This window comes from Pseudomonas sp. S3_A03 (assembly GCF_054668275.1).
The window spans coordinates 5,331,826-5,793,198 of the sequence record NZ_CP162753.1 but is presented as its reverse complement, the minus strand read 5'-3'; the positions used below and the strand labels follow the sequence as shown (position 1 = coordinate 5,793,198).

The 461,373-nt window shown below is 60.3% G+C and carries 403 protein-coding genes, 2 tRNA genes and 41 pseudogenes (2 of these 446 cut by a window edge); 196 read left to right on the top strand and 250 right to left on the bottom strand.

The genetic code is table 11. The features are described 5' to 3' along the window. Positions 1-612, top strand: a pseudogene (locus AB4O25_RS26705) (Gldg family protein); it begins 1,130 nt to the left of the window's first position. Between the two features lie 7 nt (positions 613-619). Here AB4O25_RS26705 and AB4O25_RS26700 read toward each other — a convergent pair. From AB4O25_RS26700 to AB4O25_RS26690, 3 genes are all read right to left on the bottom strand, one after another. Continuing rightward, positions 620-928 (bottom strand): hypothetical protein, encoded by a 309-nt coding sequence (locus AB4O25_RS26700; RefSeq protein ID WP_017529400.1) that lies wholly within the window; start codon positions 926-928, stop codon positions 620-622. Positions 929-1,186: 258 nt separating this feature from the next. After that, a complete protein-coding gene (locus AB4O25_RS26695; protein ID WP_017529401.1) occupies positions 1,187-1,621 on the bottom strand; it encodes a DoxX family protein in 435 nt (144 codons plus the stop codon). A 103-nt stretch (positions 1,622-1,724) separates the two neighbouring features. After that, on the bottom strand, positions 1,725-3,146 hold the full coding sequence (locus AB4O25_RS26690) for an MltF family protein (protein WP_460150169.1): 1,422 nt from the start codon (positions 3,144-3,146) through the stop codon (positions 1,725-1,727). Positions 3,147-3,381: 235 nt separating this feature from the next. On the opposite strand from AB4O25_RS26690, the gene AB4O25_RS26685 reads away from it, so the two are divergent. The 5 genes from AB4O25_RS26685 to AB4O25_RS26665 all read left to right on the top strand — a co-directional run bounded on the left by AB4O25_RS26685 (position 3,382) and on the right by AB4O25_RS26665 (position 11,587). Further along, positions 3,382-4,188, top strand: a complete 807-nt coding sequence (locus tag AB4O25_RS26685) for a TatD family hydrolase (protein ID WP_068937871.1) — start codon at positions 3,382-3,384, stop codon at positions 4,186-4,188. Between the two features lie 96 nt (positions 4,189-4,284). Then, the gene (locus AB4O25_RS26680) at positions 4,285-5,766 is read left to right on the top strand and encodes a methyl-accepting chemotaxis protein (protein WP_068937870.1); all 1,482 of its coding nucleotides are present in this window, start codon (positions 4,285-4,287) and stop codon (positions 5,764-5,766) included. A gap of 198 nt (positions 5,767-5,964) precedes the next feature. After that, on the top strand, positions 5,965-10,698 hold the full coding sequence (locus AB4O25_RS26675) for an RHS repeat-associated core domain-containing protein (protein ID WP_460150168.1): 4,734 nt from the start codon (positions 5,965-5,967) through the stop codon (positions 10,696-10,698). Beyond that, a complete protein-coding gene (locus tag AB4O25_RS26670; protein WP_116079471.1) occupies positions 10,676-11,101 on the top strand; it encodes an Imm50 family immunity protein in 426 nt (141 codons plus the stop codon). Before AB4O25_RS26675 ends, AB4O25_RS26670 begins: the two co-directional genes overlap by 23 nt. 123 nt (positions 11,102-11,224) lie before the next feature. Further along, complete coding sequence (locus AB4O25_RS26665) at positions 11,225-11,587, top strand: Mpo1-like protein (RefSeq protein WP_065876991.1); 363 nt, start codon at positions 11,225-11,227, stop codon at positions 11,585-11,587. Positions 11,588-11,590: 3 nt separating this feature from the next. On the opposite strand, the gene AB4O25_RS26660 is transcribed toward AB4O25_RS26665, so the two are convergent. The 3 genes from AB4O25_RS26660 to AB4O25_RS26650 all read right to left on the bottom strand — a co-directional run bounded on the left by AB4O25_RS26660 (position 11,591) and on the right by AB4O25_RS26650 (position 13,559). Then, complete coding sequence (locus tag AB4O25_RS26660; protein ID WP_460150167.1) at positions 11,591-12,388, bottom strand: acyl-CoA thioesterase; 798 nt, start codon at positions 12,386-12,388, stop codon at positions 11,591-11,593. Positions 12,389-12,477: 89 nt separating this feature from the next. Further along, positions 12,478-13,239 carry a CHAD domain-containing protein gene (locus AB4O25_RS26655; RefSeq protein WP_116079473.1) on the bottom strand — a complete coding sequence of 254 codons (762 nt, stop codon included), beginning with the start codon at positions 13,237-13,239 and terminating at the stop codon, positions 12,478-12,480. 41 nt (positions 13,240-13,280) lie between these two features. After that, complete coding sequence (locus AB4O25_RS26650) at positions 13,281-13,559, bottom strand: hypothetical protein (protein WP_003172685.1); 279 nt, start codon at positions 13,557-13,559, stop codon at positions 13,281-13,283. A 215-nt stretch (positions 13,560-13,774) separates the two neighbouring features. Between AB4O25_RS26650 and AB4O25_RS26645 the strand changes: the two genes are divergently transcribed. Then, on the top strand, positions 13,775-14,812 hold the full coding sequence (locus AB4O25_RS26645; RefSeq protein ID WP_017526575.1) for a patatin-like phospholipase family protein: 1,038 nt from the start codon (positions 13,775-13,777) through the stop codon (positions 14,810-14,812). Positions 14,813-14,851: 39 nt separating this feature from the next. Here AB4O25_RS26645 and AB4O25_RS26640 read toward each other — a convergent pair whose 3' ends face one another. The 6 genes from AB4O25_RS26640 to kdpF all read right to left on the bottom strand — a co-directional run bounded on the left by AB4O25_RS26640 (position 14,852) and on the right by kdpF (position 22,811). Continuing rightward, positions 14,852-15,541: a response regulator gene (locus AB4O25_RS26640; protein WP_017526576.1), complete on the bottom strand. Its 690-nt coding sequence runs from the start codon at positions 15,539-15,541 to the stop codon at positions 14,852-14,854. Between the two features lie 37 nt (positions 15,542-15,578). Further along, positions 15,579-18,230, bottom strand: coding sequence for a DUF4118 domain-containing protein (locus tag AB4O25_RS26635; RefSeq protein WP_460150166.1), 2,652 nt, complete (start codon positions 18,228-18,230; stop codon positions 15,579-15,581). A gap of 94 nt (positions 18,231-18,324) precedes the next feature. Further along, positions 18,325-18,870 (bottom strand): potassium-transporting ATPase subunit KdpC, encoded by a 546-nt coding sequence (gene kdpC / locus AB4O25_RS26630; protein WP_065876995.1) that lies wholly within the window; start codon positions 18,868-18,870, stop codon positions 18,325-18,327. A gap of 75 nt (positions 18,871-18,945) precedes the next feature. Then, positions 18,946-21,003 (bottom strand): potassium-transporting ATPase subunit KdpB, encoded by a 2,058-nt coding sequence (gene kdpB / locus AB4O25_RS26625; protein WP_189654379.1) that lies wholly within the window; start codon positions 21,001-21,003, stop codon positions 18,946-18,948. Positions 21,004-21,017: 14 nt separating this feature from the next. Beyond that, complete coding sequence (gene kdpA, locus AB4O25_RS26620) at positions 21,018-22,712, bottom strand: potassium-transporting ATPase subunit KdpA (protein ID WP_460150165.1); 1,695 nt, start codon at positions 22,710-22,712, stop codon at positions 21,018-21,020. Between the two features lie 9 nt (positions 22,713-22,721). Then, positions 22,722-22,811 (bottom strand): K(+)-transporting ATPase subunit F, encoded by a 90-nt coding sequence (gene kdpF, locus AB4O25_RS26615; RefSeq protein ID WP_003218754.1) that lies wholly within the window; start codon positions 22,809-22,811, stop codon positions 22,722-22,724. 411 nt (positions 22,812-23,222) lie between these two features. On the opposite strand from kdpF, the gene eat reads away from it, so the two are divergent. Next, positions 23,223-24,587 (top strand): ethanolamine permease, encoded by a 1,365-nt coding sequence (gene eat, locus AB4O25_RS26610; protein WP_017526581.1) that lies wholly within the window; start codon positions 23,223-23,225, stop codon positions 24,585-24,587. 110 nt (positions 24,588-24,697) lie between these two features. Beyond that, positions 24,698-24,865, top strand: a complete 168-nt coding sequence (locus AB4O25_RS26605; RefSeq protein WP_003172675.1) for a DUF2897 family protein — start codon at positions 24,698-24,700, stop codon at positions 24,863-24,865. A gap of 6 nt (positions 24,866-24,871) precedes the next feature. Here AB4O25_RS26605 and AB4O25_RS26600 read toward each other — a convergent pair whose 3' ends face one another. From AB4O25_RS26600 to mtnA, 25 genes are all read right to left on the bottom strand, one after another. After that, positions 24,872-25,720, bottom strand: a complete 849-nt coding sequence (locus AB4O25_RS26600) for an urea carboxylase-associated family protein (protein WP_017526582.1) — start codon at positions 25,718-25,720, stop codon at positions 24,872-24,874. Between the two features lie 15 nt (positions 25,721-25,735). Further along, a complete protein-coding gene (locus tag AB4O25_RS26595; protein ID WP_460150164.1) occupies positions 25,736-26,380 on the bottom strand; it encodes a GntR family transcriptional regulator in 645 nt (214 codons plus the stop codon). A 333-nt stretch (positions 26,381-26,713) separates the two neighbouring features. Beyond that, positions 26,714-27,046, bottom strand: a complete 333-nt coding sequence (locus tag AB4O25_RS26590; protein ID WP_017526584.1) for a ComEA family DNA-binding protein — start codon at positions 27,044-27,046, stop codon at positions 26,714-26,716. Between the two features lie 110 nt (positions 27,047-27,156). Continuing rightward, positions 27,157-29,151 (bottom strand): polysaccharide biosynthesis protein, encoded by a 1,995-nt coding sequence (locus tag AB4O25_RS26585; protein ID WP_017526585.1) that lies wholly within the window; start codon positions 29,149-29,151, stop codon positions 27,157-27,159. A 94-nt stretch (positions 29,152-29,245) separates the two neighbouring features. After that, positions 29,246-30,274 (bottom strand): MraY family glycosyltransferase, encoded by a 1,029-nt coding sequence (locus tag AB4O25_RS26580; RefSeq protein ID WP_116079478.1) that lies wholly within the window; start codon positions 30,272-30,274, stop codon positions 29,246-29,248. Beyond that, on the bottom strand, positions 30,271-31,230 hold the full coding sequence (locus AB4O25_RS26575) for a UDP-glucose 4-epimerase family protein (RefSeq protein ID WP_135196689.1): 960 nt from the start codon (positions 31,228-31,230) through the stop codon (positions 30,271-30,273). Before AB4O25_RS26575 ends, AB4O25_RS26580 begins: the two co-directional genes overlap by 4 nt. A 14-nt stretch (positions 31,231-31,244) precedes the next feature. Further along, a complete protein-coding gene (gene wecB / locus AB4O25_RS26570; RefSeq protein ID WP_017526588.1) occupies positions 31,245-32,372 on the bottom strand; it encodes a non-hydrolyzing UDP-N-acetylglucosamine 2-epimerase in 1,128 nt (375 codons plus the stop codon). Then, positions 32,365-33,375 (bottom strand): polysaccharide biosynthesis protein, encoded by a 1,011-nt coding sequence (locus AB4O25_RS26565; protein ID WP_017526589.1) that lies wholly within the window; start codon positions 33,373-33,375, stop codon positions 32,365-32,367. Before AB4O25_RS26565 ends, wecB begins: the two co-directional genes overlap by 8 nt. 13 nt (positions 33,376-33,388) lie before the next feature. Further along, the gene (locus AB4O25_RS26560; protein ID WP_017526590.1) at positions 33,389-34,246 is read right to left on the bottom strand and encodes a dTDP-4-dehydrorhamnose reductase family protein; all 858 of its coding nucleotides are present in this window, start codon (positions 34,244-34,246) and stop codon (positions 33,389-33,391) included. A 9-nt stretch (positions 34,247-34,255) separates the two neighbouring features. After that, positions 34,256-35,491 carry a glycosyltransferase family 4 protein gene (locus tag AB4O25_RS26555; RefSeq protein ID WP_017526591.1) on the bottom strand — a complete coding sequence of 412 codons (1,236 nt, stop codon included), beginning with the start codon at positions 35,489-35,491 and terminating at the stop codon, positions 34,256-34,258. A gap of 1 nt (position 35,492) precedes the next feature. Continuing rightward, a complete protein-coding gene (locus AB4O25_RS26550; protein ID WP_158555753.1) occupies positions 35,493-36,704 on the bottom strand; it encodes a glycosyltransferase family 4 protein in 1,212 nt (403 codons plus the stop codon). Between the two features lie 4 nt (positions 36,705-36,708). Continuing rightward, entirely contained in the window at positions 36,709-37,836 is a 1,128-nt protein-coding gene (locus AB4O25_RS26545; RefSeq protein ID WP_460089587.1) for an EpsG family protein, read from the bottom strand. Continuing rightward, complete coding sequence (locus AB4O25_RS26540) at positions 37,836-39,116, bottom strand: O-antigen translocase (protein WP_135196692.1); 1,281 nt, start codon at positions 39,114-39,116, stop codon at positions 37,836-37,838. Before AB4O25_RS26540 ends, AB4O25_RS26545 begins: the two co-directional genes overlap by 1 nt. Continuing rightward, positions 39,100-40,245, bottom strand: a complete 1,146-nt coding sequence (gene rffA / locus AB4O25_RS26535) for a dTDP-4-amino-4,6-dideoxygalactose transaminase (protein ID WP_135196712.1) — start codon at positions 40,243-40,245, stop codon at positions 39,100-39,102. Before rffA ends, AB4O25_RS26540 begins: the two co-directional genes overlap by 17 nt. A 497-nt stretch (positions 40,246-40,742) precedes the next feature. After that, positions 40,743-40,988 (bottom strand): lipopolysaccharide assembly protein LapA domain-containing protein, encoded by a 246-nt coding sequence (locus AB4O25_RS26530; protein WP_017526596.1) that lies wholly within the window; start codon positions 40,986-40,988, stop codon positions 40,743-40,745. 24 nt (positions 40,989-41,012) lie between these two features. Next, on the bottom strand, positions 41,013-41,309 hold the full coding sequence (gene ihfB, locus AB4O25_RS26525) for an integration host factor subunit beta (RefSeq protein ID WP_003218804.1): 297 nt from the start codon (positions 41,307-41,309) through the stop codon (positions 41,013-41,015). Positions 41,310-41,440: 131 nt separating this feature from the next. Then, positions 41,441-41,725 carry a hypothetical protein gene (locus AB4O25_RS26520; RefSeq protein ID WP_017526597.1) on the bottom strand — a complete coding sequence of 95 codons (285 nt, stop codon included), beginning with the start codon at positions 41,723-41,725 and terminating at the stop codon, positions 41,441-41,443. A 162-nt stretch (positions 41,726-41,887) separates the two neighbouring features. Beyond that, positions 41,888-43,573 carry a 30S ribosomal protein S1 gene (gene rpsA, locus AB4O25_RS26515; protein ID WP_016975322.1) on the bottom strand — a complete coding sequence of 562 codons (1,686 nt, stop codon included), beginning with the start codon at positions 43,571-43,573 and terminating at the stop codon, positions 41,888-41,890. A 120-nt stretch (positions 43,574-43,693) separates the two neighbouring features. After that, entirely contained in the window at positions 43,694-44,383 is a 690-nt protein-coding gene (gene cmk / locus AB4O25_RS26510) for a (d)CMP kinase (RefSeq protein ID WP_003172653.1), read from the bottom strand. Next, positions 44,380-46,590, bottom strand: a complete 2,211-nt coding sequence (locus tag AB4O25_RS26505) for a bifunctional prephenate dehydrogenase/3-phosphoshikimate 1-carboxyvinyltransferase (protein WP_116079482.1) — start codon at positions 46,588-46,590, stop codon at positions 44,380-44,382. The genes cmk and AB4O25_RS26505 overlap by 4 nt, the downstream gene beginning before the upstream one ends. A gap of 28 nt (positions 46,591-46,618) precedes the next feature. Further along, a complete protein-coding gene (gene hisC, locus AB4O25_RS26500) occupies positions 46,619-47,731 on the bottom strand; it encodes a histidinol-phosphate transaminase (protein ID WP_017526599.1) in 1,113 nt (370 codons plus the stop codon). Between the two features lie 9 nt (positions 47,732-47,740). Continuing rightward, the gene (gene pheA, locus AB4O25_RS26495) at positions 47,741-48,835 is read right to left on the bottom strand and encodes a prephenate dehydratase (protein WP_003172650.1); all 1,095 of its coding nucleotides are present in this window, start codon (positions 48,833-48,835) and stop codon (positions 47,741-47,743) included. Next, positions 48,835-49,920, bottom strand: a complete 1,086-nt coding sequence (serC, locus tag AB4O25_RS26490) for a 3-phosphoserine/phosphohydroxythreonine transaminase (RefSeq protein ID WP_460150163.1) — start codon at positions 49,918-49,920, stop codon at positions 48,835-48,837. The genes pheA and serC overlap by 1 nt, the downstream gene beginning before the upstream one ends. A 110-nt stretch (positions 49,921-50,030) precedes the next feature. Further along, positions 50,031-52,685 (bottom strand): DNA gyrase subunit A, encoded by a 2,655-nt coding sequence (gene gyrA, locus AB4O25_RS26485; protein ID WP_017526601.1) that lies wholly within the window; start codon positions 52,683-52,685, stop codon positions 50,031-50,033. 423 nt (positions 52,686-53,108) lie between these two features. Next, a complete protein-coding gene (gene mtnA / locus AB4O25_RS26480; protein ID WP_017526602.1) occupies positions 53,109-54,185 on the bottom strand; it encodes an S-methyl-5-thioribose-1-phosphate isomerase in 1,077 nt (358 codons plus the stop codon). A 110-nt stretch (positions 54,186-54,295) separates the two neighbouring features. On the opposite strand from mtnA, the gene AB4O25_RS26475 reads away from it, so the two are divergent. The 4 genes from AB4O25_RS26475 to AB4O25_RS26460 all read left to right on the top strand — a co-directional run bounded on the left by AB4O25_RS26475 (position 54,296) and on the right by AB4O25_RS26460 (position 57,902). Then, the gene (locus tag AB4O25_RS26475) at positions 54,296-55,627 is read left to right on the top strand and encodes a TRZ/ATZ family hydrolase (RefSeq protein ID WP_068933594.1); all 1,332 of its coding nucleotides are present in this window, start codon (positions 54,296-54,298) and stop codon (positions 55,625-55,627) included. Positions 55,628-55,688: 61 nt separating this feature from the next. After that, entirely contained in the window at positions 55,689-56,387 is a 699-nt protein-coding gene (gene ubiG / locus AB4O25_RS26470) for a bifunctional 2-polyprenyl-6-hydroxyphenol methylase/3-demethylubiquinol 3-O-methyltransferase UbiG (RefSeq protein WP_003172645.1), read from the top strand. 4 nt (positions 56,388-56,391) lie between these two features. Further along, positions 56,392-57,063 carry an N-acetylmuramic acid 6-phosphate phosphatase MupP gene (gene mupP, locus AB4O25_RS26465; RefSeq protein ID WP_017526604.1) on the top strand — a complete coding sequence of 224 codons (672 nt, stop codon included), beginning with the start codon at positions 56,392-56,394 and terminating at the stop codon, positions 57,061-57,063. A 98-nt stretch (positions 57,064-57,161) separates the two neighbouring features. Continuing rightward, a complete protein-coding gene (locus AB4O25_RS26460; protein ID WP_460150162.1) occupies positions 57,162-57,902 on the top strand; it encodes a YciK family oxidoreductase in 741 nt (246 codons plus the stop codon). A gap of 132 nt (positions 57,903-58,034) precedes the next feature. Here AB4O25_RS26460 and AB4O25_RS26455 read toward each other — a convergent pair whose 3' ends face one another. The 6 genes from AB4O25_RS26455 to AB4O25_RS26430 are packed head-to-tail and all read right to left on the bottom strand — an operon-like array spanning position 58,035 to position 64,192. Further along, positions 58,035-59,549, bottom strand: coding sequence for an ABC transporter substrate-binding protein (locus tag AB4O25_RS26455; protein ID WP_065877018.1), 1,515 nt, complete (start codon positions 59,547-59,549; stop codon positions 58,035-58,037). Continuing rightward, positions 59,531-60,550, bottom strand: a complete 1,020-nt coding sequence (locus tag AB4O25_RS26450) for an ABC transporter ATP-binding protein (protein ID WP_065877019.1) — start codon at positions 60,548-60,550, stop codon at positions 59,531-59,533. Before AB4O25_RS26450 ends, AB4O25_RS26455 begins: the two co-directional genes overlap by 19 nt. Next, a complete protein-coding gene (locus AB4O25_RS26445) occupies positions 60,547-61,503 on the bottom strand; it encodes an ABC transporter ATP-binding protein (protein ID WP_026067158.1) in 957 nt (318 codons plus the stop codon). The genes AB4O25_RS26450 and AB4O25_RS26445 overlap by 4 nt, the downstream gene beginning before the upstream one ends. Beyond that, complete coding sequence (locus AB4O25_RS26440) at positions 61,500-62,357, bottom strand: ABC transporter permease (RefSeq protein ID WP_017526607.1); 858 nt, start codon at positions 62,355-62,357, stop codon at positions 61,500-61,502. The genes AB4O25_RS26445 and AB4O25_RS26440 overlap by 4 nt, the downstream gene beginning before the upstream one ends. Then, positions 62,354-63,301, bottom strand: a complete 948-nt coding sequence (locus tag AB4O25_RS26435) for an ABC transporter permease (protein ID WP_017526608.1) — start codon at positions 63,299-63,301, stop codon at positions 62,354-62,356. The genes AB4O25_RS26440 and AB4O25_RS26435 overlap by 4 nt, the downstream gene beginning before the upstream one ends. A 3-nt stretch (positions 63,302-63,304) precedes the next feature. Next, the gene (locus tag AB4O25_RS26430; RefSeq protein WP_017526609.1) at positions 63,305-64,192 is read right to left on the bottom strand and encodes a proline iminopeptidase-family hydrolase; all 888 of its coding nucleotides are present in this window, start codon (positions 64,190-64,192) and stop codon (positions 63,305-63,307) included. Between the two features lie 181 nt (positions 64,193-64,373). Between AB4O25_RS26430 and AB4O25_RS26425 the strand changes: the two genes are divergently transcribed. Next, entirely contained in the window at positions 64,374-65,138 is a 765-nt protein-coding gene (locus tag AB4O25_RS26425; RefSeq protein WP_017526610.1) for a LuxR family transcriptional regulator, read from the top strand. Positions 65,139-65,231: 93 nt separating this feature from the next. Continuing rightward, positions 65,232-66,164: a proline iminopeptidase-family hydrolase gene (locus AB4O25_RS26420; RefSeq protein ID WP_017526611.1), complete on the top strand. Its 933-nt coding sequence runs from the start codon at positions 65,232-65,234 to the stop codon at positions 66,162-66,164. 37 nt (positions 66,165-66,201) lie between these two features. On the opposite strand, the gene AB4O25_RS26415 is transcribed toward AB4O25_RS26420, so the two are convergent. Next, on the bottom strand, positions 66,202-67,704 hold the full coding sequence (locus AB4O25_RS26415) for a nucleobase:cation symporter-2 family protein (RefSeq protein ID WP_017526612.1): 1,503 nt from the start codon (positions 67,702-67,704) through the stop codon (positions 66,202-66,204). Between the two features lie 158 nt (positions 67,705-67,862). Between AB4O25_RS26415 and AB4O25_RS26410 the strand changes: the two genes are divergently transcribed. Beyond that, a complete protein-coding gene (locus AB4O25_RS26410) occupies positions 67,863-68,696 on the top strand; it encodes a hypothetical protein (RefSeq protein ID WP_017526613.1) in 834 nt (277 codons plus the stop codon). Between the two features lie 72 nt (positions 68,697-68,768). Here the strand turns inward: AB4O25_RS26410 and punC are convergent, their stop codons facing one another. Next, positions 68,769-69,947 carry a purine nucleoside transporter PunC gene (gene punC, locus AB4O25_RS26405; RefSeq protein WP_460150161.1) on the bottom strand — a complete coding sequence of 393 codons (1,179 nt, stop codon included), beginning with the start codon at positions 69,945-69,947 and terminating at the stop codon, positions 68,769-68,771. Positions 69,948-70,069: 122 nt separating this feature from the next. Here punC and punR point away from each other — a divergent pair, with 122 nt between their 5' ends. Further along, positions 70,070-70,984 (top strand): DNA-binding transcriptional activator PunR, encoded by a 915-nt coding sequence (gene punR / locus AB4O25_RS26400; protein WP_017526615.1) that lies wholly within the window; start codon positions 70,070-70,072, stop codon positions 70,982-70,984. Between the two features lie 20 nt (positions 70,985-71,004). Here punR and AB4O25_RS26395 read toward each other — a convergent pair whose 3' ends face one another. Continuing rightward, positions 71,005-72,174, bottom strand: a complete 1,170-nt coding sequence (locus AB4O25_RS26395) for an aspartate aminotransferase family protein (RefSeq protein WP_065877023.1) — start codon at positions 72,172-72,174, stop codon at positions 71,005-71,007. Between the two features lie 103 nt (positions 72,175-72,277). Here AB4O25_RS26395 and AB4O25_RS26390 point away from each other — a divergent pair, with 103 nt between their 5' ends. Next, on the top strand, positions 72,278-73,183 hold the full coding sequence (locus AB4O25_RS26390) for a LysR family transcriptional regulator (RefSeq protein WP_017526617.1): 906 nt from the start codon (positions 72,278-72,280) through the stop codon (positions 73,181-73,183). Between the two features lie 4 nt (positions 73,184-73,187). Here AB4O25_RS26390 and AB4O25_RS26385 read toward each other — a convergent pair whose 3' ends face one another. Together AB4O25_RS26385 and fabV are read right to left on the bottom strand one after the other, a co-directional pair. Continuing rightward, entirely contained in the window at positions 73,188-73,814 is a 627-nt protein-coding gene (locus tag AB4O25_RS26385; RefSeq protein WP_460150160.1) for an HAD family hydrolase, read from the bottom strand. A gap of 208 nt (positions 73,815-74,022) precedes the next feature. Continuing rightward, entirely contained in the window at positions 74,023-75,216 is a 1,194-nt protein-coding gene (gene fabV / locus AB4O25_RS26380) for an enoyl-ACP reductase FabV (protein WP_460150159.1), read from the bottom strand. 310 nt (positions 75,217-75,526) lie between these two features. Between fabV and AB4O25_RS26375 the strand changes: the two genes are divergently transcribed. The 3 genes and pseudogenes from AB4O25_RS26375 to AB4O25_RS26365 form a co-directional block, all read left to right on the top strand. Further along, complete coding sequence (locus AB4O25_RS26375; protein WP_017526620.1) at positions 75,527-76,351, top strand: aspartyl/asparaginyl beta-hydroxylase domain-containing protein; 825 nt, start codon at positions 75,527-75,529, stop codon at positions 76,349-76,351. A gap of 146 nt (positions 76,352-76,497) precedes the next feature. Further along, on the top strand, positions 76,498-77,871 hold the full coding sequence (gene ppnN, locus AB4O25_RS26370; RefSeq protein WP_068931588.1) for a nucleotide 5'-monophosphate nucleosidase PpnN: 1,374 nt from the start codon (positions 76,498-76,500) through the stop codon (positions 77,869-77,871). A 14-nt stretch (positions 77,872-77,885) separates the two neighbouring features. Continuing rightward, a pseudogene (locus AB4O25_RS26365) lies at positions 77,886-78,146 on the top strand (PIN domain-containing protein); the annotation flags it as partial. Between the two features lie 148 nt (positions 78,147-78,294). Here the strand turns inward: AB4O25_RS26365 and AB4O25_RS26360 are convergent. Together AB4O25_RS26360 and AB4O25_RS26355 are read right to left on the bottom strand one after the other, a co-directional pair. After that, positions 78,295-78,624, bottom strand: coding sequence for a YXWGXW repeat-containing protein (locus tag AB4O25_RS26360; RefSeq protein WP_050553981.1), 330 nt, complete (start codon positions 78,622-78,624; stop codon positions 78,295-78,297). A gap of 207 nt (positions 78,625-78,831) precedes the next feature. Beyond that, complete coding sequence (locus AB4O25_RS26355) at positions 78,832-79,728, bottom strand: LysR family transcriptional regulator (RefSeq protein ID WP_032883369.1); 897 nt, start codon at positions 79,726-79,728, stop codon at positions 78,832-78,834. A gap of 100 nt (positions 79,729-79,828) precedes the next feature. On the opposite strand from AB4O25_RS26355, the gene AB4O25_RS26350 reads away from it, so the two are divergent. Then, positions 79,829-80,500: an NADPH-dependent F420 reductase gene (locus tag AB4O25_RS26350; protein ID WP_460150158.1), complete on the top strand. Its 672-nt coding sequence runs from the start codon at positions 79,829-79,831 to the stop codon at positions 80,498-80,500. 63 nt (positions 80,501-80,563) lie between these two features. On the opposite strand, the gene mqo is transcribed toward AB4O25_RS26350, so the two are convergent. Further along, positions 80,564-82,210: a malate dehydrogenase (quinone) gene (gene mqo, locus AB4O25_RS26345; RefSeq protein ID WP_017526626.1), complete on the bottom strand. Its 1,647-nt coding sequence runs from the start codon at positions 82,208-82,210 to the stop codon at positions 80,564-80,566. Positions 82,211-82,631: 421 nt separating this feature from the next. On the opposite strand from mqo, the gene AB4O25_RS26340 reads away from it, so the two are divergent. Then, positions 82,632-83,819: an MFS transporter gene (locus tag AB4O25_RS26340; RefSeq protein WP_065877027.1), complete on the top strand. Its 1,188-nt coding sequence runs from the start codon at positions 82,632-82,634 to the stop codon at positions 83,817-83,819. A 99-nt stretch (positions 83,820-83,918) separates the two neighbouring features. On the opposite strand, the gene AB4O25_RS26335 is transcribed toward AB4O25_RS26340, so the two are convergent. Both AB4O25_RS26335 and AB4O25_RS26330 read right to left on the bottom strand, forming a co-directional pair. After that, complete coding sequence (locus AB4O25_RS26335) at positions 83,919-84,140, bottom strand: hypothetical protein (protein WP_026067160.1); 222 nt, start codon at positions 84,138-84,140, stop codon at positions 83,919-83,921. A 136-nt stretch (positions 84,141-84,276) separates the two neighbouring features. Beyond that, a pseudogene (locus AB4O25_RS26330) lies at positions 84,277-84,630 on the bottom strand (DUF6124 family protein); the annotation flags it as partial. 808 nt (positions 84,631-85,438) lie between these two features. Here AB4O25_RS26330 and dusA point away from each other — a divergent pair. Further along, a complete protein-coding gene (gene dusA / locus AB4O25_RS26325) occupies positions 85,439-86,425 on the top strand; it encodes a tRNA dihydrouridine(20/20a) synthase DusA (protein WP_026067161.1) in 987 nt (328 codons plus the stop codon). 301 nt (positions 86,426-86,726) lie between these two features. Next, positions 86,727-87,653, top strand: a complete 927-nt coding sequence (gene tal / locus AB4O25_RS26320) for a transaldolase (RefSeq protein WP_017526630.1) — start codon at positions 86,727-86,729, stop codon at positions 87,651-87,653. 116 nt (positions 87,654-87,769) lie between these two features. On the opposite strand, the gene rssC is transcribed toward tal, so the two are convergent. Both rssC and rssB read right to left on the bottom strand, forming a co-directional pair. Next, positions 87,770-88,252, bottom strand: coding sequence for an anti-sigma factor antagonist RssC (gene rssC, locus AB4O25_RS26315; RefSeq protein WP_003172602.1), 483 nt, complete (start codon positions 88,250-88,252; stop codon positions 87,770-87,772). Further along, positions 88,252-89,433 (bottom strand): two-component system response regulator RssB, encoded by a 1,182-nt coding sequence (gene rssB / locus AB4O25_RS26310; protein ID WP_017526631.1) that lies wholly within the window; start codon positions 89,431-89,433, stop codon positions 88,252-88,254. The genes rssC and rssB overlap by 1 nt, the downstream gene beginning before the upstream one ends. 277 nt (positions 89,434-89,710) lie before the next feature. Between rssB and AB4O25_RS26305 the strand changes: the two genes are divergently transcribed. Then, positions 89,711-90,007, top strand: a complete 297-nt coding sequence (locus AB4O25_RS26305) for a PilZ domain-containing protein (protein WP_460150157.1) — start codon at positions 89,711-89,713, stop codon at positions 90,005-90,007. A 62-nt stretch (positions 90,008-90,069) separates the two neighbouring features. On the opposite strand, the gene AB4O25_RS26300 is transcribed toward AB4O25_RS26305, so the two are convergent. Continuing rightward, positions 90,070-90,756: an MlaA family lipoprotein gene (locus AB4O25_RS26300; RefSeq protein WP_017526633.1), complete on the bottom strand. Its 687-nt coding sequence runs from the start codon at positions 90,754-90,756 to the stop codon at positions 90,070-90,072. A 195-nt stretch (positions 90,757-90,951) separates the two neighbouring features. Between AB4O25_RS26300 and AB4O25_RS26295 the strand changes: the two genes are divergently transcribed. Together AB4O25_RS26295 and AB4O25_RS26290 are read left to right on the top strand one after the other, a co-directional pair. Next, positions 90,952-91,560, top strand: coding sequence for a phosphatase (locus AB4O25_RS26295; RefSeq protein ID WP_017526634.1), 609 nt, complete (start codon positions 90,952-90,954; stop codon positions 91,558-91,560). Between the two features lie 111 nt (positions 91,561-91,671). Next, positions 91,672-91,938, top strand: a complete 267-nt coding sequence (locus tag AB4O25_RS26290; protein ID WP_017526635.1) for a DUF4404 family protein — start codon at positions 91,672-91,674, stop codon at positions 91,936-91,938. Positions 91,939-92,076: 138 nt separating this feature from the next. Here the strand turns inward: AB4O25_RS26290 and queF are convergent, their stop codons facing one another. Further along, positions 92,077-92,907 carry an NADPH-dependent 7-cyano-7-deazaguanine reductase QueF gene (queF, locus tag AB4O25_RS26285; RefSeq protein ID WP_017526636.1) on the bottom strand — a complete coding sequence of 277 codons (831 nt, stop codon included), beginning with the start codon at positions 92,905-92,907 and terminating at the stop codon, positions 92,077-92,079. Positions 92,908-92,973: 66 nt separating this feature from the next. Beyond that, positions 92,974-93,495 carry a copper-resistant cuproprotein CopI gene (gene copI, locus AB4O25_RS26280; RefSeq protein ID WP_065877047.1) on the bottom strand — a complete coding sequence of 174 codons (522 nt, stop codon included), beginning with the start codon at positions 93,493-93,495 and terminating at the stop codon, positions 92,974-92,976. A gap of 156 nt (positions 93,496-93,651) precedes the next feature. Here copI and AB4O25_RS26275 point away from each other — a divergent pair, with 156 nt between their 5' ends. Then, entirely contained in the window at positions 93,652-94,332 is a 681-nt protein-coding gene (locus tag AB4O25_RS26275) for a heavy metal response regulator transcription factor (RefSeq protein ID WP_017526638.1), read from the top strand. Next, positions 94,329-95,684: a heavy metal sensor histidine kinase gene (locus AB4O25_RS26270; RefSeq protein WP_116079545.1), complete on the top strand. Its 1,356-nt coding sequence runs from the start codon at positions 94,329-94,331 to the stop codon at positions 95,682-95,684. The genes AB4O25_RS26275 and AB4O25_RS26270 overlap by 4 nt, the downstream gene beginning before the upstream one ends. Positions 95,685-95,737: 53 nt before the next feature. On the opposite strand, the gene AB4O25_RS26265 is transcribed toward AB4O25_RS26270, so the two are convergent. From AB4O25_RS26265 to AB4O25_RS26255, 3 genes are read right to left on the bottom strand one after another with little or no spacing between them, the layout of a single operon-like run. Next, positions 95,738-96,982, bottom strand: coding sequence for a lipoprotein-releasing ABC transporter permease subunit (locus AB4O25_RS26265; RefSeq protein WP_017526640.1), 1,245 nt, complete (start codon positions 96,980-96,982; stop codon positions 95,738-95,740). 58 nt (positions 96,983-97,040) lie between these two features. Beyond that, on the bottom strand, positions 97,041-97,724 hold the full coding sequence (gene lolD, locus AB4O25_RS26260) for a lipoprotein-releasing ABC transporter ATP-binding protein LolD (protein WP_017477213.1): 684 nt from the start codon (positions 97,722-97,724) through the stop codon (positions 97,041-97,043). Between the two features lie 7 nt (positions 97,725-97,731). Further along, complete coding sequence (locus AB4O25_RS26255; RefSeq protein WP_017526641.1) at positions 97,732-98,982, bottom strand: lipoprotein-releasing ABC transporter permease subunit; 1,251 nt, start codon at positions 98,980-98,982, stop codon at positions 97,732-97,734. A gap of 94 nt (positions 98,983-99,076) precedes the next feature. On the opposite strand from AB4O25_RS26255, the pseudogene AB4O25_RS26250 reads away from it, so the two are divergent. Both AB4O25_RS26250 and AB4O25_RS26245 read left to right on the top strand, forming a co-directional pair. Continuing rightward, positions 99,077-99,660 (top strand): annotated as a pseudogene (locus tag AB4O25_RS26250) (PilZ domain-containing protein). Between the two features lie 44 nt (positions 99,661-99,704). Further along, positions 99,705-100,427, top strand: a complete 723-nt coding sequence (locus tag AB4O25_RS26245; RefSeq protein ID WP_017526643.1) for a glycerophosphodiester phosphodiesterase — start codon at positions 99,705-99,707, stop codon at positions 100,425-100,427. Between the two features lie 20 nt (positions 100,428-100,447). On the opposite strand, the pseudogene sthA reads toward AB4O25_RS26245, so the two are convergent. Further along, positions 100,448-101,864, bottom strand: a pseudogene (gene sthA, locus AB4O25_RS26240) (Si-specific NAD(P)(+) transhydrogenase). 214 nt (positions 101,865-102,078) lie between these two features. Here sthA and AB4O25_RS26235 point away from each other — a divergent pair. Beyond that, on the top strand, positions 102,079-102,612 hold the full coding sequence (locus AB4O25_RS26235) for a chalcone isomerase family protein (RefSeq protein WP_017526645.1): 534 nt from the start codon (positions 102,079-102,081) through the stop codon (positions 102,610-102,612). A gap of 161 nt (positions 102,613-102,773) precedes the next feature. Here the strand turns inward: AB4O25_RS26235 and AB4O25_RS26230 are convergent, their stop codons facing one another. Further along, a complete protein-coding gene (locus AB4O25_RS26230; protein ID WP_017526646.1) occupies positions 102,774-104,237 on the bottom strand; it encodes a glyceraldehyde-3-phosphate dehydrogenase in 1,464 nt (487 codons plus the stop codon). Positions 104,238-104,577: 340 nt separating this feature from the next. Between AB4O25_RS26230 and mfd the strand changes: the two are divergent. From mfd to AB4O25_RS26215, 3 genes and pseudogenes are all read left to right on the top strand, one after another. Next, positions 104,578-108,026: pseudogene (gene mfd, locus AB4O25_RS26225) on the top strand (transcription-repair coupling factor). Between the two features lie 11 nt (positions 108,027-108,037). Then, entirely contained in the window at positions 108,038-108,604 is a 567-nt protein-coding gene (locus AB4O25_RS26220) for a CsiV family protein (RefSeq protein ID WP_017526648.1), read from the top strand. A 9-nt stretch (positions 108,605-108,613) separates the two neighbouring features. Then, complete coding sequence (locus AB4O25_RS26215) at positions 108,614-111,310, top strand: DEAD/DEAH box helicase (RefSeq protein WP_068937304.1); 2,697 nt, start codon at positions 108,614-108,616, stop codon at positions 111,308-111,310. An 18-nt stretch (positions 111,311-111,328) separates the two neighbouring features. On the opposite strand, the gene nagZ is transcribed toward AB4O25_RS26215, so the two are convergent. Together nagZ and AB4O25_RS26205 are read right to left on the bottom strand one after the other, a co-directional pair. Continuing rightward, positions 111,329-112,339: a beta-N-acetylhexosaminidase gene (gene nagZ, locus AB4O25_RS26210; RefSeq protein WP_017526650.1), complete on the bottom strand. Its 1,011-nt coding sequence runs from the start codon at positions 112,337-112,339 to the stop codon at positions 111,329-111,331. 145 nt (positions 112,340-112,484) lie between these two features. After that, complete coding sequence (locus AB4O25_RS26205) at positions 112,485-113,192, bottom strand: TetR/AcrR family transcriptional regulator (protein WP_065877050.1); 708 nt, start codon at positions 113,190-113,192, stop codon at positions 112,485-112,487. Between the two features lie 263 nt (positions 113,193-113,455). Between AB4O25_RS26205 and lexA the strand changes: the two genes are divergently transcribed. Beyond that, positions 113,456-114,064, top strand: coding sequence for a transcriptional repressor LexA (gene lexA, locus AB4O25_RS26200; protein ID WP_460150156.1), 609 nt, complete (start codon positions 113,456-113,458; stop codon positions 114,062-114,064). A gap of 10 nt (positions 114,065-114,074) precedes the next feature. Further along, entirely contained in the window at positions 114,075-114,548 is a 474-nt protein-coding gene (gene sulA, locus AB4O25_RS26195) for an SOS-induced cell division inhibitor SulA (RefSeq protein ID WP_017526652.1), read from the top strand. Between the two features lie 59 nt (positions 114,549-114,607). Here the strand turns inward: sulA and AB4O25_RS26190 are convergent, their stop codons facing one another. From AB4O25_RS26190 to AB4O25_RS26160, 7 genes are all read right to left on the bottom strand, one after another. Then, complete coding sequence (locus tag AB4O25_RS26190; protein WP_017526653.1) at positions 114,608-114,841, bottom strand: hypothetical protein; 234 nt, start codon at positions 114,839-114,841, stop codon at positions 114,608-114,610. A gap of 118 nt (positions 114,842-114,959) precedes the next feature. Then, positions 114,960-115,481: a DUF6586 family protein gene (locus tag AB4O25_RS26185; RefSeq protein ID WP_017526654.1), complete on the bottom strand. Its 522-nt coding sequence runs from the start codon at positions 115,479-115,481 to the stop codon at positions 114,960-114,962. Between the two features lie 240 nt (positions 115,482-115,721). Next, entirely contained in the window at positions 115,722-118,343 is a 2,622-nt protein-coding gene (gene topA, locus AB4O25_RS26180; protein WP_017526655.1) for a type I DNA topoisomerase, read from the bottom strand. Between the two features lie 114 nt (positions 118,344-118,457). Continuing rightward, entirely contained in the window at positions 118,458-118,694 is a 237-nt protein-coding gene (locus AB4O25_RS26175; protein WP_017526656.1) for a DUF1653 domain-containing protein, read from the bottom strand. A 97-nt stretch (positions 118,695-118,791) separates the two neighbouring features. Next, entirely contained in the window at positions 118,792-119,967 is a 1,176-nt protein-coding gene (gene fadA, locus AB4O25_RS26170; RefSeq protein ID WP_003172567.1) for an acetyl-CoA C-acyltransferase FadA, read from the bottom strand. Between the two features lie 29 nt (positions 119,968-119,996). Then, positions 119,997-122,144 carry a fatty acid oxidation complex subunit alpha FadB gene (gene fadB, locus AB4O25_RS26165; protein ID WP_017526657.1) on the bottom strand — a complete coding sequence of 716 codons (2,148 nt, stop codon included), beginning with the start codon at positions 122,142-122,144 and terminating at the stop codon, positions 119,997-119,999. Positions 122,145-122,640: 496 nt separating this feature from the next. Further along, the gene (locus AB4O25_RS26160) at positions 122,641-123,078 is read right to left on the bottom strand and encodes a hypothetical protein (RefSeq protein ID WP_116079549.1); all 438 of its coding nucleotides are present in this window, start codon (positions 123,076-123,078) and stop codon (positions 122,641-122,643) included. A 106-nt stretch (positions 123,079-123,184) separates the two neighbouring features. Here AB4O25_RS26160 and AB4O25_RS26155 point away from each other — a divergent pair, with 106 nt between their 5' ends. After that, entirely contained in the window at positions 123,185-123,625 is a 441-nt protein-coding gene (locus tag AB4O25_RS26155; RefSeq protein ID WP_026067164.1) for a universal stress protein, read from the top strand. A gap of 117 nt (positions 123,626-123,742) precedes the next feature. On the opposite strand, the gene AB4O25_RS26150 is transcribed toward AB4O25_RS26155, so the two are convergent. Continuing rightward, positions 123,743-125,662: an ATP-binding cassette domain-containing protein gene (locus tag AB4O25_RS26150; protein ID WP_460150155.1), complete on the bottom strand. Its 1,920-nt coding sequence runs from the start codon at positions 125,660-125,662 to the stop codon at positions 123,743-123,745. Between the two features lie 213 nt (positions 125,663-125,875). Between AB4O25_RS26150 and AB4O25_RS26145 the strand changes: the two genes are divergently transcribed. Beyond that, positions 125,876-127,804 carry a transglycosylase SLT domain-containing protein gene (locus AB4O25_RS26145; RefSeq protein ID WP_017526661.1) on the top strand — a complete coding sequence of 643 codons (1,929 nt, stop codon included), beginning with the start codon at positions 125,876-125,878 and terminating at the stop codon, positions 127,802-127,804. Positions 127,805-127,871: 67 nt separating this feature from the next. Here the strand turns inward: AB4O25_RS26145 and AB4O25_RS26140 are convergent, their stop codons facing one another. Further along, the gene (locus tag AB4O25_RS26140) at positions 127,872-129,641 is read right to left on the bottom strand and encodes an ABC transporter transmembrane domain-containing protein (RefSeq protein ID WP_460150154.1); all 1,770 of its coding nucleotides are present in this window, start codon (positions 129,639-129,641) and stop codon (positions 127,872-127,874) included. Between the two features lie 236 nt (positions 129,642-129,877). Between AB4O25_RS26140 and AB4O25_RS26135 the strand changes: the two genes are divergently transcribed. Beyond that, a complete protein-coding gene (locus AB4O25_RS26135; protein WP_017526663.1) occupies positions 129,878-130,051 on the top strand; it encodes a PA1571 family protein in 174 nt (57 codons plus the stop codon). A gap of 52 nt (positions 130,052-130,103) precedes the next feature. On the opposite strand, the gene pdxB is transcribed toward AB4O25_RS26135, so the two are convergent. Then, on the bottom strand, positions 130,104-131,246 hold the full coding sequence (gene pdxB, locus AB4O25_RS26130; protein ID WP_460150153.1) for a 4-phosphoerythronate dehydrogenase PdxB: 1,143 nt from the start codon (positions 131,244-131,246) through the stop codon (positions 130,104-130,106). A gap of 168 nt (positions 131,247-131,414) precedes the next feature. Between pdxB and AB4O25_RS26125 the strand changes: the two genes are divergently transcribed. Beyond that, positions 131,415-132,809 (top strand): MATE family efflux transporter, encoded by a 1,395-nt coding sequence (locus AB4O25_RS26125; protein ID WP_017526665.1) that lies wholly within the window; start codon positions 131,415-131,417, stop codon positions 132,807-132,809. On the opposite strand, the gene tusA is transcribed toward AB4O25_RS26125, so the two are convergent. After that, a complete protein-coding gene (gene tusA, locus AB4O25_RS26120) occupies positions 132,806-133,057 on the bottom strand; it encodes a sulfurtransferase TusA (protein ID WP_017526666.1) in 252 nt (83 codons plus the stop codon). The genes AB4O25_RS26125 and tusA overlap by 4 nt on opposite strands. A gap of 27 nt (positions 133,058-133,084) precedes the next feature. Beyond that, positions 133,085-134,161 carry a 23S rRNA (cytidine(2498)-2'-O)-methyltransferase RlmM gene (gene rlmM, locus AB4O25_RS26115; protein ID WP_017526667.1) on the bottom strand — a complete coding sequence of 359 codons (1,077 nt, stop codon included), beginning with the start codon at positions 134,159-134,161 and terminating at the stop codon, positions 133,085-133,087. A 196-nt stretch (positions 134,162-134,357) separates the two neighbouring features. Here rlmM and acnA point away from each other — a divergent pair, with 196 nt between their 5' ends. Beyond that, positions 134,358-137,099 (top strand): aconitate hydratase AcnA, encoded by a 2,742-nt coding sequence (acnA, locus tag AB4O25_RS26110; protein ID WP_116079550.1) that lies wholly within the window; start codon positions 134,358-134,360, stop codon positions 137,097-137,099. 131 nt (positions 137,100-137,230) lie between these two features. Here acnA and AB4O25_RS26105 read toward each other — a convergent pair whose 3' ends face one another. Then, positions 137,231-138,169, bottom strand: coding sequence for an aspartyl/asparaginyl beta-hydroxylase domain-containing protein (locus AB4O25_RS26105; RefSeq protein WP_017526669.1), 939 nt, complete (start codon positions 138,167-138,169; stop codon positions 137,231-137,233). Positions 138,170-138,278: 109 nt separating this feature from the next. Then, on the bottom strand, positions 138,279-139,253 hold the full coding sequence (gene cysK / locus AB4O25_RS26100) for a cysteine synthase A (RefSeq protein ID WP_065877057.1): 975 nt from the start codon (positions 139,251-139,253) through the stop codon (positions 138,279-138,281). A gap of 127 nt (positions 139,254-139,380) precedes the next feature. Here cysK and AB4O25_RS26095 point away from each other — a divergent pair, with 127 nt between their 5' ends. The 3 genes from AB4O25_RS26095 (at position 139,381) to AB4O25_RS26085 (ending at position 142,585) form a co-directional block, all read left to right on the top strand. After that, complete coding sequence (locus AB4O25_RS26095) at positions 139,381-140,457, top strand: DUF748 domain-containing protein (RefSeq protein ID WP_017526671.1); 1,077 nt, start codon at positions 139,381-139,383, stop codon at positions 140,455-140,457. Between the two features lie 104 nt (positions 140,458-140,561). Beyond that, the gene (locus tag AB4O25_RS26090; protein WP_017526672.1) at positions 140,562-141,407 is read left to right on the top strand and encodes an AAA family ATPase; all 846 of its coding nucleotides are present in this window, start codon (positions 140,562-140,564) and stop codon (positions 141,405-141,407) included. After that, complete coding sequence (locus tag AB4O25_RS26085; RefSeq protein WP_017526673.1) at positions 141,407-142,585, top strand: vWA domain-containing protein; 1,179 nt, start codon at positions 141,407-141,409, stop codon at positions 142,583-142,585. The genes AB4O25_RS26090 and AB4O25_RS26085 overlap by 1 nt, the downstream gene beginning before the upstream one ends. A gap of 71 nt (positions 142,586-142,656) precedes the next feature. Here AB4O25_RS26085 and AB4O25_RS26080 read toward each other — a convergent pair whose 3' ends face one another. Genes AB4O25_RS26080 through AB4O25_RS26070 form a run of 3 tightly spaced genes read right to left on the bottom strand, consistent with a single transcriptional unit; the run spans position 142,657 to position 144,955 of the window. Beyond that, positions 142,657-143,571 carry a 5-oxoprolinase subunit C family protein gene (locus tag AB4O25_RS26080; protein ID WP_068934956.1) on the bottom strand — a complete coding sequence of 305 codons (915 nt, stop codon included), beginning with the start codon at positions 143,569-143,571 and terminating at the stop codon, positions 142,657-142,659. Further along, complete coding sequence (locus AB4O25_RS26075) at positions 143,568-144,272, bottom strand: 5-oxoprolinase subunit B family protein (protein ID WP_065877060.1); 705 nt, start codon at positions 144,270-144,272, stop codon at positions 143,568-143,570. Before AB4O25_RS26075 ends, AB4O25_RS26080 begins: the two co-directional genes overlap by 4 nt. Further along, complete coding sequence (locus AB4O25_RS26070; RefSeq protein WP_460150152.1) at positions 144,269-144,955, bottom strand: 5-oxoprolinase subunit PxpA; 687 nt, start codon at positions 144,953-144,955, stop codon at positions 144,269-144,271. The genes AB4O25_RS26075 and AB4O25_RS26070 overlap by 4 nt, the downstream gene beginning before the upstream one ends. A gap of 230 nt (positions 144,956-145,185) precedes the next feature. Between AB4O25_RS26070 and AB4O25_RS26065 the strand changes: the two genes are divergently transcribed. Further along, positions 145,186-146,115 carry a LysR family transcriptional regulator gene (locus AB4O25_RS26065; RefSeq protein WP_065877061.1) on the top strand — a complete coding sequence of 310 codons (930 nt, stop codon included), beginning with the start codon at positions 145,186-145,188 and terminating at the stop codon, positions 146,113-146,115. A gap of 49 nt (positions 146,116-146,164) precedes the next feature. On the opposite strand, the gene AB4O25_RS26060 is transcribed toward AB4O25_RS26065, so the two are convergent. The 3 genes from AB4O25_RS26060 to AB4O25_RS26050 are packed head-to-tail and all read right to left on the bottom strand — an operon-like array spanning position 146,165 to position 148,047. After that, a complete protein-coding gene (locus tag AB4O25_RS26060) occupies positions 146,165-146,707 on the bottom strand; it encodes a DUF2937 family protein (protein ID WP_017526678.1) in 543 nt (180 codons plus the stop codon). 11 nt (positions 146,708-146,718) lie between these two features. Next, positions 146,719-147,495, bottom strand: coding sequence for a class II glutamine amidotransferase (locus tag AB4O25_RS26055; RefSeq protein ID WP_003172536.1), 777 nt, complete (start codon positions 147,493-147,495; stop codon positions 146,719-146,721). Between the two features lie 21 nt (positions 147,496-147,516). Then, positions 147,517-148,047: a hypothetical protein gene (locus AB4O25_RS26050; RefSeq protein ID WP_017526679.1), complete on the bottom strand. Its 531-nt coding sequence runs from the start codon at positions 148,045-148,047 to the stop codon at positions 147,517-147,519. A gap of 24 nt (positions 148,048-148,071) precedes the next feature. Here AB4O25_RS26050 and AB4O25_RS26045 point away from each other — a divergent pair, with 24 nt between their 5' ends. After that, positions 148,072-150,114, top strand: a complete 2,043-nt coding sequence (locus AB4O25_RS26045) for a S9 family peptidase (protein ID WP_460150151.1) — start codon at positions 148,072-148,074, stop codon at positions 150,112-150,114. 68 nt (positions 150,115-150,182) lie between these two features. Continuing rightward, positions 150,183-150,668: a cyclic nucleotide-binding domain-containing protein gene (locus tag AB4O25_RS26040; protein ID WP_065877064.1), complete on the top strand. Its 486-nt coding sequence runs from the start codon at positions 150,183-150,185 to the stop codon at positions 150,666-150,668. On the opposite strand, the gene AB4O25_RS26035 is transcribed toward AB4O25_RS26040, so the two are convergent. Continuing rightward, positions 150,665-150,943, bottom strand: coding sequence for a hypothetical protein (locus AB4O25_RS26035; RefSeq protein ID WP_026067166.1), 279 nt, complete (start codon positions 150,941-150,943; stop codon positions 150,665-150,667). The two genes, AB4O25_RS26040 and AB4O25_RS26035, sit on opposite strands and share 4 nt — an antisense overlap. A 78-nt stretch (positions 150,944-151,021) precedes the next feature. On the opposite strand from AB4O25_RS26035, the pseudogene AB4O25_RS26030 reads away from it, so the two are divergent. Continuing rightward, positions 151,022-151,707 (top strand): annotated as a pseudogene (locus AB4O25_RS26030) (spermidine synthase). Positions 151,708-151,764: 57 nt separating this feature from the next. Here the strand turns inward: AB4O25_RS26030 and AB4O25_RS26025 are convergent. Then, positions 151,765-152,685 (bottom strand): ParB/Srx family N-terminal domain-containing protein, encoded by a 921-nt coding sequence (locus AB4O25_RS26025; RefSeq protein WP_460150150.1) that lies wholly within the window; start codon positions 152,683-152,685, stop codon positions 151,765-151,767. A 101-nt stretch (positions 152,686-152,786) separates the two neighbouring features. On the opposite strand from AB4O25_RS26025, the gene AB4O25_RS26020 reads away from it, so the two are divergent. From AB4O25_RS26020 to AB4O25_RS26010, 3 genes are all read left to right on the top strand, one after another. Beyond that, positions 152,787-153,161, top strand: a complete 375-nt coding sequence (locus tag AB4O25_RS26020; RefSeq protein ID WP_003210675.1) for a YajD family HNH nuclease — start codon at positions 152,787-152,789, stop codon at positions 153,159-153,161. Between the two features lie 160 nt (positions 153,162-153,321). Then, the gene (locus AB4O25_RS26015; protein ID WP_017526685.1) at positions 153,322-153,789 is read left to right on the top strand and encodes an RNA methyltransferase; all 468 of its coding nucleotides are present in this window, start codon (positions 153,322-153,324) and stop codon (positions 153,787-153,789) included. A gap of 67 nt (positions 153,790-153,856) precedes the next feature. Then, positions 153,857-154,207: a YgaP family membrane protein gene (locus tag AB4O25_RS26010; protein ID WP_017526686.1), complete on the top strand. Its 351-nt coding sequence runs from the start codon at positions 153,857-153,859 to the stop codon at positions 154,205-154,207. A gap of 144 nt (positions 154,208-154,351) precedes the next feature. On the opposite strand, the pseudogene AB4O25_RS26005 reads toward AB4O25_RS26010, so the two are convergent. Beyond that, positions 154,352-155,571 (bottom strand): annotated as a pseudogene (locus AB4O25_RS26005) (hypothetical protein). 13 nt (positions 155,572-155,584) lie between these two features. Further along, complete coding sequence (locus AB4O25_RS26000) at positions 155,585-156,034, bottom strand: YcgN family cysteine cluster protein (RefSeq protein WP_016971382.1); 450 nt, start codon at positions 156,032-156,034, stop codon at positions 155,585-155,587. A gap of 153 nt (positions 156,035-156,187) precedes the next feature. Here AB4O25_RS26000 and AB4O25_RS25995 point away from each other — a divergent pair, with 153 nt between their 5' ends. After that, entirely contained in the window at positions 156,188-156,781 is a 594-nt protein-coding gene (locus AB4O25_RS25995; RefSeq protein ID WP_065877066.1) for a nitroreductase family protein, read from the top strand. A gap of 26 nt (positions 156,782-156,807) precedes the next feature. On the opposite strand, the gene AB4O25_RS25990 is transcribed toward AB4O25_RS25995, so the two are convergent. From AB4O25_RS25990 to AB4O25_RS25970, 5 genes and pseudogenes are all read right to left on the bottom strand, one after another. Continuing rightward, positions 156,808-157,740 carry a D-2-hydroxyacid dehydrogenase gene (locus tag AB4O25_RS25990; protein WP_065877067.1) on the bottom strand — a complete coding sequence of 311 codons (933 nt, stop codon included), beginning with the start codon at positions 157,738-157,740 and terminating at the stop codon, positions 156,808-156,810. Between the two features lie 107 nt (positions 157,741-157,847). Continuing rightward, positions 157,848-158,140: pseudogene (locus tag AB4O25_RS25985) on the bottom strand (YcgL domain-containing protein). Then, complete coding sequence (gene rnd / locus AB4O25_RS25980; protein WP_017526691.1) at positions 158,137-159,270, bottom strand: ribonuclease D; 1,134 nt, start codon at positions 159,268-159,270, stop codon at positions 158,137-158,139. Before rnd ends, AB4O25_RS25985 begins: the two are co-directional and overlap by 4 nt. 122 nt (positions 159,271-159,392) lie before the next feature. Beyond that, positions 159,393-159,992: a class I SAM-dependent methyltransferase gene (locus AB4O25_RS25975; RefSeq protein ID WP_017526692.1), complete on the bottom strand. Its 600-nt coding sequence runs from the start codon at positions 159,990-159,992 to the stop codon at positions 159,393-159,395. A gap of 100 nt (positions 159,993-160,092) precedes the next feature. Continuing rightward, on the bottom strand, positions 160,093-161,463 hold the full coding sequence (locus AB4O25_RS25970) for a glutamine synthetase family protein (protein ID WP_068934963.1): 1,371 nt from the start codon (positions 161,461-161,463) through the stop codon (positions 160,093-160,095). 368 nt (positions 161,464-161,831) lie between these two features. Here AB4O25_RS25970 and AB4O25_RS25965 point away from each other — a divergent pair, with 368 nt between their 5' ends. Both AB4O25_RS25965 and AB4O25_RS25960 read left to right on the top strand, forming a co-directional pair. Continuing rightward, positions 161,832-162,605 carry a transporter substrate-binding domain-containing protein gene (locus tag AB4O25_RS25965; RefSeq protein WP_026067168.1) on the top strand — a complete coding sequence of 258 codons (774 nt, stop codon included), beginning with the start codon at positions 161,832-161,834 and terminating at the stop codon, positions 162,603-162,605. A gap of 116 nt (positions 162,606-162,721) precedes the next feature. Further along, positions 162,722-163,561 carry a cache domain-containing protein gene (locus AB4O25_RS25960; RefSeq protein ID WP_460150149.1) on the top strand — a complete coding sequence of 280 codons (840 nt, stop codon included), beginning with the start codon at positions 162,722-162,724 and terminating at the stop codon, positions 163,559-163,561. Positions 163,562-163,630: 69 nt separating this feature from the next. On the opposite strand, the gene AB4O25_RS25955 is transcribed toward AB4O25_RS25960, so the two are convergent. Further along, on the bottom strand, positions 163,631-165,148 hold the full coding sequence (locus AB4O25_RS25955) for an MDR family MFS transporter (protein ID WP_026067169.1): 1,518 nt from the start codon (positions 165,146-165,148) through the stop codon (positions 163,631-163,633). Between the two features lie 66 nt (positions 165,149-165,214). Then, positions 165,215-166,399, bottom strand: a complete 1,185-nt coding sequence (pobA, locus tag AB4O25_RS25950; RefSeq protein ID WP_175404186.1) for a 4-hydroxybenzoate 3-monooxygenase — start codon at positions 166,397-166,399, stop codon at positions 165,215-165,217. Between the two features lie 189 nt (positions 166,400-166,588). On the opposite strand from pobA, the gene AB4O25_RS25945 reads away from it, so the two are divergent. Further along, positions 166,589-167,467: a helix-turn-helix domain-containing protein gene (locus AB4O25_RS25945; protein ID WP_017526698.1), complete on the top strand. Its 879-nt coding sequence runs from the start codon at positions 166,589-166,591 to the stop codon at positions 167,465-167,467. Here AB4O25_RS25945 and AB4O25_RS25940 read toward each other — a convergent pair. Both AB4O25_RS25940 and AB4O25_RS25935 read right to left on the bottom strand, forming a co-directional pair. After that, complete coding sequence (locus tag AB4O25_RS25940; protein WP_017526699.1) at positions 167,460-167,636, bottom strand: hypothetical protein; 177 nt, start codon at positions 167,634-167,636, stop codon at positions 167,460-167,462. The genes AB4O25_RS25945 and AB4O25_RS25940 overlap by 8 nt on opposite strands. Before the next feature lie 100 nt (positions 167,637-167,736). Continuing rightward, a complete protein-coding gene (locus AB4O25_RS25935) occupies positions 167,737-168,642 on the bottom strand; it encodes a LysR family transcriptional regulator (RefSeq protein WP_017526700.1) in 906 nt (301 codons plus the stop codon). 107 nt (positions 168,643-168,749) lie between these two features. On the opposite strand from AB4O25_RS25935, the gene AB4O25_RS25930 reads away from it, so the two are divergent. The 4 genes and pseudogenes from AB4O25_RS25930 (at position 168,750) to AB4O25_RS25915 (ending at position 172,744) form a co-directional block, all read left to right on the top strand. Continuing rightward, positions 168,750-169,616, top strand: a complete 867-nt coding sequence (locus AB4O25_RS25930; protein ID WP_460150148.1) for an MBL fold metallo-hydrolase — start codon at positions 168,750-168,752, stop codon at positions 169,614-169,616. Positions 169,617-169,650: 34 nt separating this feature from the next. Beyond that, positions 169,651-170,266 (top strand): annotated as a pseudogene (locus tag AB4O25_RS25925) (NAD(P)-dependent oxidoreductase). A gap of 220 nt (positions 170,267-170,486) precedes the next feature. Further along, on the top strand, positions 170,487-171,671 hold the full coding sequence (locus AB4O25_RS25920; protein ID WP_460150147.1) for a cyanate transporter: 1,185 nt from the start codon (positions 170,487-170,489) through the stop codon (positions 171,669-171,671). A gap of 137 nt (positions 171,672-171,808) precedes the next feature. Beyond that, the gene (locus AB4O25_RS25915) at positions 171,809-172,744 is read left to right on the top strand and encodes a LysR family transcriptional regulator (protein WP_065877072.1); all 936 of its coding nucleotides are present in this window, start codon (positions 171,809-171,811) and stop codon (positions 172,742-172,744) included. 49 nt (positions 172,745-172,793) lie between these two features. Here AB4O25_RS25915 and AB4O25_RS25910 read toward each other — a convergent pair whose 3' ends face one another. From AB4O25_RS25910 to AB4O25_RS25900, 3 genes are all read right to left on the bottom strand, one after another. Then, the gene (locus tag AB4O25_RS25910; RefSeq protein ID WP_065877073.1) at positions 172,794-173,156 is read right to left on the bottom strand and encodes a 5-carboxymethyl-2-hydroxymuconate Delta-isomerase; all 363 of its coding nucleotides are present in this window, start codon (positions 173,154-173,156) and stop codon (positions 172,794-172,796) included. A gap of 56 nt (positions 173,157-173,212) precedes the next feature. Next, positions 173,213-174,136, bottom strand: a complete 924-nt coding sequence (locus AB4O25_RS25905) for a LysR substrate-binding domain-containing protein (protein ID WP_460150146.1) — start codon at positions 174,134-174,136, stop codon at positions 173,213-173,215. Positions 174,137-174,232: 96 nt separating this feature from the next. Then, the gene (locus tag AB4O25_RS25900) at positions 174,233-174,379 is read right to left on the bottom strand and encodes a hypothetical protein (RefSeq protein ID WP_175404185.1); all 147 of its coding nucleotides are present in this window, start codon (positions 174,377-174,379) and stop codon (positions 174,233-174,235) included. A gap of 198 nt (positions 174,380-174,577) precedes the next feature. On the opposite strand from AB4O25_RS25900, the gene tcuC reads away from it, so the two are divergent. Continuing rightward, positions 174,578-175,882, top strand: a complete 1,305-nt coding sequence (gene tcuC, locus AB4O25_RS25895; protein ID WP_460150145.1) for a tricarballylate/proton symporter TcuC — start codon at positions 174,578-174,580, stop codon at positions 175,880-175,882. Positions 175,883-175,942: 60 nt separating this feature from the next. Here tcuC and AB4O25_RS25890 read toward each other — a convergent pair. From AB4O25_RS25890 to dapA, 7 genes and pseudogenes are all read right to left on the bottom strand, one after another. Further along, positions 175,943-176,539: pseudogene (locus tag AB4O25_RS25890) on the bottom strand (methyl-accepting chemotaxis protein); the annotation flags it as partial. Between the two features lie 309 nt (positions 176,540-176,848). Next, a pseudogene (locus AB4O25_RS25885) lies at positions 176,849-177,568 on the bottom strand (MCP four helix bundle domain-containing protein); the annotation flags it as partial. Positions 177,569-178,099: 531 nt separating this feature from the next. Then, positions 178,100-178,189, bottom strand: a tRNA-Ser gene (locus AB4O25_RS25880). Positions 178,190-178,272: 83 nt separating this feature from the next. Beyond that, positions 178,273-178,986: a phosphoribosylaminoimidazolesuccinocarboxamide synthase gene (purC, locus tag AB4O25_RS25875; RefSeq protein WP_003172493.1), complete on the bottom strand. Its 714-nt coding sequence runs from the start codon at positions 178,984-178,986 to the stop codon at positions 178,273-178,275. A 27-nt stretch (positions 178,987-179,013) separates the two neighbouring features. Next, on the bottom strand, positions 179,014-179,772 hold the full coding sequence (locus AB4O25_RS25870) for an MBL fold metallo-hydrolase (protein WP_460150144.1): 759 nt from the start codon (positions 179,770-179,772) through the stop codon (positions 179,014-179,016). 4 nt (positions 179,773-179,776) lie between these two features. After that, positions 179,777-180,892: an outer membrane protein assembly factor BamC gene (gene bamC, locus AB4O25_RS25865; RefSeq protein WP_460150143.1), complete on the bottom strand. Its 1,116-nt coding sequence runs from the start codon at positions 180,890-180,892 to the stop codon at positions 179,777-179,779. A 17-nt stretch (positions 180,893-180,909) separates the two neighbouring features. Then, positions 180,910-181,788 (bottom strand): 4-hydroxy-tetrahydrodipicolinate synthase, encoded by an 879-nt coding sequence (gene dapA / locus AB4O25_RS25860; protein WP_017529584.1) that lies wholly within the window; start codon positions 181,786-181,788, stop codon positions 180,910-180,912. 272 nt (positions 181,789-182,060) lie between these two features. Here dapA and AB4O25_RS25855 point away from each other — a divergent pair, with 272 nt between their 5' ends. Both AB4O25_RS25855 and AB4O25_RS25850 read left to right on the top strand, forming a co-directional pair. Next, positions 182,061-182,621: a glycine cleavage system transcriptional repressor gene (locus AB4O25_RS25855; RefSeq protein WP_017529585.1), complete on the top strand. Its 561-nt coding sequence runs from the start codon at positions 182,061-182,063 to the stop codon at positions 182,619-182,621. A 10-nt stretch (positions 182,622-182,631) separates the two neighbouring features. After that, entirely contained in the window at positions 182,632-183,105 is a 474-nt protein-coding gene (locus tag AB4O25_RS25850) for a peroxiredoxin (RefSeq protein ID WP_017529586.1), read from the top strand. Positions 183,106-183,149: 44 nt separating this feature from the next. Here the strand turns inward: AB4O25_RS25850 and AB4O25_RS25845 are convergent, their stop codons facing one another. Both AB4O25_RS25845 and AB4O25_RS25840 read right to left on the bottom strand, forming a co-directional pair. Further along, entirely contained in the window at positions 183,150-184,220 is a 1,071-nt protein-coding gene (locus AB4O25_RS25845; RefSeq protein ID WP_003172484.1) for an AI-2E family transporter, read from the bottom strand. 31 nt (positions 184,221-184,251) lie between these two features. Further along, the gene (locus tag AB4O25_RS25840) at positions 184,252-184,491 is read right to left on the bottom strand and encodes a sulfurtransferase TusA family protein (RefSeq protein WP_010212198.1); all 240 of its coding nucleotides are present in this window, start codon (positions 184,489-184,491) and stop codon (positions 184,252-184,254) included. Between the two features lie 96 nt (positions 184,492-184,587). On the opposite strand from AB4O25_RS25840, the gene AB4O25_RS25835 reads away from it, so the two are divergent. Then, entirely contained in the window at positions 184,588-186,021 is a 1,434-nt protein-coding gene (locus tag AB4O25_RS25835) for a M48 family metalloprotease (RefSeq protein ID WP_017529588.1), read from the top strand. Positions 186,022-186,086: 65 nt separating this feature from the next. Here the strand turns inward: AB4O25_RS25835 and AB4O25_RS25830 are convergent, their stop codons facing one another. The 4 genes from AB4O25_RS25830 to rpoE form a co-directional block, all read right to left on the bottom strand. Next, on the bottom strand, positions 186,087-187,520 hold the full coding sequence (locus tag AB4O25_RS25830; protein WP_017529589.1) for a DegQ family serine endoprotease: 1,434 nt from the start codon (positions 187,518-187,520) through the stop codon (positions 186,087-186,089). Between the two features lie 235 nt (positions 187,521-187,755). Next, a complete protein-coding gene (locus AB4O25_RS25825; RefSeq protein WP_017529590.1) occupies positions 187,756-188,718 on the bottom strand; it encodes a MucB/RseB C-terminal domain-containing protein in 963 nt (320 codons plus the stop codon). 16 nt (positions 188,719-188,734) lie between these two features. Further along, positions 188,735-189,322: a sigma-E factor negative regulatory protein gene (locus tag AB4O25_RS25820; protein ID WP_003172479.1), complete on the bottom strand. Its 588-nt coding sequence runs from the start codon at positions 189,320-189,322 to the stop codon at positions 188,735-188,737. 32 nt (positions 189,323-189,354) lie between these two features. Further along, positions 189,355-189,936 (bottom strand): RNA polymerase sigma factor RpoE, encoded by a 582-nt coding sequence (gene rpoE / locus AB4O25_RS25815; RefSeq protein ID WP_003172477.1) that lies wholly within the window; start codon positions 189,934-189,936, stop codon positions 189,355-189,357. A gap of 464 nt (positions 189,937-190,400) precedes the next feature. On the opposite strand from rpoE, the pseudogene nadB reads away from it, so the two are divergent. Beyond that, positions 190,401-192,018 (top strand): annotated as a pseudogene (nadB, locus tag AB4O25_RS25810) (L-aspartate oxidase). Here the strand turns inward: nadB and AB4O25_RS25805 are convergent. Beyond that, positions 191,987-192,434 (bottom strand): annotated as a pseudogene (locus AB4O25_RS25805) (protein YgfX). The pseudogenes nadB and AB4O25_RS25805 sit on opposite strands and share 32 nt — an antisense overlap. Next, a pseudogene (locus AB4O25_RS25800) lies at positions 192,418-192,673 on the bottom strand (FAD assembly factor SdhE). Before AB4O25_RS25800 ends, AB4O25_RS25805 begins: the two co-directional pseudogenes overlap by 17 nt. Positions 192,674-192,813: 140 nt before the next feature. On the opposite strand from AB4O25_RS25800, the pseudogene ygfZ reads away from it, so the two are divergent. Together ygfZ and AB4O25_RS25790 are read left to right on the top strand one after the other, a co-directional pair. Further along, positions 192,814-193,753: pseudogene (ygfZ, locus tag AB4O25_RS25795) on the top strand (CAF17-like 4Fe-4S cluster assembly/insertion protein YgfZ). 36 nt (positions 193,754-193,789) lie between these two features. After that, positions 193,790-194,612: pseudogene (locus AB4O25_RS25790) on the top strand (HDOD domain-containing protein). On the opposite strand, the gene AB4O25_RS25785 reads toward AB4O25_RS25790, so the two are convergent. Both AB4O25_RS25785 and AB4O25_RS25780 read right to left on the bottom strand, forming a co-directional pair. Beyond that, the gene (locus AB4O25_RS25785; protein ID WP_460150142.1) at positions 194,613-195,998 is read right to left on the bottom strand and encodes a sensor histidine kinase; all 1,386 of its coding nucleotides are present in this window, start codon (positions 195,996-195,998) and stop codon (positions 194,613-194,615) included. Then, positions 195,991-196,662, bottom strand: a pseudogene (locus tag AB4O25_RS25780) (response regulator). The gene AB4O25_RS25785 and the pseudogene AB4O25_RS25780 overlap by 8 nt, the downstream one beginning before the upstream one ends. A gap of 235 nt (positions 196,663-196,897) precedes the next feature. Here AB4O25_RS25780 and AB4O25_RS25775 point away from each other — a divergent pair. From AB4O25_RS25775 to AB4O25_RS25755, 5 genes are all read left to right on the top strand, one after another. Then, complete coding sequence (locus tag AB4O25_RS25775; protein ID WP_017529598.1) at positions 196,898-198,190, top strand: OprD family porin; 1,293 nt, start codon at positions 196,898-196,900, stop codon at positions 198,188-198,190. A gap of 34 nt (positions 198,191-198,224) precedes the next feature. Further along, complete coding sequence (locus AB4O25_RS25770) at positions 198,225-199,208, top strand: Bug family tripartite tricarboxylate transporter substrate binding protein (protein ID WP_017529599.1); 984 nt, start codon at positions 198,225-198,227, stop codon at positions 199,206-199,208. A 64-nt stretch (positions 199,209-199,272) separates the two neighbouring features. Next, entirely contained in the window at positions 199,273-199,731 is a 459-nt protein-coding gene (locus AB4O25_RS25765; RefSeq protein WP_017529600.1) for a tripartite tricarboxylate transporter TctB family protein, read from the top strand. Position 199,732: 1 nt separating this feature from the next. Continuing rightward, positions 199,733-201,247: a tripartite tricarboxylate transporter permease gene (locus tag AB4O25_RS25760; protein WP_017529601.1), complete on the top strand. Its 1,515-nt coding sequence runs from the start codon at positions 199,733-199,735 to the stop codon at positions 201,245-201,247. Further along, positions 201,240-202,277: an AbrB family transcriptional regulator gene (locus tag AB4O25_RS25755; RefSeq protein WP_026067404.1), complete on the top strand. Its 1,038-nt coding sequence runs from the start codon at positions 201,240-201,242 to the stop codon at positions 202,275-202,277. The genes AB4O25_RS25760 and AB4O25_RS25755 overlap by 8 nt, the downstream gene beginning before the upstream one ends. A 4-nt stretch (positions 202,278-202,281) precedes the next feature. Here AB4O25_RS25755 and ung read toward each other — a convergent pair whose 3' ends face one another. Continuing rightward, on the bottom strand, positions 202,282-202,974 hold the full coding sequence (gene ung, locus AB4O25_RS25750) for a uracil-DNA glycosylase (RefSeq protein WP_065877103.1): 693 nt from the start codon (positions 202,972-202,974) through the stop codon (positions 202,282-202,284). Positions 202,975-203,109: 135 nt separating this feature from the next. On the opposite strand from ung, the pseudogene AB4O25_RS25745 reads away from it, so the two are divergent. Next, positions 203,110-204,220 (top strand): annotated as a pseudogene (locus AB4O25_RS25745) (enoyl-CoA hydratase/isomerase family protein). Between the two features lie 54 nt (positions 204,221-204,274). Here the strand turns inward: AB4O25_RS25745 and AB4O25_RS25740 are convergent. Continuing rightward, positions 204,275-204,652, bottom strand: coding sequence for a hypothetical protein (locus AB4O25_RS25740; RefSeq protein WP_083221617.1), 378 nt, complete (start codon positions 204,650-204,652; stop codon positions 204,275-204,277). A gap of 128 nt (positions 204,653-204,780) precedes the next feature. Between AB4O25_RS25740 and AB4O25_RS25735 the strand changes: the two are divergent. The 8 genes and pseudogenes from AB4O25_RS25735 to AB4O25_RS25700 all read left to right on the top strand — a co-directional run. After that, positions 204,781-204,891, top strand: a pseudogene (locus AB4O25_RS25735) (methyl-accepting chemotaxis protein); the annotation flags it as partial. Between the two features lie 127 nt (positions 204,892-205,018). After that, a complete protein-coding gene (locus AB4O25_RS25730; protein ID WP_017529606.1) occupies positions 205,019-205,231 on the top strand; it encodes a cysteine-rich CWC family protein in 213 nt (70 codons plus the stop codon). Continuing rightward, positions 205,221-205,914 (top strand): annotated as a pseudogene (locus tag AB4O25_RS25725) (16S rRNA pseudouridine(516) synthase). Before AB4O25_RS25730 ends, AB4O25_RS25725 begins: the two are co-directional and overlap by 11 nt. 305 nt (positions 205,915-206,219) lie before the next feature. Next, a pseudogene (locus AB4O25_RS25720) lies at positions 206,220-207,103 on the top strand (alpha/beta fold hydrolase). A gap of 110 nt (positions 207,104-207,213) precedes the next feature. Next, positions 207,214-207,287: transfer RNA gene (locus AB4O25_RS25715), tRNA-Gly, on the top strand. A gap of 205 nt (positions 207,288-207,492) precedes the next feature. Beyond that, positions 207,493-208,353 (top strand): DUF6216 family protein, encoded by an 861-nt coding sequence (locus AB4O25_RS25710; protein ID WP_460150141.1) that lies wholly within the window; start codon positions 207,493-207,495, stop codon positions 208,351-208,353. Positions 208,354-208,656: 303 nt separating this feature from the next. Next, a complete protein-coding gene (locus tag AB4O25_RS25705) occupies positions 208,657-209,181 on the top strand; it encodes a DUF3833 domain-containing protein (RefSeq protein ID WP_017529611.1) in 525 nt (174 codons plus the stop codon). A 21-nt stretch (positions 209,182-209,202) separates the two neighbouring features. After that, a complete protein-coding gene (locus AB4O25_RS25700) occupies positions 209,203-209,508 on the top strand; it encodes a DUF6482 family protein (protein WP_017529612.1) in 306 nt (101 codons plus the stop codon). Positions 209,509-209,576: 68 nt separating this feature from the next. On the opposite strand, the gene AB4O25_RS25695 is transcribed toward AB4O25_RS25700, so the two are convergent. After that, positions 209,577-210,740: an MFS transporter gene (locus AB4O25_RS25695; protein ID WP_460150140.1), complete on the bottom strand. Its 1,164-nt coding sequence runs from the start codon at positions 210,738-210,740 to the stop codon at positions 209,577-209,579. Positions 210,741-210,835: 95 nt separating this feature from the next. Between AB4O25_RS25695 and AB4O25_RS25690 the strand changes: the two genes are divergently transcribed. Together AB4O25_RS25690 and AB4O25_RS25685 are read left to right on the top strand one after the other, a co-directional pair. After that, the gene (locus AB4O25_RS25690) at positions 210,836-211,729 is read left to right on the top strand and encodes a LysR family transcriptional regulator (protein ID WP_460150139.1); all 894 of its coding nucleotides are present in this window, start codon (positions 210,836-210,838) and stop codon (positions 211,727-211,729) included. Positions 211,730-212,103: 374 nt separating this feature from the next. After that, a complete protein-coding gene (locus AB4O25_RS25685) occupies positions 212,104-212,604 on the top strand; it encodes a methylated-DNA--[protein]-cysteine S-methyltransferase (protein ID WP_017529615.1) in 501 nt (166 codons plus the stop codon). Between the two features lie 64 nt (positions 212,605-212,668). On the opposite strand, the pseudogene AB4O25_RS25680 reads toward AB4O25_RS25685, so the two are convergent. From AB4O25_RS25680 to AB4O25_RS25670, 3 genes and pseudogenes are all read right to left on the bottom strand, one after another. Further along, positions 212,669-213,195: pseudogene (locus AB4O25_RS25680) on the bottom strand (DUF4142 domain-containing protein). A gap of 119 nt (positions 213,196-213,314) precedes the next feature. Continuing rightward, the gene (locus tag AB4O25_RS25675) at positions 213,315-213,956 is read right to left on the bottom strand and encodes a LysE family translocator (protein WP_068937768.1); all 642 of its coding nucleotides are present in this window, start codon (positions 213,954-213,956) and stop codon (positions 213,315-213,317) included. A gap of 75 nt (positions 213,957-214,031) precedes the next feature. After that, a pseudogene (locus AB4O25_RS25670) lies at positions 214,032-214,938 on the bottom strand (LysR family transcriptional regulator). A gap of 77 nt (positions 214,939-215,015) precedes the next feature. Here AB4O25_RS25670 and AB4O25_RS25665 point away from each other — a divergent pair. Further along, positions 215,016-215,501 carry a DMT family transporter gene (locus AB4O25_RS25665; protein WP_017529619.1) on the top strand — a complete coding sequence of 162 codons (486 nt, stop codon included), beginning with the start codon at positions 215,016-215,018 and terminating at the stop codon, positions 215,499-215,501. Between the two features lie 7 nt (positions 215,502-215,508). Here AB4O25_RS25665 and AB4O25_RS25660 read toward each other — a convergent pair. From AB4O25_RS25660 to yiaY, 6 genes and pseudogenes are all read right to left on the bottom strand, one after another. Continuing rightward, positions 215,509-216,836, bottom strand: a pseudogene (locus AB4O25_RS25660) (MFS transporter). A 59-nt stretch (positions 216,837-216,895) separates the two neighbouring features. Beyond that, positions 216,896-217,837: a hydroxymethylglutaryl-CoA lyase gene (locus AB4O25_RS25655; RefSeq protein WP_017529621.1), complete on the bottom strand. Its 942-nt coding sequence runs from the start codon at positions 217,835-217,837 to the stop codon at positions 216,896-216,898. Then, a complete protein-coding gene (locus AB4O25_RS25650; protein WP_460150138.1) occupies positions 217,834-219,027 on the bottom strand; it encodes a CaiB/BaiF CoA transferase family protein in 1,194 nt (397 codons plus the stop codon). Before AB4O25_RS25650 ends, AB4O25_RS25655 begins: the two co-directional genes overlap by 4 nt. Positions 219,028-219,129: 102 nt before the next feature. After that, a complete protein-coding gene (locus AB4O25_RS25645; RefSeq protein ID WP_460150137.1) occupies positions 219,130-220,083 on the bottom strand; it encodes a LysR family transcriptional regulator in 954 nt (317 codons plus the stop codon). Continuing rightward, the gene (locus tag AB4O25_RS25640; RefSeq protein WP_017529624.1) at positions 220,083-220,757 is read right to left on the bottom strand and encodes an NAD(P)H-binding protein; all 675 of its coding nucleotides are present in this window, start codon (positions 220,755-220,757) and stop codon (positions 220,083-220,085) included. The genes AB4O25_RS25645 and AB4O25_RS25640 overlap by 1 nt, the downstream gene beginning before the upstream one ends. Before the next feature lie 85 nt (positions 220,758-220,842). Further along, positions 220,843-221,991: an L-threonine dehydrogenase gene (gene yiaY / locus AB4O25_RS25635; RefSeq protein WP_026067406.1), complete on the bottom strand. Its 1,149-nt coding sequence runs from the start codon at positions 221,989-221,991 to the stop codon at positions 220,843-220,845. Positions 221,992-222,115: 124 nt separating this feature from the next. Between yiaY and AB4O25_RS25630 the strand changes: the two genes are divergently transcribed. Continuing rightward, entirely contained in the window at positions 222,116-223,132 is a 1,017-nt protein-coding gene (locus AB4O25_RS25630; protein WP_460150136.1) for a DUF4917 family protein, read from the top strand. Positions 223,133-223,150: 18 nt separating this feature from the next. Here AB4O25_RS25630 and AB4O25_RS25625 read toward each other — a convergent pair. Next, positions 223,151-223,678, bottom strand: a pseudogene (locus tag AB4O25_RS25625) (helix-turn-helix domain-containing protein). 159 nt (positions 223,679-223,837) lie between these two features. Here AB4O25_RS25625 and AB4O25_RS25620 point away from each other — a divergent pair. From AB4O25_RS25620 to AB4O25_RS25595, 6 genes are all read left to right on the top strand, one after another. Further along, positions 223,838-224,620, top strand: a complete 783-nt coding sequence (locus tag AB4O25_RS25620) for an aldolase (RefSeq protein WP_017529628.1) — start codon at positions 223,838-223,840, stop codon at positions 224,618-224,620. A gap of 28 nt (positions 224,621-224,648) precedes the next feature. After that, positions 224,649-225,521: a dihydrodipicolinate synthase family protein gene (locus AB4O25_RS25615; RefSeq protein WP_460150135.1), complete on the top strand. Its 873-nt coding sequence runs from the start codon at positions 224,649-224,651 to the stop codon at positions 225,519-225,521. Positions 225,522-225,637: 116 nt separating this feature from the next. After that, the gene (locus tag AB4O25_RS25610; protein WP_017529630.1) at positions 225,638-226,177 is read left to right on the top strand and encodes an RNA polymerase sigma factor; all 540 of its coding nucleotides are present in this window, start codon (positions 225,638-225,640) and stop codon (positions 226,175-226,177) included. Beyond that, positions 226,174-227,142 (top strand): FecR family protein, encoded by a 969-nt coding sequence (locus tag AB4O25_RS25605; RefSeq protein ID WP_460150134.1) that lies wholly within the window; start codon positions 226,174-226,176, stop codon positions 227,140-227,142. The genes AB4O25_RS25610 and AB4O25_RS25605 overlap by 4 nt, the downstream gene beginning before the upstream one ends. 128 nt (positions 227,143-227,270) lie before the next feature. Continuing rightward, a complete protein-coding gene (locus tag AB4O25_RS25600) occupies positions 227,271-229,841 on the top strand; it encodes a TonB-dependent receptor (RefSeq protein ID WP_460150133.1) in 2,571 nt (856 codons plus the stop codon). 99 nt (positions 229,842-229,940) lie between these two features. After that, entirely contained in the window at positions 229,941-230,840 is a 900-nt protein-coding gene (locus tag AB4O25_RS25595; protein WP_068937771.1) for a DMT family transporter, read from the top strand. Between the two features lie 16 nt (positions 230,841-230,856). On the opposite strand, the gene AB4O25_RS25590 is transcribed toward AB4O25_RS25595, so the two are convergent. From AB4O25_RS25590 to AB4O25_RS25575, 4 genes are all read right to left on the bottom strand, one after another. Further along, positions 230,857-232,059 carry a class I SAM-dependent methyltransferase gene (locus AB4O25_RS25590; RefSeq protein ID WP_017529633.1) on the bottom strand — a complete coding sequence of 401 codons (1,203 nt, stop codon included), beginning with the start codon at positions 232,057-232,059 and terminating at the stop codon, positions 230,857-230,859. Positions 232,060-232,217: 158 nt separating this feature from the next. Continuing rightward, entirely contained in the window at positions 232,218-232,835 is a 618-nt protein-coding gene (locus tag AB4O25_RS25585) for a TPM domain-containing protein (RefSeq protein WP_017529634.1), read from the bottom strand. A gap of 31 nt (positions 232,836-232,866) precedes the next feature. Further along, positions 232,867-233,592 (bottom strand): TPM domain-containing protein, encoded by a 726-nt coding sequence (locus tag AB4O25_RS25580; RefSeq protein WP_026067408.1) that lies wholly within the window; start codon positions 233,590-233,592, stop codon positions 232,867-232,869. Positions 233,593-233,610: 18 nt separating this feature from the next. Continuing rightward, positions 233,611-234,222 carry a LemA family protein gene (locus AB4O25_RS25575; RefSeq protein WP_017529636.1) on the bottom strand — a complete coding sequence of 204 codons (612 nt, stop codon included), beginning with the start codon at positions 234,220-234,222 and terminating at the stop codon, positions 233,611-233,613. Positions 234,223-234,463: 241 nt separating this feature from the next. Here AB4O25_RS25575 and bglX point away from each other — a divergent pair, with 241 nt between their 5' ends. After that, positions 234,464-236,755 carry a beta-glucosidase BglX gene (gene bglX / locus AB4O25_RS25570; protein WP_065877123.1) on the top strand — a complete coding sequence of 764 codons (2,292 nt, stop codon included), beginning with the start codon at positions 234,464-234,466 and terminating at the stop codon, positions 236,753-236,755. Between the two features lie 291 nt (positions 236,756-237,046). Beyond that, the gene (locus tag AB4O25_RS25565) at positions 237,047-239,965 is read left to right on the top strand and encodes a S8 family serine peptidase (RefSeq protein WP_460150132.1); all 2,919 of its coding nucleotides are present in this window, start codon (positions 237,047-237,049) and stop codon (positions 239,963-239,965) included. An 18-nt stretch (positions 239,966-239,983) separates the two neighbouring features. On the opposite strand, the gene AB4O25_RS25560 is transcribed toward AB4O25_RS25565, so the two are convergent. The 4 genes from AB4O25_RS25560 to AB4O25_RS25545 form a co-directional block, all read right to left on the bottom strand. Further along, positions 239,984-241,141: a phospholipase D-like domain-containing protein gene (locus tag AB4O25_RS25560; RefSeq protein WP_460150131.1), complete on the bottom strand. Its 1,158-nt coding sequence runs from the start codon at positions 241,139-241,141 to the stop codon at positions 239,984-239,986. A 1-nt stretch (position 241,142) separates the two neighbouring features. Continuing rightward, complete coding sequence (locus tag AB4O25_RS25555) at positions 241,143-241,733, bottom strand: YceI family protein (protein ID WP_017530485.1); 591 nt, start codon at positions 241,731-241,733, stop codon at positions 241,143-241,145. 84 nt (positions 241,734-241,817) lie between these two features. Beyond that, entirely contained in the window at positions 241,818-242,132 is a 315-nt protein-coding gene (locus AB4O25_RS25550) for an amidase (RefSeq protein ID WP_460150130.1), read from the bottom strand. Further along, the gene (locus AB4O25_RS25545) at positions 242,129-243,202 is read right to left on the bottom strand and encodes a serine hydrolase domain-containing protein (protein ID WP_017530483.1); all 1,074 of its coding nucleotides are present in this window, start codon (positions 243,200-243,202) and stop codon (positions 242,129-242,131) included. The genes AB4O25_RS25550 and AB4O25_RS25545 overlap by 4 nt, the downstream gene beginning before the upstream one ends. Positions 243,203-243,386: 184 nt before the next feature. On the opposite strand from AB4O25_RS25545, the gene olsB reads away from it, so the two are divergent. Both olsB and AB4O25_RS25535 read left to right on the top strand, forming a co-directional pair. After that, positions 243,387-244,142: an L-ornithine N(alpha)-acyltransferase gene (gene olsB / locus AB4O25_RS25540; RefSeq protein ID WP_017530482.1), complete on the top strand. Its 756-nt coding sequence runs from the start codon at positions 243,387-243,389 to the stop codon at positions 244,140-244,142. Next, entirely contained in the window at positions 244,142-244,933 is a 792-nt protein-coding gene (locus AB4O25_RS25535) for a lysophospholipid acyltransferase family protein (RefSeq protein ID WP_017530481.1), read from the top strand. The genes olsB and AB4O25_RS25535 overlap by 1 nt, the downstream gene beginning before the upstream one ends. 112 nt (positions 244,934-245,045) lie before the next feature. On the opposite strand, the gene AB4O25_RS25530 is transcribed toward AB4O25_RS25535, so the two are convergent. Then, positions 245,046-245,630, bottom strand: coding sequence for an acyl carrier protein phosphodiesterase (locus tag AB4O25_RS25530; protein ID WP_017530480.1), 585 nt, complete (start codon positions 245,628-245,630; stop codon positions 245,046-245,048). Positions 245,631-245,783: 153 nt separating this feature from the next. Between AB4O25_RS25530 and AB4O25_RS25525 the strand changes: the two genes are divergently transcribed. Genes AB4O25_RS25525 through AB4O25_RS25515 form a run of 3 tightly spaced genes read left to right on the top strand, consistent with a single transcriptional unit; the run spans position 245,784 to position 248,363 of the window. Further along, positions 245,784-246,110 (top strand): ArsR/SmtB family transcription factor, encoded by a 327-nt coding sequence (locus AB4O25_RS25525; protein WP_017530479.1) that lies wholly within the window; start codon positions 245,784-245,786, stop codon positions 246,108-246,110. Beyond that, positions 246,088-247,287: an MFS transporter gene (locus AB4O25_RS25520; protein WP_460151006.1), complete on the top strand. Its 1,200-nt coding sequence runs from the start codon at positions 246,088-246,090 to the stop codon at positions 247,285-247,287. The genes AB4O25_RS25525 and AB4O25_RS25520 overlap by 23 nt, the downstream gene beginning before the upstream one ends. A gap of 26 nt (positions 247,288-247,313) precedes the next feature. Next, positions 247,314-248,363, top strand: coding sequence for an alkene reductase (locus AB4O25_RS25515; RefSeq protein ID WP_017530477.1), 1,050 nt, complete (start codon positions 247,314-247,316; stop codon positions 248,361-248,363). Between the two features lie 307 nt (positions 248,364-248,670). Here AB4O25_RS25515 and AB4O25_RS25510 read toward each other — a convergent pair whose 3' ends face one another. After that, complete coding sequence (locus tag AB4O25_RS25510; protein ID WP_017530476.1) at positions 248,671-249,303, bottom strand: TetR family transcriptional regulator; 633 nt, start codon at positions 249,301-249,303, stop codon at positions 248,671-248,673. Positions 249,304-249,589: 286 nt separating this feature from the next. On the opposite strand from AB4O25_RS25510, the gene AB4O25_RS25505 reads away from it, so the two are divergent. From AB4O25_RS25505 to AB4O25_RS25475, 7 genes are all read left to right on the top strand, one after another. Then, entirely contained in the window at positions 249,590-250,732 is a 1,143-nt protein-coding gene (locus tag AB4O25_RS25505) for an efflux RND transporter periplasmic adaptor subunit (RefSeq protein WP_017530475.1), read from the top strand. A gap of 3 nt (positions 250,733-250,735) precedes the next feature. Then, a complete protein-coding gene (locus AB4O25_RS25500; protein ID WP_017530474.1) occupies positions 250,736-253,897 on the top strand; it encodes an efflux RND transporter permease subunit in 3,162 nt (1,053 codons plus the stop codon). Then, positions 253,894-255,351 (top strand): AdeC/AdeK/OprM family multidrug efflux complex outer membrane factor, encoded by a 1,458-nt coding sequence (gene adeC, locus AB4O25_RS25495; RefSeq protein WP_017530473.1) that lies wholly within the window; start codon positions 253,894-253,896, stop codon positions 255,349-255,351. Before AB4O25_RS25500 ends, adeC begins: the two co-directional genes overlap by 4 nt. A gap of 270 nt (positions 255,352-255,621) precedes the next feature. Then, complete coding sequence (locus AB4O25_RS25490; protein WP_017530472.1) at positions 255,622-257,319, top strand: molecular chaperone HscC; 1,698 nt, start codon at positions 255,622-255,624, stop codon at positions 257,317-257,319. 11 nt (positions 257,320-257,330) lie between these two features. Then, positions 257,331-258,944, top strand: a complete 1,614-nt coding sequence (locus AB4O25_RS25485) for a J domain-containing protein (protein ID WP_460150129.1) — start codon at positions 257,331-257,333, stop codon at positions 258,942-258,944. Between the two features lie 141 nt (positions 258,945-259,085). Continuing rightward, the gene (locus AB4O25_RS25480) at positions 259,086-260,336 is read left to right on the top strand and encodes an OprD family porin (RefSeq protein ID WP_460150128.1); all 1,251 of its coding nucleotides are present in this window, start codon (positions 259,086-259,088) and stop codon (positions 260,334-260,336) included. Positions 260,337-260,420: 84 nt separating this feature from the next. Beyond that, the gene (locus AB4O25_RS25475) at positions 260,421-261,320 is read left to right on the top strand and encodes a polysaccharide deacetylase family protein (RefSeq protein WP_017530469.1); all 900 of its coding nucleotides are present in this window, start codon (positions 260,421-260,423) and stop codon (positions 261,318-261,320) included. A 132-nt stretch (positions 261,321-261,452) separates the two neighbouring features. Here AB4O25_RS25475 and pcaC read toward each other — a convergent pair whose 3' ends face one another. The 11 genes from pcaC to pcaR form a co-directional block, all read right to left on the bottom strand. After that, positions 261,453-261,848 (bottom strand): 4-carboxymuconolactone decarboxylase, encoded by a 396-nt coding sequence (gene pcaC / locus AB4O25_RS25470; protein WP_460150127.1) that lies wholly within the window; start codon positions 261,846-261,848, stop codon positions 261,453-261,455. 10 nt (positions 261,849-261,858) lie between these two features. Further along, a complete protein-coding gene (gene pcaD / locus AB4O25_RS25465) occupies positions 261,859-262,650 on the bottom strand; it encodes a 3-oxoadipate enol-lactonase (protein WP_065877127.1) in 792 nt (263 codons plus the stop codon). A gap of 10 nt (positions 262,651-262,660) precedes the next feature. Next, positions 262,661-264,025 carry a 3-carboxy-cis,cis-muconate cycloisomerase gene (locus tag AB4O25_RS25460; RefSeq protein ID WP_460150126.1) on the bottom strand — a complete coding sequence of 455 codons (1,365 nt, stop codon included), beginning with the start codon at positions 264,023-264,025 and terminating at the stop codon, positions 262,661-262,663. Between the two features lie 10 nt (positions 264,026-264,035). After that, positions 264,036-265,331, bottom strand: coding sequence for an MFS family transporter (locus AB4O25_RS25455; protein ID WP_460150125.1), 1,296 nt, complete (start codon positions 265,329-265,331; stop codon positions 264,036-264,038). 137 nt (positions 265,332-265,468) lie between these two features. Then, positions 265,469-266,035 carry a protocatechuate 3,4-dioxygenase subunit alpha gene (gene pcaG / locus AB4O25_RS25450; RefSeq protein ID WP_017530465.1) on the bottom strand — a complete coding sequence of 189 codons (567 nt, stop codon included), beginning with the start codon at positions 266,033-266,035 and terminating at the stop codon, positions 265,469-265,471. Position 266,036: 1 nt separating this feature from the next. Continuing rightward, entirely contained in the window at positions 266,037-266,741 is a 705-nt protein-coding gene (pcaH, locus tag AB4O25_RS25445; protein ID WP_017530464.1) for a protocatechuate 3,4-dioxygenase subunit beta, read from the bottom strand. Positions 266,742-266,758: 17 nt separating this feature from the next. After that, positions 266,759-267,961, bottom strand: coding sequence for a 3-oxoadipyl-CoA thiolase (pcaF, locus tag AB4O25_RS25440; RefSeq protein WP_460151004.1), 1,203 nt, complete (start codon positions 267,959-267,961; stop codon positions 266,759-266,761). After that, a complete protein-coding gene (locus AB4O25_RS25435; RefSeq protein ID WP_017530462.1) occupies positions 267,958-268,737 on the bottom strand; it encodes a CoA-transferase subunit beta in 780 nt (259 codons plus the stop codon). The genes pcaF and AB4O25_RS25435 overlap by 4 nt, the downstream gene beginning before the upstream one ends. Continuing rightward, positions 268,737-269,594, bottom strand: a complete 858-nt coding sequence (locus AB4O25_RS25430) for a CoA transferase subunit A (protein WP_460150124.1) — start codon at positions 269,592-269,594, stop codon at positions 268,737-268,739. Before AB4O25_RS25430 ends, AB4O25_RS25435 begins: the two co-directional genes overlap by 1 nt. A gap of 179 nt (positions 269,595-269,773) precedes the next feature. Then, entirely contained in the window at positions 269,774-271,114 is a 1,341-nt protein-coding gene (locus tag AB4O25_RS25425; protein WP_065877130.1) for a 4-hydroxybenzoate transporter PcaK, read from the bottom strand. A gap of 146 nt (positions 271,115-271,260) precedes the next feature. Beyond that, complete coding sequence (gene pcaR, locus AB4O25_RS25420) at positions 271,261-272,103, bottom strand: pca regulon transcriptional regulator PcaR (protein ID WP_017530459.1); 843 nt, start codon at positions 272,101-272,103, stop codon at positions 271,261-271,263. 561 nt (positions 272,104-272,664) lie between these two features. Between pcaR and AB4O25_RS25415 the strand changes: the two genes are divergently transcribed. Together AB4O25_RS25415 and AB4O25_RS25410 are read left to right on the top strand one after the other, a co-directional pair. Next, positions 272,665-272,865 (top strand): hypothetical protein, encoded by a 201-nt coding sequence (locus AB4O25_RS25415; RefSeq protein ID WP_003172389.1) that lies wholly within the window; start codon positions 272,665-272,667, stop codon positions 272,863-272,865. Positions 272,866-273,173: 308 nt separating this feature from the next. Beyond that, a complete protein-coding gene (locus AB4O25_RS25410; protein WP_017530458.1) occupies positions 273,174-274,649 on the top strand; it encodes an inorganic phosphate transporter in 1,476 nt (491 codons plus the stop codon). A gap of 184 nt (positions 274,650-274,833) precedes the next feature. Here the strand turns inward: AB4O25_RS25410 and ccoM are convergent, their stop codons facing one another. Next, a complete protein-coding gene (gene ccoM / locus AB4O25_RS25405) occupies positions 274,834-274,950 on the bottom strand; it encodes a cytochrome c oxidase subunit CcoM (protein WP_017530457.1) in 117 nt (38 codons plus the stop codon). A gap of 143 nt (positions 274,951-275,093) precedes the next feature. Beyond that, complete coding sequence (locus AB4O25_RS25400) at positions 275,094-275,384, bottom strand: hypothetical protein (protein ID WP_135196484.1); 291 nt, start codon at positions 275,382-275,384, stop codon at positions 275,094-275,096. A gap of 4 nt (positions 275,385-275,388) precedes the next feature. Here AB4O25_RS25400 and AB4O25_RS25395 point away from each other — a divergent pair, with 4 nt between their 5' ends. From AB4O25_RS25395 to AB4O25_RS25385, 3 genes and pseudogenes are all read left to right on the top strand, one after another. Next, positions 275,389-276,261, top strand: coding sequence for a LysR substrate-binding domain-containing protein (locus AB4O25_RS25395; RefSeq protein ID WP_460150123.1), 873 nt, complete (start codon positions 275,389-275,391; stop codon positions 276,259-276,261). Between the two features lie 104 nt (positions 276,262-276,365). Continuing rightward, positions 276,366-276,557: pseudogene (locus tag AB4O25_RS25390) on the top strand (RidA family protein); the annotation flags it as partial. Next, positions 276,554-277,735 carry an aminotransferase class V-fold PLP-dependent enzyme gene (locus AB4O25_RS25385; protein ID WP_017530453.1) on the top strand — a complete coding sequence of 394 codons (1,182 nt, stop codon included), beginning with the start codon at positions 276,554-276,556 and terminating at the stop codon, positions 277,733-277,735. The pseudogene AB4O25_RS25390 and the gene AB4O25_RS25385, both read left to right, overlap by 4 nt. Here AB4O25_RS25385 and AB4O25_RS25380 read toward each other — a convergent pair. Further along, the gene (locus tag AB4O25_RS25380) at positions 277,732-278,073 is read right to left on the bottom strand and encodes an aspartate-semialdehyde dehydrogenase (protein ID WP_065877132.1); all 342 of its coding nucleotides are present in this window, start codon (positions 278,071-278,073) and stop codon (positions 277,732-277,734) included. The genes AB4O25_RS25385 and AB4O25_RS25380 overlap by 4 nt on opposite strands. A 219-nt stretch (positions 278,074-278,292) precedes the next feature. Between AB4O25_RS25380 and rapA the strand changes: the two genes are divergently transcribed. After that, the gene (rapA, locus tag AB4O25_RS25375) at positions 278,293-281,139 is read left to right on the top strand and encodes an RNA polymerase-associated protein RapA (RefSeq protein ID WP_460150122.1); all 2,847 of its coding nucleotides are present in this window, start codon (positions 278,293-278,295) and stop codon (positions 281,137-281,139) included. Positions 281,140-281,275: 136 nt separating this feature from the next. Here rapA and AB4O25_RS25370 read toward each other — a convergent pair whose 3' ends face one another. After that, positions 281,276-282,622, bottom strand: coding sequence for a spinster family MFS transporter (locus AB4O25_RS25370; RefSeq protein ID WP_017530450.1), 1,347 nt, complete (start codon positions 282,620-282,622; stop codon positions 281,276-281,278). A 250-nt stretch (positions 282,623-282,872) separates the two neighbouring features. Between AB4O25_RS25370 and AB4O25_RS25365 the strand changes: the two genes are divergently transcribed. The 3 genes from AB4O25_RS25365 (at position 282,873) to AB4O25_RS25355 (ending at position 288,029) form a co-directional block, all read left to right on the top strand. Beyond that, entirely contained in the window at positions 282,873-283,238 is a 366-nt protein-coding gene (locus AB4O25_RS25365; protein WP_017530449.1) for a YkgJ family cysteine cluster protein, read from the top strand. A 139-nt stretch (positions 283,239-283,377) separates the two neighbouring features. Continuing rightward, entirely contained in the window at positions 283,378-285,639 is a 2,262-nt protein-coding gene (locus AB4O25_RS25360) for a putative bifunctional diguanylate cyclase/phosphodiesterase (RefSeq protein ID WP_460151002.1), read from the top strand. Positions 285,640-285,842: 203 nt separating this feature from the next. Then, a complete protein-coding gene (locus tag AB4O25_RS25355) occupies positions 285,843-288,029 on the top strand; it encodes a hypothetical protein (protein ID WP_017530447.1) in 2,187 nt (728 codons plus the stop codon). A gap of 305 nt (positions 288,030-288,334) precedes the next feature. Here the strand turns inward: AB4O25_RS25355 and AB4O25_RS25350 are convergent, their stop codons facing one another. Further along, positions 288,335-288,637 carry a DUF2288 domain-containing protein gene (locus tag AB4O25_RS25350; RefSeq protein WP_017530446.1) on the bottom strand — a complete coding sequence of 101 codons (303 nt, stop codon included), beginning with the start codon at positions 288,635-288,637 and terminating at the stop codon, positions 288,335-288,337. Between the two features lie 341 nt (positions 288,638-288,978). On the opposite strand from AB4O25_RS25350, the gene AB4O25_RS25345 reads away from it, so the two are divergent. The 9 genes and pseudogenes from AB4O25_RS25345 to AB4O25_RS25305 all read left to right on the top strand — a co-directional run bounded on the left by AB4O25_RS25345 (position 288,979) and on the right by AB4O25_RS25305 (position 296,608). Beyond that, positions 288,979-290,106 carry a branched-chain amino acid ABC transporter substrate-binding protein gene (locus tag AB4O25_RS25345; RefSeq protein WP_017530445.1) on the top strand — a complete coding sequence of 376 codons (1,128 nt, stop codon included), beginning with the start codon at positions 288,979-288,981 and terminating at the stop codon, positions 290,104-290,106. Between the two features lie 229 nt (positions 290,107-290,335). Beyond that, entirely contained in the window at positions 290,336-291,259 is a 924-nt protein-coding gene (gene livH / locus AB4O25_RS25340; RefSeq protein WP_065877136.1) for a high-affinity branched-chain amino acid ABC transporter permease LivH, read from the top strand. Beyond that, a complete protein-coding gene (locus tag AB4O25_RS25335; RefSeq protein ID WP_003172374.1) occupies positions 291,256-292,509 on the top strand; it encodes a high-affinity branched-chain amino acid ABC transporter permease LivM in 1,254 nt (417 codons plus the stop codon). The genes livH and AB4O25_RS25335 overlap by 4 nt, the downstream gene beginning before the upstream one ends. After that, positions 292,506-293,273: a high-affinity branched-chain amino acid ABC transporter ATP-binding protein LivG gene (gene livG / locus AB4O25_RS25330; RefSeq protein WP_016975067.1), complete on the top strand. Its 768-nt coding sequence runs from the start codon at positions 292,506-292,508 to the stop codon at positions 293,271-293,273. Before AB4O25_RS25335 ends, livG begins: the two co-directional genes overlap by 4 nt. Position 293,274: 1 nt before the next feature. Next, complete coding sequence (locus AB4O25_RS25325) at positions 293,275-293,976, top strand: ABC transporter ATP-binding protein (protein WP_460150121.1); 702 nt, start codon at positions 293,275-293,277, stop codon at positions 293,974-293,976. A gap of 178 nt (positions 293,977-294,154) precedes the next feature. After that, the gene (locus tag AB4O25_RS25320) at positions 294,155-294,451 is read left to right on the top strand and encodes a BufA1 family periplasmic bufferin-type metallophore (protein ID WP_017529640.1); all 297 of its coding nucleotides are present in this window, start codon (positions 294,155-294,157) and stop codon (positions 294,449-294,451) included. Positions 294,452-294,475: 24 nt separating this feature from the next. Next, positions 294,476-295,354 carry an MNIO family bufferin maturase gene (bufB, locus tag AB4O25_RS25315; RefSeq protein WP_017529641.1) on the top strand — a complete coding sequence of 293 codons (879 nt, stop codon included), beginning with the start codon at positions 294,476-294,478 and terminating at the stop codon, positions 295,352-295,354. Then, positions 295,351-296,126, top strand: a pseudogene (locus AB4O25_RS25310) (HvfC/BufC N-terminal domain-containing protein). Before bufB ends, AB4O25_RS25310 begins: the two are co-directional and overlap by 4 nt. After that, the gene (locus AB4O25_RS25305) at positions 296,123-296,608 is read left to right on the top strand and encodes a DoxX family protein (protein ID WP_017529643.1); all 486 of its coding nucleotides are present in this window, start codon (positions 296,123-296,125) and stop codon (positions 296,606-296,608) included. The pseudogene AB4O25_RS25310 and the gene AB4O25_RS25305 overlap by 4 nt, the downstream one beginning before the upstream one ends. Here the strand turns inward: AB4O25_RS25305 and AB4O25_RS25300 are convergent. Further along, positions 296,605-297,512: pseudogene (locus AB4O25_RS25300) on the bottom strand (LysR family transcriptional regulator). The gene AB4O25_RS25305 and the pseudogene AB4O25_RS25300 sit on opposite strands and share 4 nt — an antisense overlap. Positions 297,513-297,615: 103 nt before the next feature. Between AB4O25_RS25300 and AB4O25_RS25295 the strand changes: the two are divergent. The 3 genes from AB4O25_RS25295 to AB4O25_RS25285 all read left to right on the top strand — a co-directional run bounded on the left by AB4O25_RS25295 (position 297,616) and on the right by AB4O25_RS25285 (position 300,703). Next, on the top strand, positions 297,616-298,215 hold the full coding sequence (locus AB4O25_RS25295; protein ID WP_065877138.1) for a short chain dehydrogenase: 600 nt from the start codon (positions 297,616-297,618) through the stop codon (positions 298,213-298,215). A gap of 95 nt (positions 298,216-298,310) precedes the next feature. Further along, positions 298,311-298,982, top strand: a complete 672-nt coding sequence (locus AB4O25_RS25290) for a COG3650 family protein (RefSeq protein ID WP_017529646.1) — start codon at positions 298,311-298,313, stop codon at positions 298,980-298,982. Between the two features lie 107 nt (positions 298,983-299,089). Beyond that, positions 299,090-300,703 (top strand): NAD(P)/FAD-dependent oxidoreductase, encoded by a 1,614-nt coding sequence (locus AB4O25_RS25285; protein WP_017529647.1) that lies wholly within the window; start codon positions 299,090-299,092, stop codon positions 300,701-300,703. A 57-nt stretch (positions 300,704-300,760) separates the two neighbouring features. On the opposite strand, the gene AB4O25_RS25280 is transcribed toward AB4O25_RS25285, so the two are convergent. Beyond that, positions 300,761-301,855: a PLP-dependent cysteine synthase family protein gene (locus AB4O25_RS25280; protein ID WP_065877140.1), complete on the bottom strand. Its 1,095-nt coding sequence runs from the start codon at positions 301,853-301,855 to the stop codon at positions 300,761-300,763. Positions 301,856-302,071: 216 nt separating this feature from the next. Between AB4O25_RS25280 and nhaA the strand changes: the two genes are divergently transcribed. From nhaA to AB4O25_RS25265, 3 genes and pseudogenes are all read left to right on the top strand, one after another. After that, positions 302,072-303,247, top strand: a complete 1,176-nt coding sequence (gene nhaA / locus AB4O25_RS25275; RefSeq protein WP_017529649.1) for a Na+/H+ antiporter NhaA — start codon at positions 302,072-302,074, stop codon at positions 303,245-303,247. A 365-nt stretch (positions 303,248-303,612) separates the two neighbouring features. After that, a pseudogene (locus tag AB4O25_RS25270) lies at positions 303,613-304,005 on the top strand (S-type pyocin domain-containing protein); the annotation flags it as partial. A gap of 290 nt (positions 304,006-304,295) precedes the next feature. Further along, positions 304,296-304,640: a hypothetical protein gene (locus tag AB4O25_RS25265; protein WP_460150120.1), complete on the top strand. Its 345-nt coding sequence runs from the start codon at positions 304,296-304,298 to the stop codon at positions 304,638-304,640. 75 nt (positions 304,641-304,715) lie between these two features. On the opposite strand, the gene AB4O25_RS25260 is transcribed toward AB4O25_RS25265, so the two are convergent. Then, on the bottom strand, positions 304,716-305,180 hold the full coding sequence (locus tag AB4O25_RS25260; RefSeq protein WP_003189251.1) for an outer membrane lipoprotein: 465 nt from the start codon (positions 305,178-305,180) through the stop codon (positions 304,716-304,718). Between the two features lie 155 nt (positions 305,181-305,335). On the opposite strand from AB4O25_RS25260, the gene AB4O25_RS25255 reads away from it, so the two are divergent. Continuing rightward, entirely contained in the window at positions 305,336-305,581 is a 246-nt protein-coding gene (locus AB4O25_RS25255) for a hypothetical protein (RefSeq protein WP_065877142.1), read from the top strand. Between the two features lie 50 nt (positions 305,582-305,631). Here AB4O25_RS25255 and pdxH read toward each other — a convergent pair whose 3' ends face one another. From pdxH to dinG, 5 genes are all read right to left on the bottom strand, one after another. Next, positions 305,632-306,279 carry a pyridoxamine 5'-phosphate oxidase gene (pdxH, locus tag AB4O25_RS25250; RefSeq protein WP_116078319.1) on the bottom strand — a complete coding sequence of 216 codons (648 nt, stop codon included), beginning with the start codon at positions 306,277-306,279 and terminating at the stop codon, positions 305,632-305,634. Further along, on the bottom strand, positions 306,276-307,463 hold the full coding sequence (locus AB4O25_RS25245; protein ID WP_460150119.1) for an OmpA family protein: 1,188 nt from the start codon (positions 307,461-307,463) through the stop codon (positions 306,276-306,278). The genes pdxH and AB4O25_RS25245 overlap by 4 nt, the downstream gene beginning before the upstream one ends. 143 nt (positions 307,464-307,606) lie before the next feature. After that, positions 307,607-308,752, bottom strand: a complete 1,146-nt coding sequence (locus AB4O25_RS25240) for an EstA family serine hydrolase (protein ID WP_017529653.1) — start codon at positions 308,750-308,752, stop codon at positions 307,607-307,609. Between the two features lie 82 nt (positions 308,753-308,834). After that, positions 308,835-311,132, bottom strand: coding sequence for a beta-galactosidase (locus AB4O25_RS25235; RefSeq protein ID WP_017529654.1), 2,298 nt, complete (start codon positions 311,130-311,132; stop codon positions 308,835-308,837). Between the two features lie 88 nt (positions 311,133-311,220). Beyond that, positions 311,221-313,365, bottom strand: a complete 2,145-nt coding sequence (gene dinG / locus AB4O25_RS25230; RefSeq protein WP_017529655.1) for an ATP-dependent DNA helicase DinG — start codon at positions 313,363-313,365, stop codon at positions 311,221-311,223. A gap of 99 nt (positions 313,366-313,464) precedes the next feature. Between dinG and AB4O25_RS25225 the strand changes: the two genes are divergently transcribed. Continuing rightward, complete coding sequence (locus AB4O25_RS25225) at positions 313,465-313,929, top strand: CopD family protein (protein WP_017529656.1); 465 nt, start codon at positions 313,465-313,467, stop codon at positions 313,927-313,929. 58 nt (positions 313,930-313,987) lie between these two features. Here AB4O25_RS25225 and AB4O25_RS25220 read toward each other — a convergent pair whose 3' ends face one another. Both AB4O25_RS25220 and AB4O25_RS25215 read right to left on the bottom strand, forming a co-directional pair. Next, positions 313,988-314,746, bottom strand: a complete 759-nt coding sequence (locus AB4O25_RS25220) for a collagen-like domain-containing protein (protein ID WP_026067409.1) — start codon at positions 314,744-314,746, stop codon at positions 313,988-313,990. A 156-nt stretch (positions 314,747-314,902) separates the two neighbouring features. Further along, positions 314,903-315,598: an OmpA family protein gene (locus AB4O25_RS25215; RefSeq protein WP_017529658.1), complete on the bottom strand. Its 696-nt coding sequence runs from the start codon at positions 315,596-315,598 to the stop codon at positions 314,903-314,905. A gap of 190 nt (positions 315,599-315,788) precedes the next feature. Here AB4O25_RS25215 and AB4O25_RS25210 point away from each other — a divergent pair, with 190 nt between their 5' ends. The 14 genes and pseudogenes from AB4O25_RS25210 to pdeM all read left to right on the top strand — a co-directional run bounded on the left by AB4O25_RS25210 (position 315,789) and on the right by pdeM (position 330,430). Continuing rightward, the gene (locus tag AB4O25_RS25210; protein WP_065877145.1) at positions 315,789-316,286 is read left to right on the top strand and encodes a DUF6231 family protein; all 498 of its coding nucleotides are present in this window, start codon (positions 315,789-315,791) and stop codon (positions 316,284-316,286) included. A 4-nt stretch (positions 316,287-316,290) separates the two neighbouring features. After that, a complete protein-coding gene (locus tag AB4O25_RS25205) occupies positions 316,291-316,761 on the top strand; it encodes a YchJ family protein (RefSeq protein WP_017529660.1) in 471 nt (156 codons plus the stop codon). 18 nt (positions 316,762-316,779) lie between these two features. After that, positions 316,780-317,262: an LEA/WHy family protein gene (locus AB4O25_RS25200; RefSeq protein ID WP_460150118.1), complete on the top strand. Its 483-nt coding sequence runs from the start codon at positions 316,780-316,782 to the stop codon at positions 317,260-317,262. Beyond that, the gene (locus tag AB4O25_RS25195; RefSeq protein ID WP_003189235.1) at positions 317,259-317,459 is read left to right on the top strand and encodes an SEC-C metal-binding domain-containing protein; all 201 of its coding nucleotides are present in this window, start codon (positions 317,259-317,261) and stop codon (positions 317,457-317,459) included. Before AB4O25_RS25200 ends, AB4O25_RS25195 begins: the two co-directional genes overlap by 4 nt. Positions 317,460-317,626: 167 nt before the next feature. After that, positions 317,627-320,068, top strand: coding sequence for a penicillin acylase family protein (locus AB4O25_RS25190; RefSeq protein WP_460150117.1), 2,442 nt, complete (start codon positions 317,627-317,629; stop codon positions 320,066-320,068). Between the two features lie 119 nt (positions 320,069-320,187). Beyond that, the gene (locus AB4O25_RS25185; RefSeq protein WP_065877149.1) at positions 320,188-321,192 is read left to right on the top strand and encodes a ligase-associated DNA damage response exonuclease; all 1,005 of its coding nucleotides are present in this window, start codon (positions 320,188-320,190) and stop codon (positions 321,190-321,192) included. Then, positions 321,189-322,822: pseudogene (locus AB4O25_RS25180) on the top strand (ATP-dependent DNA ligase). Before AB4O25_RS25185 ends, AB4O25_RS25180 begins: the two are co-directional and overlap by 4 nt. A gap of 239 nt (positions 322,823-323,061) precedes the next feature. Beyond that, a complete protein-coding gene (locus AB4O25_RS25175; RefSeq protein WP_460150116.1) occupies positions 323,062-323,841 on the top strand; it encodes a transporter substrate-binding domain-containing protein in 780 nt (259 codons plus the stop codon). A 57-nt stretch (positions 323,842-323,898) separates the two neighbouring features. Then, positions 323,899-324,627 carry an ABC transporter permease gene (locus tag AB4O25_RS25170; RefSeq protein WP_003172331.1) on the top strand — a complete coding sequence of 243 codons (729 nt, stop codon included), beginning with the start codon at positions 323,899-323,901 and terminating at the stop codon, positions 324,625-324,627. Beyond that, complete coding sequence (locus tag AB4O25_RS25165) at positions 324,624-325,334, top strand: ABC transporter permease (protein WP_017529666.1); 711 nt, start codon at positions 324,624-324,626, stop codon at positions 325,332-325,334. The genes AB4O25_RS25170 and AB4O25_RS25165 overlap by 4 nt, the downstream gene beginning before the upstream one ends. A 9-nt stretch (positions 325,335-325,343) precedes the next feature. Beyond that, positions 325,344-326,463, top strand: a pseudogene (locus AB4O25_RS25160) (succinylglutamate desuccinylase/aspartoacylase family protein). Between the two features lie 13 nt (positions 326,464-326,476). Beyond that, complete coding sequence (locus tag AB4O25_RS25155; protein ID WP_460150115.1) at positions 326,477-327,241, top strand: ABC transporter ATP-binding protein; 765 nt, start codon at positions 326,477-326,479, stop codon at positions 327,239-327,241. A 58-nt stretch (positions 327,242-327,299) separates the two neighbouring features. Further along, positions 327,300-329,780, top strand: coding sequence for a ligase-associated DNA damage response DEXH box helicase (locus AB4O25_RS25150; protein ID WP_460150114.1), 2,481 nt, complete (start codon positions 327,300-327,302; stop codon positions 329,778-329,780). After that, a complete protein-coding gene (gene pdeM, locus AB4O25_RS25145; protein WP_460150113.1) occupies positions 329,780-330,430 on the top strand; it encodes a ligase-associated DNA damage response endonuclease PdeM in 651 nt (216 codons plus the stop codon). The genes AB4O25_RS25150 and pdeM overlap by 1 nt, the downstream gene beginning before the upstream one ends. Positions 330,431-330,454: 24 nt before the next feature. Here the strand turns inward: pdeM and AB4O25_RS25140 are convergent, their stop codons facing one another. Together AB4O25_RS25140 and dcd are read right to left on the bottom strand one after the other, a co-directional pair. After that, positions 330,455-330,652 (bottom strand): hypothetical protein, encoded by a 198-nt coding sequence (locus AB4O25_RS25140; RefSeq protein WP_017529671.1) that lies wholly within the window; start codon positions 330,650-330,652, stop codon positions 330,455-330,457. Positions 330,653-330,759: 107 nt separating this feature from the next. Continuing rightward, positions 330,760-331,326, bottom strand: a complete 567-nt coding sequence (dcd, locus tag AB4O25_RS25135) for a dCTP deaminase (RefSeq protein ID WP_003189215.1) — start codon at positions 331,324-331,326, stop codon at positions 330,760-330,762. A 390-nt stretch (positions 331,327-331,716) separates the two neighbouring features. Here dcd and AB4O25_RS25130 point away from each other — a divergent pair, with 390 nt between their 5' ends. Then, on the top strand, positions 331,717-331,926 hold the full coding sequence (locus AB4O25_RS25130) for a cold-shock protein (protein WP_002554837.1): 210 nt from the start codon (positions 331,717-331,719) through the stop codon (positions 331,924-331,926). A gap of 211 nt (positions 331,927-332,137) precedes the next feature. Here the strand turns inward: AB4O25_RS25130 and rpoS are convergent, their stop codons facing one another. The 8 genes and pseudogenes from rpoS to AB4O25_RS25090 form a co-directional block, all read right to left on the bottom strand. After that, positions 332,138-333,142, bottom strand: coding sequence for an RNA polymerase sigma factor RpoS (rpoS, locus tag AB4O25_RS25125; protein WP_460150112.1), 1,005 nt, complete (start codon positions 333,140-333,142; stop codon positions 332,138-332,140). Between the two features lie 105 nt (positions 333,143-333,247). Continuing rightward, positions 333,248-334,084: a peptidoglycan DD-metalloendopeptidase family protein gene (locus tag AB4O25_RS25120; protein ID WP_017529673.1), complete on the bottom strand. Its 837-nt coding sequence runs from the start codon at positions 334,082-334,084 to the stop codon at positions 333,248-333,250. A gap of 207 nt (positions 334,085-334,291) precedes the next feature. Next, positions 334,292-334,927: a protein-L-isoaspartate(D-aspartate) O-methyltransferase gene (locus AB4O25_RS25115; protein WP_169865481.1), complete on the bottom strand. Its 636-nt coding sequence runs from the start codon at positions 334,925-334,927 to the stop codon at positions 334,292-334,294. Positions 334,928-334,968: 41 nt separating this feature from the next. Further along, positions 334,969-335,719, bottom strand: a pseudogene (surE, locus tag AB4O25_RS25110) (5'/3'-nucleotidase SurE). After that, a complete protein-coding gene (gene truD, locus AB4O25_RS25105) occupies positions 335,707-336,765 on the bottom strand; it encodes a tRNA pseudouridine(13) synthase TruD (RefSeq protein WP_017529676.1) in 1,059 nt (352 codons plus the stop codon). Before truD ends, surE begins: the two are co-directional and overlap by 13 nt. Beyond that, on the bottom strand, positions 336,762-337,235 hold the full coding sequence (gene ispF / locus AB4O25_RS25100; RefSeq protein ID WP_460150111.1) for a 2-C-methyl-D-erythritol 2,4-cyclodiphosphate synthase: 474 nt from the start codon (positions 337,233-337,235) through the stop codon (positions 336,762-336,764). Before ispF ends, truD begins: the two co-directional genes overlap by 4 nt. Positions 337,236-337,289: 54 nt before the next feature. After that, positions 337,290-338,135, bottom strand: coding sequence for an S-formylglutathione hydrolase (gene fghA, locus AB4O25_RS25095; RefSeq protein ID WP_017529677.1), 846 nt, complete (start codon positions 338,133-338,135; stop codon positions 337,290-337,292). Positions 338,136-338,143: 8 nt separating this feature from the next. Then, positions 338,144-339,256, bottom strand: a complete 1,113-nt coding sequence (locus tag AB4O25_RS25090; RefSeq protein ID WP_017529678.1) for an S-(hydroxymethyl)glutathione dehydrogenase/class III alcohol dehydrogenase — start codon at positions 339,254-339,256, stop codon at positions 338,144-338,146. 105 nt (positions 339,257-339,361) lie between these two features. Between AB4O25_RS25090 and AB4O25_RS25085 the strand changes: the two genes are divergently transcribed. Beyond that, positions 339,362-340,261, top strand: coding sequence for a LysR substrate-binding domain-containing protein (locus AB4O25_RS25085; protein WP_017529679.1), 900 nt, complete (start codon positions 339,362-339,364; stop codon positions 340,259-340,261). 35 nt (positions 340,262-340,296) lie between these two features. Here AB4O25_RS25085 and ispD read toward each other — a convergent pair whose 3' ends face one another. From ispD to rpsB, 23 genes and pseudogenes are all read right to left on the bottom strand, one after another. Further along, positions 340,297-341,004, bottom strand: a complete 708-nt coding sequence (gene ispD / locus AB4O25_RS25080) for a 2-C-methyl-D-erythritol 4-phosphate cytidylyltransferase (protein ID WP_017529680.1) — start codon at positions 341,002-341,004, stop codon at positions 340,297-340,299. Next, positions 341,001-341,279, bottom strand: coding sequence for a cell division protein FtsB (gene ftsB, locus AB4O25_RS25075; RefSeq protein ID WP_003172294.1), 279 nt, complete (start codon positions 341,277-341,279; stop codon positions 341,001-341,003). Before ftsB ends, ispD begins: the two co-directional genes overlap by 4 nt. Before the next feature lie 183 nt (positions 341,280-341,462). Continuing rightward, a complete protein-coding gene (gene eno / locus AB4O25_RS25070) occupies positions 341,463-342,752 on the bottom strand; it encodes a phosphopyruvate hydratase (RefSeq protein WP_017529681.1) in 1,290 nt (429 codons plus the stop codon). Between the two features lie 157 nt (positions 342,753-342,909). Further along, the gene (gene kdsA / locus AB4O25_RS25065) at positions 342,910-343,755 is read right to left on the bottom strand and encodes a 3-deoxy-8-phosphooctulonate synthase (RefSeq protein ID WP_065877156.1); all 846 of its coding nucleotides are present in this window, start codon (positions 343,753-343,755) and stop codon (positions 342,910-342,912) included. A gap of 5 nt (positions 343,756-343,760) precedes the next feature. After that, the gene (locus tag AB4O25_RS25060; RefSeq protein ID WP_017529683.1) at positions 343,761-345,392 is read right to left on the bottom strand and encodes a CTP synthase; all 1,632 of its coding nucleotides are present in this window, start codon (positions 345,390-345,392) and stop codon (positions 343,761-343,763) included. Between the two features lie 273 nt (positions 345,393-345,665). Further along, positions 345,666-346,985 carry a tRNA lysidine(34) synthetase TilS gene (gene tilS, locus AB4O25_RS25055; protein WP_460150110.1) on the bottom strand — a complete coding sequence of 440 codons (1,320 nt, stop codon included), beginning with the start codon at positions 346,983-346,985 and terminating at the stop codon, positions 345,666-345,668. A 160-nt stretch (positions 346,986-347,145) separates the two neighbouring features. Beyond that, complete coding sequence (locus tag AB4O25_RS25050) at positions 347,146-348,093, bottom strand: acetyl-CoA carboxylase carboxyltransferase subunit alpha (RefSeq protein WP_068936346.1); 948 nt, start codon at positions 348,091-348,093, stop codon at positions 347,146-347,148. A 138-nt stretch (positions 348,094-348,231) separates the two neighbouring features. Continuing rightward, the gene (dnaE, locus tag AB4O25_RS25045; RefSeq protein ID WP_017529686.1) at positions 348,232-351,753 is read right to left on the bottom strand and encodes a DNA polymerase III subunit alpha; all 3,522 of its coding nucleotides are present in this window, start codon (positions 351,751-351,753) and stop codon (positions 348,232-348,234) included. A 75-nt stretch (positions 351,754-351,828) separates the two neighbouring features. Further along, positions 351,829-352,461 carry a ribonuclease HII gene (gene rnhB / locus AB4O25_RS25040; RefSeq protein ID WP_068937597.1) on the bottom strand — a complete coding sequence of 211 codons (633 nt, stop codon included), beginning with the start codon at positions 352,459-352,461 and terminating at the stop codon, positions 351,829-351,831. Continuing rightward, a complete protein-coding gene (gene lpxB / locus AB4O25_RS25035; RefSeq protein WP_017529688.1) occupies positions 352,458-353,597 on the bottom strand; it encodes a lipid-A-disaccharide synthase in 1,140 nt (379 codons plus the stop codon). The genes rnhB and lpxB overlap by 4 nt, the downstream gene beginning before the upstream one ends. A gap of 2 nt (positions 353,598-353,599) precedes the next feature. Beyond that, positions 353,600-354,376: an acyl-ACP--UDP-N-acetylglucosamine O-acyltransferase gene (gene lpxA / locus AB4O25_RS25030; RefSeq protein WP_017529689.1), complete on the bottom strand. Its 777-nt coding sequence runs from the start codon at positions 354,374-354,376 to the stop codon at positions 353,600-353,602. Next, positions 354,373-354,813: a 3-hydroxyacyl-ACP dehydratase FabZ gene (gene fabZ, locus AB4O25_RS25025; RefSeq protein ID WP_003172281.1), complete on the bottom strand. Its 441-nt coding sequence runs from the start codon at positions 354,811-354,813 to the stop codon at positions 354,373-354,375. Before fabZ ends, lpxA begins: the two co-directional genes overlap by 4 nt. A gap of 109 nt (positions 354,814-354,922) precedes the next feature. After that, a complete protein-coding gene (lpxD, locus tag AB4O25_RS25020; protein ID WP_017529690.1) occupies positions 354,923-355,978 on the bottom strand; it encodes a UDP-3-O-(3-hydroxymyristoyl)glucosamine N-acyltransferase in 1,056 nt (351 codons plus the stop codon). A gap of 3 nt (positions 355,979-355,981) precedes the next feature. Then, the gene (locus AB4O25_RS25015; protein WP_003172279.1) at positions 355,982-356,485 is read right to left on the bottom strand and encodes an OmpH/Skp family outer membrane protein; all 504 of its coding nucleotides are present in this window, start codon (positions 356,483-356,485) and stop codon (positions 355,982-355,984) included. Positions 356,486-356,531: 46 nt separating this feature from the next. Then, a complete protein-coding gene (gene bamA / locus AB4O25_RS25010) occupies positions 356,532-358,919 on the bottom strand; it encodes an outer membrane protein assembly factor BamA (RefSeq protein ID WP_017529691.1) in 2,388 nt (795 codons plus the stop codon). A gap of 74 nt (positions 358,920-358,993) precedes the next feature. Beyond that, entirely contained in the window at positions 358,994-360,346 is a 1,353-nt protein-coding gene (gene rseP / locus AB4O25_RS25005; RefSeq protein ID WP_017529692.1) for a sigma E protease regulator RseP, read from the bottom strand. Positions 360,347-360,399: 53 nt separating this feature from the next. After that, a pseudogene (ispC, locus tag AB4O25_RS25000) lies at positions 360,400-361,588 on the bottom strand (1-deoxy-D-xylulose-5-phosphate reductoisomerase). After that, positions 361,585-362,394, bottom strand: a complete 810-nt coding sequence (locus tag AB4O25_RS24995) for a phosphatidate cytidylyltransferase (protein WP_017529694.1) — start codon at positions 362,392-362,394, stop codon at positions 361,585-361,587. The pseudogene ispC and the gene AB4O25_RS24995 overlap by 4 nt, the downstream one beginning before the upstream one ends. Beyond that, positions 362,395-363,149, bottom strand: a pseudogene (uppS, locus tag AB4O25_RS24990) (polyprenyl diphosphate synthase). Positions 363,150-363,166: 17 nt separating this feature from the next. Continuing rightward, entirely contained in the window at positions 363,167-363,724 is a 558-nt protein-coding gene (gene frr, locus AB4O25_RS24985) for a ribosome recycling factor (RefSeq protein WP_017529696.1), read from the bottom strand. Continuing rightward, entirely contained in the window at positions 363,721-364,464 is a 744-nt protein-coding gene (pyrH, locus tag AB4O25_RS24980) for a UMP kinase (RefSeq protein ID WP_003172271.1), read from the bottom strand. The genes frr and pyrH overlap by 4 nt, the downstream gene beginning before the upstream one ends. Positions 364,465-364,673: 209 nt before the next feature. Beyond that, the gene (gene tsf, locus AB4O25_RS24975; RefSeq protein ID WP_017529697.1) at positions 364,674-365,537 is read right to left on the bottom strand and encodes a translation elongation factor Ts; all 864 of its coding nucleotides are present in this window, start codon (positions 365,535-365,537) and stop codon (positions 364,674-364,676) included. Positions 365,538-365,730: 193 nt separating this feature from the next. Continuing rightward, entirely contained in the window at positions 365,731-366,468 is a 738-nt protein-coding gene (gene rpsB, locus AB4O25_RS24970) for a 30S ribosomal protein S2 (protein WP_003189158.1), read from the bottom strand. A 388-nt stretch (positions 366,469-366,856) separates the two neighbouring features. On the opposite strand from rpsB, the gene map reads away from it, so the two are divergent. From map to AB4O25_RS24950, 4 genes are all read left to right on the top strand, one after another. Beyond that, on the top strand, positions 366,857-367,681 hold the full coding sequence (map, locus tag AB4O25_RS24965) for a type I methionyl aminopeptidase (protein ID WP_460150109.1): 825 nt from the start codon (positions 366,857-366,859) through the stop codon (positions 367,679-367,681). A 23-nt stretch (positions 367,682-367,704) separates the two neighbouring features. After that, positions 367,705-370,407 carry a [protein-PII] uridylyltransferase gene (locus AB4O25_RS24960; RefSeq protein WP_460150108.1) on the top strand — a complete coding sequence of 901 codons (2,703 nt, stop codon included), beginning with the start codon at positions 367,705-367,707 and terminating at the stop codon, positions 370,405-370,407. 38 nt (positions 370,408-370,445) lie between these two features. After that, entirely contained in the window at positions 370,446-371,645 is a 1,200-nt protein-coding gene (dapC, locus tag AB4O25_RS24955; RefSeq protein WP_267864221.1) for a succinyldiaminopimelate transaminase, read from the top strand. Positions 371,646-371,758: 113 nt separating this feature from the next. Beyond that, positions 371,759-372,256, top strand: a complete 498-nt coding sequence (locus AB4O25_RS24950; RefSeq protein ID WP_460150107.1) for a zinc metalloprotease — start codon at positions 371,759-371,761, stop codon at positions 372,254-372,256. A 110-nt stretch (positions 372,257-372,366) separates the two neighbouring features. Here AB4O25_RS24950 and AB4O25_RS24945 read toward each other — a convergent pair. Continuing rightward, positions 372,367-374,009 (bottom strand): annotated as a pseudogene (locus AB4O25_RS24945) (Na+/H+ antiporter). Between the two features lie 266 nt (positions 374,010-374,275). Here AB4O25_RS24945 and AB4O25_RS24940 point away from each other — a divergent pair. The 4 genes and pseudogenes from AB4O25_RS24940 (at position 374,276) to AB4O25_RS24925 (ending at position 377,332) form a co-directional block, all read left to right on the top strand. Next, the gene (locus tag AB4O25_RS24940) at positions 374,276-374,584 is read left to right on the top strand and encodes an arsenate reductase (RefSeq protein ID WP_231984831.1); all 309 of its coding nucleotides are present in this window, start codon (positions 374,276-374,278) and stop codon (positions 374,582-374,584) included. Positions 374,585-374,615: 31 nt separating this feature from the next. Beyond that, on the top strand, positions 374,616-375,650 hold the full coding sequence (gene dapD / locus AB4O25_RS24935) for a 2,3,4,5-tetrahydropyridine-2,6-dicarboxylate N-succinyltransferase (RefSeq protein ID WP_017529705.1): 1,035 nt from the start codon (positions 374,616-374,618) through the stop codon (positions 375,648-375,650). Positions 375,651-375,756: 106 nt separating this feature from the next. Continuing rightward, positions 375,757-376,922 (top strand): annotated as a pseudogene (locus AB4O25_RS24930) (aminotransferase class V-fold PLP-dependent enzyme). Continuing rightward, positions 376,919-377,332 carry a SufE family protein gene (locus AB4O25_RS24925; RefSeq protein WP_065877163.1) on the top strand — a complete coding sequence of 138 codons (414 nt, stop codon included), beginning with the start codon at positions 376,919-376,921 and terminating at the stop codon, positions 377,330-377,332. The pseudogene AB4O25_RS24930 and the gene AB4O25_RS24925 overlap by 4 nt, the downstream one beginning before the upstream one ends. A 3-nt stretch (positions 377,333-377,335) precedes the next feature. On the opposite strand, the gene tcdA is transcribed toward AB4O25_RS24925, so the two are convergent. Beyond that, the gene (gene tcdA / locus AB4O25_RS24920) at positions 377,336-378,145 is read right to left on the bottom strand and encodes a tRNA cyclic N6-threonylcarbamoyladenosine(37) synthase TcdA (RefSeq protein ID WP_065877359.1); all 810 of its coding nucleotides are present in this window, start codon (positions 378,143-378,145) and stop codon (positions 377,336-377,338) included. A gap of 217 nt (positions 378,146-378,362) precedes the next feature. On the opposite strand from tcdA, the gene AB4O25_RS24915 reads away from it, so the two are divergent. From AB4O25_RS24915 to AB4O25_RS24900, 4 genes and pseudogenes are all read left to right on the top strand, one after another. Continuing rightward, positions 378,363-380,954 (top strand): glycosyltransferase, encoded by a 2,592-nt coding sequence (locus AB4O25_RS24915; protein WP_460150106.1) that lies wholly within the window; start codon positions 378,363-378,365, stop codon positions 380,952-380,954. A gap of 112 nt (positions 380,955-381,066) precedes the next feature. Then, positions 381,067-382,217, top strand: a pseudogene (dapE, locus tag AB4O25_RS24910) (succinyl-diaminopimelate desuccinylase). Further along, positions 382,217-383,026: a putative RNA methyltransferase gene (locus AB4O25_RS24905; RefSeq protein WP_065877165.1), complete on the top strand. Its 810-nt coding sequence runs from the start codon at positions 382,217-382,219 to the stop codon at positions 383,024-383,026. Before dapE ends, AB4O25_RS24905 begins: the two are co-directional and overlap by 1 nt. A 54-nt stretch (positions 383,027-383,080) precedes the next feature. After that, positions 383,081-383,458 (top strand): hypothetical protein, encoded by a 378-nt coding sequence (locus AB4O25_RS24900; protein WP_460150105.1) that lies wholly within the window; start codon positions 383,081-383,083, stop codon positions 383,456-383,458. Positions 383,459-383,602: 144 nt separating this feature from the next. Here AB4O25_RS24900 and AB4O25_RS24895 read toward each other — a convergent pair whose 3' ends face one another. After that, positions 383,603-383,812: a cold shock domain-containing protein gene (locus tag AB4O25_RS24895; RefSeq protein ID WP_017529713.1), complete on the bottom strand. Its 210-nt coding sequence runs from the start codon at positions 383,810-383,812 to the stop codon at positions 383,603-383,605. A gap of 185 nt (positions 383,813-383,997) precedes the next feature. Between AB4O25_RS24895 and plsB the strand changes: the two genes are divergently transcribed. Genes plsB through AB4O25_RS24880 form a run of 3 tightly spaced genes read left to right on the top strand, consistent with a single transcriptional unit; the run spans position 383,998 to position 387,666 of the window. Beyond that, the gene (gene plsB / locus AB4O25_RS24890) at positions 383,998-386,502 is read left to right on the top strand and encodes a glycerol-3-phosphate 1-O-acyltransferase PlsB (protein WP_017529714.1); all 2,505 of its coding nucleotides are present in this window, start codon (positions 383,998-384,000) and stop codon (positions 386,500-386,502) included. A gap of 50 nt (positions 386,503-386,552) precedes the next feature. After that, on the top strand, positions 386,553-386,954 hold the full coding sequence (locus AB4O25_RS24885) for a YbaY family lipoprotein (RefSeq protein ID WP_065877168.1): 402 nt from the start codon (positions 386,553-386,555) through the stop codon (positions 386,952-386,954). 22 nt (positions 386,955-386,976) lie between these two features. Continuing rightward, a complete protein-coding gene (locus tag AB4O25_RS24880; RefSeq protein ID WP_017529716.1) occupies positions 386,977-387,666 on the top strand; it encodes a DUF4197 domain-containing protein in 690 nt (229 codons plus the stop codon). Positions 387,667-388,127: 461 nt separating this feature from the next. Here the strand turns inward: AB4O25_RS24880 and AB4O25_RS24875 are convergent, their stop codons facing one another. Genes AB4O25_RS24875 through AB4O25_RS24865 form a run of 3 tightly spaced genes read right to left on the bottom strand, consistent with a single transcriptional unit; the run spans position 388,128 to position 392,917 of the window. Next, positions 388,128-388,742, bottom strand: coding sequence for a LysE family translocator (locus tag AB4O25_RS24875; RefSeq protein ID WP_460150104.1), 615 nt, complete (start codon positions 388,740-388,742; stop codon positions 388,128-388,130). A gap of 2 nt (positions 388,743-388,744) precedes the next feature. After that, positions 388,745-391,810: an efflux RND transporter permease subunit gene (locus tag AB4O25_RS24870; protein WP_065877170.1), complete on the bottom strand. Its 3,066-nt coding sequence runs from the start codon at positions 391,808-391,810 to the stop codon at positions 388,745-388,747. 6 nt (positions 391,811-391,816) lie between these two features. Further along, positions 391,817-392,917 (bottom strand): efflux RND transporter periplasmic adaptor subunit, encoded by a 1,101-nt coding sequence (locus AB4O25_RS24865; RefSeq protein WP_065877171.1) that lies wholly within the window; start codon positions 392,915-392,917, stop codon positions 391,817-391,819. A 93-nt stretch (positions 392,918-393,010) separates the two neighbouring features. Here AB4O25_RS24865 and AB4O25_RS24860 point away from each other — a divergent pair, with 93 nt between their 5' ends. After that, entirely contained in the window at positions 393,011-393,646 is a 636-nt protein-coding gene (locus tag AB4O25_RS24860; RefSeq protein ID WP_017529720.1) for a TetR/AcrR family transcriptional regulator, read from the top strand. A 3-nt stretch (positions 393,647-393,649) separates the two neighbouring features. On the opposite strand, the gene AB4O25_RS24855 is transcribed toward AB4O25_RS24860, so the two are convergent. Then, entirely contained in the window at positions 393,650-394,432 is a 783-nt protein-coding gene (locus AB4O25_RS24855; RefSeq protein WP_065877172.1) for a class I SAM-dependent methyltransferase, read from the bottom strand. A gap of 96 nt (positions 394,433-394,528) precedes the next feature. Between AB4O25_RS24855 and AB4O25_RS24850 the strand changes: the two genes are divergently transcribed. Next, positions 394,529-395,149 carry a hypothetical protein gene (locus tag AB4O25_RS24850; RefSeq protein WP_017529722.1) on the top strand — a complete coding sequence of 207 codons (621 nt, stop codon included), beginning with the start codon at positions 394,529-394,531 and terminating at the stop codon, positions 395,147-395,149. Positions 395,150-395,152: 3 nt separating this feature from the next. Here the strand turns inward: AB4O25_RS24850 and AB4O25_RS24845 are convergent, their stop codons facing one another. The 7 genes and pseudogenes from AB4O25_RS24845 to ppc form a co-directional block, all read right to left on the bottom strand. Next, positions 395,153-395,851, bottom strand: coding sequence for an extensin-like domain-containing protein (locus tag AB4O25_RS24845; RefSeq protein ID WP_460150103.1), 699 nt, complete (start codon positions 395,849-395,851; stop codon positions 395,153-395,155). A 3-nt stretch (positions 395,852-395,854) separates the two neighbouring features. Further along, positions 395,855-396,682 (bottom strand): isocitrate lyase/PEP mutase family protein, encoded by an 828-nt coding sequence (locus tag AB4O25_RS24840; protein WP_460150102.1) that lies wholly within the window; start codon positions 396,680-396,682, stop codon positions 395,855-395,857. Between the two features lie 26 nt (positions 396,683-396,708). Continuing rightward, a complete protein-coding gene (locus AB4O25_RS24835; protein ID WP_017529725.1) occupies positions 396,709-397,569 on the bottom strand; it encodes a DUF72 domain-containing protein in 861 nt (286 codons plus the stop codon). Beyond that, complete coding sequence (locus AB4O25_RS24830; RefSeq protein ID WP_017529726.1) at positions 397,569-397,859, bottom strand: hypothetical protein; 291 nt, start codon at positions 397,857-397,859, stop codon at positions 397,569-397,571. Before AB4O25_RS24830 ends, AB4O25_RS24835 begins: the two co-directional genes overlap by 1 nt. Before the next feature lie 160 nt (positions 397,860-398,019). Next, positions 398,020-398,705: pseudogene (gene tsaB / locus AB4O25_RS24825) on the bottom strand (tRNA (adenosine(37)-N6)-threonylcarbamoyltransferase complex dimerization subunit type 1 TsaB). Between the two features lie 90 nt (positions 398,706-398,795). Next, positions 398,796-399,443: an adenylate kinase gene (gene adk, locus AB4O25_RS24820; protein WP_017529728.1), complete on the bottom strand. Its 648-nt coding sequence runs from the start codon at positions 399,441-399,443 to the stop codon at positions 398,796-398,798. Between the two features lie 295 nt (positions 399,444-399,738). Then, on the bottom strand, positions 399,739-402,366 hold the full coding sequence (ppc, locus tag AB4O25_RS24815; RefSeq protein WP_017529729.1) for a phosphoenolpyruvate carboxylase: 2,628 nt from the start codon (positions 402,364-402,366) through the stop codon (positions 399,739-399,741). 184 nt (positions 402,367-402,550) lie between these two features. Between ppc and AB4O25_RS24810 the strand changes: the two genes are divergently transcribed. The 3 genes from AB4O25_RS24810 (at position 402,551) to AB4O25_RS24800 (ending at position 404,436) form a co-directional block, all read left to right on the top strand. After that, positions 402,551-402,895 carry a hypothetical protein gene (locus tag AB4O25_RS24810; RefSeq protein WP_017529730.1) on the top strand — a complete coding sequence of 115 codons (345 nt, stop codon included), beginning with the start codon at positions 402,551-402,553 and terminating at the stop codon, positions 402,893-402,895. A gap of 274 nt (positions 402,896-403,169) precedes the next feature. Next, positions 403,170-403,595, top strand: coding sequence for a DUF4398 domain-containing protein (locus AB4O25_RS24805; protein WP_017529731.1), 426 nt, complete (start codon positions 403,170-403,172; stop codon positions 403,593-403,595). A gap of 55 nt (positions 403,596-403,650) precedes the next feature. Further along, positions 403,651-404,436 (top strand): OmpA family protein, encoded by a 786-nt coding sequence (locus AB4O25_RS24800; protein WP_017529732.1) that lies wholly within the window; start codon positions 403,651-403,653, stop codon positions 404,434-404,436. A 47-nt stretch (positions 404,437-404,483) separates the two neighbouring features. Here the strand turns inward: AB4O25_RS24800 and AB4O25_RS24795 are convergent, their stop codons facing one another. The 16 genes and pseudogenes from AB4O25_RS24795 to AB4O25_RS24720 form a co-directional block, all read right to left on the bottom strand. Further along, positions 404,484-404,756: a hypothetical protein gene (locus AB4O25_RS24795; RefSeq protein ID WP_116078341.1), complete on the bottom strand. Its 273-nt coding sequence runs from the start codon at positions 404,754-404,756 to the stop codon at positions 404,484-404,486. A 116-nt stretch (positions 404,757-404,872) separates the two neighbouring features. After that, positions 404,873-405,199: a hypothetical protein gene (locus AB4O25_RS24790; RefSeq protein ID WP_017529735.1), complete on the bottom strand. Its 327-nt coding sequence runs from the start codon at positions 405,197-405,199 to the stop codon at positions 404,873-404,875. 24 nt (positions 405,200-405,223) lie between these two features. Then, positions 405,224-406,101, bottom strand: a pseudogene (locus tag AB4O25_RS24785) (alpha/beta hydrolase). Between the two features lie 106 nt (positions 406,102-406,207). After that, positions 406,208-407,485 (bottom strand): flavohemoglobin expression-modulating QEGLA motif protein, encoded by a 1,278-nt coding sequence (locus AB4O25_RS24780; protein ID WP_017529737.1) that lies wholly within the window; start codon positions 407,483-407,485, stop codon positions 406,208-406,210. 22 nt (positions 407,486-407,507) lie between these two features. Beyond that, positions 407,508-408,056: a hypothetical protein gene (locus AB4O25_RS24775; protein ID WP_017529738.1), complete on the bottom strand. Its 549-nt coding sequence runs from the start codon at positions 408,054-408,056 to the stop codon at positions 407,508-407,510. A 71-nt stretch (positions 408,057-408,127) separates the two neighbouring features. Further along, entirely contained in the window at positions 408,128-408,844 is a 717-nt protein-coding gene (locus tag AB4O25_RS24770; RefSeq protein ID WP_017529739.1) for a TetR/AcrR family transcriptional regulator, read from the bottom strand. A gap of 105 nt (positions 408,845-408,949) precedes the next feature. After that, positions 408,950-410,452 (bottom strand): lysine--tRNA ligase, encoded by a 1,503-nt coding sequence (gene lysS / locus AB4O25_RS24765; RefSeq protein WP_065877178.1) that lies wholly within the window; start codon positions 410,450-410,452, stop codon positions 408,950-408,952. Between the two features lie 70 nt (positions 410,453-410,522). Then, a protein-coding gene (prfB, locus tag AB4O25_RS24760; RefSeq protein ID WP_100226016.1) for a peptide chain release factor 2 occupies positions 410,523-411,618 on the bottom strand; the annotation gives its coding sequence in 2 pieces (ribosomal slippage) (positions 410,523-411,545 and positions 411,547-411,618; 1,095 coding nt in all). A gap of 184 nt (positions 411,619-411,802) precedes the next feature. Beyond that, positions 411,803-412,804, bottom strand: coding sequence for a diguanylate cyclase (locus AB4O25_RS24755; RefSeq protein WP_017529741.1), 1,002 nt, complete (start codon positions 412,802-412,804; stop codon positions 411,803-411,805). Between the two features lie 51 nt (positions 412,805-412,855). Further along, the gene (cheB, locus tag AB4O25_RS24750) at positions 412,856-413,866 is read right to left on the bottom strand and encodes a chemotaxis response regulator protein-glutamate methylesterase (RefSeq protein ID WP_017529742.1); all 1,011 of its coding nucleotides are present in this window, start codon (positions 413,864-413,866) and stop codon (positions 412,856-412,858) included. After that, a complete protein-coding gene (locus AB4O25_RS24745; RefSeq protein WP_068934108.1) occupies positions 413,863-416,133 on the bottom strand; it encodes a hybrid sensor histidine kinase/response regulator in 2,271 nt (756 codons plus the stop codon). The genes cheB and AB4O25_RS24745 overlap by 4 nt, the downstream gene beginning before the upstream one ends. Continuing rightward, positions 416,130-416,828, bottom strand: coding sequence for a chemotaxis protein CheW (locus tag AB4O25_RS24740; RefSeq protein WP_460150101.1), 699 nt, complete (start codon positions 416,826-416,828; stop codon positions 416,130-416,132). Before AB4O25_RS24740 ends, AB4O25_RS24745 begins: the two co-directional genes overlap by 4 nt. Next, positions 416,825-418,078: a CheR family methyltransferase gene (locus tag AB4O25_RS24735; protein ID WP_065877181.1), complete on the bottom strand. Its 1,254-nt coding sequence runs from the start codon at positions 418,076-418,078 to the stop codon at positions 416,825-416,827. Before AB4O25_RS24735 ends, AB4O25_RS24740 begins: the two co-directional genes overlap by 4 nt. Beyond that, positions 418,075-418,587: a chemotaxis protein CheW gene (locus AB4O25_RS24730; RefSeq protein WP_460150100.1), complete on the bottom strand. Its 513-nt coding sequence runs from the start codon at positions 418,585-418,587 to the stop codon at positions 418,075-418,077. Before AB4O25_RS24730 ends, AB4O25_RS24735 begins: the two co-directional genes overlap by 4 nt. Continuing rightward, complete coding sequence (locus AB4O25_RS24725) at positions 418,587-420,209, bottom strand: methyl-accepting chemotaxis protein (protein ID WP_460150099.1); 1,623 nt, start codon at positions 420,207-420,209, stop codon at positions 418,587-418,589. The genes AB4O25_RS24730 and AB4O25_RS24725 overlap by 1 nt, the downstream gene beginning before the upstream one ends. Positions 420,210-420,358: 149 nt before the next feature. Beyond that, a complete protein-coding gene (locus AB4O25_RS24720) occupies positions 420,359-421,069 on the bottom strand; it encodes a tellurite resistance TerB family protein (RefSeq protein WP_017529748.1) in 711 nt (236 codons plus the stop codon). A 167-nt stretch (positions 421,070-421,236) separates the two neighbouring features. Here AB4O25_RS24720 and AB4O25_RS24715 point away from each other — a divergent pair, with 167 nt between their 5' ends. From AB4O25_RS24715 to AB4O25_RS24680, 8 genes are all read left to right on the top strand, one after another. Further along, a complete protein-coding gene (locus AB4O25_RS24715) occupies positions 421,237-422,148 on the top strand; it encodes a LysR family transcriptional regulator (protein ID WP_017529749.1) in 912 nt (303 codons plus the stop codon). Positions 422,149-422,251: 103 nt separating this feature from the next. Beyond that, a complete protein-coding gene (locus AB4O25_RS24710; RefSeq protein ID WP_080598170.1) occupies positions 422,252-423,739 on the top strand; it encodes a gamma-aminobutyraldehyde dehydrogenase in 1,488 nt (495 codons plus the stop codon). A gap of 72 nt (positions 423,740-423,811) precedes the next feature. Continuing rightward, a complete protein-coding gene (gene ydcS / locus AB4O25_RS24705; RefSeq protein ID WP_065877183.1) occupies positions 423,812-424,963 on the top strand; it encodes a putative ABC transporter substrate-binding protein YdcS in 1,152 nt (383 codons plus the stop codon). 137 nt (positions 424,964-425,100) lie between these two features. Continuing rightward, entirely contained in the window at positions 425,101-426,135 is a 1,035-nt protein-coding gene (locus tag AB4O25_RS24700; RefSeq protein WP_065877184.1) for an ABC transporter ATP-binding protein, read from the top strand. A gap of 1 nt (position 426,136) precedes the next feature. Further along, on the top strand, positions 426,137-427,069 hold the full coding sequence (locus AB4O25_RS24695; protein WP_017529753.1) for an ABC transporter permease: 933 nt from the start codon (positions 426,137-426,139) through the stop codon (positions 427,067-427,069). Then, positions 427,059-427,868, top strand: coding sequence for an ABC transporter permease (locus tag AB4O25_RS24690; protein ID WP_116078351.1), 810 nt, complete (start codon positions 427,059-427,061; stop codon positions 427,866-427,868). Before AB4O25_RS24695 ends, AB4O25_RS24690 begins: the two co-directional genes overlap by 11 nt. Positions 427,869-428,034: 166 nt before the next feature. Then, the gene (locus AB4O25_RS24685) at positions 428,035-429,459 is read left to right on the top strand and encodes a gamma-aminobutyraldehyde dehydrogenase (protein ID WP_065877185.1); all 1,425 of its coding nucleotides are present in this window, start codon (positions 428,035-428,037) and stop codon (positions 429,457-429,459) included. Between the two features lie 270 nt (positions 429,460-429,729). Beyond that, positions 429,730-431,355, top strand: coding sequence for a glucan biosynthesis protein D (locus tag AB4O25_RS24680; RefSeq protein ID WP_460150098.1), 1,626 nt, complete (start codon positions 429,730-429,732; stop codon positions 431,353-431,355). Positions 431,356-431,465: 110 nt separating this feature from the next. On the opposite strand, the gene AB4O25_RS24675 is transcribed toward AB4O25_RS24680, so the two are convergent. The 3 genes from AB4O25_RS24675 to AB4O25_RS24665 all read right to left on the bottom strand — a co-directional run bounded on the left by AB4O25_RS24675 (position 431,466) and on the right by AB4O25_RS24665 (position 435,067). Continuing rightward, positions 431,466-431,651 (bottom strand): hypothetical protein, encoded by a 186-nt coding sequence (locus AB4O25_RS24675; RefSeq protein ID WP_017529757.1) that lies wholly within the window; start codon positions 431,649-431,651, stop codon positions 431,466-431,468. 271 nt (positions 431,652-431,922) lie between these two features. Beyond that, positions 431,923-433,029, bottom strand: coding sequence for an NADH:flavin oxidoreductase/NADH oxidase (locus AB4O25_RS24670; RefSeq protein ID WP_460150097.1), 1,107 nt, complete (start codon positions 433,027-433,029; stop codon positions 431,923-431,925). A gap of 136 nt (positions 433,030-433,165) precedes the next feature. After that, positions 433,166-435,067, bottom strand: coding sequence for a potassium transporter Kup (locus tag AB4O25_RS24665; protein ID WP_017529759.1), 1,902 nt, complete (start codon positions 435,065-435,067; stop codon positions 433,166-433,168). A gap of 414 nt (positions 435,068-435,481) precedes the next feature. Between AB4O25_RS24665 and AB4O25_RS24660 the strand changes: the two genes are divergently transcribed. The 7 genes from AB4O25_RS24660 to tsaA all read left to right on the top strand — a co-directional run bounded on the left by AB4O25_RS24660 (position 435,482) and on the right by tsaA (position 440,289). Further along, positions 435,482-435,805 (top strand): type II toxin-antitoxin system RelE/ParE family toxin, encoded by a 324-nt coding sequence (locus AB4O25_RS24660; RefSeq protein WP_460150096.1) that lies wholly within the window; start codon positions 435,482-435,484, stop codon positions 435,803-435,805. Beyond that, on the top strand, positions 435,802-436,137 hold the full coding sequence (locus AB4O25_RS24655; protein ID WP_017529761.1) for a helix-turn-helix domain-containing transcriptional regulator: 336 nt from the start codon (positions 435,802-435,804) through the stop codon (positions 436,135-436,137). Before AB4O25_RS24660 ends, AB4O25_RS24655 begins: the two co-directional genes overlap by 4 nt. Before the next feature lie 182 nt (positions 436,138-436,319). Next, complete coding sequence (gene rimO, locus AB4O25_RS24650; RefSeq protein ID WP_017529762.1) at positions 436,320-437,660, top strand: 30S ribosomal protein S12 methylthiotransferase RimO; 1,341 nt, start codon at positions 436,320-436,322, stop codon at positions 437,658-437,660. A 101-nt stretch (positions 437,661-437,761) separates the two neighbouring features. Then, the gene (locus AB4O25_RS24645; RefSeq protein ID WP_460150095.1) at positions 437,762-438,232 is read left to right on the top strand and encodes a GNAT family N-acetyltransferase; all 471 of its coding nucleotides are present in this window, start codon (positions 437,762-437,764) and stop codon (positions 438,230-438,232) included. A 118-nt stretch (positions 438,233-438,350) separates the two neighbouring features. Next, entirely contained in the window at positions 438,351-439,061 is a 711-nt protein-coding gene (locus AB4O25_RS24640; RefSeq protein ID WP_065877189.1) for an rRNA pseudouridine synthase, read from the top strand. A gap of 67 nt (positions 439,062-439,128) precedes the next feature. After that, entirely contained in the window at positions 439,129-439,590 is a 462-nt protein-coding gene (locus tag AB4O25_RS24635; RefSeq protein WP_017529765.1) for a YehS family protein, read from the top strand. Positions 439,591-439,593: 3 nt separating this feature from the next. Continuing rightward, the gene (tsaA, locus tag AB4O25_RS24630) at positions 439,594-440,289 is read left to right on the top strand and encodes a tRNA (N6-threonylcarbamoyladenosine(37)-N6)-methyltransferase TrmO (RefSeq protein WP_065877190.1); all 696 of its coding nucleotides are present in this window, start codon (positions 439,594-439,596) and stop codon (positions 440,287-440,289) included. Positions 440,290-440,372: 83 nt separating this feature from the next. Here tsaA and fpr read toward each other — a convergent pair whose 3' ends face one another. Further along, positions 440,373-441,152: a ferredoxin-NADP reductase gene (gene fpr, locus AB4O25_RS24625; RefSeq protein ID WP_017529767.1), complete on the bottom strand. Its 780-nt coding sequence runs from the start codon at positions 441,150-441,152 to the stop codon at positions 440,373-440,375. Positions 441,153-441,276: 124 nt separating this feature from the next. Between fpr and AB4O25_RS24620 the strand changes: the two genes are divergently transcribed. Continuing rightward, positions 441,277-442,203: a LysR family transcriptional regulator gene (locus AB4O25_RS24620; protein ID WP_065877191.1), complete on the top strand. Its 927-nt coding sequence runs from the start codon at positions 441,277-441,279 to the stop codon at positions 442,201-442,203. 3 nt (positions 442,204-442,206) lie between these two features. On the opposite strand, the gene AB4O25_RS24615 is transcribed toward AB4O25_RS24620, so the two are convergent. The 3 genes from AB4O25_RS24615 to AB4O25_RS24605 form a co-directional block, all read right to left on the bottom strand. Continuing rightward, positions 442,207-442,569, bottom strand: coding sequence for a diacylglycerol kinase (locus AB4O25_RS24615; RefSeq protein ID WP_065877192.1), 363 nt, complete (start codon positions 442,567-442,569; stop codon positions 442,207-442,209). A 75-nt stretch (positions 442,570-442,644) separates the two neighbouring features. Continuing rightward, on the bottom strand, positions 442,645-443,295 hold the full coding sequence (erdR, locus tag AB4O25_RS24610; protein ID WP_017529770.1) for a response regulator transcription factor ErdR: 651 nt from the start codon (positions 443,293-443,295) through the stop codon (positions 442,645-442,647). 253 nt (positions 443,296-443,548) lie between these two features. Continuing rightward, positions 443,549-444,268, bottom strand: a complete 720-nt coding sequence (locus AB4O25_RS24605; protein WP_017529771.1) for a tRNA-uridine aminocarboxypropyltransferase — start codon at positions 444,266-444,268, stop codon at positions 443,549-443,551. 178 nt (positions 444,269-444,446) lie between these two features. Between AB4O25_RS24605 and AB4O25_RS24600 the strand changes: the two genes are divergently transcribed. Both AB4O25_RS24600 and AB4O25_RS24595 read left to right on the top strand, forming a co-directional pair. Further along, positions 444,447-444,887, top strand: a complete 441-nt coding sequence (locus tag AB4O25_RS24600) for a PA3611 family quorum-sensing-regulated virulence factor (protein ID WP_017529772.1) — start codon at positions 444,447-444,449, stop codon at positions 444,885-444,887. A 293-nt stretch (positions 444,888-445,180) separates the two neighbouring features. Continuing rightward, entirely contained in the window at positions 445,181-446,293 is a 1,113-nt protein-coding gene (locus AB4O25_RS24595) for an LOG family protein (RefSeq protein ID WP_017529773.1), read from the top strand. A 127-nt stretch (positions 446,294-446,420) separates the two neighbouring features. On the opposite strand, the gene recX is transcribed toward AB4O25_RS24595, so the two are convergent. The 5 genes from recX to AB4O25_RS24570 form a co-directional block, all read right to left on the bottom strand. Beyond that, entirely contained in the window at positions 446,421-446,888 is a 468-nt protein-coding gene (gene recX / locus AB4O25_RS24590; RefSeq protein WP_068937524.1) for a recombination regulator RecX, read from the bottom strand. A gap of 8 nt (positions 446,889-446,896) precedes the next feature. Then, positions 446,897-447,955, bottom strand: coding sequence for a recombinase RecA (gene recA, locus AB4O25_RS24585; protein ID WP_003189042.1), 1,059 nt, complete (start codon positions 447,953-447,955; stop codon positions 446,897-446,899). Positions 447,956-448,038: 83 nt separating this feature from the next. After that, on the bottom strand, positions 448,039-448,539 hold the full coding sequence (locus AB4O25_RS24580) for a CinA family protein (RefSeq protein WP_065877194.1): 501 nt from the start codon (positions 448,537-448,539) through the stop codon (positions 448,039-448,041). 146 nt (positions 448,540-448,685) lie between these two features. Continuing rightward, a complete protein-coding gene (locus AB4O25_RS24575; protein WP_017526369.1) occupies positions 448,686-449,030 on the bottom strand; it encodes a phage holin family protein in 345 nt (114 codons plus the stop codon). Between the two features lie 576 nt (positions 449,031-449,606). Further along, positions 449,607-450,341, bottom strand: a complete 735-nt coding sequence (locus AB4O25_RS24570) for a LexA family transcriptional regulator (RefSeq protein WP_017526367.1) — start codon at positions 450,339-450,341, stop codon at positions 449,607-449,609. 159 nt (positions 450,342-450,500) lie between these two features. Here AB4O25_RS24570 and AB4O25_RS24565 point away from each other — a divergent pair, with 159 nt between their 5' ends. After that, entirely contained in the window at positions 450,501-450,713 is a 213-nt protein-coding gene (locus tag AB4O25_RS24565) for a hypothetical protein (RefSeq protein ID WP_017526366.1), read from the top strand. 816 nt (positions 450,714-451,529) lie between these two features. Further along, on the top strand, positions 451,530-451,967 hold the full coding sequence (locus AB4O25_RS24560; RefSeq protein ID WP_460150094.1) for a hypothetical protein: 438 nt from the start codon (positions 451,530-451,532) through the stop codon (positions 451,965-451,967). Positions 451,968-452,094: 127 nt separating this feature from the next. On the opposite strand, the gene AB4O25_RS24555 is transcribed toward AB4O25_RS24560, so the two are convergent. Next, positions 452,095-452,463 (bottom strand): DUF4224 domain-containing protein, encoded by a 369-nt coding sequence (locus tag AB4O25_RS24555; protein ID WP_460150093.1) that lies wholly within the window; start codon positions 452,461-452,463, stop codon positions 452,095-452,097. A 169-nt stretch (positions 452,464-452,632) separates the two neighbouring features. On the opposite strand from AB4O25_RS24555, the gene AB4O25_RS24550 reads away from it, so the two are divergent. The 8 genes from AB4O25_RS24550 to AB4O25_RS24515 all read left to right on the top strand — a co-directional run bounded on the left by AB4O25_RS24550 (position 452,633) and on the right by AB4O25_RS24515 (position 456,153). Then, entirely contained in the window at positions 452,633-452,932 is a 300-nt protein-coding gene (locus AB4O25_RS24550) for a hypothetical protein (RefSeq protein WP_460150092.1), read from the top strand. A gap of 2 nt (positions 452,933-452,934) precedes the next feature. Next, positions 452,935-453,180: a hypothetical protein gene (locus AB4O25_RS24545; protein WP_460150091.1), complete on the top strand. Its 246-nt coding sequence runs from the start codon at positions 452,935-452,937 to the stop codon at positions 453,178-453,180. Further along, positions 453,177-453,395 (top strand): hypothetical protein, encoded by a 219-nt coding sequence (locus tag AB4O25_RS24540; RefSeq protein WP_460150090.1) that lies wholly within the window; start codon positions 453,177-453,179, stop codon positions 453,393-453,395. The genes AB4O25_RS24545 and AB4O25_RS24540 overlap by 4 nt, the downstream gene beginning before the upstream one ends. A gap of 621 nt (positions 453,396-454,016) precedes the next feature. Then, entirely contained in the window at positions 454,017-454,340 is a 324-nt protein-coding gene (locus tag AB4O25_RS24535) for a hypothetical protein (protein WP_460150089.1), read from the top strand. A 96-nt stretch (positions 454,341-454,436) separates the two neighbouring features. Then, positions 454,437-454,763, top strand: coding sequence for a DUF2388 domain-containing protein (locus AB4O25_RS24530; protein ID WP_460150088.1), 327 nt, complete (start codon positions 454,437-454,439; stop codon positions 454,761-454,763). 172 nt (positions 454,764-454,935) lie between these two features. Then, positions 454,936-455,154 (top strand): hypothetical protein, encoded by a 219-nt coding sequence (locus AB4O25_RS24525; protein WP_460150087.1) that lies wholly within the window; start codon positions 454,936-454,938, stop codon positions 455,152-455,154. A gap of 17 nt (positions 455,155-455,171) precedes the next feature. Next, entirely contained in the window at positions 455,172-455,432 is a 261-nt protein-coding gene (locus tag AB4O25_RS24520; RefSeq protein WP_460150086.1) for a helix-turn-helix transcriptional regulator, read from the top strand. A 529-nt stretch (positions 455,433-455,961) separates the two neighbouring features. Continuing rightward, complete coding sequence (locus tag AB4O25_RS24515) at positions 455,962-456,153, top strand: helix-turn-helix transcriptional regulator (protein ID WP_460150085.1); 192 nt, start codon at positions 455,962-455,964, stop codon at positions 456,151-456,153. Positions 456,154-456,223: 70 nt separating this feature from the next. Here the strand turns inward: AB4O25_RS24515 and AB4O25_RS24510 are convergent, their stop codons facing one another. From AB4O25_RS24510 to AB4O25_RS24480, 7 genes and pseudogenes are all read right to left on the bottom strand, one after another. Continuing rightward, positions 456,224-456,736, bottom strand: a complete 513-nt coding sequence (locus tag AB4O25_RS24510; protein WP_460150084.1) for a lysis system i-spanin subunit Rz — start codon at positions 456,734-456,736, stop codon at positions 456,224-456,226. Next, positions 456,733-457,266 carry a glycoside hydrolase family 19 protein gene (locus AB4O25_RS24505; protein ID WP_017528109.1) on the bottom strand — a complete coding sequence of 178 codons (534 nt, stop codon included), beginning with the start codon at positions 457,264-457,266 and terminating at the stop codon, positions 456,733-456,735. The genes AB4O25_RS24510 and AB4O25_RS24505 overlap by 4 nt, the downstream gene beginning before the upstream one ends. Positions 457,267-457,322: 56 nt before the next feature. Beyond that, positions 457,323-457,535 (bottom strand): hypothetical protein, encoded by a 213-nt coding sequence (locus AB4O25_RS24500; RefSeq protein WP_460150083.1) that lies wholly within the window; start codon positions 457,533-457,535, stop codon positions 457,323-457,325. Further along, on the bottom strand, positions 457,513-457,902 hold the full coding sequence (locus tag AB4O25_RS24495) for a hypothetical protein (protein ID WP_460150082.1): 390 nt from the start codon (positions 457,900-457,902) through the stop codon (positions 457,513-457,515). Before AB4O25_RS24495 ends, AB4O25_RS24500 begins: the two co-directional genes overlap by 23 nt. Then, on the bottom strand, positions 457,902-458,912 hold the full coding sequence (locus tag AB4O25_RS24490; protein WP_460150081.1) for a hypothetical protein: 1,011 nt from the start codon (positions 458,910-458,912) through the stop codon (positions 457,902-457,904). The genes AB4O25_RS24495 and AB4O25_RS24490 overlap by 1 nt, the downstream gene beginning before the upstream one ends. A gap of 108 nt (positions 458,913-459,020) precedes the next feature. Next, positions 459,021-459,359, bottom strand: coding sequence for a hypothetical protein (locus AB4O25_RS24485; RefSeq protein ID WP_267864072.1), 339 nt, complete (start codon positions 459,357-459,359; stop codon positions 459,021-459,023). A 621-nt stretch (positions 459,360-459,980) separates the two neighbouring features. Then, positions 459,981-461,373, bottom strand: a pseudogene (locus tag AB4O25_RS24480) (TipJ family phage tail tip protein); it runs 2,256 nt beyond the window's last position.

Here is a 461,373-nt window from a genome sequence, read left to right as displayed (position 1 = left end):
GTGATCGCGGCCCGTATTGAAGGGCCGGCTTACTCAGCCTTTCTCGACGGCATGGCGGGACAGCCGCCCGGTTTGCAGCAAGCGGCGAACATCCATGTGGTGGTAGTCACCGACACAGACCTGCTCACGGATCAAGTCAGCAACTGGGCATCCGACAGCAATGCGCTGTTTGTACTCAATACACTGGATAACTTGGCGGCCCCCGATACGCTCGCCAATATCCGCCCACGCGCAGCGGCGCAGGGGTCGACAAGTAAGCTGGGGCGACTGCGTGATGATGCCGCACGCGCCTATCATCAACAGGCGATTGAGTTGGAGCAGCGTCTACAGCGAACAGAACGGGAATGGCAACGGCTGAGCCCACAAGCGCTGGCTCCCGGGCCCCAGGCTGTGGATACGAACTCAACCTTACAGGCGCTCAATAAAGAGCGCCTGCGTTTGCCTATCGAATTACATGCTTTGAAGGTAAAGACGTATGCCCCCGTGCATCGCATGGAGCAGACGATAAAGGGGGTGTTGAGCTTGGCGATGCCACTGACATGGTGCCTGCTCGCCTGGTTTATCTTCCTGCGCCAGCGTCGCCGGCTGCGGCATGAAGCGGTCTTATACTGACGCGCTATCAACGACGGGCAATCAACCCCTGGCGGGCGATTCGGGTCAACTGACGGATCACTTCATCCGCTTCATCGGCACATGGCGCCTGGATAACCGCAAGGTCAAAGCTATCACTGGCAAAGCGCGCAAGAGAATCGCCATCCTCAACGAACTGAATCAGGAACGCTGAAGGGCGCCCGGTGCGACGTGGCCAGCCGTCCAGATAACGCAATAGCGTCGGCTGGTGCTTGCCACCCAGGAGAATCTTTGGATTGCGTTGAGTGAGGTCCGCGGTGATCGGGGCCAGGCGTATCAGGGGGCGTAGTGCATTCATCGTGTCGTGTCTCTGCCTCAAAAGTCTGCGGGCAGGTGAGAGGCAACACCGAACCAGCGCTTTAGCGGTATTTCGAAGTGCTCTCGTCAGGCGAGAACAAGCTTCTGTCGGGCTGCATCGAGTCCCAGTGGCGCCCCGCAATTAGCTGTTTAAATCGGCGCATGAACGGCATCCTAGAGAAGCCGATGGGCCGGTGTCAAGAATCCCAGGCAACGAAAAGGCCCGCATGGCGGGCCTTTTCGATGTGTCAGCAGGCAATCAGTTGGCGATGGCCCGGTCGGCAGACAGTTTGCCGGCACCTTCCAGCAACACTGCCAGCGAGCCGCCCAACAAGGCCAGTGCGAACTCGTAACCGTTATTGGCCATGAACAGACCGTTATGGATATGCACCGAGAAGATCGCCACCAGCGACAGGATGGTCAGGCCCAACGCCGCCGGGCGTACCAGCAAGCCAATGATCAACGCCAGGCCGGCAAAGAACTCGGTGCCACCCGACAGCAGCGCCATCAGGGTACCCGGTGCCAGGCCAATGCTTTCCATCCACTGGGCAGTGCCCGCCAGACCGTAGCCGCCGAACCAGCCAAAGAGTTTTTGCGACCCGTGCGCGGCGAAGATGATGCCGACAACAATGCGCAAAATAGTCAGGCCGTAGCCGGCACGGGTGGACAGAAGACTTTTGATCATTGGGCTCATGCTGAGAATCCTTTTCGGAGTAGGGGTTGGTTGGCCGCTATATTAATCAGTTTAAGCAATGATAAAAGCCGAAAAAATGCTTAATTAATATCGATAAACCTGATCACTCGCGTGATGCCACTTTCGCCACCGGGGGCTCCAGAGACTCCCGCTCCCGGTCAAACGCCAAATAATACTTGTTGACGCTATTAACATAGCTGACCCCGCCCATCCCCACCTGCTCCATGGCGATGCGTTCGACCTGGAAGAACCACTGGTTCGGATTAAGCCCCCGGCGCTTGGCCTCGGTACGCATGCCCTGCACCCGCTCCGGCCCCATGTTGTAGGCCGCCAGCACAAACGCCATGCGTTCGCGCTCGTTAAGCTTGGGGCTGGCAAAAAATTTGCGCCGGATCAACGCCAGGTAACGTGCGCCCGCCTGCACATTGCTGTCGAGGTTTTCAATATTGTTGACGCCCACCCGTTGCGCCGCCGAGGGTGTGATCTGCATCAGGCCGGTGGGGCCACCGCTGTTGCGTGCACCGGGGTCGAAAGCGGACTCCTTGAAAGCCAGTGCCGCAAGGTTCAACCAGTCCATACCCTGCTCCCGGGCGTGCTTTTGCAACACCGGGCGCAGTTTTTCCAGGCGTTGGCGGTCGACACGGGCCAGTGGATTACGGACTTGGTAGAGGCGACGGTAGATACGTTGAAAGGCCACATCCTGGTCGGACGGCGTTCGGTAAGTCTTGAGAAATCGATCAATACTGGCTCGCAGCATCGAAGCGTCCTGGCTCACAAACCAGTACTCGTCGCCCGGCTCACTGATCACCACCTGCTTGTCGAAACGCAGTTTGGGCAGGACCTTCGACCAGCGCTCGGCAATCGGCTTTTCGACAATGGTCAGATGAAAGATGCCCGCCTGGACCATCTCCAGCACATCTTCCACGGCCAGGGTCGGGTCGACCCATTCCACTTTGATCGGCGGCTGCTTGTGCAACGCCAACTTCTGGTTGACCTGGTTGATGGCGTCCGCCGCCGCACTGCCGGTGGTCAGCGCCAGCGTGCGCCCAGACAACTGCTCCAGCTTGGTAAAGCGTTTTTCGCCTTTTACGCCAACCAGCCACAAGGGTATGCCGCTGGCAATCGGATCGCTGGTGGTGATCTTGTGAGCGGCGGTTACATCGAGCAACTCGCCAGGTGCCACGAGGTCGCCTTCGCCACGTGCCAGCGCGCCGAGCAACTGGTCCTTGGCCTTGGGAATGATCTTGAGGTTGATTTCCTGGCCATCACGGGCGTGGCCATTGAGGTATTGCTCGAAGGCCCGCAGGCGATGGTACTCGACACCGATGGCCTGGCCCTGTACTTCGCCGGAACTGTTGCGACTCTGGTTGACCAAAACACGCAAGGTGCGGCTGGCGCGGATCTGCGCCAGGTCGCGCACCTTGCCGGGCTTGGTCACTTCCAGCGGCCCGTCCAGACGCGCGACCGCCGCCATGGGCAGCAGTAATGTCAGGCACAACACAAGCAACGCCGAGGGTCGGATCATCCGCTCTCCGGAAAGAATACTGGCCAGTGCCCTCGCGAAAACGAGGCGCTGGGAGTCAGAAACAGAGCGCTTTAAGCGCAGGCTTTGCGCGCAACGGTGGCACAGTGCAAGGCAGCCAGCCAATCACGATGTCACTTGCGACGTTCAAAGACAGCTATAACTCGTTGTAGTTCTTCGATTTTCTTATAAATCTACAGCTCTGATATGCTTTCCGGCCGCAGGCGGAGATAGCACCATGCAACTCATTGATATCGGCGTCAACCTGACCAACCCCAGTTTCGACGACAAGCACCAGGCCGTTCTCGACCGCGCCTATGCCGCCGGCGTGCACCAGTTGGTGCTCACCGGCACCAGCGTCGACGGCAGCGAACAGGCTTTGGAGCTGTGCGTAAACCTCGATGAAAGCGGCCAACGCCTGTTCAGCACCGCCGGCATCCACCCCCATTGCGCCAGTGACTGGAATGATGACAGCGCCCAACGCTTGCGCGGTTTGCTCAGCGAAAGCCGTGTGCGGGCGGTGGGCGAATGCGGCCTGGATTTCAACCGGGACTTCTCGCCGCGCCCGCAACAGGAAAAGGTCCTCGAAGAACACCTGGCCCTGGCCGTGGAACTGAAACTGCCGGTATTTCTTCACGAGCGCGACGCCAACCAGCGCTTGCTGGACATCCTCAAGGGCTACCGCGACCACCTCAGCGCAGCCGTGGTGCATTGCTTCACCGGCGAACAGCAGGCGTTGTTCGGCTATCTCGACCTCGACTTGCACATCGGCATCACCGGCTGGATCTGCGACGAGCGCCGTGGGACGCACCTGCATCCACTGGTCAGGGAAATTCCCCGCGGCCGCCTGATGCTGGAGAGCGATGCACCCTACCTGCTGCCGCGCACCCTGCGACCCAAGCCAAAGAACGGCCGCAACGAACCGGCCTACCTGACCGAAGTACTGCGCGAAGTCGCCCTGCACCGTAACGAAAGGATGGAAGACCTGGCCCGCCACAGCACCGCCTGCTCCCGGGCGTTTTTTGGGTTGCCTAGCGTGGATTGATGCGGCGCATTGACCCATGTCAAAACCGGATTTCTGAGTAGCGGCACAATAATGGCACCTTGCCAATGCTGTTTCCGCTATCAGAGAAAACCTTCCATGGGTGCCTGGCTTAGCAATATCTCGCTGAAGTACAAATTCTGGGCCGTGAACGCGGTCGCCTTTATCACCACCCTGCTGCTGGTCCTGTACGCCGTGCAGCTCGAACAACAAGCGCGCAGCACAGCGTCCCAGGCCTCGGCGCAGGCCCAAGGGCAACTGCTCGGCGCCTGGCCGGCCGACAAACCGTTGCCCAAGGGCGAGCATTGGCTGGCTTTTGCACGCGGCCAAGTCCCACAGCTTGGCGACCTGGATCTGTCCGCCCTGAGCAGCAGCACCGGCTGGGTCGAACTCAACCCTATGCCGCTGTTCGGTGAAAACCCGCTGCTGGGCGCTGAAGTGGTCGCCCGTCCTGACGGGCAATATATCGCCGTGCTTGCTCACGCCCCCAGCCTGAGCCAGGTCTTCGGCGAACGCTTCGCCAACTATGCGGTGGCGGTCCTCATCCTGATGCTCGCCATGCTCGGCGCTTCGCAGTTGCTGATCCGCTTCCTGCTCAGCCAACTCAACACCCTCAAGGACGTGATGCTACACGTGGAGAAAACCGGCGACCTGTCGGCCCGCGTGCCGTTGGCCTGCAAGGACGAAGTCGGCCAGATGGCCAGCGCATTCAATGCCATGCAGGCCGGTTACCAGCGGGTCGTCAACACTGTGGCGCGCACCGCCCGGCAACTGGACGAGGGCGCCGCACGCCTGGCCGGCAGCATGAACGAGGTGCAACACGGCATGCTCGGCCAGCAAAGCGAAACCGACCAGGCCGCCACTGCCATCAACGAGATGACCACTACCGTCCACCACATCGCCCAGCATGCCGGCGCCACCCGCGATTTATCCCAGACCGCCGACACCCTCGCCGGCAGCGGCCAGGCCGTAGTAACCCGCGTGCAACACTCTATCGCGGGCCTGTCCAGCGGCGTGCAACAGACCGCCGAAATGATCCAGAAACTGGCCGAAGACAGCCAGAAAATCAATGGCGTGGTCAGTGTGATCCACAGCATCGCCGAACAGACCAACCTGCTGGCCCTCAACGCCGCCATCGAGGCCGCTCGCGCCGGGGAAATGGGCCGTGGCTTTGCCGTGGTCGCCGACGAAGTGCGCAACCTCGCCAAACGCGTACAAAGCTCCACCGATGAAATCACTCACATGGTCTCGGCGCTGCAAGCCGGCACCCGCGACGCCGTGGACTTCATGCAGGAAAGCTCGTTCAAGGCCGACGATTGCGTGCAGCAGGCTCAGGAAGCCGGCGCCGCTCTCGCCGAAATCACCGGTGCCGTGGCGCAGATGCGCGAGAGCAACACCCAGATCGCCGTCGCCGCCGAACAACAAAGCCATGTGGCCGAAGAGATGAACCGCGCGGTGGTGAGCATCCGCGATGTGACTGAGAACACGGTGCGGCAAACCGTGGACTCGGCCACCACCAGCCAGGAGCTGGCCACCCTGGCGGGTGAGTTGAGCAAGGCGATTGGCCAGCTGAAACTGTAGGACCGACCAACCTGTAATCCGACTCCTACGATCGACCCTGCGTTTACCCGCCGTTTTGGCGAAACCTCCTAACCGTCCTGGCGAATAGCGCCGACTTCTTTACCTGACGAACCTCTCCAAAGTCTCTCGCCTGATCATTCAGTGCGAGGGACCGCCGATGTACCTACCCGTTAATGCCCTGCTCAGTGGGGCTGCCTCTTGATTCCGGTCATTGCCAGCCTGGTCCTGGCCCCCATGGATGCCAAGGCGCCGGACGTTGAAGGCGTCTTGCGTGATTTGCGGGCATGTCTCAACACCTTTGACGACTGGGCCGAAAGCGTCTGGAGTGGCTCGGCGCTTGAGGTGGAGCAGGTTTTCAAAGTCGGCGAAGAGGTTGCATTGATCGCGCCGGTTTCTTCCAGAGAGCCCAGCGCTGTCGTCGCCAAGTGTGATGCCCAGGGCTCGCTCACCTTGCTGCACATGTTCGAAAGCACACGGTCGGTGCCTATCGGCAACACGCCGGTAGTGCTGCAGGCCATCGACCAGGATGGCAACCCGACGGGACCGCCCATCCATCGAACCATCGGCCCCAGCGGCATTCTTGAAATCCAGGAATGTACCCGCGACCAACAATACCAAATTACGTTTTATCCCGACGTTTCCAAGGATCACGTCAAGGCGCTGTATGCGTCTTATCAGTCGGTGATCGCGGAGCTGGAAACGCGCCTGCGTGATGAATGGGCCAAGACTTTCAAACCCCAGTGGGACGAGTTTGCCAACGCTACATCGTTGCAACGCAGCGCGATGCAGGGCATGGCGTTTTCCAGCGGTTTGGCTCAGGCGCTCTACAACCTGTGGGACAACGTTACGCAGGTGTATGAGCTGCTGGCGGATCTCAAGGCCAACAGCGAGAAGCTGTTGGCGTACATCTCCCAGGCTGAACTCGATGCGCTGCTGGCGCTCGGCAGCGACGCGATTGCCAACGGTTTGCTGGTGCTTAGTGATGAGCCGCTGCTCTTCATCTACCTGACAGCGATGGTCAGTTGGATACGCCTGTTGCCGCCGCCTGAGATGTACGAAGTACTCGGCGAGATCACCGGTGAGGTGTTGATCAATCTGCTGCTGATTTGGGCGACGGCGGGCACCGGCGTGGCACTGCGCTTGGGCGCCCAAACGCTGAGTTCCATCAAGTCCGTACGGGTGCGAGGGTTGTTGGAGTTGCTCGCCAAGCACCTTGTGGGGCCGAGATTGGAACTGCATGTCGAGACGGCTAAACCATTGCTGCTGGGCAGCGCGCCAACGCCGATCAAGACGATTCCGGTTGCGCCGTTGAAGGCTGGGGAGCAGGTGGTTTCGAACCCTGTTCCGTTGGTTCGTAACAAGTCCCAGCAGACGGCGTTGGTTCGGCAGGAGTCTGTCGATGATGTGCCGGTCGTGGCTACGAATCCCAAGGGTGACGCGGCGACTTCGGCGGACAAAACAGCGACCAATGGCTGCCCGGTGTCGATGGTCACTGGGGAGGAATTGCTCACCCTCACCGATGGTGTTTTGGACGGGATATTGCCGTTTGAGTGGACCCGTTTGTACCGCACCAGCGCGGTGGAAGTGGATGTTGGGCTGGGGTTTGGCTGGAGTCATTCGCTGGCGCAGCGGCTTTCTGTTTCGGGCGATTCGGTGGTGTGGACCGACCATGAAAACCGGTCGACTGAGTTTCCGCTGCCTACCGAGGCGCGACCGGCGATCACCAACAGCCTGGCCGAAGCGGCGATCTATTTGGGGGCTTCGCCGGATGAGTTAGTGCTGGCCCAGGCCTCACGGTTTTATCACTTTCGCGACGGGGTGCTGGTCTCGATCAGCGATGCGTATGACAACCGCCTGCGGATTGCGCGGGATGTGTTGGGCCGCATCGAGCGCCTGGATACCGGCGCCGGCCGCTCGTTGTGCTTGCGTTATGAACGGGACCGCATCGTCGCGGTGGACTACCAGGTTCAGCGCAGCAAAGACCGCCAGCCCTACGAATGGATCACCGAACAAAACGTTGTTTCCTACGCCTATGACGAATTAGGACGACTGGTCTCGGCGACCAATGCCGTCGGCGAAAGCGAGGTTTATCGGTACGACGAGCAGCATGTGATTCTTGAGCGGGGCTTGGCCGGTGGCGCGAGCTTCTTTTGGGAATGGGAGCGGTCCGGCAAGGCAGCGCGATGCGTGCGGCACTGGGCCAGCTTTTCTCAGATGGACACGCGTTATGCCTGGGGCGACGACGGCCGCGTGGTCGTGCATAACGCCGATGGCAGCCAGGAAGTGTACGTCCACGATGACCGCGCGCGGCTGGTGCAACGCACCGATCCGGACGGCGCCCAGCACTTCAAATCCTACGACGCCAAGGGGCGACTGACGGTCGAGCAGGATCCGCTGGGGGCGGTGACGGCGTATCAGTACGACGATGCCGGACGCTTGGTGGCGGTGTTTCCCGGCGATGACGAGCCTACTTCCTACGAGCATGACAACGGTTTCGTACGGGTCGTGCGGCGTGGCGAGGCGGTTTGGAAATATGAGCGTAACGACCAGGGCGACCTGACGCGTAGGACCGATCCCGATGGTGAGGTGACGGACTACAGCTACAACAAGTACGGGCAACTAACGGGCGTTTGGTATCCCGACCACAGCTGTCATCGGCTGGTGTGGAACGAACGCGGTCAGCTCATTGAAGAGCAACTGCCCAATGGCGACACCAAGCGTTATCGCTACGACGATCTGGGCCGCCAGATTGCCCGCGAGGATGAACAAGGCGCGCTGACCCAATACCAATGGGACAGCGTCGGCCGATTGATTCGCATCGTGTTGCCAGGCGGTGCCACGCGAGAATACAGCTACAACCCCTACGGAAAAATCACCGCCGAACGCGACGAACTCGGCCACGTCACCCGCTACGAATACGCCGACGGCCTGCACCTGATCAGCCGCCGCCTCAACGCCGATGGCAGCCAGGTCAACTACCGCTACGACAACGCTCGGCTGTTGCTCACCGAAATCGAAAACGAAGTCGGCGAAACCTACCGGCTCAACTACCACCCCAACGGCCTGATCCAGCAGGAAATCGGCTTTGACGGCCAGCGCACCGCCTACGTCTACGACCTTAACGGCAACCTTCAGGAAAAAACCGAACACGGCGACGATAGCAGTCAGCTAGTTACCTTTTACCAGCGCGACCACGCCGGCCGACTCGTACGAAAAACCCTGCCCGACGGCAACAAGGTCGATTACACCTACGACCGCCAAGGCAACCTCCTCAGCGTCGACGACGGCCACTGGGCGCTGGCCTACGAGTACGACACACAAAACCGCCTCACCGCCGAGCATCAAGGCTGGGGCACCTTGCGTTATGGCTACGACGCCTGCGGTCAACTGCAACACCTGCGCTTGCCGGATAACAATCGCCTGACCTTCAACCATGCCAAAGGCGGCCATCTCGCCACCGTTGAGTTGAACGGCACACTGCTGACTTCCCACCTTTTCAAAGCCGGCCAAGAGCACCAACGCCAACAAGGTCAACTGCTCAGCCACTACCACTACGACGACCAACACCGCCTGCATGCGCACAGCGTCACGCAGCAGGAAAACCACCTCTACCAACGCCACTACGACTACGACAAAGCCGGCAACCTCACTCGCCTGAACGACACCCGCAAAGGCGAACACCACTACCGCTACGACCCACTAGGCCGCCTCACCCGCGCCGACCACTCGCAGGACCTGCAGGAACGTTTCGGCCACAACCCGACCGGCAACCTGCTGATGCACGACCGCCCCGGCCCGGACATCGTGGCGGGTAACCGCCTGATGATCCAGGGCGACCGGCATTACGACTATGACGCCTTCGGCAACCTCATCCGCGAACGGCGTGGACGTGGGCATGCGTTAGTCACCGAGTACCGCTACGACTGCCAGCACCGGCTGATCGGCATTACCCAGCCCAACGGCCAAACCGCCAGCTACCGCTATGACCCGTTTGGGCGGCGCATCAGCAAGACCGTTGATGGCAGAACGACGGAGTTTTTCTGGCAAGGCGACAAGCTGATCGCCGAACACCATGCGGATCGCCATCGCAGTTACCTCTACGAGCCGGACAGCTTTCGGCCGCTGGCTTTACTGAAAGGGTTTGGTCCCAAAGAAACCACGTCCTACCACTACCAACTCGACCACCTCGGCACAGCGCAGGAACTCACAGACCCAGACGGCGAAATCGTCTGGTCCGCCCATTACCGCGCCTACGGCCAGATCAGCCGCCTCGACATAGGCAAAATCGACAACCCGCTACGTTTTCAAGGCCAATATTTCGACCAGGAAAGCGGACTGCACTACAACCGCCATCGCTACTACAATCCGGATATTGGTCGCTACCTCACGCCGGACCCGGTGAAGTTGGCGGGAGGGATCAACGCGTACAGGTACGTGCCCAATCCTACGGGATGGGTGGATCCGCTAGGTCTGAGTGCCAACTGTCCAGGTTCAGGAAAGAGACAATCATCCTGCACTTCTCCTGCCGAACCGGGCACACCTGAGATTTCTCGAAAAGGAGCATTTAGGGAGGCGAAAAGAGCTGCCAATATACCAATGTCACAGCAACCAGACGTGCTGACAGACCAGCGCTCAGGAGTAAAAAAACAATACGATATCGTAAAAATGTCGGATATGAGCGGTCGAAAAATTTTGAACAATTCAGGCAAACCGATTAATACAAGGGTCTACCACTATACGAGAGCAGATGGCTCCGCGATATTAATCCAAGACCATTCCGCAGGGCATAAATTTGGCGAAAACGGGGTGGGGGATCAAGGTGCTCACTTTAATTTGCGCCCTATCGATACACCACGAACCGGACATATTCCCGGGACGAAAGACCATTACCTGTTCAAGGACAAAAAAAATGAAACATTGGAACGATCTTGATGGAACGATCTTTTTTAACAAAATATTCAGCCACCCAATCAAAATCGGAAAAATTTATATACACGCATTGAGCATAGAAAACGACCAGCCTGACTTAGGGATAGGTTTTGACATACCCGAGTTTCCCGATCACCTTCCCGAAAAATGGAAGGATAAAGGATACAACACATGTCGGCTTGGACTTAGCTGCTCTGAAATAAGCAACCTGCGAATAGTGAACATTCCTCACAGGGAAGTATTTTCCGCAACAATAAAGCATGAGGACGGTCATTATTTTTTCATCGCAGAGTCAAAGGAAGCCTCTATTCAATTCAAGGCCAGATGGCTGTCTCTGAAAGGCCCCTCGGTTTATATAAATTGCGCTGGACCGGAAGATCATAATTGGTCGGACGATATTCGATAAAAGGTATAAAATTTATTCGCAAAAAGGTAACTATGCCCCCCATAGCCAACCCCAATTCGCCACCCCGCCGGCGCTCACCTAAGCTCTCTGCATGTTGTTTCAACGGACAGAGGATTCACCATCATGGGCAAACGTCATCCCAATCTCCCCGCCTGGCAATGGCGTAACTACCCGCAGAACCATCAGCACCCGACCAATCTGGCGCTGCATATGATTGCCGTGCCGCTGTTCATCATTGGTTTTCTGTTGATCGTGTCGGGTGTGTTCAGCCTGAGCCTGGCCAGTTTCGCGGTAGGCATCGTCGGTCTCCTCGCGGGCCTGGCGCTGCAGCGTCACGGCCATAGCCTGGAAGCCGAGGCGAGTGAGCCGTTCAGTGATCGTAAGGATGCGGTGCAGCGCCTGGTGGTCGAGCAGTTCGTGACGTTTCCGCGCTTTGTGTTAAGCGGGGGCTGGTGGCGCGCCTGGCGGCAACGCCATCGGCATTGAGGTTCAGGCGAAGACCACCACGGTCTGGCGGCTGAGGGCGATCAACTCGCCGGTTGGGCTCCACAGCGCGGCGGCGGCATGGCCGTAGCCGTCGCGGGCGTGTTCGATATTGACGTGGTATTGGCACCAGTCGAGCGTCGTCAGCTCTTGCAGCGGCTGGATGAATTCGATGGTCCAAGTCAACGTGCTGCCCGGCGCCGGTTTCTTCAGGTGCGGGAGCAAGGCCGGAGGCCAGGCGTCGACCAAGGCCAGGATGTGCGCTTCGCTCAGCGGCTCTTCTTTTACATCGCCACGCAAGCGTACCCAGCCACCCATATCGCGGGATTTATTGCCGGTAAATGGCAGCCCGCCGACACTCCAACGCATTGCCATATGCCGCATGAATTCAGGGGTTACGCCCTTGATATAGGGCAGTTCCTGGCACTCGTCCCAATGTTTGAACACTGGCGGCGCTTCACTTGCCACATCAATTTCTGACTCACGGGACGCACCGAAGCTGGCCTGCACCAGCGTCGCCGTTTCACCGTTCTGCACCACGCGCCCGAGCAGTTGGCTGACCGCTTTGCCCTCGCGCAACACCTCGACGTGGTAACTGGCGGGCACGTCAGGCGCCACCGGGCCGACGAAGGTCACCGCCAGCGAGCGCAATGGACGATCGGCAGGCACCTGGGCGCGCAATGCTTCATATTGCAAAGCGGCGACCAGGCCGCCAAAAGTCGCGCGCCCCTGTGCCCATTCGGCGGGGATGGTCACATCCAACGGGTTGCTACGGGCGGCGTCGAGCAAATCACTGAAGCGCATGGCGACCTCACGTCAAAAGAACAGATGGGGGATCTTAACCATCGGACCGGCGAGGTACAGCGCTCATTCCGGCCAAAAGCCGGACCGATTCAGAAACATTCGGCGCTGAGTTTGTCCAGCACACGATCCGCCTGCCCCTCGGCCTTGACCATGGTTTTATGCCATATCGCCACGCAGGGTTGCAGGTCGGCTTGCTGTTCGGCCTGGGCCAGCCACTGCCAGCAGTCGTGCCAATCGCCCAGGGCTGCCTGGGCTTTCTTCAGGCGCGACATGGCGTTGGCAGGCAATCTGTCCAGTTCGGGATAGGCCTCGGCAGCGTAGCGCACACGCTTGATCAACAAGCGCAGGCGGTGGCGATCATGGTCGGGATCCTTCAGGGCCTCGTCGAGTGCCTGCCATTGCTTGGCCAGACGTTTCTCGACGCGCGAGCGCAAGCCCTTGAGGAGTTTCTGATGTTCTGAGGCGCGAATAAAACGCGGGAAGGCATCCAGGATCAGCAGCAATTGCGCAAGTTGAGCACTTTGCGCCACCTGGCGATACGCATCGGGTTGCAGGCGCAAGCGCCGATCCGCCGCTGCGTGATGACCATGCTGATGCAGATAGGCCGCCAACACTTCACGGTCACGCAGCGGCGTGGTCAATTGGCCGACCGCGGCGGCGGCCATTTCAAGCTGTTCGACGCCTGGCAACCCACGCAAGGGGCGCAACAGGCTGCGCAGGCGCCGCACGGTGGTACGCAAATCATGCAAGGCTTCATCGTCGGTGACGGCAGCAAGGCGAGCCTGGCAGCTCAGTAACCCTACTTCCAGGCCAATGACCTGAGCGACTAACTGATCGACCAACGCTGACATCCTGCCCTCACTTTCCGATGAAAAATCCTACTTGCTATACCTCAACGCCCGGCGCGCGACTCACGGATATAGAACCGCGCCTTCTCAGCCTTGTTGGAGCAACCTTCAAACGCTTCAAACTGTTGCTGGGTCTTGGCGCCCGTCAACAGGGATAAAGCCTTGGAGTAACTGACGGTGCCGGCAAACCCTTCTGCCTTGGCCAGATCGAGCTCTTTCCAGGCGGCGTCCAGTTGCGAGCCGCAGCTGTCGCGGTAGGCAGTCTTCCCGGCACAACCGGCCAGGGCCAGCATGATCACAGGCACACACATCCAGGCTTTCATCGATGACACCTCAAAAATAGAAAAACAGTCGTAGCGTGTAGACGTTACCTACGACAAAAAGTGCCTTGTCCATAGCCTGAAATCGGTAGTACCTATTGCCAGAGCATACCCGAGCCTAGTGGTTTTTCTGGAAAAATATTGCGCAGCTCAGCGAAGATTGAAGCCGCCCCCTCAATAGGTGCATTGTGGGCACCTGCCGATAAAGGACATGGACCATGAAGAAACGTGTTGCCTTGGTGCTGGGCTCCGGCGGCGCCCGGGGCTACGCCCATATCGGAGTGATCGAAGAGATCGAACGGCGTGGCTACGACATCGCCTGTATCGCCGGTTGTTCCATGGGCGCCGTGGTAGGCGGGATTTACGCCGCCGGCAAGCTGGATGAATACCGCCGCTGGATTGAAAGCCTCGATTACCTGGACGTACTGCGCCTGGTGGACGTGAGTTTTCGCCTGGGCGCAATTCGCGGCGAGAAAGTCTTCGGGCAGATCCGCAAGATCGTCGGCGATATCAATATCGAAGAGCTGCGCATTCCCTACACTGCCGTGGCCACCGACCTCACCAACCAGCAGGAGATCTGGTTCCAGGAAGGCTGCCTGCATCAGGCCATGCGCGCTTCGGCGGCGATCCCCAGCCTGTTCACCCCGGTAATGCAGGGCAACCGCATGCTGGTGGACGGCGGCCTGCTCAACCCGTTGCCGATCGTGCCGGTGGTGTCGAGCCACTGCGACCTGATCATTGCGGTCAACCTCAACGCCACCAACCAGAAGCACTACCAGTTGCCGGTAATCCAACGCCCGCCCGCGTTCAAGAGTCGCTTTAACAGCCTGGCCAAGTCATTGGGTTCGCACCTGCCGTTTCGTCGCAAGCAGGCCGAGCAGTTGATGAAACTCGAGCAGGAAGCCCTGCACGCCCAGGCCGCCGAGATCAACCCGTGGCTGGAATCGGCCGAACCCGAATCCCAGCAACCCGCCGCCGCGCCGGAAAAACCCGGCGCGCCGAAGTCGGCCACCGGGTCGTTCATCATCGACAACGTGGGGCCGGCGTCGCTGCTGGACCTGATCAACCAGAGTTTCGAAGTGATGCAAACGTCGCTGGCCCAGTACAAGATCGCGGGCTACCCGCCCGATGTGTTGATCAACGTGCCGAAGCGGGTGTGCCGGTTCTTCGAGTTCTACAAGGCGCCGGAATTGATCGCCCTGGGGCGGGAGATTGCCAGTGACACATTGGATCGATATGAGAGTGAGCAGCCTTGAACGCGATAGCGGCGGTTCAGACAACGAAATGCATCAGGCTCAAGCACTGAGCAAGCGATACCCCACCCCCGCCTCGGTCACGATAAACCGTGGCTGAGTGGGGTCATCCGCCAGCTTCTGGCGTAGATGGCCCACCACGATACGCAAGTAGTGGCTGTCTTCGGTATGGGTAGGGCCCCAGATATCCTTGAGCAGTTGCTGCTGCGTAATCACCCGTCCCGCATGCCGCGCCAGCTGCGCCAGCACTGCATATTCCTTGCGGGTCAGCGCCACTTCGGCACCGTCCAGCAACACGCGGCGATAGGCCAGGTCCACCGTCAACGGGCCAAAATTCAACGCCGCTTCCTGCGCCTCCCCCGCTGGCGCCTGGCGCAGCAATGCGCGCACCCGAGCGAGGAACTCCTGGATGCCAAACGGTTTGGTCACGTAATCGTTGGCGCCACCGTCGAGGGCTTCGACTTTCTGCCCTTCGCTGGCGCGCACCGACAATACCAGCACCGGCACCGTCGACCATTCGCGAAACTCACGTAGCACCTGCTGGCCGTCCATGTCCGGCAGCCCGAGGTCGAGCACCAGCAGGTCCGGTTTGTTCAATGCTGCCTGGGCCAGGCCTTCGTTACCGGTACCGGCCTCGATCACTTTGTAGCCCTGGGAGGCCAGGCTGATGCGCAAGAATTTGCGGATCTGCGGTTCGTCATCAATGACCAAAATCGTCGCGGTCTGGCTCATGGTGTCCAATCAAAATACGAGGTGCAAAGAGGGTAGCTCACGAGTCGCGCTCCAGGCCAGGCTGTGTCGGTAACGGCAGGAACAGCGTTATGCAGGTACCGCGCCCTTCGATGCCATCGGCCACGCTGATGTGCCCACCGTGCGCGCCGACCATGCCCTGGCAAATCGCCAGCCCCAGGCCCGTGCCCTGCCCGCCTCGATCGCCGCGCGCAGCGGTGTAGAACATATCGAAAATCTTCACGCGCTCGTCCTCGGGAATCCCAGGCCCCTCATCGGCCACGGCGAAAAACAGCTGGTTATCCAACACCCCCGCGCTCAATTTCAAACGGCCCTGGGGCGGCGAAAAACGCGCGGCGTTTTCCAGCACATTCACCAGGGCCTGCTCGATCAGCGCCGCATGCACGTACAACAACGGCAACTCGGGCGGCACGTCGGTGCTCACCTGCAACGGCGCCAGCACCGCTCGCAAGCGGCCGAGGGCGCTGCCGACGATATCGCCGGGCGACACCCAATCGCGCGCCAGCTTCAGGGCGCCGTGGCCCAGGCGTGTCATGTCCAACAGGTTCTGGATATAGCGGTCGAGGCGTTCGGCCTCGTCGCGGGTGCCTTCGAGCAACTCGCGGCGATCCTCCAAGGGGATGACCTCCCCCAGCGCCAGCAGGCTGTCGATGCTGCCGCGCATGGACGTCAACGGCGTGCGTAAATCATGGGACACAGAGGCGAGCAAGGCGCTGCGCAGCTGCTCGGTTTCGCCGTGCAAGCGCGCGGACTCCAGTTCCTGCGCCAATTGAGCCCGGGCCAGCGCCTGAGCCAGCGGCTGGCTCAAGGCCGTGAGCAAACGCCGACGTTGGCCGCTCAGCTCCAGCCCTGGTTTGGCGCTGACACCGAGCAAGCCCAACGGGCCTTCTTCACCCGACAACGGCCACCACCACCAGCGCCCAAACGGCAAGGTGCCAGTGCCCATGCCAGCGGGTTGATCATGCTGCCAGGCCCAGTCGGCGGCAGCGCGTTCAGATTCGCTGAGGGTCAGCGGGCCGCCCGTCTCAATTTTCCAGCCACCCTGACCATCGCGATTGAGCAGGCACAGGTCCAGGTCGCTCCAGCCCTCCAGGTGATGGGCCGCAGCGCTGACCACCGCCTGACGATCGGTGGCGGCGGTGAGTTTGCGCGACAGGTCGAGCAGTTCGCTGGTTTCTTCCTGTGTGTCTCGCAAGGCTTGCAGTTGTCGGCGCTGGCGGGCGGCGAGGTTGCCGGTGAGCGCGGCCATCAGCAGGAAAAACAGCAGGGTCAGCACGTCTTCTTCGCGCTGGATGGCGAAGGAAAAATTCGGCGGGATAAACAGAAAGTCGTATGTGAGAAATGACAACGCCGCACACACCAGGGACGGTCCCAGGCTGCTACGCACCGCGACCAGCAGCACGGCGGCGAGAAACACCAGCGAGATATTCGGCAGCGGCAACACACTGGACACCGCCCACGCCATGGCGGCGGCCACGACGGTGGCAACCACCGCCAGGGCGTAATCGAACCACACCAACCCACGCACCTCGGGCAAGCGTGGCGATGCCGGCGTGTCGTCGCTGTCGAGCACGTTGATTTCCAGGCTTCGGGCATTGCGCAGCAGGCGCGACGCCAGGCCGCCACCAAACAGGCGACGATGCCAACGCATTCGCGACTGCCCCACCAACAACAGGCTGGCGCGACGTTCGAGGGCGTGCTGGATAAGCGTCTTGGCCACCTCCCCCGCCCGTAGCAACACCACCTCCCCACCCAGGCGCTCGGCCAGTTGCTGAGCGTTTTGCAAGCGCAGGCGCGACTGCTCATCCCGCGCACGGCCGTTATCGATATGCACCAGGCTCCACGGCAGGTGCCGACGCTGCGCCACACGGCTGGCATGCCGCACCAGGCGTTCGGCCTGCGCGTCGCCATCCACGCCCACCAGTAAACGGCCGCGCACCGCCGGGGCGGCCTGGCCAAGTTGGCGATAACCCTGGGCCAAGTCGTCGTCGACATGGGCCGCGGCGGTCTGCATCGCCAGCTCGCGCAAGGCCATCAGGTTGGTCTGGGTGAAAAACGCGTCGATAGCGGCACGCGCCTGTTCCGGCACATACACCTTGCCATCACGCAGGCGCTCCAGCAGCTCGCGCGAAGGCAGATCGATCAGCAGCAGTTCATCGGCCTCTTGCAGCACCCAGTCGGGCAAGGTTTCACGCACTTGCACGCCAGTGATGCCGCGCACCTGATCGTTGAGGCTTTCCAGATGCTGAACGTTGACCGTGGTGAACACGTTGATACCGGCGGCGAGCAGTTCCTGAATGTCTTGCCAGCGCTTTTCATGGCGGCTGCCGGGAGCATTGCTGTGGGCCAGTTCATCCACCAGTACCAGCTTGGGCTTGGCGGCGAGCAGGCCGTCGAGATCCATTTCTTCGAGCATCACGCCACGGTACTCGCTGCGCAGCAACGGTTGCTGCGGCAGACCGCTGAGCAGGGCCTCGGTCTCGGCGCGGCCGTGGGTTTCGACGACGCCGGCGATCAGCTTCACGCCCTGGCGCAGTTGAGTGTGGGCGGCCTGAAGCATGGCGTAGGTCTTGCCCACGCCGGGCGCGGCGCCGAGGAAGACCTTGAGCCGGCCACGGCCGTTGCGGGGTAAGTCGGCTAACAGGGCGTCGGCGCGGCCGGAGTCGCTCATGCGTGGGGTTCCTTCAGGTGTTGATATCGTCAGTTCAATCACGATCAAAATGTGGGAGCAAGTCGAATCGTCGCACCGCCCCTCCCACAAGGGTTCAGAGTTTTTCCAGGGCCATGTTCAGTGCCAGTACATTCACCACCGGCGGGCCCACCAACGGGCTTTCGGTGTGCTCATCCAACAGCCGTTGCAAGGTCGACACCGGCAGATTCCGCGCCGCCGCCACCCGCGCCAGTTGATAGGCAATCGCCTCGGGTGGCAAGTGTGGATCAAGACCGCTGCCGGAGGTAGTCAGCGAGGCTAAAGGCACCGGGCCCTGGCCGGGCACCTGCTGTTTGTTGGCGTCGTCGAACACGCGGGTGGCCAGCGCCGGGTTGCTCGGGCCGAGGTTACTGGCGCTGCTGGAAACCGTCGCAAAGGCGCCGGCCGAAGGACGCGGGTGGAACCAGCTGTCACCGCTAAAGTCCTGGGCGATCAGGCTGGAGCCGCGCACTTTGCCACTGGCATCGCGCACCAGGCTGCCATTGGCCTGGTCGGGAAAAGCGACCTGAGCGACGCCGGTCACCACCAGAGGGTAGGCGACGCCGGTGACCAGGGTCATGAGCACCAGCAGGCTCAGGGCCGGACGGATGATGTTGGACATATTCAAATCCTCAATTGAGTCGAGAAACCCTGTGGCGAGCGAGTGTGCTCCCTCGCCACATAAGCACCGTTCGGGTTACACCAGGTGCAACGCGGTCAACAGCATGTCGATGGCCTTGATGCCCACGAACGGCACCAACAGCCCGCCCAGCCCATAGATCAGCAGGTTGCGTCGCAGTAACGCCGCCGCACTCGCCGCCTGTACCCGCACACCACGCAGTGCCAGCGGAATCAGCACCACGATAATCAGCGCGTTGAACACGATGGCTGAGAGGATCGCGCTCTGCGGGCTTTGCAGGTGCATCACGTTGAGCACGCCCAGTTGCGGATAGATCGAGGCGAACAGCGCCGGCAGGATCGCGAAGTACTTGGCCACGTCGTTGGCGATGGAAAAGGTGGTCAATGCGCCACGAGTGACCAGCAATTCCTTGCCGATCTGCACCACGTCCAACAGCTTGGTGGGGTCGCTGTCGAGGTCGACCATGTTGGCGGCTTCGCGGGCGGCCTGGGTGCCGTCGTTCATGGCCATGCCGACGTCAGCCTGCGCCAGCGCCGGGGCGTCGTTGGCTCCGTCGCCGCACATCGCGACCAGTCGGCCATCGTTCTGTTCATGGCGAATGCGTGCGAGTTTTTTCTCCGGAGTGGCTTCCGCCAGTACGTCATCCACACCCGCTTCAGCGGCGATCGCGGCGGCGGTCAGTGGGTTGTCGCCGGTGACCATTACCGTACGAATACCTAACTTGCGCAGCTCGGCGAAGCGTTCACGGATGCCGGGCTTGACCACGTCCTTCAGATGAATCGCACCCAGCAATTTGCCATCGGCGCACACCAGCAACGGCGTGCCCCCGCTTTGGGCGATTTTGTCGATTTCCCGCGACAACGCCGGTGGCAAATCACCGCGTGGCTGGCCGATGAATGCGAGCAGCGAGTCCACCGCGCCTTTGCGGAATATGCGGCCCTGGTAGTCGACACCGGACAAACGGGTTTCGGCACTGAACGGCACGGCGGTCAACTCATCCAGGGACGGCTCGGCCTGGGGATGCAGGGCGCGCAGGTACTCGACAATGGATTTGCCTTCCGCCGTGTCGTCCGCCAGGGAGGCGAACAGCGCGCCTTCGGCCACCTCACGCCCGCTGACGCCCGGCGCCGCGACCACCGCCGCGCAACGCCGGTTACCAAAGGTGATGGTGCCGGTCTTGTCCAGCAGCAACACATGCACGTCGCCGGCAGCTTCCACGGCGCGGCCGGATTTGGCGATCACATTGAGGCGCACCAGGCGGTCCATACCGGCGATGCCGATGGCCGACAACAAGCCGCCGATGGTGGTAGGAATCAGCGTCACCAGCAGTGCGACCAGAAACACCAGCGGCAAACTGCCATTGGCGAAGTGGGCGAACGGCTGCAGGGTTACCACCACCAACAGGAAGATCAGCGTCAGGCCGATCAGCAGGATATCCAGCGCCACTTCGTTGGGGGTTTTCTGGCGTTTGGCGCCTTCGACCAACGCGATCATGCGGTCCAGGGTCGACTCGCCGGGGTTGGCGGTGATGCGGATCAGCAGCCAGTCCGAGACCAGCCGCGTGTTACCGGTGACTGCCGAGCGGTCGCCGCCGGACTCGCGGATCACCGGAGCGGATTCGCCAGTGATCGCCGCTTCGTTGACCGCCGCGATGCCTTCGATGACCTCGCCGTCACCGGGGATCATCTCCCCAGCGGCAACACGCACCACATCGCCTTTGCGCAGGCTGGTGGCAGGCACCACCTTGAAACTGCCGTCGGCCTCCTTGCGCCGTGCACTGAGGCCCTCGCTGCCGGCCTTGAGGCTGTCGGCGCGGGCCTTGCCACGGCCTTCGGCCAAGGCTTCGGCGAAGTTGGCGAACAGCACGGTGAACCACAGCCACACGGCGATCTGCACGGCAACGAAAGTCGGCACGGTGGTGTCAGGCACGAAGCACAGCACCGTGGTGAGGATCGCAGTCAATTCGACCACCAGCATCACCGGCGAGCGCTTCAGCTGGCGCGGGTCAAGCTTGACGAACGCCTGGACCAGCGCCGGACGCCACAGAGCAGAGATGGCGGTTTTGGCAGGCTCCTGGGGTTTGACCGGGGCCGCGTTTTTTGCAGGCATATTCATGTTCATATCCCTTCTCAGAAGCCCATGCTCAAGTGTTCGGCGATAGGGCCCAGTGCCAGCGTCGGCAGGAAAGTCAGGCCGCCCACCAGCAAAATGGTCACGGTCAACAGGGTCACGAACAGCGGTCCGTGGGTGGGGAAGCTGTTCTGGCCAATCGGTGCGCTCTTTTTCATCGCCAGGCTGCCGGCCAGGGCCAGTACCGGGAGGATGTAGCCGAAGCGCCCGATCAACATGCCCAGGCCGAGCATCAGGTTATGGAACGGCGTGTTGGCGCTGAAGCCAGCAAACGCCGAGCCGTTGTTGGCACTGGCTGAGGTGTAGGCGTAGAGCAGTTGGCTGAAGCCATGGGGGCCAGGGTTGCTGATGGCACCGGCTGGGCCTGGCAGGCTGGCAGCAATGGCACCGAGCACGAGCACGCCAACCGGCATCACCAACAAGGTCACGACGAGCAGTTGCACTTCCTTGGCCTGGAGCTTCTTGCCGAGGTATTCCGGCGTACGCCCGATCATCAGGCCGGCGAGGAACACGGCGATCAACACGTTGAGCAACATGCCGTACATACCCGCGCCGACGCCGCCGAAGATCACTTCGCCGACCATCATGTTGACCAGCGCCACCATCCCACTCAGAGGGCTGAGGCTGTCTTGCATGCCATTGACCGAACCGTTGGACGCCGCCGTGGTGGTCACCGACCAGAGCACCGTACCCGTGGTGCCGAAGCGCGCTTCCTTACCTTCCAGCGGCGCGGTTTGCTCCACGGCCGGGTTGTTCAGGCTCGGGTTGGGCTGGTACTCGGACCACAGCGACGTCGCGCCGCCGATCAGGAACAGCGCCAGCATGCAGCCAAGAATCGCGCGGCTCTGACGCAGGTCTTTGACGTAATGGCCAAAGGTAAACACCAGCGCCACCGGGATCAGGATGATCGAGGCCACTTCGAACAGGTTGGCCCACGCAGTCGGGTCTTCAAACGGATGCGCCGAGTTGACCCCGAAGAAGCCGCCGCCGTTGGTACCCAATTGCTTGATCGCGATCTGACTGGCCGCCGGGCCCAGCGGGATCACCTGATCCACGCCTTGCATCGTCACGGCATCGACGTAATGGGCGAAGGTCTGCGGTACGCCCTGCCACACCAGGAACAGTGCCAGCACCAGGCACAACGGCAACAGCCCGTAGAGGGTGGCGCGGGTCATATCGACCCAGAAGTTACCGAGAGTCTGAGAAGATTTGCGACCGATCCCACGGCATAACGCGACCAGGACTGCCAGACCAGTGGCTGCACTGACGAAGTTCTGCACGGTCAGGCCGGCCATCTGGCTGAGGTAACTCAGGGACGCTTCGCCGCTGTAGTTCTGCCAGTTAGTGTTGGTCATGAAACTGACTGCGGTGTTGAAGGCCAGCGTCCATTCCTGGCCCGGCAATTTCTGCGGGTTCAGTGGGAGAGATCCCTGGAACAGCAAAATCGCGAACAGCAGCAAAAAGCCCGCAAGGTTGAACGCGAGCAACGCCAACATGTATTTGCGCCAGCTTTGTTCCTGCTGCGCGTCCACGCCGGCCAGGCGATAACAGGCCCGCTCGACAGGCCCCAGCAGCGGGCTGAGCCACGTGCGCTGGCCTTCCATCACCTTGTAATAGAACCGCCCCAGGAACGGCGCCGGCACCAGCACCACGGCAAAGAAGGCGATGATCAGCCAATAGTCATAACTGTGCATAGCCCGCTCCTAGTTCCGATCCGCGCGTAACAGCGCAACCAGCAGATAAATGAACAGCGCCACGGCCAATAGCAGTGACACCCCGTCCAGAACGCTCATGGAAGTCTCTCCGTTTAGCGGCGAGTGCCGCGTGTGGGGCAATTGTCCGCAGGAGTGGCGTAAAGGAACGAGAGCATGGGGGTAGGCGGGGCGTAAAGATGGCGTAAAGAGTGGGTTTATGCGGGGTTTACGCCGGGGTATTCGGCGTTTGGGCGGGCGTTATCGGGAGCAAGCCCCTTCCCACATTGAACCGTATTCCAAGGATGTATCCGGTCAACATGTGGGAGGGAGCTTGCTCCCGATAGCGCCGGCACAGTCACCGCCGCACCCCTCTGGTGCAACGCCGAGAAATTTCAAACGCCAAACCGTCCCCCAGGCGACAGTTGCGTCGCTTTACGACAATGATTCTCAGGCTGGCATGGCCGCTGCAACACCTTGAATCATTCCAAACCGTTCCGGGAGCGCAGCACAATGAACACACAACTCAAACCCACCTTGGGCACCCTGCACTTATGGGGCATTGCCGTCGGGCTGGTGATTTCCGGGGAGTATTTCGGCTGGAGCTACGGCTGGGGCGTGGCCGGGACCTTGGGCTTTCTGGTGACCTCGTTGATGGTCGCCGCGATGTACACCTGCTTTATCTTCAGTTTCACCGAGCTGACCACCGCAATTCCCCATGCAGGCGGCCCGTTTGCCTACAGCCGCCGCGCCTTTGGTGAGAAAGGCGGCTTGATTGCCGGCCTCGCCACACTGATCGAATTTGTCTTTGCGCCACCGGCCATCGCCTTGGCCATCGGCGCGTATCTGAATGTGCAGTTTCCGGCACTGGACCCCAAACACGCGGCCGTCGGCGCTTATATCGTGTTTATGGGCCTGAATATCCTCGGTGTGAAACTCGCCGCCACATTCGAACTGGTGGTGTGCGTGCTCGCCGTGGCCGAGCTGTTGGTGTTCATGGGTGTAGTCGCGCCAGCCTTCAGCTTCAGCAATTTCGCACTGAACGGCTGGGCCGGTTCCGACACGTTTGGCGCCCCGGCGATTGCCGGGATGTTTGCGGCAATTCCGTTTGCCATCTGGTTCTTCCTCGCCATCGAAGGCGCGGCCATGGCCGCCGAGGAAGCGAAAGATCCGAAGCGCACCATTCCAAAGGCCTACATCAGCGGCATCCTCACCCTGGTGATCCTGGCCATGGGCGTGATGTTCTTCGCCGGCGGCGTGGGTGACTGGCGCACCCTGTCGAACATCAACGACCCGCTGCCACAGGCGATGAAAACCGTGGTGGGCGACAGCTCCGGCTGGCTGCACATGCTGGTGTGGATCGGCCTGTTCGGTCTGGTGGCAAGCTTCCACGGGATTATCCTCGGCTACTCTCGCCAGTTCTTTGCCCTGGCTCGCGCCGGTTACCTGCCGTCTTTCCTCGCCAAGCTGTCGCGTTTTCAGACACCGCACCGCGCCATCATCGCCGGTGGTGTCGTCGGTATTGCCGCCATCTACAGCGACGGCCTGATCAACCTGGGCGGCATGACCCTGACCGCGGCGATGATCACCATGGCCGTCTTCGGCGCCATCGTGATGTACATCATGAGCATGCTCAGCCTATTCAAACTGCGTAAGACCGAACCGCTGCTGGAACGCACCTTCCGCGCACCGGGTTATCCAATCGTGCCCGGCATTGCGCTGGTACTGGCGGTGGTGTGCCTGGTGGCGATGGCCTGGTTCAACACGCTGATCGGCCTGATCTTCCTGGGCTTTATGGCGGTGGGTTTTATCTATTTCCAACTGACCGCGCAGGACCGTGCCGATGCACCGGTGGACGCAATGTTGACCGGGCTCTAAGGTTTCGAGGCAGAACGGGCCTACACTGAACTACTCAGAAAGCCCGTTACTCAAAGCAGCTATTGCCGTGGGAAAATTCTCCCACGGCAAGCTGCCTCAAGGAGAGCCTTATGCCGTGGTATGCGTGGTTGATTATGGTGGTTGCGATCGGGTCGATCGTCGGTGGGCTGATGATGCTGCGTGACAGCGCCAACAAGGTGGAACTCACCGACGAACAACGCAAACGCGTAGCCGAGCGCAACGCCCAGGCGGATGCCAAGGATGCGCAGGATCGCTAGGGCTGCTTACTCCCAGTCCGCCTTGGCGATATGCAACCCGTGCTGCCCCTTATAGGCAGCACGCTCCGGCTGGCTCCAGCCGCTCAATAGTTCATCCTCCAGCTTATAGATCTCAACCCCAAGCGGACGGCAGACCGTCAGCGGGTCCTGTGCATCCGGCCCCCACATGGGCAGCGACAAATCCCCACCCGGGCACGTCGACAGCGCGCACAACACATCTATCTCGGCAAAAAACTCCAGGTAATCGCCCTTCTGCGCCGGGCACGCCTTCATGAAATACATGTCGTCGTGATTCAGGCCCGTACATTGGAAGATATTCAGCACGTCATGCACATCAAACTCTGTCAGACCGTGGGGTAATACCGCACGGGTCAGGTTCGAATGGCAATGGTGATGGAAGTCCTCACCGGTCAACATGCGGTTCACATAGGGATCGCAACGCGTGCCCAGCAAATCGTGCAGGCGCCCGCCGTGTTCATCGATGCCGTAACTGGCCAGGCTGTCATCGGTGATGGTTACCAGAGGCCGCAAAAATGGCAGGTTCGACCACAGCCGATCATGGGTGCTGACATGCGCCCCCTGCAACTGGCGAGTACGCGCCGCCCACAGACGCTCGCGCGGATCATGGGCATTCCACACGTTAAAATCCCCCACCTGCGGCCCCACCGGCGTGGTCACACGAAACACATGCCCTGCCGGCACCTTCCACGCTTTGCCCGTTCGAATCGGTACCTCGAACTGCTCGATCAACGTACGTTTATCCGCCCGATCACGAATACGCTCATAAAACGCAGTGTCGACCTGCAGCGCTGAACCCTTACTGACCTGATAAGCGGCCGGATAGTCTTTGTACATGGTGCAAGTCCTCGATCAGGGATAGGAAAACAGGGCCAATGACAGGCGTTCCGAATCATCCAGGTACAAGCTCATCGCCTCCCCTGCCGCCGGCTTGTCTTGCTGGACCAATAATTGATAAATCTCACGGTCACGCTCCAGCCAGGGCGATTGAAAACGCTGCTCATCAGGCGCCGCGCAAAACACCAGGCGCAGTTGCGCGATGACTTGGGCGAAAAACTCTTCGAACAACGGGTTGCGCATCAACCCCACAATCTGCTGATGGAACAGCAAACTGTGAGTCGCCACGGCTCGCCAATCTTCACGTTCGCGAGCCAGGGTGGTGGCGTCAATCGCGTTTTGCATGCACTCCGATTGCTGCAGGGTAAGCGCACCGCTCAGGGCTATGGCCTGCAATTCAAGGGTGCGACGGACGACGAATAAATCCCGCACCTCTGCGCGCTCCAATCGTCGGACCACCACCCCCTTATTGCGCACATAGCGGGTCAGCCCTTCCTGCCCCAGGCGATGCAAGGCTTCCCGGATGGTATTGCGCGACGCGTTATAGGCCTTGACCAATTCCACCTCCACCAACGCCATACCCGGCAACAGCCGCCCACCGATGATATCGGCGCGCAACTCCAGAGCTATCTGGTCGGCTAAAGACAAACTGAGCGTCATGGCTACCTCGGGATTGTTGAACAATCTTTCGGGTAGATGTAATCACTTTTCATGCCAAGGCCGGCGCACGAGAGGAAATACAGAGTGGTTAACCTGCGAGTCTGTAACCGAGGCTGCGCTATGTTTTTTTCTAACGGCTATGTAAAACGGCATCAGGGAATGGATGTGAGCAAAAGCGCTTGGCGACAATGTCGACCCTGATGGTCGCATTGGGGTTGGCGAGAAGTGGAAAACGCAGAATTGGCGAACCGCGTCATGAACAGGCTGCGGGGAAGACCTAAGGCACAGGTTTCGAAATGGCAAAAAGGCCGGCCAACGACCGGCCCCCTTTACTTAATTGACAACAAGCCTTTCGCGGTTCTTTTCCAGCAACGCTTTACCGATGCCTTTTACTTCCAGTAACTCGTCCACCGCCGTAAACGGGCCGTTACTTTCGCGGTAAGCGATGATTGCCTTGGCTTTGGCGGCACCAATACCGAACAGGTCGCGACGCAGGGTTTCGGCATCAGCGGCGTTGAGATTGACTTTGGCGGATTGCTCGGCCTGGCTCATCTGCGCCGAGACAGGGGCTGGGGCTTCGGGTTTGATGGAAGGGGCTGCGGTGGTCGCAACCGAAAACGCGGTGACGACGGCAAAGATCAGGGAAGAGATGTAGGTATTTTGCATTGGTGACGCTCCATGACATCGGTAGAAGAGAAGCAGCTTTCCGAAGCTGCTTTTCAAACTTAGGCGATGTCTGGAAGGAGTCAAAAACCCAGGCGTTACAGAGTGTGAGCTTAAGGCTCCAAACGGCGCTGTTGAAAAATAAGATCGACGATTTCACCATCCGGCGAATAGCCACTTACCGTGTCGCGCAGCAGCTGTCGAACACGGGAGTAATCGTCCTGATCCAAGGCCCCCAACAGTTCGTTCAACTTACCTTTGAGAAGATCCCAAGCCAGATGATCTTCATTGGCGCTCATGATCATCGGGTGCTGAGTTGCAACTACGTTGTCGCCGATAAGTAATTCTTCGTAAAGCTTTTCACCGGGGCGCAGTCCTGAAAACTCGATGGCGATATCGCCATGAGGGTTTTTATCAGAGCGCACACTGAGGCCCGACAAATGAATCATCTTCTCAGCGAGCTCGACAATCTTCACCGGCTCGCCCATGTCTAGCACGAATACGTCGCCGCCCAAGCCCATGGAACCGGCCTGAATTACCAACTGCGCAGCTTCCGGAATAGTCATGAAGTAGCGGGTGATTTTCGGGTGAGTGACGGTCACCGGGCCACCCGACTTGATTTGCCTGTGGAACAGCGGAATCACCGAGCCAGAGGAGCCAAGGACATTGCCGAAACGCACCATGGTGAATCGGGTCTTGTTAACGCGCGAGACGTTTGAATTGTCGCCAAACAATACGGGGGCTACCTCTCGACTAAGGGCTTGCAGCGTCAGTTCGGCGAGGCGCTTCGTACTGCCCATCACATTGGTCGGGCGGACCGCCTTATCGGTAGAGATCAGCACGAAATTGGCGACGCCCGTCTGCAATGCGGCTTGCGCCGTATTCAGTGTGCCCATGACATTATTCAACACGCCTTCGGCGATGTTGTGCTCCACCATCGGCACATGTTTGTACGCGGCAGCGTGATAAACAGTGCTGATGTGCCAGGCTTTCATGACATCGAGCAACTTGGATTGGTTACGCACCGAACCCAGGATGGGTAAAATTTTGACCGGTAGCGACTCGCGGTTAATACGCTCTTCGAGTTCGCAAAGGATGCTGTATAAATTGAACTCACTGTGTTCGAACAGCAGCAGCGATTTAGGGCGCAGTGGAAGAATCTGCCGGCACAGTTCTGAACCAATTGACCCACCCGCCCCCGTTACCATCACGTTCTGCCCTTTGATACAGCGTTCGAGCAATTCGTGCTGGGCTGGCACCGTGTCCCGACCCAAAAGGTCTGCAATATCGACTTCCTGGATATCGTCGACCTTCACCCTGCCACTGGCCAAGTCCATGAAGCCGGGAACACTGCGCACATGCAGAGGGAAACCTTCAAGAAACCCGAGGATTTCACGGCGGCGACCGCGGTTGGAGGATGGAATAGCCAGCAGTATTTCCTGCGCCCCCGTGGCATCGATCATGCGTTGAATGTGCTTGGGCTTATACACTTGCAGCCCGGAAATAACGCGCTCGGAAATACTAGAATCATCATCAATAAAAGCCACCGGCCGCATAACACGCCCCATTCGCAAGGCGGCTACCAATTGATTGCCGGCAGCGCCTGCGCCGTAGATGGCGACGCGCGGCAGCCCATCCTCACGATTAGTAAACGGCACATGTTGCGCAGCGGAAAACCAATCACCCAAGAAGTATTGGCGCATGCCAAGTCGCACGCCGCCTACCATGATCAGACTGAGCCACCAGTAGTTGAAAATAATGGAGCGCGGAACCACATTTTGATGGTTGCTGTACCAGTAAACCACCACGCCAAGAATGAGCGAAGACAAGCTGACCGCCTTGATAATCGCGATCAATGCGTCGTTGCCGAAGTAGCGCATCACAGCACGGTACATACCAAAGCGAATGAACAGCGGAATTGAAATCACTGGAGCGGCAATGAACAACCAGAGGTGAAGACGAACCGGGTTGGCCAATTCATCGATGCCCAGGCGTACAACGAAAGCAAGCCATAAGGCAGCCCAAACGACAAACACATCCGTGCCGACCTGAATCAGTCGTTTTTTTCGTCTAGGCAAAGCGACCAAGTAGGCCCTTAACTTATCCATAGCGTTTTCAAACACCTCTTAACATCCTAATGCTTTGCCTTGGTAAAGCCATCCATGAGCCCTTCGAGGCGTTCTGCCCGGCTGCACGTGCGGCTCAGTCAATAACGTCTGATCGCTCAAGTTCTCCAGCATGAAACTTGATCGCCAGGAAGATCAGCGGTAGATAAGCGACAACCAGAGCCCACGTTCCATCCCATCCATATAGAACAACACCGAGTGCAATGGGCAACAACCAAACGATATTAATGGCCGCCACCGCCAACGTCACTGGCAGGTGTCTACCGAACTTGCGTGAAGCAAACTGATAGGCATGACTGCGATGCGCTTCGTAGACCTTATCGCCCCGTAGCAGGCGGCGCACCAGAGTGAACGTTGCATCAACCACAAACACACCCAACAAAATCAACCAGGCCCAGAAAAACGATGATTGAACCCAACCGGCCTGAATCGCAAAACAACCCAAGATAATGCCCAGAAATCCGCTTCCGGCATCCCCCATGAAAATTTTGGCAGGTGGGAAATTCCAAACCAGGAACGCGCTCACCGCAGCAGCTAAGAGCAGCGGTAACCAAATCATGTCCTGATGACCACTCAACGCAAAGAGCAAACAGCCACCAAGGCACGCGCAGATGGCTTCAACACTGGCAATCCCATCTATACCATCCATAAAATTATAGAGGTTGAGCATCCAGACCAGAAACACAGCGGCCAGAATATTCCCGATCAGCCCCAGATGCAGTTCCCAGCCGAACACCGTCAGCGGGCCAAGTCCGTCCATCCAGAACAACGCCCAGATCGCTGATGCGAAATGGCCAGTCAGGCGCCAGCGGGCAGCGATATGGCCATGATCATCCATAAAACCCAGTACGGCTACCAGCGCGCCGGCTCCTCCCATTGCGATCAACGTATGGGCCGAAACCAAATCCAGCCACCCCAAAACAGGAGTCACCGCCAGAAACGCCAGCACGATTGCAACACCACCACCGCGTGGCGTGGGAATCGAATGCGAACTGCGCGCATTCGGGATATCCATAATGCTTCGCGAAAGCGCATAACGCCTAAGTACAGCAGTCATCAAAAATGAGGTTAATGCAACAACAAGAACAATCCACCCTTCACTCATTTCTTTTCATTTTCCATGTAATCCGAGGCAGTGAGCCTCAACGCCTGTTCCACTGACAATGGCGGCGTCCACCCCAGAACGGCACGCGTTTTGGCGATATCAACCTGCAATGAACCACACAACCGTTGAGACAAGCTGCGCTTGCCTAGCATGCGGGCAGCGGCATTCAGTAAAACGGCAGGGACGGGAAGCAGACGCGCCGGCCTTTCCAACGCTGATGCCATCTTGCGTAACAGGGCGGTGGTGGACAAATCTTCGCCATCGCTGACCATAAAGGTCTGGTTGGCAGCCGCCGGATGACTCAGACACAGAACGGTCAGATCAACCAGGTTATCCAACGCTACAAGGCTGCGAGCGTTATGAATGGCGCCAAAAGGCAAAGGTAACCCCTTATGCAGCCAACGCATCATGCTCAGAAAATTAGCTTTCACACCTGGCCCATACACCAGTACGGGGCGAATGATCACCACCTCCATACCCGTCGTTAGGGCCAACTCCCGAAGGCGCTGCTCGGCTTCCATCTTTGAAACCCCGTAAGGGTCTACCGGGTTGCCTGGCTGATCAGCAGTAAACGGCACACCGGGCTCGGTGCCTTCGCCGTTGACCTTGATCGAGCTGAGAAACACAAAGCGACGTACCCCAGCCTCCGCAGCCTGACGCGCCACGTTAAGCGTGCCTTCGACATTGACCACGCGGAATGCGTGAAGGGGGTTAGCTTCCAAGTCGTTCATGACGTGAACACGAGCGGCGCAATGGACCACTGCGTCCACCCCAGACAGTTCCGCCGAGAAACTCGCCGTTGCAAGGTCCTCGAATCGAACCACCCGCTCGGCCGTTGCGCAGGTAAGATGACGGCCCCTTGCGGCAACAGTGACACGAGTGTCAGCACGAGCGGCTAACACTTGAACCAACCGGCTGCCGACAAATCCCGAAGCTCCAGTGACGAAAATGTGCACGTAAAGCTCCTTGCCTACGACTTAGACCAAACAGTGCGATTAATATAATCAGTATAACTGTGCACAATACGCACGACTTTCTTGGATACAGCACCGCCAAGATAATCATCGACCACCGCAAGCGCCCGCTCGCCACGAACATGTTGCGTGGTGACGATACGCACCGAATCAAGAACGCGCTCGGCTCTCAACCCACACATTATCAGCGTGCCTGCATCCATGCCCTCTGGTCGCTCATGAGCATTGCGGATGGTGACTGCCGGCAAGTTCAGCAACGAGGCTTCTTCGGTGATAGTACCGCTGTCGGACACCACGCAAAACGCCTCCATCTGCAATTTGATGTAGTCGAGCAGGCCAAACGGCTTTACGAAGCGAATCAGCGGATGATCCAGAGACTCGCCCAGTGCCTCAAGGCGCTTGCGGGTGCGAGGGTGAGTAGAGACGATGACCTGATAGTGGTATTCGTCTGCCAGTGCCTTCAGTGAACCGAGCAAATCCTTCAAATTGTCTGGGGTATCAACGTTTTCCTCACGGTGCGCGCTGACAATAAAATATTGCCCCGCGACCAGCCCTTCTCGAACCAGAACATCCGATGCTTCAATTTTGGGCATGTAATGCTGCAAGACTTCCGCCATATGCGACCCGGTCTTGATAATGGTCTCGGGACGCACACCTTCATCCAGTAAATAACGACGTGCATGCTCGGTGAGTACCATATTGATATCACTCAAATGGTCCAGCACTTTGCGGTTGAGTTCCTCGGGTACACGCTGGTCGAAACAGCGATTCCCCGCCTCCATGTGGAATACCGGGATTTTTCGACGTTTGGCGGATATAACCGCCAGACACGTATTCGTATCCCCGTAGAGCAACAGGGCGTCGGGTTTTTCCAACTCAAAAAGCGCGTCTGATTTGGCGATCACCTCTGCAATTGTCTGAGCCGCAGTTTCGCCAACGGCGCCTAAAAAGTGGTCGGGCTTGCGAATGTCCAGCTCGTCAAAAAACACTTGATTAAGCTCATAGTCATAATTCTGGCCCGAGTGAACCAAAATATGCTGAGTCTGTTTATCGAGTTCTGCGATCACCCGACTCATCTTAATAAGTTCCGGGCGAGTACCGACTAGCGTCATGACCTTAAGCATTGAGCTGCTCCTGAATAAACTCCAACTTCAACAACAGCGTTTTAACACCTTCGACGTCCAAACGTTCTGTATTATGGGAGGTGTAATCATCCAACTCGGAAATATGCGTTTCGCCTTCGACAAAGTACTTCTCATAATTCAAGTCGCGATTATCCGCCGGAATCCGATAGTAGCGCCCCATGTCCTCGGCCTTGGCCATTTCCTCCCGCGAAATCAGCGACTCATAAAGTTTCTCACCGTGTCGAGTGCCAATAACTTTAATCGCATTTAAACGCTTGAACAGTTCTTTCAGCGCTTGCGCCAAATCCTCTACCGTAGAGGCCGGAGCCTTTTGCACGAAAATATCGCCTTGCTCGGCAAACTCGAAAGCATGCAACACCAAGTCCACGGAGTCTTCCAGCGACATCAAGAAGCGGGTCATATTGGGATCGGTAACCGTCAATTCGCCGCCTTGTTTCAGCTGATTGACGAACAACGGGATGACCGAACCCCGCGAGGCCATGACATTGCCGTAACGCGTGGAGCAAATAACCGGGCCGCCTTGTGGGATCATTCTGGACTTGGCAACCACCAGCTTTTCCGCCATAGCCTTGGAAATACCCATGGCGTTGATCGGGTACACCGCTTTGTCAGTGCTCAACACCACGACACGTTCTACATTGTTCGCAATGGCCGCGTTGAGCACGTTCTCTGTACCCAGAACGTTGGTTTTGACAGCCTCCATTGGGTAAAACTCACAGGACGGAACCTGCTTGAGTGCCGCCGCGTGAAAGATATAATTGACGCCCACCATGGCTTGGGAAATGCTCGCGTAGTCACGCACATCACCAATATAGAACTTGACTTTGTCATTGCCCAACGCAATGCGCATATCTTCCTGTTTTTTCTCGTCGCGACTGAATACCCGAATTTCTTTTACTTGGGTGTCGAGAAAGCGCTTTAAAACGGTATTACCGAAAGAACCAGTGCCACCGGTAATCATCAAAATTTTGTTATCAAACATAAAACCTCCTAATTTATCGCTGTGCGCGCATAAACTGAATCAGCTCCGGCCATGACGGCGGATTATAACCCACGGCCTCCCGAAAGCGCGTCGAGTCAAGGGAACGATCGATCGCTAATTGGTTATCGGGAATAATATCGATATTTTTCTGGTAGACCTTAGCGATTTCGGTCAGCAGCGTAAATTTATCAATTGGTTTGGCAGAGACGTGATAAAGACCGGATAACTCTGGTTTTGGCAGTACAAACTCAGCGATGATACGAGCCAGCTCTACGGTAGGCACACCGGAAAAAATAGCTTTCGTGAAGCCCTTTACCGAACCTTCCTGGGACAGAAACCAGTCGACCAGAGATGCACTACTTGCTAACTCATGGCCAATAATCGAAGTGCGCAACGTTATCGCATGAGGCTGATCATTCACCTCACCAATGAATTTGGATTTACCGTAAAGGTCCACTGCATCCGACGTATCGGATTCGAGGTACATGCCCTTCGTTCCAGTAAATACGCAGTCGGTACTGATATGAATCAGCCGTGCGTTAATCAATTGGCATAACTTGGACAGGCGATGCGGCAGCATTGAATTGAGCGGCAGCGTCGACAGGGGATCTTTGGCTTGGGCTAATTGCTTGATCAGGCCGACACAGTTGATCACCACGTCAGGACGGTTTTTTTCAAACACCGCTACCAAAGACTCGTAATCCAAAACATCAACATCCGAATAAAAGCAGCACGCGTGCTTCTCTTCGAAGTAATTGGCCCCGCCTTTGCCACGCATAGTACCGAAAACGCTATGTGAAGTGTGATTGGAAATGTACTTGAACACGGTACTTCCAAGCATTCCCGTCACGCCCAGCACTAATATTTTCATGATTGATCTCTAAGAGTTGGCAATACGGTTTTCAATAATTTGTACCAATCGATGGCATTGCGTCTTCATTTCGTAATTGTCACAGAAAAACCTGAATGCCGCCGCTCCGTAGGCGGCTCTTTTTTCCGGCGTAGCCTCGTAGAGCGCCTCAATGTTCTTGGCCAGCGCTGCGGCATCCTCTGCTTGCGAACATAAGCCAGCCCCCGCCTGGGCCAAAATCCTGGCCCCTTCGCCATCCAGAGCAGCCAGAATAGGCTTGCCTGCTGCCATATAGGCTTGGATCTTACTGGGTATGGTCAATGCGAATATCTCTTCTCGCTTGAGTGTCACCAGTAACGCCCCACTTTTTGCGAACAATTCGGGCATAGCTGAGGAGGGCAAACGGCCTACGAGTTCCAGATTGTGCAGATGGTGCTGGCGTTTTTGTTCCTGCATCCAATCCAAACGGCTACCACTGCCCACCACGACAATCTTGCAATCCAGGTGCACCAGAGCCTTGGCGGCATCGACAATAGTCTCCAAGGACTGTGCAAACCCAAGGTTCCCGGCAAAGACCACGCAAAAATTCGACAGCAATAACTGGCGGACCTCAAGCGGCACGCCATCAACAGCATTCGCTTGCGTGGCTGCAACGCGGTAAGAGTTGGGGTAGTAGACGAGCTTGTCTTTCGCCACGTACTTGGACGCAGAGGAAATGAACGCTTCAGATTGAACCAGGACCGTGTCCGCCCGTGCGTAGATAAAACGCACCAAGACACCTATTGCCTTCAACAGCATTGGATTTTTGATAAACCCTGTTGCCTTGAGCGTTTCCGGCCACAAATCCTGCACCCAAACCATCAAGTGAGCCTTGCTGGAACGTTTTAACACGATGGCAGGAATAGCTGCTGTAATCGGCGAAACCGCAAAAACGATGATTGCGTCAAATTGCTTACCAGCGTTTTGTTTCGGGAAGTACCTAACGCCATTTGCCACAAAGGAAAGGTAGTTGAGAAGCAAGTTTTTAGCGCCACCTGACTTTCTGGGCCTCAACGGAACCCTATGAACTTTTACTCTGTCCTTGTAGATCTGCTCACTACAAGCAGTGGAGTCATAACCTTTGTAGGTATCGCCTTCGGGATAATTAGGTTGTCCTGTAAAGACTTCAACAGTGTGCCCGAAGCACGCCAACTCCTCGGCAACATCATTGATAATGAAGCTCTCAGGATAAAAATACTGAGTGACAATCGCTATATTCAAAGACATATCATCCCACACTATCAAATCGGGACTTAAGCGCTTTAGGCCCCTGAAGAATAACTGACTTGACAAATGACAACATGGCAACCCAGCGATTAATTGAAATATCAAATACAGGGGTCCGATTAGACAGCTCAACAAACCGCTTTGATGTTTCAACGATATCAAACGATTTGGCTTTTTGCCGATGTTTATCAGAAACTTCGCTGTATCCCTCAGGACTCATACTATGTAACATCTCGATTGTTTCCCGAATCCCTACTCTCACTGTAGTCGCTGACACTTCGTTGTAGGAATACCCTGAGACATCCGAAAATAGACCACACGTCAGCGGTAACTCTATGGATTCAATGCCCACCACCGAAGGAATACCGGCTGCAGATGCTTCAATGATCGTCGTACCAGAGCCCACGAAACAAAACGCGCCGTCGAAAATGCTGGGGAGCTCGGCATACTCCACTTCGCCCATAAAGTGCACATAATCACTGACACCGCATGTCTCAGCCAGCGAGATAAGCGCAGCGTGCTCTGGACCGGCGCCGTAGATAAAATACTCAAAATTTGCACGTTTACGAAGCTCTGACAGCTGTGCGATGACATGCTTATTATAAACTTTAAAATCGACTAAACGGCCTATGGAAACGATGCGCAGAGACGACTGAAGTGGCTGACGAGTACTATAGCTTTCAAAGGATACCCCCAGCGGCAATACATCCAGCGTCGCCACATCGACATTAGAAAGCGCCGCTGCCATCTCCGCGGTTCGCTCATTAGGAAACAGCGTCAAGTGGACGTTTTTATCATACAATTCGAGCATTTTCTTTCTGAAATATATATTTCGACCCCGCCACCAACTGATTTCCATAGAGTGATAGATACCAATACTAAGGAAAGTGAACTTCAACCGCGCCTTATTCAAAAAAACATAAGCCAACGTTAACACGTCCACCACATGCACGACATCGTATATAACCGGATCCTTTGGCACGGGCAACAGCGCATTTATCCAACTGGACGCAGGAAAAAATGGCAGATGTTCTACGATATTGACTGTAGCGTAATTAGACAACTCATTGAACAGGCCTGCGTCATACTTATTCGAAAGTAATGTAACTGTTACATTACACCCGGACTGACTGAGGTATTTAGACAACCTGACAACATAGGTCTCAACGCCACCAATGGCCAAGCCACCCAATACAAGCAAAATATTCTTCATACACTCACCGAGAAAAATTATAAAAAATCAAAAAAATTTCAGAACCGCCCGTCCACCTTAAATTGCTGCTCAGATTCAAATAAAGTGCACCGAGGGCGTAGACAGCGACAATCAAGAAGCCATTTCTCTTGCCAAAAAGATGCACTGCAATCATAGGCAACAGTATATATTCAAACATTGATATACTCGCGTACCCGCGACCTGCAAGAATTGCAAAGTCGCCCAAGACAATTCGCAAGAACGTCGCGCAATAAAAAACGCAAAAAACGAGATTGAAAGTGGGATAGCTTACCTCCAGCTTTTTCCACCACACCCACCCAGCTATAATCAGAAGTAAATTCTTAATATTGACCATATCAAAAAGTGGCAATGCGTAGCCGTACTTTTCAGTGGTTAGATATGAGTCAATTTTTTCACTGATAAAACTGATGAACGCCATTTGCCGCAACAACCATTTCGAGTCAACAAAGGATGTCATCAAAACAAGAACTACCGTGAGCAACAGATACATCACGCGTGTTGGCCTGAGCATATACAACACGACAGGAACTATAAAAAAAGCCGACGACACGTGTACAGTCATCGCCAGCGCAAGATAAAACGCCAACAGCATATATTGTTTTTTATGAAGATACGTCGCGGCTAAAAATACTATGCCAGAGGCTATCCCCAGACGTATCGCGTTCAAGTCCTTCGCAAGATAAAAATGCGTAAAGTAAATCAGCATACCCAAGGCAAAGTAAGGAGAGAAATACCGAATACTCCTGACATTGAAACTTATCGCCGCCAGTGAACTGACCCCAAATAAAATATAAGAGTTTCTCGCTAACGCCGCGAGCGTTGAGAGAAGCATAAAGAAACCGAATTCGATATTAAATGTTGTATAGCTGTAATCACAATAAATATTGCTGCATTCCAAAATTGAAGGAATTTCATGCAGCATTGTCAGGTAAGCAAGATCGTCATTGCCCACACCGGCCACCCTGAAGGTTGCCAATAGGAAAAGCGGCACCCCCATCAGAGCAGAAACAACCGCTTGCGGCAGTTTCTGTTCACCCAGTATGTCCCACGCGGCGACGATGACCAGAAATCCGAATACGAGATACAGCGGGAGAAAAAACTGCATGCCCATCAGTTACGTGCCCAATAAATAAAACCGGCCATCGAAATCATAAAGTATATGATATATGCTAGCATGTAAGCATACATGACACCGTGCACCCCACCCACTTCGCGCCCTACAGTAAATGTCAAGCCGATAAAAAGTAGCGCCTGCAGCACTTCAGCCAAGATATATAGTTTCGTTGCCGCCTTCGCCACCGCGACGAAACCAACAACATAAGCAGAGACTTTAAAAAAATCGCCAATCAACTGATAAATTATATAGCCTTCCAATTCATGAAATTCGGAAGATAATAATGCTGGGATAAAAAAACTACGCCCAAAATAAAGAACACTACCGCCAGCTAAGAAAGCCGCCATTACCAATAGAAGAAATTTCACTACCTGGGCTTTAACCGCTGCTTTATCTTGAGTCGATGACACCAGCGGCATGTAATATGATGCTAAAAAAACGCTGAAAAAACCAATATACGCGCTCGAGAGCTTGATACTCCCTTGCCAAATTCCCGCCTGGGCATAGCCCACCTGCGTTATTAGCGATTCCCTGATGATTATTTCGACCACTGGAAACATTAAGGCGCTGACAAGCAGCATCAATCCGAATCGGGAAAAATTCCTGCCAAGTGTTATATCAAACTTCTGCCACTTGACCATTCTGAAAATCGACATCCTCCTCAGAAAAAACAAAGAAATGAGCGCGGGCATGGTAAACAATGACACCATTGCCATCGCTGCACCAGACACACCCCATGCAGAAATTAACCACCAGATTATGGGGAGCACAAGAATATTGGAAATAACCTGAACGCTGGCGTTTACCTTCAGTTTCCCTAGACCGTTAAAAAAACCGGAGAACAAAATATTGAACGCAAATACAAATTGAGCAAAGGCCAGCACTATAACAATCCAGAAGTCTTCACGCCGCCCGAATATTAGCGTCGAAATTTTTTCTGAAAAAACAAGCAGAAAAACAAACGCCACAAGGCAAAAACCCAAGGCGTAGAATATTGACGTCGAGAACAATTTGTACATTTTAAAATGACTTTCTTTAAACTCCGCGACGTACTTGATTACGCCGTGGCTTATACCGCCCCCTGCCAGCAACACAGCGATAGATACCAAGCTCATGAAATGACCCAGCTTGCCGAGGCCATCCGCCCCCATGTACACAGCGATTAATTTTAGTAAACAGAAGCCAACCAATATCTTTGACGCTTGAGCAGCGCTTGTAAAAAAAGCGCCGATCAGCATACCTCGGTTTGAGCCATCCAACTTACCGGCCGAGGGCATTAACTGCACCTATCACGGAATTGATAACATGCTGGATCTCAGCCTCTGTCATACCATGCCAGACAGGCAAACGAATAAGACGCTCGCTTTCCCTGGTAGTAAAACGGTCTTCACCGTTGAATCGACCGAGCAAAACACCTGCAGGCGCGCTGTGAAGTGGAACATAATGAAAAACCGCCCCCACGCTGGCATCCTTCAAATGGCTGAGAACTGCCCCGCGTGCAGCGATATCTTTTACTTTGATATAAAACATATGCGCATTGGCCACACAGCCATTTGGAATGGTCGGAACTTCAATCAGTCCCGTCGCCGCCAACTCTGCGAAGGCCGTACGGTAGTGCTGCCAAATACTGAGTCTAGAATCATTAATGAGCGTCGCGTATTCTAATTGCCCAAATAAATAAGCGGCCTGCAATTCCCCCGGCAAATAACTACTACCAATATCAACCCATGTATATTTATCAATCATACCTCTAAAGAACTGGCTGCGATTAGTACCCTTTTCCCTAATGATTTCGGCGCGACCAATAAAGCGCTTATCATTGATTAACAACAAACCACCTTCACCGCCACTGGTGTAGTTTTTTGTTTCATGAAAACTATAAGCAGCCAAATGCCCGATGGTCCCTAGCCAACGCCCTTTATAAGTCGACATCATGCCCTGAGCAGCATCTTCCACGACAAACAAGTCATGTCGCTGCGCAATATCCATGATCACATCCATGTCACAGGCAACACCGGCATAATGAACGGGCACAATCGCCTTAGTTTTTGTAGTGATCGCCGCTTCGATAAGCGTTTCATCAATATTCATTGTGTCTGGCCGAATATCTACAAAAACAATCTTCGCGCCTCGAAGTACAAATGCGTTAGCAGTACTTACAAAGGTATAGCTTGGCATGATGACTTCGTCACCCGGCTGTATATCTATCAAGATAGCAGCCATTTCGAGCGCTTGAGTGCACGAAGGTGTCAATAACGCTTTTTCACAAGAGAATGTTTTCTCAAACCAACGCTGACAACCAATGGTAAACTCACCGTCACCAGACATCTTGGCACTGCGCATGGCACGTATTACATATTGATCTTCGTTACCCGTATAGGGTGGTTTATTAAATGGAATCTGCATCGCGCTCACCGTAAAATTCTTTTGCTTACTGGGCTTAAGCCAAATATTGCTTAAAGACAAGACCCGCAAATAGAATTGATCGCGAGCCGATTAATTGCTGCCTCGGCATTTGTTCGAACACAAAACTGGAGGAGTTTTCACACAGATATGAGGGTATTCACAGTAGCAGATCGCCGGCCGAATCCCGCCTAACTACTAGCACTGAAAACGCAAGACGCCAGCTATCGTTGATGGGCTGCATTTTACCCGATAACCGGTGCGCTTTGAACCTTGACGTGGCGCTTTTATAACGCCAACCCTAGGCAATCTATCCGCAACTGACTGATTTTTATGAAGAAAATCCTAAGCTCAAGGTATCGATTAACTCGACTGAGCAAGAGGAAGGGCGCGCTTTCAGTAGAGCCCCTCCAAATAATGCGGGCCTCACTTGACGATTACCCGGAAGGAAAATAGCCCCCTACACAACCCATAGGGAGAAGCGGTCGCGAGGAGGAACTTTATCCGCGCGCAGCCGACGCTCGCTTATTACGGCGGACACTGGCTGCCAATACGCAAAAAAAGGGACCTATCAACAACCCGACGATTAGCGCAGCGACGACATAAACGGCCACTGGCAGTTGCATGGTGGCCCACCCCAGGAACGAAAGAGAGACGCCTTGTTGGTTCTCCAACACAAAAGCTGCAACCATCAGTGCAACAGCTAGCACTACCAACATCAGAAAAACACGTTTAATCCCACGCATGACTTACTCCCACCCTAAAGCCACTCAGACGCCTTCTTCCTCATCTTCATTCACCCGATCCCGCAGTTCCTTCCCCGGCTTGAAATGAGGCACAAATTTCCCATCCAGACTTACCGATTGCCCAGTCTTAGGATTGCGCCCTACCCGTGGCGCACGATAGTGCAGCGAAAAACTCCCAAATCCACGGATCTCAATCCGATCCCCGGTAGCCAGGCACTGGGACATTTGCTCAAGCATGGTCTTAATAGCCAACTCCACATCCTTGGATGAGAGCAGCCCTTGATGGGTGACAATTCGTTCGATCAACTCCGACTTCGTCATATTTTTCCCTTCTTTTTCAAGCAGCTAGGAAAAGCGCTTCGAAGGTTTTAGCATGACTTGATGAATTTGAACAGCCCATGCATAAACTTATCTGCTGGTTAAATAAACACCTGAATAGAACACAAAACCTCTCAATTGCATATGACGAGCATCTTGCGAGTAACCGCGCCGGCGGGGTTCCAGCCGAACAGGTAGTCGCCCTCCTCATCCTTGGCGTCGCTGGATCGAGTGATGACCTTATAGCCCTGCATCTTGCATTCACGAGCGGCGCGCCTCTCGCACTTATCCCAGCCGTTGCCAAGACCGGAGCAGTCGACCTCTATGCCGCTGACGCCGCGCCTAGCGTGAGTTTTGGCGCTGGTGACTGAGCAGCCTGCAAGCATTACCACTGCGAATATTACGATAAGCTTGTTCATTGAAATCCTTATTAAAACAACAACAAAACGGGCAACGCTTTTACCAAGACTATAGTCAGTTCTGACCCCGAGCTAAATGCCTTGGTTCTCGCTTGTTGATTCAACAAATTGCAGGCACAAAAAAGGGCGACCGAAGTCGCCCTTTTTACAGCCTTACAGAACTTAGTTCTGCTTAGCCATAGCTTCGCGCAGCAGGGAGGCCATAGTGGTCTCGCCTTGTGCAGCTTCCGGAGCCGATTTCAGGCTCTGGATTGCTTCTTTCTCTTCCACTTCGTCTTTGGACTTGATGGAGAGCTGGATTACGCGGCTCTTGCGGTCAACGCTGATGATCTTGGCTTCTACTTCCTGACCTTCTTTCAGAACGTTGCGCGCATCTTCAACGCGGTCACGGCTGATTTCGGAGGCTTTCAGAGTCGCTTCGATATCGTCGGCCAGAACGATGATGGCGCCTTTAGCGTCAACTTCTTTCACAGTGCCTTTAACGATGGCGCCCTTGTCGTTCTCTTGAACGTACTCGGAGAACGGATCGCTTTCCAGTTGCTTGATGCCCAGGGAGATGCGCTCGCGCTCTGGGTCAACCGACAGGATAACGGTGTCCAGCTCGTCGCCCTTCTTGAAACGACGAACAGCTTCTTCGCCAACTTCGTTCCAGGAGATGTCGGACAGGTGAACCAGGCCGTCGATGCCGCCGTCCAGACCAATGAAGATACCGAAATCGGTGATCGACTTGATGGTGCCGGAGATTTTATCGCCCTTGTTGAACTGGCCAGAGAAATCTTCCCATGGGTTAGATTTGCACTGCTTGATGCCCAGGGAGATACGACGACGCTCTTCGTCGATGTCCAGAACCATAACTTCCACTTCGTCGCCGACTTGTACGACTTTCGAAGGGTGGATGTTCTTGTTGGTCCAGTCCATTTCGGAAACGTGTACCAGGCCTTCCACGCCTTCTTCCAGCTCAGCGAAGCAGCCGTAGTCGGTCAGGTTGGTTACACGCGCGGTAACGCGAGTGCTTTCTGGATAACGGGCTTTGATAGCAACCCATGGATCTTCACCCAGTTGCTTCAGGCCCAGGGAAACACGGTTGCGTTCGCGATCGTATTTCAGAACCTTGACATCGATCTCGTCGCCAACGTTGACGATTTCGGAAGGATGCTTGATACGCTTCCAAGCCATGTCGGTAATGTGCAGCAGGCCATCGACGCCACCCAGATCGACGAATGCGCCGTAATCGGTGAGGTTCTTGACGATACCTTTGACTTGTTGGCCTTCCTGCAGGGATTCCAGCAGAGCTTCACGCTCGGCGGAGTTTTCTGCTTCCAGGACGCTGCGACGGGAAACGACAACGTTGTTGCGCTTCTGGTCGAGTTTGATGACCTTGAATTCGAGTTCCTTGCCTTCCAGGTGCGTGGTGTCGCGCACTGGACGAACATCGACCAAAGAACCTGGCAGGAACGCACGGATGCCGTTAACGTCGACAGTGAAGCCGCCTTTAACCTTACCGTTGATAACGCCCTTGACCACTTCTTCAGCTGCGAAGGCTGCTTCGAGAACAATCCAGCATTCAGCGCGCTTGGCTTTTTCACGGGACAGCTTGGTTTCACCGAAACCGTCTTCAACCGAGTCCAGAGCAACGTGAACTTCGTCACCGACATTGATTGTCAGATCGCCAGCATCGTTGTAGAACTGTTCCAGCGGGATCAGAGCTTCAGACTTCAGACCAGCGTGAACGGTTACCCAGCGAGCTTGGTAATCGATATCAACGATAACACCGGTGATGATGGAGCCTGCCTGAAGGTTCAGGGTTTTTAGGCTTTCTTCAAAGAGTTCCGCAAAGCTTTCGCTCATTTTAATTCCTGTTGATAAGGGCGAAGAATACGCCCATCTCCACACCCCAGACGGTGTGGGTCAGTTTCAGTTAAAAGAAGCCACCGCAGGACTATGACTGGTCCCCTGCGGCCTTCTTGATCACCCGGCGATATCGCGAATGGCGATTTCGCTCAAGATGCGTTCCAGCACCTGCTCGATGGACAGCTCCGTGGAATCCAGCTGGATGGCATCAGCCGCCGGCTTTAGCGGGGCTACTGCGCGCTGGGTATCACGCTCATCGCGTGCACGGATCTCATCTAGCAGACTCGACAGACTAACACCATCGACTTTGCCCTTCAACTGCAAGTAGCGGCGGCGAGCCCGTTCCTCGGCGCTGGCTGTCAGGAAAATCTTCAGCGGCGCCTCGGGAAATACCACCGTGCCCATGTCGCGACCGTCGGCCACCAGGCCCGGAGGTTCCTGAAAAGCCCGCTGACGCTGCAGCAGCGCATCACGCACCGCCGGCAGCGCGGCAACCTGGGACGCCCAGGAGCCGACCTGCTCGTTGCGCAGATCATCGGTCACATCATCACCTTCGAGGATGATGCGCTGGGGATGGCCTTCCGTCGCCCCAACGAACTGCACATCAAGGTGCGCCGCCAGTAGCTTCAGAGACTCTTCGTTGGTCAGGTCGACGCCATGATTACGTGCGGCAAATGCCAGCAGGCGATAGAGCGCGCCGGAATCCAGCAGGCACCAGCCCAGGCGCTTGGCCAGGATGCCGGCGATCGTGCCTTTGCCCGAGCCGCTTGGCCCGTCGATGGTAATCACCGGAGCTTTGATATTCACAATTGAGCCTCTTGGGCAACACGCATGCCGACATGGGCACACAGTGTAAGAAAGTTCGGAAAAGACGTAGCAACATTGGCGCAGTCATGGATACGAATCGGCGCCGTTGCCCGCAGGGAAGCGACGCTGAACGCCATGGCAATGCGGTGATCGCCGTGGGCGTGTACATCACCGCCGCCTATCGGGCCGCCGTCAATGATAATCCCATCAGGGGTCGGTTCACACTTCACCCCCAGCGCCAGCAGACCGTCGGCCATCACCTGGATTCGGTCGGACTCCTTCACACGCAACTCTTCAGCGCCACGCAAAACGGTCCGGCCCTCAGCGCAGGCCGCCGCCACAAACAGCACTGGAAACTCATCGATAGCCAACGGCACCAGCGCTTGAGGAATCTCGATACCCTTCAGCGCAGCCGCACGTACACGCAGGTCAGCAACCGGCTCGCCACCCACTTCGCGTGGGTTTTCCAGGGTGATATCGGCGCCCATCAACCGCAGAATATCGATCACACCGGTTCGGGTCGGATTGATTCCCACGTGCTCCAGCAACAACTCGGAGCCTTCGGCAATCGAAGCGGCCACCAGGAAGAACGCCGCTGAAGAAATATCCCCCGGCACTTCAATGTGGGTCGCTGTCAGTACATGGCCCGATTCCAGCGATACGGTAGCGCCCTGCACTGCCACCGGATAACCAAACCCGCGCAACATGCGCTCAGTATGGTCGCGGGTCGGCGCAGGCTCCGTCACCGCGGTGACGCCTTTGGCGTACAACCCGGCAAGCAACAGACAGGACTTGACCTGAGCACTGGCCATCGGCAGCGCATAATTCATGCCTTTCAACGATTGCCCACCACGGATGGTCAGCGGCGGACATCCTTGCGGGCCTGTCTCGATCAACGCCCCCATTTCCCGCAAGGGCTTGGCCACGCGATTCATCGGGCGCTTGGACAGCGACGCGTCGCCCGTCAACACGCTGTCGAAACTTTGCGCCGCCAGCAACCCGGCCAACAAGCGCATGGACGTACCGGAGTTCCCCAGATAAATCGGCCCCGGTGCAGCCTTCAAACCATGCAAACCCACGCCATGAATGGTCACGCGCCCATGGTGCGGGCCCTCGATGACCACCCCCATGTCGCGAAACGCCTGCAAGGTGGCCAAGGCATCTTCACCTTCAAGGAAACCTTCGACTTCGGTCACGCCTTCAGCCAACGAACCCAGCATGATCGACCGATGGGAGATCGACTTGTCGCCCGGCACGCGGATACGCCCGCTCAAGCGACCGCCCGGGTTGGCGATGAAGGTCAGCTCATCGGCATTCACAGCTGTTTCCATATAGGCCCGGCGCGCCAGGATCTTGCTGAAGTGCTCTCGCGCCACTCGTGCACGCGTAAACACGCCCAATAATTGATGGCCGTCCCCCGCATCGACCGCGTCGCGCAAAGCGTCGAGGTCACTGCGAAAAGTGTCCAGAGTGCGCAACACCGCTTCGCGATTGGCGAGGAAGATGTCGTGCCACATCACCGGATCACTGCCGGCAATCCGCGTAAAGTCGCGAAAGCCACCGGCGGCGTAACGGAAAATATCCAGGTTCTCGTTGCGCTTGGCCAAAGAATCCACCAGGCCGAACGCCAGCAAATGCGGCAGATGGCTGGTCGCAGCCAAGACCTCGTCATGACGCTCGACCTGCATATGCTCGACATCCGCTCCCAGCTCACGCCAGAGACGATCTACCACCGCCAACGCGGCCGGATCGGTTTGCGCCAACGGCGTGAGGATCACTTTATGCCGACGGAACAACTGCGCATTGGACGCCTCCACCCCGCTCTGCTCGGAGCCTGCAATCGGATGGCCCGGCACAAAGCGCGCAGGCATGCCGCCAAAGGCCAGTTGCGCGGCGCGCACCACATTGCCCTTGGCACTGCCGACATCCGTGAGAATCGCGCCGCCCAACTCCATGCCGGCCAGCAACGCCAACAGTTTTTCCATGGCCAGGATCGGCACGGCGAGCTGGATCACGTCGGCGCCCTGGCATGCGAACGCCAGGTCGGCCTCACACCGATCCACCACCCCCAACTCAACGGCCAGCTTGCGCGATTGCGGGTCCAGGTCCACACCGACCACTTCGCCGCATAGCCCGCTTTCGCGTAGGCCTTTGGCGAAGGAGCCGCCGATCAACCCCAGGCCGACCACCACCAGGCGACCGATCATAGGCACAACAGGTTGCAATGCAGTGACATCAACCACGAGCCAGAACCTTGGCCAGCGCCTCCAGGAAGCGGCTGTTTTCAGCCGGCAAACCGATGGTGATGCGCAGGTGGTTCGGCATACCGTAGTTGGCCACCGGACGCACGATCACGCCTTCACGCAACAGCCCCTGGAACACCGGGGCCGCCACCTGGCCGAGGTCGACGCAAATGAAGTTGCCCTTGGACGGAATCCAGCCCAGGCCCAAATCACGGAAGCCATCCTGCAACTGCAACATGCCGCTTTCATTAATGCGTCGACCTTCTGCCAGGTACTCGGCATCTTTCAACGCCGCACACGCCGCCGTCAGGGCCAGGCTGTTGACGTTGAACGGTTGGCGCACGCGGTTCAGCACATCAGCCACCACCGCCGTGGACAAACCATAACCAACGCGCAACGACGCCAGGCCATAGGCCTTGGAGAAGGTGCGCGACACCAGCAGGTTCGGGTAGGCCGCCAGGAAGTCCAGCCCATCCGGCAGGTCGCTGCCTTCGGCGTACTCGATGTAGGCCTCATCCAGCACCACCAGCACATGCTCCGGCACGTCTTGCAGGAATTCATTCAGCGCCGCTGCATCAAACCAGGTACCGGTCGGGTTGTTCGGGTTGGCGATAAACACTACGCGCGTCTGGGCATCGATGGCCGCCAGCATCGCGGGCAGATCGTGGCCCCAGTCTTTGGCAGGAATCACGCGGGCTTGAGCGCCAACGGCCTGGGTGACGATCGGATAAACCGCAAACGCGTGCTCGCTGAACACCGCATTCAGGCCCGGCGCCAGGTAGGCACGGCCGACCAGCTCGAGGATGTCGTTGGAGCCATTACCCAGGGTCACCTGGTTCAGCTCGACACGACACTTTTGCGCCAGCAGCGATTTAAGAGCAAAACCATTGCCGTCCGGGTAGCGGGTCAGCTCGGCCAGCTCTTCACGAATCGCCACCAACACTTTGGGGCTCGGGCCGAGCGGGTTCTCATTGCTGGCTAGCTTGACGATCTTTGAAGGATCCAGGTTCAACTCACGCGCCAGCTCGTCCACAGGCTTGCCCGGTACGTAAGGCGACAGTTGTTGCACGCCCGGCTGAGCCAGGGCGAGGAAGTTGCCACTCATGTTAACGCCTCACAAAACCGCTTTCGGGTAAGAACCGAGCACCTTGAGCGCCACGGCTTCCTGACTTATTTTCTCCAGCACGCCCTTGACCAGCGGGTCGCGGTGATGGCCGATGAAATCAATAAAGAACACGTAGGTCCATTTACCGCTGCGCGAAGGCCGCGTCTCGATGCGTGTCAGGTCAATCCCGTTGTCGTGGAATGGCACCAGCAACTCATGCAACGCGCCGGGCTTGTTGCTCATGGAGACAATGATCGACGTCTTGTCATCGCCGGTCGGCGGCACTTCCTGGCTGCCGATCATCAGGAAACGCGTGGAGTTGTCCGGGCGGTCCTCGATTTTCTCGGCCAGGCGCGTCAGCCCGTAAAGGCCCGCCGCCATATCACCGGCGATCGCCGCCGAATTCCACTCACCCTTGACCCGCTTGGCCGCTTCGGCATTGCTGGACACCGCCACCCGCTCGACATTCGGATAATGGGCGTCCAGCCACTTGCGGCACTGAGCCAGGGATTGGGCATGGGAATAGATACGACTGATGCTGTCGGTCTTGGTGTTCTCCCCCACCAACAAGTGATGGTGGATACGCAACTCGACTTCGCCACAGATCACCATGTCGTGCTCGAGGAAGCTGTCCAGCGTGTGGTTGACCGCGCCTTCGGTGGAGTTTTCCACCGGCACTACGCCAAAATTCACCGCGCCGGCCGCCACTTCACGGAACACTTCGTCGATGGCTGCCATCGGCTTGCTGATCACCGCGTGGCCAAAGTGCTTCATGGCCGCCGCCTGGGTGAATGTGCCCTCGGGCCCGAGGTAGGCGACCTTGAGCGGCTGTTCCAGGGCCAGGCACGAAGACATGATTTCACGGAACAACCGCGCCATTTCTTCGTTGCCCAACGGCCCCTTGTTGCGCTCCATCACCCGCTTGAGTACCTGGGCTTCACGCTCGGGACGGTAGAACACCGGCACCTCACCTTCCGCCAGGGACGCCATCTTCACCCGCGCCACTTCCTGGGCGCAGCGCGCGCGCTCACTGATCAGTTCCAGGACTTTCTCGTCCAGGCTGTCAATGCGCACGCGCAGGGCCTTGAGCTCTTGTTCAGACATTAGCCGTGTTCCTTTTCGAACTCTGCCATGTAGGCAACCAGCGCGTTGATCGCGTGAATGTCGACGGCGTTATAGATGGAGGCACGCATGCCGCCCACCGAGCGGTGGCCCTTGAGGTTCAGCAGGCCGCGCTCGTCGGCGCCGGCCAGGAACGGCTTGTCCAGGCGGTCGTCCGCCAGGCGGAACGGTACGTTCATCCATGAGCGGTCGGTGAGGTTGATCGGGTTGCTGTACAGGCCGCTGGCGTCGATAAAGTCGTACAGGACGCGCTTTTTCTCTTCGTTGAGCTTGCCCATGGCCGCCACGCCGCCCTGCTCCTTGAGCCATTCGAACACCAGGCCCGACAGGTACCAGGCGAACGCCGGCGGCGTGTTGTACATCGAGCCGTTATCGGCCGCGACCTTGTAGTTGAGCATGGTCGGGCACAGCGAGCGCGCGCGGCCCAGCAGGTCTTCGCGGATGATATTGACCAGGATGCCGCTAGGGCCGATGTTCTTCTGCGCGCCGGCATAGATCATGCCGTACTTGGAGACGTCGATCGGGCGCGAAAGGATGTCCGAGGACATGTCGCACACCAGCGGCACGTCCCCCACTTGCGGCACCCAGTCGAACTCCAGGCCACCGATGGTTTCGTTCGCAACGTAGTGCACGTAGGCCGCGTCCTTCGATAGCTTCCACTCGTTCTGACCGGGAATGGCGAAGTAGTCGTAGGGCTTGGCGGTGCCTGCCACGTTGACATGCCCGTAGCGCGACGCTTCTTCGATGGCCTTCTGGCCCCAGATACCGGTATCGATATAGTCGGCGGTGCCGCCTTCCGGCAACAGATTCAGCGGGATTTGCGCGAACTGCTGGCTGGCGCCGCCTTGCAGGAACAGCACTTTGTAGTTCGATGGGATGCCCAGCAAGTCGCGCAGATCCTGCTCGGCCTTGGTGGCAATGGACACGAACTCATCGCTGCGATGGCTCATTTCCATCACGGAGAGGCCTTTTCCATGCCAGTCGAGGAGTTCACCCTGCGCACGCTGCAGGACTGCTTCAGGAAGCGCCGCGGGACCGGCACAGAAGTTATAGGCTCTCTTGCTCACATCCAATCTCACTCTGATCTGGTGGGGTGGTGCAATAAACGGGTATTCAATACTTTCATAAGGGACAAACAACAAGGGGGCGAATCTTCATCCGCCCCCTGTGTGCCCGCTTATTCCTGCGGTTCTTCTTCGTCTGCGGCAGCGTCGAGGGTCGGCTCGTCGACGTTGTCATCGCCTGCTGCGATCACCTCGCCTTCAAACGCTTCCCCTTCCAGCTCTTCGCCTTCGACTTCCGATGGTTCCTGGACGCGCTCCAGGCCTACCAGTGTTTCGTCGCTAGCCAGCTTGATCAGCGTCACGCCCTGGGTGTTACGGCCCAGGCTCGACACTTCGGCCACACGAGTACGTACGAGGGTGCCCTGGTCGGAAATCAGCATGATCTCCTCGCCATCGAGCACCTGCACCGCGCCGACCAGACGACCGTTGCGGTCGTTGCTGACCATGGCGATAACGCCCTGGCCGCCACGCTTGTACTCCGGGAACTCGCTGATAGCGGTGCGCTTGCCATAACCGCGCGCCGAAGCGGTGAGGATCTGGCTGCCTTCTTCCGGAATCAGCATCGAAATCAGCTTCTGCCCTTCCGGCAGGCGCATGCCACGCACACCGCGGGCAGTACGGCCCATGGCGCGAACGTCGGATTCCTTGAAGCGCGTGACTTTGCCGCCGTCGGAGAACAGCATGACTTCGCGCTCGCCGTCAGTGATGGCTGCGGAGATCAGCACGTCGCCTTCATCCAGCTCCAGGGCGATCAAGCCCACGCTGCGCTGGCGGCTGAAGGACTCCAGCGGGGTCTTCTTCACGGTGCCTTTGGCGGTCGCCATGAAGATGAAGTGACCTTCGGTGTACTCCTCGACCGGCAGCATGGTGGTGATGTATTCATCGCTGTCCAGCGGCAGCAGGTTGACCAACGGACGACCACGGGCGGCACGGGAGGCCTCCGGGATTTCGTAGGTCTTGAGCCAGTACACCTTGCCCTTGCTGGAGAACAGCAGCAGCGTGGTGTGGCTGTTGGCGACCAGCAGGTGAGCGATGTAGTCCTCATCCTTCACGCCAGTAGCCGATTTACCCTTACCACCACGACGCTGAGCCTGGTACGCGGCCAGCGGCTGGGTCTTGGCGTAGCCACCGTGAGAGATGGTCACTACGCGCTCTTCTTCCGGGATCATGTCACCCAGGGTCAGGTCGAGGCGCGCATCGAGGATTTCGGTGCGGCGCACGTCGCCGTATTCGGCGCGGATCACTTCCAGTTCTTCGCGGATCACTTCCATCAGGCGCACGGCGCTGTTGAGGATGCGGATCAGCTCGCCGATCTGGTTGAGAATCTCCTGGTACTCGGCCAGCAGTTTCTCGTGTTCCAGGCCGGTCAAGCGGTGCAGACGCAGTTCCAGGATGGCCTGGGCCTGTTCCGGCGACAGGAAGTACTTGCCGTCACGCAGGCCGTATTGCGGATCCAGGGTCTCCGGACGGCAGGAATCGGCGCCGGCACGTTCAACCATCGCCACTACGGCGCTGGATTCCCATGGCATCTTGATCAGCGCTTCCTTGGCTTCCGACGGCGTCGGCGAAGCTTTGATCAGGGCGATCACCGGGTCGATGTTCGACAGCGCAACCGCCTGGCCTTCCAGGATGTGGCCGCGTTCGCGAGCCTTGCGCAGTTCAAACACGGTACGGCGGGTGACCACTTCGCGACGGTGACGCACGAAGGCTTCCAGCAGATCCTTGAGGTTCAGGATGCGCGGGCGACCGTCGATCAGCGCGACGACGTTGATACCAAACACGCTTTGCAGCTGGGTCTGGGCGTAGAGGTTGTTGAGGATCACCTCCGGCACTTCGCCACGACGCAGCTCGATCACCACGCGCATACCGTCTTTGTCGGACTCGTCGCGCAGCTCGGTGATGCCTTCGAGCTTCTTCTCTTTAACCAGCTCGGCGATCTTCTCGATCAGGCGCGCCTTGTTCAACTGGTACGGCAGTTCGGTGATGACGATCTGCTGGCGACCACCGACCTTGTCGATGTCTTCGATGATCGAGCGGGCGCGCATGTAAATGCGGCCACGGCCGGTGCGGTAGGCTTCGATGATGCCGGCGCGACCGTTGATGATCGCGGCGGTCGGGAAGTCCGGGCCAGGGATGTACTGCATCAGCTCATCGACGGTCAGCTCGGGGTTGTCGATGAGGGCCAGGCAACCGTCGATGACTTCACCGAGGTTGTGCGGCGGGATGTTGGTGGCCATGCCCACGGCGATACCGCTGGAACCGTTGACCAGCAGGTTGGGGATCTTGGTGGGCATTACAGCCGGGATCATTTCGGTGCCGTCGTAGTTCGGCACCCAGTCCACGGTTTCTTTATGCAGGTCGGCCAGCAGCTCGTGCGCCAGCTTGGTCATGCGCACTTCGGTGTATCGCATGGCCGCGGCGTTGTCGCCGTCGACCGAACCGAAGTTACCCTGGCCGTCTACCAGCAGGTAGCGCAGGGAAAACGGCTGGGCCATCCGAACGATGGTGTCGTACACCGCAGTGTCGCCGTGAGGGTGATACTTACCGATCACGTCACCGACAACACGGGCAGATTTCTTGTACGGCTTGTTCCAGTCGTTACCCAGCTCGCTCATCGCGAACAGCACACGCCGGTGCACGGGCTTCAAGCCATCGCGCGCATCAGGCAGTGCCCGACCGACAATTACGCTCATCGCGTAGTCGAGGTAGGACTGTTTCAGCTCGTCTTCGATATTGACCGGGAGGATTTCTTTGGCCAGTTCGCCCATGAGAAGCCTGATTCCTTTTTCGGGTGAAACCTCGTCACATCCATATGGGACGAACGAAGCTCGCCGCTGCCGACAGAGTGCCTGGCAACGACTTACGACAAATCAACGAGTTATGACACGGATCTGCGCGTTATAGGCCACCCCTTGGGGCAGCCCTGGAAACCGCCGGATGTTATCACAATCGCCGCCACGCACCTATCCCCCTGATGCGCATGGAGCATAGTAAGTTGACGGATGACAGGCTTGAGGGGGACGAGAGAGGCTCAGAGGTGGGGTGGTGCTGTTTTTTGAGGGTGGATCCGGGAGTTTTATTGACTTTAAGGGCCAATCGGGGGCAAGCCCCTCCCACACTTGAAGGGTGAACACAGTCAAAATGTGGGAGGGAGCTTGCTCCCGATAGTCATTTCACAGACACCACGGCCCTCAATGCAGGCGTTTACGGCACATCAGTTGGGCCAGCTTGGCAGTGTCGGGCCGTTCAACGATGCCTTTTTCGGTCACGATCACGTCAATGAGGTCGGCGGGGGTCACGTCAAACACCGGGTTGTAGGCGCTCACATCGGCAGCGAAACGCTGGCCGGCCACTTCCAGCAGCTCGCCCGCATCACGCTCTTCAAGGGCAACGTCATCGCCGGTCGCCATCATCAAGTCGAGGGTCGAACTCGCGGCCACCACCATAAAGCGCACACCGTGGTGCATCGCACACACGGCCAGTTGATACGTGCCGATCTTGCTGATGACGTCGCCATTGGCCGCGATGCAATCCGCGCCGACGATCACCCAGGTCACGCCCTTGGACTTGAGAATATGCGCACCGGCCGAGTCGGCATTGATCATGACCGGGATACCCTCGCCCACCAGCTCCCAGGCGGTCAGCCGTGAACCTTGCAACCACGGCCGGGTTTCGTTGGCGTAAACCTGCTCGACCATGCCTTCCAGGAACGCGGCGCGGATCACCCCCAGAGCCGTGCCCACGCCACCGCAGGCCAAGGCGCCGGCATTGCCGTGAGTGAGGATCGCCTGGGCATTGCCCTGGTGCTTGCGGATCAGCTCAACGCCAAGTTGAGCCATGGTCAGGTTGGCTTCGCGGTCGGTTTGGTGGATCGCAATCGCTTCGGCTTCGAGCAGCGCCAGCGGGTCGGCGTGTTTTGTGATGCGGTCCAGGCGGTCGCGCATGCGCTTGAGGGCCCAGAACAGGTTGGATGCAGTCGGACGGCTATCGGCCAGGAGTGCGTAGTCTTCTTCCCACGCAGCCTGCCAGTCACCGCCCTCTGCGATGCGTTCACGGGCGGCAAGCACCAGGCCATAAGCCGCGCTGATCCCAATGGCCGGCGCACCACGCACGACCATCGAACGAATGGCTGCAGCCACTTCGTCAGCCGTGGAGCAGGCCACCCAGCTTTCCCGGGACGGCAAGGCGCGCTGATCGAGCAGGTACAGCGTGCCGTCGCGCCAATCGATGGCCTTCACTTTCTCCGCAGCCAACAGTCGATCGCGCATCCCTTACTCCGCACTCATGAACAAAAGCCGCCGATTATAGCGATCCGCCAGCCAGGACGCTCGGGTATACTTCGCCCTTCTTTATATAGCTGCCCAGGAAGAAGCCTGCGATGACCGCCACTGCCGCCCCGCTCGACTTGCTGTTGCTGCCAACCTGGCTGGTACCGGTCGAACCCGCCGGCGTGGTGCTCAAGGAGCATGGCCTGGGCATTCGAGATGGGCGCATTGCATTCATCGGGCCACGCGCGGCGGCGCTGAAACTGGCGGCCACCGAAGTGCGCGAGCTACCGGGCATGCTCCTCAGCCCCGGCTTGATCAACGCTCACGGGCATGCCGCAATGAGCCTGTTTCGCGGGCTGGCCGACGACCTGCCACTGATGACCTGGCTGGAAAAACACATCTGGCCCGCCGAAGCCAAATGGGTCGATGAAGCCTTCGTGCGTGACGGCACCGATCTGGCCATTGCCGAGCAACTCAAGGGCGGCATCACCTGCTTCAGCGACATGTACTTCTACCCCAAGGTCGCCAGTGACTGCGTGCACAACAGCGGCATGCGCGCGCAAATTGCCATTCCGATCCTCGATTTCCCGATTCCCGGCGCCAGCAGTGCCGATGAGGCGATTCGCCAGGGCATCGAGCTGTTCAGCGACCTCAAGCATCATCCCCGCATCAAGATTACCTTCGGCCCACACGCGCCCTACACCGTGTGCGACGACAACCTGGAAAAGATCCGGGTCATCGCCGAAGAACTCGACGCCGCAATCCACATGCATGTGCATGAAACCGCCGTTGAAGTGCAGCAAGCGATCGAGAGCACCGGCGAGCGGCCACTGGCGCGCCTGAGCCGCCTCGGCCTGTTGGGCCCACGCTTCCAGGCCGTTCACATGACCCAAATCAGCGAAGACGACCTGGCTTTACTGGTAGAAAGCAACACCAGCGTCATCCATTGCCCGGAATCGAACCTCAAACTGGCCAGCGGCTTCTGCCCGGTGGAGCGTCTGTGGCAGGCTGGGGTCAATGTGGCCATCGGCACCGACGGCGCCGCCAGCAATAATGACCTGGACCTGCTGGGCGAAACCCGCACGGCGGCGATGCTGGCCAAGGCCGTCGCCGGGTCGGCCACCGCCCTGGACGCCCACCGCGCCCTGCGCATGGCCACGCTCAACGGTGCCCGCGCCATGGGCCTGGAAAGCCAGATTGGCTCGCTGGAAATCGGCAAGGCCGCGGACATTGTCGCGTTCGACCTGTCGGGGCTGGCGCAACAACCGATCTACGATCCGGTCTCACAGCTTATCTACGCCACCGGACGCGATTGCGTGAAACACCTTTGGGTCGCCGGCAAGCAGTTGCTCGACGACCGGCAACTGACCCGCCTGGATGAACAACAGTTGACCGCCACGGCCATTGCCTGGGGCCAACGCATCAGCGGCCACCGCGAATAACGTCGGCGTTGAACCCGCGTTCAACGCCGACAAACCGATTATCAGCTTCAGAGGAACCACCATGAGCAACGTCGACCACGCCGAAATCGCCAAATTCGAAGCCCTGGCTCACCGCTGGTGGGACCGTGAAAGCGAATTTAAGCCCCTGCACGACATCAACCCACTGCGGGTCAACTGGATCGACGAGCGCGTCAACCTGGCCGGCAAGAAGGTCCTGGATGTCGGGTGCGGCGGCGGCATCCTGAGCGAAGCCATGGCCCAGCGCGGTGCCACGGTGATGGGCATCGACATGGGCGAAGCGCCTCTGGCCGTGGCCCAACTGCACCAACTGGAATCCGGCGTGAGCGTGGAATATCGCCAGATCACCGCCGAAGCCCTGGCCGAGGAAATGCCCGAGCAGTTCGACGTGGTGACGTGCCTCGAGATGCTCGAACACGTACCGGACCCGTCTTCGGTGATCCGCGCCTGCTTCCGTATGGTCAAGCCCGGCGGCCAGGTGTTCTTCTCCACCATCAACCGCAACCCCAAGGCTTACCTGTTCGCGATCATCGGCGCCGAATACATCATGAAGCTGCTGCCGCGCGGCACCCATGACTTCAAGAAATTCATCCGCCCGTCCGAGCTGGGCGCGTGGAGCCGCCAGGCCGGCCTGACCGTCAAGGACATCATCGGCCTGACCTACAACCCGCTGACCAAGCACTACAAGCTGGCCAGCGACGTCGACGTCAACTACATGATCCAGACCCTGCGCGAGGAGTAAGCCAGTGAAGTTGCGAGCGGTTCTCTTCGACATGGACGGTACGCTGCTGGACACCGCGCCGGACTTTATCGCCATCTGCCAGGCCATGCGCGCCGACCGTGGCCTGGCGCCGATCAACCCCGAACACATCCGCGATGAAATTTCCGGTGGCGCCCGTGCGATGGTCGCCGTGACCTTCTCGATGGACCCGGAGTCGCCAGGTTTCGAGGAACTGCGCCTGGAATTTCTGGAGCGCTACCTGAAGGGCTGCGCGGTTCACAGCCGCTTGTTCGACGGCATGGCCGAGCTGCTGGAAGACATCGAAAAGGCCCACCTGATCTGGGGCGTGGTCACCAACAAACCCGTGCGCTTCGCCGAACCGATCATGCAGCAATTGGGCCTGGCCGAGCGCTCGGCCGTGCTGATCTGCCCGGACCACGTGACCAACAGCAAACCAGACCCGGAACCGATGATCCTCGCATGCAAGATGCTCGGCCTCGACCCGGCCAGCGTGCTGTTCGTGGGCGATGACCTGCGCGATATCGAATCCGGCCGTGACGCCGGCACCCGCACGGCGGCGGTCACCTACGGCTATATCCACCCGGACGACAACCCGCGCCACTGGGGCGCGGATGTGGTGGTGGATCACCCGCTGGAATTGCGCAAGGTGCTGGATAACGCGTTGTGCAGTTGCTGATGGCTCACCGATCCAACTGACCGATGAAGCCCCAAATGTGGGAGGGAGCAACCCCCTCCCACATTGGATCTTCAGTGTTTTCAAATTCGAGGTTATTTATGTTTGATTACTCCGCCCCCCCAGATCTGCTCAAAGGCCGGGTCATCCTGGTGACCGGCGCCGGTCGCGGGATTGGCGCGGCAGCGGCGAAAACCTATGCCGCTCATGGTGCCACCGTGCTGTTGCTGGGCAAGACCGAAGCCAACCTGGCGCAGGTGTATGACGAAATCGAAGCGGCGGGCCACCCGCAACCGGTGGTCATCCCGTTCAACCTGGAGACCGCCCTGCCCCATCAGTACGATGAGCTGGCGGCGATGATCGAAAAAGAATTCGGCCGCCTCGATGGCCTGTTGCACAACGCCTCGATCATTGGCCCGCGTACGCCGATCGAGCAGTTGTCTGGTGAGAATTTCATGCGGGTGATGCACATCAACGTCAACGCGATGTTCATGCTCACCAGCACTTTGCTGCCGCTGCTCAAGTTGTCCCAGGATGCGTCGGTGGTGTTCACCTCCAGCAGCGTCGGGCGCAAGGGCCGTGCGTATTGGGGGGCTTACGGTGTGTCGAAGTTTGCCACTGAAGGCTTGATGCAAACCCTGGCCGACGAGCTTGAGGACGTGGCGGCGGTGCGCGCCAACAGCATCAACCCAGGCGGTACGCGCACCAGCATGCGGGCCCAGGCGTATCCGGGAGAAAACCCGATGGAAAGGCCGGCACCGCAAGAGATCATGCCGGTATACCTTTACCTGATGGGGCCGGACAGTACCGGCATCAATGGGCAGGCGTTTGATGCGCAGTAAACCCTGACACCACCGGAACAACAGGTGGGAGGGGGCTTGCTCTCGATAGCAGGGTGTCAGTCACTGCATCTGTGACTGGCTCACCGCTATCGGGAGCAAGCCCCCTCTCACATTTTTTTACAGCGGTGCTTCCTAGTTTTTTACCACTTCTTCAAGCGTGAAACGGCCGAGCGGGTTCTGCAGGAAGTGACTCACATTCTTGCGTGAGATATTGATGTACGGGCTGTAGTACAGATCGATCCAGTTCACATCCTGTTTGGCCAGTTTCTGCAACTCCACATACATCTGCTCGCGCTTGACCGGGTCGGCCTCGATGCGCGCTGCCGCGACCAGGTCCTTGACCTTGTCGTTCTTGTAGCGGGTCATGTAGTTCTGGTTGGTGTCGTGGCCCAGCACGAAGGTGGTTTTCTGGTCCGGGTCGAGGATGTCGTTGGTCCAGTACATCACCGAAATATCGTATTCACCGTCCACCAGCATCTGCCAGCTTTGGGTTGGGTCGACCTTTTGCAGGTTGGCGGTGACGCCGACCTTGGCCAGCTGATCCTTGATGATCACCGCAATCTGCTCGTCGGCTTCGTTGCCGGCGTTGACCACGTAGTTCAGCTTCAAACCCTCGGCGCCGGCAGCGGCCAGCAATTTCTTGGCCTCGGCCGGGTCGTATGGGCGTTGCAGGTTGTTGGCGTAGTGGTACAGCGAGCCTTTGGGAATGTAGGAATAGGCCACGGTGCCTTGACCATAAGTGGCGGTCTTGACCAGCGATTGTTTGTCGATGGCCATGTCCAGCGCCTGACGCACTTCGGGTTTGGCCAGCAGGCCGTGGGCGTGGTTGATCAGCAGGTGATCTTCACGGGTGGACGGGTCGGCATGGATCACCACGTTCTTGTCTTTCTTCAATTCGTCAACCCGCGAGAACGGTACGAAGATCGCCGTGTCGAGTTCGTTGTTCTGCACCATGCGCATGCGCGTGTTGTCATCGGTCACCGAGACCCATTCCACGCCGTCGAGGCTGACGTTCGTGGCCTGCCAGAAGTTCGGGTTTTTCTTGAGGATTACCCGATCGCCCTTGCGCCACTCATCCACGGTAAACGCCCCGGAGGTCACCGGGTTTTCCGAGTAGGCGTCTTCGCCCATTTTGGTCATGGCTTTTTCCGACAGGATCGACACGGTCGGCGACGCCAATTGCGAGAGAAAGGCGACCGCCGGGGTCTTGAGGGTCACCACCAGGGTTTTCGCGTCTGCGGCCTTGGCCGTATCGATCAGGTTGAAAGGGTCTGCCCACAGCGAGGCTTTGTTATCGCGGATGCGCAACAGGCTGAATGCCGCGTCATCAGCAGTGATCGAGGTGCCGTCGGAGAACTTCGCGTCGCGCAGTTTGAAGGTGTAGGTCAGGCCGTCCTTGGAAATCTCCCAGCTTTGCGCCAGGCCCGGCACCATCTTGGTGCCCAGGTTATCCACGCGGACCAGGGTGTCGTAGACGTTGGCGAACACCCAGGTATCGCGGTTCTGCGCGCTTTTGATCGGGTCAAACGTGGTGCTGTCTTCACGGCAGCCGATGGTCAAAACGCCAGCGGCCTGGGCCAGGCCGGCAGTGAGGGACCAAGCGGTCAGCGTGGCGGCGGCGAGCAACTTCAAGTGGCGCGATTGCATGTCATAACTCCTTGTTTATGGACGGCAGAAAGGGTCAATGGCTCTTCAAGCACGCAACTGTACCGATGCTCGTGCAGAAAATGGGTCGGCGGCAACACCACGGAACACATGGCGCGCGCATAGCCGCAACGCGGGTGAAAGGCACAACCGGTGGGTAAGTTCAGTGGGCTGGGCGGCTCGCCCGGCAAGGGCTCGGCAGGCAATGGCCGATGCGGATCGATCTGCGGAATCGCCTGGATCAACGCCGCCGTGTACGGATGACGCGGTGTGGTGAACACCGCCTCCACCGGGCCTTCCTCGACGATCTTGCCCAGGTACATCACCGCCACGCGGTCGCACAGGCGCCGCACAATGGCCAGGTCATGGGCGATGAACAGGATCGCCAGGTTCATACGCTGTTGCAGTTCCAACAGCAGGTTGATGATCTGGCCCTGGATCGACACATCCAGCGCCGCCACGCACTCATCGGCGATGATCAGGCGGGGTTCTACCGCCAGGGCCCGGGCGATACCGACGCGCTGGCATTGCCCGCCGCTGAGGGAGCCGGGTTTGCGGCCGGCCAACTCAGGGCGCAGCCCCACCAACTCCAGCAGTTCATTGACGCGGGCGGGAATGTGCTCTGCGGTCACTTTGCGCTGCACGCGCAAAACTTCGGCGATGGTTTCGCCAATGGTATGGCGCGGGTTCAGCGCGGCGTAGGGGTCCTGGAAGATCATTGCCGTTTCCTGGCGCAGGCGCGTGATGTCGATCGCGCTGCCATGGGCCATGTCGACCCCGTCGAACAGCACCTGCCCGGCGCTGATCGGGTTGAGGTGCAAAATCGCGCGGCCGAGGGTGCTTTTGCCGCTGCCGGACTCGCCCACCAAGCCGAGGGTTTGGCCTGCGGCGAGGTTCAGCGAAACCCCGTTCACCGCCCTCACCCACTGTTTGTTCAGGCCCAACAGGCCAGTGCCGGACGCGGCAAAACGTACCTCCAGGTCCTTGATCTGCAACAGGCTCATGGGCGCGCTCCCAACGGATAGTGACAAGCCACCCGCACGCCTTCAGGCAAGCGTTCGGTACACAAGGCGCCGACCTGCGGGCAGCGCGGGTTGAAGCGGCAGCCGGCGGGTAATGCATCGAGCAAGGGCGGTTGGCCGGCGATGGTGCGCAACAGGGCGTGGCCGCTGCTGTGGGCCGGCTGGCAGTCGATCAGGCCAGCGGTGTAGGGATGTTGCGGATGCGCCAGTACGTCGTACTTGTTGCCGTGCTCGCACAGGCGCCCGGCGTACATCACCGCGATGGAATCACAGGTTTGCGCCACCACGCCGAGGTCGTGGGTGATCATGATGATCGACAACCCGTGCCGGTCACGCAGCGCCAGCAACAACCGCAGGATTTGCGCCTGCACGGTCACATCAAGCGCCGTGGTCGGCTCGTCGGCGATCAATACCTTCGGCTTGCAGCCCAGGGCCACTGCGATCATTGCGCGTTGGCGCATGCCGCCGGAAAACTCGTGAGGGTAGTTGTCGACCCGCGCCTGGGGGTCGGGAATACCCACTTGGCGCAGCACGTCGATGGCCGCCAGGCGTGCGTCTTTTTTCGACGCGCCTTGATGCAGGCGAATACCTTCGGCGATTTGTTCGCCGATGCGCATCAGCGGGTCCAGGTGGCTGCTGGGGTTCTGGAAAATCATGCCCAGTTGCCCGCCACGCACCGCGCGCATGCCGGCCTCGTCCAATTGCAGAAGGTCCTGGCCGGCCAGGCGCACCGCCGCGCCTTGTACCCGCAAACCGGGCGACGGCAGCAGGCGCATCAGGCCACGACAGGCCATGGTCTTGCCCGAGCCGCTCTCGCCCACCAAACCAAGGATTTCGCCTTCGGCCAGGTCAAACGACACGCGGTCGACCAGGGTCACATCGCGCCCGGCATTGTTGGCGATCACACTCAGGTCGCGCACCTGTAACAGGCTCATGAGCGCTCCCCCAACACTTGCGCCACGCCATCGGCCAGCAGGCTGAAGCCCATGGCCAGGGTCACGATGGCCAGCCCCGGAAAAGTGCAGATCCACCACGCAGTGGTAATAAACGCCTGCCCTTCGGCGACCATGGTGCCCCACTCGGCGGTGGGCGGCTGCACGCCGAGGCCCAGATAACTCACGGCCGCGCCATTCAGCAGCACCAACACCGCATCCGACATGGAAAACACAATCGAGCCAAACAGGGCATTGGGCAGCAAGTGCCGGAACAGGATGCGCCCATGGCCAAAACCCAGGCTCTTGGCGGCCAGGGCGAAGTCGCTTTCCTTGAGCACCAGGATCTGCGAACGGATCAGCCGTGCATACGAGACCCATCCCACCAGCGCCATGGCGATATAGAAACTCTTCAAGCCCGGGCCGAGGATGGCCATGATCGCCAGCATCAGCACCAGGAACGGGAACGCCAGGACCACATCGATCACACGCATGCAGAGGCTGTCGAAACGCCCGCCGATATAGCCCGACACCGCGCCGATAAAGGTGCCGATCATGAACGGGAAGATCACCCCGATAATCGCCAGTTGCAGGTCGATGCGCGCGCCCCAGATCACCCGCGACAGAATGTCTCGGCCGTAGTTATCGGTGCCGAATGGATGGGCCAGGTGAGGGCCGAGCAAACTGATATCGGTGTTCTGCGCAATCGGGTCATACGGCGCAATCCACGGCGCAAACAGCGCGAGGCCAAACCACGCCAGCAGGATCGACAGCCCCCACGCCGCCGTCAGCCGACCATTGCGAAAACCAAAACGCAGACGCAAGCGCCAAGGGGCAATCAGTGGGCGGCTGCTCATCGCATATTCACCCGCGGGTCGAGGGCCACGGTCGCCACGTCCGCGAGGAAGTTGACCACCACCGTCGCGCAGGCCAGCACCATGGCCACGCCCTGCACCACCATGTAATCGCGGGTAAAGATGCCGCGGACCAATAGCTGGCCAATACCGGGAATGGCAAACAGGCTTTCAATCACCACCGTGCCGCTGATCAGCCAGCCGATATTCACCGCCAGCAGGTTGACCGCCGGCACCAGGGAGTTGGGCAACACATGCCGGCGAAACACCGCTGCCTCCGACAACCCGCGCGCCCTGGCCGCAGTGACGTGATCGGCCTGCAACTCCATCAACATGCTCGCCCGCAGGTTGCGTACCAGCACCGCCGACAGCGCCAGCGCGATAGTCAGGCACGGCAACACCATGTGGTGCGCCTTGTCCAGCCAGGTGCGCCCGTAGCCCGACACAGGGAACAGCCCCCATTGGACACTGAGCAGCAAAATCAGCATCAAGCCCAGCCAAAAGGCCGGCATACCCAGGCCAACGGTGGTGAACACGCGGATCAGGTTATCCGCCCAGCGGCCTTGGTTGCGCGCGGCCAACGTCGCCAATGGCAGCGCAATCAGCAGTGCCAGCAGGACACTGCCGAGCACCAGCACCAAGGTCGGTTCGATGCGGGTGACGATCAGTTTCAAGGCGTCGACCTTGTACAGCAGCGATTGCCCGAGGTCGCCCTTGAGCAGGTTCTTCAGGAAGTAGAAATATTGCAGCCACAACGGCTGATCAAGGCCGTACTGGGCGCGGATTTTCAGCAAGGCATCCGGCGTGCTGCGTGAACCGAGCAAGGCGCGCGCCGGATCGCCGGGGATCGAGCGCACCAGCACAAAGGTGATCAGGCTGATGCCAAACAGCACCGGCAGCAATTGCAGCGGCCGGGACAGCACAAAACGGTAGCGCGCCAGGTTCATCGGTCAGCCTCGATGACGAGCGAGAAAGTCGAGCAGCACCGGGAAATACGCCTGGGGTTCTTCATAAAACGGCATATGGCTGCTGTTGGGAAAGACGTGCAATTGGGCGTGTCTGGCGGCCATTTTCATGCGCATGGCGCAGGCGGGGGTGAGTTCGTCGTGCTGGCCGGTGGTGATCAGTATGGGCATGGTGAAATCGGCCATCTCCTTGAGGCGGTTCCAGTCCTTGAGGTTGCCGACGTAGAGAAACTCGTTGGGGCCCTGCATGGTTTCGTACGGCCCCATGTTCCAGTCGCCGAGGGAGCGTTTGACCGGCTCGGGCCACTCATCCAGGCGGCACACGTGGCGGTAGTTGAGCAAGGTGATTGCGGCCTGATACTGCGGGTGGTCGAGGGTACCCATGGCTTCGTGGCGTTGCATCATGGCCACGGTTTCGCTGCCCAGCGCGCCGCGCAGGCGTTCGAGCTCCTGGGACAGGTGCGGAATGTCGCCGACGGTGTTCTCGAGGATCAGGCTTTTGAGTGCGGCGGGGTAATAAATGGCGTATTCGATGCCCAACCAGCCACCCCATGAATGCCCAAGCAAATGCACGCGGCCCAGACCGAGGGCCTGGCGCACGGTTTCGACTTCTTCGACATAACGGCGGATTTCCCACAGGGAAACATCGGTCGGTCTGGCTGATGCGCCCGTGCCAAGCTGATCGAATGCAACCACTCGCAGGTTATGGTCCTTGAGCCAGCCATGGGCGTCGCGCAAGTAGTCACACGGCAAGCCCGGCCCGCCGTTGAGGCACAAGAGCACCTCATCGCCTTCGCCAAAGCTGTAGACCGCGAGGTTGTGGCCGTCGACTTGCACGGTGTACCGCTGGTCGGGGGCAATTTCACGCCACATGCATACATTCCTTGTGTTATCGGCCTGGTGGGTAGTGGCCGTTTACCACGCCAACACTACCGAGGATGCCGTGCGTCCATAACCTAGTATTTCTTATAGGTTTGGCCTGGCTGTCCTTCGCCGGGGCGTGGCATTCTACTTGCAGGAAGTCGAGATTCAAATGAATTCGGGAGCAGAACGGATGCTGGCCAAGCTAACTGCCGTCAATAATCGTCTGATGCCGGGCAGGAGCCTGGACGAGCAGATGGACAACGCTTTTATCCTCGCCCAGCAGTTGGGTTTCGATGCCTTGGTGTATGACTACACCCCGGTGCCGATCGATCAGGATGGTGCATTGATCACCCCCTCGGTGCTGGAACTGCGCAATACACCGCCAGGCTGGCACACCTTGTGGTGCAGCGAAGGTTTTTACCAGATAGACCCGGTGCAGCATCTGGCCCTGAGCACGGTGTCACCGTTTGTGTGGTCCTACGAAGCCAAGGCCGATACCCCGCTGCAGAAGATCATCGACCCCTGCCACGCGCCAGTTTCAACCTACCTGCACGACCAGCAACTGACCTGCGGCGTGAGTGTGCCCATCCACCTGCCCCGCGGCGGTTTTGCCTCGTTGACCGGCCTGCGCACCGGCAAGGCCCAGACCGTGCTGCAAGAGGCGCAGCACACGTTGTCGGATTTCAGCCTGATTTCCCACGCCTTGCAGGAAGCGGCCTACCCGTTATTCAGCAAGGAACTGCGCACCTACCCACATATCCACCTGACCAAACGCGAACGCGAATGCCTGAAATGGGCGGCCGAAGGCCTCACCGCCGCTGAAATCGCCACGCAGTTGAGCCGGTCACTGGCCGTGGTCACCCTGCACCTGGCCTCGGCGATGCACAAACTGGGCGCCAAAAACCGCGTACAGGCTGTGGTTCGCGCCACCCATTACCGCCTGCTCGACGACTGACTCCTCGGCAAAACCTAGCTGTTTTGCTAGTTACTTAAATGTTGCCGGCGGATTATCGTGCCCCTGATCGTTTTCTTCAGAGCAGGGTACGAAATGGAGTTCATCGAAAAGATCCACGAAGGGTATGCAACGTTCGGCGCCTACCAGACCTGGTACCGCGTCACCGGCGACCTGGCCAGCGGCCGCACGCCGTTGGTCATCATCCACGGCGGCCCCGGTTGCACCCATGATTACGTCGACGCCTTCAAGGATGTCGCCGCCAGCGGCCACGCCGTGATCCACTACGACCAACTGGGCAATGGCCGCTCCACGCACCTACCCGATGAAGCCGCGTCTTTCTGGACCGTCGACCTGTTCCTCAAAGAACTGGACAACCTGCTGGATCATCTGCAAATCAGCGACAACTACGCGATCCTCGGCCAGTCCTGGGGCGGCATGCTCGGCAGTGAACACGCGATTCTGCAACCTAAGGGGCTGCGCGCGTTTATCCCGGCCAACTCACCGACCTGTATGCGCACCTGGGTCAGCGAAGCCAACCGCCTGCGCAAATTGTTGCCAGAAGGCGTGCATGAAACCCTGCTCAAGCATGAAGCCGCCGGCACCTACCAGGACCCGGAATACCTCGCCGCCTCGCGAGTGTTCTATGACCAGCATGTGTGCCGCGTCAATCCGTGGCCGGAAGAGGTGGCGCGCACTTTCGCCCAGGTCGACTCGGACCCCACGGTGTACCACGCGATGAGCGGCCCGACCGAGTTCCATGTGATCGGCAGTTTGAAGGATTGGAAATCCATTGGCCGCCTGTCGGCGATCAAGGTACCAACCCTGGTGATTTCCGGTCGGCATGACGAGGCTACACCGCTGGTGGTCAAGCCGTTCCTGGATGAAATTGCGGATGTGCGCTGGGCGCTGTTTGAAGACTCCAGCCACATGCCCCATGTGGAAGAACGCCAGGCGTGCATGGGCACAGTGGTGAAGTTTCTGGATGAGGCGTGTCCGGTGCCGCACGCAGAGCGCAAGGCCGGCTGAGTTCAATGTGTGGGAGGGGCGTGCCCCTCCCACACATTCAGACCTCGGAGGTCTCAGGTTTCGATGCGTGCCTTGAGGCTTGCTCCATCAACGGAATCTCCTTGCCCTCGGCATCGAACAACTTGCCGCCCCTGAAATAGTCCCCATCACGCAGCGCCGCCACATCGTGGAAGCACAAGCTGCGCTCGGTCCCCGCCACAAACACCGACTGCTGGTCCGAGTTGCCCGCCGTGAAATGGTTGAACGCCAGGTTCAACGCTATCGCCATGATCGCCGACGAACTGATGCCCGAATGGAAAATGGTCGCGAACCAGCTGGGGAACTGATCATAGAAACTTGGCGCGGCGATAGGAATCATGCCGAAACCAATGGACGTGGCGACGATAATCAAATTCATGTTGTTGCGGTAATCCACCTTGGACAAGGTGCGAATACCGCTGGCCGCCACGGTGCCGAACAGCACAATCCCGGCGCCGCCCAGCACTGACGTCGGCACTGCCGCGATCACCCGGCCCATGAACGGCAGCAGGCCGAGGATGACCAGAAACAGACCACCGGTGGCGACCACAAAGCGACTCTTCACCCCGGTCACCGCCACCAGGCCGACGTTCTGGGCGAACGCGCTCTGGGTGAACGAACCGAAGATCGGCGCAAACATACTCGACAGCATATCGGCGCGAAGGCCGTTACCCAGGCGTTTGGAGTCGACCTTGGTGTCGATGATTTCGCCCACGGCCAGGATGTCGGCAGAAGTTTCCACCAGGGTCACCATCACCACGATGCACATGGAAATGATCGCGGCGAGGTGGAAGGTCGGCATGCCGAAATGGAAGGGTGTGGGAAAACCGAACATCGGCCCCTGGGTCACGCCGGAGAAGTCCGCCATGCCGAGCAACACCGCAATCAGGGTGCCGATCACCATCGCCAACAGGATGGACAAGCGTGAGATGGTCGCGCTGCCGATCTTGCTTAGCAGCAGCACCAACACCAGCGTCAAGGCGGCCAGGCCGATATTGGGCATGCTGCCGAAATCCGCCGCGCGGCTGTTGCCGCCCATGGCCCAGCGCGCCGCAACGGGCATCAGGGTCAGGCCGATGGTGGTGATCACGATACCCGTGACCAAGGGTGGGAAGAACTTGGTGATCCTGGAGAACACCGGCGTGATCAGCAGCCCGATGAACGACGCAGCCATCACCGCCCCGAGAATCGCAGGCACCCCGCCAGCACCGTCGCTGCCGACAATCGCGACCATGGTGGCCACACCGGCAAACGACACGCCCTGCACCAGCGGCAACTGACACCCAAAGAACGGCAGGCCAAGGGTTTGCAACAGGGTGGCCAGGCCACCGGCAAACAACGACGCGGCGATCAACAAGCCAATATCCGCTGGGGATAACCCAGCCGCCTGGCCAACGATCAGGGGTACCGCGACGATGCCGCCGTACATGGTGAGCACATGCTGCAGGCCGTAAGCCATGTTGGCGGCGACGCCAAGATTCTCATCTTCCGGCCGCTGCGGTGACGCCTTCGGGATAGTCATGGTGAGGGGTTCTCTGTTTTTGTTGTGCGGCCACTGTATGCAATGTGAGGACTAGATGTCCATAGAGTTGTATACAATCAACCGAACAAGATACCCTCCATCGGCGTTACAAAAACCACTCGGCCGCGATGAGCCAGAACGCCAAAGGACCTAGAACAATGAAAAAGGCATTACAGGGCGCCACCGTTGCACTGACCCTCCTCGGCGGCGGCGAGGCCGTTGCCATGGAATGGATGAACAACAGCGTCGGCTTTCGCTACGGCCAGCAATTCACCAATCCCAATAACCCCGACGACTTCAGCAAGCGCATCTACAGCTTCACCCACGCCAGCGGCTACCGCTACGGCAGCAATTTCCTCAACCTGGATGTGTTCCTGTCCGACAGCCGCGACCCGCGCAAGGGCACCGACCATGGCGGCAGCGAGGTGTACGCGGTGTATCGGCACCAGCTGTATGCCTCACGCGTCTTCGACATGCCGCCGGGCACCGGGCTGATCAAGGATTACGCGTTGACCCTGGGTTTTGATGCCAACCGCAACAACAACTTCGCCTCGGCCAGAAAACGCGCGCTGGTGTTTGGCCCCACGCTGAAATTCAACAGCGTCGGTGTGCTGGATTTGAGCCTGATGTACTACAAGGAAAAGAACCACACCGGCATCCCCGGCGCGCAAGAATCGAACCACACGTTTGATGACACCTACCTGCTCAACCTGACCTGGATGCGCCCGTTCGAGATCGCCAACCACGCGGCTAAATTCCAGGGGTTTATCAATTACGTCGGGGAAAAAGGCGAGGACTATCATGGCCGTGACACGGCGCCGGAAGCGCTGATGCGCACGGCGCTGATGGTGGCGGTGCGGCCAGGCAAGAGCGTGAAGCCGAACCTGTACCTTGGGGTAGGTTATGAATACTGGCACAACAAGTTCGGTGTGGACGGTGGCCGGGGGAGCCGCACCTCCACGCCGACGCTGAACATGGAAGTGACGTTCTAGCGATGCACTTCATTCACTCAATCCACATGTGGGAGGGAGCAACCCCCTCCCACATTTTTACGCATTCTCAGTTCAGGCATTGGCCAGTTCGGCGGGGTCCGCCTTCGGCCGCGCCAGCCAATAGCCCAACACCGCCAACGGCGCAGTCGCCAGCATCACCATCACCGTGATCAACAACGGTTGTTCGATCATCGATGACACCAGCAGGCTGCTGAGGAAGCACAGCCCCAACTGCAAGGTGTTTTGCAGTGCTGCGGCCTTGCCGGAATTTTCCGAAAAGGGCATCAGCGCATTCGCTACCACGATCGGGTAACTGGCGCCGTTGACCAGCGCCATCAAGCAGAACGGAATCAGTAAGGTGGTGAGGGTCGGCACAGTCCAGGTGGCGACCATGTACAACGCCACCATGCTGATGCAGTAAGCCACCAGCAGCCAGGGCAGTAATGTCTTGCCCTGGAAACGCTGCAAGGCACTGCGACAACTGTAGCCACCCACCAGAAACGCCAGGGTTGGCGGCACATAGCTCAGGCCGATGTCATTGGGGCTGTAGCCCATGTCGCCAAGGATGAACGGCGAAGCCGTCAGCCAGGCGAAGAAACTGGCGGAGCAGGCGGCGAAGATCATCACGTTGCCGCTGAACACCCGAGACCTGAACAACTGCGCATAACCGAGGCGCGACGGCGTATGCGTCACATTTTTTGGCGTACGGCGCAGGCACACCGTCGGCAGCAGCAACAGCAGCGACACCCCCAGCAACACCCCGAAAATCGCCTGCCACCCCAAGTGATTCAGCACCATCGCGCCCAACAGCGGCGCCAGGGCGGGCGACAGTGACATCAACGGCATGATGCTGGCGAACACCCGGTGCGCCTTGTCGGCCGGGTAACGATCAATCACCAACGCTTGCCAGCTCACGGCAGCCGAGCACACACCAATCGCCTGCAGAAAGCGCAAGGCCAGGAGCAGCGGCGCCGTCTCGACCCAGAACATACCCGCGCAGGCCAGTACGAACAGACTCAACCCCACCAGCAAAATCGGCTTGCGCCCCAGTCGGTCGGACAACGGCCCCCACAACAACTGCCCCAACGCAAAACCGGCGAGGAAGATGCTCAAGCTGGCGCCCACCGCGCCAGCGCCGATCTGCAATTGCTCGCCCATGGCGCCGAACGCCGGCAAGTACATGTCCATGGCGAGATAACCAAGCATGCTCAGCCCCGCCAGGTACCAAGTGAACCCAAAAGAATTTTTCATCGAAACCTTGTTGAATCTGCCATCAAACCATTTGCTGACTGGCAGCCATTATGAAGCTGACATATTTTGTGTGAAGCGATAATAATTGGACACTATCATCAAAAAATTTGAAGGCAGCCCGTATGTGGTCTGAATACTCCCTGGAGGTAGTCGACGCGGTAGCGCGCCATGGCAGTTTCAGCGCCGCCGCCCAGGAATTGCATCGCGTGCCGTCGGCCATCAGCTATACGGTACGTCAGATTGAGGAGTGGCTGGCAGTGCCATTGTTTGTGCGGCGCCATCGCGACGTCGAACTGACCCCCGCCGGCCGCCTGTTTATCGACGAAGCCCGTGGCGTGATGAAAAAAATGCTCGGCACCCGGCGTTTGTGCCAGCAGGTGGCCAACGGCTGGAGTGGCCAGTTGAAGGTGGCGGTGGACTCTATCGTCAAACCTCAGCGCTGCCGGCAGTTGGTGCTGGATTTCTATCGGCGGTTCCCCGAGGTGGAGTTGCTGCTGGAGTACGAGGTGTACAACGGCGTGTGGGATGCCTTGGCCGACGAGCGTACCGACATTGTGATCGGCGCCACCAGCGCAGTGCCGGTGGCCAGCCGCTTTAGCTTTCGCGACATGGGGTTGTTGAACTGGCTGTGTGTCGTCAGTGCAACGCATCCCTTGGCCAACATTGAAGGGTTGCTCAGCGATGACCAACTGCGCCCGTTCGCCTCGCTGTGCATGACCGACACGTCGCGCAACCTGCCCAAGCGCGACACCTGGACCCTGGATAACCAACGTCGCCTGGTCGTACCGAACTGGGCGTCGGCCATCGATTGCCTGCGCGATGGCCTGTGCGTCGGCATGGCACCGGCGCATCAGGTATTGCCGTGGATCGAACGCGGCGAACTGGTGGCGCTGCAACTGACCCGGCCCTTCCCCGCCAGCCCGTCGTGCGTGGCCTGGGCACAGGACAAGCTGTCCCCGGCCATGGCGTGGTTGCTGGCGTATCTGGGAGACACCGAGACGATGAATCAGGAATGGCTGAATGGGCATGACCTATAAGCCCCCAGTTTCAGCGCACTTCAATCCAATAGCCGGGTGATGGCCCGTACGATCATCTCGACCTCCTTGGCCTCCAGGGTCAGGGGCGGCAACAGGCGAATGACTTTGCCCCGCGTCACATTGATCAACAGCCCATGCTCGTGGGCGGCGCGCTGCGTCAGGTCGCGACTGGGGCTGGCCAGTTCGATGCCGATCATCAGGCCCCGCCCCCGAATCGCCAGTACCTGCGGATGTTCATCCAATTCCACCCGCAACCGCGCCAGCAAGCGTTCCCCCTGTTGCGCCGCGTTCTGCAACAGGCCTTGCTCTTCGATAATGTCGAGCACGGTGCAGCCTACTCGGCAGGCCAGCGGGTTGCCACCGAACGTGCTGCCGTGACTGCCCGGCGTGAACAACTGGGCCACCGCCGTGCGAGCCAGGCAGGCGCCGATGGGTACCCCGTTGCCCAGGCCTTTGGCCAGGGTCATCACGTCCGGCACGATACCTTCGTGCTGGAATGCAAACCAGGTACCGGTACGGCCGATACCGGTCTGGATTTCATCGAGCATCATCAGCCAGCCATGCCGGGTGCAGTGATCGCGCAGGGCGCGCAGGTAACCCGCGGGCGCCGGCATGACGCCGCTTTCGCCCTGGATCGGCTCCAGCAAGACCGCCGCGATCCGCGAGCCAAACGTTTGGGTGATCGCTTCAATGGCCGCCAGATCACCGAACCGGACCTTGAGAAAATCGCCGGGCAAACGTTGAAACCCAAGGCGTACCGACGGCCCATCGCTGGCCGCCATGGTGCCGAGGGTGCGGCCATGGAAGGCGTTTTCCATCACCACCACCAGCGGCTCTTCGATGCCTTTTTTCCAGCCATGCAACCGCGCCAGCTTCAGTGCGGCCTCGTTGGCTTCGGCGCCGGAGTTGTTGAAGAAGGCGCGGTCCAGGCCCGACAGCTGAGTGAGGCGCCGGGCCAGGCGTTGCTGCCAGTCGATGCTGTAGAGGTTGGATGTGTGCAATAACAAGCCGGCCTGTTCGCTGATGGCCGTCACCAGTTTCGGGTGAGAGTGCCCGACATTGGTCACCGCCACGCCTGCCACCGCATCCAGGTATTCGCGCCCCTGCTGATCCCACAGGCGCGTGCCCAGGCCGCGAGTAAAGCTCAAGGCCAAGGGTTGGTAGGTCGTCATCAGGCAGGTGGCGGTCATGGTGGCAAGCTCCAGTGCATCGTAGGGGTAGCTGAAGTATCGTTAACCACCCCAACTGGATAAACTGCGCCTTTCTGCAATGACTTTAAATCAGGGATTGATAATGGATCTGTTCCAGGCGATGTCGGTGTACGTAAAAGTGGTCGAGGCCGGCAGCATGACCGCCGCCGCCCATGCCTGCGGGATGTCGACCACGATGGTCGGCAATCACTTGCGCGCCTTGGAGCAACGCCTGGGTGTCAGCCTGCTCAAGCGCACCACGCGCAAACAAAGCCTCACGGAATTCGGCGGCCAGTATTACCAGCGCTGCCTTGAAGTACTGGGGCTGGTGGCCGACTCCGAGCAATTGGCGGAACAAGCGCACAGTGACGTGCCCAAAGGCACCTTGCGCATCACCGCCCCTCCGGCGTTCGGCACCGAGCGCCTGGCGCCGGCCTTGAGCGAGTTCTCCCAGCGCTACCCGCTGCTCAAGCTCTATGTCGTACTCAGCAATGAACGCATGGACCTGGTCGACAGCGGCTTCGACGTAGCGATCCGCCTGGGTGAACTGGAACCTTCAAGCCTGATCGCCCGGCCCCTGCAGGATTACACCATCACCCTCTGCGCGTCCCCGGACTACCTGGCGCAGCGCGGCACGCCCGCTCGCCCTGAAGACCTGCAACAGCACGACTGCCTGGCGTTCGCCTACCCCTCCACCGACGATTGGCGCAATGCCGACAAGCTATGGCGCATGACCGGGGAGCAAGGCGAAGTGGAGATTCCGGTGTCCGGCTCATTGACCATCAACAGCTCCCAGGCCCTGCGCCAAGTGGCGGTGCAAGGCATGGGCATCGTCATGCTGCCCGATGCCCTGGTGCAGCCCGACCTGCAGAGCGGCAAGCTCGTGGCCTTGCTGACCGACTATCAACTGCCCAGCCGGCCCATGCATTTGCTCTACGGCCAGGACCGTTACCGCCTGCCGAAACTGCGGGCGTTTGTCGATTTCGTCATGGAAAAGTGGGCGCGCTAAAAGCTCACGCCCAGCTCACGCCCAGCTCACGCAATCGTGCGGCGGTATGCTCGGCCGACACATGGTGAATGCCCTGCCAACCCAACGCGACGGCGGCGTCGATATTGCCGGCCACGTCATCGATAAACACCACTTCTGCGGGGCGGATATCCGGCAGGCAGGCACGCACCTGAGCCAGGCTGGCGTGGTAGATCGCCGGATCGGGCTTGATGAGTTTCAATTCGCCGGACACCACAATGTTGCGAAAACACTGCAGGAATGGGTAATGGGCCCGCGCATAGGGAAAGGTTTCGGCAGACCAGTTGGTGAGCCCGAACAGGGGCATATGGGCAGCATGCAGCGCATTGAGAATCGCCACCCCTTCCGGCAACGGGCCGCGCAGCATCTCGTGCCAACGCTCGTAATAAGCCTGGATCAAGGTTTCATGGCACGGGTATTGGTCGATGAGGGTGCGCGTTGCGTCGGCGAGCGTGCGCCCGGCGTCCTGCTCGGTGTTCCAGGCCTGGGTACAAATGGTGTCGAGAAACCATTGCCGTTCGTGGTCGTCGGCAATCAGCTTGCGGTACAGATGGTGCGGGCTCCAGTCGAACAGAACACCGCCGAAATCAAAAACTACTGCACGAATCGTCATCAGATCCTCCGTTGGCGCGGCTTGATAGCCGAAGGAGTCTGGCAGATCTGAAAAGCGGGAACTGCGCGCCGAAGCGTAAGAATTTTCTGAAATGTACACAACCAAACGTGGGAGGGGGCTTGCTCCCGATTGCGTCGGGCCAGACAGCTTATCGCTAGCTGACCCCTCGCTATCGGGAGCAAGCCCCCTCTCACATGTTCAACCGCGTTTAGGCTTGGACCAGACCGTTGATTTTGACGGTCGGGTTCACATCAGCATCGTAGTCCACACCCTTGACTTCAAAGCCGAACAACCGCATGAACTCTGCCTTGTAGCCGGCAAAATCGCTGATCTCGTTGACGTTCTCGTCGGTGACCTGGTTCCACAGGTTTGCCACGGCGTCCTGGACTTTCGGCTCCAGCTCGGCCAGGTCGGCACGCAGGCGGCCGTCGGCGTCGAGTTTCGGCTGGCTGCCGTACAGGCTGTCCTTGAACAGGCCGTAGACCTGCTCGATGCAGCCTTCATGAGTGCCCTGCTCTTTCATCACCTTGAACAGCAGCGACAGGTACAGCGGCATGATCGGGATCGCCGAGCTGGCCTGGGTGACCACGGCCTTGAGTACCGACACGCGGGCATCGCCCTTGAGCGCGGCGAGGTTGTCACGCAGGGTCAGGACTTTCTTGTCCAGGTCTTTCTTGGCTTCGCCGATGGAGCCGTTCCAGTAGATGTCCTGGGTCAGCTTCTCGCCGAGGTAGGTGAACGCGGTGGTCTTGGCGCCTTCGGCCAATACGTCGGCGTCACGCAGGGCGTCGATCCACAGCTGCCAGTCTTCGCCGCCCATGACCTTCACGGTACCGTCGATTTCTTCCTGGGTCGCAGGCTCAAGCGTGGTGTCGACCACCACGCCCTTGTCGGTGTTGATCCCGCGCAGGGTCACGGCCTTGCCGATTGGCTTGAGGGTGGAGGTGTGCACCACGCCTTGCGGGTCGGTACGGCGTGGCGCGGCCAGGCTGTAGACCACCAGGTCGATCTTGCCCAGGTCTTTTTTGATGGTCTCGATGGTCAGGCGCTTGATCTCGTCGGAGAAGGCGTCGCCGTTGATGCTTTTGGCATACAGGCCTTTTTCAACGGCAAACTTCTCGAACGCGGCGCTGTTGTACCAGCCGGCGGTGCTCAGCTTGCCTTCTTCGCCTTCTTTCTCAAAAAACACGCCCAGGGTGTCGGCGCCGCAGCCAAACGCAGCACTGATGCGCGCGGCCAGGCCGTAGCCGGTGGAAGCGCCAAGAACCAGCACCTTCTTCGGGCCACCTTTGATTGCGCCGTGTTTGGTTACGTAGTCGATCTGTTCCTTGACGTTCGCCTCACAGCCAACAGGGTGAGCGGTCACACAGATAAAGCCACGAACCCGCGGTTTGATGATCATAAAATTTCTGCCTCTTCCAAGGTGCCGAAGGCCAGTGGTGGCCATTCAACTTCAATCGTACCGGTCTATGACGCCCGAAAAACCGAAGCGTCACGATAGTCGCAAATCTTCTGTTTACAAAATCCAATCCAAACACGGCCGGCAGCGCTTAAAAATGTGCAGGGTTTTCACAATTTCGCACTATTAAAAAACGCCTTTGCGGCGCGGAACGGCTTATTATGACGCAGTTGTTTCAATATGTTTCAAAACCCAACCACTCGCGGCCACGGATCCGGAACTGTCGAATGGCGTCCTGCTGGAGCGAAGTTGCATGAACACGCTGGCCTTGCGTAAAAAAATGGTATCGGTTGCCTGGGTACTCGCCGTCCTGTTGATCATTGATGTGTTCCCAGAAACCACCCTGGTATTCCTCTGCCTGGTGCTGGTGTGCGGTATTTACGACTTCCTGCGTAACGGTTTGTATGACGCCCCTACGTTCAAGAAGTATTTTATCGGCAGCGGCCGCAACACCTGGCTACTGGCGCCGTTCAACACCTTGTTCGACCTGTTGAGCTCGCGCAACCGCCATGTTTACACGATGAGCGACCTGCCACCCGCCTGGCGTGAAGACCTGCAACAGGTCCTCGACGACGCCATGGCCCATAAAGATGAAATCATCGGTTACCTGGATGAACGCATGGCCGAGAAAAAGCGCGGCATGTTGTTTTTCCAATGGTACGGGCGGTCAATTGAAACCACGCTGGATATTCCCGAACTGCGCAAAAAACTGCCGTTCGTGAAGACCATCGGCGTGTCGGTGTTCAATGAAAACCGCTCGACCTCGTTTCACTTCGGCCCCCTGCGCATGATGTTCCGCGTGCTTTACAACATGGCGCCGGCGCCCCATCACGACGGCGTGTACATCCAAGTGGGCAAGCATAAGCATTACTGGCATGACGACCCGTTGTTCATCTTTGATGACACGCTGATGCACGCGTCCTTCAACAAGAACGATGCCAAGCGCTACTGCCTGTTTATCGATATCGTGCGGCCCACTCCAGTGCCGACGGTGCTTAACGCTGTGATTGCCGGGTTTGCCGGGATGGTCTTTACCCTGCGTCGGGTTTTCTACAAAAACTGGAAGCTGATTCAGTAAGTTCTGCGGCATGATGGTGTTGGACGGTATTTGCGCTCGGCCTTGCGCCTGAGGTAAATAGTCGGCTCGTGCGCTTCAACCGCGCCCACCATTCTCAAGCCATCGCGCCTCACCGGGTGCGGTGGCTGTGCTTTCAAGGAATCAGAATGCCCCAACGTCAAGTCATCAACGCCTCCGTCAGCCCCAAGGGCAGCCTCGAAACCCTTTCCCAACGCGAAGTCCAGCAACTGAGCGAAGCCGGTACCGGCAGCATCTACACCCTGTTCCGCCAGTGCGCCCTGGCAATCCTCAACACCGGCGCGCATATCGATAACGCCAAGACCATCCTCGACGCCTACAAAGACTTTGAAGTGCGCATCCACCAGCAGGACCGTGGCGTGCGCCTGGAGCTGCTGAATGCTCCGGCCGACGCTTTTGTCGACGGCGAAATGATCGCCAGCACCCGTGAGATGTTGTTCAGCGCCCTGCGCGATATCGTCTACACCGAGAACGAACTGGACAGCCAGCGCATCGACCTGAGCAACTCCCAGGGCATCACCGACTATGTGTTTCACCTGCTGCGCAACGCCCGTACGTTGCGCCCGGGTGTCGAGCCGAAGATCGTGGTGTGCTGGGGCGGGCATTCGATCAATACCGAAGAATACAAATACACCAAGAAGGTCGGCCACGAACTGGGCCTGCGCAGTCTCGATGTGTGCACCGGTTGCGGCCCTGGCGTAATGAAAGGCCCGATGAAGGGCGCGACCATTTCCCACGCCAAACAACGTATTACCAGCGGGCGCTACCTGGGCCTGACCGAGCCGGGCATCATCGCCGCCGAAGCCCCGAACCCCATCGTCAATGAACTGGTGATCCTGCCCGACATCGAGAAGCGCCTGGAAGCCTTCGTGCGGGTCGGCCACGGCATCATCATCTTCCCGGGCGGCGCCGGTACGGCGGAAGAGTTCCTGTACCTGCTGGGCATCCTGATGCACCCGGACAACCGCGACGTACCGTTCCCGGTCGTCCTCACCGGGCCGAAACAGGCCGCGCCGTACCTGCAACAATTGCATGCGTTCGTCGGCGCCACCCTCGGTGAAGCGGCGCAGGCGCACTACCAGATCATCATCGACGACCCGGCCGAAGTGGCGCGCCAGATGACCGCAGGTCTCAAGGCGGTGAAACAGTTCCGCCGCGAGCGCAACGACGCCTTCCACTTCAACTGGCTGCTGAAGATCGATGAAGGCTTCCAGCGCCCGTTCGACCCCACCCACGAAAACATGGCCAGCCTGCAACTCAACCATGCATTGCCGCCCCATGAGCTGGCGGCCAACCTGCGCCGGGCGTTCTCGGGGATCGTGGCGGGGAACGTGAAGGACAAGGGTATCCGCCTGATCGAACAGAACGGTCCTTACGAGATCCACGGCGACCCGGCCATCATGCAGCCGCTGGACGAACTGCTTCAGGCATTCGTCGCCCAGCACCGCATGAAGTTGCCGGGCGGCGCGGCGTATGTACCGTGCTACCGCGTGGTGCAGTGAGCTAACGCTGGAGGATCGGGCTGGATACCAACGTACTCGTGCGCTATGTCACCCAGGATGATCCTGTCCAGTCCCCCAAGGCATCCGCCCTGATCGAATCCCTCGCCACCCTTTCGCCAGGCTTTGTCAGCCTGGTGTGCGTGGTGGAACTGGTGTGGGTTTTATAAAGCTGCCCATCGACCAAGAGCGAAGTCGTCACCGTGCTGGAAACGCTCTTGCGCACCCGTGAGTTGACCGTCGAACATGCCGAAGTCATCTGGCAGGCGTTGCGACGATTGGCAGGCTTTGGTAGAAATCGCCTTCACCTTCCGATGGAGAGAAAGCCCACGTGCGCACGCTTCTTCTTGCTGCCCTGGCCACATTGCCTGGCCCGACCTGCCAACAACCTGCTTCGTGAGCGGCCGCTCTGCCACCAGCGTAGGTTCAGCGAACCCAGCCCCCTACCTGCCAGTGATACCCATCGCTGCGTTGCACCCAGTGCGGATGCACATAGCGATAGCCTTCGCGCACCGGCTCCCAATGGCCGTGCACCGCCACATAGCGCCCGCCTTCCCAGCGCCAATAGCCGCGTGACCACAAGTAGCCTTCACGTACCGGTGGCTCGACCTCAATCACCTGCACCGGCGGCGGTTGCGGCGCCACCACCTCGACATATTCACGTTGCACCGGCCGACGCTCATGCACAACGCGCTCTTGCACACACCCGGATGCCGCGACGACGACCGCCGCCAATGCCGCATAACGTAACAACATAAAAACCCCTCGGGCGCTGACGCCCAACACGTGCACCAGTAAAAAATCCCCCTGTGTTTCAGCCGCGCTCCTGCTTGGCCTGGGTACTTTTTTAACAGGCGGTGTCTGTCAGATTGCTGAACCCGAGGGCATCAAGAAGTGCAAGCGACAGTCGGTCGTTGGCGCTGATCGGCGGGAAACCGCCGGTCGCCGCTCAAGCAAAGGGCATCACGCGGGACCGAAGCGCTGAACCACTGCCTCGACAAATCGCCGCAGCTTGGCCGTACGCTGCCGGTTGGCGGTGTAGACCAAATGCATCGACCGGCTCGGCGCGTCAAAGTCCGGCAGTACCCGCACCAACTCGCCCCTGGCCAAGGCCCCGCGCAGAAAATCCTCCGGGCCAAGGACAATGCCGAAACCATCCAGCGCGGCCGACATCAGGGCCCGGCTTTCATTGATCTGCAAACGGCTGGCAACCTGCACCCTGTGCGCGGTCGCCCCCTGGAAAAACACCCACTCGCGATCGGCCGGGCGCGACCAGAAGGCATATCCCAGGCATTCGTGATGCTCAAGGTCTGCCGGCACCGCCGGTGTACCGCGGGCCGCCAGGTAGGCCGGCGCCGCGCAGACCACCAGGCGATAAGGCGCCAGCGGCCTGGCCGTGAGGCCGGTGGTTGCCAGGGGCCCGATACGAAAGGCCGCTTCGTACCCCTCCTCCACCAGGTCGACAAACCGATCCGTCAGGTGCAGGTCGATTTCCACATCCGGGTGGTCACGCAGGAACCCGGTAATCAGCGGCATCAAGCTGTGGGAGCCAAACGTGACCGGCGCGGTGATTTTCAACTTGCCGCGCGGGGTGTCGTTCATGATCTGCGCCAGGGAATCGGCGGCCTCGGCCTCTGTGAGGATGTGTTTGCAGCGTTCGTAGTACGCGCTCCCCAACTCCGTCAGGCTTTGCCGGCGCGTGGTGCGGTTGAGCAACCGTGCACCCAGGCGCAATTCCAGCGCGGCGACATGTTTGGCCACCATCTGCGGCGACATGCCCAGGCGCTCAGCGGCACGCGCGTAGGAGCCCAGCTCAGCCGCCGTCACGAACGCATTCATACTTGATAGGCGATCCATCATTCCCCACTCCCAGTAACAACATCCACACCAGAATGACGATTTATCACCCATTGGTTGCCAATCATCATAACGGCTCCCCCCCATTCACAGGAGCACAATCATGAAGATTGGCGTTATTGGAGCAGGCTTTATCGGGCGCGCCGTGGCTCAACTGGCACTGGCGGCCGGGCATGAGGTGATGTTGAGCAACTCACGCGGCCCCCACACCATGAGCAGCGTGGTAAGCGGGATACTCGGCGTGCAAGTGGGCAGCGCCGAAGACGCCGCTCGATTCGGCGATATCGCCCTCGTGGCGATTCCCCTGGAGCATTACCGCAGCGTCCCGGCTCAATGGCTGGAAGGCAAAACAGTGATGGACGCCAATAATTACTACCCTGACCGCGACGGGCATATCCCGGTGCTGGATCGCTTTGAAACCACCACCAGCCGACTGCTGGCTGACCACCTTCCCCACTCGCACGTAGTGAAGGTATTCAATGCGATCTTCGCGCCCGAGCTGACACAGGATGCCCGCCCCCACGGCGCGCCCGACCGCCGTGCCCTGCCGGTGGCCGCGGACGACGCCGCCGCGAAGGCACACGTGATCCAGTTGCTCGACGAACTCGGTTTTGATGCCGTGGATGCGGGTGGGCTGGATGACAGCTGGCGGTTTGAGCGGGCCAAGCCTGCGTATTGCGTGCCGCTGGACCAAGCCGGCTTGAAGGCGGCGCTGGCGGCGGCTGAACGCACGGTTGAACTGCCTCCCGTCGCGCGCTCGCGCCCTCGCCCCTAAACACCACGCCATGAAAAAGCCCGCTGACCGTCACCGGTTCAGCGGGCTTTTGCACAGCTTTGTTTACAGCGCCAGATCAGACGCCGGCTTGCTCGGCTGGGCCGCAGGCTTGGCCGTCTCGGTCGCCGCCGGAGCGGTCCTGGCCGGAATCACAGGCGGCGTTGGCAGTTGCAGAACGCCAGCGGTGTAGGCCCATTCCTTGGCAACCGCTTCAGGGCTGTCGTTCAGTTTGGTGCCGTAGCTCGGTACGATCTGGTGCAGTTTTGCCTGCCACTCAGGGGTCGCGACCTTGTCCTTGAACACCTTCTGCAGCACGGTCAGCATGATCGGAGCCGCGGTCGACGCGCCTGGCGATGCACCCAACAGGCCCGCGATGGTGTTGTCGGCGGAGCTGACCACTTCGGTACCGAGTTTCAGGACGCCGCCCTGCTCTTCGTCACGCTTGATGATCTGCACGCGCTGACCGGCTTGCCACAGGCGCCAGTCTTCTTTCTTGGCATTCGGGAAGTACTCTTGCAGCGCCTTGAAGCGGTCGTCGTCCGACAGCATCAGTTGGCCGGCAAGGTACTCGACCAGTGGGTATTCACGAATACCGACTTTGGTCATTGGCCAGATGTTGTGGGTGGTGGTGCTGGTCAGCAGGTCCAGGTACGAGCCTTCTTTGAGGAACTTGGTGGAGAAGGTTGCGAATGGGCCAAACAGGATCACGCGCTTGCCATCCAGCACGCGGGTGTCCAGGTGCGGAACCGACATCGGCGGCGAACCGACCGAAGCTTTACCGTAGGCCTTGGCCAGGTGTTGCTCGGCCACGGTTGGGTTATCGGTCACCAGGAACGAACCACCCACCGGGAAGCCGGCGTATTCCTTGGCTTCAGGAATGCCCGACTTTTGCAGCAGGTGCAGGGCACCGCCGCCGGCGCCGATGAACACGAACTTGGCGTCGGTTTCAGTCTTGGTGCCGTCTTTCAGGTTTTTGTAGCTGACACGCCACGAACCGTCATCGTTCTTGGTGATGTCCTGCACTTCGCTCGACAGTTTCAGGTCGAACTTGGGCGTGGTCTGCAGGTGGGCAACGAACTGGCGGGTGATCTCGCCGAAGTTCATGTCGGTACCCAGCGGGCTCCAGGTGGCCGCGATTTTCTGGTTCGGGTCACGCCCTTCCATCATCAGCGGCACCCACTTGGCGATCTGCGCCGGGTCTTCGGAGTACTGCATGCCGGCGAACAGCGGGCTGGCCTGCAGCGCTTCGTAACGCTTCTTGAGAAACTTGATGTTGTCATCGCCCCACACAAAGCTCATGTGCGGTGTGGAGTTGATGAACGAGCGCGGGTTCTTCAGCACGCCCTGCTGGACCTGCCAGGACCAGAACTGACGGGAGATCTGGAACGCTTCGTTGATCTCGACCGCTTTGGGGATCTCAACGTTGCCGTTCTTGTCTTCCGGGGTGTAGTTCAACTCAGCCAGGGCCGAGTGACCGGTACCGGCGTTGTTCCAGCCGTTGGAGCTTTCTTCGGCCACGCCATCGAGGCGTTCGACCATTTCCATCGACCAGTCCGGTTCCAGCTCGTTGAGCCAGACACCCAGGGTCGCACTCATGATGCCGCCGCCGATCAGCAGCACATCGACTTTCTTTGCCTCTTGCGCGTGGACGGTCGAGATCCCCATCGACAACGCCAGCCCCAGCAAGGCAGTGTTTACTTTTTTAAACATCAGTAGCACCTATGATAAAACGCCATCCGCCCTACCGCCCCTGACTCTTCAGGCCGTAGGGTGGGCACACAAGGCCGACGTATCGACCTCACTTTTATGTCCCTTCTGCGCTGACTTCTTATCATTATTGGCTTCAGCTACCTGGACGACAGCCAATCGCCGGGACGTATACGGGTGTACGCACCAGGAAAGACTAGCCCAAGACGGCGCGCAGAATATCACGGCAAACAGCGTTTATGCGCCGTTTGGCCAATTGACAGCTCTGAATCGCGGGTTTCGCCGCGCCAGTGTCAAGTGCATCGAGCGCGACGTGGCGTCACAGGCCCGGAACTCTCGCGCGTGCGGCGGTTCTAGACACCTTCACCGTCGCGTGCGTAGCATCGGCGACTGACTTTCGTGCCCCTATCCAACAGAGCAATCCATGTCTACCCACCAAACACTCGGGCACGTGCTGCCTGCGCGCAGTGCCGCCAAAATGGAAGCGGCCATGGCCGTGGGCGCTTTCGCAATCGGTACCGGCGAATTCGCCATCATGGGTTTGATGCCCGACATCGCCCAGAACCTGGGCTTGAGCGAACCCCAGGTGGGCCACGCCATCAGCGCCTACGCGCTGGGCGTCATGGTCGGTGCCCCGTTGCTGGCCATCCTCGGCGCCAAGCTACTGCGCAAACATATGCTGCTGTTGTTGATGGGCCTGTATGCCCTGGGCAACTTCGCCACGGCGTTTACTCCGAGCTTCAGCTCATTGGTGGCCTTCCGCTTTATCAGCGGCCTGCCCCACGGTGCCTACTTCGGCATCGCCGCCGTCGTCGCCTCCAGCATGGTGCCCACCGACAAACGCGCCGGCGCCGTGGCCCGGGTAATGATGGGCCTGACCCTGGCCATGCTGCTGGGCAACCCCATCGCCACCTTCCTCGGCCAACACCTGGGCTGGCGCTCGGCGTTCGGGCTGGTGAGCGTGATTGCCCTGTGCACCATCGCCCTCGTCTGGCAGTTCGTGCCGCACCGCCACGACGAAGAACGCAGTGACCCACGCAAGGAAATGCGCGCCTTCACCAAACCGCAGGTGTGGATGGCGTTGTCCATTGGTGCGATTGGTTTTGCCGGGATGTTCTGCGTATTCAGCTACCTGGCGCCGACCATGCTGGAAGTGACCAAAGTCTCGCCGCAGTGGATCCCCTTCGGCCTCGCCGCGTTTGGCGTGGGTGGGATCATCGGCAACATCGCTGGCGGCAAGCTGTTTGACCGCCTGCAATTTCGCGCGGTGGGTTTGATATTGGTGTGGTCGATTGCGGTGTTGCTGTTCTTCCCCTTTGCGGCGTCGTCACTGTGGGGCGTGCTATTGAGCATGGGCCTGGTCGGCACCATGGTGGCCTTGGCTGCGCCGTTGCAGATCCGCCTGATGGACATTGCGCACGAGGCACCGAGCCTGGCGGCCGCGTCCAACCACGCGGCGTTCAACCTGGCGAATGCACTGGGGCCGTGGTTTGGCGGGATGGCGATTACGGCGGGGTTGGGCTGGACCAGCACTGGGTACATCGGCGCAGTGACGGCGCTGATCGGCCTGGGCCTCTACCTGATTGCCCGGCGCATGAAAGGCGGCCACTAACGACGCTAGTTTTGCGCCGATTATAGATCCAATGTGGTAGGGGGCTTGCCCCCGATAGCAATAGGTCAGTCACTACCCCAATGACTGACCCACCATTCATCAATCATCATGCAACAACCCCGACCCATACTCCCCATAACTGCTCCCCAGCCCACTCCCGCCAAAATTCATCTTGGCCGCCTTGCTCGGGCTATGGTCCCCAAACGCCTGGCATCCGCCAGTAAAACAAGGGTCACCACTCCCGCCCGACGTTCCCGTCGAACAAGCACCCAACAGCAACGTGCCAGCAATCAGCACGACTTTAACCAGGTTCGAGATCATGTTTTCAGTTCCCTATGGGCTGGAGGTACGGGGGGGCCTCTCTTGAACAGTAGCGTAGTCCGCAAATACGCAGGGAATTATGAAACTTTGCGCGGTGACAGCAGGGGTTCAGGTTGCCGCCTTGGGGTAAGGCGGCGGGGTTGGCAGCAGGCGCGACTTGCTCTTGGGCGCGGGCGATGAGTAGAGCGCTTAGGTCGATGAGTTGGTGGATGCCCAGGATGATGGCGCGGTGCGGGTCTTCGAGGTCAAAAGCCAGGGTTGCGGCCATTTGGTTGGCGGATGCGAGGTTTTCGGCGGCGTTGGCTAGGAGGGTTTCGGGGTCGATGGTTGGATTGACCAGAAAGAGGGTGCCGCTTGGGCGTTCGCTAACGGTACCGTCGTCAGATGGCGGCAAGTGATGCTCGATTGCTCGCTGGGCTGCGGTTTGAAGATTGAGATCAGAGGATGTGGCGCTTGAAGCATAAGGCGGGTTAGGTGTGGCTTCGTACATGGCGAAGCTCCTTTAGCGTTTAAGGAACTGCCTATCTCACTTCCACATGAGAGGTGGCAGCTGTACGCAGGTGTGGAAGACCAGGGCTAAAGGACCCGGCGCACCGAAGTGCCCCGCGCACAGCCGCCATAAGCAATCATACAGACGTAAAAAAACGCCGGTAGGTGTTTATGGGCGATTGAGCGCCTTCAGCTTGGTCGGACTTCCACATCCGGCCGCTGGGTTGGCAGCGGCTTAAGGAGGTTAGCGATGGGAGGTCTGAGGGGGCAAGCCGAGAGAACTGTGAGAAACTTCCCAAGATCTTAACCATCCAAACTCGACATCCGATACACGACTTAACAAATTCAGTTACGCAATAAAAACTCCGCCAAATTTTGGTAGCCTTTATCGAGCATGCCAGCGTCTTCTTTAGTATCAATAACTCGCCGCACAAACTTCCTCACATCATCAACAGGCATCTTCGCGACCAACTCCACTATCTTAGGAACTGCATCTTTTCTTGACTTCCCAGCATAAAAGTCCTTCTCCAGAGAGAGCCCAAACTTTCTAATACTATCTAAGCTCGATAGATTTTTCCGCTTTGCAGACCCGCCACGAACATTGACAAAATTTCAAGCTTTTCAGGATCATCCACTTGAAAACTAGTTTTCTTTAAATTTTAGTCATTTACATATAAAAAGTACTGAAGGTCAGACCCTCGGCGAAACCGCCCTTACGACGAGGTGAAGGGCACAGACCACACCTCCCAACACCCAACATCCATCCCTGATAAACTGCGCACTATTCGCCTCGCTGACTCAGACACCCAATGCCCCTACAAACCGCCCCACTCTCCCGCCGCTTCTCCGTCGCTCCCATGATGGATTGGACCGACCGCCACTGCCGGTTCTTCCTGCGCCTGCTCTCCAAACACGCCTTGCTCTACACCGAGATGGTCACCACCGGCGCGATTCTCCATGGCGACCATGACCGCTTCCTGCGCCACAACGAAGCCGAGCATCCTCTGGCGCTCCAGTTGGGCGGCAGTGTGCCCGCCGACCTGGCCGCGTGTGCGCGCATGGCTGAAGCCGCCGGCTATGACGAAGTGAACCTGAACGTCGGCTGCCCCAGCGATCGGGTGCAGAACAATATGATCGGCGCGATCCTGATGGCGCATCCTGCGTTAGTGGCCGATTGCGTGAAGGCGATGCGCGATGCGGTGTCGATTCCGGTGACGGTGAAGCATCGCATCGGCATCAATGGCCGGGACAGTTATGCCGAGCTGTGTGATTTCGTCGGGCAGGTGAAGGACGCCGGTTGCACGAGTTTCACCGTGCATGCGCGGATTGCGATTCTGGAGGGGCTGTCGCCCAAGGAGAATCGCGACATTCCGCCGTTGCGCTATGACGTGGCGGCGCAGTTGAAGCGGGATTTTCCTGAGTTAGAGATTGTGCTTAACGGCGGGATCAAGACGCTGGAACAGTGCCAGGAGCATTTGCAGACGTTTGATGGCGTGATGCTGGGGCGCGAGGCTTATCACAACCCGTATCTGCTGGCGGAGGTGGATCAGCGGTTGTTCGGGAGTGAGGCGCCGGTGGTGGGTCGGGCGCAGGTACTGGCGCAGTTGCGGCCTTATATTGCTGAGCATCTGGCGAGTGGTGGTGTGATGCATCACATCACTCGGCATGTCCTGGGGCTGGGCACCGGTTTCCCAGGGGCGCGCAGGTTCAGGCAGTTGTTGTCGGTGGATATTCATAAGGCGGCGGATCCGTTGGCATTGCTGGATCAGGCTGGGGCTTTGCTGGAAGGGCGTTAACCCGATTGCTTGCAGGGGGGTCAGTTAGTTGTGGATTGGCTGACACACTGCTATCGGGAGCACGCCCCCTCGCACATTTTGTGCGGGGGCAGGCAAGCCGGTTTGCACAGTTTTATCCACGTGTCATCGGGCATTTGGGTTGAACCTGCCCTGCATTTTGCCCTCCTATTGAGCAGTACGGCCGGGCTTTCAAACGGCTGTTTTCAGGTTGTTGCCCGCGCAAACGATCGAACGCATTTGCGCCTTGAGCGCCTGCCAGCGCTCGGGTAATGTCACCAGACCCATAGGACAGAGCACGCCCATGACTTCCAAGCTGGAACAACTCAAGCAATTCACGACTGTCGTAGCCGATACCGGCGATTTTTCTACCCTCGCCAAGCTCAAGCCGCAGGATGCGACCACCAACCCTTCGCTGTTGCTCAAGGCTGCGTCGATTCCGGGCTATGCCAAGCTGCTGGATGAGTGCGTGCAGGATTGCAATGGCGATGTGGGCCTGGCCAGCGACCGTTTCGCGGTGGCGGTGGGTCAAGAGATCCTCAAAGTAGTGCCGGGCCGTATATCCACCGAGGTGGATGCGCGCTTGTCGTTCGACGAGGGCGCTATTCTCAAGCGTGCGCACCGTCTGATCGACCTGTACGAAAAAGCCGGGGTTGGCCGTGACCGCGTGCTGATCAAGATCGCCTCCACCTGGGAAGGTATTCGTGCGGCGGAGAAGCTGGAAAAAGAAGGCATCCAGACCAACCTGACACTGCTGTTCTCCTTCGCCCAGGCGGTTGCGTGCGCAGAGGCCGGCGTGTTCCTGATTTCGCCGTTCGTGGGCCGTATCTATGACTGGTACAAGAAGGCCAATGGCAACGACTACACCGGTTCCGATGATCCGGGCGTGCAGTCGGTGACGCGTATCTACAACTACTACAAGGCCAATGGCTACAAGACCGTGGTGATGGGTGCGAGCTTCCGCAACCTGAGCCAGATCGAAGAGTTGGCCGGGTGTGACCGCCTGACCATCAGCCCGGACCTGCTGGAAAAACTGGCGGCGGATGAAGGCAAGCTGGAACGCAAATTGTCGCCAGGGCATGCGGGTGAAGCGCGAGTGCATATGACTGAAGCGCAGTTCCGTTGGGAGTCCAACGAGGATGCGATGGCGACTGAGAAACTGGCGGAGGGTATTCGTCAGTTTGCTCGGGATCAGGAGAAGCTGGAGGCGTTGTTGTCTGCCAAGCTGTAAGGGCAGATAGCAGCAAAAAAGGGCGGCACCTGTGAGGGTGCCGCCCTTTTTTGTGTCTTCGCCAGTCTCAAGCCGAGCAGACTCCAACTGTGGGACGTGTTTCGACAGGAAGGACGTCAGTGACGCTCGAGGGCGTTGACGAGGTCGTGGAAGGCTTCGCGATTGGACTCGTTGAGACCCATCAGGATCTTGTGCGCTTCCAGCACTTTGACCCGCACCACTTCTTCGGACTGGTCCTGGGACGGCAGGTCGGTCAGGCATTCCGGGCAGGGGATCGGGCGGTCAACAATGTTGAACACTTGGTCGAAACCCATGGACTGCAGCAGCCGGGTGATGTCTTCGTGGGTAGTGACGACGGTCGGCAGCAAGCCGACCTTCTGCCGCGACAGAATGGATAACTTGGCCAGCAAGCCCAGCGTGGTGCTATCAATGCTACGGGTTTCGGTCAGATCGATCACGATCGCCGAGAAATTCAGCGCAGTGAAGATCCGCTCAATCGTCGCATCCAGTGCCGAACACAAGGTCAGGCGCACTTCACCGACAAACTTCAGGACAAAAGTCCCATCTTGCTCGGCGAATTGGATTCTTCCGGTACTCATCAAAGATTCCTGCTCAACACCAATAGGGCGATATCATCCGGCATCTCCCCTAGCGTGGCCAATCCAAAAACCTGCCGCAGGCCATCCAGGCTGCCGCCCGCCGACTTGACCCGTTGGGGCAAGGCGGCTTCTTTCTCTTTGAGTGTAGGCTCTGGCAAAAGGTCCAGGATACCGTCGGACATCAGCGTTAGGCTGAAGGTCGGCGGCAGCTCCAGGATGTGGTCTTCGTACGTAGCCTCATTGAACAAGCCTACGGGCAGACCACGCCCTTCCAGGTAGCGCACACTGTCGGGAGTGTATAAAACAGGCATCGGCAGGTGACCGCCAATGCTGTAGGTCAAAAGACCCGTTTCTTCATCAATAACGCCGCCGACCATCGTCACGTGCTTACCCAGCTTGCAGCTGATCAGGCCTCGGTTGATGTGGCCCAGCACTTGCGAAGGGGTGAACTCCGGCAAGGTGCCATTGCGCTTGGATTCGAACAACAGCCGTGTGGTCATGAACTTCAACAACACGGTTACAAAGGCAGAAGACGCACCGTGGCCGGACACGTCGGCCAGGTAGAACGCGACACGCCGCTCATCCACGCGAAAATAGTCGACAAAGTCCCCTGAGAGGTACAACGAGGGGATGATCTGGTGTGCGAACTGGAACTCATCAATGGTCCAAGGGCTCACCGGCAGCATGTTCATCTGCACCTGGCGACCGGCGTTCTGGTCTTCCTGAAGCAGGTTCAGGCTGGCTTCGAGCTCGCGGTTGGCGGTCTCGAGCTTTTCGCGGTAGCGCTGGTTCTCCAATAGCAAACGCGCACGATCCAGGGCGCGGCGCACCGAATGCTCCAGCACCGCCAGGTCTTCCAGGGGTTTGATCAGATAGTCGGCGGCACCCAGGCGCAAAGCCTCGACAGCATCGCTCATGACCCCGGCACCGGACACGACAATTACCGGCGTCTGCGGGGCAAGCTCGGTCACCTGGCGGATCAGCTCGAGGCCGCCCATCTGGGGCATGCGCAGGTCGCAGATCACGAGGTCGGGCTGGTCGCGCTCGAATACCTGGAGACCCTGTTGACCATTGCTGGCCTGCAATACGCTGAAGCCGCTGTCTTCCAAATAGGCCGCGAGGCTCGCACGCACTACTTCGTCGTCATCGATTATCAGCAGCGTGGCACTGGTTTTTTGCATGTGGGCAAACGGCGCCAGAATTAGGTTGGCGTAGGCGGCTCGGCAATGGCCGGGCTCACACTACTGGATTCGCTTTCTAGCCTCTCTGTCCTACAAAGCATAGGCGTTTTGCCCACGCACAACTGTAAAGCAGAGGTGCCCTTCTAAGGCGCAGACGGTACTCCCATCCGACAGGCGTTTCAAGCTCACGCCGATGGTCGCCGGGCGTCTTTACACCGCAAATCACCGGGAGTTATAAGAACAGCCACAACCACAACACAATGTAAGGATGGAACCCATGAGCGAACACGAGCGCGACTACGCTGAAAAACGCGATTTCATCCGCATGAAAGTGGAGGCCGATGTGACGCTGATCCACGCAGGTCAGGAGATTGCAGGCGTCTGTGTGGACCTTTCAAGCTCGGGCATGCAGGTGCAGGCGCCTCGTCAGTTCAACGTGGGTGACCCACTGACGGTGCGTATCGAATCGGAGCACCCCGCGCTCAAGGGGCTGGAGGCGGACACTGAAGTGGTGTGGGCTAAAACGGTGGGTGATGAGCAGCAGCTCGGCCTCAAGATCCTGAAAATGCGCTGAAGTGCGCGCATAAAAAAGGCGATCACCCAGGATCGCCTTTTTTCGTTTCAAAACGTCACAGCTTAAAAGTCGTCGACAACCTTGCCATCCTTGACCTTGAACTCGCGGTTCTGCAGGTAAGCGTTACGGATGAAGGTGTACTTGTCACCAGTGATCAGCCGCTCGCTGTCGAGCAGGCTGGCGCGAGTGTCGACAATGTTCAGGCCCATGACGCTGTTGCGCACGGACACATCATCCATATAGCGGTACGGCTGGGTGTAGCTGTCCACGTATTTGGACGGCGCATCACGCAATGTGCTCGGGCCCAGCAACGGAAGCATCACGTACGGACCGCTGCCGACCCCCCAGTAACCCAGGGTCTGGCCGAAGTCTTCGTCGCTGCGCTGCAGCCCCATTTTGGTGCCTACATCAATGAAGCCCAGCACGCCAAAGGTGGTATTGACCAGCAAACGGGCGGTGTCGACGCCAGCGTTATGAGGCTTGAGCTGCAGCACGTTGTTGGCCAGGTTGCCGACATCGCCGATGTTGCGGAAGAAGTTGTGGATACCGTCTTCGACAAATTGCGGGGTGACCCACTGATAACCTTGGGCCAGGGGCTTGAGGGCATAGGTGTCAACAGTGTCGTTGAAGGTGAAGATCGGGCGGTTGATGCTTTCCCATGGGTCATCTTCCGCAGCCTGGACGGCGAACGGGGCCAGCAAGACAGTGGCACACACCGACAGCTGAGCGAAATAGTGGCTCCAGCGCATAGCTTTAGCTCCTTGAATGGTCTGTCATGGGCGCTATGCCCTGAATAAGGCTGTCAGTATATGACGGAAGCGCCCATTTAGGCAGTCGCTAGGAAACGTCTTAACTAAAATGGACAAAATTCCTACAATTAGCCGGACTGTCATCGGCCTGTCATCCTGCCCCGATAGCGTCACAGCTATTTCAGGGATGTCGACATGCCTCACGCCGAGATAGCCATCGCCAGCGCCCCCGCCTTGACTGCTGTGTTGTTTGGCCTGAGTGGCTGCCTGGTGGACTTCGGTTCCCAGGCGCGCACCGACTCTTGCGCCCTGAGTTCCCAAGCCACACCTGGTGCCCTGAAAGTCCTGCGCCACCTCAAGGAACAAGGCATACCCTGCGCCTGGCTGGATGAGCTACCCCCGTCGATAACGACCCCACTGGCCGCCGCGCTACCCGACTGGCTCAAGGCCGCCTCGCCCTCCTCCATCCGCTGGCCTGCGCCCCATGCTTGTTGGCAAGCCTTGATGGAATTGAACATCGAACGCCTGGAAGGCTGCGTATTGGTCAGCGGCGAGCCGCGCCTGTTGCAATCGGGCCTGAACGCAGGGTTGTGGACTATCGGCCTGGCCTCCTGCGGTTCACTGTGCGGCCTGGCGCCCGAGCAGTGGCAAGCGCTGAGCGACAAAGAACGCGAACACAAGCGCGGCAAGGCTACCGTGGCGCTGTATGGGCTGGGGGTGCACTCGGTGATCGATCACCTCGGCGAGCTGGGCACCTGCCTGGCGGACATCAGCCTGCGCCGGCTCAAAGGCGAGAAGCCCTGATCGAGATCATGCACAGTCGGCGCCGGTGGATTAATCTACACGTCAGCCCGTAGACCTTTCACGGCGTGCCGCGGTCTATGCCAGTGCCTATCGATAAAAGGAAAGAACGTCATGCCTGATCGCAAAAAACTGGAAGAACAGGTCGAGATCCTGCGCGGGCAATTGGAACAGGACCCGCCACTGCCGGAAGAAAAACGTGAAGCACTGGAAGCCTTGATTGCCAAGTTTGAAGTGCAACTTGAACTGGAACCGGCCACCCAGTCGCCCAGTATTTCCGACGACGTGAGTCAAGCGGCTATAGAGTTTGACGCTGAGCACCCAGTCATTTCCGGGACATTGCGCAATATCATGATCAGCCTGGGCAACATGGGCATCTAACCCGCCCGCCAGCCAAGCGCAGATGCAAAATGTGGGAGGGGGCTTGCTCCCGATAGCAGTGGGTCAGGCACAAATACCGTGACTGACACCCCGCCATCGGGAACAAGCCCCCTCCCACATTGGGTGTTGCGTGAAGGCTTATTGCCGTGCCAGACGCACGTTCTGGAACGCCACATCCTCGGTACTGCGATACGGGTTGATATCCAACCCACCGCGGCGCACATACCGCGCATACACCGTCAATTTTTCCGGCTTCAGCAGGCGCTGCAAGTCGAGGAAGATGCGCTCCACGCACTGCTCATGAAAATCCGAGTGCTGACGAAAGCTCACCACGTATTCCAGCAAGCTGGCGTGATCCAGCGCGCGGCCACGGTACTCCACCACCACACTGCCCCAATCAGGCTGGCTGGTGACCGGGCAGTTGGATTTGAGCAGGTGGCTGTGCACGCTCTCCTCCACCACACGCGAGGCATCGCAGCGCAGCAACTCCGGACGGGGGTGTTCGTAGCTGCTGACGTTGATGTCCAGGTCGTCGATACACACACCCGGCAACGCCATCACACCTTCGGCCTCGACCTCGACCAGGCTGCGGATACGCACGCTCACCGGCTTGCCGGCGGCGGCACTGAGGTCAGTGCGCAGGGTCGCCTCCAGGCTGCTAGTGTCGGTAAACGCCGTCTGGTTCAACGAATTGAGGTACAGCTTGAACGACTTGGACTCGATGATATTCGGCGAGTCGGCGGGAATGCTGAACTCACCGATCGCCACCACCGGCTTGCCCGACGGCAGCAACCAGGACAATTCGAAGCAGTTCCAGAAATCCACACCTTTGTAAGGCAGGGTCTCGGCACTCAGGCCCAGCTCGGCCCACTTGGCGGCACGAGGGATCGGGAACAGCAACGAAGGGGTGTAAGTGGAGATGTATTCACTGGACTTGCCCAGCGGCGAATGTTCGGCTGCGGGATGCATGGCGGAAACCTGGCTAAATTAACCGCGCCAGTCTACCAGCCTTTGCCCCCGCTCTTAAGCTGCGCCTCACTCAACGGTCACCTTGCCGACCATACCCGCCTGGTAATGCCCGGGCAGGTTGCAGGCGAACTCAAGTCCAGTCGCCTGGGTGAAGGTCCAGGTCAGCTCAGCGGTTTTACCGGGCTCGACCAGCACGCTGTTAGGGTCATCATGTTTCATGCCGCCCATATCACCATGGCCCATCGCGCCGTGGTCCATCTTGCCCATCCCGGTGGACGTAAGCATGCCACTGGCCTGCATCTGCATCATTTCCTTCTGGTGCTCGGCATGCATCGCCGCGTCACCAAGGTTGAATTCATGCAGCAATCGGCCCTTATTGACCAGTACAAAGCGCACCGTCTCACCGGCTTTTACAGCCAGGGACTTAGGCGAAAAGGAAATATCCTGCAGCGTGACTTCCACGGTCCGCGTGGCTTTATCCGCCGTTGCCGGCTGGCCAAACGCGTAGGCGTGGGCCGTATCGGCCATTGCGTTGACACTCAACGCCAACAGGCAACCAGCCAACAGCAAGGGGGTACGCAACGTCATGGCTCTTCTCCAAAAATCTATAAGCATCTTGGGCTGCACTCTAAGATGACGCCGCTGCCAGCCAGCTGACTGCTAGATTACAACTTTGTCAGGTTGCGCCCTTCGCCTGGCACCCACGGTATAAAGCCCTTCGTCACCCGTTGCCAAGAGCCGCCCATGAAACTGCTGATCGTCGAAGACCAACCAAAAACCGGCCACTACCTGCGCCAGGGCCTGGCCGAGGCGGGTTTTACCACCGAACTGGTGGCCGACGGCACCAACGGCCAGCATCTGGCGCTGACCGGTGACTATGACTTGCTGATCCTCGATGTGATGCTGCCCGGCCGCGACGGCTGGCAAATCCTGCAAGCGGTACGCAGCGCCGGCCTGGACATTCCGGTGCTGTTTCTCACCGCGCGCGATGCCGTGGAAGACCGCGTGCACGGTCTGGAGCTGGGTGCCGATGACTACCTGGTCAAGCCCTTTGCCTTTTCCGAACTGCTCGCGCGCGTGCGCAGCCTGTTGCGCCGCGGCGGCAGTACACCCCAGGAAACTACCCTGCAACTGGCTGACCTGCGCCTGGACCTGATCCGCCGCCGCGTTGAGCGTGACGGCCAACGCATCGACCTTACCGCCAAGGAATTCTCCCTGCTGGAGCTGCTGCTGCGGCGCCAGGGCGAAGTGCTGCCCAAGACCTTGATCGCATCCCAGGTGTGGGACATGAATTTCGACAGCGATACCAACATCATCGAAGTGGCGATCCGCCGCCTGCGTCTGAAAGTGGACGACAACTTCCCCAACAAGCTGATCCACACCGTGCGCGGCATGGGGTACGTGCTTGAGGAGCGCTTGCCGTGATCAAGCGCCTGTCCCTCGCCAGCCGCCTGGCGCTGCTGTTTGCCGCTTGCACAGCCATGGTCTCGCTGGTCGCCGGCGTGCTGTTCAACCATGCCAGCGAGGCGCATTTTATCGAGCTGGACCAGCAACAGCTCGACAGCAAACTCATGGCGCTGCGCAGCACCTTGCAAGGCGTCGACTCACTGGAAACCTTCGCTCAACGTGAAGCGCAATTGCGCGCCGAACTCACGCGCCAGCCCGACCTGAGGCTGCGTATCAGCACTGACGGTCGACGCTGGCTGGACGATGCGCCGAGCGTCAACCTGCCGACGGCGCCCGGCCTGTACAGCCTGCAAACGGCCGACACCGATTACCGTGTATACAACGCGCCGTTGACGCCAGGCCAGCCCGGCTCGCCGCAACTGAGCTTGATGCTCGACATCACCCACCACCAGCATTTCCTGCAGCGCATGCAGCATTTGATCTGGCTCACCGTCGGGCTGTCCGCCCTGGCCACCGCGCTGTTGGGTGCCTGGGCCGCACGCAGCGGGTTGCGCCCGTTGCGGCGCATGGGTGAAGTGGCCGCCGGTGTGTCCGCCCATTCCCTGACCCAGCGCCTGCCTCAACAGCACATGCCGATGGAGCTGGCGGAACTGGCCCAGGCCTTCAACGCCATGCTTGGCCGCCTGGACGATGCGTTCCAGCGCCTTTCGGCGTTCTCCGCCGATATCGCGCATGAACTGCGCACCCCGTTGTCGAACCTGCTGACCCAGACCCAGGTCATCCTTACCCAGCCGCGCCCGCTGGAGGATTACCGTGAAGCGCTGCACAGCAACCTCGAAGAGCTGCAATGGATGGCCCAACTGGTCAACGACATGCTGTACCTGGCCAAGGCCGACCACGGCTTGTTGATGCCCAAGCGTGAACCCTTGGCACTGGCGGATGAGGCAGAGGCGCTGCTGGAATTTTTTGCATTGCTGGCGGAAGACGCACAGGTTTCGCTGGTACGCGAAGGTAGCGCCCATACGGCTGGGGATCGCGGCATGCTGCGCCGGGCGCTGTCGAACCTACTGGATAACGCGCTCAGGTTTACCCCGGCGGGCGGCGAAGTTCGCGTGAGCCTGAGCGAACACGCAAAGGGCGTAACGCTGACGGTGGCGAACACCGGCGACGGGATTCCGGCGCAGCTGTTACCCAAACTGTTCAATCGGTTCTACCGGGCCGATCCGGCGCGCTATGAAGGTAGCAGCGAGCATGCGGGGCTGGGCCTGGCGATTACCCAGTCGATTGTGCGGGCGCACGGAGGGCGGATTTTTTGTGAGTCTGAGGCGGGGTTGACGCGGTTTGTGATTGAGTTGCCGGCTGGAGATTGAGGCAAGCTGTACCGGCCCAATCGGGGGCAAGCCCCCGATTGCAATCTAAAGGCTTACGAATACCTCAGCGCATGCGCCGGCTCAATCTTCGCCGCCCGATACGCCGGGTACAGCGTCGCCAGGAAGCTCAACACAAACCCGGCCGTGCAGATCAGCAGCACATCCGCGCCTTGCAGCTCCGAAGGCAGGTTGCTGACGAAATACACGTCCGAACTGAAGATATGCTGCCCACTCACCCGCTCGACCCAACCCACCAGCTCACTGACGTTGAGCGCCGCAATCACCCCCAGCACCCCACCTATCAGGGTGCCGACGATACCGATCACGGTGCCCTGCACCATGAAGATCGCCATGATCTGCCGTGGCGTGGCGCCGATGGTGCGCAAAATCGCGATGTCCGCGCCCTTGTCGTTCACCACCATGATCAAGGTGGCGATGATGTTGAACGCGGCCACGGCGACGATCATCAGCAGCAACAGGCCGATCATGGTCTTTTCCATTTTCATCGCGCTGAACAGGCTGCCCTGAGTGTGGGTCCAGTCATCGGCCTTGTAAGCCGCGCCCAGGCCGGTAGCGATAGCCGCCGAGACGCTTGGCGCCGCATACAGGTCTTTCACCGCCAGGCGCACGCTCTGCACCTGGTTGGGCTGCCAATGTTGGATTTGCGCCGCGTCGGCCATATGAATCAACGCCATGGAACCATCCAGCTCGGCGCCGACCTTGAAGATCCCGACCACGTTCAACCGCTGCATACGCGGGGTGATCCCCCCCGGTGCGCTGCTGATTTCGGGCACGATCAACGTGAGCTTGTCACCCACGTTCAGGCGAAAACGCCGCGCCGTGATTTCGCCCACCACCACGCCGAACTCGCCGGGCTTCAGGTCATCCAGTTTGCCCCGCACGATGTGCTGCGCCACGATAGACACCTTGCCTTCCTGGGCCGGGTCGATACCGCTGATCTCGATGGGCTGCATCGCGCCTTTGTAGGAGAACATGCCGTCCATTTGTGTGAACGGAACAGCGGCGGTCACTTGCGGGTTCTTCATCGCGGCGGCGGCCACCGGCTGCCAATCATCGATCGGGTTCACGCCGACGATGGTGGCATGCGGCACCATGCCGAGGATGCGCGAGCTCATTTCGCGCTGGAAACCGTTCATCACCGACAGCACCACGATCATCGCCAGCACGCCCAGGGCGAGGCCGATCATCGAGGTCATCGAAATAAACGAAACAAAACGGTTGCGGCGCTTGGCGCGGGTATAGCGCGTGCCGATAAAAATCGATAACGGTCTGAACATTCGCGGGCACCGTTGAAAAAATAGAAAACCCGGCGTCGAACGCCGGGCTTGAAACAGGTCAGATGGCGACCAGATGACCTTCCTGCAGGTGCAGCACACGGTCCATCTGACGGGCCATGCTCATGTCATGGGTCACCACCAGGAACGCGGTGCGCATCTGGGTGCTCAGTTCCAGCATCAAATCCTTGATGCCCTGAGCGGTGTGGGAGTCGAGGTTGCCGGTCGGCTCGTCGAGCATCACCAAGCCTGGGTTGTTCACCAGGGCACGGGCAATCGCCACACGCTGACGCTCACCGCCGGACAACTCGGCCGGCTTATGCTCCAAGCGATGGCCCAGGCCGACGCGTTCCAGCAGGGCCTTGGCACGCTGGCGCGCTTCGGGGATTGCGGTCTTGCCGATCAACAACGGCATGCACACGTTTTCCAGGGCGGTGAACTCCGGCAACAGGTGGTGAAACTGGTACACAAAGCCCAACGAGCGGTTACGCAATTGGCCACGCGCCTTTTCGCCCAGGGCCGACAGCTCTTCACCGGCCAGCCAGACGCTGCCCTGGGACGGCGTATCGAGGCCACCCAGCAGGTTCAGCAAGGTACTTTTGCCGGAACCGGAACTGCCGACGATCGCCACGCGCTCGCCCGGATGCAGCTCCAACTGCAGATTGGACAGCACCACCACCGACTCCGGACCTTCCTCATAGGATTTGCCCAGGTTGCGGCAGCTCAGGATTGCTTTTTCACTCATGCCCGATTCACTCATAACGTAAGGCCTGTGCTGGCTGGGTACGTGCCGCGCGCCAGGCTGGATACAGGGTGGCAAGGAAACTCAAGACCAACGCGGCGCCGCCCACCATCAACACGTCCTGGGCCTGAACCTGGGACGGCAAATAGTCGATGAAGTAGACATCGGCGTTGAGAAACTTGTGGCCGATCACTTTTTCCAGCAAGGCGATGGCGGCGCTGACGTTCAGCGCCGCCAGAATACCGACCGCCGTGCCGATCAGCGTTCCGACCACGCCAATCACGGTGCCTTGCACCATGAAGATCGCCATGATCTGCCCCGGCGTTGCGCCCAAGGTGCGCAGGATGGCGATGTCACCCTTCTTGTCGTTCACCACCATCACCAGCGTGGAAATGATGTTGAAGGCAGCAACCGCGACGATCAGCAGCAACAGCAGGCCGATCATGGCTTTTTCCATTCGGATGGCCTGGTACAGGTTGCCGTGGGTACGGGTCCAGTCGCGAGCGTAATATTGGCTTTCACCCAGGTGCTGGGCGATTTCCCAGGCACCGCGCGGGGCGTCGAACAGGTCGGAGAACTTCAAGCGCAGGCCCTGCACCTGGTCCGGCTGCCAGCGATGCAGGCGCGCCAGGTCGGTGAGGTTGGTCAGGCCCAGGTAGCCATCGATTTCGCCGGCGCCAACGTGGAAGGTACCGACCACGGTAAAGCGCTTCATGCGCGGGAACATGCCGGCCGGGGTCACGGTGACTTCCGGCGCGACGAACGTCAACTTGTCGCCCAGGCCCACGCCGAGCTTGGCCGCGGCCTTGTCGCCAATCACGATGCCGAAACTGCCGGGCGCCAGGTCATCGAGTTTGCCCTGCAGCATGAACTTGTCGATGATCGAGACGTTGCGCTCCTGGGCCGGGTCGATGGCATTGAGCAGGATCTTCTGCACCTTGCCGTCGTTGGTCAGCAGCCCCTGCATCTGGGTGAACGGCGCGACGGCCACCACCTTGGGGTTCTGCTTGACCTTGGCGGCCAGGCTTTGCCAGTCGCTGATGGGCGCATCGCCCTCGATGGTTGCGTGGGGCACCATGCCCAGCACGCGGGTGCGCATCTCATGATCGAAGCCATTCATCACCGACAGCACCACGATCATCACGACCACGCCCAGGGCGAGACCGATCATCGAGGTCAAGGAAATGAACGACACAAAATGATTGCGACGCTTTGCACGGGTATAACGCGTGCCAATAAATACGAAGAGAGGTCTGAACATGTCGGGGCTTGTTCGGAGGAAAAGAAGACGTCCCGGTGGCGGGGTCTGATAAGCAGCTTTACACTCAGACCATTACCGTTACCTGGGGTTCGCCATGTCGACATTAGATGAAGAAGAGCGCCGCGAATACTACCGTATCGATGACATGATCGCACTCCAAATCAAAAGCCTGTCTGCCCCCGAAGCGGCGAGCAAGGAAGTGTTGCTGGATGATTCGCCGCTGTTCAACCTGCTCAGCGAGCTGCACCTCAGTGAATTCGAAGCCCAACACCTGTTGCGCCAGCTCAGCGAGAAGGATCGCACCCTCGCGGCCTTCCTGCGCGTACAGAACAAACGCCTGGATTTGCTCAGCCAGATCATGGCCCGCGGCCTGCTGGACGAGGTCGGGGCCCCGCAGCCGGTGATCATTTCCGAAGGCGGTATCGACTTTCAACACCCTGCCCCACTCGCCACCGACACCCACCTGGCCGTCAAGCTGGTGCTGATGCCCCAGGCACTCGGCCTGCTGCTGCGCGCAAGGTGGCCCACTGCGACCCCAAGGGCGACGGGTTTGATGTCGGCACTGAATTCGAAGCCATGACCGATGCCCAACGCCAACTGCTGGCGCGCTACATTCTGCAGAAACAAGCCCAGCAACGCCGACTGGCGCGGGAAAAGAGCGACGCCCAAGACACCTGATTTCGTATTGACCTGGCCAGAAGACCTGGCATTAAGGAGCAACTGTGACCCTGATTTACGGCCATCGCGGTGCCAAAGGCGAAGCACCGGAAAACACCCTGAGCAGCTTTCAGGAATGCCTCAAGCACGGTGTACGCCGTTGCGAACTGGATTTGCACCTGTCCATGGACGGCGAGTTGATGGTCATCCACGACCCGACCCTCAAGCGCACGACCGACCGGCGTGGCAAGGTCGTCGAATACTCGGCGGCCGACCTGGTAAAGATGGACGCCCGTAAAGGCGGCCCGGGTTGGGTCACGCCGTGCCCGATTCCACGCTTGGAAGAACTGTTCGAACAGTGCGATTTCGATCACTGGCAACTGGAAGTCAAAAGCGCTTCGCGCACCCGCGCCGCGACCACCGTGCTGGCGATCCGTGAAATGGCGGTACGTTTCGGCCTGATGGATAAGGTCACCGTGACCTCGAGCTCGCGGGAAGTACTCAAGGCGGCGGTTGAACTCACACCGGACCTGTCGCGCGGCCTGGTGGCCGAATACGCCTGGCTCGACCCGTTAAAGGTCGCGCAGAACTATGGGTGTGAGTACCTGGCGTTGAACTGGACGCTGTGCACCCCTGAGCGCCTGGAAAAAGCCCAGCGCCAGGGTTTGCACGTGTCCGTGTGGACGGTCAACGAACCTGCACTGATGCGCAGGCTCGCGGACTTCGGCGTAGATAGCCTGATTACAGACTTTCCCGGTTTGGCCACTGCCACCCTCGGGAATTACTGAAATCGGTCTCCCCGGCCGGCTCAGGCCACCGGCCGGAGCCGCTCAAAAAGCCGGTTGAGGCCGTCGTAGGCGGCGACCCGATAGGCTTCGGCCATGGTCGGGTAGTTGAACGTGGTGTTCACAAAATACTTGAGGGTATTTTGCTCACCCGGCTGGTTCATGATCGCCTGGCCGATGTGCACGATTTCTGAAGCCTGATAGCCAAAGCAATGCACGCCGAGCACTTCCAGGGTCTCGCGGTGGAACAGGATCTTCAGCATGCCTTGCGGCTCGCCGGCGATCTGCGCACGCGCCATGCTCTTGAAGAACGCCTTGCCTACTTCGTAAGGCACCTTGGCCTTGGTCAACTCGTGCTCGTTCTTGCCGATCGAGGCTGATCTCGGGAATCGTGTAGATCCCGGTCGGCACATCGTTGACGTAACGCCAGCTGCCATTATCGACAATGCTGCCGGCCGCCGAACGGCCCTGGTCATGCGCCGCACTGGCCAGGCTCGGCCAACCGATCACATCACCGGCGCCGTAGATGTTCGGCACGCAGGTGCGATAGTTCTCATCCACCTCGATCTGGCCACGGCTGTTGACCTTGACCCCGATGTTTTCCATGCCCAGCTTGTCGGTGTTGCCGGTACGGCCGTTGCACCACAGCAAGGCGTCGGCCTTGATCTTCTTGCCGGACTTGAGGTGCAGGATCACACCGTTGTCCAGGCCTTCGACGCGCTCGTACTCTTCGTTGTGGCGCACGGTGATGTTGTTGTTGCTGAAGTGGTAGCTCAACGCCTGGGAAATTTCCGAGTCGAGGAAGCTCAGCAACTGGTCGCGGTTGTCCACCAGCTCCACCAGCACACCCAGGCCGCTGAAGATCGAGGCATATTCACAGCCGATCACGCCGGCGCCGTAGATAATCAGTTTGCGCGGGGTGTGGCCCAGGCTCAGGATGGTGTCGCTATCGTAGATACGCGGGTGGTGGAAATCGATGTCCGCCGGGCGATACGGGCGCGAACCGGTGGCGATGATGATGTGCTTGGCCACCAGTTTCTCGACCACGCCGTTGGAGCACACCACTTCAATGGTTTGCTCGTCGGCGAAGCTGCCGGTGCCGAAGAACAGGTCGACACGGTTACGGGCGTAGTAGCCGGTGCGCGAAGCGACTTGCTTGGAAATGACTTTTTCGGCGCTTTTCAATACGTCCGGGAACGAGAACCAGCGCGGCTCACCAATGGCCCGGAACATCGGGTTGGTGTTGAACTGCATGATCTGGCGGACCGAGTGACGCAAGGCCTTGGACGGGATGGTGCCCAGGTGGGTGCAGTTACCGCCGACCTGGCGACGGCTATCGACCATCGCGACCTTGCGCCCAGCTTTGGCGGCATTCATCGCCGCACCTTCTCCAGCCGGGCCGGAACCCAGTACCACCACGTCGTAGTTGTAGACAGCCATGCGTACTCCTCAGAACAGGCCAGGCGTACGGTTGGACGCCGGGCTAAATCATGCCGCGGCCAGCGGGCATGAAGGACAATTTGGCTCAAGTGTGTGAACCGGGGCACAGTCTATATAAGGCTCAACGCCGCGCACATTAACCCTTGGTCGCGTCGTAGGCCAGTATTGCCATACTACATGACGCAAATCAGCGCCAATTTCAGGATGAGCCATTATGCGACAACTCTTTATCTGTTTGATGCTGATGATGTCGATCACGGCTCACGCCAACGATGCGGATCGACTCAAGCATGCTGATTTCCCCGCACAGTTCGAGGGCCTGGCCCGCAAAAACCAGGCGGTGCTCACGTATCTGTGGGCCGATGTATACGCAGCCGCGTTGTATGCCTCTGCGGATGTGAGCGCCAGACAGGCCTGGGCCCAACAACAGGACCTGCGCCTTGTGTTGTATTACTTTCGCGACATCGACCGAAAGGATGTGATCAAAGCCGCCACCGCGACGTTGGAGCGCCAGCAAGCCAGTGCTCGTTTGAAGCCTGAGCTGGATCAACTGCATGCGCGCTTTCGCAATATCCGCAGCGGGGATCGTTACGCCCTGGATTTTCGGTCGGGGCGCGGTTTGAACCTGGAGATCAATGGCCAGGTGGTGTTCAGCAGTCGAGATACTGAATTGGCGAAAGCCTATATGGGTATCTGGCTGGCACCGAAAGGGTTGTCGGACAGTTTGCGTGGGCAGTTGCTCAATTGATGCGTCGGCTGAGCTATCAAGCCTCTTCCCACATTTGAATATATTCACAAATCAAACTGTGGGAGGGGGCTTGCTCCCGATGAGGCCCATACCCACACCACAAACCACCAGCCATAAAAAAGCCCCGAACCAGTCGGGGCTTTTTCATTCAGCACTCAGGCTTAGCGCGGAAACGCAGGCGGGTTGACCCCGGCCATGTCTTCCATCACGCGAACCACCTGGCAGCTGTAGCCGAACTCGTTGTCGTACCACACGTACAGCACAACGCGGTTGTCCTGGGTGATGGTCGCTTCCGCGTCCACCACACCGGCGTGGCGCGAGCCCACGAAGTCGGTGGACACCACTTCCTGCGAGTTGACGAAGTCGATCTGCTTGTGCAGGTCGGAGTGCAGCGCCATGTAGCGCAGGTACTCGTTCATCTCTTCACGGGTGGCGGCTTTCTCAAGGTTCAGGTTGAGAATGGCCATCGACACGTTCGGCGTCGGCACGCGGATCGCGTTACCGGTCAGCTTGCCGGCCAGCTCAGGCAGGGCCTTGGCAGCAGCGGTGGCGGCACCGGTCTCGGTGATCACCATGTTCAACGCGGCGCTGCGACCACGGCGATCGCCTTTGTGGAAGTTGTCGATCAGGTTCTGGTCGTTGGTGTACGAGTGAACGGTTTCAACGTGACCGTTAACGATGCCGAACTTGTCGTTCACTGCCTTGAGCACCGGCACGATGGCGTTGGTGGTGCAGGAAGCGGCGGACACGATCTTGTCGTCAGCGGTGATTTCGGCGTGGTTGATACCGTGCACGATGTTCTTGAGCTTGCCCTTGCCAGGCGCGGTCAGCACAACACGGTCAACACCCGGGCATGCGAGGTGCTGGCCCAGGCCCTCGGCATCACGCCATACGCCGGTGTTGTCCACCAGCAGGGCGTTCTGGATGCCGTACTGGGTGTAATCCACCTCAGTCGGGTTTTTCGCGTAGATCACCTGGATCAGGTTACCGTTGGCGGTGATGGTGTTGTTTTCTTCGTCAATGGTGATGGTGCCGTTGAACGAGCCGTGTACCGAATCGCGACGCAACAGGCTGGCGCGTTTGGTCAGGTCGTTTTCGGCGCCTTTGCGCACCACGATCGCACGCAGGCGCAGGCCGTCGCCGCCGCCGGTTTTTTCGATCAGGATGCGCGCCAGCAGGCGGCCGATACGACCGAAGCCGTACAGCACAACGTCGGTGCCTTTGCGGGCCGCCGCGTTTTGCTGGCCAACCACATCGGCCATTTCTTCACGCACGAACTGCTCGGCGCTGCGGCCATTGCCTTCGTTGCGGAATTTGTACGCCAACTTGCCCAGGTCTACCGAGGCCGCGCCGAGCTTGAGCTCACTCATGGCCTTGAGCAGTGGGAATGTTTCGTGGACGGAGAGTTCGCTGTCGTCGGCGGAGCGATGGCGCGCAAAGCGGTGCGCCTTGAGAATCGCGATGACAGACTGGTTGATCAGGCTGCGGCCATAGATCGAGCTCACCACATTGTTATTGCGGTACAGCTGACCGATAAGCGGGATCATCGCTTCTGCGAGTGCTTCACGGTCGATCCATTCACCAAGACACTGGTCGGGCTTCTGAGTCACGGGAACCTTCCACATGTAGGGGCTGAAAAAAGGGGCTACATTATGTCGCCCGACTGCGCGTTGAGCAATGCGCGACGGGCAACAAAAAGCCCTTGCAAAAAAATACCACCCCGCCACAGGCCAGGAAATACGCGGGCTTCAGAAGGCCACCATTGGCACAAGCCTGCCGACTTGTCCGTAACCCTCCGAAATATCCGCGCCGTTTGGCACTACATATTGAGTCAAAAGGCTGCATTGTTTGTCTTAACCACTACATTTCCTACAAACCGCATTACACACAGTCAGCAACTGACAGGCGGCACCTCGGGCCGCTACAATTACCGACTTTGTCGCAACGCTTGGAGCTCAACCTTCCGTGCCCGTTCTGCGTCTACCGCTACTCCCTGCCGCGGCAGGTAAACAGCATTGGGGCAACCTGCCCGGTGCCGCCCTGAGCCTGGCCATCGCCGAGGCTGCCAGCGCAGCCAAGCGCTTTACCCTGCTGCTCACCGCCGACAGCCAAAGTGCCGAACGGTTGGAGCAGGAGCTGAGCTTCTTCGCCCCCGATTTGCCGGTGCTGCATTTTCCCGACTGGGAAACCCTGCCCTACGACCTGTTCTCGCCGCACCAGGACATCATCTCCCAGCGCATCGCCAGCCTGTACCGCTTGCCGGAACTGGCCCACGGCGTGCTGGTGGTGCCGATCACCACGGCGCTGCATCGCCTGGCGCCGACCAAGTTCCTGCTGGGCAGCAGCCTGGTGCTGGATATCGGCCAGAAGCTCGATGTGGAACAGATGCGCACACGCCTGGAAGCCAGCGGTTACCGTTGCGTCGACACGGTGTACGAGCACGGCGAGTTCGCGGTGCGCGGCGCCCTGATCGACCTGTTCCCGATGGGCAGCAAGTTACCGTACCGCATCGACCTGTTCGATGACGAAATCGAGACCCTGCGCACCTTCGATCCGGAAAACCAGCGTTCCATCGACAAGGTGGAATCGGTCAAGCTGTTGCCGGCGCGGGAATTTCCACTGCAAAAAGATGCGGTCACCCGTTTCAAGGCGCGCTTTCGCGAGCGCTTCGACGTGGACTTCCGCCGCTGCCCGATCTTCCAGGACTTGAGCAGCGGGATTACGCCGGCCGGTATCGAGTACTACCTGCCGTTGTTCTTCGACGAAACCTCGACCCTGTTCGATTACCTGCCCCAGGACACCCAAGTGTTCTCGCTGCCAGGCATTGAGCAAGCGGCCGAGAACTTCTGGAACGACGTGCGCAACCGCTACGAAGAACGCCGCGTCGACCCTCCCGGCCTTTACTGCCACCCGCCGAACTGTTCCTGCCGGTGGAAGACTGCTTCGCACGCCTCAAAAACTGGCCGCGCGTGGTCGCCAGCCAACAGGACGTGGACGCAGGCGGTGGCCGCGAACGTTTCCCGGCGCAAGCGTTGCCAAACCTGGCGATTGAAGCCAAGGCCAACCAGCCGCTGGAAGCGCTGTCGAACTTCCTGGGTGGCTTCCCCGGCCGCGTGCTGTTTACCGCCGAATCCGCCGGGCGCCGTGAAGTGCTGCTGGAGCTGCTGGAGCGCCTGAAGCTGCGGCCGAAAACCGTCGACAGCTGGCCGGACTTCATCAGCAGCAAAGAGCGCCTGGCGATCACCATCGCACCCCTGGATGAAGGCTTGTTGCTGGACGACCCGGCCCTGGCCCTGATCGCCGAGAGCCCACTGTTCGGCCAGCGCGTGATGCAGCGTCGTCGCCGTGAAAAACGCGCCGACGCCAACAACGACGCGGTGATCAAGAACCTCACAGAGTTGCGCGAAGGCGCGCCGGTGGTGCATATCGACCACGGCGTCGGTCGCTACCTCGGTTTGCAGACCCTGGAGATCGATAACCAGGCAGCCGAATTCCTTACCATGGAATACGCCGAGGGCGCCAAACTCTACGTGCCAGTGGCCAACCTGCACCTGATCGCCCGCTACACCGGCAGCGACGACGCCCTGGCACCGCTGCACCGCCTGGGCTCCGAGACTTGGCAGAAAGCCAAGCGCAAGGCCGCCGAACAGGTGCGCGACGTGGCCGCCGAACTGCTCGACATTTATGCGCGCCGCGCGGCCCGCGAAGGGTATGCGTTCGCCGACCCGAAAGCCGACTACGCCACCTTCAGCGCCGGCTTCGCCTTCGAAGAAACCCCAGACCAGCAAACCACCATCGAAGCGGTGCGCGCCGACATGCTCGCGCCCAAGCCGATGGACCGCCTGGTCTGCGGCGACGTAGGCTTCGGCAAAACCGAAGTGGCCATGCGCGCCGCCTTTATTGCCGTGCACGGCGGCCGCCAAGTGGCGATCCTGGTACCGACCACTCTGCTCGCCCAGCAGCACTACAACAGCTTCCGCGATCGCTTTGCCGACTGGCCGGTAACCGTCGAAGTGATGAGCCGCTTCAAGTCGGCCAAGGAAGTGAACGCGGCCGTCGCCGATTTGGCCGAAGGCAAGATCGACATCGTGATCGGCACCCACAAGCTGCTGTCGGACGATGTGAAGATCAAGAACCTGGGCCTGGTGATCATCGACGAAGAACACCGCTTTGGCGTACGGCAAAAAGAACAGCTCAAGGCCCTGCGCAGTGAAGTCGACATTCTTACGCTCACTGCAACGCCAATCCCACGCACCCTGAACATGGCCGTGTCGGGCATGCGCGACCTGTCGATCATCGCCACGCCGCCGGCGCGACGCCTGTCGGTGCGCACCTTCGTCATGGAACAGAACAAAAGCACGGTCAAAGAAGCCCTGCTGCGCGAACTGCTGCGCGGCGGCCAGGTGTACTACCTGCACAACGACGTGAAGACCATCGAGAAATGCGCCGCCGACCTCGCCGAACTGGTGCCCGAAGCACGCATCGCCATCGGCCACGGGCAGATGCGCGAGCGCGAACTCGAACAGGTGATGAGCGACTTCTACCACAAGCGCTTCAACGTGCTGATCGCCTCGACCATCATCGAGACCGGCATCGACGTGCCGAGCGCCAATACCATCATCATCGAGCGCGCCGACAAGTTCGGCCTGGCGCAACTGCATCAGCTGCGCGGCCGCGTTGGGCGCAGTCACCACCAGGCTTATGCCTACCTGCTGACGCCGCCGCGCCAACAGATCACCTCCGACGCAGAAAAGCGCCTGGAAGCTATCGCCAACACCCAGGACCTGGGCGCAGGGTTTGTGCTGGCCACCAACGACCTCGAAATCCGTGGCGCCGGCGAACTGCTGGGCGACGGCCAGAGCGGGCAGATCCAGGCGGTGGGTTTCACCCTTTATATGGAAATGCTCGAGCGCGCCGTGAAAGCCATCCGCAAGGGTGAACAACCGAACCTCGACCACCCCCTGGGCGGTGGCCCGGAAATCAACCTGCGCCTACCGGCCTTGATTCCCGAAGACTATCTGCCCGACGTGCACGCGCGGCTGATCCTGTACAAGCGCATCGCCTCGGCCACCGACGAAGAAGGCCTCAAGGATTTGCAGGTCGAGATGATCGACCGCTTCGGCCTGCTGCCGGAACCGACCAAGAACCTTGTGCGCCTGACGCTGCTCAAACTGCAGGCCGAGCAGTTGGGAATAAAGAAAGTCGACGCCGGGCCTCAGGGCGGGCGTATCGAGTTCGAAGCGCAGACGCCGGTAGATCCCTTGGTGCTGATCAAGTTGATCCAGGGCCAGCCCAACCGCTACAAGTTCGAAGGGGCTACGCTGTTCAAATTCATGGTGCCGATGGAACGTGCCGAAGAACGCTTCAATACCCTGGAGGCGTTGTTTGAGCGCCTCATTCCGAAATCTGTTTGAAGGACGCCCCAATGCGCTTGTTCCGCATGCTGAGCTTGTTGTTGGTAGTCGTGGCGCCTTCGGCCTTCGCCGACAGCCCGTACCTGGTAGAAATGATTTTGGTACGCCAGAACGCGGAGCCCGTGATCAACAGCCGCGCCGCGCCGGAAAACTGGGATGCCGGCGCCGTGCGCCTGGGCGATAAAATGAGCCCGCCGCGCCTGAACAACATCGTCGACAAGCTCAATGCCGATAGCAGCTACACCGTGCTGGCGCATAAAACCTGGGAGCAGAACCTGGGCGAGCAGCCGGTGAAAATCGCGATCACCGACGGTCAGGAGCAGTTCGGCCAGTTTCCCATTGAGGGCACATTGAGCCTGCAACTGGGCCGCTTCACCGATATCGATGCGCAGTTCTGGGTCAACCAGTTCGACAGCAACGCCAGCGTGATCGCCAGCGAACACCTGAGCCAGACCGACGTGCGCACCAAGAACAATCAGCTCAATTACCTGGATGGCGGCCACCTGGCGCTGCTGATCAAGATTACCTCGCTGACCGCCAAGCCACCCAGCGCACCACCGCCCGACATCCAGGACTGATCCAGCGCCATGCCCCTGACGTCGTCGTTGACCAAGCCCCTGGCCCCTTCGTGGGCCAATCGCTTCAAAGAGCAAAGCCTGGAGCGCGGGCGGCGGTATGCCTTGGAGAACCGCGTGCGCATCGTCGAATCCGGCGACAGCACCATCATCGCCAATTGCGAAGGCTCGGGCGGCAACGTTTATCGGCAGACCATTTCACTGCGCGAGTCAGCCAAGGGCACGTTGATCCTGGTGGACAGCCGCTGTACCTGCCCGGTGCACACCAACTGCAAACACATCGCGGCCGTGCTGCTCAAAGTCCAGGAAACCCTGGCCTACCCGGCAGCGGCCCAGGATGCCGAGTTGTTGCAAAAACTCCAGGCCGTGCTGGATAACCGCGTGGTGCTGCCGCAAGTGGTGATGGACGATGTGCTACCGATCCCGCGCCTGTGGCTGGCCAGTGTCGAATTCAGTGCGTTTGAGCCGCGCAACGGCAAGATGCAGCGCTATATCCAGCACCGCGCGGCGCTGTCGTTCAACTATTTGGGCAACTATGTCAGCGGGCAGAAGAACGCCGACATTATTGTGCGCCAGGAAACCCAGAGCCTGCGCATCAAGCGGCATCCCGAGCTGGAGCAGCGCTATCGCGAGCAACTGCGCCTGCTGGGCTTCAAAATCGCCACGCGCCAAAGCAAGGCCTTGCCTGAAAGCGCCGGCGAGCTGTTCGAGATGGTCAATGACAGCGCCTGGCTGAACTTCACCCTCAATGCATCGCCCACCTTGCGCAGCGCGGGGTGGGAGTTGCAGATCGATGAGGATTTCGGCTTCGACCTGAGCCCGGTCGATGACTGGTACGCCACCGTCGATGAAGGGCCCGAGCGTGACTGGTTCGACCTGGAGCTGGGGATCATCGTCAACGGTGAACGCCTGAGCCTGCTACCGATCCTGCTGAACCTGATGCGCTCCCACATCGAGATCCTCAACCCGGAAAAAGTCGCGCGCCGCCGCGATGACGAACTGATCCTGGTGAACATTCCCGGCTTGCCCAACGGCGGCCACGGCCCCCTGCAAGTGGCACTGCCCTACGGCCGCCTGAAACCGGTGCTGGCCACATTGGGCGAGTTCTACCTGCAAGAGCCCGGCACCACCACCCTGCGCCTGGCCAAGGCCGATGCGATTCGCTTGAACCCTCTGCAAGACCTGCCCCTGCAGTGGGAGGGTGGCGAGAAGATCCGCCACTTCGCCCAGCGCCTGCGGGATATCAAAGACTTCACGTGTGTGGCGCCCGAAGGCTTGAATGCGACGCTGCGCCCCTATCAGCTGGAAGGCTTGAGCTGGATGCAGTCGCTGCGCCAGCTCGACGTCGGTGGCATTCTCGCGGATGACATGGGCCTGGGCAAAACCCTGCAGACCTTGGCACATATGCTGAGCGAAAAGATCGCCGGGCGCCTGGATCGGCCGTGCATGGTGGTCATGCCCACGAGCCTGATCCCCAATTGGCTCGATGAGGCGGCGCACTTCACTCCACAATTGAAAGTGCTGGCGCTGTACGGTGCCGGGCGCAAGAAGCATTTCGACAACCTGCAGGATTACGACCTGCTGCTGACCACCTATGCGCTGCTGCCCAAGGACATCGAACGGCTGGCCGCCCTGCCCTTGCATGTGCTGATTCTCGATGAAGCCCAGTACATCAAGAACCCCTCCAGCAAGGCCGCCCAGGCCGCAAGCGAGCTGAACGCGCGGCAACGCCTGTGCCTGAGTGGCACGCCACTGGAAAACCACTTGGGTGAGCTGTGGTCGCTGTTCCACTTCCTGTTGCCGGGCTGGCTGGGCGACGTAAAAAGCTTCAACCGCGATTACCGCGTGCCCATCGAAAAACGCGGCAGCGAGGTGCGATTGCAGCACCTCAATGGTCGGATCAAGCCGTTCCTGCTGCGGCGTACCAAGGAACAGGTGGCCACGGAATTGCCGCCCAAGACCGAGATCATCCACTGGGTGGACCTCAACGAAGCGCAGCGCGACGTGTACGAAACCATGCGCCTGGCCATGGACAAAAAAGTCCGCGACGAGATCACCCGCAAGGGCGTGGCGCGCAGCCAGATCATCATTCTTGAGGCGCTGCTCAAGCTGCGCCAGGTGTGTTGCGATTTGCGCCTGATCAACGACGCTACCCTGCCCGCCCGTGGCAGCACCTCGGGCAAACTCGACAGCCTGCTGGAAATGCTTGAGGAGCTGTTTGCCGAAGGCCGGCGCATCCTGTTGTTTTCCCAGTTCACCTCGATGCTGAGCCTGATCGAAGCAGAACTGAAAAAACGCGGGATTGCCTACGCCCTGCTGACCGGCCAGACCCGTGATCGACGCACACCGGTGAAGGATTTCCAAAGCGGCAAGCTGCAGATTTTTCTGATCAGCCTGAAGGCAGGCGGTGTCGGCCTGAACCTGACCGAAGCCGATACCGTGATCCACTACGACCCTTGGTGGAACCCGGCCACGGAAAACCAGGCCACCGACCGTGCGTATCGCATCGGGCAAGAGAAGCCGGTATTTGTCTACAAGATGATTGCCCGCGGCACGGTGGAGGAGAAAATCCAGCACCTGCAGAAAGAAAAATCCGACTTGGCAGCGGGCGTGCTGGATGGACGTACCACCGGGGACTGGCAGTTGGGCAACGAAGATATCGAAGCGCTGTTTGCGCCGTTGCCCACTAAACAAGAGAAGCGCGGTTAGAGTGCGCCGGATGCCCAATCATTCGATGAGTTGGGCGGCCCTCAGAGCAGTCAGCGCCGCCAACCAACGCGGATCCTGCTTGTAGTCCGGTGAAGCGATCCCCTGGCCGCGCATGCGCGCGATCCGTGCCGACGGCTTGACATTCATGCGCTGCGCTGCGGTGAGTGCCAGCTCGGCAGCCGCGCGATCATTGCACACCAACCCCATGTCGCAACCGGCGGTCAGCGCCGCTTCTATGCGACTGGCTGCGTCACCAACCACATGGGCACCGGCCATGGACAGATCATCGCTGAAAATCACCCCGTCAAATTGCAGCTCGCCACGCAGAATCTCCTGCAGCCAGCGGCGCGAAAAGCCGGCGGGCTGGGCGTCGACCTGCGGGTAGATCACATGCGCCGGCATCACCGCCGCCAGTTGCTTGCTCAAACGTGCGAAAGGTATCAGGTCATTCGCGCGAATCTGTTCCAGGCTGCGTTCGTCATTGGGAATGGCGACGTGGGAATCGGCCTCAGCCCAACCGTGGCCTGGGAAATGCTTGCCGGTAGCGGCCATACCCGCGCTGTTCATGCCACGAATAAACGCCCCGGCAAGCACGGCGGCGCGCTCGGGATCGCCCTCGAAAGAACGCGTGCCCACCACGGCGCTGCGCTGGTAGTCCAGGTCCAGCACCGGGGCGAAGCTCAGGTCCAGGCCGACGGCCAGCACTTCGGTGGCCATGACCCAGCCGCACTGTTCGGCCAGGTACTCAGCGTTGGGGTTGTCCGCCAACGCGCGCATGGCCGGCAGACGCACAAAGCCCTGGCGCAGGCGCTGTACCCGACCGCCCTCTTGGTCGACAGCCAGCAGCAGGTCCGGGCGCACCGCGCGAACCGCCGCACTCAGCTCCCGCACTTGGCGCGGGTGTTCGATATTGCGCGCAAAAATGATCACGCCACCCACTTCCGGCTGGCGCAACAGGTGGCGATCCTCGGCCGTCAGCCAGGTACCGGCAACGTCGACCATCAAAGAACCTTGCAGGGCAGCAGTCATAAACCTTCCTTAAATAACGCGCACAACCCGTTGCCCTCAAGCGGCGCAATAAGCACAGCGAGGTACAACGGGTTGCGAGTAAATAGCTGAAATCGGCATGGCGGCTAGCTTAGCGGATGCAAGCGGCCGCGCACACCCGGAGCGGTCAAACCTTGGCGGGAACCGGCACGGTTTTGCTGCGTGGGCGCAACTGTGCGGCGGCCATGGTCGGGTCGGTCACACCGGTTTCGGCGCGCATGCCGGCGGCGAGGAACGGCACCATCAGGCGCATCACCTGCTCGATGGACGTGTTGACGCCAAAATCGGTCTCGGCAATCGCGCGCAACGCCTTGATCCCGGACATGCTGAACGCGGCCGCACCGAGCATGAAGTGCACGCGCCAGAACAATTCGATCGGCGGAATACGCGGCGCGGCGTCGTTGACCAGCAGCATATAGCGACGGAACACCTTGCCGTACATGTCTTCCAAATAACGACGCAAGTGACCCTGGCTCTGGCTGAACGCCAAGCCCAACAAACGCATGAAGATCGACAGGTCATTGCCGCTGCGAGGCTGAACCACCAAGGCCTGCTCGACGAGGATTTCCAGCAGTTCTTCCAGGCTGGGCTTGTTGTCGGCCTTGGCTTGGCGGCGCTCCAGTTCGCGGTCGAGACTGGCGCAGAACGGGCCCAAAAAGCGCGAGAACACCGCCTGGATCAGGGCCTTTTTCGAGCCGAAATGGTAGTTCACTGCGGCAAGGTTGACCCCGGCCTTGCTGGTGATAAGCCGCAATGAAGTTTCGGCAAATCCTTTTTCCGCGAACAATTGCTCGGCAGCATCGAGAATGCGTTCAACGGTTTCCGACTGGGCCATGGCTACTCCGCCTGACAAACACTTGTTTGAAACATACGTTTCAGGGTGTGTCTTGTCAAGCCTGCAGGTTCGTTTTGCGGCCGGGCAGTCATCTATTTGAGCGCTATTTAATCACATCCTTTCAGGTCTGTAGGCAGCGCTATCTCAACGGCGTAGGACGGCGGACCAATGACCGTCCAGCGGAGTCATGTAAAAGGATGATTGCCAAGCGCCGTTCACTGTATATAATCCCAGTCACTGTATAAAAAGACAGAGCGATCAACATGCTAAAACTGACGCCACGCCAAGCTGAGATTCTGGCTTTTATCAAGCGCTGCCTCGATGACAACGGTTATCCGCCGACACGAGCCGAGATTGCGCTGGAACTGGGGTTCAAGTCCCCCAATGCCGCCGAAGAACACCTCAAGGCCCTCGCTCGCAAAGGTGCGATCGAAATGACCCCCGGTGCCTCGCGAGGTATTCGCATCCCTGGTTTCGAAGCCAAGACCGACGAATCGACACTGCCGATCATTGGCCGCGTCGCCGCCGGTGCGCCGATCCTGGCGCAGCAGCACGTCGAGGAATCCTGCAACATCAACCCGACCTTCTTCCACCCGCGCGCCGACTATCTGTTGCGGGTACATGGCATGAGCATGAAGGACGTGGGTATCTTCGATGGCGACCTGCTGGCCGTTCACACCACCCGCGAGGCCCGCAATGGCCAGATCGTCGTCGCGCGTATCGGTGATGAAGTCACGGTCAAACGCTTCAAGCGTGAAGGCAGCAAGGTCTGGCTGCTGGCCGAGAACCCTGAATTCGCCCCGATTGAAGTGAATCTGAAAGACCAGGACCTGGTGATCGAAGGCCTGAGCGTCGGCGTTATTCGCCGCTAAAGGAGGCATCATGCAGCTCGTGCACACCCCACAACACACGCAACTGTCGCTGTTCGAAGCCTTTATGGCCCAACCCCTTGTGCCTACTCTCAAGGAAACAGTCGAGGCGCCCTGGAGCGCCGAACCTGAGGCGTTCAGTGAACTGTCGTTGCGCGGCGCTGCCGGAAGCTGCCTGAGCCTGCTGGCACCGATACTGCGTGAGTTGAGCGAAGAGCAGGATGCCCGCTGGCTAACGTTGATCGCCCCGCCCGCCAGCCTCACCCAGGCCTGGCTGCGGGATGCCGGCCTGAACCGCGAGCGCATCCTGCTACTGCAACCACGCGGTACGCAAAGCGCCCAGCAGTTGACTTGTGAAGCGCTGCGCCTGGGGCGTAGCCACACGGTGGTGAGCTGGTTGAACCCGTTGAACGCGACGGCCAAACAGCAGTTGATCAGTGCTGCACGCACAGGGGATGCGCAGAGTTTGAATATTCGATTGGGATAAAATCACAGGCTTGGCCTGTAGTGATCGGGCTCGCCACTAAAGCCCGTTCACCACGAGACTCAGTGAAGAATCCGCGGTCCGTCGTCTTTTTCCGGTTCGCCTTCCGCCAACCGACCGGCCATCTGCACACCCACGCTCAACATGGCTTTTGCCACTTCCACGTGCTGGCCTTGCAGAAACACTTTGGCGTCTTCGGAAAAATCCAGAGTAACCAGAGAACCTTCGTCCTCGGCCCGGCGCAGTTCGATTCGACCGTCAGGCAGTTCAACAATTTCCAGAAAGGACGTCGGCATAAAAGTCTGTTCTCCACGAAAGGCCGGGATTATATCAGTCATACACCCAGCCTCGCTGAGGATCTGAACAGGTTTCTTTACAGCTTGATGAACGGTGCTTTTTGAGTCCGAGCCGCTATTAGCACTCGTTAAGACCTTCACGAAAGCGCAGTGCCATCTTCTTCAGCTCTTGCCGCCAACCTTCCAGCTCCGCCCGACTCAGTGGCTGGGGCTCCTCCTCGTCCAAGGCTACCGCTACGATCAGCGGTTGAGTGACGTCACCCTTAGGCACATGGGGAACACGCGGCGGCTGGAACATATCAGCATGGGCCTTGAGCAAACGCGCCACCCAGCTGTCGGGGCTCTGAGCCATCTCTACCAGCTCGGCCAATTCGGGGATGGCCATGGACTCCAACACTTCATGGTTCATGATCATTTCCGCACGAGGCGAACCGGCCTGGGGCAAACGGTAGAACCCTGCGATCTCATGGCACAGCCCGAGCAAGGCGCCGTACAAGTGGAACAACGCCGCCTCGCGCCCTGCCTGGACCAGCGCGATAGCATTCATCTCCTTGCCTTCCTCCGCACGGCCAAGGGCCTCCAGAGACAAACCCGCGAAGTAAATTTTCTGATTGGTACGGGTATAGAGTTCGTTGGCCATACGGCAATCTCCACAACGAATGAGGCAGGATGCTGGCTGAACAGTGTCACGGATCAGCCGAGCCCACTGCAAGTGCCATGAACGGCCGCTTACGTGAGAAGAAACTTCACTTACAGAACCACGCAGATGCAAAAGGGGCTTGCTCCCGATAGCGGTATACCAGTCGACGTGTATATAGACTGATGCACCGCTATCGGGAGCAAGCCCCTCCCACACTCAAGCGTCGGCGTCTCCGGCGGATCAAGCGCCCTGGCGCTTGTCCTCGACTTTCCACTTGCCACCGTCGTAGAACGCTTTCCAGCCGGTAGGCTTACCGTCCACTTCGGTCTGCACGTACTGCTCCTTGGTTTTACGGCTGTAGCGGATCACGGCTGGACGACCATCCGGATCCTTCTTCGGCGCTTCACACAGGAAGTGGTACTTCGGATCGATCTCATCCTTGTGCGGCACGATCTCCAACACCAGCGGTGCACGGGTCTCGCGGTTTTTCGGGAACTGGCTGGCAGCCAGGAACAACCCCGAGGCACCGTCACGCAGGATGTAGGTGTCGTTGACCTTCTCGCACTTGAGTTCAGGCATCTTCACCGGGTCCATCTTCGGCGGCGCTGCGTCACCGCTTTTGAGCAGTTTGCGGGTGTTCTTGCAGGTCGGGTTGGTGCAGCCGAAGAACTTGCCGAAACGGCCGGTCTTGAGCTGCATCTCGCTGCCGCACTTGTCGCATTCCAGGCTCGGACCTTCGTAGCCCTTGATGCGATAAGTGCCCTCTTCAATCTCGTAGCCGTTGCAATCCGGGTTGTTACCGCAGATATGCAACTTGTGCTTCTCGTCGAGCAGGTAGGCATCCATCGCCGTGCTGCAGATCGGGCAACGGTGCTTGCCACGCAATACCAGCGACTCGGATTCACCTTCGTCATCGGCAGCGATTTCATCACCCGGCACCAGGTTGACCGTGGCCTTGCAGCGCTCTTTTGGCGGCAGGCTGTAGCCCGAGCAACCGAGGAACACACCGGTGGATGCGGTACGAATCTGCATCGGGCGGCCGCAGGTCTGGCACGGGATGTCGGTCATCACCGGCTGGTTGGCACGCATGCCGCTGTCAGGGCTTTCGGCCACTTCGAGTTTCTTTTTGAAGTCGCCGTAGAACTCGTCCAGCACGTTTTTCCAGTCACGCTCGCCCTGGGCCACGTCATCGAGGTTCTCTTCCATGCCGGCGGTGAAGCCGTAGTCCATCAGGTTGGAGAAACTCTCGGACAGACGCTCGGTGACGATGTCACCCATCTTTTCCGAATAGAACCGACGGTTGTGCAGCGCCACGTAGCCACGGTCCTGGATGGTGGAAATGATGGCCGCGTAGGTCGAAGGACGACCGATACCGCGTTTTTCCATTTCCTTGACCAGGCTGGCTTCCGAGTAACGCGCCGGCGGCTTGGTGAAGTGCTGCGACGGATCGAGCTTGATCAGCTTCAACGTGTCGCCCTGGGCCATGTCCGGTAGCACATCGTCATCGCCCGGTTTGGCGATTTGCGGCATCACACGGGTATAGCCGTCGAACTTGAGGATACGGCCCTTGGCACGCAGCTCGAAGTCGCCGGCGCCCACGCTCACGGTGGTGGACAGGTATTGCGCCGGCAGCATCTGGCAAGCCAGGAACTGGCGCCAGATCAGCTCATAGAGGCGCTCAGCATCACGCTCCATGCCGCTCAGCTTGGCCGGCGTGGTGTTGGCGTCGGAAGGACGAATCGCTTCGTGAGCCTCCTGGGCGCCTTCCTTGCTGCTGTAGACGTTTGGCTTCTCCGGCAGGTACTTCTTGCCGAATTCGCTTTCAATATAGGTGCGCGCCATCGCCACCGCGTCTTGCGACAGGTTGGTGGAGTCGGTACGCATGTACGTGATGTAGCCGGCTTCGTACAGACGCTGGGCCATCATCATGGTTTTCTTCACACCGAAGCCCAGGCGGTTACTCGCGGCCTGTTGCAGGGTGGAGGTGATGAACGGCGCCGACGGCTTGCTGCTGGTCGGTTTGTCTTCACGCTTGACGATGCTGTAACTGGATGCCTTGAGCTTTTCCAGCGCGGCCATGGCCTGGGCTTCGTTCAGCGGCTTGAAGGCCTCGCCTTTCTCGCGGGCCACTTCAAAGCGCACGTTGGCGCCCTTGGCGGTGCCGAGGTCAGCGTGGACTTCCCAGTACTCTTCGGGGTTGAACGCACGAATCTCACGTTCGCGCTCCACCACCAGCTTGACTGCTACCGATTGCACACGACCGGCGGACAGGCCACGAGCGATCTTGGCCCACAGCAGCGGCGAGACCATGTAGCCCACGACGCGGTCGAGAAAACGTCGCGCCTGCTGGGCGTTGACGCGGTCGATATCCAACTCGCCCGGCTTGGAGAAGGCTTCCTGGATGGCTTTTTTGGTGATTTCGTTAAACACCACGCGTTTATAGCGGCTGTCATCCCCGCCGATGGCTTCGCGCAGGTGCCAGGCAATGGCTTCCCCTTCGCGGTCCAAGTCCGTTGCGAGATAGATGGTGTCGGCATCTTTGGCGAGCCGGCGCAGCTCTTCGATGACCTTTTCCTTGCCCGGAAGGATTTCGTACTTGGCCTTCCAGCCATGATCCGGGTCCACACCCATGCGCGAGACCAGTTGCTTGCGCGCTTTCTCTTTTGGCGTGAGTACCGGACCTTCACCCGCAGCCGCCTTGCCGCGCTTGGCGGCAGGCTCCTTGCTGGCGCTAGCCGAACCGCTGGTGGGCAGGTCTCGGATATGGCCGATACTCGACTTCACCACGTACTCGTTGCCCAAGTACTTGTTGATGGTCTTGGCCTTAGCCGGGGATTCCACAATGACCAGCGATTTGCCCATGGATCGGAAAATTCCTGAATTCGAGAAGTGAAAGGCAGTTGGCGCCTGACGCGGCAACGCTATATATAGTGGCAACCGGGTGAGGTCAAGCGCAGCATTCTGCGCGACCTGCCGTTATTGCCCTGAAAAAACACTGGGTTCGGCCTGGACCAAAGCAAAGCGCGGGACCTGCTCGCCGTCAACTTCGACGGACTCCAGGAACATGCTCAAGGGGCGCACCCAAAAGCCGTAATCACCATACAGAGCTTGGTAGAACACCACTTCCTCTTCGGTTTCGGAGTGCCGCGCCACACTGAAAACACGGTACTGCGGCCCCTTATAATGTTGGTAGAGCCCTGGTTCGACTTTCATGCTCCGGCCCTCTTACAAAATTTGTTTAAAAAAAAATACAAAACTGCCCAAAAACAAAAACCGGGGCACTGGGCCCCGGCTTCCGTCAACCCAACGCTCAGACGCGTTCGAAGACGGTGGAAATGCCTTGGCCGAGGCCAATGCACATGGTAGCTACCCCGAGGTTGCCGCCATTCTGCTTCATCACATTGAGCAAAGTGCCAGAAATCCGCGCACCGGAGCAACCGAATGGGTGGCCCAGGGCGATCGCACCGCCGTGCAGGTTAACCTTCTCGTTCATCTTGTCGAGTACTTTCAAATCTTTCAGCACCGGCAGGGCCTGTGCGGCGAAAGCTTCGTTGAGCTCGAAGAAGTCGATATCGGAGATGGAAAGGCCCGCACGCTTCAAGGCTTTTTGCGTGGCCGGTACAGGACCATAACCCATGATCGCAGGGTCCACCCCCGCCACCGCCATCGAGCGGATCACCGCCAGCGGCTGTATACCCAGGTCCTGGGCACGCTGCGCCGACATCACGATCATGCACGAAGCGCCGTCGGTGATTTGCGACGAAGTACCGGCAGTCACGGTGCCGCCCTTTGGATTGAAGGCAGGTTTAAGTGCCGCCAGGCTTTCCAGGGTGGTGTCCGGACGAATGGTTTCGTCATAGTCAAACAGTTTCAGGAAACCGTTTTCGTCGTAGCCGTTCATCGGGATGATTTCATCCTTGAACTTGCCTTCCACGGTGGCCTTGTGGGCGAGCTGGTGAGAGCGCACGCCGAACGCGTCCTGGGCTTCGCGGGTAATGCCATGCATTTTGCCGAGCATTTCCGCGGTCAGGCCCATCATGCCCGAGGCTTTTGCCGCGTACAGCGACATGTGCGGGTTAGGGTCGACGCCGTGCATCATGCTGACGTGGCCCATGTGCTCCACGCCGCCGACCACGAACACATCACCATTGCCGGTCATGATCGCCTGGGCGGCAGTGTGCAACGCGCTCATCGACGAACCGCACAGGCGGCTCACGGTCTGACCCGCCGCAGTGTGCGGGATCTGAGTCATCAAGGAAGCCATGCGCGCAATGTTCCAGCCCTGCTCCAGGGTCTGGTTGACGCAACCCCAGATCACGTCCTCGACTTCATTCGGGTCGACCTTGACGTTGCGTTCCAGCAGTTTGCTGATCAAGTGCGCCGACATGTCTTCGGCACGGGTGTTGCGGTGCATGCCGCCCTTGGAGCGGCCCATCGGTGTGCGACCGAAGTCGACAATCACCACGTCTCTTGGATTCAAGCTCATAAATATTCTCGCTCTAGTCGTTTGGGCGCTTAACCGAAGAAGCTCTGGCCGTTCTTGGCCATTTCACGCAGCTTCGCGGTCGGGTGGTACAGCGGGCCCAAATCAGCGTATTGATCAGCCAGGGCAACGAATTCAGCCACACCGATCGAGTCGATGTAACGCAGCGCACCGCCACGGAATGGAGGGAAACCAATACCGTACACCAGGCCCATATCGGCTTCGGCGGCGGTCTCGACGATACCGTCTTCCAGGCAACGCACGGTTTCCAGGCACAGCGCGATCATCATCCAGTTGATGATGTCCTCGTCGGACACCTCACGCTGCTCATAGATAACCGGCGCCAGTACTTCGTGCACCGACGGGTCAGCAACTTTCTTCTGCTTGCCCTTCTTGTCGGCCTCGTAGGCGTAGAACCCCTTGCCGTTCTTCTGGCCCAGGCGCTTGGCGTCGTAAAGTGCGTCGACAGCCGAGCGACGGTCGTCCTTCATGCGGTCCGGGAAACCTTCAGCCATCACGTCACGACCGTGATGACCGGTGTCGATGCCGACCACGTCCATCAGGTACGCCGGGCCCATTGGCCAGCCGAATTTTTCCATGACCTTGTCGATACGCACAAAGTCCACGCCGGCACTGACCAGCTTGGCGAAACCGCCGAAGTACGGGAACAGTACGCGGTTGACCAGAAAGCCCGGGCAGTCGTTGACCACGATCGGGTTCTTGCCCATTTTCTTGGCGTAGGCAACGGTAGTGGCAACGGCCAGCTCGCTGGACTTCTCGCCACGGATCACTTCCACCAGCGGCATCATGTGCACCGGGTTGAAGAAGTGCATGCCGACGAAGTTTTCCGGACGCTTGAGAGCCTTGGCCAGCAGCGAGATGGAAATGGTCGAGGTGTTGGAGGCCAGGATGGTGTCGTCTTTGACCTGGGCTTCCACTTCAGCCAGCACGGCCTGCTTGACCTTCGGGTTCTCGACAACCGCTTCGACCACCAGGTCGACATGACCGAAATCGCCGTAGGACAGCGTAGGACGAATACCGTTAAGCACTTCGGCCATTTTCGCAGCAGTCATGCGACCTTTATCAACGCGGCCCACCAGCAGTTTGGCGGCTTCCGCCAGGCCCTGCTCGATGCCGTGCTCGTTGATGTCCTTCATCAGGATCGGCGTGCCTTTGGACGCCGACTGATAGGCGATACCGCCGCCCATGATCCCGGCGCCGAGCACGGCGGCCTGTTTCACGTCTTTGGCGATTTCGTCGTAGGCCTTGGCTTTTTTCTTCAGTTCCTGATCGTTCAGGAACAGGCCGATCAGGCTTTGGGCAGCCGAGGTTTTCGCCAGTTTGACGAAGCCTGCCGCTTCTACTTCCAGGGCTTTGTCGCGACCGAAGTTCGCGGCTTTCTGGATGGTCTTGATCGCTTCAACCGGCGCCGGGTAGTTCGGGCCGGCCTGGCCAGCCACGAAACCTTTGGCGGTCTCGAACGACATCATTTGTTCGATGGCGTTGAGCTTGAGTTTTTCCAGCTTCGGCTGACGCTTGGCCTTATAGTCAAATTCGCCGCTGATGGCGCCCTTGATCAGGTTAAGCGCGGCTTCGGCCAGTTTGTCCGGGGCAACCACAGCGTCGACGGCACCGACTTTCAGCGCGTCTTCCGCTTTGTTTTCCTTGCCGGCGGCAATCCACTCGATCGCGTTGTCCGCGCCAATCAGGCGTGGCAGGCGCACGGTGCCGCCAAAACCTGGGTAGATGCCCAGCTTGACTTCAGGCAGGCCGATTTTGGCAGTGGCCGCCATGACGCGAAAATCCGCCGCCAGGCACATTTCGAGGCCGCCGCCCAGTGCGATGCCATTGATGGCGGCAACGGTCGGCACATTGAGGTCTTCGAAATCGCTGAAAATCTTGTTGGCTTCGAGGTTGCCAGCCACCAGCTCGGCATCGGGCAGCTTGAAGTTGTCGACGAATTCGGTGATGTCAGCGCCGACGATGAACACGTCCTTGCCGCTGGAAACGATCACACCCTTGACCGAAGCATCTGCTTTGATGGCGTCTACGGCCTGACGCAGTTCGTTCAGGGTTAGACGATTGAATTTGTTGACGGACTCACCCTTGAGGTCGAATTTCAATTCGACGATGCCACTTTCAAGAGCCTTAACCGTGATGGCTTTACCTTCGTAAATCATCAACTGATCTCCACGATATGGAAGCTGAACAGTACACATTGGACGCTGGCCTCTGGTTTGACACTGACAGTTGCATCAATGCTCACGCCAATCCGCCAGGCACACCCGCCAATGCGATAGTCGGGATTCTGTATGAACGGTCTGACAGACAAACGCTCAATTCATACGCCCGTTTGATTTGGGTACGCCACCTTCATCCAATTCAGGGCAATTGTCAATCGCCCGAAAGGCTAGGAAAAAGGCGACTTTCCAGTCATTTTCAGAACCTCGCCCCAGGCGCGCGCCTCGCCAATATCTAACTATTCACGAAATCAATAATTCAAAAATTTTACGAAAGACTGTACAGAACGCGATATGCCGCTAGGCTTGCGGCAACCGTACCGCGCGCGGACCAACATCCGACGCGCCAAACCCTGATTTACCGGCCTGCCTGGCCAACTCCAGCCCGATGATGATGTCGGGCTTTTTATTGCCTGCTTATTTTAACCAAGTGCTATCAAGCCAATGCCTTGAGCAGTGCATCGATGGCCAGCAAGTCACTTGCCTCACCCTTCTCGCCCCAATACAGGGCGATCATTTGTTTGTCGGCGTCGACTTTGTAGACGTTGGTCGGCAACGTCGCAAAATGCGGCAACAACCTTTCATCCACACACACTTCGCGCCACTGATTGACCCACACACCTGGCTCCAACTGCCAATAACTCCAGATCGCCGGCGTACCGCCGCGCCGTGGCCGGCAGTACTGCGCGCACGGGCTTGGCGGCTCATGCTTGAGCCAGTGGGGCCACTCCTGAGGCGCCAGTTGCATGGCCAGGCCAATGCGGCGCGCCTCCATGCGCAAGGCCATGCGCCCGCTCTGATGGCGCGAAGGGCGCAGCCATGCCAGAGGGCTCAAAACCACGACAAGGATTGACACCACTATCCAGACCGTCATATGTGTACTCCCGATTTTTCTGATGAGCGGATTTGACCTGACGCAAGCCGATCCGCTTGAAAGCAGCCATACTGAATTTATTGCAGTCCCCCTGGAGGAACGCCTCATGCCCTACGAACATATTCTGGTCGCTGTCGACCTGACCGAAGAGTGCGATCCAGTGATCAAGCGCGCACAGGAATCTGCATTGGCCAATGGCGCCATACTGTCGCTGGTGCATATCGTCGAGCCCATGGCCATGGCCTTTGGCGGTGACGTGCCGATGGACCTTTCCCAGTTGCAGCAACAACAATTCGACCAGGCCAAGGAGCGCCTGGACCGTTTGATTCTCAAATACCCGCACCTGAAAAAGGAAGACTGCCACCTGACATACGGCCAACCGCGCCAGGAAATCCATCACTTGGCCAAGGAAAAGGCTTGCGACTTGATCGTGGTGGGTAGCCATGGTCGTCACGGTTTGGCGTTGTTGCTGGGTTCTACTGCCAATGATGTACTGCACGGCGCGCCGTGCGATGTGTTGGCCGTCAAACTGGTCAAAGACAAGTAAGACCGATGAAGATCCAACGTGGGAGGGGGCTTCCTCCCACATTTGAACTGCATTTCATATAAAAAAGCCCGACGCTCAATCAAACGAGCGCCGGGCTTTTTATCAGACCGCCATCACTCAGCCATCCAACTCAGCCCAACGCTCCACCAACACTTCCAGCTCCTGGTTCAGCGTCTCCAGGGAAGCGATGACCTTGGCGGTTTCCGCCGCAGGGCGCTGGTAGAAACCCGCGTCAGCCATTTCTGCTTCTACGGCGGCGATCTGCTGTTCCTTGGCGTCGATATCGCCCGGCAAGGCTTCCAGTTCGCGCTGCAGCTTATAGCTGAGCTTCTTCTTATTGGCCGTCGGCGCTGTCTCCGGAACCGGCGCAGCTGCCACAGGGGCGACCACGGCCGACGTCAGGTCGGCTTTGCCCGACTTACTTTCAGTCACGCCCAGCAAACGCGGCGAACCACCCTGGCGCAGCCAGTCCTGGTAACCACCGACGTACTCGCGCACCTTGCCTTCACCTTCGAAGACCAGCGTGCTGGTAACCACGTTATCGAGGAATGCCCGGTCGTGACTGACCATCAGCACGGTACCGTTGAAGGTCAACAGCACTTCTTCCAGCAGTTCGAGGGTTTCCACATCGAGGTCGTTGGTCGGTTCGTCGAGCACCAGCAGGTTTGCCGGTTTGCTGAACAGCTTGGCCAGCAGCAAACGCGCACGCTCGCCACCGGACAAGGCCTTGACCGGCGTACGTGCACGCTGCGGGCTGAACAGGAAGTCGCCCAGGTAACTCAACACGTGGCGGCTCTGGCCGTCGATATCGATGAAGTCGCGACCCTCGGCCACGTTATCGATCACGGTTTTTTCCAGGTCCAGTTGATGACGCAACTGGTCGAAGTAGGCCACGTCGATGCGCGTACCTTCCTCCACGGTGCCGCTGGTCGGTTGCAAGCCACTGAGCATCAACTTGAGCAAGGTGGTCTTGCCGGTACCGTTGGCGCCCAACAGGCCGATACGGTCGCCGCGCTGCAGGACCATGGAGAAGTCCTTGATCAGGAACGGGCCGTCCGGGTGGTGGAAGCTGACGTTCTCCAGCACCATCACCTGCTTGCCCGACTTGTCGGCGGTATCCAGCTGGATATTGGCCTTGCCGGTGCGCTCGCGACGTTCGCTGCGCTCAACGCGCAAGGCTTTCAGCGCACGTACGCGGCCTTCGTTACGGGTGCGGCGGGCCTTGATGCCCTGGCGGATCCAGACTTCTTCCTGGGCCAGTTTCTTGTCGAACAGCGCGTTGGCGGTTTCTTCGGCGGCCAGCGCGGCTTCCTTGTGTACCAGGAAGCTGGCGTAGTCGCCGTTCCAGTCGATCAGGCCGCCGCGGTCCAGTTCAAGGATGCGCGTGGCCAGGTTCTGCAGGAAGGAACGGTCGTGCGTGATGAACAGCACGGCGCCCTGGAAATCCTTGAGGGCTTCTTCCAGCCAGGCGATGGCCCCGATGTCCAGGTGGTTGGTCGGTTCGTCGAGCAGCAGCAGGTCCGGCTCGGACACCAGCGCCTGGGCCAGCAGCACGCGACGACGCCAGCCGCCGGACAATTGGGCGAGGGTCTTGTCGGCCGGCAATTGCAGGCGGCTCAGGGTGCTGTCGACCAGTTGCTGCAGGCGCCAGCCGTCACGGGCCTCGAGGTCCTGCTGAACATGCATCAGCTTGTCCAGGTCTTCTTCGGTGACGCAGTTCTGCGCCAGGTGGTGGTATTGCGCGAGCAACTCGCCCACGCCGTCCAGGCCTTCGGCAACCACGTCGAACACTGTCCGTCCGTCGGCCACCGGTAATTCCTGGGGCAATTCGCCAATCTTGAGGCCCGGCGCGCGCCACACAGAACCGTCATCGGGCTTCTGGTCGCCTTTTACCAGCTTCATCATGCTGGACTTGCCGGTGCCGTTGCGGCCGATGATGCACACCCGCTCACCACGGGCGATCTGCCAGGACACCTTGTCCAACAACGGCATAGCGCCGAAAGCAAGGGACACATCGCTGAATTTGAGCAGGGTCATACGCTTCTCCAAAAACTGGGCGCGCATTCTACCTGAGTTGAGGGTGGGATGCGGCCCGCATTTTCTCTGTCGACACGTTCTGTAGGACATTTCCGATGAACTTGAATGAACCGCCCGGCAAAGCTTTCGCCGGTCGCTGGCAAAAGGCTAAGCTAGGGGCAATCAGTGTCGGCGGTGCCGGTGCTAGTCGTGATTTCTCTGCACGGACGTCTCATGCGCAGTCGCCTTTTCAACTTTTTATCTTGTCTGCTTCTTTCCGCCACCGCCGTTCAATCCGCCCAGGCCGTGGACCTCACCACCCAACGTCAATATTACGATGAAGCCAAACGCGCCCTCGCCAAGGGCGACAGCGGCCCGTACATGCAATACAGCCAGGCCCTGGCCGACTACCCGCTGACCCCCTACCTGGCCTACGACGAACTGACCGCCCGCCTGAAAACCGCGAGCAACCCGGAAATCGAACAGTTCCTTGCCAAAAATGGCGACCTACCCCAGGCCAACTGGATGAAACTGCGCTGGTTGCGCTGGCTGGCGGAACGGGGCGACTGGCAGACCTTTGAAAAGTACTACGACTCCAAGCTCAATTTCGTCGAACTGGACTGCCTGCACGGCCAATACCAACTCACCCACAACCTGAAGGCCGAAGGCTACAAGACCGCTGAAAAGCTGTGGATGACCGGTAAATCCCAGCCTGCCGCCTGCGATGCCACCTTCGGCCAATGGGCGGCGGACGGCCAGCTCACCGAACAGAAGATCTGGGACCGCGCCAAGCTCGCCGCCGAAGCGCGCAACTACGCGCTGGCCAATAGCCTGGTGAAAACCTTGCCCACCCTGGGTGCCCAAGGCCGCCTGATGGTGGACGTGGCGCAGAAGCCCGACATGCTCAGCGACCCATCGCGCTTCCTGCCGGCCACCGAGGCGATGTCGGATGCCGTCGGCCTGGGCTTGCGCCGCCTGGCACGCCAGGACCCGGACAAGGCCATGGCCCTGCTCGACGGCTACGCCAGCAGCATGCACTTCTCCCGTGACGAAAAAGTGTCGATCGCCCGCGAAATCGGCCTGACCCTGGCCAAACGCTTCGACCCGCGCGCCCTTGACGTGATGACCAAGTACGACCCGGAACTGCGCGACAACACCGTCTCCGAATGGCGCCTGCGCCTGCTGCTGCGCCTGGCCCGCTGGGAAGATGCCTACCAGTTGACCCGCAAACTCCCACAAGACCTCGCCACCACCAACCGCTGGCGCTACTGGCAGGCCCGCAGCCTGGAACTGGCCGAACCGAAAAACCCGCAAGCCCTGGTGCTGTACAAGAACCTGTCACGCGAGCGGGACTTCTACGGTTTCCTCGCCGCGGACCGCTCCAAGGCCCCTTACCAGTTGAACAACAAGCCACTGGTGATGAGCCAGGCGCTGATCAACAAAGTGCGCAATACCCCTGGCGTACGCCGCGCCCTGGAGTTTTACGCGCGTGGCCAGGTGGTTGATGGCCGCCGCGAGTGGTACCACGTCAGCCGCCACTTCAACCGTGACGAAATGGTCGCCCAGGCCAAGCTGGCCTATGACATGAAGTGGTATTTCCCGGCCATCCGCACCATCAGCCAGGCGCAATACTGGGACGACTTGGACATCCGCTTCCCAATGGCCCACCGCGATACCCTGGTGCGCGAAGCCAAAGTCCGTGGCCTGCATTCAAGCTGGGTGTTTGCTATCACCCGCCAGGAAAGCGCCTTCATGGACGACGCCCGCTCCGGCGTCGGCGCCAGCGGGCTGATGCAACTGATGCCCGGCACCGCCAAGGACACCGCACGCAAGTTCAGCATCCCGCTGGCCTCCCCGGCCCAAGTGCTGGACCCGGATAAAAACATCCAGCTCGGCGCTGCCTACCTGAGCCAGGTGCACAGCCAGTTCAACGGCAACCGCGTGCTCGCCTCCGCCGCCTATAATGCCGGCCCCGGCCGCGTGCGCCAGTGGCTGCGCGGTGCGGACCACCTGAGTTTCGACGTGTGGGTGGAAAGCATTCCATTCGACGAAACCCGCCAGTATGTGCAGAACGTGCTGTCTTATTCGGTGATCTACGGGCAGAAGCTCAACTCGCCACAGCCGTTGGTGGATTGGCATGAGCGGTACTTTGACGACCAGTAAGGCACCCTTGGCAGAACGAAACCCCTCCCACATTTGGTTATTTGTAATGTCTGAACTGTGAGGCTCGTTAGCGCTCGCCACCACTGAACTGCAACGCCGCCAACCGCGCATACAGCGGATTGCTCGCGATCAACTGCTGATGCGTGCCCACCGCCACCAGCTTGCCCTGGTCCATCACGGCAATCCGGTCTGCATTTTTCACGGTGGCCAGGCGATGGGCGATGACCAGGGTGGTACGTCCCTGCATCAATTGCGGCAGGGCTTGTTGGATCAAGTGCTCACTCTGTGCATCCAGGGCGCTGGTGGCTTCGTCCAGCAGCAGGATCGGCGCATCCACCAGCAAGGCGCGGGCGATGGCCAGGCGTTGGCGCTGGCCGCCGGAGAGGCCCATGCCGCCATCGCCCAGATGGGTCTGGTAACCGTTAGGCATTTGCAGGATGAAATCGTGGGCGTGGGCGATGCGCGCGGCGGCTTCCACCTGCTCGCGGGTGGCGCCTGGGTTGCCGTAGCGGATGTTTTCTTCGACGCTGCCAAAAAACAACGCAGGGCTCTGCGACACCAGGGCGAAATGGCGGCGCAGGTCCATGGGGTCGAGTGCGGTCAGCGGCTGGCCTTCGAGCAGGATGCGCCCCTGCTGGGGGTCGTAGAAGCGCAGCAGCAGGTCGAAGATCGTCGATTTGCCGGCGCCGGACGGGCCGACCAGCGCCAGGGTTTCGCCGGGGTTGATGGTCAGGCTCAGGCCATCGACGGCGTAACTGTCAGGCCTTGAAGGGTAGGAAAACCGCAGGTCCTGCAATTCCATGCGGCCGCTGACCCGCTGCGGCAATTTCACGGCGGCGGTGGCGGGTGCCTGGATGTCGTTGCTGGACTGCAGCAGTTCACCGATGCGCTCGGCTGCGCCGGCCGCGCGCTGCAACTCGCCCAGCACTTCGCTCAACGTACCGACGGCGCTGCCGACGATCAGGCTGTAGAACACAAACGCCGCCAGCTCGCCGCCGGAAATGCGCCCGCTGATCACGTCCATACCGCCCACCCACAGCATCACACCCACGGCGCCGAGCACCAGCATGATCACCAATGTGATCAGCCAGGCGCGTTGCGCAATGCGCTTGCGCGCGGTGGCGAACGCCTCTTCCACCGTCACGGCAAAGCGCTGCTCGTCCTGCACTTGGTGGTTATAGGCTTGCACGGTCTTGATCTGGCCGAGGGTTTCGGCCACGTAGCTGCCCACATCGGCAATACGGTCCTGGCTCAGGCGCGACAGGCTGCGCACACGCCGGCCGAAAATCAGAATCGGCGCCAGCACCAGCGGCAGCGCCACCACCACGATGCTGGTGAGCTTGGGGTTGGTCACAAACAACAGCACAATGCCGCCGATCACCATCAAGGCATTGCGCAGGAACAGTGACAGCGATGAGCCGATCACCGATTGCAGCAACGTGGTGTCGGTGGTCAACCGCGACTGGATTTCCGAGCTGCGGTTGTTCTCGTAGAAACCGGGGTGCAGGTAGATCAGGTGGTTGAACACCTGGCGCCGAATGTCCGCCACCACCCGCTCGCCGATCCACGACACCAGGTAAAACCGCGTAAAGGTGCCCACCGCCAGGCCCAGCACCAGCACCATGAACAGGCCGATAGATTGGTTGAGCAAGTGCGGCGACTGGGTCATGAACCCTTGGTCCACCAGCAGGCGAATGCCTTGGCCCATGGACAAGGTGATGCCGGCGGTGACGATCAGCGCCAGCAAGGCACCCAGCGCCTGCCAGCGGTAGGGCGCGATAAAGCGGCTGGCCAGGCGAATCGCGCGGCGTTGACGGGTAGAGAACATAGAAGGCATCACCGATGAGGAACCTACCCCTCAACATTGGGGGAACTCTGGCAAATAACAATGAGTCAGGTTAATTATGCCAACCGATGCGGGCCGCTAGAGGCTATTGGTCTAATGCCTGGCTGGCAATTGGCCGCCGTTTCTGGTGGACTGAGCGTTCGAACCGCCGACCCGCCAAGGAGTTGTAACAGCGTGGTCACGCGAGGGTTTTAGAATAGGTACACAACCTGATGAGGAGACAGGCCATGACCTTGCAACACAGCAGCGATGCCAAAATTGAAGTCATCCGCCAACCGCAGCAACTGCCTTGCTCGTACATCGACGCCAAGGGCCGCGAAGTGCAGATTACCGAAGAAATGATCCAGCAAGCCTGCAGCGAGCTGGAACAGCGCCTGGTCAAACCTGCCCAGCAAGGCTGAAGCGCCCACGCTCTTTCAGACCCGGCCTAGATGGCCGGGTTTTTTATGCGCGTCAGATCAGTTCAGCGCCCAAGGCCGAGACGATCTGCGACAGCCCGGCGGATTCGCCGTTGATCCGCACCTTCAACCCCTCGATTTCACGGCGTGCGGGGTAGTGCTTGCGCAGCAGGTCAAACGCCTCGCGCTGTTCTTGCACTGTTCCTACAAGGCTGCGACGAAAATCCGCATCGTCGCGGCGCGGGTCGTAGACACTGCGGCACAAGGTCGCCAACGCCCACGCCGGGTCGGTTGTTGCATTCAAGTGCACCTCGGCCAGCCACAGGGGCGGCAGCAGGTCATTCAGTAGAATGCCTGGCGCCTGGCCCAGGTACGCACAGAACGCCTGATAAATCTGCGCCGTGCCGCGCTGCCGGCCTTCAAGGCTGTAACCGGCGATATGCGGCGTGGCCAGCACGCACAGGTCGGCGAGGTCGACGTCCACCTCGGGCTCGCCCTCCCACACGTCCAGCACCGCTTGCAGGTCTTCGCGTTCCAGCAACACCTCGCGCAGCGCGGCGTTGTCCACCACCGGGCCACGGCTGGCGTTGATCAGCCAGGTGCCGGGCTTGAGCTGTTCAAGGCGTTGGCGATCAAGCAAATGCCAGGTGGCGCCGTTACCGGACTTGATCAGCGGCGTGTGCAGGCTGATCACATCGCACTGTTCGATGACCTGCGCCAGGCTCACATACTCGCCACCTTCGGCGCTCTGCCGTGGCGGGTCACACACCAGCACATTCCAGCCCAGGCCCTTGAGCACCTTGACCAGGCGCCCGCCCACTTCACCGGCACCGACGATGCCATAGGTGCGCGTGGCGAGGTCGGCGCCTTCGATCTCGGCCAGGGTCTGCAGGCTGCCCAGCACGTAGTCCACCACCCCACGGGCATTGCAGCCAGGGGCACTGGCCCACTGGATACCGGCCTGCTTGAAGTAGTCCAGGTCCAAGTGGTCGGTGCCGATGGTGCAAGTTCCCACAAAGCGCACCTTGGAACCCTCCAGCAGCGCACGGTTGACGTTGGTCACCGAACGCACCAGCAACACATCGGCCTGCTCGACGCTGGCGCGATCCATGGAGCGGCCGGGCACCCGGCGAATCTCGCCAAACCCTTGGAAAAATGCATCGAGTAGCGGGATATTTTCGTCGGCAACAATCAGCATGGCAGGCTCCTTTGGCGGACCGGCAGTGTACAGGCTTGCGAAGATCCAATGTGGGAGGGGCACTGATCTTGGGAGTGCTTACAAATCGCTAACACAGGTTTTTTCCTGACCGTTGCGTCAAAGCGTAGAATCCGCCGTCCTTGCGCCCCTTCTATCGGACACCTGTACGTGAACACTGCCATCGCCCCACTCACCCGCCCCGCCCGCATCCGCCGGGAAGTGCGCGACCTGCTGACACTCGCCCTGCCGATCATGATCGGCCAACTGGCCACCACCGCCATGAGTTTCGTCGACGCGGTGATGGCCGGGCGGGTCAGCCCTCAGGATCTGGCGGCGGTGGGCCTGGGCAACTCGATCTGGATCCCGGTGTACCTGCTGATGACGGGCACCCTGCTGGCCACCACGCCGAAAGTCGCCCAGCGCTACGGCGCAGGTCACTTTAGTGAAATCGGCCCGCTGGTACGTCAGTCATTGTGGTTGGCGGTGGTCGTGGGGGCCATCGGCGCCTTGCTGCTGCTGTGTGCCGAACCGATCCTGCAGGCGATGAAGGTCGAAGCCGACCTGATCGAACCGTCCATGGGCTATCTGCATGGCATTGCGGCCGGCATGCCGGCGGTGGCGCTGTATTACGTGCTGCGCTGCTTCAGCGACGGCCTGGGCCGCACCCGGCCCAGCATGGTGATGGGGCTGGTCGGCCTGGCGCTGAATATTCCACTGAACTACATCTTCATCTACGGCCACTTTGGCGTGCCGGCCATGGGCGGCGTGGGCTGCGGCTGGGCCACGGCCATTGCGATGTGGGTGATGATGCTCGGCCTGGCCGTCTGGACGCGCTGGGGAGCGGCGTACCAGAGCAGCGAATTGTTCAAACGCTTCGACTGGCCGCAATGGGCGGTGATCAAACGCGTATTGGGGATTGGCCTGCCGATTGGCGTGGCGATCTTTGCCGAATCGAGCATCTTTGCCGTGATCGCCCTGCTGCTCGGCAGCCTGGGCGCCACGGTGGTGTCGGGGCATCAGATCGCGCTGAACGTCAGTTCGCTGGTGTTCATGATCCCCTACTCCCTGAGCATGGCGGTCACCGTGCGCGTCGGCCAGGCCCTGGGGCGTGGCGAGGCGCGTGAAGCTCGCTTCGCCGCTGGGGTCGGCATGGGCACCGCGCTGGCGTATGCCTGCCTGTCGTGCAGCCTGATGTTGGTGTTTCGCGAGCAGATCGCGGCCATCTATACGCCGGACCCGATAGTGATCCACCTGGCGTCGACGCTGATCGTGTTTTCCGCGTTGTTTCAGTTCTCGGACTCGATCCAGGTCACCGCCGCCGGCGCCTTGCGCGGCTACCAGGACACTCGGGTGACCATGGTGCTGACCTTGTTTGCCTATTGGGGCGTGGGGCTGCCGGTGGGCTATGCCCTGGGGCTGACCGATTGGCTCGGCGAACCCAGCGGCCCGAGCGGGTTATGGCAGGGGCTGATCGTGGGCCTGAGTTGCGCGGCGGGGATGCTGCTGGTGCGCCTGGCGCGCAGCGCACGCCGGCGCATCCGGGCCGACAAGGCGCGGGGTTAATCGGCCTTCTTGCGGATCCAATACAGGTAGGTACCGGCCTGTTCCTGCTGATCCACCAACTCGTGGTCAAGGAACACGCAGAACTTGGGGATATCGCGACGGGTCGACGGGTCGGTCGCGATCACCTTGAGCAAACCGCCAGCCGGCAGGTCGCGGATGTGCTGGTGCAGCATCATCACCGGCTCCGGGCAATTGAGGCCCGTTGCGTCGAGGGTGCCATCAACGGCGGTGTTGAAAATATCGCTCATTGTCTACTCCTGAAACCGGCGCTCAGTTCAGCGGGCCTTGGTTTTCTTCACATCCACCAGCCGACGCAGGTGGCACGTCACTTCCTCGCGGTCGTGGTACAGCTGCTTGCAGCCGATTTCCACGCGAATGCCGCGCGCCTTGAAGCCGTCTTCGATGCGCTCCAGCAGGCGCTTCACTTCGGCATAACGCTGTTTCATCGGCAACTTCAGGTTCACCACCGCTTCGCGACAATGCCCCTCGCCGATCCAGGTTTCCAGCAGCGCGGCGTTGCGCGCGGGTTTCTCGACGATGTCACACACCATCCAGTCCACCGGTTGCTTGGGCACGAAGGTAAAGCCGTCGGCCATCAGGTGTTGTACCAGGCCAGTGTCCATCAGGCTTTCAGCCATGGGGCCGTTGTCGATGGCCGTCACCAGCATGCCACGGTTGACCAACTGCCACGTCCAGCCGCCCGGTGCGGCACCGAGGTCGACGCCGGTCATGTCGCCATGCAAGCGCTCGTCCCACTGGTCGCGGGGGATAAAGTGGTGCCAGGCCTCTTCCAGCTTGAGCGTCGAGCGGCTCGGCGCTTCACGCGGAAACTTCAGGCGGGGAATGCCCATCGGCCACATCGCCGAGTTGTTCGACTCGGCCAGGCCCATGAACACTTCGCGGCCACTCTTGAACGTCAGCAACAGGCGCGGCTTGCTCGGGTCGTCCACCAGCTTGCCGGCATTCAACAAGGCTTTGCGCAGGTGCACTTCGAACTTTTTGCAGAAATTCGACAGCTCCTTGCCATCGTTGGTGTCGACCATCTCCAGCCACAGGCTGCCGCAGACTGGGAAGCTTTGCAGGTGGGTGAGGATGACGCTGATGCGGTCGGTTTCCGGCAGGTCGATGAACACCCCGCGCGCCCACTGCCGGGGGAAGATCAGCTCGGCAAAACGTTGGCCGTGCATCAGGCGCTGGGCGCCGTCCTCTTCGGTGCAGACGAATTCGGCGCAGGCGCTGCCAGTCTTGGCCTTGGCGTAGCCGGACACGTTCAAGCGCGCGGCGTGTTCCGCGATCTCGGAACAGACTTCGCCTTCAAACCCCGGGCGGCAGTGCATAAAAAGGGTGTTCATTGCATCTCCTGGTGAATCAACCGGCGTTGCGCTATCGCCATGCCTGTCATGAAAACGCGCGCATGATAGCCGAGTTCGGAACCTTGGACTCAGCGATAGAGTCCAGTTATTAGCCTGCTAATCAAAACAGAGCTAGTTTTAAAGCTCTGTTCGTCCCGTCAGGTCCGTAGCCGTGCGGACCATAAGGAGTTGCGTCATGTCATCGCTTGATAGCCTGAGAACCCTTAAGACCCTGCAAATAGACAGCAAAACCTACCACTACTTCAGCCTGCCCGAAGCCGCCAAGAGCCTGGGCGACCTGGACCAGTTGCCAATGTCGCTCAAGGTGCTGCTGGAAAACCTGCTGCGCTGGGAAGACGACAAGACCGTCACCGGCGCCGACCTCAAGGCCATTGCCGCCTGGCTCAAAGAGCGCCAGTCCGACCGCGAGATCCAATACCGCCCCGCCCGCGTGCTGATGCAAGACTTCACCGGCGTGCCCGCCGTGGTCGACCTGGCCGCCATGCGCGCCGCCGTGGCCAAGGCCGGGGGCGACCCGCAGCGCATCAACCCGCTGTCGCCGGTGGACCTGGTGATCGACCACTCGGTGATGGTCGACAAGTTCGGCAACGCCGACGCCTTCGAGCAAAACGTCGACATCGAAATGCAGCGCAACGGCGAACGCTACGCCTTCCTGCGCTGGGGCCAGAGCGCCTTTGACAACTTCAGCGTGGTGCCGCCCGGCACCGGTATCTGCCATCAGGTCAACCTCGAATATCTGGGCCGCACCGTCTGGACCAAAGACGAAGACGGCCGCACCTATGCCTTCCCCGACACCCTGGTAGGCACCGACTCGCACACCACCATGATCAACGGCCTCGGCGTACTCGGCTGGGGCGTCGGCGGTATCGAGGCGGAAGCGGCGATGCTCGGCCAGCCGGTGTCGATGCTGATCCCGGAAGTGATCGGCTTCAAGCTCACCGGCAAATTGAAAGAAGGCATCACCGCCACCGACCTGGTGCTGACCGTGACCCAGATGCTGCGTAAAAAGGGCGTGGTGGGTAAATTCGTCGAGTTCTACGGTGACGGCCTGGCCGACCTGCCCCTGGCGGATCGCGCGACCATCGCCAACATGGCTCCGGAATACGGCGCCACGTGCGGTTTCTTCCCGGTGGATGAGGTCACTCTCGACTATCTGCGCCTGTCCGGCCGCCCGGCCGAAACCGTGAAACTGGTGGAGGCCTACACCAAGGCTCAGGGCCTGTGGCGCCATGCCGGTCAGGAACCCGTCTTCACCGACAGCCTGGCCCTGGACATGGGCAGCGTCGAAGCCAGCCTGGCCGGGCCGAAACGCCCGCAGGACCGCGTGGCCCTGCCCCATGTCGGCCAGGCCTTCAGTGACTTTCTCGACCTGCAATTCAAACCCACCAGCAAGGAAGAAGGCCGCCTGGAAAGCGAAGGCGGCGGCGGTGTGGCCGTAGGCAATGCCGACCTGGTGGGCGAAGCCGATTACGAATATGAAGGCAGCACCTATCGCCTGAAAAACGGCGCGGTGGTGATTGCCGCAATTACGTCGTGCACCAACACTTCCAACCCCAGCGTGATGATGGCCGCCGGGCTGGTCGCCAAAAAAGCCGTGGAAAAAGGCCTGGCCCGCAAACCCTGGGTCAAAAGCTCCCTGGCGCCCGGTTCCAAAGTGGTCACCGACTACTACAAGGCCGCCGGGCTCACGCAATACCTGGACGCCCTCGGCTTCGATCTGGTGGGCTACGGCTGCACCACCTGTATCGGCAACTCCGGCCCGTTGCCCGAACCGATCGAAAAAGCCATCCAGAAAGCCGACCTCAGCGTCGCCTCGGTGCTGTCCGGCAACCGCAACTTCGAAGGCCGCGTGCACCCCCTGGTAAAAACCAACTGGCTGGCCTCGCCGCCGCTGGTGGTCGCTTATGCCCTGGCCGGCACCGTGCGCATCGATATCAGCAGCGAGCCGCTGGGTAACGATAAAAACGGCAAACCGGTGTACCTCAAGGACATCTGGCCAAGCAGCCAGGAGATCGCCGACGCCGTGGCGCAGGTCAGCACCGGCATGTTCCACAAGGAATATGCCGAGGTATTTGCCGGCGACGCGCAGTGGCAGGCCATTGAAGTTCCGCAGGCCGCAACCTACGTATGGCAGCCGGATTCCACTTACATTCAGCACCCGCCGTTCTTCGACAACATCGCCGGCCCGTTGCCGGTGATCGCGGACGTCAAAGGCGCCAACGTGCTGGCCCTGCTGGGGGACTCGGTCACCACCGACCATATCTCGCCCGCCGGCAACATCAAGACCGACAGCCCCGCCGGCCGCTACCTGCGCGAGCAAGGCGTGGAACCGCGTGACTTCAACTCCTACGGCTCACGCCGGGGCAACCATGAAGTGATGATGCGGGGCACCTTCGCCAATATCCGTATTCGTAACGAAATGCTCGGCGGCGAGGAAGGCGGCAACACGCTGTATATCCCCACCGGCGAGAAAATGCCGATCTACGACGCTTCGATGAAATACCAGGCCTCGGGCACGCCGCTGGTGGTGATCGCCGGGCAAGAATACGGCACTGGCTCAAGCCGCGACTGGGCGGCCAAGGGTACCAACCTGCTGGGGGTCAAGGCGGTGATTGCCGAAAGCTTCGAGCGCATTCACCGCTCCAACCTGGTGGGCATGGGTGTGCTGCCGTTGCAGTTCAAGCTGGACCAGAACCGCAAGACACTCAAGCTGACCGGCAAAGAGAAGATCGACATCCTCGGCCTGACGGACGTGGAGATCGTGCCGCGCATGAACCTGACGCTGGTGGTTACGCGGGAGGATGGCAGCAGCGAGAAGGTCGAGGTGCTGTGCCGGATCGACACGCTCAATGAAGTGGAGTACTTCAAGTCAGGCGGGATTTTGCACTACGTGCTGCGCCAGTTGATCGCCTCTTGAAGAACGACGCAAACCAATGTGGGAGGGGGCTTGCCCCCGATGGCGGTCTGTCAGTCAATACATCAGTGACTGAACCCCCGCTATCGGGAGCAAGCCCCCTCCCACATTTTGACCGCGTTTAACGCTTCGGCTCAGCCGAACAACCACTTCCACAGCAGTACGAGGACAACCACCGCCAACACCGGCCGCGCAATGCGGTAAGCCTTGGGATGCTTGCGCTTCCACTGTTTGACCTGGCCGCTGAACTTATCGCTGAAGGTCTTGCTCCAGGCATAGGCCTGGTTGATCCCACCGACACGCTCGTCATCCAGGTTCTGCGGCGCGGTGGCACGCCCCAGTTGCTTGCTGACCCAGCGATTGACGCGGGTCATCAGGCGGTTGCTCAGCGGGCGTTCGATATCGCAGAACAGGATCACGCGGGTCTGCTCGGTTTCGTTCTTCACCCAGTGCACGTAGGTTTCGTCGAACATCACATCTTCGCCGTCGCGCCAGGCATAAATCTGGCCGTCGACGAAGATGCGGCAGTCGTCGGAATTGGGCGTGGACAGCCCCAGGTGATAACGCAGGGAACCGGCAAACGGATCGCGGTGCGGGTTGAGGTGGCTGCCGCCCGGCAACAGCGCGAACATGGCGCCCTTGACGTTGGGAATGCTGCTCACCAGTGCCACGGTTTTAGGGCACAGCGCCTCGGCGGATGGCAGCGGCTTGTCATACCACTTGAGGTAGAAACGCTTCCAACCCTTCTTGAAGAACGAACCGAAACCGGCGTCGTTGTTCTTTTCGGCGGCGCGGATGTAACCCTCGTCAAACAGGTGCATGGCCTCCTCGCGAATCACTTCCCAGTTGTCCTTGAGCACATCCAGTTCAGGGAACTTGCTGCGGTCCAGATAGGGTTTGGAGGGCACCGCCGAGAACAGGTACATCAAGGCGTTGTACGGGGCGAACAGCGCCGAATGGTTGACGAACTGGCGCAACATCGGCAAACGGGCCTTACCGCGCAGGTGCACATACAGCGTGCTGCCGATAAACAACAGCAACACCGACAACTTGGCGGCCAACGAAACGGTCATGCAGCAACTCCTGAAAATAAGCGCCTAGCCAACAGCAGACATAGCAGCTGGCCATGATAAACAGTTGGGCCAGTATGCAGAAGGCCCTGGCTATCGGCGCTGACCCAAATCAAGCCTGGTTTTCCTGCTCGGTAAACAAATCGCTGAACAGCATGCTCGACAGGTAGCGCTCACCCGAATCCGGCAGAATCACCACGATGGTCTTGCCCTGCATTTCCGGCTTCTCGGCCAGTCGCACCGCCACCGCCATCGCCGCGCCGCAGGAAATACCGCACAGAATCCCCTCCTCCTGCATCAGGCGCAGGGCCATGGCCTTGGACTCGTCGTCACTCACCAGCTCCACGCGGTCAACCATCGACAGGTCGAGGTTTTTCGGCACGAAACCGGCGCCGATCCCCTGGATCTTGTGCGGGCTCGGCTTGATCTCCTGACCGGCCAGGGCCTGGGTGATCACCGGCGACACGATCGGCTCCACGGCCACCGACAGAATCGGCTTGCCCGCGGTGTTCTTGATGTAGCGCGACACGCCCGTGATGGTACCGCCAGTGCCCACGCCGGCCACCAGCACGTCTACCGCGCCGTCGGTGTCATTCCAGATTTCCGGGCCGGTGGTTTTTTCATGGATCGCAGGGTTCGCCGGGTTTTCGAACTGGCCGGGCATAAAGTAGGTAGCCGGGTCGCCAGCCACGATTTCAGCAGCTTTCTCGATGGCGCCCTTCATCCCTTTGGCCGGCTCGGTCAGCACCAGTTCGGCGCCGAGGGCCTTGAGCACCTTGCGGCGCTCGATGCTCATGGATGCCGGCATGGTCAGCAGCAGCTTGTAGCCACGCGCGGCGGCGACGAACGCCAGGCCGATGCCGGTATTGCCCGAGGTGGGTTCGACGATGGTCATGCCGGGCTTGAGTCGGCCACTGCTTTCCGCGTCCCAGATCATATTGGCGCCGATGCGGCACTTCACCGAATAACCCGGGTTACGTCCTTCGATCTTGGCCAGGATGGTCACGCCACGCGGGGCGATGCGGTTGATCTGAACCAGGGGCGTGTTACCGATCGAATGCGCGTTGTCAGCAAAAATGCGGCTCATGACGGGTCCTATTGGGCAATTTCAGGAAGGCAACAAGGGTATGCCTCGTCTTCCAAGGCGTCCAGTCGGAGGAACGTTGCGCCCATCGCAACAGTCCATCCCCTATATGGCACAGAGGACCCTTCCCATGAAACGTCGCTACAGTTGGCCGCTCCTGACCATCGCCGGGCTGGTGGTGGTTCTGGTTGCCTTGACTATCGCCCTGCCCTACCTGGTGCGCAATTACTTGAATGACAAGCTTGCGGACATGGGCGACTACCGTGGCCAGATCACCGATGTGGACCTGGCCCTGTGGCGCGGCGCCTACAAGATCAACGGGCTGCAGATCGTCAAGGTCGACGGCAAGGTGCCGGTACCGTTCGTCAAGGCACCGCTGATCGACCTGGCAGTGAGCTGGCACTCCTTGTGGTACGACCATGCGGTGGTGGCCACCGTGCTGTTTATCGACCCGCAAGTTAATTTTGTCGACGGCGGCGCCAACAAGCAGGCGTCCCAGACCGGTAAGGGCACCGACTGGCGCGAGCAACTGGGCAAACTGTTGCCGATCACTCTGGATGAGGTGCGCATCCAGAATGGCAAGGTCGCGTTCCATAACTTCAACTCCCAACCGCCGGTGAACATCAACGCTACCGAGGTCAACGCCAGCTTCTACAACTTGACCAACGTGGTCGACCTCAAAGGCAAGCGCGACGCACGCTTCGACGGCAAAGCCCTGCTGCAAGGCCAGGCACCGCTGGAGGCCAGCGCCACCTTCGACCCGCTGAGCAATTTCGAAGACTTCGAATTCCGCTTTCGCGCCAAAAACTTGCAGCTCAAGCGCATGAATGACTTTGCCTCGGCCTACGGCAAGTTCGATTTCAGGGCGGGCACCGGGGACGTGGTCATCGAAGCCCAGGCCGACAAAGGCCAATTGACCGGCTACATCAAGCCGCTGATGCGCGATGTAGAGGTATTTGACTGGCAGCAGGATGTGGAAAACAAAGACAAAAACATCTTCCGCTCGATCTGGGAGGCCGTTGTGGGCGCCAGCGAGACCGTGTTGAAAAACCAGCGCAAAAACCAGTTCGCCACCCGCGTCGAACTCAGCGGCAGCGTGCATCAGCAAGATATCAGCGCCTTCTCCGCATTTTTGGCGATCCTGCGCAACGGTTTTATCCAGGCCTTCAACGCACGCTATGAACAACCCAAGCCGTCAGCGGATTGATGTAAAGCTGACCGGCCATTCAGAGACTGAATAACCCGTCTGCGTTCACAGTCGCCGGGGCTGCGCGGTATAGTCCGGGCATTGAGGAATTCGAGGAAACACCGATGAAGTTCGAAGGCACCCAGGCCTATGTGGCTACCGATGACCTGAAACTGGCCGTCAACGCCGCCATTACCCTGGAGCGTCCGTTGCTGGTCAAGGGCGAACCGGGCACCGGCAAGACCATGCTCGCCGAGCAGCTGGCCGAGTCTTTCGGCGCCACGTTGATCACCTGGCACATCAAGTCCACCACCAAGGCGCATCAGGGCCTGTATGAGTACGACGCGGTCAGCCGCCTGCGCGACTCGCAACTGGGCGTGGACAAGGTGCACGACGTGCGCAACTACCTGAAGAAGGGCAAGCTCTGGGAGGCCTTCGAGTCCGACGAGCGGGTGATCCTGCTGATCGACGAAATCGACAAGGCCGACATCGAATTCCCCAACGACCTGTTGCAAGAACTCGACAAGATGGAGTTCTACGTCTACGAAATCGACGAGACCATCAAGGCCAAGAAACGCCCGATCATCATCATCACCTCCAACAACGAAAAAGAGCTGCCGGACGCGTTCCTGCGCCGCTGCTTCTTCCACTACATCGCCTTCCCCGACCGCACCACGTTGCAAAAGATCGTCGACGTGCACTACCCGGACATCAAGAAAGACCTGGTCAGCGAAGCGCTGGACGTGTTCTTCGACGTGCGCAAGGTACCGGGCCTGAAGAAAAAGCCGTCCACCTCCGAACTGGTCGATTGGCTCAAATTGCTGATGGCCGACAACATTGGCGAAGCGGTGCTGCGCGAGCGCGACCCGACCAAGGCCATCCCGCCGCTGGCCGGTGCCCTGGTCAAGAACGAGCAAGACGTGCAATTGCTGGAGCGTCTGGCGTTCATGAGCCGTCGCGGTAACCGCTGATGTTGCTCAACCTGTTCAACGAGATGCGCGCCGCCAAGGTGCCGGTGTCGGTGCGCGAGCTGCTCGACCTGATCAACGCGCTCAAGCAGCGCGTGACCTTCGCCGACATGGACGAGTTCTACTACCTGGCCCGGGCGATCCTGGTCAAGGACGAGCGGCATTTCGACAAGTTCGACCGGGCTTTCGGGGCCTACTTCAACGGCCTGGAAAAGCTCGACGACCACCTGCAGGCGCTGATTCCCGAAGACTGGCTGCGCAAGGAGTTCGAACGTTCGCTCAGCGATGAGGAACGTGCACAGATCCAATCCCTCGGTGGCCTCGACAAGCTGATCGAAGAATTCAAGAAACGCCTGGAAGAACAGAAGGAACGCCACGCCGGTGGCAACAAATGGATCGGCACCGGCGGCACCAGCCCCTTTGGTTCAGGCGGCTACAACCCCGAAGGCATTCGCGTCGGCGACGCCGGCAAGCGTCAGGGCAAGGCGGTGAAGGTCTGGGACCAGCGCGAGTACAAAAACCTCGACGACCAGGTTGAACTGGGCACGCGCAATATCAAGATCGCCCTGCGCCGCCTGCGTAAATTCGCCCGCCAAGGCGCGGCGGACGAATTGGATATCGACGGCACCATCGACCACACCGCCCGCGATGCCGGCCTGCTGAATATCCAGATGCGCCCGGAGCGGCGCAACACCATCAAGCTGTTGCTGCTGTTCGACATCGGCGGCTCGATGGACGCCCACGTGAAGATCTGCGAAGAGCTGTTCTCGGCGTGCAAGACCGAGTTCAAGCACCTGGAATATTTCTACTTCCACAATTTCGTGTACGAATCCGTGTGGAAAAACAACCTGCGCCGCACCTCGGAGCGCACCTCCACCCAAGACCTGCTGCACAAGTACGGTGCCGATTACAAAGTGATCTTTATCGGCGATGCGTCGATGGCGCCGTACGAAATCACCCAGGCCGGCGGCAGCGTCGAGCACTGGAACGAAGAGCCGGGGTATGTGTGGATGCAGCGCTTCATGGCCAAGTACAAGAAGCTGATCTGGATTAATCCGTATCCGAAAGACACCTGGGACTTTACGGCCTCGACGGGGATTGTGCGCGAGTTGGTGGAGGACCAGATGTACCCGCTGACGCTGCGCGGGCTTGAGGAAGGGATGCGGTTTCTCTCCAAGTAACCACACATCCAGATAATTCAGGTAATCCAATGTGGGAGGGGGCCCCTCCCACATTTGGACCTCGGTGTTTTTCAGGCGGTGCTCAGCCGCTGCAGAAATTCGATGTGCTGCCGATGCGCCGTCTCCTGCACCACCGGCGCCAACCTCACCTTTTCCCCCGGCAAACATTGCGCCAGTCGCGCCAGCGATAAAGGCGTCAACGCGCCCAGACGCGGGTACCCGCCAATGGTTTGCCGATCATTGAGCAAAACAATCGGCTGCCCATCGGGCGGTACCTGGATCGCGCCAAGCGGGATCCCTTCGGAAATCAACGACGGCCCCTGGTACTGCAATGGCGTACCCAGCAAGCGCATGCCCATGCGGTCGGCGCGGCTGTCCAAGGCCCAGTCGGTGTTGAACGCATCAAACAGGCTTTGCCCACTGAACTGGCCAATTTGCGCGCCGACGATTACCTGCAGCGCTGCTTTAGCGGGCAAGGCGGGCTCGCTGAGCATTTTCATCGCCCCGCCTGTGCCCGAATAAGCCAACCGCCCGCCTTCGCCCAAGGCTTTGCCAAAACCGTCCAGGCCGCCCAATTCCTCGCGCACTACCGTGGCGCAACTGCCCAGCACAGCCGGCGCCTGGAACCCACCCGGCGCCGCCAGGTATGCCCGCGCGCCGCTGAATGGCTGGGTAAAGCGCAGACGCTGGCCCTTTTGCAAGATAAAACTGCGTCCAGGGCTGATGGCGCGCTCGTCGATGTACGCGCCCAGATCCGCTCCGGCCAGGGCCAGCAGGCAATAATCCTCGGCCTGCACGGTAAACCCGCCCAAGGTGATTTCCACCACCGGCGCATCCAATGCATTGCCCAGCAGCCAGTTGGCCCAGGACATCGACACCCAATCCAGCGCGCCGCCCTGGGTCACGCCCAGGTGGCGCACGCCAAAGCGGCCGGCGTCCTGCAGTAGGCACAACGGCGTGCTGGCCTCGATGATCAAGCGGCTCATGGTTGCGCCTCCAACGGTGTGTCATCGCCACCCAAGTTGATGAATTCGGCACGCTCGACGGGTTCAAAACGCACCGTGTCACCGGGTTGCATCAGGCTATAACCGTCACGCTCGCGGTCGAACAGTTTGGCCGGGGTGCGGCCGATCAGGTTCCAGCCACCGGGGGAGACCACCGGGTATGCCGCGGTCTGCCGTTCGGCAATCCCAACGCTGCCGGCGGCCACGCGCTTGCGCGGGGTGTTGAGGCGCGGCGCGGCGAGGATCTCGTCCACCAGGCCCATAAAGGCGAAACCGGGAGCGAAACCGAGGGCGAACACCTGGTATTGGTGAGCGCTGTGGCGACGGACTACCTCGCTTACCGCCAGGCCGCTGCGTTGGCTGAGCAAGCTCAGCTCAGGGCCGACGCTCAGGTCGTACCACACCGGCAGCACATGGCACTGGCCGCTGCCCTGGGCCTGGGCTTGCAGGTCGGTCAGGGCCTGGTCGATCAGTTCGCGTGCCTGGGCCGGGTTCAACGCGGTGAGGTCGTAATGCACCATCAAGGTGGTGTACGACGGCACCAGATCCACCAGCGCCGCGCCGAACCCGCTGCGCAGGCGCTGGGTGGCGGCGAGCATCCACGGCATGTTGGCTTCGGCGATCACGTTAAACAGACGCACCATCAGGCAGTCGATGGCTACCACTTCAATGCGTGGCTTCATGCTGGCTTCAACGCCTCGCGGATACGCTTCACCGCCGCGACGGAACTGGCATTGTCGCCGTGTACACACAAGGTGTTGGCCTGCAAGACCAAAGGGCTGCCGTCACTGGCGGTGAGCGGTTGGCCACGGGAGAGGGTCAGGGCCTGTTGCACGATGGTGTCGGAATCGTGATGCACCGCGCCCGGCAACTGCCGGGACACCAACTGGCCGTTGTTGTGATAGGCGCGGTCAGCGAACGCCTCGAACCACAGGGTCACGCCGTACTCGTCGCCCAAGGCTTGGGCGGCGCTGTTGTCACGGGTGGCCAGCAGCATCAGCGGCAACTCGCCATAGGCGGCGACGGCCTGGATCACCGCGCGCAACTGCACGGGGTTGGCCATCATGTCGTTGTACATCGCGCCGTGGGGCTTTACGTAGCTGACCCGACCACCCTGCGCCCGGCAAATACCGTCAAGCGCGCCGATCTGATAGTGCAACAGGTCCTGGATTTCCTGGGGTGTGTACTGCATGGAGCGCCGACCGAAGCCTTGCAGGTCTTGATACGCCGTGTGCGCGCCGACTTGGACGCCATGCTTGAGTGCCAGGCTGACGGTCTTGCGCATGATGCTCGGGTCACCGGCGTGGAAGCCGCACGCCACGTTGGCGCAATCGATGAACGGCATGACTTCGGCGTCCAGACCCATGGTCCAGTTGCCAAAGCTCTCGCCGATGTCGCAATTGAGTAAAGGCGGCTCACGCTGGTCGCTCCTGTAGGCTTTGTTTTTTTGTAGTGTGGGATCTTTTACCAAGATCCCGCAACGCTGTTGTCCTGAAACCCAACCACGCTTATCGTGGAATGGCTCGATTTTGGCGCTGGCCGGCAACGGCGTCCAACTAATAAAAACCGATCCATGCATAAGAAAAAGTTGATCCCATGAATTTGAAGTTCCTCGAAACCTTCGTCTGGGTGGCCAGGCTCAAGAGCTTTCGCCTGACCGCCGAAAAGCTGTTCACCACCCAGGCTTCGATTTCCAGCCGCATCGCAGTGCTGGAAAGCGAGCTGGGCGTGAAGCTGTTTCTGCGTGATTCGCGCGGTGTGAGCCTGACCCCGGACGGTGTGAAGGTGCTCGATTACGCCGAGCAGATGATGGTGACCATGCAGGGTTTGAAACAGTCCCTGGAAACCACCAGCAGCAAGGTCGGGCGGATTCGCATCGGCGCGATGGACACCGTCATCCACACGTGGCTGAGCCCGTTCGTGGCGGAACTGATGGAGCATTTCCCGCTGGTGGAAATCGAATTGGTCGCCGATACCGCGCTCAACCTCAGCGATCAGCTGCAAAAAGGCTTCCTCGACCTGATCCTGCAAACCGACCTGCTGCGACTCGAAACCGTGCGCAGCCTGGAGCTGTGCAGCCATCCCATGGCCTGGATCGTCGCCAGCCGGTCGATCTATAACCGCGACTACGCGTCCCTCGCCGAACTGGCCCAGGAGCGCATCATCACCTACTCGAAAAACTCCCACCCGCACCAGGATGTACTGAGCCTGATGCAGGCCAACGGCGTGGCCGCGCCGCGCATGAACTGCGTGAATTCGGTGTCGGCGATCACGCGCTTGCTGCGCGACGGGTTTGGAATTGGCGCATTGCCGCCGGTGCTGGTCAGCGAAGAACTGGCGCGCGGGGAATTGGTGGTGTTGCCGCTGGCGCAGCGCTTGCCGCACTTGCAGGTGGTAGTGTCGTGGCGCGTGGGCGTGGAGCTGGTGGAGGAGATTGTGGGGTTGTGTCAGAAGGCGGTGGCGCGGTATGCCGAGGAAGTCGGCGAAGAGCGGATGGTGCTGCCTGCCCTGACGAAACACGATTAAAAATGTGGGAGGGAGCTTGCCCCTCCCACAGTTTGACCGAGTTGGGTCTTTAGAGGCCTTTGAGGTCACGCTCTTCGATCGGCCGGCTCTGGCGCATGCGCTTGCCGCCCAGCACGATCCAATCGATCAGGCGGAACAGGCATTCCAACCCGAACGACAACAACATCGCCCCGCCCAGGCCCCAACCCATCGCCTCTGGCGTCAGCAGAATCTGGTAGCTGTAGCCGTTCCAGGTTTCCAGGCGGATATCCGGGTCGGCCGCCACCGCCACTTGCAGCGCGCGGATGTACCACGGGCCTTGCATGGCCTGGAATTGCTTGTCCAATGCCACCTGGCGATCGAGCATGGCGCCCAGGCTGTTGGCGTCGCTCTGGAACACCGGGTCATCGCTGGCGCGGTAGTGCGCCACCAACGCGTGCAAGTCGCCCTTGAAAAACTGCTGCGCGGTGGATTCAAACCCGCGCAAGCCGGTTTGGGCTTCGATCAGGTGAGCTTCGACGCGCTTGGCGTAGTCGTTGATAAACCCCGGCACTTGCACCCCGACCAACAGGCCAATGGCAAACAGCACCAACCGCAGATAGCTGAGCAGCATGGTCGATATCCTTACTCGGTAATGCCCTGGCTGACGCATTCACCGCGTCGCCACAAGCTCCATTGGCCCGGTTCGTAGCGGGTCCAGTTTTCATTGTCGGTCAACGGCTCGGTGGCGATCACCGTCACCACGTCATTGGGGGTGGTTTCGGCCTGAAAATCAACGATCACGTCGACATCCTTCAAGCGCGCCGGGCCAAACGGGGCGCGGCGGGTGATCTGGGCCAATTTGGTCGAGCAGTAGCAGAACAGCCAGTCGCCATCGCTGAGCAGGCAATTGAATACGCCTTTGCTGCGGTATTCGGCACAGGCCGCGATCAGGTCGGGCAGCATTTGCTCGATGTCCACAGGCTCCGGGAAGGCTTCGCGCACACGGTTGAGCAAATCGCAGAAGGCCGCTTCGCTGTCGGTATCGCCCACCGGCCGGTAAAAGGTGGCTCGCGGGCTGAAATCCGCCAGTTGGCCGTTATGCGCAAAACACCAGTTGCGCCCCCACAGTTCGCGCACGAAGGGGTGGGTGTTGGCCAGGCTCACCTTGCCCACGTTGGCCTGGCGAATATGGCCAATGACCACTTCACTCTTGATCGGGTAACGCTGCACCAGCAGCGCGACTTCAGACTCACTGCTGGCGGCCGGGTCCTGGAACAGACGCAGGCCGCGCCCCTCATAGAAGGCGATGCCCCAACCGTCGCGGTGGGGGCCGGTGCGCCCGCCGCGCTGCATCAGCCCGGTAAAGCTGAACACGATATCGGTGGGGACGTTGGCACTCATGCCCAATAATTCACACATGCCAGGGCTCTCGCTGCAACGTTAAAGGCGCGGTTCGACCCGCATGCCGCCCGGCGCCGGGCGACGGAATGGCTCGTCGTCATCCTCGTGCGGCTCGGCGGCCAGGGCGGCATCCGTAGCGGCCTTGCGCTCACGGCGCGCATTGGCCGCGCGCTCGATGGGCCAGCGGATCAAGACAATGATGAGATACACGCCAAAGGCGATCATCGTGTACATGAACAAATCGGAAATCGCCCGCCAGGCGTTGTTGCCGACCTTGAGCACCAGGTCCAGGGCGGTGATGGCCACGGCCGGTGCAAACTGGGTCTTGACCGGGTCGACGATGGTCGGGCTGAACAACAGCACCGCCATCAGCAATTGCAGCGGCTCGCGCAGCCAGCGCCAGATCCAGCGGGTCATGCGCCACCACACCAACAGGCAGCCCAAAGCGGCAAAGGCGTAAAGGCCCCACGCGGTCAGATAGTCGTTCTCGGTCATGGTGTCCATGGCAAGGTAGGCAAACAGGCGGCTATGATAACGGCTTTTGCGTGTGGCGGCTGCAATGCCTGCCACCGTCCGCCAGACAGAGAGTGATCCATGCCTATATCGACCGCCCCGATCGCCCGCAAGGCCCCAGGCCAAGACCCGTACGCCTGGCTGCAAGAGCGTGACAACCGCGAAGTACTCGATTACCTCAAGGCCGAAAACGCCTGGCAGGACGCCCAACTCGCCGATCAGGCCGCATTGCGTGAAAGCCTGTTCGAAGAGATCAAGGGCCGCATCCTCGAAACCGACCTGTCGCTGCCCTCGCCATGGGGGCCGTACCTGTATTACACGCGCACCACCGCTGGCGACGAGTACGCCCGCCACTACCGCTGCCGCCGCCCGGCCGACGACAGCAACCAGGTGGACGAGCGCAGCGAAGAGCTGCTACTGGACCCGAACGAACTGGCCAACGGCGGCTTCTTCTCCCTCGGCGCGTTCAGCATCAGCCCCGACCACCAGCGCCTGGCCTACAGCCTCGACACCAGCGGTGACGAGATCTACACCCTGTTTGTGAAGGAATTGGCCAACGGCAAGATCAGCGAACTGGAGTTTCAGGACTGCGACGGCAGCATGACCTGGGCCAATGACAGCCTGACCCTGTTCTTCGGCGAACTGGACGACACCCACCGCCCGCACAAACTCTACCGCTATCGCCTGGACGGCACGGCGGCGCAGGAAGTGTTCCACGAGCCCGACGGACGTTTCTTCCTGCATTGCTACCGTTCCAGCTCCGAACGCCAGTTGCTGCTGACCCTGGGCAGCAAGACCACCAGCGAAGTCTGGGCGTTGGACGCCGACCAGCCGCACCTGGCCTTTACCTGCCTGGCGCCTCGGGTCGAGGACCACGAATACGATGTCGACCACGGCCAACTCAATGGTGCCTGGACCTGGTTTATCCGCAGCAACCGGGACGGCATCAACTACGCGCTGTTCGTGGCCACCGACATTGGCGACGTGCCCACCGAGGCTGAGTGGCAAAACCTGATCCCCCACAGCGATGACGTGATGCTCGACGGTGTGAGCCTCAATACCGGTGCCATGACCCTGAGCCTGCGCATCGGTGGCCTGCCGGTGATCGAAGTGCACCCGCAGGGCGTGCCGGCGTATCGCGTGGAATTGCCCGACGCCGCCTACAGCCTTTACGTACAGAACAGCCTGGAGTTCGCCAGCGACAAGATTCGCCTGCGTTACGAGGCCCTCAACCGCCCGGCCCAGGTGCGTCAATTGGAGCTGGCCAGCGGCGCGCAACAGGTGCTCAAGGAAACTCCGGTGCTGGGCGTGTTCAACGCCGACGATTACGTAAGCCAACGCCTGTGGGCCACTTCCGCCGATGGCACCCAGGTGCCGATCAGCCTGGTGGTCAAGCGCGACCAGCTCGGTAAAGCCGCGCCGCTGTACCTGTACGGCTACGGCGCCTACGGCTCGAGCCTCGACCCATGGTTTTCCCACGCACGCCTGAGCCTGCTCGACCGTGGCGTGGCGTTTGCCATCGCCCACGTGCGCGGCGGCGGCGAGTTGGGTGAAGCCTGGTACCGCAACGGTAAGCAGGCCCACAAGCAGAACACCTTCAGCGACTTTATCGCCTGCGCCGAACACCTGATCAACAACGGCCTGACCACCTCCAAACAGTTGGCGATCAGTGGCGGCAGTGCCGGTGGCTTGTTGATCGGCGCGGTGCTCAACCAGCGCCCTGAGCTGTTCCAGGCGGCGATTGCCGAAGTGCCGTTTGTCGATGTGCTCAACACCATGCTCGACCCGGAACTGCCGCTGACCATCACCGAGTACGACGAATGGGGCAACCCCGAAGAGCCCGAGGTGTATGAACGCATCAAGGCCTATGCGCCGTACGAAAACGTCCGGCCCCAGGCCTACCCGCACCTGCTGGTGATCGCCGGCTACAACGACAGCCGCGTGCAGTACTGGGAAGCGGCCAAATGGGTGGCCAAGCTGCGTGACACCAAGACGGACGACAACCTGCTGTTGCTCAAGACCGAACTCGGTGCCGGCCACGGGGGGATGAGCGGTCGTTACCAGGGATTACGTGACGTAGCGCTCGAATATGCATTTGTGTTCAAGGCGCTGGGGCTGGTTTAAGGAACTAAGGGCGGCGGTTTTGTCTGAACACAGGACCGCCCACGGATTGATGGATCAAGATTGCAGCCATGGCACTACCGACTTTGATGAGTTCTTCCCTACAAACAGAAATCCGCGAAATGCTCATGGATTGCGGCCTGTTTGACCCTCTGTTGCCGGAAGATTTCCACATCGCCGCCGGCTACTTCAACATCAGCACCATAGCCCGCGATGAAGCGATTTTCCTCGAAGGCGATGCCGGCACCTTCATGTGCATCATCCACAGCGGCCAGGTGGCGGTGCAAAAAACCAACCATGACGGGCAACGCCTGACCATCGCCACCCTGCGCAGTGGCCGGGCCTTCGGTGAAATGGCGGTACTCGACGGCGAGCGACGTTCCGCCAGTTGCGTGGCCGCCAGTGACTGCGTGCTGCTGAACCTGGGCAAGGACTCCCTGGAAAAGATGCTCAACGAAGCGCCCAGGATTGCCGCCAAGATCATCCGGGCGATTGCGATTGCCTTGTCCAAGCGCCTGCGCATGGCGGATGGCCAATTACTCAATCAACAGTTTTAACCGCCGGGCGTCTTCGGCTTGCTGTCGTTCTGCTGCAGGCCAGGCACGGTCTGGTCCTTCGGCGGCGCGGGCAGCACAATAGGCGTCAAGGGCGGCGAGCCGTTGGTCTTGGGCAGTGCCGGCGGGGTGACTTGCGGGTACAGCGTCGGTGTCGGCGTGCCCGGCGCACCGGGGGTTGGCGCGGGTGCGACCGGTACGGTTTGCAACTCCTGAGCCCGTACCCCACCGCAGGCGAGCGCGCTCAACACAATGACCGTTAGAATGCTGCACTTCATCGATGGCTCCATGGCCTGACCGGAATGTCGTAAGGCTACTCCCAACCGCGCAAGAATGCCCTTCCCAATGAGATTTCCATGAAACGTTTCGTTCTGCTGGACACCACCCCGATCCCCGACAACGGCGGTGCCTTGTGCCTGTTCGAATACGGTGAGGATTTTGTCATCAAGATCCAGGGCGGTGATGGCGGCCAACTGATGAACACGCGCATGCACGGTTCCGAAGACGCGCTGGCCGAAATCCCCTGCCGCAAGGTCGCTGGCCGCCCGGCTTCACGGGTGCTGATCGGTGGCTTGGGCATGGGCTTTACCCTGGCGTCGGCGCTCAAGCATTTGGGCAAGACCGCCGAAGTGGTGGTGGCCGAACTGGTGCCCGGCGTCGTGGAGTGGAACCGTGGCCCACTGGGGAAAAATCCGGGCGCCCGTTGCTCGACCCGCGCACGGTGATCCGCCTGGAAGACGTAGCCAAGGTGCTGCAAGCCGAGCCTCAGGGCTTTGATGCGATCATGCTCGACGTCGACAACGGCCCCGAAGGCCTCACGCAAAAAGCCAACAGCTGGCTCTACTCCGCCGGTGGCCTGGCCGCCTGCGCCAAGGCCCTGCGCCCCAAGGGCGTACTGGCGGTGTGGTCGGCCAGCGCCGACAGGCTGTTCAGCGAAAAACTGCGCAAGGCCGGCTTCAAGGCCGAGGAAGTGCAGGTGTTCGCCCATGGCAACAAAGGCACCCGGCACACCATCTGGATTGCGGAAAAGCTCAAGGGCTGAGCACAACACTGAAGATCAATGTGGGAGCCAGCCCCCTTCCACATTGTTGATCCCTGGTCAGTTATGGGAATTGCGGTAGTCGATCACGTACGGGATTTTCTTATCGAAGGTCTTTTCCAGTTCATCGCGGTCCAGCTGGGTCATGCCGCCCAGTTGCTGGGCGGTGAAGCCGCTGTTCCCGACCTGTGCGCCCGGTGCCAGGCTGACCATGCGTTTGGCCACCGCTTCGATAGCGTCCCTGTAGCCGCTTTTTTTGTTCAGGTCGTACTGGCCCAGATCCATTTGCGTGCGCAGCCAGTTGCCCCAATAGAACTCCAGAAATTCCGGTGCGACCTCCCCCGCGTCCGGCTTGCCGTAGGCAGCCTTGCGGGTGAAATACACCAGGCTGCGAAAGGTGTCGTCCTGCAAGTTCTTGAACCCCAGGTGCGCCGGCAGTTGCCCGGGGTGCAGGGGTTGCCCCTGATTGTTCTTGAGCCAAACCTTGCGGGCCGCTTCCATGCGTTGCCAGAAGGTGGCGAGGTCCGGGCTGTTGCTGAAATCGTCGGTGACCTTGACCCACATTTTCAGCTGCGGGCCACCACCGGGGGCTTCCCATAATGTGGTGAAACTGTGATGACCGTCGGTCAGGTACAACTGGCCTCCGGGGCCGACAACCACGGTTTTCATGTCCTCGGGGTGCGCGCCTACCGGGTCTTTGCAGGTGAAGCTGGTGGGCTGGAGCAGCTTGGCGTTCTTGGGCACCTTGTCGGCCTCGCCCTGACCGTTGGTCTCGCAGTATTCATCGAAGGCTTTGGTAGGTTTGTCGGCAAACAACCCGAGGCTGTAATAGATCTGGTCGAACCCGACCACGGCCTGGGTCGGGTGCAGTTGCTCAAGGGCGACCTCGATCACCTGCCCGGGCCTGGGCGTCGACAACGCCTGGGCCTGAGCCGCCAGGGCGCCGAGTAGCAGTGCAAGTATCCAGGTGTACCGGCGCATAGGGTTCAGCTCCTGATGAATTGAATGAACTGATACTACAAACGCGCGCCGGCGGCTAGAATCAAGCTTATCCGTGACCCACCAGACAGCCAGGAGCCATGATGAGCTCGACCAACCCGCCCTCCCACACCGCCAAGCTGGACCGCATCCTCGCCGATGCCCAGCGCGACCGGGAAATGGGCTATCGCGACAAAGCCCTGAAGATGTACCCCCACGTATGTGGCCGTTGCGCCCGTGAATTCGCCGGTAAACGCCTGAGCGAACTCACCGTTCACCACCGTAACCACAACCATGATGACAACCCCCAGGACGGCTCCAACTGGGAATTGCTGTGCCTGTATTGTCACGACAACGAACATTCGCGCTACACCGACCAACAGTACTTCGGCGAAGGCTCCACCAGCAGCCCGACCATTGCCAAGGCCACGCACAACCCGTTTGCGGCGTTGGCCGGGTTGATGAAGAAAGACGACTGAAGAGGCCCTTGCGGCCTCATCGGGAGCCAGCCCCCTCCACACGTTGATGGGTGAATACGTTCAAACGGTGGGAAGGGGCTGGCTCCCGAGAGCGGTGGCCCAAGCAATACATCACCTTCAGGCCGTATAATCGCCGCTTTTCTCCAAGGCACCTTCCCCCGTGGGCAATAAACGCTACAGCTGCATCGGCCTGTATAACCCCAAATCTCCCGAAAACGTCGGTTCGGTCATGCGTGCCGCCGGCTGCTACGGCGTGGCCTCGGTGTTCTACACCGGCGTGCGCTACGAGCGCGCCCGAGACTTCATCACCGACACCAAGAAGGTCCACCACGACATTCCGCTGATCGGTATCGATGACCTGAAAAAAATCCTGCCCCTGGGCTGCATCCCGGTTGCGGTGGAGCTGGTTGAAGGCGCCCGCCCGCTGCCCGAGTACACCCACCCCGACCGTGCGCTGTATATCTTCGGCCCGGAAGACGGCTCGCTGGATAAAGAGATTCGCGACTGGTGCGAAGACGTGGTGTACATCCCCACTACCGGCTGCATGAACCTCGCCGCCACCGTCAATGTGGTGCTCTACGACCGCATGGCCAAGGGCAATAACACCCGCTCGGGCCCCAAGTACTGAGTTTTCGGGAACATCCGGCTCTCGCCGACAGTCAGCTACTTACACTTGCCCTTGTTGGAGACAGATTATGAGCGACAGCAAAACCGTGCGACCTATCATCGAACCCGCGCCACTTCAGTCCCCACCCACGCAAAACGTGCATGGCTGGGAGCGCATCGGCTCGGTGGCCGGTGGCGTGATGATGGTGGGCAAAGGCCTGCGGCGTGGCGGGATTTTCGGTTTGATCCAAGTGGCGATCGGCGGCGTGGCGCTGGCCCGTGGTTTTACCGGGCACAGCTCGCTCAAGGATAAGCTGGAGCAGGGTCGCCAGGAAATGAACAGCGTGCGTACCAAGATTGAGCGCGCGGGTGAAGAGTTGAAAAACTTGAAGACCAAGGCGGAAGTGGCGGCTGAAAAAGCGGTGAAGACCACCGGCTGACCTCGGCCTCCAGACTATTGGAGATTCCAATGTGGGAGGGGGGCTTGCTCCCGATAGCAGTGTGTCAGTCAATACATCAGTGACTGAACCACCGCTATCGGGAGCAAGCCCCCTCCCACATTTCGTTTTGTGCAGGGCTACGAATCAGCGCAGGAGTTTGGAATCGAGCACCACCGACGATTCGCCCAGGATGCTCTCGGCCAATTGAACGAAGCCTTGGGTATTGACGCTATCGGCCCGCATCACCGCCTGCGCCAAATCGTCCAGCGAGCGCTTGTTATGGGTTTTCACGCGAATCTCGCGGTCCAGCTCCTGCATCACCAACACCGCCCGTGACACCGTCGCGCCGCTGACGTGTTCGCCGCGCAGGGTGGTCACGTCCTGGCCTTCCTGGCCAAGCGCACCTGTATCGCTTTATAGCGCTCATCGGTGATGCCGCCGGCACGCCGCAGCAGATCGATGGCGTAGTACTGCGCCAATCCTTCGCTGATCCAGTCACTGGTGTCGTGGTCGTTGAAACGGCCAATGGCTTGCACCACTTCACGCATCAACGGGCTGCTGCCGTTTTCGCTGACCAACGGCGTGCGGCTGTTGAGGTAAATCGAGTCATGCGCCGCAAATGCGCCACGGCGCATCGGGTCACTCGCCCCCACCACCAATAGTTTGCCCGGATGGCGCGGGAACACGGCTTCCACCTGCGGCCAGACGAACGTCAGCAACGTCAGCACATCCATGCGATGCATGGCCTGGCCCTTGGGCGACGCCACGGTGACTTCGGTTTCGCCCAGGCGCACGCGGCGGCTGCCGAGCGTGCCGGCGAGCATCCAGCCGGTGGGGCGGTCGAACAGGCGGGACACGTTGTCGATACGGAACTTGTTTTTGCCGATGCGCGGCCAGGCGGTTTCGATGCTTTTCCAGCCGGCCGGCAGTTCGAACACCAGCCGCGCGACCAACTCGACGCCGTCCTGCTGGTCCAGCCGCGCGCCAGGCACCAGGTCTTCGCCGCGAAACAGCGCCCAGCCCGGGGTGATACGCGCTTCATAGCTGCCCGGCTTGAGCGCCTGGGTCAGGCGTACGCGGTAGCTGAGGCTGGCCTTGTCGGCGCTGGGCTGCCACACGCCGCGGCTGCCCGTGACCTGCCACCGGCCGTCGGCCTTGAAATCGCTGTAGCGACCGTCGCGGCCAAGGTCGAAGTCCAGGCTGCGCACCGCCGAGCCCTGGGCCAGGCTCACACGCACCTGCGCCTGATCGCTCTGGGGCAGCAGCTTGACGTGATAGTCCAGGTCGACTTTGTTGGCGCACCAGGCCGGAGCGCTCAGCACCAGCAGCACCAGGCCTGCCGCCAGCCGGGTTCCCAGCTTCATACACACTCCTTGTTCAGCCCGCGCGGAAGATCAGGTAATCCTCCCAGTCGTCTTCGGGCACGCTGCCTTCACTGAGCATGCGCCCGGACTGGGAAATGCGTTCGTGGTGCACGGCGTCGCGGTCACCGCAGACCAGGTGGTGCCACAGCGGCAGGTCCTTGCGCTCGCTGACCAGACGGTAGCCGCAGGTGGGCGGCAGCCATTTGAACTGGTCGGCCTGGCCTGGGGTGAGCTGGATACAGTCGGGGACCGAGGCGCGCCGGTTGGGGTAGTCGGTGCACTGGCAGGTTTTCAGGTCAAGGAGTTTGCAGGCGATTCGCGTGTAATAGACGCTGTTGTCCTCTTCATCCTCAAGTTTCTGCAGGCAGCACAGGCCACAGCCGTCGCACAACGACTCCCACTCCTCCTGATCGAGGTGTTCGAGGGTTTTGCGTATCCAGAAAGGTTCGACTTTGGCGGCCATGGTTCTACATCAGTATCGGTAGGTGAAAAGGTCGCCAGTCTAGTACCCAAGGCCTTCGGAACCAAGTGCTTACGACTGGCGGCGTTACAAGACTTGTCAGCCCAGTGGGCGCGCAGTAGCTTGGAACGCCGAATCGTCCTTCAGGAGCCGCCCATGAGCGCCAATCCACGTGTTGCCGACCACTCGATCCACACTCAATTCACCGACCGCTGGTCGCCGCGCGCGTTCACCGGCGAGAGCATCCCGAAAGACACCCTGCTGAGTTTCTTCGAAGCCGCACGCTGGGCGCCGTCGGCCTATAACTCGCAGCCATGGCGTTTCCTCTATGCGCGCCGCGACACGGCAGACTGGGCGCGTTTCCTGGGCCTGCTCAATGAATTCAACCGCGGCTGGGCGCAGCATGCGTCGGCCCTGGTGATCATCGCCTCGAAAACCGACTTCATCGCTCCGGGCGCCACCGAAGAAACCCCGGCGCTGTGGCATACCTTCGACACCGGCTCGGCCTGGGGGCACCTGGCGCTGCAAGCCAGCCTCAGCGGCTGGCACACCCACGGCATGGCCGGCTTCGATCAGGACCTGACGCGCAAGGAGCTGAAGATTCCAGACGGTTATGCACTGCATGCCGCCGTGGCGATTGGCAAGCTGGGAGACAAGTCGACCTTGCCGGAGTACCTGCAAGATCGTGAAGCGCCAAGCCCGCGCAAGCCGTTGAGCGAGCTGGTTTGCGAAGGTGACTTCAGCCTGTAGGCCTCCCACATTGGTATTGCGTCGTGTCAGTAACCCCGTGCGAAATCAACTTCCCCGCGCAGCGTTTCCTTGGTCCGGTAGGCACGCAGGTTCTGTAAAAACAACTCGACCATCATCGGCGGCGACGTCGGCGCGGAACTGTGCCCGGTCAACAACAGGCCCCAGGCGGTCCAGAACGGGTGGCGCTGCGGCAGCGGTTCCTGGCGGCACACGTCGATCACCGCGCCGGCCAGGTGCCCTTCTTTCAATGCCTCGACCAGGTCGGCATCGACCACCGCCACACCACGGCCCACGTTGATGAGCAAGCCCGTCGGCTTGAACTGCTTGAACAGCGCGGCGTTATACACATCGTGGGTATTAGGCGTGTTGGGCAGCAGGTTGATCACGTAGTCCACCTCCCCTACCAGCCGGCCCAGTTGTTCGAGCCCGGCCACTTCGATAAAGGGTGCTTGCTCGCGCGCGGTACTGGCGATGCCGTACAGCTTCACGCCAAAGGGTACGAGGAACTCGGCGACGCTCTGGCCGATATCGCCCGTGCCGACGATCAACACCTTGCGCCCCGCCAGGCTCTGGCCCGTGCGGTTGTCCCACTTGCGTTCGACCTGGCTGACCAACCGCGCCAGCACTTCGCGCTCATGGCCCAGCATGTAGGTGAGGACAAATTCGGCCATGACCTGGCCAAAAATGCCGACCGCGCGGGTCAGGCGATAATCGCGCGGCAAGCCTTCGGCCAGCAGCGGCGTAATGCCAGCCCAGGTCGATTGCAGCCATTGCGGACGATGGCCCTGGCGCAACAGCGTTGCCAACAGGTCCGGCTGGCCCAGCCACACCGGGCAATCGGCGGCCAGGCGCGACAGTTCGGCCGAGTCGCCGCTGGTGAGCACCTCAAGGTCCGGCGCCACGTCGTTGAGCAATTGTGCGTAGAGCGGGTGATCCTGTTCAGCAATCAGAACGCGCATGGTTCAAACCTTTCAAAAACAGTGCAGACGGCCGCCCGCATCCTTACGGCCACCGCCCACTAATACGATTTCATTGAAGCAGGTGCCCAGGACAGAGCACCGGTCGATCACATCGGGTCGTTGCGACGCAGCAGCTCTTCGGGCAAGTGTTCGATGTACTCGTCCTCGGCCGGCGGCATTTGCAGGTGGTAGCCCTGCGTGTCGAGGTTTTCCAGGACCACGGCGATGTCTTCGCGCGACAGCTTGCGCTCGGGCGTCAGCACCATGTCGAACGCGTGGTGCGGCTTGCCGAAGGCGGCCATCAAGGGCTCGGGCACGCGCTCGAGGGCATCGCTTTTGAGCACGTAGAGGTACATGCCGTCTTTTTCAAGCTGCGATAGATGGAGCAGATACGTTTCAAGGCTGTTCTCCGGCAGTGGCCAGGCTGTCGAGCAGCGCCTGGCCCATCAACTCGCGGCGCCAGCCACGCAGCGAGTCTGGCAATTGGTAAGGCCCATCGGGGTAGCCACTTTTAACCAGGGCTTCGAGGGTTTTCTTGCGCAGCATCAGTTCCGGCGCCATGTCCAGGCGCTCGGCGAACGTTTGGCCCAGGGCACGCAGTTGCTTGATCAGCGCGGCGGCATCCACCGGCAGCGGTTCAGCCACGGCGGGCGGCCATTGGTCCATGGGCAGGCTGCCGGCACGTTTGATCAAGTCCAGCAGGAACTGGCCATCCTGGCGCACGGTGCGCGGGTGCATGTCTTCGATCTTGCCCAGTGCGGCGAGGTTGTCCGGCTGGGACTTGGCCAGGGGCCACAACGAGTGCTCGCGAACGATTCGGTTGCGCGGCAGGTCGCGGGCGCGGGCTTGCTGCTCGCGCCAGGCGCACAGCTCTCGCAGCACGGCAAGTTGAGCGCGGGACAGTTTCCAGGCCAGCTTGGCGTCGCGGTACACCTCGTACGGGTCGACTTCGCGGCGCAGGTTGGCCACCAGTTCGGCACCGTCCTCCAGCACCCAGGCGTATTTGTCGTCGGACAGCTGCGGGCGCAGGCGAATGTAGACCTCGGCCAAATGCACCGCGTCTTCGGCGGCGTAGCTGATTTGCGTCTCGGACAATGGCCGCTGCAACCAGTCCGAACGCGTCTCACCCTTGGGCAGTTCGATGTCGAGCACGGCTTGCACCAGGCGCGAATAGCCCATGGAAAAGCCGAGGTTCAGGTAAGCCGCCGCCAATTGGGTGTCGAACAACGGCACCGGCAGGCTGCCGGTCAGACGCAGCAAGACTTCGAGGTCTTCGCTGCAGGCGTGCACCACCTTGATCACCGCTGGGTTTTCCAGCAGCGCGGCCAAGGGTTGCCAGTTGTCAATGGTCAGGGGATCGATCAGGTAAGCGCGTGCGCCATCGCCGATCTGGATCAACCCGGCAATGGGATAAAAGGTGTCGACCCGCATGAATTCGGTGTCGAGGGCGACGAATGGCAACTGCTGCCATTCGGCGCAGTGCTGGCCGAGGCTATCGTTGTCGCAGATCCAGTGAATATCGATGGCCACACGGCTCTCCCTTGAAGAATGGCGCGCAGTATATATCGCGAAAGGGACTTGCGAGCATCCACAGTGCACAGGCAACCATGAAAACTCAGACAGGAGACGAAGAATAGCCCTACAGGGGATGGTTATCCTTTCTTACGCAGCACGTAGACACGCCACAGCGCGGAGCCCGGAATGAATTCCTGGTAATTCAGGACTTTGAAGCCGGCCTGGCGAAACTCATCGTCCACCGCCGTACGCGAGTTGACGGAGACAATCACCGTGTCGCGGCTGACCCGGTGAAACTCGCGCAGCAACGCCAGTCGCCCTTCACTGCTGGGCACATGACGAAACAACTCCAGGCAGAAGATGCAATCCACCGCATTCGCCGACAGACCAATGGAAAACGCCGAGCCCTGAAAGGTCTTGATCCGCTTGAGCAATGCCGCCGGGTGATGGGTACAGGCGTGATCGAGCATGGCCTGGGAGTTGTCCGACGCCAGGATCACCCGGTTGACGTGCTCGGCCAACACCGGCCAGAACCGCCCCGCGCCGCAGGCCAGGTCGAGGATCAGCCCCGGTTCGCCGGCCACTTTGAGCGCCTGGCGTACCAACCACTCGTCGCGCCACGACGCCAGGCGGCGGCGTAGCCCAGGCGGGCGCGTGTCGCCGCAGGCCCTGGCGTGTTCGCGGTCACAGCGTTCGGCGTATTCGATCTCGATCGAGGAGGGAGGTTGTGGCGACATCATCGGCTCATAAGGGTTAAACGGGAGTGAACGACCTTGATTCGCAGCTTAACCACTGCAACGTGAAAAAAGGTCGAAGCCATCACGCCCGTTGATCGGCTCAGGCCTGATGCAAATACCAACGCCAATCCTGCTCCCCCACCTCACCCATGAACTGGCGATATTCAGCACGTTTGACCGCCAGGTACACGCCAAGGAACTCGCTGCCGAATGCCTCCCTGGCCCAGCTGGAATCTTCCAGCGCGCGCAGGGTGGTGAGCCAGTCGGTGGGCAAAAGGCTCTTGGCCTGGGCGTAACCGTTACCCTCGACCGGCGCGCCGGGGTCGCATTGTTCGCGGATTCCCCGGTGGATGCCGAGCAGGATCGCGGCGGCGGCCAGGTAGGGATTGGCGTCGGCGCCACAGATACGGTGCTCGATGTGCCGGGAGCTGGCCGGGCCGCCCGGCACGCGCAGGCTGACGGTGCGGTTGTCCACCCCCCATGTGGCGGCCAGGGGTGCGTAGCTGTTGGCCTGGAAGCGCCGATAGGAGTTGGCGTTGGGGCAGAACATCAGCAGCGAGTCGAGCAACGTGCCGAGCATGCCGCCCACCGCATGCCGCAGCAGCGGCGTACCGTCGCCGGCCTCGCTGGCGAACAGGTTGTTGCCCTCGGCATCCGCCAGGCTCACGTGCATATGCATGCCGGTGCCCGCCAGGTCGTCGAACGGCTTGGCCATGAAGCAGGCGCTCATCCCGTGCTTGTGGGCCACGCCCTTGACCAGGCGCTTGTAGCGCACGGCTTCGTCCATCGCCTGCAGGGCATCGGCGCGGTGTTGCAGAGTGATTTCCACCTGGCCCGGGGCGTACTCGGAAATCGCCGTGCGCGCCGGAATGCCTTGCAGCTTGCAGGCGCTGTAGAGGTCAGCGAGGAAGGGTTCGATCTGCTCCAGTTCGCGCAACCCGTAGACCTGGGTCGAACGCGGGCGACCGCCGTCGACATCCCGCGCCGGTTGGGGGCGGCCGTTGCCATCGGGTTTCTGGTCGAGCAGATAGAACTCCAACTCGGCCGCCATCACCGGGTAATAGCCGTCGGCCTTGAGCGCGTCGATTACCCTGGCCAGCAAATGCCGAGGGTCGGCCACGGTGGCGGGCAGGCCTTCAGTGGGGTGCATGCTGACTTGCACCGCGGCGGTCGGGATCAGGCGCCAGGGCATGCGTTGCAAACTGCCGCTGATCGGGTAGGCGCGGCAGTCGATGTCGCCCACGTCCCACACCAGGCCGGAGTTTTCCACGTCGTCGCCATTGATGGTCAGGCCCAGGATGGTGCTGGGCAACGGGCGCCCGCATTGATACACCGCCAACAGTTCATCCCGGTGCAGCAACTTGCCGCGCGGTACGCCGTTGTTGTCGAGGATGAACAGCTCGAACATCTCGATGTCGGGGTTGTGCTCAAGGAAGGATTGGGCTTCGTGCAGGCTGGCAAACACACTCATGGCGGTTCTCATACGGTTGCGGCTGGCGGGCGCGCGGGCGCCGCCGGGCAGATGCGCACAGGCGCGCGTCATCCATGGGGTAGATCAACGTAGGAGAGAGGTGTCTGGAGGGCGTGCATGCCGACAGTGAAACAACGCCCAGAACGCCAGCGTGGACGGCAGTGTCGCAAGGTGCGTATCAGCGGAACCGTCCATGGGCGAATCACGGTGAGGTACAGGCCCGCAGCGTCACACGCCTGGGCAGGCGGTTAAATTCAGGGGATGCCGGAGTGTGGTTGCAACCCGGCTAAACATTCGCCGCGCCTTGCCACCCTGCCCCGCGCTGGAAATAATGGCTGCCCCCGACCATGCCCCAAGGACTCGACCGCATGAAAGCTCCGCTCGCCCTGTGTGTACTGGCAACCCTGGCCACCAGCGCCCTGGCCGACACCGCCCCGTCGCGCCTGGATGAAGTGCTGCAACGCGGCACCCTCACCGTGTGCACCACCGGCGACTACAAGCCCTATACCTCCCTGCGCGCCGACGGCACCTATGAAGGCATCGACATTGCCATGGCCGAGTCCCTGGCCAAGAGCCTCACTGCCAAGCTCATCTGGGTGCCCACCACCTGGAAAACCCTGATGCCGGACTTTCTTGCCAAGCGCTGTGATATCGCCGTAGGCGGTATTTCGGTGTCGCTGGAGCGCCAGAAAAAGGCGTTCTTCAGCCAGTCTCTCGGCGAAGACGGCAAGATCCCGCTGGTGCGCTGCGCCGATGTGCAGCGCTACCAGACCGTCGAACAGATCAACCAGCCGCAGGTACGGGTGATCGAGCCGGCCGGCGGCACCAACGAAGTGTTCGCCCGCGCCCACCTGGGCCAGGCGCAGATCCGCCTGCACGACAACGTGACCATCTTCGACGAACTGCTCGCCGGCAAAGCCGATGTGATGATCACCGACGCCAGCGAAGCGCGTTACCAGCAAAAACTCAAGCCCGGGCTGTGTGCGGTCAACCCGCAGCGGCAGATGCAGTACAGCGAAAAAGCCTTTTTGCTGCCGCGCGACGATATGGCCTGGAAAAGCTATGTCGACCAGTGGCTGCACCTGAGCGTGGCCACAGGCGAGTACCAAGCCATCGTCAAGCAGTGGCTGGCGGCGCCTTGATCAACGGGCACGCGGCGCGGCGGCAGGCAGTTGGAGGGTAAATACCTCCCGACAAACCGCTCTGATCAGCCGGCACCGTCTACGCTCTTGGAAATCAACAAAACGAGGGACGGGTCATGAAGGCACTGTTGCGGATCACCTGGCTGCTGTTGTTGTGTTTCAGCCAGGTGCACGCCAATCCAACTCAGGCTCAAGACGCCGAGGCGGCCAAGGCCCTGCTGGAAAAAGCCCTGGCTTACTACCAGAGCCATGGCGACAAGGCATTCGCCGCGTTCAGCCGCCAGGGCGAATTTATCGACCAGGACCGCTACGTATTCGTGGTCGATACCCAAGGTGTGTTGCTGGCCAGCGGCGGGCCCTCTTCGGCCTTGATCGGCCGCGACGTGTCTGAAGTATTGGGGCCGGACTTGCGCCAGTCATTCAAGGACGCCCTCAAGGTACCCGAAGGCCAGGGTATCCAGCAGGCCGACTACCGCTGGCAGAACTGGAACGACGGCAAGGTCGAGCACAAGCATGTGTTTTATCAGCGCGTCGGCGAACGCATCCTCGCGGTGGGTTATTACCTGCCACGGGCCACGCCGGAACAGGCGCGCGCCCTGCGCAACAAGGCGGTGAACGCGCTGGTCAAGGATGAGGCCGGCACGCTCAAGGCCATCAACTCATTGCAGGGTGGCTTCCTGCAGGACGACCTGTATGTGTTTGTGGTGGACCTGAACACCCGACGCTACGTGGCCCACGGCACCAACCTGAGACTGATCAACACGGACTTCAGCAAGATCAAGGACCCGGATGGCAAACCGGTGGGCGAGCCGATTCTCAAGCTGATGGCCGAGCAGGACCAGGGGGAATACAAGTACCGCTGGAAAAACCCGGTGACCGATAAGGTCGAGAACAAACATGCTTATATCCGCAAGAGCGGGCACTTCATGGTGGCGGTGGGTTACTACAGCCCCTGAAGCTGAAATGCGGTAAAAAAATGTGGGGGGGGCAGGCCCCCTCCCACATTTTGATCTCTATGGTGTCCGTTATCTGGCCTTGTCTTCGCGGCCGCGCAGTACCCGATTCGGCATGGCGATGGCGGCCGCGAGCCCCAATAGAGACACCGCTGCACTCACCATCAGCAAATGCCGGAACGTCACCGCCAGTTCCCCGCGCAAGGCATCCTGCGCCGGGCCTGGAGAGGCGTTCAGCCCGTCCAACAACACGTTGCCGGAACTGCCCTCGGCCACCAGCGCACCGCTGGCCAGGTGGGCGAAGCTGGAGTCCTGCAACAACGCCAGCAGCAACGCCGACATACAGGCCACGCCCACCGCGCCACCAAGGGAGCGGAACAGGTTAGTGGTGCTGGTGGCAACGCCGATGTCGCGCTGTTGCACCGAGTTTTGCGAGCCCACCAGCGAGGTCGGAAATTGCATGCCGGCGGCGATCCCGCACAGCAGCATGAACACGCCGGTGAGCAGCACGTCCTGAGGCGCACTCACAGCCATGCCCATAATCGCCAGCGGGCTCAACAGCGCACCGCTGAGGATCATCGGTTTATAGCGCCCAGTCACCGAGGTCATGCGCCCGGCGGTATACGCGCCCATCGGCAGGCCCATCGCCAGGGGCAGCAAGTGCAAGGCCGCGCTGTCGGCACCGCCGCCGGTCACGGCCTGAAAGCGCAGCGGCATCAACACTGTCAGGGAAATGGCCTGGAAGCTGGTGAAGAAAATCGTGCACCAGCACAACACCGCGCTGCGGTTGGCGAACAGGTGCATCGGCAGTAAGGGCTCCGGCGCACGGCGTTCGTGCCACACAAACAGCGTCAACGCCACCAGCGCGCACGCCAGCAGGCCGAGCACCTGGCTGTCACGCCAAGGCCGGCCCTGGCCGATTTCGGTGATGCCCAGCAGCAAGGCGGTCAGGCCGATGATCATCAGCACGGTGCCGAGGTAATCGATGATCGGCTTGCGCTGCGGCATCGGCAGCCCCACCAGGGTGCGATAGGCCACGTACCAGGCGCCGGCGCCCAGCGGCAGGTTGATCAGGAACACCCAGCGCCACGACAGATATTCGGTCATGTAACCGCCCAGCACCGGCCCGGCCACGCTGGCGACCGCATACATGCTGCTGAAATAGCCCTGGTAACGCCCGCGTTCACGGGGCGCGATGATGTCGCCGATGATCGCCTGGCTCACCGAGATCATCCCCCCCGCCCCGATGCCTTGCAGCACCCGCGCCAGCACCAGTTGCTCCATGCTTTGGGCCAGGCCGCAAAACAGCGACGCCACGGTGAACAGGCCCATGCCGATCAGCATCATCGGGCGGCGCCCGTACAGGTCGCCCAGCTTGCCGTAGATCGGCACCGCCACGGTCATGGCCACCATGTAGCCGGAGATCACCCAGGCCAGCAGGTTGACATCGTGGAACCGCGCGGAGATGGCGGGCATGGACACTGCGACGATGGTCTGGTCCAGGGCGCCAAGGAAGATCGCCATCATCAACGAAGCGAGGATACTGCGCACCGCCGGGAGCGGCGGTGCGGGCTGATTGAGCTGAGTCACGGTAGAACCTTCGAGCCAGGCCGGCAGGCAACGGCAGCCCACGGCAATGCTCGATACGATAGCAGGCTATTCGATAGCCTCGTAAGGAAGCCCGACGTAATTTTCCGCGATGGTTTTACGCCCGGCTTCGGAGTGAATGAAGTACTCCAGCTCGCTCTGGGCAATGCGCTGGCTGAAGCCATCGGCCTCCGGGAATTGATGCAGCATCGAGGTCATCCACCAGGAGAACCGCTCGGCCTTCCACACGCGGCGCAGGCAAATGGCGGAGTAGCGTTCCAGCAAATCCACGCGTCCTTCGCCATACACCTTGAGCAGGATCCGGAACAGGGTGCTCACGTCACTGGCGGCCAGGTTCAGGCCCTTGGCACCGGTGGGCGGCACGATATGCGCCGCATCCCCGAGCAGGAACAGGCGCCCGTATTGCATCGGCTCCACCACGAAACTGCGCAGCGGCGCGATGCTTTTTTCAATCGAGGGGCCGGTGACCAGCTGTGCGGCCAGGGCGCTGGGCAGACGGGTTTTCAGTTCGTCCCAAAAGCGCGCGTCAGACCACTCATCCAGCGGCTCCTCGGCCGGCACTTGCAGGTAATAGCGGCTGCGGGTGGGCGAACGCATGCTGCACAGGGCAAAGCCACGCGGGTGCTTGGCGTACACCAGTTCATCGTGCACCGGTGGCGTGTCGGCGAGGATGCCCAACCAGCCAAAGGGGTAGACGCGCTCGAAGACTTTCAATGACTCTGCAGGGATCGACTGGCGCGCCACGCCGTGGAAACCATCGCAACCGGCGATGTAGTCGCAGTCCAGGCGATACGCCTGGCCCTGGTGCTCGAAGGTCAGCCAGGGGCGATCGGTTTTCAGGTCGTGGGGCTGCACATGGCTGGCTTCGTAAAAAGTCTGGGCCCCGGCGGCGGCGCGAGCGGCCATCAGGTCACGGGTGACTTCGGTCTGGCCGTAGACCATCACCGATTGGCCGCCGGTAAGCGCCTTGAGGTCGATATGGGTGAGCTGGCCATTGAGCGCCAGTTCGAAGCCATCATGCACCAGGCCTTCGGCCTCCATGCGCTGGCTGACACCGGCCTCGCGCAGCAGGTCGACCATGCCTTGTTCCAGCACCCCGGCGCGGATACGGCCTTGCACGTAATCGGCGCTCTGGCGCTCCAGGATAAGCGTCTGGATCCCGGCGTTATGCAGCAGCTGGCCGAGCAGCAGTCCGGAGGGACCGGCGCCAATGATGGCGACTTGGGTTTTCAGCGTTTTCATTATTTTTATCGCCCGCACGTTACACCCGAACGGATCAGGTGAAAGAGTTGTCATTGCTGAGGTAGCTGACATTTTTCACTTGAGTGGGCGGCATAAGAAGGTGAAAACTTAGCCAAAGCCTGCGCTTTTTGCCAATTGGGGCGATTACCGAACAACTATCCTGAGTGTCGGATTGAAACCATGACTAAAACCGCGATTCCGGTCTTCAAGCTTTACGGAGAAAGCCAGCAATGGCCGACCCCCGATTTGTTGCACTGCGAAACCATTTCCCGCCGCAGTCGGGAATACCAGTGGGAAATCCAGCCCCACCGGCACGCGGATCTGTGCCAGTTGTTGTATGTACACAAAGGCCAGGCACAGCTGGAAATCGAGGGCCAGCGCACCACGCTCAACGAAGCCACGCTGCAGGTATTGCCGCCGTTATGCGTGCACGGATTTCGCTTTGCCGAAGATGTCGAAGGCTATGTGGTGACCCTGGCGGCGCCGCTGGTCAGCCATTTGCAGGCCCAGTTGGGCGCCACGGCAGGCGGCCTGCAGGCGTTGGGCAGTTACCCGGCGGGCGCGGACAGCGACTACCTCAACAGCCAGTTCGCCCGCCTGCAAGCGGAATACGCCAACGAACAACCGGCACGGGACATGATGATGCACGCCTTGATCAGCGTGCTGCTGGTGTGGATCAGCCGCCAGGCCATCCAACGTCGCCACCCGCGCGCACCACGGGGCAGCGAGTATTTCCGGCGCTTTACCCAACTGGTCGAACAGCATTACCGCGAACACCCGAAGATCGAGGACTTGGCCCACAAGCTGGGTATTTCGGTCTCACACCTGAATGGAACCTGTCGCGAGCTGGGTGGGCAGCCAGCGTTGCAGATCATGCATGACCGCCAGTTGCTGGAAGCCAAGCGCTTGCTGACTTACACCAGCATGACCATCAATGAAATGTCGGAGGTGCTGGGTTTTTCCGACCCCACCAACTTCTCTCGGCTGTTTCGCCGACGGGTCGGGTTCTCACCCAAGGCGTTTCGCGAGCAACTCAAGGCTGAACCGCCGCTTACCTGAGTGCACTGAAACTGCCGGAGTGGGGAACGCAGTGGTCCTGATGGCAGCTGATCGCGAAGGTCGGCTGCATACGGGTCTGTTCCACCCGGTAGGCGGCAGTCCCGTAGAGTGCGCTGGCCAAGGCGCAGAGGGTGAAAATCATCAGGTATTTTCTGGTTTTGATGCTCATGGCACAGACCTCTGGACGGATCCACACGGTGCTGTTTAAAGCATAGGCCAGCCAGGGCGAGTTGCCATTATTGGGCGACATTCAACAGGGTTATGTCGCCCTAGAGACCGATATCCCACGCCGGCTCTTCGGGGAACCTCAGCACCAGGAAATCCAGCAGGCTGCGCAGCGCCGAGGGCATGTGTTTACGCGAGGCATACACCGCGTAGATGTTCATTTGCCGGGGGTCGGCCTGGGGCAGCAGTTTCACCAATTCGCCGCGGCGGATGTGATCGCCGGCCTGGTAACTGGGCAGCATCGCCACCCCGGCCCCGGCCAGCGTCACGCGCAGCAGGGTGCTGGCCTCGTTGGCCGTGATATTGCCGTGCACTGGCACCGACACGTGCTCACCCTGCTCTTCGAAATGCCACAGGCTTTTGCCGAAATACGAGTGGGTCAGGCAGTTGTGCCGCGCCAGGTCTTCGACTTTTTGCGGCGCCGGATGCTCCAGCAGATACGCCGGGGACGCGCACACCACCGAGCGACACACGGTCAGGCGCCGGGCGATCAGGTTGGGGTCCAGGTCGTTGCTAGTGCGGATGGCCAGGTCGATGCGCTCATCCACCAGGTTCACCGTGCGGTCGAGCATTTGCAGGTCGACCGTGACCAAGGGGTAGCGCTTGACGTATTCGGCAATGGCCTCGGCCAATTGCGCCTGGCCAAATGAAGTGCTGACGCTCAAGCGCAGCAGGCCGCGAGGCGCATCGTCGGGTTCGCTGACGGCGGCCTGCATGTCACCGCACAGTTCCAAAAGTTGCCGGCAGCGCGGCAAGGTTTCGCTGCCGGCGGCCGTGAGGCTCAGTTTGCGCGTGGTGCGGTGCAGCAGGCGCGCGCCGACCCAGTCTTCCAACTCGGCCAAATAGCGCGACACCACCGGGCGCGACAGGTCCAGATGATCAGCCGCGGCAGACTGGCTGCCCAGGTCCACCACGGTGACGAATACCCGCATTGCTTGAAGACGATCCATGATTTGCCCGATTTCAGAAACAAACTATGTCCCAGCATCGCATTTTTAGTCGTGTTTGGTGCAACTAAGCTCTGTGCACTCTTTGAACCGATTGCTGGAGCTGCCCGATGTTCTCAACCTTCAAGCGCTTGACCCTGGCCACCGCCGCCCTGGCATTTGCCGCCCATGCGGCAGCGGCCGACCTGAGCCTGGACGTGTACAACCCTGGCGAGGCGGCGATCTTCCCGGTGACCTCGGTGCTGGTCAGCGGCGCCAAGGACGCGATCCTGGTGGACGCGCAATTCGGCAAAGGCCAGGCCGAGCAGTTGGTGCAGAAGATCCGCGCCTGCGGCAAAAACCTGACCACCATCTACATCAGCCACGGCGACCCGGATTATTACTTCGGCCTCGACACCCTCACCGCCGCGTTCCCGAAAGCCAAGGTAGTGGCGCCGCAACCGGTGGTCGACCATATCAACGCCACCGTGGCCGGCAAATTGGCGTTCTGGGGCCCGAAAATGGGCGCCGACAAACCGGCCAAGACCATCGTGCCGCAGGTGTTACAAGGCCATAGCCTGACGCTCGAAGGCCAGCAGCTGGACGTAATCGGCCTGGACGGCCCGCAGCCGGATCGCAGCTTTGTGTGGATCCCCTCGATAAAAGCCGTGGTCGGTGGAGTAGTCGTCGCCGAGAACATCCACGTGTGGATGGCCGACACCCAAAGTTCGCAGTCTCACAAAGACTGGCTGGCCACCCTGCAACGCATTGCAGACCTGAAGCCGCGCACCGTGGTCCCCGGCCACTACCTGGGCACACCGTCGCCGGCCTCGGTGGCATTTACCGCCGACTACATCAAGGCGTTCGACCTCGAAACCGCCAAGGCCAAGGACTCCGCCGCGCTGATCGCGGCCATGAAAAAGCGTTACCCGACCCTGGCTGACGAAAGCTCGCTGGAGCTGAGCGCCAAAGTCGCCAAGGGCGAAATGAAGTGGTGAAACCGTTCAAACCTTAACCGGACTGGAGAACATCATGAGCACAATCGCAATTATTGGGGCCACTGGCCGTGCGGGTAGTCAACTGCTGGAAGAAGCGCTGCGTCGCGGACATAGCGTGGTGGCTATTGCGCGTAATACCGACAAGCTGGCCGCGCGCCCGGACGTCACCGTTAAACAGGTCGATGCGCTGAACGCCGAAGCCCTGCAACAGGCAATCAGCGGTAGCGATGTGGTGATCAGTGCCGCGCACTTCGCCACCCTCCCCGCCAGTGCCGTGATCGGCCCGGTGAAAAAGGCCGGCGTACCACGCTTGCTGGTGGTGGGCGGCGCGGGCTCGCTGTTGCTGCCGGGTGGCGGCCGGGTGATCGACAGCGAGGGGTTCCCTGCCGAGTACAAGGCCGAGGCCAGCGCAGGTGCTGAATTCCTGGAGGCCCTGCGCCAGGAAGCACAATGTGGATTGGACGTTCCTGTCGCCATCGGCGCTGTTCGATGGCACCGAACGCACCGGTAAATTCCGCCTGGGCCAGGATAATTTGCTGGTGGGCAGTGACGGTAAAAGCTCGATCAGCTTTGCCGACTATGCCATCGCCATGCTCGATGAAGTGGAAACACCGAAGCACTCGCGCCAACGCTTTACCGTCGGTTACTGACCCAACGCGGTCAAAAATGTGGGAGGGGGCTTGCTCCCGATAGCCGTGGATCAGTCAGGATGTAACCACTGAACCACCGCTATCGGGAGCAAGCCCCCTCCCACATTTTGATAGGTGCTCTTGCGGTCACTGCAATTTTTCAATAGTGCCTGCGACTTTCTCATTTGCCCCACTCCCCCAACCATGGCCTGATTGCCCCTTGTTCACCCAAGGCAGGCCCATGGAAAACGTTCAGGCAAAACCCACCACCGCCCTCTGGCTGATGATCAGCGTGGTACTGGTCGCCCTTAACCTGCGCCCATCGATGGCGGCGGTAGGCCCCTTGTTGGCGTCGATTCGCGGCGATGTGCCGTTGAGTTTCAGCAGCGCGGCGTTGCTGACCATGCTGCCGGTGATGGCCATGGGCCTGGCGATGTTCTTTGGCATGGGCCTGGCCAAGCGTGTTGGCGAGCACCGCAGCATTGTGTTGTCGCTGGTGGTGATTGGCGTGGCGACGTTGTCGCGGTTGTTCCTCGATTCGGCGCTGGAGCTGATCGTCAGCGCCATCGCGGCGGGTATCGGTATTGCGATGATCCAGGCGTTGATGCCGGCGCTGATCAAGTCGCGCTTCAGCAACAATGTTTCCCTGTTCATGGGCCTGTATGTCACCGCCATCATGGGCGGCGCGGCGCTGGCGGCAGCGTTCTCGCCCTTCGTGCAAGTGCACACCGGCAGTTGGCGCATCGGCTTGGCGATCTGGGCAGTGCTGGCGCTGGTGGCGGTGGTCGTCTGGTACGCCCAGCGCTCGGTGCTGCCACCGTTACCCCACGCCGGTTCAGGCGCACAGGAAGCTTTTTTCGGTAATGGTCGCGCCTGGCTGCTGGCGATCTTTGGCCTTGGCACAGCGTCCTACACCTGTGTACTCGCCTGGCTGGCGCCGTACTACGTCGAGCAAGGCTGGAGCGAACAAAACGCCGGTTTACTGCTGGGTTTCCTGACGGCGATGGAAGTCGTGTCCGGCCTGGTTACCCCGGCCATTGCCAATCGGCGCCGGGATAAACGCAGCGTGGTGGCGGTGTTGCTGGTGCTGATCATCATCGGCTTCTGTGGGCTGATCCTGAGCCCGCACCAGCTGAGCCTGTTATGGCCATGCCTGCTCGGCCTGGGCATCGGCGGGCTGTTCCCGATGAGCCTGATCCTTTCCCTGGACCACCTGGACAACCCGCGCCGTGCCGGTGGGCTGACCGCGTTCGTACAAGGTATCGGCTACCTGATTGCCGGCTTGTCGCCGCTGATCGCCGGGATGATTCGCGACCAATTGGGCAGCTTCGAATGGGCCTGGTGGGCGCTGACGGCGGTTGTGGTGGTGATGCTGTTGATCGTCATGCGCTTTGACCCCAGGCATTACGCGCAACATATCCGCTGACGTCGTGTTGCAAACAGTATTTGTCCCACCAAAAACATAGAAAAAACCTACAGCGCTTTCTATTGGCACGCCCGTTCCGTTAAGCTTTTGCGCTGTTGTGTACTGAGTTCGGTACAGCGGGTTTACGGACGGAATGGATGCTAAACAGTAACTTGCTCAGAAAACTCGATATGCAGGACTTGATGGTGTTTATCGCCGTCTACGATCAGAGCAGCGTTACCGATGTTTCAGAAACGCTGTTCGTCAGCCAGTCCACCGTGAGCTACAGCCTGAAGAAGCTGCGCACCAGTTTTGAAGACGAGTTGTTTATCAACACTCGGGCGGGCATGCGTCCTACGCACAAGGCCACGACCATGTACGGCCATGTGCAAAAGATCCTCGAAAGCATCAACCTGTGCCACGCCGGTGGCCAGGCCTTCGATCCCACGCAGAAGGCCGTGACCTTCAATATTTGTGCTCCGGAATACTTCGAGCAATTGATCCTGCCGCGCCTGTTGAAAACCTTCGACCGCGCCGACCTGCCGGTGATCGTCAATGTGCAGAAACTGGAAACCGACATCCCCGCCGACGACCTGCGCGAAGGCCGCCTGGACCTGGTGATCTGTTTCGGCCCGCATTTTCACCGCGCCCATAAAGACTTCAAGACCCAGATGCTGCTGGAAGACGATTTGGTGTGCGTGTTCGACAAACGCTCGGCTCCCCGGGAGCCCGCGTTCAGCCTGCAATCGTTCGTCGAGCGGCGCCACGTATTCCCCACGCCATGGACGTCCGATACCAACATGATCGACGGCTGGCTCGCCCGCCAGGCCCACAAGCGCCACGTGATCGCCCGGGCCAACAGCTACAGCGCAGCCTTAAAGATGATCACCGGCACCGACTTTATCGTCACCCTGCCCCGCCGCGTGCAAAAGCTGCTGGCTCTGGCCCCCGCCTACGGCCACTGCGAGGCGCCCAACGGGTTGCCTGGGTTCACGCTGGATATGCAATGGAATGAAACCAGTGAACAGGACAGCGCCAATACCTGGTTTCGCGAGCAAGTGGTGAAGGTGTGTGCCGAGCAAGGTCTGCTCTGAACACCGGTGGTGAGGGAGCTTGCTCCCCCACCCGCCGTGTTAATGCGTATCAGCCGATTGCGACTTTGCTATAAGCGTCGCGATCCATGTCGACCAGTTGAACACTGAGTTGAACCTGCACGTCAGCCGGCCAGTCGCCCAGATCCTGCAATGCCGCCAACAGGCTCTGGGACAACTGCTGTTTGACCTGCGCCGACCGCCCGCTGAGCAACGACAGCTTCACCGCGATAAAGCCGCGTGAACTGAGCGATGTACCCACCTGGAAACTCTCGACTTTCACCGCGCGGCTTTTGATATCGAATTCAGAACCGAACTGCCCGGATGCCATCAACACATTGTTAAGCCGCAACAAGGCCTTTTCGACGGCCAGGCCTGTAAGGTTGGCGGTGTATTCGAGGTGCAGGTGGGGCATGGGTGTCTCCGAGTTCTTGTAGGAAGATTCTTAGATGTATACCACGGATAAACGCTTCAAGCCTTGGCCCCAAGCCCTCGATCACTCACAAACGCCTCCAACCGCGAGCGTACCCAGCGCTCGGCCGGGTCGGTGTCCACGTGGCTGAGCCAGACCATGGACAAGTCCAACGTCGGTGTTTCGAACGGAAACGGCTCACAGAACAGGTTGCCCGACACCGCCATGGCTTCGGCGGTGTAGTCCGGCAGGCTGGCGATCAGGTCGGTACCGGCCAGCAATGCGGGCAAGGCGCTGTATTGCGGCACCGACAGCACCACATGACGCTTGCGGCCGATTTCTGCCAGCCACTCATCGGCAAAGCCCGACACGTTGGCGGTGTGAGACACCAGCACGTGGGGGCGTGAGCAATATTCATCGAGGGTCAGCGGCGTGTCCGAGGCATCGGCGCGCAGCAGTCGCGGGCGGATATGGCGCAGCAATTTGCGCTTGGCATTCGCCGGCAGCCCACGGGTTTGGGTGATGCCGACGGTAATGTCACCGGAGGCCAGCAGGTCAGGAATGCGCCAGTAATCCACGTGTTGCACCACAAACACCACCTGCGGCGCTTCCTGGCGCAAGGCGCGCAGCAACGGCGGCAGCAGGCCGAATTCCACATCGTCGGACAGGCCGATACGAAAGGTCATGGTGCTGATGGACGGGTCGAAATCGTGGGTCAGGCTCAGCGCCGAGGACAACGAATCCAGGGCCGGTGACAGGTGCAGGATGATCTCCTCGGCGCGCGCCGTGGGCTCCATGCGGTGGCCGACCCGAATGAACAACGGGTCGTTGAACAAGGTGCGCAAGCGGTTGAGGGCAGAACTGATGGTCGGCTGGCCGAGAAACAGCTTCTCGGCCACCCGCGTGACATTGCGCTCCAGCATCAGTGCTTCGAAGACCACCATCAGGTTGATGTCGGCCTTGCGTAATTCATTGCGATTCATCGGCGCCTGCCTCTTCCCCACGACAGGCCGCAGTGTAGAAAGCGCGGCGCGCGGCGTCTATGCGCCTATCTGCCGATACGCCGCAAGGCCCGCGGCTCAAGGCTTGAGCGGAAACTCCTGATCCCGCTCAGAAAGCTCCGTCCCGTCGTCCGGGTGCTTCCAGGTCTGCGGTTTCTCCTCTTCGTGCTGCCGCTGGGGTTGTTCGCGTTCCGGCTCGTCTTGTTGCTTGCGTTCGTTACCCATAGCCATCTCCCATCCGTAAGAATTGGTCACACCTTTAAGCATAGAACAGGCTGGATGATTTGAACGCTGTGCCCGTCCGGTAAGCGGCTCACAAAAATAAAAAGAAAAATATTCACTTATCATTTCTAAATGTGTCAGCCACTATCTCAGGTCGTAAGCGAAACAAGCACTTTAAAAGAACGCTGGAGACACATAACCATGACTAGCCCTTCCCGGCCCGATTCTGCCAGCTCGAAAATTGGTGCGGTTTTCCGCGTTACTTCGGGCAACTTTCTTGAACAGTTCGACTTCTTTCTGTTCGGCTTCTACGCCACCTACATCGCCGCCGCGTTCTTCCCCGCCGCCAATGAGTTTGCCTCATTGATGATGACGTTCGCCGTGTTCGGCGCAGGTTTCCTGATGCGCCCGCTGGGTGCGGTGATCCTGGGGGCCTACATCGATGACGTGGGGCGCCGTAAAGGCCTGATCGTGACCTTGTCGATCATGGCCAGCGGCACGCTGTTGATCGTGCTGGTGCCGGGCTACCACACCATTGGCCTGTGGGCACCGTTGCTGGTGCTGCTCGGTCGCCTGTTGCAAGGCTTCTCGGCCGGGGCGGAACTGGGCGGTGTGTCGGTGTACCTGGCGGAAATGGCCACCCCGGGCCGCAAAGGGTTCTACACCAGTTGGCAGTCGGGCAGTCAGCAGATTTCCATCGTGGTCGCCGCTGCCCTGGGTTACGGCCTGAACGTGTGGATGGAGCCGGCCGTGGTTGCCGACTGGGGCTGGCGCATTCCGTTTGCCATCGGTTGCGTGATTATTCCGTTCATTTTCCTGCTGCGCCGCAACCTGCAGGAAACCGAAGAGTTCGCCAAGCGCCAGCATCGCCCGACCATGCGCGAAGTGATGGCGACCCTGGCAAAGAACTGGACCGTGGTGATCGGCGGCATGCTGATGGTAGCCATGACCACGACTGCGTTTTACCTGATCACCGTGTATGCGCCGACCTTCGGCAAGACCGTGCTGCAACTGAGCACCTCCGACGCCCTGCTGGTGACCTTGCTGGTAGCCGTGTCGAACTTTGTCTGGCTGCCCATCGGCGGCACATTGAGCGATCGCTTCGGCCGCAAGCCGGTGCTGCTGGCCATGACTGTGCTGACCGTTCTCACGGCTTATCCAGCCCTGTCCTACGTGGTGAATGCCCCAAGCTTTGCGCATATGTTGGAGACGCTGCTGTGGTTCTCCTTCCTCTATGGCATGTACAACGGCGCGATGATCCCGGCGCTCACCGAAATCATGCCGGTGGAAGTGCGCGTGGCAGGCTTCTCCCTCGCCTACAGCCTGGCGACCGCGGTGTTTGGTGGCTTTACCCCGGCCATTTCCACCTGGTTTATCCACATCACCGCAGACAAGGCCTCGCCGGCTTACTGGATGATGTTCGCCGCGCTGTGTGCCCTGTGCTCGACCCTGGCGTTGTATCGCCGCGCCGGCAACCGTGGGCAGGTGGTTCAGCAGGCGATGTAACGTCGCCTCGGCGCCTCACGACCTGCGTGCCACCCACCCGTGGTCGGTGGCACGCGCTTGCTACACCTGAAAGCGTGCCACCGCTTCGTTGAGTGCAACCGCCAGCCGCGCCAGCTCCTGGCTGGAACCATTGATCTGCCCGGCACCGGAAGACGATTGCGCCGACAGGTCGCGAATGTTCACGATGTTGCGATCCACTTCCTTGGCCACCTGGGCTTGTTCCTCGGCAGCGCTGGCAATCACCAGGTTGCGTTGGTGAATCTGGTCGATAGAGTCGGTGATCTGGCTCAAGGCCCCCCCCGCCCCCTCCGCCAGGGCCAGGGTGTCGGTGGCACGCTGGGTACTGGACTGCATTGAAGTCAATGCATCATTGGAGCCGATGCGCATGGCGGTCACCATCTGATCAATTTCCAGGGTCGATTGCTGGGTGCGATGGGCCAGCGCACGCACTTCGTCGGCTACCACCGCAAAGCCACGCCCGGACTCACCGGCGCGCGCAGCCTCGATCGCCGCGTTGAGCGCCAGCAAGTTGGTCTGCTCGGCGATAGAGCGAATCACATCGAGGACCTTGCCGATATCCCGTGACTGCTCCGCCAGGTTCTGCACCAGGGTCGAGGTTTCGCCGATATTGGTGCTCAGGGCTTGAATCGCGCTGACGGTCTCGCCCACGCGATGCTGGCCTTCGCGCGCGGTTTCGTTGGACAGCCGCGTGGACTCGGAGGTGGACACCGCATTGCGCGCCACTTCGTCCGCCGCCGAGGTCATCTCGTTGACCGCGGTAGCGGCCTGCTCGATTTCCGCCGTCTGCTTTTGCAGGCTGCGACTGCTTTGATCGGTGATGCCATTCAGGTCGGTGGCAGACGACGCCATCTGCCCCGCTGACTGGCGAATCAGTTGCAAGGTCCCGCGCAGGTTGGCTTGCATGCTCTTGAGAGCCACCAGCAGGCGAGTGACTTCATCGTCGCCAGTCACCGCCACCGTTTGCGTCAGGTCACCCTGGGCAACGTTCTCGGCAGCCCGAACGGCCTGGCTCAACGGGCCGACAATACTGCGCGTGAGTAACCACGCCAGCACCACGGTGCTCAACGCGGCAAGGAGCACAAAACCGAACACCATGGTGCGCGAGCGGCTGTACTGCGACTCCGCCGCTTGCCCCTGTTGGTTGATCTGGGCGTTGTAGTAATCGGCGAGCGCATTGAGTTGAGCGCCGGAGCCATCGACCACGGTTTTCATATCCACCAACAGCAACTTGTTAAGTTCGGCGCCCTGCTGCTTGTCGGCCAGCACGAATGATTGAGCCAAAGCTTGCTGGTATTGGCGAAGCGAGACCTGGAACTGGTCGTAGAGCGTACGGACTTCAGGCGTGTCGATCACAGCCTCCAAATCGGCCAGCCGTTTCGTCAGGTCCTGGCTGCGAGTGTCCATCTGACTGCGGTATTGCGGGATGCCCGCAGGGTTCGGGTCCAGCGCCATTCGCAAAGAGATCGTACGAATGCGCAGCATGATTTCACGAATATCAGCGACCAACCGCATCTTGGGCACTAGCCCGCTTTCAACCTGTACCGCACTGGCGCGGATGCTCGCCATGTTCGATAGCGCAAAAAAACCCAACAGGGCCACGAGCAAAGCAATCAAGGCAAAACCCAGGCCCGCACGGCGGGCGATAGACAGGCTGCGAAGGGACATTTAGGCGGGATACTCTTATTTTGGGATACGACATCGTATGACAGCATTTCGACCAGAAGGAGGCGGACTTTAGGAATCGACCCTCCAATGCACGAAAAGCCTGCTGAGCATTGAGATCAGCGGGCTTTTTTCAGTCATCTGAGCAGAGGCTCACCAGCAGTGACACTTCACCGGTTGACTACTGACAAGTGCCACCTTTGTGATGCGACCCGGTCCCGCCAACCGGATGCGTGCCCTTCGGGCAACCCATTGCAAACATCGGGCTCGCGGCCAATACCATCAGCACAACCACCATCGATAACGTCTTCATAACATCCCCCGTGGCCAATCACGACGCGTGATGGCACAAAGATATCATGCATTAGCAGAATTAACCGCGCCGGGTGCTAGGGGTATTTACTGAGGTTTGGGTGTAGCTGACTGGAGCGCGCCTTTCGCTGGGATATGCGCGCTGAATGGCAGGAAGTTTCTGCCCTAAAACAAAAAACCCCAACAACATTTAAGTTATCGGGGTTTTTCGTTTTTCAATAATGGCGGAGAGATAGGGATTCGAACCCTAGGTACCGGTGAAGGTACAACGGATTTCGAATCCGTCCCATTCGGCCACTCTGGCATCTCTCCAACGGCGCGCATCATAACAGCATGACTCGTGGATGCAAAGCGCCGAAGCGATTTTTTTCCGTGCTATCAGATGCTTGCGTCGATTAAAGCGGTACGCCTAGACGATTGGCGACTTCTTCGTAGGCTTCGATGACGTCACCGAGGCCCTGGCGGAAGCGGTCTTTGTCCATCTTCTTCTTGGTGTCCTTGTCCCACAGGCGGCAACCGTCCGGGCTGAATTCGTCACCCAGGACGATGGAGCCGTCGTGGAATACGCCGAATTCCAGCTTGAAGTCCACCAGCAGCAGGCCTGCGTCGTCGAACAGCTTGCTCAGCACGTCGTTGACCTTGAGGGACAACTCCTTCATGCGCGCCAGTTGTTCAGCGGTGCCCCAGCCGAACGCCACGACGTGGGATTCGTTGATGAACGGGTCGCCCTTGGCGTCGTCCTTCAGGAACAGTTCGAAGGTGTAAGGGTTGAGCTTGAGGCCCTCCTCCACGCCCAGTCGCTTGACCAGGCTGCCGGCGGCATAGTTACGCACGACGCATTCGACCGGGATCATGTCCAGCTTCTTCACCAGGCACTCGTTGTCGCCCAGCAGTTTGTCGAATTGGGTCGGAATGCCGGCCTCTTCGAGTTTCTGCATGATGAAGGCGTTGAACTTGTTGTTCACCATGCCTTTTCGGTCCAGCTGTTCGATGCGCTTGCCGTCGAACGCCGAAGTGTCGTTGCGAAACAGCAAGATCAGGCGGTTAGCGTCGTCGGTCTTGTAAACCGACTTGGCTTTGCCGCGGTAGAGTTCTTCACGTTTTTCCATGATGGGCTCCGCTTTGAGTGAGGTGGGCTAGGCGATGTGTCGCCAGTCGAGCCCTAAATCTTGATCGGCCAATTGCAGCCAGTCCGGGTCACACCCTAGGGTGTCGACAAAACATTGCCGGGCAAGCGTCGGCAGGTTGTTCTTGCTGCTCAGGTGGGCCAGGACCAGGTGTTGCAGGTCTTGCCAGCCCAACTCATACACCAGGTACGCCGCCTGGTGGTTGTTCAAATGTCCCAGTTCGCCGCCCACCCGCTGCTTGAGGAAGTACGGGTAATGACCGCGAGCCAGCAGGTCTCGGCAGTGGTTGGACTCGATCATCAATGCGTCGAGGTCTCGATAGCCGTCCAGCACCTTGCTGCAATAGGAACCCAGGTCGGTCAGTACGCCGAAGCGCCGCTGCCCATCACTGAAGACATACTGCGTTGGCTCCTGCGCATCATGCGCCACGGCAATCACGTCAATGCTCAAGGCGCCGATCTGGAGTTGCTCGCCACCGGCCAGGAAACCTGCGGGTTCAATGGGTTTGCGCATCCCGCGCAAGGTGCCGCGACTTAAGTACACCGCAAGATTGTAGCGCCGAGACAGCAAACCCACGCCATGCACGTGGTCGGCATGTTCGTGGGTCACCAGAATCGCACTCAGCTGCGCGGGGTGAACCCCCAGGCGCAGCAGGCGCCGCTCGGTTTCTTTTAACGAGAAACCACAATCCACCAGTATGTACGTGTCGTCGTGGGCGACCAGCGTGCCGTTCCCTTGGCTACCGCTACCGAGAACAGCAAAACGCATCGGATCAGCCCAGGTTGTCCTGAATCACGCCCAGCACTTTGCGGGCTGTTTCAGCCGGCGCAACGGTGTTGATGTTCTTCTCGACGGTGACTTGCACGCTTTCGCCAACTTTGCTCAAACGCACCTGATAACGCTCGGCGCGGGTCTCGATTTCTTCCTTGGTCGGCTGGCTGCCGAACAGCTTGCCGAAGAAACCAGGCTCGTCGTCTTTGCGCTCGGCCTTTTCAGCCACGTTGATGTAGTAAAGGCCCAGGCTGCGGTTGATGTCTTCAACACGCCACGGGCCTTGCTCCAGGGCACGACCCACGCTGGCCCAGGCACGGTCCAGGTCTTCACCCAGGTTCAGCACCACGTTGCCGCTGCCGTCTTCGGTGAGGCTGACGCGGCTCGGGGTGTCGTAATCACGTGCGGCGAGCAGGGAAACGGAACCGCCCTTCTCGGAAATACGGCTCATGCTGGCCAACATCTCGTCGACCAGCGCCGAATCGACGCCGGTGTTGACCGAACGGTTGGTGAAGGCGACATCGGCGGTGCTGCCGGCGGGACGCTCGGCGCTGACTACGTAGACTTCACTGGTATTGCGCTGCACGCCTGGCTCGATGCGCACACGCACGCGCGCTTCGCTGTCGGCGGCTACACCGCCGGCCTGCAGGCGCTTGGCCATAGTGGCGGACAGTTCGCTGCCTTGCTGCCATGCCGTGGTGAATTCCCCGGTCTGCGGGCGCTGCTCGTAGATGCGAAAGCCGTTGTCCTGGAAGAACTGCACAGCCACCGGCCAAACTTCCGCGGGAGGGCGTTGAGCCACGATCCAGCGCGAGTCACCGCTCTTCTGCAGGCTGTAGTCGCTGGCATCCGCCACGGCCGAGATCGGCTGCGGACGAGGCACCACGTACTCACCCTTGGTGGTGTCGTCGGCAACGTTGCGCGGGATCGGCAGCAACGGATCAAGGCGCTTGGCGACGTTGACGCCCGGCGGCAATTCCATCGGTTTGGTGGGTTGTGCTTCCAGGTAATCGCTGCCGCGGTCACGGAAGTAGCCTTCCGGGCCCCAGATCCAACCGCAGCCACTGGTGCTGGAGATAATCAAGGCAAGTGCGGAAAGTCCGGCCAATCGCTTCATGCGTAGTGCTTCCTCAATTAAACCAGGACGCCGGACTGGCGCAGGGCCTGTCGCAGCGGTTCGTGACAGGCTTCGCTGAGACGGGTGAGCGGCAGACGGATACCGTCCGGCATCATGCCCATTTCAGTCAGTGCCCACTTCACGGGAATAGGGTTGGATTCGATAAAGAGTGTCTTGTTGAGCGGCATCAGCTTCTCGTGGATCGCCCGGGCGGTCACGGCGTCACCGGCGATGGCGGCGGCGCACATGTCGCTCATGGCACGCGGGGCCACGTTGGCGGTCACGGAGATGTTGCCCTTGCCGCCCAACAGGATCAGCTCGACAGCGGTGGCGTCGTCACCGGAATACAGCAGGAAATCGCTGCTCACGCCGGCCAGGATGTCCTTGGCGCGCTGCAGGTCGCCGGTGGCCTCCTTGATACCGATGATGTTCGGCACGGTGGACAGGCGGATCACCGTCTCGGCCTTCATATCGCACGCGGTACGACCCGGTACGTTATAGAGGATCTGCGGGATCTGGACGGCTTCGGCGATGGCTTTGAAGTGCTGGTACAAGCCTTCCTGGGTCGGCTTGTTGTAGTACGGGGTCACCAGCAGGCAGGCGTCGGCGCCGGCCTTCTTGGCGTTCTTGGTCAGCTCGATCGCTTCACGCGTCGAGTTGGCGCCCGTACCGGCGATGACGGCGATACGGCCCGCAACACGCTTGACCACGAATTCGATCACCTGGATGTGTTCTTCCACATCAAGGGTGGCCGACTCACCTGTGGTGCCGACGGCCACAATGGCGTTGGTGCCTTCTTGCAGGTGAAAGTCCACCAGTTTGCCCAGGCTGTCCCAGTCGAGATTACCTTGTGCATCCATGGGTGTGACCAGTGCCACCATACTGCCCGCAATCATGCAACCGCTCCTGCCGGAAAAAGAGAGCCGTAATGGTACTGGCGCCAAGATGCTTGTACAAGCAAAGTACCGCGTGTGGATGCGTTCTGGCGCAACTAAACGATGGGCAATGCCATCATCGGGCCAGAGCATGGCTTTGAACGGGGTGAAATCCAGCCGATCACGCAATGAAAACGCCACCTCCTATCCCTTAGCGATGCTTTTCGCTACCCTTGATCCTTTGATCGATACGGCCCCCATAGTATCGACCGCTCATCGTTTAGGAAGGCTGCATGTCCACCCCCACAGTTCGCGAACAATTCCTTGTTATCAGTGCCCTCGGCGCCAACCCCATGGAGCTGACCAACGTCCTGTGCCGCGCCAGCCATGAAAACCGCTGCGCCGTCGTGACCTCCCGCCTAACCCGCCACGGCGAGTGCAGCGCGCTGGTGTTGCAGATATCCGGCACCTGGGATGCGCTGGCGCGTCTGGAGACCGGCCTGCCGGGCCTGGCCAAGAAGCACAATTTCACCGTCAACGTGGTGCGCAGCGCCGCCCTGGAAAATCGCCCACAAGCCTTGCCTTACGTGGCCTACGTAAGTTCGGCCTACCGCTCGGACATCGTCAATGAGCTGTGCCAGTTCTTTATCGACCATAACGTCGAGCTGGAAAACCTCACCTGCGATACCTACCAGGCCCCGCAAACAGGCGGAACCATGCTCAACGCCACCTTTACCGTGACATTGCCGGCCGGGGTGCAAATCAGCTGGTTGCGCGACCAGTTCCTGGATTTCGCCGATGCCCTGAACCTCGACGCACTGATCGAGCCATGGCGCCCACAGAACCCAATGTAAGGAAGTACTCATGGCGGTAGTCATCGATAAACCGGTCGCCGATTTCGACGCCCAGGCCACCAGCGGGCAGACCTTCAGCTTGGCCGCGCTCAAGGGCAAGCAAGTGGTGATCTACTTCTACCCGAAGGACAGCACCCCAGGCTGCACCACCGAAGGCCAGGGTTTTCGTGACCAGTACGCGGCGTTCAAGGCGGCCAACACCGAAGTATTCGGCGTGTCGCGCGACAGCGTGAAGTCCCACGAGAACTTCAAGGGCAAGCAGGCGTTTCCCTTTGAGCTGATCAGCGACAAGGACGAAGCGGTCTGTCAGCTGTTTGATGTGATCAAGCTGAAGAAGCTATACGGCAAGGAATACCTGGGCGTGGATCGCAGCACTTTCCTGATCGACAGCCAGGGTGTACTGCGCCAGGAATGGCGCGGCGTGAAAGTGCCAGGGCATGTGGATGCCGTTCTGGCGGCAGCGCAGGCACTGAACAAGGCCTGATGTAACGAGCGGGCTTGCCCCGCTCACTAGAAAGGGTGATGCCGCTACAGCAGCGGCGCCACCACTGGCTCCCGTCGCGGCCACGCATCCAGCACCGCCTTGAACAGCGTCGCCAGGGGTATCGCAAAGAACACTCCCCAGAACCCCCACAACCCGCCAAACAGCAACACCGCGCAAATGATCGCTACCGGGTGCAGGTTGACCGCCTCCGAGAACAGCAGCGGAACCAGCACGTTGCCATCCAGCGTCTGGATAATCCCGTACACCGCCATCAGGTAGATGAACTGGTCGCTCCAGCCCCACTGGAACAGGGCGATCAGGGTGACCGGCACCGTCACCACCACTGCGCCGACATACGGCACCACCACTGAAATGCCGACCAGCAATGCCAGCAGCGCTGCGTAGTTCAGGTCCAGGGCGATAAACGCGATGTAGGTCACGCCGCCGCAGATAATGATCTCAATGACCTTGCCACGGATATAGTTGGCGATCTGCCGGTTCATCTCCTCGGCCACTCGGGTAATCAGCGCCCTTTCGCGCGGCAGGTAGCCACTCACCCAGCGGCCGATCATTGCGCGGTCCTTGAGAAAGAAAAACACCAGGATCGGCACCAACACCAGATAGATCATGATGTTGACCAGCAGCGGCAGGCTGGACAGGGAAAAGGTCAGCGCCCATTGCCCGAACTTTCCGATTTCACCGCGCGCCACTTCAATGGCCTGCAGCACCTGCTCATCTGACACCAGGTGCGGGTAGCGCTCCGGCAGTAGCAGCAACAGCGACTGCCACTTGGCGAGCATGCCGGGCAGTTCATTGAACAGCGTGATCAGTTGATGCCACAGCAGCGGCAACACCACCACGATAAACACCACCAGCAGCCCCATGAACAAGGCAAACACTAGCCCTACCGCCGCCCCGCCCGGCAAGCGCAAGCGTTCCAAGGTGGTGACCAGGCCTTGCATCAGATACGCCAGCACCATTCCCGCCAATACCGGCGCGAGCATGCCACCCAAGGTGAGCACCGCCGTAAAGGCCAGAAACAGCAGGACGGCCAGCACCACGGCTTCTTCATCGGAGAAGTAGCGCTGGATCCAGTCTCGTAACACTTTGAACATCAATCAACCTCGAGCGATGGGAGCAAACGGTTCAGGCCTTGCGCAACCAGTAACGGTACACACCGGCGGCGTCTTCTTCGTGCAGCAACGTGTGCCCGGCCAACTTGGCAAATGTACGGAAATCACGCTGTGACCCTGCGTCCGTGGCGATTACCTTGAGCACGGCGCCACTGGCCAATCGATTGAGCTCCAGCTTGGCCTTGAGCAAGGGCAACGGGCAATTGAGGCCGCTGGCATCGAGTTCGGCATCAAAGGCTACAGCGTCGGTCATGGTTTTACTCCGGGCAAGCGTTCGGGGGTGCTTAGAATATCTGGTCCGAAGCTCAGTGTCCGGCTACAGTAAGCTCTTTGTTGAAAGGCTTTGTGCATGACTTTTTTGCGCCCCACTCTGCTGACGCTGGCTTGCCTGCTGGCCTCCCCAGGCTTCGCCGACGACCTGCCGTCGCTTGGCGACGCCAGCTCTGCCATTGTCTCGCCGCAACAGGAATATCAATTGGGCCGTGCCTGGCTGGCCTACCTACGTGGGCAGGTTTCGCAACTGAACGACCCGCAACTCAAGGACTACGTCGAAACCAGCGTGTACAAACTGGTGGAGACCAGCCAGGTCAATGACCGGCGCCTGGAGTTCATCCTGATCAACAGCCCGCAACTCAACGCTTTTGCCGCGCCAGGCGGCATCGTGGGCGTGAACGGCGGCCTGTTCCTCAATGCCCAGACCGAGGGGGAATACGCCTCGGTAATGGCCCACGAATTGGCTCACTTGTCCCAGCGTCACTTCGCTCGTGGCGTTGAAGCGCAACAACGCATGCAGATCCCAATGATGGCAGCCCTGCTCGGCGGCATCATTGCAGCGGCGGCAGGTGCCGGCGATGCCGGCATTGCCGCGATTGCCGGCACCCAGGCCGCCGCCATCCAGGAGCAGCGACGGTTCTCTCGGCAAAATGAACAAGAAGCGGACCGCATCGGTATCGTCAACCTGGAAAAAGCTGGCTATGACCCTCGCTCCATGCCGACCATGTTCGAGCGGCTGGGTCGCCAGTACCGCTTCGACGCCAAACCACCGGAGTTCCTGCTGACCCACCCGGTCACCGAATCGCGGATCGCCGACACTCGCAACCGCGCCGAACAATCCAAGCCCGGCGGCAAGGAAGACAGCCTGCGCTACCAACTGATTCGCGCCCGGGTGCAACTGCAATATGAGGACACATCAGGACTCGCAGCCAAGCGCTTCCAAGCGCAATTGGACGAGAACCCGAAAAACGATGTGGCGCGCTACGGCCTGGCTATCGCCCAAATCAAAGCCTCGCAGTTCAAGCAAGCGCGGGATAGCCTGCAAGCCTTACTGGCCAAGGCGCCCAACGACATTACCTATAACCTGGCGCAGATTCAGCTCGATATCGATAACAACCGTTTACCCGACGCCCAGCAACGCACCGATCGGATGCTGAGCCAATACCCCGGCAACTATCCGCTAAATCAGATGCGCGTAGACCTGCTGCTTAAACAGAACCGCACCGCCGATGCCGAAAAAGCGTTGGATGGCTTGCTCAAGTCCCGCCCGGATGATCCTGACGTGTGGTACCAGGTCGCGGAGACTCGTGGATTGTCCGGCAACATCATTGGTCTGCATCAGGCACGCGCCGAGTACTTTGCCCTGGTGGGCGACTTTCAGCAGGCGATCCAACAGTTGGATTTTGCCAAACGTCGCGCCGGCAGCAACTTCCCCCTTTCGTCGCGTATCGACGCACGCCAGCGTGAGCTGATCGAACAGGAACGCTTGGTCAAGGGGATGATGGGCTAAAACCCGATACAAAAAAGCCCCGCCTTCGTTTAACGAAGGCGGGGCTTTTTATCGGGCCGTGGAAGTTATTCAGCCAGCTTGAAGGTGATAAAGCTGGCACGCCCTTCACGCAACACGCGCATCGACACGGAGCGGTTCTTCGGCAATGCCTTGGCGATATCCGTGAATTGCTTGGTCGTTTCAATCGCCTGATTGTTCAGGTGTGTGATCACATCGCCCGGCTGCAGGCCGATCAAGGCGGCAGGACCGTCCTGCACTTCCTTGATCACGACACCGCTCTTGAGGTCGAACGCCTTCTTCTGCTCATCGGTCAACTCCGCCACGGCAATGCCCAAGCGGTTGCTGCTGCGCTCGGCGCCCGGCTTGGTGTTGCCCAGAGCATCCAGCGTTGCGCCTTCTTCAGGAATGGCGCCAACGGTGAGCTCCACATTCTGGCGTTTGCCATCACGGATCACTTCCAGCTTGGCTTTGCTGCCCGCCTTAAGTGCGCCGACCAGGTGTGGCAGGTCTGCCGACATGATGATCGGCTGGCCGTTCATGCTCAGGATCACGTCACCAACTTGCAGGCCACCCTTGGCAGCCGGACCGCCGTCCTGGATCTGCGCAACCAACGCACCGGCCGGCTTGTCGAGGCCGAAGGACTCAGCCAGGTCCTTGTTCACTTCCTGGATCACCACGCCCAACCAGCCGCGGCTCACCTTGCCGCCGCTTTTCAGCTGATTGGAAACATCCATGGCCACGTCGATCGGGATAGCGAACGACACGCCCATGAAACCACCGGAACGGGTGTAGATCTGCGAGTTGATGCCTACCACTTCGCCCGCCAGGTTGAACAGCGGACCGCCGGAGTTGCCTGGGTTGATTGGCACGTCGGTCTGGATGAACGGCACGTAGTTTTCATTCGGCAGGCTGCGGCCGATGGCACTGACAATGCCTTGGGTCACGGTGTGGTCAAAGCCAAACGGCGAACCGATGGCCACGACCCACTGCCCGGCCTTCAAGTCTTGAGACTTGCCCAGCTTGAGCACTGGCAAGTCCTTGCCCTCGATCTTCAGGAGCGCCACGTCGGAGCGCGGGTCGGTGCCCACCAGCTTGGCTTTCAACTCACTGCGATCGGCCAGGCGCACGAGAATCTCGTCGGCGTCGGCAATCACATGGTTATTGGTGAGGATGTAGCCATCGGGCGAAATGATGAAGCCCGAGCCCAGCGACTGCGCTTCACGCTGGCCACCGCCACGAGGCGCGCGCGGTTGAGGCATGCCACGCTCAAAGAACTCGCGCAGCATTGGCGGCAGGCCCTCCAGATCGGGCATCTGCTGGTTCGAGACCTTGCGATCCGGCAGCTTCTGCGTGGTGCTGATGTTCACCACGGCTGGCGAGGCTTGCTCAACCAATTGAGTGAAGTCAGGCAGCTCGACCGCTTGCGCGGTCACAGCCTGCCCCAGCACCAGCACCGTGGCGACTATGGATAGGTAGGATTTCAAACGTGGTATCGACATACAGCTCCCGTTACGACGAGCAGGGTTGAGCGACAGGGTTCAAGAAACGCCGAAAACTGCGACCGACGTCTTTGTTCCGCGAACAAAACAAGGCCAGAGCCGAGAAGCCCTGACCTATAAAAAACATGAGAGATTTTTGCAAGTGAAAATGCTGATCCGGACATTTCATGTCTCTCGGTAGCCAACGTGGCACAGACCAACAATGAAAGCGCTGGATGAACATAGGATTAACGGCTCACGGCTGAGTGATCGCCTTTTTTTCACCGCGCACCGACAGCGCGATACGTTCGGCCGTACCGATCGGGATTTCCCCCACCACCGTTACCATCATTTCCCCATCCACCGTGTTCAACCGACGGGACACCGCGACCGTGGGGCCCAACTGGGTACGCGTCTCGGTGATGCCCACATCACTGATCGGCTCAAGAAAAACCGAGAAACGCGCCAGCCCATCTTCATACATCAAGCTATCGACGGTGGCTTTGGTGTGGGTGTCTTTGCGCGAAGTGCTATTGGTCAGTTGAAAGCCAGGCGGCAACCATTCCAAATGCCACGCCTCGGTGGACTCAACGGCCGGCGCCCTGCCATCAACCACAGAAATAGGCGTGCACTCCTTGCTGGGCAGCAAGTCGCTATCATCGGGCGGCTTAGATGTGTTCAAACGTGTGAATTGAAAACGCTCCAACAACTGCCCTTTGTCATTGAGCAAAAGAGACTTGAGCGGTAGCGCGGTTTCCCGATCCAGATGCAGCTCGAAACCGTAGCGGTACTGATCACGGGGCGCGATTGAAACAATCACCGCATTTCGACCAGCCACGCGGGATTTGCCAATGACAGCCAGTTCATAGAATTGATTGAGTTTCTGTGGGTCAAGCGCGCGTGAAGATGCATCACGCGAATTGCCAAGGCCGGCGACAAGGGTGCCACTGACGCATTGGGTTCGGCCATCTACCCGCACGACTTCCTGGGCGGAACCATCAAGCTGCAAGAGCCGCTCACGGACCTGACCGTTCTGGACACGATGCCAGATGTCATGGGTAGAAAAACTGCCGTTACGCTCGTAGACGAACGTCCCTTGGAAGCTTTGCTGCTGCTCTGCACGCCCAAGCCGTGTCAGCCAGTCTTGGGCTTCATCGGCATGGGCGGGGAGTGCAAACCAGCCACTGAGCAAAAGCGTAAGGAGCGGTATGGCGCGCATAGAGCCCCTTAGTGGTTTAGCGGTTTTCCAGGCTTGCAGCGCGAGCGTATGGCAGAGCGCTTTCAGTGCCTTTCAAGGCCGATTCCTGTGCGTGTTGGCGCAGGTAGCCTGGAAGACGCTGGTCTTGCCAGCCGGATTGCCCTTGCAATACACCGTTAGCCATGGGGCCGGTGGTGTCGGAGCTTTCCTTGTAGCCGGCCAGTACTGCTGGGCCTTTGACTTGCGGGCCGGCCATGACCGGTTGCTGCGTCTGCTGAGCCAGTTCGGCACCGGCAATTTCGTCCTGGTTGTACAAGCGAACACCGGCCAGCACTGCAACAGTTACCGAGGCAGCGACCGCCAGACGGCCCAGGCTACGCCAAGGACCACGAGCAGCTTTTGCCGGAACGGCTTCATCGGCCAACGCAGCAGAAACGGCCGCAGCAATATCCAGACGAGGGATTAGAAGATCCTTGTGCATCACCGCCCGAGCGACTTGGTAACGAGACCAGGTATCACGGGTTTCGGCATCATCAAATGCATTGAGCACTCGACGAAGTTCCAGTTCATCCGCTTCGTTATCCATCACTGCGGACAGCGATTCCTGCAGGGCATCACGACTCATGGCGGTTCCTCTCTTGGCTGTCGCCGCTGTCTTTAGTTTTCCTGCAACAACGGTTGCAAGGCTTTATCGATGGCTTCCCGGGCCCGGAAAATCCGGGACCTTACAGTCCCCACCGGACACTGCATGACGCTCGCAATGTCTTCGTAACTCAGACCATCAAATTCACGTAAAGTTAACGCCGTACGTAAATCTTCTGGCAGTTGCTGAATAGTGCGATGAACGGTGCCTTCGATCTCATCGCGCAGCAATGCACGCTCCGGCGACTCGAGATCTTTGAGGCCGTGATCACCATCGTAAAATTCTGCATCTTCTGAACTCACATCACTATCCGGCGGGCGGCGTCCGCGAGACACCAGATAGTTCTTCGCCGTGTTGATGGCGATGCGATACAGCCACGTGTAAAACGCACTGTCACCGCGGAAATTGCCTAGTGCACGGTATGCCTTGATAAAGGCTTCCTGTGCAACGTCCTGCGCTTCATGGGTGTCGTGCACAAACCGCACGATCAACCCGAGAATTTTGTGCTGGTATTTCAGCACTAGCAGATCAAATGCTCGCTTGTCGCCGCGTTGTACGCGCTCGACCAGCTGCTGATCCTCTTCCTGGGTTAGCATGAACACTCCTCGTTGTGCTTTAAGGAGGCTTGCATAACTAAACGATCAGGCTTGCAAACATAGACTCGGACTTTTCGCAAAAGTTCTCCCCCTTCAAGCAAGTTTCCGGCATGCACTGATTTGGCACACACGAAAAACGCAGCGCGGGCAACGCCGGCTGCGCGAATAATCTTGTCGCCGGTTTTCTGACGCGTCCACTGCTCCCGACGGGCCAATAAACTCAACGTTTTCCCAGCTTTCGGGCAACCTGCTATTGAGTCAGGGCCTATGCAAAAAGTTCCCGTTTCAATAACCGGTTGATTTTACCCAAGCCGTGCACCGTAATCTCACATTGCCACGAATGCCTGACTATTGTGCCGCTCCCCCCCTCTATATACTAGTGGGCCGTGTGACCCTTTGATTCGCCGATCCGGGCGTCCTGTTTGCGCCAGCCCCTTTGGATCGCTTTTTGCGGAATCCTTCAAATGAGCCAACAGTTTCAACACGATGTTCTGGTGATTGGCAGCGGCGCGGCCGGGTTGAGCCTTGCGCTGACCCTCCCCGGCCACCTGCGCATTGCAGTACTGAGCAAGGGCGACCTGGCCAATGGTTCGACCTTCTGGGCCCAGGGCGGTGTAGCCGCCGTGCTGGACGACACCGACACAGTGCAATCTCACGTCGAAGATACCCTTAACGCCGGCGGCGGCCTGTGCAACGAAGACGCTGTTCGCTTTACCGTCGAGCATAGCCGCGAGGCAATCCAGTGGCTGATCGACCAAGGCGTGCCCTTCACTCGCGATGAACACGCGGGCAGCGATGACGGCGGCTTCGAGTTCCATCTAACGCGCGAGGGCGGCCACAGTCATCGCCGCATCATCCATGCGGCCGACGCCACCGGCGCCGCTATTTTCAAGACACTGCTCGAACAGGCCCGCCAACGTCCCAACATCGAATTGCTCGAACAGCGCGTCGCCGTCGACCTGATCACCGAGAAACGCCTGGGCCTGCCGGGCGAGCGCTGCCTCGGCGCCTATGTGCTCAACCGCACCAGCGGCGAGGTCGACACCTACGGTGCGCGCTTCACCATTCTTGCCTCGGGCGGCGCGGCCAAGGTCTACCTCTATACCAGCAATCCGGACGGCGCTTGCGGGGATGGCATCGCCATGGCTTGGCGCTCGGGCTGCCGGGTGGCCAACCTGGAATTCAACCAGTTCCACCCCACCTGCCTGTATCACCCGCAAGCCAAGAGCTTCCTGATCACCGAAGCCCTGCGAGGCGAAGGCGCACACCTGAAACTGCCCAACGGCGAACGCTTCATGCAGCGCTTCGATCCGCGCGCCGAGTTGGCCCCGCGCGATATTGTCGCTCGCGCCATCGACCACGAGATGAAGCGCCTGGGTGTCGACTGCGTGTACCTGGACATCAGCCACAAGCCCGAAGCCTTCATCAAGGCCCACTTCCCCACCGTCTACGAGCGCTGCCTGGCGTTCAACATCGACATCACTAAAGGCCCGATCCCCGTCGTACCGGCGGCGCACTACACCTGTGGCGGCGTGATGGTCGACCAGCACGGTCGTACAGACGTACCCGGCCTGTATGCGATCGGCGAAACCAGCTTCACCGGCCTGCACGGCGCCAACCGCATGGCCAGCAATTCGCTGCTCGAGATGCTTCGTGTACGCCCGCTCGGCGGCGGCGGACATTCTCGAGCAACTGCCGCGCATACCGGTGCCGGCCGCACTGCCGCGCTGGGACGCCAGCCAAGTGACCGACTCGGACGAGGACGTGATCATCGCGCACAACTGGGATGAGCTGCGGCGCTTCATGTGGGACTACGTCGGGATCGTGCGCACCAACAAGCGCCTGCAACGCGCGCAGCACCGAGTGCGCCTGCTGCTGGATGAAATCGATGAGTTCTATAGTAATTACAAGGTCAGCCGCGACCTGATCGAACTGCGCAACCTGGCCCAGGTGGCCGAGTTGATGATCCGCTCGGCCATGGAGCGCAAGGAAAGCCGGGGCCTGCATTACACCCTCGACTACCCGCAGATGTTGCCCGAGGCCCGGGACACTATTCTGGTGCCAACCACCTACGCCGGCTGAACTTCAGACGAACCCGCAGGCGCCGATGCACATCGGCGGCCTGCGAGTCGCTTTGGTACACAGATCGATCGCACCCACCATTCGCCTTGCACGCGATAGCGCAGCACCACGAGCAGCGGCAAGGCCAGGCTGTCGGGCCGCAATTGCACGCTGTGCCAGCCTCGCTCGTGACTCAATAGCTGCCAGCCATCTTCATCACGGCGCAGGCCCCGAATCGATGAGCGGTGAGTCAACAGGACATGGCGCGGCAGCACCCAGGCGGCGTGAGCCAGGCACAGGAACCCGCCAAGGAAAGCAAAAGGCAGGTCCAGCACCAGCAGAGCCCCCAGGGCGACTACCTGGGCAAGCAGATACACCGCGAGCAGCAACCGTGAGGCCTGCCAGCGGCATTCAAAGCGATTATTTGGGCTGGACACGATCCAGAATCATCCAGAACCATGCGCTGCAACTCAGGGTCCTCAGATTCGGCACGCTCCATGAACCAGCCGAACATGTCCTGGTCTTCGCACGTCAGCAGCCGTACATAAAGGTCGCGGTCCACTGGGTTGAGCGTCGCATAGACCTCTTTGGTAAAAGGCACCAGCAACACATCCAACTCCAGCATGCCGCGGCGGCTGTGCCAGTACAGGCGATTGATTTCTACGTCTTCGACCATGGAACGCTCCTCAAATAGCGCGTCAGTATACAGGCCCGAGTACAGCGGAACAGTCGGCTTTGGTCGCCCCATATCGAAACTATCCATTTGCCGGGCGCCCCTCTATGATGCACCCATGACTTTTTGACCTGCGATGACCCATGGCCGACTCCGCTTTTTTCTGCCCCTGTCCCACGAAGGCGTTCTCGCCGTCCGCGGCGCCGACGCTGCCAAGTTTCTGCAGGGCCAACTCACCTGCAACCTCAATTACCTGAGTGACGCCCACGCCAGCCTCGGTGCGCGCTGCACGCAAAAAGGCCGCATGCAGTCGAGCTTCCGCATCCTGCTGCAAGGCGATGGCGTGCTGTTGGCGATGGCCAGCGAGTTGCTGGAACCGCAACTGGCCGACTTAAAGAAGTACGCCGTATTCTCCAAATCCAAACTCACCGACGAAAGCCCCGCCTGGGCGCGCTTCGGTGTAGCCAATGGTGATCACGCCCTTTCCAGTCTGGGTCTTGCGCTGCCGGCCGAGACCGACAGCGTGGTGCGCGCGGACGCATTGATCGCCCTCCGCGTCTCCCCCGGCCGTGCCGAACTCTGGGTGCCTGCGGAGCGGGCCGACGCCGTGCGCAGCCAATTGGCCGCGCACTTGCAGCAAGCCGAGTTGAACGAATGGCTGCTGGGCCAAATCCGCGCCGGCATCGGCCAGGTGATGGCGCAGACACGCGAACTGTTCATCCCGCAGATGCTCAATCTGCAGGCCGTGGGCGGCGTGAGCTTCAAGAAAGGCTGCTACACCGGCCAGGAGATCGTCGCGCGCATGCAGTACCTAGGCAAACTCAAGCGTCGCCTGTACCACCTGAGCCTTGATGCGACACCATGCCCGAGCCAGGCACTCCGCTGTTTTCCCCCAGCCACAACAGCGCGATCGGCGAAGTGGTGCTTGCAGCGAAAGCTGACCAAGTGATTGAACTTCTGGCGGTATTACAAGCCGAAGCAGCCGATAGTGGCGATGTGCATGTAGGCACGCTGGAAGGTCCTGGCTTGCACCTGCTTGATCTGCCCTACACCCTCGACCGTGATCGAGAGATCCAGCGTTAGTCGCCGCACCTTTTTGCAACACCCTAGAGAGCATGAATGAACAAACTGGCGGAAAAAGTCCAACAGGCGTTGGTTAAGGCCATCGATAACGATGACCTGGTTCTGCCGACATTGCCGGAAGTGGCCCTGAACATCCGTCAGGCCGCCGAAGACCCGGAAATCAGCATCAACCATTTGAGCAAAGTGATCGGTCGCGATACCGCGCTGTCGGCGCGCCTGATCAAAGTGGTCAACAGCCCGTTGTTGCGCGCGACCCAGGAAGTCACCGACCTGCACACCGCCATTACCCGGCTGGGCACCAACTACAGCAGCAACCTGGCCATCGGCCTGGTGATGGAACAGATCTTCCATGCCCGCTCCGAAACCGTCGAACAGAAGATGCGCGATGTGTGGCGCCGCAGCCTGGAAGTGGCGGGCGTCAGTTATGCCTTGTCTCGCAGCCACAGCCAGCTCAAGCCGGACCAGGCGGCGCTGGGCGGCCTGGTGCACCAGATCGGCGTGCTGCCGATCCTTACCTACGCCGAAGACCACTATGAGCTGCTTTCCGACCCCGTCAGCCTCAACCACATGATCGACAGCATCCATCCGGTGTTGGGCGACAAACTGCTCAGTCGCTGGGACTTCCCGGAAATGCTGGCCAAGCTGCCGGGCCAGTACCTGAACCTGAGAACGCGACTCTGCCAGCCTCGACTACATCGATCTGGTGCAGGTCGCCGTGCTGTATTGCCATTGCGATACGGATCATCCGCTGGCCAGAGTGGATGTCTCAAGCGTGCCGGCGATGAAGAAACTGTCAATTGACCCCTACAGCGAGAAGCTACGAGCGGAGCTGGATGAAGCACGGTCGATGTTCTACTGATCAACCGGCGATAAAACTCACCCGCACCTTCAACCCCGCCAGTTCGCCATCGTGCAGGCTGATCTGCGCCAGATGCGCCCGGCAGATTTCGCCGACAATCGCCAGCCCCAGGCCAGACCCCATGCCCTGCTGGCTACGCCGATAGAATCGCTCGAACACACGATCACGCTCGTCGGCCGGAATCCCCGGCCCGTCATCTTCAACTTCCAGTACCGCTGGCGCCGTGACCCGTAAAATCACATTGCCGCCGGGTGGCGTGTGGGCCAGGGCGTTGTCCACCAGGTTGCTCAGCAGCTCATTGAGCAACGTCGGTTCGCCGCGCAACCACACCGGTTCATCGGCCTCCAGCGCCAGCGCTACGCCTCGCGCGTGAGCCAACGGCGCCATCGCCATGCCCAGTTCACGGGCCAATTGGCCTAGGTCCAGCAATTGCGCGCCGCCTTCGGCAATCGCCCGGGCACCGTTTTCGATACGCGCCAGGGACAGCAATTGGTTGGCCAAATGGGTCAGCTTATCGGTGTTCTGCGCGGCCGTTTCCAGCGTGCTGCGCCAGGTCGCCGGGTCTTCGGCGCGCAGGCCCAGCTCCAGGCGCGCCTTGAGTGCCGCCAACGGGGTGCGCAGTTCGTGGGATGCATCGGCAATAAACTGCGCCTGGCGCTCAAACTGGCCGCGCAGGCGCTCGGTGAAGTGGTTGAGCGAACGCACCAACGGGCCGAATTCATGTTGCACCTCCACCAACGGCAATGGCCGCAGGTCGTCGGGCTGGCGCTCTTCCACCGCAGTGCGCAGGCGTTCCAGTGGACGCAGCGCCGCGCTCACGGCGAACCACACCAGCAGCAACGCGCCGATGGCGAGCATGCCCAGGCGTAGCAAGGTGTCGGCCATCAGGCTGCGGGCCATGCTCACCCGCGCTTCATCGGTTTCGGCCACGCGGATTTCCGCCATACCGTTCATGTTCGGTTCGGAGACGGCCTTCAGCAAGCTCACTACCCGCACTTGCTGGCCTTGATACTTGGCGTTGTAAAACCGTGCCAGCGCCGGATAGTCATCGGTTCGCGGCGTGCCGGGCGGCGGGCCGGGCAGGTTCTCGTAACCGGAGATCAGCTTCTGGTGGATGTCATTGACCTGGTAATAGATGCGCCCGGCGCTGTCGTAGGCGAAGGTGTCCAGGGCCACGTAGGGCACGTTGGCGCTGAGGGTACCGTCCACCTGGGTCAGGCCGGCGGCGATGGTCCGCGCCGAAGCCAGCAGTGTGCGGTCATAGGCGGTGTCGGCCGCCTCGCGACCGTTCCAGTAGGCGCTCATGCCGCTGGCCAGCATCAACAACACCAGCAGCAGCGCCAGGTTCCACAGCAGGCGCCAGCGCAGGCTGCTGGGCTTATGCATCGCGAGCTTCCAGCAGGTAGCCGAGGCCGCGGAAAGTCACGATGGCGATAGGTTGGCCGTCGAGTTTCTTGCGCAGCCGGTGCACGTAGATTTCGATGGCGTCGGGGCTCGCTTCTTCATCCAGGCCGAACACCTGGGACGCGAGCTGCTCCTTGCTCATCACCCGGCCCGGGCGCGCGATCAACGCTTCAAGCACGGCCTGCTCGCGGGAGGTCAACGTCATCCAGTTCGCCACCTACGGTGAACCGCCGCGTATCGAGGTCGTATACCAGCACGCCGCAGGACTGTTGGCGCTCACCGCCCAGCACACTGCGGCGCAACAACGCCTTGACCCGCGCTTCCAACTCCGTCAGTTCGAACGGCTTGGCCAGGTAATCATCAGCCCCAGGTTCAGGCCATGCACGCGGTCTTTGACATCACTGCGCGCGGTCAACATCAGCACGGGCAGGTTTTTTCCACGGGCGCGTAAACGCGCAAGCACCTCAAAACCATCCATGCGCGGCAACCCCACATCGAGGATCGCCGCCGCGTATTCCTCACTGCTCAAGGCCAGGTCCGCGGCCACTCCATCGTGCAGCACGTCGACGGTCAACCCCGTGCTCTTGAGCGCTTGGGCAACACTTTCGGCGAGTTGCAAATGGTCTTCAACCAGGAGGACACGCATGGATTTCTACCTTATTCGAAAGTGGTCAGTGCCACGCTTTGCGAGGCAGTTTACAGGCGCCGCCTGCCCTGTGAAGCCCGAAAACATTGAAAGGCGATTGAAAGGTTGATGAAAGCTTCGCCCTTTAGCATCCAGACAAGGTAGGCCATGCCCGCCCAGCTACCTCAACCGTAGCGCCCGAAAAACGCCTCGAAGCGTTTTCGCCAAAATAAGAACAATAACGGAGTGCACCACGATGCTGTCGACACAGCCCCACGCTTGCCCGCCTGTTCGTTTTTCCCGCCTGACCCAGACCGCCCTTGCCAGCGCCGCCGCACTTGCCGGCTTTTCGCCGCTTAGCCAGGCTGCCTTCTTCGAAGACAGTAGCGCGACCCTGGAAACCCGCAACATGTACTTCAACCGCGACTTCCGCGACGGCACCAGTGCCCAGCAATCCAAGCGCGACGAATGGGCTCAGGGCTTCATGCTCAACCTGCAATCGGGCTACACCGACGGCACCGTCGGTTTTGGCGTGGACGCCCTGGGCATGCTCGGCGTCAAGCTCGACTCAAGCCCCGACCGCACCGGCACCGGCCTGCTGCCCACTCACGACGATGGCCGCGCCGCCGATGAATACTCCAAACTGGGCCTGACCGGCAAAGTGAAAATTTCCGCCACCGAGTTGAAAATCGGCTCGCTGATGCCTGAACTGCCGATCCTCAAGCCCAACGACGGGCGCATCCTGCCGCAAACCTTCAATGGTGGCCTGCTGACCTCCAAGGAATTCAAGAACCTGGTATTCACCGGTGGTCGGCTGGATAAAGCCAAAGACCGCGACGACAGCAACTACGAAGACATCGCCCTCAACAACAAGAACAGCCGCTTCCTCAGCGGCGCCACCGGCAAGCATTTCAACTTCGGTGGCGTGGACTACAAGTTCGCCGACAAAATCACCGGCAGCTACCACTTCGCCCAGCTCGACGACGTCTACCGCCAGCACTTCCTCGGCCTGGTCGCCGCCCGCCCCATGGGCCCCGGCACCTTCGCCACCGACCTGCGCCTGGCCATCAGTGATGACACCGGTTCAGCCCGTGGCGGCAAGATCGACAACACTTCCCTCAACGGCCTGTTCAGCTATGCCCTTAATGGTCACAAGCTCAGCGCCGGCTACCAGCACATGTCCGGCGACAGCGCCTTCCCGTATGTGGACGGCAGTGACCCGTACCTGGTCAACTTTGTGCAGATCAACGACTTCGCCGGTGCCCAAGAGCGCTCCTGGCAGGCGCGCTACGACTACGACTTCGCCAAGTTGGGCATCCCCGGCCTGAGTTTCATGAGCCGTTACCTGTCGGGTGACAACATCAAACTCAAGAACGGCGACACCGGCAAAGAATGGGAGCGCAACACCGAGATCAAGTACGTGGTGCAAACCGGTACGTTCAAGGACGTGGCCGTGCGCCTGCGCAATGCCACGTACCGCTCCAACTACTCGGCCCGCGATGCGGACGAAATGCGTGTACTGGTGAGCTACAGCGTCGCGCTCTGGTAAGTAGAACCCCATAACAACAACGATGGAGATAACCATGACCCCTTCACTGCGTAAATTGGCCCTCGCCGCCGGCTGCATGCTGTTTGCCGGCCAACTGCTGGCCGCCGATGAGCCCAAGCGCCCGGAATGCATCGCCCCGGCCTCCCCCGGCGGTGGTTTTGACCTGACGTGCAAACTGGCGCAAAGCGCGCTGGTCAACGAGAAGTTGCTGAGCAAGCCGATGCGCGTGACCTACATGCCCGGCGGCGTGGGCGCGGTGGCCTACAACGCGGTGGTCGCCCAGCGCCCTGCCGACGCCGGCACCCTGGTGGCCTGGTCCAGTGGTTCGCTGCTGAACCTGGCCCAGGGCAAGTTCGGGCGTTTCGACGAAAGCGCGGTGCGCTGGTTGGCCGCGGTCGGCACCAGCTACGGCGCCATCGCGGTGAAAAGCGATTCGCCCTACAAGTCTCTTGACGACCTCGTAAAAGCCTTGAAGAAAGATCCGGGTAGCGTAGTGATCGGTTCCGGCGGCACCGTCGGCAGCCAGGACTGGATGCAAACCGCCCTGATCGCCAAGGCCGCCGGGATCAACCCGCGCGAGTTGCGTTACGTGGCCCTTGAAGGCGGCGGTGAAATCGCCACCGCTCTGCTCGGGGGTCACATCCAGGTCGGCAGTACCGACATCTCCGACTCCATGCCGCACATCCTCAGCGGTGACATGCGCCTGTTGGCGGTGTTCTCCGAGAAGCGCCTGGACGAGCCCGAAATGAAAGACATCCCGACCGCCAAGGAGCAAGGCTACGACATCGTCTGGCCGGTGGTACGCGGTTTCTACCTGGGGCCAAAAGTCAGCGATGCCGAGTACGCCTGGTGGAAAGACGCCTTCGACAAACTGCTGGCCTCCGACGAGTTCGCCAAGCTGCGTGACCAACGCGAGCTGTTCCCGTTCGCCATGACCGGCCCGGAGCTGGACACCTACGTGAAGAAGCAGGTGGCTGACTACAAAGTGTTGGCCAAAGAGTTTGGCCTGATCCAGTAAACGCCCCCCCCCTGTTCGCGCAGCCACGTCTTTGCGCAGCACAGACGTGGCCCAGGAGTTTCCCATGCTCTTACAACGCATTTTCGCGGCCGTGCTGTTACTGGCCTGTGTCGGCTTGGCGCTGATGGCCTGGCCGTATCAGGCGGCCTTTTCCTACGAGCCCGTAGGGCCCAGGGCCTTCCCATTGCTGCTGCTCGGGCTGATGGGGCTGGCGCTTGTTTATATGCTGATTCGCCCGCAACCGACCAAACACACCGACGACGAACCCGCGCTGGACCGACCGACACTGATCAAGATCGCGATCTGTGTGGTGTTGTTGCTGGTGTTTGCCGGCACTTTCGAATCCCTGGGTTTCATCCTCAGCAGCATGCTGATCGGTATACCGATGGCACGGCTGTACGGCGGCCGCTGGTTGCCCGGTGCGGTGATCATCACCTTGATGAGCGTCGGTCTTTATCTGTTGTTCGATAAAACCATGGACGTACCGCTGCCCCTCGGTCTGCTCGACGTTCTGGAGAACTGATATGGATACTTTTGGCTATTTGGGCCAGGGCTTCGGCATCGCGCTGAGCCCCTATAACCTGGTGACCGCGCTGTGCGGCACCTTGATAGGTACGGTGGTCGGCCTGTTGCCGGGCCTGGGCCCGATCAACGGCGTGGCGCTGTTGATCCCCATCGCGTTCGCCCTGGGCCTGCCGCCGGAGTCGGCACTGATCCTGTTGGCGGCGGTGTACCTGGGCTGTGAATACGGCGGCCGTATCAGCTCGATCCTGCTCAACATTCCGGGTGAAGCCTCCACCGTGATGACCACCCTCGACGGCTACCCAATGGCCCGTAAAGGCCTGGCCGGCGTAGCGCTGTCGTTGTCGGCGTGGAGTTCGTTCATCGGCGCGTTTATCGCCACCTGCGGCATGGTGCTGTTTGCCCCGCTGCTGGCCAAATGGGCGATTGCCTTCGGTCCGGCGGAATATTTCGTACTCATGGTGTTCGCGATTGTCTGCCTGGGCGGCATGGCCGGCGACAAGCCCCTCAAGACCTTTGTAGCGGCGCTGATTGGCCTGTTCCTCTCGGCCGTCGGCATCGACGCCAACAGTGGCGTGTACCGTTTTACCGGCGACAACATCCACCTCACCGACGGCATCCAGTTCGTGGTGTTGGTGCTGGGCCTGTTCTCCATCAGTGAGATTCTGCTGCTCCTGGAAAAAACCCACCGTGGTCAGGAAGCGGTGAAAGCCACCGGACGCATGATGTTCAACGTCAAGGAAGCCTTGTCGGTGTTGACCGTGAATATCCGTTGCGGCGTGTCGGGCTTCATCATCGGTGTGTTGCCGGGTGCCGGAGCGACCATGGCTTCGGCCGTGGCCTACATGACTGAGAAACGTATCGCGGGTGCCAGCGGCAAATTCGGCCAAGGCGATATGCGTGGCCTGGCCGCGCCGGAAACAGCCATCGGCGCGTCAGTCTGCGGCGCCATGGTGCCGATGCTGACCCTCGGCGTTCCAGGCTCGGGTACCACGGCGGTGATGATCGGTGCCCTGTCGCTGTACAACATCACGCCGGGCCCGCTGCTGTTCCAACAGCAACCGGACATTGTCTGGGGCCTGATCGCGTCGTTGTTTATCGCCAACATTATGCTGGTGATCCTCAACATCCCGATGATCCGCATCTTTACGCGTATCCTCGCCGTGCCGAACTGGGCACTGGTGCCGGTGATCGCCATTATCACTGCGATAGGCGTCTATGCAGTGCATGCCACCACCTTCGATCTGTTCCTGATGATCGCCATCGGCATCTTCGGCTACATCCTGCGCAAGCTCGACTTTCCGCTGTCGCCGCTGCTGCTGGGCTTTATCCTCGGTGGCCTGATGGAGCAGAACCTGCGGCGCGCGCTGTCGATCTCCAACGGTGCGCTGGAGATCCTCTGGTCGAGCCCGATCACCTTCGGCGTCTGGGTATTGACCGCGATCATGCTGTTCGTACCGCTGCTGCGTATCTGGCGTAAACGTGTGCAACAGCGTCGTGCACTGGCCGATGTCTGAGGTCACCTTTAAACAATGGTGGGCAACACCGCTGGTCGGCCTGGCCGGCGGTTACCTGGCCAGCCTCGTCGGCTGGCCGTTGCCGTACATGGTCGGCTCGCTGCTGGCGATCATCCTGGTGCGCTGCCTCACGCCGTGGCAATTGGCCGAAATTCCCGGCGGGCGAAAATGCGGCCAATGGGTGGTGGGCATCGGCATCGGGCTGCATTTCACGCCGCTGGTGATCGAGCAGGTGATGAGCCACTTCGGCCTGATCTTCTTCGGCGCGCTGGTCACCAGCCTGTCGAGCGTGGTCGGTGTGTGGCTGATGCGCCGCAGTGGTGAAGACCGAGCCACCGCGTTTTTCTCCAGCATGCCGGGCGGCTCCGGCGAGATGGTCAACCTCGGCGCCCGCAATGGCGCGGTGCTCAGCCGTGTCGCGGCGGGCCAGAGTTTGCGGGTGCTGGTGGTGGTGCTGTGTGTACCGGCGATCTTCAAGTATTTGCTGGGAGGCGGCGCGCCGCAGTTTCATCCGGCACCGGTCAGTTGGGCCTGGCTGGCGTTGCTGTTTCCCGTCGGCGCGCTGGTGGCGTGGGGCTGGCAGCGTTTGCATCAGCCAAACCCGTGGTTGTTCGGACCGTTGTTGGTCAGCGCCACCGCCAGCGTGGTGTGGGACCTGCATATCGGCCTGCCCGACGGCGGCAGCCAGATTGGCCAATGGCTGATCGGCAGCGGCCTGGGTTGCCACTTCAACCGTCAGTTTTTTCGCAGCGCGCCGTCATTCATGGGGCGCACCCTGATCGGTACGGCGCTGACCATGGCCTTGGCGACACTGGCGGCGGTGGGCTTGAGTGCCCTGACCCACCTCGACCTGCGCTCCCTGACCCTGGGCATGATGCCGGGCGGCATTGCCGAGATGAGCCTCACGGCCGAGACCCTGCAACTGTCTGTGCCGTTGGTCACGGCGATGCAAGTGATGCGCTTGTTGTTTGTATTGTTTTTGGCGGAGCCATTGTTCCGGCATTGGAACCGCCAGCCGGATAAGGCCTGAGCCCTCAGAGCGGTGGCAACCGCCATTCAATCGGCGTTTCGCCGTTCTGCTCAAGAAACTTGTTGGTGCGGCTGAAATGACCGCACCCCAAAAACCCGCGATACGCCGACAACGGCGACGGATGCACCGACGTCAGCACCAAGTGCTTGGTGGCATCGATCAGCTTCTGCTTGCTTTGCGCATGGGCGCCCCACAGCAAAAACACCAGATGCGGCTGATGCTCGCTGACCACTTCGATAATCCGATCGGTAAAGAACTGCCAGCCCTTGCCCGCATGGGCGTTGGCGTTGGCGCGTTCAACGGTCATGGTGGTGTTGAGCATCAGCACCCCTTGGTCGGCCCAATTTTGCAGGTAGCCGTGGTTGGGGATGTCGATGTTCAGGTCGCGCTTGAGTTCTTTATAGATATTGACCAACGACGGTGGCGCCGGCACGCCCGGCTGCACCGAGAAGCACAAACCGTGGGCCTGGCCAGGGCCGTGGTAGGGGTCTTGCCCGAGGATCACCACTTTGACGTTGTCCAGCGGGGTTGAGTTAAGCGCATTGAAAATCAGCGGGCCGGGCGGGTAGATCTCTTTGCCGGCGGCGTGCTCCTGGCGCAGGAACTCGCGCAACTGAGTCATGTAAGGCTTGTCGAATTCATCGCGCAGGGCGTGTTTCCAGCTGGGTTCGAGTTTGATGCGGTCGCCTTCGGTCATCGTGAGGTCATCGTGTAAAAAAGAATGGGCGAACCCTAGGAAAGCTGACCCCGCTTGTCAATTGATCTAACACACCAACCGCACTTTCCCTTGGCGCGACCATACTCATCCTTCACCTTCTTGAATGAGGTCATGATGAACCTGCACTTCCAAGAGCTGACCGGCAGCGCCGGCGCCCGTATCGGCATCGCCAGCCTCGATGCTGAAAAGTCTCTCAATGCCCTCTCCCTGCCGATGATCCTGGCCCTGGGCGAGCGCCTGGATGCCTGGGCCAAAGACCCGCAAATCGTCTGCGTGTTAGTGCGCGGCAACGGCCCCAAAGCGTTTTGCGCGGGTGGCGAAGTGCGCAGCCTGGCCCTGGCCTGCCTTGAGCAGCCAGGCGAAGTACCGGCACTGGCCTCGCAGTTCTTTGCTGCGGAATACCGTCTCGACTATCGCCTGCATACCTATCCAAAACCGCTGATCTGCTGGGGCCACGGCTACGTGCTGGGCGGTGGCATGGGCCTGCTGCAGAGCGCGGCCATACGCATCGTTACGCCGAGCAGTCGGTTGGCCATGCCCGAGATCAGCATCGGCTTGTATCCGGACGTGGGTGCCAGTTGGTTTCTGTCGCGCCTGCCGGGGAAACTGGGGGTGTTCCTCGGGCTCACCGGCGCCCATCTCAACGGTAGAGATGCCTTGGATTTGGGCCTGGCCGACCGTTTCCTGCGCGACGATCAACAAGACGAACTGCTCGACGGCTTGTTGCAACTGAACTGGCAGGAACAGACCGCGATGCAGCTCAACAGCCTGCTCAAGGCCCTGGCTCAGGAGGCCGTGGGCCAGCTACCCGAAGCGCAATGGCTGCCCCGCCGGGCGCAGATCGACGCGTGGCTGGATGTGGGGGATGTACACGGCGCCTGGCGCGCCATCAGCCAATTGCGCGATCACGCCGACCCATTATTCAGCCGCGCCGGCAAAACCATGAGCGAAGGCTGCCCACTGACCGCCCACCTGGTATGGGAACAAATCCAGCGCGCCCGCCATTTGTCCCTGGCCCAAGTGTTCCAGATGGAATACACGCTGAGCCTCAATTGTTGCCGTCACCCGGAATTCAGCGAAGGCGTGCGCGCGGTTGATCGACAAGGACCAGAAGCCCCACTGGCATTGGACGGACATCGACAAGATCCCGGAAACCGTAGTGCAGGCGCACTTTACCAAGGCGTGGGAAGGTCGCCACCCGTTGGCCGACTTGTCCGATTATTGAGATATCGGCCCACAAAAAAGCGGCGCTTCATGCGCCGCTTTGTCATGGGACCTGTCAACGGTGACCACCCCGGTCACCGCCATGACCGCCGCGTCCATGCTCACCGCGCCCACGCCCACCGTTGCCCCAACGATCGCCCCAGCCCTGGTTCGGGTAAGGCCGATAACCGGCCCTTGGTCCCGACGGATAGTAGCGCGGTGCAGGCTGGTAATAACGTGGCGCAGAGTAGTAACGCGGTGCAGGCGCGTAATAGCGTGGCGACGGGTAGTAATCCCGGCGGTACGGGTACGCGGAGCCACCACCGTAGTAGTACGCCGGCGCCGGTGAGGTGTAGACCTCGGATCGATAGTAGCTTTGGCCTCCATCGTAGTAGGGCACACAAGCGCAAAGGGTTAGACCGAGTAAAGCGCTGAGCAGCAGTCGTCGATACATGGCGGCCTCCTGGACCGCGAAAGAGCACCTCCAGCGACGCTGAAGGGCGGCATTCAGCTTTCACTGAATGACGAAATATCTGACATCAAAAACCGAATCTGGTGCGTTTCGGTAACAACTTGATACATGATGTGATCCGCAGCATTACCGACCAGACCAAGCTGCTGGCGCTCAACGCGGCAATCCAAGCAGCTCGCGCCGGTGAGGTGCGAGCACAGGCCCATCGCACCCAGACATCCAGGCCCTGTCGCGCCTGGCCACTTCGTTCAATGGGCTGGTCAGCAAGTTCCATTTGTAAGTAGCCGGTCGAGGGTGGGCGCTGTATCGTGCAGGTCCAAGCGAACCATGCCCGATGCAGCCCGCCCCATGACCACGCCAACCCTTTGTCCCGCCTGCGGCGCCCGCAACGACTGCTCCCTGGCCGACCCGCGTACCGCCGACCAGGCCTGCTGGTGCTACAGCGTCACCATCGACCCTGCGGTGCTCCAAGCACTGCCCGATGAAGTGCGCAACCAGGCTTGCCTGTGCCCACGTTGCGCCCAAGTGGACGAACAGTTGCGCAACCGCAATGCGGGTTGATCGCTTCCTCAGCAACTTGCCGCGGTTCAATCGCCAGCAAGCGCGACGGTTGTTGGTTGAACGACGGATCAGCGTGGATGGCGTGACGGTCAGCGACCCTCACTACGAAGTCCGCGAATTCAGCCGCGTATGCCTTGATGCTGAAGTGCTGCAGGCGGGCAAACCGGCGCGTTATTTTATGCTGCACAAGCCCCAGGGGGTGCGTGAGCGCAACGTCGGACCCGCAACACCCCACGGTCCTCGACTTACTGCGTGAGCCGGATAAAAACGAGCTGCATATTGCCGGGCGCCTGGACTTCAATACCACCGGGCTGATGTTGATCACCAATGACGGCCAGTGGTCGCGGCGTCTCACGCAACCGACGACCAAACTGCCCAAGGTGTACCGGGTAGAAACTGAAGACGTTATCGGCCCCGATTACGCGGCGACGTTTGCCGCCGGCCTGTACTTCGCGTTTGAAGACCTCACCACCCAACCTGCCGAGCTGGCAGTGCTGGGGCCGACGACGGCGCGCTTGAGCATCATCGAAGGGCGTTACCACCAGGTGAAGCGCATGTTCGGGTACTTCAACAATAAAGTGATTGGCTTGCATCGCGAACGCATGGGGCCGCTTGAGTTGGATCCTGCACTCGCGCCGGGCGAATATCGCGCGTTGACCGTTGAGGAAATCCATCAGGTTTGAAGACCGTTCGGCCGGTGAAAGCCAAATCTCTTTTTAACCACTTGCGTGATACCGAGTCTGTGCTTGACTCCCATTCACCAGCCCAATGATGACTGGCGAGTCGCCTATAACCTCCAAGACCTACCTTGCCATCGCCCGCGCTTGATCTGCGGGCCCTCCAGGCAAACAGCCCGCCATAACAACACCCGCCGGCCAGCCGTCATCGGACCGACATGGGCCTTCCTTTTCCAGGCGTATGCCTACCTGTCACAAAGCTCGTGCAGAGTTATCTGCGCGCCCTACCCGCTTGCCAGGAGTCTTACGACATGAGGCCAGAAATCGCTGTGTTGGATATACAGGGTCAGTATCGGGTTTACACGGAGTTCTATCGCGCGGACGCTGCTGAAAAGACCATCATCCTGGTCAACGGCTCCATGGCCACCACGGCATCCTTCGCCCAAACCGTGAAAAGCCTGCACCCGCAATTCAATGTGGTTTTGTACGACCAGCCCTACGCTGGCCGCTCCAAAATCCATAACCGCCATGAGCAAATGCTGACGAAGGAAGTCGAAGGCCAGATCCTTCTGGAGTTGATCGATCACTTCGCCGCCGAACACGTGCTGTCATTCTCATGGGGCGGCGCCGCCACCCTGGTCGCCCTCGCCCACCGCCCGCGCCGTGTGGAAAGAGCGGTGATCAGCTCGTTCTCGCCCGTCATCAATGCGCCCATGCGCGACTACCTGGAACGCGGCGTCGACTACCTCGGTAACCTCGACCGCGATCGCGTGGGGCACCTCGTCAACAGCACCATCGGCAAACACCTGCCGTCGCTGTTCAAACGTTTCAACTACAAACATGTCAGCAGCCTGGCCGAACACGAATACGGGCAGATGCACTTCCATATCAGCCAAGTGCTCAACAGCGATCGCCTGTGCTACCTCAAGGCAGCCAAGGCCATCGACATTCCGGTGTTGTTTTTGAACGGTGAATGGGACGAATACACCAGCGCCCAGGATGCCAAGCTGTTTGGCCAGCATGTGGTCAACAGCAGCTTCAGCACCATTGCGGCGACAGGACATTTTCTGGACATGGAACACAAAGCGGCATGCCGGGACAGTCGGGACGCGGTCGTGGGCTTTTGAAACCGCAGCGGCCGATCAGCCGGTTGCGTTACAGCCAAGGCCAGACACAGCATGCATTTGCGGTTTGAGGCGGCACCTGACGGTGGCGAGGGAGCGCGCTCCCTCGTCATAACTTGCACATTTCCAAAGAAAAACTTCAAATCCAGGCGAACATCTGGTACAAAGTCAGCCGCTCTGAGCGGGTATAGTTTAGTGGCAAAACGAAAGCTTCCCAAGCTTTAGTTGAGGGTTCGATTCCCTCTACCCGCTCCACTTTTTGCGTTCCCCTCGTTTTTCCGCATCATCCCCCCTACGTTTCCACATCAGCGACCTGCCCGGCAACCTGCGCTCTCTGCGGTCGTGTACGCTCATTGCGTAGCGCTAGCCGTACAACTTAGGGATAAGTTGGACATGCACACCTTCATAACAGAATTGCCAAAACCCTAATTTTTATCAAAATCAAGCCAAGGATGACGCTGTGTCACAACCCAATGCAAATATCGACGCCAACATCGTAGACTGGACCTTCCAGAACTACGCCACGCTGGCAAGCATGCTGAGTGGAATTGCAATCTGCGCGTTGATTTTTTATATCTACAAGCGCTCAGGTTCACTAATATTTTTGCGCGACCTCATGTGGCGCTTTTTTGGGGGTTCTACTAAATTCGAAGATGAAGAATATGAACTCGTTCGAAAAAACTTGCGCGAGGTTGAGTACTACCGTTTCGAATTTAATATACCCGCGCAAAATCTGACCGAGACAAAACTTGCTGAAGAGTGGATCAAAAAGCATGGCTTTTGTCACAGGGACGTGGCAAAAGTAAGAAACTACATAAATTGGAATAACTTCAGTACATTAACATTTAAAGAAACGCTATTTTCCAAGCTCACCCAAAACATCACCGTTGGATTGCTTATATTCTTTTTTATTATCATTTCTTTCATCGTACCTGTCACAAACTCACCCTACCTGATGGTCTCGTTGAAAGACGCCCCCGAAGCCCCGTCATTTTATCTTTCAAAAGAGAATGCAAAATTCTACTTTTTCAAATCCGAACCAACGCTATCAAATACGGAATGCCAATCGACTGAGTCGCTTGAAGCCTTCTCCGAACTTGGATTCACAACAGACCAGTTAGATACTATTTGCTCGTTCTTCTTGCTCGACAACTACCGCACGCATATCGCCGATGGGCTAAAAGGGCAACGAGGCATCTTACTGAGCATTGTCGCCATCTCGATATTTTCCGTATTTTGCATGCTGGTCATGCTCACTAGGCAAGACGTAGCGAGAAAGCTTCATAAAAAAATAAACCTACCGAAAACAACCAATAAATAATAAATCGACTTTCCACTGCATCGCGACTCTACTGCCCTCCTTTAGAGTCGCCTTACATAAGCTATAGCGCATTGAAACTTAGCTAACGCGCTGCTCGAACCAGCATCAAATCCAGATTGCCGCTGACACAACCCCCCAAGCTTCTCGCAGCCGTCCTGACCCATTGAAAGTCCGAGAAGGCTGCGTGGCCGATAAAGGGGCTCAGTAGTTCCTTGACCAAAAATCTATACAAACACAAAATTCTGTACAACTATAAGACCTTGAGCGCTGGCATGACGCCTCGCACGATCAAGGAGCCAGGCAATGAAGCGCCTGCTGGTTTCACTGTTCCTGCTATTGAGCCTGTGCAGCTGCGGTAACGTCGGTGTCGAGCACTATGCCGACCAAAAGCCGCAATTGGACTTGGAGCGCTTCTTCAGTAAACCCGTCAAGGCCTGGGGAATATTCGAGAAACGCTCGGGCGAAGTCGCCAAGCGTTTTGAGGTGGATATTGCCAGTCATCGCGAGGGCAACAACCTTATTCTCGACGAAAAATTCCTGTACAGCGATGGCACGCGCCAGCAACGCGTATGGACGCTCACGCCCGATGGCCCGGGGCGCTGGCGCGGACGGGCCGGGGATGTGGTCGGTGAGGCCATCGGCGAAGTGGCCGGGAACGCATTGCGTTGGCGCTACCGCCTCAACCTGCCCGTGGACGGGTCGGTGTACGAAGTGAGCTTTGACGACTGGATGTACTTGATGGATGAAGACACGATGATCAACCGGTCGAGCATGTCCAAATTCGGCGTGGAGTGGGGCCAGGTCACGCTGTTCTTTCGACGCCAATAACACCCACAGCGAAGGTGAATCATGAATCTGCGCAGGCTGACCGCACTGGCCGAAAAAGGCGAAATACGTGAGTTGGAGTTACTGTCGTTGGAAGGCGGTTTCTATATTGCGCGTATAAAACTTGCGCACCTCGAGATGACGTTACTGGACGACAGCGGCAAGACTTTGCGCATCCGGTCGAGCACGCATTTACGCGACCTGTTGCAGCAAGTGCCGCCATTCCCGTGTGTGCTGGTGCAGCAGTGCGTACATGACGAAATGTGCGGTACCCGTGAAGGGGCGATCGGTGCGTTACGCATTCCTTTTTCGCTGGCGGCGCCCTTTTAAGATCGTGGTGTCTCTTGGCTGCGCTGCCCTTGATAGGCGCCTTCAGGGGCAAGCGGCGCCGGATAACGTCACGATGTTCGCTCCCGTAGAGGCTGCGCTGGCCGCCACCCGGTCAGCGCTATGACCAGAGTCAGCAGCTGAAAACCCATGATCAGCGCCACACACCCCGCCCAGCCCCACTGCTCCCAGATCAACGCCGGAGCGATAGCGCCGCAACTGCCACCCAAGTAGTAACACGTGAGGTAGACCCCAACGGCAGCGGCTTTGTTATCGCGAGCGGTCGCGGTGGTGAAGGCGTTGGCAGCGGCCTGGGCGAGGAATACGCCGGTGGAGCTCAGGGCGAGGCCGGTCACGATGCACCACAAAGATGGCACCAGGGTCAGAGCCGACCCACTTACGCCAAGCAACGCAGCACCCGTCAGCAATTGGCCATGCGGGCGGGCTTTACTGAGGCGCCCTGCGATAGGGATCACAACCAGCGCCAGCAGGAACACCATGTACAGCGTACCTAAGGCCGCAGGCCCGAGGTTGAACGGCGGTAGGCCAAGGTACAAGCCCGCGTAGGTGAATGTCGCGACCTGAGAGAACAACACGCAAAAGCCTACGGCATAGGCGGCCAACAACGGTTGACGAAAAACACCTGAAACGGACCCACTGAGCCGCTTTGCTCGCGCACGATTGGCCGGCAGCAGGAACTGAATAAACCCGCCAACCATGAGGCTCAACGCCGCAAGCAATTCAAAGGCTTCGCGCCAACCGACATATTCAGTCATCACGCCGGTGACAAAACGCCCGGCAAACCCGCCCAACACCGTGCCGGCGACATACAGGCTGGTGACTTCAGTGACGGTACCGCCGCTCCAACGGTCGCCGATGTAAGCCACGCTGGTGGCAAACACCACCGGTATCAACATGCCTTCTACGAAGCGCCACACCAGCACTTCGGCAAAACTGTCGGCATACGCGGTCATCAGCGTCGGCAACGCCAGCAGCAGCGCGGCCGCGGCGATGACCGCGCGCTGCTCGAAACGCCCAGTCAGGCGGCTGACAAACGGCGCAGTGAGCGCCACCGCCAGCGTGGTCACGGTGATACTCCACCCGGCAGCCTTCGCGCTGATCTGAAACTGCGCGGCAAAGATTTGCAAGATGCTCTGGGTGGCGTACAGGTTGAGAAACGCCGCGCAACCACACAGGAAGAGGGCAAGGCGGGCACAATGCAGGCGCGGTTTCATGAAACCTCTCGTTTTATGTTGAAAGGCCTTTATAGAATGGCCGAAAGGTTTTGCACCAATACCGAATGACGACCGATTGATACCCAAGGACCTGGATGCTCGACCTACGCAAGCTGCGTTACTTTCTGACAGTCGCCGAAGAATTGCACTTCGGCCGCGCGGCCATTCGCCTGCACCTGGCCCAGCCGCCGCTGACACGTCACATTTCGGCGCTGGAGACCGCGTTGGGCTTCAAGCTCTTCGATCGCACCAGCCGCACAGTGGCCCTCACCGCGCAAGGCCGGTCGTTCCTGCCCTACGCACGTGGTGTGCTGGAACAGGTGGCGCTGGCTCAGGTCATGGCGGATAAACTGGCCGCGGGCACCGCCGGGCAACTGGCGCTGGGCTATGCCAGTTCGATCGCCCTATCGGATCTGTTCAGCCAGGCGATCCAGGCCTTCGCCCAACGCTTTCCCGACGTGCAGTTGACCTTGGTGGAGTGCGCCTCCGGCAACCTGGGCGCACAGGTGGCGGATGGGCGCTTGGATATGGGCCTGAGCCGGCTGTTGCCGCAACGCAAAGACGTGCAGGCGCTGTCGCTGGGTGAAGAGCGCTTGGTCGCGGCGGTGTCCACCGACAGCCCGCTGGCGAACCTGGCGCAGATCAGCCTCGCACAGTTGAGCGCGTATCCGCTGATTCTGTTTCCGGCGGACTACGGCTCGGGGCTGAACCAATCCATCGAAGCGCTTTACCGCCTCCACGACCGGCCCTTGCGACGGGGGCCTACCGGGCGGCAGATCACCTCGATCATCGCGCTGGTGGCAGCCGGGCAAGGCGTGGCGCTGGTACCCGAATGTGCGCAAAGCCTGATGAACAAAGGTGTGACGTACAGGCCGATGATGGAATTGGAGGCGTGTGCACAGTTGCTCGTACTCACTCGCGCTGAAACAAAAAATGTGTTGATCGACGCGTTTCTGACAGTCCTCACAGAGGCACCACACACGCTGTAATACCATCGAAAAACCCCGCAATACCTCTCTCCTGCGCCCTCTGCGCGCACTCATACACGTCCTTGACCCCTACCGAAATACCGGTCATCGACTGTACAGTTAGCCAGGCGCCATGCCAGTCGACGCGTGACCCTGTTCGCCGCGATCATCACCGCGCTCAATGGGGTCTCGTTTCTGGCAATGTCGACACCCTCAGTGCTCAAAGCCCTGTATTACATCGTCTGGTTATGCGTGTAACCGCATTATTCAAACTGGGCGTACTGGAGCTTTTAGACCCTGCAGAATTTGATCGCAAGAAACGTAGTTTCCCACCCGGCTGATAGAACTACAGTCACGACGTAACCGTTTGAACCGGCCTTTTGAGGAGCCCATCCATGCCCTACGACTACAAGCTCATGCCCTCCCCCGTCGGCCAGCTCACCCTGGTGGCGCGTGATGGCAAACTCAGCGCCATTTTGTGGGAGTGCGAGCGCGCCAACCGAGTGCGCCTGGGCGAATTGCGCGAGGCAAACGACAGCCGGGTGCTGCTGGAAGCCGAGCGCCAGTTGCGGGAGTACTTCGCCGGCACACGCAGCACATTCGAGCTGGAACTGGACTTCACCGGCACCGACTTTCAAAAGCAAGTCTGGCAGGCACTTCTCACCATCCCCTTCGGTGAAACCCGCAGCTACAGCCAGATCGCCCGACAGATCGGCAACCCCAAAGCCGTGCGTGCGGTCGGCGCCGCCAACGGGCGTAACCCGATCTCGATCATTGCCCCCTGCCATCGAGTGATCGGTGCGTCGGGCGGCCTCACCGGCTTCGCCGGAGGGCTGCAAGCCAAGCAATATTTGCTCGCGCTGGAAGGCACAGGCCAGGCGGCTCTGGCATTCTGAGCCAGGCAAAAAAAACGGCGGTTGAATCAAATCCAACCGCCGTTTTTTATTTCAACCCAAGGCCTCAACCGTCGCCTTGATGACCTTTGCCGTAGGTCGATGCCAAAGCACGGGCTTTGTGCAAACGCTCTTCCAGCTTAGGCAGTGTTTCGTCCACCAGGGCTTTGATTTCCGGGACATCCGAAGCAGCGCCTCCTGCTTGAACAGGGCGATAGCGTCTTCATTTTCCTTGACTTGTTGCGCGGTGTAGGCGGCATCAAAGGAGTCGCCGTCCTTGAGTTCAGGCATCAGGGTCTCGGCTTTGTCGACGATCTTCTCGCGCGGCGCCACAGGCAGGTCGAGCTTCTTGGCAATGGCGGCCAGGTGCTGGTTGGCAAGGGTGCGCTCGTTGATTACCTCGATGGTGTAGTCCTTGATTTCCTGGGACGAGGTTTTGGCGTGGGCCATGCGACTGGTTTCGATATCGGCCATGCCTTTGGCCGATGCCTGCTCGATGAATTCAGCAGGCGACTGGGCGAAAGCATTGCTGGCGCCGAGGCCCAGCAGCATCGCGAAACTGGCGGTGCGTAACCGGATAGCCATGCGGCTCATGATGGGTTCCTCCAGGGCAAAAATAAGTGCGGGGGAACACGCCCCGCCCTGAATTCGAATTTTCAGGACGGTAAAGGTTTAGAAAAAACTTGCCCGCACGACGAACGGTCGTTGCCGCATCAGACCGGTTTACTGCCGAACAGGTCGGGTAATGCATGCGCCAAGGCATTGATGGCGAAACCGATAAACATCACGCCGCAGAGCTTGGTGATAAGGATTTCATGACGTTGATACACCGTGCGCACGCGCTGCGCGCCGACCACGCCGACCAGGATCGCATAGGCCAATAGGCCGCCGATAAAGCTCAAAACAATCAACCCCGGCAGCATCGCCCAGGTCAGCATCTCGGCACGACTGGACAGCAACGCAGTGAAGGTTGCAACCGCCACCGGGTAAGCCTTGGGGTTGGTCAAGCCGAACACGATGCCGTGCCAGAACGGATGCCGCGCCGCGCCCTGTGGCGCATCACCGCTACGTTGGCGGGTGCGAATCGCGCGCCAGCCAAGCCAGAACAGGTACAGCCCACTGAGCACGCCCAGCACATCAAACGCACTGCTGCCCACTTCCCGCGCGCCGACAATCGCGATCAGCGCCGTGCTGCACCACACCACATCCCCCAGCAAATGCCCGCAAAGAAAACCCGCCCCGGCGCGACGGCCTCGGGCGGCGCCGATGCCGAACACAGCCAGCACACCAGGGCCAGGCGTGATGCCATAGATAAAGCCTGAAGCAAGGACCGCGAGCAGCAGGGATGGGGTCATGGCGGCGACTCTGGAGAGGTTGAACGTGGAGGGATTCTGCCTGTTCTACCAAGGAGTGCAAATGCCACGAGCGGGTTACGTCAATACGCCCTGCACCCGCCCAATCAACCACTGCAACCCCGAATCCCCGCCGCGCCGCGCGTGCCATCGCCAGCTCAAACGCAAACGCCGGGATATGAAACGGCGGTGGCACGGCCAGCAAATGCTGCTGATCGATATTCAGCAACCCCCGCGACGACACCGTCAGGATCAAGTCCGTGCCTTCAATCAACTGCGGCGCCACGCCCCAGTGCGGCAGGCTGACTGCCACATGGCGCCGCTCGCGAATCGCCGTCAGCGCCCGTTCGATTTCCGGGGTACCGCTGCCGCGCATTTCCAACAGCACGTGGGGACGCGCCAGGTAGGTAGGCAAATCGAGCGTGGCGTTTTCCGGCAGGCTATTGCGGTCCACCAGGCAGGTATAGTGCTCTTCGAATAATGGCGTAGTACGCAGCTCGCAGGGCATGTCGGGAAATACCCCGGCGGCCAGGTCGAGATCGCCATTGAGCACGCCGTCCACCATGCCCTCACGGCTGGCCTGGATGATCTGCAAGTCGATGCCCGGCGCTTCACGACGCAGCACACGGATCAACTTGGGTAGGAAAATTGCCGCGCTGTAGTCCGACATCGCCACGCGAAAACGGCGTTTGGTCGAGGCTGGGTCGAAGCGATTCGGCGCCAGCAGTGCCTGCACCTGGGCCAGGGCTTCGGCCAGTGGGGCAGCCAGCTCCAGCGCACGCGCGGTCGGCACCAATGCGCCGCCCTGGCGCACCAACAACGGGTCACCCAACAGGTCACGCGAGCGCGCCAGCGCATGGCTGACCGCCGGTTGGCTGAGGTGCAGGCGTTCGGCGGCGCGGGTGACATGTTGCTCACTCAGCAAGACGTCGAGGATCACCAACAGGTTGAGGTCGATACGGCGCAGGTCATTCATCAGCTGCATACTCAGCATAAAAACTTTGAATTTAAATTTGCGCGACGAATAACTTAGAGTCCAGCAAAACCTCTAGGAGTTTCGACATGACGATGTGGCATTGGGCAGGTTTGGGCGCGCTGGCGCTGATGGCTGGCGCGGTGGTGCCGTTTCAAAGTGCGATTAACGCCAACCTCGGGCGCGGGCTCGGCCACCCGTTGTGGGCCACTTTGGCCTCGTTGCTGGTGAGTATCATCGTGTTGTTGCCCGTGATTATCGCCCTGCGACTGCCCTTGCCGAGCCTGGCGTTTATCACCCAGGCACCCTTGTGGATGTGGGCTGGCGGTGCATTTGGCGTGTGTTTTATTTCCCTGGCGTTGATGCTGTTGCCCAAGCTGGGGGCATCGGGGTTTATTGCCTTGGCCCTGGCCGGGCAGATGCTGGCATCGCTGCTGCTCGACCACTTCGGCCTGTTCGGCCTGGCGCAGCGCCAACTGACAACGCCCCGTGTCGTCGGGGCGCTGTTGTTGATGGCCGCAGTGGCGTTGATTCAGTTCGCCAACGCGCCGGCCAAAGCCTTGGCCGCTGCGTGAAACGAGGTCAGCGCTTGTCGGAGGTAAGCATTTTTTGCGGCAGGCCCCACATCAGCAGCGCCGCGGCAACCAACGCGCACACGCCAATGACATACAGCGCCGGCGTGGTGCTGCCGGTGATGTCCTTGATGCGCCCCACCATTACCGGGCTGACGATACCGCCCAGTTGCCCCAGGGTATTGATCAACGCGATCCGCCCGCCGCACCGGCGCCGGCACCTGCCAGCAATTTGGGCGGCAACGTCCAGAACGTCGGGATCGAGGCAATAATGCCGGCCCCCAGCAAACCCAGCGCAATGATCAGGAAGGTGGTGTGGTTATCAAAGATCCCAGCGCAGAAGAAGCCAATCGCCCCCAACACCACCAACCCACTGACGAACTTGCGACGCTCACCTGTGGCGTCCGACCAACGCCCCACCACGACCATGGTGATGGCCCCGCAGATGTACGGGATGGCGGTCAACAAGCCAATCACCATCGGGCTTTCGATACCCGCGCTTCGGATCAACTGTGGCGCCCAGAAGTTGAGGCCGTAGGACGCCACCTGGATCAGGAAATAGATCAGCCCCAGCATCAGGAAACCCGGGATGCGCACAGCCTGGAGCAACGAGCCTTTCTTGTGCACTTCATGCACCGCGATGCGGCTGGCCAACAGGGCCTTTTCGTCGGCGCTCAGCCAATGTGCATCTTCAATGCGGTCCTTGAGTTGCGTCAGCACCATCCACGCCAACAGCAGGCACGGAAGGCCCCCCAGCAGGAACAACCAGTGCCAGCCGCGTATCTGCAGCACGCCATCCATGTGTTCCAGCACCAGCCCGGAAAACGGCGCGCCCACCAGCCCGGAAAACGCCGAAGCCAGGAACAGCATTGACGTGATGCGCCCACGGAAATCCTGCGGGAACCAAAGCGTCAGGTAATACAGCACGCCAGGGGCAAAACCGGCCTCCATGGCGCCGATCAGAAAACGCAGCGCGTAGAACTGCCACTCCGCGGTGACGAACACCATGGCGGCGGTCGCCAGCCCCCACGACACCATGATCCGTGCGATCCAGCGCCGTGCGCCGAACTTGTACAGCATCATGTTGCTCGGCACTTCGAAGAGGACGTAACCCACCACGAAAAGACCCGCCCCCAGGCCATACGCGGTATTGCTCAAGCCCAGGTCGGCTTGCAATTGAAACTTGGCGAAACTGATGTTGATCCGGTCAAAAAACGCGAACAGGTAGCACACCATGATCAGCGGCATCAGGCGCCAGGCGACCTTTTTAACCACCGCTTTAATGGCGTCGTCTTTGCCGACCGGGTGCGCGCCAGTCTCTAACGTATCAGTGCTCATTGTGCTTCTCCAGCGGACCGCTCATGGGCGTCCGATTGTTTTTGTTGTCTGGTATGGCGTTACAACGTGGCGATGTAAGCCGCAGGTGAATGCAGGTCACTGTTGCGCCCGGCCTTGACCACCTGGCCGGGTAACTCATGGCCCAATAGCGCCGGCAAACGGCGCGACAGGGTCAGCAGATGCGGCAGGTCGATACCGGTGTGAATCCCCACTTCCTCACACAGGTTGACCAGGTCTTCGGTACAGATATTGCCCGACGCCCCCGGCGCAAACGGGCAGCCGCCAAGGCCGCCGAGCGCCGCGTCAAAACGCCGTGCGCCGGCCTCGTAGGCGGCCAGCACATTGCACAAACCCAGGCCACGGGTGTTGTGGAAATGCAGGGTCAGGTCGCTGGCCGGCACGTGTTGCAGCACGCGTTTCACCAAACGCTGCACCTGACGCGGGTTGGCCATGCCGGTGGTGTCAGCCAGGGTGATGCCCTGGATGCCCAGCTCGCGATAGGCCTGCACGATCTGCAGCACGCGGTCTTCGTCGACCTTGCCTTCGAACGGGCAGCCGAAGGTGGTGGCGATGCTGCCGTTGAGGCGCACCGGATGGTCGGCGGCAAACCTCACCACCTCGGCAAACGCCGCCAACGATGCTTCGCAGCGCATGCGCATATTGGCCAGGTTGTGGGTCTGGCTGGCGGACATCACCAGGTTCAGTTCATCGGCGCGGGACTCGATGGCGCGCTGGGCGCCCTTGAGGTTGGGGATCAACGCGACATAGATCACACCCGCTTTGCGTTCGATGCCGTGGAACACTTGCTCGCCGTCACGCAGCGCCGGGATGGCCTTGGGCGAGACGAACGAGCCCGCCTCGATCCGTGAAAACCCGGCGAGAGAGAGTTGGTCGATCAGCGCGATCTTGTCGGCCGTCTCGACCCAGGTCGGTTCGATTTGCAGGCCATCGCGCGGCGAGACTTCCTGCACGATCAATGGCTCGGAATAATCCTGGATCATTGCACCACCCCCGTATTTTTTAAGCGTTGGATATCGGCGTCGGCGAGGCCCAGCCCACTGAGGATGTCGTCGGTGTGCTGGCCCAGCGCCGGGCCTTGCCAGTTCACGGCGCCCGGTGTCTCGGAGAGCTTGGGCACGATGCCGGGCATCTTCACCGACACGCCGCCGGGCAACTGGGCGTTGAGCAACATGTCGCGCGCCTGGTAGTGCGGATCGCTGACGATGTCCGCCACCGAGTAAATGCGCCCGGCCGGTACTTCAGCGGCTTCCAGCGCGCTGAGCACTTGTTCGATGGGCAGGCTGCTGGTCCAGTGGGTGATGGCGGCATCCAGCACGGCGCTTTTGGCCGCGCGGCCATCGTTGTGGGCAAACTCAGCGGCTTCGGCCAGGTCGGAGCGGCCGATGGCGGTCATCAGGCGCTTGTAGATCGGGTCGCTGTTGCCGGCAATCACCACGTAGGCGCCATCGGCGGTCAGGTAGGTATTGGACGGTGCAATGCCGGGCAACGCGCCGCCGCTGCGTTCACGCACATGGCCGAGCATGTCGTATTCGGGCACCAGGCTTTCCATCACGTTGAACACACTTTCGGCCAGGGACACATCGACCACCTGCCCATCACCCTGGCCGGTCTTGACCCGCAGCAAGGACATCAAGGCACCGATCACACCGTGCAGGGACGCAAGGGAGTCACCCAGGCTCACCCCCACCCGCGCCGGCGGCGAATCCGGGTTGCCGGTGGTGTAGCGAATGCCGCCCATGGCCTCTCCGATAGCACCAAACCCCGGGCGGTCGCGATAGGGGCCGGTCTGGCCGTAGCCAGAGATGCGCACCAGCGTCAGCTTGGGGTTTAGAGAGTGCAATACGTCCCAGCCCAGGCCGAGTTTTTCCAGGCCGCCGGGGCGCAGGTTTTCGATGAGGACGTCGGCGTCGCCGAGCAGTTGCTTGATAAGCCCCAGGCCTTCGCTGGACTTGAGGTTCAGGGCCAACGACTTCTTGTTGCGCGATTGCAGGTACCACCACAACGACGTGCCTTCATGCAGCTTTCGCCATTTGCGAAGCGGATCGCCCTGGCCCAGGGATTCGATCTTGATCACTTCGGCGCCAAACTCGGCCATCAACCGTGCGGCAAACGGTGCGGCGATCAGGGTGCCGATCTCGATCACCTTGATGCCGCTCAGGGGAGTCGTCATGAGGTGTACCTCTTATTCTTGGAATGTGAACCAAGGCTAGAGGACCGGCATTAGAGAAATCCAACCGTCAGTCGGCAAGGTTCGTTCGCAAAACGCGAACGCTCAGCGAATAGTCTGTAGGACAGAACTCACAGGCCGCTCAAGGGCAGGCATCGAGAGGCTCAGATAATCGAACAACAAACGGCTCACCGGCGACAACTGCGCCTCGTCACGCGCCACGAGGATCAATCGGCGGTCCGACCAGGCGTCGGTCAGCGGCACCGCGTGCAGGCCCAGCGCACGTCCAAACAGTTCGTAGGCCTTCTGCGGCAGGATACCGATGCCCATATTCGCCTGGACCATGCGGCACATTGCATCAAAGCCCGGCACATGAATGCGCAGGCGCAACATCTTGCCGGCCTCGCGCGCGGCGGCATGGGTGCGCATATTGATGGAACTGGCAACATGCAGCCCCACGTAGTCACTGCCCAACGTCTCGGCGAAAGCCAAACTGTCGCGCGCGGCCAGCGGATGATGAGCGGGCATCAGTACCATCAGTTTGTCGTGGCGATAGGTCACGCTGAGCAGGCCCTTGGTATCGGTATCGCAGGAACAGATGCCCAGGTCCGCCACGCCATCCAGCACGCCTTGCACAACGCCGGTACTAGGGCGTTCTTCCAGGTCGGTCTTCACTTCGGGATGCAGCCCGGAAAAATCCCGCAAATCTTCCGGAAGGAACTGAATGATCGCCGAGAGATTGGCCAGCATCCGCACATAACCGCGCACACCGTGGCTGTGCTCGCCCAGCTCCATGCCCATTTTTTCGACGTTGAACAGCATCTGCCGTGCGTGGTGCAACAGGGTTTCGCCGGCGGCCGTCAGGTCCATGCCCTTGGCGCGGCGCACGAACAGGCTCACGCCCAACACATGCTCCAGATCCATCAGGCGCTTGCTGGCGGCCGATACCGCAATGGCTTCGCGGGCGGCGGCGCGGGTCAGCGTACCCTCCTCGAACACCGAGACAAACAACTGCAAGGTGATCAGGTCGAGGCGGCGCACCAGGCTTTTGTGCAACATCAGTGACGCTCGCCGGCCAAGCGATGGAGATCGGCCTGCTCCACCACCGGTTGCGGCGCGCCCTGACGCACCGCCTGCAACATCGCCCGGCCGACCGTCTCGGTACTCACCACCCAGCCCGGCCTGACACGGCGCACCAGCGACAGCAACGGGCCCAGGACGGCATAAAAACCTTGATACAGCGGCGTCTTCGAGCGCACGCCGTGCAGCGGCTGGATCAGCCCCGGCCGGAACAGGTACACGGCCTTGAACGGCAAGCGCAGCAACGCATTTTCGGTCTTGCCCTTGACCCGCGCCCACATCGACTTGCCCGCTTCGGAACGGTCGGTACCGGCGCCGGACACATAGATAAACGTCATCTGAGGATTGAGCCGCGCCAAGGTGCTGGCGGCAACCAGCGTGAGGTCATAGGTGAGGTGGGTGTAGCGGGTTTCATTCATGCCTGCCGACGAAACGCCGAGGCAAAAGAAGCACGCATCAAAGCCTTGCAGCAGGTTTTCCAGGGGATGGAAATCGAGCATGTCGCTGTGCAATACCTGGTGCAGCTTGCCGTGCTCCTGAGGCAACGGCGTGCGGCCGACGGCGACGACCTCCTGCACGTCGGCGGCCAACAGGCATTCACGCAGGACGCCCTGGCCAACCATGCCGGTGGCGCCGAATAACAGAACTCTCATAAGGGGACCTCAGCGGCACGCCGCAAGCTCAAGTTAAACGCATTCGACTTGTAGCTTAACGCGTGCAGCGTGCCGCTGCCCCTATTCAAAACGCGCTGCGAAAGATCTCCTCGATCTGCCGCTGATCCGCGCGTCGTGGGTTGGTGAGCCCACACGCATCCTTGAGGGCATTGCCGGCCAGCAGCGGAATATCCTGCAATTTGGCCCCCAGTTCGCGCAGGCCGGCGGGAATTTCAACATCCTGGGCCAGGCTGCGAATGGCGGCGATGGCCGCTTGGGCGCCCTCTTCATGGCTGATGCCCCTGGTGTCAGCGCCCAATGCGCGGCCCACGTCGCTCAGGCGTCTGGCGCAGACGCTGGCGTTGAAGCTCTGCACATGGGGCAGCAGCACCGCATTGCACACGCCGTGGGGCAAGTCGTAGAAACCACCCAGTTGGTGCGCCATGGCGTGCACGAACCCCAGGGATGCGTTGTTGAAGGCCATGCCGGCGAGGAACTGCGCGTACGCCATGTTTTCCCGGGCGGCCTTGTCACTGCCGTCGCGTACGGCCAGGCGCAGATTGGCGCTGATCAACTCTATCGCCTTGATGGCGCACGCATCGGTGATCGGCGTGGCGGCGGTGGACACGTAGGCTTCGATGGCATGGGTCAAGGCGTCCATACCGGTGGCGGCGGTGAGGCCCTTGGGCATGCCGACCATCAACGAGGGGTCGTTGACCGACAGCAGCGGCGTGACGTTGCGGTCAACAATGGCCATTTTCACGTGACGGGTTTCGTCAGTGATGATGCAGAAACGGGTCATCTCACTGGCGGTGCCGGCGGTGGTGTTGATGGCCACCAAGGGCAGTTGCGGCTTGGCTGATTGGTCGACACCTTCATAGTCGCCAATGTGCCCGCCGTTGGTCGCGCACAGGGCGATGCCCTTGGCACAGTCATGGGGCGAACCGCCGCCCAAAGACACCACGAAATCACAGGCACTTTGCTGCAACAGCGCCAGGCCTTTCTCGACGTTTTCCACATTGGGGTTGGGCTTGGCGCCGTCGTAGATCACCGAATCGATGTCCTGCATCGCCAGTTTCTCGGCGATCATGCTCGCCACGCCCGCCTTGGCCAGGCCGGCGTCAGTGACAATCAGCGCCTTGCGAAAGCCGTAGTTGCGAATCGCGTTCATGGCTTCGTCGAGGCAGTCGGTGCCCATGATGTTGACGGCGGGAATGAAAAAGGTGCTGCTCATGGCGAATCCTCGGATAACGTTTATGCCTACAGCATCGACCTCGCGCGCCAGCGGCATCTTGATCAGGATCAACGCCGGCTCGTGATAAAGTCACCACCCAGCCGATTTGAGTAGACCCGCCGCAATGAAGGACTTCCAAGCTATTGACGCCCACCTTGAAGACTGGAGCGCACTGCGCAGCGCCATCCACTTCAGCGGGATTTTGATCGGCAACGGCGCAAGCCGCACGATTTGGGAAGACTTCGCCTACGACTCGCTGTTTGAAAACGCACGCACCGTGGAAGAAAAACCCCTGAGCCAATCCGAACTCAGCGTGTTCGACGCCCTGCAAACCCGTAGCTTCGAGCAGGCCCTGGGGGCGCTGAAAACCACCAGCCGGGTCAACAAGGCCCTGGCGGTCAGTTCGGCCGCACCGCGCAATCGCTACTACGCAATCAAGGAAGCCTTGATCAATACCATCCACAGCGTGCACATCCCGTGGCGTCTGGTGCAGCCATCGACGCTGGCGACGATCAACGCCGAGTTGAAGCACTACTCGACGGTGTTCACCAGCAATTACGACCTGCTCAATTACTGGGCGACCCTGCATGCCCCCGGCATCGACGATCTATTCGGCAGCGCCGACGCCAGCTTCGACCTGCGCCACACCCACTGCGACGCCACGCGCATTCTGTACCTGCACGGCGGCCTGCACCTGGTGCGCAACCTCGACGGCACCGCGCGCAAATTGCCGTCCACCGACAGCACCTTGCTCAGCAGCTTTGCCATCAACCATACGATCAAGACCCTCGACGACGTGCCGCTGTTCGTCAGCGAAGGCCAGGTGCAAGAGAAGCTCAAAACTATCCGCAGCTCCGATTACCTGTCGTTCTGCTATGAGCAATTGTTGAACCACGAGGGCGCGCTGTGCGTTTTCGGCCATGAGTTGGGGCCGCAGGACAAACACTTGGTGGATGCGATTCGCCAGGCCCGGCTGACGACCCTGGCGATCTCGGTATCGGGGCGCAGCGAGGGGTTTATCCGCCAGCAGAAGCGGCGCTACTCGGAGTTGTTTGACGGCACCGGCGTGCAGCTGAAGTTTTTTGCGGCGCGCACCCATGCATTGGGTAATCCGGCGTTGTCGGTGCCGGTCGAGCGCTGATTTCAAGCCCCATCGCTATCATTCCTCGGCGCTGTGCACCACCACCAGCAACTGCGCCTGCACCTCCCCCACCGAGCGAATCCGGTGGGGCTTTTTGCGCGTTGAAATGCAGCGCGTCACCGCGCTCCAGAATCACTCGCTCATTCATGAAATCCACCTCGACCGAACCTTCATGCACAAACAAAAACTCTTCCCCGAGGTGCTCCTTGAAGGTCTTGTCGCTGAATTGCGCCGGCGGGTAGATGAGGAACGGCAACAGGCTGCGTTCGCTGACCTGATGGGCAAGTACCGCGTAACCCGGTGAGGTGTCGGGCCGCTCGTGGCTGCGTACCAGGCTGTAGCTGTCGAGGCTGACACGGTCTTCGCTGAACAGTTCTTCGACGTTCACGTTCAACGCCTTGGCCAGTTTCAGCGCGGCGGCGATGGACGGCGTATTGAGCCCGCGCTCGACCTTGGACAAGTAGCTCTTGGTCATCCCGGATTTTTCGGCCAGGGTCTCCAAGGTTACGCCAAGTTTTTTCTCAATAATTTCAAACGGATAGACATGTGCTGCAGTTAATCCATGCAAGAAACGATAGGCTGCGCTTGCCAATGACACAAAGTGTCATATAGCATCATTAGTGTCATTTGCCTTCACCCAACGACCTTGCGAGCAGCGGGAAACAGCAAATCCGACGTCCATTGAACCACCCAAAGGACACCGATATGGCCAAGACATTAGCACTCCCCAAAGACCAACTGGTCAAGCAAGCGCTGGTCCAGATGCAAAACACCCTGGCGGATAATACGTGGACCGACCGGCAAAAGCTGGCGCTCACTTGCCGCATCCTGTTCGAGAACGGCCACGACTCCGGTCTGGCCGGACAGATCACCGCGCGCGGGCCGCAACCGGGCACCTATTACACTCAACCACTGGGCCTGGGTTTTGACGAGATCACCGCCAGCAACCTGTTGCTGGTGAACGAAGACCTCGAAGTGCTGGAAGGTCATGGCATCCCCAACCCGGCGAACCGTTTTCACAGTTGGGTGTACCGTGGCCGCCCGGATGTGAATTGCATTATTCACACGCACCCGACGCATATCGCGGCATTGTCGATGCTGGAAGTACCGTTGCAGGTGTCGCATATGGATCTGTGCCCACTGTACGAAGACTGCGCCTTCCTGGAAACCTGGCCAGGGGTGCCGGTGGGCAATGAAGAAGGCGAAATCATCACCGCGGCCCTGGGCGATAAACGCGCGATTCTGCTCTCGCACCATGGCCAATTGTCCACCGGCGCGAGCATCGAGCAAGCCTGCGTGATCGCGCAGTTGATCGAGCGCGCGGCCAAGTTGCAGTTGCTGGCAATGGCGGCGGGCACCATCAAGCCAATCCTGCCGGCGCTTGGGCGCGAAGCCCACGACTGGATCTCCCGGCCCAAGCGTGATGGCGCCGCGTTCAATTACTACGCCCGGCAGAACCTGCGCCAACACGCCGATTGCCTGAACTGACCTGCCCTTTTTCGACCGGAGACTTTCCATGTCCAGCCCAACTATTCACGGCATCATCGGCTACACCATCACTGCGTTCAGCGCCGACGGCCAGCGCATCGACCTGGATGCCCTCGGGCGCTCCATCGACCGTTTGATCGACAGCGGCGTGCATGCCATCGCCCCCTTGGGCAGCACCGGCGAAGGCGCGTATTTGAGCGATGCCGAGTGGGATGAAGTCAGCGCCTACAGCCTGGCAAAGATCGCCCGGCGCGTACCGACTATCGTCAGCGTGTCCGACCTGACCACCACCAAAGCCGTGCGCCGTGCCCGGTACGCCGAGGCCAACGGCGCCGATGTGGTGATGGTGCTGCCGACCTCGTACTGGAAACTCAGCGAGGCGGAAATCCTCGCCCACTACGCGGCGATCGGCGACAGCATCGGCGTGCCGATCATGCTCTACAACAACCCGGCCACCAGCGGCACGGACATGTCGGTGGATTTGATCCTGCGCATCATCAAGCAGGTGAGTAACGTCACGATGGTCAAGGAAAGCACCGGGGATATTCAACGCATGCATCAGTTGCATCGCCACAGCGACGTGCCGTTCTACAACGGCTGCAACCCGCTGGCGCTGGAAGCCTTCGCGGCGGGCGCCAAAGGCTGGTGCACGGCGGCGCCTAACCTGATCCCACAGCTGAACCTCGCGTTGTATGACGCCGTATTGGCCAACGACCTGACCAAGGCGCGGGATTTGTTTTATCGCCAGTTACCGTTGCTGGACTTCATCCTCAAAGGTGGGTTGCCGGCGACGATCAAGGCGGGCTTGCGCTTGACCGGGCTGGAGGTGGGCGATCCGCGCTTGCCGGTGTTTCCATTGGGCGAAGCGGCAATAGAACAGCTGAGAACATTGCTGCGCTGAAGCGGCGATCGAGTGTGGGAGGGGGCCCTTCCCACCTTTTAAATAGAGACAAATAGCAATAATTCTCGATATCATTCGCGACCTTTCCAAGCCGTGCTTCGTCAAGAAGGATATCCATGTCTCGTCCCAAGCCCGACCCGTTGTCGGCCGATGCCTTTCGCGGGTTTTATACGGACATTCTGTATTTCCTGCGCAAACGCACCGACAACGTCAACGACGCGGCCGACATGACCCAGGATGTCTTTGCGCAATGGCTCAACTACCGCGACCGGGCCAACGTCGAGCAGCCACGGGCGTTTCTGTTCCAGATGGCGCGCAACCTGCTGCGTGATCACTGGCGCAAACAGAAGGTACGGCACACCGTCCATGCGGGTCACGATGACATAGACGCGGAACCTGTCACCGACGAGCAAAACGAACCCATGGCCGCGGCGCTGCGCCTGCAACGCCTGGAACAGTTGAAAGAAGTCCTCGCCGAACTCTCGCCCCGCAGGCGAGAAGCCCTTATGCTGCACCGCTTCGAAGGCCTGAGCCAGGCGCAGATCGCCGAGCGCATGGGCATTTCGACCAGCATGGTGGAAAAGCACATCGCCTTTGCCCTGCTGCATTGCAAGCGACGCCTTCACACCGAACCCGGCACGGAGCAGCCAGAATGAACCGCCTGAGCGACACCGACGCCCTCGACATCGAAGACAGCGACGCCATCGATGCCCAGGCCGCCAGTTGGTTTGCCCGCCATCGCAACGACGCCGACCGTGCCGACCGCAAGGCCTTTGCCGCCTGGCTGGCAACACCCGCGCACGCGCGCGCCTATGCCGAGTTCGAACAACTGTGGGCCGACCTGGCCCAATTGCAGCAACTGAACAAACCCGTGGCGCTGCCGACGCGCAAAACCTCCGTGTGGCGCCCTACCCTGGCCGTGGCCGCCGGGTTGCTGTGCGCCGTACTGGCCACCCAGATAGGCGCGCCCCGCACGCTTTACCACACCCAGGTCGCGGCGCATGCCAAGGGCATGCGCACCTTGCCCCTGCCGGATGGCAGTACCTTGTATGTGAATGCCAATACGCGCCTGCGCGTGGATTTCACCGCGCACCAACGCATCGTGCATCTGGACAAAGGCCAGCTGTACATCGAAGTGGCCGCCGACAAGGAACGGCCGCTGTTCGTGCAAGCCGGCGAGGCCAGCGTGCGGGTAGTGGGCACCGGGTTTGACGTGCGGCGCAGCCCGCAACAGCTAGTGGTCAGCGTCGCCCATGGAGAGGTCGCCTTCGAGCCGGACGCAAAAAGCCCGGCCACCCTGCTTGGCGCCCGGCAACGCGCCAACTACAGCTACGCCCAGGGCACCGTGCAACAACAAACCCTCACCGGCGAAGAGGTCGCCGACTGGCGCGGTGGCCACTTGTCGTTTCGCAACCGTGAGCTGGCCGGCCTGATCGATGAACTGAGCCTGTACCGCCCCCAGGCACCGATGCAGGTCAGCAACGCCGTGGCGCACCTGAAGGTCTCGGGCAATCTTGATGTGAACGATCCAGACGCCCTGCTCAACGCATTACCGGCCCTGCTGCCGGTGAAAACCGTGGTCTCGGCCGATGGCATCGTACGGATTGAATCGAGCAAATAACTCGCTGAAAGCCACACATGAGAATATTTTTCATTCGCAGGTGTGGTTTTTTTTGCCTGCTCCGTCTTCCTCCGGTCTGCGTTTGATACGCGCACCTTTCTGGCCATTTGGCCGCACCGGGGGATTTCATGTTTCGCGCGCCTTGCCATGCTTCGCACCTGTTTCTTCGACCGACCCTCATCGCCACCTGCCTGGCCTTAAGCCTCAGCGCCCAAGCCGACTCGCTCACGCTGCAGCTGCCTGCGCAGCCATTGGCAACATCCTTGAGCCAAGTGGCGCAGCAGGCAAAAATCCAGCTGCTGTTCGATGAAGAGTTGCTCAAGAACGTAAAGGCGCCGGCCCTCAGCGGTGACTTCACGCCGGAAGTGGCGATCCGCACCCTGCTGAAAAACGGCGAATTCACCTTGATCAAGGTCGGCAGCACCTACGTGGTAAGGCCCGAAGAGGCCAAGACCACCAACAGCGGCGCGATCCAGCTGGACGCCCTGAGCGTGATCGGCACCGGCAATGAAGTCGACTCCAGCACCGTAGGGCGTTCCACCTTGAGCCAGGCGGATATCGATCGATACCAGCCCGACAACATTCCATCGCTGCTGCAGACCCTACCTGGGATATTCATGGGCGGCTCACCCAAGCCAGGCGGCCAGACCATCAACATTCGAGGCATGGGCGACGCCGAAGATGTGCCCATGACCGTGGATGGCGCGACCAAAAGCGGCTTCGAACGCTATCAACAAGGCACGGTTTTTATCGAGCCGGAGCTGATCAAAAGCATTGAGGTAGAGAAAGGCCCCTACTCGCCATTCAACGGCAACGGCGGTTTCGGCGGCACGGTCAACATGACCACAAAAGATGCACCGGACCTGCTCCAGGACGGGCGCAATGCCGGAGCAATGACCAAGTACGGCTACTCCAGCAATACCCACGAGCAGGTGTACAGCGGCGCGCTGTATGGTCGCACCGATGACGGGCGCATGGACGGCCTGATCTACCTGACCAAGCGCGACGGCGCAGACATGAAGCTGGCAGGCACGCCGCCGGACCCGCGCAATGAATACCCTATAAACCCCAAGCGCCTACCCAACAGTGCACAGGATGTAGAAGGCGAGCTGTTGAAGTTCAATGCTCACTTCACCGACGAACACAGCATGGGACTGTCCTACTCCAGCGCCAAAAGCGAACGCATGGCGCCGTTTTCGGCTAAAAGCTACCCGTCACCACCCACGCAATCGACCATCAACCGGTATGGCTACGAAGGCGCGCTGAAACGTCTTCTGGCCGACCGAGAAACCGTCGACACCACCTGGTCGGGCAAATACCAATACCAGCCGCTGAACAATCCGTTGATCGACCTGAAACTCAGCTACTCATTCTCTCAGACCGACCAGACTGACGAGCGCGCCGAGAACGCCGTCATAGGCCTGAGTACCGGTGGACGCAAGATGGAAACGTCTTACACCGATCGAATACTTGAGGTACGCAATATAAGCCTGCTGACCACCGGCCCGCTGGAACACGCGGTCACCACCGGCGTGCAGATCCGCAAGCACAGCCGCGAAACCGAAAGTTGGATGCCGGGGGCGACCTACAACACCGCTAGATACAACTATGGGCATTTCCAGCCCTACTTCATGCCTCACGGCAAGGCCGATACCAACGCTTTCTATGTGCAGGACGCCGTAACACTCGGCGACGTAACAATCACCCCGTCCCTGCGTTACGACCATGTGCGCAACCGCGGCGAAGCCAATGATGCGCCGTACTACAGCAACCCGGACCCGCGTGTCGGCCATGACTACAGCGACCGCACCTATACAGGATGGTCGCCGCGCCTGGCCGCGTTCTGGAACGTGACCCCGGATGTGGCGTTCTTCGCCAGCTGGAACCGCACGTGGCGTGCGCCGGTCATTGATGAACAATACGAGGTCAAAGGTGCCAACAGCACTCGCAGCGCCACCAGCCTCAACCTCGAACCGGAGCGCATTACGGCCATCACAGCGGGCAACGTCACCCATTTTTCCGGTGTCTTTACCCGCGATGACAACCTGCAACTGCGCACCACCCTGTTCCACAACCGTATCGAAGACGAAATCATGAAGGCCACCGGCATTGGCTGCGAACGGCAAATGACGGTGCCGGGCAATATCGATACGGTGTGTACCGACACGGCGTCCAGAACCAACTATCGCAACGTCGGCGGCATGACTATCAAGGGTGTCGAACTGGAGGGCTACTACGACTCGACGTACCTGTTCGGCTCCCTGACTTACTCCTGGGCTACAGGTAAACGCGATAACCCCTACACCAACCCCTGGGCTACCGACCGTCACGTATGGGCACGGGATATCCCCCCGGCCAAATGGGTCGTGGTATTGGGCACCAAGATTCCGAGCTGGAACGCGCAAGTGGGCTGGCAGGGCCAGTTCGTACGCAAGACCGATCGCGTACCCACCGACATCTACTCTGGCGGCTTGAACTCAACCATCGGCGACTTTATCTATGACCAAACCGAAAACGCCAGCTACGACACCCAGGGCCTGTTCGCCAACTGGAAACCGCAACAGGCAGGCCTCAAAGGCACCGAATTCAACTTCACCGTAGACAACCTGTTCAACCGCAGCTACCAACCTGCGCTCAGCGGCGAAGGTGTCTACAGCGAAGGCCGCAACGCCAAGATCAGCGTCACCCGCTTCTTCTAAAACTGTACGGATAAATCCGCGCCCAGCTGTAGGCCCGCGTTCGGCGGGGGTTGTGGCTAGATGGGCTTCCCTTGAAGCCCTCTGGATTTCGGTTACCCCATGAACTCGCGCGAAAACACCGGCATGGCCCTCGGCCTGTTGGGCGTCATCATCTTCAGCCTGACCCTGCCCTTCACTCGTATCGTGGTGCAGGAGATCCACCCGCTGCTCAACGGCCTCGGCCGTGCGCTGTTTGCGGCAGTGCCGGCGGCCGCGCTGCTGCTGTGGCGCCGCGAGCGCTGGCCTAGCTGGCGCCAGGTGCGCGGGCTGTGCCTGGTGATCGCCGGGGTGATTCTGGGCTTCCCGGTGCTGTCGGCCTGGGCCATGCAAACCTTGCCGGCGTCCCATGGTGCGCTGGTCAATGGCCTGCAACCGCTCTGCGTGGCGCTGTACGCGGCGTGGTTGTCCCATGAGCGGCCATCCAAAGCCTTCTGGGCTTGCGCGGCGTTGGGCAGCGGGTTGGTGCTCGGTTACGCGTTGATCACCGGGGCCGGCAGTATCCAGGCGGGCGATCTGTTGATGCTCGGCGCCATTGCGGTAGGCGGCCTGGGCTATGCCGAAGGCGGCCGCCTGGCCAAGGAAATGGGCGGCTGGCAGGTAATCTGCTGGGCACTGGTGCTGTCGACACCGGTACTGATCGGCCCGGTGTGGTACCTGGCGGCGCAGCATCAAGGTGTGATTTCCATGCGCACCTGGTGGGCGTTTGGCTATGTGTCGCTGTTCTCGCAGTTCCTGGGGTTCTTTGCCTGGTACGCCGGGTTGGCCATGGGCGGCATTGCGCGGGTCAGCCAGATTCAGTTGCTGCAAATCTTCTTCACCATCGCGTTTTCGGCATTGTTCTTCGGGGAACATATCGAACCGATTACGTGGGTGTTTGCGTGTGGGGTGATCGTGACGGTGATGTTGGGGCGCAAGACAGCGGTGCAGCCTGCGCCCATTCCCAAGGTACACACCGTCTAACGGTGAGGTGCTGTGTTCAGCCCAGCAACCCATCCGCGCGCAGCAGGGTTTCCAGGCAGTGTTCGCTGATGTGGTAGAACGCCTTGAGCTCTTGAATCTTCTCCAGCAACTGCGCGTTGTCCACCGGCTCGGCGCGCTTGACCGCCAGGATCATCTTGTTCTTGTTGGTGTGTTCCAAAGAGATGAACTCGAACACCTTGGTCTCGTAACCACAGGCTTCAAGGAACAACGCACGCAAGCTGTCGGTGACCATTTCCGCCTGCTGGCCCAGGTGCAGGCCGTATTGCAGCATCGGCTTGAGCAACACCGGGCTCTGGATCTGCAGGCGGATCTGTTTGTGGCAGCACGGCGAGCACATGATGATCGACGCGCCGGAACGGATACCGGTGTGGATCGCGTAGTCGGTGGCAATGTCGCAGGCATGCAGGGCGATCATCACGTCCAACTCGCTGGGCGCCACGCTGCGCACGTCACCACACTTGAACACCAGCCCCGGGTGTTCCAGGCGGGCGGCGGCGGCGTTGCACAGGGTTACCATGTCTTCGCGCAGTTCCACGCCGGTGACTTCGCCTTCGGCCTTGAGGGTATTGCGCAGGTAGTCGTGGATCGCGAACGTAAGGTAGCCCTTGCCCGAGCCGAAGTCGGCGACGCGCACCGGTTGCGCAAGCTTCAGCGGTGACGAGGTCAGGGCATGGCTGAACACTTCGATGAACTTGTTGATCTGCTTCCACTTGCGCGACATCGACGGGATCAACGCCTGCTTGGCGTCGGTCACGCCCAGGTCGGCGAGGAACGGGCGGCTCAGGTCGAGAAAGCGATGCTTCTCGCGGTTATGTTCGGCCGAGGGCGCCTCACGCAGTTGCTGCGGCTTGCTTTTGAACAGCGAACTTTTGTTCTTCTTGCTGTATTCCAACTGCGCTTCATCGGTCAGCGCCAGCAAATGCGCGTTCTTGAACGCTGCCGGCAGCAGTTCGGCAATCGCTGCCACCCCGTCGGCCAAAGGCAAGTTCTTGGTGATGTCGCGAGTTTTGTAGCGGTAAACGAAGGACAGGCATGCCTGCTCCTTGACCGTCACAGGCTTGATGATCAGCCGTTGCAGTTCGGCTTCGTCACCCACGTACTTGGCCAGTACCAGTTTGATAAAGGCGTTCTGCGCCAGGTTTGTGCTCAGCAGTTCGATGAACTGGGCGTGATGATCCGGTTGAGCGGTGACAGACATGAACAAAAACGCCTCGGGCAGGGAATACCAGGCATTTTAGGGGGGATGGGGGTTAAGGGCACGGGGTTATTTGATCAGTGGTAAATTCCTGAGCCACTGTAGATCCAATGTGGGAGGGAGCAAGCCCCCTCCCACACTTTTGCTCAGTGGTGGCTGGGCTATTCGAGTACCACCAGGCGATTGGGCAACTCATTGCGAGCCTGCGTCACCGGCACATGCACCTTGAGCAACTCGCCACAGGCTTCAATGCAAGCGATAAACCCGGCCAGCGTCTGCCCCTGTTTCACCTGCTGGGTAAACGCCTTGACGATGGCATCCCAACTGCTGTTATCCAGGCGCTTGGAAATGCCCTCATCCACCAGGATCTCCACATACCGCTCGGCCTCGCTGACAAAAATCAGCACGCCGGTACTGCCCAGGGTGTGGTGCAGGTTCTGTTCGAGGAATTGGCGACGTGCCAGGTTCGAAGCACGCCAGTGGCGCACCGACCGGGGGATAAGCCGCGTGGTGACCTTGGGCAGGCGAAACACCAGGCACAACACAATGAACGTCGCCCATTGCGCCAGCAACAAGGTGTACATGGTCAGGTAGCCCGACAGGTAATGCACCACACCTGGCACCACCAACGCGATCAAGCTGGCCCACAACAACGGGATGTAGGCGTAATCATCGGCACGCGCGGCCAGTACCGTCACCAGTTCGGCGTCGGTCTGTTGCTCGACCCGGGCGATGGCTTCGGCGACTTGGCGTTGCTCGTGTTCAGTCAGTAATGCCATGGTTGTACATGCTCTTTTCTCGTTATTGTCATCACCAGCCACCTGAAGCGCCGCCGCCGCCAAAACCGCCACCACCGCCACGGAAACCACCGCCACCACCGCCTCCCCCGCCGCCGCGCCCGCTGCTGAGCAGCGCCAGCAAGATCGCCCCCACCGGCAGGCCCATGCGGTTGCACAGCCACAACACGCCGATCAGCAGCACGAACAGGCCAATGGAAAACCCGGGATTATCCTTGGCGAAATTGGCATCCGCCACATGGGCGGGCACCGCCAGCGGCTCGCCGCCCACCACCTGGATCATCGCGGCCACGCCGTCGCTGATGCCCTGGCTGAAGTTGCCGGCCTTGAATTTGGGAACAATGACCTGGTTGACGATCACCCAAGACTGCGCGTCGGTGAGCACGCCTTCCAGGCCGTAACCCACTTCGATGCGCAATTTGCGCTCATCGCGGGCGACGATCAACAGTGCGCCGTTGTCCTTGCCCTTCTGGCCAATGCCCCACGCACGCCCCAATTGATAACCGTAGTCTTCAATGGGCACGCCCTGCAGGTCGGGCACGGTAACCACCACGATCTGGTCACCGGAGGTTTGCTCCAGCGCCTGCAACTGTTGGGTTAGCTGCTGGCGCGTCGCCGGGTCGAGCATCTGGGCGTTATCCACCACCCGCCCGGTCAACGCCGGGAAGGTCAACGCCGCCTGGGCCGCGCCCACGCAGGCCAACAGCCACAGCGCCAGGCCTATCCGTAATAAACGCATCGACACCTCAGTGCAGCCTTATTTGAACTTCACTTGCGGTGCTTTATCGGCATCGGCGCTGGTGGCTTCAAACGTGGCGCGGATCGGCAAGTCGCTGTACATCACGCTGTGCCACAGGCGACCGGGGAAGGTGCGGATCTCGGTGTTGTAGGCCTGCACAGCCTGGATGAAATCACGACGGGCCACGGCAATGCGGTTTTCGGTGCCTTCAAGTTGCGATTGCAGGGCCAGGAAGTTCTGGTTGGCCTTAAGGTCCGGGTAACGCTCGGACACCACCATCAAGCGGCTGAGGGCGCCGCTCAAACCGTCCTGGGCTTGCTGGAACTGCTTGAGTTTTTCCGGGTTGTCGAGGGTGCTGGCGTCCACTTGGATCGAGGTGGCCTTGGCCCGCGCCTCGATCACGGCAGTGAGGGTGTCCTGCTCGTGGGCGGCGTAGCCCTTGACCACTTCCACCAGGTTGGGGATCAGGTCGGCGCGGCGCTGGTACTGGTTCTGCACCTGGCCCCAGGCGGCTTTGGCCTGCTCATCCAGCGTGGGGATGTTATTGATGCCGCAACCGCTCAGCACGGTGCTGATCAATAGCAAAGCCGCGGCCTTGAAGCCCCAGCGGTAACCGTGTGCTGCTTGCATGGTGTATCTCCTGCCCAATCTTTGATGGAATTTGACGACTAACCCTATAAACCACGCGCTTGGGGCATAATCCGCCACCACTGGAATGCATCGAGCCAATCAGCTACAAAGATGCCCAGCGCGAAAAAGAGTTCAGAGTGTGCTGCATTTATCTGAACAACACCCGAACAACAATAGACGCTCCCCACATTTTGGCCGACGGCGCCCATGATGCTGTGCAGTGAGCCGAAAAAGGATATTCATGAAAAAGCTGTGTTTGCTCGGCCTTGTTGCCACTCTGGCCAGTCACCCCGTATGGGCAGAAACAAAGCCTGCTGCGCTTAAAGACAAGGACGCCTTCGTCAGCGACCTGCTCAAGCAGATGACCCTGGATGAAAAGATCGGCCAATTGCGCCTGATCAGCATCGGCCCCGAAATGCCCCGTGAGCTGATCCGCAAGGAAATCGCCGCCGGCCGCATCGGTGGCACGTTCAACTCCATCACCCGCCCGGAAAACCGTCCGATGCAGGACGCGGCCATGCGCAGCCGCCTGAAGATCCCGATGTTCTTCGCCTATGACGTGATCCACGGCCACCGCACCATTTTCCCGATCAGCCTGGCCCTGGCGTCCAGCTGGGACATGGACGCCATCGGCCGCTCCGGGCGCATCGCCGCCCAGGAAGCCGCCGCCGACAGCCTCGACATCACCTTCGCGCCGATGGTCGACATCTCCCGCGACCCACGCTGGGGGCGCACGTCCGAAGGTTTCGGTGAAGACACCTACCTGGTCTCGCGCATTGCCCAAGTGATGGTGCGCGCCTTCCAGGGCGCCAGCCCCGCGAACGCCGACAGCATCATGGCCAGCGTCAAGCACTTCGCCCTGTATGGCGCGGTGGAAGGCGGGCGCGACTACAACGTGGTCGACATGAGCCCGGTCAAGATGTACCAGGACTACCTGCCCCCTTACCACGCGGCAATCAAGGCCGGAGCCGGCGGCGTGATGGTGGCGCTCAACTCGATCAACGGCGTGCCCGCCACCGCCAACACCTGGCTGATGAACGACCTGCTGCGCAAGGACTGGGGTTTCAAGGGCCTGGCCGTGAGCGACCATGGCGCGATCTTCGAGCTGATCAAACACGGTGTGGCCAAGGACGGGCGTGAAGCCGCCAAGCTGGCGATCAAGGCCGGCATCGACATGAGCATGAACGACTCGCTGTACGGCAAGGAGCTGCCAGGGTTGCTCAAGTCCGGCGAGATCGAGCAGAGCGACATCGACAACGCCGTGCGTGAAGTGCTCGGCGCCAAATATGACATGGGCCTGTTCAAGGACCCGTACCTGCGTATCGGCAAGGCCGAGGACGACCCGGCCGACACCTACGCCGAAAGCCGCCTGCACCGCGCCGATGCGCGTGATATCGCGCGCCGCAGCCTGGTGCTGCTGAAAAACCACAACCACACCCTGCCCCTGAAAAAATCCGCGACCATCGCCCTCGTCGGCCCGCTGGCCAAGGCGCCGATCGACATGATGGGCAGTTGGGCGGCTGCCGGCAAACCCGAACAATCGGTGACCCTGCTTGACGGCCTGAACGCGGTGATCGGCGAGAAAGGCAAAATCATCTACGCCCGTGGCGCCAACATCACCAACGACAAGGCGGTGGTCGACTACCTCAATTTCCTCAACTTCGATGCCCCGGAAGTGGTGGATGACAAGCGCGCGCCGCAGGTAATGATCGACGAAGCGGTCAAGGCCGCCAAGGAGGCCGACGTAGTGGTCGCCGCCGTTGGCGAGTCCCGTGGCATGTCCCACGAGTCGTCGAGCCGCACCGACCTGAACATCCCGCAAAGTCAGCGCGACCTGATCAAAGCCCTCAAGGCCACCGGCAAACCGCTGGTATTGGTGCTGATGAATGGTCGTCCATTGTCGATCCTCGAAGAGAACCAACAGGCCGACGCCATCCTGGAAACCTGGTTCGCCGGCACCGAAGGCGGCAACGCCATCGCCGATGTGCTGTTCGGTGACTACAACCCGTCGGGCAAGCTGCCGATCACCTTCCCACGCTCCGTGGGGCAGATTCCGACCTACTACAACCACCTGACCATCGGCCGGCCGTTCACCCCAGGCAAGCCGGGCAACTACACCTCGCAGTATTTCGATGACACCACCGGGCCGCTGTTTCCATTCGGCTACGGCCTGAGCTACACCACCTTCAGCCTGTCGGACATGGCGCTGTCGTCCACCACCCTGAACAAGACCGGCAAGCTCGACGCCAGCGTCACCGTGCAAAACACCGGCAAGGTCGACGGCGAGACCGTGGTGCAGCTGTATATCCAAGACGTGGCCGGCTCGATGATCCGCCCGATCAAAGAGCTGAAGAACTTCCAGAAAATCATGCTCAAGGCCGGCGAAGAGCGCACCCTGCACTTCACCATTACCGAAGAAGACTTGAAGTTCTATAACACCCAGCTCAAGTACGCGGCGGAACCGGGTGAGTTCAATGTGCAGATCGGGTTGGACTCCCAGGACGTGCAGCAGCAGACGTTCGAATTGTTGTAATACCCGCGGCCCCCTCTTCAGCAAAAGAGGGGGCCGCGTGCTCGCCCGTGTCGAGCCGCGCTAAGTTAACTTTCGCTCACCTCTCCAAGCCAAGTCCTACATCAAGCCCCCTGCGTACTCGCACACCCTGTCCGCCCAATTTCATGTGCAGGTGTGTGGACTATGTCGCCCACGAAAAACGCCCGAGCGGCAACTCGAAAGACGTTCGATCCATCATCGTTCAAGCGGAATGCGTTCGCCCTCTGTGTCCTTGGCGGCCTCTCGGGTACGCCCGTTGATGCTGCAAATTACGTGGAACAAGGCCGGCTGCACGACGCGGCCAGTTGGCGCAGCGAAGAATTCAAACGTAACTGGGGGCTGGGCGCCGTAGGTGCCGATTACGCCTATGCCAGAGGATTAAGCGGCTCCGGTGTGCGCCTGGGGGTATATGACTCCGGAACCGACCTGCGTCATAGCGAGTTTGCGGGCAAGCCCAATAATGGCGTGCGTCTGGCAGACCCTAGGTGCATGAGCGATACCGTGCTGTACGACGGCTGCTTCTACAGCGAAGGTGACCGTGGTGCCGTAAACGTTGTGGATGCACTGCCACCCGAAGCGTTGCTCGCCCTGGAAGAGGCCATTGAAAATGGTGACCTCACCAGAGAGGAATTGGACAACTACCTCAAGAACGTGGGCAATCGATACGACCCGCACGGTACTCACGTTGCGGGTATCGCGCTGGCCAATCGAAATGGCGAAGGCGCACAGGGCGTTGCCTACGCCGCCACCGTGAGTGCGGTGCGCCGGTTCAGCAATACCTACCAAGGGACGCCTGGTGAATCACCCTTCATGGTCGCCAATATGACGCGCGAAGCGGTCGACCTCGCCTACGCCGACCTGCACAGGCAGGGCGTGCGTGTGGTCAACCACAGTTGGGGCGCCCCGACATTGCCGGCGGATGAAGCAGCGCTGGACGCGTTGTTAAACAACACCAGTAACCTCCAATACCCAGAGCTCAAGGCCATTGCCGACAGCGCGGTCAAATACGGCATGCTGCAAGTCTGGGCAGCGGGCAATACCCGGGTAGAAAACATGTCCCCGCAAGCGGCGCCCTTTCCCGGACTCCATGCCAGCCTGCCACGCGCCATGGCAGAGCTTGAGCCGTATTGGTTAAGCGTGGTCAATTTAAATAAAGAGCTGACCTTGAGCGATCGTTCCTACCGCTGTGGTTTCAGCAAAGACTGGTGCCTGGCCGCACCGGGAACGGGCATCCAATCCACCTGGGTGGCAGGCTCGGTAAACACCGAAAATCACTACGACGACGAAGGCGCGGTCGACGGTTTCAAAGTGACCGGCGACACACCCGAACTCGCTTACTCGACTCAGTCAGGCACCTCCATGGCCGCCCCCCACGTCACCGGCGGGCTGGCGTTGCTGATGGAGCGCTTCCCTTACCTCAGCAACCCGCAGATCCGCGACGTACTGCTGACCACGGCCACCGACCTCGGCGAGCCGGGCGTGGACGACGTCTACGGCTGGGGCCTGATGAACCTGAAAAAAGCCATCGATGGGCCCGGCCAATTGCGCGTCGATACCGTGGTGAATATGGACCGTCCTGCCGGCGGCGCCATCGTCTGGCAAGGCGCTGCCTGGGACGACTGGCGCAACGATATCAGCGGCCCCGGACGCCTGGAAAAAACCGGTATCGGCTGGCTGCGCCTGAGCGGTAATAACAGTTTTGCCGGGGCCACGCTCAAGGAAGGCGTTCTGGAACTGGACGGTACCAACCGTCTCAAGGGCGACGTCGCACTCGACGGCGGTGTCCTGCGCCTCAATGGCACGCTGGCTGTAGAGGGTGATTATCAGCAAGCCGGCGGCGCAACCTTGATGACCGGCCTGGTGGCTCAGCCCGCTGCGGCAAACCTGCAGGTCAGCCGGCAGGCTTCGATCAACGGCGGCACGCTGTACCTGAACGCATCGCCCAACAGCTCCCCCTTGGGCCAGCGCTACAACGTCCTGCAGGCCAAAGGCACGTTGAACGGCGAGTTTGCCTCGATTGACCATCGTGAGTTCTCCCCCTTCCTGAGTGTTTCGCAGCTCAAGCAGGGCAATGACTTGCTGGTGGAATTCGGCCGTGGGCGCTCCCTGGCGTCAGCGGCCGACACTGCCAACCAACGCGCCGTCGCCGCTGCGGCAGACGCGCAAACCTCGCCCACCCCGTTGCTGCAACGCCTGACAGCACTGTTTCCGGACCAGGCGCCGTCCGCCCTCGACCAGTTGAGCGGCGAACTGCATGCCAGCACCCAGGCGGTGTTGATCGAAAACAGCCGTGTGCTGCGCCAGGCGGTGCTTGAGCGTCAACGCGTTGCGCACGACAGCCGCGCCGACGAATCAGATGCGGCGAGCCGTGGCGCCTGGGTGCTGCTGCCCCGCCAATCCGGCCAACTGGCAGGCGATAACGGCAGCGCACGCACGTCGCACAGCAGCACGGGCCTGCTGGTCGGTTTCGATCATCAACTGGAACAAGGCACTCGCATGGGGCTGGTGGCCGGCACCGGTAGCACCGAAATCAAGGCCGGGCCACGCGGCAAAGCGACTGTCGACACCTACCAGTTGGGCCTGCACGCCGGGCACACCTGGGACGCGTTCGGCCTCTATGGCGGCATCGCCTATGCGCAACACGACATCCAGACCAAGCGCCGCGTCAGCTTCCCCGGCGTAGAGAACCGCCTGTCCGCCCACTACGCCAGCCGCACGGTGCAGACGTTTGCCGAAGCCAACTACAGGTTCATCCATGACTTCTGGGATTGGCAGCCCTATGTGCAACTGGCCAACGTGCAGCAGCGCAGCAAGGGTTACAAAGAGCGAGGCGGCATGGCGGCACTGCGCGGCAAAGGTTCGAAAGAAAGCGTCAACCTGACCACCGGCGGTGTGCGACTCAACCTCGACCTGGGCAAGGCGCAAATCGGCCCATCATGGCTGAGCGTGCGTGGCGCTCTGGCCTACACCCATGCCAGCGGCGACCTGCAGCCTTCCACCCAGGCCGCCTGGGATGGCGCAGGGGTGATGACTGTCAGCGGTGCGCCGCTGGATCGCCTCAGTACCCGCATGGAGTTGGGCGCCACCGCGCGCCTGACCCGCGCGAGTGCCATCGACCTGAGCTTCACTCGGCAGCGGGGCGAACGCACGCGCGACCAAAGCCTCACCGCCCAGTACACGCTGCAGTTTTAAGCCACCGGCGGGGGTGCCTTACCCCCGCCGATCCAACAGGTTGACCACCAACCGATCAATCCAGCCCCACACCCGCTGCTTAACCCGCCGCCACAATGGCCGTGCTTTCCAGGCCTCCAGGCTCACCGCCTGGCTTTGCCCGAAATCACGCTCGAAACTGCCCGCGACCGCCTGCGTCAACTCAGGGTCCAACGCCTCAAGGTTGGCTTCCAGATTGAACCGCAGATTCCAGTGGTCGAAATTGCACGAACCGATGCTGACCCAGTCGTCCACCAGCACCATCTTCAGGTGCAGAAAACACGGTTGGTATTCAAATATCCGCACGCCCGAGCGCAGCAAACGCGGGTAATAACGGTGCCCGGCGTAACGCACGGAGGGGTGATCGGTACGCGGGCCGGTGAGCAGCAAACGCACATCCACCCCACGCCCGGCCGCTCGGCGCAACGCACGGCGCACGCCCCACGTGGGCAGGAAGTAAGGCGTGGCCAGCCAGATGCGTGCCTTGCTGTTGTTAAGTGCACGGATCAACGATTGCAGAATGTCGCGGTGTTGACGGGCGTCGGCATACGCGACGCGACCCAGCCCAGGCCCGGTGGCCGGCAGCTTGGGCAGGCGCGGCAACCCAAAGTGGGTGGCCGGCTTCCACTCCCGGCGAGCCACGTTGGCGTGCCATTGCCGGTCGAACAGCGCTTGCCAGTCCAGTACCAGCGGGCCGCTGATCTGCACCATGACTTCATGCCAGTCGGCGGTGTCCTGCCCTGGCGTCCAGAATTCATCGGTAACGCCGGTACCGCCAACCACGGCGATGCTCTGGTCAATCAACAGCAACTTGCGGTGGTCGCGATACAGGTTGCGCATCCAGCGCCGCCAGTTCAGGCGATTGTAAAAACGCAACTCCACACCCACCTCGATCAAGCGCTTACGCAGCCCGAGGGTAAACGCCAGGCTGCCGTAATCATCGAACAGGCAGCGCACCCGCACGCCGCGCTCGGCGGCCAGCACCAACGCCTGCACCATGGCTTCGGCGCAGGCACCGGCCTCCACCAAATACAACTCCAGATCAACCTGACGTTCGGCGCGGGCAATGCCCACCAGCATCTGCGGAAAAAAACGCGGCCCGTCGATCAGCAACTCGAAACGGTTGGCGCTGCGCCACGGGAACACCGCGCCACTCACTTCAGCGCGCCGTAAAAATCAGCACCGCACCCACCGGCACCGACAAACTGATCGACTTGAGCCCCGCCGCCTTGCGCAACGCCGCCACACCCGGCGCGAGGTCGAAATCCTCGGCATGCAACACCACAGGTTCCAGGGTGACCACTTGGAAGCGCCGGTCATCCAGGCGCGTGGCGAGTAATTCGGCGCTGTAGGTCTGGGTTTTGCCGTGCAGGGTCACGCTCAGCGGCAAACGCAATTCCAATTGCGCGCCGGGGGCAAGTTCGTTGATGGGTTGCAGGTTGATCTGCGTGTTGATAAGCGCTTCGGGGAAGGTCTTGATCTGGAACAGGCTATTGCGCATGCGCTCGTCACGCAGCGGGATGCCGCTGTTGACCGACTCCAACTCCACTTCCAACTGCGCGGCGCCCTTGCCATCGACCTTGCCGTGCAGCACCAGAAAGCGCTGCACTTCGGCGATCTCGGTGTTTTTGGTGGTGACAAACGACAGGCGTGAGGACTCGTTGTCCAGGTACCAGTCGGCGTGGGCGGGCACGGCGGCACCGGCCAGCAAGGTGAAGGCCAGGGGTTTGAACACAGACGCGTTGAACATAAAAACTCGTGGGGCGAAAAACCTGGACGAACCTTAAGCGCATGTCACGAGCGGCGCAAATCCAAATGTGGGAGAAGGGCTGAATCAGGGGGTCAACCGACACCCCTGCCGCTCGCCCATCCACCGCGCCGTGTGCGTGCGCCCCAACCCAGTCGCCGTCACCTCGCTGCGCTGCGGGTTATCCCTGAACGCGCTGGTGGGTACGTATTGCTTTACATACCCCAGGCAATACGGCGCCGGGTTATTCGCCACGTACCGGCACGAGCAGTATTCCTTGGCGCTGTACGCCGCGATGATGTCGGGGAAGGCCTGCAGGTTGACGCGCTCGTGCCACCCCCAGCCGAGCAAGGCGAGCAACAGCAGCAGGAACAGGCTGGTAAACGGCCGACGACGGATCATGGCTGCACCGCTGCGAGTACGCGTTTAAGCAGTTCGTTGTGACGATAAGTACCGTCGCGATCATCGCCGTAGCGCACGATCACCACGTGTTCGGCGGGCATTATGAACAGTGCCTGGCCCCAGTGGCCAAGGGCGGCGAAGGTGTCGGCGGGGGCGTCGGGCCAAGGCTTTGGCGTGCCCTGGTTAAGCCACCAGTGGCCGCCGGGAACGGCTTCGTCCTGGCCGGTGTTGTAGTGAGCGAACGGCTGGCGGTTGAAGGCGACCCACTCCTTGGGCAGCAATTGCTGCTGGTGCCAACGCCCGTCACGTGCCATCAACAACCCTACGCGAGCCAGGTCGCGGGCGGTGAGGTAGGCGTAGGACGAGGCGACGAAGGTTTCGTCGGCATCGGTTTCCCAGGTGGCGTTGCGAATGCCCAGCGGCTGGAACAGCACATCCCACGGGTAACTCATGTAGGCCTTGTGGCCGAGCATGCCCTTGAGCGCGGCGGACAATAAATTGCTGTCGCCACTGGAGTAACGGAAGGCCTGACCGGGGGCGCTGAATGAGTCGGAGTTGGCGGCGAACTCGGCCATATCGCTGCGGCCTCGGGTGTAGAGCATCGCGACCACCGAAGATTTCAGCGGCGCGTATTCGTAGTCTTCCTGCCAGTCCAGGCCCGAGGCCCAGTGCAGCAGGTCGGCCATGGTCACCGTCGGGTGCTGTTTCATTGGCGGGTAAAAACGCGCCACGGGGTCGCTGAGTTTGAAGCGGTTATCGCCGTAGGCCACGCCGAGCACGGTGGCCATCAGGCTTTTACTGATCGACCAGGTCAGGTGCGGCGTGCTGGCGGTGGTGGGCGCGGCGTAGCGTTCATAAATGACCTGGCCGTCGCGAATCACCAGCAACGCGTCGGTGCGAATGCCTTGGCGGGTGGCGTCATCACGCGCAGGGAATGCGTAGGTTTCGAGGGCTTCGACGGCGGGGCCGGACAGTGGCGGGCCCTTGACCCAGTCCGTGTCGGGCCAGGTTTCAGCGCGGGCGGTAACGGTGATGAACAGCAGGGCAACACACAACAAGCCTCTGACCATGGACGCAGACTCAAGGGGGCATTCGAGCCCGCGAGCCTAGCCCAGGCGCATGACAGATTGACGACAGAGGGGGCTGTCATCCAAGCGTCACCATAACTTCATGGAGATGACACCGGGGCTACATAGCCTGAGTTTGGACAAACAAGTCGACCGGCCGAAAGTGGCTGGCACTCGGAGATTCGCCATGACTCAGATCGCCCGCATCAGCGACACCGGCAATGAACGCCGCCTGCAAGCCGAACGCCTGGTTGGCGCCAACGCTTTGCAGGAAGCCCAGGCCCTGCGGTTCAACGTGTTCAGCGGCGAATTCAACGCCAAGCTGAAAGGCGCGGAACATGGCCTGGACATGGATGACTATGATGTTCACTGCAGCCACATCGGCGTGCGGGATTTGAACAGCGGTCGATTGGTCGCCACCACCCGTTTGCTCGACCACCAGGCCGCCAGCACCCTGGGCCGGTTCTACAGCGAGGAAGAATTCAGCCTGCATGGCCTGCTGCACCTGCAAGGGCCGATCCTGGAAATCGGCCGCACCTGCGTCGACCCGGCTTACCGCAACGGCGGCACCATCGCGGTGTTGTGGGGCGAGTTGGCCGAAGTGCTCAACCAGGGCGGCTACAGCTATTTGATGGGTTGCGCGAGCATTCCGATGCACGACGGCGGTATCCAGGCCCACGCCATCATGCAGCGCCTGCGCGAACGCTACCTGTGCAACGAACACCTGCGCGCCGAACCGAAAAAACCGCTGCCGGCGCTGGACTTGCCGTCCAACGTAATTGCCGAAATGCCACCGCTGCTCAAGGCCTATATGCGCCTGGGCGCGAAGATCTGCGGCGAGCCATGCTGGGACGAAGACTTCCAGGTCGCCGACGTGTTCATCCTGCTCAAGCGCGACGAGCTCTGCCCGCGTTACGCACGTCACTTCAAGGCGGCCATGTGATGAGCCGGCTACGCATCTACGGGCGCATCGCCCGCGTGCTGGTGGTGGTGGCGCTGGGCTTGAGCATGGCCAGTGTATTTGGCCTGTTCGAACGCTTGGGCGTGGCCAATTCGATGGTGCGTCGCCAGCGTTGGTCGCGGTTCTTTATGGCCCGGCTGACCAACGCCCTGCCCTTTCGCGTGACGGTGCACGGCGAGTTGCCGACGCAGCCGATGCTGTGGGTGAGCAACCACGTGTCCTGGACCGATATTCCACTGCTGGGCGCGGTGGCGCCGATGTCGTTCCTGTCCAAGGCGGAAGTGCGCACCTGGCCGGTCGCCGGTTGGCTGGCCGCCAAGGCAGGCAGCCTGTTTATCCGTCGCGGTTCGGGTGACAGCCAACTGATCCGCAAGCAGATGACCCGTCACTTGGAACAACAGCACCCGCTGCTGATGTTCCCCGAAGGCACCACCACCGACGGGCGCAGCCTGCGCACGTTCCACGGGCGTTTGCTGGCCAGCGCAATCGACGCGCACGTATCGCTGCAACCGGTGGCGATCCGCTACCTGCGCGACGGGCAAGTGGATGCGCTGGCGCCGTTTATTGGCGATGACGATTTGCTGTCGCACCTGATGCGCTTGTTTGCCAACGATCAGGGCGATGTGGAAATCCACGTACTCAAACCGATTGCCTGCGCCGGGCAGGAACGCGCGGCGCTGGCGTATCAGGCGCAGCAGGCGGTGCAGAAGGCGTTATTCGGGCCGTTGCCGGAGACCGAACAAGTGGCTGTTCGGCCAGCGTTCGCCGCCTGATATGAGCTAAACACGGTTCCAATGTGGGAGGGGGCTTGCTCCCGATAGCAGTAGTTCAGTCAACCTATACAGTGACTGACCCACCGCCATCGGGGGCAAGCCCCTCCCACAGCTAGATCTCAGTAGTCAGTTGGTCTTGTGCAAATGCCTGCAATTGTGGATAGAACATCCGGAAGTCCTCACTCAGCGGCTCATACAACACACGCAACTCCTGCATCGCATGTTCCAACGCCTGCGGCTGAGTCAACCGCCGCGAAATCCCGCGCAGCACCTGCTCCATCACCGCGAACTCACGGTACGAGCCCAGCCAATCGTCCGCTGCCATATACGGTGCAATCTGCGCCAGCCGCCCCGGCAGTTGCGGTTCGGCCGCGAGCACGCGGTACACCTGCGAAGTGAAATGCTCCAGCGGCTGGTCGGCATACAGCGCCCAATCCCGCGCCAGGCAGTGGTCGAAAAACACATCGAGGACGATCCCCGCATAGCGCCTGCGCGTAAGGCTGAAGCGCGATAACGCCGCCCCTACCAGCGGGTGGCTGTCGGTGAAGCGGTCGATGGAACGATGCAACTGGATCGCCGATTCGATTGGCAGGCTGAACTGGCCCTGCAGGCGACCTTTGACGAAGTCGCCATAAAGACTACCCAGCAGTTGTGCTGGAAGTTGGCCGCCCAGATGCAGATGTGCGAGATAATTCATGGCGCGCAGTCTAGCACTGCCAACCACGTATCGTTATAACCCGATATACCGATTCAGAAGGGTCTCAGATCAAAATCATATTGGTATATCGGGATGTAGCGATTTAAAGTTCGCCTCATCGCGATATAACGCTTTACGAAACGAGCAACTGCCATGTCCATCGACCTCGACGAAATAATAAAAGCCCTGGCGCACCCAGTACGACGAGACATTCTCACCTGGCTCAAAGACCCGAAAGTGCAATTCCCCGAGCAACTGCACAACCACGAATACGGCATCTGCGCCGGGCAGATCGACCAACGCTGCGGCTTGTCCCAGTCGACGGTGTCGGCCCACCTGGCCACCTTGCAACGGGCGGGATTGATCAGCAGCCAGAAGGCCGGGCAGTGGCATTTTTTCCGGCGCAACGAGGAAACGATCCAAGCCTTCCTCGCGGCGCTTACCACTGAACTCAGCGCTGAATTCAGCGCGCCGCTGTAAAGGACACGAAAATGCCCTCTCGCTGCTTATCCTGGCCTTGAGCGCCTTCGCTATCGGCACCACCGAATTCGTCATCATGGGCCTGCTGCCCGATGTTGCGGCGGACCTCGGCGTATCGATCCCCGGCGCCGGTTGGCTGGTCACCGGCTATGCCCTGGGCGTGGCCATCGGCGCACCGTTCATGGCGCTGGCCACCGCCAAGCTGCCGCGCAAGGCCGCACTGGTAGCGTTGATGGGTATTTTCATTATCGGCAACCTGCTCTGCGCCCTGGCCAGCGACTACAACGTGCTGATGTTTGCCCGGGTGGTCACCGCGCTGTGCCATGGCGCGTTCTTCGGCATCGGTTCGGTGGTGGCGGCTAACCTGGTGCCGGCCAACAAGCGCGCATCGGCCGTGGCCTTGATGTTCACCGGCCTGACCCTGGCCAACGTGCTCGGCGTACCGCTGGGTACCGCGCTGGGCCAGGAAGCCGGCTGGCGCTCGACGTTCTGGGCGGTGACGGTGATTGGTGTGGTGGCGTTGATCGGCCTGATCCGTTTCCTGCCCGCCAAGCGTGACGAAGAGAAACTCAACATGCGCGCCGAACTGGCGGCCCTCAAGGGTGCCGGTATCTGGTTGTCGCTGAGCATGACCGCACTGTTCGCCGCCTCCATGTTCACCCTTTTCACCTATGTGGCACCGCTGCTCGGTGATGTCACCGGCGTGTCGCCCAAAGGCGTGACCTGGACGCTGCTGCTGATCGGCCTGGGCCTCACCGTGGGCAACATCATCGGCGGCAAGCTGGCGGACAAGCGCCTGGCGGCCACGTTGATCGGCGTGTTTATCAGCATGGCGGTGGTGTCCACGGCGTTGAGCTGGACCAGCGTCGCGGTGATCCCGACCGAAATCACTTTGTTCCTGTGGGCCACCGCCTCGTTCGCCGCCGTGCCCGCGTTGCAGATCAACGTGGTGACCTTCGGCAAGGCCGCACCGAACCTGGTGTCCACGTTGAACATCGGCGCCTTCAACATCGGCAACGCCCTCGGCGCCTGGGTTGGCGGCAGCGTGATCGCCCACGGCTTCGGCCTGGCCAGCGTGCCTTTGGCGGCGGCGGCGCTGGCGATCCTCGCCCTGCTGGTAACCCTGATTACTTTCCGTCAGAGCGGCAACGCCGACCTGGCCCCTGCGACCAACTGATCAACTCACTTGAAAGGTGTTATTTCATGACGACTATTTTCGATCCGATCACACTGGGCGACCTGCAACTGTCGAACCGCATCATCATGGCACCGCTGACCCGTTGCCGTGCCGATGAAGGCCGGGTGCCCAACGCGCTGATGGCCGAGTACTACGTGCAACGCGCCTCAGCCGGGCTGATCCTCAGCGAAGCCACGTCCGTGACGCCGCTGGGCGTGGGCTACCCGGACACGCCGGGCATCTGGTCCAACGACCAGGTACGCGGCTGGGCCAACGTGACCAAGGCCGTTCACGGCGCGGGCGGCAAGATTTTCCTGCAACTGTGGCACGTGGGCCGCATCTCCCATGAGTCGTACCTGAACGGCGAGACCCCGGTAGCCCCTAGCGCGATCCAGGCCAAAGGCCATGTCAGCCTGGTGCGCCCGCTGGCCGACTACCCGACGCCGCGCGCCCTGGAAACCGCGGAAATCGCCGAGATCGTCGACGCTTACCGCACCGGTGCCGAAAACGCCAAGGCGGCCGGCTTTGACGGCGTGGAAATCCACGGCGCCAACGGCTACCTGCTCGACCAGTTCCTGCAAAGCAGCACCAACCAGCGTACCGACAACTATGGCGGCTCCCTGGAAAACCGTGCACGCCTGTTGCTGGAAGTGACCGATGCGGCCATCGAAGTCTGGGGCGCCGGCCGTGTGGGCGTGCACCTGGCACCGCGTGCGGATGCTCACGACATGGGCGACGACAACCTGGCGCAAACCTTTACCTACGTCGCCAGCGAACTGGGCAAGCGCGGCATCGCGTTTATTTGCTCCCGCGAGAAAGAAGGCGCCGACAGCCTCGGCCCGCAACTGAAGAAAGCCTTCGGCGGCGTGTACATCGCCAATGAGCGCTTCACCAAGGACAGCGCCAATGCCTGGCTGGCCGAGGGTAAAGCGGACGCCGTAGCGTTTGGCGTGCCGTTCATTGCCAACCCGGACCTGCCTGCGCGCCTGAAGGCCGATGCGCCGCTCAACGAAGCGCATCCGGAAACCTTCTACGGCAAGGGCCCGGTGGGTTACATCGATTACCCGACGCTGTAATCACCTCAGACGCAAAACCAAATGTGGGAGGGGGCTTGCTCCCGATGGCGGCGGGTCAGTCACTGTATGTGTTGACTGATCCACTGCCATCGGGAGCAAGCCCCCTCCCACATTTTTGACTGTATGTTTCACCTTTGAAACATTGCTTCACATAGCGGCAACAATATCGCTACAAAATACTTAGGCGACTACCTATCAACCGCCTGCCAGCCCGTATATAAAGTCACCCCACCAATCAGGCAGAAGGACGATTGACTGTCCTTAGGCTTTACTGTTGACACAACCTGATGCAATTACGCATTTTGTCTCAATTGCGCAGGCTAGGGCTCAGGCGCAGCATGTCGAGCCCTGCATCCACCCAGCGTTCGGCTTCCTGATGTAACTGAAAGCTGTCGGGCACCAGCAACCACTGGCCAATCAGCCCGTTGATGTAGGCATGGATGCAAACAGCGCCCCGGGTAGTGTCGAGGTTTTGCGGAAGCTGCCCGCGATGGACCGCGTTACGCAGTGTCAGGCCGATGCGCAAGTTGCATTCCAGGCTATGGGTTTGGCGCTGGCGGCGCATGTCGCACATTTCATCGGTGAATTCGCACTTATGAAACAAAATCTCGTTGATGCGCCGGGTTTTCGGGTCCAGGGCCACTTGATGAAACAGATGAATCAGCAGCTTGCGCATGCAGCCCAGTGGGTCGAGTTCATCCTCGCTTTCACTGGCCCTGGCCAATTCATCCAGCGGTTCATGCAACGTATCGAGCAGCGCCCGCAGCAGATCGGATTTATTGCTGAAGTGCCAGTAAATGGCGCCCCGCGTCACACCGGCCAACGCGGCGATGTCGGCCAACGTGGTGCGCGCGACGCCGCGCTCATAGAAGGCTTGCTCGGCGGCATCGAGAATCTGGCTGCGCGTTTCCTGAGCTTCCTCTTTGGTGCGACGAACCATGGCAGTAAAACCTCAATCAAGACACTTGAGACTATCGTTAACGCAACGTTAATAGACGCGGACGATCATCAAAATATTTGTGGGACGACACCGTCACGGGTGCCGAACGTAATGGAATCGAGGTTTCGGGCGTTGCTTTGTCAACAAAGCGCGAAACCTGTCAAGAGTTTACAAACAACCATGAACGTAAGTATATTGCGTAGCAAGCTACTTATCTACTCACCGTTTGTTTTTTACCCTTCCACACTGCTTGTGCGCACTCTGCGCGCCTGACCCGAGGATCTTCATGCAACTTAAGCCAGCTGTTACCGCTCTGGTCACTGCCGTCGCCCTGGCATCGCTGCTCAGCGGATGTAAAAAGGAAGAAGCGGCTCCGCCCGCTCAAACCCCTCAGGTCGGCGTGGTCACCATTCAACCGCAAGCCTATACCCTGACATCCGAGCTGCCTGGCCGCACCACCGCCTACCGCATCGCGGAAGTTCGCCCACAGGTCAACGGCATCATTCTCAAGCGCCTGTTCAAGGAAGGCGCAGACGTGAAGGAAGGCCAGCAGCTCTATCAGATCGACCCGTCGGTGTACGACGCGACCCTGAAAAGCGCACAAGCCACCCTGACCCAGACCAAATCCATCACCGACCGCTACAAGCAGTTGGTCGATGAACAAGCCGTCAGCCGCCAGGAATACGACACCGCCGTCGCCAACCGCATGACCGCCGAAGCAAACGTTCAAACGGCCCAGATCAACGTGCGCTACACCAAAGTGTTCGCGCCGATCTCTGGGCGTATCGGCCGTTCTTCGGTGACCGAAGGCGCACTGGTCAGCAATGGCCAGGCCGATGCGATGGCCGTGATCCAGCAACTGGATCCGATCTACGTCGACGTCACGCAGTCGTCGGCTGAAATGCTCAAACTGCGCCGCGACCTGGAAAGCGGCCAGTTGGAAAAAGCCGGCGCCAATGCCGCCAAGGTCAAGCTGACCCTGGAAGACGGCAGCGACTACGGCCAGGAAGGCAAGCTGGAGTTCTCCGAAGTGTCGGTCGACCAGACCACCGGTTCCGTGACGCTGCGCGCCGTGTTCCCCAACCCTGACCACACCCTGTTGCCGGGCATGTTCGTACACGCCCAATTGCAAGCCGGTGTGAACAGCAAGGCCATCCTGGCGCCACAGCAAGGCGTGACCCGCGACATCAAGGGCATTCCGACGGCGCTGGTGGTGAACAAGGACAACAAGGTCGAGCAACGCACCCTGGTGGCCAACCGCACTGACGGTGCTTACTGGCTGGTGGAAAAAGGCCTGAACGCCGGTGACCGCGTGATCACCGAAGGCCTGCAATTCATCAAGCCGGGCATCGAAGTCCAGGTCAAGGACGCTGACAACGCCAAGCCCGCCGGTTCCGCTCCTGCTGCCGCTGCTGGCAAAGGGGAGTAACCCATGTCGAAATTTTTTATCGACCGTCCCATTTTTGCCTGGGTAATTGCCCTGGTGATCATGCTGGTCGGGACCCTGTCGATCCTGAAGTTGCCCATCAACCAGTACCCAGCCATCGCGCCGACCGCTATTGATATCCAGGTGACCTACCCAGGCGCGTCCGCACAAACCGTGCAGGACACCGTGGTGCAGGTCATCGAGCAACAGCTCAACGGTATCGACAACCTGCGTTATGTCGCCTCGGACAGTAACTCCGACGGCAGCATGACCATCACCGCGACGTTCAACCAGGGTACCAACCCGGACATCGCCCAGGTTCAGGTGCAGAACAAGCTGAACCTGGCGACCCCATTGCTGCCGCAAGAAGTGCAGCAGCAGGGTATCCGCGTGACCAAGTCGGTGAAGAACTTCCTGATGGTGATCGGTCTGGTGTCGGAAGACGGCAGCATGACCAAGGACGACCTCTCCAACTACATCGTGTCCAACATCCAGGACCCGATTTCCCGTACCGCGGGTGTCGGTGACTTCCAGGTGTTCGGTTCGCAGTACGCCATGCGTATCTGGCTGGACCCGGCCAAGCTGAACAACTACCAGTTGACCCCGGTCGACGTCAGCACCGCCATTTCCGCGCAGAACGTGCAAGTGGCCACTGGCCAATTGGGCGGCCTGCCCGCCCTGCCCGGTACCCAGCTGAACGCAACCATCATCGGCAAGACCCGCCTGCAAACCGCGGAAGAGTTCGGCAAGATCCTGATGAAGGTCAACGCCGACGGCTCGCAGGTTCGCCTGCGTGACATCTCGCGTATCGAACTGGGCGGCCAGAACTACAGCATCAGTGCGCAGTTCAACGGCAAGCCGGCGTCGGGCATGGCGATCAAACTGGCCTCGGGCGCCAACGCCCTGGACACCGCCAAGGCCATCCGTGCCACCGTGGCGTCCCTGGAGCCGTTCTTCCCGCCAGGCATGAAGGCAGTGGTGCCGTATGACACCACGCCAGTGGTAACCGAATCGATCTCCGGCGTGGTGCACACCCTGGTCGAAGCGATCGTGCTGGTGTTCCTGGTGATGTTCCTGTTCCTGCAGAACTTCCGCGCCACCATCATCACCACCATGACCGTACCGGTGGTATTGCTGGGTACCTTCGGGATCCTGGCGGCGTTCGGTTTCACCATCAACACCCTGACCATGTTCGGCATGATCCTGGCCATCGGCTTGCTGGTGGACGATGCCATCGTGGTGGTAGAGAACGTTGAGCGGGTGATGGCCGAGGAGCATCTGTCGCCCAAAGAAGCGACGGTCAAGTCCATGGGCCAGATCCAGGGCGCCCTGGTGGGTATCGCCCTGGTACTGTCGGCGGTATTGCTGCCGATGGCGTTCTTCGGCGGTTCCACCGGTGTGATCTACAAACAGTTCTCCATCACCATCGTTTCGGCCATGGCGCTGTCGGTACTGGTTGCGCTGATCTTCACCCCGGCCCTGTGCGCCACCATGCTCAAGCCGATCGACCCCGAGAAGCACGGCCAACCCAAGCGTGGTTTCTTCGGCTGGTTCAACCGCACCTTCGACCGTGGCGTTATCAGCTACGAGCGCGGCGTGGGCAACATGATCAAGCACAAGTACCCGGCGTTCTTCGTGTACCTGATCATCTTCGTCGGCATGATCTGGCTGTTCACCCGCATTCCAAGCGCGTTCCTGCCCGAGGAAGACCAGGGTGTGATCTTCGCCCAGGTACAGACCCCGGTCGGTTCATCCGCTGAACGTACGCAAAAAGTCATCGACGACATGCGGGCTTTCCTGCTCAACGACAAGGAAGGCGAGCCCGGCGAAGGCAAGGCCGTGAAATCGGTCTTTACCGTCAACGGCTTCAACTTCGCTGGCCGTGGCCAAAGCTCGGGCCTCGCGTTCGTGATGCTCAAGCCATGGGATGAACGCGATGCTTCGCAGTCGGTATTCGAAGTGGCCAAGCGTGCCCAGGGTTACTTCTTCGGGGCCTTCAAGGACGCCATGGTTTTCGCCATCGTGCCGCCTTCGGTCCTGGAGTTGGGTAACGCCACCGGTTTCGACGTGTTCCTGCAAGACCAGGGCGGTGTCGGCCACGAAAAGCTGATGCAAGCGCGCAACCAGTTCCTCGGCATGGCCGCCCAGAGCAAGATCCTGGCCGGTGTGCGCCCCAACGGCGTGAACGATGAGCCGCAGTACGAACTCACCGTCGACGACGAGAAGGCCAGCGCCCAAGGCATTACGCTGTCGAGCATCAACCAGACCCTGGCGATTGCCCTGGGTGGCAGCTACGTCAACGACTTCATCGACCGTGGTCGTGTGAAGAAGGTGTACGTGCAGGGCGACGCTGCCAGCCGGATGTCCCCGGAAGACCTGAACAAGTGGTTCGTACGCAGCGACTCCGGGAAGATGGTGCCCCTGTCAGCCATTTCTTCGGGCAAGTGGATCTACGGCTCGCCCAAGCTCTCGCGCTACAACGGTGTTGCGGCAATGGAAATCCTCGGTACGCCGGCACCGGGCTACAGTACCGGTGATGCCATGGCCGAAGTCGAACGCATCGCCAAGCAATTGCCGGCGGGCGTAGGCTATGCCTGGACGGGCCTGTCGTACGAAGAACGGCTGTCCGGCTCGCAGGCACCGGCGTTGTACGCCCTGTCGCTACTGGTGGTGTTCCTCTGCCTCGCGGCGTTGTACGAAAGCTGGTCGATCCCGATCGCGGTGGTACTGGTAGTGCCGTTGGGTGTGGTGGGTGCGTTGATCGCAACCAGCCTGCGCGGCCTGTCCAACGACGTGTTCTTCCAGGTCGGCTTGTTGGTGACGGTGGGCCTGGCGGCGAAAAACGCCATCCTGATCGTCGAGTTCGCCAAAGAGCTGCATGAACAAGGCAAAGGCATTGTCGAATCGGCCATCGAAGCATCCCGTATGCGTCTGCGCCCGATCATCATGACCTCCATGGCATTCGTGCTCGGCGTGTTGCCGCTGGCGATCTCCTCGGGCGCCGGCTCCGGCAGCCAGCACGCGATCGGTACCGGTGTGATCGGCGGTATGATCACGGCCACGGTCCTGGCGATCTTCTGGGTGCCATTGTTCTTTGCAACCGTGTCCGCCGCAGGCGAACGCAAACAGACTGAACCCAAGCAAACTCCTAAAGAGGCTGGCCAATGAGCAAGTCGCTACTTTCCTTAGCCGTCACGGCATTCGTGCTCAGTGGCTGCTCGCTTATACCTGACTACCAGCGCCCCGACGCGCCGGTGGCGGCACAGTTCCCGCAGGGCCCGGCGTATTCGTCGGCCCAGGCGCCGAACCAGGCCGCTGCCGAGCAGGGCTGGAAGCAGTTTTTCCATGACCCCGCGCTGCAACAGCTGATCCAGACCGCGCTGGTGAACAACCGCGACCTGCGTGTCGCGGCCCTGAACATCGACGCCTATGCCGCGCAGTACCAGATCCAGCGCGCCGACCTGTTCCCGGCCGTCTCGGCCACGGGCAACGGCAGTCGTTCGCGTACGCCGGCCAAGCTGTCGCAGTCCGGTCAGGCGACCATCGCCAGCCAGTACTCGGCGGGCCTGGGGATCAGTTCCTATGAGCTGGACCTGTTCGGCCGCGTGCGCAGCCTGAGTGAAGAAGCACTGCAAAAATACTTCGCCACTGAAGAAGCGCGGCGCAGCACCCAGATCAGCCTGGTGGCCAGCGTGGCCAACGCCTATCTGACCTGGCAGGCCGACAAGGAACTGCTCAAGCTCACCCAGGACACCCTGGGCGCGTATGAGCAGAGCTTCAAGCTCACCTCGCGCAGCAACGAAGTCGGCGTGGCTTCGGCCCTCGACCTCAGCCAGGCGCGCACCTCGGTGGAAAACGCCCGGGTAGCCCTGGCGCGCTATACCCGCCAGGTGGCCCAGGACGAAAACAGCCTGACCCTGCTGCTGGGCACCGGCCTGCCGGCGAATATCGCCAGCAAGCCGCTGTCGGATGACCTGCTCAGCGAAGTACCGGCCGGGTTGCCATCGGACCTGTTGCAACGTCGCCCCGACATCGTGCAGGCCGAGTACAACCTCAAGGCGGCCAACGCCAACATCGGCGCGGCCCGTGCCGCGTTCTTTCCGAGCATCAGCCTGACGGCCAGCGCCGGTACCGCCAGCCCGACACTGGGCGGCCTGTTCAAGGGCGGTTCGGGTACCTGGTCGTTCGCGCCGCAGATCAACATCCCGATCTTCAACGCCGGTAGCCTGCGCGCCAGCCTGGACTACTCGAAGATCCAGAAAGAGATCAACGTGGCCAACTACGAGAAGGCCATCCAGACGGGCTTTCAGGAAGTGTCCGACGGCCTCGCCGCGCGTGAGACCTACAAGCAGCAACTGGACGCCCAGCGCGGCTTCGTCGCGGCCAACCAGGATTACTACCGCCTGGCCGAGCGCCGCTACCGCATTGGTGTCGACAGCAACCTGACCTTCCTTGATGCCCAGCGCCAACTGTTCAGCGCCCAGCAATCGCTGATCACCGACCGCCTGGCGCAACTGACCGCCGAGGTCAACCTGTACAAGGCCCTCGGTGGCGGCTGGAACGAGCAGACCGCGAAGAACGAGCCGTTGAAAGAAGAAGCACCGGCGCTGAAGTTGTTCTGATCGTGCTGCTGTAAACAAAAAAACCGCCTCCTCACCAGGAGGCGGTTTTTTTATGCCATTTTTTACACCATCGATTAAATGTGGGGGCTTGCTCCCGATGGCGGTCTGTCAGTCAGCTCATCTGCAGCTGACCCACTGCCATCGGGAGCAAGCCCCATCCCACATGGAATTGCATCAAGCCGCCCTAAACCTGCCGCCTTGCTTTTCCGCCAACCTTTCAGGGTAAAATTAGTTACTGATTCTTACAGACCACAGAGGGAGCTTGTCGTAATGATCGTAGGAATCGACCTGGGGACCACCAACAGTCTCGCCGCTGTCTGGCGGGGTGACGCCGCCGAATTGGTGCCTAACGCCCTTGGCCATCTGCTCACGCCAAGCGTGGTCGGGCTGGATGATCAAGGCCGTGTGCTGGTCGGCCAGGCCGCCAAAGAGCGCCTGCATACCCACCCGCACCTGACCACTTCGCTGTTCAAGCGCTACATGGGCAGTGCCACCGAAGTACGCCTGGGCGACCGCTCGTTCCGCCCCGAAGAACTCTCGGCATTGGTGCTCAAAAGCCTCAAGGAAGACATCGAGCGCACCTACGGCCATACGGTCACCGAAGCCGTGATCAGCGTGCCCGCCTACTTCAGCGACGGCCAACGCAAAGCCACGCGCATCGCCGGTGAGCTGGCCGGGCTCAACGTTGAAAAACTGATCAACGAGCCCACCGCCGCCGCCCTGGCCTACGGCCTGCACCAGCGTGACAAAGAGACATCATTCCTGGTCTTCGACCTCGGCGGCGGCACCTTTGACGTGTCGATCATCGAGCTGTTCGACGGCGTGATGGAAGTACGCGCCAGCGCCGGCGACAACTTCCTCGGTGGCGAAGACTTCGACACCCTGCTGCTGGAGCACTTCGTCGACAGCCAACGCAACGCCGCCGACTTCCCACCCACCAGCAGCGTGCTGCACGCCCTGCGCCGGGAGGCCGAGCGCGTGCGCAAAGCCCTGGGCCAGGACGACAGCGCCGAATTCGCACTGCGTGTCGACGGCCAGCAGTGGGTCAAGACCATCACCCAGCAAGAGCTGGCCAAACTCTACACGCCGCTGCTGGAGCGCCTGCGCGCGCCGATCGAACGCGCCCTGCGCGATGCGCGGATTCGCGTCGGCGACCTCGATGAAATATTGCTGGTAGGCGGCACCACGCGCATGCCGCTGGTGCGCAAACTCGCCGCGGGATTGTTCGGCCGCTTCCCTTCCATCAGCCTCGACCCGGACCAGGTGGTCGCCCACGGCGCCGCGATCCAGGCCGCGCTCAAGGCGCGTTCCGCTGCCCTGGAAGAAGTAGTGCTGACCGACGTGTGCCCCTACACCCTGGGCATCGAAACCTCAAACCAGTACGGCGGCCATATCGAAAGCGGCCACTACCTGCCGTTGATCGAACGCAACAGCAGCGTGCCGGTGAGCCGGGTCAAGAGCGTGGTCACCCTGTACGACGACCAGACCCGCGTGCTGCTCAAGATCTATCAGGGCGAAAGCCGCCTGGTCAAAGACAACATCGAACTGGGCCAACTGGACATCAGCGTGCCCAAGCGCAAGGCCGGTGAGGTCTCGCTGGACGTGCGCTTCACCTACGACAACAACGGCCTGTTGGAAGCCCAGGTGAATATCCCGCTGACCGGCGAGCAACACTCATTGGTGATCGAGAACAACCCTGGCGTGCTCAGCCCGCAGGAGATCCAGCAACGCCTGCAAGCCCTGGCGCAGTTGAAGGTTCACCCGCGCGACCAGCAGGTCAACACCGTGCTTACCGCGCGCCTTGAGCGGCTCTATCAGGAAAACCTCGGCGAACTGCGCGAGCAACTCGGCCACTGGGCGGCGCAGTTCCAGCAAGTGCTCGATACCCAGGACGAACGCCGCATCCGCGAGGCCCGCAGCGAACTGACCCGTCAACTCGAGCAGTTGGACAACGGCTTCTGGCGCTGAGGGAGGACCCGATGGAGTATTGGAACGTACTGCAACTGCCCGAAGATGCCGACGAGCGCACCATCAAGCGCAGCTATGCGCGGCTGCTCAAAAGCTGCCGTCCGGACGACGACGCCGCAGGCTTCCAGCGCCTGCGCGAAGCCTACGAGCAAGCCTTGAGCGAGGCACGCTGGCGAGCTGACCGCGAGCCACACGAACGCGTCGAAGTGCCGGTGGTCGAACCGACCTATGCCAACCTCAACGATTTGGCCGAGCTGATGGACATCCGGCCCCTGCAACCGGCCCCCTACGAAGCCCCGGCGCCGGACCCGGCCCACGCCCTGCTCAGCGGCCTCACCACACACAACCTCGACGCGCGCTGGGCCCAGGCCCAGCAACAGCACTGCACCGAGGCCTTCCAGGCCGGCCTGCTGCGCCATTGCTTCGATACGCCCGGCGAGCGCAGCGCCATCGCCCAGTGGGCGGTGCAACACCTGGACTGGCTGACGCCGTGGCAACAGATCGCCATGACCCCCTGGCAGCACGAAGCGCTGACCGGCGAGCTGTTGCAAGACTACCGCCGCACCTTGCAGGAATTGCTGGAGCAAAAGGCCGAGCGCGAGTTCATCAGCCAGCTCACTCACTACAACAACCAAGCGTGGCTGCGGGTGTTCGACCTGCAACAACAATGGCAACGCATCATTTTGCAACTGCTCCACGATACCCAGTGGAGCGTGCCGCTGTTCGAGCGCGTGTGCCAGGCCTTCGCCTGGGACGACCAGAAAGGCGTGTACCCGGAGCCGGCGTGGATGTGGCGCGAACTGGTGGGGCGCTGCGAACAGGAAAGCTTCTACGCCCACTTGCAGGACAAGGCCCAGGACACGCGACGCACCTCTGCCGACGCCATGGCCGCACGCTTGCTGCTGACGCCCATGACGGCCACTCAGCAAAACAACATGATCAATGGGTTTGGCGAGAACGAGTGGAATGCCTGCCAGCACCTGGCCCAGACCCTGACCTGGCGCTACCCGCAACTGGTTGAACGCTTGCCTCAGGCCGATGTGTTTTTCTGGCGCAAGTTCGTGCCGCGGCCGATCTACACCCAGGTGTTTATCCGACTGTGGGCAATCCTCGCCCTCGCCATCGGCCTGAACATTGCCCACGACACCCCGGGCAAGCTGGACCTGATGTCGGTGGTTCTGTTCATGCTGATGTCATTCGTGCCGGCCCTTGTGGCCTTCCGCGTCACTCAGTTCTGGGCGGTCATGAGCTCGGTGTATCGGGTGCCGGACGTCTGGCTGAGCCAGTACCTGATTCCCAAACGACTCAACCCCAACGACTATTGGCTGGTGATTCGTCACGGCGTTCCCCAGGCGATCATGCTGATCGCCTGTGCCTTGATGCTCGGCGTACTCGGCGCCGTGACCTATGCCGGCGCGCTGCTGATCAACCTGCTGCACACGAAACGCATCGGCCAGATGAGCCAGAAACTCAGCGAAGGTTACCCCTGGCTGAACGGCCTGCACTGGGCATTCTGGAGCCCGCTGCAAGCGGTGTTCGTGGCGGTGATGGTGGCGCTGATCATCGCCGCCCAGCATTACTTGCCGGCGATCCCCTGGACCCACCTCACTCCGCCCAAACCCTGACCGCCACGGCCGGGCCTCAGCGCCCGGCAACTTGCGTTCGATCATCGCCCACAACCCGCCCTCCCCCAATTGAACCGCCCCCGCACCGCCACGCACCATGGCCGCCACCTGCATAACCCCAATAACAACAGGTCCACCGCCATGAGCACGTTCCGCCCTCGCCAGCTGTTGCTGGCCACCGCTGTCGCCAGTGTTGCCTTGCCTGTCTTCGCCCAGGAACAGGGTTTTCTCGAAGACGCCAGCGCCAACCTCAACCTGCGCAACTTCTTCATCAACCGTAACTTCACCAACCCCACCAAGAGCCAGGGCGGCGCACAGGAGTGGACCCAGAGTTTCATCCTCGACGCCAAGTCCGGCTTTACCCAGGGCACAGTAGGTTTTGGCGTGGACGTGTTGGGCCTGTACTCGCTCAAGCTCGATGGCGGTCGCGGCACGGGTGGCACCCAGCTGCTGCCGCTGGACCATGACGGCCGCCCGGCGGATGAGTTCGGCCGTCTTGGCGTAGCGTTCAAAGCGCGCATGTCAAAGACCGAAGTGAAGGTCGGCGAATGGATGCCGGTGCTGCCGATACTGCGCGCGGACGATGGGCGCTCGTTGCCGCAGACCTTGCGCGGCGGGCAGATCACGTCAAAGGAAATCGACGGCCTGACCCTCTATGGTGGCCAGTTCCGCGCCAACAGCCCGCGTGACGACAGCAGCATGAACGACCTGTCGATGACCGGTAAAACCGCATTCACCTCCGACCGTTTCAACTTCCAGGGCGGCGAATACACGTTCAACGACAAACGCACCCAGGTTGGCCTGTGGAATGCCCAGCTCAAGGACATCTACCGCCAGCAGTTCATCAACCTGATCCACAGCCAGCCCCTCGGTGCCTGGACCCTGGGCGCCAACCTCGGCTTCTTCTATGGCGAGGACGACGGCAGCGCCCGCGCCGGCAAGCTGGACAACAAGACCTGGTCCGGTCTGCTCTCGGCCAAATACGGCGGTAACACCTTCTATGTGGGCCTGCAAAAACTCACCGGCGACAGTGCCTGGATGCGCGTCAACGGCACCAGCGGCGGCACCCTGGCCAACGACAGCTACAACTCCAGCTACGACAACGCCCAGGAGAAATCCTGGCAAGTGCGCCACGATTACAACTTCGCCGCCCTCGGCGTGCCGGGCCTGACGCTGATGAACCGCTATATCAGCGGCAGCAACGTACACACCGCCACTGTCACCGATGGCAAGGAGTGGGGGCGTGAGAGTGAATTGGGCTACACCGTGCAAAGCGGCAGCCTGAAGAACCTGACGGTACGTCTGCGCAATTCCAGCATGCGCCGCGACTACAGCAACAACGAGTTCGATGAAAACCGGTTGATCGTCAGTTACCCGATAAGTCTGCTGTAAACCCGCGCGGCACTTACTGTATCGTGCGCGCCTGCCGCTGCTGATCCACACAGCAGCGGCCTCTTATTCGAGCCTGCGCCCACCATGAAATCCTTTGCCATCGCATCCGCCGTGCTTGCCCTGGCCATGAGCCTCAGTGGCTGCATTGGCGCGCCCATCGCCTTGACGCCACAGACCGCGCAACGCCTGCAAGCCCAGGCGCCGATCCGGTTTTTGCTGACCTTCGATGACGGCCCCAGTGCGTCGGGCTACAACAACCCGAGCCGTTCGGTGGTGGCCGACCTGGCCGACAACCCGGTATTGCCGGGTATCAAGGCCGTGTTCTTCCTGCAGACCGAAGCAACCCGTTCCGGCGGCAGTTCACGGGGCCGCAAGACCATGGAACGGGAGTACGCCGGCGGCCATGTCCTGGCGTTCCACACGGCTACCGCGTTTCATACCAACCACCGCTGGCTGAACAACGCCGAGCTGGAAAGCACCCTCACCCAGGGCGCCGCAGACATTGCCGCCATCACCGGCGCGCCGCCGGTGCTGGTGCGCCCGCCCTTCTGGAACTATGACCGCCGCACCTTCGCCGCCTATCAGCGCCACGGCATGCAGGTGTTGCTGACCGACCTGAGCGCCAACGACGGCAAGATCTGGGGCTTCAACGCCAGCCCGCGTCGCCGCGCCAACCTGTATCGGCAACTGTCGGTGGTGCGCGAGCGCATTGCCCTGGGTGAATTGCCGACGGTGGACGGCGTGATACCGGTGGTGGTGACCTTCCACGACATCAACCGCTACACCGCAAGGCATATGCAGGAATACCTGCAAATCCTGATGGACAGCGCCCGCGTCAATGGCATGAAGACGGCTGCCGAGCCGTTCTACACCGACCATGGCGCCCTGGAACGCGCGGCGCTGGCGCGGACGGTGAAGGATGTGAGCGAGCCAGTGCACCTGCCGGGGGTATGGAACTGGGTGTGGGATGGCGATTCCCACTGAAATCTACAGTCCTTGTGAAGAACACACATGTGGGAGGGGGCTTGCTCCCGATAGCGGAGTATCAGTCAGTACATATATCGACTGACACACCGCTATCGGGAGCAAGCCCCCTCCCACTTTTTCTACCGTATTTCAGTCCTGGCGGGACTCCACGCCAAGCTCATCCCACACCGACTCCGCCAGATGGAAAGTGGCATTCGCCGCCGGGATCCCGCAGTAGATCGCGCTCTGCATCAGCACCTCCTTGATCTCGGCCCGGGTCACGCCATTGCTGGCGGCGGCGCGCAGGTGCAGCTTGAGTTCTTCGGCGCGGTTCATGCCGATCAACATGGCGATGGTGATCAGGCTGCGGGTGTGCCGCGGCAGGCCCGGGCGGGTCCAGATAGCACCCCAGGCGTGGCGGGTGATCATTTCCTGGAACTCGCTGTTGAACTCGGTCAGGGCATTGAGGCTGCGGTCGACGTGGGCATCGCCCAACACTTCGCGGCGCACCTGCAGGCCTTCGGCATAACGTTGTTTCTCGTCCACAAAATGCTCCTTAGCGGGCCAGCAGAAATTCAATCACCCGGTCGCTGAACGCAGCACCGGCCTGGACATTGGACAGATGCGCCGCATAGAACTCGGCATACTCCGCGCCCCGTACATGGCTCTGGATAAAGTGGCCACCGGCCGGCGGTGTAACGGCGTCTTCAGTGCCGGCAATCACCAGGGTCGGCGCCTGGATTGCCGCCAGTTGCTCACGGAAATCGGCATCCCGCACGGCGGCGCAATTGGCCGCATAGCCTGGCGGCGACGTGGCCGCCAGCATGTCGGTGATCTGCTTGGCCTGGTGCGGGTTGACCGCGGCAAAATCGGCGGTGAACCAGCGCGCGATGGACGCATCACGCAGCGCAACCATGGCCGCCGCGCCGTCGCGCAGTACCATTTCGATGCGTGGGTTCCAGATGTCCGGCGTGCCGATTTTGGCGGCGGTGTTACACACCACCAGGCGCTCCAAGCGCTCGCCGGCGTTGATCCCCAGCCATTGGCCGATCAAGCCGCCCATCGACAACCCGCAAAAATGCGCGCGTTGAATGCCCTGCGCATCCAACAAAGCAAGCACGTCGCGCCCCAACTGCTCGATGCTGTAGGGCCCTTCGGTGACCAGGGATTTGCCATGGCCACGGGTGTCGAACCGCAACACGCGAAAATGCTCGGTAAAGGCCGGGATCTGGATATCCCACATATGCAGGTCGGTGCCCAGGGAGTTGGAGAGCACCAACACCGGTGCGTCGACGGGCCCGTCGAGTTGGTAATGCAGTTCGCCGTCGGCGAGTTGTACATAAGCCACAGTGGCCTCCTCAGGCAGTCAATTGAAAGTGTTCGGTTACTGCGCGAGTGACCCAGGTGCGCGCCTGGCCCAGGTAGTGGGCCGGGTCGAGCAGGCGGTCCAGCTCGGCGGCTGACAGCTGGGCGGTGACCTGCGGTTCATCCGCCAGCACCGCGCGCAGGTGGCGACCCTCTGCGACGGCACGTTTGCAGCACTGCTCAAGCAAATGGTGCGCGGTTTCGCGGCCCAGGCGTTGGGCCAGCACGATGCTCACCGCTTCGGCCAATACCAGGCCTTGGGTCAGGTCAAGGTTCTGCCGCATGCGCTCGGGGTCGACTTCCAACCCTTCGCTTATCAGCAGCGCCTGTTGCAGGGCGCCGGATACCAGCCGGCAAATCTGCGGCAAGGTTTCCCATTCGGCGTGCCACAGGCCCAGGCTGCGTTCGTGCTCCTGGGGCATGGCGCTGAGCATCGTCGAGACCAACCCCGGCACGCAGGTAGCCGCGCCGATCAGCACGGCGGCGCCCACCGGGTTGCGCTTGTGGGGCATGGTCGAGGAGCCGCCTTTGCCCGGCGCCGACGGTTCAAACACTTCCGCCGCTTCGGTTTGCATCAACAGGCTGATATCCCTGCCCAGCTTGCCGAGGCTACCGGCGATCAAGCCCAGCACGCCGGCGAACTCCACCAGGCGATCACGCTGGGTGTGCCAAGGTTGTTCGGGCAAGGTCAGTTGCAATTGCGCCGCCAACGCTTCGGCCACCGGCAGGGCTTGGTCGCCGAGCGCGGCCAAGGTGCCGGACGCGCCGCCGAACTGCAGCACCAGCAAGCGCGGCTTCAACTCGACAAGACGTTGCCGGTTGCGGCTGACCGCCCCCAGCCAACCGGCGATTTTCATGCCCAGGGTCACCGGCGTTGCATGCTGCAACCAGGTACGCCCGGCCAATGGCACATCGGCGTAACGCTGCGCCTGGTCAGCGAGAACCGCGCCCAGCCGAGCCAGGTCGGTTTCGATCAGTTCCACGGCGCGGCGCAGTTGCAGCACCAGGCCGGTGTCCATCACGTCCTGGCTGGTCGCGCCCAGATGCACATAACGCTCGGCGCCGGCGTCTTCAGCGGCAATCAATTTGCCCAACGCCTTGACCAACGGAATCGCCGAATTCCCCGCCGTGGCAATCGCCGCGCCCAAGGCATCGACGTCATACAGCGACGCCAGGCACGCCTGGGCAATCGGCGCCACGGCGGCCTGGGGGATCAACCCGACCTGGGCCTGTGCGCGAGCCAGGCCGGCCTCGACATCCAGCATGCCCTGCAAGCGGCCCTGGTCGCAGAACACTTCGGCCATGCTGTCGGCCGTGAAGTAAGCGTCGAACAATTGGTTGCTCGTGCGCAGCGTCATAACGTATCCCTTACAAATCGTGGTGCAGGTACGCCGCCTGCTTGGGCAAGCGCAAACTGAACAGGAAGGCCACGGCCATCATCGCAGTGACGTACCAGTAAAAGGTGTTTTCCATGCCCATGGATTTCAACCCCAGGGCGACGAACTCCGCCGAACCGCCAAAGATCGCGTTGGCCACCGCATACGCCAGGCCGACGCCGAGGGCACGGACCTGGGGAGGAAACATTTCCGCTTTCACCAGGCCGCTGATCGAGGTGTAGAAGCTGACGATGGCCAGCGCCAAGGTGATCAGCACGAATGCCAGGAACGGGCTGCTCACGGTTTTGAGGGTCAGCAGGATCGGCACGGTGAACAACGTCCCCAGGCCTGCGAACCACAACATCGAATTACGTCGGCCGATCTTGTCCGCCAGCATGCCGAATACCGGCTGCATGCACATATAGAGGAACAATGCGCCGGTCATGATGTAGCTGGAGGTCTTGGCGTGCATGCCCACGGTGTTCACCAGGTACTTCTGCATGTACGTGGTAAAGGTGTAGAAAATCAGCGAACCACCGGCGGTGTAGCCCAGCACCGTGATAAACGCCGCCTTGTGGTCGCGAAACAGCGCAGCGACGCTGCCGGCGTCCTTGTCTTCGCGCATTTCCTTGCTGGTGGTTTCTTTCAGGGTACGCCGCAGCAACAGTGAGATAACCGCCGCAATCGCGCCGATCACAAACGGAACGCGCCAGCCCCAGGCACGCAGCTCTTGCTCGGTGAGGATCTGCTGCAGGATCACCACCACCAGCACGGCCAGCAACTGGCCGCCGATCAGCGTCACATATTGGAAGGACGCAAAGAACCCGCGCTGGCCCTTGAGCGCGACTTCACTCATATACGTGGCGGTGGTGCCGTACTCGCCGCCCACGGACAAGCCCTGGAACAGGCGCGCTACCAGCAGCAGGATCGGCGCCCACACGCCAATGTCGTTGTAGGTGGGCAAAAACGCGATGACCAACGAGCCGGCGCACATCATCAGCACCGAAATCATCATCGAGTTTTTGCGCCCGTGTTTATCGGCTACGCGACCAAACAGCCAGCCGCCGATGGGGCGCATAAGGAACCCGGCGGCGAATACACCGGCGGTGTTGACCAACTGGACGGTGGGGTTGTCCGACGGAAAAAACGCCGGGGCAAAGTAGATGGCGCAGAAGGCATAGACGTAGAAGTCGAACCATTCGACCAAGTTACCGGAGGACGCACCAACAATCGCAAAGATCCGTTTGCTGCGTTCTTCTCCGGTGTAATGACTGGTTTCTGTGGTCATGGCGTTTTCACTCAGTGGGAACGGTTATAGCCTAGACATACTTTGCAACAACCATGTTCCGCAAGCAGACATTTGGGTAGGTGCCTTCTGAAGCGGCCCTATCGGGGGCTTGCCCCCGATAGGGCCTGACAAGCGACTCAATAATCGAAGAACACCGTTTCCTTATCGGTCCCCTGCAGGATCACATTCCACTGATATACCCCCGCCCCATCCGGCTGGGCAATCAAGGTGCCCCGCCGCTCTGCCGGCACACAGGCCAGCAACGGGTCATCGCCATTCAACGCTTCCCCGTCGAAGTAAATCCGCGTGAGCAGGTGCTTGACCAAGCCACGCGCAAACACCAGCACCACCAAATGCGGCGCCTGGGTCGTGCCTTGAAGGCCCGGCACGCTGCCCGGCTTGATCGTGGTAAACCGGAAGCGCCCTTCGGCGTCCACCGGCACGCGGCCAAAGCCTTCGAAGTTCGGGTCGACGGCTTTGTCCTGCTCGTCCTCGGGGTGGTCGTATTTGCCGGCGGCATTGGCCTGCCAGACTTCGAGCATGGCGTCGTTGACCGCATCACCGTTGCCGTCCACCACTTGCCCACTGATCGCCACGCGCTCACCGAGGGTGGCGGCGCTGGTCAGGTCTTCGCGGTTCAGCCAGGTCAGGCCGATGTGGTAATACGGCCCTACGGTATGGGACGTGGTTGCGTAAAGACTCATCTCATTTCTCCATCGGCGTGGCGTCGCGGCCGCGCAGGACGATGTCCCAGCGGTAGCCGAGGGCATAGGAAGGAATGGTTTTCTCCAGGTCGAAACGCGCGATCAGGCGTTCCTTGGCGCTGGTATCAGGCACACAGTTGTAGATCGGGTCGTATTCCAGCAACGGGTCGCCGGGGAAATACATCTGCGTCACCAGACGCGTCAGCACGCTGGGGCCGAACAGTGAAAAGTGGATGTGCGCCGGGCGCCACGCGTTGTGGTGGTTGCCCCACGGGTAGGCGCCGGGCTTGATGGTCTGGAACTGATACCAGCCGTCGGCGTCGGTGACAGTGCGCCCGGTGCCGGTGAAGTTCGGGTCCAGCGGCGCGTTATGCAAGTCGCGTTTATGGTTGTAGCGTCCGGCGGCGTTGGCCTGCCAGATCTCCACCAGAATGCCCGGCACCGGCAGGCCGTTTTCATCCAGCACCCGGCCGTGGATGATGATGCGCTCGCCCTGAGGCTCGCCTTCATGCTGGGCGGTAAGGTCGTTGTCCTGCGCATTGATCCGCTCGGCGCCGATGGTCGGGCCGGTGATTTCCGACAGGGAATGGGGCAAAAACACCAAGGGCTGAGACGGCGAACGCAGGTTCGTCGACTGGTAGGCCGGGTGCAGGTAATCAGGTTGGGTGCCCGCTTGCGGGCGCCGGTAACCGGGCTTGTCACTCATGGAGCAATCCTCTCTTATTAGACGCGTTCAATCGCCAGGGCCAGGCCTTGGCCGACGCCCACACACATGGTCGCCAGGCCTTTGCGGCCGCCGGTTTTTTCCAACTGATGCAGGGCCGTCAGTACCAGCCGCGCTCCGCTCATGCCCAACGGGTGGCCAAGGGCGATGGCGCCACCGTTCGGGTTGACCTGCGGCGCGTCGTCGGCGATGCCCAGCTCACGCAGCACCGCCAGGCCTTGGCTGGCGAAGGCTTCGTTGAGCTCGATCACGTCAAAATCGGTGACGGCCAGGCCCAGGCGCTCGACCAACTTGCGCACTGCCGGCACCGGGCCAATGCCCATCACGCGCGGTGCGACACCGGCGCTGGCCATGCCCAATACCCTGGCGCGGGCGGTAAGGCCATGTTTTTTGACCGCTTCGGCCGAGGCCAGAATCAGCGCGGCGGCGCCATCATTGACACCCGACGCGTTGCCGGCGGTGACGGTCTTGTCCGGGCCGTTGACCGGCTTGAGTTTGGCCAGGGCGTCGAGGGTGGTGTCACGCGGATGCTCATCGCGCTCCACCACGGTTTCGCCTTTTTTATGCGCAACCCGCACCGGCACGATTTCTTCGGCAAAGTAGCCGGCGGCCTGCGCGGCAGCGGTACGTTGCTGGCTACGCAGGGCGAAAGCGTCCTGGTCGGCGCGCGACACGTTGTAATCGTCGGCCACGTTATCGGCGGTCTGCGGCATCGCATCCACGCCGTACTGGGCTTTCATCAACGGGTTGATAAAGCGCCAGCCGATGGTGGTGTCCTCCAGCTTCATGGTGCGCGAGAACGCCGCGTCGGCCTTGCCCATCACGAACGGCGCACGGGACATCGACTCGACGCCGCCGGCAATCGCCAGCTCCATCTCGCCGCTGGCGATGGCACGGAAGGCAGTACCGATGGCGTCCATGCCCGAGGCGCACAAACGATTGAGGGTCACGCCCGGAATACTCTCCGGCAGGCCCGCGAGCAACAGCGCCATGCGGGCGACGTTGCGGTTGTCTTCGCCGGCCTGGTTGGCGCAGCCGAGGAACACCTCGTCCACCGCGCTCCACTGCACCGACGGGTTGCGCTCCATCAGCGCCTTGATCGGCAGGGCGGCCAGGTCGTCGGCACGCACCGTGGCCAGCCCCCCGCCGAAACGGCCGATGGGGGTGCGGATGGCATCACAGATAAATACGTCGCGCATCAGGCTTCTCCTGGCGCTTGGCCATGGGCGGCGGCGGTGCGCGCTTCGAGGTCACGCAGGGCCGTGAGTTCTAGCTCGGTGGGTTCGGCGGTGGTATCAACCTGGTCGGCAAACCGAATCGCCCAACCGGTGGCCGCCACGACTTGTTCGCGGGTCACGCCCGGGTGCAGCGCGGTGACCACAAACTCATGGGTGCCCTCCTCCGGCTCCATGATGCACAGGTCGGTAATAATCCCGACAGGACCGGCTCCCGGCAGGCCCAGGCGCTTGCGTGAATCGCCGCCTTCGCCGTGGCCTACGGAGGTAATGAAATCCAGCTTGTCGACAAACGAACGCGAAGACTGCTTGAGTATGATCAGTACGCTCTTGGCCGAGCCGGCGATCTCGGGCGCGCCACCGGCACCCGGCAGGCGCACTTTGGGCCGGTGATAGTCACCGACCACGGTGGTGTTGATGTTGCCGAAACGATCAACCTGGGCCGCGCCGAGAAACCCCACGTCAATGCGCCCGCCCTGCAGCCAGTAGCGAAAAATCTCACCGGTCGGCACCACGGTGTCGGCGGTTTCCGCCAGCTCGCCGTCACCGATGGACAGCGGCAGTACCGAAGGCTTGGCGCCAATCGGGCCGGACTCGTAGATCAGCACCACATCGGGCGACGACGTCAGGCGCGCCAGGTTGGCCGCTTTCGACGGCAAGCCGATACCCACGAAGCACACCGAACCGTTCTTCAGGCGGCGCGCGGCGGCGACGGTCATCATTTCATTGGTCGAGTAAGCCATTAGTTGGCCTCCTGCGCGGTGGCCAGTTTGGCCTGGAATTCACTGAAGTCGGCAGTGCCGTGGATGTATTCGTCAATCCATGCGGTAAAGGTCCCACGGTCGCGGGCAATCGGGTCCCACGCCTGGTAGAAGCGGTTATCGCGTTCGTTGTAACCGTGAGCGTAGGACGGGTGTGCGCCACCGGGTACATGGCATACCGCGGTCAGGGCCCAGGTGGGCAGGACGCAGCTGTTCATCGGGGCATTCAGGTCGTCGACGATTTCTTCCACGGTGACGATGCAACGCTTGGCCGCCAGGGCCGCTTCCTTCTGCACACCGAGGATGCCCCAGAGCAGCACGTTGCCCTTGCGGTCGGCCTTCTGTGCATGGATCACGGTGATGTCCGGGCGTACCGACGGGACCGCTGCCAGCACTTCGCCGGTAAATGGGCAGGTCACGCTTTTGATCAGCGGGTTGACCTTGGGCAGGTCGGAGCCAGCGTAGGCGCGCAGCACCGCGAACGGCAGGCCGGACGCGCCGGCGACGTAGGCGTTGGCCAGGTCGGCATGGCTGTGTTCTTCGATCTCCAGCGGCAGCGGCCATTGCTTTTCAACCGCGTCACGCAGCCGGTGCAGGGACCCCACGCCGGGGTTGCCGCCCCAGGAAAAAATCAACTTGCGTGCACAACCGGCGCCAATCAACTGGTCGTAGATCAAGTCAGGCGTCATACGCACCAACGTCAGGTCTTTCTTGCCCTGACGAATGATTTCATGGCCTGCGGCAGTAGGGATCAGATGGGTAAAACCTTCGAGGGCGACGGTATCGCCGTCGTTCACGAAGCGCTTGACCGCATCACGCAGGGTGAGAATTTCAGCCATGGGGTTGGGCTCCCGGTGTTGATCGAAAAAGGCGCGCAGGCGGCGCCGAAGTGACTGCAGATTAAGCCGGGCAAATGGGCCAAACAATCCGATAATCGACTAACCGTTCGATTATCGAACCGATTGTTATCAAGCTACTCACTTGTGCGAACTCGTCCCACACTTGCTGGCGTCAGGCTTCAGGTAGCGTCGGCGTGGCTGACCATGCCTTTGATAACGACCGCTGCGGTGGCCAACGCGGCCGGGATCACCAAGGCGGTGAGTACCTGTTCGAAATTCCAGCCCAGGCCGAGCAAGGTGGCGCCCATCCACGCACCGAGAATGGCGCCGAAGCGGCCGATGCCGAGCATCCACGACACGCCCGTGGCGCGGCCCTGGGTCGGGTAGAAGCGTGCGGCCAGGGACGGCATCGCCGATTGCGCACCGTTGACACACATCCCGGCAACCAGCACCAGGGTGGCCAGCAGCGTGATGTTGCCCAGGCTCTGCCCGACCGCGTAGGCAAACACCCCGGCCAGCAGGTAGAAAGTGCCGATGACCTTGTGAGGGTTGAAACGGTCCATCGCCCAGCCGACGCCGACAGCGCTCAGCACGCCACCAAACTGGAACAACGCACCGATAAACGCGGCCTGCTCCATGCTGGCGCCGCTGTCACGCATCAGGGTCGGCAGCCAACTGGTCAGCAGGTAAACAATCACCAGGCCCATAAAGTAGGTGAGCCACAGCAACAAGGTGCCGGCGCTGTAGGTGCCGGCGAAAATCACCGCCAGCACATTGCGGGCCTTTACGGTTTTTTGCTCGGGCACGCTGAAATGGGTGGCTTGACCCACGATATGGGGCTCGATGGGTGACAGTGTTTTGCGCACCTTGTCTGCGCCGCGATTGCGCACCACCAGGTAACGCGCCGATTCCGGCAACCACACCAGCAGCACCACGGCCAGGATCAACGGCAGGATGCCACCGATCAGCAACAGGCTGTGCCAGCCGAACGCTGGTATCAGCTTGGCCGAGATAAACCCACCACCGGCCATGCCCAGGTTGAACCCGCAGAACATGCTGGTTACCAGCAGCGACTTATGGCGTTCAGGGGTGTATTCGGACAGCAGCGTGGTGGCGTTGGGCATCCCCGCCCCCAGGCCCAGCCCGGTCAGGAAGCGCAGCACCAGCAGTTGATCGACGTTGCTGCTGTAGGCCGACGCCAGGCTGAACGCGCCAAACACCAGCACCGCGCCCACCAGCACCACCTTGCGGCCGAAGCGGTCGGCCAGCGGGCCGGAACCCAGCGCGCCAAACACCATGCCGATCAACGCGGCGCTCATCACCGGCCCGAGGCTGGCGCGGTCGATGCCCCAATCCTGAGACAGCGCAGGCGCGATAAAGCCCATGGCGGCGGTGTCGAGGCCATCGAGGAACACAATCAGGAAACACAGAATCACCACGCGCCACTGATAGCGTGACAGTGGCTGGGCGTTGATAAAGGACTGTACGTCCAGGGTGGAACCGACAGAAGGCTGATTCATTATTTTTATTCCACACCGATGGCGGGCCGACCACCTGGGGTCGTCATTATTATTGGGGGCACTGGCAAGAGCGCTGCCGCACATTAATAAGCCTGGGGAAACACCGTCAATTGATCACGCCGGGATCTGTGCGGTCACCGAACACCTTAGGCAAACAGCTGCGCGCTCAACTCACGGCTGGCACTGAGCATGCTCGGCAGGAAGCGCTGTTCCAGCTCGCTGCGGCTGACCCGTCCGGCGTGGGTGCTGACATTGAGCGCCGCCAGCACTTGGCCAGACGCGTCATACACCGGTACGGCAATCGAACGCAGGCCCTGTTCCAGTTCCTGGTCGACGATACACCAGCCCTGCTGACGCACTTGTTGCAGGCACTCGAACAGCGCTTCGGGGGTGGTCAGGGTGCGGCTGGTCTTGGTGGGCAGATCGGCGTGGTCGAGGTAGTCCTGCAGTGACGCGTCATCCAGCGCCGCGAGCAGGATGCGCCCCATGGAGGTGCAATAGGCCGGCAACCGCCCTCCCACTGACAGGTCGACCGAAATCAGGCGCTGGGTCGTGGCCGAACGAGCGATGTAGAGAATGTCATCACCTTCGAGGGTGGCCATGTTGCAGGCTTCGTGAAGCTGCTCGCTCATGCGGTCCAGATAAGGTTGCGCCGACACCGCCAGCGGCGTGGACGAGAGGTAGGCATGGCCCAGGGTCAGGACCTTGGGCAACAGCGAATAGGTACGCCCGTCGGTGGTGGCGTAGCCGAGTTTGATCAGGGTGTGCAGGCAACGGCGTACGGCGGCGCGTGGGATTTCGGTGCGATGGCTGATCTGGGCGATGGTCAGGTGGCGCTTGCGTTCTTGAAAAGCCTGCACCACGGCCAGGCCACGGGCCAGGGAAGTCATAAAGTCCGGATCACCCGTGAAAGCCTGGATGCGCTTGGCTGGCGATGCAACGATCGGCGGCGCCACTGACGCGAAAGAGTTGCGCAATTGATCGTTCATGTGGGGGTCCTATTCTCTTATTGTCAACCACTGGAGGGATGGGGCTGCTATTACAAGCCGCGTCGGCCGCGATGCACAAGGCAGCGCCAAGAACATTGGGCGATTATCGGACGATCCGGCGATTATCGCAATTTGGCTGCCGCCCATGGGCTACGAGCGAGAAAACCGCGTAAACCCACCGCAGCGTTAAGGAGAAGTTGTTAACTCTGACCACTTTATACAATCTACGACGCCAGAACGCCTGCAAACTACCCACGCGTTGGTGTAATAAAACGCTCATACAACGTTGACGCTTTTTAACTTTATGCCGATAGTGTTATTCAAATGCGCCGCTATAATGCACCCTGTGCGCGGGTCACCCTTTATCGGGGCCCACGTTCGCCAGGCCATGCACATGCAGTGCATCGGCGGTTGCAACTACCCGCCTCGAAAGGCTGCCGACACCCAGTAATCTCGCCTCATTCAAAGTTGAACACCCACGGTTCAACTTTGGACAACGCGAAGGTGCCAGTCAGGCATAACGTTGCACTGTAATTACACTCAACTCAATTAGGTAACAATGTGACGAAAGATGAACTGCGCGCGGAACTTGAGCGCCAGGAGCAACGTTACAAGGACGTTTACGGCGGGGAAGTCACCACCTACGCCGCCCAGCCTGAACCTGAGCGCAAACCATGGCGCAAACGCGCCAGCTTGCTCGACCAGGCATTTGCCCAGGAAATCCAAAAGATTGAACAGGAACTCAAAGCCGAAGAGCCATAAGCGCTTCGGTTTGAGCCCAGGGCCGGCCTCGGCTGCTCGCCATGCTGGCAGCCGGCAATCCCGCGCCCTTAATCACCTGTAAAATTTCTTACAAATATTTCAGACATGACGTTTTGATGACAAAACCCTGCCTTTTCGCCCCGGCGCGTTATAAATCAAAGGCTTGCCAAAGCCCCGAAAACCCTGGGACAGCCCGCTTCTACCCGGTTTTTTTCACTGAAGATTGTTACCGATGAGCAGCTAGTGCATCGATTACCGAGGTTTTCTGGCATAATCGCGCCCCCTTACGACCGGGTCAGAAAACCTTCATGATCGATTTATTCAGCGGACTGGATGCTTGGGTTCTCGTGAGCCTGTTGCTCGCCCTGGCCTTTGTCCTCGCCTTCGAGTTCATCAATGGCTTTCATGACACCGCTAACGCGGTGGCCACAGTCATCTATACCAAAGCCATGCCGCCGCATCTGGCCGTGTTCTTCTCCGGGGTGTTCAACTTCCTCGGCGTGTTGCTCGGTGGTGTCGGTGTCGCCTACGCCATCGTGCACTTGCTGCCGGTTGAGTTGCTGATCAACGTGAACACCGGCCACGGTCTGGCCATGGTCTTCTCGTTGTTGGCAGCGGCGATCACCTGGAACCTGGGCACGTGGTACTTCGGTATCCCCGCTTCCAGCTCCCACACGCTGATCGGCTCAATCCTCGGTGTCGGCCTCGCCAACGCCCTGATCAACGATATCCCCTTGGCTGACGGTGTGAACTGGCAGAAGGCTATTGATATCGGCGCCTCCCTGGTGTTCTCGCCGATGGCCGGCTTCCTGGTCGCAGCCCTGGTGCTGATCGGCCTGAAGTGGTGGCGCCCGCTGTCGAAAATGCACAAGACGCCGGACCAGCGCCGCAAGCTCGACGACAAGAAGCACCCGCCGTTCTGGAACCGCCTGGTGCTGGTGATCTCTGCCATGGCCGTAAGCTTCGTGCACGGCTCCAACGATGGCCAGAAAGGTATCGGCCTGATCATGCTGGTGCTGATCGGTATCGTGCCGGCCCAGTTCGTACTCGACCTGGGCAGCACCACCTACCAGATCGAACGTACCCGCGACGCCACCGTGCATTTGAGCCAGTTCTACCAGCGCAATAACGCCACGCTCGGCGAATTCCTGGCACTGGGTAAAAGCGTGAAGGATGACCTGCCGGGCAAGTTCCAGTGCAACCCGCAGCAGACCGAGCCGACCATCAATGCGCTCGTCAGCACGTTAAAGGGTGTCTCCGACTACCACTCGTTGACCTCCGACCAGCGTATCGAAGTGCGCCGCTACCTGCTCTGCCTGGATGACACCGCGAAGAAAGTCGGCAAGCTACCGGGCCTGGAAGCGCGTGAGAAGGCTGACCTGGACAAGCTGCGCAAAGACCTGACCGCCACCACCGAGTACGCACCGTTCTGGGTGATCCTTGCGGTAGCACTGGCCCTGGGCCTGGGCACCATGGTGGGTTGGAAGCGCGTGGTCCTGACCATCGGCGAGAAGATCGGCAAGCAGGGCATGACCTATGCCCAGGGCATGTCGGCGCAAATCACCACCGCGACGATGATTGGTTTTGCCAACATCTTCGCCCTGCCGGTATCCACCACCCACGTACTGTCTTCCGGCGTGGCCGGTACCATGGTTGCCAACAAAAGCGGCCTGCAAGGCGGCACGGTCAAGACCATCCTGATGGCTTGGGTGTTGACGCTGCCGGCAACCGTTGGCCTGTCGGCCGGGTTGTTCTGGTTGGCATCAAAGGCGCTCGGCAGCTGATAGTCCGCTGCAATAAAAAAAGGTGCGATCCGCAAGGGTCGCACCTTTTTTATTGCGTGTTTCAAACGCACCATTGTCCAACTGCGGGAGCCCGCGCCCCCGCTTCATGTATCAAATAACAGGCAAAAAAAAGGCGACCGAAGTCGCCCAAAATGCCTTGCGTGCTCATGTAACCCGGAAAAACCTATGGTTTTTTACGCTTGTTCGCGTCTTTCCAGATAAAAAATCCAAACCCTACAAAAAACAGCACCATGAGGCTTACAGTCAGCACTCCGGCGAATACCACATTATCGATAAACATGACCGGCCTCCTGTGCTTGCCCTGTTGCGATAGGGCTAAGTTAATGGAGAAGGCGGGTTGGAAAATTGACGAGGATCAATGTCGCCCACAACAGGGCGTAAAGAAGGGCAATAACTGACCTGCATCAATAGATGCAGGGGGGTTCAACGCTTTTTAGGTTTGTTTTTTGATTTTTTCTTGGCTTTCCCTAAGGGCATCGCCTGCTCAAACGCTTGGCGAACTTCATTCAGGCGCTTGTCATTGAGGTCATGAACTCGCTTGGCGCGTTCGGCACTCAGGTCAATCAACTTGTCGTCTTCACTCATGGCTTGGCTTACGTCGTGGCGGGAATGGCCCAATAATGCGGCCTCTCCCGCCTGACGGCAAATCAGCGCAAGACAAAAGGCAGGCCCTCGCCCAAAATCGACATTCTCGACCCGACCCAGGAAGCCCATTCAGGTGGCACTGCACAAAGACCTTCCGCCGTTGCTGGCCCTGCGCGCCTTTGAGGCCGTGGCCCGGCACTTGAGCTTTATCAAGGCGGCGGATGAGTTGTCGGTGACCCAGAGTGCCCTCAGCCATCAGGTACACAAGCTTGAGCAATACTTGGGCAAATCGCTGTTTGTACGACGCACCCGCGCCATCGACCTGACCGCCGATGGCCAGCAGTACTACAACGAAATCCGTCCCGCCCTCGACATCATCGCTGCCGCGACCCGCGCGCAACGGGTAGCCCCCGGCACCACGGTGTTGCGCATCGGCCTGCTGGCGTCCTTCGCCACGCTGTGGCTGGCCCCGCGCCTGGCCGGGTTTCTCAGCCGCTACCCGCACATCCAGGTGGAACTGCTCCCGGCGATTCAACTGGCCAACGTTGCCGCTGCGCACGTCGACCTCGCCATTCGTTACGGCAAAGGCGATTGGCCCGATGTAAAGGCCAAGCGACTGATGCCGGAAGTGATCTCACCGGTGTGCAGCCCCGCGTTCAAGGCCAGCCGACCGCACAACGCACCGCTGTTGATGGCCACCTCGCACAGGCCGTTCGAGTGGACGGATTGGTCCCGGCATTATCAAGTCGACCTGCAACTCCACCCCCGCGTGATGCTGCACGACTACAACATCGTGGTCGAAGCCGCCGTGGCCGGCCAAGGCATTGCCATGGGGCGTCACCGCCTGATCGAGCGCCGGCTCCAGGACGGCAGCCTGGTCGAGGCTTTCGACTGGCCGCCCTACCACAGCGACATCGGCTACTGGCTGATCAGCCCTCAAGGCGCCACCAACGAAGCGGCCGACTGCTTTGGCCAGTGGTTGAAACAAGCCTGCGGCGATGCTTGAGTTATTTCGATACGTCGAGTGAGTTCTATCCGTTTGTCGCCGCCTCCCGAGCACCACATGCTCGCGCCTTTAGAACCCGAAGGATTGAGATCATGAGCGACTCCCTGCGCCTGGGCGTGTTTATCGCCAGCAGCGCCGATTTCCAGCGCCAAGGTATGGTGGCCAACGGTGCGTCGAACCTATTGGTCAATGTCCTCGGTGAAAAGGGCCGCCATGTGCGCACGGCGGTGGGTGTTTGCAGCCTGCCGGCCGGCGTAGCGGTGGAGGTTGACGCGATTTTCGAGCTGCGCCCATGAGCCCGCTCGACGTGCGGCAATTGCGGGCCGCCACCCCCGGCTGCCAATCGGGCATCGTGCACTTCAACCATGCCGGAGCCTCCCTACCGAGCCAGGCAACCCTCGATGCCATCATCGATCAACTGCAACGCGAAGCCCGCGACGGCCCCATGGAGGCGGGTGAACAGGGCGCCGTGCTGATGGAAAACGCCCGCAGTGCCGCCGCGCAATTGCTCAACGCACCCACCCGCGCGGTAGCCTTCGCCGGCAGCGGTTCGGCCGCCTGGAATATGGCGTTCCAGGCCTTGGGCCCCTGGCAGCCGGGCGACCGTATTCTGGTGGGCCGTCATGAATGGGGCGGCAACCTGGCAAGCATGCAGTTGGCCGTGCAGGCGGGCGCGCGCGTGGAAGTGATCCCCTGCGATGAAACCGGCGCGGCCTGCCCGCTGGCGCTGGCGTCAATGATCGACGCGCACGTAAAGCTGATCGACCTCACCTGGCTGCCGGCCAACAGCGGCCTGATCAACCCCGCGCAGGCCATCGGCGAAGTGGCCAGGCGCCATGCCATCCCCTATTTCATCGACGCCGGCCAAGCCGTGGGCCAAGTGCCCGTGGATGTGCAGGCGCTGCATTGCGATGTGCTCAAGTCAGCCGGTCGCAAACACCTGCGCGGGCCTCGGGGCACAGCATTGCTGTACGTACGCCCGGATTTCCTGCAGCGGTTGAACCCTGCTCAGCGCGACGTATTTTCGGCACCCTGGAGCCCCCAGGGGTTCGACCTGCGCGACGACGCCCGGCGTTTTGAAACCAGTGAGGTGTCTTTCGCCTTGTTGGCGGGGTTGGGCAATGCACTGCAGGAGATGAATCGATTGGGGATTGAGCGCGTGTGGGAACACGTCTCCCGAACCAGCGCGCGAATCCGCGCAGCTCTGTGTGAGATTCCGGGCATTTGCCTGCATGACCTGGGCGCGAAGCAATCCGGCTTGATCGCGTTCAACCTCGCAGGTTGGGACGCCTTTGAACTGAAGCGACAATTGGGTTTGAAGCGGATCAATATCGGTGCCAACGGCGTGGCCTACACCCCACTGGATATGCAGGCGCGCGGCCTGCCCAGCATTGCGCGAATCTCCGTCAGCCCCCTCAATAACGATCACGACATCGAACGGCTGATGGCTGGCCTGCGGGAACTGCGCGGTTAAACCTCGACGTCCACCCACAAGCCCTGGCGCGGTGCATCTTCGATCAGCGGCACCACGGGTACCGTGTTATCGGCGTTGAGCAGGTCGCCGGGGATCGCCAGGTGCTGGTCGGGGTCCTCGTCGGCTTCGCGCCGGCGTTTCTGTTGTTCCTGCTGGCGGCGCTGTTCTTCACGCAGCAAAAAGGTCGACTGCTCGGCATCGCCCTTTTTCAGGTCGATCGTGCTTTCGTTGGCGCCCGCTTGCACGGGGACCACGGGCGGGATATCCGGTTTCTGGCGGACCGGGTCGAGTTGTGACGTAACCGGCACAACGCTCACGGGCAGCATAGGTGGCAACATAATCTTTCTTCTCCTGATCAACAGGCTGTCGGCGCAACGCAGGGCGACTTGAACACCCGTTCGCCAACCTGTGACCCAGTCGACACTCGCAAGTGCCCGCCACCTGTCGATTCACGGCTCGCCGCCGCCCTCAAACGGAGTAGTTTTTGTCAGAGTCCTTTGGCTGAGGACCTTGTTCCGTTAAGATAGTCGGCTTTTTCACGGCGGGAGTCAGGCAGCATGGCGCAGCAGTATCAACCGGGGCAACGCTGGATTAGTGACAGCGAAGCAGAGCTGGGGTTAGGCACCGTTCTGGCACAGGACGGCCGCTTGTTGACCGTGCTCTATCCGGCCACTGGCGACACTCGCCAGTATGCGCTACGGAATGCGCCCCTGACCCGCGTGAGGTTCTCGCCGGGCGACTCCATCACCCATTTCGAAGGCTGGAAAATGACCGTACAGGAAGTCGACGACGTCGACGGCTTGCTGGTCTACCACGGCCTCAACGGGCAGAACGAGCAGGTCACCCTGCCGGAAACCCAGCTCTCCAACTTCATCCAGTTCCGCCTGGCCAGCGACCGTCTGTTCGCCGGGCAGATCGACCCGCTGGCCTGGTTCTCGCTGCGCTACCACACTCTGGAGCACACCAGCCGCCAATTGCAGTCCTCGCTGTGGGGCCTGGGTGGCGTGCGTGCGCAACCTATTGCCCACCAACTGCACATCGCCCGCGAAGTGGCTGACCGCATCGCGCCACGGGTGTTGCTGGCCGACGAAGTGGGCCTGGGCAAGACCATCGAAGCCGGCCTGGTCATCCACCGCCAGTTGCTGTCGGGCCGCGCCAACCGTGTGTTGATCCTGGTACCGGAAAACCTGCAGCACCAATGGCTGGTGGAAATGCGCCGCCGCTTCAACCTGCAGGTTGCGTTGTTCGATGAAGAACGCTTTATCGAAAGCGATGCCGCCAACCCGTTCGAAGACACCCAGTTGGCCCTGGTGGCCCTGGAATGGCTGGTGGACGATGAGAAGGCCCAGGACGCGCTGTTCGCCGCCGGCTGGGACCTGCTGGTAGTCGACGAAGCCCACCACCTGGTCTGGCATGAAGAAAAGGCCAGCGCGGAATACGCACTGGTGGAGCAACTGGCCGAGGTGATTCCTGGCGTGCTGCTGCTCACCGCTACTCCGGAGCAACTGGGCCAGGACAGCCACTTCGCGCGCCTGCGCCTGTTGGATCCGAACCGTTTCCATGACCTGCAAGCCTTCCGCGCCGAAAGCGAAAACTATCGCCCGGTGGCCGAAGCCGTGCAGGAGCTACTCGATAAGGGCCGCCTGTCACCGGCGGCGCACAAGACCATCCAGGGTTTCCTCGGCAACGAAGGCGAAGCGCTGCTCAGCGCCGTCAACGATGGCGACACCGAAGCCGGTGCACGCCTGGTGCGTGAGCTGCTCGACCGCCACGGCACCGGCCGCGTGCTGTTCCGCAATACCCGCGCCGCCGTGCAAGGCTTCCCCGAGCGCAAGCTGCACGCCTACCCGATGCCGAACCCGGACGAATACCTGGAACTGCCACTGGGCGAACACGCCGAGCTGTACCCGGAAGTCAGCTTCCAATCGCAGCCGGACATCGAGGAAGAAAACCGCTGGTGGCGCTTCGACCCACGGGTGGAGTGGCTGATCGACCAGCTGAAAATGCTCAAGCGCACCAAGGTGCTGGTGATCTGCGCCCACGCCGAAACCGCCATGGACCTGGAAGACGCCCTGCGCGTGCGTTCCGGCATCCCGGCCACGGTGTTCCACGAGGGCATGAACATCCTCGAGCGCGACCGCGCGGCGGCCTACTTTGCCGATGAAGAATTCGGCGCCCAGGTGCTGATCTGCTCGGAAATCGGCAGCGAAGGTCGCAACTTCCAGTTCGCCCACCACTTGGTGCTGTTCGACCTGCCGTCGCACCCCGACCTGTTGGAACAGCGCATCGGCCGTCTGGACCGGATCGGCCAGAAGCATGTGATCGAATTGCACGTACCGTACCTGGAAACCAGCCCGCAAGAGCGCCTGTTCCAGTGGTACCACGAAGCGCTGAATGCGTTCCTCAACACCTGCCCGACCGGCAACGCCCTGCAGCATCAGTTTGGGCCACGCCTGTTGCCGCTGCTGGAAAGCGCCGACGACGGCGAGTGGCAAGCCCTGATCGACGAAGCCCGCGCCGAGCGTGAGCGCCTGGAGCAGGAACTGCACACTGGTCGCGACCGCCTGCTGGAGCTTAATTCCGGCGGCGCGGGTGAAGGCGATGCGCTGGTCGAAGACATCCTTGAGCAGGACGATCAGTTCGCCCTGCCGATCTATATGGAAACCCTGTTCGACGCGTTCGGCATCGACAGCGAAGACCACTCGGAAAATGCACTGATCCTCAAGCCGAGCGAAAAAATGCTCGACGCCAGCTTCCCCCTGGGCGACGACGAAGGCGTGACCATCACCTACGACCGTAACCAGGCGCTGTCACGCGAAGACATGCAGTTCATCACCTGGGAACACCCGATGGTGCAGGGCGGCATGGACCTGGTGTTGTCCGGCTCCATGGGCAACACCGCCGTGGCGCTGATCAAGAACAAGGCGCTCAAGCCGGGCACCGTATTGCTCGAACTGCTCTACGTCAGCGAAGTGGTTGCGCCGCGCTCGCTGCAACTGGGCCGCTACCTGCCGCCGGCTGCGCTGCGCTGCCTGCTGGACACCAACGGCAATGACCTTTCCGGCCGCGTCTCGTTCGAAACCTTGAACGACCAACTCGAAAGCGTGCCCCGCGCCAGCGCCAACAAGTTCGTACAGGCCCAACGCGATCAACTCACCCCGCGCATCAACGCCGGTGAAGAGAAGATCACCCCGCGCCACGCCGAACGCGTGGCCGAGGCCAAGCGCCGCCTGGCAGCGGACACCGACGAAGAGCTGGCACGCCTGAGCGCCTTGCAAGCGGTCAACCCGACCGTGCGTGACAGCGAACTGGTTGCCCTGCGCCACCAGCGCGAGCAAGGCCTGGCCATGCTCGACAAGGCAGCGCTGCGACTGGAAGCGATTCGGGTGCTGGTGGCGGGTTGATCAGCATTTGAGTCAAAAAAAGGCCCGCAATGCGGGTCTTTTTATTGGCCTTGAGGGCCTCATCGGGAGCAAGCCCCCACATTTGACCGCGTATCCATGTGGGAGGGGGCTTGCTCCCGATAGCGTCACCACTGTCTCAGGCCGTAGCCACCGCAACCGGCACCTCAACCGCACTCAACCCCTCTTTCATCCGCTTGGCATCGCGCACAAAACTGCGCGAGGCCTGGAACAGAAACAGCATGGTCAAGAACAGCGCCACCGGGATCAGGTACATGGCGTCGTGCAGGCCCACCGCTTTATAAGCCTCGGTCATCTGTTCAGCCCCCGCTGCGTACATCGCCGAATGGGCAAAGTGATCGGACAAGCCGCCCACCACGATCGGCCCCATGCCGCCGCCGAGCAAATACAACCCGGCAAAGAACAACGCCATCGCGGTCGCCCGCAGGCGTGGCTCAACCACATCCTGGATGGCCGTGTACACGCAGGTATAGAAGTTGTAAGCGAACAACCAACCCACACTGAACAGAGCCACGAACACACCAATCTCGATGCGCCCGGCATGCAAGGCCCAAGCGGTGGTGACGGTGGAAATGATCAGGCTGAACGCGGCGAACAACAGCCGTCCATTGGCGATGCGTTGATGGATCTTGTCGGCAATCCAGCCGCCCAGGGTCAGGCCCACCAGGCCGGTCAAGCCGACGATGACGCCAGTGGCCACCGCCGCGTCCTGCAACGGCATGAGGAAATAACGTTGCAGCATCGGCACCAGAAACGAATTGCACGCATAGGTGGCGAAGTTAAAACACAGCCCCGCCAACACCAGCCAGAGGAAGGTCGGTACCGCCAGGACGCGGCGAATCGGGCGGTCGACGCGTTCCTGGGACACTTGCACGGTTTCGGCCGCACCGCGCTTGGGCTCCTTGATATAGAACATGAAGACCGCGAGGATCAGCCCCGGCACCGCGGCAATAAAGAACGGCGCACGCCAGCTGTCGAACGCCTTGACCATTGCGCCGATGGTGAAGAACGCCAACAACAGCCCCAGCGGCAGGCCCAGCATGAAAATCCCCATGGCCCGGGCCCGGCGGTGCGCCGGGAACAAATCGCCGATCAGCGAGTTGGCGGCCGGCGCATAACTGGCTTCGCCGATACCAATGCCCATGCGCACCAGCAAAAAACTCCAGAAACTGCCGACGAGCCCGTTGATCGCCGTCAGCCCGCTCCAGGCAAACAGGCCCCACCCCATCAGTTTGCTGCGCGAACCGGTGTCGGCCATGCGCCCCAGCGGCAACCCGGCGATGGCGTAGACGATGGTGAAGGCGGTGCCGATGATGCCGAGCTGGAAGTCGCTCAGGTGCCACTCCATGCGGATTGGCTCGATGATGATCGCGGGGATGGTGCGATCGAAGAAGTTGAACAGGTTGGCGAGGAACAGCAGGAACAGAATGCGCCAGGCATTCGCCGCTTGGGTCGAGTTCTGCATGGGTCCGTCTCTTTTATTGTTATGAGAGCTGCGATGCCCGATGCATCCTGCTCAGGTACCTGCAACATAGTCAGGCGCGCGACGGTTGTCTGTAATGATTCGTAAGGCTGATAGGGCGTAATTTCGCCCGTCGTTACGGGACTTTCCTGACAAAAATATATGTGTGTGCCCCCTTCCTAATGGCCATGGCATGGATAGAATGGCGAGCCTTCCCGTCGTTCCCCTCCCTTACTTTTTATTGATGACGCCCATGTCCGAAGCCAGTCCGTGTCTGAGTTGCGGTGCCTGCTGTTCATACTTTCGTGTGTCTTTCTTCTGGGGCGAGTGCGCCTCATCGGGCGGCACCGTGCCCGATGACCTGGTGGTGCAGATCAACCCCACCCGCGTGGCGATGATCGGCACCGACCAAAAACCCGCACGATGCTGCAGCCTTGAGGGCGAAGTGGGCAAAGGCACGCGTTGCTCGATTTATGAGCAACGCGCAAGCCCTTGCCGAGAATTCGATGCATCGTGGAGCCAGGGTGAACACAACGTCGATTGCGATGCCGCGCGCGCCGCATTCGGCCTGCCGCCGCTGCAAGCCCCATTCGATTTGGACCTGCCCATCAGCGCTTAGCAGCGAACGCTATGGATGCGATGCCAAATTAGTTAAAGGCAAAGTGCCATTATCCGTGGAAAATCCCGCGCGGCTTCTATACTCGAGCCCATAGGTCACCGCCCTAGGCAGTGACGTGGGAGCTATGACGGGGCGTGCTATGGAATGGCTGGGGCTGATTTTTTTCACCGACCTTCCAGAAAACGGGCACTTATTGCTCAATTGCAGCCATAACCCTTTTCTGGTGCTGCTGGCTTATTTGGTCGCCTGCGCAGCTGGCTTCGGCACGCTGGACATGGCTGAGCGGGTCGGCCATGTCGAAGACCCCACCGCCCGTCGCCACTGGCGCTGGCTCGGTGCCAGCTGCCTGGCAGGCGGTATCTGGTCCACCCACTTCATCAGCATGCTGGCCCTCCAGGCGCCCATCGCCATTCATTACGAATTGATCACAACGTTCGCCTCGCTGGTCATCGCCCTGATCGCCTCGTTGTTCGCCATGCGCACCCTCAGCCATACGAACCTGCAGCTGCATCAATACCTGCTGGCATCGCTGTGGATGGGGCTGGGCATTGCCTTGATGCATTACGTCGGTATGTCGGCCATGCGCTCCCAGGCCCTGGTGTATTTTGAGACCGGGCGCTTCTTCGCCTCAGTGGTTATCGCCATTGGGGCCAGCCTGGCCGCGCTATTGTTGTCGAGCTACCTGCGCACCGGCGCGGGCATGTTTCATCAATTGCTCAAATACGCCGCCAGCCTGGTGTTGGGCGCGGGCATTCTGAGCATGCATTTCACCGGCATGGCCGCCATGCAGATGCTGGTGCCGGACGGGGCGGACCTATCATTGCCCCTGGCCGATAACCCCACGCAACTAGGCCTGTCGGTGGCGGTGATCACCCTGCTGGTGATCGGCAGCAGCATCAGCGCGGCCCTGGCGGACAAGAAGCTGCAACACAAGGAGCGCGACCTGCGTCGGGTCAATACGCTGCTCAGCGAACTGGACCAGGCCCGCGTCTCACTGCAACAGGTCGCGCATTACGACGCGCTGACCGATTTGCTCAATCGCCGAGGCTTCAACCAGATTTTTGCAGAGAAAATCGCGGAAAAAACCGTTTCAGGTGGCATGCTGGCGGTTATCTTCCTCGATATCGACCACTTCAAGCGTATCAACGACAGCCTCGGTCATGACGCCGGTGACCAACTGCTCACCGTACTGGCCGGCCATATCAAAGGCTCTGTGCGAAGCCATGCGGACGTAGTCGCACGGTTTGGCGGCGATGAATTCTGCATCCTGATCAGCATTCACCACCGCGACGAAGCCCGGCACCTGGCTCAACGCATTTTGCAAAAAATGAAAGAGCCGGTCGAACTGGCCGGCCGCCGCATGGTGATGACCACCAGTATTGGCATCAGCCTGTTTCCCGACGACGGCCAGACCTGCGAAGAACTGCTCAAAACCGCCGACATGGCGCTGTACCAGTCCAAAGACGCCGGGCGTAACAGCTTGCATTTCTTCAGCTCCAACCTGAAGACCCGGGCCTTCCTCGAGCTGCAATTGGAAGAAGAGCTGCGCAGTGCCCTGCACACCCAGAAACAACTGGTGCTGTTTTACCAACCGATCTTCGACATGCAACTGGGCAAGGTAACGCGCCTGGAAGCCTTAGTGCGCTGGCAGCACCCGCAGCATGGTTTGCTGGCCCCGGACCGCTTTATCGGCATCGCCGAAAGCAATGGGTTGATCGCTGAACTGGATCACTGGGTCCTGCGCCAGGCCTGTCATGACTTGAGCCTGCTCTCCGACAAGGGTTACACCGAACTGACGATGGCCATAAATTGCTCGGCCCTGAACCTGGCCCGTGATGAACTGGCGGACGAAATCGAAGATGCCCTGCGCTTCAGCGGGATCGCTGCAAACCGCCTGGAACTGGAAGTCACTGAAAACGCCTTGATGGGAAATATCAGCAGCACCCTCGCGTTGCTGCGCCAACTCCGCGCCCTGGGCGTGTCGCTGGCCATCGATGACTTTGGTACCGGTTACTCCTCGCTCGCCTACCTCAAGCGCCTTCCGCTCAACATGTTGAAGATCGATCGATCGTTTATCCAAGACATTCCCAAGTCGAGCGCTGACCTCGAGATCGTCCAGGCGATTATCGGCATCGCCCACACCCTGCACTTGCGGGTCGTGACCGAGGGCGTGGAAACCCAGGCCCAGTTCGAGCTATTGCATGACCACGGCTGTGATTTCATTCAAGGCTATCTACTGAGCCCGGCGGTGCCCGTCAGTGACATTATTGGCGTAATGCAAGGCATCGACAGACACAACCCGCTTCGTTCGCTCGCTACGGCGGGTGCCCAAAAGGCGCGTTCGCCAAGCGAGCCAGCCCCTGGTCGAAGCGGTGCTTTCATCGTCCGGCCAATACGCTGACGCCCAAACTTTGGCATTTCGCCATCAGTTAGCTAAAGATCGCCGACAAACGGCCGATTCATCAGAGTCCGGCCAGGTTTTCCTTGAGAACACAGGGACACGCCCGAACACGCCGGACAAGGACGCACTGCAAAGTCGCGAACACCCATTCCGTGATGGCCATTTGATTCTTTTCAGCCATCCGCCCAGGCACATGGCGCACAATGACTTCTAAAAATAACCCTGCCACCGTGGTATCCGACGTGTTGCCCACAGCTCCTGCGGACAAACCCTCAGGTTCAAAGTCATTGAGCACCACACGCCCGCTGGCCACCCAGCAGTACCTGTACTTCACCGAAACCAATACTGACCGCATCCTCGACAACCTCGACGGCCTGCGCGACATGGTGTTCCCGCGCCCGCCCCATCTTGAAGGCGACAGCGATCCGCGCAGCGAACAGGAATTTCCCTCGGTGTGCCTGATCGGCCTGGGCCGCTGCGGTTCCAACATTGCGCTGGACGTGGCGGAGTTGGTCTATAACGCGCGCAAGTTCTACCTGAACGAATTCAGTAACGAAGACAAACTTCAATTTAAAAAGACCCAGGGCTACAGCCCCACCCAGTGGATCCGCAATAACCTGCGCCTGGGCGGCGGCAAACCCAGCAAACCGGTGTTCCTGGTGGAGCCACTGGTGATGCTGGGCGACCTGGACAAAGACATTGCCGGGCGCATCCGCTTTTCGCGCAAGGGCGAAAAAAGCGGGTTCCTGCGCGACTACAGCAAGATGAAAATCATGGACCTCTCCGAAGTCCATGCCGGCGGCGCCGGTAACGCGCCGATCCTCGGCCAGTACCTGGCCAAGATCATCCTCAACAAAGACACCCAGCGCTTCTCCAGCCCCGACTGGAAGATGATCCACTCGTACCTGATCGACTCGTGCGGCATCAAGGCCAACCAGTCGCGCCTGTATTTTTCGATTTTCAGCGCCGGCGGCGGTACCGGCTCGGGCATGGCCTCGGAGTTCGGCCTGGCCCAGCAGCACTCGTACATGAACAAAACGTTCGACACCAAGCCCGCCGACGAGCACGACAGCAAGAGCGGCCACGCATTTGTGTTCGAGCCGATCTTTACCAGCGGCATCTGCGTGCTGCCGAATATTTCCGATCACCGCAGTGAAATGTCCGAGGCGCTGCACATCAACGCCGGGCGACTGCTGTGCAAGTACCTGTCGGAGGAATGGGACTTCTCGTACAACTTCGCCAATGAAGACAGCAGCGAAGCCAGCGTGAAAGGCCGTATCCGCCCGTGGAACGCGATGATGCTGATTTCCAACGACATCATGCGGTACGCCGAAGAGAGCGATGACGGCAACATCCAGAACATTGACGTCAATGCCATGGAAAAACACGCCAACCAGTACATCTCCCAACAGATCTTCAACATTCTCACCGCCCAGGCCGTGACCACCGACTACGACCAGAACTACTTCCGTCGCGCCGGCATCGACATCGGCGAAACCATCCGTCTGGATGCCAACGACCTGTTTATGAGCCTGGCGGGCCCGGTGGCAATTGCCTACGCCGAATCCGTCGTCCCGGAAACCCCGGCGCCGTCGAATGACAAGTTCAAAGTGTTCGAAAAAGAGCCGCAGCGCCTGAACATCGACGACCTGTTCTTCCGCTCCATCGACTTGCCGCACTTCAACAAGGTCACCCAGGCCATCGAAGGCATCAGCCTGTTGCCGATCGAATCCAAGCGTTACAAGGCGTCTCTGGAGCAGTACAAGAACTCCGGCTACGACGCGGCGGCGCTGCACGACCTGCACTTCTTCAAGAACTGCTCGTCGGTGGTGTCCATCGTCTCGCTGCCCAAGGACTACAAGCTGTCCTATATGGACCTGAACCGGCTCAAGACCCACCTCAACAGCCTGTTCCCCAACACCACGCTCAAACGTTACGCGCTGGTGATCGGCGCGTCGGCCAACCTTTCGCTGACCACCCTGATCGCCAAAAGCCCCTGCCTGTCGGATGATTTCCTGACGCTGATCGTGGCCTTTATCAAGCGCTGCTTCGCCCGTAACCCGTACCGCTTCGACGATACGCTGGACAACTCGATCCTGGACTTCATCATCCATGAGGACTTCGATGAAGACCGCATCGACGAGTTGCTCAACGAATTCGAGAACCCGGCCAAGATCCTCGACACCAACTGGTATGCGATCAAGCCGATGTATGAGAAGAAGTACCGCGAGCTGATCAACGACAAAGACAAGTTTGTGTCGATCAATGACATTCGCCTGTCACGCGATTGCGTGAAGAAGGCGATTAAGTACCTGCGCGAGATTTACCGTCATCGCATCGGCAAGACCAAGGTTATTTCGCTGAATAACCATACGGGCAAGACCGCTTAGACCAAAGCGCCCGTTCGCGAGCAAGCCCGCGCCCCTACCTGACCGCATGTGCACTGAGATTCGGTCATGTGGGGGCGCGGGCTTGTTCGCGAACGGGCGCTAGACCCGGCAACTGATTTTCTCAGCCTGGAATACTTGGAAACAATTGCCCGCCGTCTCGGCCGCTCTTGTAACTGTTCCCGTGACGTTTACGTCACCCTGACCTGTGACCTTTCTCTACGGCAAGGTGCCATCACGGGCTCGGCGGTTACTCCGCTACACACTTGCCGCACCAGGATCACGCACCTTTTTCGTGCGGACTTTTCTTACGCTGCCCTTTCCTGGATCAGAATCCACGGCGAAACCACCACCGCCCACAGGCTCGGATCGCGCTCAACCAGGTCCAATGCCCGCGTGGCAGACACTTCGCCAAGGCTCCCGGCGGCCAGCCAGGCGGCGACTTTGTCGCGGTTATCCTCGGCCATTCCTTCGGCCGCCTCGATCAAATCCAGACCGGCGTCGACCCACAATAGGGCACCCTTGGCAAAGAACGGTTCAAGCTCCTTCCAGGAAATTTCGGCGGTTTCACCGAGCAGCTTGGCATAGAGGGTGCTAGGTTCTTGCGTCATGGGAATCCACCTTGGGAAAAAATCGGCGCAATCATAACGTCGCAGCCCAGGTAGAAAAACCCAGTTGCAAATGAGTCATCGAGAGAAAGTGTCAGGAACGCCAAGGATTGCCCGAAAGTCTGGCACCACCCCGCCGCTATTCTGTCTCTTTCTTTCATTTATGCGACACACCCGGGTTTTGCCCCCAGCAGCCAGCTTTTCAAGCGATCAACCGGCGCTCTACACTGTACCGGTACAGTTGCCAGGGCACTGCCGGGGGGATATCCGAGATATCTGATCCGGTTCAGCAGCTCACGAGGCCGCTAGAACTATAAAAAATACAACAGTAAGAGTGGAGCACTATGAATAAGGCTACTAAGCAGATTTCCAAACTGTTTGCCGCTATGGTCCTGGCTGGGGTTGCCGGCCATTCGTTCGCAGCTGACACCATCAAGATCGGCATCGCCGGCCCCAAGACCGGTCCTGTAACGCAATACGGTGACATGCAGTTCATGGGTGCCAAACAAGCCATCGCCGACATCAACGCCAAGGGCGGCGTTGACGGCAAGATGCTTGAAGCCAAGGAATACGACGACGCTTGCGATCCTAAACAAGCCGTTGCCGTGGCCAACAAAGTGGTCAACGACGGCGTCAAGTTCGTGGTCGGTCACCTCTGCTCCAGCTCCACTCAGCCCGCGTCGGATATTTATGAAGACGAAGGCGTCATCATGATTACTCCTGCCGCTACCAGCCCGGAGATTACTTCCCGTGGCTACAAGCTGATCTTCCGTACCATCGGCCTCGACAGCGCCCAGGGCCCGGCGGCCGGCAACTACATCGCCGACCACGTGAAGCCGAAAATCGTTGCCGTGCTGCACGACAAGCAACAATACGGTGAAGGTATCGCCACCGCCGTCAAGCAGACCCTTGAGAAGAAAGGCGTGAAGGTTGCCGTCTTCGAAGGCCTGAACGCCGGTGACAAGGACTTCTCCTCGATCATCCAGAAACTCAAGCAAGCCAACGTCGACTTCGTCTACTACGGCGGCTACCACCCAGAGCTGGGCCTGATCCTGCGCCAGTCCAAGGAAAAAGGCCTGAACGCCAAGTTCATGGGCCCAGAGGGCGTCGGCAACGACTCCATCTCGCAAATCGCCCAAGACGCCTCCGAAGGCCTGCTGGTCACCCTGCCGAAGTCCTTCGACACCGACCCTGCCAACAAAGCCATCGTTGAAGAGTTCGCCAAGAACAAGCAGGACCCAACCGGTCCGTTCGTATTCCCGGCCTACTCGGCCATTGAAGTCATCGCCGGTGGTATCAAGGCAGCCAAGAGCGAAGACACCGCCAAAGTGGCCGAAGCCATTCACGCCGGTACCTTCAAGACCCCAACCGGCGACCTGAGCTTCGACGCCAAGGGCGACCTGAAGGACTTCAAGTTCGTGGTCTACGAATGGCACTTCGGCAAACCTAAAACCGAAGTTTCCCCTCAGTAAGCCAGGCGTTACTGGCCCTACAAGCCCACTGTGAAAGCAGTGGGCTTTGTTTTACGAGGTTTATGGGCCTGTCACCCGCGATCCGGGCGCTGGCTCACCTGAAAATCTTAAAACCGTCACCAGCGGTTCGCTGGCAAACGCTTTGTGCAAATGTGCTCACAGAACACAGCACGGGGCCGGAACATGACTCCACCAGTGAAATGCGTATCGGGTTTTTAGGAGCGCTGTAATGCCTGAGATCTATCATTTTTTCCAACAGCTGGTTAATGGCCTGACCATTGGCAGCACCTATGCCTTGATAGCCATTGGCTACACAATGGTTTACGGCATCATTGGAATGATCAACTTCGCCCATGGCGAGGTGTACATGATTGGTTCCTACGTGGCCTTCATCGCCCTTGCCGGGCTGGCCATGATGGGTATCCACTCCCTGCCGCTGTTGATGACCGCCGCGTTCCTTGCGTCGATCGTCGTGACCAGTGCCTATGGCTACAGTATCGAGCGCGTTGCCTACCGCCCCCTGCGTGGCAGCAACCGTTTGATCCCGTTGATTTCCGCCATCGGCATGTCGATTTTCCTGCAGAACACCGTATTGCTGTCCCAGGACTCCAAGGATAAATCCATCCCCAACCTGATCCCGGGGAGCTTCTCCTTCGGCCCGGGTGGCGCGGAAGAAGTCCTGATTTCCTACATGCAAGTGCTGGTCTTCGTCGTCACCCTGGTGGCCATGCTCGGCCTGACCCTGTTCATCTCCCGCTCCCGTCTGGGGCGCGCCTGCCGGGCGTGCGCTGAAGACATCAAGATGGCCAACCTGCTGGGCATCAACACCAACAACATCATCGCCCTGACCTTCGTGATCGGCGCCGCGCTGGCAGCCGTCGCGGCGGTACTGCTGAGCATGCAGTACGGGGTGATCAACCCCAACGCCGGTTTCCTGGTAGGCCTCAAGGCCTTTACTGCGGCGGTATTGGGCGGCATCGGCAGTATCCCGGGCGCGATGCTCGGCGGGCTGGTGCTGGGTGTGGCCGAAGCGTTCGGCGCCGATATCTTCGGCGACCAGTACAAGGACGTCGTGGCGTTCGGCCTGTTGGTTCTGGTGCTGTTGTTCCGTCCGACCGGCATCCTGGGCCGTCCGGAGGTTGAGAAAGTATGAGCAGATATCTTAAATCGGCGTTCTTCAGCGCCCTGCTGGTGTGGGCCGTGGCCTTCCCGGTACTCGGCCTCAAGCTGAGCATTGTCGGGATCAACCTTGAAGTGCATGGCACAGGTCCCGTGACCCTGACCATCATTGCCCTGTGCTCGGTGCTGATGTTCCTGCGTGTGCTATTCACCCAGCAGGTCGGTGCCTTGTTCAAGGGCAACCGCGCTCCGTTGGTGTCGCCCAAGGTCAGCCAATTCCTGACCCTGCCGCGCACCCAGCGCTACATCATCATCGGCCTGATCGTGGCCGCGCTGATCTGGCCGTTCTTCGGCTCGCGCGGCGCCGTCGACATCGCCACCCTGATCCTGATCTACGTGTTACTGGGCCTGGGCCTGAACATCGTGGTGGGTCTGGCCGGCCTGCTTGACCTGGGTTATGTGGGCTTCTATGCCGTGGGTGCCTACACCTACGCGCTGCTCTCGCACTACCTGGGCTGGAGCTTCTGGATCTGCCTGCCATTGGCCGGCATGGCAGCCGCCACGTTCGGGTTCCTGCTGGGCTTCCCGGTGCTGCGTCTGCGCGGTGACTATCTGGCGATCGTGACCCTGGGCTTCGGCGAGATCATTCGCCTGTTCCTGCGTAACCTCACCGATATCACCGGTGGCCCCAACGGCATCAGCAGCATCCCCAAGCCAACGTTCTTCGGGCTGTCGTTCGACCGCAGCGCCGCTGAAGGCATGCAGACCTTCCACGAGTACTTCGGGATCGCCTACAACCCGGTGAGCAAAGTGGTGTTCCTGTACCTGGTGGCGCTGTTGCTGGCATTGGCCGCCCTGTTCGTGATCAACCGCCTGCTGCGCATGCCAATCGGCCGTGCGTGGGAAGCGCTGCGCGAAGATGAGATCGCCTGCCGCGCGCTGGGGCTGAACCCGACCATCATCAAGCTCTCCGCGTTCACCCTGGGTGCTGCGTTCGCCGGTTTCGCCGGTAGCTTCTTCGCGGCTCGCCAGGGCCTGGTGACCCCGGAGTCGTTCACCTTTATCGAGTCGGCGATCATCCTCGCCATCGTGGTATTGGGTGGCATGGGCTCACAGCTGGGCGTGATCCTGGCCGCGATCGTGATGATCCTGCTGCCGGAAATGATGCGTGAGTTCAGCGAATACCGCATGTTGATGTTCGGCGCCATGATGGTGCTGATGATGATCTGGCGCCCTCAAGGCCTGCTGCCCATGCAACGTCCTCACATGGAGCTGCGCAAATGAGCCGCGAGATCCTGAAAGTCGAAAACTTGAGCATGCGCTTCGGCGGCTTGCTGGCGGTCAACGGCGTAGCCCTGACCGTGAAAGAGAAACAAGTGGTTGCGTTGATCGGCCCCAACGGCGCGGGCAAAACCACGGTGTTCAACTGCCTCACCGGTTTTTACAAGCCGAGCGGCGGCAGCATCCTGCTGGACGGCCAGCCGATCCAGGGCCTGGCCGGTCACGAGATCGCCCGCAAGGGCGTGGTGCGGACCTTCCAGAACGTGCGGTTGTTCAAGGACATGACGGCGGTCGAAAACCTGCTGATCGCCCAGCACCGTCACTTGAACACCAACTTCTTCGCCGGCCTGTTCAAGACCCCCGCGTTCCGCAAAAGCGAGCGCGAGGCCATGGAATATGCGGAGTACTGGCTGGACAAGGTCAACCTCACCGAGTTTGCCAACCGCCCTGCCGGCACCCTGGCCTATGGGCAGCAACGTCGCCTGGAAATCGCCCGCTGCATGATGACCCGCCCGCGGATCCTGATGCTCGACGAACCGGCCGCCGGCCTGAACCCCAAGGAAACCGAAGACCTCAAGGCGCTGATCAGCGTGCTGCGTGAGGAAAACAACGCCACGGTGCTGTTGATCGAACACGACATGAAACTGGTCATGAGCATTTCCGACCATATCGTGGTGATCAACCAGGGCACGCCACTGGCCGACGGGACGCCGGAGCAGATCCGCGACAATCCTGAAGTGATCAAAGCCTATTTGGGGGAAGCGTAAAATGCTGCAATTCGAAAACGTTTCCACTTTTTACGGCAAGATCCAGGCCCTGCACAGCGTCAATGTGGAAGTGCGCCAGGGTGAGATCGTGACCCTGATCGGCGCCAACGGCGCCGGCAAGTCCACCCTGCTGATGACCTTGTGCGGTTCGCCCCAGGCGCACAGCGGCAGCATCCGCTACCTGGGTGAAGAACTGGTGGGCCAGCAGTCGTCGCAGATCATGCGCAAGAGCATTGCGGTGGTGCCGGAAGGCCGTCGTGTGTTCTCGCGCCTGACCGTCGAAGAGAACCTGGCCATGGGCGGGTTCTTCACCGACAAGGGCGACTACCAAGAGCAGATGGACAAGGTGCTGCACCTGTTCCCCCGGCTCAAGGAGCGCTTCAGCCAACGCGGCGGCACCATGTCCGGCGGCGAGCAGCAAATGCTCGCCATCGGCCGCGCACTGATGAGCAAACCCAAGCTGTTGCTGCTGGACGAACCGTCCCTGGGCCTGGCGCCGATCATCATCCAGCAGATTTTCGACATCATCGAACAGCTGCGCAAAGACGGTGTGACCGTGTTTCTGGTGGAACAGAACGCCAACCAGGCGCTAAAAATCGCCGACCGCGCCTACGTACTGGAAAACGGCCGGGTAGTGATGCAAGGCACGGGTGAGCAGTTGCTGACCGATCCGAAGGTGCGCGAGGCCTATTTGGGCGGTTAACCCACGGTTGCTGTAGATACCGGCGCAAAAAATGTGGGAGGGGTGTTGCCCCTCCCACATTTGTTTTGTGTGCTATGAAGTTTTTTTGACTGAGGTTGTAACGAACTCAGTCCCCCCGTCTCTAGTGGTGCATGCAGGCAATCGAGCCTGCGCATTCAACCACTGCTGGAGAAACACCATGACCACCAAACTGTCCGCCGCTACCCTCGTCCTGGCCCTGGGTTCCGCCCTGAGCCTGTCCGCCCTGACAGGCACCGCCCACGCCGCCGACGACATGCAAAAATGCTTCGGCGTCGCTGAAGCCGGCAAGAACGATTGCGCCGCGGGCGCCGGCACTTCCTGCGCCGGCACCTCGAAAACCAAAGACCAGGCCAACGCCTGGAAACTGGTCCCCGCCGGTACTTGCACCCAAACCCCAAGCTCCACCTCGCCGACCGGCTTTGGCCAGGAAGCGGCCTTCACCGCCAAGTCCTGAACCGCCACCACAGCCTGAGCACCGATGATGCCCCGTTCATCCCCGACAGCCGTCTCCCAGGCCCAGGCGCCCGGCCTCCCCTCTCGGGCGGGGCTGGGGCTCAAGCGCGAGCACTTCAGCGAAGTGCTCCATACCTGCCCCGACATCGGTTTTTTTGAAGTGCACGCCGAAAACTATATGGTGGCCGGCGGCCCGTTTCATCACTACCTGGGGTTGATCCGCGAGCAGTACCCGCTGTCATTGCACGGCGTGGGCCTGTCCATCGGCGGCGAAGGCCCGCTGAATGCCGAGCACCTGACACGTTTGAGCAGGCTGATCGAGCGCTATCAACCTCAGTCCTTTTCCGAACACCTGGCCTGGTCGAGCCATGGCGAGGTGTTTCTCAATGACCTGCTGCCCCTGGCCTACGACGCCGATACCCTGGACCGGGTGTGCGCCCACGTCGACCAGGTACAAAGTGCCCTCAAGCGACGGATGCTGCTGGAAAATCCGTCTACCTACCTGCAGTTCCAACGCTCCACCCTGGACGAAACCGAGTTTCTCAGCGAGATCATCCGACGTACCGGTTGCGGCCTGCTGCTCGATGTAAACAACGTGTATGTGTCGTGCATCAACCATCAGCGCGACCCGTTGGCCTACATCAACGCCTTGCCACTGCACGCGGTGGGTGAGATTCATCTGGCCGGTTTTGCCGAAGACACCGACAGCCTGGGTGATCGCCTGCTGATCGATGATCACGGCGCGCCCGTTGCCAGCACCGTATGGCATCTGTACGAGCAAGTACTGGCGCGCATCGGCCCGATGGCCACGCTGATCGAGCGCGACAACCACGTGCCCGCCTTCGGTGTATTGATGACCGAAGCCCGGCGGGCCGAATGGCATCTGACGCAGGCACGCTCATGAGCGTTCAAACCATATTTGCCAACGCCTTGTTGGCGCCCGACCAGCCTTGCCCCGACGGCCTGTTCAGCAGCAACGGAGCCGACCCGCAAAGCCGCTTTGCGGTGTACCGCAACAATGTGCACAGCTCATTGATCAACGCATTGGTGGCTGCTTACCCCGTCACCCTGCAACTGGTGGGCGATGATTTTTTCGCGCAATGGCCAGCGTTTACGTACAAACATCGCCACCCGGCAGCCCGTTGATCAGCGAGTACGGCAGCACATTCGCCGATTTCATCCAGGGCTTCAAACCTGCCGCCAGCGTGCCTTACCTGGCGGACATCGCACGCCTGGAGCGCCATCGAGTGCGCGCCTATCACGCAGCGGACGCCCGGCCACTCGACCCGCTCAGCGTGCTCCAGCAACTGCAAGGCTCAACAGACCTCGGGCAACTGCGCCTGCAACTGCACCCGTCCCTCGCCACGCTCACTTCGCCCTACGCCATTGTCGCGATTTGGGCAGCGCACCAGGTCGAGGGCGCCGTGGCCACCTTGAACCCCTGGCATGCTCAAGCCGCACTGGTCTTGCGCCACGGGCTGGAGGTCAAGGTGTTTGCCATCGACAGCGGCGCGGCGGCGTTTATCGACAGTCTGAACCAGGGCACGGCATTGGAAATGGCCGTGGCGCAGGCCCTCGAAGCCTCGGCCGACTTCAACCTGCAGCAATGCCTGTCGCTGCTGATCAGCCACGACGCCATCACTCAACTCCTTCCAGAACAAAAGGTATCGCTATGAATATCCGCCCTTCGTGCCTGATCAAACAGGTCATCGCCGTTTTTGAAAAAATCCCCTACAGCCTGATCGCCTTTATCGCACGGTTCTCCATTGCCGCCGTGTTCTGGAAGTCCGGGCAAACCAAGGTTGAAGGTTTTGCCATTGACCTGGTCAGCGGCACCTTCCAGCTCGGCGAACCCAGGCTTGCCGCCTCCACCTTGCCGCTGTTTCGCAGCGAATACCACGTGCCGTTGCTGTCGCCGCAGGTGGCCGCGCATATGGCGGCATTCGCCGAACACTTCTTCCCGGTGCTGATCCTGGTGGGGTTCGCCACGCGCTTCTCGGCCCTGGCCTTGATCGGTATGACACTGGTCATTCAGCTATTCGTCTACCCCGACGCTTACCCCACCCACGGCACTTGGGTCGCCTTGATGCTGCTGTTGGTCGCCAAGGGACCGGGGCGTTTGTCCATCGACCAACTGATTGCACGCCGCTATCGCTAAAGCCGATCCAACGCCTCGCCGCTGCGCTTGAACCAATCCACCAGGTAGTCTGCCAGCACTTGGGTGCGACGCGGCAACCCCCTTGATAGGGATGCACCAGGTACATCGGCAGGCTCCGCGTCTGGTAATCCCGCAACAACCAGCGTAATCGGCCGTCAGCCAACTCCGCCGGCAGCACGTAGGACGGCAGGCGGGCGATACCGGCGCCCACCAAGGCGGCCTTCTTCAACAAATTGTAATGGTTGGAGGCGAACGTGCCGCTGACCCGCACGCGCAATAGCTCATGTTGTTGGTGATACAGCCACTCTTCGCGGCCACTGTAGTGGCTGTTGAGCAGGCAGTTGTGGACGGCCAGGTCGGCGGGAGTCTGGGGTTCGCCGTACTGGTCCAGATAGGCCGGGCTGGCACAGGTCATTTCGTGCCAGGCCAGCAGCGGCCTGGCCACCAGGCGCTGGTTTTCAAGCGCGCCCGAACGCACCCCCAGGTCAAAACCGTCCCGCGCCAGGTCGCGGTAGCTGTTGTTGAGTTCCAGCTCGATCTGCACCTGGGGGTACTGCCTGGAAAATTCCAGCAACAACCCATCGAAGAATGTATCGCCTAACGAAACGGGAACTGTCATACGCACCGGCCCGGCCAAATCATCCTTGAGTCGCGCCAAGGCCTGACGGGCGCGATCCACCTGTACCACCAGCGCCTGGGCCTGCGGCAACAACGCCGCGCCGGCTGCCGTGAGGCTCAGTTTGCGGGTGGTGCGATGCAGCAGCACCACGCCAAACTGCGCCTCCAACTGGCTGATGCGCTTGGACAACTGCCCTTTACTGCAGCCCAGTTGCTCGGCCGCCACGGTAAAGCTGCCGGCTTCGATAAGCACGGCAAAGGCTGCCAGGTCATCCATCTCGCTCATGGATTGTTTCCAATTGAAAACCAAAGGTTGCCTATTAGCACGTTTATTCACCTGAAAAGCCACCCTAGACTGGACCCTCATTGACCCCTGGAGTAACTGCATCATGAAAATTCTATTGATTGGCGCCAGCGGCACCGTCGGATCGCAGGTCAAGGCGGAACTGGCCCAGCGTCACGAGGTGATCAGCATCGGCCGCAACAGCGGTGACTTTCAGGTAGATATCAGTGACAGCGCCTCGATCCGCAAACTGTTCGAACAGACCGGTAAGTTCGATGCCCTGGTGTGTGCGGCAGGCCGCGTGAATTTCGTGGCACTGGGCGACATGAGCGAAAGCGATTTCGAGCTGGGCCTGCGTGACAAGCTGATGGGCCAGGTGAATCTGCTGTTGATCGGCCGCGAATACGCCAACGACGGTGCGTCGTTCACCTTGACCAGCGGCATCCTCAACCGTGACCCGATTCGTACCGGCGCGTCGGCCGCGCTGGTCAACGGCGCAATCGACGCTTTTGTGAAAGCGGCCGCGATCGAACTGCCACGGGGCTTGCGCGTCAATGCCGTCAGCCCGACGGTGCTGGTGGAGGCCATGGGCAGCTATGCACCCTATTTCCGCGGCTACAAACCGGCCAGCGGCGCCGATGTGGCCTTGGCCTACGCCAAAAGTGTGGAAGGCTTGCAGACGGGTCAGACATTCATCGTGGGTTGAATGCCACGTCTGTCAGAAACGCCTGAAGCTGGCAGGCGGGCTTGTGATGCATCGCCAGCCTGCGTAACGTGGCGGCACTTGTCTGGAGACCCCTTATGCGTGCCGTCCGTACCCTCGCTTTATGTGCCTTGCTTCCTTTGTTCGCCGCTTGCCAGATGTTCGAAAGCGAGCCGGCCAAGCCGTCTACCGTCGGGCTGACCCGCATGCAGGGGCAACTCACGGCGGTCGGTGGCAAGCTGTTGTTCCAGCCGTGCCGCGATCAGCGCAACTACCTGGTCAAGGACACCGGCGGCACCAACATCCTGCAGGAAGCGGCCTCTTTGGCCGGCCAGCAGGGCGTACTGTTTGCCGACCTGCGCGGCAAATTTTCCGGGGTCGCCGCCGGCACCCAGGGCGAAGTGGAGCTGCAGCAGTTGTACCGTGTCGAGCGGTCGACCGCGGCCTGTGACGATCCGGACTTCAAACGCATGATCCTGCGCGCCAATGGCCACAAGCCAGCCTGGGCAATGAACGTGACGGCCAAGGGCATGGTGCTGGAGCGCGAAGGCCAGCCACCCCTGGCGGTGCCTTATGTGGAAGAGCAAATCGGTGACGGCCGCTTCAACCTGATGACCGAAGCCGATAACCAGCACATTGAGCTGTGGGTGGCCCCGCAACGTTGCGTCGACAGTGTCAGCGGCAGCCTGCAACACATGACCGCGCAGTTGCGCGTCAACGGCCAGGTGCAGCAGGGCTGCGCGGCGTTTGGCGGTTCGCGCGACGACTGAATCGGCCCTGCGCTGTTTTAACATGACGGAAACCGGCCATTGGGGCTTATAATCGCCGGTTTGCTAAAACAGCCGGCATCGAAGCCCGCCGCCTACCGGATCCCGTCATGTTACGAATCACCGAACTCAAGCTGCCCATCGACCATCCCGAAGAAGACCTGCGGCCCGCCATTGTGCAGCGCCTGGGCATCGCCAGTGATGACTTGCTCGATTTCACCCTGTTCAAGCGCAGCTACGACGCCCGCAAGAAAACCTCGGAGCTGTGCTTCATCTACACCATCGACCTGAACGTAAAGGGTGAAGCCGCCCTGCTGCTCAAGTTTGCCGATGACCGTAACGTCAACCCGGCCCCGGACATCAGCTACAAAGTGGTGGGCCAGGCGCCGGAAGGTCTGGTCGAGCGGCCGATCGTGGTGGGTTTTGGCCCCTGCGGGATCTTCGCCGGGCTGCTGCTGGCGCAAATGGGCTTCAAGCCGATCATCCTCGAACGCGGCAAGGAAGTGCGCCAGCGCACCAAGGACACCTGGGGCCTGTGGCGCAAAAGTGTGCTCAACCCTGAGTCCAACGTACAGTTTGGTGAAGGCGGCGCCGGCACCTTCTCCGACGGCAAGCTCTACAGCCAGATCAAAGACCCGAAATTCCACGGCCGCAAAGTGCTGCACGAGTTCGTCAAGGCCGGTGCGCCGGAAGAGATCCTCTACGTCAGCAAGCCGCATATCGGTACGTTCCGCCTGACCGGCGTAGTGGAGAACATGCGCCAGCAGATCATCGCCCTGGGTGGCGAAGTGCGCTTCGAGCAGCGGGTTACCGACGTGCTGATCGATGATGGCCAGTTGAATGGCGTGGTGTTGGACAGCGGCGAACAACTCCTGTCCAGGCACGTGATCCTCGCCTTGGGCCACAGCGCCCGCGACACGTTCCGCATGCTGCACAGCCGTGGCGTGTACATGGAGGCCAAGCCGTTCTCGGTGGGCTTCCGTATCGAGCACCCGCAGTCGCTGATCGACGCGGCACGCCTGGGTAAATACGCCGGGCACCCGAAACTGGGCGCCGCCGACTACAAGCTGGTACACCACGCCAAGAACGGCCGCTCGGTCTACAGCTTCTGCATGTGCCCGGGCGGCACCGTGGTAGCCGCCACCTCCGAGCCGAACCGCGTCGTGACCAACGGCATGAGCCAATACTCGCGTAACGAGCGCAACGCCAACTCGGGCATCGTGGTCGGCATCACACCTGAAGTGGACTACCCAGGTGGCCCGTTGGCAGGTATCGAATTGCAGGAACGCCTGGAGTCCCACGCTTATATCCTCGGCGGCAGCAACTACGAGGCCCCGGCACAGCTGGTGGGTGACTTCATCGCGGGCAAGCCATCCACGGCCCTTGGCAGCGTGGAACCGTCCTACAAACCGGGCGTTTCGTTGGGCGACCTGGCCCTGGCGCTGCCGGAGTTCGCCATTGAGGCGATCCGAGAAGCACTGCCGGCGTTCGAGAAACAGATCAAGGGCTACTCCCTGCACGATGCAGTATTGACGGGCATCGAAACGCGCACCTCCTCGCCGCTGCGGATTACCCGTAACGAATCGATGCAAAGCCTGAACGTGAAAGGCCTGTTCCCGGCCGGTGAAGGTGCCGGCTATGCCGGTGGGATTCTCTCGGCGGGTGTCGACGGGATCCGGATTGCCGAGGCGCTGGCGCGGGATATGTTGGGTATCGAGGCGTGAGAAACGCCGCATGTTGAATGTGGGAGCAAGCCTCCCACATTTGGTTTTGCGTTGTTTTCAGATATTCGCGCGCAGGATGCTATCCGGCAATGGCTCGCCCCGCTCCACGCTGGCCGCAACGGCCGCGATCAACCCTGGCAGCGCATACCCCTGCGCCGCCAACCACGCCTGATCGTAATAGGTAGTGGCATACCGCTCGCCGCCATCACACAAGATCGCCACGATCGAGCCCGACTCGCCGGCGGCTTTCATCTGCTGCGCCGCCATCAACGCGCCGATCAGGTTGGTCCCGCTGGAACCACCGACCCGGCGCCCCAACCGCTCGGCCAGGTAATGCATGGCCGCCAATGACAACGCATCCGGCACCTTGACCATTGCATCGATCACCTTCGGCAAAAACGACGCCTCGACCCGTGGCCGGCCAATGCCTTCGATCCGTGAACCACAGTCCAGGCGCAGGCTGGCATCACCCGTCTGGTAGTAATCAAAAAATACCGACCGCTCGGCATCGGCGCACAACACGCGCGTGCAATGCTGGCGATAACGCACGTATCGACCGAGGGTGGCCGTGGTGCCGCCCGTGCCGGGGCTGGAAATCAGCCAGCTCGGCTCGGGATGCCGTTCAAAACGCAGCTGCTGGAAGATCGACTCAGCGATGTTGTTGTTAGCGCGCCAGTCGGTGGCGCGTTCGGCGTAGGTGAACTGGTCCATGAAGTGACCACCACTTTCCTGCGCCAAGCGTTCGGATTCGGCGTAGATCTGCGTCGGATCCTGTACCAGATGGCTCTTGCCGCCATAGAAAGCAATCTGTGCGATCTTTTCCTGGGACGTGGTGGCAGGCATGACGGCAATAAATGGCAGGCCGAGCAGCCGTGCGAAATACGCTTCGGAAATCGCGGTAGAACCGCTGGACGCTTCGATCACGGGCGCTCCCGGCTTGAGCCAGCCATTGCACAGCGCGTACAGGAACAGCGAGCGGGCCAACCGGTGTTTCAGGCTGCCGGTGGGGTGGCTCGACTCGTCCTTGAAATACAACTCGATGCCAGGCAAACCCGGCAGCGGCAAGGGGATGAGGTGTGTATCGGCGCTGCGCTGGAAGTCGGCTTCAATGATGCGAATGGCTTCGCGGGCCCAGGGACGGTGGTCGCTCATAAGGGGGATCTCTAAGGATTTTCAATCAGAATTTTAAGATGTTTCCAACACCGCATACCGATACAGTAACGACTCAATTGGTCACACAATTGCCGGGCCAAGGCGCAACGCCAAATCTGTCCATTTTTATAACAAATAAGAATATAACTTTTGTTTTAACAACTAACGGTACGGGTTAGGGTACCCACCTATTGAATCCGGATTGGAGAGCATCCCTTGGCTCTGCGTAGCACGTTCACCCGTTTCTTCCAGCTGGAAGCCGCCAGCGGTCTGTTATTGATCGCCGCCGCCGCTCTCGCGCTGATCGTCAACAACTCACCGTTGTCACACCTGTACGCCGCGTTTCTGGATGTACCGGTGGTGGCGCAGATTGGCGCGCTGAAAATCGCCAAGCCGGCCCTGCTGTGGATCAACGATGGCCTGATGGCGCTGTTCTTCCTGCTGATCGGCCTGGAGGTCAAGCGCGAACTGCTCGATGGCCACCTGTCCAAACCATCCCAGGTTGTCCTGCCTGGCGCTGCCGCCATCGGCGGTATGGTGGTGCCGGCGCTGATCTACTGGGCCATCAACAAAGACTATCCCGCCGCGCTCTCGGGCTGGGCGATCCCGATGGCCACCGACATTGCCTTTGCATTGGGCGTGCTGGCGCTGCTGGGCAAGCGTGTACCCGTGTCGCTGAAACTGTTCCTGATGACCCTCGCCATCATCGATGACCTTGGTGCGATCATCGTTATCGCGGTGTTTTATTCCGCCGATCTGTCCGGCGCGGCCCTGGCGGGTGCGGGCGCCTGCCTGGTGGCGTTGATCGCGATGAACCGCCTCGGTGTGATCAAGCTCGGCCCCTACCTGATCATCGGCCTGATCCTGTGGGTGTGTGTACTCAAGAGTGGCGTCCACGCCACACTGGCCGGCGTGACGCTCGCGTTCTGCATTCCGATGCGCACCAAAAACGCCGAGACCTCACCGCTGCTGACGCTCGAACACGCCCTGCATCCGTGGGTGGCCTATGCCATCCTGCCGCTGTTCGCGTTTGCCAATGCCGGCGTATCCCTCACCGGCGTCAGCCTCGATAGTTTCACCCATCACGTCCCCATGGGCATCGCCGCCGGCCTGCTGATCGGCAAGACCATCGGCGTATTCGGCCTGACCTGGCTGGCCATCAAGACCGGCCTCGCGGCATTGCCCAGCGGCGCCAGCTGGGGCCAGGTGTTCGGCGTGGCGATCCTGTGCGGCATCGGCTTCACCATGAGCCTGTTCGTCGGCTCCCTGGCGTTCGTACCGGGCGCCAGCGAGTTTGCCGGCGAGGATCGAATGGGCATCCTGACCGGGTCGATACTGGCGGCCTGTATGGGTTATGCGGTAACGGCGATGGCGAGTCGCAAAAAAGCCTGACCGTTTGCAGGAGCCGGCAAGCCGGCTCCTGATTCATCCGATTCCTCCCTCTTTAGCAGTTCCTTCCTACACCCACCCTCCTCGGCTTGCTCTAACGTCAGCACCCGGCTTCTACGCCGGATTTCGTTAAGCATCACGCCAGGAGGGCAAATGGCAAACAACAAGGACGTATTTAAAGTCTGGCGGTCCTACGGCACGGGTACCGGCGGATATCGCCGACTTGAACCCATGACTGAGGCTGAGTCAGCGGCCTGGACGGCAATCCGGCAACAAGCTCAACGAGAATCGATCGACCGTCAGATTGCCGAAGACGCGTACTTTCAGGTTGAATCGCCACCGCCTGAACTGCCCAAGGTGGGGTGCGTGAATTGCGCTCCATGGCCAGGGCGCGCACTCGGGTACGCCTGCATATCGAGCAACGCGACGACGGCACGCTCAAGGGGTATGCCTTCTATACCGGAAAAAATCCCGGCTGGGAGATGATCGACGTCGTGCAGTTTGAGGTATCCGACACGCAGTACATCGCCCACTTGGGGGATGGCATTGAGCTGATCTGGACACCCGCCGCAGACACCGCCGATACACTCGGAATACCAGCACTGGAAGCGGCGCCATCGACACCACACATATGGGTGTATCCGCCGACCGAAAAAGCCGCCGCTATCATCGTGGACCCGATTTATCCGCCTGATTACAGGGATTTCATTCTTGTCTTCCCGGCGGACTCCGGTGTCAGGCCCCTGTATGTCGTTGTGAGCTGGAAGTATGAGGATGCGCCTTATCACAGCAAGAAGGGCAACTCGGTTAAAAGTAAAAAACCCACTAACGGCCTGGACGCTTTGAACGACTCAGTGTTGGTCAAGCCTGGAGAGCCTCGCCAGATAGGTATTGACCCGCATACGAAGGAGTTTGTGATTGTTGACAAGTCAACAGATGACACTTTTCACGGCCACGTACGACCATGGAGCGCACTTAACCAACATATGAAAAACGCATTGATAAGGGCTGGAAAAACTAACCGCAAAGGAAGAGTCCTAGGAGACCTGAAATGAATATGCGCTATCACGATCCTGACTTGACTCACGATGAATCAGTGACTGATCTTGCCACTGGTGACGTAAGCAAAGTCACCACAGCACTAATTTCAGTGGGCCTCAACGAAACCGATTGTACCTGGGCACAAAGCGTTTGCTTACAACATATGCGTGACGACAACGAAGACATCGCGTCAGCTGCCATAGTTGCCATAGTTGCCATAGGCCACATTGCACGTCGATTTGGGACATTGGACATGGACAAGGTAATGCCGGCACTGCAACAAGCTATGCGTAAATGCCCTGCGCTCAGCGGTGTCATTGGAAGTGCAATGGATGACATCGAAATGTTTACCTGACACCTTCCGAAAAGCCATTCAACAAAAACCCCAACCGGTCACCCGGTTGGGGCTTTGTGTTTCTACAACCGATGTTCAGCGAGTAACGCGGCTGGTGCCGTCGACGGTCATGATGCGCACGCGGTCGCCAATGCGGAAGATTTCATTTTCCTGCACGGCCTGTACGTAGGCGCGCATGCTGCCGTCGTCTTCACGAACGGTGATTTCCACGCCTTGTGTGCGGGTCAGGCCTTCTTCGGTGGCCGAACCCAGCAGGCCGCCGGCAACGGCGCCGATCACGGCAGTGACGATACTGCCACGGCCACCGCCAATGGCGCTGCCGCCCACGCCACCAATGACAGCACCGGCCGCGCCGCCGATTGGGGTCTTGGTGCCTTCGATTTTCACCGGACGCAGGGATTCGATGGTACCCATGCGCACAGTCTGTACACGACGCGCTTCATCACGGGAGTACGAGTCGCCGGTCAGACTCGAGGCGCAGCCACCCAACAGCAAGGACAGGGTGGTAAAGCAGGCAACCAGTAAAACGGACTTACGCATAGCATCAACTCCAAAGGACAGGTATTCATTAGACGCTGCGGCTTGACGCCTGTCACGGCAAGCGCGGCAGAAAATTGCTTTCATTCAGCCTTAGTACAGACTGCCAGCACCAAAAACCTCGACGAACGGTAGCACTCTTCTCAACAGGGACGTTCATGGATTACTTCATCATTGTAGTCACTACTCTAGCCGGCCTGTATTTCCATGGCTGGCTGTACCTGCGGATCAAACGGTGGGTAGACCGCGACCTCGCACTGTCTCTGGCCGGCGATGATCCGCTCAAGCGGGCCTTCATGCTGCAACAGTTGGAGCAGGCTCGCACCTTGAAAATCAAACGCGGCGACTTGCCGGGCTGGCTGAAAAACGCCGCGCAGCACTACACACCCGATGCCTCGTTATAGAGACGTCGGGGTGATGTGCATCATTCAGGTGAGGTGACGAAAGGTGCCGCTCAGGGCGCCAGGCGCTCGCGGGTCCAGTCGGCCCCTTGCAGGCGGTAGTTCAGGCGGTCATGCAGGCGACTGGCGCGGCCTTGCCAGAACTCGATGCGCTCGGGCAACAGGCGATAGCCACCCCAATGCTCGGGGCAGTCAGGCTGGGTATCGCTGAAACGCTGTTCGGTGGCCTTGAGCAAGTCTTGCAGTTCTTCACGGTCACGAATGACCTGGCTCTGCGGCGACGCCCAGGCCCCCAGACGGCTGCCCAGTGGGCGGACCTGATAATACGCGTCCGACTCTTCGGGCGTGACCTTGACCACCCGCCCTTCGATACGCACCTGGCGCTCCAGGGTCGGCCAGAAAAAGGTCATGGCCGCAAACGGCCGCGCCGCGAGCTGTTGGCCCTTGGCGCTCTGATAGTTGGTGAAGAAGGTAAAGCCCTGCGCATCCAGGCCTTTGAGCAACAGGATACGGCAGTGCGGGCGACCGTCCTGGTCGACCGTGGCCAGGGTCATGGCGTTGGCTTCCACCGGCGGCTGCTCGGTGTTCACCGCATCGGCAAACCACTGGTGGAATAACGCAAACGGCTCGCTCGGGGCCTGGGCCTCGCTCAAACCGTCCCGTGTGTAGTCACGGCGCATATCGGCCAGTGCCTGAGTCATGCGGCTTTATCCTTCTGGTTCAGCAAATCAGTTTTTGCCTGGTCGTTCGCCGGTGCATCGGCCTTGGCTTTGGCCGGCGCGGGTTTCTTCGCTGCTGGCTTGGCCGGGGCCTTCTTGGCGGCTGGTTTGGCGGCGGCTTTCTTGGTGGTTGCCTTGCTGGCGGCGGCCTTTTTTGCCGGGGCTTTTGCAGCCGGTGCCGGGGCGGGAACGTTCTGCACCGCGACCATTTCAGCCACAGGCGGGGTCTTGCCCGAGTTGTACTTGCTCAGCAACGCCAACATGGTGCTGCGTTGAGTGAACATGATTTCCATGCGACGGTTCAGGGCACGGCCCTGGGAGCTGTCGTTGGCGGCACGCGGCATCAGGTCCCCCATGCCACGCAGCATCAGGCGATCCTGCTTCAGGCCGCTGAGGCTGAAAATCGAAGCGATGGATTGCGCGCGCTCCTTGCTCAACGCCTGGCTGGCTGGCGCCGTGCCAGTGGCATCGACGTGGCCCAGAACCAGAACGGCGGTTTTCGGGTCGGCTTCAACCGCCTTGGCCACGCGTGTGAACGGACCGAGGGTAACCGGCAGCAGCATGGCAGGACGCTTCGGGTTGTAGGAACCGTCTACCGGAGCAATGACCACCAGCACGTTGTCGCGACGTTCCAGTTGCAGGTTGCTGTCCTTGATGGCGGCGCGCAGGCGCGGCTCATAGTCATCCAGCCAGGCCTGGGTGATTTTCGGGTCAGGCATCGGCACGTTGGTCACATCGACCTTGGCCAGTGGCTTGGGTTTGCTTTCGAACGGCCACCACCAGTGGGTTTCAGTCTCGTTTTTGGCAACGGACGGGGCTGGCTCGGCGGCCTTCAGATCGGCCTTCAGGTCAGCCTTGGCGTCAGCGGCCTTTTCATCAGCGGTTTTGGAACCAAACGGCCACCAGCTGGAGCCGGTGTCGGTTTTCGCGGCCGGCGCTACGGCGGGAGCGGGAGCGGCGGTGGCGGCTACCGGTGCGGCAGGCTTGGCGCCAGCGGCGGGCTTGGCATCCGGCTTGGCGTCGGTTTGGGTGACTGCGTCCTTGGTAACGGCCTTATCAGATCCAAATGACCACCAATGCCCACCTTCGGCATCATTTTGTGGCGTTTGTGCGCAGCCGGTAATGGTGAGGCAAAGAGCCAGTGCCAAGGACTTGTTCGATAACATGAGATATCCACAAAATGAGAAAAGAAACGGGGGTCTGGATGACCCGTTAAACAGACGCTTACAGAACTTTAAAGTTACAAAATTTCGTTCAGCGCCTTCTTATAGTTGCCTTTGTAACAAAAAATTGTGAAACAGCAAGGGGTTTACAGACAACCGGCCAATATTCCGACCAACTTCTGCGCGCGCGGGTCCATAAGTACATAGGGTCCCAATGTATTAGTTACGAAACCAAAGGCTACATCATGCTCCGGGTCGGCAAACCCGACCGAACCACCCGCGCCAGGATGCCCGAAAGCACGCGGGCCAAGGCCGAACGTCGCATTGGGCAACTGCGGTTGGTCCAACATGCAGCCCAGGCCAAAACGGGTGTTGGTCAATAATGTTTTGTCCGGCCCGATACTGTGTTCACGGGTCAACTCTTCGAGCATGTCGGCTTCAAGCAAACTACCGTCTAACAAACCACTATAAAAACCGGCCAGGCTGCGTGCATTACCGTGACCATTTGCCGCCGGCTGCTGCATGCGTCGCCATTCTGGCTTATTAGTACTGGTCAGAATGGACGGTGGGTTGGCAAATGCCCGCGTCGTCATTGCAGTCGGCTCACGCATCATTACTTGCAGTAAACGTTGCGCAGCTTCGTCGCCCATGTTGCCTTTGCTGCGCGCTATATGGGCTACGCGATGAAACTCTGCGTCCGCCAGCCCCACATGAAAGTCCAGCCCCAGCGGGCGTGCCACCCGCGCCACGATGGACTCACCCGGCCCACACCCGTCAGCGCGGCGCAGCAATTCACCGACCAGCCAGCCGTAGGTGATGGCCTCGTAGCCATGGCCCTGGCCCGGCGTCCACCACGGCGCTTCGGCGGCCAGGGTATCGACCATCAACTGCCAGTCATAAAGGGCTTCGGCGGGCAGCATCTCGCGGATCGCCGGCAACCCGGCCTGGTGGCAGAGTAACTGGCGCAGGGTGATGGCCTCTTTGCCGGCTGCGGCGAATTGCGGCCAATACCGGGCCACCGGCGCGTCCAATTGCAGTTTGCCCTCGGCCACCAGTTGCAGGGCCGTGACGGCGGTGAAGGTCTTGGTGCAGGAGAACAGATTGACGATAGTGTCGCTGTGCCAGGCCTCGGCGCCGTCCTTGTCAGCGGTACCGGCCCACAGGTCGACGACCGTCTCACCGCCGACCTGAATACACAGCCCGGCGCCACGCTCCTGCGGGTCATCGAACAACGCGGCGAACGCTTCACGCACCGCTTCGAACTGGAGCTCGTAATGACCCTGAACCTGCACCTAAGCCCCCTCGAAAAACACCATGAAAAGTGGCCGACATTGTTCCAGCCCTGGTGGGTTTTGTGAACCCGTCAACGCGCAATCAATGGCCATTTCCCGAATGCCCGCCGGCGTGCCCGGCGCCCTGCCCCGCGCCTTGGCCTGCATGCCCCGGCTTGCCGCCCTCGCTTTCGCGAACCACGTCGGCGGCCTGGGTTTTCTGCGCTTGCCTACCCAGTTGATCGACCGCCGCCAGGTTGCTTTTGCGCACGCTGTCGACAAAGCCCTGATACGGCACATCGGTAATGCCCACCAGGCCGAAGTGTCCGTTTTCCCCGTCAAGCAAACGGCCGGTCACCGGCTGGTCCAGGTACTGGAACCAATGCACACCGACAATCGACGGTTCGGCCATGGCCTGCTTGAGGAAGTTGGCGTACGCCACGCCGCGATCGTCTTCCTTGGCCAGTTGGGTCACGCCGCCCCAGAACGGGCCACGATCGGCCGAGCCAAAGTTGAACTCAGTGATCAGCACCGGCTTGTCCAGTGCGCGCAGCGCCGCGAAGTCATAACCGTCCTGTGGCTTGAGGGTGTACATGTTGAAGCTCAACACGTCGCAATACTGTGCGCAGGAAGCAACCGCTTCCGGGGTGCTCACCGCGTAACGACCGCCCAGCAGCAGCTGATTGGGGGCATGCCACTTGAGCGAATCGGAAAGGGTCTTGAAGTAAGCGTCGGCGAAGGTCTTCTGGAAGTATTTGAAGTCCGCTTCGATTTCCGGGTGCTCAGGGCTAGGCATCGGTGGCTCGAAACCGGGATCTTCCATCAGTTCCCAGCCCGCCAACTGAATGCCCCAGGCTTTCGACAAGCCCGCTTCGTTGCGGTACTTGTCGCGCAATTGCTTGAGAAACGCACGCTTGGCCGGTACGTCGGTGGTCATGCGCAACGTACCGTAGGCCAAGGCGTAACGGGATTTGGGGTCATCACCGGGGCCGGCCCAGGCCAGTTCGTTATCGGCAAAGAAGCCGATCAGCCACGGGTCATCACGATGATCGCGGGCGGCAATGGCCACGGCGCGCTCGGTGGCCATGGCGAAGCGCGGGTCGAACGGGTCGGGCATGCCGCCCCACCAATCGGTGCCGGTACTGATGCTGGCGTAGTCGCCGACGATCGACAGCGGCAAGGTGTAGGGCACGCGGTCGGCGGCGGCCAGCGCATCGTCGCTCCAATTGCCGACGGTGTTGAAACCCCAGGCTTGCAGACGGTCGAGGGTATGGCTGACCCAACGTTTCGGGTCGAAGCCTTCGCCACCATAGGTGCGCTGCAGGTTGGCCGCATAAAAGTCGTACCAACGGCCGGCACCGAAACTGCGCCCTTCGCCCGCACCATTACCGGTGCGGTTGTCGCCGCTGCCGTAATACTTGTCGAACGGCTCACCGGCCTTGGGCAATGCGGCAAACATCCACTCACGGCCGGCTACGTAGGTCTGGCTGTTGTCCGGGGCCACGGTATTGACGCCCAGGGAATAAAACGGATGGCCCAGCGGAGTTACCAGGTACCAGCGACCGTCGCGCTTTTCGGTGCGGAAGAACCCGCTGGCCTTGAACGCCGGGCCCTTGCTCCAGCCACCGTATTGATCCAGTGAGGATTTGTCCCGCGCGGCCAGCCAACCTTGGAGCTGGGTGTGTTCCCTGGCTGCGGCGGCCTTGAGCTGTTCGTCGCTGCTGACCTTCTCGGGCCAACGCGCACGGGTAGATTGCCCGTAAGCATCCACCAATTCGCTGTAGGCCGCCTTTAGCACCGGCTCACTGTCCTGCACGCCAAAGCGCTCCAACAGAATGCTCTGGGCCGCGTTGGGCTTGAGCATCGACAAGGTCACCGAGACCACCTGGCTGCGGTCGATTTCACCGGCGCTGGCGGCCAGCAACACGCGTTGGCCATCCACGGTGATCGGCATCGGCGGGCCGGCTTTCATGCCCTGGCTCAGTGGTGAGTTGGCTTGTAACGGAACCAGCAGGGTCTGGGCCGGACCGGCCGGCAGGTCGATGCGACTGACCAACGTTCGGCCGTCATTGCTCTGCACCTTGACGTAGAGGGTCAATGCCCAGTCCATGGCACTCTGGATCCGCAGGCTCATGGCACCGGACTGCGACCAGTCCCACACGCCGCTTTGCGGGCTGAGCACCAGGCTCGGCTCGGCGGCAGGGTTGAACGTGATACGACGAAGCACCTCGCCTTCAGGGGTTTGTTCGGCGTTGTATTGCGGCAGGCTGGCGTCCTGGGTCGCCACCTTGACCACATCGGCAGGCCGGACGAAGTTGAACAGCGTTTGTTGCCCGGCGGGCGCGGCCATCAAGGGCGCCGCGAACAACAAGGCAAAAAGGGCGGGCAGCGTGCGAATCATACGAGCAAGGTTCTCCCAAAGGGCCGATGAACGGCCTGATGAACGACATGAGATAGACCACGAAGTGGGCGAAACCGCCCACGGTGGCTTAAGAAATTTCGCGCCTGAAGGGCGGCAAAGCATTAAGGATAGCTTTGCCGTAGCGCTGAGTGACCAAGCGACGGTCGAGCAAGGTGATAGTGCCGCGGTCTTCTTCGGTACGCAGCAAGCGCCCGCAGGCCTGCACCAGTTTCAGAGAGGCATCCGGCACGGAGATTTCCATGAACGGGTTACCGCCACGCGCTTCGATCCATTCGGCCAACGCCGCCTCGACCGGATCATCCGGCACCGAAAACGGGATTTTGGCGATCACCACGTGTTCACAGTAGGCACCGGGCAAGTCCACGCCCTCGGCAAAACTCGCCAGGCCGAACAGCACGCTGGAGTCGCCACCATCTACCCGTGCCTTGTGTTTGTTGAGGGTTTCCTGTTTGGACAGGTTGCCCTGGATAAACACCTGCTTGCGCCAGTCGCGATCCAGGCCGTCGAACACGTCCTGCATTTGTTTGCGTGAGGAGAACAGCACCAGGGTGCCGCGCGAACCTTGCACCAGCTCCGGCAGGTCGCGGATGATCGCAGCGGTGTGCGCCGCTGCGTCACGTGGGTCGGCCTTGAGATCGGGTACCCGCAGCACGCCGGCATCCGCGTGGTGGAAGGGGCTCGGCACTACCGCAGTGACGGCTTTTTTCGGCAACCCGGCGCGCATGCGGAAGCGATCGAAGGTGCCCAGGGCGGTCAGCGTGGCGGAAGTCACCAGGCAGCCGTAAGCCACGTTCCACAGGTTGCGGCGCAGCATTTCGGCGGCGAGGATCGGGCTGGCGTTGACTTCGATATCAAACAACGCACCGCTTTCCGACAGGGTCAGCCAACGGGCCATGGGCGGGTTGTCTTCAGGGTCTTCAACGGTAAAGGCGGTCCACAACTCCCAGTTACCCTGGGCGCGGGACAACAGGCTGCCGAACAGCGGGTACCATTCTTCGGCCTGGTTGCTGGCGATACCGATATTGACTTCGCCATCCATGCCTTCCTTGAGCAGGTCGGTCAGGCGCGTGAACAGGTCGGTCAAGCGTGAAAAACCCTTCTTCAGCTCGATGCCCATTTCGCGCATGTGCTCGGGGATCATCCCGCCGACAAAACGGTGGCGCGGCCGCTCGCGGCCTTCCACGTCTTCGCCGGGCTTGAAGTCGGCCACCTGTTCGCAGGCACTGAACATGAATTGCTGTTGGGTCTTGATCTCCCGCGCCAGCTCCGGCACTTGTTCGATCAGCTTGCCCAAATCGCCGGGCAGCGGGTGCTGGGCCAGCAGCTTGGTGAGGTTCTTGGCGGTGGACTCCAGCCAGTCGGCGGTGGAGCGCAGGCGCGTGTAGTGGGCAAAGTGGCCGATGGCCTTGTCCGGCAGGTGATGGCCTTCGTCGAACACGTAGAGGGTGTCGCGCGGGTCGGGCAGCACGGCGCCGCCGCCCAGGGCCAGGTCGGCCAGCACCATGTCGTGGTTGGTGACAATCACGTCGACCTTGCCCATACCCTCGCGGGCCTTGTAGAAAGCGCACTGGCCAAAGTTGGGGCAATGGCGATTGGTGCATTGGCTGTGGTCGGTGGTCAGGCGCGCCCAGTCGGCGTCTTCCAGGGCGGTGGGCCAGCTGTCGCGGTCGCCGTCCCATTTGTTGCCGGCCAGTTTCTCGATCATGCTGGTAAACAGCTTCTGGCTGACTTCATCAACCTCGATCTTGAAGCCTTCTTCTTCGAACAGCGACGCCGTGGCGGTTTGCGCGTGGCCTTCCTGCAACAACACGTCGAGCTTGGACAGGCACATATAGCGGCCACGCCCCTTGGCCAGGGCGAAGGTAAAGTTCAGGCCGCTGTTGCGCATCAGGTCGGGCAGGTCTTTGTAGACGATCTGCTCCTGCAGGGCGACGGTGGCGGTGGCGATCACCAGGCGCTTGCCGGCGGCCTTGGCGGTCGGAATCGCCGCCAGGCTATAGGCCACGGTCTTGCCTGTACCGGTGCCGGCCTCGACGGCCACGACCGCGGGCTCACCTTCGCGGCGACCTTCATCGTCGGTGTCGATATCCCCGAGGACCTTGGCCACTTCGGCGATCATCAGGCGTTGGCCATAGCGCGGTTTCAAGCTTTTGGCTTCGAGAAAACGCGAATAGGCGCCCTGGATCGTGGTTTTGAGTTCAGTGCTGATCATGAATAGTCGGGCGCAAAAAACGCTGGATAAATTTTCAGTGGTTCGGATCGGCCGCTATCATACCCCGCTAATTAATCCCGCGCAGAACGGAGTACCACCATGACCGCGTTTAGCCTCGCTTACACCCTGCATGTATTGGCCGCCCTGATCTGGGTCGGCGGTATGTTTTTCGCCTGGATGATCCTGCGCCCCGCCGCTGTGGCGGCACTTGAAGGCCCTGCCCGCCTCACGCTGTGGGTAAATGTGTTTCAACGTTTTTTCGTATGGGTGTGGGTTGCGGTGCTGATTTTACCGATCAGCGGTGTGGGCCTGTTGCACCTGCGCTTCAGCGGGTTTGAAACCGCGCCGCGCTATGTACAGGTGATGATGGGGTTGTATCTGGTGATGACGGCGTTGTTTATCCGCATCCAGGCGTTGAAGCTCCCGGAGCTGAAGGCAGCCGTGGCGGCGCAGGATTGGCCGGCGGGCGCGACTGCGCTGGGGCAGATCCGCAAGTTGGTGGGGATTAATTTGAGTGTGGGCTTGATCGTGGTGGCGATTGCTTCGGCTCGGCCGATGTTCTGAAGCAGCGTTAGAGGGACCCATCGCGGGGCACGCCCGCGATGGCCTCAGAGCAACCGAATCAAAGCCTCTGGATCGTCACAGAACCCGCAGGCCCCACCGGCCCCGGTTGCCCTTCCAACCCTGGCCGCCCCTTCTCACCACCATCGGCGCGGTACACCAGGCAGCCTTTGGATTCGCCGCCCTTGCCGGGTTTACCCGCCGTGCCGGGCAAACCGCCCGCACCGCCGTCCACCCAGACCTTGATCTGTTGTGCCGGGAAGTCCTTCGGCAACTCGACACGCACTTGCGCCCCCGCCGCGCCCGGCAGGCCATCGCCGCCGTTATCGCCATTGAAGCCGCGCCCGGCCGAGCCCCAGGTGCAACCTGGGTCTTCGCCGTTGGCGCCGTCCAGCCCGGCATAGCCCTTGGCCCCGCTGCCACCACGGGCATCCACCGACAGTTCTTCAGCCGTCAGCTTATTGATCCGCAAGGTCAGGTCACGTCCGGCCTTGGCGGGTTTCTCGTGGGTACCGGGGGCGCCGCGCGAGGTAATCTGGCTGCCATGCTCGAGTTGCGCAGCCCCCACCTGCAATTGCAACGCAGTATTGCCGGGCACAATGGTGATGCGGGCGTCGCGCCCCAAATGCAGTTGATCCACAGTGACCTGGCTGATGGTCGCCGGAATCAGCAATGTGCCGTAATCCGCCACCTCCAGGCGCTCCAGTTGCAACACACCGGTGCTGCTGGGCAGGCGCATCAAGGAGTTGGTTTCAACGCTGACGCTCTGAGCCAGGGCAACGGGGCTGACCAACAGGGCCAGCAGGAAAACCTTACGCATCATGGGGCTCCTGAGTATTTTTTGAATTTTTCTTTGGACGCACAGTAACGACTTCTACAGGCGCTTTGCCAGTGAAGGATCAAAAAAGTTAATAAAGGGAGGCTTCAACGAGGATCGCCGACAATGCCCCCGTGGAAACCACGGGGGCAAGGGTTATCAGCGGTTGATCTGGATTTCCGTGCGACGGTTCAGTGCGCGGCCGTCAGCGGTTTTGTTGTCGGCCACCGGATGGCTTTCACCCGCGCCGGTCACCGACACAAAATTGCTGCGCGGCACGCCGGCACCGATCAGGTACTCCGTGACCGAATGCGCACGCTTTTGCGATAGTTTCTGGTTATAGGCCTCTGCGCCGACGCTGTCGGTATGCCCGCTGACCCGCAGTTGGGCGCTGGGCGCTTCCTGTTTCAAACGAGTGGCGATGGTGTCGAGCTTGGTTTTGTCGGCCGCCGTCAACTTGGCCGAGTCGAACTGGAAGTGCACATCGCGAATCACGATGGTTTCTTCTTTGACCGCCACGACGTCCTCAACCACCGCCGCCGGGGGCGCAGGAGGGCAACCATCGGCATCCACCTGTACGCCTTTGGGCGTACCTGGGCATTTGTCGCGGCTGTCCGGCACACCGTCGCCGTCCTCATCGCCGTCGCCATGTACCCAGCAATAGGCGCCGGCCATACCGCCGATCAACAGCGCGCCATAGCCCGCGTAGGCTGAGCTTTCCGTTGCGCCGATCGCCGCACCGGTCACACCGCCGACAGCGGCACAGGTAGGCCAGTCGGTTTTTTGCAAACCTGCGCAACCTGTCAATACTCCGGTTAGCAGAACCAAGGGTAGAGCTGTCCGCATGATGCTCATCTGTTTTCTCCTGAGGGCGTCGGCGGGGGCCGACAAAGCAAGTAAAGACCGCTCTTTTCAACTGCGCCACTACGCCACGCCCCCGTATTCATTGAGCTTTGCGCTCCATGTAGGACTTTTCGCCGCCGCCCGCTCTAGGCCCACACGCTCAGCCGCGCTAGTCTCTAGGGTTCTGATGTGAGGATCTGTGATGACCGCTGGTATTTCTGCCCGTACACCCCAGCAGGCGCTGGCCGCCTTGCTGGATCTGCACCAGCCAAAACGCCTGTTATTGTTGGGCGCCAGCCGGTTTCCGGCGCTGGATGCGTTCATAGAAGCGCATCCCGAGACGCAGGTGTCCGTCGCCGGGCCCGGGGCGCTGCCTGCGGAGTTGGCCGCGCAGCGTTTTGACCTGGCGCTGGTGGTCGACTGCCTGGAGCACCTGTCAAAACCGCAAGGCCTGACCTTGCTCGGCGGTATTCGCAACCTCAATGCCAGCCGCATTGCGGTGCTGGTAGACCTGGCGGCCTGCGACTGGAAGGACACCGACTTCTTCTCACTGGCCCTGGAGGCCGGCGAACGCTTCCAGCGTGATGAACAGGTGTTGACGCTGTTTACCTATGATCTGCTTGACTATAAACAGGTGCCGGACTGGCTTAACGCGCGGTTCTGGGCCAACCCGGAAAACTTTGGCAAGTATTGGTGGTAACCCAATGAGTACATCCATTTGCCCCTGCGGCAGTGGCAACCTGCTGGACGCCTGCTGCGGCCATTATCACGCCGGCCATCCCGCGCCCTGCGCCAGCGCACTGATGCGTTCGCGCTACAGCGCCTATGTGCTGGGCCTGGTGGACTATCTGGTTGCCACTACGTTGCCCGCGCAACAGGCCGGCCTCGACCGTGACGCCATCGGCGCCTGGAGCGCGCAAAGCACCTGGCTCGGCCTTGAAGTGGAAAGCTCCGAGGTATTCGGCGGCCAGCCGGAACATGCCTTCGTGACCTTTACCGCACGCTGGCATGACAGCAGCGGCGAACATAGTCACCGCGAGCAGTCGTCTTTCGTACAGAATGACGGGCGCTGGTACTTCATCGACCCGACGGTGGACGTGAAAACCGGACGCAACGATGCGTGCCTGTGCGGCAGCGGGCAAAAATTCAAGAAGTGCTGCTCCAGCTATCTCTGACCCCCAAGGACCCACGCCATGCTCCGGATCTACAGCTTGATGCTGGCGTTAACGTTCGGCCTGACCGGGTGTACGTCGTGGTTCGAAGACGATTCGCCGCCGCCCCATGTCTCCCTGGTCAAGGTCGAAGTGGTGCGGGCCAAGCTGCTGGAGCAGAAATTCAAGCTGTACTTTCGCATAGACAATCGCGACGACGCCGACCTGACCGTGCGTGGCCTGATCTACAAAGTGACCCTGGACGACTTTGTGCTCACCGAAGGCGAGTCCAACGAATGGCTCACCGTGCCTCCTCGCGGCCATGGGTTTTTCAAGGTATCGGTGCGCACCAACCTCTGGCCGCAGATACGGGATGTGGTGCAGATGCTGAAAAAACCCCGCAAACCCGTGCCTTATCGTCTGGAAGGCGAGCTGAAAACCGGATTATTCATCGGTTATGACGTGCAGGTGGCCCACAATGGCGAGATAATCCCCGGCGATTTTATTCCGGAGCAACATCGATGACTCAGCAACCCCATGTCCACGGTCCTGACTGCAACCACGATCACGATCACCATGATCACGACCATGGTCATGTCCACGGCCCGAACTGCGGCCACGCCCACCAAGAACCGGTGCGCAACGCCCTGAAGGATGTTGGCCGCAACGATCCTTGCCCATGCGGCAGCGAAAAGAAGTTCAAGAAGTGCCATGGCGCGTAAGCCACACAGATAATCCTGATGCCTGATGTGGGAGAGGCGTGCTCCCTCCCACATTAATTTGCGCAAATCCCAAGATTTCACGCCCGGCCACAACTCCCGCTTGCGTCGTTTCACCGCGCTCACTAACGTAGCGCCTTTACTGACGCTACCCCCGCAGGAGCTTTGCCATGGCCTCGCCAGCCCTCTCACATTTTCTTCCCCGGTTCGGCGTAGCCGCGGCAGTGGCCAGTGCTTTAAGCCTGGCCGGTTGCCAGCTCCAGAGCACCCAGGACACCCTGCCGCCGGTTACCGGCGTGCAGCCGATCAAAGGTCTGGCACAGAATGTGTCGGTGCGCCGCAATGCCCAGGGCATGCCGCTGATCGAAAGCAACACCTTCCACGACGCGCTGTTCAGCCTCGGTTATGTGCACGCCAGTGACCGCATCACCCAAATGGTCACCTTGCGCCTGCTGGCCCAGGGCCGTCTGGCGGAAATGTCCGGGGCCGAGGTGCTAGATATCGACCGCTTCATGCGGGCGGTCAACCTGAAAAAAAGCGCCGGCGAGCTGTACAGCGCCTCTTCGCCGCGCCTCAAGCGCTTCTTCGAAGTGTATGCCCGAGGCGTCAACGCCTACCTGTTCCGCTATCGCGACAAGCTGCCGCCAGACCTGGCCCAGACCGGCTACAAGCCCGAGTACTGGAAGCCGGAAGATTCGGCGCTGTTGTTCTGCCTGCTCAATTTCAGCGAGTCGGCCAACCTGCGCGAAGAGCTGGCCTCCCTGGTGCTGGCGCAAAAAGTCGGGGTCGACAAACTGGCCTGGCTCACCCCCAGCGCACCGGATGAACCGATCCCCCTGGCCGAAGCCGACAAACTCAAAGGCGTGAACCTCAGCCAGATCACCGGCTTGGCCGGGTTGGACACGGTCAGCCAGCAACTGGGCAGCCTCAATTCGCTGGCGGTCACCACCTCGAGCAACTGGGCGATCGGCCCGCAACGCAGCCGTAGCGGCAAAAGCCTGTTGGCCGGCGACCTCGCCGCGCAGCCACAGGCCCCGTCGCCGTGGAACTACGTACAGATCCGCGCACCGAAATACCAGGCCGTTGGCGCCTCGATTGCCGGCCTGCCGACCCTGCTGTCCGGGTTCAACGGCAAAGTGGCGTGGAGCATGAGCACGGTCAAGGGCGACACCCAGGACCTGTTCCTGGAGAAGGTCAAGCGCCAGGGCAATGCGCTGTACTACGAGAACAACGGTAAATGGCTGCCGGCCGGCGTGCGTAACGAAACCTTCTTTATCAAAGGCCAGCGCTCGATTCGCGAAGTGGTGTACGAAACCCGTCATGGCGCCCTGCTCAACAGCAGCCAGGCCCTGACCAGCGGCCTGGGCCTGGCCCTGCAAACCGCCGACTTCAAAGATGACAAGAGCCTGGATGCGTTCTTCGACCTGTCTCGCGCGCAAAACGTCGCCAAGGCTTCGGATGCCACCCGGGAAATCCGCGCCATCGCCTTGAACATGGTGTTTGCCGATGCCACCAATATTGGTTGGCAGGTCACCGGCCGCTTCCCTAACCGCCGCGAAGGTGAAGGCCTGCTGCCCTCCCCTGGTTGGGACACGCGTTTTGACTGGGACGGATACGCCGACGCGATGTTGCACCCCTATGACCAGGACCCGGCCCAGGGCTGGATCGGCACCGCCAACCAGCGCACCGCGCCGCGCGGCTATGGCATGCAATTGTCCAACTCGTGGGACGCGCCGGAGCGCAGCGAGCGCCTGGCGCAACTGGCCAATGCCGGCAAGCATGACAACCGCAGCCTGATCGCCATGCAATACGACCAGACCACCACCTTCGCCGCCAAGCTCAAGACCATATTCCAGGCACCGGGCATGGCCCTGCCGTTGAAGCAGGCAATCGACGCATTGCCGGTGGTCGAACAGGCCAAGGCACGCGAAGCGTTGAATCGCCTGATGGCGTTCGACGGCCGCCTTGCCTCGACATCCGCCGACGCCGCGCTGTACGAATTGTTCCTGCAGGAAAGCACCCGGCAGATCTTCCTCGACGAACTCGGCCCGGAAAACAGCGCCAGTTGGAAAGCCTTCGTGAGCAACGCCAACCTGTCCTATGCCGCTCAGGCCGACCACCTGCTGGGCCGTGAAGACAGCCCGTTCTGGGATGACGTGCGCACCGCCACCAAAGAAGACAAACCGGCGATCCTCGCCCGCAGCCTGGCCACCGCGATCACCGCCGGCGACAGCCAACTGGGCGCCGATCACAAGGCCTGGCAGTGGGGCAAACTCCACAGCACCACCTGGAAGAATGCCGCCGGCCAGATCATTCGTGGCCCGCTGGCGTCCGGTGGCGACCACAACACCCTGAACCCCGCGCCGTATAGCTGGGGCCAGGACTTCAACACCACCCAAGTGCCGGCGCTGCGCATGATCGTCGACTTCGGCCAGGCGGAACCGATGATGGGCCAGGGCGGCATCGGCCAATCGGGCAACCCGGCCAGCCCCAACTATGCCAACGGCATCGACCCCTCGCTCAAGGCGCAATACCTGAGCTTCCCGATGCAGCCGCAGAACTTTGAGAAGGTGTATGGGAAGGCGCGGTTGACCCTGACACCGGGGAAATAACAGCCACCCAATGTGGGAGGGGGCTTGCCCCCTCCCACATTGGGATCCCATGCATTCAGATAGAACTTCCGTGTCCGGCCTCATCTCATAAGTAACAAGCCCACCTCCCCGGTCACCCCATGGACCTCGTCATCGCCCGCCCCGAAGGCCTCTATTGCCCCGCCGCAGATGTCTACATCGACCCCTGGCGCCCGGTGGAACGCGCGGTCATCACCCACGCCCACGGCGATCACGCCCGTACCGGCAACGAGCATTACCTGGCGGCGGCCCCCGGCGAAGGCATCCTGCGCTCACGTCTGGGCCAGGACATCAACCTGCAAACCCTGGCCTACGGTGAAAAACTGCTGCATCACGGCGTCACCCTGAGTTTCCACCCCGCCGGGCATGTACTCGGCTCGGCGCAGGTGCGCCTGGAATACCAGGGCGAAGTCTGGGTCGCGTCCGGCGACTACAAGGTCGAACCCGATGGCACCTGCGCGCCTTTCGAACCGGTGCGTTGCCACACCTTTATCACCGAGTCGACCTTTGGCCTGCCGATCTACCGCTGGCAGCCCCAGGCGCAGATCTTCGCCGGGATCAATGACTGGTGGCAGGCGAACATCGCGGCCGGCAAGGCCAGCGTGCTGTTCTGCTATTCCTTCGGCAAGGCGCAGCGCATCCTGCACGGCATCGATGCCGGCATCGGCCCGATCCTCAGCCACGGCGCGGTCGAACCCTTGAACCGGGTGTACCGCGAGGCCGGCGTCTATATCCCCGAAACCCTCTATGCCGGTGATTTCAAAAAGACCGACCCCTTGCTGCGCCAAGCCCTGATCATTGCCCCGCCCTCCGCCGGCGGCAGCAGTTGGATACGCCGCTTCGGCGATTACAGTGATGCGTTCGCCAGCGGCTGGATGCGCCTGCGGGGCACACGGCGGCGGCGTGGCGTGGACCGTGGCTTTGTGCTGTCCGATCACGCCGATTGGCCGGGCCTGTTGTGGGCTATCGAACAAACCGGCGCAGAGCGGGTGATGGTCACCCACGGTTCTGTAGGCGTATTGGTGCGGCACCTGCGGGAAAAAGGCCTGGACGCCCAGGGGTTCAGCACTGAATACGGCGATGACGAAGAGGAAGCCAGCGCATGAAGGCCTTCGCCGAACTGTACGCCAACCTCGACGCCACCACGTCCAGTAACGCCAAGCTCGCGGCGTTGCAGGCTTACCTGCGGCAAGCCCCCGCGCAAGATGCTGCATGGGCCGTGTACTTCCTGGCGGGCGGGCGCCCCCGGCAATTGGTACCGACACGCCTGCTGCGCGACATGGCCAGCGAAGCCTCGGGCATCGAGCCGTGGTTGTTCGAGGAAAGCTACCAAGCGGTGGGGGATTTGGCCGAGACAATTTCCCTGCTGCTGCCAGAATCGACCTACACCTCAGAAGACGGCCTGGCCGTGTGGCTGGAAGAAAAACTCCTACCCTTGCGCGGCCTGTCTCCCCAGGACCTGGCCGCACGTTTGCCGACTTTGTGGGCACAACTGGATCAACCCAGCCTGATGGTGTGCATCAAATTGATCACCGGCAGCTTTCGCGTCGGCGTGTCCAAACTGTTGGTCACCCGCGCCCTCGCCGCCTTGGCCGAGCTGGACAGCAAGCGCGTGGCCCAGCGTTTGGTCGGCTACACCGACCTGTCCAACCGGCCCACGCCTGAGGGTTACCTCAAGCTGATCGCCGCCGAATCGTCTGACGAACATGCGCAACGCGGTGGGCAGCCTTATCCGTTTTTTCTCGCCCATGCCCTATCGCAACCGGTGGAGCAGTTTGAGGCGCTGCTCGGCTCACCCGCCGACTGGCAGGTGGAATGGAAGTGGGATGGCATCCGCGCGCAATTGGTCAAGCGCGAAGGCCGGTTGTGGGTCTGGTCGCGGGGCGAGGAGCTGGTAACCGAACGCTTCCCCGAACTCCACAGCCTGGTGAGTGGCTTGCCCGATGGCACGGTGATCGACGGCGAAATCGTGGTGTGGAAGGACTCGGTGCAACCCTTTGCACTGTTGCAGCAGCGTATCGGCCGCAAAACCCTGAGCAAAAAGTCCTCGAAGAGGCGCCGGTCGCGGTGCTCGCCTACGACCTGCTGGAGTATCAGGGCTGCGACTGGCGCAACCAGCCCCAAGCCGAACGTCGCGCCCGACTGGAACAGGTGATTGCCCAGTGCAACCAGCCCGTCTTGCAGCCCTCGCCTGTATTGACGGGCGCGACCTGGGAGGAACTGGCCCAGCAACGCGAAGCCTCGCGCAGCCTTGGCGTGGAAGGCATGATGCTCAAGGACCGCAACGGCCTTTACGGCGTGGGCCGCACTAAGGACATGGGCTTGTGGTGGAAGTGGAAAGTCGACCCGTTCAGCGTCGATGCGGTGTTGATCTACGCCCAACGCGGGCATGGTCGGCGCGCCAGTTTATACAGCGACTACACCTTCGCCGTGTGGGACGGCCCGCCCGGCAGCGAGCGCAGCCTGGTGCCGTTCGCCAAGGCGTATAGCGGGCTGACCGACGAAGAAATGCGCAAGGTCGACGCCATTGTGCGCAAAACCACGGTGGAAAAATTCGGCCCGGTCAGCAGCGTGACGCCGAGCATGGTGTTTGAGCTGGGGTTTGAAGGTATTGCCTTGTCCAAGCGCCACAAAAGCGGGATTGCGGTGCGCTTTCCGAGGATGCTGCGCTGGCGCCAGGATAAGGCCGTGGATGAGGCGGATAATTTGGCCACCCTACAAGACCTATTGGCCTGACGCAGAACCCTGGTGGGAGCCCCCTCCCACACGCCCCGAAAAAGTGCACTCAATTTTCAATGCCCATTTTCGGGCACCTCCTACACTCCAAACTTCCTAGTCCTACCTTTTAAAACGAGTATTCGGAAACAAATCCGGAACTATGGTGCAGAAATTGCTACCAGTGATCCGTCTGACACCGTTCAGTAACAGTCCTACACGCGCCACAAGCGCTTATCTTGGTTTCCAGGGATTACATAATGAAAAAAGCATTGCTGACCCTTTCTGCACTGGCACTGTGCATGGCCGCAGGTTCCGCCTTGGCCAAGGAATACAAGGAATTGCGTTTTGGTGTCGATCCGTCCTACGCGCCGTTTGAATCCAAAGCCGCCGACGGCAGCCTGGTGGGCTTCGATATCGACCTGGGCAATGCCATCTGCGCTGAGCTGAAAGTGAAGTGCAAGTGGGTCGAAAGTGACTTCGACGGCATGATTCCGGGCCTGAAAGCCAACAAGTTTGACGGTGTGATTTCGTCCATGACCGTGACCCCGGCGCGCGAAAAGGCCATCGACTTCTCCAATGAACTGTTCTCCGGCCCCACGTCGCTGGTGTTCAAGAAAGGCGCGGGTTACTCCACCCCTGAATCGCTCAAGGGCAAATCCGTGGGCTATGAGCAAGGCACCATTCAGGAAGCCTACGCCAAGGCTGTGCTGGACAAGGCCGGTGTGACCACCAAGGCCTACGCCAACCAGGACCAGGTTTACGCTGACCTGACGTCCGGCCGCCTCGACGCGTCCGTGCAGGACATGCTGCAAGCCGAACTGGGTTTTTTGAAGTCGCCAGCCGGTGCCGGCTACGAAGTGAGTGCGGCCATTGACGACCCGCTGCTGCCATCGAAAACCGCAGTCGGTATCAAAAAAGGTAACACTGAACTCAAGGCGCTTTTGGATAAAGGTATCAAAGCGTTACACGATGATGGCACCTACGCCACTATCCAGAAGAAACACTTTGGCGATCTGAACCTGTACAGCGGCAAGTAATGCCCGGGGCGCCCCTCCTCTGGAGGGGCGCTTTTTTATCGCCATAGGTCCTGATTTATGTTCGAAGATCTGTTGCAAACCCTCGGGCTGAGCGCGTTCAGCTTGAAGGGTTTCGGCCCGCTGTTGCTGCAAGGCACCTGGATGACCCTTAAGTTGTCGGTGCTGTCCCTGGCCGTCAGCGTATTGCTGGGCCTGCTCGGCGCCAGCGCCAAACTGTCCAGCCTGCCCTTCCTGCGCATTCCCGCCCAGCTCTACACCACGCTGATTCGCGGGGTGCCCGACCTGGTCCTGATGCTGCTGATTTTCTACAGCCTGCAAACCTGGCTCACCGGTCTTACCGACTTTATGGAATGGGAATACATCGAGATCGACCCATTCAGCGCCGGGGTCATCACCCTGGGCTTCATCTATGGTGCCTATTTCACCGAGACGTTTCGCGGCGCGATCCTGGCCGTCCCCCGTGGTCAGTTGGAAGCCGCCACCGCGTATGGCCTCAAGCGCGGCCAGCGGTTTCGCTATGTGACCTTCCCACAGATGATGCGCTTTGCCCTGCCCGGCATCGGCAATAACTGGATGGTGATGCTCAAGGCCACCGCGCTGGTGTCGATCATCGGCCTGGCCGACCTGGTCAAAGCCGCCCAGGACGCGGGCAAAAGCACCTATCAGCTGTTCTATTTCCTGGTCCTCGCCGCGCTGATCTACTTGCTGATCACCAGCGCCTCCAACTTTGTCTTGCGCCGTCTTGAACGCCGCTACTCCGCGGGCGCCCGGGAGGCCGTGCGATGATCGAACTCTTGCAGGAATACTGGCGCCCGTTCCTTTATAGCGACGGCCAACACATCACCGGCCTGGCCATGACCCTGTGGTTGCTCAGCGCCGCGCTGGTGATCGGCTTTCTGGTGTCGATCCCGTTGTCCATTGCCCGCGTGTCGCACAAGCGGCTGGTGCGTTGGCCGGTGCAGTTCTATACCTACCTGTTTCGCGGCACGCCCCTCTATATACAGCTGCTGATTTGCTACACCGGCATCTACAGCATCGCCGCCGTGCGCGCCCAACCGGTGCTGGATGCGTTCTTTCGCGATGCGATGAACTGCACGATCCTGGCGTTCGCCCTCAACACCTGCGCCTATACCACGGAGATTTTCGCCGGGGCGATCCGCAGCATGGCCCACGGCGAAGTCGAGGCGGCCAAAGCCTACGGCCTTAGCGGCTGGAAGCTGTACGCCTACGTGATCATGCCCTCGGCCCTGCGCCGCTCGTTGCCTTACTACAGTAACGAAGTGATCCTGATGCTGCATTCGACCACCGTGGCGTTTACCGCGACGATCCCGGACATTCTCAAAGTCGCGCGGGACGCCAACTCGGCCACCTTCATGACCTTTCAATCGTTCGGCATCGCGGCGCTGATCTACCTGGCCGTGACCTTCGCCCTGGTCGGCCTGTTTCGGCTGGCGGAGCGGCGCTGGCTGGCCTTCCTCGGGCCGAGCCACTAAGGAGATCCTATGCGTCATCAGGTGCATGAACTGATCGCGCCGGTGCCAGGTACCGCGCGGCAGATTCACAGCTTCCACTTCGGCCCTGCCCAGGCCGAAGGCAAGGTTTATATCCAGTCATCGCTGCATGCCGATGAGTTGCCGGGCATGTTGGTGGCCTGGCACTTGAAGGTGCGCCTGGCCGAGCTGGAAGCGGCCGGGCGATTGTCGAGCGAGATCGTACTGGTGCCCATCGCCAACCCGGCGGGCCTGGAACAGGTGCTGATGGACACGCCGCTGGGCCGCTACGAGCTGGAAAGCGGGCAGAACTTCAACCGCCTGTTTGTCGACCTCGGCGAAGCCGTCGGCGATCGGGTCGAGGCATTGCTCGGCGATGATGCGCAACACAATGCCCGGCTGATCCGCGCGGCATTGAGCACCGCCCTGGCCGAGCAACACGCCGCGACCCAATTGCAGTCCCAGCGCTTGGTGTTGCAACGCCTGGCCTGCGAGGCCGACATGGTGCTGGACCTGCATTGCGACTTCGAAGCCGTGGCCCACCTGTACACCACCCCCGAAGCCTGGCCGCAGGTGGAGCCGTTGGCGCGCTATATCGGCTCGGAGGCCAACTTGCTGGCCACCGATTCCGGTGGGCAGTCCTTCGACGAATGTTTCACCCTGGTGTGGTGGCAGTTGCAACAACGCTTCGGCGAGCGCTTCCCGATTCCCATGGGCAGCTTTTCGGTGACCGTCGAACTGCGCGGCCAGGGCGATGTGAACCACGGCCTGGCCCGCCTCGATTGCCAGGCGATCATCGACTACCTGATCCACTTCGGCGCCATTACCGGCGACCCGGCGCCACTGCCCGCGCTGCCCTACCCGGCCACCCCGCTGGCCGGCGTCGAGCCGGTGGCCACGCCGGTGGGCGGCTTGCTGGTGTTCAGCGCCCTGCCCGGTGAATACCTGGAGGCCGGGCAACTGATCGCCGAAATCATCGACCCCATTACCGACCGCGTAACGCCCGTGCACTGCCGGAGACGCAGGCCTGCTTTACGCCCGTTCGCTACGCCGCATGGCCACTGCCGGAATGGTCATCGGCCATGTCGCCGGGACCCAGGCTTACCGTAGCGGCTATCTACTTTCGCCTTGAGGATGCACGCCCCATGTACAAATTGACCGTTGAAGGCCTGCATAAAAGCTATGGCGACAATGAGGTGCTCAAAGGTGTCTCGCTCAAGGCCAAGACCGGTGACGTGATCAGCCTGATCGGCGCCAGCGGATCGGGCAAGAGTACCTTTTTACGCTGCATCAACTTTTTGGAAACCCCCAATGACGGCGCCATGACGCTGGACGGCCAGCAGATCCGCATGGTCAGCGACCGCCACGGCATGCGCGTGGCCGACGAAGCCGAGCTGCAGCGCCTGCGCACGCGACTGGCGATGGTATTCCAGCACTTCAACCTGTGGAGTCACATGAGCGTGCTGGAAAACATCATCATGGCCCCGCGCCGGGTGCTGGGCTGCAACAAGAAGGACGCCGAAGACCGTGCCCGTCGTTACCTCGACAAAGTCGGCCTGCCGGCGCGAGTGGCCGATCAATACCCGGCGTTTCTCTCCGGCGGCCAGCAGCAACGGGTGGCCATTGCTCGTGCATTGGCGATGGAGCCCGAGGTCATGCTGTTCGACGAACCGACCTCCGCGCTGGACCCGGAACTGGTGGGTGAAGTGCTGAAGGTGATCCAGGGCCTGGCCGAAGAGGGTCGCACCATGATCATGGTCACCCACGAGATGAGCTTTGCGCGCAAGGTGTCGAGCCAGGTGCTGTTCCTGCACAAGGGCCTGGTGGAGGAGCAAGGGGCGCCGGAAGACGTGTTGGGTAATCCGAAAAGCGAACGCCTGCAACAATTTCTGAGTGGCAATTTGAAGTAAACCTTTGCGGTGCCTGGAGGGTCTGTGGCAATAGACCCTTCGGAATGTCAGCCGCCGTATGGCAAAACCCACCGACTTCGCCAAGCAATGGTTTGCCGCCAAAGGCTGGAAGCCGTTCGCCTTTCAAAAAGACGTGTGGGCGGCGGTCAAGCACGGCCAGTCCGGGTTACTGCATGCCAGCACCGGCGCCGGCAAAACCTATGCGCTGTGGTTCGCCGCACTCAATCGCTTGGCCATCACCCGCGTGCCCGTTGCCGGTAAACGCAAACCAACCGCCGAACCGCTGACGGTGTTGTGGATCACGCCCATGCGTGCGCTGGCGGCCGACACCGCGCGCGCCCTGCAAGCGCCGCTTGAAGCCTTGCAGATTCCCTGGAGCGTCGGCCTGCGCACAGGTGACACCAGCAGCAGCGAGCGCGCCCGTCAGACGCGTCGCCAGCCGAGCGCACTGGTCACCACGCCCGAAAGCCTCACGCTGATGCTGGCCCGCGCCGACAGCGAGGTGAGCCTGGCGCACCTGCGCATGGTCGTCGTGGATGAATGGCATGAATTGATCGGCAACAAGCGTGGCGTGCAGTTGCAATTGGCATTGGCGCGGTTGCGACGTTGGCATCCGGGGTTGATGGTATGGGGGATCTCGGCGACCCTGGGTAACCAGGCCCACGCGCTAGAGGTCTTAGTCCCACAGGGCGGTGGGGTCAATGTGCAGGGGCAAACGGCCAAACAGCTGACAGTCGACACCTTATTGCCACCGATTGCCGAGCGTTTTCCCTGGGCTGGGCATATCGGCTTGAAGATGCTGCCGCAAGTCGTGGCGCAGGTGGACGGGAGCCGCAGTTGCCTGGTGTTTACCAATACCCGGGCACAGTCGGAAATCTGGTACCAGGCGCTATTGGAGGCGCGGCCGGATTGGGCCGGCGTGATTGCCCTGCACCATGGTTCGCTCTCGCGGGAAACCCGTGACTGGGTGGAGCGGGCCTTGAAAGACGGGCAACTCAAAGCCGTGGTATGCACATCCAGCCTGGATTTGGGGGTGGATTTTCTGCCGGTGGAGCGGGTGTTGCAGATCGGTTCAGCCAAAGGCGTGGCGCGCCTGATGCAACGCGCGGGGCGCTCCGGCCATGCACCGGGGCGGCCGTCACGGGTGACGCTGGTGCCCACACACAGCCTGGAATTGGTGGAAGCGGCGGCAGCCCAGGACGCGATTGCCGCGCGACGCATCGAAGCCCGCGAATCACCCTACAAGCCGCTGGATGTGCTCGTACAGCACTTGGTCAGCATGGCGCTGGGGGGTGGTTTTACGCCGGATGCGCTGCTGGAGGAAGTGCGCGGTGCCTGGGCTTATCGCGACCTCACCGACGCCGATTGGGCCTGGGCCCTGGGGTTTGTGCGCCATGGCGGCCTGTCGCTGACGGCTTATCCGGATTACCGCCGCGTGGAACCCGATGAGCACGGCGTGTGGCGCGTCCCCGACGCACGACTGGCGCGGCGCCATCGCATGAGCGTCGGCACCATTGTCAGCGATGCGAGCATCCAGTTGAAGTTCTGGAGCAAAGGCGGCGGCGGCAAGAACCTGGGTAGCGTCGAAGAAGGTTTTATCGCGCGGCTCAAGCCCGGTGATGGCTTCCTGTTCGCCGGGCGCTTGTTGGAACTGGTGCGCGTGGAAAACATGACCGCCTATGTGCGCCGCAGCACCGTCAAGAAAGCCGCCGTGCCGCGCTGGAATGGCGGGCGGATGCCGCTTTCCAACGAACTGGCCCAAGCCGTGGTGGAGCGCTTCGAAGCGGCGGCGCGCGGGCATTTCGAAGGCCCGGAGATGCAAGCGGTGCAACCCTTGTTGCAAACGCAGTTGCGCTGGTCGGGCTTGCCCACACGCGAGCATCTGCTGGCCGAAGCGTTGACATCGCGGGAGGGGTGGCACCTGTTCCTCTACCCGTTCGCCGGGCGGCAAGTGCACGTGGGGCTGGCAAGCCTGCTGGCGTGGCGGGTCGGCCAGGTGCAACCGGTGACCTTCTCCATTGCGGTCAACGATTACGGCCTGGAGCTGTTGAGTGCCACGGCGGTGGAGTGGCCGGTTGTGTTGAACAACGCGCTGCTGAGCCCGAAAAACTTGCTCGCGGACGTGGCGGCCAGCCTGAATGCCGGGGAACTGGCCTTGCGCCGCTTTCGCGAAATCGCGCGGATTGCCGGGCTGGTATTTGCTGGCTACCCGGGCGCGCCGAAAAGTACCCGGCAAGTGCAGGCGTCCAGCGGTTTGTTCTTTGAAGTGTTCAAGCAATATGACCCGCAGAACCTGTTGCTGGCCCAAGCTGGAGAAGAAGTCCTACGTGATGAGTTGGACATTCGTCGGCTGGAAGAGACCTTATCTCGTCTGTCTGCGCTGAAACTGGACTTACACGTCATCGAGCGCGCTACGCCGCTGGCCTTCCCGCTGTTGGTGGAGCGGATGCGCGAGAGCATGAGTTCGGAAAAGCTGTCGGAGCGCATCGCGCGGATGGTCAAGGACCTGGAGAAAGTCGCGGATAACGGGAAACGTTGATGCATTGCTCAGTGACGCTTGAGGGTGAAGAACTTTGGCTGCTGGCGGATAAGGCGGTGTATTGGCCTGCGCGCCAATGCCTGCTGATCGCCGATGCGCATTTCGGCAAGGCGTCTGCCTATCGCAGCCTGGGGCAACCGGTACCGCAAGGCACTACCACCGAGAATTTGCGGCGATTGGACCGGCTGCTGGCGACTTATCCCTGCCAACAGCTGATCTTTCTGGGTGACTTTCTGCACGGCCCCGGCTCCCATGCCAGCGGCACCCTGGGCGCGCTCGATGCCTGGCGGGCGCGCCATCGCGACCTGCCCATGACCCTGATCCGCGGCAATCACGATAAACGCGCGGGCGATCCACCTGCCGGCTTGAGGATCGAGGTGGTGGCCGAGCCGCTGCTGCTCGGCCCTTTCGCCCTGCAACACGAACCGCACGCCCATGCCAGCCATCATGTGCTGGCGGGGCATGCGCATCCGGCGTATCGCCTGCGCGGCAAGGGGCACCAACGTTTGCGCCTGCCGTGCTTTCAGTTGGGTACGCGGGTCAGTTTGCTGCCGGCGTTTGGAGCGTTTACCGGCGGATACGCGGTGGAGCAGGACGATGATCACCGAATTTTCGTGATCGGCGACCAGCAGGTCTGGCCAGTACACTGAAAGCCCCCACTGGCCATCCAGGTATCAGGCAACAGGCGCGGGTGGCGGCTCGTCCGGAAGGGTCGGCTCACCAGGTTCGGCAGGCTGCGGGTAATCCGGCTCGGGTTGGCCGGGGATGCCGCCCGCATAAGTGGGGTCGGCCATCAGGGACCAGGCCAGAACACCAATCTGGTTGGGTTCAAGCCGGGCAAGTTCTGCGCTGATTCGCGGGTTGATTTTCATAAGGCACTCCTCAAGCGTGGCTCGGCGCGCTTTACACGCGCCGAGGCAGTACACCCAATAGAGTCACTTTCTGCAGACTAATTCCCTTTGTGCGTAGGACCTTTCGATCAAGCGCGCGGCAAGGTGACGCCGCGCTGGCCCTGATACTTGCCGGCACGGTCTTTGTAGGACACTTCACAAGCCTCATCGGACTGCAGGAACAGCATCTGAGCCACGCCTTCATTGGCGTAGATCTTCGCCGGCAGCGTGGTGGTGTTGGAGAACTCCAGGGTTACATGACCTTCCCACTCGGGCTCAAGCGGTGTCACGTTAACGATGATGCCGCAGCGCGCGTAGGTGCTTTTGCCCAGGCAAATGGTCAGCACGTCGCGGGGAATACGGAAGAACTCCACAGTGCGCGCCAGGGCGAAAGAGTTTGGCGGGATGATGCACACGTCACTCTTGACGTCGACGAAGCTCTTTTCGTCGAAGTTTTTCGGATCGACGATCGCCGAATTGATATTGGTGAACACCTTGAATTCATCGGCGCAACGCACATCGTAGCCGTAGCTGGAAACCCCGTACGAAATCACACGCTCGTCGCCTTCGCCACGAATCTGGCGCTCGACAAACGGCTCGATCATGCCGTGCTCTTGCGCCATGCGGCGAATCCACTTGTCCGATTTGATGCTCATGGCGGGTGTCCTGAATAGCGAGGTGGAAAAATTCTGTGTGGCATCTTACCGGGGCAGACGTTGGGGTTCAAAGGCCGTGGGGGTTTTCTTGATGAATGCCCTGCCCGGCATAGGCCGCAGCCCGCGGGGGCCGGTACCCGGACGACGGTGCCCGGCGACCGTAAATACCACCGCCAGTCACGAAATTAGAGAAACCTTCGGAAATACCATTGGCACGTTCCGGAAAAACGGTTAAGGTGGCGTCACTGTGTTGCTTGTGTCACTGAGAATCTCTACACGATATGTTGAATTTCGATCCAACCATCTCCAAGAATTTTTCCTGCTCTTTGCACTCAGTCTCGGCCAGGGCTTTTCCTGAGTCGCAGTTAACTTTGTTCAAGGAGTTACACCATGTCTAATCGCCAAACTGGTACCGTTAAGTGGTTCAACGATGAAAAAGGCTTCGGCTTCATCACTCCACAATCCGGTGACGACCTGTTCGTTCACTTCAAAGCTATCCAATCCGACGGCTTCAAAAGCCTGAAAGAAGGCCAACAGGTTTCTTTCATCGCTACCCGCGGTCAGAAAGGCATGCAAGCTGAAGAAGTTCAAGTTATCTAACTTGTACTGACTTAGTCGAAAAGACCCCGCCCTTAAAAGCGGGGTTTTTTTATGCCTGGATTTTTTTGAAATACCCGAACAAACGCCAGGCATAAAAAATGTGAGAGGGGGCTTGCTCCCGATAGCGGTGAATCAGTCAATGCATCCATTGACTGTCACTCAACAATCGGGAGCAAGCCCCCTCTCACATTCAAGCTTTCAGGCTGCGTCGTTATTGAAACAACGACTCACTCGACAAGCCGTTCTTCTCCAGGATCTCACGCAAGCGCTTGAGCCCTTCGACCTGGATCTGCCGCACCCGCTCACGGGTCAGGCCGATCTCCAGGCCTACGTCCTCCAGGGTACTGCTCTCATGGCCACGCAGGCCGAAGCGGCGAATCACCACCTCGCGCTGCTTGTCCGTAAGCTCAGACAACCACTGGTCAATGCTTTGCGACAGATCATCGTCCTGCAACAGTTCGCAAGGATCCGTAGGGCGATCATCCGTCAGGGTGTCCAGCAGGGTTTTGTCCGAGTCCGGACCCAGCGAGACATCGACCGAAGACACGCGCTCGTTCAGACCGAGCATGCGCTTGACCTCACCCACCGGTTTTTCCAGCAGGTTGGCAATTTCTTCGGGCGAGGGTTCATGATCGAGTTTTTGAGTCAGCTCACGCGCTGCCCGCAGGTAGACGTTCAGCTCTTTGACCACATGGATCGGCAACCGAATGGTACGGGTCTGATTCATGATCGCCCGTTCGATGGTCTGGCGAATCCACCAAGTGGCATAGGTTGAAAAGCGAAAGCCCCGCTCAGGGTCGAACTTCTCCACCGCCCGGATCAGGCCCAGGTTGCCCTCCTCGATCAGGTCCAACAGGGACAACCCACGATTGACGTAGCGTCGGGCGATTTTCACCACCAGGCGCAGGTTGCTTTCAATCATGCGTTTGCGCCCAGCCGGATCACCCTTTTGCGATAAACGCGCAAAATGGACTTCTTCTTCGGGAGTGAGCAGAGGGGAAAAGCCGATTTCATTGAGGTACAACTGGGTCGCGTCGAGCGCCCGTGTGTAATCAATGTACTTATGTTGCTTTAACGCGGTGGAGTTCTTGGATTTGGTGCGAACTGAAGGTGTTACAGGTCCCTCATTCGACATCGATTCCATAGCGATACCGGTCTCCATAAGGAGAACCTCATCGTCGATGTCAAACTCCGGCGCTTCTTTACTGAGAGCCATTGTTATAGTCCTTTGGTGAGTTCGACCTCAAGCTCAAGCGACGCCTTTATCCTTGGCAACGCTGGAGCCTGTTCCTTCTACGTAAGGAACAGGCTGTGCAACACATCAACGACGGGGTAGGAATTGCAGCGGATCTACAGGCTTCCCTTGACGGCGAATCTCAAAGTGCAGTTTCACCCGGTCCGTACCAGTTGACCCCATTTCGGCAATTGTCTGTCCGACTTTGACCTGTTGCCCCTCCCGAACCAAAAGCCTGCGGTTATGACCGTAGGCACTGACGTAGGTATCGCTGTGTTTGATGATGACCAGCTCGCCGTAGCCCCGCAAACCACTCCCGGCGTACACCACTGTCCCATCAGACGCAGCTAAAACAGGCTGTCCCAAATCCCCGGCGATATCAATGCCTTTATTCAAACTACCGTTTGAAGAGAATTTTCCAATCAACACTCCATTTGAGGGCCATCCCCAACCGGTCGGCGCAGGCCCCGCAGGTGGCAGCGGCGCGGGTGCCGGCTTGCTTGCAGGCGTCGCCGCAACCGTGCCGGCAGGCCTTGTAAAGACGGTGGTTTTGCTCGAAGACGACGGCGAAGATCCGGTGTTTGTCACAACTGCCGTGGGCGTTGAGCCGGTGCGGCCGTCAAAGCGAATCGTCTGACCCGGATGAATCGTGTAGGGCACAGGAATGTTGTTACGGGCTGCAAGCGCCTTGTAGTCCCAACCGTAACGAAAGGCGATCGAGAACAATGTATCGCCCTTGCGCACCACGTACTGGCCGGTGGTGACCGTCGGCTTTTGTGGGGCGGCATTATTACGATCGACGACCCGCGCGCCACTGCTTGGCGAGCTGGAACAGCCTACCAACAAGGAACCGAAGACAAGGCCAAGCACCAGTCGCTGAAAACTTGTTTTACCCATACGCTGCGCAAGACCTGTGAGACTCACCCGCCGCTCCCTTTGTGGTGGCTGAACATGTATGCCTGTATCAGGCTTGAAATATGTCGCAAGTATAACTGGGCATTGAAGTTTTACCGGCACACGACTGAAACGAATCATCCAGCGTGTTGAATCGCTGCGCCCATCATGTTGACTTGATAGACCCCGCTGTAAGACACATCCACACCAGCAGAATTCACTGTCGGCAAAAATTGATCAGGCCAGCGGGCCGTTGAGCAACGGAACAAAGCGCACGGCCCCCAGCACGTGCCGAGAGAACCCCTCTTCTTCACGCACAATAAGCATCAATTGTTGCACTTCACCGGAGCCCACCGGGATGACCAGGCGCCCACCGGGGGCCAACTGGTCGAGCAACGCCTGCGGTACGTCGGTGGCCACGGCGGTGACGATGATGCCGTTGTATGGCGCCAGCGCCGGCCAGCCTTCCCAGCCATCGCCCCAGCGGAACACCACGTTGCGCAGGTTGAGCTCAACCAGACGCTCCTTGGCGCGATCCTGCAACACCTTGATGCGCTCCACCGAGAACACCCGCTCCACCAACTGCGACAGTACCGCGGTCTGATAGCCGGAGCCGGTGCCGATCTCCAGCACCTTATCCAGCGGCCCCGCCGCCAACAGCAGCTCGCTCATGCGCGCAACCATGTAGGGCTGGGAGATGGTCTGGTTATGGCCGATGGGTAACGCCGTGTCTTCATAGGCGCGATGGGCCAAGGCCTCATCGACGAAAAGATGGCGCGGCGTGCGGCGGATCACTTCCAGCACCTGGGCGTTGGACAGGCCTTCTTCGTACAGGCGCTGGATCAAACGCTCACGGGTACGCTGGGAAGTCATCCCGATACCGCGACGCAGCAGGTCGTCTTGTTCACGAGCCATCAGCGCAGCCCCTCCAGCCAGCCATCGAGACCACGGAAGGCATCACTGAAAGTGCGATCGAGTTGCAACGGGGTAATCGACACATAACCTTGCATCACCGCATGAAAGTCCGTGCCCTCGCCACCGTCTTCGGCGTCGCCCGCGGCAGCGATCCAATACCCTTCCTTGCCGCGCGGGTCGACCACTTTCAGCGGGGCCGCTGCCCGGGCGCGATGGCCCAGGCGTGTCAGCTGGATGCCGCGAATGTGGTCGAGGGGCAAATTGGGGATATTGACGTTGAGCACCGTGCGCGGCGGCAAGTCCAGGGACCCGTGGGCCTCCACCAGCTTGCGCGCGAAATAGGCGGCGGTGGGCAGGTTGTCGAGTTGGCGCGACGCCAGGGAAAACGCGAACGAGGTACGGCCTAGGAAGCGCCCTTCAAGAGCTGCCGCCACGGTGCCGGAATACAGCACGTCATCGCCCAGGTTGGCGCCGAGGTTGATACCCGACACCACCAGGTCCGGTTCCCGGTCCAACAGGGTGTTGATCGCCAGGGTGTACGCAGTCGGTAGGGGTACCGTTTACGCTGATAAAGCCATTGGCCAGAACCTGCGGATGCAGGGGACGGTCGAGCGTCAGCGAACTGCCGGCGCCGCTCTTGTCCTGGTCGGGGGCAACCACCACGCACTCGGCGTAATCCGCCAGCGCAGCATGAAGCGCGGCAAGACCGGGTGCGGTGGCACCGTCATCGTTTGATATCAGAATACGCATGGGCTGTCCGTCTGCCCCACCGGCACCAGATCAACAAGCTCGCGCACCAAGACAGTGGCGAAGCATCCGGCCGGCAGGACGAATTCCAATTGCAGAATGTCAGGCCCGGGATAATGCCACGTCAACCCGCCAATGGGCAGCCGCAGAATGCGACGTTCCTGGCTCATGCCGGCATTCACCAGCCAATCACGCAGATCGGCTTCGCTTGCGGCGATCGCCTGCTCAAGTTCATGGGTCGCGCCGGTTGCGGGCGAATCGCCCTCCCCCCACTGCGGCCCGGTCGGGTGCAGGTCCAGGATTGCCAGGCGCGGGTCGCTGCATTCAGCTTCGCCAGCCGGGAAAAAACTGCGGCTGTCGGTAAATGCCAGCAAGTCGCCAACCTGGGCCCGTTGCCACGAACCGTCGGCCACGCGTGCGGCCAGCACCTTATTAAAGAGAAAACTGCGCGCGGTGGACAACAGTCGCGAACGCACATTGCGCTGTTCGGGCAAAGCCTTGCGAGCGGCCCACTCACGGGCGTCAACCACGTTACCGCCGTTATGGCCAAAACGCTGGGCGCCGAAGTAATTGGGGATGCCGTGTTGTGCAATCTGTTGCAAGCGTGCGTCGATGGCGGCGGTATCGCCGGCCAACTGGGTCAGGCGCAGGGTGAAACCATTGGCCGAATGCGCGCCCCGTTGCAGCTTGCGCCTGTGGCGAGCGGTTTTAAGGATCTTGAGAGTGTCGTTTTCGGCACCCTTCATGTCCGGGTCAGCCTTGCCCGGCAACTGCACGCTGAACCACTGGCGGGTCAGCGCCTGGCGATCCTTGAGCCCCGCATAGCTGACGGTGCGCAACGGCACGCCGGCGGCCTTGGCGATACGGCGCGCGGCTTCCTCGGTGTTGAGGCCACGTTTTTCCACCCATAACCACAGGTGCTCGCCGTCGCCGGTCAGGGGGATATCCAGCACTTCGTCCACTTGGAAATCTTCAGCGGTGGCCTTCAGGACGGCGCTGCCCAAGGCTTCGCCATAGGCTCGCGGGCCCAACAGTTGCAGATCATTCATGCGCGCAGCAACAAGGCGACGGAGTGCACCGCGATGCCCTCTTCACGACCGGTAAACCCGAGCTTTTCGGTGGTGGTGGCTTTCACGCTCACTTGATCCAATTCAATTTGCAGGTCTGCGGCAATCAGTGCGCGCATCGATTCGATATGGGGCGCCATTTTCGGGGCCTGGGCCACGATGGTGTTGTCGACGTTGCCGACCTTCCAGCCCTTGGCATGGATCAGGCCGACCACATGCCGCAGCAACACCCGGCTGTCCGCGCCCTTGAACGTCGGGTCGGTATCCGGAAAGTGCTTGCCGATATCCCCCAACGCCGCCGCGCCGAGCAAGGCATCGCTCAAGGCATGCAACACAACGTCGCCGTCGGAATGAGCCAGCAACCCGTGGTGGTGCGCAATGCGCACGCCGCCCAGGGTGATGAAATCGCCTTCAGCGAAACGGTGCACATCGTAGCCGTGGCCAATACGCATAAAAAAACGCCCCGATTTTATTCAGGGCGTGATTCTACCTACTTTTGCCGCACATTAACCGAGCAAAGCACGGCCATGGTGCCGCAAATGGTCTTCGATGAAGCTCGCGATGAAGAAGTAGCTGTGGTCATAGCCCGGTTGCAGGCGCAGTTCGAGCGGATGCCCGGCTGCCTTGGCCGCCTGCTGCAAGGCTTCAGGCTTGAGCTGCACCGCGAGGAAATCGTCGCGGTCGCCCTGGTCCACCAGCAGCGGCAGCTTTTGCGAGGCTTCGCTGATCAGTACGCAGGCGTCCCATTCACGCCACTTCGAGCGCTCGTCGCCCAGGTAACGGGAGAAGGCTTTCTGGCCCCAAGGGCAATCCATCGGGTTGTTGATCGGCGAAAACGCCGACACCGACAGGTAACGCCCCGGGTTACGCAAGGCACACACCAATGCACCGTGGCCGCCCATGGAGTGGCCACTGATACCGCGTTTGTCCGACGCCGGGAAATGCGCTTCAACCAATGCCGGCAATTCCTGCACCACGTAGTCATGCATCCGATAGTGCTTAGCCCAAGGTTCCTGGGTGGCATTCAGATAAAAGCCCGCGCCCAGGCCGAAGTCCCAGGCGTTGTCCGGGTCACCCGGCACACCGGGCCCGCGCGGGCTGGTGTCCGGCGCGACGATGATCAGCCCCAGCTCGGCGGCCATGCGTTGGGCGCCGGCCTTCTGCATGAAGTTTTCATCGGTGCAGGTCAACCCGGACAGCCAGTACAGCACCGGCAGCTTGCCGCCCTGCTCCGCTTGCGGCGGCAGGTAGACGGCAAAGGTCATGTCGCAACCGAGCACATCCGAGTGATGCTTGTAACGTTTATGCCAGCCGCCGAAGCTCTTCTGGCACGACAGGTTTTCCAGACTCATGGCCGACCTCAGAAATGGATGACGGTGCGAATGCTCTTGCCTTCATGCATCAGGTCGAACGCTTTGTTGATGTCTTCCAGGCCCATGGTGTGGGTAATGAAAGTATCCAGCGGGATCTCGCCGGTCTGAGCCATCTCCACGTAGCTTGGCAATTCGGTACGGCCGCGCACGCCGCCGAAGGCCGAACCGCGCCAGACGCGCCCCGTCACCAGCTGGAATGGACGGGTGGCGATTTCCTGGCCGGCCCCGGCCACGCCAATGATTACCGACTCGCCCCAACCTTTATGGCAGCACTCGAGGGCGGCGCGCATCAGTTGCACATTGCCGATGCACTCAAAGGAGAAGTCGACGCCACCGTCGGTCAAATCGACAATCACGTCCTGGATCGGGCGGTCATAGTCTTTTGGGTTGATGCAGTCGGTGGCACCCAATTGCTTGGCGATTTCAAACTTGGCCGGGTTGATATCGATGGCGATGATGCGACCGGCCTTGGCCTTGACCGCGCCGATCACCGCCGACAAGCCGATACCGCCGAGACCGAAGATCGCCACCGTGTCGCCCGGCTTGACCTTGGCGGTATTGATTACCGCGCCAATACCAGTGGTGACGCCGCAACCCAGCAGGCAGACTTTTTCCAGCGGGGCTTCTTTAGGAATTTTCGCCACGGAAATTTCCGGCAGTACGGTGTATTCGGAGAAGGTCGAAGTCCCCATGTAATGGAAAATCGGCTGACCCTTGTAGGAAAAACGCGTAGTGCCATCCGGCATCAAGCCCTTGCCCTGAGTGGCACGAATGGCCTGGCACAGGTTGGTCTTGCCCGACAGGCAGAATTTACATTTGCCGCATTCAGGGGTGTACAGCGGGATCACGTGATCGCCGACGGCCACCGAGGTCACGCCTTCGCCGACGGCTTCAACCACCGCACCGCCTTCATGGCCCAGGATCGATGGGAAAATACCTTCCGGGTCAGCGCCCGACAGGGTATAGGCGTCGGTGTGGCATACGCCGGAAGCCACCACGCGCAGCAGCACTTCGCCAGCCTTGGGCATGGCGACCTCCACTTCCACGATCTCCAGCGGTTTTTTGGCTTCAAAGGCGACAGCGGCGCGTGACTTGATCATCCGGTTTTCTCCAGGCACTGAAAATTGAGAAGAGCAGTGTAAAACATGGCTCAGTGATTAATAATCCAGCACAAAGCAAAACATTATTGCTGTACAGGGATAATCATGACGCAGGAAAACCGCTGGGAAGGCATCGACGAGTTCGTCGCCGTGGCTGAGTGCAGCCAATTCACGGCGGCAGCCGAGCGTCTGGGCGTGTCGTCATCCCATATCAGCCGACAGGTCGCACGCCTGGAAGAGCGATTGCAAACCCGTTTGCTGTATCGCAGTACCCGCAAAGTCACCCTGACCGAAGCCGGGCAAACGTTCCTGCAACATTGCCAGCGCCTGCAAGACGGCCGCGAAGAAGCGCTGCGCGCGGTGGGCGACCTGGCCAGCGAACCCAAAGGCATGTTGCGCATGACCTGCGCAGTGGCTTATGGCGAACGCTTCATCGTGCCGCTGGTGACGCGGTTCATGGGGCTTTATCCGCAGTTGCGGGTGGATATCGAACTGAGCAATCGCCAGCTCGACCTGGTACACGAAGGCTTGGACCTGGCGATTCGCCTGGGGCGTCTTTCTGATTCAAGGATGGTCGCCAGCCGCCTGGCGCCCCGACGCATGTATTTGTGCGCATCGCCGTCCTATCTGGAACGGTACGGGCGCCCGCATAGCTTGTCGGAACTGAGTCGGCATAACTGCCTGATCGGCAGTTCGGATATCTGGCAACTGGCTCAGGATGGGCGCGAATTTTCCCAGCGAGTACAGGGAAACTGGCGCTGCAACAGTGGGCAAGCGGTGCTGGATGCGGCGCTGCAGGGGGTGGGGTTGTGCCAGTTACCGGACTATTACGTGCTGCAACATTTGCACAGCGGGGCGTTGGTGTCGTTGCTGGAGGCCCACCAGCCGCCGAACACGGCAGTGTGGGCGTTGTATCCGCAACAGCGGCATTTGTCGCCGAAGGTCAGGAAGTTGGTGGATTTTTTGAAGGAAGGGTTGGCTGGGCGGCCGGAGTACAGCGGGTGATTATTCGGTGTTTGCGCTGGACACGGTTTAACCGACTAGCGCCGATTCGCCCACCGCAACCTAAGCCACTCAAGATCCTCCGGTCGGGTCACCTTGATATTGTCCGAGCGCCCTTCGATCAGGCGCGGCGCCTGGCCGGACCACTCCATCGCCGAGGCTTCGTCGGTGATGACTGCGTCGGCCACCAGGCTGTCGGCCAATGCGCGGTGCAAGGCACCGAGGCGGAACATTTGCGGTGTGTAGGCTTGCCAGATCAAGCGGCGGTCGACGGTTTCCACCACCCGACCGTGCCTGTCGACGCGTTTAAGGGTGTCGCGAGCCGGTACGGCCAGCAGGCCACCGACAGGATCATCGGCCAGCTCGCGTAACAGTTTGTCGAGATCATCGCGGCTCAAATTCGGCCGGGCAGCATCATGCACCAACACCCAGTCATCATCACTGGCGCCCAAGGCGTTCAACTGCAGCAATGCATTGAGCACCGACCCCGAGCGCTCTGAACCACCGTCCGCACGCTGGATACGGGGGTCGACAGAACAGGCCAGCGTGGGCCAATAGGGATCATCAGAAGCCAGACTGACCACCAGCCCCTTGAGGTCTGGGTGATCAAGGAAACAGCCAAGGCTGTGTTCAAGAATAGTGCGGCCACCCAACTGCAAATACTGCTTGGGACGGTCCGCGGCCATACGGGCACCGACGCCCGCGGCAGGAATCACGGCCCAGAAGGCCGGCAAACACTGACTCATTGGGCCAACTGGTAGAGGGTTTCGCCCTCCTTGACCATGCCCAATTCATGGCGAGCCCGCTCTTCAACGGTCTCCGTACCTTTTTTCAACTCAAGCACTTCGGCATCAAGGACGCGGTTGCGCTCCAACAGGCGTTCGTTTTCGGCGTGCTGGTCGGCAATTTGCTGGGTCAGGTCTTTTACCTGCGCAAAGCTGCCATTACCCACCCACAGGCGGTACTGCAGGCCAGCCAGCAACAAGAGCAAGACGAGGAACAACCAATTGGGACTGCGCATCGAATATCGGGTATCCAGTGAAAAAAGACAGCCATGCATCACTTTTGAAGCAACTGATAGCACGAAGCCTGGAAGAACCAGGCTTGTGCTTGATAGCCATCAGATTAACGCCGAAATGTTCACTATCGTGAACTTTCCGACGCAATCCGCTGACTTTTACCACGCCCTACCAACCAGTAGCGATCAACCGCGAAACTCGCCGCGACCGTTGTACTTCGCCTTGCCGGCCAATTGCTCTTCGATACGCAGCAATTGGTTGTACTTGGAAACACGATCGGAACGGCACAGGGAACCGGTCTTGATCTGGCCCGCCGAGGTGCCCACGGCCAGGTCGGCAATGGTCGAATCTTCGGTTTCGCCCGAGCGGTGGGAGATCACGGCGGTGTAGCCCGCAGCCTTGGCCATCTGGATGGCTTCCAGGGTTTCGGTCAGGGTGCCGATCTGGTTGAACTTGATGAGGATCGAGTTGGCGATCTTTTTATCGATGCCTTCTTTGAGGATCTTGGTGTTAGTCACGAACAGGTCGTCGCCCACCAATTGGACTTTTTCGCCGATTTTGTCGGTGAGGATCTTCCAGCCATCCCAGTCGGACTCGTCCAGGCCGTCTTCGATCGAAATGATCGGATAGCGCTGGGTCAGGCCCTTGAGGTACTCAGCGAAGCCTTCGGAGTTGAACACCTGGCCTTCACCGGACAGGTTGTACTTGCCGTCTTCATAGAACTCGCTGGCTGCGCAGTCCAGGGCCAGGGTCACGTCGGTGCCCAGCGTGTAGCCAGCGTTGGCCACGGCTTCGGAAATGACTTTCAGCGCATCTTCGTTGGACGCCAGGTTCGGCGCGAAACCACCTTCGTCACCTACGGCGGTGCTCAGGCCACGGGCCTTCAGTACGGCCTTGAGGTGATGGAAAATCTCGGTGCCCATGCGCAGGCCTTCGGAGAAGGACTTGGCGCCAACCGGCTGCACCATGAATTCCTGGATATCGACGTTGTTATCGGCGTGCTCGCCACCGTTGATGATGTTCATCATCGGCACGGGCATCGAGTAAACACCCGGCGTGCCGTTCAGGTTGGCAATGTGCGCGTACAGCGGCAGGTCCTGATCCTGGGCGGCAGCCTTGGCGGCAGCCAGGGACACGGCGAGGATGGCGTTGGCGCCCAGGCTGCCTTTGTTTTCAGTGCCGTCGAGCTTGATCATCGCGTGGTCCAGGGCTTTCTGGTCCAGCGGGTCTTTGCCCAGCAGCAGGTCACGGATCGGGCCATTGATGTTGGCTACAGCCTTGAGGACACCCTTGCCCAGGTAACGGCTCTTGTCGCCATCACGCAGTTCCAGCGCTTCGCGCGAACCTGTGGAAGCACCGGATGGCGCGCAGGCGCTGCCGATGATGCCGTTATCGAGAAGCACGTCGGCTTCGACGGTGGGGTTGCCACGGGAGTCGAGAACTTCACGACCTTTGATGTCGACGATTTTTGCCATTGTTGTAAACACTCCAAAGTTGACGAAAACGACGCAGCTGAAGGGAAACTTTTGACCGACCGCAAGGGTGGAACAACGGGGCAGGCTTGCAGGCGACAAGGCTCAGGCCCGACGGCCTGAGCAGAAAGCGTGGGAAAGTCTACCGGAGAAACGCCGCTTACGCGGTCTCTACCGTCGGAAAACTCTTGACCAGTTCGTCCAACTGCTTGAGCTGGGCCAGGAATGGCTCCAGCTTGTCCAGGCGCAGAGCGCAGGGGCCGTCGCATTTGGCGTTGTCCGGATCCGGGTGGGCTTCCAGGAACAGGCCAGCCAGGGACTGGCTGAGACCCGCCTTGGCCAGGTCCAGCACCTGGGCGCGGCGACCACCAGCGGAGTCTGCACGACCACCGGGCATTTGCAGCGCGTGGGTCACGTCGAAGAACACCGGGTATTCGAACTGCTTCATGATGCCGAAACCGAGCATGTCCACCACGAGGTTGTTGTAGCCGAAGCTCGAACCCCGCTCGCAGAGAATCAACTGGTCGTTACCCGCTTCCACGCACTTGTTCAGGATGTGTTTCATCTCCTGAGGCGCAAGGAACTGGGCTTTCTTGATATTGATCACGGCGCCGGTCTTGGCCATCGCCACGACCAGGTCGGTCTGGCGCGACAGGAAGGCCGGCAGCTGGATGATGTCGCACACCTCGGCGACCACGGCAGCCTGTTCAGGCTCGTGGACGTCGGTGATGATCGGCACGCCGAAGGCTTGCTTGATGTCCTGGAAGATCCGCATGCCTTCTTCAAGGCCCGGGCCGCGATAGGAGGTCACGGACGAACGGTTGGCCTTGTCGAAGCTGGCCTTGAACACATAAGGGATACCCAGTTTCTCGGTAACCTTGACGTACTCTTCGCAGACCTGCATCGCCATGTCGCGGCTTTCCAGCACGTTCATGCCGCCGAACAGCACCATGGGCTTGTCGTTGGCGATCTCGATGTCGCCTACGCGAATGATCTTCTGGGCCATCAGGTTTACGCCTTCTTCTGGTGTTGCGTCAGTGCCGCCTTGACGAAACCGCTGAACAACGGGTGGCCGTCACGTGGCGTCGAGGTGAACTCCGGGTGGAACTGGCAAGCGACGAACCATGGATGATCCGGTGCTTCGACCACTTCAACCAGCGCGCCATCACCGGAGCGACCGGAAATCTTCAGGCCGGCGGCTTTGATCTGCGGCAGCAGGTTGTTGTTCACTTCGTAGCGATGACGGTGACGCTCGACGATCACGTCCTTGCCATAGCAATCGTGAACCAAAGAACCGGCTTCCAGCAGGCAGTCTTGCGCGCCAAGGCGCATGGTGCCGCCCAGGTCGGAGCTTTCGGTACGGGTCTCGACCGCGCCGGTGGCGTCTTCCCACTCGGTGATCAGGCCCACGACCGGGTGGCCGCTCTTGCTGTCGAACTCGGTGGAGTTGGCGTCTTTCCAGCCCAGCACGTTACGGGCGAACTCGATGACGGCCACTTGCATGCCCAGGCAGATACCCAGGTACGGCACCTTGTTCTCACGAGCGTACTGCACGGCGGTGATCTTGCCTTCCACGCCACGCAGGCCGAAACCGCCTGGCACGAGGATCGCGTCGACCCCTTCGAGCAGCGCGGTGCCCTGGTTCTCGATGTCTTCGGAATCGATATAACGCAGGTTGACCTTGGTACGGTTGCTGATGCCGGCGTGGCTCATCGCTTCGATCAGCGACTTGTACGCATCCAGCAGCTCCATGTACTTGCCGACCATGGCGATGGTGACTTCGTGCTCAGGGTTGAGCTTGGCATCGACCACGGCTTCCCACTCGGACAGATCCGCGCCGTTGCATTGCAGGCCGAAACGCTCGACCACAAAATCATCCAGGCCTTGTGAATGCAGGATGCCCGGGATCTTGTAGATGGTGTCTGCGTCTTCCAGGGCAATCACCGCACGTTCTTCAACGTTGGTGAACTGGGCGATCTTGCGACGCGAGGAAATGTCGATCGGATGATCGGAGCGGCACACCAGCACGTCTGGCTGCAGGCCGATGGAACGTAGTTCCTTGACCGAGTGCTGGGTAGGCTTGGTTTTGGTTTCGCCGGCGGTGGCGATGTATGGCACCAGGGTGAGGTGCATCAGCATCGCGCGCTTGGCGCCGACTTCGAAACGCAGTTGGCGGATGGCTTCGAGGAACGGCTGGGATTCGATGTCACCCACGGTGCCACCAATCTCGACCATCGCCACGTCGGCATCGCCCGCGCCCTTGATGATGCGGCGCTTGATTTCGTCGGTGATGTGCGGGATCACCTGGATGGTTGCACCCAGGTAGTCACCACGGCGCTCCTTGCGCAGCACGTGCTCGTAGACACGGCCGGTGGTGAAGTTGTTGTTCTGGGTCATGGTCGTGCGGATGAACCGCTCGTAGTGGCCCAGGTCCAGGTCGGTCTCGGCGCCGTCGTGTGTGACGAACACCTCACCGTGCTGGAACGGGCTCATGGTGCCCGGGTCGACGTTGATGTACGGGTCCAGCTTGAGCATGGTGACTTTAAGCCCCCGCGCCTCCAGGATGGCCGCCAATGAAGCGGAGGCAATGCCTTTCCCCAATGAAGAAACAACACCGCCCGTGACGAATATGTAGCGCGTCATGAAAAACCCTAGAAGTCTGCGTTAAAGCGGTCCGAGCCGCCGGGGAAAGCGAAGAGAGGCCGAAGCCCCCGATCACCTGCATTAATCACAGTGCACCTTTCAAAAAAACCGCCGCGTGGTGACAGACCAGCAATGAAACACCGGTACGTTGATCGCTACACATTTTTTGGAATCGCCCAGCAAAGACTGCTTGGTAATCGGCAACTGCTGCGATTCAGGCGAATCCACAGAAGTTGTATCAAGAAGGGAGCGTAGTCTACCGGAAAGGCGCTATCAGCTCAAACCTTGATCGCAGCTCTGTGGCAACCAATCCAATTGCCCGTCATCCACCGAGCGGGTCCATGCCCCCGCGACGCTTGGCACAGCCAGCAATTGCTCGCCCCGATAGACCAGCGGCAATCTGCCACGGACGAAGCCCGGCAAACCACTTTCATTGAGCAGGCGCTTGAGATCACGCCGACCTCGCCCCGGCACATCGAAGATTTCGCCCCCCTGGCGATAGCGGACCACCAACGGGCCTTCGGGGGCCCGGCCGATAAATCCAAGTTGGCCATTGCCCATCAACTCGAGTGGTTGTTGGGGATCGGGCCAGCTCACCGAGGCGTCGGAAAACGTCGACCAGGTTGTGGGCAACCACCAGATGCGTTCACCGCTACGCTGCATTTGGCCGTCGGCCAGGCGCCATAGAGGCTGTGCGTCACCCTTGGCATCGCGCAGGGCGTTCCAACCGGTCCAGTGATCGCTGTCGGGCAAACGGGTCAGTGGCGTCAGCCAATACCGCAAAACGTTACGCTGGCGGGCATCGGACAATTGGCGTAATGGTTCAAGCGCCAGGGACGGCAGAGGCAACCAGGGAAACGCAGAAGGCTGACCGGCGCGCTGCAGGTCCATCTGCGCCAACTCGTCGAGCAGCCCTTGAGCCTCAGCCATGTGTTCAGCCGTGCGAGCCAGCTGGGTGATCGCCTGCGGCCAGCGCTCCGTAAGGCTGGGAAGTACACGGTGACGCAGGTAATTGCGGGAAAACCGTGGATCAACGTTGGAGGGATCCTCGATCCAGTGCAATTGATGCTGTTGCGCGTAGGCTTCCAGTTCGCTACGGGAAAATGCCAGCAACGGCCGCACCAAGTGGCCCTGCGCCAAGGGGCGGTGCTCAGGCATCGCCGCCAACCCTCGCACACCGGCACCGCGCAGCAGGCGAAACAGCAGCGTTTCGGCCTGATCGTCGCGATGCTGGCCGGTGAAAAGCACCTCCCCTGCCCCCATTGCCTGCATGAACGCCTGATAGCGCGCATCCCGCGCCGCACGTTCAAGGCTGGCGCCCGGACTCACCTGCACACGCATGAGGCGCAAGGGTACGCCCAAGCTGTCGCAGACCGCTTGGCAATGAGCTGGCCATGCGTCGGCAGCAGCTTGCAGGCCGTGGTGGACATGGACGGCGCGAAGGGGCGGTAGGGTTTGGGTGTTTGCCAGGGAGGCGAGAAGATGCAGCAGGACGGTGGAATCAAGCCCACCGGAAAATGCGATGTGCCAGGCCGGGGCATTGCGCCAGGGGGCCAGGGCTTGCAGGAGTCTTGCGGCAACATCCGGTTTCATCACACATCAACGCTGCAAATCTGGAATAGGTTTACCAGCATACACAAAGCAAATGTGGGAGGGGCTTGCTCCCGATAGCGCAGTGTCAGCCACCGCATGTGCAAGCTGATCCACCGCCATCGGGAGCAAGCTCCCTCCCACATTAAGTGCCAGCGTCGGCTTAGAGGCCGTAGCTCATCAGACGCTCGTAACGACGGGCCAACAGCGCTTCGCTATCCAGCTTCTTGAGCATCGCCAGTTGCGAACTCAACTCGGCACGGATGGTCGCGGCGGCAGCGGCCGGGTCGCGGTGCGCGCCACCCAGTGGCTCGGCGATGACTTTGTCGACGATCCCCAGGCCTTTGAGGCGATCAGCGGTGATGCCCATGGCTTCGGCAGCATCGGGCGCCTTTTCTGCGGTTTTCCACAGGATCGAGGCGCAACCTTCCGGCGAGATCACTGCGTAGGTCGAATATTGCAACATGTTCAGTTGGTCGCAGACGCCGATGGCCAACGCACCGCCGGAACCACCCTCACCGATCACGGTGGCGATGATCGGGGTCTTCAGGCGGGACATGACACGCAGGTTCCAGGCAATCGCTTCGCTCTGGTTGCGCTCTTCGGCGTCGATGCCTGGGTAAGCACCCGGCGTATCGATGAAGGTCAGGATCGGCATTTTGAAGCGTTCGGCCATTTCCATCAGGCGACAAGCCTTGCGGTAGCCCTCCGGACGCGGCATGCCGAAGTTGCGACGTACTTTCTCACGCACTTCACGGCCTTTCTGGTGACCGATGATCATGACCGGCTGGTCGTCCAGGCGAGCGATACCGCCCACGATGGCCGCGTCGTCAGAGAAGTGGCGATCGCCGTGCAACTCGTCGAACTCGGTGAAGATATGCTGGATGTAGTCCAGGGTGTACGGACGGCGCGGATGGCGAGCCAGGCGCGCGATCTGCCAACTGGTCAGCTTGCCGAAGATGTCTTCGGTGAGCGTGCTGCTCTTGTCTTGCAGGCGAGCGATCTCATCGCCGATATTCAGCGAATTGTCATTGCCGACCAGGCGCAGTTCTTCGATCTTGGCTTGCAGGTCAGCGATCGGCTGTTCGAAATCAAGAAAATTCGGGTTCATAAGCGTCCGTCTTGGGTCGACGGCCAAGGGGTACCTGGCCAGCCGGTTGTCTATTCGCGCCTTACCTTAAGGGAGAGGCGCGTTCAGGTCGAGATTAAATGTTCAGTCGAGATCAGGCACAATGCCATCACCGACGCATCAACGGTATTGGAGGAAGACGTTGTCACGGCCGAACTGGTCACGCAATGCTTGAATCAAGCCATCAGCAGGATCAATTCGCCAGGTCTCACCAAACTGCAACATCGCCTTGGCGTCGTTGCCGGTGTACTCCATGGTCACGGGGCACGCACCACGGTGACGCTTGAGCAGGTCGCCCAACCAGCGTAGCTGATCGCCTTTGAGCGCTTCGGTTTTCACCTTCAAACGCAGGCTCTCGGCCAGGTTGGTACGCGCGTCTTCCATGCTCATCACGCGCTTGATGCGCAGGCGCAGGCCGCCGGAGAAGTCATCATTACTGACCTCCCCCTCGACCACCACCATGGCATCGGTCTGCAACAACGACTGCGCGGAGTGGAAGGCGTCGGCAAACAGCGACGCTTCGATCCGGCCCGAGCGATCGTCGAGGGTAATGAAACCCATCTTGTCGCCCTTTTTGTTCTTCATCACTCGCAAGGCGATGATCATGCCGGCGACGGTCTGGGTGTCGCGTGCAGGCTTGAGGTCGATGATGCGCTGACGCGCAAAGCGGCGGATCTCGCCTTCGTATTCATCAATCGGGTGACCGGTGAGGTACAGGCCCAAGGTGTCTTTTTCACCTTTGAGGCGTTCCTTGAGGGTCAGCTCCTTGGCCTTGCGGTGGTTGGCGTACACGTCCGCGTCTTCTTCAACGAACAGCCCGCCAAACAGGTCGGCGTGGCCGCTGTCGTGGGTGCGGGCGGTCTGTTCGGCGGCCTTGATCGCTTCTTCCATGGCGGTGAGCAGCACCGCGCGGTTGCGGTCGATATTCGCTTGATACGCCTTGGGCTCGTCATGGAAATACGGGCCCAGACGGTCCAGCGCGCCGCTGCGGATCAAGCCATCCAGGGTGCGCTTGTTGATGCGCTTGAGGTCAACCCGCGCGCAGAAGTCGAAAAGGTCCGTGAACGGGCCGTCCTGGCGCGCTTCGGTAATCGCTTCCACCGGGCCTTCGCCCACGCCCTTGATCGCACCAAGGCCATAGATGATGCGGCCTTCGTCATTCACCGTGAACTTGAACTCCGACGCGTTCACATCCGGCGCGTCGAGGCGCAGCTTCATGGTGCGCACTTCCTCGATCAAGGTTACGACCTTGTCGGTGTTGTGCATGTCGGCCGACAGTACCGCCGCCATGAACGGCGCCGGGTAGTGGGCTTTCAGCCAAGCGGTCTGGTAGGACACCAGGCCATACGCGGCGGAGTGGGATTTGTTGAAGCCGTAACCGGCGAATTTTTCCACCAGGTCGAAAATGTTACCGGCCAGGTCGGCATCGATATTGTTGGTGGCGCAACCCTCAATGAAACCACCGCGCTGCTTGGCCATTTCCTCGGGTTTCTTTTTACCCATGGCTCGACGCAGCATGTCCGCGCCGCCGAGGGTATAACCCGCCATCACCTGAGCGATCTGCATCACCTGTTCCTGGTACAGGATGATGCCGTAGGTCGGCGCCAGTACGGGCTTGAGGCCTTCGTATTGGTAGTCCGAATGCGGGTAAGCCAGTTCGGCGCGCCCGTGCTTGCGGTTGATGAAGTCATCAACCATGCCTGACTGCAGCGGGCCAGGACGGAACAGGGCCACCAGTGCGATCAAGTCTTCCAGGCAGTCGGGCTTGAGCTTTTTGATCAGTTCTTTCATGCCACGCGATTCAAGCTGGAATACCGCCGTGGTTTCAGCCTTTTGCAGCAAGCTGTAGGTCGGCTTGTCATCCAGCGGGATAAACGCGATATCCAGCGGCTCTTCACCGACCTTGGCGCGGTCGCGGTTGATGGTCTTGAGCGCCCAGTCGATGATCGTCAGGGTTCGCAGGCCAAGGAAGTCGAACTTCACCAGGCCGGCCGCCTCCACATCGTCCTTGTCAAACTGGGTAACCAGGCCATCGCCCTCTTCGTCGCAATAGATCGGCGAAAAGTCGGTGAGCTTGGTAGGCGCGATCACCACGCCACCGGCGTGTTTACCCACGTTACGCACCACACCTTCGAGCTTGCGCGCCATGTCCCAGATTTCGGCGGCTTCCTCATCGACCTTGATGAAGTCGCGCAGGATTTCTTCCTGCTCGTAGGCCTTCTCGAGGGTCATGCCGACTTCGAACGGGATCATCTTCGACAGACGATCCGCCAGGCCATAGGACTTGCCCTGCACTCGCGCCACATCACGGATTACCGCCTTGGCGGCCATCGAACCGAAGGTGATGATCTGGCTGACCGCGTTGCGGCCATATTTCTCGGCCACGTATTCGATCACGCGGTCGCGACCGTCCATGCAGAAGTCGACGTCGAAGTCGGGCATGGAAACCCGTTCCGGGTTCAGGAACCGCTCGAACAGCAGGTCATATTCCAGGGGGTCGAGGTCGGTGATTTTCTGCACATAGGCCACCAGCGAGCCGGCACCCGACCCACGACCCGGGCCGACCGGTACGCCGTTGCTTTTGGCCCACTGGATAAAGTCCATTACGATCAGGAAGTAACCGGGGAAGCCCATCTGGATGATGATATCCAGCTCGAAATTCAGCCGGTCAACGTAGACCTGGCGCTTGGCTTCGTAATCTTCGGTGGTGTCTTTGGGCAGCAGGACCGAGAGGCGTTCTTCCAGGCCGTCAAACGACACTTTGCGAAAGTACTCGTCGATGGTCATGCCGTCGGGGATCGGGAAGTTGGGCAGGAAGTGCTTGCCCAGCTTCACTTCGATGTTGCAGCGCTTGGCGATCTCGACGGAGTTTTCCAGGGCCTCGGGCAGGTCGCTGAACAACTCGGCCATTTCCTCGGCGCTTTTGAGGTACTGCTCTTCGCTGTAGTTCTTGGAGCGACGCGGGTCATCCAGGGCCCGGCCTTCGCCGATGCACACGCGGGTTTCGTGGGCTTCGAAATCTTCCTTCTTGATAAAGCGCACATCATTGGTCGCCACCAACGGTGCGCCCAGCTTGTCGGCCAACGCCACGGCGGCGTGCAGGTGCTCTTCATCATTAGGACGGTTGGTGCGCTGCACTTCGAGGTAGAACCGATCGGGAAAGACCTGCATCCACTCCTTCGCCAGCACTTCGGCTTCATGGGGGTTGCCACCCAGCAGTGCGATCCCGATCTCGCCCTCTTTGGCGGCCGACAGCATGATCAGGCCTTCGCTGGCCTCGGCGACCCATTCGCGCTCGATAATGATCGAACCGTTGCGCTGGCCCTCGATAAAACCACGGGAGATCAGTTCGGTGAGGTTGCGATACCCCACGCCGTTCATCGCCAACAGGCTGATGCGGCTCAGGGCATTATCCGGATCTTTGTTGGACAGCCACAGGTCGGCGCCGCAGATCGGCTTGATGCCGGCACCCATGGCGTTCTTGTAGAACTTGACCAGGGAACACATGTTGTTCTGATCGGTCACCGCGACCGCAGGCATGTTCATGCCCACCAGGGTTTTGACCAGCGGTTTGATCCGTACCAGGCCGTCGACCAGGGAGTACTCAGTGTGCAGGCGTAGGTGAACGAATGAAGCCGGCATAGTGATCCTGTCTTATACGTGGAAACAACAAGGCCCGGATTGTACCGGGCCTTGGCAAAAACATCAGCCTCGCGACTAAACCTCGATGAGACTCCCGCGCGTCTCGTAAGCCAGCCGTACAGGGGCAAACGAGCGACGATGGATCGGCGTGGGGCCAAGGCGGGCCAGGGCTTCCAGATGAACGGGGGTCGGGTAGCCTTTATGGCCGCCGATGCCATAGCCGGGGTAGATCAATTCGAAAGCCGCCATTTCACGATCACGGCTGACCTTGGCCAGGATTGAGGCAGCCGCAATGGCCGGCACCTTGCTATCACCCTTGACCACCGCCTCGGAGGGCATGGTCAGTTTCGGGCAACGATTGCCATCGATCATCGCCATTTTTGGCGTGATATGCAGGCCTTCCACCGCACGCTGCATGGCGAGCATGGTGGCGTGGAGAATATTCAACTGGTCGATTTCTTCGACTTCGGCCCGGGCGATATGCCAGCTCAAGGCCTTCTCACATATCTCGTCGAAGAGCTTTTCACGGCGCGCTTCGGTGAGTTTTTTCGAGTCGTTGAGGCCGAGGATCGGACGGCTCGGATCAAGGATCACCGCCGCAGTAACCACGGCGCCACATAAAGGCCCGCGCCCCACCTCATCAACCCCGGCCACCAGTTCGTGGGCCTCGGCAACCAGGCTGAAATCCAGCCCCATCTGCGTGCTCATAAGGCTTCCTGTTTATGGCCAATCAAGCTCAATACGGCGTTTGCCGCCTGGTTTGACGCGTCACGACGCAAGGTGCGATGAATCTCGTCAAATCCGCGGGTCTGTTCTTCGCCGCCGTCGATCAAGGGGAGCAGGGTTTGCGCCAAGGCTTGGGGCGTTGCATCGTCCTGCAACAACTCCGGTACCAACAGGCGTTGGGCCAGCAAATTGGGCAAAGAGATGTAGGGACTCTTGACCATGCGCTTGAGAATCCAGAACGTCAGCGGCGCCAGACGGTAGGCCACGACCATCGGACGCTTGTACAGCAAAGCCTCCAACGTCGCTGTACCCGAGGCGATCAGCACCGCATCACAGGCCGCCAACGCCAGGTGCGACTGGCCGTCGAGCAAGGTCAACGGCAGGGTGCGACCTTCCAGCAGCGTTTCGATCTGCGCACGACGCTGCGGGCTGGCGCAGGGCAACACGAAACGCACGCCTGGCTTCAACACTTGCAGTCGCTCGGCGGCATCGAAAAACACACTGGCCAAACGACCAACCTCGCCACCGCGACTGCCAGGCATCAATGCGACGAGTGGACCGTCGGGCAAGCCCAGTTCGGCACGCGCAGCTGTGCGGTCTGCCTGCAAAGGGATGGTGTCGGCCAATGTGTGCCCGACAAACCGAACCGGCACGCCCTTCTCTTCGTAGAAACGGGCCTCGAAGGGCAGCAACGTCAGCATCAGGTCACAACCTTCACGGATCTTCAGCACACGTTTCTGCCGCCAGGCCCACACAGACGGGCTGACGTAGTGAACGGTCTTGATGCCGGCCTGACGCAACTTGAGTTCGATATTGAGGGTGAAGTCCGGCGCGTCGATGCCAATGAAGACGTCAGGCTTTTCTTCGATAAGCGTCTGGATCAGCAGCTTGCGCCGAGCGAGCAGCTCACGCAGGCGACCCAGCACTTCCACCAGGCCCATGACCGACAGGCGCTCCATGGGGAAGTAAGACGTGAGGCCTTCAGCCTGCATCAGCGGACCGCCGACGCCAATAAACTCAACCGCAGGGTGCTGGGCCTTGAGAGCCCGCATAAGACCTGCGCCCAGAATATCGCCGGAAGCCTCTCCCGCCACCAGCGCGATACGCAGATTGGCCATGGTCAGCGGGTGATGCCGCGAGTCGACGCCTGGATCGAGTCACGGAACACCGCGACTTCCGGGAACAACGCTGCCGGCTCGGTCAGTTGGGTCAATGCCTGGTCTACCGTCAACCCTTGGCGATACACCACCTTATAGGCGCGGCGCAGCGCATGGATCGCATCTTCGCTGAAACCACGACGGCGCATGCCTTCAAAATTCATGCTACGGGCCTCGGCCGGGTTGCCGAACACCGTGACGAACGCCGGAACGTCCTTGCCGATGGCGGTACCCATGCCGGAAAAGCTGTGGGCGCCGATATGGCAGTACTGATGTACCAGGGTGAAACCGGACAGGATCGCCCAATCATCAACGTGCACATGGCCCGCCAACGCAGTGTTGTTGACCAGGATGCAGTGGTTGCCGATCACACTGTCGTGGCCGATATGGGCATAGGCCATCACCAGGTTGTGATCACCCAGGGTGGTTTCCGCACGATCCTGCACAGTACCGCGGTGAATGGTCACGCCTTCACGGATGATGTTGTGGTCACCGATTACCAAACGTGTTTCTTCACCCTTGTACTTCATGTCCGGGGTGTCTTCGCCTACCGACGAGAACTGGTAGATACGATTGTGTTTGCCAATGCGGGTCGGACCTTTAAGGATCACGTGCGGCCCGATGACAGTCCCCTCGCCGATTTCCACACCTGCGCCGATGATCGACCAAGGGCCGACCTCAACGTCGGCGGCCAGAACGGCCGACGGATCGATGATTGCGCGAGGGTCAATCAAACTCATAGTTTGCGTTCCGCGCAGATGATCTCGGCGGAGCATACCGGCTTGCCGTCTACCGAGGCCTGGCATTCGAATTTCCAGATCTGGCGCTTGCAGCTGATGAACTTGGCTTCCAGGATCAACTGGTCACCCGGGGTAACCGGGTTGCGGAAACGCAACTTGTCGGAGCCCACGAAATAGTAAAGCGTGCCATCGGCAGGCTTGAGGTCGAGCATTTTGAAACCAAGGATACCGGCAGCCTGGGCCATTGCTTCGATGATCAATACGCCTGGCATGATTGGATGCGCAGGGAAGTGACCGTTGAAGAACGGTTCGTTGATGCTGACATTCTTGTAGGCACGAATGCGCTTTTCCTCAACATTGAGGTCCACTACGCGGTCCACCAGCAGGAACGGGTAACGGTGAGGCAGGTATTCGCGAATCTCGTTGATGTCCATCATTTCGGGGGAAGCCTGTAATAAAGATTGGGGGCGGGCGAATAACGCACGCCCCGCTAGCAAATCAAGGAGGCAAGTCTAGCGGCTGTGCACACTTGATATGGAAATGGTATCAGCCTTCTGATGAAGCATTACCGCCAGGGGTCACGTCCCCAACACGCTTTTCCAGCTGTTTGAGACGTCGAGCCATGTCGTCGAGCTGCCTCAAACGCGCTGCACTTTTACGCCATTCAGCCGCAGGCTGCATGGCGGTACCGGAAGAGTAGGCCCCAGGCTCGGTAATCGAGTGAGTGACCATGGTCATGCCGGTGATGAATACGTTGTCGCAAATATCGATATGCCCCACCAGCCCTACGCCACCGGCGAGCATGCAATGCTTGCCGATCTTGGTGCTGCCGGAAATCCCCACGCATGCGGCCATGGCGGTGTGATCGCCAATCTGAACGTTGTGAGCGATCTGGATCTGGTTGTCGAGCTTCACACCATTACCGATCACGGTATCGGCCAGGGCCCCGCGATCGACAGCCGTGTTCACCCCGATTTCCACGTCGTCGCCGATCAATACGCCGCCGACCTGGGCAATCTTGTGCCAGACACCTTTGGCATTGGCAAAGCCAAAGCCTTCACCACCGATCACAGCACCGGATTGAATTACCACACGCTCACCGATACGCACATCGTGGTACAAGGTCACGCGCGGGGCCAACCAACCATCCGCACCGATTTCGCAGCGTGCGCCAATAAAACAATGCGCACCAACCGTTACACCGGCCGCGATACGGGCGCCACTCTCGATCACCGTAAACGCACCAATGCTCGCCGCAGGGTCAACCTGGGCATCATCGGCGATGACCGCCGACGGATGAATACCACCGGCAGCCTTGGGTTTCGGATCAAACAGGTGCGACACCCGCGCATAGGCCAGGTAGGGGTCGGCCACCACCAGCGCATCCCCGGCAAACCCTTCAGCATCAGCGGCCTTCAGCAATACGGCTGCAGCGCGGCTGTCGATGAGGTATTTACGGTATTGAGGATTTGCGAGGAAGCTCAACTGAGCTGGGCCAGCCTCCTGCAAGGTGGCTAGCCCAGTAATTTCCTTCTCCGGGGAGCCACGCAAGGTAGCCCCCAGGAACTCGGCCAACTCGCCGAGCCTGATAATCGCGGTCATGGCTTACTTCAGCTGATTCATGCGCTCGATCACCTGACGGGTGATGTCGTATTGAGGCTTGACGTCGATCACTGCGCCACGCTCGAACACCAGGTCAAAGGCACCTTTCTTGATGACTTCTTCCACTGCGCTGTCGAGTTTAGGCTTGAGCTGCTTAAGCATTTCGCGGTCGGCAACAGCCTTGGCTTCGTTCAGTTCCTTGGACTGGAACTGGTAGTCACGGGCCTTTTGCTTGAATTCAAGCTCCAGACGCTCGCGCTCGCCTTGCTGCATCTTGTCACCACCGGCTACCAGACGATCCTGGATGCCCTTGGCACTGCTTTCCAGAGTCTTGAGCTTGGTCAGTTGCGGACCGAATTTTTTCTCGGCATCCACGGCGTACTTCTTGGCCGCGTCGGATTCGAGCAGAGCCATCTGATAGTTCAGAACGGCGATTTTCATTTCGGCGAAGGCCGGGGTGGTTACCAGCACGGTGGCCAGCAGAACCAATTGAGTCAACTTACGCACAATGCAACTCCTACAGAATCCGTTGTCGTTATCTTGGGTCAGACGCTTAGAACGTCTGGCCGAGGGAGAATTGGAAAATCTGGGTTTCAGCGTTATCCGGTTTCTTGATCGGCATGGCCAGAGCAAAGCTCAACGGGCCAAGCGCAGTCACCCAGGTCACACCCACACCCACGGAGCTCGCCAGATTGCTGAGGCTCACGTCGTTGCACTGAGTGTTGGACTTCACGCCGCTTGGGTTGGTGACCTGTTCGCACTTGGAGTCGAACACGTTACCCACGTCCCAGAAGACCGACGTACGCAGCGACCGCTGATCTTTAACAAACGGCAGCGGGAACAGAATTTCCGCACCGCCCTGGATCAACACGTTACCACCGAATGGCAGCGGGTCATTGTCGGAGTCGACCGTAGTGCCTTGGTTACCGGTCACGCCAACACCACGGCTTGGTGTACCACGCGGCCCCAGGGTGCTGTCCTTGAAGCCACGTACGGAGTTGAAACCACCCGCGTAGTAGTTTTCATAGAACGGCAGGCCATTGGTCGAACCATAACCGTCGCCATAACCCAGCTCAGTGTGCAGGCGCATCGTGTAGTTATCGCTCAGCGGCTGGAACAACTGGCCACGGTAGTCGAGTTTGAAGAACGACAGGTCACTGCCCGGCGTGGTGGTTTCCAGGGTCAGGCTCTGGGAGTGACCACGGGTTGCCAACACGCCTTTGTTCAGGGTCGACTCGGACCAGCCGGCAGACGCCTTGAAGTTCAGGAACTTATCGCCTTCGCGACGGGTAAAGTCGAAGATTTCATCCACGGTGTACACACCGGTCTTGATCTCATCCTGTTGCGCGGTCAGGCCGAACGTCAAACGCGACGTCTCGCTGATCGGGTAACCGACGTTGACGCCGGCACCCAGGCTGTCGATTGCATAGCTTGCAACATCAACATCGAGATCTTTGTAGTCGGTGGTGCGATAGAAGGCGTTGTAGCCAAGGCTCACACCGTCAGCAGTCCAGTAGGGGTCGGTATAACCGAAGTTATAGCGGCTCTGGTATTCGCTTCGGGTCAGGCCGATGGACACACGGTTACCGGTACCGAGGAAGTTGTTCTGGGTGATGGAACCACCCAGGATCAGGCCGGCACTCTGTGCAAAACCAACGCTGGCGGTGATCGAACCCGAGGCTTGTTCCTCTACGGCGTAGTTCACGTCGACCTGGTCGTCCACACCGGGTACGGCTGGCGTTTCGACGTTGACTTCCTTGAAGAAGCCCAGGCGTTCCAGACGGGTCTTGGACTGGTCGATCAGGTAAGTCGACGCCCAGCCACCTTCCATCTGGCGCATTTCACGACGCAGCACTTCGTCGGCGGACTTGGTGTTGCCACGGAAATTGATGCGGTTTACATAGGCACGCTTGCCCGGGTCGACCACAAAAGTGATGTCCACGGTATGGTCTTCATCGTGCGGAGTCGGTACGCCATTGACGTTGGCGAAGGTATAGCCTTCGTTACCCAGGCGGCGGGTGATCAGTTCGGACGTAGTGGTCATCAGCTTGCGCGAGAATACCTGGTCTTTCTGCACCAACAGCAGTGACTTGACCTGGTCTTCAGGTACTTTCAAGTCGCCGCTCAGCTTCACGTCACGAACCTTGTATTTCTCGCCTTCGTTGACGTTGACGGTGATATAGACGTGTTTCTTGTCCGGGGTGATGGATACCTGGGTGGAGGCGATATCCATGTTGATATAGCCGCGATCCAGGTAGTAGGAACGCAGACGTTCCAGGTCACCGGAGAGTTTTTCACGGGCGTACTTGTCATCGTTCTTGAAGAACGACAGCCAGTTGGTGGTCTTGAGTTCGAACAGGTCGATCAGGTCTTCATCGGCAAACTTGGTGTTGCCCACCACGTTGATGTGCTGGATCGCCGCCACGGTACCTTCGTTGATGTTGACCTTGAGGCCGACACGGTTGCGAGGTTGCGGCACCACTTCCGTTTCCACGGTCGCGGAGTAGCGGCCCTGGGCAACGTATTGGCGTTGCAGTTCGTTACGCACACCTTCAAGGGTGGCGCGCTGGAAGATCTCGCCCTCGGCCAGGCCGGATTGCTTGAGGCCCTTCATCAGGTCTTCAGTGGAGATCGCTTTGTTGCCTTCGATCTCGATACTGGCGACGGAAGGTCGCTCGACGACGGTGATGACCAGGACGTTGCCTTCGCGACCCAGTTGGATGTCTTGAAAGAACCCGGTTTTGAACAGCGCACGAGTGGATTCCACCAGGCGACGGTCATCAGCCTGTTCCCCGACGTTCAACGGCAAGGCACCAAAGACGCTACCCGCGGAAACCCGCTGGAGGCCGTTGACGCGAATATCGGAGATGGTGAAGGACTCGGCGTGAACTTCGGCGATCATCAATACGGTGAGAACCGCAGTTAGCAGCAGACGTTTCATGAAGTCCTTTCTTATTCCAACTGGCAATAAACAAACTGCCGCAAAATGCGGCAGATTCGCAATTCAGCGAAGCGTTACAGTCGACCCAGATCGTTGACCAAGGCTAATAACATCACCCCGACCACCAAACTGATACCGATCTGTATCCCCCAACCCTGCACCCGATCCGACAAGGGGCGACCACGCACCCACTCGACCAGATAAAACAACAGATGCCCCCCATCCAATACGGGAATGGGCAGCAAATTCAGAACCCCCAGGCTGATACTCAGATAAGCCAGGAAATTCAGGAAATCCGCGACACCCGACTGGGCAGAAGCGCCCGCCACTTTAGCAATGGTTATCGGTCCACTCAAGTTTTTTACCGAGAGCTCACCGAACAACATTTTCTTGAGGGATTCGAGGGTCAGCACACTCATGGTCCAGGTGCGTTTCGCGCCTTCGCCAATTGCCGCCAACGGCCCGAAACTCACCTCACGCACCATGGATGGCGGCCACTCGACACCTTTGACTCCAGCCCCCAGGTAACCCCCGGCCGCCTTGGCTTCCCCGCGAACCGCCAGAGTCACCGGCACGTCAATCTGAGCACCATCGCGCTCAACTTTCAGCAAAATCTTGGTATCAGGACGGACACGCACCAGGTCGACCACTTGCTGCCAATCGCCCAGCGCCTGGCCATCGAGCGCCAACAAACGGTCACCGGTTTTCAGACCTGCGGCCTGGGCCGGACCTTTCGGATCCAGCTCGGCGAGCACCGGCGGCAGTGCAGGTCGCCACGGACGAATACCCAGGGACTTGATCGGATCAGGCTCATCGGCCCCTTTGAGCCAATGGTCCAAGGCCAGTGCACGCGGGGTTTCAGCAGTGGAATCCTGCTCACGCACCACGACATTGACGGTGCCGCTTTCACCCAGGCGACGCACCAACTGCAAATTGACGGCGCCCCACCCCGTGGTCGGCTCGCCATCAATGGAAACAATTTCCTGCCCCGCTACCAGACCGGCCTTGGCCGCAATACTGTCCGCCTCAACCGCGCCGATAACCGGACGTACCTGCTGGCTCCCCAGCATGGCCAGGACCCAGAAAAACAGCATCGCCAACAGGAAGTTGGCGATCGGGCCGGCGGCGACGATGGCAATACGCTGACGAACGGTCTTGCGATTGAAGGATTGGTCCAACTGATCAGCCGGCACCTCCCCTTCGCGCTCGTCGAGCATCTTGACGTAACCACCCAGCGGGATGGCCGCGATTACAAACTCGGTGCCACGACGATCATGCCAGCGAACCAGCGGCATGCCGAAACCAACGGAAAAGCGCAATACCTTGACGCCGCAACGACGCGCCACCCAGAAGTGACCGAATTCGTGAAAGGTAACCAGTACACCCAGAGCAACCAGGGTGCCGACAATCATGTAAAGCGCACTCATCTAATTTCTCCGCATTCCAATCCAGTGCCTGGAGGCGCAAACGCCCCCACAGGCTAACGCGCGTTGCGGCTCAACCAGTGTTCGGCAAGCGCCCGGGCCTTGGCATCCGCCTCGAATACCGCATCCAGATCATCCACCGCCACAACTGGCTCAAGGCTCAGGACGTCCTCGATGATACTCGCGATCTGTGGAAAGCGGATGCGCCGTTCGAGAAATGCCGCCACCGCCACTTCATTTGCCGCATTGAGCATCGCCGGCGCGCTATTACCCGCCTCCGCCGCCTGCCGCGCCAGGCGCAGGCAAGGAAGCGCTGCTCGTCCGGCGCCTCGAAGTCCAGGCGGGCAATTGCAAACAGGTCCAGGGAGCCACACCGGAATCAATTCGCTCCGGCCAGGCCAGGGCGTTGGCAATCGGCGTGCGCATATCGGGGTTTCCCAACTGCGCCAATACCGAGCCGTCCACGTAGTCAACCAAGGAATGAATCACGCTTTGCGGGTGGATCACCACCTCGACCTGATCAGGCCGCGCATCGAACAGCCAGCACGCCTCGATCAACTCAAGGCCCTTGTTCATCATGCTTGCCGAATCCACGGAGATTTTGCGCCCCATGGACCAGTTGGGATGCGCACACGCCTGATCTGGCGACACATGCTCCAGCTCGCTCAACGGAGTTTGCCGGAACGGGCCACCGGAAGCGGTCAACAGGATGCGGCGCACGCCTACCTGACTCAAGCCACGGGCATAGTCACCAGGCATGCACTGGAAGATGGCGTTATGCTCGCTATCCAGCGGCAGCAACACGGCACCGCTTTTACGCACGGCCTGCATAAAAAGCGCGCCAGACATCACCAGTGCTTCTTTATTGGCCAGCAGGATTTTCTTACCGGCGTCGACGGCCGCCAAGGTCGGGCGCAGGCCCGCGGCACCGACGATAGCAGCCACCACGGTGTCCACCTCGGCGTCGGCCGAGACCTGGCATAAGCCCTCCTCCCCCACCAGCACACGCGTAGCCAACCCGGCAGCCCGCAGATCCTCCTGCAGACCTTGCGCGTCGCCCGCCTCAGGCACCACGGCAAAGCGCGGCGCATGGCGTACGCACAGGGCCAGCAACTGGGCCAGGCGAGTAAACCCGGTGAGAGCAAAGACTTGATAGCGCTGCGGGTGACGAGCGATCACATCCAGGGTGCTCAGGCCCACCGAACCGGTGGCACCCAGCACGGTTACTTGTTGCAGGCGGCTCACGAAGCGGTCATCCACAACAGTACGGCAAAGATCGGAATGGCCGCGGTGAGGCTGTCGATACGGTCCAGCACGCCACCATGACCCGGCAGAAGGTTACTGCTGTCCTTGATCCCGGCCTGGCGCTTGAACATGCTTTCGGTGAGGTCGCCCACGACCGAGATGAAGACGACAATGGCCGTGCCCACCAGGGCCAGGAAGATTTCCTTCACCGGCCAATCGCGCACCACACCCACCACCACGGTGATCAGCAAGGTCAGCGCGAGACCGCCGTATACGCCTTCCCAGCTTTTACCGGGACTGACTGCGGGCGCCAGCTTGCGCTTGCCGAATGCTCGCCCCGAAAAGTAGGCACCGATATCGGCCCCCCACACCAGCACCATCACCGCCATGATCAGCCAGTTGCCCATCGGCGAATTCTTGATTTCCACCAGCCCTTGCCAGGCAGGCAACAGAATCAACAAACCGATCACCAACTTGCTGGCCACGCTGGACCACTGCGCGCTGGTACGCGGGTACGTCAACACCAGGTAGGTCGCAAGCGCCCACCACAACACCGCAGCGCCCAACACCCAGGGCACGACGATGCTCGACAGGGTATGCATCAGGAACAGCAACACTGCCACGGCAGCGGCGTAGGCCACGCGTGGCAGCTGCGCGCTGAAACCTGCCAGGCGCGCCCACTCCCAGGCACCCAGGGTGACGACCAGACCGATAAACAGGGCGAAACCGGAACCATCGAGCAGGAAAAACCCACACAAGGCGATCGGCAACAGGATCAGTGCTGTGATGATTCGTTGTTTTAGCATTTAAACCCGGGCTCCAGCTTCGATCTGCTCGCTCGTTTTACCGAAACGCCGCTGACGGGAAGCGAAATCTGCCAGCGCAGTGCGCATGGCATCGTGTTTGAAGTCCGGCCAGAACAGGTCGGAGAAGTACAGCTCGGTGTAAGCCAGCTGCCACAAAGGAAATTGCTGATGCGATGCTCGCCACCGGTACGGATGCACAAGTCCGGCAACGGCAGGTCGCCGGTTACCAGACAGGTTTGCAACAGTTCAGGCGTGATGTCCTCGGGCCGCAGATGACCGGCCTGCACTTCACGGGCCAGCCGTTGCGCGGCCTGGGCGATATCCCACTGGCCACCGTAGTTGGCTGCAATCTGCAGCACAAAACGGTCCGCACCCGCCGTAATGGCCTCGGCTTCACGCATAGCCGCCTGCAATTCAGGGTGGAACCGCGAGCGGTCACCGATGATGCGCAGGCTGATGTTGTTATCGTTGAGGCGCTTGGCCTCGCGACGCAACGCTTTGAAGAACAAGTCCATCAAAGCCGTGACTTCGTCGACCGGGCGCTGCCAGTTTTCACTGGAGAAGGCGAACAGGGTCAATACCTCGACCTTCGCCTCAGCGCACACCTCGATCACCGCCCGCACCGCATCGACACCCGCTTTATGCCCGGCGACACCTGGCATAAAGCGTTTTTTCGCCCAGCGATTATTCCCATCCATGATGATCGCGACATGGCGCGGCACCACTGAGGGTACAGTCTGCTTGGTCTTTTCCATGAAGGTGTCCTGACCCCTTATACGGCCATCAGGTCCTTTTCTTTTTCTTCCGTGGCCTTGGTGATCTGGGCCTCGGCATCTTTGGTCAGCTTGTCGATATCGGCAACGGCACGACGCTCTTCGTCTTCGCTGATTTCCTTGTCCTTGACCAGTTTTTTCAGGTCACCCAAGGCATCGCGACGGATGTTACGCACAGCAACGCGTGCATCTTCAGCCGCGCTGCGCGCCTGCTTGGTGAAGCCCTTGCGGGTTTCCTCAGTCAGGGCAGGCATGGAGATCAGCAGCAACTCACCCAGGTTGGTCGGGTTGAGGTTCAGGCCGGCGCTCTGGATGGCCTTGTCGACAGCGGCGAGCATGTTGCGCTCAAACGCTACGACCTGCAGGGTGCGCGAATCCTTAACGGTCACGTTGGCCACGCCGCTCAGCGGAGTGTCAGTGCCGTAGTACGGCACCATCACGCTGCCCAGGATGCTTGGGTGCGCCTTGCCGGTACGAATCTGGCCGAATGCGTGGCTCAGAGACTCCAGGGATTTTTGCATACGCGCTTGGGCGTCTTTCTTGATTTCGTTGATCATTGTTGGCCTTCCTCGATCAGAGTCCCTTCCGCGCCGCCGTGTACGATATTCAGCAGGGCGCCGGGCTTGTTCATGTTAAATACGCGCAGCGGCATCTTGTGGTCGCGGCACAGGCAAATAGCCGTCAGGTCCATCACACCCAGCTTGCGATCCAGCACTTCATCGTAGGTCAGATGATCGAACTTCTCGGCATGCGGGTCTTTGAATGGGTCTGCGGTGTACACGCCATCCACCTTGGTAGCCTTGAGCACCACGTCAGCATCGATCTCGATGGCGCGCAGGCACGCTGCCGAGTCGGTGGTGAAGAACGGGTTACCCGTGCCAGCGGCGAAGATCACCACTTCCTTGGCGTTCAGGTGGCGCATGGCTTTGCGGCGATCATAGTGATCGGTCACGCCGACCATGGAAATAGCCGACATCACGATTGCCGAGATATTGGCACGCTCCAGGGCGTCGCGCATTGCCAGGGCGTTCATCACAGTGGCCAGCATGCCCATGTGGTCGCCGGTAACCCGATCCATGCCGGCCGCACTCAGTGCCGCGCCGCGGAACAGGTTGCCGCCGCCAATCACCAGGCCGACTTGTACGCCGATACCGACCAGTTGGCCGACTTCCAGCGCCATACGGTCGAGCACCTTGGGATCAATCCCGAACTCTTCCGAGCCCATCAGGGCCTCGCCGCTGAGCTTGAGTAGAATGCGTTTATAGCGAGCCTGATAACCACTGCCCTGCTGAGCCATTGCGAATCTCTCCTGCGGCGTATTTTAAAAATTCTTGGCGAGCCGTTTACGGCTTGCATTCACTCTAGCTGGACGCTATCACAGCGCCATCGGAACACGGCTTTGTAAGCCAGTTCCGAGGGGAAGCCAAATAAAATTGGCCTGCCCATTTGAAAAGAGGCTGCGCGCGTGAGCGGGCAGCCTCTTTCGGGCGACAGTTGAAAACTGTCTTATTGCTTAGCGGCAGCCAGCTGGGCAGCAACTTCTTCAGCGAAGTTGTCGACCGGCTTCTCGATGCCTTCGCCTACTTTGAAGTAAGTGAAGGAAACGATTTCAGCACCGGCTTTCTTAGCCAGCTCGCCAACCTTGATTTCAGGATTCTTGACGAACGCCTGCTCAACCAGGCTTGCTTCGGCCAGGAACTTGCTGATACGGCCTTTGACCATGTTCTCAACAATGTTTTCTGGCTTGCCTTTGATTTTTTCTTCGTTCAGCTGCAGGAACACAGCTTTTTCACGCTCGATGGCTTCGGCAGAAACTTCCGAAGGCAGCAGGAACTCAGGGTTGCTGGCCGCTACGTGCATAGCGATGTCTTTGGCCAGTTCAACGTTACCGCCTTTGAGCACAACCGCAACACCGATCTTGTTGCCGTGCAGGTAACCACCAACCACATCACCTTCAACGCGCACCAGGCGACGGATGTTGACGTTTTCGCCAACCTTGCCGACCAGTACCAGGCGATCAGCTTCTTGAGCGGCGATCAGCGGAGCGGCGTCAGTTAGTTTGTCGGCGAACGCTTTTTCAACGCTGGCAGCAACAAATGCCTTGAAGTCGTCCTGCAGAGCCAGGAAGTCGGTCTGGGAGTTCACTTCCAGCAGAACAGCAGACTTGCCGTCTTCTTTCAGAGCGATAGCGCCTTCAGCAGCCACGTTGCCTGCTTTCTTGGCAGCCTTGATGGCGCCGGAAGCACGCATGTCATCAATGGCTTTTTCGATGTCGCCGTCAGCCTTTTCCAGGGCCTTCTTGCAATCCATCATGCCTTCGCCGGTACGCTCACGCAGTTCTTTAACCAACGCTGCAGTAATTGCTGCCATTTTCAAATTCCTCTTGGATAGGTTTTCAACCATTCCACCCGATCGAACGGGGGATCAATTCTTCCCGAACCACCCTTGTTAGCCGCTGCACGTTACAGATGTTGTAGCTGCGCTGCCGACAAATGGTTTTCGAGGTGGCAAAAAGGGGGCCAAGCCCCCTTTTTTGCTTACTGAGTCAACGCCAGGGCGTCACTTACTCAGCTGCGGCTACCGGAGCTTCTTCAACGAACTGCTCGGTACCACCAGCAACGTGGTTGCGACCACGGATTACAGCGTCAGCCATCGAACCCATGTACAGCTGGATAGCGCGGATTGCGTCATCGTTGCCTGGGATGATGTAGTCAACGCCTTCCGGGCTGCTGTTGGTATCGACAACGCCGATAACAGGGATGCCCAGCTTGTTGGCTTCGGTGATCGCGATGCGCTCGTGATCAACGTCGATAACGAACAGTGCGTCAGGCAGACCGCCCATGTCCTTGATGCCACCCAGCGAACGATCGAGCTTTTCCAGGTCACGGGAGCGCATCAGCGCTTCTTTCTTGGTCAGCTTGGCGAAAGTACCGTCTTCGGCTTGCACTTCAAGGTCACGCAGACGCTTGATGGAAGCACGGATGGTTTTGAAGTTGGTCAGCATGCCGCCCAACCAGCGGTGATCGACGTACGGCGAACCGCAACGTGCTGCTTCTTCAGCAACGATCTTGCCAGCGGAACGCTTGGTGCCGACGAACAGAATCTTGTTTTTGCCCTGGGCCAGGCGCTCTACGAAAGTCAGAGCTTCGTTGAACATTGGCAGGGTTTTTTCAAGGTTGATGATGTGGATCTTGTTACGCGCGCCGAAAATGTACTTACCCATTTTCGGGTTCCAGTAACGGGTCTGGTGACCGAAGTGCACACCGGCCTTCAGCATATCGCGCATGTTGACTTGGGACATGATAGTTCCTTAATAAGTCGGGTTTGGCCTCCACGTATCCCAATGACCAACCAGCGGCATCAAGGCCTCCGGCACCCAGGTCATCGTGTCGACACGTGTGTGGATTTAAGCCTTTCGGGGCATCCCCGGAAAGCGGCGCATTTTATACCACACGAAGGGCGAAAACGAAACCCGCAATCACACCTGACGTGAGCGGCGTATAGGCAACCCGTTGAATAGAGCGGATTTAACCCCACCCTATAGAGAGAAGCGATCGTCAGGGGCTCATGGTTTACCACCCGCGTCTGGTAGAATCGCGTTTTTTTGTGGCTTGTGCGAATTCTGTAACCTTTTGTCGCACGCCCGTAAACCGTATTGATTTCAGCGCGTCGCGCTAGAGAGAGCCTGTATGACCGTTAGTTTGAAAACCGCCGAAGACATCGCCGGCATGCGCATTGCCGGCAAGCTGGCTGCCGACGTGCTGGAAATGATTGCCGAGCACGTCAAGCCCGGCGTCACCACCGAAGAGCTGAACCAGATCTGCCACGACTATATAGTCAATGTGCAAAAGGCCATCCCTGCCCCGCTCAACTATAAAGGCTTCCCCAAGTCGATCTGCACCTCGGTCAACCACGTGGTCTGCCACGGCATTCCGGGCGACAAGCCATTGAAGGATGGCGACACGCTGAACATCGACGTCACCGTGATCAAGGACCGCTACTTCGGCGACACCAGCCGCATGTTCCACGTCGGCACCGTGCCGGTCTGGGCCGAGCGCCTGTCCCAGGTGACTCAGGAATGCATGTACAAAGCCATTGAAATCGTCAAGCCTGGCTGCCGCCTGGGCGATATCGGTGAAGTCATCCAGAAGCACGCCGAAAAGAACGGTTTCTCGGTGGTACGCGAGTTCTGCGGCCACGGTATCGGCACAGTCTTTCACGAAGAGCCGCAGATCCTGCATTACGGCCGTGCCGGCACCGGCATGGAACTCAAGGCGGGCATGACTTTCACCATCGAGCCGATGATCAACCAGGGCAAGGCCGACACCAAGGTACTGGGCGACGGCTGGACCGCCATCACCAAGGACCGCAAGCTATCCGCCCAGTGGGAACACACCTTGCTGGTCACCGAGACCGGTTACGAGATCTTCACCCTGCGCGCCGACGACACGATCCACGCGTTTCAGCCTGAAGGTTGCCCAGGTTTTCCCCCACAGCGTGTTGTGACTGACTGACAGATAGAAAGGAAAGCCGATCGATGCCCCAGGTGGATCCCGAACTCTTCGACCGTGGCCAGTTCCAGGCCGAGCTAGCCCTGAAGGCGAGCCCCATCGCCGCATTCAAAAAGGCGATCCGCCAGGCTCGCGAGGTGCTCGATGAGCGCTTTCGCAGCGGCCAGGACATCCGCCGGCTGATCGAAGACCGCGCCTGGTTTGTCGACAACATCCTGCAAAAGGCCTGGGAACAGTTCAGTTGGAGCGAAGATGCCGATATCGCGCTGGTAGCGGTCGGTGGCTACGGTCGGGGCGAGCTGCATCCCTACTCCGATATTGACCTACTGATCCTGCTGGACAGCGCCGACCATGAGATCTTTCGCGATTCCATTGAGCGGTTTCTTACACTGTTGTGGGACATCGGCCTGGAAGTCGGCCAGAGCGTTCGTTCGGTCGACGAATGCGCCGAAGAAGCCCGTGCCGACTTGACGGTCGTCACCAACCTGATGGAAAGCCGCACCATCTGCGGCCCCGAGCGCCTGCGCCAGCGCATGCTCGAAGTCACCAGCACCGCGCATATGTGGCCGAGCAAGGAGTTCTTCCTGGCCAAGCGTGCCGAGCAGAAGGCCCGGCATCACAAATACAACGACACCGAATACAACCTGGAGCCCAACGTCAAAGGCTCGCCGGGCGGGCTGCGCGACATCCAGACGATTTTGTGGGTCGCCCGTCGCCAGTACGGCACCCTGAACCTGCGCGCCCTGGCCGGCGAAGGCTTTTTGGTGGAGAGCGAAAACGCCCTGCTGGCTTCGTCCCAGGAGTTTTTGTGGAAGGTGCGCTACGCCCTGCACATGCTCGCCGGGCGCTCGGAAGACCGCCTGCTGTTCGACCACCAGCGCTCCATCGCCACCCTGCTGGGTTTCGAAGGCGAGGACGCCAAGACCAGCATCGAAAGCTTCATGCAGCAGTACTACCGGGTGGTCATGAGCATTGCCCAGCTCAGCGACCTGATCATCCAGCACTTCGAAGAAGTGATCCTGGCCCCCGAAGACGAAGCGCCGCCGCAGCCGATCAATGCGCGCTTCCAGTTGCATGACGGTTATATCGAGGCGCGCAACGACAGCGTGTTCCGGCGTACCCCGTTCGCCATGCTGGAAATCTTCGTGCTGATGGCCCAGCAGCCGGAAATCAAAGGCGTACGCGCCGACACCATCCGCCTGCTGCGGGAAAACCGGCACCTGATCGACGACGACTTTCGCAACGACATCCGTAACATCAGCCTCTTCATCGAGCTGTTCAAGTGCAAGATCGGCATCCACCGCAACCTGCGCCGCATGAACCGCTACGGCATCCTTGGGCGCTACCTGCCGGAATTCGGCTTTATCGTCGGGCAAATGCAGCACGACCTGTTCCACATCTATACGGTAGACGCCCACACCCTGAACCTGATCAAGCACCTGCGTAAGCTGCAGTACACCCAGGTATCAGAGAAATTCCCGCTGGCCAGTAAGTTGATGGCCAAGCTGCCCAAGCCGGAACTGATCTACCTGGCCGGCCTGTATCACGACATCGGCAAGGGCCGGCATGGCGACCACTCGGAAGTCGGCGCGGTCGACGCCGAGGCGTTCTGCCAGCGTCATCAGCTGCCGCAATGGGACAGCCGCCTGATCGTCTGGCTGGTGCAGAACCACTTGGTGATGTCGACCACCGCCCAGCGCAAGGACTTGTCAGACCCGCAGGTGATCCACGACTTTGCGCAGATCGTCGGCAATGAAACCCGCCTCGACTATCTGTACGTGCTGACGGTCTCCGATATCAACGCCACCAACCCGACGCTATGGAACTCGTGGCGCGCCAGCCTGTTGCGCCAGTTGTATACCGAGACCAAGCGTGCCCTGCGCCGTGGCCTGGAAAACCCGGTGGACCGCGAAGAGCAGATCCGCCGCACCCAAAGCGCGGCGCTGGATATTCTGGTGCGCGGCGGCAACGACCCGGACGATGTCGAGCAATTGTGGTCGCAACTGGGCGACGACTACTTCCTGCGCCACACCGCAGGCGACGTGGCCTGGCACACCGACGCGATCCTGCAGCAGCCGGCCGATGGCGGCCCGTTGGTGCTGATCAAGGAAACCACCCAGCGCGAGTTCGAAGGGGGCACGCAAATCTTCATCTACGCCCCCGACCAGCATGACTTTTTCGCCGTAACCGTGGCCGCCATGGACCAGCTCAACCTGAACATCCATGACGCACGCGTGATCACCTCCAGCAGCCAGTTCACCCTCGACACCTACATCGTGCTCGACACCGACGGCGACTCCATCGGCGACAACCCGGCGCGGGTGAAAAAGATTCGCGAAGGCCTCACCGAAGCCCTGCGCAACCCGGACGACTACCCCACCATCATTCAGCGTCGTGTGCCCCGCCAGCTCAAGCACTTTGCCTTCGCGCCCCAGGTGACCATCTCCAATGATGCGCAACGCCCGGTCACGGTGCTGGAACTCAGCGCACCGGACCGCCCAGGCCTGCTGGCACGCATCGGTGGGATCTTCCTGGAATTCGACCTGTCGCTGCAGAACGCCAAGATTGCAACCCTCGGCGAGCGCGTGGAAGACGTGTTCTTCATTACCGACGCCGACAACCAGCCGCTGTCCGATCCTGAGCTGTGCCTACGATTGCAGGAAGCCATCGTGCAGCAGTTGAGCGTGACTCAGGAACCCGGTGTCGAGCTGACGCGCCTGACGATCTAAACCTCATTCCAGTTTTTAACGCCTTGCACGAGATTCCCATGAACAACGCCCTGAACCAGCTGCAGCCCTACCCATTCGAGAAACTGCGCGCCCTGCTCGGCAGCGTCACACCGAACCCGGACAAGCGCCCGATTGCGCTGTCCATCGGCGAGCCCAAGCACAAGTCGCCGACCTTTGTCGCCGAGGCGCTCAGCAACAACCTCGACCAGATGGCGGTATACCCCACCACATTGGGCATCCCGGCCTTGCGCGAGGCCATCGGCGCCTGGTGCGAACGCCGCTTCGATGTGCCCAAGGGGTGGCTGGACCCGGCGCGCCATATCCTGCCGGTCAATGGCACTCGCGAAGCGCTGTTCGCCTTCACCCAGACCGTGGTCAACCGTGGCGACAATGCATTGGTGGTCAGCCCGAACCCCTTCTACCAAATCTATGAAGGCGCCGCGTTCCTGGCCGGGGCCAAGCCACACTACCTGCCTTGCCTGGACAAAAATGGCTTCAACCCGGACTTTGATGCGGTGTCGGCGAATATCTGGAAACGCTGCCAGATCCTGTTCCTGTGCTCCCCCGGTAACCCGACCGGTGCACTGATCCCGGTCGAGACCCTGAAAAAACTCATCGCCCTGGCCGACGAATACGACTTCGTCATCGCCGCCGACGAGTGCTATAGCGAGCTGTACTTCGACGAACAAACCCCGCCGCCGGGCCTGCTGAGCGCCTGCGTTGAACTGGGTCGCCAGGACTTCAAGCGTTGCGTGGTATTTCACAGCCTGTCCAAGCGTTCCAACCTGCCCGGCCTGCGTTCTGGTTTTGTCGCCGGTGATGCCGATATCCTCAAGGCCTTCCTGCTCTACCGCACCTACCATGGCTGCGCGATGCCGGTACAAACCCAGTTGGCCAGCATCGCCGCCTGGCAGGACGAGGCCCACGTACTGGCCAACCGCGACCTGTACCGCGAGAAATTCGACGCCGTGCTGGCGATCCTCAAGCCGGTGCTGGACGTGCAACACCCCGACGGCGGTTTTTACCTGTGGCCGAATGTGAATGGCGACGACGCCGCCTTCTGCCGTGACCTGTTCGTGGAGGAACACGTGACCGTGGTGCCGGGCTCGTATCTGTCGCGCGAAGTGGATGGCTTCAACCCGGGCGCCGGGCGAGTGCGCCTGGCACTGGTTGCGCCGCTGGCCGAGTGCGTCGAAGCGGCTGAACGGATTCGCGCGTTTATTCAGCGCAGGTCGTAACCCTTGCAAAACCCGCACTGTGCAATGCAGTGCGGGCGCCCGGCGCGATAGCACAGGGAACCAGCTGCCACGCGCTTGCCACTACTCGGCGCATTACCACAAGAGTAGAACGCATGCGTCTGACATCCCAACACTCGGTCAACCTCCCTTCCAACCTGTCGCCCATCGACCACGAACCGCCAGCTTCTGCCGGCACCTCGCGAGTGAAAAGAGGCCTGGCCGATAACCGCAAGCTCTGGCCTCCCGGCGTTATTACCGTTTCGTTGGATTTGAAAGATCAAAAAAGCACCGCCTTGGCGGTAGATGCAATCCAGGAGTGGGCCCACAACACTCCGGCCCTGCAATTTCGCATCGTCAGAAGCAGAGAGGGTGATATCCGCATTTGCGACGACGAAAGTCTGAAGGGAAACTGGTCCGTGATCGGCACCGACGCGGGCAACATCCCCCTGAACGAGCCCACGATGCATTTGGAGCGCAACGATGACTCGAAGACATTTTCCCCAGAGAACTGGTCTATAGCCAGATCCTGGAACTGCCGGTGGGTGATCGGTTGGAGGTCACACGCTATGACAATCAATCCGTCATGCACTACGCGTACCCCGGTTACGTAACCCACGACGCCAAAGGTGTCGATACCCAACACTGGCGTTCTGACGGCGACAAAGCCATCGCGCGCAGGCTGTACAGCTGACCCCTGACGGCGTGCAGAGCCTGCCGGCCGCTATTTCATCACGCCCAGATTCGCCTCGCTCATATCCAGATCCGCCAACACTTCGCGCAATACGTCATCACCGATCTGGTGATGACGGCTCAGGCTGTACAGCTCCAAGCGTTGCGCGCGCAGGGCCTTGAGTCGCAACTTTCGCTCCAGCAAATCCATCTGACGCGCCAGCGCCTGGGCTTCGGCCGAGTCGTTGAACACGTCCAACTGATGGCGATATTCCGACATCAGCCGCGCCTTGAGTTCGGCGGCCAGCGCGGCCTGGGCGGCGTCCGGGGTTTCACTTTCGCCAGGCTCTTCAGCTTCAAGGGCATGAATCGCGGCCACGGCGGTTTTTTTCCAGGCTTCACGCACTTCGTTATGCCGCTTCTCGTCGGGGCTCTTTTCGATGCCGCGCAGTAACAATGGCAAGGCGATGCAGGCGGCGACCAACGAAAACAGGATCACGCCGGCGGCAATAAAATCAGCAAATCGCGCTCGGGAAAGTCTTTGCCCGGCGCCAGCAACAACGGCACCGACATCACACCCGCCAAGGTCACGGCACCGCGCACACCGCCGACCGTCAAGAGCCAACAGGATCGCGCAGTGGGCACCAATGTCAGCTCGCTTTTCCCCCGCAGGCGACGCAATAACCCCGACAACCGCCAGATGCTCTGCACCCAGATAAAACGCAATACCACCAGCACCAGGAAGATCCCCAGCACCTCCAGGCCGCGATAGAGCAGCGCCGGCCACAGCGTCGACTCATGGCTCACCACGGCCTTGATAATGTCCGGTAATTGCAGGCCCAGCAGCAAGAAGATCAAGCCATTGAACGCAAACTCCAACAACGCCCACACGCTGCGGTTGAGCAGGCGCGTGCTCGTCTGGCGTGGCAGCAGGTCGAGCCAGCTTTGCATCATGCCCGCCGCCACCGCCGACAGAATCCCCGAGGCCCCCAGACGCTCAGCCAATACATACGCGGCAAATGGCAGCAACAACATGAACACCACATGGGTCGCAGGATCATCCCAACCACGGGCGATCATCCAGGCTCGCAAACGACCGACCAGCCAGCTCAGCGCTACACCAACCGCCAGGCCGCCCACCGCTACCAACACAAAGGTCAGGCTGGCGTCGGCAAGGGAAAACACCCCGGTCAACGCCGCCGCCAGGGCGAACTTGAACGTCACCAGGCCCGACGCGTCATTCATCAGCGCCTCGCCCTGAAGCATATGCATCAACGGCTTGGGCAAACGGTTCTGGGAAATGGCCGACACCGCTACGGCATCTGTCGGTGATAAAACCGCCGCCAGGGCGAAGGCGACCGGTAAAGGGATGGTAGGCAATAGCCAATGGATGAAGTAACCGGCACCCACCACGGTAAACAGCACCAGACCCACCGCCAACGTCAGGATCGGCCCGCGCAGGCGCCACAACTCGCGCTTGGGCATGCGCCAACCGTCGGAGAACAGCAATGGCGGCAAGAACAGAAACAGAAACAACTCCGGGTCCAGCGCCACATGCAACCCCAGCGTGGGCCAGGCCAGCAAGGCGCCGGCGGCAATTTGCACCAGGGGTAGCGGCAGCGGGATGACACGCCCCACCAAACGCGAAACGCTGACCAGCATCAGCAGGATAAGAACGGTGTAGGCGGTTTGCATAACGCGGATTTCCCGGACAATCGACTTACTACGACACATCAGGCAACACGTAGCCGTTGAAGTGCCATATTTCCCGGCTATGGTACCCACCCAGGCTACGCGATGGCTTTTGCACAAAAGTCGCAGCGCGCAGGACGATCGGCACCCAAAGCCGCTGGTCGTGGCATAATCCGTAACCTTTCGTTTTCATCAGTCCAAAGGGGGGCAATTCCTTGACCGCTTCAAGCAAAACCTTGCACCTTTTCGGCATCAAAGCCTGCGACACCATGAAAAAGGCGCGCACCTGGCTCGATGAGCACGCGGTGAGCTATGAATTCCACGACTACAAAACGGCCGGTATCGACCGCGAACACCTGACCCAATGGTGCAACGAGCACGGTTGGCAGGTGGTGTTGAACCGTGCGGGCACCACCTTTCGCAAACTCGAAGACGAACGCAAAGCCGATCTCGATCAGTCGAAAGCCATTGAATTGATGCTCGCACAACCCTCGATGATCAAGCGCCCAGTGCTCGATCTCGGTGACAGAACCCTGATTGGCTTCAAGCCAGAAAGTTATTCGGCGGCCCTCAAGTAGGCCAGCCCTTCCATTTTGTAGAGGTAACAGCATGTCCAATTCCCTGTTCAGCCTGGGCTTCGGCGTCGGCACTCAGAACCGCCAAGGTGCTTGGCTGGAAGTGTTTTACGCACAACCGTTGCTCAACCCATCGGCTGAAATCGTGGCGGCTATCGCACCGATCCTCGGTTACACCCAAGGCAACCAGGCCATCACCTTCACCGTGACCCAGGCCCTGCAACTGGCTGACGCACTTAAAGGCGTCGATGCTGCCCAAGCGGCCCTGCTGAGCCGCCTGGCCGAAAGCCACACGCCGCTGGTCGCCACTCTGCTGGCCGAAGACACCGCGCTGACCTCCACCCCTGAGGCCTACCTCAAACTGCACCTGCTGTCCCATCGCCTGGTCAAGCCTCACGGCCTGAACCTGGCCGGTGTGTTCCCACAGTTGCCGAACGTGGCCTGGACCAGCCAGGGCGCGATCGACATCGCGGAACTGGCCGAGCGCCAGCTCGAAGCGCGCCTGCGTGGCGACCTGCTGGAAGTGTTCTCGGTGGACAAATTCCCGAAAATGACCGACTACGTGGTGCCGGCCGGTGTGCGTATCGCTGATGCCGCCCGCCTGCGCCTGGGTGCCTATGTAGGCGAAGGCACCACCGTGATGCACGAAGGCTTCGTCAATTTCAACGCGGGCACCGAAGGCCCGGGCATGATCGAGGGCCGTGTGTCGGCCGGCGTGTTCGTCGGCAAGGGTTCGGACCTGGGCGGCGGTTGCTCCACCATGGGCACCCTGTCGGGCGGCGGCAACATCGTGATCAAGGTTGGCGAAGGCTGCCTGATCGGCGCCAACGCCGGTATCGGTATCCCGTTGGGCGACCGCAACACCGTGGAGTCGGGCCTGTACGTCACCGCCGGCACCAAGGTCGCACTGCTCGACGAGAAAAACCAACTGGTCAAGGTAGTCAAGGCGCGCGAACTGGCCGGCCAGCCGGACCTGCTGTTCCGCCGTAACTCCGAGACCGGTGCCGTGGAGTGCAAAACCCACAAATCGGCGATCGAACTGAACGAAGCGCTGCACGCTCACAACTAAGCAGCCACTCGATGCCACTAACGGGCCGCGCCTTCCGGGGCGGCCCGTTTATACGAGTCTTGACCACCATGCTTGTGCCCTCCCCTGGCGCGCCGATTTCCCGGCCATCGCCACCCTGCAACGGCAAGACCAGACCTATCTGGATAACGCCGCCACCACGCAAAAACCCCAAGCCCTGCTGGATGCCATCAGCCATTACTACGCCAATGGCGCAGCCAATGTGCACCGTGCCCAGCATTTGCCTGGGGCTCATGCCACCCAGGCCTTCGAGGACAGTCGCAGCAAGGTTGCGCAGTGGCTGAATGCAGGCGACACCGGGCAAATCGTGTTTACTCACGGCGCGACCTCTGCGCTGAACCTCTTGGCTTACGGCCTTGAGCACTTATTCAATGCGGGCGATGAGATTGTGATCAGCGCCCTGGAACACCACGCCAACCTGCTGCCCTGGCAGCAACTGGCCAAACGCCGCGCGCTGCAGCTGGTGGTGTTGCCACTGGGCGATGACGGCGTGATCGACCTGCATGCCGCCGCCGAGCTGATCGGCCCACGTACGCGCCTGCTGGCGGTGAGCCAGCTCTCTAACGTACTCGGCGCCTGGCAACCGCTGGAAGCCCTGCTCGCGCGCGTCAAGGCCCACGGCGCCCTGAGCGTGATCGACGGGGCCCAGGGTATCGTCCATGGCCGCCACGATGTGCAGGCGCTGGGCTGCGACTTTTATGTGTTTTCCAGCCACAAGCTCTACGGCCCCGACGGCGTCGGCGTGCTGTATGGCCGCAACGAAGCCCTGCATCATCTGCGTCACTGGCAATTCGGCGGCGAGATGGTGCAACAGGCCGACTACCACAGCGCGAGCTTTCGCCCCGCGCCGCTGGGCTTCGAAGCCGGCACGCCGCCGATCGCCAGCGTGATCGGCTTGGGCGCGAGCCTCGATTACCTGAGTTCACTGGACCAGCAGGCCGTCGTGGCCCACGAAGCCGCCCTGCACGACTACCTCTTACGCGGCTGAAAGCGCGCAATGGCGTGCACGTGCTGGGCGCGCCGCAGGTGGCGTTAGTCAGCTTTGTGGTAGAAAGCGTGCATAACGCCGACCTTGCGCACCTGCTGACCGAACAAGGCATCGCCGTGCGTGCCGGCCATCACTGTGCAATGCCACTGTTCAAAGCGCTGCATTTGTCAGGAGCGATCCGTGTATCCCTGGCGCTGTACAACGATTCAGACGACTTGGAGCGCTTCTTTGACGCACTGGACCAGGCGCTGGATATGTTGCGATGAGCGTGCCAATCGACGCAGTCGCGGCGCTGGCGGCATTTCAGTCAGTCGGCAGTTGGGAACAACGTGCGCGCCTGCTGATGCAATGGGGCGAGCGTCTGCCCGCCTTGGCCGATGAAGAGAAGGTCGATGCCAACCTGGTGCAGGGCTGCGAAAGCCTGGTGTGGTTGGTAGGGCGCTTGCACGACGGCCATTGGCAGTTTGCCGCCAGCAGTGATGCGCGAATGATCCGGGGGCTGGTGGCGTTGTTGCTGGCGCGGGTTAATGGGTTGTCGGCGGCTGAGTTGCAGGCGGTGGATTTGCCTGACTGGTTCAACCAACTGGGGCTTTCACGCCAACTGTCGCCGTCGCGCAGCAATGGCTTGAATGCCGTCCTGCAGCGCATGCGCGAACTCAGCCACTCGCCACACTGACATTCAGGCGGGCTTGACCCGCTCTGAAGGCCGGCGCACCCCGGCGACAATCTTGTCCACCGCCTTGGTGGCCGCCACCATGCCGAAGGTCGCCGTGACCATCATCACCGCGCCAAAGCCCCCGGCGCAGTCCAGCTTCACCCCGTCGCCGACAAAACTCTTCTGCAGACAGATACTGCCGTCCGGCTTGGGATAGCGCAGTTGCTCGGTGGAAAACACGCACGGCACGCTGTAATGGCGGGTCACGGTGCGGGAGAAACCATAGTCGCGGCGCAACGTAGAGCGCACTTTCGAAGCCAGCGGGTCGTTGAAGGTGCGGTTCAGGTCGCACACCTGGATCAGCGTCGGGTCGATTTGCCCGCCGGCGCCGCCAGTGGTGATGATCTGGATCTTGCGACGCTTGCACCAGGCAATCAGCGCGGCCTTGGCGTTAACGGCGTCGATGCAGTCGATCACGCAATCGATGTTTGGGGTGATGTACTCGGCCATGGTGTCGCGGGTCACGAAATCCGCCACCGCATGCACCGTGCAGTCCGGGTTGATGCCGCGCAGGCGCTCGGCCATCACCTCGACCTTGGGCTTGCCCACGGTGCTGTCCAGCGCGTGCAACTGGCGGTTGCTGTTGCTCACGCAGACGTCATCGAGGTCAAACAGCGAAATTTCACCCACCCCGCAACGGGCCATGGCCTCGGCTGCCCAGGAGCCTACGCCGCCGACACCGACGATCGCCACGTGGGCCGCTTTCAAGCGCTCCAGGCCTTCAATGCCATACAAGCGGGCGACGCCTGCAAACCGCGGATCTTCTGTACTCATGACCATTACCCCAAAAACCGGCGCGCATTATGGACTACGCAGCGACAAGTTCGAAACGACAAGCTACAAGTAAAGAACTTAGATGGTCTTTCGCTGACTAACGTCCGGCTTTTCTCTGTCTGCTGTACGCTCGGGGAAAGGCCGGTGTAGGATGCGCGCCGTTCGGCGCAGGCCGGCACCTCTTTTCGTTCCACACCTTTTGGAACCCGACATAACCATGGCATCGCGTAAATTTGGACTCAACCTGGTGGTGGTGCTGGCAATTGCCGCGCTGTTCACCGGCTTCTGGGCGCTGATCAACCGCCCGGTCACCGCTCCCAACTGGCCTGAGCAGATCTCGGGGTTTTCCTACTCGCCGTTCCAGCAAGGCCAGTACCCGCAGAAAAACCAGTACCCCACCGATGAGCAGATGCGTCAGGACCTTGCGATCATGAGCAAGCTGACGGACAACATCCGCACCTATTCGGTCGACGGCACCCTGGGGGACATCCCCAAGCTGGCGGAAGAGTTCGGCCTGCGCGTGACCCTCGGGATCTGGATCAGCCCGGACCTGGAACGCAACGAACGCGAGATCCAGCGCGCCATCGAGATCGCCAACACCTCGCGCAGCGTCGTACGAGTGGTGGTGGGTAACGAAGCGCTGTTCCGTGAAGAGATCACCCCAGAGGCACTGATCGTGCTGCTGGACCGCGTGCGCGCCGCCGTGAAAGTGCCGGTGACTACCTCCGAGCAATGGCACATCTGGGAAAAAAACCCGCAACTGGCCAAGCACGTCGACCTGATCGCCGCGCACATCCTGCCGTTCTGGGAGTTCATCCCCATGGACAAGGCCGGCCAGTACGTACTTGACCGTGCCAAGGACCTGAAGAAACTGTTCCCGAAAAAGCCGTTGCTGCTGTCGGAAGTGGGCTGGCCGAGTAACGGACGCATGCGCGGTGGCAACGAAACGTCCCCCGCAGACCAGGCGATTTACCTACGCACCCTGGTGAACAAGCTTAATCGCCAGGGCTACAACTACTTCGTGATCGAGGCCTTCGATCAGCCGTGGAAAGTCAGCGACGAAGGTTCGGCAGGCGCCTATTGGGGGGTGTTCAATGCTGCGCGCCAGCAGAAATTCAACTTTGAAGGGCCTGTGGTCGCGATCCCGCAATGGCGCGTGCTGGCCATCGGCTCGGTGGTGCTCGCGCTGCTGTCCCTGACGTTGCTGATGATCGACGGCTCGGCCCTGCGCCAACGTGGCCGTACCTTCCTGACGTTTATTGCGTTCCTGTGCGGTTCGGTGCTGGTGTGGATCGGCTACGACTACAGTCAGCAATACAGCACCTGGTTCAGCGTCACCGTGGGTATCCTCCTGGCGCTCGGCGCCCTGGGCGTATTTATCGTGCTGCTCACCGAAGCCCACGAACTGGCCGAAGCGGTGTGGACCCACAAGCGTCGGCGTGAATTCCTGCCGGTTGAAGGGGATTCGCACTACCGCCCGAAAGTGTCGATCCACGTGCCGTGCTACAACGAACCGCCGGAAATGGTCAAACAGACCCTCGATGCCCTGGCCGCCCTCGATTACCCGGACTACGAAGTCCTGATCATCGACAACAACACCAAGGACCCTGCCGTTTGGGAACCGGTGCGCGACTACTGCGAAACCCTGGGCCCGCGCTTCAAGTTCTTCCACGTCGCCCCGCTGGCCGGTTTCAAGGGCGGCGCACTGAACTACCTGATCCCGCACACGGCCAAGGATGCCGAAGTGATCGCAGTGATCGACTCGGACTACTGCGTGTCGCCAAACTGGCTCAAGCACATGGTGCCGCACTTCGCCGACCCGAAAATCGCCGTGGTGCAGTCGCCGCAGGATTACCGCGACCAGAACGAAAGCACCTTCAAGAAGCTCTGCTACGCGGAATACAAAGGCTTCTTCCATATCGGCATGGTCACCCGTAACGACCGCGACGCGATCATCCAGCACGGCACCATGACCATGACCCGTCGTTCGGTGCTCGAAGAACTGGGCTGGGCCGACTGGTGCATCTGTGAAGACGCCGAATTGGGCCTGCGCGTATTCGAGAAAGGCCTGTCGGCCGCGTATTACCACGACAGCTACGGCAAAGGCCTGATGCCGGACACCTTTATCGACTTCAAGAAACAGCGTTTCCGCTGGGCCTACGGCGCGATCCAAATCATCAAGCGTCACACCGCCAGCCTCTTGCGCGGCAAGGACACCGAGCTGACCCGTGGCCAGCGCTACCACTTCCTCGCGGGCTGGTTGCCGTGGGTGGCGGATGGCATGAACATCTTCTTTACCGTCGGTGCGCTGTTGTGGTCGGCGGCGATGATCATCGTGCCGACGCGGGTCGACCCGCCGCTGCTGATTTTCGCGATCCCGCCCCTGGCGTTGTTCGTGTTCAAGGTGGGCAAGATCATCTTCCTGTACCGCCGTGCGGTAGGCGTAAACCTCAAGGACGCGTTCTGCGCGGCCCTGGCCGGCTTGGCGTTGTCCCACACCATCGCCAAGGCGGTGCTGTATGGCTTCTTCACCAGCAGTATTCCGTTCTTTCGTACACCGAAAAACGCGGATAACCACGGCTTCTGGGTGGCTATTTCCGAAGCCCGCGAAGAGATGTTCATCATGCTGCTGTTGTGGGGCGCGGCGCTGGGGATCTACCTGGTGCAGGGCCTGCCGAGCAATGACATACGCTTCTGGGTGGTGATGCTGCTGGTGCAATCGCTGCCGTATGTGGCGGCGTTGATCATGGCGTTCCTGTCGTCGCTGCCCAAACCGGCGGCCGCAGTGGAGCCTGCAAGCGCGGTGTAAAAACTTGCGCAATGCACTAAACGGCGGCCCTTGGCCGCCGTTTTGCTATAAGATAACGGCCCTTTTGTGCGCCCGCCCGGCTCTCCCAAATACGCTTTCCGGAGTTTCCCCCATGACGGCCCATGCCGACCTTTCGCCGACCCTTCAACTTGCCATCGACCTGATCCGGCGCCCCTCGGTCACGCCGATCGACGCCGATTGCCAGAAGCTGATGATGCAGCGCCTGGGCGACGCTGGTTTTGCGCTGGAGCCGATGCGCATCTTCGAGGTAGACAATTTCTGGGCCACCCATGGCAAACACGAAGGCCCGGTGCTGTGCTTTGCCGGCCACACCGACGTGGTGCCGACCGGCCCGGTGCAGGCCTGGCAGAACGACCCGTTCGACGCGCTGATCGATGAAAACGGCATGCTGTGCGGGCGTGGCGCGGCCGACATGAAAGGCAGCCTGGCGGCGATGCTGGTGGCTGCCGAGCGCTTCGTCACCGACTACCCGGACCACAAGGGCTCGGTCGCCTTCCTGATCACCAGCGATGAAGAAGGCCCGGCGCACCACGGCACCAAAGCGGTCATCGAACGCCTGGCCGCGCGCAAGAGCGCCTGGACTGGTGCATCGTCGGCGAACCGTCGAGCACTACCCTGGTGGGCGACGTGGTCAAGAACGGCCGCCGTGGCTCACTCGGCGCCACCCTGACCGTGCGCGGTGTACAAGGCCACGTGGCCTACCCGCACCTGGCGAAAAACCCGATCCACCTGGCCGCGCCGGCCCTGGCCGAATTGGCCGCGGAGCATTGGGACGACGGCAACGGGTTCTTCCCGCCGACCAGCTTCCAGATCTCCAACCTCAACTCCGGCACCGGGGCCACCAACGTGATTCCCGGCGACCTGACGGCGGTATTCAACTTCCGTTTCTCCACCGAATCCACCGTCGAAGGCCTGCAACAGCGCGTCGCGCAGATCCTCGACAAGCATGGCCTGGACTGGCACGTGGAGTGGGCGCTGTCGGGCCTGCCGTTTCTCACCGAACCGGGCGCGTTGCTCGATGCCGTCTCCGCCAGCATCAAGGCGATCACCGGGCGCGAGACCCAGGCGTCCACCAGCGGCGGCACCTCGGACGGGCGTTTCATCGCCACCCTCGGAACCCAAGTGGTCGAGTTGGGCCCGGTCAACGCGACGATTCATCAGGTCAACGAGCGCATTCTCGCCAGCGACCTCGATGTGCTGACCGAAATCTACTACCAGACCCTGATCAAGTTGCTCGCCTGATGCTCGCTTGCCCCATTTGCAGCGCCCCGCTCAACGCGGTGGACAATGGCGTGGCGTGCCCGGCCGGGCACCGTTTCGACCGCGCGCGCCAGGGTTACCTGAACCTGTTGCCGGTGCAGCACAAGAACAGCCGCGATCCGGGCGACAACCTGGCCATGGTCGAGGCGCGCCGCGACTTCCTCAACGCCGGGCACTACGCCCCGGTGGCCAGGCGCCTGGCGCAATTGGCCGCCGAACGCGCGCCGCAGCGCTGGGTCGACATCGGCTGTGGCGAGGGTTACTACACGGCGCAAATCGCCGACGCCCTGCCCCAGGCCGACGGTTACGCGCTGGATATTTCCAAGGAAGCGGTCAAGCGCGCCTGCAAGCGCAACCCGGCGCTGACCTGGTTGATCGCCAGCATGGCCCGCGTGCCGTTGGCCGATGCCAGCTGCCAGTTCCTTGCCAGTGTGTTCAGCCCGCTGGACTGGCAGGAAGCCAAGCGCCTGCTCAGCCCTGGCGGCGGCTTGATGAAGGTCGGCCCCACCCGCGGCCATCTGATGCAATTGCGCGAGCGCCTGTACGACGAAGTGCGCGAGTACACCGACGACAAGCACCTGGCCCTGGTGCCCGAGGGTATGAGCCTGGCGCACAGCGAGACCCTGGAATTCACTCTGCGCCTGGATGAACCCCAGGACCGCGCCAACCTGCTGGCCATGACGCCCCACGGCTGGCGTGCCAGCGCCGAGCGCCGTAGCGAGGTGATCGAGGCTGCCGAGCCGCTGCTGGTCACCGTGTCGATGCGCTACGACTATTTCGTGCTTCAATAACCGACTTTTCTACATCCGCGAATGGATTTTCGAATCCCGCAACGAGGAACATCCATGCGCCAACCCGATATCGAGATTTACCTGAAGGACGCTGACGTCGACCACAAGGCCATCGCCGCCTGGCTCGGCGCCGCCCTCGGCCCATGCACCGACTGGGTCCAGAAGGGCCAGACCTACAAATGCAAGGCCGGCAATATGCCGGTAACCTGGCTGCCCAAGGCTGTCGGCAAATGGAACAGCCTGTATCTGGAAAGCGACCAGACCCCGTGGGACGACGACATCGCCTGCGCCCGGGCGGCCTTTGCCGCGCTGAACGTCGAAGTGCGTTGTGCACCGGGCACGTGGATTGAGGAAGAAGGCGAGGAAAGCGCTGACATCTGGATTCGCATCAGCGCAGACGGTGAAGAGCAGATCACCTGGAAAACCGCCTGATCTTAAGCTGAACACCCAATCAAAAATGTGGAAGGGGGCTTGCTCCCGATGGCGGTGGGTCAGTCAATGTATTCAGTGACTGACACTCAGCCATCGGGAGCAAGCCCCTCCCACATGGGTTCTGCGGTGTAACAAAAGCCCGCATTACAAACCGACCACATCCTCGGCCTGCAAGCCCTTCTCACCGCTCACCACGGCGTATTCCACCTGCTGGCCTTCGGCCAACGAGCGATGCCCGTCCCCGCGAATGGCGCGGTAATGCACGAACACATCCTTGCCGTCTTCACGCTGAATGAACCCATAGCCTTTTGCATCGTTGAACCACTTCACATTCCCGGTTTCGCGCGTTGCCATTTGTCTCACTCCCACTTCGGTTTTTTTATTGTTGAGCCGGTTCGCGTTGAACTGCCGAGTATAAGACAGGCTCAAAAACGATCAACTCAAGTTTACATCGCTGCTTTTTTGCCGATTTTCGGCGAATACGGCACACTACCCGCCCGAGCGCCCGCTCGGTTTTTTCCACTTCAAGCAGCTCGCCTATGACCCGCTCCCCGTTCCGCCGTCTGGTATTTGGCACCTTGCGCCGACTGTTGTACCTCTGGGTTCGCTCGGAGACGATCAACCAGTCGTCCCTTACCCTTAACCTGGACCGCAGCCGGCCGGTGTTTTACGTCCTGCAATCGCCCTCCCTCACCGAGCTGGCCGTGGTCGATGCCGAGTGCACCAAGGCCGGCTTGCCGCGCCCGGTGCTGCCGGTATCGGTAGGCCCGCTGATGGAACCGGCAGCGTTCTTCTACCTCACGCCGGAACCCGACTGGCTCGGCCGCCAGGACAAGCGCGGCGCGCCGCCGACCCTGACCCGCCTGGTCAACACCCTGAGCGAACACGCCGAAGAGAATGCACAAATCATTCCGGTCAGTGTGTTCTGGGGGCAGACCCCGGCGAGCGAGTCCAGCCCGTGGAAACTGCTGTTTGCCGACAGCTGGGCCGTCACCGGCCGTCTACGCCGTTTGTTGAGCATCCTGATCCTGGGTCGCAAGACCCGTGTGCAATTCTCTGCGCCTATCAACCTGCGTGAGTTGATCGAGCACAATAAAGGGCACGAACGCACCGTGCGCATGGCCCAACGCATACTGCGTGTGCACTTTCGTAACCTGAAGACCGCCGTGATCGGCCCCGACCTGTCCCATCGCCGCAACCTGGTGAAGGGCCTGGTGAATATGCCGCTGGTGCGCCAGGCCATTCTTGATGAAGCCGAGCGCGAAAAAATCAGCCCGGAAAAAGCCAAGGCCCAGGCCCTGCGCTATGGCAACGAAATCGCCTCGGATTACACCTACACCGCGATCCGCTTTTTGGAGGTGGTGCTGAGCTGGTTCTGGAACAAGATCTACGACGGCATCAAGGTCAATAACATCGAAGGTGTGCAAAAGGTTGCCCAGGGCTATGAGGTGATCTACGTACCCTGCCACCGCAGCCATATCGACTACCTGCTGCTGTCGTACCTGCTGTTCAAAAATGGCCTGACGCCGCCGCATATCGCGGCCGGCATCAACCTGAACATGCCGGTAATCGGCAGCCTGCTGCGCCGTGGCGGTGCGTTTTTCATGCGCCGCACCTTCAAGGGCAACCCGCTGTACACCTCGGTGTTCAACGAATACCTGCACACGTTGTTCACCAAGGGCTTCCCGGTGGAGTACTTCGTGGAAGGCGGGCGTTCGCGCACCGGCCGCATGCTGCAGCCGAAAACCGGGATGCTGGCGATTACCCTGCGCAGTTTCCTGCGCTCCTCGCGCATGCCGATTGTGTTCGTGCCGGTGTATATCGGCTATGAACGCGTACTGGAAGGCCGTACTTACCTCGGTGAGTTGCGCGGTGCGAGCAAGAAGAAAGAATCGATCTTCGACATCTTCAAAGTGGTCGGCGCGCTCAAGCAGCGTTTCGGCCAGGTGGCGGTCAACTTCGGCGAGCCGATCAAGCTGGCTGAGTTTCTCGACAACGAACAACCCGACTGGCGCGCCCAGGAGCTGGGCCCGAACTACAAACCGGCCTGGCTCAACGAAACCACCAACCGCCTCGGCGAACAAGTGGCCCGCCACTTGAACGAAGCCGCAGCGGTGAACCCGGTGAACCTGGTGGCCCTGGCCCTGCTGTCGACCACGCGCCTGGCCCTGGACGAACAGGCCATGGCCCGCCAGTTGGACCTGTACCTGGCGCTGTTGCGCCGCGTGCCTTATTCGCCGCACACCACCCTGCCGGAAGGCGATGGCCTGGCGCTGATCAAGCACGTCAAGGACATGAACCTGCTGTCGGAACAGAGCGACGCCCTGGGCAAGATCCTGTACCTGGACGAGCAGAACGCCGTCCTGATGACCTACTACCGCAACAACGTGCTGCACATCTTCGCCCTGCCGGCGTTGCTGGCGAGTTTCTTCCAGAGCAGTTCGCGCATGAACCGCGAGCAGATCCTGCGCTATACCCACGCGCTGTACCCGTACCTGCAATCGGAGCTGTTTATTCGCTGGTCGCTGGAAGAGCTCGACGCGGTCATCGACCAGTGGCTGCAAGCGTTTGTCGAACAGGGCCTGCTGCGCTTCGAAAAAGACGTGTACCTGCGCCCGGCGCCGAGTTCGCGGCACTTCGTGTTGCTGACGCTGCTGTCCAAGAGCATCGCCCAGACCCTGCAACGCTTCTACATGGCGATTTCGCTGCTGCTCAACAGCGGCCAGAACAGTATCAGCGCCGAAGAACTGGAGGACCTGTGCACGATCATGGCCCAGCGCCTGTCGATCCTGCATGGCCTCAATGCTCCGGAGTTCTTCGATAAGAGCCTTTTCCGACATTTTATTCAGACGTTGCTAGAGCAGGATGTGCTGCGCCGCGACGAAGCCGGCAAGTTGAGCTACCACGCATTGCTCGGCGAACTGGCCGAAGGCGCCGCCAAACGCGTGTTGCCGGCCGACATTCGCCTGTCGATCCGCCAAGTGGCCCTGCACCGTGTGGACGGCGCAGCCGAAGCGTCAGTCGAGGCGCAAGAAAACCGCTAGATTTAAACAGGCGCCCGTTGGATGCAGGCGCCATTGAAAGGAGCCGCACCATGAAAAAAATTATCCTGCTGGGCCTTACCGCCCTGCTTGGAGCCTGCCAATCCGTGCACCACTCCCCCCAGGCAAGCCTCGACGGCGAGGTGTTCTACCTGCAACGCATCGCTCTTCCTGCGGCCGCGACCTTGAGCGTCAGCCTGCAAGACGTATCCCTGATGGACGCGCCGGCCGTGACCCTCGCCGAACAGAAAGGCCCGGTCAAAGGCCAGGTGCCCCTGCCGTTTCACCTGAGCTACGACCCGGCGCAGGTCAAGCCCGGCCACACTTATTCGGTGAGCGCTCGCATCGAACTGGACGGCAAGCTACTGTTTACCACTACCGAACGGCACGCTGTTCAGCTCAACGGCCAGGACCCACAACCTCTGCGCCTGCGCGTCGATGCCGTGGCCCACTGAATTCGATCATAAGGAAGCGCCCATGCTCCGTAACTCCCTTCGCCTTACCGCCCTGTGTGCCGGCCTGCTGCTCGGTGCCAACGCCATGGCCCTGGACCTTGGCAGCCTGTCCCAAGGCGACGCCAGCGGCGGCCTCAAGGATGCCCTCACCCAAGGCGCACAGATCGCCGTGAAACAACTGGGCACACCCGGCGGCTTCAGCAACAACCCCGAGGTCAAGATCGGCCTGCCCGGCAAGTTGGGCAAAGTCGCCGACAAGCTGAAAATGTTCGGTATGGGTGACCAGGTCACGCAACTGGAAACCAGCATGAACAAAGCGGCGGAAACAGCAGTGACCCAGGCTCAGCCGATCCTGGTCAATGCCGTGAAAAAAATGAGCGTCACCGACGCCAAGGGCATCCTCAGCGGTGGCCAGGACTCGGCAACCCAGTACCTGAATAAAACCAGCCGCGAAGAGATTCGCGCCAAGTTCCTGCCCATCGTCAAGGCCGCCACCGACAAGGTCGGCGTGGCTCAGCAGTACAACGCCCTGGCAGGCAAGGCGGCGGCATTCGGCGCAGTGGATGCCAAGAGCGCCAACGTCGAAAACTACGTGACCGAGCAGGCGCTGGACGGTTTGTTCAAGATGATTGCCGAACAGGAAGAAACCATTCGCAAGAATCCGGCGGCGGCGGCCACCAGCCTGGCGAAGAAGGTGTTCGGCGCGCTGTAACCCCTTCCTCACTGCGCCCAGGCCGCTTCCTGCGAAACTGGGCGCAGTGGTCTTACGCCTGACGCTTAGCGGTTAAACAACGCAAACAACGGCCGGCTCGGCAATTGAGGATGGCTGATCGGGTGCGTATGCGGGTGATGCGGTGTGGCACAAGCGGGACGCGTGGGGTGCGGCCGCCCATAACCTGGCCGGGTTGGATGGGGGCGATGAGCCTCGCCTCCTGGTCTTTGCTGTAAAGCTGGAGCAGTGCCTTCGCGCGGCAAGTAGCCACCCAGCAACGCCCCCAGAAATGCACCCTTGAACGCAGCAATTGCGCTGAAAAACGACATCTGACACTCCTTGAACTCAGTGAAATCAGGCCGGCCGCCAACGGGCGGAACCAAGACCTGTGCCTGTCCATCAGGCAAATCTGAGTGGAGTGAAACCCATGAACGTTCCACCTGGCCTGAGGCGTGTTTGCATCAGCATGTGAAACGCCGGCCAATCAATGCATAACCGCCTCGGCCAACCGCCCCATCATGAGCGTGGCAAAACAACCGATCGCCACGGACGTTGCGCGATTGATCCTCAACGGCGTGAGCCAGGTTTTGAATCGCTGCAAAGCGACTGCCCAGCACGATCCAGGCCGCCCCCACCGGTATCACCACCAGCGCCAGCGTGCCCATGAACGTGACATAACCTTGCAGCGTGGCAAAGGTGCTGGCCGGCGCGATGAAGGATACGATCAACAGCCCCTTGGGGTTCATGACCGTCAGCCAGAAAAAATAAAGCCCAGAGAAGCGGTCGTGCCGTGGGTCGAGGGCGCTGTTTTTGCGTTGCCAGAGCTTGTACGAGACATACAACAGGTAGCAGGCGGCGGCCAGTTGCGTCGCTTGCAATGCCCAAGGTGAATAAGCCCCCAGGTAGAGCAGCGCGACGCCCCACACCGACACTTGGAGCAGGTACGCCAGGCATTCGATAAACACCAACAGCCACGAAGCCCGAAGCCCGAACAACACCCCGGCGCGAAACAACAGGGTATTGGTGGGGCCTGGGGCGAGCAGCAGCAGCAACAGGGCTGAAACAGTGGCCAACATGATTACGCGACGTCCTTCCTCACTCGGAACCACGCAGCATACAGCGCCGGCAGGAACAATAGTGTCAACGCCGTCGCCACAATCAACCCACCCATGATCGCTACCGCCATCGGCCCGAAGAACACGCTGCGCGACAGCGGGATCATCGCCAGCACCGCCGCGAGTGCCGTCAGCACAATCGGGCGAAAGCGCCGCACGGTGGCCTCGATAATGGCTTGCCACGGTGCCAGGCCGGCCTTGATGTCTTGCTCGATCTGGTCCACCAGGATCACCGAGTTGCGCATGATCATGCCCGACAGGGCGATGGTGCCGAGCATCGCCACGAAACCGAACGGCTGGCGGAACACCAGCAGGAACAGCGTCACACCGATCAGGCCCAGCGGCGCGGTCAAGAACACCATGGCGCTGCGCGAGAAGCTGCGCAGTTGCAGCATGAGCAAGGTCAGCACCACCACGATAAACAGCGGTACCCCGGCCTTCACCGAGTTCTGCCCACGGGCGGAGTCTTCGACGGTGCCGCCGACCTCCAGCTGATAACCGTCCGGCAGTTCGGCACGTACGTCGGCGAGCGTTGGCAGGATCTGCTGGACCAGGGTCGCCGGTTGCTCCTTGCCATAGATATCGGCGCGCACGGTCACGGTCGGCAGGCGGTTACGGTGCCAGATAATGCCCTCCTCGAAGCCGTATTCGAGGGTGGCGATCTGCGACAGCGCGACGCTTTTGCCGTTGTCGGTCGGCACGGCCAGGCTTGGCAGCAGCGACAACTCGGTGCGTTCATGAACCGTGCCGCGCAACAGGATCTCGATCAACTCGTTGTCTTCCCGGTACTGGCTGACGCTGGAGCCGGTCAGCGAGCTCTGCAGGAATTTGGCCAGGTTGGCGGTACTGACCCCCAACGCCCTGGCGCGGTCCTGGTCGATATTCAGGTAGACGATTTTGCTCGGTTCTTCCCAGTCCAGATGCACATTGGCGACGTGGGAATTTTCGCGGACCTTGGCCGCCACTTTCCGAGCCAGGGCGCGGACCTCTTCGATGTGCTCGCCGGTTACACGAAACTGCACCGGATAACCCACAGGCGGTCCGTTCTCCAACCGGGTGACGCGCCCGCGCAGTGCGGGGAATTGTTCGTCGAGGGTTTCGATCAACCAGGTACGCAGGCCTTCGCGTTCTTCGATGGTTTTAGCCAGCACTACAAACTGCGCGAAGCTGGCCGCCGGCAGTTGCTGGTCCAGGGGCAGGTAGAAACGTGGCGAGCCGGTGCCGACATAGGCCACATAGTTTTCGACGCCGGCGTGGGCCTTGAGCAATCCTTCCAGACGTTTTACCTGGTCGGCGGTGTTGCTCAGGGAGGCGCCTTCGGCCAGTTTCAGATCAACCATCAACTCCAGGCGACCGGAAGCCGGGAAGAACTGCTGCGGCACAAAGCGGAACAAGGCCACCGAGCCGATAAACAGTAGCAAGGTCAACACGATCACGGTTTTGCGCCGGCGCACGCACCATTCCACCAAACGTCTGACGCGCTGGTAAAACGGTGTGCCGTAGGGGTCAGGGCCATCCGCGCCGTGTTTGGCCGCGTGAATCTTCGCCAGGTCAGGCAGGAGCTTTTCCCCCAGATACGGCACAAACACCACAGCGGCGACCCACGAGGCGAGCAACGCGATGGTCACCACCTGGAAAATAGAGCGCGTGTATTCGCCGGTACTGGATTGCGCGGTGGCAATCGGCAGGAAGCCGGCGGCGGTGATCAGCGTACCGGTGAGCATCGGGAAGGCGGTACTGGTCCAGGCGAAACTCGCGGCTTTAAGCCGGTCATAGCCCTGCTCCATTTTGATCGCCATCATTTCCACGGCGATGATCGCGTCGTCCACCAGCAGGCCCAAGGCCAATACCAGCGCACCGAGAGAGATCTTGTGCAGGCCGATGCCGAGGTAATACATGGTGGCAAAGGTCATCGCCAACACCAGCGGAATCGCCAGGGCCACCACCATGCCGGTGCGTACGCCAAGGGAGAAGAAGCTCACCAGCAAGACAATCGCCAAGGCCTCGGCCAACACCTGGACGAACTCTCCGACACTGGTTTTCACCGCTGCCGGTTGGTCCGATACCTTGCGCAGCTCCATGCCGGCCGGAAGGTTCTTCTGCAGGCGTGCGAATTCACCCTCAAGGGCCTTGCCCAGTACCAGAATGTCGCCGCCGTCGCGCATGGCCACGGCCAGGCCGATGGCATCCGCGCCCATATAACGCATGCGCGGCGCCGGTGGGTCATTGAAACCCCGATGGATGTCGGCCACATCGCCAATGCGGAAGGTGCGGTCGCCGACGCGAATCGGGAAGTTACGGATCTCTTCCACCGTTTTGAAGTTACCCGACACGCGCAGTTGCACGCGCTCGCTCGGGGTTTCAAAGAAGCCGGCGGTGGACACCGCATTCTGTTCCTGCAACGCCTGCTGCACCGCCGCCAACGGCAGGCCGAGGGTAGCGAGCTTGAGGTTGGACAGTTCGATCCAGATCTTCTCGTCCTGTAGGCCAAGCAGTTCGACCTTGCCCACATCCGGCACACGTTGCAGTTGAATCTGGATGCGGTCGGCGTAGTCCTTGAGCACGGCGTAGTCGAAGCCGTCGCCAGTCAGGGCATAGATGTTGCCGAAGGTGGTACCGAATTCATCGTTGAAAAACGGCCCCTGGATGTCCGGCGGCAAGGTCTGGCGGATGTCGCTGATTTTCTTGCGCACCTGGTACCACAACTCGGGAATCTGCACGGAGTGCATGGAGTCGCGAGCAATGAAGGTGACCGTGGACTCACCGGGACGCGAAAACGAAACGATGCGTTCGTACTCGCCGGTCTCCATCAGTTTTTTCTCGATGCGCTCGGTGACCTGGCGCGAGACTTCCTGGGCGGTAGCACCCGGCCAGTTGGTCTTGATCACCATGGCCTTGAAGGTGAACGGCGGATCTTCGCTTTGCCCCAGTTTGGTGTAGGACAAAGTGCCGACCACCGCCAGCAGGATCATCAGGAACAGTACGATCTGGCGATTACGCAACGCCCATTCGGAAAGATTGAAACCCATCAGGGACTACTCCTTGGCCGCTAGATTGACCACACGGTTGGAGCGATCCACCGGGCGCACTTGCTGGCCCTCGTGGAGCACGTGCACGCCCGCCGCGACTACCCAGTCGGTGGGGGTCAGGCCTTCCAGCACCGGGACGGTTTTTTCGCCGAACGCGCCGATACGCACCGGCACGCGCTTGAGGGTGTTGTCCGGCTGCACACGCCAAACGTAGGACGCGCCATTCTCCGCGCTGAGGGCCGACAACGGCACCGACAGTGGAATAACACCGTCGGCCTGGATAAATACGCGGGCGCTCTGGCCCAGTTCCGCCGGCACCTTGCCACCGGTGAACGCAACGCGTGCAGCAAACGTGCGCGACTTGGGATCGGCAGCCGGTGACAGCTCACGAATGCGCCCGGCAAAGCGCTGGTCCGGCTGGCTCCACAACTCCACCGCCACCGGCTGGCCGATCTTGAAGCGGCCAAACCCCTGCTCCGGCAGGCTGATCAGGACCTCCCGCTCGCCATCGGTGGCCAGGGTGAACACGGTTTGCCCGGCGGACACCACCTGGCCGACTTCCACCGCACGTTTGGCAACCACACCGTCCTGCGGCGCACGAAGCACGGCATAACCGGCCTGGTTGCTGGCCACATCGAACTCGGCCTTGATCTGCTTGAGGCGCGCTTCACCGGATCGGTAGAGGTTTTCGGAATTGTCGTACTGCGAACGGCTGACCATCTGACGGTCCATCAGGGTTTTGTAGCGGTCACGTTCAGCGCGCACCAGGCTCAGGTTGGCCTCGGCGGCGGCCACTTGGGCACGGGTGGCTTCCAATTGCAGGCGCACGTCCTGGGGGTCGAGTTCCGCCAGGGCTTGGTTGGCCTTGACGCGCTCGCCCTCTTCCACCAACCGTTTGCTGACTTTGCCGCCGATGCGAAAGGCCAGGTCCGGTTCATAGCGGGCACGTACTTCGCCGGGGTAGCTGTCCGTCGACTGCGCCGATGGCTGCGGCTGCACCACCATGGCCGGGCGGACGGTGGTCTGGGCCGCTTCTTCATGGCCGCAGGCGGCCAATAGGAAGACCAGGCTGACAGGCAACGCAAGGGGCAGGAAAGTACTGCGCATGCTGAAGGACCTTTCGCAAATGGAGCTAGGAATAATTATACTGGCCAGTATGTTATTAATACCAAACTCACCAGTCCAGTATTAAAGGTGAAAATGTCCGACAATCCATTGAACACCAACAGCCCCGGGCGCCCCAAGGACATGGCAAAACGCCAGGCGATCCTCGAAGCAGCGAAATTTCTGTTTTTGAGTCATGGTTACGCCAACACCAGCATGGATGCCGTGGCCCTTGAAGCCGGCGTATCGAAACTGACCGTCTACAGCCACTTCACCGACAAAGAGACGCTATTCACCGCCGCCGTCGTGGCCAAGTGCGAAGAGCAATTACCGGTCATGTACTTCGAGCTGCCCGACGGCATGCCCGTCAAGACGGTGCTGTTGAACATCGCACGGGGCTTTCATCGCCTGATCAACAGTGAGGAGTCGGTCAACCTGCATCGCCTGATGATGACCACCGGCAATCAGGACGCGAAACTGTCGCGGATCTTTTTCGAAGCCGGCCCGATGCGCATGCTGCAAGGCATGGAGCGCCTGCTCGGTAAGATCGACCAAAGCGGCGCCCTGAGCATCGACAAACCCTTTAAGGCCGCCGAGCACTTTTTTTGCCTGCTCAAGGGCACGGCGAATTTCTGCTTGCTGTATGGCTGCGGCGGGCAACTGACTGAAGAAGCCGCCGAAGCGCATGTGCAGGACGTGGTGGGGTTGTTTATGCGGGCCTACAGGCCTTGAACATCAAGGCTTGAGCGCTTTCTTCGGATAGATGTCATAGCGGCTGGACTTGCCATCCAGCGCATGGCTCGGCTTGGGCCCTTCGATGCAGGGCGCCTTGCGTGGGCGCTTGACCACCACGCGGTGGCTGGCCAGGGCCAGTGCCGCGGCCAACAGGGCCGGCGCGTCCGGATCATCGCCCACCAACGGCCGGAACAGGCGCATTTCTTTCTTCACCAGGGCAGTTTTCTCACGATGAGGGAACATGGGGTCGAGGTAGATAACCTGCGGCGGCTCGCCTTCCCAATGACGCATCACCTCGATGGAGTTGCCCTTGAGCAGCTTCATGCGTGCCACGATGGGCGCCACTTCGAAATCCTCCGCGCCGCGCGCCAGGCCGTCTTCAAGCAAGGCGCCGATCAGCGGCTGGCGTTCGATCAGGCTCATGTCGCAACCGAGGCTGGCCAGTACGAACGCATCCTTGCCCAGGCCGGCCGTGGCATCCAGTACGCGTGGGCGCACGCCTTGGGCAACGCCAACGGCCTTGGCGATCATCTGCCCGCTGCCGCCACCGTATAAACGCCGGTGCGCGGCGCCACCCTCGACAAAGTCCACACGCACCGGCCCCGGTGCGTCAGGCCCGAGCTGTTGCAGTTGCAGGCCATGTTCCCCGACCTGCAGGGAAAACTCCGCATCCGCGAGCTGTAAAGGCAGACCAAGCAACGAAGCCCATTGCTCGGCGCGAGCCTGGAAACCTTCGGCCAAAGCCTCGACCTGGATGCGGCTGGCCGCTGGATGTTCGCTCATCAATCGCTACGCTCAAAAATATTAAGGATCGGCAAACAACGGCCGATAAAAATCACAGTCAGGTATTTTGCCAGAGCTGAGCGTCGACCGAAAAAAATGTCAGACATTCTCCCCCTAACCATCGGTGTACTGCCGACCCACAACCACTACGGCCTGCGCAATACCCAAGCGCTGGCCGGGGTGAGCCATGTGTGGCAGGACTTCTTCGCCCGCGCGTTGGCCGAGCAGCTTGGCGATACGCCAGGCGTGCCGGCTGCCCAGGCGTCGGCTGCGATGGACCCGGCGGTAGAACCCAGCGAAGGCGCCGACCTGCTGGCGCAGATCCTCACCCAGCGTGAGTGCGACGTGAAAGACACCATCATCGCCCCGCCTGAGCCGCTGTTCCTGCCCATCGCCGAATTCGACACCGAGTTGCTGCCACCGGCCGCCACGCCATTCCCGCAAGAAGAGATCGTCGCCCAGCAACGCCAGCAGAATTTTGAAAGCGGTTGGGTACGCCCCATCGTGCTGAGCGCCGGCCAGCCATTGCCCGAGCCAGGCCCGGCGCCGCAACCACGCCCATTGCATCTGCCGATTGCCGAGTTCGAGCTGGACCTGCTGCCACCTCCCGCCACGCCGTACCCGACCGAGGAGCTGCTGGCGCAACAACAGGCCCTGGACTTTGACTACCATTGGGCACGCCCGCTGGTCACCCAGAACCTGCGCCTGGCCGCCTGACCTTCAGCGACACACCCACCAGGGGCCCATGTCCAGGTGGAAATGGTTGCGGTGCGCGGCGTTGTAGTCTGGCCCCAACACCACGTTGAAATCATCGCAGGCGCTGTCGCGTACCTGTCGCAGGAAGCGCGCCTTGTCGCCCTCCCCCGGCCATTCCTTGAGCACGCTGATGCTGCGCCCATCCGCCAGGCGAAACCCGGCGATATCCAAGGCGTTGGCCGAGGCATGCTGGCTCAGCCGCCCTTCGGCACGGTTATACATGTTGCGACAGGCAAAACTGCCCAAATGATCGACCCGCGTCACCGCCTGGCCAAATATCGCCTGGGCCGCCGGTTGCAGGCTGTGACGCTCGAACAGGGCGAACGCCACGGCCAACGGGCAACTGGCGAGAAAGCTGCCGCTCAAGCCGACCGCCGCGCCCTGCACGCGCAAGGTATTGCGCAAGGGACAGGCAACGTCGGCGGGCGTATCAGCTTGATGGCTCACATGCAGGCCGGAAGTTTCCAGCACCTGTTCGCACAACGCGGGGTCATTTGCCAGACGCCCCAGTTTGTAGCGGGTCAGCAGGTTGGGGGTGGCGCGTACATCCAGCGGCGCCCAGGGGTTCCATTGATCCGGTACCGGCACCCAGCCGCGCCAGACCCCAACGGCAACAACGCCGCCGAGCACCAGCAGCGCCCCCATGACGTTGAAAAAACGCACGGCTTAACCTTTGAAGAACTGGTTGGCCCGGCTGAACGGCATCGAGCGCTCGGTAAAACTGAATGTGCCCAACTCATAAACCTCCTGAGCCGCGCGATAAAACTCGCCATAGGCCGCCAGCGCCATTGCCGAACCGACACTGATGCGCTTGACGCCCATCGCGTTCAATTGCGCCACGCTGAGTTTGAGCCCGCCGGACATCAACACATTCACCGGTTTGGGCGCCACAGCCTTGACCACCGCCAGCACTTCCTCGGCACTGCGCAAGCCGGGCGCATACAGCACGTCGGCACCGGCCTCGGCGTAGGCTTGCAGGCGGCGAACAGTGTCGGGCAAATCCAGGCGGCCATGCAGGAGGTTTTCCGCACGGGCGGTCAGGGTGAAGGGGAATGGCAGGCTGTGGGCAGCCGCGACAGCAGCTTCCACACGTTCAACAGAGAGGTCGAAGGAATAGATCGGGTCGGCGGCAACACCCGTGGCATCTTCGATCGAGCCGCCGACAATGCCGGTGGCCGCGGCACGCAGGATGGTGCGGGCGCAGTCATCGGGGGCGTCGCCGAAGCCGTTTTCCAGATCGGCCGCTACCGGCAACGCGGTGGCGTTGGCGATCATCGAGGCATTGAGCAAGGTATCTTCCAGGGACAGCGCGCCTTCCGCGTCCGGGCGCCCCAGGCTGAACGCATAGCCGGCACTGGTGGTGGCCAACGCTTCGAAACCCAGGCTGGCCAGCATCACGGCGGAGCCGGCGTCCCATGGGTTGGGCATGACGAACGCACGGTCACGCTCGTGCAGGGCCTTGAAGGTTTCGGCGCGAAGGGTTTGAGCATCCATGTCTGGCTCCTGGCGGAAAAAGGAGCCTAGAGTAACCCCAGTTGTTCCACTTCGGGAGTGCGATTGAGCGTAGGCAGCGCCGGCAGGCCGGGTAGGCGCTCGCGCAGTTTTTCGTGGAACCGCAGCGCCAGTTGCGCGGCCAGGCGGTTGTCGGAGGTGTGCAGGAACACATAGGGTGTGCGGCCCTCTTCGATCCAACCGGCGATTTTTTCTACCCAGGGAACCAGGAAGGGGTCATTCGCCTCAAGCTCGGGGTGGCCGATAAACCGCACCTGCGGAAACAGCGTCAGCGCGGCCGGACGCGGCGGCACCTTGGGCTTTTTTGATTGGGCATGCAGCACCGCCGCCGAGGTCGAGGTGCAACTGAACAGTGCACGTGGGTCGAGGCAGATGCGTTCCACACCACGGTCACGCAGCAAACGGTTGAGCATGCGTTCGGCATCGCCCTTGGCGAAGAACGCCGGGTGGCGTACTTCCACCGCCATCGGACGCTCCAGGCCCTCAATAAAACCGGCCAGCTCAGCCAGGCGCTGCGGCGAAAAACTCGCCGACAATTGCAGCCACAGCGGTGAAACCCGCTCACCCAGTGGGCTCATCAAGCCAACAAAACTCTGCGCCGCCGGCAATTGCTCACGCAAATCGCCACCATGGCTGATATCACCGGGGAACTTGGCGGTGAAGCGGAAATCTGCGGGCATGATGTCGGCCCAGCGCTGCACCGTGGCGGCCGAGGGGCGGGCATAAAACGTGGTGTTGCCTTCAACCGCGTTGAAGACCTGGGAATACAGCGCAAGGTAATCGCTGGAGTGAGCATCGGCGGGGTACAGGTACTCGCGCCAGGCGTTTTCACTCCAGGACGGGCAACCGAGGTAGTAAGGCAGACGCATCAGATATGGATGTCGAGGCCCAGCACTTCCATATCCCATTCGACAAAGCTGGCGGTGGTCAGGTAACTGGCCAGGGCAGTGGCAACGCTTTTGCTCATGGAGCGCGGGAAGATCATGTCTTGCTGACGGGCTGGAAGGCCGCTGATGCGTGCTTGAGAACTGGCCTGCGCGTCGGACTGCACTTCGATGAAATCCGGCGAATCCTCGACGGAGTCGTCCACCGTGGCGTTTGCCTTACGCGGCTTACGCTTGATTGGGTACGACTGTGAGGAAAATCCATCAATACGCATGGGCGCGAACTCGCTATCAGTGATGGCATTTTGGCAGCACTGTCCGTTGTGCGCAAATGCTCTGGTGATAACTAGAACACATAATTTGAAAAAGGTTTAAAAACGGGGGCAAATTCTGACGATTGGCGACTTTTGCCCCAAATTGCCATCATTTTTGGCGTCAAATAATTCCTCGTTCCGCCTTGGTCTGCGCGACTTTATCGCGCAGGTAAACCGGTGCCGCCTGATCAGCAGCAATCGCCTCGCCCCGCTCAAAAGCAAAGCGTGCCAGCGTCAGCAGGTCTTCGGCGTGAGGCAACATCGTGACGTCCTGGCCAGCCAGTTGCACGCCGATACGCTCGCCATAGCCCCAGCCGGTGCCAGCACCAAACCAGTCACCGCCGGCGCCCTCAGGTAGCACCGAGGACTCGGGGGCTGCACCGCCTCCACCCCCACCAGGCGCATCTCGCCAGCCGTTTCGCGGTAGCAGCCCCAATAGACCTCGTCCATTCGCGCGTCGATGGCTGCGGCCACTTGCAAGGCCCCTTGTTCGCGCAACGCGCGCTGGGCCAGCACCGCGAGGTTGGACACCGGCAATACTGGCCGCTCCAGCGCAAACGCCAGGCCCTGCACCACGCCAATGGCGATGCGCACACCGGTGAAGGCACCCGGGCCACGACCAAAGGCGATGGCATCGACGGCGGCCAGGGTGGTGCCCGCGTCTTCCAGCAACTGCTTGATCATCGGCAACAGCTTCTGCGCGTGCAGGCGCGGGATCACCTCGTAGTGGCTGGTTACTTTGCCGTCGTGCAGCAAGGCAACGGAGCAAGCTTCAGTCGCGGTGTCCAGGGCCAGCAGGGTGCTCATCGGTGTGGGTGTCCAAGTCGAAAAAAGTGCGCCAGTATAAACAACAACGGCCCGCAAGCGGGCCGTTGTCTGTGAAGCTGAGCGCAAGGGTTATTTCAGTGCTTCAAGCACCTTGGCAGTAATCGCTTCCACCGAGCCAACGCCAGGAATGTGGCTGTACTTCGGCTTGCCCTGGGCAGCGGACAGCTTCTGGTAGAAGTCCACCAGCGGCTTGGTCTGCGAATGGTAGACCGACAGGCGATGACGCACGGTTTCTTCGGTGTCGTCTTTGCGCTGTACCAGGTCTTCACCGGTGACATCGTCCTTGCCTTCAACCTTTGGCGGGTTGTAGACAACGTGATACACGCGGCCCGAACCTTCGTGAACGCGACGGCCGGCAATGCGCTGAACGATTTCTTCGTCTTCAACGGCGATTTCGACCACGGCGTCCAGCTCGACGCCCGCCTTCACCAGGGCTTCGGCCTGGGGAATGGTGCGTGGGAAACCGTCAAACAGGAAACCGTTCTTGCAGTCTTGCTGGCTGATGCGTTCCTTGACCAGGTTGATGATCAGGTCATCGGAGACCAGGCCGCCGCTGTCCATCACGCTCTTGGCGATCAGGCCCAGCTCGGTGCCGGCCTTTACGGCCGCGCGCAGCATGTCGCCGGTGGAGATTTGTGGAATGCCGAATTTCTCGGTGATGAACTTAGCCTGAGTACCTTTACCGGCCCCGGGAGCTCCCAGCAGAATGACGCGCATCGATGTGCTCCTCAATTTTTTATAGAGATGACGCTCGGATTCGCCGCGTGGGGCCAATCTCGTAAAAATATGGCTCTTAAAAATGTGAGCCGAGGCCGCCCAAACGGCCAAAGGCTGATCAAGATACACAGCAGGCCTTAACCACACAAGCCGCCAAAAGTCGCAGGAACCCGTGCCACGCATGCGCCATAGGTAGGGTGTGCCTGGGTGCAACCCGACCGTTCAAACAACGACCGCCCGTTTCGGGGCAGCCGTCGCGGTTTAGCTGCAAGCCATTGAGAACACGCCGAAAACCTCAACCGGTGTTGCGCAAACCAGCGGCGATACCGGCCACGGAGACCAGCAGCGCCTGTTCCAGAGGGCTGTCCTGTGCCGCTTCCTGCTGGCGCGAACGTGCCAGCAACTCGGCCTGCAACAAGTGCAGCGGGTCGAGGTAGGTGTTGCGCAGGCGGATGAACTCCAGAGTGTCAGGGCTATGGGCCAGCAGTTGCGACTGGCCGGTCAGGCCAAGCACCACGTCGCAGGCCTGCGACAATAGGTCGCGCAAATGCGCACCCAATGGCAACAGGTCGGGCTGCACCAGGCGCTCATCGTATAAACGCGCGATATCGGCATCGGCCTTGGCCAACACCATTTCCAGCATATCGATGCGCGTACGGAAGAACGGCCACTGCTCGCGCATCTGTCCCAGCAGTTCGCCCTCGCCACGCTCCAGGGCCTTGCTCAAGGCGGCTTCCCAGCCCAGCCAGGCGGGCAGCATCAGGCGGGTCTGGGTCCAGCCGAAGATCCACGGGATGGCACGCAGGCTTTCGATACCACCGGCCCGGCGCTTGGCCGGGCGGCTGCCCAACGGCAAACGGCCGAGTTCCTGCTCTGGGGTGGACTGGCGGAAATACTCGACGAATTGCGGGTTTTCCCGCACCACGGCGCGGTAGGCGCTGACACCGTCCGCGGCCAATTCGTCCATCAAATGCCGCCAGGCAGGCTCGGGTGGCGGCGGAGGCAACAGCGTCGCCTCCAGCACCGCCGCCAGGTAAAGATTGAGGTTCTGTTCGGCGATGTCCGGCAGGCCGAACTTGAAGCGGATCATTTCGCCTTGTTCAGTCGTACGGAAACGCCCCGCCACCGAACCCGGCGGCTGCGACAGAATCGCCGCGTGAGCCGGGCCGCCACCGCGCCCGACGGTGCCGCCGCGACCATGGAACAACAGCAGTTCCACCTGTTGTTCGCGGCAGATGTCCACCAGCCGTTCCTGCGCCCGATATTGCGCCCAGGCGGCGGCGGTGGTGCCGGCATCCTTGGCCGAGTCGGAGTAGCCGATCATCACTTCCTGCGGCCCCTGCAACCGCGCGCGGTAACCCGGCAGCAGCAACAATCGCTCGATCACGGGGCCGGCGTTATCCAGGTCGGCCAGGGTTTCGAACAGCGGCACCACGCGCATCGGCCGTTGCACGCCCGACTCTTTAAGCAACAGTTGCACCGCCAGCACATCCGAGGCGGCGCCGGCCATGGAGATGACGTAGGAGCCCAACGAGGCGGCCGGTGCGGCAGCGATCTCCTTGCAGGTATTCAATACTTCAGCGGTATCCGCCGACGGTTTGAAATAACCCGGCAGCAGCGGACGACGGTTGGCCAGTTCCTTCATCAGGAAGCTGATGCGTGCGTCTTCGTCCCAGTCCTCATAGCGGCCCAGGCCCAGGTAATCGGTGATTTCAGTCATTGCCGCGCAATGGCGACTGGAATCCTGTCGCACGTCCAGGCGCACCAGGAACAAGCCAAACGTCACGGCCCGGCGCAGGCAATCGAGCAACGGGCCATCGGCGATCACCCCCATGCCGCATTCATGCAGCGACTGGTAGCACAGCTCCAGCGGCTCCAACAGATCGCGGTTGTTCTGCAACACTTCAGCCGGTGCCGGCGTACTGCTGCCCAACGCGGTATGGGCCCACTGGCGCGTGGCGCGCAGGCGTTCGCGCAGTTGCTTGAGCAAGGCGCGGTAGGGCTCGACGCTGTCGCCGACCTTGGCCTGCAATGCCGGGCTGGCTTTTTGCATCGACAGTTCGGACGCCAGGTGATCGATATCGCGCAGGTACAAATCGGCGGCCATCCAGCGCGCCAGCAACAACACTTCGCGCGTCACCGGTGCGGTCACGTTCGGGTTGCCATCACGGTCGCCGCCCATCCAGGACGCAAACCGGATCGGCGCGGCCTCAAGCGGCAGGCGCAGGCCGGTGGCGGCGTGCAAGGCCTGGTCAGCCTTGCGCAAATAATTGGGGATGGCGTGCCACAACGAATGCTCGATGACGGCAAAGCCCCACTTGGCTTCGTCCACCGGGGTGGGCCGGGTGCGGCGGATTTCTTCGGTGTGCCAGGCTTCGGCGATCAACCGTTGCAGGCGCTGGCGGATCTGTTCGCGCTCGGCCGTGGTGAGGTCGCGGTGGTCCTGCAGCGCCAATTGCGCGGCGATGGCATCGTATTTCTGGATCAGGGTGCGGCGCGCCACTTCGGTGGGGTGGGCGGTGAGGACCAGTTCGATCTCCAGGCGCCCCAATTGACGGGCCAGGGACTCGTTGCTGTGACCTTCGCTTTGCAGGCGCGCCAGCAGTTGCGGCAACACCCGAGACTCGAACGGCGCCGGTTGCGACTCATCGCGGCGGTGAATCAACTGGTACTGTTCGGCGATATTGGCCAGGTTGAGAAACTGGTTGAACGCCCGGGCCACCGGCAGCAGTTCGTCTTCCTGCAATTGGTTGAGGCTGCTGCTCAGTTCATCGCCGGCGCCGCGGCGGTCGGCCTTGGCGCCTTTACGGATCTGCTCGATCTTGTCGAGAAAATCAGCGCCGTACTGCTCTCGAATGGTGTTGCCCAGCAGTTCACCCAGCAGGTGAACATCCTCACGCAAGCGTGCATCGATATCACTCATCAGCCAATCTCCAGCCAGAAATCCGGGACGCGCAGGTGTGTCAGAGTGCCGCCAGCCTCGTTTTATGACAAGACTTTAAACCTTGCGGCGTGCAGCTAGTCTCACTGTTGAGTCGTCGCGTTTATCCACGCGGGCGACTGGTCACTCATCACCGCCCGCTATCGTGGGTTTTATTGAGGTTGCCATGAAAATTCGAGAACTGGCCCAGCATTGGGAAGAGAACGCCAAGGGTCGCCTGACCAAGACCGAGTACGCGATCCACCTGGATGTAGAAGCTGCCGCGCGGCTGGCGGCCATCGCCGAAATGTATCCCAAGCGCCACCCCGAAGAACTGCTCGGCGAGCTGATCGGCGCCGCCCTTGAAGAGTTGGAAGCCAGCTTTCCCTATATCAAGGGCCAGCACGTCATCGCCACCGATGAGGAAGGCGATCCGCTGTACGAAGACGTCGGCCCTACCCCGCGCTTTCTCACCTTGTCACGGCGTTACCTGCACGATATGGCTGCCGGCGCCGACAAACCCAAGCACTGATAAAACCCCGCCACACCCTTTTACGCCGGGCCTTGGTAAAGGCCCGGCGTACCGCTGCGCCTGCCGAAAGTTCCAAGTTTTTACGCTGACCATTCAGTCAGATATTTTTTTAGGCAAATCGCCATCTTCTCTGAACTATTCAAAAAAGCCGCCAGTCACAGCCAGTAAGCCATCACTTGGAACGGTCGTTTAAAAGGGCACCATGAGCGTTACCGTCGAGCCCTGAACCGTTGACCCACAGCGATGGATTTTGAAGTTTTTTAGGAGTTATCCAATGGAGTTGAAGACGATGAAGACCAGCACTGCCAAATCCACGTTTAACCACTTGCGCGGGCTCAAATTGGCCGCGCTGGCAATCGGCACCAGCTTCGTTTTGGCTGGCTGCGCCGGCAACCCTCCGACCGAGCAATACGCGGTGACTCAATCGGCGGTCAACAGCGCTGTGAGCGCCGGCGGCACTGAGTACGCGGCCGTAGAAATGAAGTCGGCCCAAGACAAGCTCAAGCAAGCTGAACTGGCTATGCATGACAAAAACTACGATGAAGCCCGTCGCCTGGCTGAACAAGCCGAGTGGGACGCTCGCGTTGCAGAGCGCAAAGCCCAGGCCGCCAAGGCTGAGCAGGCCGTGAAGGATTCCCAGAAGGCTGTTGACGAGCTGCGTAAGGAAGGCATGCGCCCGGCGGCTATCCAGCAGAAATAAGCCACGCGCCTTGACTGCATCGCACCCGATATCGAATTGAAAGGACGACACGATTATGCGTAAACAATTGATGATCCCTGCCCTGTTGGCGATGAGCGTTGCCCTGGCGGCGTGCTCTACCCCGCCGAACGCGAACCTGGAAAACGCACGAACCAACTTCTCGGCCCTGCAAGCCAACCCGAACGCAACCAAGGTTGCCGCTCTGGAAACCAAGGACGCCCAAGACTGGCTGGACAAGGCCGACAAGGCGTACCGCGACAAGGAAGACCAGAAGAAGGTCGACCAACTGGCCTACCTGACCAACCAGCGGGTTGAAGTAGCCAAAGACACCATCGTGCTGCGCGAGTCCGAAGCCAAGCTGAAAAACGCCGGTGACGAACGCGCCCGCGCCCTTCTGGATGCCCGTGATGCACAGATCAAGCAACTGCAAGACAGCTTGAATGCCAAGCAAACCGATCGCGGCACCCTGGTGACCTTTGGTGATGTGCTGTTCGCCACCAACAAGGCCGACCTCAAATCCAGCGGCCTGGTGAACATCAACAAACTGGCGCAGTTCCTTCAGGAAAACCCTGATCGTCAGGTGATCGTTGAAGGCTACACCGACAGCACTGGCAGCGATGCCTACAACCAGAGCCTGTCGGAGCGTCGCGCCGCGTCGGTGCAGGTCGCGCTGATCAAGATGGGCGTTGACCCGCGCCGCATCGTGACCACCGGTTACGGCAAGGAATACCCGGTTGCCGATAACGGCAGCGTGTCGGGCCGTGCCATGAACCGTCGCGTTGAAGTGACCATTTCCAACGACAACCAGCCGGTCAAGCCACGTTCGTCGATGACGAACTGATTGATCCAGCCTGAAAAAAAACCCACCTGACGGTGGGTTTTTTTGGGTCAGCTCACTATTTGGCGACCGTTGTCACTGTCCGGCATCAGCGCTTCCATACCCTGGCGCCCCGACATCATCTTGCTGATCCGCTCTTGATCCACTTGACCGTCAGCACCGCCACCGCCCTGAGCGCCATCCGAAAGCATCTCCATCAGTTTCTTGAGCACGTCCGGGTCTATTTTTTCCTGGCGCTGGACAGTGCCTTGGGCGGCGTCCTGTCCCAGTCGTTCATGGCCCCTGGCCATTCTCAACATCTTGCCTATGGCAGCGATATCCATCTTTTACTCTCCAAAGTTCCGTATTCGTAAGTGATCTGCCAGTCGCACTGACAGACCCGTCAGTGGCGCCCTACGAAAAACGGTTCCAGATGTTTCCAGCTATTGGCGCGATCCTCCTATTGCTGCAGTTGCGGGGTTTCCTGCCCCATGCAGCGCACGGCTTGCTTCTTGTTGTTCACCAGTACGCCACTCAGGCCCTTTTGCTCGGTGTCGAACATCACCAGCACACCGTCCACACATTGCGCCACTTGGGCCGCCGGGGTCAGGGAGATCTTGTAGTCCTCGCCGGGTACGGTCTTGAGCATGGTGAAGTCACTGAGCAGCAGCGCATCCTGCGGCTTGGCAAAGTGCAGGTAGCCGTAGTACCACAGGCAACCGACGGTACCGATGATGGTGCCGATGCCAGTGAGGATCAGCGGGATCATGTTGCGTTCTTCGCTCATTGCGGGCTCTCTGATCAATCAACTTTAGAAGTGGGGGTAGTTCGCGATTTCGCCCAGGCGACGCAGGCCATTGAAGTGTTGCGGGTCATCCAGATAGCGCAGCATCACGGTTTGCCAGGTTTTGTCGGCAAAGGTCTGCACATGCCCACCGCGCGTCAGTTGCAACACCCTGGGCGGCGGCGCGGCCTGGTACAGGCGGATGCCATTGGCCAGCGGCACGATCGGATCATCCAGGCTGTGGAACAACAGTTTCGGCACGCCGGTCAGTTGGGGCATGGCGTTGATTGCGCTGTCGGCATCCGGCACCAGCCAGGACAAAGGCACTTGGAACGGCCATGTTAACCAGGAGGTGCTCAGGGCGAATTGTCCTACGTCACGATAACTGGCGGGCACGCCGTCCAGCACCAGCGCCTTGAGCCTGGCCTGGCGCTCGGGGTGCGCCGCCAGGTAATGCACCGCCAGCGCGCCGCCCAGGCTCTGGCCGAGGACGATCAACGGTTGGCCCTGGGTTTCGGGAGCCTCGTCGATCCAACTGAAGGCGGCGTCTACATCCTGGTAGATCGCGGGAAGCGAGGGTTTGCCCTCCGACAAGCCGTACCCGCGATAGTCCAGCAGCAACACTTGATAGCCCTGCTCGGGCAGCCACCAACTCCCCCCAGGTGCCAGGCCAGGTTACCGCCGTTGCCGTGCAGGTGCAGCACCGTGCCCTTGAGCGGCACGCCCGGCTTGGCCGGCAGCCACCACGCGTGCAACTTCACGCCATCGGCGGTGGTAAGGGTGACGTCGCGGTAGGCAAGCCCGGCCTTTTGCGGTGTGAACGGCAGGCCCGGTTCGGGGTAGAACAGCAGTGAGCTGCAGCCGTTCAGTGTGAGTAGCAGGCACAGAATGCCGAGGATTCTCATCCGTTGAAGCCTCGTGATTGAGTTGGAATATGCCGACTTGTGCAGATCCACTGTGGGAGGGGGCTTGTTCCCTCCCACAGTGAGCCGGTTTCGTCTGTCATATCTGTTACAGGATGTTGGAGTAATCCGCCTCAATCCGGTCCAGGCTCAGGTGGTTGAGGAAGTTGGAGAAGCACATCCACGCCGCCAGCGCATTCATGTCGCGGAACTGTTCGGGCAGGTACTTGGGCGGCACCACCAGGCCTTCGTCGACCAGTTGGCGCAGGGTGCGCATGTCTTCCAGGGTGGTCTTGCCGCAGAACAGCAACGGCACTTGCTCCAGCTTGCCCTTACGCACGGCCAGCTGGATGTAGTTGTAGACCATGATAAAGCCCTTGAGGTAGGACAAATCCTTGGTAAACGGCAGGCCATTGGGCACCGAACCACGGAACACCCGACTCGCGTTGCCATAGCTCTCGGCCATTTCAAAGCCTTGCTCGCGGAAGAACTCGAACACCTGCAGGAAGTCGGCGCCCTCCTCCACCATATGGATGGCGCGGGTGCGGTTGGTCAGTTTGCGCAGGCGGCTGGGGTAGGACGCGAACGTGATGATCTCCATCAGGATCGCCAGGCCCTCCTGGGTCACGGTGGACGACGGCGGGCCCTTGGACAGGAACGTGCAGATCGGCTGGTTCTGGCCGTTCAAGGTAGTGCCGACGTGGACCAGGCCTTCATGCACTTCCAGGGCACGCACGTCACGGCTGTTGAACATCGCGTCGGCGCGGATCTTGATGTAGTCGGCCCCCGCCGCCGCGTCGGCGACGATACCGTCGGACTCAAACACGCGGATGGTTTCCTCGGCCTCGCCAAACACCTTGTTCAGGCGGGTTTGCAACAGCGCGACGGCGTCTTTGGCGGTGAGGGTCTTGGCTTCGTCCTTGAGATCACCACGCCCGTCGATATTGTTCAGGTAGTCGGAGAGCATCAGGCCAAGGTCGGCCAGGGTCGGGTCACCGGCGTGGAAGGCGTCGGAGGCGGCGCCGTAGAGTTCCTGGGAGATCAGGCCGAAGTCCTCGGTGCCGCGTGCTTCGAGCATGCGCACCACCATGCGATATTCACGGCACATGCGGCGCATGATCTGCCCCACCGGGCTGAACTGGCCGAGCCGGCGGGTGATGTCACGCTCGATGTTCTGGAACTCCAGCTTCACCGCGCTGGAGTCGAACGACAGCGGCCGGTTCAGGTAATAGTCGCGGTCCACCGCAGGCATCGCCTTGCCCTTGGCCTTGAGAAAGCCCTGGCGAATGTTGTCGTCCCACTTCACGGCGTCGAGCACGCGAATCGGTGTTTGCGCCAGCACAATGCGATCGGACAAGCTGCGTATCGTCTGCTGGTAATCGTCCACCGGGTGCTTCCTTCTTTAAACGTTATTTGCCCGCACGCTGGTAGCGCACGGCTTCAACGAACACATCGGCGTTGGCCGGGTTATCCAGGTAGGCAAACACCTGCTCCATCGGGCTGTCCACCAATACGCCGTCGCCTTCGACGGTTTCTACGGTGTGGCCGCGCAATGCCTGCTGGCCGATGGCTTGGTGGATTTGCTCCAGATCGAGGTTGTAGACCACCAATTCGTGCTTTTCGTTGATTTCGAAGCCCGCCAGAATAAAATGCCCGCCCAGCTTGGCCGGCAAAGGTGCCGACAGATACCAGCGGCTGCCATGGCGCGACACGCTGAACAGGTACTCATCCCGCTGGCCCGGCTTGGCGACAGGGTAGCTCACGGCTTTATATCGCTGCTCGCCCGCGCGGGTGATGTGCAGGTTGAGCGGCTCGCCCCAGGCGTTTTTGCTGGCCCACTTGCCCAGTAGTTCAGCCGGCGCCGTATCCTGCGTTGCCAGCGGCGACTTGAAGGTCACCAGGCAACCGCTGAGCAACAGTAACGACAAGGCGACTACCGCGATACGCCAGGTTTTCATGTAATACCCCGTCAGATGTGAGGCGCCGACACACCAGCTCCCACATAAAGCAGATCGTGCATGGGGCCAGGCTAGACCGAGGCCAACACCAAATGCATGTAGCGCTTGAGAATCTCAAGCATCTCTTCACCGGTCAGAGGCTCTGCGCCGCCCAGCAGGCCCTGATATTCCATCCGACTGATAATCGCCGTCAACACCTTGGCGTCCTGTTGCGGCTCGCGGGAGCCCAATACCTGAAAAAACTGCCCGGTGCCCTGCAACAGGATCTGCTGGTGAGAGCGCACCAGTTCAGCCAGGCGGGGGTTCAGCAGCGCTTCCTGGCGGAAGGCCAGCTCGGCCATCAGGTAGTCGCGACGGTTGGTCAGTTGGCGCAGCACGTAGTCGGCGGTCAACCGCGCAATGTCATCGGCCAACTGCGAGCGCGACGCGGCGCTGCCATCGCCATAGGCGACCATCTCGCGCAGCAAGCCTTCGTTGCGTACCCACAGCTTGCCCATGTACGCGGCGCTGCGCTCCACGTACTGGGCGAAGGTATCGGTGAGCAGGTCGTCGATGTCCTTGAAGTAATAGGTGGTGGCCGACAACGGCACCCCCGCCTCCGCCGCCACCGCCCGATGGCGCACGGCACGCACGCCATCGCGCACCACGATGCGCATGGCCGCGTCGAGAATGTCTTGTCGGCGCTGTTCGCTGCCTCGACGGCTGGCCTTGCGGCCCTGGTACTGGACGCTTTCAGCCACGGCAGCAGCGATGCCGGCGGCGCCTTCTTGTGCGGTTACGCGGTTCACCAAACACATCCTTGAGAGTAAAAAACCTGGCGTCGTTTGCTTGACGCTTATAAACGCCACATAAAAAAGCCGCCTTATAAAAGGCGGCTTCGGATTTCGCTACGGTTACGCTTGTGGCCGCATATGCGGGAACAAGATCACATCGCGGATCGATGGCGAGTTGGTCAACAACATCACCAGACGGTCGATGCCGATGCCTTCGCCGGCCGTTGGCGGCATGCCGTATTCCAGGGCACGTACGAAGTCAGCGTCGTAGTGCATCGCCTCGTCGTCGCCGGCGTCCTTGTCGGCCACCTGCGCCATGAAGCGCTCGGCCTGATCTTCGGCGTCGTTAAGCTCGGAGTAGGCGTTGGCGATTTCGCGGCCACCGATGAACAGCTCGAAACGGTCGGTGACGTTCGGGTTGTCGTCGTTGCGACGCGCCAGCGGCGACACTTCGAACGGGTACTGGGTAATGAAGTGCGGCTGTTCCAGCTTGTGCTCCACCAACTCTTCGAAAATCATCACTTGCAGCTTGCCCAGACCTTCGAAGCCCAGCACCTTGGCGCCGGCTTTCTTGGCAATGGCACGAGCCTTGTCGATGTCGTTGAGGTCGTCAGCGGTCAGTTCAGGGTTGTACTTGAGGATCGAATCGAACACTGAAAGGCGCACGAACGGTTCGCCGAAGTGGAACACCTTGTCGCCGTACGGCACGTCGGTGCTGCCCAGGACCAACTGCGCCAGCTCGCGGAACAGTTCTTCGGTGAGGTCCATGTTGTCTTCGTAGTCGGCGTAGGCCTGGTAGAACTCCAACATGGTGAATTCAGGGTTGTGACGGGTCGAGACGCCTTCGTTACGGAAGTTGCGGTTGATCTCGAAAACCTTTTCGAAGCCGCCCACCACCAGACGCTTGAGGTACAACTCAGGCGCGATGCGCAGGAACATTTCCATGTCCAGGGCGTTGTGGTGGGTTTCGAACGGTTTGGCCGCGGCACCACCGGGGATGGTTTGCAGCATCGGGGTTTCCACTTCCAGGAAGTCGCGCTGCATCAGGAAGCTGCGGATGTGGGCGATGACTTGCGAACGCACGCGGAAGGTCTGGCGCACGTCTTCGTTGACGATCAGGTCAACGTAGCGCTGGCGGTAGCGCTGCTCGGTGTCGGTCAGGCCGTGGTGCTTGTCCGGCAGGGGGCGCAGGGACTTGGTCAGCAGGCGCACGCTGGTCATTTCGACATACAGGTCGCCCTTGCCCGAACGGGCCAGGGTGCCTTCGGCTGCGATGATGTCGCCCATGTCCCAGGTTTTCACCGAGGCCAGGGTTTCTTCAGGCAAGGTTTTGCGGTTGACGTAGACCTGGATACGCCCGGTCATGTCCTGGATCACCATGAACGAGCCACGGTTGAGCATGATGCGACCCGCCACCTTGACCGGGATCGCAGCCTCTGCCAGCTCTTCCTTGGTCTTGTCCGCATACTGCTTCTGCAAGGCATCGCAGTAGTTGTCGCGGCGGAAGTCGTTGGGGAAGGCGTTACCCTTGGCGCGCTCGGCAGCAAGCTTTTCCTTGCGCAGGGCGATCAGGGAGTTTTCTTCCTGTTGCAGGGCTTGCGGGTCGAGTTGTTGGTCGCTCATGTCTTTTGAAATTCCATTACAGGTTCGTTGCCCCCACTGGTGGCGGGGGACTTGGGTCTTGGCTGACGGTTTACAGCCCTGATTTCAAGCTGGCTTCCAGGTATTCGTCGATATCGCCGTCGAGCACCTTGTCGCAGTCGCTGCGTTCGATGTTGGTACGCAGATCCTTGATCCGCGACGCGTCGAGCACATAAGAACGGATCTGGTGACCCCAGCCGATGTCCGACTTGGTGTCTTCCAGCGCCTGGGAAGCGGCGTTGCGCTTCTGCATTTCCTGCTCGTACAACTTGGCCCGCAGCATTTTCATGGCGGTGTCCTTGTTCGCGTGCTGGGAGCGCTCGTTCTGGCAACTGACCACGGTGTTGGTCGGTACGTGGGTAATACGTACGGCCGAGTCGGTGGTGTTTACGTGCTGGCCACCGGCACCGGAGGAGCGGTAGGTGTCGATACGCAGGTCGGCCGGGTTGATCTCGATTTCGACTTTGTCGTCGATCTCTGGCGAAACGAACACGGCCGAGAACGAGGTGTGGCGGCGGTTGCCGGAGTCGAACGGGCTCTTGCGCACCAGACGGTGTACGCCGATCTCGGTACGCAACCAGCCAAAGGCGTATTCACCCTTGATGTGCACGGTAGCGCCTTTGATACCCGCGACTTCGCCGGCCGACAGTTCCATGATGGTCGCGTCGAAACCGCGCTTGTCGGCCCAGCGCAGGTACATGCGCAGCAGGATGTTGGCCCAGTCCTGGGCTTCGGTGCCGCCGGAACCGGCCTGGATGTCCAGGTAGGCGTTGTTCGGGTCCATTTCGTGGCTGAACATGCGGCGGAATTCGAGCTTGGCGAGGTTTTCCTCGAGACGGGCCAGCTCGGCGACGACATCGCCCACTGCGCCTTCGTCGTCTTCTTCGACGGCCATGTCCAGCAGGTCACGGCAATCGGCCAGACCGGTGTTCAGCTCGTCGAGGGTATCGACGATCTGCGCCAGCGCAGCGCGCTCGCGGCCCAGTTCCTGGGCGTATTCAGGTTTGTTCCAGACACTCGGATCTTCAAGCTCGCGATTGACTTCGGTCAGACGCTCATGCTTTTGATCGTAGTCAAAGATACCCCCGAATAGTTTCGGAGCGCTCGGACAGGTCCTTGATGGTGTTAAGGATCGGGTTGATTTCCATGGCGGGCAGCACTCGTTGGCGAACTTTTGAAAGCCGGCGAGTATAACGGCAAACGGGCGGGAGCGGCAGCCCGCTTGGCGAAAAGGCCAGTGTTTACACACGATTCACCGAATAACCGCGATCACATGTGGGGGCTTGCTCCCGATGAGGGCCTGTCAGTTGATGAAGCTGTGCCCGCCTCGAATTACTCGATGCCGACCAGATTGCGCCCGTTGTGCTTGGCGGTATACAAGCCCTTGTCCGCCGCCATGATCAATTTTCGGCAATCGGTGCCCTGCACCGGTGTCATCGTCGACAGCCCGATACTGACGGTCAGGCTCGAGCCTTCAACCGGGGCTATGTGCGGGATCTTCAGCGCGGCCACGGCCATGCGCAGCTTCTCGGCCACCAGACGCGCCCCACCCGGCGAGGTGTTCGGCAACACCAGGGCAAACTCTTCGCCGCCATAGCGCGCCGGCAGGTCCGAGGGGCGACTGCTTGCTCCACGGATGGTGTCAGCGACTTTGCGCAGCGCTTCATCGCCCTCGACGTGGCCGAAGCTGTCGTTGTAGGTCTTGAAGAAGTCCACGTCGATCATCAGCAGCGATAGCTGGGTCTGGTCACGCATGGCGCGGCGCCACTCCAGTTCCAGGTATTCGTCGAAGTGGCGACGGTTCGACAGCCCCGTCAGGCCATCGGAGTTCATCAGCCGTTGCAGCACAAGGTTGGTGTCCAGCAGCTGTTGCTGGCTGACCCGCAGCGCACGATAAGCCGCATCGCGCTGCAACAGGGTCATATAGGAGCGCGAGTGATAGCGGATACGTGCCACCAGTTCGATGTTGTCCGGCAGTTTGACCAGGTAATCGTTGGCCCCGGCCGAAAACGCCGCGCTCTTGATCAACGGGTCTTCCTTGGTGGAAAGCACGATGATCGGGATGTTCTGCGTGGCCGGGTGGTTGCGGTATTCACGCACCAGGGTCAGGCCGTCGAGGCCTGGCATGACCAGGTCCTGCAGGATAACCGTCGGTTTGATGCGAATGGCCTGGGCAATCGCCTGGTGCGGGTCGGCGCAGAAGTGGAAATCAATATTCTCTTCATGGGCCAGGCCGCGTCGCACGGCTTCGCCGATCATGGCCTGGTCGTCGACCAGCAATACCATGGCGGCGTTTTCGTCAGTCTTGATGCCATCGATCTGTAAATCATTCATGTGCAGTCACCTGAATTACTGCCTGCAAGCCAGCGCTGCCAAAGACCCTGCTCATTGTGCAAAGACCTCCAGCAACCGGGGCGCAATTCTATCCAGTGGGCGAATTTCAACAGCGGCATCAATTGCCGCCGCCGCTTTGGGCATGCCATACACCGCGCAGCTTTGCTGATCCTGGGCGATGGTCAAATATCCTTGTTCCCGCATCAACTTGAGGCCTTGAGCACCGTCGCGGCCCATGCCGGTCAGCAGTACGCCGACCGCATCGCCACTCCAGTAGCTGGCCACGCTTTCGAAAAAAACGTCGATCGACGGCCGGTAAATCTCATTCACCGGCTCGGCGGTGTAGGCCAGCGTTCCGTTTTTGAGTAACCGAATATGGTGGTTGGTACCCGCCAGCAGCACTACCCCGCCTTGCGGCGGTTCGCCTTCACGGGCCAGGCGCACCGGCAACCCGGAGGCACTGCTCAGCCACTCAGCCATGCCGGCGGCGAACACCTGATCCACGTGTTGCACCAGCACAATGGCGGCGCAAAAGTCGCGGGGCAAGCCCTTGAGCAGGATCTCCAGGGCTGCGGGGCCACCGGCCGAGGAGCCGATAGCCACCAGGCTCTGGCGTTTGCCGGTATGGCGCGCCGGCGTGGTTTCGGCCCGTACGCGACTGCCACGCTGGCCGATCAACCAGCCGATATTGAGGATTTTGCGCAGTAACGGCGCCGCCGCATCCTTGGGGTTGCCCACGCCCAGCGCCGGGGTGTCCACCACGTCCAGGGCGCCATGCCCCATGGCTTCGAAGACCCGGCCCATATTGGCCTGGCGGTCGACGGTCACCAGCAGGATCGCGCACGGCGTCTCGGCCATGATCTGTCGCGTGGCCTCCACCCCGTCCATCACCGGCATGATCAGGTCCATCAGGATCAGGTCCGGCGTCAGCTCGGCGCAGCACCGCACCGCTTCCAGGCCATTGGCGGCCACCCACACCAGTTGGTGCGCGGGTTCGAAGCTCAAGGCACGGCGCAACGCCTCTACCGCCAGGGGCATGTCATTGACGATCGCGATCTTCATGCCCGCGCGCCTCCGATCAACTCGACCACGGCATCGAGCAGCGCGTCATCGTGGAAACTGGCCTTGGCCAGGTAGTAATCGGCGCCGGCGTCCAGGCCACGGCGACGATCTTCTTCTCGGTCTTTGTACGACACCACCATCACCGGCAATGATTGCAGGCGAGTATCACGGCGCAAGAGTGTGACCAATTCAATACCGTCCATGCGAGGCATATCAATGTCAGTGATCAAAAGGTCGAAGTCTTCGGAGCGCAAGGCGTTCCAACCGTCCATACCGTCGACCGCCACAGCCACTTCGTAACCACGATTAAGCAGCAATTTACGTTGCAACTCCCGCACGGTGAGCGAGTCGTCCACCACCAGCACGCGTTTGCGCGGCGCCTCGGTGGCCTGCTGGCTGCGCCGGGCGATACGTTCCAGGCGACCGGTGTTGAGCAATTTGTCCACCGAACGCAGCATGTCTTCCACATCGACGATCAGCACCACCGAGCCGTCGTCCAACAAGGCACCGGCGGAAATATCCTGGACCTTGCCCAAACGCGCATCCAACGGCAACACCACCAGGGTGCGTTCGCCGACAAAACGCTCCACGGCGATACCGTACACCGCATCGCGCTCGCGTATCACCACCACCTTCAAGGTTTGATCATTGTTCTGCCCCGGCGGGCGCTGTAACAATTGGCTGGCGGCGACCAGGCCGACATGCCGGCCTTCGTGCCAGAAATGCTGGCGGCCTTCCAGTTGCACGATGTCTTCGGGGGCCAGGTCGCACATGCGCTCGATGTGCGCCAATGGAAACGCGTAGGCTTCTTCGCCGACTTCCACCACCAGGCTGCGCACCACCGACAAGGTCAGCGGCACCTCCAGATGGAACCGGCTGCCCTGCCCCGCCGTCTGCTCCAGCACCACCGCGCCGCGTAACTGGCGCACCATATGCTGCACCGCGTCCAGCCCGACGCCGCGCCCGGACACTTCGGTGACCTTGTCGCGCAGGCTGAAGCCCGGCAGGAACAGGAACGTCAGCAGTTCCTCTTCGCTCAGGTTCAGCGCCGTTTCCAGGGTCGAAAGGTGGCGATCCACAATGCTGCCGCGCAGGCGCTCCAGGTCGACACCATTGCCATCGTCGCTCAGTTCCAGCACCAGCAACCCGGCCTGGTGGGACGCGCGCAGGCGGATCAGCCCTTCGGCCGGTTTACCCGCCAGCAGGCGCTGTTCAGGGGTTTCGATGCCGTGGTCGACGGCATTGCGGAGCAAATGGGTGAGTGGCGCTTCGAGCTTTTCCAGCACGTCGCGGTCGACCTGGGTTTTTTCGCCTTCGATCTCCAGGCGCACCTGCTTGCCCAGGCTGCGGCCCAGGTCCCGCACCATGCGCGTTTGCCCGGCCAGCACATCGGCAAACGGGCGCATGCGGCACGCCAGTGCGGTGTCGTAGAGCACCTGGGCACGTTGCCCGGCCTGCCAGCCGAACTCATCCAGTTCGGCGACTTTTTCCGCCAGCAAGGCCTGGGCTTCGTTCAGCAAGCGGCGGGTATCGGCCAGGGCTTCCTGGGCTTCAAGGTTCAGGGCCAGCGGCTTGAGCTGGCCGTCCAGGACGTCGAGGGCGCGCACGCTCTGGCTTTGAATGCGCTTGAGGCGCTGCATGCCGGCCAGGTAGGGCTTGAGGCGCTGGGTTTCCACCAACGACTTGCTGGACAAGTCCAACAGGCTGTTCAAGCGCTCGGCGGTCACACGCAATACGCGCTCGCCGCCTTCGGTCATGTGTTTGTTCTGGCGTGGCGTGTCGCCGACGACCGGCGGCGCAGGCTCCGGGTCCGGCGCCAGCGCTTCAACGACGGGGGCGGGTACGGCGGGCGGCGGCGCGACTTTGGCGGTCGGCTGCGAGGGGTCGAGCAGGCGCTCCATCAGCACCACATAAGCGTCGATATCCGCCGGGCCCAGGCTGTTGCCCGGCGTGGCTATGCGCATCAGCAGGTCGGTGCCTTGCAGCAAGGCGTCGATATGTTCGGGTTGCAGGTACAGGCGGCCTTCCTGGGCACTGACCAGGCAGTCCTCCATCACATGCGACACGCTCACCCCGGCGTCTATGCCGACAATGCGCGCCGCGCCCTTGAGCGAGTGCGCCGCACGCATGCAGGCCTCGAGCTGGTCGGCCTGGGTCGGGTTACGTTCCAGGGCCAGCAGCCCCGCGCTCAGCACCTGGGTCTGCGCATCGGCTTCCAGGCTGAACAGTTCCAGCAGCGAGGCATCGCGCATCTGGTCGGGGGTCATGTGAGGCTCCGAGTCACGGCGGACAACAATTGCGCCTCGTCCAGCCAACGCAGGCTGCGGCCCTTCCACTGCAATACCCCCTGGGTAAAGCGTGCGCTGGCCTGGGCGCCCGAGGCCGACGCGGCGTCCAGGGTGCGCTCGTCGATAGCGTGGATGCCGTCCACTTCATCCACCGGCACCACCACCGGCCCATCCTGCGCGGCGATGATCAACATGCGCGACATGACTCGCCCACCGCCGGTGCCGTTGCCGGTGGTGTCCAGGCCCAGCAGTTCCACCAGCGACAGGCACGCCACCAGCGCGCCACGCACATTGGCCACGCCGAGCAGCGCGCGCGAACGCTGGTGCGGCAGCGAGTGGATCGGTTGCAACGGTGCCACTTCCACCAGGCAGCGGGTGGCAATCCCCAGCCATTCTTCGCCGAGGCGAAACATCAGCAAGGAGCGGGTCACGATCTCTTCGTCGACCTTGGCGGCCGTCGGGCGGCGGTCATCCTGCTGCAAGGCATAACGGTCCAGCAAGCGCGTAGCGGCCGCCGAGTAAACCGAGCAATTGCGACAATGGATGTGATCCACCAGCAGCGGGCACGACTTGTCGCCGTGAATACCGATGCGGTTCCAGCAATCGTCGATGGCTTGGGTATCGGCCAGCGTCAGGTCGAGGCCGGCGGTGTCGAGCGCGTCAGGGCTACTCATCGTTTGGACTCACTGTCAGCTCGCTCGCTACGGGCGGCCCGCGCCTGCAAACGGCGCGCCCCCGCGCTGTCGCCCTGGGACTCAAGCAACGCGGCCAGGTGCATCAAGGCCTGCGGATGCTGGGGTTCCAGGTACAAGGCTTTTCGATAATACCCCTGGGCTTGCAGGGCGCTGCCGTCCACATCGCTGAGCAGCCCCAGCCAGTAAAACACCTGGGCGGCCGGCGGGTGGCTGCTCAAATACTGATCGCACGCGGCCCGCGCCTCGGCACTTTTGCCCTCATTGGCCAGGGTGGCGATACGGCTGAGCAAGGTGCTTGCATCGGCGAGCGCCGGCTTGATCGGCACGACGTGCGCGCTGGCGGTGCTGAACGGTCGCGGCTTGACGGGGATGGGTGCCGCACTGCGCGGCGGCAGGGGCATGGGCACAAAGGTTGGCGCAGGCGCCACCGGCTCCGCATGCCGGCTGAACGCGAATGACTGCGGCACGCCAATCGAGCGCATGCCATGGCGCCCCAGCAGGCTGCCCTCGGCCGGGCCGATAAACAGCACCCCGTCCACGTGGGTCAGGCCCTTGAGCACATCGAACACTTGCTGCTGGGTCGGCTGGTCGAAATAGATCAGCAGGTTGCGGCAAAACACGAAGTCATAGCTCGCCTCATGGGCCAGCAGCGCCGGGTCGAGCAGGTTGCCGACTTGCAAGCGCACCTGTTCGCGCACGCGGTCGGCGATGTGGTAACCGTCGCCGCACTCCACAAAATGGCGCTCGCGAAACGCCAAGTCGCCACCGCGAAAGGAGTTCTTGCCGTACACACCCCGTCGCGCGCGCTCCACCGACAGCGGGCTGACGTCCATTCCCTGCACCTTGAACTGGTGCGGCGCCAGGCCCGCATCGAGCAAGGCCATGGCGATCGAATAGGGTTCTTCGCCGGTCGAACACGGCAGGCTGAGGATGCGCAGCGCGCGCATCTGCTTGATCTCAAGCAGGCGCGCCTTGGCCAGTCGGGCCAGGGTTGCAAAGGACTCGGGGTAACGGAAAAACCAGGTTTCGGGGACGATCACCGCTTCGATCAGCGCTTGCTGTTCATCTTCGCTGCTTTGCAGGTGCTGCCAGTACTCGCCTGCGGTTTGCGCCTGCACCGCCTGGCTGCGTTGGCGCACCGCGCGCTCAATGATCGCTTCGCCGACCGATGCGACGTCCAGGCCGATACGTTCTTTCAAGAAGACAAAGAAGCGTGGGTCGTGGCTCATAGGCTCAGCTCGGCAGAAAACAACAAGGCGCGCACTTCATCGGTGAGCAGGTCATTCACGCTGATCCACTGCATCAGGCCCTGCGCGTCTTCGCGCACGGGCCCCAGGTACGGCGCCTGGCGGTTGTCCAGGCCGTAGGGCTGGAACTGCGCCGGGTCGCAACGCAGGGTGTCGGTGGCCTGCTCCAGGATCAGCCCCAGCCAGCGCGCTTCTATCCACGGGTGCGGCTGGTAATTGACCAGCACCAGCCGCGTGCTGGTGCGGGCCTGGGCCGGGGTGCCGAAGGTCAATGCGCTGAGGTCGATCACCGGCACCAGCGCGCCGCGATGGGCAAAGATGCCCGAGACCCACAGCGGTGCATGGGCGATCGGCTTAGGCGGCAGGCGTGGCAGCACTTCGGCCACTTCGGTGGCCTTGAGGGCATACCGTTCACTGCCGATGTGAAACACCAGGAACAACGCCTTTTTCGCTGCCGGGACGGCGCCGCGTTTAGCCGCGAGGTCGCTCATCAGACTTTGAAACGCGAAACGCCGCCGCGCAGGCCCACCGCAACCTGGCTCAGCTCATCAATCGCAAAACTGGCCTGGCGCAGGGACTCCACCGTCTGGCTGCTGGCATCGCCCAGTTGCACCAACGCGTGGTTGATCTGCTCGGCACCGGTGGCCTGGGCCTGCATGCCTTCGTTGACCATCACCACGCGCGGCGCCAGCGCCTGCACCTGGTGGATGATCTGCGAGAGTTGCTCGCCCACCTGCTGCACTTCGAACATGCCACGGCGCACCTCCTCGGAAAACTTGTCCATGCCCATCACCCCGGCGGAGACCGCCGACTGGATCTCGCGCACCATCTGCTCGATGTCGTAGGTGGCCACGGCGGTCTGGTCGGCCAGGCGGCGCACTTCAGTGGCGACCACGGCAAAACCGCGTCCATATTCACCGGCCTTCTCGGCCTCGATGGCCGCGTTGAGCGACAACAGGTTGGTCTGGTCGGCCACCTTGACGATGGTCACCACCACTTGGTTGATGTTGCCGGCCTTCTCGTTGAGGATCGCCAGCTTGGCGTTCACCAAGTCGGCGGCGCCCATCACCGAGTGCATGGTCTCTTCCATGCGGGCCAGGCCCTGCTGGCCGGAACCGGCGGCCACCGAAGCCTGGTCGGCGGCGGTGGACACTTCGGTCATGGTGCGGACCAAGTCTTTGGACGTGGCGGCGATTTCCCGCGAGGTGGCGCCGATTTCGGTGGTGGTGGCAGCGGTTTCAGTGGCCGTGGCCTGCTGCTGCTTGGAGGTGGCGGCAATCTCTGTCACCGAGGTGGTCACCTGTACCGACGAGCGCTGGGCCTGGGACACCAGGGCCGTCAGTTCGGTCATCATGTCGTTGAAGCCGGTTTCCACGGCGCCGAATTCGTCCTTGCGCTCAAGGTTCAGGCGCTTGCTCAGGTCACCGGTCCGCATGACCTCAAGGATTTCGACGATACGCTGCATCGGCGCCATGATTGCGCGCATCAGCAGCAGGCCGCACAGGCCGGCGGCGAAGAGGGCCACGAGCAGCGACAGGAACATGCTGATTTTCGCAGCGGACACCGCATCATCAATGGCGTTGGTCGCACGGTCGGCGACGTTCTTGTTTTCGGTAATGATGTCGTTGAGCTTCATCCGGCCTGCGGTCCAGGCCGGTGTCAGTTGCGTGTCGAACTCTTTGCGCGCGGCCGCGATGTCACCGCGCTGCAAGCTTTCTTTCACGGTGGCCAGGCTCTTGTTGTAGAGCTGGTGCAAGGTTTCGAATTTGTCGAACTCGGAACGGTCGTCACCGGCGGCGATGGTTTTCTCGTAGAGCGCCATCTGCTGCAGCATGCGCGTTTCGAAGCTTATGAACTCGGCCTTGTCGGCATCGCTGAGCTTTTTATCTTCGCGCAGGCCCAGAAGTTCCAGGGTATGCAGGTAACTGTCGACCCACGCGCTGCGGATCATCGAACTGAGGTACACCCCCGGCACCGCATCGTCGCGCACCGCGACTTCGCTGGATTCGATCTTCATCAACCGCGAATACGAGACCACAACCATGAGCAGCATGATGGCGATAATGACCGCAAAGCTTGCCAAGATGCGTTGGCGCAAGGTCCAGTTCTTCACAGTAATTCCTCGGAGGGCCATTCAAATGGAGGGCAGTATAGCCGAGCGCAAGCCCTCATAAATCAATGGGTTTGGATGCAGCGCTCGCAAATTGCAAAAACACCCCGGGGTATTGCACCAGACGGGGTGCCTGATATAAGCGCAAAGGCTCAGAGGGTGGCTTGGCGCACTTGCTTTTCCAGCTCCAGTTTCAAACCTGGTTCAAGCTTGAGTTGACGCGCCAATTCGTCCAGATAGGCCTTTTCCATGAAGTTTTCTTCGTCCACCAACATCACGCTGGCGATATACATCTCGGCGGCCATTTCCGGGGTGCCGGCCGCTCGCGCCACGTCGGCCGGGTCCAGCGGTTTGTTCAGTTCGGCGTGCAGCCAGCTTTGCAGTTCGCGGTCATTGTCCAGTTTGGTGAATTCACCCTCGATCAGTGCGCGCTCGCGCTCGTCCACATGCCCGTCGGCTTTTGCCGCGGCCACCAGCGCCTTGAGGATGCCCTGGCTGTGTTGCTCGACCTGGGCCGGTGGCAGGCGGTCAATGGTTTGCGGTTCGCCCCGAGGGGCGCCGGCCTGATTGGCCTGCCAGTTGCCGTAGGCCTTGTAGGCGATCACGCCCAGCGCCGCCAGCCCGCCATAAGTGAGGGCCTTGCCGCCGAATTTGCGCGCCTTTTTGTTGCCCAGCAACAGGCCCATGGCGCCGGCCGCCAAGGCACCGCCACCCGCGCCGCCGAGCAGGCTGCCCAGCCCACCGCTGCCGAGCAAACCGCCCAATGCGCCTTTATCGTCCTGCTTACGTTGGCCGCCAGCTTTGTTTTGCAACATGTCCTGGCCCGATTTGAGCAACTGATCGAGCAATCCACGGGTGTTCATAAAAGCCTCCAGACACTTGGGTTCATAGGACCAATAGGCCACCAGCGTAAAACTAAGTGCCAAAAAACCCCGATCTAGAGTGCTTCCAGATGTAACGCCGGTGCCGTTCGCTAAAATCGATATACACTCGATCAAATCTATAAAAACACCCCACCGGTAATTCCAGCATGATGACCCTGCGTCAAATCCGGCACTTCATTGCCGTGGCCGAGACCGGTTCGATCTCCGCCGCCGCGCAAACCGCGTTCATCTCCCAATCGACCCTGACCCTGGCGATCCAGCAATTGGAGCAGGAAATCGGCGTCAACCTGTTCAACCGCCACGCCAAGGGCATGACGCTGACCCACCAGGGCCACCAGTTCCTGCGCCAGGCGCACCTGATCCTCGCCACCGTCGACAACGCCAAGCGCAGCCTGCAACAGAGCACCGACCAGGTGGCTGGGCAGCTGATCATCGGCGTGACCAGCCTGGTCGCCGGCTATTACCTGGCGGACCTGCTCACCCGTTTCCAGCGTGCCTACCCCAATGTGGAACTGCGCGTGATGGAAGACGAGCGCCCGTATATCGAGCATTTGCTGGTCAGCGGCGAGATCGACGTGGGCGTGCTGATCCTCTCCAACCTGGAAGACCGCCATGCGTTGCAGACCGAAGTGCTGACCCATTCGCCCCATCGCCTGTGGCTGCCGGCGCAACATCCGCTGCTGGAGCACGACAGCATCAACCTCGCCGATGTGGCGCGCGAGCCGCTGATCCAACTGAACGTCGACGAAATGGGCCACAACGCCCAGCGCCTGTGGACCAGCGCAGGGTTGCAACCGCGCGTCACATTGCGCACGGCATCGACGGAAGCCGTGCGTAGCCTGGTTGCCGCAGGCCTGGGCGTGTCGATCCAGCCCGACATGACCTACCGGCCCTGGTCACTGGAGGGCGACATCATTGAAGCGCGGCCCATTGCCGACCTCAGCCAGACCCTCGACGTAGGCCTGGCCTGGCGCCGTGGCACGGCAAGGCCCGCGCTGGTCGACCCATTCCTTACCGTGGCCCGGGAGCAGCCACACCCACGCAAGCCATCTATTTAATCGAATGCTGCATTCAGTATTTAGTATTTGTTGAGCTCGTGCCTGGCCTCTAGTCTCTGTTGATCCCCTAAGAGAAGGTCAGGCGCCTTGTAAGAGAACGCCCATGACCGCACAAGAAAAGAGATCACGAAAAATGTCCGGCGCGCCCACTCCGCTGCTCACTGCGTTGCTGATCGACGGCGAACTGGTCCCTGGCCAAGGGTTTGTCGAGCCGATCCTCAACCCGGCCACCGGCGAAGTGCTCACCCAGATCGCCGAAGCCAGCCCCGAGCAAGTCGAAAGCGCCATTCTGGCCGCCCACCGTGCATTTGCCGGTTGGTCGCGCACCACGCCGCAGCAACGCTCCAACATCCTGCTCGGCATCGCCGATGCCATCGAAAAACAAGCCGACTACCTGGCCCGCCTGGAATCCCTGAACTGCGGCAAGCCGCTGCACCTGGCGCGCCAGGATGACTTGAGTGCCACCGTCGACGTGTTCCGCTTCTTCGCCGGTGCCGTACGTTGCCAAACCGGCCAGCTCAGCGGCGAATACCTGCCGGGCTACACCAGCATGGTGCGGCGCGACCCGATTGGCGTGGTGGCGTCCATCGCCCCATGGAATTACCCGTTGATGATGGCCGCCTGGAAAATCGCCCCGGCACTGGCCGCCGGCAACACCTTAGTGTTCAAGCCGTCGGAGCACACGCCGTTGTCGATCCTCGCCCTGGCGCCGGCCCTGAAGGATTTGTTACCACGCGGGGTGATCAACATCCTGTGTGGCGGCGGGGAAGGCGTCGGCAGCCACTTGGTCAGTCACCCGAAAGTACGCATGGTCTCGCTGACCGGCGATATCGTCACCGGGCAAAAGATCCTCCAGGCCGCCGCCAAGACCCTCAAGCGCACCCATTTGGAACTGGGCGGCAAGGCCCCGGTCATTGTGTGCAACGACGCCGACCTGCAAGCCGTGGTCGAGGGCGTGCGCGCTTACGGTTATTACAACGCTGGCCAGGATTGCACCGCCGCGTGCCGTATTTACGCCCAGGCCGGTATCCACGACACCTTGGTCGCCGAACTGGGCGCAGCGGTCAGCAGCCTGCGTTTTGCCGGCAAGCGCGATGCCGACAATGAACTGGGCCCGCTGATCAGCACGCGCCAGCGCGACCGCGTGGCCAGTTTTGTCGAACGCGCCCTCGGCCAGCCGCATATCGAACGCGTCACCGGTGCCGCCGTGCATTCCGGGGCGGGCTTTTATTACCAGCCGACCTTGCTCGCCGGCTGTAAACAGAATGATGAAATCGTGCAGCGCGAAGTGTTCGGCCCGGTGGTCACCGTGACGCGGTTTGACGAGCTGGAACACGCGGTGGACTGGGCCAACGAGTCCGAATACGGCCTGGCCTCGTCGGTGTGGACGCAAAACCTGGACAAGGCCATGCAAGTGGCGGCGCGCCTGCAATACGGCTGCACCTGGATCAACAGCCATTTCATGCTGGTCAGCGAGATGCCCCACGGCGGCTTGAAGCGTTCGGGGTATGGCAAGGATCTGTCCAGCGATTCGCTACAGGACTACAGCGTGGTGCGCCACATCATGGCTCGCCACGGCCAGCATCTTTAAAACAACAACTACGCTCATGCGTCACCGGTTCAAAACACTGCCCCGACCATAATTAAAGAAGAGGGAACCCCCATGTCCGCGCACAAGACAGCATTACTCAGCGCCTTGACCACCGCGCTGCTGGCCAGCGTCAGCGTTCAGGCCGCCGAACCGCTCAAGGCCGTTGGCGCAGGTGAAGGCCAGTTGGATATCGTCGCCTGGCCCGGCTATATCGAACGCGGCGAAAGCGACAAGGCCTACGACTGGGTCACCGGTTTCGAGAAGGAAACCGGCTGCAAGGTCAACGTGAAAACCGCCGCCACCTCGGACGAAATGGTAAGCCTGATGGCCAAGGGGGGTTACGACCTGGTCACCGCGTCGGGTGACGCATCGCTGCGCTTGATCGCCGGCAAACGGGTGCAACCGATCAACACCGCGTTGATCGCCAACTGGAAAAACATCGACCCGCGCCTCAAGGACGGGCCGTGGTACGTGGTAGGCCAGCAAACCTACGGCACCCCTTACCAATGGGGCCCGAACGTATTGATGTACAACACCAACGTGTTCAAGACCGCGCCCACCAGTTGGGATGTGCTGTTCAAGGCGCAGAACCTGCCGGACGGCAAACCGAACAAGGGTCGCGTGCAGGCCTATGACGGCCCGATCTACATCGCCGATGCGGCGCTGTACCTCAAGTCGACCAAGCCGGAGCTGGGTATCCAGAACCCGTACGAACTGACCGAAACCCAATACAAGGCCGTGCTCGACGTGTTGCGCGCCCAGCAACCGCTGATCCACCGCTACTGGCACGACACCACCGTGCAAATGAGTGACTTCAAAAACGAAGGCGTGGTGGCCTCCAGCGCCTGGCCGTATCAGGTCAACGGCCTGCAAAACGAGAAGCAGCCGATCGCCTCGACCATCCCGAAAGAAGGCGCCACCGGTTGGGCCGACACCACCATGTTGCACAGCGAGGCCAAACACCCCAACTGCGCCTACAAGTGGATGGACTGGTCGCTGCAACCCAAGGTCCAGGGCGATGTAGCCGCCTGGTTCGGCTCGCTGCCGGCGGTGCCCGCAGCGTGTAAAGAGAGCGAACTGCTCGGCGCCGAAGGCTGCAAGACCAACGGGTTCGACCAGTTCGACAAGATCGCCTTCTGGAAAACCCCGCAGGCCGAAGGCGGCAAGTTCGTGCCGTACAGCCGCTGGACCCAGGATTACATCGCGATCATGGGTGGGCGCTGAGGCCCTTCAGACAACATAGGCCCCTGTGGGAAGGGGCTTGCTCCCTCCCACACTGACCGTATTCACAGATCTGTTGTTTTTTCAGAAGCCCAGGCCGGGCCGCTGCGACGGCCCATGCTTTTTTGGAGCACCGCACCATGACGCTTGCAGTCCAATTCACCCACGTTTCTCGTCAGTTCGGCGAAGTAAAGGCCGTTGACCGGGTTTGCATCGATATCCAGGACGGCGAGTTCTTTTCCATGCTCGGCCCTTCGGGCTCGGGCAAGACCACCTGCCTGCGCCTGATCGCAGGCTTCGAGCAGCCGAGCGCGGGCTCGATCCGTATTCATGGCGAGGAAGCCGCCGGCTTGCCGCCCTACCAGCGCGACGTCAACACCGTGTTCCAGGATTACGCGCTGTTCCCCCACATGAACGTGCGCGACAACGTGGCCTACGGCCTCAAAGTCAAAGGCGTGGGCAAGGCCGAGCGCCTGAGCCGTGCCGAAGAAACCCTGGCCATGGTGGCCCTGGGCGGCTATGGCGAGCGCAAACCGGTGCAACTCTCCGGCGGCCAACGCCAACGCGTAGCCCTGGCCCGCGCGCTGGTCAATCGCCCGCGGGTGTTGCTGCTCGACGAACCGTTGGGCGCCCTCGACCTCAAGCTGCGCGAACAGATGCAAAGCGAGCTGAAAAAGCTGCAACGGCAATTGGGCATCACGTTTATCTTCGTGACCCACGACCAGACCGAAGCGCTGTCAATGTCCGACCGCGTGGCGGTATTCAACAAAGGCCGCATCGAACAGGTCGACACCCCGCGCAACCTCTATATGAAACCGGCCACCGCGTTCGTGGCGGAGTTTGTCGGCACCTCCAACGTGATTCGCGGCGAGCTGGCCCAGCTGCTGAGCGGCAGTGCGCAGGCGTTTTCGATCCGCCCGGAACACGTGCGTTTTGCCGAAGGCCCGGTGGCGGCCGGTGACGTGGAAATCAGCGGTGTGCTCCACGACATCCAGTACCAGGGCAGTGCCACGCGCTACGAGTTGAAACTGGCAAACGGCCAGGCGCTGAACATCAGCCAGGCCAACAACCAGTGGCTCGATACCAGCAGTGCGCATCAGGTCGGCCAGACCATCACCGCACGCTGGGCGCGGCAAGCCATGACGCCGCTGGCCGACAGCACAGGCGAGGTGTGAGATGAGCCTGGCCGTTTCCCGACAACCGCCGCTGCGCAGGTTTTCCAACCTGCTGTACCGCAAGCCCAACCTCTACCTGGCGATGTTGCTGATACCGCCGTTGATCTGGTTCGGCGCGATCTACCTGGGTTCGCTGCTGACCCTGCTCTGGCAAGGTTTCTACACCTTCGACGATTTCACCATGGCGGTCACGCCGGACCTGACCCTGGCCAACTTCGCCGCGCTGTTCCAGCCGTCGAACTTCGACATCATCCTGCGCACCTTGAGCATGGCCATCGTGGTGTCGATCGCCAGCGCGATCGTGGCCTTCCCTATCGCCTACTACATGGCGCGCTACACCACGGGCAAGACCAAGGCGTTTTTCTATATCGCGGTGATGATGCCGATGTGGGCCAGCTATATCGTCAAGGCGTACGCCTGGACCCTGCTGCTGGCCAAGGGCGGCGTGGCGCAGTGGTTCGTGCAGCACCTGGGGCTGGAGCCGCTGTTGCAGTTCGTGCTGGGCATTCCCGGCGTGGGCGGCAGTACCTTGAGCACCTCGCACCTCGGGCGGTTCATGGTGTTTGTGTATATCTGGCTGCCGTTCATGATCCTGCCGATCCAGGCAGCGCTGGAGCGGTTGCCGCCGTCGCTGCTGCAAGCCTCGGCCGACCTGGGCGCCAAGCCGCGCCAGACCTTTATGCAGGTGATTCTGCCGTTGTCGGTGCCAGGGATCGCCGCCGGTTCGATCTTTACGTTTTCACTGACCCTGGGCGATTTCATCGTGCCGCAACTGGTGGGCCCGCCGGGCTACTTTGTCGGCGGCATGGTCTACGCCCAGCAAGGCGCCATCGGCAATATGCCCATGGCCGCGGCGTTCACCCTGGTGCCGATCGTGTTGATCGCCGTGTACCTGTCCATCGTCAAACGCCTGGGGGCCTTCGATGCACTCTGACCAATCATCACTGGGCCTGAAAATCGCAGCCTGGGGCGGCCTGGTGTTTCTGCACTTCCCGATCCTGATCATCTTCCTCTACGCCTTCAATACCGAAGAGGCCGCGTTCAGCTTCCCGCCCCAGGGGTTTACCTTGAAGTGGTTCAGCGTGGCCTTCGCCCGGCCGGATGTGCTGGAAGCGATCAAGCTGTCGCTGCAGATCGCCGCGATTGCCACCCTGATTGCCATGGTGCTCGGCACGCTGGCGTCGGCGGCGTTGTATCGCCGGGAGTTCTTCGGCAAGCAAGGTGTGTCGCTGATGCTGATCCTGCCGATTGCGCTGCCGGGGATCATCACCGGTATCGCCTTGCTGGCCACGTTCAAGACGCTGGGCATCGAGCCTGGGATGTTCACCATCATCGTCGGCCACGCAACGTTCTGCGTGGTGATCGTCTACAACAACGTGATCGCACGGTTGCGCCGTACCTCCCACAGCCTGATCGAAGCCTCGATGGACCTGGGCGCCGACGGCTGGCAGACCTTTCGCTACATCATCATGCCCAACCTGGGCTCGGCGCTGCTGGCCGGCGGCATGCTCGCCTTTGCGCTGTCGTTTGACGAAATCATCGTCACCACCTTCACCGCCGGCCACGAGCGCACCTTGCCGCTTTGGCTGCTCAACCAGCTCAGCCGCCCACGGGACGTGCCGGTGACTAACGTGGTGGCGATGCTGGTGATGCTGGTGACGATGGTCCCGATTCTGGGGGCCTATTACCTGACACGTGGCGGGGAAAGCGTGGCCGGTAGTGGCGGTAAATAACTTGACTGGAGGAATGCGATTCCAATGTGGAAGGGGGCTTGCTCCCGATAGCTGTATTTCAGTCAATACAGGGCTGTCTGATGTACTGCCATCGGGGGCAAGCCCCCTCCCACATTTAGAGCCGGTTTCTTCAGGGAAATAACATTCGTTTGAGGAGAGCTGAACCATGCAAACCAAACTGCTGATCAACGGCCAACTGGTACAAGGCGAAGGCCCGGCCCAGGCCGTATTCAACCCGTCATTGGGCCGGGTGCTGGTGGAAATCAACGAAGCCAGCGAAGCCCAGGTCGACGCCGCCGTGCGTGCCGCCGACGCGGCCTTTGAAAGCTGGTCGCAAACCGCGCCGAAGGACCGTTCGCTGCTGCTGCTGAAACTGGCGGACGCGATCGAAGCCCACGGCGCTGAGCTGGCCAAGCTCGAATCGGACAACTGCGGCAAGCCGTACAACGCCGCACTGAACGACGAGATACCGGCGATTGCCGACGTGTTCCGCTTTTTTGCCGGCGCCAGCCGCTGCATGAGCGGCTCGGCGGGCGGTGAATACCTGCCGGGCCATACGTCGATGATCCGCCGCGATCCGGTGGGCGTGATCGCCTCTATCGCGCCGTGGAACTACCCACTGATGATGGTCGCCTGGAAAATCGCCCCGGCCCTGGCCGCCGGTAATACCGTGGTGCTCAAACCGTCGGAGCAAACCCCGCTGACGGCGTTGCGCATGGTTGAGCTGGCGGCGCGGATTTTTCCGGCTGGCGTGCTCAACCTGGTGTTCGGTCGTGGGCCTACGGTGGGCAGCCCATTGGTCAGCCACCCGAAAGTGCGCATGGTGTCGTTGACCGGCTCCATCGCCACCGGCGCGAATATCATTTCCAGCACCGCTGACAGCGTGAAGCGCATGCACATGGAGCTGGGTGGCAAGGCCCCGGTGATTATCTTCAACGACGCAGACATCGACGCCGCCGTGGAAGGCATCCGCACCTTCGGCTTTTACAACGCCGGCCAGGACTGCACCGCCGCGTGCCGCATTTATGCCCAGGCGGATATCTACGATGCCTTCGTCGAGAAACTCGGCATCGCCGTGTCGAGCATCAAGTACGGCTTGCAGGATGACCCGGCCACCGAGTTGGGCCCGTTGATCACCGCGCAGCACCGCGACCGCGTCGCCGGGTTTGTCGAACGTGCCGTGGCGCAGCCACATATCCGCCTGGTCACGGGTGGCAAGGCCGTGCAAGGCAATGGGTTCTTCTTTGAGCCGACGGTATTGGCCGATGCGCAGCAGGACGACGAGATCGTGCGCCGCGAGGTGTTTGGGCCGGTGGTGTCGGTGACCAAGTTCGCCGACGAAGCCCAGGTGCTGAACTGGGCCAATGATTCGGACTACGGCCTGGCGTCATCCATATGGACCGCCGATGTAGGGCGAGCCCATCGCTTGGCCGCACGCTTGCAGTACGGCTGCACCTGGGTAAATACCCACTTTATGCTCGTCAGCGAAATGCCCCATGGCGGTCAGAAACTGTCGGGGTATGGCAAGGACATGTCCATGTATGGGCTGGAGGACTACACCACCGTTCGCCATGTGATGTTCAAGCACTGAAGCCAATGGGGGAGGGAGCAAGTCCCTCCCCGTTTTTTATCTGCATGATTTCTGGGTAGGGTATTCCCCTCACAGGCTCGGAAACGTCTTGTTTCATATGCACGGCCATCACCCCGCCATCAATCAATTTTCCTTCCCCACCGAACCGCTTAAGCTATCCGGCGTCTGTTTAATGTCCGTTGCGTTTGGCCGAAGGCATGTCCGAACCGTAATTTCTGATCCAGCACGTGCCAGGTACGGCGCGGGATTTGCTCACGACAGGTTGTCTCTATGCATCGCAGGAATTTGCTCAAAGCGTCCATGGCCATTGCGGCTTACACCGGTTTATCGGCCAGCGGCCTGCTGGCCGCGCAGGCTTGGGCGGGTAACCGCGCCGCCGATGGCAAGGCCGTGGCGTTCGACTTCGACACGCTGAAAGCCCAGGCCAAGCAACTCGCCGGGACCGCGTACAAAGACACCAAACAGGTGCTGCCGCCAACCCTGGCGAGCATGACCCCGCAGAATTTCAACGCCATCGGCTACGACGGCAAGCATTCGCTGTGGAAAGAGTTGAACGGCCAACTGGACGTGCAGTTCTTTCACGTCGGCATGGGTTTCAAGACGCCGGTGCGCATGCACAGCGTCGACCCCAAGACCCGTGAAGCGCGGGAGGTGCACTTTCGTCCGTCACTGTTCAACTATGAAAAAACCACCGTCGACACCCAACAGCTGACCGGCGACCTGGGCTTCTCCGGCTTCAAGCTGTTCAAGGCACCGGAACTGGATCGCCATGACGTGCTGTCGTTCCTCGGCGCCAGTTACTTCCGCGCGGTGGATGCCACCGGCCAATACGGCCTGTCGGCACGTGGCCTGGCCATCGACACCTATGCAAAAAAACGCGAGGAATTCCCCGACTTCACGCAGTTCTGGTTCGAAACCCCGGACAAGGACGCCACCCGCTTCGTGGTCTACGCCCTGCTCGACTCGCCGAGCGCCACCGGCGCCTACCGTTTCGATATCGACTGCCAGGCCAGCCAGGTGGTGATGGCCATCGATGCGCATATCAATGCACGTACCACCATCGAACAACTGGGCATCGCACCGATGACCAGCATGTTCAGTTGCGGCACCCATGAGCGTCGGATGTGCGACACCATCCACCCACAGATCCACGACTCGGACCGCTTGGCGATGTGGCGCGGCAATGGCGAGTGGATCTGCCGCCCGCTGAATAACCCGGCCAAGCTGCAGTTCAACACCTTCACCGACAAAGACCCGAAAGGCTTCGGCCTGGTGCAGACCGACCATGAGTTCGCCAGCTACCAGGACACCGTGGACTGGTACAGCAAGCGCCCAAGCCTGTGGGTAGAACCGACCACCGCCTGGGGCGAAGGCTCGATCGACCTGCTGGAAATCCCCACCACCGGCGAGACCCTGGACAATATCGTGGCCTTTTGGACCCCGGAACAGCCGGTGGCCGCCGGTGACTCGCTCAACTATGGCTACAAGCTGTACTGGAGCGCCCTGCCACCGGTGAGCACACCGTTGGCGCAAGTCGATGCAACCCGTTCCGGCATGGGCGGGTTCACCGAAGGCTGGGCGCCGGGCGAACATTACCCCAGCGTGTGGGCACGCCGCTTTGCGGTGGATTTCAAGGGCGGAGGTCTGGAGCGTCTGCCCGCGGGCACCGGGATCGAACCCGTGGTGACCTGCTCCCACGGTGAAGTGAAAGACTTCAGCGTGCTGGTGCTGGACAACATCAAGGGCTACCGCATCCTGTTCGACTGGTACCCGACCAGCGACAGCGTTGAACCGGTGGAGCTGCGCCTGTTTATCCGCACGCAGGACCGCACCTTGAGTGAAACCTGGCTGTATCAGTACTTCCCGCCGGCGCCGGAGCTGCGCAAGTACACCTGATACCCATGTGAGAAGGGCTTGCTCTCGAGAGTGATGTGTCAGTGACGGGTTAGCCGACCGGTACACCGCATCGGGAGCAAGCCACCTCCCACCCTGGTTCTACGTTGGCCCTAAAACCGCGACACACTCTTCATCGCTCCCACCAGATAACGCATCGCCACCTGATCGTTTTCGTTCAAAGCGCGATACTGCGTAAGCAATTCGGCCTCATCCGAACTCAACCTGCGACCACGCAAGGACAGCCTGCGGGCCAAAAAAGACGCCACCACACCCGCTACACCATAGGACTTGGCCATGGACTGCTTCTCCTGATCTCGATCAAATACTCACGGCGCCCACCCACCCACTGCCTCCTGTGAAGCGCTACGCCTCCCTGGACAAGACTGACTTCTTGGGCCAGCAACCAGTCCTACCCTAAGCGTAGAAACAATCTCGTTACGTGTGGGATTTTTTTAGAGCATTCACTTAAAAAACCCCTTCGGTAACAAATACCTACAGCCAAATCCCACGACCATACGCAAAAAAAACCCACCGGCTCAGGGTGGGTTTACGACTGCCGAGAAAAACTCAATCGCGCAAGTCAGACTCATGAATCGGCTGGTCCCGATGAGTCGCCCGTTGGTACTGCGCCGGCCAGATCGCTTTGCGCCCGCCCAGGTCATCGTCGGCGTGCAACGGCCAGTACGGGTCGCGCAGCAGTTCGCGGGCCAGGAAGATGATATCGGCCTGGCAAGTGCGCAGGATGTGCTCGGCCTGGGCCGGTTCGGTGATCATGCCCACGGTGCCGGTGGCGATGCCCGACTCTTTGCGCACGCGCTCGGCAAACCGTGTCTGGTAGCCGGGGCCAGTGGGGATCTCGGCATTGGCGGCGGTGCCACCGGAGGAAACGTCGATCAGGTCCACGCCCAAATCTCTCAGGCGGCGCGCCAGTTCCACGGTTTCATCGGGGTTCCAGCCGTCTTCCACCCAGTCGGTGGCCGACACCCGTACGAACAGCGGCAATTCTTGGGGCCAGACTTCGCGCACGGCCCTGGTTACCTCAAGCACCAGGCGGATGCGATTTTCAAACGAGCCGCCGTACTGGTCCTGGCGCTGGTTGCTGAGGGGCGAGAGAAATTGGTGCAACAGGTAACCATGCGCGGCGTGGATCTCTACCACCTCGAAACCCGCCGTCAATGCGCGTTTGGCGGCGGCGACAAAGTCGGCGACCACTTGCTGGATCTGCCCTTCATCCAGCTGCTTGGGTTGGGTGTGTTGCGGGTCGAAGGCAATCGGCGAAGGCGCTACCGGCACCCAGCCACCATCCTCGGGCTTGACACTGCCATGCTTGCCGATCCATGGCCGGTGGGTGCTGGCCTTGCGCCCGGCATGGGCCAGTTGAATCCCCGCCACCGCGCCCTGGGCGGCAATGAAACGGGTGATCCGTTGCAGCGGTTCAATCTGCTGGTCATTCCACAGGCCCAGGTCCTGGGCGGTGATGCGGCCGTCGGCGGTCACGGCGGTGGCCTCGGTGAATATCAGCCCGGCCCCGCCGACGGCACGACTGCCGAGGTGGACCAGGTGCCAATCATTGGCCAGGCCATCGTCACTGGAGTATTGGCACATCGGTGACACCGCAATGCGGTTGAGCAGGGTCAATTGACGCAGGGTATAGGGTTCGAGCAGCTGACTCATGGCGCACCTCTTCCGGGTTCTGTGGGCGAGCTTCAAGACTCTCTAACGGTGAGTAGAGCCTAGTCGACAACGCTCGATTGCACAGGGTTCAGAAGACAAAACGGGAGCCGATTGCCGGCCCCCGTACAGCGCCAGGCTACATTTCGACCTGGGTGCCCAGCTCGATCACTCGGTTTACCGGGAGTTTGAAGAAGCGCAGGTTGCCGTTGGCGTTCTTCAACATGAAGGCAAACAAACCTTCGCGCCAGCGCGCCATGCCCTCGAGTTTGGAGGCAATCACCGTTTCGCGACTGAGGAAGTAGGTGGTGCGCATCGGGCTGAAATCCAGATCGTCCAGATGGCACAGTTTCAGCGCTTGAGGCACATCCGGCTCGTCGGTGAAGCCGAAATGCAGAATCACACGGAAGAAACCTTCACCGTAGGCATCCACCTCGAAACGCCGAGAGGCCGGTACGCGCGGAATGTCTTCGTACACCACCGTCAGCAGCACCACTTGCTCGTGCAGCACCTGGTTATGCAGCAGGTTGTGCAACAGCGCATGGGGCACTGCATCCGGCCGCGCGGTCAAGAACACCGCCGTGCCCTGCACGCGATGGGGCGGTTGCACGCGGATGCTGCTGATAAAGATCGGCAGCGGCAGGCCGCCTTCGTCGAGGCGATCTACCAGCAATTGCTTGCCGCGCTTCCAGGTCGTCATCAACACGAACAGCACGATCCCCGCGACCACGGGGAAAGCGCCGCCCTGGATGATTTTCGGCACGTTGGCCGCAAAATACAGCCCGTCGACCAACAGGCAGCAAAGCAGTACCGGCACGGCCAGCACCGGTGGCCATTTCCACAGCAGCAGCATCACGGCCGAGACCAGGATGGTGGTCATCAGCATGGTGCCCGTCACGGCCACACCGTAAGCCGAGGCCAACGCGTTGGAGGACTCGAAGCCCAGCACCAGCAGGATCACGCCGACCATCAGCGACCAGTTCACCGCGCCGATATAGATCTGGCCCTGTTCGGCGCTGGAGGTGTGTTGAATATGCATGCGCGGGATGTAACCCAGCTGGATCGCCTGGCGCGTCAACGAGAACGCCCCGGAAATCACCGCTTGGGAGGCGATCACCGTAGCCAGGGTCGACAACCCCACCAGCGGGATCAGCGCCCAGCTCGGCGCCAGCAGGTAGAACGGGTTACGCGCGGCTTCCGGGTCGCCCAGCAGCAGGGCACCCTGGCCGAAATAATTGAGCACCAGCGCCGGCAGCACCAGCATGAACCAGGCGCGAGCGATGGGCTTGCGGCCAAAATGGCCCATATCGGCATACAGCGCTTCAGCGCCGGTCAATGCCAGCACCACGGCGCCAAGGATGGCCACGCCAATGCCTGGGTGAGCTTCGAAGAACCGCACGGCCCAGATCGGGTTCAAGGCCTTGAGCACTTCCGGATGCTGGGAGATGCCATAGATGCCCAGGCCGCCCAGCACCAGGAACCAGGTCACCATCACCGGTCCGAATAACTTGCCGATACGGTCGGTGCCGTGCTTCTGGATCAGGAACAGCGCCACCAGCACCACCAGCGCAATGGGCACGACCCATTTTTCCAGGCCATCGAACGCCAGTTCCAGGCCTTCTACCGCCGACAATACGGAGATCGCCGGGGTGATCATGCTGTCGCCGTAGAACAGCGCCGCGCCGCACAGGCCACAGACCACCAGGAAACTGCGCAACTTCCTGCGCTCCCCTGCCGCCCGTCGAGCCAGCGCCGTCAGGGCCATGATGCCGCCCTCCCCCTGGTTGTCGGCGCGCAGCACAAACAACATGTATTTGATCGACACCACCCAGATCAGCGACCAGAAGATCAGCGCCAGGATCCCAAGCACACCATCATGATTGACCTGAACCCCATAACCGCCGGTGAACACCTCTTTAAGGGTATAGAGCGGGCTGGTCCCGATATCGCCGTAAACCACCCCAACCGCTGCCACCAGCATGCCAATCGGCTTGACGTTGGAATGCTCGGCACCCGCTGCCTGACTACTTGCCTGACCCATCAACCACTCCTGCCCTTTGACCTGCGGTCTTTTATAAACAACGCCTCTAAGCTGACCCTAGCATGCGCTGTTTTACTTCTCGTAACAGACGTTTTGTTGACCCACGGGTTTTCCCGGTGGGTAACGGCGCGAAGCATAGCGCAGCACTCGTCGCATTTCCCTGCTCAAGTGCTTTAGAGGCTGCTTTAGGCGATCAGTTATGACTGACACAGCCTTTTGGAGCCTTTTTGCCTGCATTGATCACACTTACCACCGACCGTATATTTTGGCGCGACTCGGCGGTGCCTACCTTAACGATGCGATTAAGAAATCCTTGGCCGGCTTGGTTCGCTCTATCAAACGTGCCCGCGCACGGCGATCGCAGTCGATATAGAAACTCAATCATCGACATGTCTCTTTTAAGGTACATTCCTTATGTACGAAGTGAAACACGTGCTGTCCGCCAATGGCGTGGATATCTACCAAGCCTGGCTAGACACCGTTCAAGACAATCGTTCTAGAGCAAGAATCACCACCCGAGTGGACCGAGCGTCACTCGGTTACTTCGGAATAACCGAGCCGGTGGGTGATGGGGTCTTTGAAATGAAGCTCGACTTTGGGCCTGGGTTTCGCGTGTATTACGCACTCCAGGACCGAAAAATTGTTTTCCTGTTGGGCGGTGGCTCAAAGGCCAGGCAGCAGAACGACATCGAGCAAGCCAAGGCTCTCTGGAAATCCTATAAGGTGCAGCAAAAATGACTATTCGTACTCGCTCTCATGAAGACAGCGTCCTTGAAATGCTCCGAGACAACGAAGCCTTCGCTCTGGAGTATCTATCCGCCGCACTTGAAGAAATCGATGAAGCGGGTGGTGAGGACGCCTTTCTTGTCGCTGTCCGTCGAGTGGTGGAAGCGCGTGGAGGGATGCTCAACCTGTCCCAGAACACGGGACTCAATCGGGCAAATCTGTACCGGTCCATTGCAGTCGGCGGCGACCCGAAGCTCTCCACCCTGCTCAAAGTGCTTCAGGCGTTGGGCGTGGGGATGTCCAAAGTCGTATCTCACCGTACAGAGCAAGATGTTCACGCTTAAAAGCGTAAGTAGCCGCACTGCGAATTACCCAGCGCAGCACTCGTCGCATTTCCCTGCATAAAGCTGGTCAATTGCTTTGCCCGTCGCTAGAATTGCGCACTTTTTGATCAGAGGCGCGCCAAGCGCCCGTCCGTTGCCTCGTCGTGCACGACCGGCGGCGTCATTCAATACCGAGGTTAGACATGTCCACCACCATCGCAAAAGCCAACCCCAAGGTTGGCTTTGTTTCCCTGGGTTGCCCGAAGGCGCTCGTCGACTCCGAGCGCATCCTTACGCAACTGCGTATGGAAGGCTATGACGTCGTGTCCACTTACCAGGACGCCGATGTGGTGGTGGTCAACACCTGCGGTTTCATCGACTCGGCCAAGGCTGAGTCGCTGGAAGTGATCGGCGAAGCGATCAAGGAAAACGGCAAGGTCATCGTGACCGGCTGCATGGGCGTGGAAGAAGGCAATATCCGCAACGTGCACCCCAGCGTGCTGGCGGTGACCGGCCCGCAGCAGTACGAGCAGGTGGTCAACGCCGTGCACGACGTGGTGCCGCCGCGCCAGGACCACAACCCGCTGATCGACCTGGTGCCGCCGCAAGGCATCAAGCTGACGCCACGCCACTACGCGTACCTGAAGATTTCCGAAGGCTGCAACCACAGCTGCAGTTTCTGCATCATCCCGTCGATGCGCGGCAAACTGGTCAGCCGCCCGGTGGGCGATGTGCTGGACGAGGCCCAGCGCCTGGTCAAATCCGGCGTCAAAGAGCTGTTGGTGATCTCCCAGGACACCAGCGCCTACGGCGTCGACGTGAAATACCGCACCGGTTTCTGGAACGGCGCGCCGGTGAAGACCCGCATGACCGAACTGTGCGAAGCCCTCAGCAGCCTGGGCGTGTGGGTGCGCCTGCATTACGTTTACCCGTACCCGCACGTCGATGAGCTGATTCCGCTGATGGCCGCTGGCAAGATCCTGCCGTACCTGGACATTCCGTTCCAGCACGCCAGCCCGAAAGTGCTCAAGGCCATGAAACGCCCGGCCTTCGAAGACAAGACCCTGGCGCGCATCAAGAACTGGCGCCAGATCTGCCCTGAGCTGATCATCCGCTCCACCTTCATCGTCGGCTTCCCCGGCGAAACCGAAGAAGACTTCCAGTACCTGCTGGACTGGCTGACCGAGGCCCAGTTGGACCGCGTCGGCTGCTTCCAGTATTCGCCAGTGGAAGGCGCCCCCGCCAACCTGCTGGACCTGGCCGTGGTGCCGGACGACGTCAAGCAAGACCGGTGGGAACGCTTCATGGCGCACCAACAGGCGATCAGCTCGGCGCGCCTGCAACTGCGCATCGGTAAGGAAATCGAAGTATTGATCGACGAAGTCGACGAGCAAGGTGCCGTTGGCCGCTGCTTCTTCGACGCGCCGGAAATCGACGGTAACGTGTTTATCGACGACGCCAGCGGCTTGAAGCCGGGCGACAAGGTGTGGTGCACGGTGACCGATGCCGACGAGTACGACTTGTGGGCGGAAAAACGCGCCTGATCGGTAAAGAATAAAAAAGCCCTGCTTCTGGACAAGATGCAGGGCTTTTTTAGGTCTATTGTTTCGCCCATCAGCACCGTTCACAGCGAGGGGCAGCGGGCATGCGTCAGCATTCGGTTATCCACACACCTAAAACCAGTGACTACCCAGCATTGGCGCGGATTCGGGAGGCTTCGGTGCGGGCCACCCACGATTTCTTGCCGGACAGTTACATCGTGTTGCTCAAAGAGTTGGTGCTGACCCGCTACCTCGACGCCGTGATGCTGATCTGCACCAAGGACTCGCGCCAGCGCATCACCGGGTTTGCCGGCGTAGCAGCGGGCAAAGTGGAGATGCTGTTTATCGACCCACAGCACCGTGGCCAGGGCCTCGGCCGGCAACTGCTGGGGTATGCGGTTGAGCATATGAACGCCGAGGAACTGGACGTCAACGAACAGAACCCCCAGGCCCTGGGGTTTTATTTAAAGTTTGGGTTCGAAGTAATCGGTCGTTCGGCGCATGACGGCCTGGGCCAGCCTTATCCGTTGCTGCATCTGCGTTTGCGCCAGCAGCAGCAACGATGCCGTGGCTGACCCACACCGCGCCATTTTGAATTGCGTTTGATCAATAGAGCACCGCGCTGAAATGGGGCCGGGATTAACCGGCGCCAGGCAGGTACAATAGCCGCCCCCTTTTGTTACGGCCCTTGTCATGACTGACCCCATACGCCTCTCCAAACGCCTTATCGAACTGGTCGGTTGCTCCCGTCGGGAGGCTGAGCTGTTTATCGAAGGCGGCTGGGTCTCGGTGGACGGCGAAGTGATCGACGAGCCGCAGTTCAAGGTCACCACCGAGAAGGTCGAACTCGACCCCGAGGCCAAGGCCACCGCGCCGGAGCCGGTGACCATCCTGCTTCACGCCCCTGCCGGCGTGGATGCCGAGACGGCCATGGCCTCGATCAGCGCCGACACCCTGTCCGAAGAACACCGCTTCAGCAAGCGCCCGCTCAAGGGCCACTTCCTGCGCCTGACCGCCAGCGCCGACCTGCAGGCCAAGGCCAGCGGCCTGCTGGTCTTTACCCAGGACTGGAAAATTCTGCGCAAGTTGACCGCCGATGCAGCCAAGATCGAGCAGGAATACGTGGTGGAGGTCGAGGGCGACATGGTTGCCCACGGGCTCAACCGCCTCAACCACGGCCTGACCTACAAAGGCAAAGAGCTGCCAGCGGTCAAAGCCAGCTGGCAGAACGAAAACCGCCTGCGCTTTGCGATGAAAAACCCACAGCCCGGCGTGATCGCGTTGTTCTGCGAAGCCGTTGGCCTGAAGGTTGTGGCCATTCGCCGCATCCGCATCGGCGGCGTGTCCATCGGCAAGGTGCCGGTCGGTCAATGGCGTTACCTGTCCGGCAAAGAGAAGTTCTAAGCCGCTCCCCTTTTCTCGGTACCGCCCGATAGGCGGTGCCCTCAGTTGAATACCAGGATTGCCCACCATGATTCACAACGACGTACTGCGCAGCGTGCGCTACATGCTCGACATCAGCGACAACAAGATGGTCGAGATCATCAAGCTCGGCGGCATGGACGTGACCAAGGACGACCTGCTGACCTACCTCAAGAAAGACGAAGAAGAAGGCTTTGTGTTCTGCCCGGACGACGTCATGGCCCACTTTCTGGACGGCCTGGTGATCTTCAAGCGCGGCAAGGACGAAAGCCGTCCACCGCAGCCGATCGAAACGCCGGTGACCAACAACATCATCCTCAAGAAGCTGCGCGTGGCCTTCGAACTCAAGGAAGACGACATGCATGCCATCCTCAAGGCCGCCGAATTCCCGGTGTCCAAGCCGGAACTGAGCGCGCTGTTTCGCAAGTTCGGCCACACCAACTACCGCACCTGTGGTGACCAGTTGCTGCGCAACTTCCTCAAGGGGCTGACCCTGCGGGTTCGTGCGTAAACCATGAGCTATCAAGTCTCGCCCGTCGGCTTCGTTCGCTCCTGCTTCAAGGAGAAGTTCGCCATCCCGCGCCAACCGCAACTGGCGCCTGCAGCCCGGGGCGTGCTGGAGTTGGTGGCGCCGTTCGACGGTGGTGAGGCGGTGCAGGGCTTGGAGCAGGTCAGCCATGTGTGGCTGCTGTTCCTGTTCCACCAGGCCCTGGAAGACACACCACGCCTCAAAGTGCGCCCGCCTCGCCTGGGCGGCAACACGTCCATGGGCGTATTTGCCACCCGTGCGACCCATCGGCCCAACGGCATCGGCCAGTCGGTGGTCAAGCTGGACAAGGTGGAAGCGGGCCGGCTATGGATTTCCGGGATCGATTTGCTCGATGGCACACCGGTTTTGGATATCAAGCCGTATGTGCCGTATGCCGATATTGTCGACACGGCCACCAATGGCATCGCCAGTGGTGCGCCGGCGTTGATTGCGGTGCAGTGGCTGAAGACAGCGCTGCAGCAGGCACAAGGCCATGCGCAGCGCCTTGGTGAACCGTTGGTGGAGTTGATTGATCAGTGCTTGGCGCAAGATCCACGGCCGGCGTATCAAACGCCTGGGCCTGAGCGCGAATACGGAGCGCAGTTCTGGGATGTGGATGTGCGGTGGCACTACCCTGAAGCTGGCGTCATTTGTGTATTGGAAGTGGTGCCTGCCGGATAAACCGGAAACCCAATGTGGAAGGGGCAAGCCCCTCCCACATTGGGTTCTACTGTGTTGCGAAGTCAGCACATGGCCTGACTGTTTTACTTCTCGACGAACGCACGCTCGATCAAGTAGTCACCCGGCTCACGCATCCGTGGCGAAACTTTCAGGCCGAAGCTGTTCAGCACTTCGCTGGTCTCATCCAACATGCTTGGGCTGCCACACAGCATGGCGCGGTCGTCCTCGGGGTTGATCGGCGGCAGGCCGATGTCGCGGAACAGTTTGCCGCTGCGCATCAGGTCGGTCAGGCGGCCTTCGTTCTCGAAGGGCTCGCGGGTCACGGTCGGGTAGTAGATCAGCTTGTCACGCAGGGCCTCGCCGAAGAATTCGTTCTGCGGCAGGTGCTCGGTAATGAATTCGCGGTAGGCGACTTCGTTGACGTAACGCACGCCGTGGCACAGGATCACTTTTTCGAAGCGTTCGTAGGTCTCTGGGTCCTGGATCACGCTCATGAACGGCGCCAAACCGGTACCCGTGCTGAGCAAGTACAGGTGTTTGCCCGGCTTCAAATCGTCAAGCACCAGGGTGCCTGTCGGCTTTTTGCTGATGATGATCTCGTCGCCTTCCTTCAAGTGCTGCAATTGGGAAGTCAGCGGGCCATCCGGCACCTTGATGCTGAAGAACTCCAGATGTTCTTCCCAGTTCGGGCTGGCAATGGAGTAAGCACGCATGAGCGGGCGGCCGTTGGGCTGTTGCAGGCCGATCATCACGAACTGACCGTTCTCGAAGCGCAGGCCCGGATCACGGGTGCACTTGAAGCTGAACAGAGTGTCGTTCCAGTGATGAACACTGAGGACACGCTCGTGGTTCATGTTGCTCATGTACGGGGGACTCCTGGAAGTGGGTCTGCGCCAGAGATGAAGCGCGCAATTGCACAGCATTCTAATGGCGGCGACAATATCTGTTAACTGGATTATTAAGATAAGGGTTATCGGTTATATCGATATGCGATTTACTCTCCGTCAACTGCAAGTCTTCGTCGCCGTCGCCCAGCAGGAAAGCGTCTCACGCGCTGCTGGCCTTCTGGCCTTATCCCAATCTGCGGCCAGCACGTCGATTACCGAGTTGGAGCGCCAATCCAGCTGCCAATTATTCGACCGTGCCGGTAAACGCCTGAGCCTCAACGCGCTCGGCCATCAGCTATTACCGCAGGCGGTGGCATTGCTGGACCAGGCCAAGGAGATCGAGGACTTGCTCAATGGCAAGTCCGGCTTCGGCTCCCTGGCAGTCGGCGCCACCTTGACCATCGGTAATTACCTGGCGACGCTGTTGATCGGCAGCTTCATGCAGCAGCACCCGGAAAGCCAAGTGAAGCTGCATGTGCAAAACACTGCCAATATCGTGCACCAGGTTGCGCATTACGAAATTGACCTGGGTCTAATCGAAGGCGACTGCAGCCATCCGGACATCGAAGTGCAAACCTGGGTCGAAGATGAGTTGGTGGTGTTTTGCGCGCCGCAGCATCACCTGGCCAAACGCGGCGTGGCAACGATGCAAGAGCTGACCCATGAAGCGTGGATCCTGCGCGAACAAGGCTCAGGCACGCGCCTGACTTTCGACCAGGCCATGCGCCATCACCGCAGCGCACTGAATATCCGCCTGGAGCTGGAACACACCGAAGCGATCAAGCGCGCCGTGGAATCCGGATTGGGGATTGGCTGCATCTCGCGCCTGGCGCTGCGCGACGCGTTTCGGCGCGGCAGCCTGGTGCCGGTGGAGACCCCGGACCTGGACCTGGCGCGACAGTTCTACTTCATCTGGCACAAGCAGAAGTACCAGACCTCGGCGATGCGCGAGTTTTTGGAGCTGTGCCGCGCTTTCACCGCAGGGGTTCAACGCAGCGACGAGATCGTACTGCCGAACATTGCCTGAGGCTCAGACCAGGATCACTGCCCATACCAGAGTGATCATGGTCAGCGCGACGAATTGCGCGGCGCTGCCCATGTCCTTGGCGTTTTTCGACAGGGGGTGGCGGTCCAGAGAGATGCGATCGATGGCCGCTTCCACCGCCGAGTTGAGCAACTCGACAATCAGGGCCAACAGGCATACCGCAATCAGCAAAGCGCGCTCGACCCGGCTGACGTTCAGGAAAAAGCTCAGCGGGATCAGGATCACGTTGAGCAGCACCAACTGACGGAAAGCCGCCTCGCCAGTGAAGGCCGCGCGCAGGCCATCCAGGGAATAGCCCCCCGCATTGAAGATACGTTTGATACCGGTTTGACCCTTGAAAGGCGACATAGACGTAGGCAACTGAACCAAAGAAGTGGGGAAGCTAGATCACGCAAAGTCAAAAAAGCGTGAACCCGTGACATTTTATTGCGACGAAATTGACTCAAGTTGTTGCAAAAGCAGCGCCGCCTGAGTCCGCGTCCGCACATTCAGTTTGCGGAAAATTGCTGTCACATGCGCCTTGATGGTCGCTTCCGACACGCTCAGCTCGTAGGCAATCTGCTTGTTCAACAAGCCCTCGCAGACCATGGTCAATACCCGGAACTGCTGGGGCGTCAAACTGGCGAGGCCGTCACGGGCAGCCTTGGCTTCGTCGGACACGTTGATTTCTTCGAACGCCTGCGGCGGCCAGGACACATCGCCATCGAGCACTTTGCGCACGGCGTTCTGAATATCGTCCATGGCGCTGGACTTGGGAATGAAACCGCTAGCGCCAAACTCTTTGGAGCGCACCACCACGTCGGCGTCTTCCTGGGCCGAGACCATCACCACCGGGATCTGCGGGTATTGCCCGCGTAACAACACCAACCCCGAAAAACCGTAGGCACCGGGCATGTTCAGGTCGAGCAGCACCAGATCCCAGTCGGACTTTTCGGCGAGGCGGGTCTCCAACTCGGCAATGCTGGCCACTTCGACCAGGCGCACGTCCGGGCCAAGGCCCAGGGTCACCGCTTGATGCAGCGCACTGCGAAACAGCGGATGGTCATCGGCTATCAGGATTTCGTATGTGGCCATTGATTAAATGATCCTGTTTTTTAAGGCAGCCCTGATGGGTTCAGGGTTCGCCAGTACACACGGCAGCGGCCAGGCAGCCATTGCCACAGGGCAAACTCGACGTCAAAAGCGCCTGGAACGACGTCGAAAAGTCACGGTTGCGCCCCAATCGGCGCCCAGCATGCCCAGCGTAGCCTGGGGGGTCAAGCACCACGCCCAGTGGGCATTTTAGCGGCGAGTGGCTTTACGGTGCCATCATGCAAACGTCGTCTGGCTATACGCTCGGTATATAGGGCGCCAGTCGAGTATGGACGATATCAGTCGGGTCCAAAGGCATCTGGAACTTGGCGGCCAGGTAATGAGTGCTGAAGACGTCGAGGTAGGCGTCCAGTACTTCGCTGGCGGCACCGTCGGCGGCCAACTCCAGACACAAGGCGGCGACTTCGGCGGTGCAGAAATGATCATCGCGCTTGGACCGGCGCAGTTTGTAACGCGACAGTTGCTCAGGCGCCAGGCTCAGGACCGGCAAATGCTCCAAATAAGGGCTCTTGCGAAACATCTTGCGCGCTTCACTCCAAGTGCCATCCAGCAGGATAAACAACGGGCGCTTGCCCTCTTCCACCTTGACCTCACCGACCACCCGTTCAGGCGCCACGAATTCGCCGGGGAACACGATATAGGGCTGCCATTGCGGGTCAGCGAGCAAGGTGAGCAACTCGGGATCGACTTCGGTTCGCGACCACGCGAAGGCGGTCGTGTCTTCGATGACATCGGCGATCAACCAGCCAGTGTTGCTGGGCTTCATCGGCTCGACATCATGCATCAGCAGGCACATGGCGGACTTGGCCTGGACCCTGGGCCGCCAATCGCACAGGCAGTACTCGGGGATCACCCGGCAACCGGGGCAGCGTTCGGCACGGGAGCCCCGGTTGACGAAGGGCTTGATAGCACGCGCCAGACGCTGGGTACGCAGGCGGGAGACGGCGTGGTTCATCGGATGCGCCGCAGGGACGGAGAGATCGACACGGGATAGCTCAAGAAAGGTTGAAGTGGCGGCAGTTTACCAGCGATACGCCTGGCTGTAGTGGCAAGGGCTCACCTATAATTGCCCGCCACTGAACGCACAGCGCAGTGGCTGGTCTATGCACCAGTAACCGAATCAGGAGAGTTTCATGCTGCGTTCCATGCTGCGCCTTGCCGCCCCATCCATTGCGCTTGCGCTGGTTTTGCCCGTAGGCGCCCAGGCGGCCTCGCTGCTGGAGGCGCAAATGAACAGGAAGCTGCAAAGCGTCGCAACCGAAAGCAACAAGGACCTGCCCCGGGAAATCGATGAAAAAACCCTGGAAGTGGCCTACACCGTTGAAGGCATGCAACTGATCGATCACCTCAGCGTACTGCCCGACCGCGCCGAACAGATGCGGGCCAACCCTAAGGCTGTGTATTTCCAGCTGGGCCAGAGCGTGTGCCTGAACAAGGGTTATCGCGAGCTGATGGCCAAGGGCGCGGTCATGCGCTACGAAATCACCGAGAACAAAACTAACCGCCCGGTGGCGTCGGTGAAGTTCGTGGAAGCGGATTGCCCTGCCCCCGCTTCAGCCAAGAAGAAAAAGTAACCTCTGCCTGACTTCGCGCGTTGCTGGCCAGTGACGCGCACTTCCCCCGCTTCAACGCTCCGCCTGCAGCTAGACTCCGTGTGAGTGACCAATAAGCGGTTGCCAGGCAAGGGTTTTTCAGCCCATCATCAGGCCATCCCCCACAGCTCACTCACAGCATTTCTCATGCTGTTCTGTAACATTTTCAGGGCAAAAGAAGGTTGCCCTCTGCGGCAAGCAGCGACACATGCAGTGTCGTAGCCTCCGGCGAATCGCTCGTCGGCCATCCGGGCCCTGTAAGAAGGAGACGTTGAATGCCATACGAACCGAATGACAGCCTGCTCCGGCACTTTGAAGAAAGTGGAGCCGACCTCACGCAACAGGTCGAAGCGCAACTCCATCTGATCGCCCCCAACAGCCCGAATATCCCTCTGTATCGCGACATGATCCTCACCGTGCTACGCATGGCCCAGGACGACCGCAACCGTTGGAACGCCAAGATCACCCTGCAAGCCATCCGCGAACTGGACCATGCCTTTCGCGTGCTCGAACAGTTCAAGGGCCGACGCAAAGTCACGGTATTCGGCTCCGCGCGCACGCCCGTGGAAAGTCCCCTGTATGCCCTGGCCCGTGAAGTGGGCGCCGCGCTGGCACGCTCCGACTTGATGGTAATCACCGGCGGCGGCGGGGGCATAATGGCCGCGGCGCATGAAGGCGCCGGCCTGGAGCACAGCCTGGGGTTCAATATCACCCTGCCGTTTGAACAGCACGCCAACCCGACCATTGATGGCACCGAGAATCTGCTGTCGTTCCACTTCTTCTTTACGCGCAAGCTGTTTTTCGTCAAGGAAGCCGATGCGTTGGTACTGTGCCCGGGCGGCTTCGGCACACTGGATGAAGCGCTGGAAGTGCTGACCCTGATCCAGACCGGCAAGAGTCCGCTGGTACCGGTGGTATTGCTGGACGCGCCAGGTGGCGGGTTTTGGCAAGGTGCCCTGGACTTTATCCGTAACCAATTAGAAGCCAATCGCTATATCTTGCCGACCGACCTCAAGTTAGTGCGCTTGGTATACAGCGCTGAAGAAGCGGTGGAGGAAATCAATCAGTTTTATGCGAACTTCCATTCCACGCGCTGGTTGAAGCGCGAGTTTGTGGTGCGTATGAATCACCCGCTGAGTGATCGAGCGCTTAAATATCTGCAGAGTGAATTTGCCAGCCTGCGATTGAGCGGGGAATTCCAGCAACTTGCCTATACGGGTGAGGATCATGACGAGCCAAAATTCAGCCATTTGACACGGCTGGTGTTCAACTTCAATGGGCGAGATCAGGGCCGGTTGCGAGAGTTGGTGGATTACATCAACTTGCCGGAGAACTGGGCATCGGCTCAAGGGAAGACACAGCAGCGGGTGGCGCCGGAAACGGCTTGATTTTTAAGCGCAAAAAAAGACCCACTATTTTCATAGTGGGTCTTTTTTGTGGCGAATCAGGTCGGTGATGGAGGATTTAGGGCTGCTGTGCAGCTCTGCGGGAGCAAGCTCCCTCGCCACAGTCAACTCAGTCATCCATGTCTCGGCCGCTCAACAAGCGGCTGATCATCTCCATAGAAAATCCGCGATAACTCAGGAAGCGGCCTTGTTTCGCTCGCTCCTTGGCATCGATGGGCATCTGGCCAGAGAACTTGCGCCGCCAAGTGTCTTCCAACTGCGCCTGCCAACTGATACCGCACTCGCGCAGGGCAAGGTCGATATCGGCACGTTGCAGACCACGCTGGCTCAACTCTTCACGAATTCGCGCAGGGCCGTAACCGGAGCGGGCGCGGTAGGAGACAAAACTCTCAAGGTAACGGGATTCCGACAACAACCCTTCTTCCGTCAACCGGTCGAGTGCTGTATCGATCATCTCGGGGTCTGCGCCGCGCTGACGCAGTTTACGCGTCAGCTCGACTCGACCGTGCTCGCGTCGAGCGAGCAGGTCCATCGCAGTGCGCCGAACGGCGACGAGTGTATCCAGTACAACTGTCATCGTTTGCTTCAGATGTCAGTGTCGGCTTCTTCTACTTCTTCAACCGGCTCGCGGTTGGCGGCTGCTTTCACGTCTGGCGCGGCCGTCAGCAGCTTGTCGCGGATCTGCTTTTCAAGCGTGGCAGCGATGTCCGGGTTATCTGCCAGGAACTTGGCCGAGTTGGCCTTGCCTTGTCCGATCTTGCTGCCGTTGTAGGCATACCAGGCACCGGACTTCTCAACGAAACCGTGCAGCACGCCCAGATCGATCATCTCGCCGTTCAGGTAGATACCCTTACCGTAGAGAATCTGGAACTCGGCCTGACGGAATGGTGGAGCCACTTTGTTCTTCACAACCTTGACGCGGGTTTCGCTACCGACAACCTCGTCACCTTCCTTCACCGCGCCGGTACGACGGATGTCCAGACGGACCGAAGCGTAGAACTTCAGCGCGTTACCACCGGTGGTGGTTTCCGGGCTGCCGAACATTACGCCGATCTTCATACGGATCTGGTTGATGAAGATCACCAGGCAGTTCGCGTTCTTGATGTTGCCGGTGATTTTACGCAACGCCTGGGACATCAGACGGGCTTGCAGGCCCACGTGCATGTCGCCCATTTCGCCTTCGATTTCCGCCTTCGGTACCAGGGCAGCCACGGAGTCAACCACGATCACGTCGATGGCGTTGGAGCGCACCAGCATGTCAGTGATTTCCAGGGCTTGCTCACCAGTATCCGGCTGGGAAACCAGCAGGTCGTCAACGTTGACACCCAGCTTGCCGGCGTATTCAGGGTCCAGGGCATGTTCGGCATCGACGAACGCACAGGTGGCGCCCATTTTCTGTGCCTGGGCGATCACCGACAGGGTCAGGGTAGTTTTACCCGAAGATTCAGGACCGTAGATTTCAACGATACGGCCTTTTGGCAGACCGCCAATGCCGAGCGCAATGTCCAGACCCAGAGAGCCAGTGGAAATAGCCGGGATCGCCTGACGGTCATGATCGCCCATACGCATTACGGCACCCTTGCCGAATTGACGTTCGATCTGACCCAGGGCCGCAGCCAAGGCTTTCTTCTTGTTGTCGTCCATTAAAGTCCTCACGTAATCAATAAGGCCTGACGGCCAACACCTGTATAAGTAGACAGTATTGTTCCACAAAGATCGGAGATCGCCTACCCCTGATTTTCTATTTCTGCTGCAGCTCGTCGCAACAAGCCCTCAAGGGCGGCCTTTACCGTTTGTCGGCGGACCTCGTCGCGGTTGCCGGCGAAGTGCTCAAGCTCGGCGGTCACCTCATCGCCCACACCGAACGCGAGCCATACAGTGCCCACCGGCTTGTCCGGCGAGCCGCCGTCCGGCCCCGCCACACCGCTGACCGCCACGGCAAACCGCGCCAGGCTTTTTTCCTGAGCGCCGCGCACCATGGCCTCCACCACTTCCCGACTGACCGCGCCCACTTTTGGAAACAAATCCTCCGGCACGTTCAACTGCCGGGTCTTCTGCCGATTGGAGTAGGTGACGTACCCCGCTTCGAACCAGGCAGAACTCCCCGGAACCCGCGTGATGGCTTCGGCGATCCCGCCGCCCGTACAGGACTCAGCGGTGGTGACATGGGCATTGAGCACCTGCAAACGTCGGCCTAGTTCAGCAGCAAGTGGGGTGATGTCGTTCACGGGCGTCTCCAGAAGTGGGCGGGCGTTCGCCTACCCTACAGGAGCGAATCGCACACGCAAGCGACAGACTGAATCAAGACGCTAACAGGCGACGCCACGCACATAGGCCTGGCAGGCACGCCCCCCTTCGACTAAAAAGCACACAGTTATTGCTGATCCGGCCGGGAAGGTGGGCCCTGGTTGACGCCGATACGCTTGGCCGCCCAACGCTCATAAAGGCCGATGGCGACGTCGGCCCCCGCCATGGCGGTGAGGCAACCAATCGCGCCGGCGGTCCAGATCGACATACCCGCGGCGTAGCACAACATCAACGCCGAAACACCGCAGACCATGCACGCTCCGGATCGCAGCGCCAGGCGCCGTACCAGGGACCAACCGCGAGCGCCCTCCTTGTCGGCGCGCCACATTTCGCCGGACACTGCGCCGATCAGCGCCAGTACGATCACCAGCCAGATAGGCATTTCCGCTAACGCTTGCTGCTCGGTTGTCATGTCGCGCCTCCTGGCTGAGCAACGCCGGCAACATGCCGGTGTCTGGGTAATTCCGTATAGGCAGGCATTCCAAAAAGCCCGGTTGCCCAGGCTTTTCAGTAATACGGTCCTTCGGCGCTACTGGCGCGTTACGGATTGGTCCTTGATGTTTTTCCGACCACGATCCTTGTCTGCCGGATAACTGTTCTGATGCTTCAAGCTGTACACCCAGACCAACCTTCCGAACCGTCAAAGCCGATTCATTACTGTTTATCTGGATACAACCTTGTAACTAAAGAGCGTCGGCATCCTTGCCGGTGTTGCCTGGCGTCCTTGCCATCGCTCGGATGGCGTCCTTGCCGATGTTGCGTGCCTTCCCTGTCTTCCTAGGCAGCATCCTTGCCGCCTCCACCAGACCTTGTTGGCTGGCTTGAGATGAAGAGTATTACTGGATGCATATACAGTCAATGCATTAATGCATTTATTTCTCTCGGCAAAATGCACATACGCATTTATAGCCCGACAGGCTTAGGGTTTAGTGATTTTTTACAGGTAAAAAAGCCCGCACGTTGGCGGGCTTCGTCTGACAGAAGATGGTTAGCGGGCGTACATGCCCCACCAGAACACATGGCCGAGGATGCTGATCTGCTCATCCTGAATATCCTGGAAGCTGTAGTCTTCATCCGGGTGCTCATCACGATTGAAACTGCGCAGGCGAATACCCGAGGGCAGGCGATAGAGCTGTTTAACCCGCAACTGGCCATTGTGATTAATGGCATACAGGTCGCCATCGACAATGTCGCCAATCGCGCTTTTTCCGGCATTCACTCCGACCGTCGCGCCATCGCGCAGCACCGGCAACATACTATTGCCGCGCACCGTCACACATTTGGCCTGGTCGAACTGCACTCCGTTATGCCGCAGGCTGCGCTTTCCAAAACGCAGGCTGGCCTTTTCGCTTTCCTCAATGACGAATCTTCCTGATCCAGCAGCCAATTCAACCTCGCGCAAAAAGGGGATCGATACCTCGTCATCATTCACGGGGGTGTCATCGTCCCACAGGCTTATGTCCTTGAGTTCCGAATGCATCGGGTCGCGCCCCTCTTCGCGCGAAACGCCCAGCGCCACACGTCCGCGCAGTTGATCGGTGCTGACGCAAAAATACTCGGCGATACGGGAAATGTGCTTGTCCGATGGATCAACGATTTTGCCGCTGAGGATCCGGGACAGCGTGGATTGAGGCACTCCGGTGCGCCGGTAAAGCTCCGTGGGGGAGATCCGGTCGCGGCCCAGCAGTTCTCTTAAGACGATAGAAACGTTGCGTTTTTGCATAACGAGGATAGTGCCGGGTGTTTAAGGGGTTGGCAAATGCTGACCTGCATCAAAATGCATTATTTATGCACTCGGCATACCTTTTAGCAGACCTGCGAAGGTCAGGCTTGAGTGTTAACCTTTTCTACATCGCAGATATCGACGGGATGGGCGGCAAGGATGAGTCAATGGCGAACCTATAGTTTCTGGACCAAGGCCTGGATCCTCGGCCTCCTGGCACTTATGGCCGTAGTGTCCGATGGTGCAGACCTAAGTTCTCTGGGAGAGGGCTCGTCCCACCGCAAGCGCGTCTTCAGCCCCGGCTTCATTGTGTTGTGCATTTTTGTAGCCGTATGTGAGCTGATACTGCTGAACCACTTCTACGGTGTATGACCTGAATTTGTAACCCACGTGGTTGAGTCATACCCTTTCATATTTTGCCTCTCCGTTTGCGACCTGCGAAGGGCCGACCTCGCATGTTAACCTTGCCGCCATCGCAAAAACTGCTGGGCCAAGCGCGCCCTTTGCCCCATCACTTTCAACGAATTTGCCTACTACCCAATGAGTAAAAATACGTCCGATCTGTCCTCCCACACCCCGATGATGCAGCAGTATGGGCTGGGGAGGGTATTGCGCCAGTGACTACGTGGCCTCCAGCGATTCACTGTCTAAAACTTACCCGAGGGATAGCGCGTGTTTGGGCCAATGGTGCCGGGATAAGTCGAACTAGTTTTAGACAGATATTGAGTGTCGCGCGTTACCTTTTGCGATCTCGGGTCACGTAGCGCGGATTGGCACATAGCTGGCTATTTGCTACTGTCCTCCTGCGAACTGGTGCAGAAACGCGAGACTTGAAAGGTCGAACAACAAAAAAGCAGCTGACTTTAGATCACTCACAATACAAACCGACAAAACGGACAGCAAAATGTTAAATGGAAATCCGGCCGCAAGACTTCTAGATATCTTGATTGAGGCCCGTGATCAGTCAAGATCTGAGAATACATTGGCCGTTTGGGGGAAAGTTTTCAAAACTAGTAATAACGTAGCGCTCACATACGAGCGGCTGGCTAAAATGATGCGCCTGTCCGAAGAAACACACAAGGTGATGCTCGCCCTTTTCCTAAGCAGAGCAGACCAACATATTTCTGGAAGTCCACATTAGACAAAGCTTTTCAACAGCAAAATATGTTAAGTGGCTTTCATACTTTCGTGGACAACATCAATGACACTGCTATTGACCACTTGACTTCAGCAGTGGACTTACTCGACTTAAAAATACCCGACCCCATATCCAGCGCAGATGTTGATTCACACATAGAAACATTGAACACTTTGATATTAGAAGTACTGGACAGCGACTTGGAGCTAAAAGTTAAAGAGTACCTAGTTAGGTCGCTCAGATTGATTGTAACCGCCCTCCAAGAATATAGACTTGGCGGAAAGATCCCCGTGACAGACGCAATAGAACAAGCGCTTGGCCACAGTTTTTTTGACAAAGAATACTTGAGTGCTCTCCAGACAACGGACATAGGAAAGAAGGTACTGGGCGCCCTCGGAGATCTGGCGAACGCAGTAACTGTAGCAACTCCAATAGTCACTCTTTTATTAACTGAAACCGTAAGACAGACATTGGGGTTCCAAGACTGAGAGTTGCCAGCACGTCTCAGGTCTGACGTACGCCTGGCATGCACGCAACGCGATCAGTCCGTGGTCGCCGGTGTCGGTGATGGCTATGCTTGAGCTGGCTCTTAATAGGTCTGCCGTTGTGAGTGGATCAGACCAATTGATAAATAGTCTCTTTCTTTCCTTGAATTGGTTTCTTTCTGTGAGCCGGCTTTTTGCTTGGACTATTTACAGGCTCGAGAAATGGTGACCAGTGCCTCTCAAGGAAAGCCTCATAACGCTTCATGCTGTACATCACTCGCCTGGCCTGAGGCTCCAGTGGTATTTCGGCAGCGGGTCCAGCTAGACCAAACTTGTGCAGTAATGCCTGCCGAGCGACTTTGGGCATGCCGTCACCACCTAGGATGAATGGGATTCCATTCGTACGTAACCATCGAATCTGGATAGCCGAGCGTGCACTAGCGGTAAGCTCTGCAAGGTCCTGAGAGCTGATAAACATCGACTCCAAATGACCAGCCATAGTGTCGCTCCTCCAGTACTAGCGGCTTCAAGCGTTTGCGCCGGTGTCTACCAGCGCGACTATTTCGAGCATAGTATGCTGTGCGCTTGGTATTTGAAGGCGCTACAGTAATTTTATGGATCAGAGACCGGCCATGCCGCATGGCATGGTCAGCAGACGGGAGGCCAGCGTGGCAGAGTTCACAAATACCGTCACAAAGCGCATAGGTATTGTTCTGTTGCTGGGAGGACTGATTATCCTATCTATTGGTCTTTACAATATGGGCGGGCGCTACCTGAGTCCGGACCGCTTTTTTGAGCGGTGGCTAGATGTGATCAGCTGGAATAAATATCGCGTTAAGGAGTACCCGGCAGTCTTTTACGGTAGCTACCTTGTGATAATTGGGCTTTTCTTGTCAGTCCTGTATGACAAGGTAACTGGTCGGCTCGTGCAATGGATTTTGACTGGCGAAGCGAAACGAGATACGTGATCATGCCCCTCACCAAACCCAACCAGCAGCTGCGCCGCGACCTGAAAGACGCTGCGGCCCTGCTCAAATGGTCAGGCGTAGACCTGATGCAGGCCGCCGTAAAGCTTTCTGAGGCTGGCCAGGAAGATGACGCTCGCGAGCTGATCGAGATCGCCACTAGGTTTCAAGCTGTCGAGGATCAGATGGCGGGTTATGCGGACGAGGTGAAGGACGGCCGGATAATTCGGGCAGCGGAACAGCGCAAATGACTGCATGGCGAGAGCAAAGCTTCTGGAGCAAGGTTGGGGTCATTGCTTGTATCGCGTTGCTTATGATGATCCCCGGTTATTCCGACGCGGCCGGGCTAAGCTGGGGCTCATCAGGCCGCAAGCGAGTCTTCAGCCCTAGATTCGTTGTACTCTGTGTTTTCGTGGCTGTGTTCGAACTGATAGCGCTGAACCACTTCTATGCTGGCGTAGGCTAAACGCATTTAGGTAATCCTCCTTGTAACTGAAAATGGACTTTATGAAAAAAAACTCATCTCCTTTTTTCTGAGCTTGCTTCTCTTGGGTTGCGCCACTGCTCCCGTTGTCCCCGTGCCGAAGGGGCTGTGGTACGCAGATAACGAAGGCCCGGGCTCGCGATATCATGTCTATGTTTATTTCAAAGACGCCAGCAGCTTCACATGGTGGCGTACTACAGAACCGCAAGCAGTAGTTTTTAAGCGATGGGCCTATTACACCAATGAACACCCCGGCGTTGATGACCCCGTTATCTTCATGCGCAAAGGTGATTGGATAAAAGGCGAGCGGCATATTGTTAATAAAAACAGTGAAGGGGTTCTACAACTCACGGTTACACAAAGTTTCACCGGGTACTTTAGCGGTGATAGTCTGGAAATGGAGCAAAGTGGGAACTCCGTTTGGGCTGATGGAACCCCGGCTCCTCATGATACTGTGAGATGGTCCATGAAGCGGCTCAGCGCTCAATAGTGATAGCGTCAATTTAATCTCGCGGGTAGTAATACCGATCAAAATTAACACCCTGCCGTAGGCATTACAGCTTTCGAAAGTCGTACGGATAAACTGTGAAAAAAGGAATCTAAATGCGCTATTCCCCGATTTTGCTCGCGCTTGCTCTCGCGGGCTGCGCCAATACGCCTCCCTCGCTATCCGAGAGCGCCAAGGCCACTTTAAATGAGCCAATGCCAACGTCTGACGCGCAGCGAGTTTGGGAGTGTGCTGGAACAAGCAACGTCATTAAAGGACATGAATTTGTCCTTGAATTGCAAGGCAGACCGGCAGATTGGGGCGGAGAAAACTGGGCGCTCCGAGAACGGGCCAAGCGCATGGGTTGCAGCCAAGCAGAGATGGATGCGCGTGATATGGGGAAATTTTCAAGCCCACCTATTTCTCCTCGTCCAAAATAAAGTCAACAAGCCCGGCCCTTTGCCGGGCTTCTTGTTCTGGCGAGCGGCCTCCTCTGCTATGGTGGTGCCCTCTGGGCGCAATGGAAGCGGTGAAGAATGGACTCACGGAAGACTCTGGTAATCGCCTTATTGGCATCGGTCAGCACGCAGCCCGTATCAGGTGATGACGTCAACCCTATCGCTGCCGGGATATTTATCACAATCTCCTCGCCAACCATTTTAATTGGAGCGACTACATCTCTCACGACCGAGCCACCAAAGATCTTCAAATCCGCCAAGACTGATGCCCTGGCTTTCATTGGCTCAGACGGCAAGATTCGTGGCGCGGAGTTTGAGCAGGCATCCCGGTACTACCATTCGAAGTATCCCTCTCCTCTCATGTCCGACATGCAACTGGCCCAGGCGATCGCAGCGACCTACTGAGCATGGCCATTCACGTTCTTTTCACAGCAGAGGGTCTATGGTTCCCCCAGCTCCTTATGAAACTCTTTCAGCCCGCCCTCCCCATCGCGGGCTTTTCTTTGCCTGCAATTTGCCGAGCCCGCCCGCTTTTGGATGGGCTACGCTCATCGCACCATCGAATGGAGACATAGCAATGCACTCGCCCGAATACTCTCTTCCTGATGTCTTGGAACGCATCTACGAAAACCAACTCGCCCTGGAGGCAGCGATCATGGAGCTGTCGATGTGGACCGCGAACCATGGCGGCCCTCACGTAGACGAGAATGTCCGCGGCGCCCTGGAGACCATCGGAGAGAACGCCGACCACATCAAGCAGGGCTTGGCACGACTACGGCGGAACAATGAAGGCTAGGAACTGCAGGAGGGCATATGAGCGATCTAACCGAAATTCTTTACGTACCTGAGCTGGCCAAGATGCTTGGCCGATCTGAATCTTCGATTAGAAGTGGGCTTCAGACTGATGCTGCTTGGCTCCCTAAAAGTTTCAAAATGGGCAACAGAATTTGCTGGCTTAAAACGGATGTCATGCAGTTCATAATCGATTGTAGGGATGGCAATATCCAGACCAAGCCTAAAAGGCCTGGAAGGAAACGGCGGGTTCCTCCTACCTTGAAAAGCATCGGCCGTTGATCAGCCGGCCATCACGTCCAGCAGGGCGATGCTAGGATTTAGCTCTGGCGCGACCTCTTTCCAAACAATCGTCGTGACGCTCGCTGCGCAAATCGACGAGGTCGCGCCTCACTTTTGAACACGGATCGAATGAGCAAATCTACCATCCAGCCGCGATTTCTCAGGGCTCACCAGGCACCCGTCTATCTTGGAATGTGCCGAGGCGTCTTTAACAGAACTGTGCGGCCCTATGTTCGTGAGTTCCCGATAGGTGAGCGGGGCATTGGCTTCGACCGCATTGAACTCGACCAATGGGCAGAGGCGCACATGGCGGCGCACTCCGTAGCCAAGAGCGCAAAGACAGAACCATCGCAACTCTCCATTGGTAATTTCACCCACACCCCGAAAACCTCAGAAGAATTTCATAGGTTGGTTGCTGACATCCTTGGGAAGAGGACCAAGGCGAAGGATGTTCGACGACGGGTGCCCAAGGAGAAGTGATCATCTTCTGTTACCGACTGCCACCATCTGCCTCGGTAAGGAGACAAACATGACTATGGCACATGGCATCGATCGCTTCCTGCGTCTCAAAGAGGTTATCCATATCACAGGTTTGAGCACCGCCACGATTTATCGAAGAATCAAAGAAGGCACCTTTCCGAGGCAAATGCAGATCGGCCCTAACTCAGTGGCCTGGCGGCAGTCAGAAATAGATAAGTGGATGCTAGATCCATTCCCTTGACGGATGTGGCGGCCAGCGTGCGACCAGCTATTCAAGGAAAATCAGCAGCTACACGTAGAGCTTAGAAAAATCACTGAGCCACAACCCTGACGTACGCCTGGCAGGCCCGCAACGCGATCAGTCCTTGGTCACCGGCATCGGTGATGCCGATAATTCGTTGAGCATGCGCTGGGTCAAGTTGGGCTCGACGGGCTGCATGAACCACGCCGGCGGCGGCGCTGGCGGTAGGCACGTTGCAGCCACTGGCTGAATCCTCGAGAAGGACTGACAGCCGCAGATCAGAAGTGGCAAGGCGATCGCGCAGCCGAGCCTGATTGCGTTGGGCATCGGATAATTCCTTGGTGTGTTGTTGGTCCTGGGTGGCGAGCTGCTGTTCGGTGGCCAGGCGCTTGTCCTGCTGGGTGCGGGCCTGGGCGGCGGCGGCATTGCTGATCGCGGCCAGGTCATCCTTGTGCAGCCCGGCCTGCTCGGCGAGTTTCTTACCCATTCGCAAGTCCTGCACCTGCCAGGTAACACAGGATGCCGCCGCCATCAGCACCAGGATCAGCACCACCAGACCGGCCAGCTTCTGCACCGGCGTCATGCCAGCACCTGCAGCGCCTTGTCATACAGTGCCTGGCGGTCGTCCTGGCCAGTAAGTCCACCATTGATGCGTCGGGTGATCTTCACGAACTCGCCCTGATCGGCCAGCGTGTTCAGGCCCTTGGTCGACCAGAACCACGCCGCCGACATTGCGGCGTATTGCGGCTGCTCGAGCTGATCAGGCTGATTGATCACGTCCAGGCCCAGCGCCTCCCCGCACGCCTCGTAGTTCGCCCGGCCGGTGATCTGGATCAGGCCGCGTCCACGGTACTTGGAGCCGTCCCCCTTCACTGTGTTGCCAAGATCGGCGCGGCCCTCATATCCGAGCTGCTGGGCGGTTGGGCCCCATATCTCGCGAACGTACCGAAGTTGCCCCGACTCGTGACCAACCTGGGCGATGAATGCAGCCGCGCGGGCGGTGCCGACAATCCCGTAACGATTCATGGCGGCGTTCAGTGCAGGAACAAAAACGCCGGCTTGGCGGCCGGCGTTCGGGAGGATCTGCAGCAACTGCTGCTCGTTGATGGACATACTTTTCTCCAGGCGGAAAAAAACCGCTCAAGGCGGTCGTGGTATTGCGCTACGGCTCAGTCCGCGGTAGCCGGACTCAGGCGGCTGATAATCGCTCGCGCAGCGGTGCGCGCCAATCGAACATCCTCAGGGATGGGCGTTCCATCCTCAAACAGCGCAAAGGCATGCCAGTCAGTTTCGCGCAGGTACGCACGCGCCCGGTCCAAGTCCACTTGATCCTTAACGTCCTGGTCGGTTTTCACCAACTCAAGCTTCGATAGATCCACCATCTTGTGCTACCTCCAATTGCTCGCCAGGCTCGATAACCTCGGCGGTCGTAGGCTTGATTGGCGTTGTGTCTGGGAATTTTACCGGGCCGCTGCGTGCATCCAGGATGATTGGCCCTGCTGGGTTCCGATATTCCTCTGGGCTATCCCAGGAAACCGGAAGGCGCAGCGTAAAGTGCAGTGTCTTGCCCTTTCGCTCGACGAACTCGGATTCAACGAAGAACTTATTGCCTACCGCACCTCCTGGCAGTCGGTAACCATCGGGTATGCCGGAAAGATCGATAGCCTCACCGTTGATCGTGATGACGTCACCAGACACGGACGCTTCAAGAGGCCAGCTAACCAGATCAGCCCATAGTTTAATTTTCATTATTTCCACTGCCCCCATACAGAGACGTTGACGTTGTAAGTTTGAGCGGTGGCGCCTGACCGCAAGATGATGCTAATGCTGGTTGGGGTCGCCAGGTCACAAGAGATGATCCCGTAATGGTCGTTGGCGGCTGTAGCTCGCACCGAAGCCACTGGCCGCGCCAGGCCGGTGTTTGAAACAAGGCCGCTTGGGATGGTAACTGTGAGGTAGTTTATCGAGTTTGCTGGGAGGTTTCCGGTAGTCGGGGCAGTACCGAGCATGCACATCTGCCCATTCGCATACTTGAAAATGCTGAAACCGCTTACGGCGCCAGCCCACATCAGGCCGCCAATTGCAGGGTCTAGCGTTGCATTTGCGCCGGATATTACGGGAGTCCACGCACCCCATGTGCCTCCGGACTGGACGCGCTCATACCTTGCACCTGTGGCCCCATTTACCATCGACTGCCACAGATTAAGGTTGTCAGCTGGGATTACTGATAGAAAACCAGTAAAAGAACCGACACCTGCAATTACGAATTGCCCCCATATGCTTATCGCACCCGTCCTGTAAGAGTCCGGGTTAAGCCCGACCCCCACAAATGGAGCGTTGTCCTTAGAGCCTAGGCCGCCATAGCCAACGGTTAGAGACCGCCCCGCCGTAGCGTCCGTTGGCGATGTAACTAGCGTTGAAGTTGCTGCGGTTCCGAGCCCCAGAGCCGTTCTTGCGCCTGGCTGATCTGTTGCACCGGTTCCGCCCTTGGTCAGCGGCAAAATGTCATAGTTACCAGTAGTGCCCAGCGCCGCCAACTTTGGCCCAAACTGATTGTTCAAATTATTGAAGGCATCAGACAGCATCTTGTCGTAGCCCTGCACCGGCATGATTGCGTAAGCCGCGCCGCTGGCGGTCGGGCCTTTGTAAGGAGGCAGGATCGAGATCACTGTGCCACTCGCGACGTTGGCAACCTCATAGCTGACGCCATCCGGGCCGATGAACGAGTCACCCACCCTGGAGGATGCGGCGAAATCCACACCTGTTCCTGTGACTGTCGTGCTGCCGTTCTGGACAGCAACTGTCCCGGTTCTTTGCCAAACCATAAGTTACTCCCAAAAATTAATATTTTTTGCAGCTATAGCTGACTAGGAAACGGGCTTAGCAAACAGAAGGGGCAGGAAAAAACTTCCGCTGCCGTAGTCGCCTATATTCTGTAGTGTCGCCGTGATGGTGTTGTTAGCAAAATTCCATGTGCAACTTAACTTGGAGTAAGTATCTCGTCCCGGCATATCCATCGCAATATTGTTTATCAACATGTAGTTACCGGTATTCAATGGAACGGACGTGTTCCAGTTGTAAACCCATCTGCCGACGGACGGGTTAGAAGCGCCTAAGTAGTTCCATCCGGTAATTACATTCGTGAATTGCGCGCAAGGCGTTCCGCTGTCAAACAAAAGCTTGGCTCCGCCGTCCCATAAGCGCATTCCGTACGTGTCCGTCTCCCTTGATTGGTATGCAGCCAGGAAGTATGTCCCTGTTCCGCCCGCGTTATTGGTCCAACCTGTCCAGTTCCCTGGTGAGCCTAGAAGGCGAACCCATTGAAAGGCCGCGGTTGCATCTGGCCTTACAAATATTAGGGGGCTTCTGCTGATGTTATTGGGTAGGGGAATGCGGCGCCTCCCGAGTACCTGGCCGAATACAAGACGACTAGTCTTGAGAATTCGGAGTCCAGCGTAACTACGTCCGCATTATTCGTAAAAGTTAAACCGTACGTCATTATCTGTATCTCAGTACTAGCAGTCTTTGTGTTGATACCCCGATTCTGCCCGTCGGCATATCACGCTTGCAGAACCAGACCGTTACGCCGCGATCCATGACTTGGACGTCAAACTGGCAGTTGCCCGCATCCTGACTGCTCGAACTGCTCGACCAGTTTCCGTTTGGGAGGCAGACGCCCGTGCAGGTAGCAATGGTTACGCCGGGGATTGGGATGTACAGACTCCTTCCTGATTGTGAAACCAGGGCCGAATAAACGACCCTTACCGTGAATGAGTTTTCATCAAGCACCAGGTTCCCCGCAGAACTCCATAGCCGCATACCTGAACTCATTCTGTGAGGTCTCCAATTTGAACCCGCTTGACGTTGTTCACATCCCAGAACCGCAGAGATCGATTTGTCATCATTGAACGCCCCCTGCCCCGGGACAATTCCGTTGATTTCAAAAGTTCCGTCCTTGTTGAGGATCCAGCCTTGCTGCCCTGCGATGTAGTTTGTGGAACTGATATATGCGCCAATCTTGGCGTTGGTGATCGTACTGTCTTGGATAAATGCAGAGTTGATGAATGTCTGCCCACCAGTAACCGCGAAGGGTGACACCGGCGTACCGCTTGCCAGGTTCAGCAGCATGAACGTGTCAGCCCTGACCACGAACTGCGACGACACTCCAGACGGATCGACCTGCAGGCCCAGGCCAAACGACGCGGCGTACTTCTGGCCGCCGGCGGTGGTCTCCATCCTCACCGACCAAATAGTCGACAGCTTGTCATTGGTATCGGCGAGTGCAGAGCTCGTCTGTTGAATCGCTGCTTTGTTGGTAGCAACTCCGTCTTTGGCAGAGGCGACCTCGGCACTTACCTGTGCCACTTGTTGCGCAGATGCCTGTTTATTGTTGGCCACCGTGCTTTCCAGAAGCGTCACGTTTGCAGCGTTCTGGTTAACCTTTGAATCCAACGTTGTGAGGCGCTGCGCCGAAGCCTCTTCGTTTGATGCGATTACCTTTTCTTGAACGGCGATTGCCGAGGTGCTGGCCCAACCTTTCAACGCATCCGCTTTGGCTCCGCTACCGCTATCGTCACGCGCCGCAGCACGCAGCGCGTTTGTGGTAGCGGCCTGCGCAGTGACCACGCCACCGATCTTGGAAATATCGGTGGTATTGGTGCTGACCTGCTGCGCCAAACCGTTGGCTGCCTCCAACGACTGCCCTACGTCCTCCCAGTACGTGGCATTGGGGGGCGGGTTGCTAACTGGTACCTGATCCTTCGCCTGGTAGATGCGATCACCCGCCACCACCATCTGCCCTTTCAGATAGACCTGACCCGGAACGTATGCGCCGAGCCCGTCCAATGCGTCGATCTGGTCCTGAAGGTCTTGGATCTTCTCAATGTCGCTGAGTAGATCCTCGCCCAACTCGGACTTCGTTAATTTCCCCGTAAGCAGTTGAAGGACGGGCGTGGCATCCGAGCCAGCCTGACCCATCACACCATTCACAACAGGGTAGAACGGCCCGATGTTGCCGGTACGGTCCACCAGGCGCGCCCAGAAGAACAGGGTGGCGCCCGCCAGGAGAGACTGCATACGGTAATCCGCCTGCGGATAAGCCAGGTCGGCCAGCTTGGTCGCCGCCGCCAGGTCGTTCGCAGGGCCATACCACAGCTCGGTGCGCTGGGTGTCCTCGGCGCCAGCAGGGAAACCCCAGCGAATGCCGATGCCGAACAGTTC

Coding starts and splice junctions, on each gene's coding strand:
- AB4O25_RS25545 (WP_017530483.1), bottom strand. CDS start 243,202: ATGGTCAGAGGCTTGTTGTGTGTTGCCCTGCTGTTCATCACCGTTACC.
- rlmM (WP_017526667.1), bottom strand. CDS start 134,161: ATGAACACCCTTTTTATGCACTGCCGCCCGGGGTTTGAAGGCGAAGTC.
- AB4O25_RS24715 (WP_017529749.1), top strand. CDS start 421,237: ATGATGACCCTGCGTCAAATCCGGCACTTCATTGCCGTGGCCGAGACC.
- adeC (WP_017530473.1), top strand. CDS start 253,894: ATGAGCAAGTCGCTACTTTCCTTAGCCGTCACGGCATTCGTGCTCAGT.
- AB4O25_RS26055 (WP_003172536.1), bottom strand. CDS start 147,495: ATGTGTGAATTATTGGGCATGAGTGCCAACGTCCCCACCGATATCGTG.
- recX (WP_068937524.1), bottom strand. CDS start 446,888: ATGACAGTTGTACTGGATACACTCGTCGCCGTTCGGCGCACTGCGATG.
- AB4O25_RS25855 (WP_017529585.1), top strand. CDS start 182,061: ATGTCCACCCCCACAGTTCGCGAACAATTCCTTGTTATCAGTGCCCTC.
- AB4O25_RS25215 (WP_017529658.1), bottom strand. CDS start 315,598: ATGAGCATCATGCGGACAGCTCTACCCTTGGTTCTGCTAACCGGAGTA.
- ftsB (WP_003172294.1), bottom strand. CDS start 341,279: ATGCGCAGTCCCAATTGGTTGTTCCTCGTCTTGCTCTTGTTGCTGGCT.
- AB4O25_RS25525 (WP_017530479.1), top strand. CDS start 245,784: ATGTCCATCGACCTCGACGAAATAATAAAAGCCCTGGCGCACCCAGTA.
- AB4O25_RS24645 (WP_460150095.1), top strand. CDS start 437,762: ATGCGTCAGCATTCGGTTATCCACACACCTAAAACCAGTGACTACCCA.
- AB4O25_RS25320 (WP_017529640.1), top strand. CDS start 294,155: ATGACCACCAAACTGTCCGCCGCTACCCTCGTCCTGGCCCTGGGTTCC.
- fadA (WP_003172567.1), bottom strand. CDS start 119,967: ATGAGCTTGAATCCAAGAGACGTGGTGATTGTCGACTTCGGTCGCACA.
- AB4O25_RS26090 (WP_017526672.1), top strand. CDS start 140,562: ATGAAGTTCGAAGGCACCCAGGCCTATGTGGCTACCGATGACCTGAAA.
- lysS (WP_065877178.1), bottom strand. CDS start 410,452: ATGAGCGACCAACAACTCGACCCGCAAGCCCTGCAACAGGAAGAAAAC.
- AB4O25_RS24925 (WP_065877163.1), top strand. CDS start 376,919: ATGAGCGTGCCAATCGACGCAGTCGCGGCGCTGGCGGCATTTCAGTCA.
- AB4O25_RS26560 (WP_017526590.1), bottom strand. CDS start 34,246: ATGAAAATATTAGTGCTGGGCGTGACGGGAATGCTTGGAAGTACCGTG.
- AB4O25_RS26155 (WP_026067164.1), top strand. CDS start 123,185: ATGCCCTACGAACATATTCTGGTCGCTGTCGACCTGACCGAAGAGTGC.
- bufB (WP_017529641.1), top strand. CDS start 294,476: ATGATGCCCCGTTCATCCCCGACAGCCGTCTCCCAGGCCCAGGCGCCC.
- AB4O25_RS24960 (WP_460150108.1), top strand. CDS start 367,705: ATGCCCCAGGTGGATCCCGAACTCTTCGACCGTGGCCAGTTCCAGGCC.
- pcaR (WP_017530459.1), bottom strand. CDS start 272,103: ATGAACGATCAATTGCGCAACTCTTTCGCGTCAGTGGCGCCGCCGATC.
- AB4O25_RS25650 (WP_460150138.1), bottom strand. CDS start 219,027: ATGACGACTCCCCTGAGCGGCATCAAGGTGATCGAGATCGGCACCCTG.
- topA (WP_017526655.1), bottom strand. CDS start 118,343: ATGGGCAAATCGCTGGTCATTGTGGAATCCCCGGCTAAGGCCAAGACC.
- AB4O25_RS25455 (WP_460150125.1), bottom strand. CDS start 265,331: ATGACCACAGAAACCAGTCATTACACCGGAGAAGAACGCAGCAAACGG.
- tsf (WP_017529697.1), bottom strand. CDS start 365,537: ATGGCAGCAATTACTGCAGCGTTGGTTAAAGAACTGCGTGAGCGTACC.
- tcuC (WP_460150145.1), top strand. CDS start 174,578: ATGACTAGCCCTTCCCGGCCCGATTCTGCCAGCTCGAAAATTGGTGCG.
- queF (WP_017526636.1), bottom strand. CDS start 92,907: ATGCATCCCGCAGCCGAACATTCGCCGCTGGGCAAGTCCAGTGAATAC.
- AB4O25_RS26080 (WP_068934956.1), bottom strand. CDS start 143,571: ATGAGCCGCTTGATCATCGAGGCCAGCACGCCGTTGTGCCTACTGCAG.
- AB4O25_RS25490 (WP_017530472.1), top strand. CDS start 255,622: ATGATCGTAGGAATCGACCTGGGGACCACCAACAGTCTCGCCGCTGTC.
- AB4O25_RS25170 (WP_003172331.1), top strand. CDS start 323,899: ATGTTCGAAGATCTGTTGCAAACCCTCGGGCTGAGCGCGTTCAGCTTG.
- AB4O25_RS25840 (WP_010212198.1), bottom strand. CDS start 184,491: ATGACCGACGCTGTAGCCTTTGATGCCGAACTCGATGCCAGCGGCCTC.
- AB4O25_RS24515 (WP_460150085.1), top strand. CDS start 455,962: ATGACTATGGCACATGGCATCGATCGCTTCCTGCGTCTCAAAGAGGTT.
- AB4O25_RS26035 (WP_026067166.1), bottom strand. CDS start 150,943: ATGAAGTGCAGCATTCTAACGGTCATTGTGTTGAGCGCGCTCGCCTGC.
- rimO (WP_017529762.1), top strand. CDS start 436,320: ATGTCCACCACCATCGCAAAAGCCAACCCCAAGGTTGGCTTTGTTTCC.
- dusA (WP_026067161.1), top strand. CDS start 85,439: ATGCCCCTACAAACCGCCCCACTCTCCCGCCGCTTCTCCGTCGCTCCC.
- dcd (WP_003189215.1), bottom strand. CDS start 331,326: ATGAGCATCAAATCGGACAAGTGGATTCGCCGCATGGCGCAAGAGCAC.
- AB4O25_RS24670 (WP_460150097.1), bottom strand. CDS start 433,029: ATGAGTCAGCTGCTCGAACCCTATACCCTGCGTCAATTGACCCTGCTC.
- AB4O25_RS24710 (WP_080598170.1), top strand. CDS start 422,252: ATGACCGCACAAGAAAAGAGATCACGAAAAATGTCCGGCGCGCCCACT.
- ydcS (WP_065877183.1), top strand. CDS start 423,812: ATGTCCGCGCACAAGACAGCATTACTCAGCGCCTTGACCACCGCGCTG.
- AB4O25_RS25970 (WP_068934963.1), bottom strand. CDS start 161,463: ATGAGTGTGTTTGCCAGCCTGCACGAAGCCCAATCCTTCCTTGAGCAC.
- AB4O25_RS26275 (WP_017526638.1), top strand. CDS start 93,652: ATGAAACTGCTGATCGTCGAAGACCAACCAAAAACCGGCCACTACCTG.
- AB4O25_RS25305 (WP_017529643.1), top strand. CDS start 296,123: ATGAATATCCGCCCTTCGTGCCTGATCAAACAGGTCATCGCCGTTTTT.
- AB4O25_RS25150 (WP_460150114.1), top strand. CDS start 327,300: ATGGCAAAACCCACCGACTTCGCCAAGCAATGGTTTGCCGCCAAAGGC.
- AB4O25_RS25200 (WP_460150118.1), top strand. CDS start 316,780: ATGCTCCGGATCTACAGCTTGATGCTGGCGTTAACGTTCGGCCTGACC.
- AB4O25_RS24830 (WP_017529726.1), bottom strand. CDS start 397,859: ATGCGTATTGATGGATTTTCCTCACAGTCGTACCCAATCAAGCGTAAG.
- AB4O25_RS25550 (WP_460150130.1), bottom strand. CDS start 242,132: ATGATCCGTCGTCGGCCGTTTACCAGCCTGTTCCTGCTGCTGTTGCTC.
- AB4O25_RS25905 (WP_460150146.1), bottom strand. CDS start 174,136: ATGAATCGCAATGAATTACGCAAGGCCGACATCAACCTGATGGTGGTC.
- AB4O25_RS26150 (WP_460150155.1), bottom strand. CDS start 125,662: ATGACCCTGCTCAAATTCAGCGATGTGTCCCTTGCTTTCGGCGCTATG.
- tusA (WP_017526666.1), bottom strand. CDS start 133,057: ATGAGCGATATTTTCAACACCGCCGTTGATGGCACCCTCGACGCAACG.
- bamA (WP_017529691.1), bottom strand. CDS start 358,919: ATGAAACGTCTGCTGCTAACTGCGGTTCTCACCGTATTGATGATCGCC.
- AB4O25_RS26395 (WP_065877023.1), bottom strand. CDS start 72,174: ATGACCGCCACCTGCCTGATGACGACCTACCAACCCTTGGCCTTGAGC.
- AB4O25_RS26425 (WP_017526610.1), top strand. CDS start 64,374: ATGCTGGCCAAGCTAACTGCCGTCAATAATCGTCTGATGCCGGGCAGG.
- AB4O25_RS25935 (WP_017526700.1), bottom strand. CDS start 168,642: ATGGATCGTCTTCAAGCAATGCGGGTATTCGTCACCGTGGTGGACCTG.
- AB4O25_RS26655 (WP_116079473.1), bottom strand. CDS start 13,239: ATGTCAGCGTTGGTCGATCAGTTAGTCGCTCAGGTCATTGGCCTGGAA.
- AB4O25_RS25755 (WP_026067404.1), top strand. CDS start 201,240: ATGTCTGAGGTCACCTTTAAACAATGGTGGGCAACACCGCTGGTCGGC.
- kdpB (WP_189654379.1), bottom strand. CDS start 21,003: ATGAATATGCCTGCAAAAAACGCGGCCCCGGTCAAACCCCAGGAGCCT.
- fghA (WP_017529677.1), bottom strand. CDS start 338,135: ATGAGTCTGGAAAACCTGTCGTGCCAGAAGAGCTTCGGCGGCTGGCAT.
- pcaG (WP_017530465.1), bottom strand. CDS start 266,035: ATGAGTCTTTACGCAACCACGTCCCATACCGTAGGGCCGTATTACCAC.
- AB4O25_RS26340 (WP_065877027.1), top strand. CDS start 82,632: ATGTCTACCCACCAAACACTCGGGCACGTGCTGCCTGCGCGCAGTGCC.
- ubiG (WP_003172645.1), top strand. CDS start 55,689: ATGAGCAACGTCGACCACGCCGAAATCGCCAAATTCGAAGCCCTGGCT.
- AB4O25_RS24700 (WP_065877184.1), top strand. CDS start 425,101: ATGACGCTTGCAGTCCAATTCACCCACGTTTCTCGTCAGTTCGGCGAA.
- cysK (WP_065877057.1), bottom strand. CDS start 139,253: ATGAGCCGCATTTTTGCTGACAACGCGCATTCGATCGGTAACACGCCC.
- AB4O25_RS26105 (WP_017526669.1), bottom strand. CDS start 138,169: ATGACCGTTTCGTTGGCCGCCAAGTTGTCGGTGTTGCTGTTGTTTATC.
- AB4O25_RS25190 (WP_460150117.1), top strand. CDS start 317,627: ATGGCCTCGCCAGCCCTCTCACATTTTCTTCCCCGGTTCGGCGTAGCC.
- tilS (WP_460150110.1), bottom strand. CDS start 346,985: ATGAAACCGGATGTTGCCGCAAGACTCCTGCAAGCCCTGGCCCCCTGG.
- bamC (WP_460150143.1), bottom strand. CDS start 180,892: ATGAAGCGATTGGCCGGACTTTCCGCACTTGCCTTGATTATCTCCAGC.
- AB4O25_RS25990 (WP_065877067.1), bottom strand. CDS start 157,740: ATGCGCGTTCTGATTGCTGAACAGGATCACCCGCTCTACGCACAATTG.
- cheB (WP_017529742.1), bottom strand. CDS start 413,866: ATGAAGATCGCGATCGTCAATGACATGCCCCTGGCGGTAGAGGCGTTG.
- AB4O25_RS24730 (WP_460150100.1), bottom strand. CDS start 418,587: ATGAGCGACCTCGCGGCTAAACGCGGCGCCGTCCCGGCAGCGAAAAAG.
- AB4O25_RS25400 (WP_135196484.1), bottom strand. CDS start 275,384: ATGGGCTTCCTGGGTCGGGTCGAGAATGTCGATTTTGGGCGAGGGCCT.
- AB4O25_RS26445 (WP_026067158.1), bottom strand. CDS start 61,503: ATGAGCCTGTTACAGGTGCGCGACCTGAGTGTGATCGCCAACAATGCC.
- AB4O25_RS25085 (WP_017529679.1), top strand. CDS start 339,362: ATGACGCAGGAAAACCGCTGGGAAGGCATCGACGAGTTCGTCGCCGTG.
- AB4O25_RS24520 (WP_460150086.1), top strand. CDS start 455,172: ATGAGCGATCTAACCGAAATTCTTTACGTACCTGAGCTGGCCAAGATG.
- AB4O25_RS25380 (WP_065877132.1), bottom strand. CDS start 278,073: ATGTTGCCACCTATGCTGCCCGTGAGCGTTGTGCCGGTTACGTCACAA.
- AB4O25_RS25500 (WP_017530474.1), top strand. CDS start 250,736: ATGTCGAAATTTTTTATCGACCGTCCCATTTTTGCCTGGGTAATTGCC.
- AB4O25_RS25975 (WP_017526692.1), bottom strand. CDS start 159,992: ATGTCGCCACAACCTCCCTCCTCGATCGAGATCGAATACGCCGAACGC.
- AB4O25_RS26350 (WP_460150158.1), top strand. CDS start 79,829: ATGAAGATTGGCGTTATTGGAGCAGGCTTTATCGGGCGCGCCGTGGCT.
- lpxB (WP_017529688.1), bottom strand. CDS start 353,597: ATGGCCAATCTGCGTATCGCGCTGGTGGCGGGAGAGGCTTCCGGCGAT.
- AB4O25_RS25740 (WP_083221617.1), bottom strand. CDS start 204,652: ATGTATCGACGACTGCTGCTCAGCGCTTTACTCGGTCTAACCCTTTGC.
- AB4O25_RS25370 (WP_017530450.1), bottom strand. CDS start 282,622: ATGCAGAACTCGACCCAAGCGGCGAATGCCTGGCGCATTCTGTTCCTG.
- AB4O25_RS25870 (WP_460150144.1), bottom strand. CDS start 179,772: ATGCGTTTTGCTGTTCTCGGTAGCGGTAGCCAAGGGAACGGCACGCTG.
- AB4O25_RS25425 (WP_065877130.1), bottom strand. CDS start 271,114: ATGAATCAGCCTTCTGTCGGTTCCACCCTGGACGTACAGTCCTTTATC.
- AB4O25_RS25785 (WP_460150142.1), bottom strand. CDS start 195,998: ATGCATAAGCCCAGCAGCCTGCGCTGGCGCCTGCTGTGGAACCTGGCG.
- AB4O25_RS26645 (WP_017526575.1), top strand. CDS start 13,775: ATGAAGAAACGTGTTGCCTTGGTGCTGGGCTCCGGCGGCGCCCGGGGC.
- AB4O25_RS25665 (WP_017529619.1), top strand. CDS start 215,016: ATGACGATGTGGCATTGGGCAGGTTTGGGCGCGCTGGCGCTGATGGCT.
- AB4O25_RS26680 (WP_068937870.1), top strand. CDS start 4,285: ATGGGTGCCTGGCTTAGCAATATCTCGCTGAAGTACAAATTCTGGGCC.
- truD (WP_017529676.1), bottom strand. CDS start 336,765: ATGAATGATCTGCAACTGTTGGGCCCGCGAGCCTATGGCGAAGCCTTG.
- dnaE (WP_017529686.1), bottom strand. CDS start 351,753: ATGCCGGCTTCATTCGTTCACCTACGCCTGCACACTGAGTACTCCCTG.
- AB4O25_RS26025 (WP_460150150.1), bottom strand. CDS start 152,685: ATGCGCCGGTACACCTGGATACTTGCACTGCTACTCGGCGCCCTGGCG.
- AB4O25_RS24565 (WP_017526366.1), top strand. CDS start 450,501: ATGAGTCAATGGCGAACCTATAGTTTCTGGACCAAGGCCTGGATCCTC.
- AB4O25_RS25335 (WP_003172374.1), top strand. CDS start 291,256: ATGAGCAGATATCTTAAATCGGCGTTCTTCAGCGCCCTGCTGGTGTGG.
- AB4O25_RS26205 (WP_065877050.1), bottom strand. CDS start 113,192: ATGGCCCAGTCGGAAACCGTTGAACGCATTCTCGATGCTGCCGAGCAA.
- plsB (WP_017529714.1), top strand. CDS start 383,998: ATGACCCGCTCCCCGTTCCGCCGTCTGGTATTTGGCACCTTGCGCCGA.
- AB4O25_RS25530 (WP_017530480.1), bottom strand. CDS start 245,630: ATGAATTATCTCGCACATCTGCATCTGGGCGGCCAACTTCCAGCACAA.
- AB4O25_RS25900 (WP_175404185.1), bottom strand. CDS start 174,379: ATGGGTAACGAACGCAAGCAACAAGACGAGCCGGAACGCGAACAACCC.
- AB4O25_RS26550 (WP_158555753.1), bottom strand. CDS start 36,704: ATGAAGAATATTTTGCTTGTATTGGGTGGCTTGGCCATTGGTGGCGTT.
- AB4O25_RS24855 (WP_065877172.1), bottom strand. CDS start 394,432: ATGAGCGAACATCCAGCGGCCAGCCGCATCCAGGTCGAGGCTTTGGCC.
- AB4O25_RS25705 (WP_017529611.1), top strand. CDS start 208,657: ATGAAGCGCCTGCTGGTTTCACTGTTCCTGCTATTGAGCCTGTGCAGC.
- AB4O25_RS25345 (WP_017530445.1), top strand. CDS start 288,979: ATGAATAAGGCTACTAAGCAGATTTCCAAACTGTTTGCCGCTATGGTC.
- AB4O25_RS24880 (WP_017529716.1), top strand. CDS start 386,977: ATGCTCCGTAACTCCCTTCGCCTTACCGCCCTGTGTGCCGGCCTGCTG.
- AB4O25_RS26670 (WP_116079471.1), top strand. CDS start 10,676: ATGAAACATTGGAACGATCTTGATGGAACGATCTTTTTTAACAAAATA.
- lpxD (WP_017529690.1), bottom strand. CDS start 355,978: ATGACCGCGATTATCAGGCTCGGCGAGTTGGCCGAGTTCCTGGGGGCT.
- AB4O25_RS26135 (WP_017526663.1), top strand. CDS start 129,878: ATGACCTTGCAACACAGCAGCGATGCCAAAATTGAAGTCATCCGCCAA.
- AB4O25_RS24800 (WP_017529732.1), top strand. CDS start 403,651: ATGCGTAAACAATTGATGATCCCTGCCCTGTTGGCGATGAGCGTTGCC.
- AB4O25_RS25760 (WP_017529601.1), top strand. CDS start 199,733: ATGGATACTTTTGGCTATTTGGGCCAGGGCTTCGGCATCGCGCTGAGC.
- AB4O25_RS25920 (WP_460150147.1), top strand. CDS start 170,487: ATGGAAAACGTTCAGGCAAAACCCACCACCGCCCTCTGGCTGATGATC.
- AB4O25_RS26695 (WP_017529401.1), bottom strand. CDS start 1,621: ATGAGCCCAATGATCAAAAGTCTTCTGTCCACCCGTGCCGGCTACGGC.
- AB4O25_RS24600 (WP_017529772.1), top strand. CDS start 444,447: ATGCTGCGTTCCATGCTGCGCCTTGCCGCCCCATCCATTGCGCTTGCG.
- AB4O25_RS24805 (WP_017529731.1), top strand. CDS start 403,170: ATGGAGTTGAAGACGATGAAGACCAGCACTGCCAAATCCACGTTTAAC.
- AB4O25_RS25225 (WP_017529656.1), top strand. CDS start 313,465: ATGACCGCGTTTAGCCTCGCTTACACCCTGCATGTATTGGCCGCCCTG.
- pcaH (WP_017530464.1), bottom strand. CDS start 266,741: ATGAGTGACAAGCCCGGTTACCGGCGCCCGCAAGCGGGCACCCAACCT.
- AB4O25_RS26020 (WP_003210675.1), top strand. CDS start 152,787: ATGAGCTCGACCAACCCGCCCTCCCACACCGCCAAGCTGGACCGCATC.
- AB4O25_RS25235 (WP_017529654.1), bottom strand. CDS start 311,132: ATGATTCGCACGCTGCCCGCCCTTTTTGCCTTGTTGTTCGCGGCGCCC.
- livH (WP_065877136.1), top strand. CDS start 290,336: ATGCCTGAGATCTATCATTTTTTCCAACAGCTGGTTAATGGCCTGACC.
- AB4O25_RS25185 (WP_065877149.1), top strand. CDS start 320,188: ATGGACCTCGTCATCGCCCGCCCCGAAGGCCTCTATTGCCCCGCCGCA.
- rpsA (WP_016975322.1), bottom strand. CDS start 43,573: ATGAGCGAAAGCTTTGCGGAACTCTTTGAAGAAAGCCTAAAAACCCTG.
- AB4O25_RS24900 (WP_460150105.1), top strand. CDS start 383,081: ATGCGCCAACCCGATATCGAGATTTACCTGAAGGACGCTGACGTCGAC.
- AB4O25_RS25615 (WP_460150135.1), top strand. CDS start 224,649: ATGTCCAGCCCAACTATTCACGGCATCATCGGCTACACCATCACTGCG.
- AB4O25_RS24530 (WP_460150088.1), top strand. CDS start 454,437: ATGGACTCACGGAAGACTCTGGTAATCGCCTTATTGGCATCGGTCAGC.
- AB4O25_RS24905 (WP_065877165.1), top strand. CDS start 382,217: ATGCTCGCTTGCCCCATTTGCAGCGCCCCGCTCAACGCGGTGGACAAT.
- lolD (WP_017477213.1), bottom strand. CDS start 97,724: ATGAGTGAAAAAGCAATCCTGAGCTGCCGCAACCTGGGCAAATCCTAT.
- AB4O25_RS26300 (WP_017526633.1), bottom strand. CDS start 90,756: ATGCGCTGGAGCCACTATTTCGCTCAGCTGTCGGTGTGTGCCACTGTC.
- AB4O25_RS24740 (WP_460150101.1), bottom strand. CDS start 416,828: ATGAGTAGCCCTGACGCGCTCGACACCGCCGGCCTCGACCTGACGCTG.
- AB4O25_RS24940 (WP_231984831.1), top strand. CDS start 374,276: ATGAAAAAGGCGCGCACCTGGCTCGATGAGCACGCGGTGAGCTATGAA.
- AB4O25_RS26455 (WP_065877018.1), bottom strand. CDS start 59,549: ATGCAATCGCGCCACTTGAAGTTGCTCGCCGCCGCCACGCTGACCGCT.
- AB4O25_RS26435 (WP_017526608.1), bottom strand. CDS start 63,301: ATGAACCTGGCGCGCTACCGTTTTGTGCTGTCCCGGCCGCTGCAATTG.
- AB4O25_RS26265 (WP_017526640.1), bottom strand. CDS start 96,982: ATGTTCAGACCGTTATCGATTTTTATCGGCACGCGCTATACCCGCGCC.
- dapA (WP_017529584.1), bottom strand. CDS start 181,788: ATGATTGCGGGCAGTATGGTGGCACTGGTCACACCCATGGATGCACAA.
- AB4O25_RS26650 (WP_003172685.1), bottom strand. CDS start 13,559: ATGAAAGCCTGGATGTGTGTGCCTGTGATCATGCTGGCCCTGGCCGGT.
- AB4O25_RS24885 (WP_065877168.1), top strand. CDS start 386,553: ATGAAAAAAATTATCCTGCTGGGCCTTACCGCCCTGCTTGGAGCCTGC.
- AB4O25_RS25210 (WP_065877145.1), top strand. CDS start 315,789: ATGACCGCTGGTATTTCTGCCCGTACACCCCAGCAGGCGCTGGCCGCC.
- AB4O25_RS24720 (WP_017529748.1), bottom strand. CDS start 421,069: ATGAACACCCGTGGATTGCTCGATCAGTTGCTCAAATCGGGCCAGGAC.
- AB4O25_RS26585 (WP_017526585.1), bottom strand. CDS start 29,151: ATGGATAAGTTAAGGGCCTACTTGGTCGCTTTGCCTAGACGAAAAAAA.
- AB4O25_RS24575 (WP_017526369.1), bottom strand. CDS start 449,030: ATGACAACCGAGCAGCAAGCGTTAGCGGAAATGCCTATCTGGCTGGTG.
- AB4O25_RS26075 (WP_065877060.1), bottom strand. CDS start 144,272: ATGAAGCCACGCATTGAAGTGGTAGCCATCGACTGCCTGATGGTGCGT.
- AB4O25_RS25595 (WP_068937771.1), top strand. CDS start 229,941: ATGAACTCGCGCGAAAACACCGGCATGGCCCTCGGCCTGTTGGGCGTC.
- AB4O25_RS26230 (WP_017526646.1), bottom strand. CDS start 104,237: ATGTGGAAGGTTCCCGTGACTCAGAAGCCCGACCAGTGTCTTGGTGAA.
- tsaA (WP_065877190.1), top strand. CDS start 439,594: ATGAGCTATCAAGTCTCGCCCGTCGGCTTCGTTCGCTCCTGCTTCAAG.
- AB4O25_RS25675 (WP_068937768.1), bottom strand. CDS start 213,956: ATGACCCCATCCCTGCTGCTCGCGGTCCTTGCTTCAGGCTTTATCTAT.
- AB4O25_RS25295 (WP_065877138.1), top strand. CDS start 297,616: ATGAAAATTCTATTGATTGGCGCCAGCGGCACCGTCGGATCGCAGGTC.
- AB4O25_RS26220 (WP_017526648.1), top strand. CDS start 108,038: ATGCGCTTGTTCCGCATGCTGAGCTTGTTGTTGGTAGTCGTGGCGCCT.
- AB4O25_RS26555 (WP_017526591.1), bottom strand. CDS start 35,491: ATGTCTTTGAATATAGCGATTGTCACTCAGTATTTTTATCCTGAGAGC.
- AB4O25_RS25515 (WP_017530477.1), top strand. CDS start 247,314: ATGACGACTATTTTCGATCCGATCACACTGGGCGACCTGCAACTGTCG.
- AB4O25_RS25580 (WP_026067408.1), bottom strand. CDS start 233,592: ATGCGTTTATTACGGATAGGCCTGGCGCTGTGGCTGTTGGCCTGCGTG.
- AB4O25_RS25555 (WP_017530485.1), bottom strand. CDS start 241,733: ATGTTCAACGCGTCTGTGTTCAAACCCCTGGCCTTCACCTTGCTGGCC.
- AB4O25_RS26375 (WP_017526620.1), top strand. CDS start 75,527: ATGAACACGCTGGCCTTGCGTAAAAAAATGGTATCGGTTGCCTGGGTA.
- AB4O25_RS24485 (WP_267864072.1), bottom strand. CDS start 459,359: ATGCGCTTATGGGACGGCGGAGCCAAGCTTTTGTTTGACAGCGGAACG.
- AB4O25_RS25255 (WP_065877142.1), top strand. CDS start 305,336: ATGGATTACTTCATCATTGTAGTCACTACTCTAGCCGGCCTGTATTTC.
- AB4O25_RS25600 (WP_460150133.1), top strand. CDS start 227,271: ATGTTTCGCGCGCCTTGCCATGCTTCGCACCTGTTTCTTCGACCGACC.
- fpr (WP_017529767.1), bottom strand. CDS start 441,152: ATGAGCAACATGAACCACGAGCGTGTCCTCAGTGTTCATCACTGGAAC.
- AB4O25_RS25175 (WP_460150116.1), top strand. CDS start 323,062: ATGAAAAAAGCATTGCTGACCCTTTCTGCACTGGCACTGTGCATGGCC.
- AB4O25_RS25360 (WP_460151002.1), top strand. CDS start 283,378: ATGGAATGGCTGGGGCTGATTTTTTTCACCGACCTTCCAGAAAACGGG.
- AB4O25_RS25195 (WP_003189235.1), top strand. CDS start 317,259: ATGACTCAGCAACCCCATGTCCACGGTCCTGACTGCAACCACGATCAC.
- AB4O25_RS24915 (WP_460150106.1), top strand. CDS start 378,363: ATGGCATCGCGTAAATTTGGACTCAACCTGGTGGTGGTGCTGGCAATT.
- copI (WP_065877047.1), bottom strand. CDS start 93,495: ATGACGTTGCGTACCCCCTTGCTGTTGGCTGGTTGCCTGTTGGCGTTG.
- ispF (WP_460150111.1), bottom strand. CDS start 337,235: ATGCGTATTGGCCACGGCTACGATGTGCACCGTTTCGCTGAAGGCGAT.
- kdpA (WP_460150165.1), bottom strand. CDS start 22,712: ATGCACAGTTATGACTATTGGCTGATCATCGCCTTCTTTGCCGTGGTG.
- AB4O25_RS24735 (WP_065877181.1), bottom strand. CDS start 418,078: ATGAGCCACGACCCACGCTTCTTTGTCTTCTTGAAAGAACGTATCGGC.
- AB4O25_RS26190 (WP_017526653.1), bottom strand. CDS start 114,841: ATGCCGACGTCCTTTCTGGAAATTGTTGAACTGCCTGACGGTCGAATC.
- gyrA (WP_017526601.1), bottom strand. CDS start 52,685: ATGGGCGAACTGGCCAAAGAAATCCTCCCGGTCAATATCGAAGACGAG.
- ung (WP_065877103.1), bottom strand. CDS start 202,974: ATGACCGAAGGCGACCGCATCAAACTCGAACCCAGCTGGAAACACGCC.
- AB4O25_RS24540 (WP_460150090.1), top strand. CDS start 453,177: ATGACTGCATGGCGAGAGCAAAGCTTCTGGAGCAAGGTTGGGGTCATT.
- AB4O25_RS26540 (WP_135196692.1), bottom strand. CDS start 39,116: ATGCCCTCGGCCGGTAAGTTGGATGGCTCAAACCGAGGTATGCTGATC.
- AB4O25_RS26010 (WP_017526686.1), top strand. CDS start 153,857: ATGAGCGACAGCAAAACCGTGCGACCTATCATCGAACCCGCGCCACTT.
- AB4O25_RS26390 (WP_017526617.1), top strand. CDS start 72,278: ATGGATCTGTTCCAGGCGATGTCGGTGTACGTAAAAGTGGTCGAGGCC.
- AB4O25_RS24790 (WP_017529735.1), bottom strand. CDS start 405,199: ATGAGCGAAGAACGCAACATGATCCCGCTGATCCTCACTGGCATCGGC.
- erdR (WP_017529770.1), bottom strand. CDS start 443,295: ATGGCCACATACGAAATCCTGATAGCCGATGACCATCCGCTGTTTCGC.
- AB4O25_RS24500 (WP_460150083.1), bottom strand. CDS start 457,535: ATGGTGGATCTATCGAAGCTTGAGTTGGTGAAAACCGACCAGGACGTT.
- AB4O25_RS24865 (WP_065877171.1), bottom strand. CDS start 392,917: ATGCGCAGTACTTTCCTGCCCCTTGCGTTGCCTGTCAGCCTGGTCTTC.
- AB4O25_RS26295 (WP_017526634.1), top strand. CDS start 90,952: ATGCCTCACGCCGAGATAGCCATCGCCAGCGCCCCCGCCTTGACTGCT.
- AB4O25_RS25355 (WP_017530447.1), top strand. CDS start 285,843: ATGACTTCTAAAAATAACCCTGCCACCGTGGTATCCGACGTGTTGCCC.
- ccoM (WP_017530457.1), bottom strand. CDS start 274,950: ATGTTTATCGATAATGTGGTATTCGCCGGAGTGCTGACTGTAAGCCTC.
- fadB (WP_017526657.1), bottom strand. CDS start 122,144: ATGATTTACGAAGGTAAAGCCATCACGGTTAAGGCTCTTGAAAGTGGC.
- AB4O25_RS24860 (WP_017529720.1), top strand. CDS start 393,011: ATGTCCGACAATCCATTGAACACCAACAGCCCCGGGCGCCCCAAGGAC.
- rseP (WP_017529692.1), bottom strand. CDS start 360,346: ATGAGTGCGCTTTACATGATTGTCGGCACCCTGGTTGCTCTGGGTGTA.
- AB4O25_RS25435 (WP_017530462.1), bottom strand. CDS start 268,737: ATGGCTTACTCGACCAATGAAATGATGACCGTCGCCGCCGCGCGCCGC.
- rpoS (WP_460150112.1), bottom strand. CDS start 333,142: ATGGCTCTCAGTAAAGAAGCGCCGGAGTTTGACATCGACGATGAGGTT.
- AB4O25_RS26255 (WP_017526641.1), bottom strand. CDS start 98,982: ATGTTCAGACCTCTCTTCGTATTTATTGGCACGCGTTATACCCGTGCA.
- AB4O25_RS26085 (WP_017526673.1), top strand. CDS start 141,407: ATGTTGCTCAACCTGTTCAACGAGATGCGCGCCGCCAAGGTGCCGGTG.
- AB4O25_RS25655 (WP_017529621.1), bottom strand. CDS start 217,837: ATGATCCAGGATTATTCCGAGCCATTGATCGTGCAGGAAGTCTCGCCG.
- AB4O25_RS25630 (WP_460150136.1), top strand. CDS start 222,116: ATGAAGGACTTCCAAGCTATTGACGCCCACCTTGAAGACTGGAGCGCA.
- AB4O25_RS25830 (WP_017529589.1), bottom strand. CDS start 187,520: ATGTCGATACCACGTTTGAAATCCTACCTATCCATAGTCGCCACGGTG.
- AB4O25_RS25825 (WP_017529590.1), bottom strand. CDS start 188,718: ATGCGCGCCATACCGCTCCTTACGCTTTTGCTCAGTGGCTGGTTTGCA.
- mtnA (WP_017526602.1), bottom strand. CDS start 54,185: ATGCGCGATCGACTGTTGGCTGCGGAGAAAGTGAAGGCCATCGATTGG.
- AB4O25_RS25060 (WP_017529683.1), bottom strand. CDS start 345,392: ATGACGCGCTACATATTCGTCACGGGCGGTGTTGTTTCTTCATTGGGG.
- AB4O25_RS24690 (WP_116078351.1), top strand. CDS start 427,059: ATGCACTCTGACCAATCATCACTGGGCCTGAAAATCGCAGCCTGGGGC.
- AB4O25_RS26290 (WP_017526635.1), top strand. CDS start 91,672: ATGCCTGATCGCAAAAAACTGGAAGAACAGGTCGAGATCCTGCGCGGG.
- AB4O25_RS24835 (WP_017529725.1), bottom strand. CDS start 397,569: ATGCGTCTGCCTTACTACCTCGGTTGCCCGTCCTGGAGTGAAAACGCC.
- AB4O25_RS26700 (WP_017529400.1), bottom strand. CDS start 928: ATGAATGCACTACGCCCCCTGATACGCCTGGCCCCGATCACCGCGGAC.
- AB4O25_RS24680 (WP_460150098.1), top strand. CDS start 429,730: ATGCATCGCAGGAATTTGCTCAAAGCGTCCATGGCCATTGCGGCTTAC.
- AB4O25_RS26185 (WP_017526654.1), bottom strand. CDS start 115,481: ATGGCCAACGAACTCTATACCCGTACCAATCAGAAAATTTACTTCGCG.
- AB4O25_RS24745 (WP_068934108.1), bottom strand. CDS start 416,133: ATGACCCCCGACCAGATGCGCGATGCCTCGCTGCTGGAACTGTTCAGC.
- AB4O25_RS25535 (WP_017530481.1), top strand. CDS start 244,142: ATGAGCCGGCTACGCATCTACGGGCGCATCGCCCGCGTGCTGGTGGTG.
- AB4O25_RS24775 (WP_017529738.1), bottom strand. CDS start 408,056: ATGAAAACCTGGCGTATCGCGGTAGTCGCCTTGTCGTTACTGTTGCTC.
- AB4O25_RS26070 (WP_460150152.1), bottom strand. CDS start 144,955: ATGGGTCTGGACGCCGAAGTCATGCCGTTCATCGATTGCGCCAACGTG.
- AB4O25_RS25940 (WP_017526699.1), bottom strand. CDS start 167,636: ATGAGCATCAAAACCAGAAAATACCTGATGATTTTCACCCTCTGCGCC.
- AB4O25_RS25585 (WP_017529634.1), bottom strand. CDS start 232,835: ATGGCATTACTGACTGAACACGAGCAACGCCAAGTCGCCGAAGCCATC.
- AB4O25_RS26430 (WP_017526609.1), bottom strand. CDS start 64,192: ATGTGGCGTGAAATTGCCCCCGACCAGCGGTACACCGTGCAAGTCGAC.
- AB4O25_RS26385 (WP_460150160.1), bottom strand. CDS start 73,814: ATGACGATTCGTGCAGTAGTTTTTGATTTCGGCGGTGTTCTGTTCGAC.
- AB4O25_RS24510 (WP_460150084.1), bottom strand. CDS start 456,736: ATGACGCCGGTGCAGAAGCTGGCCGGTCTGGTGGTGCTGATCCTGGTG.
- dinG (WP_017529655.1), bottom strand. CDS start 313,365: ATGATCAGCACTGAACTCAAAACCACGATCCAGGGCGCCTATTCGCGT.
- pyrH (WP_003172271.1), bottom strand. CDS start 364,464: ATGGCTCAGCAGGGCAGTGGTTATCAGGCTCGCTATAAACGCATTCTA.
- AB4O25_RS24810 (WP_017529730.1), top strand. CDS start 402,551: ATGAAAATTCGAGAACTGGCCCAGCATTGGGAAGAGAACGCCAAGGGT.
- AB4O25_RS25130 (WP_002554837.1), top strand. CDS start 331,717: ATGTCTAATCGCCAAACTGGTACCGTTAAGTGGTTCAACGATGAAAAA.
- adk (WP_017529728.1), bottom strand. CDS start 399,443: ATGCGCGTCATTCTGCTGGGAGCTCCCGGGGCCGGTAAAGGTACTCAG.
- AB4O25_RS26605 (WP_003172675.1), top strand. CDS start 24,698: ATGCCGTGGTATGCGTGGTTGATTATGGTGGTTGCGATCGGGTCGATC.
- AB4O25_RS24995 (WP_017529694.1), bottom strand. CDS start 362,394: ATGCTAAAACAACGAATCATCACAGCACTGATCCTGTTGCCGATCGCC.
- tcdA (WP_065877359.1), bottom strand. CDS start 378,145: ATGAGTACAGAAGATCCGCGGTTTGCAGGCGTCGCCCGCTTGTATGGC.
- purC (WP_003172493.1), bottom strand. CDS start 178,986: ATGGAAAAACGTGAAGAACTCTACCGCGGCAAAGCCAAGTCGGTTTAC.
- AB4O25_RS24595 (WP_017529773.1), top strand. CDS start 445,181: ATGCCATACGAACCGAATGACAGCCTGCTCCGGCACTTTGAAGAAAGT.
- lpxA (WP_017529689.1), bottom strand. CDS start 354,376: ATGAGTTTGATTGACCCTCGCGCAATCATCGATCCGTCGGCCGTTCTG.
- AB4O25_RS26690 (WP_460150169.1), bottom strand. CDS start 3,146: ATGATCCGACCCTCGGCGTTGCTTGTGTTGTGCCTGACATTACTGCTG.
- AB4O25_RS24570 (WP_017526367.1), bottom strand. CDS start 450,341: ATGCAAAAACGCAACGTTTCTATCGTCTTAAGAGAACTGCTGGGCCGC.
- AB4O25_RS25700 (WP_017529612.1), top strand. CDS start 209,203: ATGAATCTGCGCAGGCTGACCGCACTGGCCGAAAAAGGCGAAATACGT.
- eat (WP_017526581.1), top strand. CDS start 23,223: ATGAACACACAACTCAAACCCACCTTGGGCACCCTGCACTTATGGGGC.
- pdxB (WP_460150153.1), bottom strand. CDS start 131,246: ATGCTGATTGTTGCCGACGAAAATATCCCGCTACTCGATGCATTTTTC.
- AB4O25_RS26460 (WP_460150162.1), top strand. CDS start 57,162: ATGTTTGATTACTCCGCCCCCCCAGATCTGCTCAAAGGCCGGGTCATC.
- AB4O25_RS26065 (WP_065877061.1), top strand. CDS start 145,186: ATGAATTTGAAGTTCCTCGAAACCTTCGTCTGGGTGGCCAGGCTCAAG.
- AB4O25_RS26410 (WP_017526613.1), top strand. CDS start 67,863: ATGAAAAAGGCATTACAGGGCGCCACCGTTGCACTGACCCTCCTCGGC.
- rapA (WP_460150122.1), top strand. CDS start 278,293: ATGGCGCAGCAGTATCAACCGGGGCAACGCTGGATTAGTGACAGCGAA.
- AB4O25_RS25140 (WP_017529671.1), bottom strand. CDS start 330,652: ATGAAAATCAACCCGCGAATCAGCGCAGAACTTGCCCGGCTTGAACCC.
- AB4O25_RS25410 (WP_017530458.1), top strand. CDS start 273,174: ATGATCGATTTATTCAGCGGACTGGATGCTTGGGTTCTCGTGAGCCTG.
- ppnN (WP_068931588.1), top strand. CDS start 76,498: ATGCCCCAACGTCAAGTCATCAACGCCTCCGTCAGCCCCAAGGGCAGC.
- AB4O25_RS26580 (WP_116079478.1), bottom strand. CDS start 30,274: ATGAGTGAAGGGTGGATTGTTCTTGTTGTTGCATTAACCTCATTTTTG.
- AB4O25_RS24685 (WP_065877185.1), top strand. CDS start 428,035: ATGCAAACCAAACTGCTGATCAACGGCCAACTGGTACAAGGCGAAGGC.
- AB4O25_RS26060 (WP_017526678.1), bottom strand. CDS start 146,707: ATGCTGCTCAGCTATCTGCGGTTGGTGCTGTTTGCCATTGGCCTGTTG.
- AB4O25_RS24620 (WP_065877191.1), top strand. CDS start 441,277: ATGCGATTTACTCTCCGTCAACTGCAAGTCTTCGTCGCCGTCGCCCAG.
- AB4O25_RS25995 (WP_065877066.1), top strand. CDS start 156,188: ATGAGCGCCAATCCACGTGTTGCCGACCACTCGATCCACACTCAATTC.
- AB4O25_RS26505 (WP_116079482.1), bottom strand. CDS start 46,590: ATGATCGGTCGCCTGGTGGTGGTCGGCCTGGGGTTGATCGGCGGCTCC.
- AB4O25_RS26520 (WP_017526597.1), bottom strand. CDS start 41,725: ATGAACAAGCTTATCGTAATATTCGCAGTGGTAATGCTTGCAGGCTGC.
- AB4O25_RS26440 (WP_017526607.1), bottom strand. CDS start 62,357: ATGAGCAGCCGCCCACTGATTGCCCCTTGGCGCTTGCGTCTGCGTTTT.
- recA (WP_003189042.1), bottom strand. CDS start 447,955: ATGGACGACAACAAGAAGAAAGCCTTGGCTGCGGCCCTGGGTCAGATC.
- rssB (WP_017526631.1), bottom strand. CDS start 89,433: ATGCAAAAAACCAGTGCCACGCTGCTGATAATCGATGACGACGAAGTA.
- AB4O25_RS25930 (WP_460150148.1), top strand. CDS start 168,750: ATGTTCTCAACCTTCAAGCGCTTGACCCTGGCCACCGCCGCCCTGGCA.
- AB4O25_RS24660 (WP_460150096.1), top strand. CDS start 435,482: ATGTACGAAGTGAAACACGTGCTGTCCGCCAATGGCGTGGATATCTAC.
- AB4O25_RS26685 (WP_068937871.1), top strand. CDS start 3,382: ATGCAACTCATTGATATCGGCGTCAACCTGACCAACCCCAGTTTCGAC.
- AB4O25_RS25430 (WP_460150124.1), bottom strand. CDS start 269,594: ATGGCTGAAATTCTCACCCTGCGTGATGCGGTCAAGCGCTTCGTGAAC.
- AB4O25_RS24635 (WP_017529765.1), top strand. CDS start 439,129: ATGATTCACAACGACGTACTGCGCAGCGTGCGCTACATGCTCGACATC.
- punC (WP_460150161.1), bottom strand. CDS start 69,947: ATGAAAAATTCTTTTGGGTTCACTTGGTACCTGGCGGGGCTGAGCATG.
- AB4O25_RS24525 (WP_460150087.1), top strand. CDS start 454,936: ATGCACTCGCCCGAATACTCTCTTCCTGATGTCTTGGAACGCATCTAC.
- ihfB (WP_003218804.1), bottom strand. CDS start 41,309: ATGACGAAGTCGGAGTTGATCGAACGAATTGTCACCCATCAAGGGCTG.
- ppc (WP_017529729.1), bottom strand. CDS start 402,366: ATGAGTGATATCGATGCACGCTTGCGTGAGGATGTTCACCTGCTGGGT.
- AB4O25_RS26040 (WP_065877064.1), top strand. CDS start 150,183: ATGGCACTACCGACTTTGATGAGTTCTTCCCTACAAACAGAAATCCGC.
- livG (WP_016975067.1), top strand. CDS start 292,506: ATGAGCCGCGAGATCCTGAAAGTCGAAAACTTGAGCATGCGCTTCGGC.
- AB4O25_RS24655 (WP_017529761.1), top strand. CDS start 435,802: ATGACTATTCGTACTCGCTCTCATGAAGACAGCGTCCTTGAAATGCTC.
- AB4O25_RS24675 (WP_017529757.1), bottom strand. CDS start 431,651: ATGGCCAAGTCCTATGGTGTAGCGGGTGTGGTGGCGTCTTTTTTGGCC.
- AB4O25_RS24605 (WP_017529771.1), bottom strand. CDS start 444,268: ATGAACCACGCCGTCTCCCGCCTGCGTACCCAGCGTCTGGCGCGTGCT.
- AB4O25_RS26235 (WP_017526645.1), top strand. CDS start 102,079: ATGCGACAACTCTTTATCTGTTTGATGCTGATGATGTCGATCACGGCT.
- kdpC (WP_065876995.1), bottom strand. CDS start 18,870: ATGTCCAACATCATCCGTCCGGCCCTGAGCCTGCTGGTGCTCATGACC.
- AB4O25_RS26360 (WP_050553981.1), bottom strand. CDS start 78,624: ATGTTGTTACGTTATGCGGCATTGGCGGCGGTCGTCGTCGCGGCATCC.
- AB4O25_RS25485 (WP_460150129.1), top strand. CDS start 257,331: ATGGAGTATTGGAACGTACTGCAACTGCCCGAAGATGCCGACGAGCGC.
- AB4O25_RS24665 (WP_017529759.1), bottom strand. CDS start 435,067: ATGGGTCAGGCAAGTAGTCAGGCAGCGGGTGCCGAGCATTCCAACGTC.
- AB4O25_RS25365 (WP_017530449.1), top strand. CDS start 282,873: ATGTCCGAAGCCAGTCCGTGTCTGAGTTGCGGTGCCTGCTGTTCATAC.
- AB4O25_RS25910 (WP_065877073.1), bottom strand. CDS start 173,156: ATGCCCCACCTGCACCTCGAATACACCGCCAACCTTACAGGCCTGGCC.
- rssC (WP_003172602.1), bottom strand. CDS start 88,252: ATGAGTACCGGAAGAATCCAATTCGCCGAGCAAGATGGGACTTTTGTC.
- AB4O25_RS25620 (WP_017529628.1), top strand. CDS start 223,838: ATGGCCAAGACATTAGCACTCCCCAAAGACCAACTGGTCAAGCAAGCG.
- AB4O25_RS25770 (WP_017529599.1), top strand. CDS start 198,225: ATGACCCCTTCACTGCGTAAATTGGCCCTCGCCGCCGGCTGCATGCTG.
- AB4O25_RS24850 (WP_017529722.1), top strand. CDS start 394,529: ATGTCAGACATTCTCCCCCTAACCATCGGTGTACTGCCGACCCACAAC.
- AB4O25_RS25290 (WP_017529646.1), top strand. CDS start 298,311: ATGCGTGCCGTCCGTACCCTCGCTTTATGTGCCTTGCTTCCTTTGTTC.
- AB4O25_RS26160 (WP_116079549.1), bottom strand. CDS start 123,078: ATGACGGTCTGGATAGTGGTGTCAATCCTTGTCGTGGTTTTGAGCCCT.
- kdsA (WP_065877156.1), bottom strand. CDS start 343,755: ATGGCCCAGAAGATCATTCGCGTAGGCGACATCGAGATCGCCAACGAC.
- pdxH (WP_116078319.1), bottom strand. CDS start 306,279: ATGACTCAGGCACTGGCCGATATGCGCCGTGACTACACACGGGACGGT.
- AB4O25_RS24695 (WP_017529753.1), top strand. CDS start 426,137: ATGAGCCTGGCCGTTTCCCGACAACCGCCGCTGCGCAGGTTTTCCAAC.
- AB4O25_RS24640 (WP_065877189.1), top strand. CDS start 438,351: ATGACTGACCCCATACGCCTCTCCAAACGCCTTATCGAACTGGTCGGT.
- AB4O25_RS24870 (WP_065877170.1), bottom strand. CDS start 391,810: ATGGGTTTCAATCTTTCCGAATGGGCGTTGCGTAATCGCCAGATCGTA.
- AB4O25_RS26665 (WP_065876991.1), top strand. CDS start 11,225: ATGGGCAAACGTCATCCCAATCTCCCCGCCTGGCAATGGCGTAACTAC.
- AB4O25_RS25645 (WP_460150137.1), bottom strand. CDS start 220,083: ATGTTGCACAAAAGCCTGGTGCGCCGCCTCGACCTGATCACCTTGCAG.
- AB4O25_RS25090 (WP_017529678.1), bottom strand. CDS start 339,256: ATGATCAAGTCACGCGCCGCTGTCGCCTTTGAAGCCAAAAAACCGCTG.
- AB4O25_RS25155 (WP_460150115.1), top strand. CDS start 326,477: ATGTACAAATTGACCGTTGAAGGCCTGCATAAAAGCTATGGCGACAAT.
- AB4O25_RS25775 (WP_017529598.1), top strand. CDS start 196,898: ATGCTGTCGACACAGCCCCACGCTTGCCCGCCTGTTCGTTTTTCCCGC.
- AB4O25_RS25480 (WP_460150128.1), top strand. CDS start 259,086: ATGAGCACGTTCCGCCCTCGCCAGCTGTTGCTGGCCACCGCTGTCGCC.
- AB4O25_RS24545 (WP_460150091.1), top strand. CDS start 452,935: ATGCCCCTCACCAAACCCAACCAGCAGCTGCGCCGCGACCTGAAAGAC.
- lexA (WP_460150156.1), top strand. CDS start 113,456: ATGCTAAAACTGACGCCACGCCAAGCTGAGATTCTGGCTTTTATCAAG.
- wecB (WP_017526588.1), bottom strand. CDS start 32,372: ATGCTTAAGGTCATGACGCTAGTCGGTACTCGCCCGGAACTTATTAAG.
- AB4O25_RS26475 (WP_068933594.1), top strand. CDS start 54,296: ATGACCGCCACTGCCGCCCCGCTCGACTTGCTGTTGCTGCCAACCTGG.
- AB4O25_RS25850 (WP_017529586.1), top strand. CDS start 182,632: ATGGCGGTAGTCATCGATAAACCGGTCGCCGATTTCGACGCCCAGGCC.
- AB4O25_RS25915 (WP_065877072.1), top strand. CDS start 171,809: ATGCTAAACAGTAACTTGCTCAGAAAACTCGATATGCAGGACTTGATG.
- AB4O25_RS26175 (WP_017526656.1), bottom strand. CDS start 118,694: ATGAAAGTCGAACCAGGGCTCTACCAACATTATAAGGGGCCGCAGTAC.
- AB4O25_RS25115 (WP_169865481.1), bottom strand. CDS start 334,927: ATGACTTCCCAGCGTACCCGTGAGCGTTTGATCCAGCGCCTGTACGAA.
- olsB (WP_017530482.1), top strand. CDS start 243,387: ATGACTCAGATCGCCCGCATCAGCGACACCGGCAATGAACGCCGCCTG.
- AB4O25_RS25765 (WP_017529600.1), top strand. CDS start 199,273: ATGCTCTTACAACGCATTTTCGCGGCCGTGCTGTTACTGGCCTGTGTC.
- AB4O25_RS25265 (WP_460150120.1), top strand. CDS start 304,296: ATGAATATGCGCTATCACGATCCTGACTTGACTCACGATGAATCAGTG.
- AB4O25_RS24505 (WP_017528109.1), bottom strand. CDS start 457,266: ATGTCCATCAACGAGCAGCAGTTGCTGCAGATCCTCCCGAACGCCGGC.
- AB4O25_RS25325 (WP_460150121.1), top strand. CDS start 293,275: ATGCTGCAATTCGAAAACGTTTCCACTTTTTACGGCAAGATCCAGGCC.
- AB4O25_RS25245 (WP_460150119.1), bottom strand. CDS start 307,463: ATGTTATCGAACAAGTCCTTGGCACTGGCTCTTTGCCTCACCATTACC.
- AB4O25_RS25945 (WP_017526698.1), top strand. CDS start 166,589: ATGACTAAAACCGCGATTCCGGTCTTCAAGCTTTACGGAGAAAGCCAG.
- AB4O25_RS25640 (WP_017529624.1), bottom strand. CDS start 220,757: ATGAGAGTTCTGTTATTCGGCGCCACCGGCATGGTTGGCCAGGGCGTC.
- AB4O25_RS26415 (WP_017526612.1), bottom strand. CDS start 67,704: ATGACTATCCCGAAGGCGTCACCGCAGCGGCCGGAAGATGAGAATCTT.
- AB4O25_RS25165 (WP_017529666.1), top strand. CDS start 324,624: ATGATCGAACTCTTGCAGGAATACTGGCGCCCGTTCCTTTATAGCGAC.
- rffA (WP_135196712.1), bottom strand. CDS start 40,245: ATGCAGATTCCATTTAATAAACCACCCTATACGGGTAACGAAGATCAA.
- AB4O25_RS26450 (WP_065877019.1), bottom strand. CDS start 60,550: ATGAGCCTGTTGCAGATCAAGGACCTGGAGGTACGTTTTGCCGCGTCC.
- fabV (WP_460150159.1), bottom strand. CDS start 75,216: ATGATCATCAAACCGCGGGTTCGTGGCTTTATCTGTGTGACCGCTCAC.
- AB4O25_RS24895 (WP_017529713.1), bottom strand. CDS start 383,812: ATGGCAACGCGCGAAACCGGGAATGTGAAGTGGTTCAACGATGCAAAA.
- AB4O25_RS24795 (WP_116078341.1), bottom strand. CDS start 404,756: ATGGATATCGCTGCCATAGGCAAGATGTTGAGAATGGCCAGGGGCCAT.
- AB4O25_RS25460 (WP_460150126.1), bottom strand. CDS start 264,025: ATGACGCTGCGCACGAGCAACCAATTGTTCGACGCTTACTTCACGGCC.
- kdpF (WP_003218754.1), bottom strand. CDS start 22,811: ATGAGCGTTCTGGACGGGGTGTCACTGCTATTGGCCGTGGCGCTGTTC.
- AB4O25_RS26095 (WP_017526671.1), top strand. CDS start 139,381: ATGAAACGTCGCTACAGTTGGCCGCTCCTGACCATCGCCGGGCTGGTG.
- AB4O25_RS25965 (WP_026067168.1), top strand. CDS start 161,832: ATGAAAGCTCCGCTCGCCCTGTGTGTACTGGCAACCCTGGCCACCAGC.
- eno (WP_017529681.1), bottom strand. CDS start 342,752: ATGGCAAAAATCGTCGACATCAAAGGTCGTGAAGTTCTCGACTCCCGT.
- AB4O25_RS25475 (WP_017530469.1), top strand. CDS start 260,421: ATGAAATCCTTTGCCATCGCATCCGCCGTGCTTGCCCTGGCCATGAGC.
- AB4O25_RS24840 (WP_460150102.1), bottom strand. CDS start 396,682: ATGGATGCTCAAACCCTTCGCGCCGAAACCTTCAAGGCCCTGCACGAG.
- AB4O25_RS26420 (WP_017526611.1), top strand. CDS start 65,232: ATGGAGTTCATCGAAAAGATCCACGAAGGGTATGCAACGTTCGGCGCC.
- sulA (WP_017526652.1), top strand. CDS start 114,075: ATGCAGCTCGTGCACACCCCACAACACACGCAACTGTCGCTGTTCGAA.
- AB4O25_RS25690 (WP_460150139.1), top strand. CDS start 210,836: ATGCTCGACCTACGCAAGCTGCGTTACTTTCTGACAGTCGCCGAAGAA.
- AB4O25_RS25820 (WP_003172479.1), bottom strand. CDS start 189,322: ATGAGTCGTGATGCCCTGCAGGAATCGCTGTCCGCAGTGATGGATAAC.
- AB4O25_RS26635 (WP_460150166.1), bottom strand. CDS start 18,230: ATGAGCGACTCCGGCCGCGCCGACGCCCTGTTAGCCGACTTACCCCGC.
- AB4O25_RS25205 (WP_017529660.1), top strand. CDS start 316,291: ATGAGTACATCCATTTGCCCCTGCGGCAGTGGCAACCTGCTGGACGCC.
- AB4O25_RS26335 (WP_026067160.1), bottom strand. CDS start 84,140: ATGATCTCGAACCTGGTTAAAGTCGTGCTGATTGCTGGCACGTTGCTG.
- AB4O25_RS26045 (WP_460150151.1), top strand. CDS start 148,072: ATGCCTATATCGACCGCCCCGATCGCCCGCAAGGCCCCAGGCCAAGAC.
- AB4O25_RS25835 (WP_017529588.1), top strand. CDS start 184,588: ATGACTTTTTTGCGCCCCACTCTGCTGACGCTGGCTTGCCTGCTGGCC.
- AB4O25_RS25285 (WP_017529647.1), top strand. CDS start 299,090: ATGTTACGAATCACCGAACTCAAGCTGCCCATCGACCATCCCGAAGAA.
- AB4O25_RS24555 (WP_460150093.1), bottom strand. CDS start 452,463: ATGGCTGGTCATTTGGAGTCGATGTTTATCAGCTCTCAGGACCTTGCA.
- AB4O25_RS25260 (WP_003189251.1), bottom strand. CDS start 305,180: ATGCGTAAGTCCGTTTTACTGGTTGCCTGCTTTACCACCCTGTCCTTG.
- acnA (WP_116079550.1), top strand. CDS start 134,358: ATGTCATCGCTTGATAGCCTGAGAACCCTTAAGACCCTGCAAATAGAC.
- AB4O25_RS25845 (WP_003172484.1), bottom strand. CDS start 184,220: ATGTTCAAAGTGTTACGAGACTGGATCCAGCGCTACTTCTCCGATGAA.
- hisC (WP_017526599.1), bottom strand. CDS start 47,731: ATGAGTGGCAACTTCCTCGCCCTGGCTCAGCCGGGCGTGCAACAACTG.
- AB4O25_RS25510 (WP_017530476.1), bottom strand. CDS start 249,303: ATGGTTCGTCGCACCAAAGAGGAAGCTCAGGAAACGCGCAGCCAGATT.
- yiaY (WP_026067406.1), bottom strand. CDS start 221,991: ATGAGCAGCACCTTTTTCATTCCCGCCGTCAACATCATGGGCACCGAC.
- AB4O25_RS26600 (WP_017526582.1), bottom strand. CDS start 25,720: ATGTACAAAGACTATCCGGCCGCTTATCAGGTCAGTAAGGGTTCAGCG.
- AB4O25_RS24535 (WP_460150089.1), top strand. CDS start 454,017: ATGCGCTATTCCCCGATTTTGCTCGCGCTTGCTCTCGCGGGCTGCGCC.
- AB4O25_RS25695 (WP_460150140.1), bottom strand. CDS start 210,740: ATGAAACCGCGCCTGCATTGTGCCCGCCTTGCCCTCTTCCTGTGTGGT.
- AB4O25_RS25280 (WP_065877140.1), bottom strand. CDS start 301,855: ATGAGCGACCACCGTCCCTGGGCCCGCGAAGCCATTCGCATCATTGAA.
- AB4O25_RS25960 (WP_460150149.1), top strand. CDS start 162,722: ATGAAGGCACTGTTGCGGATCACCTGGCTGCTGTTGTTGTGTTTCAGC.
- AB4O25_RS25685 (WP_017529615.1), top strand. CDS start 212,104: ATGCCCTACGACTACAAGCTCATGCCCTCCCCCGTCGGCCAGCTCACC.
- AB4O25_RS26595 (WP_460150164.1), bottom strand. CDS start 26,380: ATGACGCTCAGTTTGTCTTTAGCCGACCAGATAGCTCTGGAGTTGCGC.
- rpoE (WP_003172477.1), bottom strand. CDS start 189,936: ATGCTAACCCAGGAAGAGGATCAGCAGCTGGTCGAGCGCGTACAACGC.
- AB4O25_RS24615 (WP_065877192.1), bottom strand. CDS start 442,569: ATGTCGCCTTTCAAGGGTCAAACCGGTATCAAACGTATCTTCAATGCG.
- pheA (WP_003172650.1), bottom strand. CDS start 48,835: ATGTCTGAACAAGAGCTCAAGGCCCTGCGCGTGCGCATTGACAGCCTG.
- AB4O25_RS25505 (WP_017530475.1), top strand. CDS start 249,590: ATGCAACTTAAGCCAGCTGTTACCGCTCTGGTCACTGCCGTCGCCCTG.
- AB4O25_RS24495 (WP_460150082.1), bottom strand. CDS start 457,902: ATGAAAATTAAACTATGGGCTGATCTGGTTAGCTGGCCTCTTGAAGCG.
- AB4O25_RS25575 (WP_017529636.1), bottom strand. CDS start 234,222: ATGCAAGCAGCACACGGTTACCGCTGGGGCTTCAAGGCCGCGGCTTTG.
- AB4O25_RS25220 (WP_026067409.1), bottom strand. CDS start 314,746: ATGCGTAAGGTTTTCCTGCTGGCCCTGTTGGTCAGCCCCGTTGCCCTG.
- nagZ (WP_017526650.1), bottom strand. CDS start 112,339: ATGACTGCTGCCCTGCAAGGTTCTTTGATGGTCGACGTTGCCGGTACC.
- map (WP_460150109.1), top strand. CDS start 366,857: ATGACCGTTAGTTTGAAAACCGCCGAAGACATCGCCGGCATGCGCATT.
- AB4O25_RS26140 (WP_460150154.1), bottom strand. CDS start 129,641: ATGCCTTCTATGTTCTCTACCCGTCAACGCCGCGCGATTCGCCTGGCC.
- AB4O25_RS26305 (WP_460150157.1), top strand. CDS start 89,711: ATGAGCGAACACGAGCGCGACTACGCTGAAAAACGCGATTTCATCCGC.
- AB4O25_RS25050 (WP_068936346.1), bottom strand. CDS start 348,093: ATGAACCCGAATTTTCTTGATTTCGAACAGCCGATCGCTGACCTGCAA.
- AB4O25_RS26530 (WP_017526596.1), bottom strand. CDS start 40,988: ATGCGTGGGATTAAACGTGTTTTTCTGATGTTGGTAGTGCTAGCTGTT.
- AB4O25_RS26000 (WP_016971382.1), bottom strand. CDS start 156,034: ATGGCCGCCAAAGTCGAACCTTTCTGGATACGCAAAACCCTCGAACAC.
- fabZ (WP_003172281.1), bottom strand. CDS start 354,813: ATGATGGACATCAACGAGATTCGCGAATACCTGCCTCACCGTTACCCG.
- mqo (WP_017526626.1), bottom strand. CDS start 82,210: ATGTTTAAAAAAGTAAACACTGCCTTGCTGGGGCTGGCGTTGTCGATG.
- AB4O25_RS24755 (WP_017529741.1), bottom strand. CDS start 412,804: ATGAATGATTTACAGATCGATGGCATCAAGACTGACGAAAACGCCGCC.
- AB4O25_RS25730 (WP_017529606.1), top strand. CDS start 205,019: ATGACCACGCCAACCCTTTGTCCCGCCTGCGGCGCCCGCAACGACTGC.
- AB4O25_RS26215 (WP_068937304.1), top strand. CDS start 108,614: ATGCCCCTGACGTCGTCGTTGACCAAGCCCCTGGCCCCTTCGTGGGCC.
- AB4O25_RS25385 (WP_017530453.1), top strand. CDS start 276,554: ATGAGCCCGCTCGACGTGCGGCAATTGCGGGCCGCCACCCCCGGCTGC.
- ispD (WP_017529680.1), bottom strand. CDS start 341,004: ATGAGTCAGTGTTTGCCGGCCTTCTGGGCCGTGATTCCTGCCGCGGGC.
- AB4O25_RS26640 (WP_017526576.1), bottom strand. CDS start 15,541: ATGAGCCAGACCGCGACGATTTTGGTCATTGATGACGAACCGCAGATC.
- rpsB (WP_003189158.1), bottom strand. CDS start 366,468: ATGTCCCAAGTCAACATGCGCGATATGCTGAAGGCCGGTGTGCACTTC.
- AB4O25_RS26565 (WP_017526589.1), bottom strand. CDS start 33,375: ATGTTTGATAACAAAATTTTGATGATTACCGGTGGCACTGGTTCTTTC.
- AB4O25_RS26145 (WP_017526661.1), top strand. CDS start 125,876: ATGCGCAGTCGCCTTTTCAACTTTTTATCTTGTCTGCTTCTTTCCGCC.
- frr (WP_017529696.1), bottom strand. CDS start 363,724: ATGATCAACGAAATCAAGAAAGACGCCCAAGCGCGTATGCAAAAATCC.
- punR (WP_017526615.1), top strand. CDS start 70,070: ATGTGGTCTGAATACTCCCTGGAGGTAGTCGACGCGGTAGCGCGCCAT.
- AB4O25_RS25590 (WP_017529633.1), bottom strand. CDS start 232,059: ATGTCTGTCACCGCTCAACCGGATCATCACGCCCAGTTCATCGAACTG.
- AB4O25_RS26355 (WP_032883369.1), bottom strand. CDS start 79,728: ATGATGGATCGCCTATCAAGTATGAATGCGTTCGTGACGGCGGCTGAG.
- pdeM (WP_460150113.1), top strand. CDS start 329,780: ATGCATTGCTCAGTGACGCTTGAGGGTGAAGAACTTTGGCTGCTGGCG.
- bglX (WP_065877123.1), top strand. CDS start 234,464: ATGAAAAAGCTGTGTTTGCTCGGCCTTGTTGCCACTCTGGCCAGTCAC.
- dapD (WP_017529705.1), top strand. CDS start 374,616: ATGTCCAATTCCCTGTTCAGCCTGGGCTTCGGCGTCGGCACTCAGAAC.
- AB4O25_RS24875 (WP_460150104.1), bottom strand. CDS start 388,742: ATGTTGGCCACTGTTTCAGCCCTGTTGCTGCTGCTGCTCGCCCCAGGC.
- dapC (WP_267864221.1), top strand. CDS start 370,446: ATGAACAACGCCCTGAACCAGCTGCAGCCCTACCCATTCGAGAAACTG.
- AB4O25_RS25605 (WP_460150134.1), top strand. CDS start 226,174: ATGAACCGCCTGAGCGACACCGACGCCCTCGACATCGAAGACAGCGAC.
- AB4O25_RS26545 (WP_460089587.1), bottom strand. CDS start 37,836: ATGGGCATGCAGTTTTTTCTCCCGCTGTATCTCGTATTCGGATTTCTG.
- AB4O25_RS25610 (WP_017529630.1), top strand. CDS start 225,638: ATGTCTCGTCCCAAGCCCGACCCGTTGTCGGCCGATGCCTTTCGCGGG.
- rnhB (WP_068937597.1), bottom strand. CDS start 352,461: ATGAGCACGCAGATGGGGCTGGATTTCAGCCTGGTTGCCGAGGCCCAC.
- tal (WP_017526630.1), top strand. CDS start 86,727: ATGACTTCCAAGCTGGAACAACTCAAGCAATTCACGACTGTCGTAGCC.
- AB4O25_RS25350 (WP_017530446.1), bottom strand. CDS start 288,637: ATGACGCAAGAACCTAGCACCCTCTATGCCAAGCTGCTCGGTGAAACC.
- AB4O25_RS26590 (WP_017526584.1), bottom strand. CDS start 27,046: ATGCAAAATACCTACATCTCTTCCCTGATCTTTGCCGTCGTCACCGCG.
- AB4O25_RS26660 (WP_460150167.1), bottom strand. CDS start 12,388: ATGCGCTTCAGTGATTTGCTCGACGCCGCCCGTAGCAACCCGTTGGAT.
- AB4O25_RS24950 (WP_460150107.1), top strand. CDS start 371,759: ATGCGTCTGACATCCCAACACTCGGTCAACCTCCCTTCCAACCTGTCG.